This window comes from Sphingobium sp. YBL2 (assembly GCF_000943805.1).
Lineage (GTDB): Bacteria > Pseudomonadota > Alphaproteobacteria > Sphingomonadales > Sphingomonadaceae > Sphingobium > Sphingobium fuliginis.
This window is the reverse complement of the sequence record NZ_CP010954.1, coordinates 393833-845583: the sequence shown is the minus strand read 5'-3', so window position 1 is coordinate 845583 and position 451751 is coordinate 393833. Positions and strand designations below refer to the sequence as shown.

The 451751-nt window shown below is 64.0% G+C and carries 422 protein-coding genes, 3 tRNA genes, 9 pseudogenes, 1 riboswitch and 1 other annotated feature (2 of these 436 running past the window's edge); of the genes and pseudogenes, 242 read left to right on the top strand and 192 right to left on the bottom strand.

Features of this window, described 5'->3' with window-relative positions; genetic code table 11:
- Positions 1-632: the 5' portion of a LysR family transcriptional regulator gene (locus tag TZ53_RS04060; RefSeq protein ID WP_044660508.1), read on the bottom strand. The gene continues 283 nt to the left of window position 1, outside the view; only the first 632 of its 915 coding nucleotides appear in the window; its start codon is at positions 630-632; its stop codon lies beyond the left edge, outside the window.
- Between the two features lie 116 nt (positions 633-748).
- Between TZ53_RS04060 and TZ53_RS04055 the strand changes: the two genes are divergently transcribed.
- The 3 genes from TZ53_RS04055 (at position 749) to TZ53_RS04045 (ending at position 2860) form a co-directional block, all read left to right on the top strand.
- On the top strand, positions 749-1546 hold the full coding sequence (locus tag TZ53_RS04055; RefSeq protein ID WP_044660507.1) for a type 1 glutamine amidotransferase domain-containing protein: 798 nt from the start codon (positions 749-751) through the stop codon (positions 1544-1546).
- A 77-nt stretch (positions 1547-1623) separates the two neighbouring features.
- Entirely contained in the window at positions 1624-1920 is a 297-nt protein-coding gene (locus TZ53_RS04050) for a putative quinol monooxygenase (RefSeq protein ID WP_044660506.1), read from the top strand.
- 88 nt (positions 1921-2008) lie between these two features.
- Positions 2009-2860, top strand: coding sequence for an aldo/keto reductase (locus TZ53_RS04045; RefSeq protein ID WP_229742756.1), 852 nt, complete (start codon positions 2009-2011; stop codon positions 2858-2860).
- Positions 2861-2976: 116 nt separating this feature from the next.
- On the opposite strand, the pseudogene TZ53_RS04040 reads toward TZ53_RS04045, so the two are convergent.
- The 3 genes and pseudogenes from TZ53_RS04040 to TZ53_RS04035 form a co-directional block, all read right to left on the bottom strand.
- Positions 2977-3243, bottom strand: a pseudogene (locus TZ53_RS04040) (DNA-3-methyladenine glycosylase I); the annotation flags it as partial.
- A gap of 114 nt (positions 3244-3357) precedes the next feature.
- Positions 3358-3576, bottom strand: a pseudogene (locus TZ53_RS25940) (LysR family transcriptional regulator); the annotation flags it as partial.
- A gap of 18 nt (positions 3577-3594) precedes the next feature.
- Positions 3595-4041 (bottom strand): IS5 family transposase, encoded by a 447-nt coding sequence (locus TZ53_RS04035; protein WP_272947349.1) that lies wholly within the window; start codon positions 4039-4041, stop codon positions 3595-3597.
- On the opposite strand from TZ53_RS04035, the gene TZ53_RS04030 reads away from it, so the two are divergent.
- Entirely contained in the window at positions 4004-5227 is a 1224-nt protein-coding gene (locus tag TZ53_RS04030; RefSeq protein WP_044660505.1) for an IS256 family transposase, read from the top strand. The two genes, TZ53_RS04035 and TZ53_RS04030, sit on opposite strands and share 38 nt — an antisense overlap.
- Before the next feature lie 42 nt (positions 5228-5269).
- Here TZ53_RS04030 and TZ53_RS25935 read toward each other — a convergent pair.
- Positions 5270-5687, bottom strand: a pseudogene (locus TZ53_RS25935) (IS5 family transposase); the annotation flags it as partial.
- 194 nt (positions 5688-5881) lie between these two features.
- Between TZ53_RS25935 and TZ53_RS04025 the strand changes: the two are divergent.
- The 7 genes from TZ53_RS04025 (at position 5882) to TZ53_RS04005 (ending at position 9436) form a co-directional block, all read left to right on the top strand.
- Positions 5882-6211 (top strand): nuclear transport factor 2 family protein, encoded by a 330-nt coding sequence (locus TZ53_RS04025; protein ID WP_044662845.1) that lies wholly within the window; start codon positions 5882-5884, stop codon positions 6209-6211.
- Positions 6208-6996 (top strand): SDR family oxidoreductase, encoded by a 789-nt coding sequence (locus tag TZ53_RS04020; RefSeq protein ID WP_044660504.1) that lies wholly within the window; start codon positions 6208-6210, stop codon positions 6994-6996. Before TZ53_RS04025 ends, TZ53_RS04020 begins: the two co-directional genes overlap by 4 nt.
- A 93-nt stretch (positions 6997-7089) precedes the next feature.
- Entirely contained in the window at positions 7090-7176 is an 87-nt protein-coding gene (locus TZ53_RS27900; RefSeq protein ID WP_249902384.1) for a hypothetical protein, read from the top strand.
- A 13-nt stretch (positions 7177-7189) separates the two neighbouring features.
- Entirely contained in the window at positions 7190-7339 is a 150-nt protein-coding gene (locus TZ53_RS27455; RefSeq protein ID WP_229742755.1) for a hypothetical protein, read from the top strand.
- 267 nt (positions 7340-7606) lie between these two features.
- Entirely contained in the window at positions 7607-8110 is a 504-nt protein-coding gene (locus TZ53_RS04015; protein ID WP_044660503.1) for a sigma-70 family RNA polymerase sigma factor, read from the top strand.
- Entirely contained in the window at positions 8100-8741 is a 642-nt protein-coding gene (locus TZ53_RS04010; protein WP_044660502.1) for an NrsF family protein, read from the top strand. Before TZ53_RS04015 ends, TZ53_RS04010 begins: the two co-directional genes overlap by 11 nt.
- Before the next feature lie 113 nt (positions 8742-8854).
- Positions 8855-9436 (top strand): DUF308 domain-containing protein, encoded by a 582-nt coding sequence (locus TZ53_RS04005; protein WP_044660501.1) that lies wholly within the window; start codon positions 8855-8857, stop codon positions 9434-9436.
- Positions 9437-9461: 25 nt separating this feature from the next.
- Here the strand turns inward: TZ53_RS04005 and TZ53_RS04000 are convergent, their stop codons facing one another.
- Positions 9462-10322, bottom strand: a complete 861-nt coding sequence (locus TZ53_RS04000; protein ID WP_044660500.1) for a LysR family transcriptional regulator — start codon at positions 10320-10322, stop codon at positions 9462-9464.
- Between the two features lie 100 nt (positions 10323-10422).
- On the opposite strand from TZ53_RS04000, the gene TZ53_RS03995 reads away from it, so the two are divergent.
- The 5 genes from TZ53_RS03995 (at position 10423) to TZ53_RS27450 (ending at position 16916) form a co-directional block, all read left to right on the top strand.
- The gene (locus tag TZ53_RS03995; protein WP_044660499.1) at positions 10423-11247 is read left to right on the top strand and encodes an oxidoreductase; all 825 of its coding nucleotides are present in this window, start codon (positions 10423-10425) and stop codon (positions 11245-11247) included.
- 27 nt (positions 11248-11274) lie between these two features.
- Entirely contained in the window at positions 11275-12123 is an 849-nt protein-coding gene (locus tag TZ53_RS03990; protein WP_044660498.1) for an alpha/beta fold hydrolase, read from the top strand.
- Positions 12124-12180: 57 nt separating this feature from the next.
- Complete coding sequence (locus TZ53_RS03985) at positions 12181-12711, top strand: VOC family protein (RefSeq protein WP_044660497.1); 531 nt, start codon at positions 12181-12183, stop codon at positions 12709-12711.
- A gap of 1048 nt (positions 12712-13759) precedes the next feature.
- Positions 13760-15043, top strand: coding sequence for a phospholipase D family protein (locus TZ53_RS03975; RefSeq protein ID WP_172668298.1), 1284 nt, complete (start codon positions 13760-13762; stop codon positions 15041-15043).
- Positions 15044-15674: 631 nt separating this feature from the next.
- On the top strand, positions 15675-16916 hold the full coding sequence (locus TZ53_RS27450) for a DNA cytosine methyltransferase (protein ID WP_044660493.1): 1242 nt from the start codon (positions 15675-15677) through the stop codon (positions 16914-16916).
- Here TZ53_RS27450 and TZ53_RS03960 read toward each other — a convergent pair.
- Positions 16851-17783, bottom strand: coding sequence for a response regulator (locus tag TZ53_RS03960; RefSeq protein ID WP_044660492.1), 933 nt, complete (start codon positions 17781-17783; stop codon positions 16851-16853). The two genes, TZ53_RS27450 and TZ53_RS03960, sit on opposite strands and share 66 nt — an antisense overlap.
- Positions 17784-17798: 15 nt before the next feature.
- Positions 17799-20132, bottom strand: coding sequence for an ATP-binding protein (locus TZ53_RS03955; protein ID WP_044660491.1), 2334 nt, complete (start codon positions 20130-20132; stop codon positions 17799-17801).
- A 51-nt stretch (positions 20133-20183) separates the two neighbouring features.
- On the opposite strand from TZ53_RS03955, the gene TZ53_RS03950 reads away from it, so the two are divergent.
- The gene (locus TZ53_RS03950; RefSeq protein ID WP_157009772.1) at positions 20184-20633 is read left to right on the top strand and encodes a very short patch repair endonuclease; all 450 of its coding nucleotides are present in this window, start codon (positions 20184-20186) and stop codon (positions 20631-20633) included.
- A 311-nt stretch (positions 20634-20944) separates the two neighbouring features.
- On the opposite strand, the gene TZ53_RS03945 is transcribed toward TZ53_RS03950, so the two are convergent.
- Positions 20945-22582, bottom strand: a complete 1638-nt coding sequence (locus tag TZ53_RS03945; protein ID WP_044660489.1) for a hypothetical protein — start codon at positions 22580-22582, stop codon at positions 20945-20947.
- Between the two features lie 555 nt (positions 22583-23137).
- Between TZ53_RS03945 and TZ53_RS27445 the strand changes: the two genes are divergently transcribed.
- Positions 23138-23803, top strand: coding sequence for a hypothetical protein (locus TZ53_RS27445; RefSeq protein WP_238320115.1), 666 nt, complete (start codon positions 23138-23140; stop codon positions 23801-23803).
- 68 nt (positions 23804-23871) lie between these two features.
- Here TZ53_RS27445 and istB read toward each other — a convergent pair whose 3' ends face one another.
- Both istB and istA read right to left on the bottom strand, forming a co-directional pair.
- Positions 23872-24654 carry an IS21-like element helper ATPase IstB gene (istB, locus tag TZ53_RS03935; RefSeq protein ID WP_044660488.1) on the bottom strand — a complete coding sequence of 261 codons (783 nt, stop codon included), beginning with the start codon at positions 24652-24654 and terminating at the stop codon, positions 23872-23874.
- Positions 24644-26167, bottom strand: a complete 1524-nt coding sequence (gene istA / locus TZ53_RS03930) for an IS21 family transposase (protein ID WP_044660487.1) — start codon at positions 26165-26167, stop codon at positions 24644-24646. Before istA ends, istB begins: the two co-directional genes overlap by 11 nt.
- Positions 26168-26403: 236 nt before the next feature.
- Between istA and TZ53_RS03920 the strand changes: the two genes are divergently transcribed.
- Positions 26404-27632 (top strand): IS3 family transposase gene (locus TZ53_RS03920; protein ID WP_157009771.1). Its coding sequence is split into 2 segments (ribosomal slippage): positions 26404-26692 and positions 26692-27632, totalling 1230 coding nucleotides; the frame shifts between segments, so codons are not numbered across the junction.
- Positions 26685-26801, top strand: a sequence feature (AL1L pseudoknot). (Overlaps the previous gene by 117 nt.)
- Positions 27633-27752: 120 nt before the next feature.
- Positions 27753-28121, top strand: a complete 369-nt coding sequence (locus TZ53_RS27895) for an IS110 family transposase (protein WP_052628087.1) — start codon at positions 27753-27755, stop codon at positions 28119-28121.
- Between the two features lie 317 nt (positions 28122-28438).
- On the opposite strand, the gene TZ53_RS03910 is transcribed toward TZ53_RS27895, so the two are convergent.
- Together TZ53_RS03910 and TZ53_RS03905 are read right to left on the bottom strand one after the other, a co-directional pair.
- Positions 28439-29350, bottom strand: a complete 912-nt coding sequence (locus TZ53_RS03910; protein WP_044660485.1) for a DUF5655 domain-containing protein — start codon at positions 29348-29350, stop codon at positions 28439-28441.
- Complete coding sequence (locus TZ53_RS03905; RefSeq protein ID WP_052628086.1) at positions 29347-30024, bottom strand: hypothetical protein; 678 nt, start codon at positions 30022-30024, stop codon at positions 29347-29349. The genes TZ53_RS03910 and TZ53_RS03905 overlap by 4 nt, the downstream gene beginning before the upstream one ends.
- Positions 30025-30306: 282 nt before the next feature.
- Between TZ53_RS03905 and TZ53_RS25925 the strand changes: the two genes are divergently transcribed.
- On the top strand, positions 30307-31518 hold the full coding sequence (locus TZ53_RS25925) for an IS256 family transposase (protein ID WP_011950834.1): 1212 nt from the start codon (positions 30307-30309) through the stop codon (positions 31516-31518).
- Here the strand turns inward: TZ53_RS25925 and TZ53_RS03895 are convergent.
- Positions 31431-34241 carry a class I SAM-dependent DNA methyltransferase gene (locus TZ53_RS03895; RefSeq protein WP_197565234.1) on the bottom strand — a complete coding sequence of 937 codons (2811 nt, stop codon included), beginning with the start codon at positions 34239-34241 and terminating at the stop codon, positions 31431-31433. The genes TZ53_RS25925 and TZ53_RS03895 overlap by 88 nt on opposite strands.
- A gap of 520 nt (positions 34242-34761) precedes the next feature.
- Here TZ53_RS03895 and TZ53_RS03890 point away from each other — a divergent pair.
- The 3 genes from TZ53_RS03890 to TZ53_RS03880 all read left to right on the top strand — a co-directional run bounded on the left by TZ53_RS03890 (position 34762) and on the right by TZ53_RS03880 (position 39149).
- Positions 34762-35052 (top strand): hypothetical protein, encoded by a 291-nt coding sequence (locus TZ53_RS03890; protein ID WP_044660483.1) that lies wholly within the window; start codon positions 34762-34764, stop codon positions 35050-35052.
- A gap of 66 nt (positions 35053-35118) precedes the next feature.
- Entirely contained in the window at positions 35119-37158 is a 2040-nt protein-coding gene (locus TZ53_RS03885) for an ATP-dependent nuclease (RefSeq protein WP_157009770.1), read from the top strand.
- Positions 37159-37163: 5 nt separating this feature from the next.
- Positions 37164-39149 carry a UvrD-helicase domain-containing protein gene (locus tag TZ53_RS03880; protein WP_044660482.1) on the top strand — a complete coding sequence of 662 codons (1986 nt, stop codon included), beginning with the start codon at positions 37164-37166 and terminating at the stop codon, positions 39147-39149.
- Here the strand turns inward: TZ53_RS03880 and TZ53_RS03875 are convergent.
- The 6 genes from TZ53_RS03875 to TZ53_RS03850 all read right to left on the bottom strand — a co-directional run bounded on the left by TZ53_RS03875 (position 39146) and on the right by TZ53_RS03850 (position 46991).
- Positions 39146-40027, bottom strand: coding sequence for a hypothetical protein (locus tag TZ53_RS03875; RefSeq protein WP_157009769.1), 882 nt, complete (start codon positions 40025-40027; stop codon positions 39146-39148). The genes TZ53_RS03880 and TZ53_RS03875 overlap by 4 nt on opposite strands.
- 50 nt (positions 40028-40077) lie before the next feature.
- A complete protein-coding gene (locus tag TZ53_RS25920; protein WP_084694312.1) occupies positions 40078-41262 on the bottom strand; it encodes a reverse transcriptase family protein in 1185 nt (394 codons plus the stop codon).
- Between the two features lie 176 nt (positions 41263-41438).
- Positions 41439-42695: a phosphoribosyltransferase-like protein gene (locus TZ53_RS25525; protein ID WP_052628083.1), complete on the bottom strand. Its 1257-nt coding sequence runs from the start codon at positions 42693-42695 to the stop codon at positions 41439-41441.
- A gap of 1298 nt (positions 42696-43993) precedes the next feature.
- Entirely contained in the window at positions 43994-44494 is a 501-nt protein-coding gene (locus TZ53_RS03860; RefSeq protein ID WP_044660480.1) for a nucleoside 2-deoxyribosyltransferase domain-containing protein, read from the bottom strand.
- Positions 44491-45873, bottom strand: coding sequence for a nicotinate phosphoribosyltransferase (locus TZ53_RS03855; protein ID WP_044660479.1), 1383 nt, complete (start codon positions 45871-45873; stop codon positions 44491-44493). The genes TZ53_RS03860 and TZ53_RS03855 overlap by 4 nt, the downstream gene beginning before the upstream one ends.
- Before the next feature lie 53 nt (positions 45874-45926).
- Entirely contained in the window at positions 45927-46991 is a 1065-nt protein-coding gene (locus TZ53_RS03850; RefSeq protein ID WP_044660478.1) for a bifunctional nicotinamide-nucleotide adenylyltransferase/Nudix hydroxylase, read from the bottom strand.
- Positions 46992-47095: 104 nt separating this feature from the next.
- On the opposite strand from TZ53_RS03850, the gene TZ53_RS03845 reads away from it, so the two are divergent.
- Positions 47096-47770: an NUDIX hydrolase gene (locus TZ53_RS03845; protein WP_044660477.1), complete on the top strand. Its 675-nt coding sequence runs from the start codon at positions 47096-47098 to the stop codon at positions 47768-47770.
- 142 nt (positions 47771-47912) lie between these two features.
- Here TZ53_RS03845 and TZ53_RS03840 read toward each other — a convergent pair whose 3' ends face one another.
- Entirely contained in the window at positions 47913-49055 is a 1143-nt protein-coding gene (locus TZ53_RS03840) for a tyrosine-type recombinase/integrase (protein WP_044662836.1), read from the bottom strand.
- 143 nt (positions 49056-49198) lie between these two features.
- A tRNA-Ser gene (locus TZ53_RS03835) sits at positions 49199-49290 on the bottom strand.
- A gap of 231 nt (positions 49291-49521) precedes the next feature.
- Here TZ53_RS03835 and TZ53_RS03830 point away from each other — a divergent pair.
- A complete protein-coding gene (locus TZ53_RS03830) occupies positions 49522-50334 on the top strand; it encodes a DUF1134 domain-containing protein (RefSeq protein ID WP_044660476.1) in 813 nt (270 codons plus the stop codon).
- A gap of 136 nt (positions 50335-50470) precedes the next feature.
- Here the strand turns inward: TZ53_RS03830 and dinB are convergent, their stop codons facing one another.
- The 4 genes from dinB to TZ53_RS03810 are packed head-to-tail and all read right to left on the bottom strand — an operon-like array spanning position 50471 to position 53184.
- The gene (gene dinB, locus TZ53_RS03825; RefSeq protein ID WP_044660475.1) at positions 50471-51550 is read right to left on the bottom strand and encodes a DNA polymerase IV; all 1080 of its coding nucleotides are present in this window, start codon (positions 51548-51550) and stop codon (positions 50471-50473) included.
- Positions 51551-51602: 52 nt separating this feature from the next.
- Complete coding sequence (locus TZ53_RS03820) at positions 51603-52151, bottom strand: hypothetical protein (RefSeq protein WP_044660474.1); 549 nt, start codon at positions 52149-52151, stop codon at positions 51603-51605.
- Positions 52148-52672, bottom strand: coding sequence for a YceD family protein (locus TZ53_RS03815; protein WP_044660473.1), 525 nt, complete (start codon positions 52670-52672; stop codon positions 52148-52150). Before TZ53_RS03815 ends, TZ53_RS03820 begins: the two co-directional genes overlap by 4 nt.
- The gene (locus TZ53_RS03810) at positions 52669-53184 is read right to left on the bottom strand and encodes a ubiquinol-cytochrome C chaperone family protein (protein WP_044662835.1); all 516 of its coding nucleotides are present in this window, start codon (positions 53182-53184) and stop codon (positions 52669-52671) included. Before TZ53_RS03810 ends, TZ53_RS03815 begins: the two co-directional genes overlap by 4 nt.
- A gap of 88 nt (positions 53185-53272) precedes the next feature.
- Here TZ53_RS03810 and TZ53_RS03805 point away from each other — a divergent pair, with 88 nt between their 5' ends.
- A complete protein-coding gene (locus TZ53_RS03805) occupies positions 53273-53842 on the top strand; it encodes an outer membrane protein assembly factor BamE (protein WP_037481813.1) in 570 nt (189 codons plus the stop codon).
- Positions 53843-54031: 189 nt separating this feature from the next.
- On the opposite strand, the gene TZ53_RS03800 is transcribed toward TZ53_RS03805, so the two are convergent.
- The 11 genes from TZ53_RS03800 to TZ53_RS03750 all read right to left on the bottom strand — a co-directional run bounded on the left by TZ53_RS03800 (position 54032) and on the right by TZ53_RS03750 (position 66098).
- Positions 54032-54910, bottom strand: coding sequence for an NAD-dependent epimerase/dehydratase family protein (locus tag TZ53_RS03800; protein WP_044660472.1), 879 nt, complete (start codon positions 54908-54910; stop codon positions 54032-54034).
- Positions 54907-55890, bottom strand: a complete 984-nt coding sequence (locus TZ53_RS03795; protein WP_044660471.1) for an ATP-grasp domain-containing protein — start codon at positions 55888-55890, stop codon at positions 54907-54909. The genes TZ53_RS03800 and TZ53_RS03795 overlap by 4 nt, the downstream gene beginning before the upstream one ends.
- A complete protein-coding gene (locus TZ53_RS03790) occupies positions 55887-56603 on the bottom strand; it encodes a metallophosphoesterase family protein (protein ID WP_025550772.1) in 717 nt (238 codons plus the stop codon). Before TZ53_RS03790 ends, TZ53_RS03795 begins: the two co-directional genes overlap by 4 nt.
- Complete coding sequence (locus tag TZ53_RS03785; RefSeq protein ID WP_044660470.1) at positions 56594-57730, bottom strand: glycosyltransferase family 4 protein; 1137 nt, start codon at positions 57728-57730, stop codon at positions 56594-56596. Before TZ53_RS03785 ends, TZ53_RS03790 begins: the two co-directional genes overlap by 10 nt.
- A gap of 1 nt (position 57731) precedes the next feature.
- A complete protein-coding gene (locus TZ53_RS03780; RefSeq protein ID WP_238320114.1) occupies positions 57732-58589 on the bottom strand; it encodes a sulfotransferase domain-containing protein in 858 nt (285 codons plus the stop codon).
- 2 nt (positions 58590-58591) lie between these two features.
- On the bottom strand, positions 58592-59728 hold the full coding sequence (locus TZ53_RS03775) for a glycosyltransferase family 4 protein (RefSeq protein ID WP_044660468.1): 1137 nt from the start codon (positions 59726-59728) through the stop codon (positions 58592-58594).
- Positions 59729-59862: 134 nt separating this feature from the next.
- The gene (locus tag TZ53_RS03770) at positions 59863-61047 is read right to left on the bottom strand and encodes an outer membrane beta-barrel protein (protein WP_238320113.1); all 1185 of its coding nucleotides are present in this window, start codon (positions 61045-61047) and stop codon (positions 59863-59865) included.
- A 53-nt stretch (positions 61048-61100) separates the two neighbouring features.
- Positions 61101-61676, bottom strand: coding sequence for a polysaccharide biosynthesis/export family protein (locus TZ53_RS03765; protein WP_025550778.1), 576 nt, complete (start codon positions 61674-61676; stop codon positions 61101-61103).
- A gap of 172 nt (positions 61677-61848) precedes the next feature.
- A complete protein-coding gene (locus TZ53_RS03760; protein WP_044660467.1) occupies positions 61849-62691 on the bottom strand; it encodes a sulfotransferase family protein in 843 nt (280 codons plus the stop codon).
- Positions 62688-63944 carry a DegT/DnrJ/EryC1/StrS family aminotransferase gene (locus TZ53_RS03755; protein ID WP_044660466.1) on the bottom strand — a complete coding sequence of 419 codons (1257 nt, stop codon included), beginning with the start codon at positions 63942-63944 and terminating at the stop codon, positions 62688-62690. Before TZ53_RS03755 ends, TZ53_RS03760 begins: the two co-directional genes overlap by 4 nt.
- A gap of 15 nt (positions 63945-63959) precedes the next feature.
- The gene (locus tag TZ53_RS03750) at positions 63960-66098 is read right to left on the bottom strand and encodes a polysaccharide biosynthesis protein (protein ID WP_044660465.1); all 2139 of its coding nucleotides are present in this window, start codon (positions 66096-66098) and stop codon (positions 63960-63962) included.
- 402 nt (positions 66099-66500) lie between these two features.
- Between TZ53_RS03750 and TZ53_RS03745 the strand changes: the two genes are divergently transcribed.
- The 6 genes from TZ53_RS03745 (at position 66501) to TZ53_RS03720 (ending at position 72425) form a co-directional block, all read left to right on the top strand.
- A complete protein-coding gene (locus tag TZ53_RS03745; protein WP_044660464.1) occupies positions 66501-67685 on the top strand; it encodes a glycosyltransferase family 4 protein in 1185 nt (394 codons plus the stop codon).
- On the top strand, positions 67682-68278 hold the full coding sequence (locus TZ53_RS03740; RefSeq protein ID WP_044660463.1) for a sugar transferase: 597 nt from the start codon (positions 67682-67684) through the stop codon (positions 68276-68278). Before TZ53_RS03745 ends, TZ53_RS03740 begins: the two co-directional genes overlap by 4 nt.
- A complete protein-coding gene (locus TZ53_RS03735) occupies positions 68241-69155 on the top strand; it encodes a formyltransferase family protein (RefSeq protein WP_044660462.1) in 915 nt (304 codons plus the stop codon). The genes TZ53_RS03740 and TZ53_RS03735 overlap by 38 nt, the downstream gene beginning before the upstream one ends.
- Positions 69156-69158: 3 nt before the next feature.
- The gene (locus TZ53_RS03730; RefSeq protein ID WP_044660461.1) at positions 69159-69842 is read left to right on the top strand and encodes a PIG-L deacetylase family protein; all 684 of its coding nucleotides are present in this window, start codon (positions 69159-69161) and stop codon (positions 69840-69842) included.
- A gap of 343 nt (positions 69843-70185) precedes the next feature.
- Entirely contained in the window at positions 70186-70938 is a 753-nt protein-coding gene (locus tag TZ53_RS03725) for a LuxR C-terminal-related transcriptional regulator (RefSeq protein WP_025550792.1), read from the top strand.
- A 104-nt stretch (positions 70939-71042) separates the two neighbouring features.
- Complete coding sequence (locus TZ53_RS03720; protein WP_044660460.1) at positions 71043-72425, top strand: lipopolysaccharide biosynthesis protein; 1383 nt, start codon at positions 71043-71045, stop codon at positions 72423-72425.
- Between the two features lie 240 nt (positions 72426-72665).
- On the opposite strand, the gene TZ53_RS03715 is transcribed toward TZ53_RS03720, so the two are convergent.
- Entirely contained in the window at positions 72666-73400 is a 735-nt protein-coding gene (locus TZ53_RS03715; RefSeq protein WP_229742760.1) for a helix-turn-helix transcriptional regulator, read from the bottom strand.
- The gene (locus tag TZ53_RS03710) at positions 73397-75670 is read right to left on the bottom strand and encodes a GumC family protein (protein WP_025550571.1); all 2274 of its coding nucleotides are present in this window, start codon (positions 75668-75670) and stop codon (positions 73397-73399) included. Before TZ53_RS03710 ends, TZ53_RS03715 begins: the two co-directional genes overlap by 4 nt.
- 322 nt (positions 75671-75992) lie before the next feature.
- Between TZ53_RS03710 and TZ53_RS03705 the strand changes: the two genes are divergently transcribed.
- Complete coding sequence (locus TZ53_RS03705; RefSeq protein ID WP_044660459.1) at positions 75993-76970, top strand: 2OG-Fe(II) oxygenase family protein; 978 nt, start codon at positions 75993-75995, stop codon at positions 76968-76970.
- Between the two features lie 105 nt (positions 76971-77075).
- Here TZ53_RS03705 and TZ53_RS03700 read toward each other — a convergent pair whose 3' ends face one another.
- Positions 77076-78401: an O-antigen ligase family protein gene (locus tag TZ53_RS03700; protein ID WP_044660458.1), complete on the bottom strand. Its 1326-nt coding sequence runs from the start codon at positions 78399-78401 to the stop codon at positions 77076-77078.
- A 203-nt stretch (positions 78402-78604) separates the two neighbouring features.
- Between TZ53_RS03700 and TZ53_RS03695 the strand changes: the two genes are divergently transcribed.
- The 6 genes from TZ53_RS03695 (at position 78605) to TZ53_RS03670 (ending at position 89015) form a co-directional block, all read left to right on the top strand.
- The gene (locus tag TZ53_RS03695) at positions 78605-79609 is read left to right on the top strand and encodes a sulfotransferase family protein (RefSeq protein WP_044660457.1); all 1005 of its coding nucleotides are present in this window, start codon (positions 78605-78607) and stop codon (positions 79607-79609) included.
- Positions 79606-80940 (top strand): pectate lyase family protein, encoded by a 1335-nt coding sequence (locus tag TZ53_RS03690; protein ID WP_044660456.1) that lies wholly within the window; start codon positions 79606-79608, stop codon positions 80938-80940. Before TZ53_RS03695 ends, TZ53_RS03690 begins: the two co-directional genes overlap by 4 nt.
- 20 nt (positions 80941-80960) lie before the next feature.
- A complete protein-coding gene (locus tag TZ53_RS03685; RefSeq protein WP_238320112.1) occupies positions 80961-82103 on the top strand; it encodes a glycosyltransferase family 4 protein in 1143 nt (380 codons plus the stop codon).
- Entirely contained in the window at positions 82100-83788 is a 1689-nt protein-coding gene (locus TZ53_RS03680) for a type I secretion system permease/ATPase (RefSeq protein ID WP_044660454.1), read from the top strand. The genes TZ53_RS03685 and TZ53_RS03680 overlap by 4 nt, the downstream gene beginning before the upstream one ends.
- On the top strand, positions 83788-85149 hold the full coding sequence (locus TZ53_RS03675; RefSeq protein ID WP_052628082.1) for an HlyD family type I secretion periplasmic adaptor subunit: 1362 nt from the start codon (positions 83788-83790) through the stop codon (positions 85147-85149). Before TZ53_RS03680 ends, TZ53_RS03675 begins: the two co-directional genes overlap by 1 nt.
- 128 nt (positions 85150-85277) lie before the next feature.
- Positions 85278-89015, top strand: coding sequence for a calcium-binding protein (locus tag TZ53_RS03670; RefSeq protein ID WP_044660453.1), 3738 nt, complete (start codon positions 85278-85280; stop codon positions 89013-89015).
- Between the two features lie 18 nt (positions 89016-89033).
- Here TZ53_RS03670 and TZ53_RS25915 read toward each other — a convergent pair.
- The 4 genes from TZ53_RS25915 to ruvA form a co-directional block, all read right to left on the bottom strand.
- A protein-coding gene (locus TZ53_RS25915; protein WP_157009768.1) for an IS5 family transposase occupies positions 89034-89796 on the bottom strand; the annotation gives its coding sequence in 2 pieces (ribosomal slippage) (positions 89034-89462 and positions 89464-89796; 762 coding nt in all).
- 181 nt (positions 89797-89977) lie between these two features.
- Positions 89978-90997 (bottom strand): Holliday junction branch migration DNA helicase RuvB, encoded by a 1020-nt coding sequence (gene ruvB / locus TZ53_RS03660; RefSeq protein WP_044660451.1) that lies wholly within the window; start codon positions 90995-90997, stop codon positions 89978-89980.
- A gap of 58 nt (positions 90998-91055) precedes the next feature.
- A complete protein-coding gene (locus TZ53_RS03655; protein ID WP_044660450.1) occupies positions 91056-91382 on the bottom strand; it encodes a GIY-YIG nuclease family protein in 327 nt (108 codons plus the stop codon).
- 78 nt (positions 91383-91460) lie between these two features.
- Entirely contained in the window at positions 91461-92069 is a 609-nt protein-coding gene (gene ruvA / locus TZ53_RS03650) for a Holliday junction branch migration protein RuvA (RefSeq protein ID WP_044660449.1), read from the bottom strand.
- A 140-nt stretch (positions 92070-92209) separates the two neighbouring features.
- On the opposite strand from ruvA, the gene TZ53_RS03645 reads away from it, so the two are divergent.
- From TZ53_RS03645 to TZ53_RS03635, 3 genes are all read left to right on the top strand, one after another.
- A complete protein-coding gene (locus TZ53_RS03645) occupies positions 92210-92785 on the top strand; it encodes a peptidase S14 (RefSeq protein ID WP_025550553.1) in 576 nt (191 codons plus the stop codon).
- Between the two features lie 41 nt (positions 92786-92826).
- The gene (locus tag TZ53_RS03640) at positions 92827-93453 is read left to right on the top strand and encodes a DUF1345 domain-containing protein (protein ID WP_044662832.1); all 627 of its coding nucleotides are present in this window, start codon (positions 92827-92829) and stop codon (positions 93451-93453) included.
- Positions 93454-93555: 102 nt separating this feature from the next.
- Positions 93556-94851, top strand: coding sequence for a methyltransferase family protein (locus TZ53_RS03635; protein WP_044660448.1), 1296 nt, complete (start codon positions 93556-93558; stop codon positions 94849-94851).
- A gap of 96 nt (positions 94852-94947) precedes the next feature.
- Here TZ53_RS03635 and TZ53_RS03630 read toward each other — a convergent pair whose 3' ends face one another.
- Both TZ53_RS03630 and TZ53_RS03625 read right to left on the bottom strand, forming a co-directional pair.
- Positions 94948-96321, bottom strand: coding sequence for a glutamate--cysteine ligase (locus TZ53_RS03630; protein ID WP_044660447.1), 1374 nt, complete (start codon positions 96319-96321; stop codon positions 94948-94950).
- 115 nt (positions 96322-96436) lie between these two features.
- A complete protein-coding gene (locus TZ53_RS03625; RefSeq protein ID WP_044660446.1) occupies positions 96437-97183 on the bottom strand; it encodes a 16S rRNA (uracil(1498)-N(3))-methyltransferase in 747 nt (248 codons plus the stop codon).
- Between the two features lie 121 nt (positions 97184-97304).
- On the opposite strand from TZ53_RS03625, the gene ubiA reads away from it, so the two are divergent.
- Positions 97305-98207, top strand: coding sequence for a 4-hydroxybenzoate octaprenyltransferase (gene ubiA, locus TZ53_RS03620; RefSeq protein WP_044660445.1), 903 nt, complete (start codon positions 97305-97307; stop codon positions 98205-98207).
- A complete protein-coding gene (locus TZ53_RS03615; protein WP_044660444.1) occupies positions 98204-99661 on the top strand; it encodes a phospholipase D-like domain-containing protein in 1458 nt (485 codons plus the stop codon). Before ubiA ends, TZ53_RS03615 begins: the two co-directional genes overlap by 4 nt.
- Positions 99662-99718: 57 nt before the next feature.
- Here TZ53_RS03615 and smc read toward each other — a convergent pair whose 3' ends face one another.
- From smc to TZ53_RS03595, 4 genes are all read right to left on the bottom strand, one after another.
- Positions 99719-103162, bottom strand: a complete 3444-nt coding sequence (gene smc, locus TZ53_RS03610; protein ID WP_044660443.1) for a chromosome segregation protein SMC — start codon at positions 103160-103162, stop codon at positions 99719-99721.
- An 80-nt stretch (positions 103163-103242) separates the two neighbouring features.
- Positions 103243-103977, bottom strand: coding sequence for a thioredoxin domain-containing protein (locus tag TZ53_RS03605; protein ID WP_044660442.1), 735 nt, complete (start codon positions 103975-103977; stop codon positions 103243-103245).
- 48 nt (positions 103978-104025) lie between these two features.
- Entirely contained in the window at positions 104026-104697 is a 672-nt protein-coding gene (locus TZ53_RS03600) for a DsbA family protein (RefSeq protein WP_044660441.1), read from the bottom strand.
- 70 nt (positions 104698-104767) lie between these two features.
- A complete protein-coding gene (locus tag TZ53_RS03595) occupies positions 104768-105310 on the bottom strand; it encodes a DUF721 domain-containing protein (protein ID WP_044660440.1) in 543 nt (180 codons plus the stop codon).
- Between the two features lie 26 nt (positions 105311-105336).
- On the opposite strand from TZ53_RS03595, the gene TZ53_RS03590 reads away from it, so the two are divergent.
- From TZ53_RS03590 to TZ53_RS03575, 4 genes are read left to right on the top strand one after another with little or no spacing between them, the layout of a single operon-like run.
- A complete protein-coding gene (locus tag TZ53_RS03590) occupies positions 105337-106407 on the top strand; it encodes an A/G-specific adenine glycosylase (protein WP_044660439.1) in 1071 nt (356 codons plus the stop codon).
- Positions 106394-107326 (top strand): NAD(+) diphosphatase, encoded by a 933-nt coding sequence (gene nudC / locus TZ53_RS03585; protein WP_044660438.1) that lies wholly within the window; start codon positions 106394-106396, stop codon positions 107324-107326. The genes TZ53_RS03590 and nudC overlap by 14 nt, the downstream gene beginning before the upstream one ends.
- Before the next feature lie 48 nt (positions 107327-107374).
- The gene (locus tag TZ53_RS03580; protein ID WP_044660437.1) at positions 107375-108721 is read left to right on the top strand and encodes a TldD/PmbA family protein; all 1347 of its coding nucleotides are present in this window, start codon (positions 107375-107377) and stop codon (positions 108719-108721) included.
- The gene (locus TZ53_RS03575; protein WP_025549418.1) at positions 108708-109505 is read left to right on the top strand and encodes an inositol monophosphatase family protein; all 798 of its coding nucleotides are present in this window, start codon (positions 108708-108710) and stop codon (positions 109503-109505) included. Before TZ53_RS03580 ends, TZ53_RS03575 begins: the two co-directional genes overlap by 14 nt.
- Before the next feature lie 96 nt (positions 109506-109601).
- On the opposite strand, the gene TZ53_RS03570 is transcribed toward TZ53_RS03575, so the two are convergent.
- Entirely contained in the window at positions 109602-110315 is a 714-nt protein-coding gene (locus TZ53_RS03570) for a GDSL-type esterase/lipase family protein (protein WP_044660436.1), read from the bottom strand.
- A 117-nt stretch (positions 110316-110432) separates the two neighbouring features.
- On the opposite strand from TZ53_RS03570, the gene TZ53_RS03565 reads away from it, so the two are divergent.
- Entirely contained in the window at positions 110433-111389 is a 957-nt protein-coding gene (locus tag TZ53_RS03565; protein ID WP_044660435.1) for an acyltransferase family protein, read from the top strand.
- A 4-nt stretch (positions 111390-111393) separates the two neighbouring features.
- On the opposite strand, the gene TZ53_RS03560 is transcribed toward TZ53_RS03565, so the two are convergent.
- Both TZ53_RS03560 and purD read right to left on the bottom strand, forming a co-directional pair.
- Entirely contained in the window at positions 111394-111921 is a 528-nt protein-coding gene (locus TZ53_RS03560; RefSeq protein WP_044660434.1) for a hypothetical protein, read from the bottom strand.
- 64 nt (positions 111922-111985) lie between these two features.
- Positions 111986-113269 carry a phosphoribosylamine--glycine ligase gene (purD, locus tag TZ53_RS03555; protein WP_044660433.1) on the bottom strand — a complete coding sequence of 428 codons (1284 nt, stop codon included), beginning with the start codon at positions 113267-113269 and terminating at the stop codon, positions 111986-111988.
- Between the two features lie 7 nt (positions 113270-113276).
- Between purD and xseA the strand changes: the two genes are divergently transcribed.
- The 7 genes from xseA (at position 113277) to TZ53_RS03520 (ending at position 123797) form a co-directional block, all read left to right on the top strand.
- Positions 113277-114776 carry an exodeoxyribonuclease VII large subunit gene (gene xseA, locus TZ53_RS03550; protein ID WP_025549422.1) on the top strand — a complete coding sequence of 500 codons (1500 nt, stop codon included), beginning with the start codon at positions 113277-113279 and terminating at the stop codon, positions 114774-114776.
- Between the two features lie 31 nt (positions 114777-114807).
- Positions 114808-115017 (top strand): DUF2093 domain-containing protein, encoded by a 210-nt coding sequence (locus tag TZ53_RS03545; RefSeq protein ID WP_044660432.1) that lies wholly within the window; start codon positions 114808-114810, stop codon positions 115015-115017.
- 15 nt (positions 115018-115032) lie between these two features.
- On the top strand, positions 115033-115869 hold the full coding sequence (locus TZ53_RS03540) for a M23 family metallopeptidase (RefSeq protein ID WP_044660431.1): 837 nt from the start codon (positions 115033-115035) through the stop codon (positions 115867-115869).
- 320 nt (positions 115870-116189) lie between these two features.
- Positions 116190-119204, top strand: a complete 3015-nt coding sequence (locus TZ53_RS03535; RefSeq protein ID WP_052628081.1) for a TonB-dependent receptor domain-containing protein — start codon at positions 116190-116192, stop codon at positions 119202-119204.
- Between the two features lie 70 nt (positions 119205-119274).
- Positions 119275-119538 (top strand): hypothetical protein, encoded by a 264-nt coding sequence (locus TZ53_RS03530; protein ID WP_052628080.1) that lies wholly within the window; start codon positions 119275-119277, stop codon positions 119536-119538.
- A gap of 329 nt (positions 119539-119867) precedes the next feature.
- Positions 119868-122726, top strand: coding sequence for a TonB-dependent receptor plug domain-containing protein (locus TZ53_RS03525; protein ID WP_025549425.1), 2859 nt, complete (start codon positions 119868-119870; stop codon positions 122724-122726).
- A 66-nt stretch (positions 122727-122792) separates the two neighbouring features.
- Complete coding sequence (locus TZ53_RS03520; RefSeq protein ID WP_044660430.1) at positions 122793-123797, top strand: hypothetical protein; 1005 nt, start codon at positions 122793-122795, stop codon at positions 123795-123797.
- Between the two features lie 8 nt (positions 123798-123805).
- On the opposite strand, the gene TZ53_RS03515 is transcribed toward TZ53_RS03520, so the two are convergent.
- From TZ53_RS03515 to TZ53_RS03505, 3 genes are all read right to left on the bottom strand, one after another.
- Positions 123806-124528: a 2OG-Fe(II) oxygenase gene (locus TZ53_RS03515; protein ID WP_044660429.1), complete on the bottom strand. Its 723-nt coding sequence runs from the start codon at positions 124526-124528 to the stop codon at positions 123806-123808.
- 77 nt (positions 124529-124605) lie between these two features.
- Positions 124606-127185, bottom strand: coding sequence for an ATP-dependent chaperone ClpB (gene clpB / locus TZ53_RS03510; RefSeq protein WP_044662829.1), 2580 nt, complete (start codon positions 127183-127185; stop codon positions 124606-124608).
- Between the two features lie 215 nt (positions 127186-127400).
- A complete protein-coding gene (locus TZ53_RS03505) occupies positions 127401-129050 on the bottom strand; it encodes a M28 family metallopeptidase (protein ID WP_044660428.1) in 1650 nt (549 codons plus the stop codon).
- A gap of 173 nt (positions 129051-129223) precedes the next feature.
- Here TZ53_RS03505 and TZ53_RS03500 point away from each other — a divergent pair, with 173 nt between their 5' ends.
- The 7 genes from TZ53_RS03500 to TZ53_RS03470 all read left to right on the top strand — a co-directional run bounded on the left by TZ53_RS03500 (position 129224) and on the right by TZ53_RS03470 (position 137819).
- A complete protein-coding gene (locus tag TZ53_RS03500; protein ID WP_044660427.1) occupies positions 129224-132094 on the top strand; it encodes a M16 family metallopeptidase in 2871 nt (956 codons plus the stop codon).
- Positions 132095-132117: 23 nt separating this feature from the next.
- A complete protein-coding gene (locus TZ53_RS03495; RefSeq protein ID WP_044660426.1) occupies positions 132118-132420 on the top strand; it encodes a hypothetical protein in 303 nt (100 codons plus the stop codon).
- Between the two features lie 222 nt (positions 132421-132642).
- The gene (locus TZ53_RS03490; RefSeq protein WP_025549803.1) at positions 132643-133092 is read left to right on the top strand and encodes a MarR family winged helix-turn-helix transcriptional regulator; all 450 of its coding nucleotides are present in this window, start codon (positions 132643-132645) and stop codon (positions 133090-133092) included.
- A gap of 42 nt (positions 133093-133134) precedes the next feature.
- Positions 133135-135195 carry an FUSC family protein gene (locus tag TZ53_RS03485; protein ID WP_083199212.1) on the top strand — a complete coding sequence of 687 codons (2061 nt, stop codon included), beginning with the start codon at positions 133135-133137 and terminating at the stop codon, positions 135193-135195.
- Positions 135192-135407 (top strand): DUF1656 domain-containing protein, encoded by a 216-nt coding sequence (locus TZ53_RS03480; protein WP_025549801.1) that lies wholly within the window; start codon positions 135192-135194, stop codon positions 135405-135407. Before TZ53_RS03485 ends, TZ53_RS03480 begins: the two co-directional genes overlap by 4 nt.
- Positions 135404-136321, top strand: a complete 918-nt coding sequence (locus TZ53_RS03475; protein ID WP_044660424.1) for an efflux RND transporter periplasmic adaptor subunit — start codon at positions 135404-135406, stop codon at positions 136319-136321. Before TZ53_RS03480 ends, TZ53_RS03475 begins: the two co-directional genes overlap by 4 nt.
- Before the next feature lie 124 nt (positions 136322-136445).
- Complete coding sequence (locus TZ53_RS03470; protein ID WP_044662828.1) at positions 136446-137819, top strand: efflux transporter outer membrane subunit; 1374 nt, start codon at positions 136446-136448, stop codon at positions 137817-137819.
- Between the two features lie 134 nt (positions 137820-137953).
- On the opposite strand, the gene pal is transcribed toward TZ53_RS03470, so the two are convergent.
- From pal to TZ53_RS03440, 6 genes are all read right to left on the bottom strand, one after another.
- Complete coding sequence (gene pal, locus TZ53_RS03465; RefSeq protein ID WP_044660423.1) at positions 137954-138466, bottom strand: peptidoglycan-associated lipoprotein Pal; 513 nt, start codon at positions 138464-138466, stop codon at positions 137954-137956.
- Between the two features lie 114 nt (positions 138467-138580).
- Positions 138581-139894, bottom strand: a complete 1314-nt coding sequence (gene tolB / locus TZ53_RS03460; protein WP_044660422.1) for a Tol-Pal system beta propeller repeat protein TolB — start codon at positions 139892-139894, stop codon at positions 138581-138583.
- 32 nt (positions 139895-139926) lie between these two features.
- A complete protein-coding gene (locus tag TZ53_RS03455) occupies positions 139927-140889 on the bottom strand; it encodes a cell envelope integrity/translocation protein TolA (protein WP_044660421.1) in 963 nt (320 codons plus the stop codon).
- Positions 140890-140907: 18 nt separating this feature from the next.
- Positions 140908-141375, bottom strand: a complete 468-nt coding sequence (gene tolR, locus TZ53_RS03450) for a protein TolR (RefSeq protein WP_025549797.1) — start codon at positions 141373-141375, stop codon at positions 140908-140910.
- Between the two features lie 22 nt (positions 141376-141397).
- A complete protein-coding gene (gene tolQ, locus TZ53_RS03445) occupies positions 141398-142117 on the bottom strand; it encodes a protein TolQ (protein WP_044660420.1) in 720 nt (239 codons plus the stop codon).
- On the bottom strand, positions 142114-142584 hold the full coding sequence (locus TZ53_RS03440; protein WP_044660419.1) for a YbgC/FadM family acyl-CoA thioesterase: 471 nt from the start codon (positions 142582-142584) through the stop codon (positions 142114-142116). The genes tolQ and TZ53_RS03440 overlap by 4 nt, the downstream gene beginning before the upstream one ends.
- Before the next feature lie 179 nt (positions 142585-142763).
- Between TZ53_RS03440 and TZ53_RS03435 the strand changes: the two genes are divergently transcribed.
- Positions 142764-143642 (top strand): 3-hydroxybutyryl-CoA dehydrogenase, encoded by an 879-nt coding sequence (locus tag TZ53_RS03435; RefSeq protein WP_044660418.1) that lies wholly within the window; start codon positions 142764-142766, stop codon positions 143640-143642.
- A gap of 140 nt (positions 143643-143782) precedes the next feature.
- Here the strand turns inward: TZ53_RS03435 and pspF are convergent, their stop codons facing one another.
- Positions 143783-144799, bottom strand: a complete 1017-nt coding sequence (gene pspF, locus TZ53_RS03430) for a phage shock protein operon transcriptional activator (protein WP_025549794.1) — start codon at positions 144797-144799, stop codon at positions 143783-143785.
- A 175-nt stretch (positions 144800-144974) separates the two neighbouring features.
- Between pspF and TZ53_RS27090 the strand changes: the two genes are divergently transcribed.
- The 9 genes from TZ53_RS27090 to TZ53_RS03390 all read left to right on the top strand — a co-directional run bounded on the left by TZ53_RS27090 (position 144975) and on the right by TZ53_RS03390 (position 148730).
- Entirely contained in the window at positions 144975-145148 is a 174-nt protein-coding gene (locus TZ53_RS27090) for a hypothetical protein (protein WP_165363315.1), read from the top strand.
- 38 nt (positions 145149-145186) lie between these two features.
- Positions 145187-145855 carry a phage shock protein PspA gene (gene pspA / locus TZ53_RS03425; protein WP_044660417.1) on the top strand — a complete coding sequence of 223 codons (669 nt, stop codon included), beginning with the start codon at positions 145187-145189 and terminating at the stop codon, positions 145853-145855.
- 3 nt (positions 145856-145858) lie between these two features.
- Positions 145859-146155: an envelope stress response membrane protein PspB gene (pspB, locus tag TZ53_RS03420; RefSeq protein ID WP_025549792.1), complete on the top strand. Its 297-nt coding sequence runs from the start codon at positions 145859-145861 to the stop codon at positions 146153-146155.
- A gap of 1 nt (position 146156) precedes the next feature.
- The gene (pspC, locus tag TZ53_RS03415; RefSeq protein ID WP_025549791.1) at positions 146157-146537 is read left to right on the top strand and encodes an envelope stress response membrane protein PspC; all 381 of its coding nucleotides are present in this window, start codon (positions 146157-146159) and stop codon (positions 146535-146537) included.
- A 128-nt stretch (positions 146538-146665) separates the two neighbouring features.
- Complete coding sequence (locus tag TZ53_RS03410) at positions 146666-146989, top strand: hypothetical protein (RefSeq protein ID WP_044660416.1); 324 nt, start codon at positions 146666-146668, stop codon at positions 146987-146989.
- 31 nt (positions 146990-147020) lie between these two features.
- Positions 147021-147272, top strand: coding sequence for a hypothetical protein (locus TZ53_RS03405; protein WP_025549790.1), 252 nt, complete (start codon positions 147021-147023; stop codon positions 147270-147272).
- A gap of 28 nt (positions 147273-147300) precedes the next feature.
- Positions 147301-147534, top strand: coding sequence for a hypothetical protein (locus TZ53_RS03400; protein WP_025549789.1), 234 nt, complete (start codon positions 147301-147303; stop codon positions 147532-147534).
- 203 nt (positions 147535-147737) lie between these two features.
- Entirely contained in the window at positions 147738-148166 is a 429-nt protein-coding gene (locus TZ53_RS03395) for a SufE family protein (RefSeq protein WP_025549788.1), read from the top strand.
- A 69-nt stretch (positions 148167-148235) separates the two neighbouring features.
- The gene (locus tag TZ53_RS03390) at positions 148236-148730 is read left to right on the top strand and encodes a hypothetical protein (RefSeq protein ID WP_044660415.1); all 495 of its coding nucleotides are present in this window, start codon (positions 148236-148238) and stop codon (positions 148728-148730) included.
- Positions 148731-148782: 52 nt separating this feature from the next.
- Here the strand turns inward: TZ53_RS03390 and ggt are convergent, their stop codons facing one another.
- Together ggt and TZ53_RS03380 are read right to left on the bottom strand one after the other, a co-directional pair.
- Entirely contained in the window at positions 148783-150483 is a 1701-nt protein-coding gene (gene ggt / locus TZ53_RS03385) for a gamma-glutamyltransferase (RefSeq protein ID WP_044660414.1), read from the bottom strand.
- A gap of 48 nt (positions 150484-150531) precedes the next feature.
- The gene (locus tag TZ53_RS03380; protein ID WP_044662827.1) at positions 150532-151569 is read right to left on the bottom strand and encodes a quinone-dependent dihydroorotate dehydrogenase; all 1038 of its coding nucleotides are present in this window, start codon (positions 151567-151569) and stop codon (positions 150532-150534) included.
- Between the two features lie 464 nt (positions 151570-152033).
- On the opposite strand from TZ53_RS03380, the gene TZ53_RS03375 reads away from it, so the two are divergent.
- From TZ53_RS03375 to TZ53_RS27085, 12 genes are all read left to right on the top strand, one after another.
- The gene (locus TZ53_RS03375; protein WP_044662826.1) at positions 152034-152864 is read left to right on the top strand and encodes a helix-turn-helix domain-containing protein; all 831 of its coding nucleotides are present in this window, start codon (positions 152034-152036) and stop codon (positions 152862-152864) included.
- A 106-nt stretch (positions 152865-152970) separates the two neighbouring features.
- Positions 152971-153468: an RrF2 family transcriptional regulator gene (locus TZ53_RS03370; RefSeq protein ID WP_044660413.1), complete on the top strand. Its 498-nt coding sequence runs from the start codon at positions 152971-152973 to the stop codon at positions 153466-153468.
- Positions 153465-154949, top strand: coding sequence for a Fe-S cluster assembly protein SufB (sufB, locus tag TZ53_RS03365; RefSeq protein ID WP_044660412.1), 1485 nt, complete (start codon positions 153465-153467; stop codon positions 154947-154949). Before TZ53_RS03370 ends, sufB begins: the two co-directional genes overlap by 4 nt.
- A gap of 119 nt (positions 154950-155068) precedes the next feature.
- A complete protein-coding gene (locus TZ53_RS03360; RefSeq protein ID WP_044660411.1) occupies positions 155069-155443 on the top strand; it encodes an endonuclease domain-containing protein in 375 nt (124 codons plus the stop codon).
- Positions 155440-155895, top strand: coding sequence for a hypothetical protein (locus TZ53_RS03355; RefSeq protein ID WP_025549781.1), 456 nt, complete (start codon positions 155440-155442; stop codon positions 155893-155895). The genes TZ53_RS03360 and TZ53_RS03355 overlap by 4 nt, the downstream gene beginning before the upstream one ends.
- Positions 155896-155898: 3 nt before the next feature.
- Complete coding sequence (gene sufC, locus TZ53_RS03350) at positions 155899-156645, top strand: Fe-S cluster assembly ATPase SufC (protein WP_044660410.1); 747 nt, start codon at positions 155899-155901, stop codon at positions 156643-156645.
- A gap of 145 nt (positions 156646-156790) precedes the next feature.
- A complete protein-coding gene (locus tag TZ53_RS03345) occupies positions 156791-157543 on the top strand; it encodes a SufD family Fe-S cluster assembly protein (protein WP_044660409.1) in 753 nt (250 codons plus the stop codon).
- Positions 157540-158760, top strand: a complete 1221-nt coding sequence (locus tag TZ53_RS03340; protein ID WP_044660408.1) for a cysteine desulfurase — start codon at positions 157540-157542, stop codon at positions 158758-158760. The genes TZ53_RS03345 and TZ53_RS03340 overlap by 4 nt, the downstream gene beginning before the upstream one ends.
- Entirely contained in the window at positions 158757-159206 is a 450-nt protein-coding gene (locus tag TZ53_RS03335) for an SUF system Fe-S cluster assembly protein (protein WP_044660407.1), read from the top strand. Before TZ53_RS03340 ends, TZ53_RS03335 begins: the two co-directional genes overlap by 4 nt.
- 44 nt (positions 159207-159250) lie before the next feature.
- A complete protein-coding gene (locus TZ53_RS03330; RefSeq protein ID WP_044660406.1) occupies positions 159251-159613 on the top strand; it encodes a HesB/IscA family protein in 363 nt (120 codons plus the stop codon).
- A gap of 14 nt (positions 159614-159627) precedes the next feature.
- Positions 159628-160425: an epimerase gene (locus TZ53_RS03325; protein ID WP_044660405.1), complete on the top strand. Its 798-nt coding sequence runs from the start codon at positions 159628-159630 to the stop codon at positions 160423-160425.
- An 89-nt stretch (positions 160426-160514) separates the two neighbouring features.
- Entirely contained in the window at positions 160515-160670 is a 156-nt protein-coding gene (locus tag TZ53_RS27085) for a hypothetical protein (protein WP_165363314.1), read from the top strand.
- On the opposite strand, the gene TZ53_RS03320 is transcribed toward TZ53_RS27085, so the two are convergent.
- On the bottom strand, positions 160667-161557 hold the full coding sequence (locus tag TZ53_RS03320; protein ID WP_044660404.1) for a DMT family transporter: 891 nt from the start codon (positions 161555-161557) through the stop codon (positions 160667-160669). The two genes, TZ53_RS27085 and TZ53_RS03320, sit on opposite strands and share 4 nt — an antisense overlap.
- Positions 161554-162570, bottom strand: coding sequence for a threonine aldolase family protein (locus tag TZ53_RS03315; protein WP_044660403.1), 1017 nt, complete (start codon positions 162568-162570; stop codon positions 161554-161556). The genes TZ53_RS03320 and TZ53_RS03315 overlap by 4 nt, the downstream gene beginning before the upstream one ends.
- Positions 162571-162722: 152 nt before the next feature.
- On the opposite strand from TZ53_RS03315, the gene TZ53_RS03310 reads away from it, so the two are divergent.
- Both TZ53_RS03310 and TZ53_RS03305 read left to right on the top strand, forming a co-directional pair.
- The gene (locus TZ53_RS03310) at positions 162723-163814 is read left to right on the top strand and encodes a branched-chain amino acid aminotransferase (protein WP_025549772.1); all 1092 of its coding nucleotides are present in this window, start codon (positions 162723-162725) and stop codon (positions 163812-163814) included.
- 180 nt (positions 163815-163994) lie between these two features.
- Positions 163995-165203 (top strand): UbiH/UbiF/VisC/COQ6 family ubiquinone biosynthesis hydroxylase, encoded by a 1209-nt coding sequence (locus TZ53_RS03305; RefSeq protein WP_044660402.1) that lies wholly within the window; start codon positions 163995-163997, stop codon positions 165201-165203.
- Positions 165204-165393: 190 nt separating this feature from the next.
- Here TZ53_RS03305 and TZ53_RS03300 read toward each other — a convergent pair whose 3' ends face one another.
- Both TZ53_RS03300 and acs read right to left on the bottom strand, forming a co-directional pair.
- The gene (locus tag TZ53_RS03300) at positions 165394-165906 is read right to left on the bottom strand and encodes a cytochrome b (RefSeq protein WP_044660401.1); all 513 of its coding nucleotides are present in this window, start codon (positions 165904-165906) and stop codon (positions 165394-165396) included.
- Between the two features lie 21 nt (positions 165907-165927).
- On the bottom strand, positions 165928-167871 hold the full coding sequence (gene acs / locus TZ53_RS03295; RefSeq protein WP_044660400.1) for an acetate--CoA ligase: 1944 nt from the start codon (positions 167869-167871) through the stop codon (positions 165928-165930).
- Positions 167872-168052: 181 nt separating this feature from the next.
- Here acs and TZ53_RS03290 point away from each other — a divergent pair, with 181 nt between their 5' ends.
- Positions 168053-168724, top strand: a complete 672-nt coding sequence (locus TZ53_RS03290; protein WP_044660399.1) for a glutathione S-transferase family protein — start codon at positions 168053-168055, stop codon at positions 168722-168724.
- Positions 168725-168866: 142 nt separating this feature from the next.
- Here TZ53_RS03290 and TZ53_RS03285 read toward each other — a convergent pair whose 3' ends face one another.
- Positions 168867-170030 carry a GGDEF domain-containing protein gene (locus tag TZ53_RS03285; RefSeq protein ID WP_044660398.1) on the bottom strand — a complete coding sequence of 388 codons (1164 nt, stop codon included), beginning with the start codon at positions 170028-170030 and terminating at the stop codon, positions 168867-168869.
- A 77-nt stretch (positions 170031-170107) separates the two neighbouring features.
- Complete coding sequence (locus TZ53_RS03280; RefSeq protein WP_025551486.1) at positions 170108-170989, bottom strand: LysR substrate-binding domain-containing protein; 882 nt, start codon at positions 170987-170989, stop codon at positions 170108-170110.
- A gap of 338 nt (positions 170990-171327) precedes the next feature.
- Between TZ53_RS03280 and TZ53_RS03275 the strand changes: the two genes are divergently transcribed.
- The 3 genes from TZ53_RS03275 (at position 171328) to TZ53_RS03265 (ending at position 176000) form a co-directional block, all read left to right on the top strand.
- Positions 171328-173622 (top strand): CDC48 family AAA ATPase, encoded by a 2295-nt coding sequence (locus TZ53_RS03275; protein WP_025551488.1) that lies wholly within the window; start codon positions 171328-171330, stop codon positions 173620-173622.
- 214 nt (positions 173623-173836) lie between these two features.
- Complete coding sequence (locus TZ53_RS03270; protein ID WP_044660396.1) at positions 173837-174481, top strand: class I SAM-dependent methyltransferase; 645 nt, start codon at positions 173837-173839, stop codon at positions 174479-174481.
- 253 nt (positions 174482-174734) lie between these two features.
- Positions 174735-176000 (top strand): glutamate-5-semialdehyde dehydrogenase, encoded by a 1266-nt coding sequence (locus tag TZ53_RS03265; RefSeq protein WP_044660395.1) that lies wholly within the window; start codon positions 174735-174737, stop codon positions 175998-176000.
- Between the two features lie 101 nt (positions 176001-176101).
- Here the strand turns inward: TZ53_RS03265 and kdsA are convergent, their stop codons facing one another.
- Positions 176102-176929, bottom strand: a complete 828-nt coding sequence (kdsA, locus tag TZ53_RS03260) for a 3-deoxy-8-phosphooctulonate synthase (protein WP_044662825.1) — start codon at positions 176927-176929, stop codon at positions 176102-176104.
- Positions 176930-176934: 5 nt separating this feature from the next.
- On the bottom strand, positions 176935-177228 hold the full coding sequence (locus tag TZ53_RS03255) for a hypothetical protein (protein WP_025551496.1): 294 nt from the start codon (positions 177226-177228) through the stop codon (positions 176935-176937).
- 21 nt (positions 177229-177249) lie between these two features.
- Between TZ53_RS03255 and TZ53_RS03250 the strand changes: the two genes are divergently transcribed.
- Together TZ53_RS03250 and TZ53_RS03245 are read left to right on the top strand one after the other, a co-directional pair.
- A complete protein-coding gene (locus TZ53_RS03250; RefSeq protein WP_044660394.1) occupies positions 177250-178377 on the top strand; it encodes a hypothetical protein in 1128 nt (375 codons plus the stop codon).
- Positions 178374-179747: a cytochrome P450 gene (locus tag TZ53_RS03245; protein WP_044660393.1), complete on the top strand. Its 1374-nt coding sequence runs from the start codon at positions 178374-178376 to the stop codon at positions 179745-179747. Before TZ53_RS03250 ends, TZ53_RS03245 begins: the two co-directional genes overlap by 4 nt.
- 409 nt (positions 179748-180156) lie before the next feature.
- Here the strand turns inward: TZ53_RS03245 and TZ53_RS03240 are convergent, their stop codons facing one another.
- On the bottom strand, positions 180157-180453 hold the full coding sequence (locus TZ53_RS03240; protein ID WP_044660392.1) for a hypothetical protein: 297 nt from the start codon (positions 180451-180453) through the stop codon (positions 180157-180159).
- A gap of 83 nt (positions 180454-180536) precedes the next feature.
- A riboswitch (TPP riboswitch) is annotated at positions 180537-180647 on the top strand.
- Positions 180648-180702: 55 nt separating this feature from the next.
- On the opposite strand from TZ53_RS03240, the gene TZ53_RS03235 reads away from it, so the two are divergent.
- The 3 genes from TZ53_RS03235 (at position 180703) to TZ53_RS25910 (ending at position 183816) form a co-directional block, all read left to right on the top strand.
- A complete protein-coding gene (locus TZ53_RS03235) occupies positions 180703-181110 on the top strand; it encodes a DUF2065 family protein (protein ID WP_044660391.1) in 408 nt (135 codons plus the stop codon).
- Between the two features lie 11 nt (positions 181111-181121).
- Entirely contained in the window at positions 181122-182981 is a 1860-nt protein-coding gene (gene thiC / locus TZ53_RS03230) for a phosphomethylpyrimidine synthase ThiC (RefSeq protein ID WP_044660390.1), read from the top strand.
- A gap of 119 nt (positions 182982-183100) precedes the next feature.
- A protein-coding gene (locus TZ53_RS25910) for an IS5 family transposase (RefSeq protein ID WP_238320111.1) occupies positions 183101-183816 on the top strand; the annotation gives its coding sequence in 2 pieces (ribosomal slippage) (positions 183101-183395 and positions 183395-183816; 717 coding nt in all).
- 101 nt (positions 183817-183917) lie between these two features.
- Here the strand turns inward: TZ53_RS25910 and TZ53_RS03215 are convergent.
- Together TZ53_RS03215 and TZ53_RS03210 are read right to left on the bottom strand one after the other, a co-directional pair.
- Complete coding sequence (locus TZ53_RS03215) at positions 183918-184310, bottom strand: ArdC-like ssDNA-binding domain-containing protein (protein WP_065846158.1); 393 nt, start codon at positions 184308-184310, stop codon at positions 183918-183920.
- A gap of 313 nt (positions 184311-184623) precedes the next feature.
- Positions 184624-184698, bottom strand: a tRNA-Gly gene (locus TZ53_RS03210).
- A 258-nt stretch (positions 184699-184956) separates the two neighbouring features.
- Here TZ53_RS03210 and paoA point away from each other — a divergent pair.
- The 5 genes from paoA to TZ53_RS03185 all read left to right on the top strand — a co-directional run bounded on the left by paoA (position 184957) and on the right by TZ53_RS03185 (position 191775).
- Positions 184957-185607, top strand: coding sequence for an aldehyde dehydrogenase iron-sulfur subunit PaoA (gene paoA / locus TZ53_RS03205; protein WP_044662823.1), 651 nt, complete (start codon positions 184957-184959; stop codon positions 185605-185607).
- Entirely contained in the window at positions 185604-186554 is a 951-nt protein-coding gene (locus tag TZ53_RS03200) for an FAD binding domain-containing protein (protein ID WP_044660387.1), read from the top strand. The genes paoA and TZ53_RS03200 overlap by 4 nt, the downstream gene beginning before the upstream one ends.
- A 3-nt stretch (positions 186555-186557) precedes the next feature.
- Positions 186558-188774: an aldehyde oxidoreductase molybdenum-binding subunit PaoC gene (paoC, locus tag TZ53_RS03195; RefSeq protein WP_044660386.1), complete on the top strand. Its 2217-nt coding sequence runs from the start codon at positions 186558-186560 to the stop codon at positions 188772-188774.
- Positions 188775-188826: 52 nt separating this feature from the next.
- Positions 188827-190830 carry a TonB-dependent receptor gene (locus TZ53_RS03190; protein ID WP_044660385.1) on the top strand — a complete coding sequence of 668 codons (2004 nt, stop codon included), beginning with the start codon at positions 188827-188829 and terminating at the stop codon, positions 190828-190830.
- Positions 190831-190989: 159 nt separating this feature from the next.
- Positions 190990-191775 carry a S1/P1 nuclease gene (locus TZ53_RS03185; RefSeq protein WP_044660384.1) on the top strand — a complete coding sequence of 262 codons (786 nt, stop codon included), beginning with the start codon at positions 190990-190992 and terminating at the stop codon, positions 191773-191775.
- Positions 191776-191907: 132 nt separating this feature from the next.
- Here the strand turns inward: TZ53_RS03185 and TZ53_RS03180 are convergent, their stop codons facing one another.
- Positions 191908-192375 (bottom strand): low molecular weight protein-tyrosine-phosphatase, encoded by a 468-nt coding sequence (locus TZ53_RS03180; protein ID WP_044660383.1) that lies wholly within the window; start codon positions 192373-192375, stop codon positions 191908-191910.
- Entirely contained in the window at positions 192372-193826 is a 1455-nt protein-coding gene (locus TZ53_RS03175) for an ATP-binding protein (protein ID WP_044662822.1), read from the bottom strand. Before TZ53_RS03175 ends, TZ53_RS03180 begins: the two co-directional genes overlap by 4 nt.
- A 139-nt stretch (positions 193827-193965) precedes the next feature.
- On the opposite strand from TZ53_RS03175, the gene ppc reads away from it, so the two are divergent.
- Positions 193966-196665 (top strand): phosphoenolpyruvate carboxylase, encoded by a 2700-nt coding sequence (gene ppc / locus TZ53_RS03170; protein WP_044662821.1) that lies wholly within the window; start codon positions 193966-193968, stop codon positions 196663-196665.
- A gap of 189 nt (positions 196666-196854) precedes the next feature.
- Here ppc and ruvC read toward each other — a convergent pair whose 3' ends face one another.
- The 5 genes from ruvC to TZ53_RS03145 form a co-directional block, all read right to left on the bottom strand.
- Complete coding sequence (gene ruvC, locus TZ53_RS03165; RefSeq protein ID WP_025547533.1) at positions 196855-197346, bottom strand: crossover junction endodeoxyribonuclease RuvC; 492 nt, start codon at positions 197344-197346, stop codon at positions 196855-196857.
- Positions 197347-197527: 181 nt separating this feature from the next.
- Positions 197528-198271, bottom strand: coding sequence for a YebC/PmpR family DNA-binding transcriptional regulator (locus TZ53_RS03160; RefSeq protein ID WP_007688711.1), 744 nt, complete (start codon positions 198269-198271; stop codon positions 197528-197530).
- Positions 198272-198339: 68 nt separating this feature from the next.
- The gene (locus TZ53_RS03155) at positions 198340-198666 is read right to left on the bottom strand and encodes a heavy metal-binding domain-containing protein (protein ID WP_170825568.1); all 327 of its coding nucleotides are present in this window, start codon (positions 198664-198666) and stop codon (positions 198340-198342) included.
- Between the two features lie 23 nt (positions 198667-198689).
- The gene (locus TZ53_RS03150) at positions 198690-198932 is read right to left on the bottom strand and encodes a DUF2312 domain-containing protein (protein ID WP_007688707.1); all 243 of its coding nucleotides are present in this window, start codon (positions 198930-198932) and stop codon (positions 198690-198692) included.
- Between the two features lie 51 nt (positions 198933-198983).
- A complete protein-coding gene (locus TZ53_RS03145; RefSeq protein WP_025547525.1) occupies positions 198984-199283 on the bottom strand; it encodes a DUF1244 domain-containing protein in 300 nt (99 codons plus the stop codon).
- A 102-nt stretch (positions 199284-199385) separates the two neighbouring features.
- On the opposite strand from TZ53_RS03145, the gene pyk reads away from it, so the two are divergent.
- Complete coding sequence (pyk, locus tag TZ53_RS03140; protein ID WP_025547524.1) at positions 199386-200843, top strand: pyruvate kinase; 1458 nt, start codon at positions 199386-199388, stop codon at positions 200841-200843.
- Positions 200844-200896: 53 nt separating this feature from the next.
- Here the strand turns inward: pyk and TZ53_RS03135 are convergent, their stop codons facing one another.
- Both TZ53_RS03135 and ykgO read right to left on the bottom strand, forming a co-directional pair.
- Complete coding sequence (locus TZ53_RS03135) at positions 200897-201523, bottom strand: HAD family hydrolase (RefSeq protein WP_025547522.1); 627 nt, start codon at positions 201521-201523, stop codon at positions 200897-200899.
- A 3-nt stretch (positions 201524-201526) separates the two neighbouring features.
- Positions 201527-201652 carry a type B 50S ribosomal protein L36 gene (gene ykgO, locus TZ53_RS03130; protein ID WP_004210176.1) on the bottom strand — a complete coding sequence of 42 codons (126 nt, stop codon included), beginning with the start codon at positions 201650-201652 and terminating at the stop codon, positions 201527-201529.
- Between the two features lie 208 nt (positions 201653-201860).
- Between ykgO and TZ53_RS03125 the strand changes: the two genes are divergently transcribed.
- Together TZ53_RS03125 and TZ53_RS03120 are read left to right on the top strand one after the other, a co-directional pair.
- Positions 201861-202475 carry a DUF4136 domain-containing protein gene (locus tag TZ53_RS03125; RefSeq protein WP_083198934.1) on the top strand — a complete coding sequence of 205 codons (615 nt, stop codon included), beginning with the start codon at positions 201861-201863 and terminating at the stop codon, positions 202473-202475.
- Positions 202472-203602 carry a M14 family metallopeptidase gene (locus TZ53_RS03120; protein ID WP_044660382.1) on the top strand — a complete coding sequence of 377 codons (1131 nt, stop codon included), beginning with the start codon at positions 202472-202474 and terminating at the stop codon, positions 203600-203602. The genes TZ53_RS03125 and TZ53_RS03120 overlap by 4 nt, the downstream gene beginning before the upstream one ends.
- Positions 203603-203619: 17 nt before the next feature.
- On the opposite strand, the gene TZ53_RS03115 is transcribed toward TZ53_RS03120, so the two are convergent.
- From TZ53_RS03115 to purL, 3 genes are all read right to left on the bottom strand, one after another.
- Positions 203620-204339, bottom strand: coding sequence for a dienelactone hydrolase family protein (locus tag TZ53_RS03115; RefSeq protein ID WP_044660381.1), 720 nt, complete (start codon positions 204337-204339; stop codon positions 203620-203622).
- 125 nt (positions 204340-204464) lie between these two features.
- Complete coding sequence (gene purT / locus TZ53_RS03110; RefSeq protein ID WP_044662818.1) at positions 204465-205634, bottom strand: formate-dependent phosphoribosylglycinamide formyltransferase; 1170 nt, start codon at positions 205632-205634, stop codon at positions 204465-204467.
- 83 nt (positions 205635-205717) lie between these two features.
- Complete coding sequence (purL, locus tag TZ53_RS03105; protein WP_044660380.1) at positions 205718-207895, bottom strand: phosphoribosylformylglycinamidine synthase subunit PurL; 2178 nt, start codon at positions 207893-207895, stop codon at positions 205718-205720.
- 105 nt (positions 207896-208000) lie between these two features.
- Here purL and TZ53_RS03100 point away from each other — a divergent pair, with 105 nt between their 5' ends.
- The gene (locus tag TZ53_RS03100) at positions 208001-208429 is read left to right on the top strand and encodes a DUF805 domain-containing protein (RefSeq protein ID WP_025547513.1); all 429 of its coding nucleotides are present in this window, start codon (positions 208001-208003) and stop codon (positions 208427-208429) included.
- 160 nt (positions 208430-208589) lie between these two features.
- Here TZ53_RS03100 and TZ53_RS03095 read toward each other — a convergent pair whose 3' ends face one another.
- Positions 208590-208970 carry a hypothetical protein gene (locus TZ53_RS03095; RefSeq protein ID WP_025547512.1) on the bottom strand — a complete coding sequence of 127 codons (381 nt, stop codon included), beginning with the start codon at positions 208968-208970 and terminating at the stop codon, positions 208590-208592.
- A gap of 167 nt (positions 208971-209137) precedes the next feature.
- On the opposite strand from TZ53_RS03095, the gene TZ53_RS03090 reads away from it, so the two are divergent.
- From TZ53_RS03090 to aat, 6 genes are all read left to right on the top strand, one after another.
- The gene (locus tag TZ53_RS03090; protein ID WP_025547511.1) at positions 209138-209398 is read left to right on the top strand and encodes an exodeoxyribonuclease VII small subunit; all 261 of its coding nucleotides are present in this window, start codon (positions 209138-209140) and stop codon (positions 209396-209398) included.
- A gap of 26 nt (positions 209399-209424) precedes the next feature.
- Positions 209425-210345 (top strand): polyprenyl synthetase family protein, encoded by a 921-nt coding sequence (locus TZ53_RS03085; RefSeq protein ID WP_044660379.1) that lies wholly within the window; start codon positions 209425-209427, stop codon positions 210343-210345.
- A 4-nt stretch (positions 210346-210349) separates the two neighbouring features.
- Positions 210350-210862, top strand: coding sequence for a pantetheine-phosphate adenylyltransferase (gene coaD, locus TZ53_RS03080; protein WP_025547507.1), 513 nt, complete (start codon positions 210350-210352; stop codon positions 210860-210862).
- Between the two features lie 94 nt (positions 210863-210956).
- Positions 210957-211733, top strand: a complete 777-nt coding sequence (locus tag TZ53_RS03075; RefSeq protein ID WP_044660378.1) for a peptidylprolyl isomerase — start codon at positions 210957-210959, stop codon at positions 211731-211733.
- Between the two features lie 111 nt (positions 211734-211844).
- Positions 211845-212879: a tRNA preQ1(34) S-adenosylmethionine ribosyltransferase-isomerase QueA gene (queA, locus tag TZ53_RS03070; RefSeq protein ID WP_044660377.1), complete on the top strand. Its 1035-nt coding sequence runs from the start codon at positions 211845-211847 to the stop codon at positions 212877-212879.
- A 116-nt stretch (positions 212880-212995) separates the two neighbouring features.
- On the top strand, positions 212996-213760 hold the full coding sequence (aat, locus tag TZ53_RS27825) for a leucyl/phenylalanyl-tRNA--protein transferase (protein ID WP_044660376.1): 765 nt from the start codon (positions 212996-212998) through the stop codon (positions 213758-213760).
- A 35-nt stretch (positions 213761-213795) separates the two neighbouring features.
- Here aat and TZ53_RS27820 read toward each other — a convergent pair.
- From TZ53_RS27820 to TZ53_RS03045, 4 genes and pseudogenes are all read right to left on the bottom strand, one after another.
- Positions 213796-213966, bottom strand: a pseudogene (locus tag TZ53_RS27820) (DUF2155 domain-containing protein); the annotation flags it as partial.
- Between the two features lie 227 nt (positions 213967-214193).
- Positions 214194-214592 (bottom strand): NADH:ubiquinone oxidoreductase subunit NDUFA12, encoded by a 399-nt coding sequence (locus TZ53_RS03055; RefSeq protein ID WP_025547500.1) that lies wholly within the window; start codon positions 214590-214592, stop codon positions 214194-214196.
- A gap of 49 nt (positions 214593-214641) precedes the next feature.
- On the bottom strand, positions 214642-215160 hold the full coding sequence (locus tag TZ53_RS03050) for a DUF192 domain-containing protein (RefSeq protein WP_025547498.1): 519 nt from the start codon (positions 215158-215160) through the stop codon (positions 214642-214644).
- A gap of 49 nt (positions 215161-215209) precedes the next feature.
- Positions 215210-215734, bottom strand: coding sequence for a regulatory protein RecX (locus TZ53_RS03045; protein ID WP_044660375.1), 525 nt, complete (start codon positions 215732-215734; stop codon positions 215210-215212).
- A 150-nt stretch (positions 215735-215884) separates the two neighbouring features.
- Between TZ53_RS03045 and TZ53_RS03040 the strand changes: the two genes are divergently transcribed.
- Positions 215885-217645 carry a fatty acyl-AMP ligase gene (locus tag TZ53_RS03040; RefSeq protein ID WP_044660374.1) on the top strand — a complete coding sequence of 587 codons (1761 nt, stop codon included), beginning with the start codon at positions 215885-215887 and terminating at the stop codon, positions 217643-217645.
- Positions 217646-217803: 158 nt separating this feature from the next.
- The gene (locus TZ53_RS03035; protein ID WP_044660373.1) at positions 217804-220101 is read left to right on the top strand and encodes a putative bifunctional diguanylate cyclase/phosphodiesterase; all 2298 of its coding nucleotides are present in this window, start codon (positions 217804-217806) and stop codon (positions 220099-220101) included.
- A gap of 320 nt (positions 220102-220421) precedes the next feature.
- On the opposite strand, the gene TZ53_RS03030 is transcribed toward TZ53_RS03035, so the two are convergent.
- Together TZ53_RS03030 and TZ53_RS03025 are read right to left on the bottom strand one after the other, a co-directional pair.
- Positions 220422-220925 carry a DUF3617 domain-containing protein gene (locus tag TZ53_RS03030; protein WP_025547492.1) on the bottom strand — a complete coding sequence of 168 codons (504 nt, stop codon included), beginning with the start codon at positions 220923-220925 and terminating at the stop codon, positions 220422-220424.
- Positions 220926-221034: 109 nt separating this feature from the next.
- On the bottom strand, positions 221035-221580 hold the full coding sequence (locus TZ53_RS03025) for a DUF3617 domain-containing protein (protein ID WP_044660372.1): 546 nt from the start codon (positions 221578-221580) through the stop codon (positions 221035-221037).
- Between the two features lie 341 nt (positions 221581-221921).
- On the opposite strand from TZ53_RS03025, the gene uvrB reads away from it, so the two are divergent.
- Complete coding sequence (uvrB, locus tag TZ53_RS03020; RefSeq protein WP_025547489.1) at positions 221922-224105, top strand: excinuclease ABC subunit UvrB; 2184 nt, start codon at positions 221922-221924, stop codon at positions 224103-224105.
- A gap of 281 nt (positions 224106-224386) precedes the next feature.
- On the opposite strand, the gene TZ53_RS03015 is transcribed toward uvrB, so the two are convergent.
- The 4 genes from TZ53_RS03015 to TZ53_RS03000 all read right to left on the bottom strand — a co-directional run bounded on the left by TZ53_RS03015 (position 224387) and on the right by TZ53_RS03000 (position 228696).
- On the bottom strand, positions 224387-225751 hold the full coding sequence (locus TZ53_RS03015) for a methyl-accepting chemotaxis protein (RefSeq protein ID WP_025547487.1): 1365 nt from the start codon (positions 225749-225751) through the stop codon (positions 224387-224389).
- 96 nt (positions 225752-225847) lie between these two features.
- On the bottom strand, positions 225848-226765 hold the full coding sequence (locus tag TZ53_RS03010) for a DMT family transporter (RefSeq protein WP_044660371.1): 918 nt from the start codon (positions 226763-226765) through the stop codon (positions 225848-225850).
- A gap of 1 nt (position 226766) precedes the next feature.
- The gene (locus TZ53_RS03005) at positions 226767-227087 is read right to left on the bottom strand and encodes a DUF559 domain-containing protein (protein WP_229742335.1); all 321 of its coding nucleotides are present in this window, start codon (positions 227085-227087) and stop codon (positions 226767-226769) included.
- An 88-nt stretch (positions 227088-227175) separates the two neighbouring features.
- On the bottom strand, positions 227176-228696 hold the full coding sequence (locus TZ53_RS03000; RefSeq protein WP_044660370.1) for a fumarate hydratase: 1521 nt from the start codon (positions 228694-228696) through the stop codon (positions 227176-227178).
- Between the two features lie 128 nt (positions 228697-228824).
- Between TZ53_RS03000 and TZ53_RS02995 the strand changes: the two genes are divergently transcribed.
- The gene (locus tag TZ53_RS02995; protein ID WP_044660369.1) at positions 228825-229340 is read left to right on the top strand and encodes a hypothetical protein; all 516 of its coding nucleotides are present in this window, start codon (positions 228825-228827) and stop codon (positions 229338-229340) included.
- Positions 229341-229425: 85 nt separating this feature from the next.
- Here the strand turns inward: TZ53_RS02995 and TZ53_RS02990 are convergent, their stop codons facing one another.
- Positions 229426-230196 carry a CsgG/HfaB family protein gene (locus TZ53_RS02990; RefSeq protein WP_025547481.1) on the bottom strand — a complete coding sequence of 257 codons (771 nt, stop codon included), beginning with the start codon at positions 230194-230196 and terminating at the stop codon, positions 229426-229428.
- A gap of 187 nt (positions 230197-230383) precedes the next feature.
- Between TZ53_RS02990 and lepA the strand changes: the two genes are divergently transcribed.
- Complete coding sequence (gene lepA / locus TZ53_RS02985) at positions 230384-232189, top strand: translation elongation factor 4 (RefSeq protein ID WP_025547480.1); 1806 nt, start codon at positions 230384-230386, stop codon at positions 232187-232189.
- A 46-nt stretch (positions 232190-232235) separates the two neighbouring features.
- Here the strand turns inward: lepA and TZ53_RS02980 are convergent, their stop codons facing one another.
- Both TZ53_RS02980 and TZ53_RS02975 read right to left on the bottom strand, forming a co-directional pair.
- Positions 232236-232625: a type II toxin-antitoxin system death-on-curing family toxin gene (locus TZ53_RS02980; protein WP_044660368.1), complete on the bottom strand. Its 390-nt coding sequence runs from the start codon at positions 232623-232625 to the stop codon at positions 232236-232238.
- 3 nt (positions 232626-232628) lie between these two features.
- The gene (locus tag TZ53_RS02975) at positions 232629-232856 is read right to left on the bottom strand and encodes an AbrB/MazE/SpoVT family DNA-binding domain-containing protein (RefSeq protein WP_025547477.1); all 228 of its coding nucleotides are present in this window, start codon (positions 232854-232856) and stop codon (positions 232629-232631) included.
- Between the two features lie 102 nt (positions 232857-232958).
- Between TZ53_RS02975 and TZ53_RS02970 the strand changes: the two genes are divergently transcribed.
- The gene (locus TZ53_RS02970; RefSeq protein ID WP_044660367.1) at positions 232959-233345 is read left to right on the top strand and encodes a PH domain-containing protein; all 387 of its coding nucleotides are present in this window, start codon (positions 232959-232961) and stop codon (positions 233343-233345) included.
- Positions 233346-233516: 171 nt separating this feature from the next.
- Positions 233517-234200 (top strand): hypothetical protein, encoded by a 684-nt coding sequence (locus TZ53_RS02965; RefSeq protein WP_025547473.1) that lies wholly within the window; start codon positions 233517-233519, stop codon positions 234198-234200.
- Between the two features lie 57 nt (positions 234201-234257).
- On the opposite strand, the gene TZ53_RS02960 is transcribed toward TZ53_RS02965, so the two are convergent.
- The 3 genes from TZ53_RS02960 to rnd form a co-directional block, all read right to left on the bottom strand.
- Entirely contained in the window at positions 234258-234662 is a 405-nt protein-coding gene (locus TZ53_RS02960; RefSeq protein WP_044660366.1) for a DUF1801 domain-containing protein, read from the bottom strand.
- 209 nt (positions 234663-234871) lie between these two features.
- Complete coding sequence (locus tag TZ53_RS02955) at positions 234872-235168, bottom strand: I78 family peptidase inhibitor (RefSeq protein ID WP_083198933.1); 297 nt, start codon at positions 235166-235168, stop codon at positions 234872-234874.
- Positions 235169-235181: 13 nt separating this feature from the next.
- Complete coding sequence (gene rnd / locus TZ53_RS02950; protein WP_025547468.1) at positions 235182-236348, bottom strand: ribonuclease D; 1167 nt, start codon at positions 236346-236348, stop codon at positions 235182-235184.
- Positions 236349-236476: 128 nt separating this feature from the next.
- Here rnd and aspS point away from each other — a divergent pair, with 128 nt between their 5' ends.
- From aspS to TZ53_RS02925, 5 genes are all read left to right on the top strand, one after another.
- Positions 236477-238261: an aspartate--tRNA ligase gene (aspS, locus tag TZ53_RS02945; RefSeq protein WP_044660365.1), complete on the top strand. Its 1785-nt coding sequence runs from the start codon at positions 236477-236479 to the stop codon at positions 238259-238261.
- A gap of 94 nt (positions 238262-238355) precedes the next feature.
- On the top strand, positions 238356-239738 hold the full coding sequence (locus TZ53_RS02940) for an APC family permease (RefSeq protein ID WP_084694310.1): 1383 nt from the start codon (positions 238356-238358) through the stop codon (positions 239736-239738).
- Positions 239735-240517, top strand: coding sequence for a polyphosphate kinase 2 family protein (locus TZ53_RS02935; protein WP_025547463.1), 783 nt, complete (start codon positions 239735-239737; stop codon positions 240515-240517). Before TZ53_RS02940 ends, TZ53_RS02935 begins: the two co-directional genes overlap by 4 nt.
- 143 nt (positions 240518-240660) lie before the next feature.
- On the top strand, positions 240661-241917 hold the full coding sequence (locus tag TZ53_RS02930) for a methyl-accepting chemotaxis protein (protein ID WP_238320110.1): 1257 nt from the start codon (positions 240661-240663) through the stop codon (positions 241915-241917).
- Between the two features lie 67 nt (positions 241918-241984).
- The gene (locus TZ53_RS02925) at positions 241985-242170 is read left to right on the top strand and encodes a hypothetical protein (protein WP_025547459.1); all 186 of its coding nucleotides are present in this window, start codon (positions 241985-241987) and stop codon (positions 242168-242170) included.
- Between the two features lie 38 nt (positions 242171-242208).
- On the opposite strand, the gene greB is transcribed toward TZ53_RS02925, so the two are convergent.
- Positions 242209-242694 carry a transcription elongation factor GreB gene (greB, locus tag TZ53_RS02920; protein WP_025547457.1) on the bottom strand — a complete coding sequence of 162 codons (486 nt, stop codon included), beginning with the start codon at positions 242692-242694 and terminating at the stop codon, positions 242209-242211.
- 20 nt (positions 242695-242714) lie between these two features.
- The gene (locus tag TZ53_RS02915) at positions 242715-244751 is read right to left on the bottom strand and encodes a lytic transglycosylase domain-containing protein (RefSeq protein ID WP_044660363.1); all 2037 of its coding nucleotides are present in this window, start codon (positions 244749-244751) and stop codon (positions 242715-242717) included.
- A gap of 169 nt (positions 244752-244920) precedes the next feature.
- On the opposite strand from TZ53_RS02915, the gene dapA reads away from it, so the two are divergent.
- The 6 genes from dapA to recA all read left to right on the top strand — a co-directional run bounded on the left by dapA (position 244921) and on the right by recA (position 251018).
- On the top strand, positions 244921-245799 hold the full coding sequence (gene dapA / locus TZ53_RS02910; protein WP_025547453.1) for a 4-hydroxy-tetrahydrodipicolinate synthase: 879 nt from the start codon (positions 244921-244923) through the stop codon (positions 245797-245799).
- Between the two features lie 44 nt (positions 245800-245843).
- Complete coding sequence (gene smpB / locus TZ53_RS02905; RefSeq protein ID WP_007683053.1) at positions 245844-246326, top strand: SsrA-binding protein SmpB; 483 nt, start codon at positions 245844-245846, stop codon at positions 246324-246326.
- Positions 246326-246919, top strand: coding sequence for a DUF2062 domain-containing protein (locus TZ53_RS02900; RefSeq protein ID WP_025547448.1), 594 nt, complete (start codon positions 246326-246328; stop codon positions 246917-246919). The genes smpB and TZ53_RS02900 overlap by 1 nt, the downstream gene beginning before the upstream one ends.
- 48 nt (positions 246920-246967) lie before the next feature.
- Positions 246968-249394: a response regulator gene (locus TZ53_RS02895; RefSeq protein WP_044662815.1), complete on the top strand. Its 2427-nt coding sequence runs from the start codon at positions 246968-246970 to the stop codon at positions 249392-249394.
- Between the two features lie 91 nt (positions 249395-249485).
- On the top strand, positions 249486-249845 hold the full coding sequence (locus tag TZ53_RS02890) for a response regulator (RefSeq protein WP_025547444.1): 360 nt from the start codon (positions 249486-249488) through the stop codon (positions 249843-249845).
- A gap of 99 nt (positions 249846-249944) precedes the next feature.
- Entirely contained in the window at positions 249945-251018 is a 1074-nt protein-coding gene (recA, locus tag TZ53_RS02885) for a recombinase RecA (protein WP_044660362.1), read from the top strand.
- Between the two features lie 433 nt (positions 251019-251451).
- Here the strand turns inward: recA and TZ53_RS02880 are convergent, their stop codons facing one another.
- Positions 251452-255639, bottom strand: coding sequence for a translocation/assembly module TamB domain-containing protein (locus TZ53_RS02880; RefSeq protein ID WP_044660361.1), 4188 nt, complete (start codon positions 255637-255639; stop codon positions 251452-251454).
- Entirely contained in the window at positions 255639-257729 is a 2091-nt protein-coding gene (locus TZ53_RS02875; RefSeq protein WP_025547441.1) for an autotransporter assembly complex protein TamA, read from the bottom strand. The genes TZ53_RS02880 and TZ53_RS02875 overlap by 1 nt, the downstream gene beginning before the upstream one ends.
- A 137-nt stretch (positions 257730-257866) precedes the next feature.
- Between TZ53_RS02875 and recJ the strand changes: the two genes are divergently transcribed.
- Both recJ and TZ53_RS02865 read left to right on the top strand, forming a co-directional pair.
- Positions 257867-259633, top strand: a complete 1767-nt coding sequence (gene recJ, locus TZ53_RS02870) for a single-stranded-DNA-specific exonuclease RecJ (protein ID WP_044660360.1) — start codon at positions 257867-257869, stop codon at positions 259631-259633.
- Between the two features lie 121 nt (positions 259634-259754).
- Positions 259755-259830 (top strand) — tRNA-Glu (locus TZ53_RS02865).
- Positions 259831-260023: 193 nt separating this feature from the next.
- Here the strand turns inward: TZ53_RS02865 and TZ53_RS02860 are convergent.
- Together TZ53_RS02860 and TZ53_RS02855 are read right to left on the bottom strand one after the other, a co-directional pair.
- Positions 260024-261118: a LacI family DNA-binding transcriptional regulator gene (locus TZ53_RS02860; RefSeq protein ID WP_037482940.1), complete on the bottom strand. Its 1095-nt coding sequence runs from the start codon at positions 261116-261118 to the stop codon at positions 260024-260026.
- A gap of 305 nt (positions 261119-261423) precedes the next feature.
- Positions 261424-262518 (bottom strand): hypothetical protein, encoded by a 1095-nt coding sequence (locus tag TZ53_RS02855; RefSeq protein WP_197565233.1) that lies wholly within the window; start codon positions 262516-262518, stop codon positions 261424-261426.
- A gap of 344 nt (positions 262519-262862) precedes the next feature.
- On the opposite strand from TZ53_RS02855, the gene TZ53_RS25900 reads away from it, so the two are divergent.
- The 7 genes from TZ53_RS25900 to TZ53_RS25520 all read left to right on the top strand — a co-directional run bounded on the left by TZ53_RS25900 (position 262863) and on the right by TZ53_RS25520 (position 269581).
- Positions 262863-264020, top strand: coding sequence for an IclR family transcriptional regulator domain-containing protein (locus tag TZ53_RS25900; RefSeq protein ID WP_137710225.1), 1158 nt, complete (start codon positions 262863-262865; stop codon positions 264018-264020).
- 294 nt (positions 264021-264314) lie between these two features.
- Positions 264315-265319 (top strand): MBL fold metallo-hydrolase, encoded by a 1005-nt coding sequence (locus tag TZ53_RS02845; protein ID WP_044660358.1) that lies wholly within the window; start codon positions 264315-264317, stop codon positions 265317-265319.
- Positions 265320-265358: 39 nt separating this feature from the next.
- Positions 265359-266432 carry a peptidyl-alpha-hydroxyglycine alpha-amidating lyase family protein gene (locus TZ53_RS02840; protein ID WP_165363313.1) on the top strand — a complete coding sequence of 358 codons (1074 nt, stop codon included), beginning with the start codon at positions 265359-265361 and terminating at the stop codon, positions 266430-266432.
- A gap of 131 nt (positions 266433-266563) precedes the next feature.
- A complete protein-coding gene (locus tag TZ53_RS02835; RefSeq protein WP_037482922.1) occupies positions 266564-267448 on the top strand; it encodes a tRNA U-34 5-methylaminomethyl-2-thiouridine biosynthesis protein in 885 nt (294 codons plus the stop codon).
- Between the two features lie 27 nt (positions 267449-267475).
- Entirely contained in the window at positions 267476-268288 is an 813-nt protein-coding gene (locus TZ53_RS02830) for a tRNA U-34 5-methylaminomethyl-2-thiouridine biosynthesis protein (protein ID WP_044660357.1), read from the top strand.
- A 400-nt stretch (positions 268289-268688) separates the two neighbouring features.
- A complete protein-coding gene (locus tag TZ53_RS02825; protein WP_082718716.1) occupies positions 268689-269168 on the top strand; it encodes a RidA family protein in 480 nt (159 codons plus the stop codon).
- 41 nt (positions 269169-269209) lie between these two features.
- A complete protein-coding gene (locus tag TZ53_RS25520; RefSeq protein WP_025549689.1) occupies positions 269210-269581 on the top strand; it encodes a nuclear transport factor 2 family protein in 372 nt (123 codons plus the stop codon).
- Positions 269582-269642: 61 nt separating this feature from the next.
- Here TZ53_RS25520 and TZ53_RS02815 read toward each other — a convergent pair whose 3' ends face one another.
- Positions 269643-269879 carry a DUF2061 domain-containing protein gene (locus tag TZ53_RS02815; RefSeq protein WP_044660356.1) on the bottom strand — a complete coding sequence of 79 codons (237 nt, stop codon included), beginning with the start codon at positions 269877-269879 and terminating at the stop codon, positions 269643-269645.
- A 116-nt stretch (positions 269880-269995) separates the two neighbouring features.
- Between TZ53_RS02815 and TZ53_RS02810 the strand changes: the two genes are divergently transcribed.
- The gene (locus TZ53_RS02810; protein ID WP_044660355.1) at positions 269996-270736 is read left to right on the top strand and encodes a DUF72 domain-containing protein; all 741 of its coding nucleotides are present in this window, start codon (positions 269996-269998) and stop codon (positions 270734-270736) included.
- 305 nt (positions 270737-271041) lie between these two features.
- Here TZ53_RS02810 and TZ53_RS02805 read toward each other — a convergent pair whose 3' ends face one another.
- A complete protein-coding gene (locus tag TZ53_RS02805) occupies positions 271042-271227 on the bottom strand; it encodes a PspC domain-containing protein (protein WP_044660354.1) in 186 nt (61 codons plus the stop codon).
- A 382-nt stretch (positions 271228-271609) separates the two neighbouring features.
- Here TZ53_RS02805 and TZ53_RS02800 point away from each other — a divergent pair, with 382 nt between their 5' ends.
- Both TZ53_RS02800 and TZ53_RS02795 read left to right on the top strand, forming a co-directional pair.
- Positions 271610-271939 (top strand): gamma-glutamylcyclotransferase family protein, encoded by a 330-nt coding sequence (locus TZ53_RS02800; protein ID WP_229742435.1) that lies wholly within the window; start codon positions 271610-271612, stop codon positions 271937-271939.
- 173 nt (positions 271940-272112) lie between these two features.
- A complete protein-coding gene (locus tag TZ53_RS02795; protein WP_044660352.1) occupies positions 272113-273012 on the top strand; it encodes a dienelactone hydrolase family protein in 900 nt (299 codons plus the stop codon).
- Between the two features lie 111 nt (positions 273013-273123).
- On the opposite strand, the gene TZ53_RS02790 is transcribed toward TZ53_RS02795, so the two are convergent.
- A complete protein-coding gene (locus tag TZ53_RS02790) occupies positions 273124-273660 on the bottom strand; it encodes a peroxiredoxin (protein ID WP_371873047.1) in 537 nt (178 codons plus the stop codon).
- Positions 273661-273855: 195 nt separating this feature from the next.
- Between TZ53_RS02790 and TZ53_RS02785 the strand changes: the two genes are divergently transcribed.
- The 4 genes from TZ53_RS02785 to TZ53_RS02770 all read left to right on the top strand — a co-directional run bounded on the left by TZ53_RS02785 (position 273856) and on the right by TZ53_RS02770 (position 276989).
- Positions 273856-274398, top strand: coding sequence for a hypothetical protein (locus TZ53_RS02785; protein ID WP_044660351.1), 543 nt, complete (start codon positions 273856-273858; stop codon positions 274396-274398).
- A 127-nt stretch (positions 274399-274525) separates the two neighbouring features.
- Entirely contained in the window at positions 274526-275596 is a 1071-nt protein-coding gene (recF, locus tag TZ53_RS02780) for a DNA replication/repair protein RecF (RefSeq protein WP_044660350.1), read from the top strand.
- 107 nt (positions 275597-275703) lie between these two features.
- On the top strand, positions 275704-276234 hold the full coding sequence (locus TZ53_RS02775) for a CHAP domain-containing protein (RefSeq protein WP_025549682.1): 531 nt from the start codon (positions 275704-275706) through the stop codon (positions 276232-276234).
- A gap of 86 nt (positions 276235-276320) precedes the next feature.
- Positions 276321-276989 carry a CHAP domain-containing protein gene (locus tag TZ53_RS02770; protein WP_044660349.1) on the top strand — a complete coding sequence of 223 codons (669 nt, stop codon included), beginning with the start codon at positions 276321-276323 and terminating at the stop codon, positions 276987-276989.
- Between the two features lie 167 nt (positions 276990-277156).
- Here the strand turns inward: TZ53_RS02770 and TZ53_RS02765 are convergent, their stop codons facing one another.
- The 7 genes from TZ53_RS02765 to TZ53_RS02735 all read right to left on the bottom strand — a co-directional run bounded on the left by TZ53_RS02765 (position 277157) and on the right by TZ53_RS02735 (position 282110).
- Entirely contained in the window at positions 277157-277432 is a 276-nt protein-coding gene (locus TZ53_RS02765; protein ID WP_025549680.1) for a DUF3297 family protein, read from the bottom strand.
- A gap of 31 nt (positions 277433-277463) precedes the next feature.
- Positions 277464-278321, bottom strand: a complete 858-nt coding sequence (locus tag TZ53_RS02760) for a S1 family peptidase (protein ID WP_025549679.1) — start codon at positions 278319-278321, stop codon at positions 277464-277466.
- Positions 278322-278324: 3 nt separating this feature from the next.
- On the bottom strand, positions 278325-278747 hold the full coding sequence (locus TZ53_RS02755) for a DUF350 domain-containing protein (protein ID WP_025549678.1): 423 nt from the start codon (positions 278745-278747) through the stop codon (positions 278325-278327).
- A gap of 202 nt (positions 278748-278949) precedes the next feature.
- Complete coding sequence (locus tag TZ53_RS02750; protein WP_044660348.1) at positions 278950-279246, bottom strand: hypothetical protein; 297 nt, start codon at positions 279244-279246, stop codon at positions 278950-278952.
- Positions 279247-279356: 110 nt separating this feature from the next.
- The gene (locus TZ53_RS02745; protein WP_044660347.1) at positions 279357-280598 is read right to left on the bottom strand and encodes an SAM-dependent methyltransferase; all 1242 of its coding nucleotides are present in this window, start codon (positions 280596-280598) and stop codon (positions 279357-279359) included.
- Positions 280599-280629: 31 nt separating this feature from the next.
- Complete coding sequence (locus TZ53_RS02740; protein WP_044660346.1) at positions 280630-281382, bottom strand: molybdopterin-dependent oxidoreductase; 753 nt, start codon at positions 281380-281382, stop codon at positions 280630-280632.
- A complete protein-coding gene (locus TZ53_RS02735; RefSeq protein WP_044660345.1) occupies positions 281379-282110 on the bottom strand; it encodes a cytochrome b/b6 domain-containing protein in 732 nt (243 codons plus the stop codon). The genes TZ53_RS02740 and TZ53_RS02735 overlap by 4 nt, the downstream gene beginning before the upstream one ends.
- Before the next feature lie 291 nt (positions 282111-282401).
- Here TZ53_RS02735 and TZ53_RS02730 point away from each other — a divergent pair, with 291 nt between their 5' ends.
- Positions 282402-282908, top strand: coding sequence for a porin family protein (locus TZ53_RS02730; RefSeq protein WP_044660344.1), 507 nt, complete (start codon positions 282402-282404; stop codon positions 282906-282908).
- Between the two features lie 308 nt (positions 282909-283216).
- Positions 283217-283732 (top strand): outer membrane protein, encoded by a 516-nt coding sequence (locus TZ53_RS02725; RefSeq protein WP_044660343.1) that lies wholly within the window; start codon positions 283217-283219, stop codon positions 283730-283732.
- Between the two features lie 136 nt (positions 283733-283868).
- Here TZ53_RS02725 and TZ53_RS02720 read toward each other — a convergent pair whose 3' ends face one another.
- From TZ53_RS02720 to TZ53_RS02710, 3 genes are all read right to left on the bottom strand, one after another.
- A complete protein-coding gene (locus TZ53_RS02720) occupies positions 283869-284294 on the bottom strand; it encodes a hypothetical protein (protein WP_025549671.1) in 426 nt (141 codons plus the stop codon).
- A 107-nt stretch (positions 284295-284401) separates the two neighbouring features.
- Entirely contained in the window at positions 284402-285661 is a 1260-nt protein-coding gene (gene rlmN / locus TZ53_RS02715) for a 23S rRNA (adenine(2503)-C(2))-methyltransferase RlmN (protein WP_044662811.1), read from the bottom strand.
- 59 nt (positions 285662-285720) lie between these two features.
- Positions 285721-286182, bottom strand: coding sequence for a hypothetical protein (locus tag TZ53_RS02710; protein WP_037482915.1), 462 nt, complete (start codon positions 286180-286182; stop codon positions 285721-285723).
- A 202-nt stretch (positions 286183-286384) separates the two neighbouring features.
- Between TZ53_RS02710 and dnaN the strand changes: the two genes are divergently transcribed.
- The 3 genes from dnaN (at position 286385) to TZ53_RS02695 (ending at position 291669) form a co-directional block, all read left to right on the top strand.
- The gene (dnaN, locus tag TZ53_RS02705) at positions 286385-287497 is read left to right on the top strand and encodes a DNA polymerase III subunit beta (protein WP_044660341.1); all 1113 of its coding nucleotides are present in this window, start codon (positions 286385-286387) and stop codon (positions 287495-287497) included.
- A gap of 133 nt (positions 287498-287630) precedes the next feature.
- A complete protein-coding gene (locus TZ53_RS02700; RefSeq protein WP_044660340.1) occupies positions 287631-290240 on the top strand; it encodes an EAL domain-containing protein in 2610 nt (869 codons plus the stop codon).
- 208 nt (positions 290241-290448) lie between these two features.
- A complete protein-coding gene (locus TZ53_RS02695) occupies positions 290449-291669 on the top strand; it encodes an MBL fold metallo-hydrolase (RefSeq protein WP_044660339.1) in 1221 nt (406 codons plus the stop codon).
- 46 nt (positions 291670-291715) lie between these two features.
- Here the strand turns inward: TZ53_RS02695 and TZ53_RS02690 are convergent, their stop codons facing one another.
- The 4 genes from TZ53_RS02690 to cysS form a co-directional block, all read right to left on the bottom strand.
- Positions 291716-292465: a ParA family protein gene (locus TZ53_RS02690; RefSeq protein ID WP_044660338.1), complete on the bottom strand. Its 750-nt coding sequence runs from the start codon at positions 292463-292465 to the stop codon at positions 291716-291718.
- A 369-nt stretch (positions 292466-292834) separates the two neighbouring features.
- Complete coding sequence (locus TZ53_RS02685; protein WP_044660337.1) at positions 292835-294205, bottom strand: class II 3-deoxy-7-phosphoheptulonate synthase; 1371 nt, start codon at positions 294203-294205, stop codon at positions 292835-292837.
- A gap of 91 nt (positions 294206-294296) precedes the next feature.
- Positions 294297-294614, bottom strand: coding sequence for a Rap1a/Tai family immunity protein (locus tag TZ53_RS02680; RefSeq protein WP_044662810.1), 318 nt, complete (start codon positions 294612-294614; stop codon positions 294297-294299).
- Between the two features lie 124 nt (positions 294615-294738).
- A complete protein-coding gene (gene cysS, locus TZ53_RS02675) occupies positions 294739-296274 on the bottom strand; it encodes a cysteine--tRNA ligase (protein ID WP_044660336.1) in 1536 nt (511 codons plus the stop codon).
- 123 nt (positions 296275-296397) lie between these two features.
- Here cysS and TZ53_RS02670 point away from each other — a divergent pair, with 123 nt between their 5' ends.
- The 4 genes from TZ53_RS02670 to TZ53_RS02655 all read left to right on the top strand — a co-directional run bounded on the left by TZ53_RS02670 (position 296398) and on the right by TZ53_RS02655 (position 299391).
- Positions 296398-296577 (top strand): hypothetical protein, encoded by a 180-nt coding sequence (locus tag TZ53_RS02670; protein ID WP_044660335.1) that lies wholly within the window; start codon positions 296398-296400, stop codon positions 296575-296577.
- Positions 296578-296837: 260 nt separating this feature from the next.
- A complete protein-coding gene (locus tag TZ53_RS02665; RefSeq protein ID WP_044660334.1) occupies positions 296838-297530 on the top strand; it encodes a Bax inhibitor-1/YccA family protein in 693 nt (230 codons plus the stop codon).
- A 5-nt stretch (positions 297531-297535) separates the two neighbouring features.
- A complete protein-coding gene (locus TZ53_RS02660) occupies positions 297536-297808 on the top strand; it encodes a TFIIB-type zinc ribbon-containing protein (protein ID WP_025552169.1) in 273 nt (90 codons plus the stop codon).
- Between the two features lie 122 nt (positions 297809-297930).
- Positions 297931-299391 carry a mannose-1-phosphate guanylyltransferase/mannose-6-phosphate isomerase gene (locus tag TZ53_RS02655; RefSeq protein WP_044660333.1) on the top strand — a complete coding sequence of 487 codons (1461 nt, stop codon included), beginning with the start codon at positions 297931-297933 and terminating at the stop codon, positions 299389-299391.
- A gap of 170 nt (positions 299392-299561) precedes the next feature.
- On the opposite strand, the gene polA is transcribed toward TZ53_RS02655, so the two are convergent.
- The 15 genes from polA to flgB all read right to left on the bottom strand — a co-directional run bounded on the left by polA (position 299562) and on the right by flgB (position 315127).
- Positions 299562-302348 (bottom strand): DNA polymerase I, encoded by a 2787-nt coding sequence (gene polA / locus TZ53_RS02650; RefSeq protein ID WP_044660332.1) that lies wholly within the window; start codon positions 302346-302348, stop codon positions 299562-299564.
- 471 nt (positions 302349-302819) lie between these two features.
- The gene (locus TZ53_RS26625; RefSeq protein ID WP_130029828.1) at positions 302820-304112 is read right to left on the bottom strand and encodes a hypothetical protein; all 1293 of its coding nucleotides are present in this window, start codon (positions 304110-304112) and stop codon (positions 302820-302822) included.
- Between the two features lie 342 nt (positions 304113-304454).
- Positions 304455-305510, bottom strand: a complete 1056-nt coding sequence (locus TZ53_RS02640; protein WP_044660330.1) for a flagellar motor protein MotB — start codon at positions 305508-305510, stop codon at positions 304455-304457.
- Positions 305511-305513: 3 nt separating this feature from the next.
- Positions 305514-306377, bottom strand: a complete 864-nt coding sequence (motA, locus tag TZ53_RS02635) for a flagellar motor stator protein MotA (RefSeq protein WP_007682571.1) — start codon at positions 306375-306377, stop codon at positions 305514-305516.
- A gap of 228 nt (positions 306378-306605) precedes the next feature.
- Positions 306606-307451 carry a flagellin gene (locus tag TZ53_RS02630; RefSeq protein ID WP_025548605.1) on the bottom strand — a complete coding sequence of 282 codons (846 nt, stop codon included), beginning with the start codon at positions 307449-307451 and terminating at the stop codon, positions 306606-306608.
- Between the two features lie 17 nt (positions 307452-307468).
- Positions 307469-308809: a flagellar hook-associated protein FlgK gene (flgK, locus tag TZ53_RS02625; protein WP_044660329.1), complete on the bottom strand. Its 1341-nt coding sequence runs from the start codon at positions 308807-308809 to the stop codon at positions 307469-307471.
- Positions 308806-309120, bottom strand: coding sequence for a rod-binding protein (locus TZ53_RS02620; protein ID WP_044660328.1), 315 nt, complete (start codon positions 309118-309120; stop codon positions 308806-308808). Before TZ53_RS02620 ends, flgK begins: the two co-directional genes overlap by 4 nt.
- Positions 309120-310367, bottom strand: a complete 1248-nt coding sequence (locus tag TZ53_RS02615) for a flagellar basal body P-ring protein FlgI (protein ID WP_443216142.1) — start codon at positions 310365-310367, stop codon at positions 309120-309122. Before TZ53_RS02615 ends, TZ53_RS02620 begins: the two co-directional genes overlap by 1 nt.
- 5 nt (positions 310368-310372) lie before the next feature.
- Entirely contained in the window at positions 310373-311047 is a 675-nt protein-coding gene (locus tag TZ53_RS02610; RefSeq protein ID WP_371873048.1) for a flagellar basal body L-ring protein FlgH, read from the bottom strand.
- Between the two features lie 5 nt (positions 311048-311052).
- Positions 311053-311841 carry a flagellar basal-body rod protein FlgG gene (gene flgG / locus TZ53_RS02605; protein WP_025548597.1) on the bottom strand — a complete coding sequence of 263 codons (789 nt, stop codon included), beginning with the start codon at positions 311839-311841 and terminating at the stop codon, positions 311053-311055.
- Between the two features lie 67 nt (positions 311842-311908).
- Positions 311909-312649: a flagellar basal body rod protein FlgF gene (locus TZ53_RS02600; protein ID WP_044660327.1), complete on the bottom strand. Its 741-nt coding sequence runs from the start codon at positions 312647-312649 to the stop codon at positions 311909-311911.
- Positions 312650-312798: 149 nt separating this feature from the next.
- Positions 312799-313641: a flagellar hook-basal body complex protein gene (locus TZ53_RS02595; RefSeq protein WP_025548594.1), complete on the bottom strand. Its 843-nt coding sequence runs from the start codon at positions 313639-313641 to the stop codon at positions 312799-312801.
- Positions 313642-313692: 51 nt separating this feature from the next.
- Positions 313693-314349: a flagellar hook assembly protein FlgD gene (locus tag TZ53_RS02590; protein WP_044660326.1), complete on the bottom strand. Its 657-nt coding sequence runs from the start codon at positions 314347-314349 to the stop codon at positions 313693-313695.
- A complete protein-coding gene (flgC, locus tag TZ53_RS02585; RefSeq protein WP_044660325.1) occupies positions 314346-314756 on the bottom strand; it encodes a flagellar basal body rod protein FlgC in 411 nt (136 codons plus the stop codon). The genes TZ53_RS02590 and flgC overlap by 4 nt, the downstream gene beginning before the upstream one ends.
- A 2-nt stretch (positions 314757-314758) precedes the next feature.
- On the bottom strand, positions 314759-315127 hold the full coding sequence (flgB, locus tag TZ53_RS02580) for a flagellar basal body rod protein FlgB (protein ID WP_025548588.1): 369 nt from the start codon (positions 315125-315127) through the stop codon (positions 314759-314761).
- Positions 315128-315391: 264 nt separating this feature from the next.
- Between flgB and TZ53_RS02575 the strand changes: the two genes are divergently transcribed.
- The 8 genes from TZ53_RS02575 (at position 315392) to TZ53_RS02540 (ending at position 321794) form a co-directional block, all read left to right on the top strand.
- Entirely contained in the window at positions 315392-316060 is a 669-nt protein-coding gene (locus tag TZ53_RS02575) for a MotA/TolQ/ExbB proton channel family protein (protein ID WP_044660324.1), read from the top strand.
- Positions 316057-316539: a flagellar motor protein MotB gene (locus TZ53_RS02570; protein ID WP_044660323.1), complete on the top strand. Its 483-nt coding sequence runs from the start codon at positions 316057-316059 to the stop codon at positions 316537-316539. Before TZ53_RS02575 ends, TZ53_RS02570 begins: the two co-directional genes overlap by 4 nt.
- Before the next feature lie 126 nt (positions 316540-316665).
- Positions 316666-317214 carry a flagella basal body P-ring formation protein FlgA gene (locus TZ53_RS02565; RefSeq protein ID WP_044660322.1) on the top strand — a complete coding sequence of 183 codons (549 nt, stop codon included), beginning with the start codon at positions 316666-316668 and terminating at the stop codon, positions 317212-317214.
- A gap of 46 nt (positions 317215-317260) precedes the next feature.
- On the top strand, positions 317261-317542 hold the full coding sequence (flgM, locus tag TZ53_RS02560) for a flagellar biosynthesis anti-sigma factor FlgM (protein ID WP_025548582.1): 282 nt from the start codon (positions 317261-317263) through the stop codon (positions 317540-317542).
- A 4-nt stretch (positions 317543-317546) separates the two neighbouring features.
- Positions 317547-317855 carry a hypothetical protein gene (locus TZ53_RS02555; RefSeq protein ID WP_044660321.1) on the top strand — a complete coding sequence of 103 codons (309 nt, stop codon included), beginning with the start codon at positions 317547-317549 and terminating at the stop codon, positions 317853-317855.
- Positions 317856-318080: 225 nt separating this feature from the next.
- On the top strand, positions 318081-318914 hold the full coding sequence (locus tag TZ53_RS02550; RefSeq protein ID WP_044662807.1) for a flagellar protein FlgJ: 834 nt from the start codon (positions 318081-318083) through the stop codon (positions 318912-318914).
- Positions 318915-318923: 9 nt separating this feature from the next.
- Positions 318924-321044: a flagellar biosynthesis protein FlhA gene (gene flhA / locus TZ53_RS02545; protein WP_025548577.1), complete on the top strand. Its 2121-nt coding sequence runs from the start codon at positions 318924-318926 to the stop codon at positions 321042-321044.
- A 12-nt stretch (positions 321045-321056) separates the two neighbouring features.
- Positions 321057-321794, top strand: coding sequence for a sigma-70 family RNA polymerase sigma factor (locus tag TZ53_RS02540; protein ID WP_025548576.1), 738 nt, complete (start codon positions 321057-321059; stop codon positions 321792-321794).
- A gap of 63 nt (positions 321795-321857) precedes the next feature.
- On the opposite strand, the gene mdoH is transcribed toward TZ53_RS02540, so the two are convergent.
- The 3 genes from mdoH to TZ53_RS02525 all read right to left on the bottom strand — a co-directional run bounded on the left by mdoH (position 321858) and on the right by TZ53_RS02525 (position 326392).
- Positions 321858-323750, bottom strand: a complete 1893-nt coding sequence (mdoH, locus tag TZ53_RS02535) for a glucans biosynthesis glucosyltransferase MdoH (protein ID WP_044660320.1) — start codon at positions 323748-323750, stop codon at positions 321858-321860.
- A gap of 87 nt (positions 323751-323837) precedes the next feature.
- Entirely contained in the window at positions 323838-325349 is a 1512-nt protein-coding gene (locus tag TZ53_RS02530; protein WP_044660319.1) for a glucan biosynthesis protein, read from the bottom strand.
- Positions 325350-325573: 224 nt separating this feature from the next.
- The gene (locus TZ53_RS02525; protein WP_025548572.1) at positions 325574-326392 is read right to left on the bottom strand and encodes a flagellin N-terminal helical domain-containing protein; all 819 of its coding nucleotides are present in this window, start codon (positions 326390-326392) and stop codon (positions 325574-325576) included.
- 335 nt (positions 326393-326727) lie between these two features.
- Between TZ53_RS02525 and TZ53_RS02520 the strand changes: the two genes are divergently transcribed.
- The 25 genes from TZ53_RS02520 (at position 326728) to queE (ending at position 348906) form a co-directional block, all read left to right on the top strand.
- Positions 326728-327972, top strand: coding sequence for a sigma-54-dependent Fis family transcriptional regulator (locus TZ53_RS02520; protein WP_044660318.1), 1245 nt, complete (start codon positions 326728-326730; stop codon positions 327970-327972).
- Between the two features lie 13 nt (positions 327973-327985).
- Positions 327986-328345 carry a flagellar hook-basal body complex protein FliE gene (gene fliE / locus TZ53_RS02515; RefSeq protein ID WP_025548568.1) on the top strand — a complete coding sequence of 120 codons (360 nt, stop codon included), beginning with the start codon at positions 327986-327988 and terminating at the stop codon, positions 328343-328345.
- 1 nt (position 328346) lies between these two features.
- Positions 328347-330098 carry a flagellar basal-body MS-ring/collar protein FliF gene (fliF, locus tag TZ53_RS02510; RefSeq protein ID WP_044660317.1) on the top strand — a complete coding sequence of 584 codons (1752 nt, stop codon included), beginning with the start codon at positions 328347-328349 and terminating at the stop codon, positions 330096-330098.
- The gene (fliG, locus tag TZ53_RS02505) at positions 330091-331104 is read left to right on the top strand and encodes a flagellar motor switch protein FliG (protein WP_025548566.1); all 1014 of its coding nucleotides are present in this window, start codon (positions 330091-330093) and stop codon (positions 331102-331104) included. The genes fliF and fliG overlap by 8 nt, the downstream gene beginning before the upstream one ends.
- The gene (locus tag TZ53_RS02500; RefSeq protein ID WP_037482187.1) at positions 331091-331723 is read left to right on the top strand and encodes a FliH/SctL family protein; all 633 of its coding nucleotides are present in this window, start codon (positions 331091-331093) and stop codon (positions 331721-331723) included. The genes fliG and TZ53_RS02500 overlap by 14 nt, the downstream gene beginning before the upstream one ends.
- Entirely contained in the window at positions 331723-333051 is a 1329-nt protein-coding gene (locus TZ53_RS02495) for a FliI/YscN family ATPase (RefSeq protein WP_025548563.1), read from the top strand. Before TZ53_RS02500 ends, TZ53_RS02495 begins: the two co-directional genes overlap by 1 nt.
- On the top strand, positions 333048-333473 hold the full coding sequence (locus TZ53_RS02490; protein ID WP_025548561.1) for a hypothetical protein: 426 nt from the start codon (positions 333048-333050) through the stop codon (positions 333471-333473). Before TZ53_RS02495 ends, TZ53_RS02490 begins: the two co-directional genes overlap by 4 nt.
- Positions 333466-335346, top strand: a complete 1881-nt coding sequence (locus TZ53_RS02485) for a flagellar hook-length control protein FliK (RefSeq protein WP_044660316.1) — start codon at positions 333466-333468, stop codon at positions 335344-335346. The genes TZ53_RS02490 and TZ53_RS02485 overlap by 8 nt, the downstream gene beginning before the upstream one ends.
- Positions 335343-336002 (top strand): flagellar basal body-associated FliL family protein, encoded by a 660-nt coding sequence (locus TZ53_RS02480; protein WP_025548560.1) that lies wholly within the window; start codon positions 335343-335345, stop codon positions 336000-336002. The genes TZ53_RS02485 and TZ53_RS02480 overlap by 4 nt, the downstream gene beginning before the upstream one ends.
- 50 nt (positions 336003-336052) lie before the next feature.
- Positions 336053-336937 carry a flagellar motor switch protein FliM gene (locus TZ53_RS02475; protein WP_025548558.1) on the top strand — a complete coding sequence of 295 codons (885 nt, stop codon included), beginning with the start codon at positions 336053-336055 and terminating at the stop codon, positions 336935-336937.
- Positions 336934-337272 (top strand): flagellar motor switch protein FliN, encoded by a 339-nt coding sequence (gene fliN / locus TZ53_RS02470; RefSeq protein WP_025548556.1) that lies wholly within the window; start codon positions 336934-336936, stop codon positions 337270-337272. The genes TZ53_RS02475 and fliN overlap by 4 nt, the downstream gene beginning before the upstream one ends.
- An 85-nt stretch (positions 337273-337357) precedes the next feature.
- Positions 337358-337624: a FliO/MopB family protein gene (locus TZ53_RS02465; RefSeq protein WP_025548555.1), complete on the top strand. Its 267-nt coding sequence runs from the start codon at positions 337358-337360 to the stop codon at positions 337622-337624.
- 97 nt (positions 337625-337721) lie between these two features.
- Entirely contained in the window at positions 337722-338501 is a 780-nt protein-coding gene (gene fliP / locus TZ53_RS02460) for a flagellar type III secretion system pore protein FliP (RefSeq protein WP_025548553.1), read from the top strand.
- A 47-nt stretch (positions 338502-338548) separates the two neighbouring features.
- Positions 338549-338821, top strand: a complete 273-nt coding sequence (fliQ, locus tag TZ53_RS02455) for a flagellar biosynthesis protein FliQ (protein WP_025548552.1) — start codon at positions 338549-338551, stop codon at positions 338819-338821.
- A complete protein-coding gene (fliR, locus tag TZ53_RS02450; protein WP_044660315.1) occupies positions 338818-339612 on the top strand; it encodes a flagellar biosynthetic protein FliR in 795 nt (264 codons plus the stop codon). The genes fliQ and fliR overlap by 4 nt, the downstream gene beginning before the upstream one ends.
- Positions 339613-339614: 2 nt before the next feature.
- Positions 339615-340754 (top strand): flagellar type III secretion system protein FlhB, encoded by a 1140-nt coding sequence (gene flhB, locus TZ53_RS02445; RefSeq protein ID WP_044660314.1) that lies wholly within the window; start codon positions 339615-339617, stop codon positions 340752-340754.
- A gap of 94 nt (positions 340755-340848) precedes the next feature.
- Positions 340849-341307 (top strand): hypothetical protein, encoded by a 459-nt coding sequence (locus tag TZ53_RS02440; RefSeq protein ID WP_025548548.1) that lies wholly within the window; start codon positions 340849-340851, stop codon positions 341305-341307.
- Positions 341308-341693: 386 nt separating this feature from the next.
- Positions 341694-343139, top strand: a complete 1446-nt coding sequence (fliD, locus tag TZ53_RS02435; RefSeq protein ID WP_025548546.1) for a flagellar filament capping protein FliD — start codon at positions 341694-341696, stop codon at positions 343137-343139.
- A gap of 21 nt (positions 343140-343160) precedes the next feature.
- Positions 343161-343559, top strand: coding sequence for a flagellar export chaperone FliS (locus TZ53_RS02430; RefSeq protein ID WP_025548545.1), 399 nt, complete (start codon positions 343161-343163; stop codon positions 343557-343559).
- A gap of 161 nt (positions 343560-343720) precedes the next feature.
- Positions 343721-344911, top strand: a complete 1191-nt coding sequence (locus tag TZ53_RS02425; protein ID WP_044660313.1) for an aspartate aminotransferase family protein — start codon at positions 343721-343723, stop codon at positions 344909-344911.
- Between the two features lie 40 nt (positions 344912-344951).
- Positions 344952-345881, top strand: coding sequence for an ornithine carbamoyltransferase (gene argF, locus TZ53_RS02420; RefSeq protein WP_044660312.1), 930 nt, complete (start codon positions 344952-344954; stop codon positions 345879-345881).
- Positions 345882-346120: 239 nt separating this feature from the next.
- Positions 346121-347029, top strand: a complete 909-nt coding sequence (gene hslO, locus TZ53_RS02415) for an Hsp33 family molecular chaperone HslO (RefSeq protein WP_025548542.1) — start codon at positions 346121-346123, stop codon at positions 347027-347029.
- Positions 347030-347115: 86 nt separating this feature from the next.
- Positions 347116-347514 carry a DUF3617 domain-containing protein gene (locus TZ53_RS02410; protein WP_082166205.1) on the top strand — a complete coding sequence of 133 codons (399 nt, stop codon included), beginning with the start codon at positions 347116-347118 and terminating at the stop codon, positions 347512-347514.
- A gap of 47 nt (positions 347515-347561) precedes the next feature.
- Positions 347562-348254, top strand: coding sequence for a 7-cyano-7-deazaguanine synthase QueC (queC, locus tag TZ53_RS02405; RefSeq protein ID WP_025548540.1), 693 nt, complete (start codon positions 347562-347564; stop codon positions 348252-348254).
- Between the two features lie 4 nt (positions 348255-348258).
- A complete protein-coding gene (gene queE, locus TZ53_RS02400) occupies positions 348259-348906 on the top strand; it encodes a 7-carboxy-7-deazaguanine synthase (protein ID WP_025548539.1) in 648 nt (215 codons plus the stop codon).
- A gap of 148 nt (positions 348907-349054) precedes the next feature.
- Here queE and TZ53_RS02395 read toward each other — a convergent pair whose 3' ends face one another.
- The 3 genes from TZ53_RS02395 to lipB form a co-directional block, all read right to left on the bottom strand.
- Positions 349055-349774, bottom strand: a complete 720-nt coding sequence (locus tag TZ53_RS02395; RefSeq protein ID WP_044660311.1) for a hypothetical protein — start codon at positions 349772-349774, stop codon at positions 349055-349057.
- 75 nt (positions 349775-349849) lie between these two features.
- Positions 349850-350140, bottom strand: coding sequence for a hypothetical protein (locus TZ53_RS02390; RefSeq protein ID WP_044660310.1), 291 nt, complete (start codon positions 350138-350140; stop codon positions 349850-349852).
- Positions 350141-350198: 58 nt separating this feature from the next.
- Entirely contained in the window at positions 350199-350918 is a 720-nt protein-coding gene (gene lipB / locus TZ53_RS02385; protein WP_044660309.1) for a lipoyl(octanoyl) transferase LipB, read from the bottom strand.
- 85 nt (positions 350919-351003) lie between these two features.
- Here lipB and TZ53_RS02380 point away from each other — a divergent pair, with 85 nt between their 5' ends.
- The gene (locus TZ53_RS02380; RefSeq protein ID WP_044660308.1) at positions 351004-351792 is read left to right on the top strand and encodes a hypothetical protein; all 789 of its coding nucleotides are present in this window, start codon (positions 351004-351006) and stop codon (positions 351790-351792) included.
- Here the strand turns inward: TZ53_RS02380 and TZ53_RS02375 are convergent.
- Genes TZ53_RS02375 through TZ53_RS02365 form a run of 3 tightly spaced genes read right to left on the bottom strand, consistent with a single transcriptional unit; the run spans position 351774 to position 353712 of the window.
- Entirely contained in the window at positions 351774-352373 is a 600-nt protein-coding gene (locus TZ53_RS02375) for a GNAT family N-acetyltransferase (RefSeq protein WP_044660307.1), read from the bottom strand. The genes TZ53_RS02380 and TZ53_RS02375 overlap by 19 nt on opposite strands.
- A 2-nt stretch (positions 352374-352375) precedes the next feature.
- Entirely contained in the window at positions 352376-353227 is an 852-nt protein-coding gene (gene hemF, locus TZ53_RS02370) for an oxygen-dependent coproporphyrinogen oxidase (protein ID WP_103000816.1), read from the bottom strand.
- 14 nt (positions 353228-353241) lie between these two features.
- Positions 353242-353712, bottom strand: coding sequence for a tRNA (cytidine(34)-2'-O)-methyltransferase (locus TZ53_RS02365; RefSeq protein WP_044660305.1), 471 nt, complete (start codon positions 353710-353712; stop codon positions 353242-353244).
- 192 nt (positions 353713-353904) lie between these two features.
- On the opposite strand from TZ53_RS02365, the gene petA reads away from it, so the two are divergent.
- From petA to TZ53_RS02345, 4 genes are all read left to right on the top strand, one after another.
- On the top strand, positions 353905-354486 hold the full coding sequence (gene petA, locus TZ53_RS02360) for a ubiquinol-cytochrome c reductase iron-sulfur subunit (protein WP_025548526.1): 582 nt from the start codon (positions 353905-353907) through the stop codon (positions 354484-354486).
- 11 nt (positions 354487-354497) lie between these two features.
- Positions 354498-355817, top strand: a complete 1320-nt coding sequence (locus TZ53_RS02355; RefSeq protein ID WP_044660304.1) for a cytochrome b — start codon at positions 354498-354500, stop codon at positions 355815-355817.
- A gap of 14 nt (positions 355818-355831) precedes the next feature.
- A complete protein-coding gene (locus tag TZ53_RS02350; protein WP_044660303.1) occupies positions 355832-356680 on the top strand; it encodes a cytochrome c1 in 849 nt (282 codons plus the stop codon).
- A gap of 68 nt (positions 356681-356748) precedes the next feature.
- Entirely contained in the window at positions 356749-357285 is a 537-nt protein-coding gene (locus TZ53_RS02345; protein WP_044662806.1) for an adenine phosphoribosyltransferase, read from the top strand.
- Positions 357286-357418: 133 nt separating this feature from the next.
- Here the strand turns inward: TZ53_RS02345 and TZ53_RS02340 are convergent, their stop codons facing one another.
- Positions 357419-358021, bottom strand: a complete 603-nt coding sequence (locus TZ53_RS02340) for a 5'-methylthioadenosine/S-adenosylhomocysteine nucleosidase (RefSeq protein WP_044660302.1) — start codon at positions 358019-358021, stop codon at positions 357419-357421.
- A 40-nt stretch (positions 358022-358061) separates the two neighbouring features.
- The gene (locus TZ53_RS02335; protein ID WP_044660301.1) at positions 358062-358880 is read right to left on the bottom strand and encodes a class I mannose-6-phosphate isomerase; all 819 of its coding nucleotides are present in this window, start codon (positions 358878-358880) and stop codon (positions 358062-358064) included.
- A gap of 365 nt (positions 358881-359245) precedes the next feature.
- On the opposite strand from TZ53_RS02335, the gene TZ53_RS02330 reads away from it, so the two are divergent.
- The gene (locus TZ53_RS02330) at positions 359246-359506 is read left to right on the top strand and encodes a hypothetical protein (protein ID WP_238320108.1); all 261 of its coding nucleotides are present in this window, start codon (positions 359246-359248) and stop codon (positions 359504-359506) included.
- On the opposite strand, the gene TZ53_RS02325 is transcribed toward TZ53_RS02330, so the two are convergent.
- Positions 359499-360404, bottom strand: a complete 906-nt coding sequence (locus TZ53_RS02325) for an ROK family protein (protein ID WP_044662804.1) — start codon at positions 360402-360404, stop codon at positions 359499-359501. The two genes, TZ53_RS02330 and TZ53_RS02325, sit on opposite strands and share 8 nt — an antisense overlap.
- 240 nt (positions 360405-360644) lie before the next feature.
- Between TZ53_RS02325 and TZ53_RS02320 the strand changes: the two genes are divergently transcribed.
- The gene (locus TZ53_RS02320; RefSeq protein ID WP_044660300.1) at positions 360645-362975 is read left to right on the top strand and encodes a GH92 family glycosyl hydrolase; all 2331 of its coding nucleotides are present in this window, start codon (positions 360645-360647) and stop codon (positions 362973-362975) included.
- A gap of 424 nt (positions 362976-363399) precedes the next feature.
- Here TZ53_RS02320 and TZ53_RS25895 read toward each other — a convergent pair.
- The 5 genes and pseudogenes from TZ53_RS25895 to TZ53_RS26620 all read right to left on the bottom strand — a co-directional run.
- Positions 363400-363832 (bottom strand): annotated as a pseudogene (locus TZ53_RS25895) (IS110 family transposase); the annotation flags it as partial.
- Positions 363833-364124: 292 nt separating this feature from the next.
- Positions 364125-365021 carry a GDP-mannose 4,6-dehydratase gene (locus TZ53_RS02310; RefSeq protein WP_172668296.1) on the bottom strand — a complete coding sequence of 299 codons (897 nt, stop codon included), beginning with the start codon at positions 365019-365021 and terminating at the stop codon, positions 364125-364127.
- A 96-nt stretch (positions 365022-365117) separates the two neighbouring features.
- A complete protein-coding gene (gmd, locus tag TZ53_RS02305; protein WP_044660298.1) occupies positions 365118-366152 on the bottom strand; it encodes a GDP-mannose 4,6-dehydratase in 1035 nt (344 codons plus the stop codon).
- 90 nt (positions 366153-366242) lie between these two features.
- Positions 366243-366980, bottom strand: a complete 738-nt coding sequence (locus TZ53_RS02300; protein WP_044660297.1) for a hypothetical protein — start codon at positions 366978-366980, stop codon at positions 366243-366245.
- A 230-nt stretch (positions 366981-367210) separates the two neighbouring features.
- Positions 367211-368344 carry a hypothetical protein gene (locus tag TZ53_RS26620; protein ID WP_157009767.1) on the bottom strand — a complete coding sequence of 378 codons (1134 nt, stop codon included), beginning with the start codon at positions 368342-368344 and terminating at the stop codon, positions 367211-367213.
- A 319-nt stretch (positions 368345-368663) separates the two neighbouring features.
- Here TZ53_RS26620 and TZ53_RS27435 point away from each other — a divergent pair.
- Positions 368664-369025, top strand: a pseudogene (locus TZ53_RS27435) (IS21 family transposase); the annotation flags it as partial.
- 214 nt (positions 369026-369239) lie between these two features.
- Here TZ53_RS27435 and TZ53_RS25510 read toward each other — a convergent pair.
- Positions 369240-371156, bottom strand: coding sequence for an FkbM family methyltransferase (locus TZ53_RS25510; protein ID WP_052628074.1), 1917 nt, complete (start codon positions 371154-371156; stop codon positions 369240-369242).
- A gap of 875 nt (positions 371157-372031) precedes the next feature.
- On the opposite strand from TZ53_RS25510, the gene TZ53_RS02285 reads away from it, so the two are divergent.
- The 8 genes from TZ53_RS02285 to TZ53_RS02255 all read left to right on the top strand — a co-directional run bounded on the left by TZ53_RS02285 (position 372032) and on the right by TZ53_RS02255 (position 382730).
- On the top strand, positions 372032-372958 hold the full coding sequence (locus TZ53_RS02285; RefSeq protein ID WP_238320107.1) for a glycosyltransferase: 927 nt from the start codon (positions 372032-372034) through the stop codon (positions 372956-372958).
- A 129-nt stretch (positions 372959-373087) separates the two neighbouring features.
- Complete coding sequence (locus TZ53_RS26610) at positions 373088-373324, top strand: hypothetical protein (RefSeq protein ID WP_157009765.1); 237 nt, start codon at positions 373088-373090, stop codon at positions 373322-373324.
- Positions 373296-373874, top strand: a complete 579-nt coding sequence (locus TZ53_RS25890) for a DUF4214 domain-containing protein (protein ID WP_084694309.1) — start codon at positions 373296-373298, stop codon at positions 373872-373874. Before TZ53_RS26610 ends, TZ53_RS25890 begins: the two co-directional genes overlap by 29 nt.
- Complete coding sequence (locus TZ53_RS02275; RefSeq protein WP_052628073.1) at positions 373874-377788, top strand: glycosyltransferase; 3915 nt, start codon at positions 373874-373876, stop codon at positions 377786-377788. Before TZ53_RS25890 ends, TZ53_RS02275 begins: the two co-directional genes overlap by 1 nt.
- Positions 377789-378023: 235 nt before the next feature.
- A complete protein-coding gene (locus tag TZ53_RS02270) occupies positions 378024-379607 on the top strand; it encodes a glycosyltransferase (protein WP_044660294.1) in 1584 nt (527 codons plus the stop codon).
- A gap of 97 nt (positions 379608-379704) precedes the next feature.
- Positions 379705-379860 (top strand): hypothetical protein, encoded by a 156-nt coding sequence (locus TZ53_RS26605; protein WP_157009764.1) that lies wholly within the window; start codon positions 379705-379707, stop codon positions 379858-379860.
- A 279-nt stretch (positions 379861-380139) separates the two neighbouring features.
- A complete protein-coding gene (locus TZ53_RS02260; protein ID WP_157009837.1) occupies positions 380140-381210 on the top strand; it encodes a mannose-1-phosphate guanylyltransferase/mannose-6-phosphate isomerase in 1071 nt (356 codons plus the stop codon).
- Between the two features lie 32 nt (positions 381211-381242).
- On the top strand, positions 381243-382730 hold the full coding sequence (locus tag TZ53_RS02255; protein WP_044660292.1) for a phosphomannomutase: 1488 nt from the start codon (positions 381243-381245) through the stop codon (positions 382728-382730).
- A 117-nt stretch (positions 382731-382847) separates the two neighbouring features.
- Here TZ53_RS02255 and TZ53_RS25885 read toward each other — a convergent pair.
- Positions 382848-382970: pseudogene (locus TZ53_RS25885) on the bottom strand (transposase domain-containing protein); the annotation flags it as partial.
- Positions 382971-383070: 100 nt separating this feature from the next.
- On the opposite strand from TZ53_RS25885, the gene TZ53_RS02250 reads away from it, so the two are divergent.
- The 3 genes from TZ53_RS02250 (at position 383071) to tnpC (ending at position 385417) form a co-directional block, all read left to right on the top strand.
- Entirely contained in the window at positions 383071-383400 is a 330-nt protein-coding gene (locus TZ53_RS02250) for a transposase (RefSeq protein WP_025550095.1), read from the top strand.
- A 62-nt stretch (positions 383401-383462) separates the two neighbouring features.
- Positions 383463-383744 carry an IS66 family insertion sequence element accessory protein TnpB gene (tnpB, locus tag TZ53_RS02245; RefSeq protein ID WP_238320106.1) on the top strand — a complete coding sequence of 94 codons (282 nt, stop codon included), beginning with the start codon at positions 383463-383465 and terminating at the stop codon, positions 383742-383744.
- 59 nt (positions 383745-383803) lie between these two features.
- Entirely contained in the window at positions 383804-385417 is a 1614-nt protein-coding gene (gene tnpC, locus TZ53_RS02240) for an IS66 family transposase (RefSeq protein WP_044660291.1), read from the top strand.
- A gap of 38 nt (positions 385418-385455) precedes the next feature.
- On the opposite strand, the pseudogene TZ53_RS25880 reads toward tnpC, so the two are convergent.
- From TZ53_RS25880 to TZ53_RS02225, 3 genes and pseudogenes are all read right to left on the bottom strand, one after another.
- A pseudogene (locus TZ53_RS25880) lies at positions 385456-386004 on the bottom strand (IS66 family transposase); the annotation flags it as partial.
- 120 nt (positions 386005-386124) lie between these two features.
- A complete protein-coding gene (locus TZ53_RS25870; RefSeq protein ID WP_238320105.1) occupies positions 386125-386310 on the bottom strand; it encodes a dTDP-4-dehydrorhamnose 3,5-epimerase family protein in 186 nt (61 codons plus the stop codon).
- Positions 386311-386470: 160 nt separating this feature from the next.
- Complete coding sequence (locus tag TZ53_RS02225; RefSeq protein ID WP_044660288.1) at positions 386471-387616, bottom strand: polysaccharide biosynthesis/export family protein; 1146 nt, start codon at positions 387614-387616, stop codon at positions 386471-386473.
- A gap of 177 nt (positions 387617-387793) precedes the next feature.
- On the opposite strand from TZ53_RS02225, the gene TZ53_RS02220 reads away from it, so the two are divergent.
- Genes TZ53_RS02220 through TZ53_RS02210 form a run of 3 tightly spaced genes read left to right on the top strand, consistent with a single transcriptional unit; the run spans position 387794 to position 390401 of the window.
- Positions 387794-388957 carry a capsule biosynthesis protein gene (locus TZ53_RS02220; protein ID WP_044660287.1) on the top strand — a complete coding sequence of 388 codons (1164 nt, stop codon included), beginning with the start codon at positions 387794-387796 and terminating at the stop codon, positions 388955-388957.
- 2 nt (positions 388958-388959) lie between these two features.
- Complete coding sequence (locus TZ53_RS02215) at positions 388960-389757, top strand: ABC transporter permease (protein WP_044660286.1); 798 nt, start codon at positions 388960-388962, stop codon at positions 389755-389757.
- Positions 389754-390401, top strand: coding sequence for an ABC transporter ATP-binding protein (locus TZ53_RS02210; RefSeq protein WP_044660285.1), 648 nt, complete (start codon positions 389754-389756; stop codon positions 390399-390401). The genes TZ53_RS02215 and TZ53_RS02210 overlap by 4 nt, the downstream gene beginning before the upstream one ends.
- Positions 390402-390419: 18 nt before the next feature.
- Here the strand turns inward: TZ53_RS02210 and TZ53_RS02205 are convergent, their stop codons facing one another.
- Together TZ53_RS02205 and TZ53_RS26600 are read right to left on the bottom strand one after the other, a co-directional pair.
- Positions 390420-391562: a tyrosine-type recombinase/integrase gene (locus TZ53_RS02205; RefSeq protein ID WP_238320104.1), complete on the bottom strand. Its 1143-nt coding sequence runs from the start codon at positions 391560-391562 to the stop codon at positions 390420-390422.
- A 133-nt stretch (positions 391563-391695) separates the two neighbouring features.
- Positions 391696-391890: a hypothetical protein gene (locus TZ53_RS26600; protein ID WP_157009763.1), complete on the bottom strand. Its 195-nt coding sequence runs from the start codon at positions 391888-391890 to the stop codon at positions 391696-391698.
- A gap of 735 nt (positions 391891-392625) precedes the next feature.
- Between TZ53_RS26600 and TZ53_RS02200 the strand changes: the two genes are divergently transcribed.
- The 4 genes from TZ53_RS02200 to TZ53_RS02185 all read left to right on the top strand — a co-directional run bounded on the left by TZ53_RS02200 (position 392626) and on the right by TZ53_RS02185 (position 398966).
- A complete protein-coding gene (locus TZ53_RS02200; RefSeq protein ID WP_044660283.1) occupies positions 392626-393207 on the top strand; it encodes an RNA polymerase sigma factor in 582 nt (193 codons plus the stop codon).
- Positions 393200-394207, top strand: coding sequence for a FecR family protein (locus TZ53_RS02195; protein ID WP_044660282.1), 1008 nt, complete (start codon positions 393200-393202; stop codon positions 394205-394207). The genes TZ53_RS02200 and TZ53_RS02195 overlap by 8 nt, the downstream gene beginning before the upstream one ends.
- Before the next feature lie 77 nt (positions 394208-394284).
- On the top strand, positions 394285-396855 hold the full coding sequence (locus TZ53_RS02190; protein WP_044660281.1) for a TonB-dependent receptor: 2571 nt from the start codon (positions 394285-394287) through the stop codon (positions 396853-396855).
- A 5-nt stretch (positions 396856-396860) separates the two neighbouring features.
- Positions 396861-398966 (top strand): Atxe2 family lasso peptide isopeptidase, encoded by a 2106-nt coding sequence (locus tag TZ53_RS02185; protein ID WP_238320103.1) that lies wholly within the window; start codon positions 396861-396863, stop codon positions 398964-398966.
- Here the strand turns inward: TZ53_RS02185 and TZ53_RS02180 are convergent.
- The 9 genes from TZ53_RS02180 to TZ53_RS02145 form a co-directional block, all read right to left on the bottom strand.
- Positions 398963-400714, bottom strand: coding sequence for an asparagine synthase-related protein (locus tag TZ53_RS02180; protein WP_044660279.1), 1752 nt, complete (start codon positions 400712-400714; stop codon positions 398963-398965). The two genes, TZ53_RS02185 and TZ53_RS02180, sit on opposite strands and share 4 nt — an antisense overlap.
- Complete coding sequence (locus TZ53_RS25505; RefSeq protein WP_172668294.1) at positions 400714-401370, bottom strand: lasso peptide biosynthesis B2 protein; 657 nt, start codon at positions 401368-401370, stop codon at positions 400714-400716. The genes TZ53_RS02180 and TZ53_RS25505 overlap by 1 nt, the downstream gene beginning before the upstream one ends.
- 52 nt (positions 401371-401422) lie before the next feature.
- On the bottom strand, positions 401423-401542 hold the full coding sequence (locus TZ53_RS26595) for a benenodin family lasso peptide (protein WP_126516753.1): 120 nt from the start codon (positions 401540-401542) through the stop codon (positions 401423-401425).
- 165 nt (positions 401543-401707) lie between these two features.
- On the bottom strand, positions 401708-402259 hold the full coding sequence (locus TZ53_RS02170; protein ID WP_044660278.1) for a GntR family transcriptional regulator: 552 nt from the start codon (positions 402257-402259) through the stop codon (positions 401708-401710).
- Positions 402260-402319: 60 nt separating this feature from the next.
- A complete protein-coding gene (locus tag TZ53_RS02165) occupies positions 402320-403186 on the bottom strand; it encodes a phytanoyl-CoA dioxygenase family protein (RefSeq protein WP_044662799.1) in 867 nt (288 codons plus the stop codon).
- A gap of 16 nt (positions 403187-403202) precedes the next feature.
- Positions 403203-403589, bottom strand: coding sequence for an acyl-homoserine-lactone synthase (locus TZ53_RS27815; RefSeq protein WP_337589254.1), 387 nt, complete (start codon positions 403587-403589; stop codon positions 403203-403205).
- A 268-nt stretch (positions 403590-403857) separates the two neighbouring features.
- A complete protein-coding gene (locus tag TZ53_RS02155) occupies positions 403858-404301 on the bottom strand; it encodes a helix-turn-helix transcriptional regulator (protein WP_238320102.1) in 444 nt (147 codons plus the stop codon).
- A gap of 2 nt (positions 404302-404303) precedes the next feature.
- Positions 404304-405515, bottom strand: a complete 1212-nt coding sequence (locus TZ53_RS02150) for an IS256 family transposase (protein WP_011950834.1) — start codon at positions 405513-405515, stop codon at positions 404304-404306.
- A 135-nt stretch (positions 405516-405650) separates the two neighbouring features.
- Positions 405651-406058 (bottom strand): autoinducer binding domain-containing protein, encoded by a 408-nt coding sequence (locus tag TZ53_RS02145; RefSeq protein ID WP_238320101.1) that lies wholly within the window; start codon positions 406056-406058, stop codon positions 405651-405653.
- A gap of 92 nt (positions 406059-406150) precedes the next feature.
- Between TZ53_RS02145 and TZ53_RS27890 the strand changes: the two genes are divergently transcribed.
- The 6 genes from TZ53_RS27890 to TZ53_RS02115 all read left to right on the top strand — a co-directional run bounded on the left by TZ53_RS27890 (position 406151) and on the right by TZ53_RS02115 (position 409546).
- Complete coding sequence (locus tag TZ53_RS27890; protein ID WP_044660277.1) at positions 406151-406498, top strand: transcriptional regulator domain-containing protein; 348 nt, start codon at positions 406151-406153, stop codon at positions 406496-406498.
- Entirely contained in the window at positions 406431-407084 is a 654-nt protein-coding gene (locus tag TZ53_RS25500; protein ID WP_172668293.1) for a DUF2285 domain-containing protein, read from the top strand. Before TZ53_RS27890 ends, TZ53_RS25500 begins: the two co-directional genes overlap by 68 nt.
- A gap of 522 nt (positions 407085-407606) precedes the next feature.
- A complete protein-coding gene (locus TZ53_RS02130) occupies positions 407607-407927 on the top strand; it encodes a DUF736 domain-containing protein (protein WP_013041108.1) in 321 nt (106 codons plus the stop codon).
- Between the two features lie 175 nt (positions 407928-408102).
- A complete protein-coding gene (locus tag TZ53_RS02125; RefSeq protein WP_044660276.1) occupies positions 408103-408360 on the top strand; it encodes a helix-turn-helix domain-containing protein in 258 nt (85 codons plus the stop codon).
- Entirely contained in the window at positions 408357-408929 is a 573-nt protein-coding gene (locus TZ53_RS02120; protein WP_044660275.1) for a S26 family signal peptidase, read from the top strand. The genes TZ53_RS02125 and TZ53_RS02120 overlap by 4 nt, the downstream gene beginning before the upstream one ends.
- Positions 408917-409546 (top strand): lytic transglycosylase domain-containing protein, encoded by a 630-nt coding sequence (locus TZ53_RS02115; protein ID WP_044660274.1) that lies wholly within the window; start codon positions 408917-408919, stop codon positions 409544-409546. The genes TZ53_RS02120 and TZ53_RS02115 overlap by 13 nt, the downstream gene beginning before the upstream one ends.
- Positions 409547-409941: 395 nt before the next feature.
- Here TZ53_RS02115 and TZ53_RS02110 read toward each other — a convergent pair.
- Together TZ53_RS02110 and TZ53_RS02105 are read right to left on the bottom strand one after the other, a co-directional pair.
- Positions 409942-410216 (bottom strand): annotated as a pseudogene (locus TZ53_RS02110) (HU family DNA-binding protein).
- 56 nt (positions 410217-410272) lie between these two features.
- Positions 410273-416944, bottom strand: coding sequence for an autotransporter outer membrane beta-barrel domain-containing protein (locus TZ53_RS02105; protein ID WP_044660273.1), 6672 nt, complete (start codon positions 416942-416944; stop codon positions 410273-410275).
- 640 nt (positions 416945-417584) lie between these two features.
- On the opposite strand from TZ53_RS02105, the gene rlxS reads away from it, so the two are divergent.
- The gene (rlxS, locus tag TZ53_RS02100; RefSeq protein WP_044660272.1) at positions 417585-419597 is read left to right on the top strand and encodes a relaxase/mobilization nuclease RlxS; all 2013 of its coding nucleotides are present in this window, start codon (positions 417585-417587) and stop codon (positions 419595-419597) included.
- 137 nt (positions 419598-419734) lie between these two features.
- Here the strand turns inward: rlxS and TZ53_RS27425 are convergent, their stop codons facing one another.
- Positions 419735-419902 (bottom strand): CopG family ribbon-helix-helix protein, encoded by a 168-nt coding sequence (locus TZ53_RS27425; protein ID WP_226870308.1) that lies wholly within the window; start codon positions 419900-419902, stop codon positions 419735-419737.
- A 282-nt stretch (positions 419903-420184) separates the two neighbouring features.
- Between TZ53_RS27425 and TZ53_RS02090 the strand changes: the two genes are divergently transcribed.
- The 14 genes from TZ53_RS02090 (at position 420185) to TZ53_RS25865 (ending at position 434064) form a co-directional block, all read left to right on the top strand.
- Positions 420185-421105, top strand: a complete 921-nt coding sequence (locus tag TZ53_RS02090) for a HEPN domain-containing protein (RefSeq protein WP_044660271.1) — start codon at positions 420185-420187, stop codon at positions 421103-421105.
- 145 nt (positions 421106-421250) lie between these two features.
- Entirely contained in the window at positions 421251-423272 is a 2022-nt protein-coding gene (locus TZ53_RS02085) for a conjugal transfer protein TraG (RefSeq protein ID WP_044660270.1), read from the top strand.
- A complete protein-coding gene (locus tag TZ53_RS02080; RefSeq protein ID WP_025549557.1) occupies positions 423269-423685 on the top strand; it encodes a hypothetical protein in 417 nt (138 codons plus the stop codon). Before TZ53_RS02085 ends, TZ53_RS02080 begins: the two co-directional genes overlap by 4 nt.
- A gap of 62 nt (positions 423686-423747) precedes the next feature.
- On the top strand, positions 423748-424704 hold the full coding sequence (gene trbB / locus TZ53_RS02075) for a P-type conjugative transfer ATPase TrbB (protein WP_044662796.1): 957 nt from the start codon (positions 423748-423750) through the stop codon (positions 424702-424704).
- 77 nt (positions 424705-424781) lie between these two features.
- Positions 424782-425048, top strand: a complete 267-nt coding sequence (locus tag TZ53_RS02070; protein ID WP_044662795.1) for a TrbC/VirB2 family protein — start codon at positions 424782-424784, stop codon at positions 425046-425048.
- Positions 425045-425305, top strand: a complete 261-nt coding sequence (locus tag TZ53_RS02065) for a VirB3 family type IV secretion system protein (protein WP_044660269.1) — start codon at positions 425045-425047, stop codon at positions 425303-425305. The genes TZ53_RS02070 and TZ53_RS02065 overlap by 4 nt, the downstream gene beginning before the upstream one ends.
- A complete protein-coding gene (gene trbE / locus TZ53_RS02060; protein WP_044660268.1) occupies positions 425299-427749 on the top strand; it encodes a conjugal transfer protein TrbE in 2451 nt (816 codons plus the stop codon). The genes TZ53_RS02065 and trbE overlap by 7 nt, the downstream gene beginning before the upstream one ends.
- Position 427750: 1 nt before the next feature.
- Entirely contained in the window at positions 427751-428500 is a 750-nt protein-coding gene (gene trbJ / locus TZ53_RS02055) for a P-type conjugative transfer protein TrbJ (protein WP_044660267.1), read from the top strand.
- Positions 428501-428626: 126 nt separating this feature from the next.
- Positions 428627-429922, top strand: coding sequence for a P-type conjugative transfer protein TrbL (gene trbL, locus TZ53_RS02050; RefSeq protein ID WP_044660266.1), 1296 nt, complete (start codon positions 428627-428629; stop codon positions 429920-429922).
- Between the two features lies 1 nt (position 429923).
- Complete coding sequence (trbF, locus tag TZ53_RS02045; protein WP_044660265.1) at positions 429924-430697, top strand: conjugal transfer protein TrbF; 774 nt, start codon at positions 429924-429926, stop codon at positions 430695-430697.
- Entirely contained in the window at positions 430694-431551 is an 858-nt protein-coding gene (trbG, locus tag TZ53_RS02040) for a P-type conjugative transfer protein TrbG (protein ID WP_044660264.1), read from the top strand. The genes trbF and trbG overlap by 4 nt, the downstream gene beginning before the upstream one ends.
- Positions 431548-432810 (top strand): TrbI/VirB10 family protein, encoded by a 1263-nt coding sequence (locus tag TZ53_RS02035; protein ID WP_044660263.1) that lies wholly within the window; start codon positions 431548-431550, stop codon positions 432808-432810. The genes trbG and TZ53_RS02035 overlap by 4 nt, the downstream gene beginning before the upstream one ends.
- A 9-nt stretch (positions 432811-432819) precedes the next feature.
- The gene (locus tag TZ53_RS02030) at positions 432820-433044 is read left to right on the top strand and encodes a DUF2274 domain-containing protein (RefSeq protein ID WP_044660262.1); all 225 of its coding nucleotides are present in this window, start codon (positions 432820-432822) and stop codon (positions 433042-433044) included.
- Between the two features lie 126 nt (positions 433045-433170).
- Positions 433171-434064, top strand: coding sequence for a class I SAM-dependent methyltransferase (locus TZ53_RS25865; RefSeq protein WP_084694302.1), 894 nt, complete (start codon positions 433171-433173; stop codon positions 434062-434064).
- A gap of 43 nt (positions 434065-434107) precedes the next feature.
- Here the strand turns inward: TZ53_RS25865 and TZ53_RS25495 are convergent, their stop codons facing one another.
- From TZ53_RS25495 to TZ53_RS01975, 11 genes are all read right to left on the bottom strand, one after another.
- A complete protein-coding gene (locus TZ53_RS25495; protein ID WP_052628070.1) occupies positions 434108-435184 on the bottom strand; it encodes an FkbM family methyltransferase in 1077 nt (358 codons plus the stop codon).
- Complete coding sequence (locus tag TZ53_RS25860; protein ID WP_084694301.1) at positions 435168-435611, bottom strand: GtrA family protein; 444 nt, start codon at positions 435609-435611, stop codon at positions 435168-435170. Before TZ53_RS25860 ends, TZ53_RS25495 begins: the two co-directional genes overlap by 17 nt.
- Positions 435612-435614: 3 nt before the next feature.
- Positions 435615-436562: a glycosyltransferase family 2 protein gene (locus TZ53_RS02015; protein WP_044660260.1), complete on the bottom strand. Its 948-nt coding sequence runs from the start codon at positions 436560-436562 to the stop codon at positions 435615-435617.
- Positions 436555-437526 (bottom strand): NAD-dependent epimerase/dehydratase family protein, encoded by a 972-nt coding sequence (locus tag TZ53_RS02010; RefSeq protein WP_084694300.1) that lies wholly within the window; start codon positions 437524-437526, stop codon positions 436555-436557. The genes TZ53_RS02015 and TZ53_RS02010 overlap by 8 nt, the downstream gene beginning before the upstream one ends.
- Positions 437527-437541: 15 nt before the next feature.
- Positions 437542-438225, bottom strand: a complete 684-nt coding sequence (locus TZ53_RS02005) for an HAD family hydrolase (protein WP_044660258.1) — start codon at positions 438223-438225, stop codon at positions 437542-437544.
- Positions 438225-440063 carry a thiamine pyrophosphate-binding protein gene (locus tag TZ53_RS02000; protein ID WP_044660257.1) on the bottom strand — a complete coding sequence of 613 codons (1839 nt, stop codon included), beginning with the start codon at positions 440061-440063 and terminating at the stop codon, positions 438225-438227. Before TZ53_RS02000 ends, TZ53_RS02005 begins: the two co-directional genes overlap by 1 nt.
- Before the next feature lie 70 nt (positions 440064-440133).
- The gene (locus TZ53_RS01995; protein ID WP_197565231.1) at positions 440134-441279 is read right to left on the bottom strand and encodes an N-acetylneuraminate synthase family protein; all 1146 of its coding nucleotides are present in this window, start codon (positions 441277-441279) and stop codon (positions 440134-440136) included.
- Positions 441280-441290: 11 nt separating this feature from the next.
- Positions 441291-442658, bottom strand: coding sequence for a lipopolysaccharide biosynthesis protein RfbH (gene rfbH, locus TZ53_RS01990; RefSeq protein ID WP_238320100.1), 1368 nt, complete (start codon positions 442656-442658; stop codon positions 441291-441293).
- Entirely contained in the window at positions 442655-443737 is a 1083-nt protein-coding gene (rfbG, locus tag TZ53_RS01985) for a CDP-glucose 4,6-dehydratase (RefSeq protein WP_084694298.1), read from the bottom strand. Before rfbG ends, rfbH begins: the two co-directional genes overlap by 4 nt.
- Entirely contained in the window at positions 443731-444498 is a 768-nt protein-coding gene (rfbF, locus tag TZ53_RS01980; protein WP_044660256.1) for a glucose-1-phosphate cytidylyltransferase, read from the bottom strand. The genes rfbG and rfbF overlap by 7 nt, the downstream gene beginning before the upstream one ends.
- A gap of 123 nt (positions 444499-444621) precedes the next feature.
- Complete coding sequence (locus TZ53_RS01975; RefSeq protein ID WP_044660255.1) at positions 444622-446115, bottom strand: hypothetical protein; 1494 nt, start codon at positions 446113-446115, stop codon at positions 444622-444624.
- Between the two features lie 484 nt (positions 446116-446599).
- On the opposite strand from TZ53_RS01975, the gene TZ53_RS25490 reads away from it, so the two are divergent.
- Complete coding sequence (locus TZ53_RS25490; RefSeq protein WP_052628068.1) at positions 446600-447337, top strand: copper resistance protein B; 738 nt, start codon at positions 446600-446602, stop codon at positions 447335-447337.
- 143 nt (positions 447338-447480) lie between these two features.
- Here the strand turns inward: TZ53_RS25490 and TZ53_RS01965 are convergent, their stop codons facing one another.
- Entirely contained in the window at positions 447481-447966 is a 486-nt protein-coding gene (locus tag TZ53_RS01965; protein WP_025548354.1) for an Lrp/AsnC family transcriptional regulator, read from the bottom strand.
- A 203-nt stretch (positions 447967-448169) separates the two neighbouring features.
- Between TZ53_RS01965 and TZ53_RS01960 the strand changes: the two genes are divergently transcribed.
- The 3 genes from TZ53_RS01960 to TZ53_RS01950 all read left to right on the top strand — a co-directional run bounded on the left by TZ53_RS01960 (position 448170) and on the right by TZ53_RS01950 (position 449970).
- On the top strand, positions 448170-448634 hold the full coding sequence (locus TZ53_RS01960; RefSeq protein ID WP_044660254.1) for an Lrp/AsnC family transcriptional regulator: 465 nt from the start codon (positions 448170-448172) through the stop codon (positions 448632-448634).
- 163 nt (positions 448635-448797) lie between these two features.
- Positions 448798-449418: a haloacid dehalogenase type II gene (locus TZ53_RS01955; RefSeq protein ID WP_044660253.1), complete on the top strand. Its 621-nt coding sequence runs from the start codon at positions 448798-448800 to the stop codon at positions 449416-449418.
- A 60-nt stretch (positions 449419-449478) separates the two neighbouring features.
- On the top strand, positions 449479-449970 hold the full coding sequence (locus TZ53_RS01950) for an Lrp/AsnC family transcriptional regulator (RefSeq protein WP_238320099.1): 492 nt from the start codon (positions 449479-449481) through the stop codon (positions 449968-449970).
- A gap of 180 nt (positions 449971-450150) precedes the next feature.
- Here TZ53_RS01950 and TZ53_RS27420 read toward each other — a convergent pair whose 3' ends face one another.
- Positions 450151-450354, bottom strand: a complete 204-nt coding sequence (locus tag TZ53_RS27420) for a hypothetical protein (protein WP_238320175.1) — start codon at positions 450352-450354, stop codon at positions 450151-450153.
- Here TZ53_RS27420 and TZ53_RS01945 point away from each other — a divergent pair.
- Both TZ53_RS01945 and TZ53_RS01940 read left to right on the top strand, forming a co-directional pair.
- Positions 450283-451197 (top strand): phosphotransferase, encoded by a 915-nt coding sequence (locus TZ53_RS01945; protein ID WP_238320165.1) that lies wholly within the window; start codon positions 450283-450285, stop codon positions 451195-451197. The two genes, TZ53_RS27420 and TZ53_RS01945, sit on opposite strands and share 72 nt — an antisense overlap.
- Positions 451194-451751: the 5' end (the start) of an aspartate aminotransferase family protein gene (locus TZ53_RS01940; RefSeq protein ID WP_084694296.1), read on the top strand. 765 nt of this gene lie beyond the right edge of the window; the window shows 558 of its 1323 coding nt (coding positions 1-558); its start codon is at positions 451194-451196; its stop codon lies beyond the right edge, outside the window. The genes TZ53_RS01945 and TZ53_RS01940 overlap by 4 nt, the downstream gene beginning before the upstream one ends.

Here is a 451751-nt window from a genome sequence, read left to right as displayed (position 1 = left end):
GCCAGCGCCTGGAACAGCCCGGCGCGCATGCGGCCGGGCGGCACCACGTTGACGTGGCGCATGCCCTCGAACTGCTCGCGCGTGATCGCGTCGCCGATGTCCGGATGCCCGGCACGCACGACGCAGTCCAGCGCCTCGTCCATCAGATGCTGAACCACGAGATTGTCGGGCGGATCGATGATGCGGCCGAGCACCATCGCCGTGGTGCCGGAGACGACGCCGGTCTCGGTCAGGTCGTTGCCGTAAGGCGTGAGCCGCAGCTTGATGCGGGGCGCGACTTCAGCAAGCTTCGCTACCAGGACTGGCACGATCACGAACTCGACATAACCATTGGGCGCGATGGTGAAGAGTTGCTCGGCACTGGCGGGGTCGAAGTCCTGCTGCCCGAGCACGGCGTCATCCAGGCTGGCGAGTGCGTCCGCAATTTGCGGCGCCAGCTCCAAGGCGATCGGGGTCGGCTGGATGCCGTAGCGCTCACGGATGAACAGCTGGTCCTTCAGCATCAACCGCAGCCGGGCCAGCGCATTGGACAGCGCTGGTTGCGTCATGCCCAGACGCTCAGCGGCACGGGTGACGCTGCGCTCCTCCATCAGCGCGATGAAGATCGGCAGCAGATTGAGGTCGTAGCGCATGAGTTATGCTCTCACACATATATCTAAAATCCAAGAAATAAACTTCTGCAATGAGTGCGAAAGGCGCATCTCCTGGTCGTCCGGAATGCGGACGAGATCGAAGACAGGAGGTTTCCATGAGCAAGGGTAAGGTTCTGCTGATCGGCTCCAACGCCACCCGCATCGAGGTGCAGGGCAACAAATGGGGCGCTACGGGTCAGTATCTCAACGAGACGGTCGTCCCGGCGATGGCGCTCGAAGCTGCCGGTTATAAGGTCGTGCTCGCCACCCCGAACGGCAGCAAGCCGATCATCGATGCCGCGTCGGACGCGCCGGCGCATTTCGAGAATGACGAAGTGGCCTACCGCGCCGCTCGCGATTATTACGACAACAGCCCCGCCATGAACGCGCCGGTGACGCTACGCTCAGTCATCGATGGCGGGCTCGACCAGTATGCCGGTGTCTTCTTCCCCGGCGGCCAGGCCCCGGTGGTCGACCTGATGCAGGACGCCGAAGTGGGCGAGATCCTGCGTCACTTCCACGAAACGGCCAAGCCGACGGCGCTGCTTTGCCACGGCCCGATCGCGCTCGCCGCGGCGATGGATGATCCGCGTGCGTTCCGCGCCGCGCTGATCGCCGGCGCCGACGACAAGGCGCGCGAATGGGCGAAGAACTGGCCCTATGCCGGCTATCGCATGACGATCTTCTCAGGCAGTGAGGAGAAGGTGGTCGAGGATCACATCCTGCATGCCAAGATGTATTTCGACATGCCGCAGGCGCTGACCGCCGCCGGCGGCAAGGTGGAGACGACCGCCGTGGACTTCGAGCCGAACGTCGTCATCGACCGCGAGTTGATCACCGGTCAGAACCCGCGTTCGGACCACCCCATCGCCAAGGCGCTGGTCAAGGCACTCGACGCGCGGCAGACCGCGTGAGAACTCGGATGACCGGTGGGGCGCTGCGAACGCGCCCCGCCTCGTCCCTCCATCCATTCCAGGCAGGAGCAACCGCCATGACCAGCCATATCAAGATCGTCGCCGTGCTGACCGCTCGCACCGGCAAGGCCGACGCGTTGCGCCATCTGCTCGACGGCATGATCGCGCCTTCGCGATCCGAGCCCGGCAATCTGCGCTACGATCTCTGGACCGATCAGGCGGAGCCGGACCGGTTCGTGCTCGACGAGCTTTATGAAGACGCCGACGCGGTGGCAGCGCATCGTGCATCCCCGCACTTTCAAACCTATCTCGCCGCCATCAACGACCTCGCGGAGCGAAGCGCCTTCACGCTCGCGCCGGCGGCGGTCGCCTGAACGAGATCACAGAAACAGGGATCAACATCATGGCCCTCAAGGACATCCTTCCTCCAAACTCGGCTTTGGTGCCGCGCCGCTCGGTAATATGTTTCGCGCGATTCCCGATGCGGAAGCGCTCGCCACCGTCGAAGCAGCGTGGGACGACGGCATCCGCTATTTCGACAATGCGCCTTTCTACGGCGGTCTCGCTGAGATCCGCATGGGCGAGGCGCTCAGGGACAAGCCGCGCGATCAATATGTGATCAGCACCAAGGCCGGCCGGATCGTGCTCGACGAGGTGGATGATGCGCCGCGCGACAATGGCGAGAAGGGCGCCGTGTTCGCCAATGGGCGACCCAACAACGTGATCAACGACTATTCGCACGACGCGACGCTGCGCTCGATCGAGGACAGCCTGAAGCGCCTGCAGACCGACCATATCGACATCTTCTGGGTCCATGACGTGGCGCAGGACTTCTATGGCGACGAATGGCTGGCGAAGTTTGAGGAAGCCCGCACCGGCGCGTTCAAGGCGCTCGACCGGCTGCGCGACGAGGGCACGATCAAGGCCTGGGGCCTCGGCGTCAACCGGGTCGAGGCGGTCGAGCTGCTGCTCGATCTCGATGGCCCGCGCCCCGATGGTTCGCTGCTCGCTGGACGTTACACGCTGCTCGACCACGACCGTGCGCTCGAACGCCTCATGCCGAAGGTCGCTGAGCGCGGCTTGGGCATCGTTGTCGGCGGCCCCTATAGCTCGGGCGCGCTCGTTGGGGGGCCGAATTTCGAATATGCACCTGCCACGCCGGAAATTCTCGCCAAGGTTGCTGCGATCAAGGCAATTGCGGACCGCTACAGCATCAGCATGAAGGCGGCGGGGCTGCAGCCAATCCGGCGGTGGCAGCCGTCATCCCTGGAGCCAGCCGCCCGCAGCGCATCGCTGAGGACACAGCAGCGTTGAACCAGACGATCTCGGCCGACTTCTGGCGCGAGCTGCGCGATGCAGGTCTCGTCAATCCGGCCGCGCCATTGCCGCTCTGATCCTGATCCGGCGCGGTCTCGGAACCGCACGGTTTGCTAACGTGCGTCCCTGCGGAGGCAGCCTTGTTCATGGTCGTTGACGATGCCGACCGCCTGCCTCCAGGCATAGACGATCGTCGGCCCGACAAATTTTAAGCCGCGTTTTTTCATGTCCTTGGAGATCGACTCCGAGAACGGCGAGGTAGCGATCCACGCGCCGCCGGCGTTCTTGATCGGCTTGCCGTCGGTGAAGGCCCAGCAATAGTCGGTGAAGCTTTCGCCGCGCTCGGACATCTCGCAATAAATCTGCGCGCCGCGAATGGTGGCGCGGATTTTGGCTTGGGCGCGAACGATGCCGGAATCAGCCATCAAACGCGCGAATCGTCCTCGTCGAACCGGGAGACGGTCTACGGGTCGAATCCGGCAAAGGCCTTTCGAAGCCTTTTGGATGTCCTCGAGCGCCGGCCTGATCTGTGCGACGAAGATCCGCCCCGCATGGGTGAGCGAGACGCTGCGCGTGGTACGGTTGAACAGCCGCACCGCAAGCTGTCGCTCGAGCTTGCCAACCGCATTGCTTATGGCCGTTGTCGATATGCCAAGGTCCAGCGCCGCCGCGCGAAACGAGCCGCACCGCACGATGGCAAGAACGGACTCTAGGCCGTAGCGACGATTTAATCATTTGAGCCATAGCATGATGCTGGCGAGTTTGACGAAGCCGAGGAAGTTTGCGGCGAGTTTGTCATAGCGTGTTGCGATACGGCGCCACTGCTTGAGCTTGGCGAAGAAGCCCTCGATGCCCCAACGCTGTTTGTAGGCGATGCGATCATAGTGGTGCTGATATTTGCGATGGCGGCGAGGTGGGATGACCGGCTCGCCGCCTTGCTCGTAGATGAGATCGTGCAAACTGTCGGCGTCATAGGCCCGATCAGCCAGAACCTTGCCAGCCGGGATGCCGCGGATCAGATCGCAGGCGGGCGCCATGTCGTTTTGCTGTCCGGGGCCGAGGATGAAGCGGATCGGCAAGCCCGGGACTGTCAGGAATTTCGTGTGTGGCGAGGCATAATGGGTAACAAGGAGACCCAATATGTCACGACGCAAAGAACCCTCGATACCGAACGACATTCTCGATCAGCTGCTTGCCGGCACTGACGCGGCGGCAGCGCTCAGCCAGGGCGGCCTGCTTGATTCCCTGAAGAAGGCTTTTGCCGAACGTGCGCTCAATGCGGAGATGGATCACCATCTTGGCCAGGAGGAGCAAGGGAACAACAGCCGGAACGGCTATGGCCGCAAGACAGTGACGACCGACGGAGGACGGATCGAGATCGAGGTGCCACGCGATCGGGCTGGCAGCTTCGATCCGCAGTTGATTGCCAAATACCAGCGACGCTTCCCCGGCTTCGACGACAAAATCATTTCGATGTACGCGCGCGGCATGAGCACCCGGGAGATCACCGGGCATCTGCGCGAACTGTATGGCATCGAGGCCTCGCCCGACCTGATCAGCACGATCACGGACGCGGTGTTGGAGGAGGTCACAGCCTGGCAGCAACGCCCGCTGGACCCAGCCTATCCGCTGGTTTTCTTCGATGCGATCCGGGTCAAGATCCGCGACGAAGGCATGGTCCGCAACAAGGCGATCCATATTGCCCTGGGCGTCATGGCCGACGGCACCAAGGTGGTCCTGGGGTTATGGCTGGAGCAGAATGAAGGCGCCAAGTTCTGGCTGCGCGTCATGAACGAACTGCGCAACCGCGGTGTCGAGGATATCATGCTGGCCGTCGTCGATGGCCTGAAGGGTTTTCCCGACGCCATCACCGCCGTCTTCCCCGAAGCGATGGTTCAAACATGCATCGTCCATCTGCTGCGGAACTCGATGGATTTCGTGGCATGGAAAGACCGTAAGGCGCTTGGGGCAGCTCTGAAGGCCATCTACCGCGCCGTCGATGCCGTAGCCGCCGAGGAAGCGCTGACGGCCTTCGAAGCGGGCTTCTGGGGGCAACGCTATCCGGCTATCGGCCAGAGCTGGCGCAGGGCGTGGCCCGAAGTCATCCCATTTTTCGCGTTTCCTGAAGAAGTCAGGCGGATCGTCTACACGACAAACTCGATAGAGGCCCTCAATTCAAAGCTCCGCCGCGCCGTTCGTGCGCGAGGTCATTTCCCCAACGATGAGGCCGCCACCAAGCTGCTCTATCTGATCTTGAACCGATCGGAAAAAGAGTGGAAAATGCCGCCGCGCGAGTGGAACATGGCGAAGGCTCAATTTGCCGTTCTCTTCGGCGAACGCTTCATCAGGGCCATGACGGCCTGATGGTCAACCGCCTCGCCGCACACGAAATTCCTGACAGTCCCGCAAGCCCAAGGCATCGACTACGGCATGGATCTTGGTGCCGAACCCGCCTCGCGAGCGCCCGAGAGCCTGGGCTTGAGCGCCCCCCCCTTTTTACCCGTGCTCCAGCCGCCTGGGCCTGGGCGCGGATCACGGTCGCATCGATCGCCAGCCATTCGATGTCGGGATCATCCGACACAGCCTCGAAGATCCGGTCGATCACGCCTTGCTCGACCCAGCGATAATAACGCCGCTTGGCGGTCTGATAGGGACCGAACTTCTCCGGTAGATCGCGCCAGCGTCCCCCTGAACGCGCCAGCCAGAGCAAGGCGTCAAGAAACAACCGTCCGTCACTGCGAGGACCGCGCTTGCCCTTGCGCCCGCCCGGAACGAACTCCCGCAGCCGCTCCCACTGATCATCCCGCAGCACTTCGCCTTCCACGCCAGCCTCCAAAAGCCAGCCTTGAATCACAAATCCAAACCGCCGTGAATCCCTAAAATGTCACTACTGCCTAGCTCGATCAATGAATGACGACTCATTATCCTGTTTTTCGTGACACGCTATGGCGATTTGTCTCGATTATCAGGCGAAAAGTCCATCGCTAAATCATCGTCATCACCATTGAGGAGATGACCATGACAATTGATCTACCCACGCCGATCGCCGCCTTTGTCGAGGCAAATGCGCGTCTCGATCTCGACGGCCTGATGAAGCCATTTCTGCGCGACGCTGTCTTCATCGACAATGGCAAGCGCTTCGAGGGACAGGCGGCAATCCGCCAGCTGTTCGAGGAAGAAGTTATCCCGGTGAAAGCGATCTTCGAGCCCGACACCGTTCGGGAAGAAGGCGGCGATGTCATCGTCGAAGGTCCCGCTCATGGCGACTTCCCGGGCAGTCCGCTGCGTTTCACCTATCGTTTCACGCTGGCGCACGGCGCCATCAGGACGCTGGAGACCACGGTATGAGCATCAAGGCAGATCCCGGCGAGTTCGCCGGCAAGCGCGTGCTGGTCAGCGGCGGCACCAAGGGCCTCGGCCGCGCCACGGTCGAGCGCTTCCTAGCCGGCGGAGCGTGTGTCATCACAGCCGCCCGGGCAATCAAGGATACCATCGAGGGCGTCGAATATGTTCAGGCTGATCTGACCACGCGCGAGGGCGGCGAAGCGTTCGCCAAGGCGGCGCTCGACCGGCTTGGCAGCATCGACATCCTCGCGCACGTCGTCGGTGGATCGGCGTCGCCGGCCGGTGGCTTCGTTGCGCTGACCGACGAGCACTGGCTTGCCGAGCTGAACCTCAACCTCCTGGCGACCATCCGCCTTGATCGCCTGCTGATCCCACAGATGATCGAGCGCGGCGCAGGCACCGTAGTGCACGTCACTTCGATCCAGTCCGTCCTGCCGCTTCCCGAATCCACGACTGCCTACGCCGCCGCTAAGGCGGCGCTCAGGACCTACAGCAAGTCGATTTCGAAGGAACTCGGTCCAAAGGGTGTGCGGGTCAACGCCGTTTCACCCGGCTGGATCATGACCGAGGCGACCGGCGACTTTCTCGAAATGCTTCGAGCCGCCAATGGCGGCACGGTTGAGGATGCACGCCAGTCCGTGCTCGATGCCCTTGGCGGTATCTCGATCGGGCGTGGAGCCGAGCCTGAGGAGGTGGCGGACCTCATCGCATACCTCGCCTCGAACCGCGCCGCCGCGATCCATGGCACTGAGTTCGTCATCGACGGCGGGACCATCCGCACCGTTTGAGAGCGCCGACCTGGTGATCGGCAAACCGTGGCGATCCTGCGCTCCGAATATGCGAGGCCTCTGCCGGTCGATCGGCTGGCAGCGGCGGCGGGGATGAGTCAGTCCGCCTTCCACCAACATTTTCACGCTGTGACGTCGCTCTCGCCGCTGCAGTTCCAGAAAGCACCTGCGGCTGCTTGAAGCGCGCCGACTGATGCTGTCGGAAGGGCGCAATGCCAGCAACGCCGCCTTCGACGTGGGGTACGAAAGCGTATCCCAGTTCAACCGCGAATATAGCCGGATGTTCGGTCGGCCGCCGGTTAGAGACGTCAGGTCGGCACGAGGCAGGGCTATTGCCGCATAATTACATGAGGCGGCAAATCGACGATCAAGGCATTGGTGGCGCCACTCTGCTGCGACCATCGACGGCTTGCCCCGCAAAAGGTTACCGCCGACCCACACGCAATCTGAAATAATTGCAAAGAGAGGTGACCGGGGCGGCGTGGCGGTCGAATAAGAGATCATGCGCTCGGACTTCCTCGCGAGATTGATCTCAAAGCCTGCGTCGGACAAGGCGCCGGCCAGCCGTGAGCGTCCGTCCCGAACTGCGCCGGACGACTGGAGCAGCCTGATGGTTGCGGCACAAAACGGCCACGGTGGCGCCTATCGTCGGCTGCTCGGCGAGATGTCCGAGTGGCTTACGCGCTACTTCCAGCGGCGGCTGCCGCCGGGCAATGTGGATGACGCCATCCAGGAGACGCTGCTTGCCGTCCATCGGCGGCGCCACACATATGATCCCCAATATCCGCTGGGACCCTGGCTGGCGGCGATTGCCAAGAACAAATGGGTTGACCAGCTGCGCAGCCTGGCGCGCCGACCCGTGGACGAGCTGCCCGACGACATGGCCGTGGGCGACCATGAGGCTTCGGTGGTCAGCAGTTCGGTTCTGGCCAGCCTGCTTGACGAACTCCGCCCCGCGCAGGCCCAGGCGATCCTGCTGGTCAAGGTGCAGGGCTACAGCATCGAGGACGCATCCGGCCAGACTGGCCTCTCCCCCTCGGCCGTGAAGATGAACATCCACCGCGGGCTCGCGCGCCTGTCGGCCATCATTGAGAAGACCCACGATGTCGAATGAATCCCTGATCGCCGACCTGTCCTCGGACCTAACGCCCGTTCAGCGCCGCAGCATGCTGCGCGAGGGCGGACTTGTCCTCGCGCTGGGTGCCGCGGAGCTCATGCTCTTCCTGGGCCTGGGCGCGATGCGGCCGGACATGAGTCACATGGCCGGCTCGCCGTTTTTGATGTGGCGGGTGGGAAGTCTCGGCCTGCTGGCGGCGATCGCCTGCGTGCTGGCGATCCGGTCCTTCTCACCAACGGCGCAGCCGCGCCGGGGGCTGATGCTCGCCTGCGCCCTCACGGTCGCGGCCATCGTCGGGGGCGTGTTCGTCACCCCCGATGGCGCGAGCGAGCGAGCGCTGCTCGATCGCATCAATCCGGCCAGCGGAATCGTGTGCGCCACCTCGATCTTCGTGCTCTCGGTACCGATCGTGGCGCTGCTTGGCGCTCTGATGCGGAAAGCCGCGCCGACCCAGCCACGGCTGAGCGGGCTTGCCTCCGGCATCGCCGCCGGCGCCTGCGGGGCTTTCGTCTTCGCCTTCTGCTGCCCTTTCAACGACCCTCTTTACGTGGTGGTCTGGTATAGCATCGGGTGCGCCGCCGTGACGGCCGTCGCACGATGGCGCCTACCGCGACGCTTCCGCCTCTAGCCAAAACCGACGCGGCAAATCGCGAGCCGCGCACCGCCTGAACCGACCATCACCGATCCACCCGGATTTCGGGACGGGAGACGTGCGCCTGCATCACAAAAAGGAACCATGCCATGAAGACCGTCACCGACACGAAGTCCCCGGACCGGGACTGGCTCAAGACCTATTATTATCTGCGCTTCGCCGTCTCCGCGATCTGGGTCGCACTCGCCTTCACGGTGGCGAAGGCCATGCCGCCGCTGGCTGCGGTGATGCTTGTCGCCTATCCCGCTTGGGACGCGCTGGCGAACTATCTCGACGCCAGCCGGAGCGGCGGCTTGGCGAGAAACAAGAGCCAGATGCTAAATTTCGTCGTCAGCATCGTGACTGCTGTCACCGTCGCCGCGACCCTGCCGCACGGGATGCATGCGGTTCTTCAGATCTTCGGCGTGTGGGCGGTGCTCTCAGGCCTGTTCCAGCTCCTGACCGGGGTACGGCGCTGGAAGTCCTATGGCGCGCAGTGGGCGATGATCCTGAGCGGCGCTCAGTCGGGGCTCGCCGGGGCGCATATGCTCAGCAAGGCCGCTGGCGCGGCACCGGTCAGCATCGCCGACATCGCACCCTACGCCGCCTTCGGCGCATTTTATTTCCTCATCTCGGCGGTCTCACTGACCATCAGCGCCGTGCGCCGACGCTCCAGGGCCGTCGCGGCTTGACACACGTCCGAACGCGGGCCGTGCATCACGCGGCCGCGTTTACGAGATGGTTCGATACCGTAGAGATGAACGCGCGAAGACGCACGAGACGCCGTAGGTCTCGGTGGTATCCCACCCAGATGTCTCGCGTCGGCGGAGGCTTCGGTAGCTCCAGTCTGCGGATGCCCGGGATCTGACTGCCGACCACGCGAGGCAGGACGGCGATGCCGACATCTTCCCGACACATGCGTCCCTGAACGTTGCGATTGTTCGATCGCAGAATTGGTCTCGCATTGGGGAAACTCTCGATCAGCCATTCGATGTCCGGGAAATGGCCCGTGGATGTGTCATGGGTGATCAGCCGGAATCCGGTCCCATCGCCATATTCGGGATCGGCCGCTTCCTCGGCGATGTAGACATCGTAATCGAGCCTGAAGAGCCGCCGCTGAACGACATCGGCCGAGTTGAACGGGACGATCCGAAAAGCGACGTCGGCCTCGCGCTGGGCAAGGTTGAAGAGGCGCGTCCCAGTCTGGATCTCCACGTCGACATTGGGGTAGGCTTTCGAGAAATCTGCCAGGATGGGAGGAAGGACATAGGCGCCGAACCAATCGGCTGACGAGATGCGCAGACTGCCTTTGAGGTTCTGCTCCTGCCCTGCGAGCCGGCGCTCCATGGCCAGCGCGCCTTCTTCCATTTGCTCGGCCAGCGCGATGATCCCGTGGCCTTCCTCGGTCAGAACAAGACCGTCTGCCGTGCGCTGGAACAGGGTATGACCGACCGCCTGTTCAAGGGCGCGAAGGCGTCTGCCCACGGTCGGATGGCTTGTCTGAAGCGACCGCGCAGCGCCGCCGAGCGAGCCGGATCGCGCAATCGCCAGGAAAATCCTCACATCACTCCATTCCATGGACCACCTGCACAAAAATGAACGACGGGAATACATTTCTGTCAGTTAAAGAACAAATCTAAACACCTACATCGCCTCTATCGTCTGGAGGTGCACAATCATGAAGACCTGGTTCATCACCGGCTGTTCGAGCGGCTTCGGTCGGCGGCTCGCGCTCGCCGCAGCAGAGCGCGGCGATCGGGTGATCGCGACCGCCCGCAATGTGAAGGCGATTGAGGAAATGGCCGCACCGTTCGGCGGTCGCATGATCACCTTGCCACTCGACGTAACCAATCCGGCCGCGGCCAAAGGGGCGGTCGCCAAGGCGGTCGAGACGTTCGGCGGGTTTGACGTGCTCGTGAACAATGCCGGCTACGCCCTGTTCGGCGCGATCGAGGAAGGCATGCCCGAGGAATATCGGCCGATGTTCGAGGTGAACGTCTTCGGCCTGATCGAGACTACCAAAGCAGCCCTGCCTGTGCTGCGGCGCTCGGGCGGAACGATCGTCAACATGTCGTCCGGCGCGGGTATCGAGGGCCGCGGCGGCGGTGGTTATTACCACGCCGCCAAGTTTGCGGTGGAAGGCATTTCCGAAGCGCTCGCCGGGGAGCTGAAGCCGTTCGGCATCCGTGTGCTGATCGTCGAGCCCGGGCCGTTTCGTACCGACTTCCTTGGCCGGTCGATCGCCATGGCCGCCAACGAGATGCCGGAATATGCCGCAACCTCACGCAAGCCCTATCGCGAGACGAACGACGGCAATCAGGCGGGCGATCCCGACAAGGCAATCGCGGTGATCCTCCAGGCGGTCGATGCCGATGATGCGCCGCTTCACCTGCCGCTCGGCCCGGCCGCGCACGCTATCGCCGAGCGAAAGCTGGCGGCCTTCCGCAGCGATATCGACGCCTGGCGCGCTGTCACGATCGCCACCGACTTCGACCCTGTTTGAACATCAACATCTGACTGGAGGGCGATCATGATCGCAGCCTTGCAAGGCTTTACCCAGCAGCTGGTGCCGGTGAACGGCATCAAGATCAACGCAGTCACAGGGGGCTCGGGCCCGCCGATCCTTCTGCTGCACGGTTGGCCGGAAACATGGTGGGAATGGCACCATGTGATGCCGCTGCTGGCCGAGCATTTCAGCGTGGTGGCCATCGACCTGCGCGGCGCCGGTTTCTCCGACTGTCCGCAGGGCGGCTATGACAAAGCGAACATGGCGCGTGACGCGCATGAGGTCATGATCGCCCTCGGCCACGAGCGCTACGCCGTGTGCGGACATGACATCGGCGGAATGGTCGCCTTGCCGCAGGCTGCTCTCTATCGGGAGGCTGTCACCCACCTCGCCGTCCTCGACGTTCCGCTTCCTGGCTGGACCGGATGGGAAGCGACGACCGCGAGGCTCTGGCACTTCGGCTTCCATATGAACCGGGACCTGCCTGAGCGCCTCATCCATGGCCGCGAATCTGACTATATCTCGGCCTTCATGGCGGAGCGGTTCTACGATCATAGCCGCTTCGATCCGGCCGATGTCGAGATCTACGCCAGGGCGATGGCACTGCCCGGCCGCTTGCGTGGCGGCATGGAATGGTATCGCACCCTCAAGGCCGATCATGCGGCAGCGCTCGAGTACAAGAAGCAACCGCTCGGGATACCGGTGTTCGGCCTAGGCGGGGACCAGCGCTTCGGCCCGCAGATGGTGCCCATGCTCGAGGAGTTCGCCACCCATGTGACGGGCGGTTCGATCGCGAGGTGCAGCCACTATGTCGCGGACGAGCGGCCGGATGAAGTCGCAGCCGCCCTGATCGCGTTCCTCAACCCAAATTGAAACCCGCTGTCCGTCCCCCTGTGAGCCGGGCAGATCGCAAACAGCAAAGGAACTGTCATGACCGTACCCGTCATTCGCGGTGTCAATCACATCGGCATCACGGTACCCGACATCGAAGCCGCAAAATCGTTCCTGGTAGAAGCGTTCGGCGGCCAGCTGATCTACCAGTCCTTCGGCCCGCAGGACCCGCCGCGGCAGGGGCCGGAGTTCGAGCGCGCCGTCGGTGCTTTCCCCGGCACAGTCGTGCGCGCGCAGGCAATGGTCAAGATCGGCACCGGGCCCGATATCGAGCTCTTCGAAATGCACGGCCCCGAACAGGCCCAGCCGATCCGTGCGAGCGACTTCGGCATCACGCACTTCGCGCTCTATACCGATGATATCGACGCATCGGTCAAGCGCTTCGAAAAGGCGGGAGGCATACCCCTAACCGCGCCGCGCGCTATTCCCTATGCGACCGAGAAGGGTCCTGGAAACAAGGTCTGCTACTGCCGCATGCCGTGGGGCACGACAATGGAATTCATCACCACGCCGGACCGCATGGCGTATCATGACCAGACGGATCTGCGCAGATGGCAGGACGAGGACTAAGCTGGACGCAGATAGGGGGGCCGCGTCATCGGCGACCGCCAACCGTCAAGCATTACAAAGACGATCGCTGCCGGGCGCGTTCCCTTATTTCACCAATCCCTGCGTGAGGCCTGATGAATAACGATATGGCCTGGCAGGGGCATAGTTTAACCACCGTTCAGTTCGGCCAGAGCTCAGCACAGGGAAGGGTGATTAGACGTTCTCGAACGTCCCCGGAAGAACAAATGGTGCCAGAAGAGGACTCGAAATCAGATTTTATGCAATTGTTTTAAAATCTTAGTCCTCAAAACGAGATCGACTAAATACCCTCATTTGTACCCGCAGCAGTGAATGACGGAGAGGTTCGATGCCCAAAACCGCCTCTCTGACAACTTTTTTCGATCTATTTGCGCCTACCATATTCCGCCGCAGTCTGCACCTGATCGCAACCATATTTTGGTGATGCCCCTCGTCTATGCGAGCTCTGGCGAAGAATGCCCTGCCCGTCACCAGTGCACTCGGCGGCGCGCTGCGTCGCGTCATGCACATGCGCAAGGAGCGCGATCCCTAGCTGACCGCTGACAAGAAGCCGGCCTTCATCGCTGAACTTGGCTCTCTCCATTGTGAGAGATGCAAAATGGATCCGTCCGCGCACTACAAGGCCAGCGTTGGGGCGGCCTGCATCGAGGTTCATCATGCCAGGGTACAGGTGAGAGACATGCAGGCAGGCCACGTCACAGTGATGGAGGATCTGCAGTGCCTTTGCGCGAACTGTCACCGCCTAACCCATCGCGAACTGGCAGTCGGCCCGCAAATTGTGCGCGGGGAACTGGTCGCCACCACGATATAACCCATCGACGTGGACACCCTGAGGTGCGGGCATGCCCCCGCGTCAACGATGTGGTCGCCGATTGCGCCTCGTCCCGACAACGAAGTGCCAGACAAGCTGGCTGTGCTGGCCTGCGTCGCAAAGCTGCTGATTAGAAAGTCGCCGTCCGGCCATATTGCGATCCCGAAATGAATGGGCCAGAGGTTTCTTCCGGCCGGACATGGAAGAAATAAGAGCGATATGCCCAAATTGAGAGATGCCTACGGAAACTCAAAATCCAGTGGCTACACGATCGATTTTTTTGAACTGACGGCACCGGGTGCAAAATCCGCATTGCTGGCGAGCCCGTTCTTCTCAACCTATGACCCCATTGAGCGGCTGACCAGACGCGGATGCGAGGTGAAGCTGATCGTGCGCCTGTGCTCTGTCACCACGCCCGCGGTCATCGCAAAGGCGCTGGCCGATCCCCTCGTCACCCTCCGCTATTTCACCAGCCGCGAATTCCACGCCAAGCTCTACATCGTTGATGATCAGGCCCTCGTCGGGAGCGCCAATCTGACAGCGGCTGGCCTGATGTCCAATCGCGAGATTTCCATCGTTGTTCGCAAAGACCGGGATGCCGCGTTCGACGAGTTGCCAGGCCTGTTCGAGCTGTACTGGGAAAAAGCCGGAGCAATGAGCGGTGAAATTCTCGCGGCCTATCAGACCGCGTTCAGGCATATCGGCAATCCTCGGGAGGAAGCGGAATTTGAACAGCGTCTGACGAAGCTCGTCGGCAAGGTCGATCCACCCAGCGCTATGGCGGGAAGCGAGGTGATGTCCAGACGGCGGTCTTTTCTTGAGCAACTGCGCCGCAAGTATGACGAGCAGGTCATCCCGGCCTTTCAGGAAGTCAGGGACATCATGTCAGAGAGCGGACTCAGGAGAGCCGAATTTGCCGGTGGTGATATTGAAATCGAGCTCAACCGATTTCTTGGCTGGACCCGGTTGCTCCATGCACCCGGCGACGTCTGGAAAGAGTCAGCGCTCGCCGACCGGGCTGGACGCCGCGAACGAACATTGTCCTATCTACGAAACTGGGTCGAGGTCGGCGACACCAAGGCAGGCGACATGTACTATGCGGAGGAGGAGTTCGGTAATATTGCGCGCCTGCGCGATGGCCTTTCATCGATCCAGGCCATTCAATCCATGGATTATGATCAAATCTTTGACACTCTGTGCGGCTGCCATGCCTTCTATGACATGCTGCGCTTCGTGTCGGGCGGCCTGCCGGGTCTGAAGGCCGATTTTGGCCGGCGAAACACCCTTTCGGAAATCCAGGACACGCTCATCTATCTGATCCACGGAGGCGGCCTGATGCTTGAACGGGCCTATGACTGCATCTTCGACGAAAAATGGAAGCTGGGACGGTTTGGCGAAAATTGCGTGATGGAATTGGTAGGCTGGATGACTCCTAATCGTCCGCCAGTGAACGGGCGAACCCTTAAAGCATTGAGGTTTATCGGACATGACATAGCGCAGTGAGCGTGCGAGTTTGTCAGGAATTCACACAAAACCTGACGAGTCCGTCCGACCCATGCCGGTCACTCAGAGGAGCATCTTCGCTGATCAGTTGCAGATCAGGTGGTTTGCGACGGCTATTCGTCTCGGCCACTTGCAAGGTGTTCAAGGCGATGGAAGGCGCTGGCATAGCCTTCAAGGGGTTTGATGCCCGCACCTACCGCACGCCCTTTACGTCAGAGCTTGCGATAGATCTGGATAGGCACGAGTTTAGTCAGTTGATTCTCAGAGGCTGGGGACAACTGGACCTCATTCCAGTCCCTGCGGAGTAAATGCCGATGCCGATCGGCGAGCACATCAGGCTCTCTAGCCGATTAGTCAGCAATTCGTTGGTGGTTGATCGAGATGCCTCTGACAGCTTCAAACAGTCGGTAGCGCATGCCGTACAGCTCAGAACAAGAAATAGCGCTTCTCCGCCGCAACCGACAGGTTGGCCAGATCGCTACCGGTTCAGGGAGCGCGAAGACCAGTCATCGCCCTCCTGCGCAAAGAGGGATTTGATGCATGCCCTTCATTTTTCGCTTGACTTACACCCCCTCGCTCCAGGACACCAGGACGCCGCAGCGCTTGGTGCTCGGCGCAGTCGGGGGGACGCATGGGCAAGCATACATTCATAGACCTGTTTGCAGGCTGCGGGGGACTGTCGCTCGGCCTCCGGAGGGCAGGATGGACTTCCCTATTCGCCGTCGAAGCACACCCCGACGCCTTCGCTACCTATTCGCACAACTTGATCGGCGAGACCGGCGCATGGCCAGAATGGCTCCCCCAGAAAGCCATGCGCATTGAGCAACTGATCAGCGACCACCGCCGGAACCTCAAGAAGCTTAGAGGGCACGTAGATCTGGTCGCTGGTGGTCCGCCGTGCCAGGGATTTTCGACCGCAGGCCGGCGTCGGGCTGATGATCCACGAAACCGCATGGTCCGGCACTATCTAGACTTCCTTCGCCTCGTCGAACCGCGGCTCGTCCTGCTAGAGAATGTCCGCGGCTTTATGACAATGCAGCACGACGACGCGGGCAGTTATGCCGCGCACGTCACCGAGGAACTCGAGGGAATGGGATATCGAGTCTGGAGCGAGATGCTCATCGCCTCTGAATGGGGCGTTCCGCAACGGAGGCCAAGGTTCTTCGTGGTTGCCTCGCGCGACAAGGGGTTAGAAGGCATAGACCCGTTCCTGCGCATGCGGGTTGGTCGTCGCCAATTCCTCGGATCGCGCGGGCTGCCCATCGACAAGGAAGTTGGCGTCGCGGAGGCAATTGGCGACCTCAAGACAAGGGGCACCACCCTCGTTCCCTATCGCGGCGGCGACGGCGGCTTCATGGAGATCAACTACGCAATACCCGCTGCTCCGACCGGCTATCTCGCACTAATGCGGAGCGGTGCGTCCGGTAGTCCGACGGGACTTCGCCTCCCACGGCATTCGAGGGTCGTCACGGAGCGGTTCAAAAAGATCCTAAAGACGTGCTGTCCAGGTGTTCCGCTCTCATCGGACGATCGCAGCCGCCTGGGAATGCAGAAGCGCTCGCTCACCTTGTTGGCGGCCGACAAGCCTTCTTGCACGGTCACGACGCTACCAGATGACATGGTACATTATCAGGAACCGCGCATCCTGACGGTGCGGGAATGCGCGCGCCTCCAGTCCTTCCCTGACTCGTTCGAATTCCTCGGTCCCTACACGACCGGCGGGGATCGGCGTCGCGAAGCGTGCCCCCGATATACGCAAGTCGGAAACGCAGTCCCGCCGCTGCTTGGCGAGGCGATTGGCGAAGTCCTACTTGCCCTCGGCAGCCTCGCTCAGAACGGCGGAGATTGCAGCGAAGTTGTCGAGATGGCGTGAAAGGTCCTTCCGCATCTTCGACAGCCCAGCCTTGTCGAGCCGCTTGCCGCTTGCGTAGTTGATCACCCATCCGTCAACATCCCGCGTCTCGACGATATGGCCGAGCGCGTTCCGCGGCTGGATAACTTCCTCGACATAGGTTCCAAGGATGGCGAGGTGCGGCTCGCATGCTGGATGGGTCGCAACGACCTTCTGCACCGAGAGGGTCGCGACCTCGTGCAGGATCCCGCTGTTGAGTGCGCGGCTAGCCAAGCGACCCTCGAGGTCCTTGAGCTTGCCATACGCCTTGGCGTGGCTGTTAGCGGCACCCGCTACCTTGGTATCGATGGCAGCCACTAGTTCGGATTGGGCCTCGGCATCCATCTTCCCATGGGCGAGCCGAACCACTTCACGCATCTGCTCATCCGCTCGTCCGGCTGACACGACAGCCAACCCCCTCATGGCCTCGAGCCGTGAGAGACGCTCAACCACATGGTTGACATGTTCGATCAGCTTGTTTCGGAGTCCGTTGCGCGGTGCGCAATAGACGCCATCGATGGCCCGATCCTTGACCATGTCGCGGAGTTGGTCCGTGGCCTTGCCACTGTAGAAAATGATGTCGGTGAACCCGAAACTGTTGCGAATGCGCTCAGCAACCTCGTCCCCCTTCGGCTGACCTTCGCCCAAATCCCAGTCGACGACGACCAAGTCATAGTCGTGGAATTTTTCCTGATGGGCCGACAGCTCATCGAGCCGGGACGCGTCTCCTTGCTGGTCTAGCTCCAGCAACATCCCGTGCTTGGCAAGTTCGCGTCGCATGCCGGCGACAGCTTGCTGCACGCCGTCCATCTGGTTCTCAAACCAGAGTACCTTGAATTCAAGCCGCATCCCCCTCCCTTCCCATTAATCCTTCTGCCGCGGAAGCCTGACGATGAACCGGGTTCCCCTACCCTCATGTTCGGGATCGAGTGCGATCGAGCCGCCCATTTGCGACAGGACCTGGGCCGCATGGTACAACCCCAGACCGGAGCCAGACTCTGCGCCGCTATATCCCTTATCGAAGATGCGGGCACGATCGACGCGATCGCCAATCCCACGGCCATTGTCCTCGACGAGCATCTCGAGCGCGGGTGACTTGTGGACGCGACGGACTTCGAAGTGGATCTTGGTGGCCTGCGCCTTGCGCGCGTTGCTCATGAGATTGTCGATGACGATGGCGATATCGATCGGCTTGAACTTCGATACCATAGCGTTGCCGCCATCATCGAATGTGGCAAATCGCTCGCCCTCGAAGAGCGAGGCAACATTCATGACATATTCCGACATGTACTGGACGATGTCGATGTTCGCCTGATCGGCATCAAGCTTGAAATTCGCCTGTGTAGCAAATCGCGTAACGGCCAGGATGCGGCTATTTTGGAAGCTGATATGTTCGAGGTCAGCCGCTAGTTCTACCGGATCTATGGGATCGCCATCGGCAATGGCGCGAAGGTTGTTTGCTACCGCGTCCTGGATGGCAGTCGCGTAGATCACGACTTGGTGGTGGAGGAGCGTGAGCGTCTCGCTATCCCGTGCCTCGAGGCTCGTGAGCAAGAGCGATCGACGCTGCTCTTCCTTGAACTTCTGTTCCGCGGCATCGGCACGCTTTGCCTCGGCACGAGCCTGCGCCTCCGCTGCAGCGCGCCGGCGCGTTTCCTCTTTCGCCTTCGCTTCCGCTTCCGCGGCGGCAGCATTCAACTCTGCATAGCGGCGCCTCGAGCGTTCGATCCGCTCAAGCAGGCGCACGTCGCCGGTGCGCTCCGCTACAACGGAGAGGCCTTCCATTGCTCGCTCGAACTCACCAGCCCGGTCACTGATAGTGTCGATCAGTTCGGTGTCGTATTCGAGCAGTTCGACGCCCTTTCGGCCGACGAGGTTCTTCACGACCTGAATAATGCGCGACCGCGCGTCGTCGGTCGTCAACCCGCTTGCATCCGACCGCTCGGAGTCAAGCGAATCCGCCCAGGTTACATCGACGACATATCTTTCGAGCCGCGTTAGCAGGTTACGCAGCACGAACTGTTGCAACGCCTCGGTGCGAGGCCCCTCGACCAGCCCGTTGTCGCGGCTCGAGGCCTCCATGAAGAAGCGCTGGGGAGCGACGATGTCGATGCGACCGAGCAGGTCGCGCGTTCCGAGGTATCGGGCATAGCCCTGTTGCTTGCGCCGATCGATGCCGAACTCGTCATTGCCTTCCTCGCCGATGGGAAAGACGCGAAAGCCATTGAGGAAAAGGAATACCGAACCGAACTTGACAGGCTCGATCCCCATCCGGCGCGTAAAGGTCGCCTTCGCGCTCCGGTTTAGGTAGAGGAGGTCGGCCGAGAGCTGCGCACCCTCAAGTTCGGGGTAGGGATTGTCTTCCCTGACCCTATAGATCAACCGATCCCGGTCGCGGAGCGTTGAGTGGATGACACCACCCTCCAGTTGCACCGACAGCTGCGTCGTCTTGCCCTCGAGCACGTCAAGGATCGTGTTTGCAACCGGCCCGTTGACGATCGCCTCTGGCTTGCCCTCGGCAGCCTTGTCGCCTTTGAGCTCGGCAGGCGAGTGGAGGTACACCTCCATCTCGCCCTTCGGCGCGAAGGGATCGACGAGCTTTGCCAGGTACTCCTTGAGCTTCAACAGCTTGGTTCGGTCCCAAACCTCTCGTAGCGACGATATCTCGAGGATCGTCGCGCCGTCGCGAGGCAAGGGGACGTCCGGAACCGCCGGCAGCGCGCTGGCAGGTTCCACGGCAACGCCGATCGAACCGAACTCCTCTTCCGGCCGGCCCTCGAAGTCCTCCCAGTTCACGACCAGCCGGTTGCATGCCCGCGTACCTTCCTGTCGGCTGTGCAGGACGAGTGACTTGCCCAGGCGGTCGCAAGAGAAGCGCCCGATGCCCTTGTTTCCGGCATATCCGCGCCTGACTGCGATCTTGTCGCGGAAATCCTGCGAGAGCCCATCATCTTCCCCGCCCGTGGCCTTTGCAGAAAAGGCAACGAATAACCACTTCTCGAGGAGGTCCTCCTCGGACATACCCTTGCCATCGTCGACGATCCACAGCGTACCATCGGCGAGGACGATATCTACGCGGCGCGCATGGGCATCGAATGAGTTCTTGACCAGTTCGAAAACAGCCACGAAGTCATTCGTAATGAGGTCGCGACCGATGATGTCCTTGAGGGACGAACTGATGCGAAAGTGCTTGGCCAACTATTACTTCCTCCCAGCAAAGCCATAGCAGCTACGATGCCGGAGTCGAGCATGGAACCCGAAGCAAAGCGTCGCCTGATGGCGCGCTTCCGCTCGCAGGATACCAAGCCCGAAATCGCGGTTCGCCGCTTGCTCCATCGGCTCGGGTATCGCTTCCGCATCCACGTTGGCCGCCTTCCAGGCAAGCCAGATATCGTATTGCCCAAATATCGTACCGCCATCTTCGTCCATGGCTGCTTCTGGCACCGACATACGGGATGCAAGGTCGCAACCGTTCCCAAAACCAGGCCGGACTTCTGGCAGGCCAAGTTTGACGGGAATATCCGAAGGGATCACCGTAACGCCTCCGAACTCGAGGCGATGGGATGGCAGGTCATCATCATCTGGGAATGCGAGACGCGAGACATCGATCGCGTTGCCGAGGCGCTGAAATCCGCGCTAGGATCGCGTAGCAATGCCGGCCAGCTCGAGTCCGGAACCGCGAGTGGAGGTGGCGGCTAGGAGAGCGCAACAATGAGCGAGGAACTTCAACTCATGGCCCGGGAAATCGACCCAATGGCCTGGAAGGCGTGGAAAGCCACGCCCGATATCGGAACGCGAAGGGCCATCTCGATCGAGAAGGCAAGGACAGCATTGCCGCGCGTCCGAGAGATAGGCTACAACTGCGCTGTCGCGCGGCGCTTCCGCCGTCCCGGGTACCGAAGGCCGGAGCAAGCGAGGTCGCACAGGCGACATGGGCTGCAATAGTCGATGCGATCACGGAGCGCAGCGAGCAGGTTCTGCTCCATCAGCGCTGGTACGGTCCGACGATCCTATGCTGCCGTCCGCACCTCAACGGTGATCCCCGGAAGGTCGAAGACCGAAGCGCCATCGGGATTGCCTCTGCTAGGACCGCAGTGCGGCGATCGCGACATCGCGTCAACGAAGCCTTCGCAAGCGGGATCGCGCACCGCTTCGGTCAAGGCATGCCAACTCGTCCACGAAGCGCGAGCGTCATATCGCCCCTCGCCGGCAAATCGACTGGAGTGCCTAGCCATCACTAGTATGCGGGGCACAGCGTCGCCGGCCTCGCCCCACCCATAGGCCTTGGCGATCTCCGCCGAGGTACGCCCGTCGATCCAAGCATGGACCTTCGCGACCCATTCGTTGCCCTTAGTCAGCAGATTGACTCGGCGACTGTTCCGCTCCGCAAGACTGAACCCGTAGACGTCGTACCACTTCAACTGGACGAACACGACATCGCCGGTGTTGCGGTCGAGTACGACCGCATCTGCATCGGTTAGCGTCGAGCCGTCCTTGCGACGCAGCTTGAGGCCGGTTTCTGGCACCATGTATCGCGGTTCTGGCAGGAGTTGCCGAAGCTCCCTTCGAAATATACCCTCGCGACCGTCGACGATACTGTCCCAGTCGCGCCGATAGTTGCGACGCAAGTGCTCGAGCAGGCCGGCGTGGGGATTCAAGAACCCGCCGAACATCGGCAGCAGTACGAAATCCTTGCCGGCATCGATGTAGTAGGGCAGCGGGATCTCGTGCCGCGCCTCACTATAGGCGGCCCCATCGGCGTCGAGCGTCAGCCCTTCCATCAGCTGGTGCGCGCGCGCCGCGTCGTTGCCCCGCTCCTCAAGCACATCGAGGACGTCGTCTCGTCGCGCGTAGACGGTCATGAGGTTTCGCATGTCGAGCTTCGGCTTGCGTCGACGCAGCATGCCAGCGGCGTCGATATGGTGTAGGACGGTACCGAGGGCGGCGGTCGAGGCGTCGGCCCACTCGCTAAATGGCCGACCGCCGATGATGCCGCTCGGCGGCAACGCTTCAGCTTCGACTATTCCAGCCGCCTCTATCCTGGCCTGCGAACGATAGTGGCCCATCAGGAATTCGTCGTTGTCATAGGCGATGAACCATCCCATCGCTGCCTTGCCGTATCGCCTCAGCCTCCGGCGAACCTCGGGTAGTTCGCCGGAGAGGTGCGGAAACAGCGCCCGGGCATCCTCCCGCGCACGATCCATTGCCGTGTGCCCCAACGCCACCTCGGCCATCTCCTCGTCATTGGCCAAGAACTCAATAGCGATCTTGTCGCTTGCCAAGACCTTCGCAGTGGCGATGCCGTAGCGCTCCATCGCTGCCCACCGGATCGCCACTGCGTAGCGCCCACAATTCAGGAGATGATTGTCGAGTGCGGCAAAAAGCGCAGAGTTGCCGGGAAACCATGGGATGCCTCCTGGCATGCCGCGCACGACTTCGAGCAGTGGACGAAGGGCCGTCGCCGCGCCGCGCAACCTGAGCCAGGCGTCCGTCGTATCCTGCCGTCTTGCGTATCGATTGCTATAAGCAGCGACGTCAAGCGCACGGACCAACGATATCAAGAGCTCGCGTTCGTAGCCACGCCAGCTTGCGGAGACAGCCGCAACGTATCGGTCGCGCTGCTGGATTAGTAGCTTTTCGGCCAACATTCGAGCTGTCTGATCCCTCAGCGTTTAGCAGCCAATTTAAATCCTTCCCGATGAAATAGGAATACAGTCGGAGTCCAGCTCTTATCTACGCAAGCGACTTCCACCAGCGAGCAATAAATTCGGGAGTGATTGATGTCGCTGCAAGCTACCGAATTTCGGCGGCTCCACGTCTAATTATTGCACGTCAGTTTTCGGGGGGTCAGCTTCCGGCCCGCGAATGACCGAGAGCAGGGCTCGGAGCAGACATGCCGCCTCGCGCTTGGAATGTCCGTTATTCTGCTGATGCTTCTCCAAAGCGGACTGAGCAAAATGTCTCAACAATGCGGACGCAACCTGTATCAGAAGGCCGATTTCTCTCTTTTTGTTGGTCCGCAGCACGTTGAAATTGAAGCCCTGCCGTCATGTTCGTGCGCCTGTCTCCTAGGCGTGCCCAGCACAGCTGGATCAAGACCATAGAATCTGGAACTTTCGACAATGCCAACAACAACACGCCGGAGTAACGGCGACAAGGATCAACCTGCCGCATCGAAGCGAGGCCGGAAGGCTCTGCCAATTGTGGAACGCCCGGTTCCCAGCTTCACCGCTTGGGTGGATCCCCCCTCCTTTCGTGAGGCGCTCGTCCTCCATCTGAGGCGTTTTTCCGAAAGCTATTATCAACTGCACCGGTCCATCATCCGGCCCGGGGAGAAGCTTGATCGCGCCACTCTGCAATCATGGGTCGAGGGACGCCGCAGCCCTCGAAGCGCGGCCAGTCTGGAAATCCTCGCGCGCATCGAACGCCGCTATGATTTGCCTTTGGGTTACTTCAAGGCGAAGCTCCCAAATCCCGCACGCGCGCCTTCAGGCCTGATGGTAAAAGATATGCCGAGGGCCGAGCAGCGTCGGCTGGCATGGCATCTGCCCGACGATTTCAATTCAAGGCCGCTGAAGGAACAATCGAAGATTCTGGATTGGGTTCAGAATGTCGTGATCTCCGGCGCCACCGAATATCGCCGCTTCCAGGCCCAGGCCATGAAGTTGCGCTATGCGATCCGATTTCCTTCTCTGACGGGCACGAAGAGGACGGCTTGGCTACCGAGCGAAGACGCATGTGATTTCGACGACCAGGCTGACCATGTGGGCATAGTGGATGCGCCGCCTCGACTGGTGTCGGAGCTGACAGAGCTTGTCCGCTTCAAGACCGCCACGCTGACGGACATCGGCTTTGTTGATTGCTGCTGAGAAGTGACCCGGGGTTTTCATTGAGAAGTGACCCACCTTGCGATTATGTTTCGGATGTCAGGGGTGGGTCAAGATGAGGTTTTCTCCTTCCGGGTTTTGGGCTGCTGTGCCGAGCTGTTCTTGAACCTGAAGCTGTCGTTGCCGGTCTCGAGGATGTGGCAGTGATGGGTGAGCCGATCGAGGAGCGCGGTGGTCATCTTGGCATCACCGAACACGGTAGCCCATTCGCTGAAGCTGAGGTTGGTAGTGATGATGACGCTGGTGCGCTCGTAGAGTTTGCTGAGCAGGTGGAACAGCAGGGCGCCGCCTGAGGCGCTGAACGGCAGGTAGCCAAGCTCGTCGAGGATCACGAGATCGGAGTGGGCAAGCCTGCCGGCGATCTGACCTGCCTTGCCCTGAGCCTTTTCCTGTTCGAGCGCGTTGACCAGCTCGACCGTGGAGAAGAACCGCACTCGTTTACGGTGATGTTCGATGGCCTGGACACCCAGGGCGGTAGCGATGTGGGTCTTGCCGGTACCTGGGCCGCCGACCAGCACGATATTGTCGGCCACGTCCATAAACTCGCAGCGGTGGAGCAGGCGGACCAGCGCCTCATTGATCTCGCTGCTGGCAAAGTCGAAGCCCGTCAGATCGCGATAAGCCGGGAACCGCGCGGCCTTGAGCTGATAGGATACCGATCGCACTTCCCGTTCGGCGGTCTCCGCCTTGAGCAATTGTGACAGGATCGGCACCGCCGCATCGAACGCTGGTGTTCCCTGCTCCATGAGATCGGTGACGGCCTGCGCCATGCCGTGCATCTTGAGGCTGCGTAGCATGACGATGATGGCGCCGCTGGCGGGATCATGACGCATGGCGGTTCTCCCCGCGCAGCGCATCATAGCGTTCCACATTGGCAAGAGGCTCGCTGACCAGTCTCAATGCCTGGGGCGCCGTGACCGGCGGTGTCGCCAGCGGCTTGCCGTCGATCAGCCGGTGCAGCAGGTTGAGGATGTGGGTTTTGGTCGGAACACCGGCCTCCAGCGCCATGGTAACCGCGCGCAGTACGACCTGCTCGTCATGATGCAGCACCAGGGCAAGGATCTCGACCATCTCCCTATCGCCGCCGGGAGCGCGCAACAGATGGCGCTGTAACCGCTGGAAGGCCTCGGGCATCTCAAGGAACGGCGCGCCGTTGCGCAGGGCGCCAGGCTTGCGCTGGACGACCGCCAGATAATGGCGCCAGTTATAAACAGTGCGTCCCGGCCCATCATGGGATCTTTCGATGATGCGCTGGTGTTCGCACAGCAACTGCCCCTCGGCCACCACGAGGAAGCGGTCGGGATAGAGCCGCACGCTGACAGGGCGGTTCGCAAAGGACGCCGGCACGCTGTAGCGGTTACGCTCAAGATGGACGAGGCAGGTCGGCGAGACCCGCTTGCCATACTCGACAAAGCCATCGAAGGGCCTGCCCATCGGCATCAGGCTTGCCACCTCCTCGGCCCAGGCATCAGCGACAGAGCCGGGTTCGATCCCGTGCGGGATATCCTGCCATAGCGCCTTGCAGCGTTCCTCCAGCCACAGGTTCAGGACATCGAGGCTTTCCGCTTGCGGCGTGGGTTGCCACAGGCGATGCCGCGCATCCTGGACGTTCTTCTCGACCTGGCCCTTCTCCCATCCCGCTGCCGGGTTACAGAACTCGGCCTCGAACAGATAATGGCTCACCATGGCCAGGAAGCGAGTGTTGACGGTCCGCTCCTTGCCGCGTCCGACCTTGTCGACCGCAGTGCGCATGTTGTCGTAGATGCCGCGCCGCGGCACCCCGCCCAGTACGCGGAACGCATGATTATGGGCATCGAACAACATCTCGTGGGTCTGAAGGAGATAGGCCCGTACGAAGAAGGCACGGCTGTAGCTGAGCTTGAAGTGCGCCACCTGCAGCTTGGTGCGAACCCCATCGATGATCGCCCAGTCCTCGCTCCAGTCGAACTGGAACGCCTCACCTGGTGCAAACGACAGCGGCACAAACGTGCCCTTGCCGCTCATCTGCTGCTGGCGGCGATAATCATCACGCCAAGCACGAGCAAAGGCGGCCACACGACCGTAGGACCCATCAAAACCCAAGCTCACCAGATCGGCATGCAACTGCTTGATCGTGCGCTTCTGCTTGCGCGAGCGGCCCATCTCTCGCCTGAGCCAAACCGTCAGCCGCTCGACGAACGGGTCCAGCTTGCTCGGCCGCTCGGGCACCTTAAACCGTGGCTCCACAGTGTCCGACCGCAGATACTTACGCACGGTATTGCGGGATAGACCGGTGCGCTTGGCTATCTCCCGGATCGACAAATGATCGCGGTAATGCCAGCGCCGGATGACGCTCAATAATGCCATGTCCAACACTCCATGGTCCCCCGCTCAAAGCCAGGGACGTGTTCAAACATGGGTCACTTCTCAGTGGAAATTACTGGCTACCTGGAGTGGGCCCCTGGGGTCGGACAGGTGGGACCATAATGATTGACCGTGGGTTTGGCTTTTGGAGAAAAGCCAATGCGACACCGTTCCCACAGCATGGAGTGAAGCGCCCCGGGTTTTCAGGAGGCTCCAACTTATGAGAAGGAGCATCCGTGATGAGCAAGACGACGAACAAATTTTCACCCGAGGTACGTGAGCGGGCGGTCCGTATGGTCGCGGAGCAGCGGGCCGAGTACGGCTCGGAATGGGAAGTGATGAAGTCGATCGCGGCGAAGATCGGCTGCTCGCTGGAGACGCTGCGCCGCTGGTGCCGCGAGGAGGCGAGCCGACGAGCGGGACCAGCGGCGCTGGCTGCCGATGACCGGGAGCGCCTGAGGGTACTGGAGCGCGAGGTCAAGGAACTGCGCCGGGCCAACGAGATTTTGCGCAAGGCATCGGCATATTTTGCGATGGCGGAGCTCGACCGCCCCGGGAGATGATGATGGCGTTTATCGACGCCCATCGCGAGGATTTGGGGATCGAGCCGATCTGCCGCGAGCTGGCAATCGCCCCTTCCTCTTATCGTGAACATGCCGCGCGCCGCGCCGATCCCGGAAGGCGTCCGGCCCGTGCCCGGCGCGATGAGGAGATCAGGGAGCAGATCAAGCGGGTCCATGAGGCCAGCTTTGGCCTCTATGGCGCACGCAAGGTCTGGCACCAGATGCGGCGTGAAGGCATCATGGTGGCGAAATGCACGGTAGAACGGCTGATGCGCGCCATGGGGCTGGCGGGCGTTCGGCGTGGAAAGAAGACGATCACCACCGTCAGCAACCCGAAGGCGCCGTGTCCGTTGGACAAGGTCAATCGGGCATTCCGCGTCAGCCGGCCAAACGCCCTGTGGGTCGTCGATTTCACCTACGTGCACACCTGGGCGGGCTTCGTCTATGTCGCCTTCGTGATTGACGCTTTTGCCCGGCGGATCGTCGGATGGAAGGTCAGCACGTCAGCCACTGCCAGCTTCGTTCTGGATGCCCTGGAGCAGGCGATCCATGCCCGCAGGCCGAGTCCACGGGATCAACTGATTCATCACAGCGACAGGGGAGTCCAATACCTTGCCATGAATTATACCCAGCGCCTGGCCAAAGCGAAGCTCGTCCCCTCGGTCGGCAGCGTCGGCGATTCCTACGACAACGCCTTGGCCGAGACGATCAACGGCCTTTACAAGGCCGAGGTCATTTGGCGACAGCGATCATGGCCAACTGCATCGGCGGTCGAAATGGCGACACTGCGCTGGGTCGATTGGTACAACAATCACCGTCTCTTCGGACCTATCGGGCACATCCCGCCCGCTGAGGCCGAACACAATTACTATGCAGCTCTCAAGAACCTCGATATGGCTGCATAACACAAAAGAAACTGCCTCCTGAAAACCCGGGGCGCTTCAGAGGCAATCGAGGCGCAACTCCGGGCCTCGACCCGCACTCTGGAGTTAAGGGCTGCGTCAGATCCGGTTTGCACGCGTTTGATGACGGTGCCTGGCGTGGGGCCGATCACCGCACTCACCTATACAATGAGCATTGAGGATCCCCGGCGCTTTGCCAGAGGCGAGGACGTCGGAGCGTATGCTGGGCTGGTCCCTCGACGAAGCCAGTCTGGCGAACGTGATACGCAAGGGCACATCTCCAAGGCTGGCGACCCTATGTTGCGCCGCGCGCTCTACGAAGCTGCCAATATTATCCTGTCGAGGGTGAGGCAGCCATTTGCGCTACAGCACTGGGGTAGAAAAATGGCGGAAACCAAAGGCCCAAAGCGCGCAAGAGTCGCAGTCGCACGGAAGCTGGCTATATTACTCCATTGCCTTTGGTTGAACGAGACCGAGTTCCGCTGGGTCTGACCCGGCGTCCCGCTCCCGATCAGCCATGCCCGGACGATCTCGTCACAAAAGTGGAGGGCTAAACCTCGTTTGGGCCCAGAGACGTCCACCCACTACCGATAGGCCGCGATCATGAGGCACAGACGATCGGCTCTTCCAGCTGTCTGATGACCCCGAAGACAACCGTTGGCAATCGGATGAGAAAATGAGCTGCCATGCGAATATCAATTAGACAACATTTCCGATGCTCGGCTTTGGAGCAACTGCAACGAGAAGCTGACATTGCAACGTTCGAAGCAATTGCGCATTCACTTGAGGTGGCTGGGCAATTCAAACTATCATGATGCGTTATATGAGGATTCCAGCAAAGGCTTTGCCTTCTCGAAGTCGGCAAGGGTCGTGATCGTGATTTCCAGGTCGCCGGTTCCGAAATGCCCGATCGATTTCACGTTACGAGTGAAGCCCTCCTCCAACTGGATCGAGGCCGGATCGACCTTGACGTAAACGAGGAGTTTGCGCGCCTGATTGCGCAGTTCGACGCTCGCAAAGTTCTTGATGCGGCGAAAGGCAATGTAATAGGCGGTCGTCTTCGCTTCGACATCATCCCCCAGCGCCAGCAGAAAATCGGAAATCAGGTGATAGAGGTCCAGGAGCTCCTGTGGAGCTTCGGCCAGGTGTTCGGAAATCGTCTTGTAGTTCGGCTTGGCGCCGGAGCCGGCGGCGGGTGCCACAGGTGCATTGGGCTGTTTGGCGCTGGCAGAGGTCAACTGCTCAAGCAGGAGTAGATCACCCTCGAACCGCCGGTATCGGATAAGCGCAATGTTGCGGTTCATCTGCTTGACCGCATGTTCATCGTACTTGCCGAAATCACCTGCAATGCAGATCAGCCTCGGGCCGGACCAGTCGACCGCCTTGGCGACTTCCGCGCCGAGCTTTTCAAGGACCAGCCATTCGAAATCCTTGCGGTGGCCCATCAGCCAGTCGAGATAGTAAAGACCCTGGTTGATGACGTTCTCGTTCGACGAGCGCTTGTACTCGATGACCACGGGGCTATTGTTTTCATCGATACCGAGCGTGTCCATCCGCCCGCCCTCGTTGGTCGAGAACTCGCTGGCGAGGAAGCGGACTCCGATCAGCGCGTCGAGATTCTTCTCGAACACCGTTTGCAGCGACTTTTCGAGTGCCATCGCACCGCCGGCCAGTTCGGTGACCTGGGCCGGCCCCAGCCGATAGAGCTTGATGTCGCTCATGCCGCGTACCTCCCATCTTCAAGCCTTCGCGCCATGCCGATGCCGGCGAGTGCTTCCAGCACCGGCCGCACGGTCGCGGCGCGTTTGCCCTTGAAAGCACGTGCGACATCCTGCGGAGCGAGCGGCGCCGATGCCGTCGCAAGCACCTGCTGCACGGCACTGACCTGCTCGGGAAGGGCGTTGGGCCAAGGGATGACGTTGTCGGGCACGGCCGCCGCTGCCTCGCCGAAATCAAGCGTCTGGGTAACCGGCGCCTTGTATTCGGGAGCTTGGTATTCGGGGCGCAGCCAGCGGATCAGGCCCTTGGCTTCCTCGGCCACGCGCTGCTTGTTTAATGCGACGAGGCCGGTGAGAATATCCTCGTCCGAAAGATCGGCGGGCCAGCCATAGGCCTCGGCGACGAGCGCATCGATCGCGTCATGGTGCTGGCTGATCAGCGTGACCAGACCGCGATCGTGAATATCGCGCTCGGCCACCGTCAACGCGCGGCCTTCGCGTAGGGCTTCGAGGACGTTGTAGAGCTTGGTGAGGGTAAGGTCCGCGTGCTCAGCTAGTACCCGCTTGCGAAGGCTGTCGAGCGCCTCCGCCTCAGCGCGGATGCGGGCTTTGCACGGTTCGGGGACGTTGACCGGGAATGGGAAGGGATCGAAGCATTCACCGACGTTGTAGTTCAAATCATTCCCAACGCCTTGACGAGCACCCCAGGCGGTGCTCCAGATGGAGTGCAACCGGGAACTGAGGATGGCCAAATAGAGTGCATCTTCAAGGGCTATTGCCACCAACCGGCTCTCGGCGAGTTAGCGTCCGCGCTCGTGGTGTAATTTCTGGTGTAGATTGAGATGATCGCATGGGGTGGGGCATGCCCCACCCCATGCGATTTCGATCTCGGTGGCCACCGGGCTCATCGGTAAGGTGGAGTTACCACACTTCACACGCCCACCGAGGAGTTGATCCCGATGACCGACGACAGACTACCGCTTGCCGAGCTGATGGCGAAGACTGGAGATGGAGATTTCCTGCGCACGATCGCCGAGAGCGTATTACAGATCATCATGGAGGCCGACGTCGATGGCCTGGTCGGCGCTAGCCGACACGAGCGCTCCGGCGACCGGACGACCTGGCGGAACGGCTACCGCGACCGCAGCCTCGATACCCGGCTCGGCACGCTCAACCTGAGGATTCCCAAGCTACGGACCGGCGCCTACTTCCCTGGCTTCCTGGAACCCAGGAAGACCGTCGAGAAGGCGCTGGTCGCGGTGATCCAGGAGGCGTGGATCGCCGGCGTCAGCACCCGGCGTGTCGACGAGCTGGTGCAGGCCATGGGCATGACCGGCATCTCCAAATCCTCGGTGTCCAAGCTGTGCAAGGATATCGACGAACGTGTCCATGCCTTCCTTAAGCGGCCGCTCACCGGCGACTGGCCCTACCTCTGGCTCGATGCTACCTACCTCAAGGTGCGCGAGGGCGGGCGGATCGTCAGTGTCGCCGCGATAATAGCCGTTGCCGTCAACACCGAGGGCAAGCGCGAAATCGTTGGCCTTCACATTGGACCCTCCGAAGCCGAGCCATTCTGGTCGAGCTTCCTCAAGGACCTCGCACGCCGCGGACTGACCGGCGTGAAGCTGGTCATCTCCGATGCCCACGAGGGCCTCAAGGCAGCGATCACTCGCGTGCTCAGCGCCACCTGGCAGCGGTGCCGCGTCCACTTCATGCGCAATGCCCTGGCCTACGTGCCCAAGGGCCAGAACACCGTCGTCGCCGCTGCCATCCGCCAGGTCTTCCTCCAGCCCGACCATGCCGCCGCGACACAGGTCTGGCGCCAGGTCGCCGACCAGTTGCGTACCCGCTGGCCAAAGCTCGGCGCCTGCATGGACGATGCCGAGCACGACGTGCTGGCCTACATGACCTTCCCCGAGCAGCACCGCGTCAAATTACATTCCACCAATCCACTGGAACGCCTGAACAAGGAAGTGAAGCGCCGCGCCGATGTCGTCGGCATCTTCCCGAACGAGGATAGCATCATCCGCCTCGTCGGCGCCGTCCTGCTGGAGCAGAATGACGAATACCAGCTCCAGCACCGCTACATGCAGATCGAGGGCATGGCCGCCCTTGCTACACCAATGATCGAGGAGGCACAGCCGCTACAGATTACACCCAAGGCCGCCTGAAAATGCAGCCCGCTGGCCACACCCAATTCTACACCACATTGACGGACGCGACCCTCGGCGAGGGTTTCTGCAGGCACGAATGCGAACATTCGATGTTTTGCTGTGCGAGCTGTGACGATGAAGCGCTTCAATCCAGCAAGAGCAAGGCGGAGTTCGCTTCGAGGCTCTCCGTGAACCCACCAATTATCCCGATAGGTCTTTCTCGAATTGATCTGCCTTTGGGGAAACACAGAGTTTCGGAGATGTTGGTAGATTCGGGGGAAGGCAGTTTGAAGCGCCTGCTCATTTAGGCCGAACGCATCGATGGCGAACTGCCTTCGCTCGCGCCCAGTGAGGTCGCGGCCGCTCAGATACGGCCGGAGCACTTTTCCCGATTCTGGTTCCGAGGCCAGATACACCTCGGCCTCAGCAGGCTCCAGAATGAAGCCCTGTCCAATCAACGTGGAACCTAAAGACGCAAGGCCATTGTTCGCCTTAAGCTTGCCGGTCTGAAGCAGGCTTGCGCCCACTCGTAAGTTCGGCCCAATTTCACCGACTTCGTCGGCAAGTTTCTCAAACCCCGGAGTCGCGCTTTCTTCAAGGACAGTTACGAATCTTCCCTTACCGGACCCTCGGGCAGTTACCGACATCGCGACGCGTACCGCAGCGGAACCTGCCTCGTCGATCCAGGGGTGATCGGCGATACCAAAGACTATGTGAATTTGATCGGCGTGTGAAATGTGGTGCGCCACGACACGTCGATTGAATGTCTGCGTCAGCGAGTTGGTGGTAATAAATCCAAACCGTATTGCTTGTGCACTTCGCACCAATTTTGCTGCAATTTCCCACCAATACATTACGAAGTCGATGGATTGTGGGGCGTCGTAGCACCGAAAAATGGCATCGACATACTCGCCACCCAAGCGGTCTCTCATCCGCTTGTTGCCGATGAACGGCGGGTTCCCGACGATGAAATCCGCCTTGGGCCACTTGGCCGCGCGGGGCTTCACGTAGCGATACACCACGACCCGCGCATCCTCGTCCGGCACCTTGCGGCCGGTCACCGGATGGACCTTCATCGTCTCACCATCCCAGCGGGTCACCGGATGGCCGTCCTCATCGCGCTCCAGCACCTTTTCGTCATAGTCGATCAGCGCGTCGCGGTTTTCGATGGTGCGCACGTCGCGCAGGATCGGCTCGGGCGGGGCGCGGTCCGCGCCGTTCACTCGGAAATGCCATTGCAGGTAGCCGATCCACAGCACCAGCTGCGCGATCGCGGCGGCGCGCGGGTTGATCTCGATGCCGAGGAAGTTCTCGGGCGTAATCGTGTGCCCGGTGATCTCGGCCACATACTGGTCATCACCCAGCTCTACCAGCAGGTCGAGCACTTCGCCCTCCAGCTCCTTCATGCGTGCCATGGCGACATAAAGAAAATTGCCTGTGCCGCAGGCGGGGTCGAGCACTTTGGTCTGCGCTAGGCGCGTATGGAACGCCTCGACATGGGCGCGCGCCTCTCCAGCCTTGCCTTCGTCGATCAGCGTCGCGGCGGCGCCGCGCACGCCGTCCCAGTCGGCGCGTAGCGGCTCTATGATGGTGGGACCCACCAGCCGCTCGACATAGGCGCGCGGGGTGTAATGCGCGCCCAGCTTGGCGCGCTCCTTCGGGTTGAGCGCGCGTTCGAGCAAAGTGCCGAAGATCGCCGGTTCGACTTCGGTCCAGACATGTTCCCCTGCCTGGATCAGCACCTCGAGTTCCTCGGCGTCGATCGGGATCGCGCTGCGGTCCTTGAACAGGTAGCCGTTGAACTGCCGCAGCGGCACGCCGAGCGCAGGCGAGAATTCGCCCTTGTCCATCGCTGCCCACAGTGCGGAAAGCTGGTGCTGGAGGTGCTCGGGATGCTCGCGCTGCCCCTTCAGCAGGGTGGTGAAGCTCTTGTTCGGGATCAGCCCCGTGTCCTCGGCGAACATCGTGAAGAGCACGCGCATCAGGAACCCGCTGGTCGCCTCGGCATTGTAGCCGCGCTTTTCGATGCGGCGAGCGACGGTGGCCAGCAGTTCGGCGATATCGCGGGTAACGCGCGCGGCCTTTGTGGCGGGATCGAGGCCCTTGGGATCGGTCCAGATCGCGCGCAGTCGATCGCGCACGTCCTTCTCCGCCAAGTCCTCTAGCATGATGCGGTAGCGTGCCCGGTCGGGGAACTGGGCGTAGGCCTTCCCGGTGCCGGTGAAGTCTGCGTAAACTTCAATGCAATAGCCAATGTCGGCCACCAGCAGAAACGGCGGCCAACCGTGCTCGACCGGCAGCGCCTTGGCATAACGCTCGGCCTGCCCCTTGGCCTGGACCATCGCCCGTGCCCAGCCCGGCGAGCCGCGCCTAGCCATGCCGCGCTTCATGCGGGCGCTGGCGGTCTGGCCGAACAAGTCCAGGTCGTCTTCGCCCCGAGCGGCCGCCGCGCGGTCGGCATCGCTGCCTTGCTTCGCCTCAAGGATGAAGCTGTCGCGCTTGTAGCAGTCGATCCGACCGAAGCTCTGCGACCCGTCGCCATTGTCCTGAAAGACGCGGCGTTCGAAGACATAGTCGTTGTGTGCATCATCGGCGCGGCTGCCCGCCGGAGCGTCGACGCCGATCAGGGCGCACAAGCCGTTGATGAAACTCTGCGTATTCGCGAGTTCGGAACCGCCGGTTTCGCGCCAATCGGCGATAAACTCTTCGATTCGCTGCTGTTCGTCGTGATCCCCCTGCATGATTTCCGTTTAAGCGGTTCAATCGAGACAGGGCAATCGGAAAGCACTGGCTCCGTCATCGGATAAGTTCAACCTACAATATTCGGGTATGAACGAAGCGGCATCCACGCACGCGTGCAGCGGTGAGGAAACTGATCTTATCGCTGAGGATGCTTCGCACGGGGGCCAACTCGCAGCAAGCCAACTTGTTGAGGCAAAAAATAAAAACAAAGAGACTGCAGGCACCATCAGCCTGAAGCCGTATCTTTGGTCCCGGAAAATCAGGAATGGGTTGTTGAAAGTCTTCAGAGGACCGCCATCGGTCGGCGGGAAGTGGGACTTTCCCGAATTTCGGCTTCGGAGAAACCGACTCAACAAAGCAGCCATTCACCGACCTGTGCGAGCCTCATGCCGGAGGCGGCAACGCGCCCAACCTTGCCGTTCGACTGGGAAATCAGTGAGCCCATCAGCGGACATTCTGCCTATGACTGGGGTTGGGACAATCCTGGCGTTCCAGAACGATAGTTCTCGCCAGGAGACGGTGATCGCTGGTATCGAGGCGGGTGCCGTCCGCGAGGCCGCCGACCTCGTCATCACCCTGAGCGCCGCCGAGCAGCGGCGGCTCCTCGACTATATCGTCAGGCCGTATAATTTCTTCGAACATGTTGACCGCGATCCGCTGGCGACGCCAGAGGAGGACGACATCGATCCGGACGGGGTGATCGGCCATGCGCTGACCGCGCTGACGATGATCAGCCCCGGCGAGCCCCTGCCCGATACGATCAAGCCCTATCTCGAGCGCCATGATCCGCTGGGCGAAGTGCGGTCCTGATCCGGCAAGGCTTGAACAGGCCATGGAAAACCGTTCGTCGACCCAAGTCTCTGGCGTTGGCGGTCGGTGCCGCTACAAGCCTATCTTCTTGATACGATGGAGCGAAAACGAACGACGACGAGTCGCGGGGGCGAAAACATGTACATTTCGGAAATCCATGCGAGGGGCTTTCGGTGTTTCAGCGCCGCGCGACCTTTGAATATTCAGCTGTCATCGGGCCTCAACATCCTGGTCGGGCCCAATGACGCCGGCAAGAGCGCGATCGTCGATGCGGCTCGTTATGTCCTGTGGACGCGCGGCGACGATTATATCCGCCCCGACCTGCATGATTTCCATGTGGCCGCAGATGGGACGCGCGAGTGCGACTTTGTCGTGCGCTGCACCTTCGACGATCTCAGCCCCGAAGAGGAAGCGCGTTTTCTCGAATGGTGCACCAATGAGAAGGGCAAGCTGCGCCTACATGTCTGCCTGCGCGGGTTGCGGCGTATTTCCTCCGGCGGCGGCAGCGTCATCTCCAGCCAGCACCGCGCGGGCGCCGAGGGCGAAGGCCTTCCGCTCGACGGCGAGCTGCGCGAATATCTCAAGGCGACCTATCTCAAGCCGCTGCGCGACGCCGAACGCGAGATGCGGGCCGGCAGGCGCTCGCGGCTGTCGCGCATCCTTGGCGCGATGCCGGCGATGGGCGCGCAGAACAAGCCGGCGGCGCTTGGCGCGCCCGCCACACTGCACGACACGCTGACCGCCGCCGACATTGAGGTGCGGGCCAATCCGGCGGTCGGGGGTGTCGCCAGCAGCGTCAACAGCGACTTTCTCGACAAACTGTCTTTTGTCGACGACCCCCTGGTCGCGACCCTCGATCTTGGCGCGGGGGGCTCGTTCGACCAGATTCTCGAGCGCTTCGAGCTCTACCTAAACGCCAAGGTCGGCGCCGAGCGGGTGCAGCGCGGCCTGGGCTACAACAATCTGCTGTTCATGGCCGCCGAGCTGTTGCTGCTCCAGTCGCATCCCGACCAGGTGCCGTTCCTGCTGATCGAGGAGCCCGAGGCGCACCTCCATCCCCAGCACCAGACCCTGTTCATGGAAGTGCTCGCCGCGCGCGCCGCCAAGCCGGACCCGGCCAAGGGCGAGACCCATCAGCAGGTCCAGGTTCTGCTCACCACCCACAGCCCGCAGCTGGCCGCAGGCGCCGAACTCGAAACCATGACGATGATCGTCGATCATCGCGCCTTTCCGCTCGGCGCCGCCCATACGCGGCTGGGCGTCGACGACTATGAGTTCCTGCGCCGGTTCCTCGACGCCACCAAGGCCAATCTGTTCTTCGCCCGCGCGCTGATCGTCGTCGAGGGCGATGGCGAACATCTCCTCCTGCCTGCGATCGCCGAGAAGCTCGGCCGGCCCTTGAGCGCCCACGGGGTTTCGATCGTCAATGTCGGCCATCGCGGCCTGTTCCGCTACAGCCGGATCCTGCAGCGCCTCGCCGGCGAGGCGATCCCGGTCCCGGTCGCGCTGATCCCCGACCGCGACATCCCGCCGCCCGAGGCCAAGGCCCTGGTCGGCGAGCGCAAGACCGAGAATGAGCTCAAGCCCGAGGAAATCGCCGCGCGGCTGAAGACGCTCACGCGCGACATCGGCGATCCGGTCGACGCCTTCATCGCCGACAGTTGGACGCTGGAGTTCGATCTCGCCCTCCAGCCCGAGCTCGCCCAGAGCGTCTACCGCGCGGTCCGACTGGCCAAGACCAGCAGCCGCAAGCCCGCCTTTCTCGCCAAACTCGTGGAGAGCGCCGACAAGACCTATGCAGGCTGGCTCGAGGCGGGCCTGTCGGCGACCGAGATCGCGGTGAAAATCTACCAGCCCGTCCACGACAAGGAGGCCTCCAAGGCCGAGGTCGCCGAGCAGCTCGCCGCGATCCTGCGCCAGCGCACCGACACGGCCGAGCAGATGCGCGAGCGGCTGCCGGCCTATCTGGTGCGCGCCATCGACTATGTGACCGGCGGCTATGTCCCGGGCGCGCCCGCTTTCCCGGCCAATCCGGCGGACGCGGAGGAAGAGGGCGATGAGGATGGCGAGGTCGGGGTTGCCGGCGAAGAGGCGGCGGGAGCCTGACGAGGATGTTCGAGATACTGCCGCTAACCCCGGAGCTGCTCGCCGCGCTCGGCGACGAGCTTGGCGGCTGCGATTTCACCGATCAAAGCCAGATGGACTTCCTGGCCAATGCCGCGGCTTGCGACGTGCAGGCCGCGCCTGGCAATGGCAAGACCACGCTGCTGGCGGCGAAGCTCGCCTTGCTCTCACGCAACTGGACGACCACGCGGCGCGGCGTCTGCGTGATCTCGCACACCAACGCCGCGCGCACCGAAGTGGAAGATCTGATCGCGCGCCATCCAACGGCCGCGCGGCTGATGGCCTATCCGCATTTCACAGGCACGGTCACCGCCTTCATCAACCAGTATCTGGCCTTGCCCTATCTGCGCGGCCTTGGCTGGAACCTCCGCCAGGTTGATGACGATGCGTTCGAGGCCGAGGCGCTGCGCCGCTATCCGTCCTTCTGGGCGCTGAAGAACCAGGCCAAGAAGGCTGGCGCCACGGTCGAGCGCTGGGTCGCCAGGCTGACCCTCGATCCGGCGTTCGATGCGGAGGGAAGTGAGCCCGACAGCATCGCCGTCCAGCGGCTGAAAGGCCAGCACGGCGCCGACACCGCTTGCGGACAGGCCCTGGCGAAGCTCAAGGCCTCGATGGTGAAGAGTGGTCTCTATCGCTACGCCGACATGACCGCGCTCGCCTGGCGGGCGCTCGCCGAAACCCCAGCGCTGGCCGCACGGCTGCGCGACCGCTTCCCGCTCGTGATCCTCGACGAGGCGCAGGACACGCACGGCGACCAGCTGCGGCTGCTGGAGCATATCTTCAAGCATGACGACGCGGCGTTCCAGCGCCTGGGCGACAGCAACCAGACGCTCTATGAGGACGATGCGGCCGCCCCGGTCTACTGGCAGCCGGCGCCGGGCTGCATTCCGCTCGACACCAGCAGGCGCTTCGGCGGCGAGATCGCCGCCTTCGCGAGCCAGCTGACCGTCCGCCAGACCCAGACTATTGTCGGTGTTGGCGAAAGGCCGGGCCTGCGCTTGATGGTCCTGTTCGATGAGGCGACGATCGGCGGGGTGCTGGGCGCCTTCGCCGAGGAAGCCGAGGCGCTATGGGGTGCCGATAGCGGCGCGCGCGATGTCTGGGCGGTCGCTTCGCGGCACAATCGCCCGAAGAAGAAGGGCGCATGGCTGCCCCGCAGCCTGGTCGATTATCATCAGGACTATCGCAGCGAGAGCGGCGCGCGGGCCAAGGCCAATCTCCTGTGCCGCCAGCTCCAGAAGGCCGCGCTCCACCATGCCGCCGGTCGCCAGCCGGCGGAGATTGCCGAGATGCTGGCCGCAGCGATGGCGGGTCTGGCGCGCGCCCATGACATCAAGGCGGCCCACGATCGGCCGGTCACCACGCAAAATGTTTGGGCCGCGCTCCGGCATCGCGACCCGGCGACGCCGCGCGCGGTTCGCCGCCTGCTTCGCGACCAAGTGCTGGTCGGGACAGCGGCCTGGGACGAGGCCGCTTGGCTGGACCTCCTCGAATCGCTCCTGCTGCACTTCGCCCCGCCCCCTGAAGCGGCCGCGCAGAGCATCGCCGATTTCTGCGAGTTCGTTGCCGAGGAGAAGGCCCAGGCCGCCGACCCGGAGCGCCGCTCGACCAAGCAGGTGCGGATAGGGGAGGTGACGCTTCGGCTGGGCTCGATCCATTCGGTCAAGGGCAAGAGCGTGGACGGCATTCTCGTCGTCGAGAGCGAGGTTTGGAAGGGCGTCGCGGGCAAGGACCAGTGCATCGATCTGAGCACCGTGCTGCCGCGCGCCTTCGGCGTCGCCCCTCAGCCATTGGAGGGGGTGGCGCTGACCGCCGCAACCAATGTCTTTGTCGGCGTCACCCGACCAAGGGAGCTCTTGGCGCTGGCGGTCCGCAAGAGCCATGCGGGTGCTTTCCTCGCCCAGGCGCAGGCGCAGGGATGGAAGCTGGTTGATCTGGTCGATCGTGACCCCCGGCCTGGGGCGGGAGGCTAGAGGGCGCCGTCCGGCTTGCCGGTTTGCGTCGGGGGCGTGACTTTTCGATAGCGAAATCCGCGGGTGGTGTGCGTCTCGAACGCATAGCCTGCCCAATCGAGATCCTCGCTCAGGAAATCGTCCTCGGCCAGCAGATAGCGCGCGCTGCCGTGCAGGAACTGCGTCAGATATTGCCGGTTGACGACGCGGGCGATCTGTGGAGGAACAGGGTTCACGCTGAAACCGGCCGGCCCTCCGGCGATGAGGAACGCGCCCCAGTGCGGATCAAGGGTGAGCCACCAAGTCCGCAGCGAATTGAACATCGCGCCGAAGATCGAGTCGTTGCCGGGTTCCGAAACCCGGACTGTTGGATTGGTCGACGTGCGAAAGCGGGCCGATGTGTGGCAGACCATCACATTGATCGCGCTCGCGTCGGGCGGCAGCATCCGGTCCATGGCCCCGGAGCGGAACATCTCGTGCGCCGCTCCCGGGGTGGCGGTGATCCAGTCATGCATGTCGCGTTCTTCGTCGGTCAGCTCGTCCTCGAGCGCGCCGGCGAGATAGCGTTCATGCTGGCTTTCGATGAAGCGCAGCATCTCCAGGTTCCGAAGCTGCAGGTGGCGGGCGAAGCCGTAGAGCGGCAGGCGGTCGGACGCGTCGAGGCTGGCGCATTGGCCTGCGCTGATCTTGCGCCAGGTCGGGCTGTTGGAGAAAGGCGTCTCGATCTCGCGGTTGATGTCACCCTCGATCGACGCGGGCGCGCCGGCGTCGTCATAGTCATGCAGCCGCTCCTCCCAGCCGATGCCCTCGATCGACTTGCGATCGGCGACGACGACATCGCTGTGGCGCTCGAGCGTCATCACCTTGTGCGCGTCGTCGGCGCAGGCGAACTGCCGCATGTAGAATTGTGGCACATAATGATGTTTGATCGGAGCGTTTGCCGCCACGCTCAGTCGTCCTTGTCCCTGAGATCATCAAGACTGCAATGGACCATCCTCGGCTGGATCGGCGGCCAATTGACAGACTTGAATTTGGCTAGTGCTTCTTCGCCATACGTTTTCTCAACCTGTCTCGCCCAGGCGATCAGCCCACGCACATGGTGATACATGCTCGAAACCCCCGTTTTGCGGGAGAGAGCGTGCTTTTGCGGACCATGCTGTGGAGATGTGAGATAATACAGGTGGAGCCTGATGTTATCTTTGAACTCCTTCGAAAGCCTTGGCTCTTTGCCGTCCACAAGCATACCCAGCACAATACGGCGCGCCCCGGGCCCCCTGATAACCGTCTTGCGGAGGTTCGGACGGAACCCGGAGCTGTTGAGAATGTGGAAAACATTCCGCTTCAGTTTCTGAAGGTCGGCCAGAGCGTGATCATTAGGGGATGAAAAAGCTAGATCATCCGCATAACGAGAATACCGAAACCCAAATTTCTCGGCGAGGGCGGACAGGCGCTGGTCAGTCATGGACATAGCAAGATTTGCCAACATAGGGCTCGTCGCGGCTCCTTGAGGAAGATACCCCTCAAAGTCACTCCGATAGAACTCGATCGGGCTGGGATGCGGTTTTGGGTTTCGGCTAGGTCCGCGATTGCAGGGAATGGTGCAAAGCCTCCCTAGCTCGAACGCCAGGAGCTTGGGAAATCCAAGCCGTGAAAAAATGGAGGCGACCGTTCCCTCGCTGATTGAATGGAAAAAATCCTGAATATCAACCTTTAGCAGCCATTTGGTGTTTGGGTGCTGTTCAGCCGCGAGAATGGGGGATGAATCCGGATGAAAAGCAAAGCTCGCGGGGTGCGCGCTCGTGTACTGAAGAACATTCTGAACCAGCCAATTTTGAACATGGGCAAGGCTTTTGGGTGGGATCGAGATCCTGCGCATACTTGAGCGACCCGGAATGCGCTTCTTTAGGAAGATCGTGCGGTACCCTACGCGCTCTTGGCGGGCGACTTTCCTGCGCAGAAACAGGAATGGCAATTCGGTCAGGACGGACAGGTGTCGAAGCGTCAACACTGGCGTGATGCGCGGATCTGTCGCGCGGATCCGCGTGATTGCCGCTATGGCATTGTCTAGTGTCTGAGAATCAATGCCCTGCCGACGGCCGCCGGATGCATATCGTTGAGGACTCGGAACAGGCATCTACTTCGACCCACCATGGTGGGTGGGACAGCGAGTATCAACCAAGACCCCGCCCGCAGAGACTCGCTGTCTCACGCAGTGCGAAGGTCCTGCTCCAATGTGTGGACCCCGGAAATCCTGGACCCCGGCTCCCCGAGGGAACCGTCGCCGCTTGCACGGCGCATTTCTAAATGCTGTCACCGAGCCCTCAACTGCGTTGGATAGTAGTATGGTTGCTCCTCCGAGGGAAGCTCAACGATCTTCGTTCTGCGCACTTTCAATCGGTTGAGTTCGCGTCGGCCCAGCGGCGTGATGCTGCAACCCGCAGTGGTCCAGTGCGCAATTTGCGTGAAAACGAGAATCTCCTCGACTTCGGCCAGAGGGAGATGCGTGCGGGCCGAAGCGGTCGCGGCATCGCGAGCCCCGTTCTCCAGCGCTGTGAGGACGAGCATGGTCTCGATCCAGCGGCGCTTGGCGGGATCATCAAGGAAGGCTTTTGCGGCTCGGATTTTCAGCTTTTCTTTGGCCTGTTCAGCGAGCACGTCAGCATCGCTGTCAGGAAAATGCATGTCAGCATCAAGCGCGCTGCGATTATGAAATAGAGGCTTCCACCCCCGGACCGTGCTGTGCAGCAGCGATGGGGAATTGTTGGGCATCCCGTGCGAGAATGCGATGAGGGCCGCGCCTCCGTCGAAACCAAAGGGGTATTTTAGATTACCAGGGTAGTCTTCGCACAGCTTTTGAACCGCTCGCATATCCTTCCCATCGAAGGCGGTCCATATCACGGGGCAGGAATGAGCAACCCCCATAATGGGTTTTGTCCGATGCGATTGGACCCAGGAAAGCCCGGCGGGCGTTCCCGAGAAGGCGACGACAGCCAAGCGAATTTTCTTGAGGGAGTGCCAACTCTTAATCGTGGCGACCTCGTAAAATGCCTCCAGCATGTTCCACACGCGGGTTCCTGAACCTATAAAATCGGTCACAACGACGATGTGGCTTGGCCGAGCTTTCCGAAGGGCATCCGGCCCAGGGTGATTGAGCACGCGGTTGCCGTGGAGGCGCTCATAGCTCGTGATGAAATTGGCGATTAGGCCTTCGCTGCCAACCTGCTGGTCTTTCGGATTCACTGTAACTGGCGGTACACCCGGTCCAAGCGCGCGCCCTGTTGCGGTCCCAGGAAAAATTGGAAGGATTTTGTCCTCGAAATATCCAAACGCCTCGTTCTTGACCCTCTCTTTTTCAACCGCTCTTTCGGCGTAAAGTGCGATCGGTCGATCCATGTCAGCTTCGTTGCGACCGGCTGAGATCTTATCAAGCAGCTCCCGCAGATTCCGACCGAAGGCGTCCTTTCCAACCAGCATCACGGCATCGGCAAGACGACCAGCGACCTCACGGTCTTCATCCTTGAACTGTTTGAGCCAAGGCTGGGCAAAGTCGCTTTTGGAAATGGTCATGGTCGCGCAACCATTTCAACAATTGCCACACCCTCTCCGGCGTCGGGGCTCCCTCGTTCGATGCGATCAACGATTGAGCCTAAGAATGCTCCGAATGCGGTCAAGCCGAGCCCTTCTGCAAAGTTCGATTTCATTCCCATGGTGAAGGAGATAAACAACTGTTGAGCAAGTTGCCAAGTGAGCACGACTAACTTCTGTTCAGGATTCTGTACATAAGGATCTCACATGCAAAATCTGAACCGCACCGATTTTGCCGGAGGGGTTTACTTCGGGAATGCCGAATAAACGAAGGCCCGCTTTCGGCGGTCACGAAGGGAGGCGGGAACGGCAATATTGTTAGCGGGCCGGGCCGGCAGGTAAAGACTGAATGAACGTCAGGTATCGGCCTGAGCCGACCTACTCCGCATCTCATCGGAATGGCGTATTGTGGTCGGGAGCCGCCGCCGCGTGAATGTCAGCTACCTCTCAGACCCCGCTCCGAACCAGACGGTCCCCTACCGGCCAATCCTGGGAGTGCAGAATGGGAAAGCAGACCGACTGCATCTGGGAACGGAAAATTCACGGCTGAAGGGCAACAAAGGGTCGGCCGCAGAAGCCGTATTGCCGTTCGGGCGGAATAACTGCGAGGCGCTCAGTATCTTCGTCCAGAAGAAATAACCCTATAGCTCACATCGCCGTTCATAGGCGCAGTAAAACGAAGTGCCTCCGGTTTCACTGGTCGAATTTCGTGGGGTATTATTAGCGTATGCATCTCATGCAGACTTGACTTCACACAGAAATCATGTGGAGTGTTGCGCAATGCCGCTGTGCCCTAGAGCCTAGGCAGAAGTTGAACGTAAGATTGATTTTTAAACTGAAATAGGAGAGTATCCATGGCACTTAAGCCAGGGCCAAAGCCGATAGCAAAATCAACAGGGAAGCCGGACCAGCGCCGCCGTGATAACAAGACCACTCCAGGGAATACGCCGTCCCTCAAGCCTAGTAAGTCTAGCAATCCCCCAAAAAAGAAATGACAGAGGGTTCTCTTTTATTTCCCCTTTTAATGCTGCGGGCTGATAAATTCTAGGGTGGATGGCCGGTCTTGGAATGGAAAGGCCGGTTATTTCGATTACGGCTAAGCCTTCTCGGTCGAGGCAGCTTGGGCATGAGGCCGCAACGCGCCCGGCTTCCGCATGCGGCAAGGGAAAGCTGCCGTTCTGCTCCTGGTGAGCCGAAATTGGCCACTGAACGGCTAAGAAGGGTCGACCTCTACCCGGGACGATGCGATGCAACTGCGGTCACGAGGCACAATGGCGCCGTCACGACGAACTATCGAGCAAGAATTTTTTTCGAATTTCATAGCCGAGCGCTTCAATGTTTGGCGCGCAATGGATTGCATAGCGTTCAGCGACAATGTCGATATTGCCCTTGCGCCAAAATCCGTCCGGACAGCATAAGATCAACCTGCCGCTGCTGGCATATAGGCCCATTTCCAACAGGCTGATCGGTGCCAGGGATTCCGGCGCCAGATAGAGCGCAATGATATCCGCCCGATCGAGACCACTCAGTTCCCATTCAACCTGATGCCGGAATGTGGGATCGTCTGCCTCGGCACGCCAGCGTTCGTCCCAGAGCTTGCGGCGGGGGTTGAATATCGTCACGGGCAGGTCGGCCAGCAGGGCTATGATTTCAGCCTGCCAGTCCGGGGCGTCTCCCTGGTCGATGCTTCCGGCCAGGAATATGCTCGGCCGATCATTGCCGATCGGCAGCGGCGCCGGCGGCGTCACCACCAGCGCCTGCCCTTGAACGCTGCCCTTCATGCGGCCGCTCTTTCGCGGATCTGTTCAAAGTCATGGCGCACCAGCAACGCGCCATTGCGCCATACCGGGACCAGCAGGTTCTCCGCCGGATCAATCGCGTCCTGTCGTGCGGCGACGAGCTTGCCGTCGCGCACGACCGTGGCCTGACGACCGGCCTTGCTGGCCTTGGCCATGTCGGTCGCGGGACGCTTGGCAATGTCGTGCCAGATACCCCGATCGTCCTGCATGGCGTTGGCCTTCATGGCGAAACCCAGAGTGTCGCGATTGGCATGCTGCAGCAGGCCGCCGCCCATGCCGAACGCGATATTGTCGATGGCAAAGCCCTCCTCGATCAGGCGGGCGGTCAGCCGCGCGATGCTGTCCAGCGTCATGCCATCGCCCTGGATCACCCGGACATGGGGATCGAGCAGGCGAAAGCCCTTGCCATTGACGGTGCCGCCAAAGGCATCCCACAGCGTCTTTAAGGTGCGAACCGGCGTCTCCACCGGATCGCCACTGTCGGGCCGGATGACCAGCGTGCCGCGATAGCGCAGGACTTTCTCCTTGAGGCTGCCGCCCCAGATATGGGCAAGCGCATTGTCGAGGTCATAGCTGTCGGATACGACCGCCACCAAAGTGCCGTCTCCCTCGAACCGGTCGAGCATATTGGCATAGGCGGCTTCCTCGCGGTCCCGGCCCCAGCTCGTCATCGTGCTGTGCTCTGCTGCGGGTATGGAGAAGCCGGGCATGGTCGCCCCATAATAGCGCCGGGCGGCGAGCAGGCCCTCCATGGTGTCGGTACCTGCGAAATTCACCAGATGCGCCATGCCACCCAACGCCGCGCTCTCTCCGGAGGACACGCCGCGCGCGCCGAAATCATGCAGCTTGAAGGGCAACTGTCCTCGCCAATCGTCGGATGTCCGTTGCAGCGCCTCGCGGATCACCAGCTTCACCTGCCGGCTGATGGTGGCGACCGTCGTCGGGTACCAGAGCGCGCGCAGCAACGCCGTCTCGATGAAAGTGGTGAGCCAGGGCATGGTTGGGTCGGTATTTTCGACCTGCATTACCGGAACGCCGACCGGCACGATCATGCCTTCCGGCAATGCCCTGATCTCCAGCGGCAGATAGCCGCCATGCTGCCTCAGTATGGCATCCCATCCCGCACGGTTGAACGGCACGCCATGGGCGGCGCAGATCGCTTCGGCTTCCTCAATGTCCGCTGCCATAATCGGCTTGGCCAGATAATCGATCAGATAGGCCTGCAATCCGAAGAACAGGATATCCTCGGCGCATTTGTTCGGTCGCGCCTCGGCATAGGCGCTGATGATGCGCGCTTCCGGCGGATATTGCAGAAAGTGGCTCTGCTTGTAGCTGTCGGTCGCCAGGATGAGATTGGTCATGATGTGAACTCCTCACATTTTCGGGTCCGGCGGGGCTCCCCCGCACGGATCGGTCAGAGGTCGGCCATTTCTTCGATGATCGACCAATGGTCTTCGAACAGCATGTCCGGGCTGAGGTCGCCGAAGCGATACCAGCGGGCATGGGCTGCATCGTCGCCGCCCTTCACCGCGAACAGCTTGCGGCGTTCGGGCAGGCGGAACAGGAAGGCGTGGGTGACGATCCGGCCGCGCAGCGACCGGGTCGGCGCGTCGAACACGCGGGTGCGCGAATCCTCGATAAAGCTGGCCAGCATCGCAGGCGGGATCTGCCCCTTGCCGTCGCTGATCGCCGTCTCCTCGCGCAATTCCCGGATGGCGGCATCGCGGATGCGCTCGGCCGGGTTCACGAAACCGCCCGGCAAGGCGAGCAGTCCTTTGCCCGGCACCTGTCCGCGCTCGACCAGCAGGATATGGCCCGATTGCACCACCACCGCGTCGGCGGTGATGAAGGGGCCTACGCCCCATTGGGCCGGATAGGCCTCCAGATACTCGGCCTCCTCCAGCAGGCCGCGGAAGATTTCACCCAATGCGAAGCCGCGCAGGAACTCGGCAACCCCGTTCGACAGGATTGTGGCGGCAATTTCGGGAATGCGCTGGAAATAGCGGCGGCGCACATCGGTCGACGAAAAGGTACCGTACTGGCTGTCGATCTGGAGATTTTCCCATTCGGGGAAGAGCTTCAAATAATAGGAGGATGCATCCTTGCCATAACCGGTCAGTGCCACGCGGAAGTCGGTAAGACCCCGGTTCTGGAAGCCATGATGATTGCCATGGTCCAGCACGATGGCGCGCACCTTGCGCTGCACTTCGGCGACCCAGGCCGTGTCGGAATAGAGGTGATCGTCGAGCGGTGCAACGATCAGCCGCCCCTCCGCCATCTCGTATCGAAAGGCGGAACGCAGCATGGCCTCGCGCTCGGCAAAGCTGAAGGGATTGCGGGGATCGCGCGCGACATTGGCCGATCCCACCAGCACAATCAGCCGGTCCACGCGCTCCAAAGCGCGGGCTATGACATGTTCATGGCCGACATGCAGCGGCTGGAAGCGCCCGATGAAGACGCCGAAATCGATCCCGTTCATATCCGAGGCTCCCTCGAAAGCTGATGCGAACCGAACTCCTCGACTCGCCTTGGCCGCTTATATGCATTTGACATATATCTAGTCAACGCATAACTACCGCCAATATGCCAGACACCCTTCAACCTTATGATCCCGCTGCCTATCCACCCGTCGCCGTGACGGTCGACCTGGTGTTGATGACCGTCCTGAAGGGGCAACTGGCGGTCCTTCTCCAACGCCGTCGGCACGAGCCGTTCGCAGGGCGACTGGCCTTGCCGGGGAGTTTTGTCGGACCGCAGGAAGATCTGGATATGGCAGCCCGGCGGGTTCTGACCGACAAGGTCGGTATGTCAGAAGGCTGGCTGGAACAGCTTTACAGTTTTGGCGATCCGGGCCGTGATCCACGCATGCGGATCGTTTCCGTCGCCTATTTCGCACTGCTTCCGGCGAATCGTCTGCAGGCAGCCGTTCGGGGCCGCGAAGACCTCCTCCTCGTGCCTGCGGCTGCGCATGAAACCCCGCTGGCCTTCGATCACGGTATCATTCTTGCCCTCGCACGGGAGCGCCTGCAAGGAAAGGTGGGCCATTCACCGGTCGCGCTCGCCCTGCTACCCGACCTCTTCACGTTGCGGGACTTGCAGACAGTGCATGAGGCAATTCTGGGCAGCACCCTCAACAAACCCGCATTTCGGCGACGCATGCTGGACAGCGGCTGGATCGAGGGAACCGGCGAGCGAGAGACTGCCGGACCTTACCGGCCAGCAGAACTATATCGTCGGACTAACCACCGTAGACCGTGAACGATCAAACGAACGTCCAGCATTTAGGACGCGTTTTAAGAGATGAGTGACCTGGAAGGTGACGTGACACTGGTCAGTTCATCATCCTGGAATGCTCCGGCAGGATAAAAAAGCGGTGCCGTTCTTCATGCGGCAAGATGAGTCAGCTACCGATGAACTTTGCCCAGTCTGTCATGAGGCTGCGGCGCTTCTCGAGGAGATTACCTCGGCGATATGCCGCCTCAGTCTTGTCCTTGACGACATGCGCCAGCGCCGCTTCGGCAATTTCGCCCTGATATTCGGTTTCCTCACTGACCCAGTCTCGGAACGCCGATCGAAACCCATGGGCGGTGTAAGGCTCTTTCATTTCCTTGATAAGCTTGGTCAGCGTCATGTCGGACATCGGCTGGTTGCCCCGCATGCCCGGAAATATCAGGGGACAGTCACTGATACGCAGTTCGACACACCGCTCGACGATGCGGATAGCGCGCGGGCAAAGTGGAACCACATGCTCCCGATGGGCTTTCATTCTTTCCTTGGGAATGGTCCAGAGCTTTTCCTCCAGATCGATCTCATCCCAGCTCGCCCCTCGCACCTCGCCAGAACGGGCAGCCGTAAAGATTGCAAATTCCAGCGCCAGACGACTGAATGATTCACGCTCCCGGAGCTTGAGGACGAACCGAGGTACCCTGGAGTAAGGCATGGCAGCGAAATGCCCGTCCTTCTTGGGCTGCTTGGGCAAGCCCTTTGTGATCGCCCGCATCGGAGCCTCGCTCTCCCGATAACCCGACGCATAGGCCCAATCGAGAACAGTGCCGATCCGCTGCCTTACGCGTCGGGCCGTCTCTGGCTTCGTCAGCCAGATTTCGGCAAGGGCGTTGCGGATCATGGGTCCTGTGATCTCGCTGACCCGTACCTCGCCAATGTGCGGAAAGGCATAGGCTTTGAGGGTCTGGAGCCACTGGGCCTCATGCTTCTCGTTCCGCCATGTCTTGCGATGAGCGGTCAAAACCTTTGCGGTAGCTTCCTTAAAGGTCGGCACCCCTTGCGCCTTGCGACGCTCGAACAGCGGATCGAGGCCCATCTCCATCCATGTCCGGATTTGTCGTGCACGTTCCCGCGCCTGCGCCAGCGATATTTTCGAAGCACTGCCCAGCCCGAAATCGCGGCGGTTGCCGTTCTTCTGCACGCGGCAGACCCAGCTTTTCGTTCCACCGGGCTGCACGAGCAGGAAGAGACCATCGCCGTCACCCAGTCGACCGGGTCGCGTTGCGGCTTTGACAGCCGTTGCCGAGAGCTTTCCCATGCTCAAAATCTCCCACAAATCTTCCCACAAATCCAATCGGTTGCCGATGGAAGGCGGTGGATCGCAGGAGACCCGAATCACCCTGAAAGCCGCAGAAATGCGGGACTTTCAGAGATCGGCCCGGTTGTGAGAGGATGGAAAGGTGGCGGAGACGGAGGGATTCGAACCCTCGGTAGCCCCTTAAGGCTACGACGGTTTAGCAAACCGCTGGTTTCAGCCACTCACCCACGTCTCCGCACGAATTTGCCCACCGGATGAGGTGAGCAGTGGCTAGATGTCGGCCTATAGCGGCGGGTTTCATGCATGGCAACGGTCCGCAGCGGAGAAAAATCACCCGAATTCCGAAAAAGCGGATTCGGACTGGCGCGGAATCGACTCGGGTCGCCGTTCGTTCATTGTCGTTTCAGCTTGTTCCCCGATAATCTGAAATATGGTTGAAGAGCGGGTTCTTTGGGGAGTAGCGGGCATGATCGGGATTTTGCGGCGGTTTTCGGGCCGCGCTGCACGGGCGGGCGCTTTGGCGGCCGCGCTGGGCGGCATCACGCTGGCGCCGGTCGCACAGGCGCAGGTGCGCACCGTCGACCCCAATAGCGCCATCGATTCCGATCTGGCCCCCGTGCCGCAGCAGGGCGGCAGCACGCCCACCGATCCCGGTGTGGACCCCAATGCGCAGCCGGGGAGCAGCGCGCCCGCCGACAGCGGCGCACCCTATAATCCGCCGCCGGTCAGTTCGGGCGCGACCGCAACTGGCGCGCCGGTGACGGCCAATTCTCCGCCGGCGGCGATCTCCCCCAGCGATTCCTACCAGGAAGACGATCTGATCGGCGCGGCCGAAGGGGTGTTCGGCAAGGGGGCGGAAGGTCTGGCCGGGATCATCGAGAAGATCCTGAAGGACCAGGGCCGCCCCAATGCCTATATCGCCGGGCGCGAAGCGTCGGGCGCGTTCGTCGTCGGCCTGCGCTATGGGTCCGGCACCCTCAATCACAAGGTAGAGGGCAAGCGGGAGGTATATTGGACCGGCCCGTCCATCGGCTTCGACGTGGGCGGCAACGCGGCGAACACCTTCGTGCTCGTCTATAATCTCTATGACACGCAGGACCTTTACCATCGCTTCCCGGCGGCGGAGGGCACCGCCTATCTGGTAGGCGGCTTCACCGCCAGCTACCTGCGTTGGGGCAGCGTGGTGCTGATCCCGATCCGGTTGGGCGTCGGCTATCGGCTGGGGGTCAATGCCGGTTACATGAAGTTCACCGAGAAGCGGAACTGGCTGCCCTTCTGACGGCCCGGGGACAAGTGCTGGTTTTACGAAGCCAGCCGTGACCTTCTCCCCTTTCTCCTCCACCACCGCCTTGGGCGGCGGTCCCATTCCCCATCTTTCGATAAGGAGGATTTGGGGGATTCGCTCCTGCCGCCCTCTAAAGGGAGAGGTTGAGCTGCTCGCCGGCCTCTTCCGGCTCCTCATGATCCAGATTGTGCACGCCCAGCCCGAGCAGCCTGGCCCCCATGCGCAGCGGCAACTGGGCCCGCAGCAGCGCCCGGCCCGTCTGCGCCAACAGGTCGGGGGAGCGCACCGGTCCGCCGAAGCTTTTCGACCGGGTGATGATCCTGAAGTCCGCGAACTTGACCTTGAGCACCACCGTCCGGCCATAGGCGCCGCTCTTTTCGATGCGGCCCCAGAGATTTTCCGCGATCCGGTCCAGTTCCGTGATCAGCGCTTCCTCCGTCACCAGATCGTCGAAGAAGGTATCTTCGACGCTTACGGATTTGCGTTCCTGCCGCTCATGCACCGGGCGGTCGTCCTGGCCCCGCGATGCGCGATAGTAGAATAGCGCCGCGCTGCCGAAATGATGCTGGAGAAAGGCAAGGTCGCGGGCGCGCAGATCGGCGCCCGTCTCAATGCCTAAGGCCTGCATCCGCTTCGCCGTGACCGGCCCCACGCCATGGATGCGCCGCACCGGCATCTTCGCGATGAAGGCCGCGCCGTCCTCCGGCCGTACGACGCAGATGCCATCGGGCTTGTTCTGGTCCGACGCCAACTTGGCGATCAGCTTGTTGTACGACACCCCAGCCGACGCGGTGAGCCCGGTTTCCTCCCGGATCAGGCGGCGGATTTCCTCCGCTATGCGCGTGGCGGAGGCGATGCCCGGCTTGTTCGACGTGACGTCGAGATAGGCTTCGTCCAGCGACAGCGGCTGGATGATGTCGGTGAAGCGCGAGAATATCTCCCGCACCTGCGCCGACACGCTGCGATAGACCTCGAAACGGGGACGGACGAACAGCAGGTCGGGGCAGAGCCGCCGCGCCCGCGCGCCCGGCATGGCGGAGCGGACGCCATATTTCCGCGCTTCATAGCTGGCCGTGGCGACCACCCCGCGCGGACCGCCGCCGCCAACGGCCAGCGCCTTGCCCCGCAACGAGGGATCGTCGCGCTGCTCGACCGACGCGTAAAAGGCATCCATGTCGATATGGATGATCTTGCGCGGCGGGGTCTCCATGGCTCGCGCTTATGCCACAGGGCAGAACGGAAGGAAAAGGGGAGGGCGCGCTTCAGCGCCGCAACAGGCGCAGATTGTCGAGCAGCCATTCCAGATGCGCGCGGCTGATCCGGCTCCACACATTATAGGTGCAGCGCTGGCCGCCGACGCGCAGATAAGCGAGGGAATGCAGGCCTTTGCCGCCCGGATTGGCGGCAGGATAGCGCTGCGCGCCTTCCTGCCCATAGCCGGCAAAGGATGGGGCGGGCAGGCGCGCCAGTTCGCGCATATAGGGCCATTGTTCGGTCAGCCTGCGCCGCTGTATCCGCGCATCGGCCCGGTCGTCCGGCAGCAGGCCGGTTCCGGCAAAGCCATAGGCGCTGCGCAGCCCGGGAAGGTCGAAGGCAACGCCCCAGCCGCCGCCGAAGCTGGCGGCGCGCGGCGTCCCCTCCGGAATGCCGGGCCGGGCGAGCGCGAGCGGCGCGCAGGACTGGCGGTTCTCCGCCTTGGCCCATTCAGTGCGGGCGCGCCGTTCCCCGATCAGCGTCGTGGTTTCGGCCGAAAAAGCCGGCATGGCGCCGGACAGCAGGGCCGCCGCCAGCGCCGCCAGCGCCAGCCTCATTTCCTGTCCTTGAGCGACAGCAGCGCGGCGAAGGGGCTGGCCTGCTCCTCGCTCAGCACGCCCGCTTCACGCAGGACTCCGTCGGCTTCCGGAGAGCGCGGATAGGGCGTCATCGCGAGCGCCACCGTTTCGGCCACCGCCTCGCCCATGTCGATGGTGAGGCCGTCGAAACCGATGGTGTCGCAATCCTCGGCGTCCAGCTCCAGTTCGTCGCCTTCGGGCGTCTCTTCCCCCTCCCTGACGAAGCGGAGCAGGAAATCGGTGTCCAGCTTTTCGGGCACCGCGACCCCTGTCGCGACACAGGGCTGGGCTAGGTCCGCGCGCACCCGCCCCCTGGCATAGATCGCGCCATTGTCCTCGTTCAGCGCGTAATCCGCCTCCAGCCTATCGAGCGCGAGCAGGTTGAAGCGCTTCGCCAGTGCCTCCCGCTCCGCGGCGTCGGCGGTGATGGTCACCGGCTGGGCATGACGGGCAAGCTGGTCGATTCGGACGGGCCGGGAGAATTCGGGGGCAGCGCTCATCCAAGGTCTCCCGCCATCAGCGCGTCGCGGCTGAGGCAGCCCAGCCTCACCCAGCGCGCGCGCAGATGCGATTCGACATGCGCCAGCGCGTCTGCCGACGGCGCATCGCCGCGATAGAGGTTGCGCGCAATCGCTTCGCTCAGGTCCGCCTCGCCCGACAGCGCCGCGCGATAGGCCGCCAGCCGCCCGCCCAGCGCGCTCACCATGCGGCCGATATGCTTGCCGACGACGACGTCGCCAATCCCCTCCTGCCGCAACTGGCCGTCCATGTCGTCCACGAACAGTTCGGTCAGCCAGACGCTCTCCTGCGCGGCGCCCAGCGCCTCCAGCCGCATCAGGGCCTGGGCGAGGATGGCGACGATCATGTCGAAGCGGCCGTCCATCGTGTCGGGAACCTGCCCCTCGACATACCAATGGGGCTGGCGTCCCTCCGCGACGATGGCGTTGTAGAGGGTGCGCATCGCGTCCCTGGGATCGCTCGGCGCGAACAGACGCTGGAAGATGCTGGGCATGAGTTTGACTGTTTCCTGGCTGGACCGATCGGCGGCCCCTTGCCGAGGCTCGCGCATTTCCATATTGATCGCCCGGCCGCCCGATGCAATGGCGGCTTTGTTTTTCGGCAAGGTCCGGGGCAAGCCCCCGCAGGAGAAGTTCATGCGCCAGTTCAGCCGCCAATCCCGCAGCGGGCGGATTTTGCTTGGCGCAGGCCTTTGCGCGCTGCTGCTGGGCGCGTCGGGCTGTTCGCGCATCCGCACCCATCAGGGCTATCAGGTCGACAAGCTGCTGGTGGATTCGGTCCAGCCCGGCATCGACAACCGCGCATCGGTGGAAGGGACGTTGGGCCGGCCGAGCTTCGTCGCGCAGTTCGGCGACCAGGACTGGTATTATGTGTCGCGCGACATGCGCTCGCTCGCCTTTTCCAATCCCAAGCCGGTGTCGCAGACCGTGCTGCATGTGCGTTTCGACGCGGCGGGCAATGTCGTGGCGGTGGATCGCATGGGGCTGGAGCAGGTCGCGAAAATCTCGCCTTCCGGCGACAAGACGCCGACATTGGGCCGCCATCGCAGCCTGTTCGACGAGATTTTCGGCAATATCGGCGCGGTGGGCGCCGGCGGCATGGGCGGTGCAGGCGGCGGCAGCAACACCGGCGGCGGTCCGAACGGAAGCTAGAGCATCGTGCGCAAAAGTGGGAACCGGTTTTGCGCTTAAAAGGATGCGACAACAAAAGCTTGGAGCGCGCGGCCTGCGTATGATTTAACGCAGCGCGCTCTGGAAACGACCAGGTCCGGCCGGGCTTGGCTGAGCCCGAACGGTCCTCTTGGGTCGGCAACTGGCCGTCGCAAGCGGCATTCTCCAACCCTACACCTTCCTGAGCAGACCATCGGCCAAGCGCATCGGTCGGTAGCCCAATGCCCGCAACCGATCGATGTCAAGGGCGGGAAACCCCCAATCCTGCTCTCTTCCTCCAGCCTCATGAACCACCGGCGCACCGGTTTGCCTGGACAGCAGTTGCGCCAGTTCCGCCATGGTCGTCCGGACCCCGCTGCCGACATTGAAAGGCCCTGCCTCCTCATTTCCGAGCAGCAGCAACATGGCCCGCACCACATCGTCGACATGGACAAGGTCGGCTCCGAACCCGCCGCCGCCATGCAAGCGGATCGGCCCACCGCTGGCGGCTGCCCCGGCCATCGCGGCCAGCGCGCCGCTTCGCTGGCCCGGCCCATAGACCGATGCTAGCCGCAGCGTCTGGAGCAGCACATCCTCCCCCCGGCAGCGTTCCGCCGCATAGATTTCCTGCCCGACCTTCGAACCGAGATAATAGCCCCTGCTGCCGGGAAAGAGGGGCGCATGTTCGTCCGGAGGCTGGGGAGCCGGCGCATAGGCATTGGCGCTGCTCGCCTGCATGATCCGCCGCACACCTGCCCGGATCGCCCCGTCGGCCAGTTTCAGCGTGCCGAGCGCGTTGATCCGCCAGCAACGCTCCGCTTCCGCCGGGTCGCCATGATCGGACGGGATATGTGCGGCAAGATGGACCAGCGCCGTGCAGCCGGAGAAATCCACCCCCTCGACCGCCATCAGGTCGAGAAACGCCCATTCGTCCGCCGGATGGGCTTCCGGCGGCGGTCGGCGGCCGAGATGACGGACGCGCCAGCCGGCGCGGCGCGCGGCGGGCAGGAAAGCACGGCCGACAAAGCCCGATCCGCCGGTCAGCGCCAGCAGGGGGGCACGGTCGCTCATCGCACCCTGTCGATGCGCTCCTGCGGCACGAACATCTCGTCCCAATAGCGCAATATGACCCCCGACCGAACCGGCGGCTGCACGATGGGGGTGGCGTGGAGCAGTTTCCGCACGCACATCTCCACCTCGTTGAAGCCCGCCATGGCGCGCAGCGGCGTGGTGCCGGAAAATCGGGCGTTGATCTCGAACACGCGGGGCGTGCCGTCGGCGTCGGTGCGGAACTGGAAATTGGCGGGGCCATGGGGTTGCAGCGCCCGCCCCAGCGTCCGCACCTGCGCGTTCAGTTCCGGATAATCGGCAATATAGGCGCGATAGGTGTTTCCGTCGCGCAGGTCGCGGCGCATCACGATGGATGCCTGCACCTCGCCGTCGAAGACGAGCGTGCTGGCGGTATATTCGCAATCGGCGCTGCCCACGCATTGCTGCACGACGAGTCCGCCGCGTCCCTCCAGCGCCGACGCCAGTGCGGTGCGGTCATGCACAACCGACACGCCGACCGAGCGCGCACCGATCCGGGGCTTAACCACCAGCGGAAAGCCCGCCTTGTCGATCAGCGCCTCCACCGCTTCCTCATCCTCCGCCGCGGCGGACGCGGGGTGGGGCAGGCCGACGCTTTCGAAGAAGCGCGCCGTTTCCAGCTTGTCGTCCGCTATGGCGACGACGCGGGGATCGCTGACCAGCACATGCGTGCCGAACAGCGCCTCCAGCCGGCGCCGCTCCGCCGCGAACCAGGACAGTTCCACATCGGTGCCCACCAGCACCACGTCCGGCCGCTCCCGGTCCAGCAACTGGTGGATGCGGTCGCCAAAGGCCGGATCGTCGGCAAAGGGCAGGCGATGGGCGGCGTCGGCCCAGTAGAGGCCAGCGGAAAGCGGATTGGGATCGGCCGCGATCACATGGCAGCCCAGCGCCGATTGCCGCAGCGACTTGATGATGCCCTGTCCCAGCACCGCGCCGGCTCCGGTGACGAGGACCTTCATGCGAAGAACCGGCAGAGCCGCTCCTGCGTGGCGGGGGACAGGGTGGTGGCGCGGATGGCGTGCACCTGGTCCTCCGGATCGAAATCGATGTCGCGGCTTTCGACGGTCACAAAATCTCCCCTGACTTCGATCATCGCCCATTTGGGCGTCCGGTCCCCATCGTCGCGCGGCTGGCCGAGCGAGGCGAGGGTGAAGATGGTGGCGGCGGCGCAATCATAGCGGCGATGCCGGTGAACATGGCCGAACAGGCCATAAAGGAACCCTCGCGCCGCGAGCGCGGCGGCGGCTTCCTCCGCCTCCTGCGTCGAGCGGATATAGCGCCAGTCCCCATAGTCGAAGGGATTGGCATGGGCGGCGAACAGCGGCCCCAGCGACCAGCTTTCCCTCCAGTCGAAGGCCGCCATGCCGCCCGGCGGGATATGGGCGGCGGTCCAGTCGACGCTTTCGCGCAGCCAGTCGGGCAGGGCAGCGCGATAGCTCTCTGCGGCGGGCGATCCCCTGTACAGCATGTCGTGATTGCCGCTGATCAGGATCGCGCCGTCCCGCGCCGCCGCGCCCTGCACCAGTTCCAGCGTCTCCAGCGGCTGCACGCCATAGGTCAGCAGGTCGCCCAGGATCAGCATCCGGTCGAACCCCTCCCGCCGCGCGGCGGTAAGGGCCAGTTGCAGCGGGTCGCTGGCCGCATGGATGTCGGTCAGCGCGGCTATTCGCATGGCGACACCGGCCGGGCCACAGGGGGCGGGGCGAAGCGGAGACGGCGGGCTTCGATCAGTTCCCGGTACAGGTCGAGATGCGCTGCCGCGCAGTTTTCGATGGAGAAGCGCCGGGCGACCCGCAGCGCGCCCTGCGACAGCGCGGCGTAGCGGGCGTCGTCGCCCAGCACATCCGCCATGGCCAGCGCCAGCGCGGCGGGATCGGAGGGCGGGACGAGCTGACCGTTGACGCCGGGCGAGACCATTTCCCGGTTGCCCGCCACCGCGGTCGCGACGATGGGCAGGCCGCTCATCGCGGCCTCTATCATCGCGATGGGAAAGCCTTCCCACAGCGAGCAGTTCACGAACAGGTCCGCCTGCCGCATCAGCGCGTCGACGTCGCTTCGGGCGCCGAGCAGTTCCACCGGTTCTCCAGCCGCCTGCACCGCAAGCCGGCCGAACTCCGGCCCCGCCCCGGCGATGCGGATGCGGGCGGAACGGCCCCGCGCCGCCAGCGCATCCACCAGCGGCCGGGCGGCGCGGAGCAGGGTGGGATAATCCTTCTGCGCCGACACCGTGCCCACGGCGAGGATCGTCGGATCGCGACCGGCGGCGGCGCGCGGCTGCCCGGTCCGGAAGCGGGCGCCGGCGGCGTTCAGGATCATGCGGATCGGCTTGCGGGCATGGCCGCGCAGCAGCGTCTCGCACTGGTCGCTGATCGCGACATAGCCGTCGACGATGCAGTTGAAGAGGGCGAAGGCCGACGGAGGAAAGGAGAGGCGGCTGTTATGATGGGTCAGCACCACCGGCACGCCGGGCATGGCCAGGGCGAGGGGGAGGAGCGCGCGGGCGCTATGGGCGTGGATCACATCGGGCCGGATCGTCCGCAAGGCGCGGCGCAGCGCCAGCGCCCCGCCGGGCAGATTGTTGCGATTGGCGAGTCCCAGGGAAAGGGCGGTGGCGCCGCCAGCCCGCACCCGCGCCATCATCGCCGCCTCGGTATCCGGCGCATTGCCGACCTGCGCGGCGTGGCTCAGCGAAAGGACCGCTGGCTGATGCCCGGCCCCCGCAAAGGCCTCCGCCAGATTGCAGACCAGCATCTCTGCCCCGCCGGACGTAAAGCTGGTGATGATCGAACAGATGCGCATATCAGCGCGCCAGATCGACGCCGGTGGCCGCCAGCAGCGCCAGGGCGCGGGGCGACAGGTCGGCGCGGCAGCGTTCCAGCACCAGATCCGCCTGGTCGGGCCTCAGCCACTCGCCGAAGGCGCCCGCCTTGCCGCTGCGCATGCGCAGGCTCTGGTCGTCCTTGCGATCATAATCATGGCCCGGAATGCCGCTTTCCCGCTCCTTGTCGCGCATCCGGTCGAATTGCGCGGCGGCCACGGCGCGGGCGAGCATGGCGGGCTGCGGCTCGACACCCAGAAAGGCGAGGATGGCGGCGGCGGTCGGCATCGGTTCGGCCAGCATATGCTCATAGCTGATCAGGTGATGCGGTCGCCCCGCCAGCCCCGCCGCCCAGCCGTTCAGATAGCCGGTGAGCGCCGCCATCCCATATTTGGGCTCATCCAGGAAAGCCGTCATGTCGCCGGAAAAGCTATGCTTGTGCCGGGTCGCGTGGAAATAGGCGGACACGATCACGTCGCGCGGATCGCGGACCAGGAACAGGACCGGCCGGTCGAGGAACAGCCGCTCGCGATAGGGCAGGTGGCTGACCAGGATCAGCGGCAGCTCGGCCTCGCCCGCCCGCCCGATGAAGGCGTCGATGCCGCGCACCGGATCGCGGTCGAAATTGGGCAGGATGCGGAAGGTGCTGGTAAGATCGGGCTCGAAGCCCAGCTTCGCGCTTTCCGCGAAATAGCAGGAGAGCAGGTAGCGCAGCCATGTCCGCCCGCTCTTGGGGTAGGACACGAGAAAGGCGTCGGCCCGCGCCGCCGCCAGCCGTAATGGCGGTTCGTCCCGTAGCCGCCGACGCATCGCCCGCGCAAAGCCCTTCAGCGACATCATGTTCATGATCCTGCCCTCACGCGATGATGGTCGAGAATGCTGGTGATGACCGACTGCCAGCGGGCAAGCACCCGATCATGGCCGAAATCGGCCATCCGCTCCCGCGCCGCCTGTCCCAGCGCCGCGCGCCGCGCCGGGTCGGCGCACAATGCCACGATGGCGTCGCCCAGCGCCGCGCCGTCGCCATTGGGCACCAGCAGGCCGCTTCGGCCATGCCCGATCATTTCGGCCGGACCCCATTGGCAATCGAAGGAGACGACCGGCAGGCCCGCGCCCATGGCCTCGCCCACGACGATGCCCCAGCCTTCGAAGCGGGAGGAGAGGACGAACAGGTCGGTCTGGGGAATCCAGTCGCCCGGCCTTTCCGTCACGCCGGGCAGGCTGACCCGACCGGCCAGGCCCAGCCGGTCGCGCTGCCGCTCCAGCGCCGCGCGCTCCGGCCCCTCGCCCCAGATCACCAGCTTCCAGTCGGGAATGCGTTGCGCCACATGGGCAAAGGCGTCCAGCAGCAGGTCGAAGCCCTTTTGCGGCACCAGCCGCCCCACGGCTCCGATAGTGCGGCCGTCCGACCGGCGATCCGGCGCGGCGCCGGCAGGCGGCACCGGATTGGGGATCACCCATCCCTTCACGTCCATGGCGCCCCTGAACCAGTCCATCGCCCCTTGCGTCATGGTGATGAGGCCCACGGCATGCGGATAGGTCATCTGCCGCAGCCGGCTCCAGACCGGCCCTACGGTCTGGAGCGCGGGATTGTTGCGTTCCGACACGATCACGGGGATATGCAACGACCGCGCGGCCAGCACGGAAAGGATGTTGGTGCGCGTCAGGAAGCTCACGACCAGTTCCGGCCGCACCGCCTTCAACGCCCGCCTCAGCCGCCTCTGCCGCCGCAGCATCGCCAATGCACCGGTCGCGGCGGCGCGACGCCGCGACTTCATGCCCAGCCTGACGATCCGCACCTCCGGATGATAGGCGTAATAGGAGGGGGCGGACGGCTCCTCGAACACGATCAGGGTGATGCTCCAGCCCTGCGCCGCGAAATGGTTGCACAGCAGGCTGACGATATGTTCCGACCCGCCGGCGCCCAGCCCCGGAAGGACGAAGGCGAGCATGGGTGGCCTGGATGCTCTTACCAGCATGGCGGCGGGGTCCTGTATAATCACGCTGTTATGCGGGGCCAGTGTCTTTGGCGGGCGATCCCAAGTCCATTGCGCGAAGGGGTTAGGGGGTGGCGCTTTGGATCAGTCCTGTCCCACCCCGGCACGGCTGCGCGTCAATAATGGATGCGCAGTTCAAGCCCGGCGCGGGTGCGGTCGAATTCGTCCAGCGCGACGCTGCTGTCGCGTTTGGAAAAGCGCGCTGTCGCCGCGATGGCGACCCGGCGGTTGACGGCATATTCCAGTTCGCCGGTGACGCCATAGAGATTGTCGGTGTCGTCGACGCCGAAATATTTGCTGCGGCGATAGAGAATCCCCAGCCGCCCCCTCAGATTGTGGCGGATTTCCTGGTTTATGCCGAGCCGGAAGCGCATGTCCTCACGCGATTGCACCCCGGTCCTGTAGGTGGCGACATTGCCGACGAAGCCGTCCAGCGTGATGGTGGTGCGCGGGCGAGGGGCATAGGTCAGCCCGATCTGCACCGACATGCGGGTTTGCGATTCGATCCGCCTGTCCTTCGCGTCGAGGCGATAGACGCCCACCGCGGCATCGCCGCGCAGCGTGCCGCCCGGATCGATGGCGATGCCCACCCGGCCGCCATAGGTCGACGCATCGCGGTTGAACTGGCCTGGCACGGGGGCCAGGCGGAAATCGCGATGCGCCGCGACGCCCTCCACGAAGAGGCTCGTCAGCGGCGACACGCGCAGCATCACCCGCGCAAGGCCGCCGACGGCATCCAGGTCGCGCTCCTCGTCTATGGCGCGGGTGTAGCGCATCCGCGCGCCGGTCGCCTTGAACAGAAATCCGATACGCGAACCCTGATGCAGATAGGACAGGTCGCCCTCCACCAGATTGAGTTCGCGCGGGCCGATGCCGGGCAGGGTGTTGCCCTCCGGCTCGCCTCGATCCTCTATGATATGCTGCCAACCGGCGGCGACGTTCAACCGGTCGGCGGCCGACGGGTTCCAGTTCAGCCCGGCCGACAGGCGCCCGCCCACCGCATCTTCCTTGTCATACTGGAAATATTTGCGGAAATCCCCCTCGGCCCGGGCGGTCAGCTCCAGTGCGCCGCCCTTGCGCAGCAGGTCGACATAGGGGCGGACCTGAAGGCGGAAATCGTCCTTCTCGCCAAAGGCCTGGGCATAGATATTGCTGTCATATTCCAGCCGGGCGCTGCCGCCGATCCTGACGGTCGCGCTGCCCAGCGCCAGCGGCGTCGGTTCGAACAGCGCGGCGGGTTCGCCCTGCAACGGGTCGGAAGCGTCCATGTCCTGCGCCTGGGCGTCAGGCAGGGCAGCCATCAGCAAGAGGGCGGCCGCGCCCCCCGAGGCCGGACCAAATGCCGGGCGGCGCATCAAAACCACTTCTCATAGATGCGCAGCGTGTCGCCCGGCTGGATCATGTCCCGCTCGCCCGCGCGGCCGACCACCTGCCGCCCGTCGACCATGCGGGTGATGGCGACGCTGCCCTGTTCGGCGCGAAAGGTGTATCCGCCCGCAACCGATACCGCCGCCAGCACCGACATGCCCGCGCGATATTGATATTCGCCGGGACTCTTCACCTCGCCCAGCACATAGAAGGGGCGCAGCTTCACCGGCTGCACGCTGACGGTGGGCGCATTGAGCAACTGGCGCTGGGTCAATTGCTGGGCAATGCTGGCCTGCAATTCCGGCACCGTCTTGCCGCCCGCGTCGACATCGCCCAGCACCGGCAGGGAAATCTGTCCCCGATCGTTGATCGTGTAGCTGCTGTCGCCGGAATCGGTGCCGCTGAGGCCCGGAATCGCCACCCGCACCTCGTCCCCCGCGCCCAGACGATAGGCCACGGTCGGCGCGGGCGGAAGGCTGGCCAGGCCCGACAGCCCGCTCGAACAAGCCGTCGTCAGGGCGAAAAGGCCAAGGAAAAGGCCATGATGAAGCCGGTTGCGCATCTGTGTCCCCTCTGGATGGATAGGGCGGAAGTTTAAGCCCTTTGGCTGATTCAGGGGCGGGCAATAACGGCTGGCGGACGGGCAAAAAGGGGCGAGAGCCGGAGCGCTTTGGGGGTGATACGAAGGAGGCGTGCCTGCCATATCGTGCTCCTGAAGGCAGGAGCAGCTACCGTCAGGCAGCCAGTTTCCTATCCTGCCTCCAATGGCTGAGGTCCCGTCCGATCAGCTCCTCCAGATCGGCGATGTCCCGCGCATAATAATCGACCATCCGCTGGCGGAGCATCGCCGGCAGGGGCGGATAGGCGATCTGCCGCGCGAACATGCCGCGCACCTTTTCGAACATCGCGTTGCCGCGCAGGGGCCGCACCGCTTCCTTCAATGGCGCCAATGCGGTGCGCACGGGCAGGGGCAGGAATCTTTCGCTGCTGTCGTTGCGCGGGTCGGCACCCACCTGCGTCGAATAATGGCAGGGCGCTCCGATATGGTCGCTGACGATGGCGACGCTCGCTTCCGGCGCGGCCTTCACGTCCTCGAACAGCAGCACCTTGATCTGCTCGGCATCGAAATGCGTGAGCCAGCGGCGCAGATGCCTGGCGTAAAGCCCGTCCTCCAGAAAGCGCGGCTGGTCGCTTGGCCGCCCGTCCAGATAATGTTCCGGCCCCTTCGTCACCGTGCCGCGCCGGAACAGCATCTTGTAATCCGAATAGGCGCGGTCGACCGGATTGCGGAGCTGCACCACCAGCCGCGCCCTGGGCAGGACGGCGGCGAGACGGGCGGGCGCGTCCGGATGGGCGAGATAATCGGCGGACTTCTCCCCCAGCATCTGGTCGGGCCGGGCGCCATCGAAGAAACGGCGGTAATGGTCCAGGCCGCGCGCATGGTCCTGGCTGAAGAAATGCGGCTCCGGCGCGGGCAGGTAGATGGCCGGGTTGTCCTGAAGCTGGTTGTGGATCCAGGTCGTCGCGCCCTTGACGGCGCCGATGATGACGAAATGCGGCAGGCGGTCGTTGGTCATCCTCTTTCCCCTCTTCGTCCGGATGGCAGTTCCGCCATGGCGATCTCCAGGCAGTTGGCGAGGCGATGCATGTCGCCTTCGTCCAGCAGATGGTCGACCGGAAAGGCGATGCTGCGGCGGCCAAGATCCTGCGCCACCGGCAGGGCGCCGTCGCGGCGCACCTGCCGGTCCGCAAAGGCGGCTTCGCCCGTCATGTCGGCGCAGGAACCGCTGCCCACGGGCATGCCCATCTGCGCCATACGGCCTATGATCGGCGTGGTTCCCGTCTCCCCCAGCCGGTCGGCGGCGATGGTCACATAGAGCCGGTAGAAGGCGTGACCGACCTCGGCTGGAATTGCGGGCACCTCCACCGCCCGATTGGCGCGCAGCAGCCGCATCAGGGTCGCGGCGTTGCGACGGCGGGCGGCCAGCCAACCGGGCAGCTTGGCAAGCTGCGCCCGCCCGATGGCGGCCTGCATCTCCGTCATCCGCCAATTGCTGCCGAAGCTGTCGTGCAGGTAGCGAAAGCCGTTCGTCGTTGCCGGCGCGAAGAATTTGTCCGGATTCTTGCCATGGTCCTTATAGGCCCAGGCCCGTTTCCAGTGCCTTTCCTGCCGCAGCAGGAGCATGCCGCCTTCCCCGCCGGTGGACATGATCTTGTCGGTGCAGAAGGAAAAAGCGGCGGCATCCCCAAAGCTGCCCACGGCCCGGTCGTGAAGGGTCGCGCCATGCGCCTGCGCGCAATCCTCGACCAGCCACAGGCCGTGTTCATCGGCCAGCGCGCGCAGCGCCGTCATGTCGCAGGGCCAGCCCGCCAGATGCACGCACATTATCGCCCGGCTGCGCGGCGACAGCATGCGGCGGGCGGATTCCGGGTCGATATTGTTGCTGACCGGATCGATGTCGGCAAAGACCGGCGTTGCGCCGACCGCGACGATGCAGGCCGCGCTGGCGAAGAAGCTGCGCGAGGGCAGGATCACCTCGTCTCCAGCGCTGACGCCCAAGGCCCGCAGCGCCAGTTCCAGCGCGACCGTGCCGTTGCTGACCGCGATGCCGTGGGGCATGCCGCAAAATGCCGCGAACTCGGCCTCGAAGGCGCGGTTTTGCTCGCCATGGACCATGGCATTGACCCGCCCGGTCTCCAGAACCCGCGTCACCGCCGCGATCTCGTCGGGCTCATGCTGCGGCCAACGCAGCGCGGCATGATCGAGCGGACTGAGGCGGAGCGGAAGCTGGGGCGGAATCTGGGCTTGGGCAGGCGCGGCTTGCATCATTGTTCCCCCAAAAAGTCAGGCGACATCGCGCGGCAGCGGCGAGGACAGGACGGCTGGAATGTCCGCGGGGCGCGGCGGCATCATCAGCAGCGTGTCGGAACTTTCCGCCGCCAGCCGCCGCAATATCTCCGCCCAGCGCGAACTGGCGGAGGCCGCGACCATCTCATGCGTCAGCCGCACCAGCTCATCCGCGTCGCCCGCCGCGATCAACCGGGCAAGCTGGGCGAAGCCCTCCACCAGCATCTCCAGCGGGATGGGGGAGGGCATGGCCTCGAAAATGCCGGGAATGGCGCTTTCGATCTTGTCCTCGCTGCTGTCGAACAGCTCCTCGAACAGCTTTTCGCCGGGACGAAGCCCGATGAACTTGATCGGCACGTCGATTTCCGGCCGCAGCCCGGCCATGCGGATGACGCGGCGGGCGATCTCCACGATCTTCACCGGCTCGCCCATGTCGAGGACGAAGATGGTGCCGCGTTCCGAATCCGTCTCCAACGCGCGGGCGCTGCTTTGCAGGATCAGCAGCACCGCCTCCTGCACCGTCATGAAGAAGCGTTCGATGTCGGGATGGGTGACGGTCAGGGGCTTGCCGCTGGCGAGCTGCTGCTGGAACAGCGGGATCAGCGAACCGCTGGACCCCAGCACATTGCCGAAACGCACCGTCAGGAAACGCGGACTGTCCGGATCACAACTGCCGATCAGGTCGAGCGCCTGGCAGTATAGCTCGCCCAGCCGCTTGGTCGCGCCCATCAGGCCCACCGGGTTCACGGCCTTGTCGGTCGACACCTGGATCATGGCGCGAGCCTCGAACTCGCAGACCGCGTCCGCGACGTTGCGGGTGCCCAGCACATTGGTGTGCACCCCGGCGCAGGGATTGGCCTCCACCATCGGCACATGCTTCAGCGCGGCGGCGTGGAAGACGATCTCCGGCCGCCGCCGCTCGAACACCTGCCACAGCGCGGGGCGCTGGCGGATCGAGCAGAGTTCGGCGTGGAAGCGGACATGGGGGAATTTCTCCCGCGCCTCCATCTCTATGGCGTAGAGATTAAATTCGCTGTGATCGAGCAGCACGATCTCCGCCGGGGCGTAATAGGCAAGCTGGCGCACCAGTTCGCCGCCGATGGTGCCGCCCGCGCCCGTCACCATGATCCGCGCGCCGGTGACCACCCGTTCCAGATAGCTGTGCTGCACCGTGATTTCCGGCCGCCCCAGCAATTCCGCGAGCGGCATCTTCTCTATCGCCATTCGGTCGCCGCTCAGCGGCTGGGCGCTGGTCCAGGGATTGCGGAAGCGGGAGACCACCAGATTTTCCTGCTCCGCCAGCGCCGCGATGCGCAATATCTGCTGCCGGTCGAGCCGCTCGCTGCTTTCCTGCACCACCAGGCTGACCGGCCGCCGGCCTGCGCGGTCGAGGTCCGCGACGATCCGGGGGAGCATCTCGGGCGAGCCCAATATCGGCAGTCCGCCGACATGCAGCCGCCGCTCATGCCCGTCGAAGGAGATGACGCCGACGATCTCCAGGCCCGAATGGGCGTCGGTGGGGACAAGGTCCGCCATGACCCGCGCCCAATCCAGTTCGCCGAGCAGGAGGATGCGCCGGCGCGCCTGCACTGTCCGGCGGAGCCGCGCGGAGCGGACATGCTTGAAGAACTGCCGCCGCAGCACGCGCACGGCCAGCAGCGCCGCGACGGTCAGCGGCACGTCGACGGTCAGGAAGACGGTCATGGGCCCACGCATCATCTTCTGCGGCACCAGCAATCCCGCGGTGATCATCCATATGAGCCAACTGCTGGCGAGCAGGCTGGCCGCCAGCGACAGCGCGTCGCCGATGGACAGGAAGCGCCAGCTTTGCCGATAGGTGCCGACGACGAACAGGACGCTGAGGTTCACGCCGACGAACAGGGCCATGAACCAGGGTTCCAGGAGCGTCCGGGGCATGGGCAGGTCGGACAGGATCAGCCGGGAAAGCACGAAGCTGCCCAGCATGATCAGCGCGTCCAGCGCCAGGATGACGGCCAGCCTGATCGCCCAGAAGCGCGTGGCGCCCCGCGCGGCGAAGGCGCGCGCGGCTGCGTCCAGTCGCAGGAGCATGGCGGCGGGCGGCGTTTGCGCAACGCTGTCCTGCCCGTCCGGCCTGGCTGATGCGATGTTCGGCATTCCGATGTCTCCGAGTCCATGGTCCGCCGGTTGCGGGGGCGGAGGGCTGCCTGGAGGCGCCACCCTGCATGCCGTCCGCAACCGACGGTGGCGCCAAGGCTATCGGAACGGGTGCATCGCGGTAATCGGTCGAGCGGACACTATCCTTTATCCCATGCGCAACCCGACCGGCGCGCCCTTCCGCCCATTGGGGCTATGCCACAGGCTCGATGGCGCTGGACGGCAGGGGTTGGCGGGCGCGGAGGGGAGGCGGATTGCCTCAAAGGGGTAATCTACCGATGCACCGCCGGGCTGCGGGGCGGGCTGTGATAGCTGTCTTCAAGAGTTGGATCTGTCCGCCCGCCTGAAGCGGCGGTGGGGTCGTGCGCAGCAACATGTGGAAAACCGGAGGGCATAAGCGCCGTGAAAGTCGTGATCCTCTCCAGCCTGTCCTGGTCGCTGATCAATTTCCGCGGGGCGCTGATCGCCCGGATGGTCGGGGAGGGGCATGAGGTCGTCGCCTGCGCCCCGGACGAGGAGCCGGAGGTGCTGGAAAGGCTGGCGCAAATGGGCGTGCGCTTCCGCCGGACGCCGATGGCGCGGGCGGGCACCAACCCGCTGCACGATGCGCGCACCTTGCTGCATTACCGGCGGCTGATGCGGGCCGAGCGGCCCGATGTGGTGGTCGCCTATACGCAGAAGCCGATCATCTATGGCGGTCTGGCGGCACGGCTGTGGAGCCGGGCGCGCTATTTCGCGATCATGAGCGGCCTTGGCTATGTGTTCAGCGAGGAGGCGGATGAGCGCCGCTGGCTGCGCGCCGTCGTGTCCCGGCTCTACCGGATCGGCGTCGCCCGGGCGCGCTGCATCTTCGTCTTCAACGGCGACGATCATCGGCTGATGCGCGAAAGTGGGATCGTTTCGCCGTCGCAGCGGGTGATGCAGGTTCCCGGTTCGGGCATCGACGTGCGCCATTTTGCCGAGCAGGCGCTGCCGGAAGGGCCCTTCACCTTCCTGATGATGGGTCGCCTGATGCGCGACAAGGGCGTGGGCGAATATGTCGATGCCGCACGGATCGTCCGGGCCCGGCACCCGGACGTGCGTTTCCTGCTGCTGACCCGGCCGGAGACGGAAAATCCGACCGGCTACACCGCCGCCGATCTCGACCAATGGCGCAAGGCGGGGCTGATCGAATTCCTGCCGGAGACGCGTGACGTGCGGCCCTTCATCGCGTCCGCCCATGCGTTCGTGCTGCCGTCCTTCTACCGGGAGGGCCTGCCGCGCACGATATTGGAGGCGCTGGCGACCGGGCGGCCCGTCATCACCACAGACATGCCCGGCTGCCGCGAGCCGATCCGGCATGGCGTCAACGGCCTGCTCGTGCCGCCCCGCGACGGAGCCGCGCTGGCGGCGGCCATGGAAACGATGATCGCCCATCCACGGCGTGTCGCGGCCATGGCCGCCGCCGCCCGGCGGACGGCGGTCGACATCTATGATGTGGACAAGGTGAACGCCATGCTGCTGGACATCATGCAGTTGCGCGGTGCGGCCAGTGCGATGCCCATGCCAGCGCCTCCGCCCGCGCTGCTGGTGCCGGAGCGCGCATGACCGCCTGTCTGCGCCCGGCGGGATTGCTGGCGGTCGGCCTTTTCGCGCTGCTTGCCCCCCTGCTGCTGCTGCTGTCCCTGCTGGTGCTGCTCTGCTTGGGGCGGCCGGTGCTGTTCCGTCAGGTCCGAAGCGGCCTGGGCGGCCGCCCCTTCGCCATGATCAAGTTCCGCAGCATGCGCGACCTGCGCGACAGCGACGGGGCCTTGCTGCCCGACGCCCGGCGGGTCACGGCCGTTGGGCAGTTCCTGCGCCGCTTCCGGCTGGACGAGCTGCCCGAACTGATCAACATCGCACGGGGGGACATGGATTTCATAGGCCCCAGGCCGCTGCTGCCCCACAGCATCGCCGCCATGGGCCGCGACGGCGTGGAACGCGGCAGGGTGCGGCCTGGCCTGACGGGTCTGGCGCAGGTCAGCGGCAACACATTGCTGACCATCGAGGAAAAGCTGCGCTTCGACCTCCGCTATGTGCGCCACCGCAGCGCCCGCCTCGACGCGCAGATCATCGCCCGCACGCTGCTGGTGGTGGTCGGGGGTGAAAAAAGGATCGACTGGCATGCCGACGAAGCGCGCCCTCCTCATCGGGGCAGTTGAAACCACCCGGATCGCCTTCGAAGCGATCGCCCGCCACCCGGCATGGGACATGGCCGCCATCGTCACGCTCGATCCCGCTCTGGCCCGGCGCCATTCGGATCATGTCGACCTGCGGCCGGCGGCGCGGGAACGGGGCTGCCCGGTCATCCATGTCGACAATATCAACCGGGAGGAATCGCTGTCCGCCATCCGGGACGCGGGCGCGGACATCGCCTTCGTCATGGGCTGGTCGCAGATTTGCGGGACCGCCTTTCGCGCGCTCTTTCGCGACCGGGTGATCGGCTATCATCCTGCCGCCCTGCCCCGGTTGCGCGGCCGCGCGGCCATTCCCTGGACGATATTGCAGCAGGAACCGATCACGGCGGGAACGCTGTTCTGGATCGATGCGGGGACGGACACGGGCGACATAGTCGACCAGCAATATTTCCATGTCGCGCCGGACGAAACGGCGGCGACCCTCTACGCCAAGCATATGCGGGCGCTGGCCGTCATGCTCGACCGTGCGCTGGAACGGATCGCGGCTGGGGAGATGCCACGCATGGTCCAGGACGAAAGCTGCGCCACCTGGGCCGCGCGCCGGACCCCGGCGGATGGGCTGATCGACTGGCGTCGGCCGGCCGGCGACATATTGCGCCTGATCCGCGCAACGGGCCGCCCCTATCCCGGCGCCTTCACCCGGCTGGGCGGCGCGGACCTCCGGATCTGGGCGGCGGCGCCGTCGGACATGGGCGGGCGTCACGCGGCCCTGCCTGGACAGGTCGTGGCGCGGACGGCGGACGGCTTCACCGTGCTCTGCGGTCAGGCCACCGCCCTTATCGTCACGCAATGGAGCGGCCCGGACAAGCCGCCCAAGCTTCACGCCATTTTGGGGGATTAGCCGATGTCGCTGCCGTTCAACGCCCGCCGGATCGCGGTCGTCGCGCCCCATCCCGACGATGAGATATTGGGATGCGGCGGCACCATGGCGCGGGCGGCATCCGCTGGGGCGGAGGTGCATGTCGTCGTCGTCACCCGCGGCCAGCCGCCGCTGTTCGACGAAGAGCTGGTGCGGCAGATACGCTCCGAAACCCTGCGCGCCCACGGGATGATCGGCGTGGCAGACACCCGGTTCCTGGATTTCCCGGCGGCCGGGCTGGATCAGATCAGGCGAAGCGAACTCAATGCGGCGCTGTCGGAGGCGCTGTCGCGGATCGAGCCCGACCTGCTGCTGATCCCCTTCATCGGGGACATCCACCTCGATCATCAGATCGTCTTCAACGCAGCGCTGGTCCATGCCCGGCCGCGTGGGCCCGGCGGGCCGAGCTGCGTTATGGCCTATGAGACGTTATCGGAAACCAACTGGCTCGCCCCCGGCGTCACGCCCGCCTTCATTCCGAACATTTTCGTGGACATCAGCGAGACGATCGAACGAAAGATCGCCGCCTTCCAGGCGTTCCGGACGCAGGTGAAACCCAGCCCCGACGAGCGGTCCATAGAGGCCATTCGCGCCCTCGCGACGCTACGTGGCGCAACCGTCTATCGTTCCGCCGCTGAAGCTTTTGTTCTGGTTCGACAAATTAATTAACATGTGTTATTTCGCGGGCGAATCGCTTCATTTGCGAAACGATGTGGCAACGGGGCCCTAGACCGTTTGCGATACCACCAAAGTGGTAAGTTTGACTGCCGATGGCGCAGCATATTGCACAAGTGGTAAGAAAAATTCAGCAACTTAACAATGTGTTAACGCCTTGTCGCGCGCACCCGAAATTTCCATTGTACATTCGGGGACTCTCACGGCACAAATATGTTACTGATAAGTTGTTGAAACGAAAAGAAAGGGTCGCACTACAGGCATTTGATTACTGGTCTTCTACATTCCGTTTGGGGCCTGCTTACGGACGTAGAAGAGATCATGAGGGGACCACCCAATGTCTTACCCAGTTAATGTGCGTCTGTTGTGCGGTAATGCGATCGTTCGGGAGGGGCTTAGCCGCATCCTGATGGAACGGGATTTCCGTGTAACCCAATATCCCAACGTGGCTACGGTGCTTCAGCAAGTCGAGGTGCCGGAAGAAGATACCGAACCATCCCTGTTGCTGATCGATGACGGAACCGACGCGATGGATGTCGAAACGCTGTCGGTTCTGCAGAAACGTTTTCCCTGTTCCTACCTTGTCCTTCTATCCGACCGATTCGATTTCCAGATCATGCTGAAGGCGTTCCGGCTGGGGGCTCTGGCCTATATCGTCAAGGAAATCTCCTGCGACCGGCTGGTGGCGACGCTGCGGCTGGTGGCCATGGGTGAGCGCGTCCTTCCACCGCAACTGGCGGACGAACTGCAATCCCGGCCCAGCCTGACCGATGCCCTGGAAGTCGAACGCCCGGTGGATGCGGCCTGCCTGTCCGACCGGGAACTGGAAATCCTGCGCTGGCTCATCATGGGATGCCCGAACAAGGTCATCTCCAAGCGGATGGACATCAGCGAGGCGACGGTGAAGGTCCATGTGAAGGCCGTGCTGCGCAAGCTGCGCGTCAAGAACCGGACCCAGGCGGCGATCTGGGCGGCCAATCACGGCATGCGCGGGCGCGTGACGGAAGTCGAACCCGAACTGCCCGTCGCCATTCCCCATCCGGCGCAACTGCCGGTGCTGGAGATGGCGGGCGTCGCAAGCCGCGCCTGATCCGCGCATTCCTGAGGCATCGCGCGCCGGCGCGATGATGCAACGAAGAATCTGGAGCGTGCGACGGCGTCCGATGCGACGCCGCGCGCTCCAGGGGGATCGTCATGGCCTATGATGTGAAGGGCGTGCTGACCGCACGCGCCTTGCCGATGCTGCGCGGCCGGTTTTCGGGCTTCCTGGTCAAGGGAACCCGGGGCCGGCTGGTCGCGGTGGGGCATTTGCTGTCGGGCAATTTCCTGAACGCGCTGATCATGCTGGTCAGCGTGGCGATGGCGGCCCGGTCGCTGGGACCGGCCACCTACGGCGTCATGGTGCTGGTGCTATCCTATAATCGCGTGGTCGAACGGATATTGCGCTTCGAATCCTGGCAGCCGCTGATCCGCTTTGCCGTGGAGGAAGAATCCAGGGGCTCGCCGCGCCGGATGCAGCGGCTTTACTGCTATGGCCTGATGCTGGACATGGGCGCAGCGGCGGTGGCGGCCTTCAGCGCGATTGGCCTGGCGTGGCTGTTCGGGCCGCTGTTCGGCCTCAAACCCCTGCATGTGGAGCTGGTGGCGATCTATTCGGTCGCGACCCTGTTCAACATCGCAGGCGTGCCGACCGCGGCGCTGCGCCTTTCCGGCCAGTTCAAGATGCTGGCCTATGCGCAGGTCGCGGGCAATGTGCTGCGCATCCTGCTCGCCTTCCTCTGCATGGTGACGCATGCCGGCGTGATCGGCTTCATGGTCGCGTGGACGGTGTCGCAGGCCCTGGGTTCGGTGCTGGTCTTCTGGGTCGGCTTCCGCGCCCTGAGACAGATGGGGATCCCCAATCCGCTGCACGCCCGGCTGAAGGGGCTGGTGAAGGATTTTCCCGGCTTCTTCGGCTTCGCCTGTTCGACCAACCTGTCGCTCACCCTGCGCGTCATCACCACGGAAGCGGACTCGCTGTTCGTGGGCGCGGTGGCGGGCAGTTCGGCCGCGGCGGTCTATTATCTCGCCAAGCGCATCGCCAAGGTCGCGACCCAGGTCGGCGCCCAGGTGCAGGCGGTCGTCTATCCCGATGTCGCGCGGATGTGGGCGAACGGCAATATCCGCAATTTCCGGGCGGCCACGCTGCAGGTGCAGATGGCGTTGGGGGCGGTCGGCTTCGTCATGTTGGCTGGGGCCTGGCTGCTGGGACCGTTGCTCATCCGGGTCGGGCCGGGCATGGCCTATTCGGAAACCTATATCCTGCTGCTGACGCAGTTGGTTGCGGTGATGCTGATGCTGCATGCCGCGCCTTCCCGGTCAGCGATGCTGGCGATGAACCGAAGCTGGACGGTCCTTGCGATCTCGGGCTTCGGAACGGCGCTGTTCGTGGCGGTCGCGGCCTATGCCGTACCCCGCTATGGACCGATCGGCGGGAATATCGCCCATGTCGTGCTGGGCGTGGTGACGGCCGTGTTGCTGGACGTGAGCTGGCTGCGGCGGGCGAAGCCCCGGCCGGTCGCGGCGAGCATGGGATGAGCCGGGCGGGAGGTGGCTATTTCAAGACCTTCTTTCTCCCTTGAAGGAGAAGAATAGGAAGCCTTCGCGACGAAGGAGCCTGGGTTGATTTGGAGGGAGGAAGCGGGTCTGCGGCCCGCGTGATCCGTTGGATCGCACCCCCTCATCCAGCTACGACTAAGGCAGCAAGCTGCCAAGTCTGCGCAGCCCTCTCCCTCAAGGGAGAGGGATAAAGCGGGTGTCCGCTTCCCACCCGTTCCGCTAATCCTCGCCCCCGCCCTTCAACAGATGCGCGACGATCTGGGTGCGGTTGGATGCGCCGTTCACCGCCATGATCGCCCGCACATGGACCTTCACCGTGCTTTCGCTGATGTTCAGCCGCTGGGCGATGTCCTTGTTGGATGCGCCCTGCGCGAGCAGGCGCAGCACGTCGCGCTGCCGCTTCGTCAGCAGCTTGAACCTGTCCACCGCCTGGGCGATCCGCTCGGTCAGGCCGTCCACCGTGTCCGGCTGGCGCCTGTGCAAGGTGGCGGCAAGCGCGGCCGGATAGACCGCCAGCCCCTCCTTCAGCAGGAAAAGCACGCGCTGCATGCTGACGATGCCGGTGCTGGAGCGCAGCAAGGCCTGCGCCCCCGCCGCGATAGCCGCCTGCATCAGCGCTTCATTGCCATGGTCCGCGATCACCAGGATGGCAGCGGCGGGCCATAGCTGCTTCGCCTGTGCGATCTGCAGCGGCAGGGCGGCGCCTTCCAGTTCGGATTCCCCGGTCTGGAACAGGATGATGTCGGGCGGCTCGCCGGCTTCCGGTTGGTCCAGGCTGGATTGCTGCAATATCCTAACGCCCGCCGTCTCCAGCGCCACGGCAATGCAGGCCCGGCGAAGCGGGCTTCCGTCGAGGATCAGCAGATTGAGACGAAGGGCATCCTCTTCCACTATTACGCTTTCGAAACGAACGAGAGGCGAAGGCGCCTCCTGCAAAGGCGGCAGGCGGCTCATGCCGCCTTGCGCGTGAAGACGTGCCGGACGCGGTCCGTCCAGCTCTGGCGGATGGGGAAGCTGTCGGAATAATAGGCGGCCGATCCCATGTAGAACTGGACCGCGTCGCCATAGCCGCGACGGGCATGGTCCTCATAATCGACCTGGTTGAACACGGCACCGACCACTTGGTTGTTCACCATCTGGAGCGAGGCGCGCAACTGTTCGACCGTCGTATGCCCCCAGCGCACGACCATCAGCGTCGAATCCGCCAGCGAGGAGAGAGTCCGCGCATCGCGCACCGCCAGGATGGCCGGCGCGTTGATGACCACCAGGTCGAAGCGCTCGCGCAGATCGTCCAGCAGGCGGCCGACCTGCCAGCCCTGCACCACGGCGGCCGGATTGCGGATCTGTTCGCGGGTGCTGAGCACCACCGGCATCAGCGCGACGGGCGCCGCGCCTTCGGCGGCGTCATGGTCCACATGGCGTTCGGCCTGCGGGATCAGCCGGCGGCTTTCCTCTGCATGGGTCAGCACCTCGATCAGGTCCGGCGTGTCGGAACCGTCCTGGATCGAACGCAGGATGCTGGGGCCGGGTCGGCGCAGGTCGAGGTCGACCACGATGGCGCGGCGGCCCATGGACGCGGCGGCTGCGGCCAGCGTCAGCGCGACGCTGGACTTGCCGTCGCCCGGCAGCGGCGATGTCACCAGCACCCGCTGGCTGGTTCCCTGATGGGGCAGTTCCCCGATCTCGCTGGCCAGGTTGCGGGCCACCTCCGTGAACAGGGACTGCGGCTGGGTGGTCACCGGATTGTCCTCTATCGTGGTGCCGATCGATTCCTCCAGCTTCGGCAGCATCGCCAGCGTGCGAAGGCCGAAGAGGCGGCGGAGCTGGTCCCCGCTGCGCAGCCGGTTGTCGAACATCTCGATCCCCAGCACGATCAGGAAGGCGAGGACGGACGAGCCGACGAACGCGGCCAGCGCCATCTTCTTGGGCGCGGGCGCGACGGGCTGGAGCGGCACCGCCGCCGCCGAGACCATGGTCGAGTTGACGCCGGTGGTCTGCAATTCCGACTGCACCGTCTGGGCGCGCTGCGCCGTGGTGAGATAGGCCTGCCGCGCCACCTCCGCCCGGCGGTCGAGGATGGAGAGATCGACCAGATTGGCGTTGTTGCGGAAGGCGGCGCCGGTCATGGCGTTGAGCTTCGCCTGCAACTGGCCGGCCCGGGCGGAGGCAGCGTTCGCCTCCGCCAGCGCCATCGCCCGTTCGCGCCCGGCATCGGTGTCGTTCCGGGTCTGCTGGGTCGCGACGACGGAGGCGCGCTCCTGCACCAGTGCCCTGCTGACCTGTGCGATCTGGGCCGACAGCGCCTGCATCTGCGGATGGTTGGCGCCCATCTGGACGGAGATTTCGGAGCGCTGGCGGATCAGGTCGTCATATTGCTTCTGCAGATTGTCGAGCGCGGGGGAGGTCGCGCCCGCCACCGTCCGCATGCTGGCGGCGCGGCTGACGCCGGCGGCCTGCGCCTGCATCGCGCTGCTCATCGCGGCGGTGGACGCCGCCTCCACGGCGATGCGGTTCATCTGCTGATAGTCCTCCGCACTGCCAGCGCCCATCGGCATCAGGTGCTGGCGGCGGAAATCGGCAACGGCGCGCTCGGCCAGCTCCACTTCATGGGCGAGGCGCCTGGTTTCCTTGTCGAGCGCGGTGCTGAGACCGTTGCGCCATGTCTGGCGGCGCTGGGAGCGCATCTTCTGCAGGCTGTCGACGAAGCGGTTGGCGATGCGCGCGGCCAGTTCCGCCTTGCGCGACTGGACCGTGATGTCGATGAAGTCGGAATCGGTCGAACTGACTACGCGGGTGGTCTTGGTAAGCTGCACGGCCGCCTGCTGCACCGTCATCTGCACGCCATGGGTGAAGGCCTGGTTGCGATTGAGGTTGAGGTCGCGCACCACCTGCTCCGCCAGCGCCTGCGACCGGTACATGCGCGCCTCATTGGCGACGCGCTGCTGGTTGCGGGTCGCGTCGGCCTGGTTGGAACCGGTGGAATCGTTGAGCTCCACCTGCACGGTCGCCGTCGCTTCATAGCGATTGGGCAGTTGCAACTGGACGATCAGCACCACCACGACGCAGGCGATGACGATGCTGGCCACCAGCTTCATGTGGCGGTGGAGCAGGAACCAGATCTGCCGCGCGGACATCTGCTGCAACTCGAAGGACAGGTCGCGCGGCTTTTCCGCGCCGCCGCCCGGCGCGGCGCCATCGATCAGAGTGAGCTGTGCAGACGCCATGATAATCTCCCGGTCGCATCGGCGCGCGGACGCGCCCGCCGTCAGGGCCGTCCCAATGCAGCGATAGTGCGGGTTGCGGCGGAAGAGCGCAAAAGCGCATCGGGGACCGGCGATGCGCATAGGTGCTAAACCCTTCGGATCAAGGCGGGGGCCCATGTCCTGTCCTGACCGAAAACCCATCGATGGCGTCTCGAACCCGTCAGCAATGGGTCCTGAGCCTTCACATTTCTGATGCGTGTCTGACTATTCCGGATCGCCCCATTCCGCGCCATTGTGCGAAAGTTGATCGAGGATAAGAACGCTCCGCACGAGGGGACCGGCCATGATCGCGGAGCTGGCATATCAGGAACTGGAACCGGGATCGCTCGCCCGGCTGTTCGGGGCTGGCCATGCCGCGGTGCTGGTGCGTTGTCCGGAAATCGTGGCCGAGCTGTGGCACGGCCTGCTGGAGGACAGGGCGGAGCAGATGCCCTGGGAAGCGCCGCTGGTCGACATCGCCCGCAACTATCATGGCAGCGGCGACATCACCGCCAGCCTGGGCGACCTCTTCTACTTCCAGCCCGGACGCCATGGCTATATCGCCCGGAAAATGGCCCTGTCACGCGAGGCGGGGGAGGATCATGCCACCGTGCGTCCTGCCTATTTCGTGCAGGGTGGGGAGCATTATGCGCCCGGTCAGGCGCTGCTGGACCGGTGCTGGGCCATCGGCTGGCGGTTGATGGCGGCGCTCGCGCCGGAGGGGACGCCGCCTGGGGATTTCCATGTCGTGGTGCAAAGGCTGAAATATCAGGAAAGCGCGGGCGATTTCGAGCGGCTGGGCGCGCTGGCGCGCAATTCCCTGGGGCGCTGGGGCCGTGCGGGCTGCGCGCTGGATGAAAGGCGGTGGCAGGCGGCTGGGGTGCTCAGCCCGCGCGGCCTGTCCGACCTCTATGGCCTGTTGGCCGATGTGCCGGTCCTTGGGCGGTTGTTGCAGGGCATCAACCGCCTGTTGCTGCGCCGCGACCGTAGCAGGGACATCGCGCCGGGCCAGAAGCTGATCGAGGGCGCGCATTTCGACTATCGCTATTTTTCCGCCCTGTGCGGCGAACGGACGCAGATGCTGACGCAGGTCTTTGCCGGCGGGCGATGGATAGACCTGCCGATCGACCGCGCGACGCTGGCCGTCTTCCCCGGCAGCATGGCGACGCAGGCCTATGGCATGCGGCACGTGCTGCACCGCGTGCTGCATGTGGAGAAACCCGGCCAGACCGGCGGCGATCCGCGGACGGACAATGTGACGCTGCTGATCGGGTCGGCTTAAGCGGAGACAGTAATGAAGGGGACAGGGATTTTCACCATTGGGTGAGTGCCTTCGCGGGAGCATGTCGCGTTTCAATGGGCAAAACCGATTGAATCCCGTCCTTGCCTATAATTCAGGCAGGGGCTGCGGCCCGACAGGCCGCGCATAGATCAGCCGCGCCGCTTCCGGCCTTGCCTTGCGGGGGACATAGATCGTCGCCAGCGCCACCATCACCGGCATCACCCACATGCGCGAATACATGTGCGGGTAGGACAGGGTGTAGATCAGGAACACCAGCACCACCGCCACCGCCATTGCGCCCTTGTCGCGGCTGGTGCGCAGTCCGTTCGCCGCCAGCAGGGCGATCAGCCCCAGCAGGACGATCAGCCCGCAAAAGGCGATCGCCCCGCCCTCGTTCCAGATCAGCAGGAACAGGTTATGCACCGGATTGTCATAGGCGCTGAGTTCGCGATAGCGGTCCACGCCCATGCCGATGACGGTATAGTCCTCGGCAAAGCCCCAGGCTTCCTCCATGAGCTGCGACCTGTTGAGGAATGTCCCCGCCTGGTTGATGTCGCCGCTTTCCACGGCATTGCCGACGCGCTCCTGGAAAGCCTTGGGCAGCGGGGCGCCGCTGGCGAAGAACAGCCCGGCCGCCACCGCCACCGCCAGCCCCAGGCGGAAGATGTAGCGCACGCCCATCAGCAGCAATGTGGTGAAGATCGCCAGCAGCGAGGCAGAAAATCCGGTGAAGGACGCGCTCAGCATAAGGCCCCAGAGCAGCAGGATCAGGCAGGCGACTCCGGCAAGGCCACCGATCAGCCGATGGCGCATCGAATAGAGCAGCATCGGCAGCGAGAAGGCGACCACCGCGCCGTTGGGATTGGGCTGGCCCGCCATGGACCCCAGGCGCCCATTGCCGGTGATGAAGCCGTCGCCCAGCCAGTGCAGCGTGTCGTGATAGGTCAGGAAGGCGCTGGCGGCGATGCCGACCGCTTCGGAACAGGCGATGCCCAGCATGAAGATCAGCGGCGCCTTGCGGATCGTGCCTTCCTCCTGCTGCATCAGCAGGATCGGGATGCAGAGGAAGGCGACTGTATATTGCAGGGCGATGTTCACCCAGCGCAGCGGATCGCCGTTGATGATCGATCCGATGAACAGCCCGCCCAGCATCATCACCAGCCCCGCAAGCCAGAAGGGCGTAAGCGAGCGGAAGGGCGTGACGCTCAGCCGCCCGCGCAACGCGGAGATGGAGAAGCTGATGAGGAAGAAGAGGTCGGAAAAGGTGAGATTGATCTGGCCGACGCGCAGCAGGCCCCAACCGCTGAGGAAGATCGCCGTCATCAGGCACCAGCGCGCGATCCTGTCCCAGATTTCCTCATGCGCCGCGAAAATATCCGTCGCGGCGGCGGATGCTGGACCATGGGAGGCGGGGCTGGCGAGAGTCGTCACGGTGGCATAGGCTGGGCCTGGCGACCGCTCCGCGCAAACGCCCTTCGGGGCAGGGCATCGGGCGATTCCAGCCAGCCCGCCTTATCCGAATTTGCCGGAGGATCAGCCTTGTGATCCGTTGAAATGGCCTTGGGACTGACGGGATAACGGCAGCCCGAGCGCCGCCGGACCGGCAGGCGTCTCGTGCGACGAGGATAAGCCTGGTGACGGATGCGATCCTGCCCCTGCGCGACAGCGAACCGCCGGCGACGGTGGAGCGGACCGTCGATCCTTCGACTCGTGCCGCGCGGCAGGGACCGGTCAAGCTGATCTATGTGGCCGGCTATGGGCGGAGCGGGACGACCCTGCTCGACATCGCGCTGGGCGAGCATCCGGCGATCATGGGCGCGGGTGAGGTGACGACGCTGGCGCGGCATGTCTGGGACCGGGGTGAATATTGCGCCTGCGGAGCGCGGGTGCGGGACTGTCCGCAATGGCGCGCCATCGTCACGGGTTGGACGCAGGGCGAGCCGGATGGGTTTCTGGCCCGTTACCGCCGCGCACAGGAGCGGACGGAGGCGCTGCTGGCCCCGGCGCGGCTGCTGCGGCTGCCGGGATGGCGGGACCATGCTCGCCGGACCGTGAAATTGCTGCGCGGCATGGCGCTGGTGTCGGGGCGGCCGATACTGGTCGATTCCTCGAAGCTGCCCGGCCGGGCCTTTGCGCTGGCCGCCATGCCGGGCATCGACCTGCATGTCGTGCATGTGGTGCGCGACGGGCGCGGCGTCGCCTGGTCGCTGATGAAGGGGCATGGCCGCAGCGTCGAGAAGGGGGTGCAGCGCGAATTGCGGCCCAAGCCCCTGCTTTACACCGCCCTGCGCTGGTCGATGGTGAACATCGCCGCGGAGATGCTGTGCCGCCGGGTCGGGCCGGGGCGCTGCATCCGGGTGCGATATGAGGATTTTGTCGACGATCCACGCGGCATTATCGGCCAGATCGTCGCGCTGGTGGGGGAAATGCCACATCTGCCCGCCACCGGCCTTACCCCCTTCGCGCCGCAGCACCAGGTCGCGGGCAGCCGCCACCGCATGCAGAAATCGCTCAGCATCAAGGGCGACGACAAGTGGAAGCGCGAAATGCCGGGGTGGAAGCAGCGGCTTTTCACCCTGTTGTGCGCGCCCTTGCTGCGACGTTACGGCTATGCGCTGCGCAGCGGGGACGAATCATGAGGCGGCGGCTGATCGGCATGCTGCTGCCCATTGTGATGGCGGGCTGTTCGGGCGCGGGCAGCGAATCGCGGGCGCAGCCGGTGAGGGGCGAACCCGCCTTTCCCGGCGCAGTCGGCTATGGCGCGGCGGCCAGGGGCGGGCGCGGCGGGCAGGTCATCGCCGTAGATACGCTGGCCGACGGCGGTCCGGGCTCCCTGCGCGCCTGCATCGAAGCCACGGGCCCGCGCGTCTGCATATTCCGGGTGAGCGGCACGATCCGCTTCACCACGCGCCCGCCGGTGATAACCAACCCCTATCTCTCCATAGCGGGGCAAACGGCGCCGGGCGGCGGCATCGTCATCGCCCATGCGGGCGGCGCGGAAGGGCGCACGCCGATCCTGATCAAGAACACGCACGACATCGTCATCCGCCATATCCGCGTCCGCAACGACCGCACCGGCGCCCATCGCGGGTCGGAAGACAGTTTCACCATAGAGAACAGCCATCAGGTCATCATCGACCATGTGAGCGCAAGCTGGGCGCGGGACGAGCTGATCAACGGCTATGGCGACAATGACTGGATCACGATCAGCAACTCGATCTTCGCGGAGGGGATACCGCGGCACGACAAATGCGCGCTGCTGGCGAGCGATCCCAGGGGGCCGCAGCATTTAAGCTTCATCGGCAATATCTGCGCCCATAATGGCGACCGCAATCCGGACCTCAATTTCCCCCCCGGCTCCTGCGCGGAGGTGATCAACAACATCCTCTATAACGGCCAGTCGGAATTTGCGGAGATATGGGAAAGCTTCGGCGGCGTGCCCGTCTCGCTGATCGGCAACAGCTTCGTCGCGGGGCGGAACACCCGGCCCGACACGATCGGCGTGGCGCGCAACGTCATGGGGTCGAAGGGGACGGCGAAGGTCTATCTGGCCGACAACCGTTTCGACGGGGATTTCGTCCATCTCTCTCCGCTGCTGAAGGCGGCGGAGGTGGATCGGCCGCCCTGCCCGCCGACCATCGCCGCCGAACCGGCCGACGCGGCCTACAAGGCGGTGCTGAGCGACGCCGGCGCCTTCCCCCGCGACCCGTTCGACCGGCGGATCGTCAAGCAGGTGCGCGAGCGCAAGGGGCATATCGTGAAGCAGCCCGGCCTGATCGACGATCCGGAACCGGGGACGCCCTATGCCGACGCGGACGGAGACGGCATGGACGACCGGTGGGAGGCGGAGCATGGCGCCGATCCGCGCAAGGCCGATCCTTGGGCCGATGGCGACGGAGACGGGCTGGCCAATCTCGACCAGTTTCTGGACCAGCGGGCGCGCGACCTGATGGACGGGGTGACGCCATGAATGCGCCCTTGCCCCGCCTGATGCCTGCGGATGCCGCGCCGGACGAGCGCCTGCGCATCTGCTTCCCCTTTTCCGGGGACAGCATCGGCGGCAGCCATATTTCGGTGCGGGGGCTGATCGGGCATCTCGACCCGGCGCTCTACCGTCCGCTGGTGGTGACGGAGGTGCCCGGCGGCATGATCGCCAATTTCTTCGCCGGGCATGAGCAGATGGACGACCCCGCCGCCCACGGGCTCTTCGTGCCGGGCGAGGCCTTCACCCTGCGGAAATTCGGACGGACGCTGGGCGGCGTTCTGCCGCGTGCCCGGTTCCTGCGGCGCAACCGGGTCGACATCGTCCATGTCAATGACGGGCGGAGCAGCGCCAACTGGGCGTTGCCGGCGCGGCTGGCCGGGGCGAAGCTGATCTGGCACCATCGCGGCGATCCCGGCGCGCTGGGCCTGCGCCTGCTCGCACCCGCGCTGGCGCATCGGGTGCTGGCGGTTTCGTCCTTCGCTTTGCCGCCCGCCGGCATCTGGTCGGCGCGAAACCGGGCCTCGGTGATCCACAGTCCCTTCGACACGACGCTGGAGGTGGACCGGACCAGAGCGCGGGAGGCGCTGATCCGCGAACTGGGCGTATCGCCCGATACGTTGCTGCTGGGCTATTTCGGCGCTTTCGTGCCGAGGAAGCGGCCCCTGCTGTTCGTCGACATGATCGCCCGGCTGACGGACGCGACGGGAGGGCCGGTCATGGGCCTGATGTTCGGGGAGGCGCGCGTGCCCGCCATGGACATCGCCCTGCGCAGGCGGATCGCGGAAAAGGGCGTGGAGGATCGGGTGAGGGTGATGGGCTATCGCACGCCCGGCCCCTTCTGGATCGCCGCCTGCGACCGGCTGGTCGTGCCCGCCGTGGGCGAGCCGTTCGGGCGGACATTGGTGGAGGCGATGCTGGTCGGCACGCCCATCGTCGCCGCCCGGTCCGGCGGCAATGTCGAGGCGCTGGAGGGCGGCATCGGCCTGCTGGTCGAGCCGGACGACGCCGGGGCGCTGGCCCGGGCCTGCGCCGATCCGGACGACGTCCGCGCCATGGCCCTGCGCGCCCGTGCCGATGCCCGCGCCCGCTTCAGCGAAGCCGCGCATTGCGCCAAGGTCTGCGCCATCTACGAAGCGTTGCGGCCATGATGGGCGTGGTGAAGCGGCATTTCCTCTGGGCGGCGCTGTTCAGTGCGCTCGCCAATCTGCTGTTCCTCGCGCCGACGCTCTACATGCTGCAAATCTATGACCGGGTCGTGCCGACGCGGGGCGGGACGACGCTCGCCTTCCTGACGGTGGCGCTGCTGCTGGCCTATGCCACCCTCTCCCTGCTGGAATATATCCGCTCGCGCATATTGGTGCGGGCGAGCATCGGGCTGGACCGGCGGCTGGCGCGGACGCTGATCGCCGCCACGCTGCGCCAGCAGGCGGGGGAGGGGATCGGGCGCAGGAGCCGCCAGCCGATCCGCGAATGCGACCAACTCCGCCAGACGCTGACCGGTCCGGCCATGTTCGCGCTGTTCGACGCGCCGTGGACGCCGATCTACATCCTCGTCTGCGCGCTGATTCACCCGCTGATCGGGCTGATGGCGCTGGCAGGCAGCCTGACGCTGGTCGCCATCGCCTGGGCCAGCGACCGGGCGACGCGCCGGCCCCTTTTGCAGGCCAATGCCGCCGCGAACCTGTCCTACAGCAGCCAGGAACAGACGATGCAGGGGGCCGAAGCGGTGCGGGCGCTGGGCATGCAGGGCGCGATGGTCCGACGGCACCTTGCGGAGCGGGAGGACATGCTCGGCTGGCAGGCGGAGGCCAGCTTCGCCGCTGGCAGCCGCATGGCGGTGAGCCGCTTCCTGCGCAACATGCTGCAATCCGGCGCGCTGGGACTGGGGGCGTTGCTGGCGATAGACGGGCAGATTTCCGGCGGCGCGATCTTCGCCTCCTCCTTCCTGCTGGGGCGGGCGGTGGCGCCGGTCGACCAGCTTGTGGGAAGCTGGCGCAGCTTCGTCGCGGCGCGGGCCTCCCATGGGGAGGTCATGGCCTGGCTCGACGGCGCGGCGGACGACATGCCCCAGACCAGCCTGCCTCGCCCGAAAGGCCGGGTGGATGTGGAGCGCGTGACCATCGAGGACCCGCATTCCCAACGGCTGATCCTCAACAACCTCTCCTTCGCGGTCGGGCCGGGGGAGATGGTCGCGGTGATCGGCGCGAGCGGCGCGGGCAAGTCCACGCTGGCGCGGCTGGTGGCGGGCGCCATCGCCTGCGACCGGGGCGAAATCCGCATCGACGGGGCGGAACGGTCGCAATGGGACGGCGATGCGCTGGCGGTGCATGTCGGCTATATGCCGCAGCAACTTTCCCTCTTCGCCGGGTCGATCCGCGACAATATCGCCCGCTTTGCCGATCCGGACGCCGACGCGCGGATAGACGCCGACGTCATTGCGGCGGCACAGGCGTGCGGCGTGCATGAGATGATCCTGCGACTGCCGCAGGGCTATGACACCATGCTGGGCTGGGGCGGCATGGGACTGTCCATGGGCCAGACGCAGCGGATCGCGCTGGCCCGCGCCCTGTTCCGCGACCCGGCGGTGCTGATCCTGGACGAACCCAATGCGCATCTCGATTCCGATGGGGAGGCGCAACTGATCGCGGCATTGGCCAGGGCCAAGGCGCGCGGCGCGGCGATCATGGTGACGGCGCACCGGACCGGCCTGCTGGGACCGGCGGACCGCATACTCGTGCTGGACAATGGCCGCATGCGGATGAGCGGGCCGCGCGATCAGGTGCTGGGCGCGCTGACCCGTCCCCGTCCCGCGCCCGTGGCGGGAGCGGCCTGATGCTGATGCGGACCACGCGGCCCTTGCTGTTGCCGCCGCCCGGCCCGCCGTCGCCGGTGGCGGTCGACCCCAGGCCGGAGGTGCGCGGCGGGCTGCTGGTGGCGGCGGCGTTTTTCCTGCTGTTCCTCGGCTGGGCGGCCTTTGCCCGGCTGGACGCGGCGGCGCTGGCGCCGGGCCGGACGACCGTGGCCGGGCAAAGGCAGAGCGTGCAGCATCGCGACGGCGGCATCGTCGCGGCGATCCTGGTGAAGGAGGGGCAGCGCGTCCGGCAGGGCGAAGTTCTGATCCGGCTCGCCGCGCCTGCCGTGGCCGCGCAGGAACGGGTGCTGGCGTCTCAGGCGATCTGGCTGATCGCCCAGCGCACCCGTTTGCGCGCCGAACAGGCCGGGGCGGGGATGGAGACGCCGGTGGAGTTCCGCACGCTGACCGGGGACGACCGCGCCGATGCGCAGGCGGCGATGCGCGCGCAGCAGGCGCAGATGGCGGCGCGGTCGGCGCTGCTCGGCACGCAACAGGGCGTGGCGATGCATGAGGGGAGCCAGGCCGGGTCTCAGGCCGTGGGCTATCGCGAGCAGGTCGCCTCCGTGATCGAGCAGGAGCGGCTCATCACCGACGAACTGGAGAGCCTGCGCACCTTGGCGGAGAAGGGCTTCGTCAGCAAGACGCGCATCCGCGCGCTGGAGCGGGCCAGGGCGGACCTGATCGGCCAGCGCGGTCGCCTGAGCGCGGCGCGCGACAGTGCGGCCAATATGGTGGGCGAAGCGCGGCTGAAGGCGCTGGAGGCGAAGCAGAATCTGCAGGAAAAGGTGACCTCCGACCTGCGCGATACCGAAGCGCTGCTGGGCGACGTGCTGCCCAAATGGAGCGCGGCGCGGGACGAACTCGCCCGGACGCAGGTGCGCGCGCCGGTGAGCGGGACGGTGGTGGGCCTCAGCGTGCATACGGTGGGCGGGGTGATCGCGGCGGGACAGACGCTGATGGACATCGTGCCGCGCGATTCCGCCATCGTGATCGAGGCGCGCTTCTCCCCCGCCGATGTGGACGATCTGGCGGTGGGGCAGAAGGCGGAGATACGCTTCGCCGGCTTTCCGGGGCGCAGCCTGCCGATCATAGAGGGCAAGGTGACGCGCATATCGGCGGACAGCTTCGTCGAGGAGAAGACGGGCATCGCCTATTTCGCGGGAGAAGTGACCATCGCCCCCGATCAGATCGCGCTGATCCGGCAATATCGGGAAGGCGATTTCGCGATGAAGCCGGGCATGCCGGTGGAGGTGGTCGTGCCGCTGCGGCGGCGGACGGCGCTGCAATATATGATCGATCCCCTTGCCGATACGATGTGGCGCTCCTTCCGGGAGCAGTAGACGTTGTTCCTACACCCATAGGCGCACTCCCGAAGGTGTAGGCGCTATCCCTAAGACCCCACCGCTTCCGCCCGATTTGCCGCTAAGGATTCCGGACCTTTCACAAGGACGCTGGACAGGGGGCGAGCATGGCGAATTTCTTCAACGTGGTGGGAAGCCAGACCATCACGGCAGGGAGTGAGAAGGACCAGTTCTTCGCCTTCACCCGGCTCGCCAATCTCGATACGGTGCGCCCCGATGCGGTGCTGGCGCAACTCGTCTGGAACTCCGCGATTCTCACCGGCAGCGGCGCCGCCTATCAACTGACGGCGAGCAACATCCAGATTTCCATGGACCTGCTGATGGGGGGCACCGGCACGGACGTCATCTACGGGTCCAACCTGTCCGACGCGATCTTCTACAATAATGGCGTTATCGCGGGCGGCTTCGGCAGCTTCGACAATATCGAGCAGTTCTGGCTGGGCGACGGCGACGACATCATCGACCTGACGGCGCATGGGGCGGGCGGGATCGACTATGCCAAGGACGTGCTGGTCCAGGCGGGCCTCGGCAATGATGTCATCATCGGCGGCGCGGGCAAGGATAATCTTCAGGGCGACGGCGGCAACGACATCATCTTCGGCTGGCGTGGCAGCGACACCATTTCCGGCGGAGCGGGCGACGACCTGCTCTATGGCGATGATCTGGGCTTCAACAACATTTCGGGCGACGACACCATCGACGGCGGCACGGGCAACGACATCCTCTATGGCGGGCGCGGCAGCGACAGGATGACCGGCGGCGACGATGACGACATCCTCTATGGCCAGGCCGGCGGCGACAATATGTCGGGCGGGTCGGGCAATGACATTCTCCATGGCGACGATGCCGACACCAACAGCAACGACACGCTGAACGGCGATGCCGGGAACGACCAGCTCCATGGCGGCGCGGGCAGCGACGAGCTGTATGGCGGCACCGGCGACGACATGTTGGATGGCGGCAGCGGCAACGATTATATGCATGGCGGGGCAGGCAACGACACGATCCTCGCCGGTGCGGGCAATGACGTGATCGACGGCAGCGCGGACGTCGACACGCTCGTCTTTTCGGGCAACCGTATGGATTATGTCTTCACGCTCCAGACCGACGGCAGCTATGTCGCGGTCGACCAGCGTGCAGGCTCTCCGGAGGGCAGCAAGACAGTCCGCAACGTGGAATTTTTCCAGTTCGCGGACATGACGACGCCTTCCACCGCGCTGAACGCACCGCCGGTCATCACCTCGAACGGCGGCGGCTCCAGCGCGGCGCTGGCGGTCGATGAGAACGGCACCGCCGTGACCACCGTCACCGCGACGGACCCCGACATGGGACAGACGGTCTCCTTCTCCATCGTGGGAGGCGCGGACGCGGCGCTGTTCGCGATCGACGCGATGACGGGCGAATTGCGTTTCCTCACAGCGCCTAATTTCGAAAGCCCGGCCGATGCGGACCGCGATAATGTCTATCAACTGATCGTTGCCGCCAATGACGGCAATGGCGGCGTTGACACGCAGACGCTCTCCGTGACCGTGAACGATGTGCCGGACGGTTTTGCGCCGGTCATCACCTCCAATGGCGGCGGCGCAAGCGCGGCGATCACCGTCAACGAGAATGCGACGGCGGTGACCGGCGTGACCGCCACCGATGCCGACAGCCCGTCGATCAGCTTCGCCATCATAGGCGGAGCGGACGCCGCGCTCTTCGAAATCGATGCGGCAACCGGCGTCCTCCGCTTCAAGACCGCGCCCGATTATGAAGCCGCCGCCGACGCCGATCACGACAATATCTACAATGTCGTGGTGCAGGCCAGCGACGGCACCAACAGCGACAGCCAGGCGCTGGCGGTGGCGGTCGCCAATCTCAACGACAATGCGCCGGTGCTGACCTCTTATGGCGGGGCGGCTTCGGTCGCCTTCTCCGTCGCGGAAAACAGCCTGCTTGCCGCCATCGTGCAGGCCAGCGACGCGGATGGCGCTGCGCTCAGCTACAGCATCAGCGGCGGCGCTGACGCGGCGTTGTTCACCATCGACCCGCAGACCGGCGCGCTGAGTTTCAGGACGGCTCCGGACTATGAAGCGCCGGACGACAGCAATGGCGACCGCCTCTACCATGTGATCGTCAGCGCGAGCGACGGCAGCAACAGCGTCTCGCAGACCCTGGCCATCGGCATTACCAATCTGAACGACAATGCGCCGGTCATCACCTCCAATGGCGGCGGCGCCTCGGCGTCGATCAGCATGGCGGAAAATGCCAGCGCCGTGACAGTGGTGACGGCCACCGATGCGGACGGCTCCGTCCCCGGTTTCGCCATTTCAGGGGGAGCGGACGCCGCGCTTTTCACCATCGATCCGGTGACCGGCGCGCTGTCCTTCATCAACCCGCCCGATTATGAGAACCGGCTCGATGCCGATGGCGACGGCGTCTATCAGGTGACGGTGCGCGCAACCGACGGCAGCAACGTCGATGATCAGCTTTTGTCCATCGCCATCACCGATGTCGCGGAAAACGGGAGGACGATCACCGGATCATCGGGCAACAACATGATCGGCCCGACGACCACCGTGCTCGCCTATCAGACGACTGCCCTCAACGACACCATCTACGCCCTTGCCGGCAATGACGTCATCGATGGCGGGGCGGGCGCCGACTATATGGATGGCGGCGCAGGCAACGACATCTTCTATGTCGACACCTGGTCGGACGACGGCTTTGCCGGCAATGACGATCAGGTGATCGAACTGGCGGGGGGCGGCAGCGATCTTGTCTATGCCTCCGTCAGCTATCGCCTTGCCGCCAATGTCGAAAAGCTGACGCTGACCGGCGCGGCGGCGATCAACGGCATGGGCAATGATCTGGCCAACACGATCACCGGCAATGACGCGGCCAACATTCTGTCGGGCGGGACGGGCGCGGACATTCTCTATGGCATGGGCGGCGGCGACACGCTGGATGGCGGTGACGATAACGACACCCTCTTCGGCGGCGACGGCAACGACATGCTGATCGGCGGGCTGGGCGACGACTATCTGGACGGCGGCACGGGCGCCGACAACATGGCCGGTGGGCTGGGCAATGACAGCTATATCGTCGACAGCTGGTCCGACGACGGCAACAGCGCCAATGACGACCTCATCGTCGAACTGGCGGGCGAGGGGACCGATCAGGTGAGCGCCTCGGTCAGCTATAAAATGGCGGCCGAGATCGAGAAGCTGGTTCTGACCGGCCCGGACCCGATCGACGGCATCGGCAACGACATCGCCAACAGCATGACGGGCAATGGCGGCAATAACGGCCTCTGGGGCGGCCTGGGCAACGACACCCTGCTGGGCAATGGCGGCGACGACCGGCTCTATGGCGAGGACGGGCAGGACAGCCTGGACGGCGGCGCGGGCAACGACCTGCTGGACGGCGGGGCGGCGGGCGATACGCTGAAGGGCGGCGCGGGCAGCGACACGCTGATCGGCGGCGCGGGCAAGGACACGCTGACCGGCGGGACGGAGGCGGATGTCTTCCTGTTCAACCGCGGCGACACGACGCTCAACACGGCGAGCTATGACCGGATCACCGACTTCAAGGCGGGCGAGGGCGACCGCATCGACCTCGACTTCCTGAACGGCTCCCTGCCCGCCGTCGACTATGCCGAACGGACCATTGCCACCAACAGCTTCTCCGACGCGCTGGCTGCCGCGAATATGACCGCCGGGGTCAATCATGTGGCTTTCGTCGCCGGGTCGACGGACGGCTGGATATTCTACGACGCCAATGGCGACGGCGCATTCGAACAGAGCGTCCAGCTTGTCGGGGTCAACAGCCTGGCGGGGGTGGATTCGAATAGTTTCTTCTAGGCCGTAGTGACGATTTAATCATTTGAGCCATAGCATGATGCTGGCGAGTTTGACGAAGCCGAGGAAGTTTGCGGCGAGTTTGTCATAGCGTGTTGCGATACGGCGCCACTGCTTGAGCTTGGCGAAGAAGCCCTCGATGCCCCAACGCTGTTTGTAGGCGATGCGATCATAGTGGTGCTGATATTTGCGATGGCGGCGAGGTGGGATGACCGGCTCGCCGCCTTGCTCGTAGATGAGATCGTGCAAACTGTCGGCGTCATAGGCACGATCAGCCAGCACCTTGCCAGCCGGGATGCCGCGGATCAGATCGCAGGCGGGCGCCATGTCGTTTTGCTGTCCGGGGCCGAGGATGAAGCGGATCGGCAAGCCCAAGGCATCGACTACGGCATGGATCTTGGTGCCGAACCCGCCTCTCGATCGTCCGAGAGCCTGGGCTTGAGCGCCCCCCCCTTTTTACCCGTGCTCCAGCCGCCTGGGCCTGGGCGCGGATCACCGTCGCATCGATCGCCAGCCATTCGATGTCGGGATCATCCGACACAGCCTCGAAGATCCGGTCGATCACGCCTTGCTCAACCCAGCGATAATAACGCCGCTTGGCGGTCTGATAGGGACCGAACTTCTCGGGTAAATCGCGCCAGCGTCCCCCTGAACGCGCCAGCCAGAGCAAGGCGTCGAGAAACAACCGTCCGTCACTGCGAGGACCGCGCTTGCCCTTGCGCCCGCCCGGAACGAACTCCCGCAGCCGCTCCCACTGATCATCCCGCAGCACTTCGCCTTCCACGCCAGCCTCCAAAAGCCAGCCTTGAATCACAAATCCAAACCGTCGTGAATCCCTAAAATGTCACTACTGCCTAGAGCGCGCTGCGTTAAATCGGACGCAGCCCGCGCGCTTTTTTCTTCCCGTTCGCCCTGAGCCTGTCCTGAGCGCCTGTCTTGCAGGCAGTCGAAGGAACCTGCCGATCCTAATCGAACAAGCCATCCTGGACATTGGAGGGCGGATTGAGTCCCAGATGCTTCCAGCCCGGCCCGTTGAGGCAGCGTCCCCGCGCAGTGCGGGCGATCAGGCCGAGCTGGATCAGATAAGGCTCGATCACTTCCTCGATCGTATCGCGCGCTTCGGAGAGGCCTGCCGCGAGCGTTTCCACTCCCACCGGCCCGCCGCGATAGATGTCAGCGATCATGGTCAGGTAACGGCGGTCCATCAGGTCGAGGCCGAGATGGTCGACATCCAGCCGGGTCAGCGCGGCATCGGCCACCTTCGCATCCACGGCCGGGGCGCCCGCCACATTGGCGAAGTCGCGCACCCGCCGCAGCAGCCGTCCGGCGATGCGCGGCGTGCCCCGGGAACGCCGGGCGATCTCCACCGCGCCGTCGGAAGTGATGGCAAGGTCCAGCAGCCGGGCCGCGCGGCGCACCACCAGTTCCAGCTCATCGACGGTATAGAATTGCAGCCGCACCGGAATGCCGAAGCGGTCGCGCAGGGGCGTCGTCAGCAAGCCCTGCCGCGTGGTTGCGCCCACCAGGGTGAAGGGCGGCAGGTCGATCCGCACAGACCGGGCGGAGGGGCCTTCCCCGATCATCAGGTCGAGCGCCCGGTCCTCCATGGCGGGGTAGAGCACTTCCTCGACCGCGGGGTTGAGCCGGTGGATCTCGTCCACGAAAAGGACGTCGCCCTCATCCAGATTGGTGAGCAGCGCGGCCAGATCGCCCGACTTGGCGATCACAGGGCCGGATGTGGCGCGGAACCCCACGCCCATTTCGCGGGCGACGATCTGCGCCAGCGTCGTCTTGCCAAGGCCGGGCGGGCCGAAGAACAGCACATGATCCAGCGCCTCGCCGCGGCCCCGGGCGGCCTCGATGAAGATACGCAGATTTTCCCGCGCGCCCTGCTGGCCGATGAATTCGGCAAGCGATTTGGGCCGCAGCGCGGCGTCGGCATCCTCGACCCGCCGGGTGGAGGAGATCAGGCGATCCTCGCTCATGCGCGACGCCTGCCCCAACCGTCATGCTGAACTTGTTTGGCTTGCGCCGACCTTCGGTTCAGCATCCATCGTGCCGCTGGTTCGGATGGATAGGCGATAAACCAAGGCCCGGAGCCAGGTCGATCCACCGCGGATTTTCGGACTCGATCAGATTGATCATCCACTGCCGATGCCAGCGCTTGAGTTGCTTTTCCCGGATAATGGCCTGTTCCATCGTGTCGCACATTTCGAAACGGACGAGACTGTGGACGGCATATCTCTCGGTGAAACCCGGGATGCCGTTCGTGCGGTGTTGATGCAGCCGCCCAGGCAGATTCGACGTCACCCCGATATACAGCGTGCCATGAGGCTGACTGGCCAGGATATAGACGCACGGTTCTTTCATCGTCTCCTCCCTTCGGTGCGAGAGGCCTGATGGATGCTGAAGCGAGTTCAGCATGACGGGTGGGGAGGGGGAGACGCATCATTTCGCCGCTTTCCTGAGCGCCAGGCGGACCAGCGCGTCCAGTGACGCGCCCTCGCCCAGTTCCTCTTCCGCCGCCGCGACGGCGGTGCTGGCTTCGGCGGGCTTGAAGCCCAGATTCTGCAGCGCGGAGATCGCATCGGCGCTGTGGCCGCCGGTCGGCAGCGGGGCGAACCCGCCGCCGATCCCGCCGGCCGGCGTGGGCACGGCGCCGATCTTGTCCTTCAGCTCATTGGCGATGCGCTGGGCCAGCTTGGGGCCGACGCCGTTGGCGCGGGCGATCATCGCCTTGTCGCCGGTCGCGACGGCGCGGTGCAGTTCCGCCGGTTCCAGCGCTGAAAGTATGGCCAGCGCCACGCGGGAACCCACGCCCTGCACACCGGTCAGCAGGCGGAACCAGTCGCGCTCCTCCGCCCGGGCGAAGCCGACCAGGCGGATCGCATCGTCCGACACCAGCATTTCGGTATGGACCGTCACCGCTTCCCCCACCGGCCCCAGCGCCGACAGGGTGCGGGAGGAGGCGCCGACCAGATAGCCGACGCCGCCCACATCGATGATGGCATGGTCCAGGCCCGTGCTGTCCAGCCGCCCTTTCAGTTTCGCGATCATGCGCCCCGCCCTTTGGTCATGGTCTGTTCTTTAGGGGCGTCTCCGGCAGGGCGCCAGCTAAAAACCGACGGAGCAAAGGCACCATTTGCCGGCCCGCGCGTAGAGCAGCCGGCGAGGGGCGAAGGAAGGAGCCGTTTTTCATGTCGATTCAGGCGCCATTGCTGGGCCCCAAGGATTTCGAATTTCCCGCGATCATGCTGTCGGGCTATGTCGACCATGGCATGTATCTGCATTTCCGCAATTGCCTTTCGTCCGCGCCGCAGCAGGGGCTGGTGGTGGTGGAGATCGCCACCCTGGGCGGCGACCCGGAAATCGCCCGGATGATGGGGGAGGATATACGCTTCCATTCCGATCTCTATCCTGACCGGCGGCTGGTTTTCCTGGGCAAGACGGCGGTCTATTCGGCGGGCGTGACCTTCATGAGCTTCTTCGCGGCGGAAAACCGCTATCTGGCGCGGGGCACGCGGCTGATGATCCATGAGCGGATCATTACCCGGGACATCCATCTGGAAGGGCCGCTGTCGACCTGCATCGCCTCGCTCAAGGCGACGCTGCATGAGATAGAGGCGTCGATCGCGATCCAGAATGAGGGCTTTGCGAACCTGATCCTGGGATCGCAGGTTTCCATGGAGGAACTGCTGAACCGCGCGCCGGAAAACTGGTATCTGGAGGCGAACGAAGCGCAGGCGCTGGGGCTGATCGCGGCGGTGATATAAAGCGTCTTGTGCAGGGCGCGGATTATGCCTTTGATGCGCCCATGAACCGATCCCGGATATTTCCCTGGCGTTATGGCATGTTCCTGGCCCTGCTGGCCAGCATGGCGCCGTTCGGCCTGGTGCTGCGCTGGCATGAGGCGGTAATGGCAGGGTTCGACCTGGCGGCGCTGGCGTTCATCCTGTCGGTCTGGCCGCTGCTGGATTCCGATGCGGATGCGATGCGGCGCAAGGCGGCGGAAAACGATGCGAACCGGCAGTTGATGCTGCTGCTGACCGGGATCGTGTCGGTGGTGATCCTGGTCGCCGTCGGCGTGGCGGTCAGCCAGCATGGCGGGCCGAGCAAGGCGGCGGTCGCGCTGCTGCTGGCGACATTGGCGCTGGCCTGGCTGTTTTCCAATCTCGTCTATGCGATGCACTATGCGCATATCTTCTATCTGGGCGATGGCAAGGGCGGCGACAGCGGCGGGCTTGATTTTCCCGACATGCAGGAGCCGGGCTATTGGGATTTCCTCTATTTCGCCTTCACATTGGGGATGACGTTCCAGACATCCGACGTGTCGGTGACCAGCCGGGGCATGCGGCAGGCGGCGCTGTTCCATTGCCTCGCGGCGTTCCTGTTCAACCTGGGCATATTGGCGTTCACCATCAATGTGCTGGGCGGCATCTGAACCGACGGGTTTTAAAGCGGGCGTTCGGGATGTGGCCAGATGCGGACATTCCCCCCTTCCGACCTTCGGGGGTTGTTTACCAATTTCCGCTAGGGCCGCGGCATGAGCGACAAAGCCGATCCCTGTCCGAAGTCCGCCGTCAGCCACGGTGTTGGCGTGGCCGGGCTGGTCGGGCTGGGGCTTTGGACGCTGGTCGCGCGCCATTATGGGATGAATGGGCCGAATGCGGGTTTTGCCGCGGTCGTCGCCTGCGGCCTGCCGATGGTGTCGTGGTCGCTGCTGGTCGACAAGGTGCATCGCCGCGCATCGACGGGGATCGACTGGACCGCGCCCGCGCGGCCGTGGCGGGCGGTGCTGGATGTCAGCATCGTCAAGATCGCCGGCCTGTGGGCGACATGGCTTGCCATAGCGGTCTTCTATTGCATCGCCCGCTGGTACTGGAGCGGGGATTATCGCCTTTCCATGAATGTGCTGATGGGCGCGGCGCCCTGGCTGCTGGCGGCATCGGTGCCCTATGTGATCTGGCTGGACCGGCGGCTGGTCGAGCCCAGGGACGCAGGCTATGCCTTCGGTCAATGGGTGATCGGCGGGGCCGCCGGCGCTGCGGACAAGGCCGAGGTCGCCCATCATGCCCGGGCCTGGGCGGTGAAGGGCTTCTTCCTTGCCTTCATGCTGTCGATCGTGCCCGGCAATTTCGCCAGCGTGGTCGAATGGCGGATCGAGGATGCGGTCAGCCATCCGGTGGCTCTGGCGAGCTTCCTGATCGCGGTCATGTTCATGATCGACGTCTGCATGGCGACGGTCGGCTATATGCTGACCTGCAAGCCGCTGGATTCGCATATCCGCACCGCCAATCCGCTGCTGGCCGGGTGGGTGGCGGCGCTGATCTGCTATCCGCCCTTCGTGCTGATGGGCAATGGCGGCCCGCTCGATTATCATGCGGGCGGGGCGGAATGGGATGTCTGGACGCGGGGGCATGGCGTCCTGCAATGGCTGCTGGGCGGATGGCTGGTATTGCTGACGGCCATCTACGCCTGGGCGACGGTCGCCTTCGGGCTGCGCTTTTCCAACCTGACGCATCGGGGCATTCTGACGCATGGCCCCTATCGCTGGACGCGGCATCCTGCCTATCTGTCGAAGAATCTGTTCTGGTGGTTTTCAGCCCTGCCTTTTTTGAGCCTGTCAGGGAGTTTGACCGATGTGGTGCGGAACTGCGCGCTGCTGGGCGTGACCAACGCGGTCTATTATTGGCGCGCGAAGACCGAGGAAGCGCATTTGAGCGCCGATTCAGAATATCGGGCCTATAGCGAGTGGATGGCGCGCAATGGTGTAGTGCCGCGCTTTTTTGCGTGGGCAGCGGGGCGGAAGCCTTTGAGCGCGGTTCAGCCTGCCGAATAGCTGTTCGTTTCCTGCATTCGAAGGCCCGTCATGCTGAACGAGTTTAGCATGACGAATGGGGGATGCCGTCGTTCTCCAGCATCCCGCCAATCCCGCCTAGAAGCTTTCTTCAGCGTAGATTTGGCTGAGGTCGCCCTTCCATTCCTCATGATAGCGGGCGAGGAGGCGTTCGGCATGGGTCCGGCCCGACGCCACGATCTCGTCCAGCGGGGCGAGGAAGCCGCTTTCATTGTCGCCCGACGCATTGAGCCGGGCGCGGGCGGAAAGGCCGCTGCGGGCGATGTCGAGCGCTTCGCCAGCGATGTCGCGCAGCTTGCGATTGCCGCCGATGGGGGCATCCAGCGCCAGTTTCGGCACGGAATCGCGCAGAACCTGCCGTTCCTCCATGCTCCAGTCCTTGACCAGATCCCAGGCGGCGTCCAGCGCGCCTTCGTCATAGAGCAGCCCGACCCATAGCGCCGGCAGCGCGCAGATGCGGTTCCACGGCCCGCCGTCCGCGCCGCGCATTTCGAGGAAGCTCTTCATTCGCACCTCCGGGAAGGCGGTGGAAAGATGATCCTCCCAATCCTTCTCGGTCGGCTTCTCGCCGGGCAGGGCGGGCAGTTCGCCGTTCAGGAAGTCGCGGAAGCTCTGGCCCGCCGCGTCGATATATCGGCCGTCGCGATAGACGAAATACATCGGCACATCGAGCGCATAGTCGGCATAGCGTTCATAGCCGAAGCCGTCCTCGAACACGAAGGGCAGCATGCCGGTGCGGCCGGGGTCGGTGTCCGACCAGATATGGCTGCGATAGGAGAGGAAGCCGTTGGGCTTGCCTTCGGTGAAGGGCGAGTTGGCGAACAAAGCGGTCGCCAGAGGTTGCAGGGCCAGCGAGACGCGGAACTTCTTCACCATGTCCGCCTCGCTCCCATAGTCGAGGTTGGTCTGGATGGTGCAGGTGCGCAGCATCATGTCCAGGCCCATCGTGCCGACGCGCGGCATGTGGCGCAGCATGATGTCGTAGCGGCCCTTGGGCATGATGGGCAGTTCTTCGCGCGTCTTGTCCGGCCACATGCCCAGGCCCAGGAAACCCAGGCCCAGCATGTCGCCGACATATTTGACCTGTTCCAGGTGCCGGCTGGTCTCCGCGCAGGTCTGGTGCAGATTTTCCAGCGGCGCGCCCGACAGTTCGAGCTGCCCCGCCGGTTCCAGGCTGATGGTGCCGTCGGTGCCGGAGAGGGCGATGATATTCTCCCCCTCGAACACCGGGTTCCAGCCATAGCGGGTAAGGCCGATCAGCAGCGTGTGGATGCCGCCGCGCTCATCATAGCTGGGCGCATGGAAATCCGCCTTGGCATAGACGAATTTCTCATGCTCCGTGCCGATGCGCCAGCGATCCTTGGGCTTGGCGCCCTTGGCGAAGGCCGCGATCAACTGGTCGCGGCTCTCGATGATGGGATCGGTCCCCCCTGAGTCGGTTCTGGTGCTCATGCCCCGCCTTAATCTTTCCCCCGGTTGCGTCAAAGCCGCAACGTTCGGCGCTCAAATAAGCTGCGTTGATGACGGCTTCAATCCGGTTGCGGAAGAAAACGATGTTGGGATACCCTTATCGCCAGTCCCCGTTGATCGTCATCCATGCAGTCGTCGCGGCGATGGCGGCGGTTTCGGCACGCAGGATGCGGGGGCCGAGCGAGACGGCCACGGATTGGCGGTGCGCGCGGATCGCTTCGCGTTCGGCGGGGTCGAAGCCGCCCTCGGGGCCGATCAGGAAGGCCGCGGGGCCGGGATGGGCCTTGAGCGTATCGGCCAGCGGTTCGCCGCCGGTCTCGTCCGCGAAGAAAAGCCAGCGATCGTCGCGCCAATCCCGAAGCAGCGCGTCGAGCTTCACCATCTCCCCAAGATCGGGAACCGCGGTGCGGCCGCATTGTTCGGCCGCCTCCACCAGATGGGCGTGCAGGCGATCCAGATTGAGCCGGTCTACCACGGCGCGGCGGGTAAGCACGGGCTGCAGCCGCGCCACCCCCAATTCGCAGGCCTTTTCCGCGATCAGGTCGATGCGGCCCTTCCTGATCGGCGCGCAGCAGAGCCAGAAATCGGGGACGTCCTCCGGCGGCCTGGTCTGGCTGACGACCTCCAGCACCAGGTCGCGCCGGCGGATGTCGCGGGCCCGGGCCGCCCATTCGCCCGAGCGGCCGTCGAACAGCAGGACGATGTCGTCCGGCTTCACCCGCATGACGCTGATGAGGTAATGGGCCGGGTTGCCGTCGACGGGCACGGAAACGCCCTCGCCAAGCAGGGTTTCGACATGGAGGCGCGGGGCGCTTTGCGGCGGCCAGGCGGGGGTTGCGGTCATTCGGTTCGAACTCCGTTCGGGCTGAGCTTGTCGAAGCCCTTTTCTTCTCTAAAGAGCAAGTGAGCCCTTCGACATTTGAACGAGGCAAGGGACTCGGTCAAACAGGGCGAACGGAGTGAGTGTGGCAAGTAGCATCGTTCCCGACAGCGAAGCGCGCGGATTGGTGGCGCGATTGCCGGACATTCCCCGCGCGCTTGCCTTGCTGGCGCGGTTCGACAGGCCGATCGGCTGGTGGCTGCTGTTCTGGCCGGGGGCATGGGCGGTGGCGCTGGCGGGGGGCGCGTGGGCGCACTGGCCGCTGATCCTCTGGCTGTTGCTGGGCAGCATCGCCATGCGGGGCGCGGGATGCGTGTTCAACGACATCGTCGACCGCGACCTCGACCGGCAGGTGGCGCGCACCGCGTCGCGCCCGCTCGCGAGTGGAGCGGTGTCGCTGGGGACGGCGTGGATATGGCTGCTGTCCCTCTGCCTGGTCGGGCTGGCGGTGCTGCTCCAACTGCATCCATATGCGCAGATCGTCGCCTTGGGCTCGCTGGCGCTGGTGGCGGCCTATCCCTTCATGAAGCGGATCACCGGCTGGCCGCAAATCTGGCTGGGGCTGGTCTTTTCCTGGGCCGCGCTGGTCGGGTGGAGCGAGGTGGCGGGAACCCTCGCCCTGCCGGGGTTGTTGCTCTATGGCGGCTGCATCGTCTGGGTGATGGGCTATGACACCATCTATGCCTTGCAGGATCGGGAGGACGACGCGCTGATCGGCATCGGGTCGAGCGCCCTGTCCATGGGCAGGCATGTGCGCGCGGGCGTGGCGCTGTGCTATGCGCTCGCGCTGGCGCTGTGGGGCGGCGCGATCTGGCAGGTCCGGCCGCAGGGTCTGGCTTTGGCGGCGTTGCTGCCGATGGCGGCGCATCTGGGATGGCAGGTCGCGACGTTGAAGGAGGACGGCATCGATCCCTTGGCCAAATTCCGCTCCAATCGCTTTGCGGGGCTGTTGATGTTCCTGGGCTGTCTGGTGGTGGGAAGCGCATGAACGGTCCGCGCGAGGGAGAGGATTGCTGGCGGATCGCGCGGGCGCTGAAGGCCAGCGTGATCATCGATGCGGATGCCTATTTCCGCCATGCCCGCGCCGCGATGATGAAGGCGAAGCAGCGGATCATGCTGATCGGCTGGGACTTCGATGCCGCGATCACGCTGATCCGGGAGGATGAGGCGAGCGACGGCGCGCCCACGGTGATCGGGGATTTCATAAGCTGGCTGGTGGAGCGGACCCCGGAACTGGAGATATTCCTGCTGCGATGGGATGTCGGGGCGATGAAGTCCATGGTGCGTCCGTCCAACCTGTTCACCACGGTCCGCTGGATGGCCAATCCGCGCATCACCGTAAAGCTGGACAGCCATCATCCGACCGCCGCCTCCCACCATCAGAAGATCGTGGTGATCGACGATTGCTTCGCCTTTTGCGGCGGGATCGACATGACGGCCGACCGCTGGGACACGCGGCATCACCGTGATGAGGAACCATGGCGGCGGCACCCGGACGGCTCGCCCTATGGCCCCTGGCATGACGCGACGACCGCCTTGCAGGGACCGGTGGCCGCGGCGCTGGGCCAGCATGCGCGGGCGCGGTGGACGGGTGCGGGCGGCGGGGAACTGGCGCCGGTCGAGGGCGAGCAGGATTGCTGGCCCGATGCGTTGCCGGTGCAGTTCGAGGATGTCGACATCGCCATATCCCGCTCCGCGCCGGAGATGGAGGATCAGGAGCCGCTGATCGAGATCGAGCGGCTCTATGTGAACCAGATCGCGTCGGCGCGGCGGTATATCTACGCGGAGAGCCAATATTTCGCCTCCCGCCGCATTGCCGAGGCGATTGCGGCGCGGCTGGCGGAAGAGAACGGGCCGGAAATCGTCATCGTCAACCCGGAACAGGCCGATGGCTGGCTGGAGCAGCAGGCGATGGACACGGCCCGCGCCCGGCTGTTCGAGGCGCTGAAGGCTCGGGACGTCCATGACCGGTTCCGGCTCTATCATCCCTTCACCGCGCGGGGGGAGCCGATCTATGTCCATGCCAAGATACTGATCGTCGACGATCGGGTGCTGCGCGTCGGATCGTCCAACATGAACAACCGCTCGATGCGGCTGGACACCGAATGCGACGTGACGATCGATTCCGCGCTGCCCGCCAATGCGGGGCGCGAGGATGCGATCCGGGGGATCCGCGACGATCTGGTCGCGGAGCATCTAGACCTGCCCGTCGAGCGCGTGGCGGCGGTGATTGCCGAGCGTGGGCTGATCGCGGCCATCGAACAGTTGCGCGACAGGCCGGGACGGACCTTGCGGCCCTATGTGACGCCTGACCTGAACGACGTGCAGGCCTGGCTGGCGGATCATGAGGTGCTCGATCCCGAAGGACCGGGCGAGATGCTGGAGCCGATCACGGAGCGCGGACTTTTCCGCCGGATGCGTGGATGGACGGAGGGGGGGTAGCTCTCTTTTCCGTCATTTCCGATTCCGCGGGAATGACGGTTACGAAAATAGGATCAGCTATTCCGCCGCCAGAAGTGCCTCCGCGCCGCCCAGATTGACCGAAACCAGCCGACTGACGCCCCGTTCCACCATCGTCACGCCGAACAGCCGGTGCATGCGCGCCATCGTCACCGCATTATGGCTGACGATCAGGTATCGCGTGTCGGTCTGCCCCACCATGGCGTCGAGCAGGTCGCAGAAACGCTCGACATTGGCGTCGTCCAGCGGCGCGTCGACTTCATCCAGGACGCAGATCGGCGCGGGGTTCGTCAGGAACAGCCCGAAGATCAGGGCGACGGCGGTCAGCGCCTGCTCGCCGCCGGAAAGGAGCGTCAAGGCGGCGAGCTTCTTGCCCGGCGGCTGGGCCATGATCTCCAGCCCCGCTTCCAGCGGATCGTCGCTGTCGATCAGTTCCAGATGCGCCTGGCCGCCGTTGAACAGGGTGGTGAACAGGCGGCGGAAATGACCGTCCACCGCCTCGAACGCGGCGAGCAGGCGCTGCCGCCCCTCCCTGTTCAAACTGCCGATGGAGCCGCGCAGGCGGTTGATCGCCTGGGTCAGTTCCTCGCTTTCGGCGCGGCTGTTGGCCTGCGTGGCCTCCAGCTCCTCCAGTTCCTGCGCGGCGACGAGGTTGACCGGGCCGATGCGCTCGCGTTCGGTGACGAGCCGGTCATGCTCAGCCTGCTCGCTCTGGGCGATGCGGATGTCGGCGCTGGCGAAACCCAGTTTCTCCGGCAGGACCGGCGGCGGGCACTCGAAGCGTTCACCGGAGAGGCGGTTGGTTTCGACCCGCTTCTCATCCGCCGCCTCGGCACGCGCGGCGGCGGTGGCGCGGGCTTCGCGGGCGTTGGCGAGCGCTTCGCCCGCCTGCGCCGCGCGCTGTTCGGCGGCGCGGAGCGCGGCTTCGGCTTCGCTTTCCTCGCGGCGGGCGGCGTCCGCGGCCTGCGTCAATGTGTCGCCCTGCTCGCTCAACATGGCGATGGCGGCGGCCAGACCGTCCGGCTGGTCCGCGATCTCGGCCCGTTCCTTCGCTATGCCCTCGCCACGCTCGACCATGGCGGCGATGCGCTTGGCCGCTTCGCCGGCACGGGCGCGCCACCCCCTGGCCTCCGCATCGGCGGCGGCCATGCGTTCGCGGTCGCTGGCGAGCGCGCGATCCGCCAGCGCCTGATCGGCCTGTAGCTGGCTGACGGCGAGCCTTGCCTTCTCGCTCGCCTGCTGCAGCGTGGCGACCTGGGCGCGGGTCTCCTCCCCATCGGGCATGGCGGCGCGGCCGGCCTGCGCCTTGTCATGCTCGGCCTGCGCCGCGGCGAGGTCGCCGCGGGCTTCGCTCAACCGCTCCTCTATCGCCTCGCGGCGCCCGATCAGCCGTTCGAGCGCGGTGGCGGCTTCATCGGCGGCCCGCAGGGCGGTGCGCAGCCGCTGGTCCGCATCCGCAAGCTGAGTGCGGCCGGCGGCCAGCGTCTGGGCCGCCTCCCGCTCGCGCATCGAGGCGGCGTCCTGCGCGGCGCGGGCCGTCTCGACCTCGGCTTTGGCGGCAGGCCGGGCGGCGGCAATGGCTTCGAGGCGGTTGAGCCGGATCAGCCGTTCGGCGGCGGCGGCGCCACCCTCGATGGCGACATAGCCGTCCCAGCGGCGAAGCTGTCCGTCCCTGGTGACGAGACGCTGGCCGACCGCAAGGACCTGGCCTTCGTCGCCGTCCGCCACCGCGACCTGCGCCAGACGGCGGGCGAGTTCGGGCGGGGCGGTGACATGGGCGGAGAGGGCGGCGCAGCCTTCGGGCAAGGACGGGTCGCCGGCGAGCGCGGCGGCGCCGGCCCAGCGCCGCTTGCCTTCGGTCGCGATGGGCGCTTCCAGATCGTCCCCCAGCGCCGCCGCGAGCGCGCGTTCATAGCCGGGCGCCGCCTTCAGCCGGTCGAGCGCGCGGCTGCGGTTGCCTGTGCCGCTGTCGACGGCGCGCTGGAGCGCAGCGGCTTCGCTGTCGAGCGCGGCAAGGGTGGCGCGGGCGGAGGACAGGGCGGCTTCGGCGGCGGCACGGGCCTCGGCCGCTTCGGCACGGCTGGTCTCGGCGGCGCGGATCGCGGCTTCGGCGGCGTCGCGGTCGGTGCCGGCCTGCTGCTGGGCCGCGATCGCTTCGGCCCTTTTCCCTTGCAGCGGCGCCGGGTCGGGCAGCGCGGCGGCTTCGGCTTCCAGCCGCTGCGCCTCGCGGGAGGCGCGGTCGAGGCGGGTGCGCGCAGCGGCCAGCGCAGCCTCTGCCACGCGCAGTTCCGCCTGCTCGCCCGCCTGCTTCGCCATCGCCTTGGCAAGATCGAGTTCGGCGTCGCGGGCGGTATCCTCCGCGCGGGCGATGCGCCCGGCGAAATCGGGACGCATCGCTTCGGTTTGCGCGATGCGCGCCTTGAGCACGGCGATCTCGCCAGCGAGGCGGGCAATGGCCTCCGCCGCGTCGTTGGCGAGCGTGCCTTCCCGCTCCCTGTCCTCTTCCAGCCGTGCGGCCTGCTGGGCGAGGTCGTGGAGGCGGCGGACCACGCCGTCGCGCTCGGTGCGCAGCGCGGCGAGCTTGTGGCCTGCTTCGCTCGCGGCGTCGCGGGCGGCCTGGGCGGCGGCGCGTCTCTGCGCAAGCGTTTCGACGGCGGCATTGGCATGGACGGCTGCTGCCTGCTGCGCCTCCTGCGCGGCGGCGACGGCGCTTTCGGCCTGCTTGGCTTCGGCACGGGCGGCGTCCGCGCTGGCGGCGGCCTCGCGCCAGCGGGCGAAGATCACCCGCGCCTCGCCAATGCGGATCTGCTCCGACAGGCGGATATAGCGCTCCGCCGCTTTGGCCTGACGCCGCAGGCTGTTGGCGCGGGCGTCCATGTCGGACAGGATTTCGTCCAGCCGCATCAGATTCGCTTCGGCGGCGCGCAGCTTCTGTTCGGCATCCTTGCGCCGGACATGCAGGCCGGAAATGCCCGCCGCTTCCTCCAGCATGGCGCGGCGTTCCTGCGGGCGGGCGGCGATCACGGCGGCGATGCGCCCCTGGCTGACCAGAGCGGGGCTATGCGGGCCGGTGGCGGCGTCCGCGAAGATCAGCGACACGTCCTTCGCCCGGAGGTCGCGGCCATTGGCGCGATAGGCGCTGCCCGCCCCGCGCTCGATCCGGCGGGTGACTTCCAGTTCCCCGTCCGTACCGACTTCCACCGCATTGAACAGCTCGCCCTGTTCCTGGATGGTGAGCAGCGAGACTTCCGCGAAATCGCGCTGCGGGCGGGTGGAGGTGCCCGCGAAGATCACATCCTCCATGCCGCCGCCGCGCATCGACTTGGCGCTGGATTCGCCCATGACCCAGCGGATCGCCTCCAGCAGGTTCGACTTGCCGCAGCCATTGGGCCCGACAATGCCGGTCAGGCCGGGTTCGATGCGCAGCTCCGTCGGGTCGACGAAGCTCTTGAAGCCGGAGAGCTTGAGGCGCTTTATCTGCATCGTGCAAGATCGGGGCAGCGCGGAGCCGCCCCGCCATCAGCAGGAAGCCGGACCGACGATGTCAGCCCCCCCTTGTCCAATCAGATCCCCGCTTCCTTGAGCTTCGTGCGCAGCGCGGGCCAGGCGGCGGTGTTCTCCACCGTCACGCCGTTCAGGATGAAGGTCGGCGTGCCCTCGATCTTATATTGCTGATTGGCGTCCTCTACGCCCTTGGCCAGCTTTTCGGCGGCGGCGGTGTCGGCCAGGCATTGCTTCGCCTGATCTTCCGATATGCCGCGCTGCTTGGCGAAGTCGACCAGGCCGACGGCGGCGGCGAGCTGGCCGAAGCGCTGGGCCGGGGGCGCGCTCATCAGCGCCTTGTACCTTTCGTCGCCCAGCGCCTGCGCCTTTTCGAACATGGCGTTCTGGTTGGCGAAGAACTGGTCGGACAGCGGATAGAAGATGTCCTTGCCGCCGCAACGGGCCAGCAGCGCCGTCGAAATGTCGATCGGATCGCGCACATAGTTGCGGAATTCGAAGCTCATCTTGCCGGAATCGACGATCTGCCTGATCTCCTCGGCCGATTCGGCGGCGAAGTCGCGGCAGTGCGAACAGGTGTAGGAGCCATATTCGACCAGCTTCACCTTCGCATTGGGATTGCCCATGACGAAATGGCCGTCGGGCGTCGTGGCGATCGTCTCCGACCATTTGGTGCCGGCCGGCGCGGCGACGGCGGCGACCGGTTCGGCGGAGGTGGCGCTGCCTCCTTCCTTCTTGCCGCAGGCGGCGACGGTCAGGCTGAGGGCGATCAGGGCAAGTCCGGAAAGGGCTTTCACGTTGTTCTGGGCTCCGTATCGTCGGGCGTTGTCGTCGAAGGGTTTAGATCAGGGCAATGCAGCCTGCAACCGCGTCCAGTCCGATCCATGAACCAGCGTGCCGTTTAGCGTGAAGGCAGGCGTGCCGCCGATCCGCAGCTTGTTCCAGGCTTCGTCCGTCATGGCGAGGATCTGCTTCATCGATGCGGGATCGTTGATGCAGGCGTCGAGCTGGGCGGGCTTGTAGCCGCGCTTCGCCATCAGGGCGTAGAGGCCGGTCTTTTGCCCGATGTCGCGCAGCGCGGCCTTCTGGTCGGCGGGCTTGGCGGCGTCTTTCTCATAGGCCTGGAGCTTTTCCATCCAGGCATCCTGATTGGCGAACAGCGCCTCATGATTGCCGAAGAAGCGCCTCGGGCCGCCGCAGCGGGCAAGCAGCGCGGCGGTCAGGTCATATCGGTCGCGCACCGCGTTGCGCACTTCGACGCTCAGCGTGCCGCCCTTCACATAACGGGCGCGAAGCGGCTCGCTGGCCTCTCCCACGAAATGGGCGCAGTGCGAGCAGGTGTAGCTGACATATTCGACCAGCTTCGTCGGCGCGGCGGGATTGCCCAGCACATGGCCGCCCATGGGAGAGAGGGCGATCCGGCCCAGCCAGTCGGCGGCGGGGGCGGCCCATGCGGACAGGGATGCGCTCGCGGAAATGGCGAGCAGGGCGAGGAAAGCCAAACGGATTTTCGTCATGCGGTGGTCCAGTGATGCGCCGCCCCTGTCACGGCTGAGGTTGTCAAGTTTGAACTGCTCAACTGCGATACTAGCTGATCTTGGGCAAACCGCTGCTGTTGGCCAGCCCTTGCGCCAGGGATTCCAGCACCGCGCGCAGTTCCGGATCGCCAATGTCGCGCAGGGAATCGCCCAGCTCGACCGGAATGGGTTTGAGGTTGACCGGGGGGGGGGGGCGTTCCGGTTCCCTTGCCTGGACCATCCCCTGTTTCATCGCCACCCGGGCGACGGCGGCATAGCCGAAGAAGCGGTTCACCCGTTCGACAATGTCGGGCAGCACATGCTGGATCATCGGTGCATGGCCGCTCATGACGGTGAGCTGCAATGTGCCGCCCGCCTTCTTGCCGACCGGGAAGCGGATCGATTCGGGTTCGCTGATCGCCGCATAATGCGGGCCGACGATCTCCGCCCAGCGGGTGACGATGCTGGACTGGACGAAGCCGAACTTGCGGAAGGCGGCGGCGCCGATGGCGGGCATCAGGTCCGCGATTCGGCGCGGCGCGCCGATGCGCGGGCGGTCTTCCGCATCCGACTTGCGGCTTTTCATTTTGGGAGTCGGGGGGCGTTCCGTCATGCCTCGCTTAATGGCATAGGGGCGGCATGCGCGTCGAGGGTAACATCCAGAAAATAGCATCCGATCTGCTCGCTCATTACGATGTGCATGCGCGCAGACTGCCCTGGCGCGCCCCGCCGGGGGCCAATGCCGCCGATCCCTATCGCGTCTGGCTGTCGGAGGTGATGCTCCAGCAGACCACGGTGGCGGCGGTCGGGCCCTATTTCGCGAAATTCACGCAGCGCTGGCCCGATGTGGCGGCTTTGGCGGCGGAACAGGATGCCGAGGTCATGGCCGCCTGGGCAGGGCTGGGCTATTATGCCCGCGCCCGCAATCTGCTGGCCTGCGCCCGGGCGGTGGCGAACGACCATGGCGGGGTGTTTCCCGATACCGAAGAGGGCCTGCGCGCCCTGCCGGGCGTAGGCGCCTATACGGCGGCGGCGGTGGCGGCGATCGCCTTCGGGCGGCGCGCCGTGGTGGTCGACGCCAATGTCGAGCGGGTGGTGGCGCGGCTTTTCGCCATCGCCACGCCCTTGCCCGCGGCGCGCCCGGAGATTCGCGCCGCGACCGACGCGATCACGCCCGATGCCCGCGCCGGGGACTTCGCGCAGGCGATGATGGACCTGGGCGCGACCATCTGTACGGCGCGCAACCCCGCCTGCGGCATTTGCCCCTTGCGGGAGGATTGCGCGGCTTTCCGCACCGCCGATCCCGCCGCTTTCCCGGTCAAGGCGGCGAAGAAGGCCAAGCCGCACCGCTTGGGCCATGGCTGGTGGATCGAGCGGCCCGACGGACATGTCTGGCTGGTGCGGCGGCCCGACAAGGGCATGCTGGGCGGCATGCGGGCGCTGCCTTCGTCGGATTGGAACGATGCGCCCGACGCGACGCCGCCGCTTGCCGCGCCATGGCGGCGGGTGGCCGAGCCAGTCGCGCATGTTTTTACCCATTTCTCCCTCGCATTGACGGTGCACCATGCCCATGTGGGGCCGGACGTGACGCCGCCCGGCGAGGGCGAATGGTGGCCCGTGGCGGACATCGGGAAGGCGGGCCTGCCGACCCTGTTCGCTCGCGCCGCCGAGGCAGCGATGAAGGAGAGAATGGACGATGCACGGCTCTAACGCCCCCTATTCGCGGCTCGTGGCCTTTGGCGGGGGACGGCTGGACCGGGTCGACCATGTCCGCACCAATCCCGCTTTGCTGGCGGAGGCCTTTGCCTCGCCGCTGGCGCGCCGCGTCGTGCTGGAAGGGCTGGAGCCGGTGGTCGAGGGCGGGCATCTGGTCATGGAGCCGCTGCCGGACGATGCCTGGATCGAGCATCATGCGCTGCTGGGCGTGGATGAGCAGCAGCGGCCGATCTTCGTGGAACTGCTGGCGGATGCGCCGGACAGCTTCTTCGCCACGCCGCGCAGCCGTGCGCTGGCGGATGAGGTGCCGGGGCATGAGGTTGCCCTCTACGGCGCGGCGCGCAGCCTGCTGGCCTGGCATGCGCGGCATCGCTTCTGTTCGGTGTGCGGGCAGCGCACGGCGCCGGTCAAGGCGGGCTGGTCGCGGCGATGCGGGTCGTGCCGGGCCGAGCATTTCCCCCGCGTCGATCCGGTGGTGATCATGCTGGCCGAACATCGCGGGCGGGTGTTGCTGGGGCGGCAGCATAGCTGGCCGGCGGGGCGCTATTCGGCGCTGGCCGGCTTCGTCGAGCCGGGCGAGACGCTGGAGGAAGCCGTCATCCGCGAGATCAAGGAGGAAGCGGGCGTCGCCACCCATGCCGTGCGCTATGTGACCAGCCAGCCCTGGCCCTTCCCCTCCTCGCTGATGATCGCCTGCACGGCGCAGGCCGATGACGACGCGCTGAAGATCGATGAAAATGAGATCGAACATGCCTTCTGGTGCGACGAGGCTGGCGTTCGCGCCGCGATGGCTGGCGAAGAGGACGCGCCCTTCATCGCGCCGCCGCCGATGGCGGTCGCCTGGCATCTGCTGCGGCACTGGCTGGATGAGCGACCGGAAGGGCAGGTTGCCGACCATGGCCCAAGCGCGTAAGGCCGCCCCTTCGCCCTGCATATCCCCTTTCAGGAATCGACACAGTCCATGCTCAGCCTAGAAGAAGCCCAGTCCCGCGCGCAGGATCTGGTGACGGCGGCGCGCCGGGCGGGGGCGGATGCGGCCGACGCCATCTATGCCTGCAACGCCTCGACCAATGTATCCGTGCGGCTGGGCGCGCTGGAGGATGTGGAGCGGTCGGAAGGCGAGGAAATCGGCCTGCGCGTGTTCATCGGCCGCCGGTCCGCCAGCATTTCGGCGTCGGACATGAATCCGGCGACCTTGGCGACCTTGGTCGACCGCTGCATCGCCATGGCGGGGCAGGCGCCGGAAGACCCCTATGCGGGCCTTGCGCCCGAAGACCGGCTGCTCAGGAAGAAGCTGCCCGCGCTGGACCTGACCGATCCGTTCGAGCCGGAACCGGCGCAGCTCAGGGAGCGCGCCATGATAGCCGAGGAGGCGGCGCGGGCCGTGCCAGGCGTCACCAACAGCGAGGGCGGCGGCGCGGCGACCGGGCGGAGCCAGATGGCGTTGGCGACCAGCCATGGCTTTGCCGGGGCCTATGCGGGGACGAGCCATTCGACCTGGGCGAGCGTGCTGGCCGGGACCGGCGCCGACATGCAGCGCGACCATGCCAGCCACAGCGTCCGCCATATCGAGGATCTGGACGATGCCGAAACGGTCGGCACCCGCGCCGGGCATCGGGCGGTGGCGCGGCTCAATCCGGTGAAGGTGGGCAGCGGCGTGATGCCGGTGATCTTCGACCCGCGCATCGGCTCCAGCCTGGTCGGGCATCTGATCGGCGGCATGGTAGGCCCCGCCATTGCGCGGCGGTCGAGCTTCCTGCTGGAATCGCTGGGCGAGGCGCTGTTCGATGCGGCCATCACGATCATCGACGATCCGCTGCGGTTGCGCGGCCTGCGTTCGCGACCCTTCGACGGCGAGGGGCTTCCGGTCGAACGCCGCGCATTGATCGACAGGGGCGTGCTGACCGGCTGGCTGATGGACAGCGCTTCGGCGCGGCAATTGGGGCTGGAGCCGACCGGCCATGCCAGCCGGGGCGGCAGCGGCGCGCCGGGTGCGGGCGTCACCAATGTCCATATGGAGCCGGGCACGCTGTCGCCGGGCGAACTGATGGCGGACGTGAAGCGCGGCCTCTATGTCACCGAACTGATCGGCATGGGCGTCAACGGCGTGACCGGGGATTACAGCCGGGGTGCTGCGGGTTTCCTGATCGAAAATGGCGCCGTGGGTCAGGCCGTGTCGGAAATCACCATCGCCAGCAATTTGAAGGACATGTTCCGGGCGCTGGTGCCGGCCAACGACCTCGCCTTCCGCTATGGCATGAACGTGCCGACCCTCCGTATCGACGGGATGACCGTTGCCGGCGGCTGACATCTCCTTGCGCGAGGTGGTGGCGGTCGTATCGGACGCGGCTGACCGGGCCCTGACGCTCTGGGCGGGCGGGGAAACGCGCGTGCGCCAGTGGGAGAAGGTGCCCGGCCATCCGGTGTGCGAGGCCGATCTGGAACTGGACGCGATGCTGCGCGAGCGGCTCTACGCCATCGATCCGTCGGCCGGCTGGCTGTCGGAGGAGACGGCGGACACCGTTCACCGGCTGAACCTGCCGCGGGTCTGGGTTGTCGATCCGATCGACGGGACGCGGGATTATCTGCGCGGGCGGCCCGGCTGGGCGGTATCGGTGGCGCTGGTGGAGCATGGCGCGGTGCGCTTCGGCATATTGGCGGCGCCTGCGCGCAACGAACTGTGGATAGCGCAGGCAGGCGCGGGGGCGACCCGCAACGGCCGGACCTTGCAGGCCGGATCGCGGGCCGTCCTGCCGGGTTCACGAGTGCCGGCGGATCAGTTGCCCCGCCATGACCGCGATCTCGTCACCGTCGACAAGCCCAACAGCATCGCGCTGCGCATGGCGATGGTGGCGGCGGACGAGGCCGATCTGGTCGCCACGGTGCGCTGGGGCAATGAATGGGACGTCGCCGCCGCCGCGCTGATCGCGGAGGAGGCGGGGGCGATCGTCACCGATGCGCTCAGCAATCCCTTTTCCTTCAACCGGCCGCAGCCGACCGCCTTCGGCTTGCTGTGCGCCGCGCCAGGAATCCATGCCGCCGCAGCGGAGCGGCTGGCGCCGCGCGCACGGGAAATATTGGGACGCGGGTGAAGCGTCGCCGGGCTTGAGATACCATGATGGTGGCCAATCGCCGCCATTGGCATGGGCGGCTTGGCGAAAACAGAGAGGCAGCCACCCTTCCACATATCAAGCCACGCAGCGACGGACAGTCTCGGCCGGCAGGACGTCGTTCAGTCGCTGGCGCACCACCCCCGCCCAGATGCCATATCCGGCCGGATTCATATGGACGCCGTCCGCCCGATAATTGTCGCCCAGCTTTCCATCCTTCAGCAGCGGCGTCGTGATGTCGGCATAATAGGTCAGCGGCATGCGCTCGATCAGCCCTTGCGTCGCCGCGTTGAACAGCATCTGGCTCTTGAAGATCGACCGCCGCGCCGGACTGGGCTTCATCGACAATATCACGACCGGCACGTCACCCATCATCCGGTTGCGCAGGTCCAGAAATCGCCCAAGGTTGCGGAGGACGGTGCGAACCTCAATGCCGTTGGCGATGTCGTTCTCCCCGGCATAGAGGATGATCGCCACGGGTTTGCTGTCCTGCGCCGCATTGGCGAAGCGCGGCAGGATCTCGGCAAAGGTGGCATCATCGATACCGCGGTTATGCGCTTTCCACGGCGCCATGTCGTGGTTGAGGCTGGTCCAGCGGCGCATGGAAGAACTGCCTACGAACCAGAGCGAACAGGCGCTTGGCCCGGGCGCGTCGTCCGGCAGCGCCACATGCGCCGCGCGGTATCGGCCTACCGCCAGCCAGCTACCGACGATCAGGCAGAAGATGAGGGCCGCCAGCCCCCATTTGGCGAAAGGCGAGGCGTCGAGGCGTTGCAGCAGCGGCGTCTTCATCGAAGGATATAAGTAGCGTCTTTTTCTACGGCGCAAAGCCGAAATTCCCTACTGCGCCTTAACGATCCGGCAAGAATGTAACGATATCGTTCCGATTCCTGCACCGGGGCAATTTTTGTGGGCAAGAATCCGTCGATCGACCTGCTGAAAGGCGTGCTGATCCTGCTCGTCATGGGTGGGCACGTGATGGAACTGACCGGCGGCCACGATCTGGCGCTGTGGGTCGGGTCGGGTTTTCGCATGCCGTTGATGGTCGGCATCTCCGGCTATCTGCTCAACGTCACCCGCATCCGCACCGACAGTATCCAGCGCCTGATGTCCCGCTATGGCCGGCGGATGCTGCTGCCCTGGCTTTTTGCCGGCATGGTGTACCTGATCGCGAGCGGCGCGGCGCTCCGCTGGACCCTGCCGTTCGACCTGTTGTTCCGGCCGCCCTTTCACCTCTGGTATGTGCCGACGTTGTTCTTCCTGATCATGCTGACGCGGCTGCTGCCCTTCACCCCGCTGGCGCTGCTGGCGGTCGGCACGCCGGTCAGCCTGGCGATCATGTATGGCTTCGGCCTCCATCATGGACCGGTGGGGGACAGTCTGTTTTCGCCCGACAGCCGCTTCCTGCGCTATCTGGTCTATTTCTTCTTCGGCATGCTGATGGCGGAGCGGCGGGTTTCGCGACGCTATCTGCCGATCGCCGGGGCGGTCGCGCTGCTGGGCCTTCTCTGGTGGTCCGGCCTCTATGATGCCGACAATGTCCTGGCCTTCGTGCCTGCGCGGCTTTTGATGTGCCTTGGCCTGATCGCGCTGCTGCCGATGCTGTCCGCCCTGCGGCTGGATTTCGCGCCGGTCAATGCGATCGGGCGCGACAGCCTGTTCTTCTACCTGTGGCACCCGCTGGTCATGGGCGTGCTCGTCATGACGGATGTGGGCCCGGCAGCGACGCTGGCGCTGTCGCTCCTGCTGCTTGCGCTGGCATGTCGCCTGACGGCGCGCGGCACGCTGTTGCCGCTGCTGTTCGGCAGCCTGCCGCAAGGGAGCGGGACGGTCCCGCCCCTGGCCAAAGCGCCCCTACCGGCCTGACCGTTCAGATCTTGCCATATTTGGCTTCGAAACCGGCAACGTCTCCGGCGGCGAGATATTTCGCCTGGTCGATCCACTGGTCGCGCACCGGGCGGCCCTTGAAATTGCCCAGCTTCGCATCGATTGCGGCAATGTCGGCATCGCTCCAGCCGGCGATCTGGGCATAGCGCGTTACGCCCAGTTCGATCAGCAGCGTGTTGAGCTTGGGGCCGACACCCTTCAACCTCAGCAGGTCGTCGGCATCGCCGGACGCTGTGGTGACCGCCGGCGACGCCGGGACCGCGATGGGCGCCGCAGCGTCGACCGGAGCCGGGGCAGCGGCGACGGGTTCGGGTACGACCGGCTCCGCCGGCTTGGAAAGGGGCGGGGCGGAAGCAGGCGGCGCGGAAACGGGGGTGGTGGGCTTCTTGGCCTCCACCGGGACGGAAGGTTCGCTCGGCCGGTTGCGCCCGGACAGCAGGAAGACGATGCCGATGATGACCAACAGCGCGATCAGCAGCCACAGGCCATAGTCCATGAAAAATTCTTGCATCGCTCGTCCCTCCCTGTCCGAATTTGGCCTATTTAAGGATGGTTGAGGGCACGCCGCAAGGGGATCAGCGCGCGCTTTCCTCCCGCGCGACCTCCCGCCACCCAATATCGCGGCGGCAGAAGCCGGTCGGGAAGCCGATGGCGTCGACTGCCTTATAGGCCGCCTGCTGCGCCGCCTTCACCGTGCCGCCGGTCGCGGTGACGTTCAGCACGCGGCCGCCATGGGCGACGATCGTGCCGTCCCTGTCCGCCGTGCCCGCATGGAAAACCCGCGCTCCCGTGGCTTCCGCCGCGTCGATTCCGGTGATCGCGCCGCCCTTTTCCGGGGTGCCGGGATAGCCGTTCGCGGCCATGACGATGGTGAGCGCGGCGCGGTCCGCCAGTTGCACCGGACCCTGTTCGGCCAGCCTGCCCTCCGCCACCGCGAGCAGCAGCGCCACCAGATCGCCGTCGAAGCGCATCATCAGCACCTGGCATTCAGGATCACCGAAGCGGGCATTATATTCGATCAGCTTCGGCCCTTCGGCGGTCAGCATCAGCCCGGCATAGAGCACGCCGCTATAAGGCGTCCCTTCGGCGGCGAGCGTGTCGACGGTGGGGCGGACGATCTTCTCGATCACTTCCGCTTCCAGTTCCGGGGTCAGCACGCGGGCCGGGCTGTAGGCGCCCATGCCGCCGGTATTGGGGCCGGTGTCGCCGTCGCCCACGCGCTTGTGATCCTGCGCCGATCCGAAGGGCAGGATGGCGCTGCCGTCGGTCAGGGCGAAGAAGCTCGCTTCCTCGCCGGTCATGAATTCTTCCAGCACCACTTCCTCGCCCGCCGCGCCGAACGCGCCGGAGAACATGGAATCGAGCGCCTCCAGCGCCTCTTCCCGCGTTTCCGCGATGATCACGCCCTTGCCCGCCGCCAGACCGTCCGCCTTGATCACGACCGGCAGCGCGAAATCGTCCAGCGCGGCGATGGCGCCGTCCTTGCTGGTGACGCGCTCATAGGCGGCGGTCGGGATGCCCGCGCGCTTGCACAGGTCCTTGGTGAACCCCTTGGACCCCTCAAGCTGCGCCGCCTTCTTGCCCGGACCGAAGACCGGATAGCCCTTGACCCGCAGATTGTCGGCCAGCCCGTCGACCAGCGGTGCTTCCGGGCCGATCACCACCAGGCCGATGCTGTGGCGCAGGCAGAAATCCACGACGGCGCGATGATCCGTGGCATCAAGGTCGACCAATGTCGCATGCTGGGCTATGCCGGGGTTGCCCGGCGCGGCATAAAGGGTGCTGAGAGCGGGCGATTGCGCCAGCTTCCAGGCCAGAGCATGTTCGCGGCCGCCGCCGCCCAACAGAAGGATGTTCATTTCGCCCATGTCCCCGGAATATGAAGCTGGTTTCGATGTCTCGGGGCGCCTGTTAGCCGAGGAACGCTCAGGGGACAACGCGCCGCCGCTGTCGGTGAGCGAATTGTCGGCCCTGCTGAAGCGCACGGTCGAGGACCGTTTCGGCCATGTCCGCCTGCGCGGAGAGATTTCCGGCTTCAAGCGGGCCGGGTCGGGGCACATCTATCTGTGCCTGAAGGACGACAATGCCGTGATCGACGGCGTGATGTGGAAGGGCGGGGCGGCGCGCCTGCCCTTCGCGCCGCAGGACGGGGTGGAGGTGATCGCCACCGGCAAGCTCACCACCTATCCGGGGCGCTCCAAATATCAGATCGTGATCGAGCGGATGGAGCTGGCGGGCGAAGGCGCGCTGATGGCGCTGCTGGAGAAATTGAAGCAGAAGCTGGCGGCGGAGGGGCTGTTCGACCGGGAGCGCAAGCGGCGTTTGCCCTTCATGCCGCGCGTCATCGGTGTCGTGACGTCGCCCACCGGGGCGGTGATCCGGGACATTCTCCACCGTCTGGAGGACCGCTGCCCGACGCAGGTGCTGCTCTGGCCGGTGCTGGTGCAGGGACAGGGCGCCGCTGAGCAGGTGGCGCGGGCGGTGCGCGGGTTCAGCGAGATGCAGCCGGGCGGCCCTGTGCCCCGGCCCGATCTGGTGATCGTGGCGCGTGGCGGCGGCTCGATCGAGGATTTGTGGAGCTTCAACGAGGAGATCGTCGTCCGCGCCGTGGCGGAATGTTCGATCCCGATCATCTCCGCCGTGGGGCATGAAACGGATACGACGCTCTGCGACTATGCCGCCGACATGCGCGCGCCGACGCCCACGGCGGCGGCGGAAATGGCGGTGCCGGTGCGGGCGGAGCTGCTGGCGATGCTGACGGAGCAGGGCTTGCGCATGGACCGGGCCGTGCGGCGAGGAGCGGCGCAGGCGCGCGAGCGGCTGGAGATGCAGGCGCGGCTGATGCCGACGCCCGATATGCTGCTCGCACCCCAGCGCCAGCGGCTGGACCAACTGTCCGATGGTCTGGTCAGCGGATTGCGGCATCGCGTTGCCGATGCGCGGGCGCATCTGGGGCAGGCGGGCGGCGCGTTGCGGCCCGCCCTGCTGCGCCAATATGTCAACCGCGCCGCCGAGCGCGTCGGCCGGTTGCGGCTGCGCCCGGATTATCTGGAGCGCGTTTACAAGGACCGGGCGACCGCTTTCGATCGCGTCTCGCGTCTCTTCACGTCGGTCAATCCCGACCTGCCGCTGCAACGCGGCTTCGCGCGGGTGATGGCGGGCGACCGGCTGGTGAAATCCGTGGCGGAGGCGCGGGCGGCGGGCGCGGTCAGCCTGCATTTCCGCGACGGCGCGGTGGGTGCGAGCATCGATGGCGGCACGCCCCTTGAGAAGCCCGCCGCCGAGGCTATATCGACTCCGTCACGCACCCCGCGCAAAGCGCGCGAGGGCCAGGAGACGGGCCAGCAGGACCTGTTTTCCCAATGACGCCGTTGCACAGGAAAGGCCGAGTGATCCCATGCTGATGTCCAACCGCGACCGCCCGGCCCGGCTGCACTATATGGCCTACAGCTTCCGCGTGCTGCAGGCGGGCGATCATGTGATCTGCGCCGTCAGCGGGCGCAAAATTCCGCTGGAGGATCTGCGCTACTGGAGCATCGCCCGGCAGGAACCCTATGCCAGCGCCGAAATCTCCGCCCAGGCCGAACTGAAGGCGCGGGGTCTGTAAGGTGCCGGGGTTTAGATGAAGGGCTGGATCGCCGCCGCTGCGCTGGCGATGGCCGGTGTGGCGGCCACCTCCCCGGCAGCGCCGCCTGCCGTGGAACTGGTGCTGGCCGATACGCCCGTCCAGGGCGGCGCCTTGCTGGGCACCGCGCCCAAGGGGACGGTCGAACTGCGCTTCAACGGGCAATTGGTGCCGGTCGATGCCGATGGCCGTTTCCTGATCGCCTTCGACCGCGATGCGGCGTCGCAGGCCCGGCTTACCGGACGTCTTGCCGATGGAACGCTTCTCGACCGCGCCCTCACCGTCGCGCCGCGCGACTGGCGGATCGAGCGGGTCGATGCGCCGCTGCGTCCGACGAAAAGCACGGAAGCCTTCCTCGCCCTGCGCAAGCCGGAGCTTGAACGGATCGCCGCCGCGCGCGAAACCGTGACTGACGCGCAGGGTTGGCGCCAGCGGTTCATCTGGCCGCGCATCGGCCGCGTCTCCGGCTTGTTCGGCGCGCAGCGCATCTATCAGGGGCAGCCGGGCGCCTATCATGGCGGCGTGGATATAGCGGGCGCGACGGGCGAGCCGGTGGTGGCCCCGGCCGACGGGGTGGTGATCCTGGCCGCGGATCGCCCGTTCACGCTGGAGGGCAATCTGCTGATGATCGACCATGGTCATGGATTGAACAGCGCCTTCCTTCACCTTTCGCGGATCGACGTGATTCCCGGGCAGCATGTGATTCAGGGGCAGCGCATAGGCGCAATCGGGGCCACCGGACGGGCCACGGGTCCGCATCTTCATTGGGGGATGAAGTGGAATGAAGCCCGGATCGATCCGATTCTGCTCACCGGACCCATGCCGCAGAACTGATCTATTATTTCACGGAACTATAATTTTATTCTTCGTGATGATATGTCGAAATGTAAAAATTCCTTCTAGGAACTCAGACCTGTAACATTGTTGTTAAACAGGTGTTCAATACTGATTTTCTCGATTTGTGGCATATTTGCTACAGTTTCGGTCAAATGCGATGCCCGGGCTTCTGCCCTGCTTTACACTCATAAAACGACTGAGCAGAGTGCCCCGCAGTGCGTGTGAAGAGGGCTTGCTGTCGGGCTCCTTTCGCTCTCTTCACGCGTCAAAAAAGCGCGCGGGGCAATCCGCGAACCTCCAGAGCAAGGGACTGGATAGTGAAGACCATAACCAAGATTGGGCTGCGCGGTGGCGCGGCTCTCCAGGTGCTGACTCTTGTCAGCGCCGGCCTTACGACTTTCTCCGCACCCGCATTCGCGCAAGCGTCGCAAGCTTCCTCGGACGAACCGTCTAGTGACACGATCGTCGTTACCGGTTCCATTATTCGCCGCACTGACGCCGAAACACCCTCGCCAGTGACCCGGGTCACAACTGAGGAACTGGACCGCCGTGGCATCAACACCGTGCAGGACGGCATTCAGAAACTGGCTTCCAATAACGGCCCCGCCCTTACCAACGGCTTCACAGCCAACGGCGCTTTCGCTGGCGGTGCATCCGCTGTCTCGCTGCGTGGTCTATCAACCAACTCGACGCTCGTGCTGTTCGACGGCCTGCGCGCTGCTTATTACCCGCTGGCGGACGACGGTTCGCGTAATTTCGTCGACCTCAACACCATTCAGGACGATATCGTTGAAAATGTCGAAGTCCTGAAGGACGGCGCTTCCTCCAGCTACGGCGCGGATGCCATTGCCGGCGTGGTTAACATTATCACCAAGCGTGAATTCAAGGGCATTGCCGGTCGGGTCGAGGCAGGTGTTGCCGAAAATGGCGCTGGGGGCAGTCAACGCCTGTCGCTGATGGCCGGCACCGGCGATCTGGATGACAATGGTTTCAACGCTTATATCAGCGGCTTCTACTATCATTCGGAAGCGGTTTATAATCGTCAGCTTGATGCACCCTTTAATTCTTCCGATCAGCGCGGCATCGGCGGCCATAACGGCCAGGCCTATGGTCTGGACGCGAACGGCGTTCTGGAAAATAATGGCACGCTGACAGCGCAGGGCGATGGTAATTACAATCTGGGCAACCTGTATGTTCGCCCAGCAGACGCTCTCACCAACACCGCAATTGCGGGCAGCCGCTATCAGTTGCTGGCCGGCCGTTGCCTCAACGGTACGCCCTATACCCCGACGGCTGCAGACCGCGCACCCAGCAACAACGCCAATATTCCAAACCTCGTCTGCAACGAGGACGGCGTGAACAAATATGGTGTCGTCGCTCCCGAAATTCAGCGTTTCGGCGGTTCCGCACGCATCACAGCTCGCGTTGGCGATACGTCGGAAGCATATCTGTCTGTCAATTTCCAGCAGTCCACCGTCAGCTATACCGGTGGTCCGCCGACGATCCGCGGAAATGCGCCGACTGGCATTTTTTATCCGCAGTTCTCGACGTCGAGCAATGCCGCCGTGCGCGCGCCTGGCTCGTTCGTGCTGTCGCTGCCCGTCTATGTCTGCGCTCGTTCTACCGTTGGCCCGTGCACCGCGACCAACGGCACGCTGAATCCAAACAATCCGTTTGCTACGGCCGGCCAGAATGCGCTGATCATCGGCGGCCTTCCCACGACGATCACGTCCAACGAAACCCGCAGCCGCGTCTATCGCGCTGCTGCTGGCATTCAGGGCACGATATTCGACGATGTCGACTACAAGGTCGATTTTACGGCGATGCACACCGATCTGCGCCGCAAGATGGATGGCTATGTCTATATCCAGCACCTGCTGGATGTGATCAAGGACGGGTCATATAACTTCGTCAATCCGGCCGCGAACAGCCAAGACGTTCAGGATTATCTGACGCCAACGAACATCTCGAATGCCTCGTCGGACCTGTACCAGGGCCAGTTCACCATGTCGAAGGCGATCGCAGATTTGCCGGGCGGTCCGCTGCAGGTCGCGATCGGCGGATCGATCTATCATGAAGCCGTCGACGCTCCCAGCGCCAACTCGGACATCAATGGTCCCACCATGCGTTATTTCACTCTCAACGCATTTGGTACCAAGGGTAGCCGCACCGTTTCGTCGGCCTTCGGTGAAATCGTCGCTCCTGTCATCGACCAAGTCGAACTGGAAGCGTCGGGTCGTTATGACCACTATAGCTCGGGTCAAAGCGCCTTCTCGCCCAAATTTGGCATCAAGGTGAAGCCGGTTCGTCAGTTGCTGCTGCGCGGCACCTATTCGAAGGGCTTCCGTATCCCGTCCTTCGGTGAAGCCAATGCTTTGCCGACCACCGGTTATGTGTCGCAGGTTGCCGCCAACATCCCGGCGGCTTTCCGCGCTCAATATGGTGCGGCTTGTGCCACTACACCGGCATCCTGCCCGACCTATCTGACCAACTACTCTATCGGCCAGACGACGCTGGCTTCGCCCAATCTCAACCCAGAGAAGTCGCGCAGCTTCACGGCCGGCGCGGTGTTCGAGCCGATCCGCAACCTGTCATTCACCGTTGACTATTACAACATCAAGAAGACTGGGGCGATCACCTCGCCGTCGACGGCGCCTGCTATCGCAGCTTATTACGCCGGCCAGCCGATCCCGGCCGGCTTCAATGTCATCGCCGACGCGCCCGACGTTAACAATCCGACGGCGACTCCGCGTATCGCCTTCGTTGAATCGACGCTGATCAACTCCGACACCATCAAGTCGGAAGGTATCGACTTCGGCGCGAACTTCACTCACGATTTTGGCGGTGTGAAGTGGTCGAGCAATCTGGAAGCTTCCATGCTGATCAATCTCAGCACGACCTTCCCCGACGGCACGACCGAAAAATATGTCGGTACCCTGGGTAACTTCAACCTGACGGCTGGTTCGGGCACGTTCAAGTGGCATGGCTATTGGTCGAATACGCTGGACTTCGGCAAGCTGGCTTTGACTGGCACCGTCAACTACACGTCGGGCTATGACCTGTCGGCGATGGATCAGGGGAATGAGTATAAGGATTGCGGTCTGTCGCCTGGCTACGGCGACTGTCATGTGTCCAAGTACATCACCTTCGACCTGAACACGAACTTCAAGGTCACGGATAAGGTGAACTTCTATGTGAACGTCATCAATCTGTTCGACAACCTGCCGGACATCGACCCGGTCACCTATGGTGCGTTCCTGTACAACTCGGTTCAGGCGGGCGAAGGCGTGTATGGCCGGATTTTCCGGGCCGGCGCGCGCTTCAAGTTCTGATCGGACGAAATGCAAACAGAAGAGGCGGTCTCTTATCGAGGCCGCCTTTTTCGTAAAGGAGGAATTTTCGATGAAGCTGTTTCCCATCATTCTGATCTGCGGGTCTGTGCTGGCTCCGCCGACTTTCGCAGCCGATGCACCGTCCGGTCAGGCGATGTCAGCGGAGAGCGTCGCGGAAAAGAAAATCTGCCGCCGGGAAACGGTAACAGGGTCGTTCATGCCCAAGCGCACTTGCCATACGCGAGCGGAGTGGGAAGCGATCGAACAGAATGCGAATGCGGAAAAGGACCGAGCAGGTACACGCTCATTGTCGGGGAATTGGCGTCCGAACTAAACGCGGCACGAAAAAGCTGCGTGACTGGGATATTCACCATTCACCTTATATCCACGGCTGTGTTGATCGGGATCAACAGCATCTTCCAATGGACAAAGCCCTCCTGAGCCTAGCGGCTTCTTCTCCTCCTTTACAGTCCCCCCAGGACGGGCTCGCGGCTGTTGCATTTCAGCGACATGGCGGCGAGCAAAATTATCGCAGATTAGTTCCGTAGCTTTACTTTTGTTAAATGGCTGAGCAGGCTTTGTTCGTCCGCGCCGTTTCGACGCCACGCAAGTGGCCAGACAGGGCGGAGAGAGGCAGAGACACTCGAAGCAAGGGGTAGAGCTTTGATCCATATTAAGAAGAGCATGTTGCGTTCCGGCGCGGCACCGATGATCCTGTCCATGGCACTGGTCGCAGGGCCTGCCTTCTCTCAGAGCGAACCCCAGGCGGCGGCTCCCGAAGCAGAAGATACGATCATTGTCACCGGATCGCGCATCCAGCGGCCGGATCTCGAAGCGAGCAGTCCTGTGGCTGTGCTCTCCGCTGAGCAGATCAAACAGGTCAATACCGTGACGGTCGAACAGATCCTGTCGTCCAACCCCCAATTCATGGCGGGCTTCGGCGGATCTTCCAACAACCCGGGCGATGGTTCGGCCACGGTCGACCTTCGCGGCCTGGGGGAAAACCGCACGCTGGTGCTGATCGATGGCAAGCGTGCGCCTTTCTACGATACGTCGGGCGCTGTCGACGTCAACAGCATCCCCACGGCACTGATCAAGCGGATCGATGTGCTGACCGGTGGCGCATCCGCCGTTTATGGCTCGGATGCCGTGGCGGGCGTGGTCAACTTCGTTCTGGACGATCGGTTCGAAGGGCTCGCAGCCGATGGCAGCAGCCAGATTTCCAGCCGGGGCGACGGCGCGCTCTATAATATCAGCCTGACTGGCGGCATCAAATTGGGTGATCGGGGCAATCTGGTCGTGTCGGGCGGCTATTCAAAGCGTAACGGCGTCTATTTCGGCGCTCGCCGCCGGAACGCAACCGCGCTGGATTCGAGTGACCTGGTCAGCTCCGGCGGCTCCAGCAATGGCGTCCCAACGCTGTTCGACATTCCCGGGGACGAGGACGGCACCGTTGGGGGGCTGCAACAGGTCCAACCTGATGGCTCGCTGTCCAGCGATGTCGAGCTCTACAACTTCAATCCCGTCAACTATGCCCAGTTGCCCTTCGAACGCTATAATGTGATGGCGCTCGGCCGGTATGAAGTGACCGACGGCGTAGAGGCTTATGGCCGTTTCAGCTACAGTCATGTGAAGGTCGAGACGAACCTGGCGCCGACGGCGACCGCAGGTTTCGGCTTCAATCTCGATCCCAGCAACCCCTTCCTGTCGGATGCGATGCGCGCCGCCTTCTTCGACCAGGTGGCCAATCCCTTCCTGCAGATCAACGATGGATCGGATGTCGCTGAAGATCCCACGGCGCGTGCGGGAACGTCCAACATCGGCATCCGCCGCCGCATGGTCGAAACCGGCGGCCGTTTGAGCACCTACACCACGAACAATTTTCAGTTTGTGGGTGGTCTGCGGGGGCAGATCGGCGATGGGCTGAACTATGATCTCTTCGCGCAATACGGGCAATCGAAGCGCGACACCGTGCTGCGTAACGACCTGTCCTATACGGCTCTGCAGCAAGCGCTGGACGTGGTCCAGGGGCCCAACGGCCCGCAATGCTTCGATCCGTCCAATGGCTGCGTGCCGCTCAACATCTTCACCACGACGCCGGTGACACAGCAGCAGCTCGCCTTCGTTCTGCGTAACGCGACGGAAAATACCAAGACAACCCAGTTCATCGCGGGCGGCAGCCTGGCGGGTGACATCGGTTTTCTGAAGAGCCCCTGGGCCGACGGCCCGGCGGCTTTCTCGATCGGTGCGGAATATCGCCGGGAAAAGGGCACGACCAAGGTCGATCCGCTCTATGCGTCGGGCGATCTCATCTATTATGGTCAGGGTCAGAACATTTCCGGCAAATATGACGTCAAGGAACTTTATGCGGAACTGAAAATGCCGCTGGTTCAGGAACGGCCGGGCATCTACGCGCTGAATGTGGAGGGCGGGTACCGTTATTCCGATTACTCGACCGTCGGGTCGGTTCATACCTACAAGTTCGGCGGCGACTATGCGCCGATCAATGGCGTGCGTTTGCGCGGCATCTATCAGCGCGCCGTTCGCGCCCCTAATCTCTATGAACTATACTCTCCCGTCGTGGCAGCCACCGGCAGTCTTCAGGTCGATCCTTGTGCGGGCAGCAATGTGCCTGCCGACATCGCTGCCATCTGTATCGCGCAGGGGGCTCCGACCGTGGGCGCGATTGCGCAGCCGATTTCGGGTCAGGTCAACATCTTCACTGGCGGAAATCAGAATCTGCATGAGGAAAAGGCCGATACGGTCACGCTCGGCCTGGTGGTAAACCCGCCGTCTCTGCGGAATTTCACTTTCTCGCTCGATTATTACCGCATCAAGATAAAGGATGCGGTCGATGACACGCCCGTCTTCGTGACGATGAACCAATGCTATAATATCGATAAGGACCCCAACAGCGCCGCTTGTGCCGGCATCGTGCGCAACCCGGTAACAGGCGGACTCAGCGGCGACACGACCATTGGCGTGCCATCGCAGCTGGGCAACGTCGCCGGCATCAAGACGGAGGGGCTGGACATCACCGCCAGCTATCGCGGCGGTTCGTCGGAAGGCTTCAATTACAGCATCAACTTCGCTGGCACCTACGTCTTTTCGTTCAAGAAGCAGAGCGATCCGACTTCCCCCGTTTATGAATGCGCGGGTACTTTCGGCGGTGCATGCGACATGGAGCCGCTGCCGGAATGGAAGCATGTTCTGGACCTGAACCTCGGCTTCAAGGGCTTCACGTTGAACAGCCGCTGGCGCTATCTGGGTTCGGTCAAGCAAGATGCCGCGACCGACATCCTGAGGTCCAAGATCGGCGGATACTCCTATTTCGATGAGACGCTCAGCGTCAATGTCGAAGATGGAGTGACGTTCCGCCTGGGCGTGCTGAACTTGTTCGACAAGAAGCCTCCGATCGTGGGCGACACGGTCGGCGCGTCAGCCAACGGCGGCAGCACCTTCCCCAATACCTATGATGTGATTGGGCGGCAGTTCTTCGCCGGCGCGTCGATCAAGTTCTGATGCTGAAGGGCCGGGGCCGATCATTAAGGCGGTCCCGGCCCGGTTTATTGCCGCTATGACGGGGGAATGACTCACCGCGAATCGGTTCTTTACGATCCCACCTGGCTCCCGCACAGGATCGATCCGGATCGTGGCGAGATACTGTTCCTGCGCTGTGATCCCGATAGGATCGCCGCCGCCTCCTTCATTGACGGGCGTACGGACATCGGCGTCGGCTCCTACCTTGCCCTGCCTATTGCCGATCTGCTGCGACAGCCTTTGCCATCCCGCCCCACCTGCCGTTTTCTCTTCCATATCGGTTTTTGCGGCTCGACTTTATTGTCGCGGCTGATCGAGGCGCCTGGTCATGTGCGGGTGCTGCGGGAGCCGAACATATTTGCCGATCTGGCGAATTATCGCGCCGCGCTCGACCGAAGGGAAAGCAATGCGGAAATGAGCGACCGGTTGGTGCAGCATATCTGTTTGCTGCTCCATCGCCCCTGGTCCCCTGGCGAGATCATGGTGGTGAAGCCATCCAACTGGGCCAATAATCTGTTGCCCTCGATAATGTCCGTCGGTCCGCTGAAAGCGATTTTCCTCACCATGACGCGCCTGGCCTTTCTTCAGGCGGTGTGCCGGGGCGGCAGCGATCGGCTGGCCTTTGCGGCTCGGGCGGCAGTCCATCTGTCCAGCAGGGGCACGCGCGACGCCAGTCAGGTGTCGGGCGCTCTGGCTCGCAAAGGCGACGATCTGGATCGCTTGCTCGCGCTAACGCTGGTGCTGCATGCGATCCAGCAGCGCGCCTTTGAAAAAGCGATGAAGCAGTCTGGTCAAAAGGAGATGCGCCTTCTCTATGGGGAGGGTTTGCGGACGGACCCACGGCATCTTGCTCGTCAGGCGATGCAAACGCTGGCGGTGCCGCAGCCGATGCTGGCGGATACCGTTGCGCATTGGTCCGGACGGAACGCCAAGGCGCCGGATCAAGCTTATTCAGTGCAGGACGAAAGGGATGCGGACGGCCGGGCCGCAACAGCCATCGGGGACCGGATGGAGGCAGCCTTGCAATGGGCGAACGAAGCTTTGGGTAACTGAATGCGGGATCAATCGGGTTGCTGGCCTGTCCGAAGCCAGCCTGTCACCGAAAGGCGTTCGGCGCCGGCAAAGGGCGCCACATGGCTCACACTGTGCGGTTGCCCGATGGCGAATAGGCTCAGTCTGTTGAAGTGAGGAACGAATATGTCGGTGACATTCTCGCCCGCGCCATGGAACAGCAATAGCCCGCCCCAATCCGGTCGCCATCCCGGCGTCAAACCCAATATATAGGCCAGCCGCCTATTCTTGCCGGCGACGGCATCATCATGCCGCGTCAGGAAGTCTCCCGGCCGATAGCGGGTGGCCTGCGCATCGGCAAAGCCGATCCCCTTTTCTCCTGTGATCGCCGCGATGAATTCCAGGACCTCCTGAGAACTCATGAAGGTTGCAAAAGCCGCGAGATGCTCGCTGGTCGCTTGCCTCTTCGATTTTTCATCCGGCACGCGGATGGTGTCGAACTGGAACTGAAAACCATGACTGGCCTTGGCGAACATGGCCTGTTCCAAGGTCTTGCGCGTCTCGTCCGGCAAAGCATCGAACCGATCGGCAGCGATTTCGAAGACCTGGCTTTCGCCGTTGATGACATGGCGCCAATCGGAGCGTTCGCTCAGACTGGCGCGCAACGCCAGAGCCTGAGGGGCTTCAAGGAAATCGGCGATCTGCACGCGGCCCTCGCATGCAAAATGCTCTCGCAAAATCGCTTCGTCCAAGTCCGGATTCAATTTGAACATGGGGAATGAAGGGCGTTCCATATGGACGGACTATAACGATTTTCCCGTCCGGGAAACGCCCCTCTTTGGCTCCCGCATCAGCCCACACTCAACCTCAACGCCCCATCCCCTTCATCCACCCTCACCGTCGCGCCATCCGGCACTTCGCCGCGCAGGATCAGGTCGGCCAGCGGGTCCTGCAAATAGCGCTGCACCGCGCGCTTCAGCGGCCTTGCGCCATAGACCGGATCATAACCCACCCGGCCCAGCCATGCCCGTGCGCCGTCGGTCAGGTCGAGCTTCACCTTCCGGTCCTTCAGCAGCTTGCCGATCCGCGCCACCTGGATGTCCACGATCGGCGCCATATGGGCGGCGCCCAGGCGGTGGAACAGGATCACCTCGTCCAGCCGGTTCAGGAATTCCGGCCGGAAATGCGCGCGGACGATGTCCATCACCTGATCCTCGACCTTTTCGACCGGCTCGTCATCGGCCAGGCTGGCGATGAACTGGCTGCCAAGGTTCGACGTCAGTACGATGATCGTATTGGTGAAGTCCACCGTCCGGCCTTGCCCATCGGTCAGGCGGCCGTCATCCAGCACCTGGAGCAGCACGTTGAACACATCGCCATGCGCCTTCTCCACCTCGTCGAACAGCACGACCTGATAGGGCCGGCGACGCACGGCTTCGGTCAGCACGCCGCCTTCCTCATAGCCGACATAACCCGGCGGCGCGCCGATCAGCCGGGCGACCGAGTGCTTCTCCATGAACTCGCTCATGTCGATGCGCACCATCGCGCTGTCGTCGTCGAACAGGAATCCGGCGAGCGCCTTGGTCAGCTCGGTCTTGCCCACGCCCGTGGGCCCCAGGAACAGGAATGATCCCAGCGGCCGGTTCGGGTCCTGCAAACCCGCCCGCGAACGGCGCACCGCGGTCGACACGGCCTTGACCGCATCGGCCTGGCCGATGACGCGCTTGCCCAGTTCCTCTTCCATGGCGAGCAGCTTCTCGCGCTCGCCCTCCATCATCCTGTCGACGGGGATGCCGGTCCAGCGGCTGACGACCGAAGCGATGTCCTCGCTCGTCACTTCCTCGCGCAGCATCGCGCCCTGCGTGACGTTCTGGGCCTCGGCCAGCTTGCGCTCCAACTCCGGAATGCGGCCATAGGCCAGCTCGCCCGCCTTGGCGAGGTCGCCCGCGCGCTGCGCCTGGTCCAGTTCGACGCGGGCAGCGTCCAACTGCTCCTTGAGCTTGCTTTCGCCCGCGATCTTGTCCTTCTCCGCCTGCCAGCGCTGGGTGAGTTCGGCCGACTGCTGCTCCAGATTGGCGAGGTCTTCTTCCAGCGCCGCCAAGCGATCCTGCGACGCCTTGTCGGTCTCCTTCTTCAGCGCCTCCCGCTCGATCTTGAGTTGGATGATCCGCCGGTCGAGCGTCTCGATCTCCTCCGGCTTGCTCTCCACCTCCATGCGCAACCGCGAAGCCGCCTCGTCCATCAGGTCGATGGCCTTGTCCGGCAGGAAACGGTCGGTGATGTAGCGGTTGGAGAGAGTCGCCGCCGACACGATCGCGCCGTCGGTGATCCGCACGCCATGGTGGAGTTCGTATTTCTCCTTCAGGCCCCGCAGGATGGAGATGGTGTCCTCCACCGTCGGCTCGCCCACGAAGACAGGCTGGAACCGCCGTTGCAACGCGGGGTCCTTCTCGACATATTTGCGATATTCGTCGAGCGTGGTCGCGCCGATGCAGTGCAGTTCGCCGCGCGCCAGGGCAGGCTTCAACAAATTGCCCGCATCCATCGCGCCCTCGGACTTGCCCGCACCGATCAGCGTGTGCATCTCGTCGATGAAGAGGACGATCTGGCCTTCCGCGCCCTTCACCTCGTCCAGAACGCCTTTCAGCCGCTCCTCGAACTCGCCGCGATATTTGGCGCCCGCGATCAGGCTCCCCATGTCGAGCGCCATCAGCGTGCGGTCCTTCAGCGTATCGGGCACGTCGCCATTGGCGATGCGCAGCGCCAGCCCCTCGGCAATGGCGGTCTTGCCGACGCCGGGATCACCGATGAGGACGGGATTGTTCTTGGTGCGGCGGGCCAGGATCTGGATCGTCCGCCGGATTTCCTCGTCACGGCCGATCACGGGGTCCAGCTTGCCCTCGCGCGCCGCTTCGGTCAGGTCACGGGCGAATTTCTTGAGCGCATCGTAGCGATCCTCCGCGCCCGCCGTGTCGGCGGTGCGCCCCCCGCGCAGATTGTTGATCGCGGCATTCAGCGCCTCCGCCTTCACACCAGCCGCCGCCAAAGCCTTGCCGGCCGCCGTGGTGGTGGCGAGGGTGAGGGCCAGCAACAGCCGCTCGACGGTGACGAAGCTGTCCCCCGCCTTGGTCGCGATCTGTTCGGCACTGTCCAGCACGCGCACGGCATCATTGTCCAGGCCGGGGGTCTGCTGCGCGCCGCTGCCGGATACGGCAGGCACCTTGGCTAGCGCTGCGTCGGTTTCGCGCAGCGCCACGCCGGCGTCGCCGCCCGCTGCCTTGATCAGGCCGGAGGCCATGCCCTGCTGGTCCTCCAGCAACGCCTTCAGCAGATGCTCCGGGCCGATGCGCTGATGGCTCATCCGGATCGCGACGGTCTGCGCCGACTGGAGGAAGCCCTTGGCGCGGTCAGTGAATTTTTCGAGGTTCATCATGTTCCCCTTCGTGAAGCTCGTCACGATGTAATGTTGCATAAAAGCAACACAAGAGGCTCTACGCAAATATCCTTACGTCCTGGCGCACCGTGTTCCTTATGAAGGCGGGAAGCCGGTCCCACCGTCAGAACTGGACTCCTGCATTGGCTCAGGCCGACCTTCGGGTCGCGGGAGCACGCTGCGTTAAACCTCGGGCGGGGAACACATGTTCCCTATCGCTTCACCGCTTTTGGCGCATCCGGGGCAAAGGCGTCCCCGAAGAAATCCCCCTTGTACCAGAGCGGCGCCTGCGGCTCGTCCGCGATCTCCCGCGCGATGGCATAGTTCACCTTGGCGAACTTGGCCGCCGCGCCCCAGTTGAAGGGCAGGCTCATCTGGTCGGAAAGCTGGTGATAGTCGGTCTTGAGGAAATGTTCGAACGCCTCTTTCCCCGGCCCGGCGAAACCGGTCATCAGAAACACCGCCGGCACCCCCTCCTGCACGAAGCGATAATGGTCGGACCGGGTGAACAGCCCTTCGGCCGGCAGGGGATCGGGCGAGAGCGAAACGCCCTCGGCCTTCGCCGCTTTCTCGACAATCGGCCCCAGGGTCGAATGATCGGCGCCGAAGGCGATCACGTCCTGAAAATCATAGGTCAGGATCGGCATGTCGAGATTGACCACGCCGACCAGCTTGCCCCCCGCCGGCAGGACGGGGTTCCGCGCCAGATATTGCGACCCCAGCAGCCCGTCTTCCTCCGCCGTCACCGCCGCGAACAGGATGGAGCGTTTCGGCCGCTCCCCGCTCTCCGCAAAGGCCTTGGCCACCGCCAGCAGGGTCGCCACGCCCGACGCATTGTCCATCGCGCCATTATAGACCCTGTCCGGCCCCTTGCCGTCTTCCTTGACCCCCAGATGGTCGAGATGCGCCATCAGCAGCACATATTCCCGGGCCAGCGCCGGGTCGGAACCGGGCAGCACCGCCAGCACATTGCGGCTGGGCGCGGTCTCGACGGTGCTGGTGCGGTCGATGCGGATGCCGGGCTTCAGCGCGAAGCCCTTGGGGCGGACGCCCTTCTTCTCCGCCTCGGCGCGGATCGCGGCCAGGCTCCTGCCCGATCCGGCGAGCAGCGCGTCGGCGGCGGCGCCGGTCACTGTGCCGGTGCCGCGGATCCCGGGAGTGCGGACATAGGGCTGGCCGTCTTTTTCCAGCCAGCTCACCGTCGGATGCTGCGCCCGGTCGCGCAGCTTCTCCCAGGGGGTGCGGCGCAGATAGCCGGTGGTGGGAATGGTGATGAGGCCGATGGCCCCGGCCTGCTGCGCCGCCAGCGCCTTTTCGGCGGCCAGGTGCGCGCCGATCTCGCTCGGCATGCCGACGGGCGAGCCGGACAGCGCCACCGCGAACTTGCCGCGCAGGTCGAGACCGGCATAGTCGTCGATCTTCTCGCGCCCGGATTTCAGGCCATAGCCGACGAACACCGCCTGCGCCTCGATGCTTTGCCGCGGCTCCCGGCCGAAGGCGCCGACCGCGACATCGTCGCCATTGGCGAAGCGCCTGCCGCCGATGTCCATCGACGGGGCGGCCCCCTTGTCGAGCCGCGCCACGGCAAGCGTCACGGGCTGATACCAGCTGTCGGCAACCGCCTGCCGCAGACCCAGTGTCTCGAACCGCGCGGCGACATAGCGGGCGGCGATGTCATAGCTGCGCGTGCCCGCGTCGCGCCCCTCCAGCAGGTCGTCGGCCAGGAAGCCGATGTCGGCCCGAATGCCCTCCGCACTGATGGCCGGCGCGGTTTCGGCGGGTGCGGTTCCGGCGGGTGCGGTTCCGGGGGTGGCGAGGGCAAGGGCGAAGGTGGAAGCGAAGGCGAAGGACCGAAGGCGCATCGGGTGCGAAAACCTCTGTTTATGGTTGGAAGGGAAACCTAGCGCGCTGGTTTCGTCTGTCCAGCGGCCTCTCGCCCTTGCCGGAGGATGAGGCGCCTCTCCCACATGCGTATTGCACAGCTAAAACGCCCCGCTATGCTGCCCGCCAATCCACTGACCATCATGAGGCGCCGATGACCTTCTCCCCCATTTCCCGCCGGATGGCCCTGATGCTCGGCCTGTCCTCGCTCGCGTTCGTGCCCATGATGCAGGCGGCGGCTGCTCCGGCGTCCCAGGCGGCGAGCGCGCCCGCGCCGCTTTCCAGCCTGGTCGCGGCGGTGAACATTCCCTATGAGCAGTTCACGCTGAAGAACGGGCTGCGCGTCATCGTCCACACCGACCGCAAGGCGCCGGTCGTGGGCGTGTCCATCTGGTATCATGTCGGCTCGCGCTTCGAACCGGCGGGCAAGACCGGCTTCGCCCATCTGTTCGAACATCTGATGTTCTACGGTTCCGAAAATGCCGACGGACCTTTCTTCGGGCGGCTGGAGGACATCGGCGCCACCGACTGGAACGGCACGACCTGGTTCGACCGCACCAATTATTTCGAGACGGTGCCGACCGGCGCGCTGGACCGGGCGCTGTTCCTGGAATCCGACCGCATGGGCCATCTGCTGGGCGCCGTCACCCAGACCAAGCTCGATACCCAGCGCGGCGTCGTGCAGAATGAAAAGCGCATGGGCGAGAATGAGCCCTATGGGCTGGTCGAATATGCGCAGCTCGCCGCCATGCTGCCGGAGGGGCATCCCTACCGCCACTCCACCATCGGTTCGATGGCGGACCTGAACGCCGCCAGCCTTGCCGATGTGCAGACATGGTTCAAGACCCATTATGGTCCGAACAACGCCGTGCTGGTGCTGGCGGGCGACATCGACGTGCCGACGGCGAAGGCCAAGGTCGAGAAGTGGTTCGGCAATATCCCCGCCGGTCCCGCGCCCAAGGATGTGGATGCGGCCGTCCCGACGCTCGACAGGGACGTCGAGAAGTTGATGCACGACAATGTCGCCGCCACCCGGCTCTATCGCAACTGGATCGTGCCGGGGGTGAATTCGGACGATCTGACGCCGCTCAACCTGGCGATGGCTGTGTTCGGCGGCCTCAAATCCTCGCGGCTCGACAATATCCTCGTGCGGGACGAGAAGATCGCCGTGGGCGTGAAGGCCAGCATCCAGCCCTTCGAGAAGCTCTCCATCGCGGAGATCACCGTGGACGTGAAGCCGGGACAGGACCCGGCGGCGGTGGGCAAGCGGCTCGACCAGCTTCTGGCCGACTATCTCGCCAAGGGGCCGACGGCGGACGAGGTGCAGCGCGCCGCGACGCAGCAGCTTTCGGGCACCATCGGCGGGCTGGAGAAGGTCGGCGGCTTCAGCGGCAAGGCGGTGACGCTGGCCGAGGGCGCCGTCTATTCGGGCGATCCGGCCAAATATAAGAAGGATCTGGCCGCCGCCGCCGCCGCGACGCCCCAATCGGTGAGCGAGGCGGCGCGCAAATGGTTGTCCCGCCCGGTGTTCCGCCTGACCGTGGCCCCGGGCGAGCGGTCGGCCGAGGACAATGCGCTGGCGGGCAACGCGACCCATCATCCGGCCTATTTCCGCGATCCCAAGAAGCCCGCGCCGGTCGCGGCGACCCCGCCGCCGCCCACAAAAATCGCTGAGCCGGGGATCGAGCCGGTCAAGGACCTGGAATTCCCGGCGGTCGAGCATGCGACGCTCAAGAACGGCATTCCCATCGTCTTCGCGCGCCGAGCAACGGTGCCGGTGGTGCGGGTGTCGGTGTCCTTCGATGCGGGCAATGCGGCCGACGACAAGGCGAAGCTGGGCACGGCGGGCCTGACCACCGCGCTGCTGGACGAAGGCACGACGACGCGCAGCTCCGTGCAGATCGCGGAGGAGCAGGAACGGCTGGGCGCCTCGATCAGCGCGGGCAATGGCATGGACGCGACCAATGTCGGCCTCTATGCGCTCAAGCCCAATCTGGACGCCTCGCTGGGCCTGCTGGCGGACGTGATCCGCAACCCGGCCTTCGCGCCGGCGGAGGTCGAACGCCTGCGCGGCCAGGTGCTGACCCGGATCGCGGCGGAAAAGACCGAACCCATGCCGATCGCGCAACGCCTGCTGCCGCCGCTTCTCTATGGGCAGGCGCATCCCTATGGCATTCCCTTCACCGGATCGGGCACGGAAAGCGGCGTCAAGGCGGTGACGCGGGCCGATCTCGTCGCCTTCCACGACAAATGGATGCGGCCCGACAATGCGACGATCTTCGTCACCGGCGACACGACGCTGGCCGACGTGATGCCGCTGCTGGAAAAGCGCTTCGGGGACTGGAAGGCGCCCAAGGCGGCCAAGGGCGCCAAGCTGTTCCGCATGGACCGCATGATGCGCCCTTCGCGCATCATCCTGGTCGACAAGCCGCAAAGCCCGCAGTCGATGATCCTCGCCGGGCTGCTCACCAACAAGGCGGGCACGGACAATCCGGTGACGCTGCTGACCGCCAATGAGGTGCTGGGCGGCAGCTCGACCTCCCGCCTGATCATGGACCTGCGAGAGACCAAGGGCTGGGCCTATTATGCGGGCAGCGCGCTGCCCGGCGTCAAGGAGACGATCCCGCTGCTGGTCTATGCCCCGGTCCAGACCGACAAGACCGGGGAGTCCATCGTCGCCGCGCGGAAGGACATCAGCGACTTCCTGACCGCCAAGGGCACGACGGAGGCGGAACGCAACCAGACGATCAACAGCCAGATCCTGTCGCTGCCCGGCAGTTTCGAAACCTCGTCCGACCTGCTCGGCGCGATGATGCGCAACCGGATGCTCGGGCGGCCGGACGATTATTATGAGACGCTACCGGGCGTGTACCGCGCGATGACGGCTGCCGATCTCGACAAGGCGGCGCGGGATGCAATCAATCCCGACCGGCTGATCTGGGTGGTCGTGGGCGACGCGAAACTGGTGAAACCGCAGCTTGACGTCGTCGGCCTTCCGGTGGAAATGGGCACATTGGCCGATTGACGGTTACGTAAAGGAGAAGTGCTATGGCAGCAGTGGATGGCGCCTATGACTGCGTCGCGAAAACGCCGATGGGCGACCAGAATGGCGTGCTGACGGTCATCAGCTCGGGCGATGGCTTTCATGGCACCTTCGCGGGCATGATGGGTTCGCTCGACGTGGCCGAGGGCAAGGTGGACGGCAACAAGCTGCGCTGGAAGATGAACATGACGCTGCCCATGCCGATGACGCTGGAATGCGAGGCGGAGGTGAATGGCGACGCCATCGCCGGGACGATGCAGCTTGGCGCGTTCGGCACGGCGGGCTTTTCGGGGACGCGCCGGGCCTGAGGGTTTCAGCAGGGCGGAAAAAGGGCTGGAAACGCGAGTTTCCGGCCCTTTTTCGTGCCGCGCCAAAAACTTCCCCTGTGCGCAACGTGGGCGCGCTTGCGGGCGCGGCAGGTCGTGGCCCGTTTTAACTCCACCCCGCCCAAGGCTGCTTCTGCTCCCATCCCGCGATGGAGAGAAACGAAAATCCCTTGACGTAGGACATTAGTTAGCTATCTAAGAAAAATGTCCCGATCGGAGTTGAAGCGCGCCCTCGCGCATAAAATGCCGCAGGTGGCGCGCCAGTGGCGGCAACTGGCCGATCTGGCGCTGGCGGAGTTCGGTGTGTCGAACAGCGCGGGCTGGTGCCTCATCTATCTCGACCGGCTGGGCCCCGACGTCCGGCAGGCGGATCTGGCGGAGGAACTGGGCATCGCCCAGCCTTCGCTGGTCCGGACCCTGGACCAGTTGCAGGCGGCGGGGCTTGTGGAGCGCGTACCCAATCCCGATGATCGGCGGTCGAATCGAGTCGCCTTCACGCCGGAGGGGCAGGAGCTGGTGGGCCGGATAGAGGCCAGGCTGGAGAATCTTCGGCGCGAATTGCTCGACGGCGTGCCCGACGCCGCGATCGAGATCATCGTCAACCTGCTGAACCTGCTGGAGCGGCGCATGGCCGAGCGGCGGGGTCAGTCGTAACGGGACCGCCCGCCATGAATGGCCCGACATGCGAGCGCTGATATGAACGCCCTTGGAGAGCGCATCGGCTGGCCTGCCGCGCTCTTTTCCCTGAAATGCTTCGCGGCGGCGATGCTGGCGCTCTATGTCGCGCTCAGCATCGGGCTGGAGCGGCCCTATTGGGCGTTCCTGACCAGCTATATCGTCGCCCAGCCGCTGGCCGGGGCGGTGATTTCCAAGGCGGTGTTCCGCGTCATCGGCACGCTGACCGGCGCGATCTTCTCCGTCGCCATCGTGCCGCCGCTGGTCAATGCGCCGGAACTGCTGTCGCTCGCCATGGCGCTTTGGCTGGCCCTGTGCGTCTTCGTCTCCCTGCTCGACCGCACGCCGCGATCCTATATGTTCGTGCTGGCGGGCTATAGCGCCTGCCTCATCGTCTTCCCCGACGTCGACACGCCGCAGACCATCTTCACCGTGGCGACGCTGCGCGTGCAGGAAATCACCATCGGCATCATGTGCGGCAGCCTGGTCCACGGCGTCGTCTTCCCCGGCTCCATCACCAACCTGCTGCTGGCGCGGGTGGAGGCGATGCTGCGCGATGCGGAGCGCTGGTCGCATGACGCCATCGCGTTGGAGCCGGTGGAGGGGCTGGCGCAGGAACGTCGCCGTCTGGCGCAGGACATCACCGAACTGCACCAGATGTCGGTGCATCTGCCCTTCGACATCAGCCGCCTCGCGCCTCGCGTGCGCACGGTGCGCGCGATGCAGGACCAGCTTTCGCTGCTGCTGCCCCTGGGCGCGGCCGTGGAGGACCGGCTGGCCATGCTGAAGGCGGCGAGCGGCGGAAAGGTGCCGCGGGAGGTCGAAGAACTTATCGCGGATGTCCGCGCCTGGATCGTCAACCCCGGCGACGACATCATCCTTCGCACCGCGGCGGCGGATGCCCTGATCGCCCGCTGCGCCGCTCTGGAGCCTGCGGCGCGGGCGGAGATGGGGTGGGCGGACATGATGCGCCTCAGCCTGTTCGCCCGGCTGGCCGCCCTGATCGCGGCGCATCGTGACTGCCGCGACCTTTACGACCAGATGGTGACGCACAGGCGGGAAGCCGTCAGCCCCCGCGTCGGTGAGTTGCTGGAGGGGCGGCGCAACCGCGAACTGCACAGGGATTATGCCGGGGCGGCGCGCGGGGCCTTCGGCGCCTTCGTCACCGTGGCGCTGGGCTGCGCATTGTGGATCGGCAGCGGCTGGAAGGACGGCGGCAGCGCGGTGATGCTGGCGGGCGTGTTCCTTTCCCTGTTCGCGGCGTCGGACAATCCGCTGGCGCCGCTCAAGGGCTTCATGATCGGCACCATCGCCGCTTCGCTGCTCGGCGCGGTCTATGGCTATGCGATCATGCCCCGCCTCGACGGCTTCGCCATGCTGGCGGCCGCCTATGCGCCGATGCTGTTGCTGCTCGGCACGATGATGGCGTCGCCCCGCTGGATGGGCATCGCCCTGCCGACGCTGCTGGGGCTGGGCAGCCCGGTGCTGCTGTCGGATCGCTATGTCAGCGCCTTTGCCAGCTACGCCAACGGTACCGTGGCGCAGCTGGTGGGCATCTGGTTCGCGATCATCATGGCCGGGCTGTTGCAGTCGGCCGGTGTGGAGCGGGCGATCCGGCGCACGGTGCGCGCGGGCTGGAACGACATCGCCAACCGCGCCACACTGATGACGCCGCCCGATCTGCGCGGCTGGATCAACCGGATGCTGGACCGCATCGCCCTGTTGGCGCCGCGTCTGGCGGCGGTGCGGTCCGACAGCGGGCGGCCGCTCTACGACGCGCTGCGCGACCTGCGGACCGGCGTCGCCATTGGCGAATTGCGGCAATTGCGGCTCGACCTGCCCGCCGATGAAGCGGCGCCGCTGGCCGATGTGCTGACGGGCGTCAGCGCGCATTATCGCGGGCTGGACCCGGATGCGCCCGCGCCCGCGAAGCCCGCCCTGCTCACCGACATCGACCATGCGATCAGCGACCTGTCGCGCAATCCCAGCGCGGTGATCCGGCGGGAGGCCATACTCGCGCTGGTCAGCCTGCGCCGCAACCTGTTCCCTGAAAGCGAAGGCTATCGGAGAGTGGCCGCATGACCGGAGAAATCGCCCTGGGCGGCGTCTATGTGCCGACCCTGTTGTTGCTCGCGCTGGTGGCGCTCATCCTGAGCTGGGGCGTCACCCGGCTGATCGGCGCTTTCGGGCTCTATCGTTTCCTCGCCTATCGCGCGGCGGTCGACCTCAGCATCTTCGTGCTGGTGCTGGGCGCGCTCGCCCTCCTCGTTCCCACCCTTGGAATCCGCCTATGAACCGTTTTGCCGCCACGCTGATCCCCCCTGCCCTGATCAGGAGCGCCGCCACCATCGTCATCGTCATCGCGGCCGTGCTGGTGGCGATATGGATGTGGAACCATTATGAGCGCAGTCCCTGGACCCGCGACGGGCGGGTGCGCGCCGATGTGGTGCGGGTGACGCCGGACATTGGCGGGCTCGTGACCTCCGTCGCCGTGCATGACAACCAGGCGGTCAGGGCGGGCGACCTGCTGTTCGTGATCGACCGGCCGCGCTATGCGCTGGCGCTGGAGCAGGCGGAGGCGCAGATCGCCAGCGCCCGGGCCACACTCGGTCAGGCGCGGCGGGAGGCGACCCGCGACGTCGCGCTGGGCGAACTGGTGGCGAAGGAGGCGCATGAACAGAATGTCGCGCGCGTCGCGACGGCGGAGGCTGCGCTGGCCGAAGCGATGAGCGCGCGCGATGCCGCCGCCCTCAATCTCAAGCGAACGCGGGTGGTCGCCTCGGTCAACGGCGTGGTCACGAACCTCGACCTGCATCCGGGCGATTTCGTCGCGGCGGGGCAGCAGGCCATGGCGCTGGTCGACCGCGACAGCCTGCGCATCGAAGGCTATTTCGAGGAAACCAAGCTGCCGCTGGTCTGCATCGGCGCGCCGGTGACGGTGCGGCTGATGGGCGAGGCGCAGGACCTCTACGGGCGGGTCGACAGCATCGCCTACGGCATCAACGACAGCAGCCGTTCGGATTCGGGCAATCTGCTGCCGACCGTCGAGCCGACCTTCTCCTGGGTCCGCCTGGCCCAGCGCATCCCGGTACGGGTGAAGCTGACGCGGGTACCGCCGGAGGTGAAGCTGATCGCCGGGCGCACGGCCACGGTGACGATCGAACCGGCGCGGAAGGACTCGAAGCCGGGGGTGTGCCGCCATGCATAATGTCGCGGCTCCCGACACCTTCTCGCCGTTCGGGCTGAGCTTGTCGAAGCCCTTTTCTTTCTTGGGAAGCCGACAGCCTTCACCCGAAGGGAGCGGATGTGGGGCGAAGATATGGACGCCCTTTCTGGCCTTGGCGCTGGCCGCCTGCGCCACCGCGGGCCCTGACTATCGCCCGCCGGAAAAGTCCGCCGCAACCGCCCCCGCCGCGCAGGGCGCTTTCCTGTCGGCGCAGGACCCCAGCTTCAGCAATGCCGAACTGCCCGATCATTGGTGGCGGCTCTATAATGATCCCCGGCTGGATGCGCTGGTCGAACAGGCGCTCGCCGCCAACACCGACCTGCGCGTGGCGGATGCGAACCTGACCGCGGCGGAGGCGGTGCTGCGCGAGGCGGAGGCCGGGCGCACCGTCGGCACCACGGTCAGCGGCGGCGGGACGCTTGCCCGGCCCTCCGGCACGGCGGAGAGCCTGCCGGGGGTGGTCGGCTATGATCTGGGCCTTGCCGCCTCCTATCCGCTCGACCTCAACGGCCGGATCAGGCGCGCGATAGAGGCGAGCACCGCCGACCTGGAAACGGTCGTGGCGGCGCGCGACTATGTACGGGTCAGCGTGGCGGCCGCCACGGCCAGGGCCTATGCGCAGGTCTGCGCCGCCAATTATTCGCTGACCGTCAACCGGCGCGTCGTCGCGCTTCAGCGGGAGACGCTCAACGCCACCCAGCGGCTGTTCAGGGGCGGCCGCGGCACCGCCTTCGACGTCAGCCGGGCGCAGGCGGCGGTCGACGCCAGCGAGGCGAGCCTTCCCGCCTTCGATGCACAGCGGCAGAGCGGACTTTATCTGCTGGCGACGCTGTTGGGGCGATCGCCCGCGGATTATCCCAAGGAAGTGGAGGGCTGCGCGGCGCTGCCGGCGCTGAACGCACCCATGCCCGTGGGCGACGGCGTGGCGCTGATCCGGCGGCGGCCCGACATCCGGCAGGCGGAACGCAGCATCGCCGCCGACACCGCCCGCGTCGGGGTGGCGACCGCGGACCTCTATCCGCAGGTCAGCATCGGCGGATCGCTGGGGCTCGCCGGACCGCTTAAAAGCTTCGGTTCGGGCACCAGCTTCGGCATGAGCCTGGGCCCGCTGCTGAGCTGGAGCTTCCCCAACCGGCCTGTCGTCAGGGCGCGGATCGCGCAGGCCGATGCACAGGTACAGGCCGATCTCGCCCGTTTCGACGGAACTGTGCTGGAGGCTTTGCGGCAGACGGAAACGGCGCTGGAAAGCTACCGCCGCCATGCCGAGCAGACGGCCGCGCTCGACCGGGCGCGGGACAGCGCAGGCGTTTCGGCGGCGCAGGCGGGCAAGCTGTTCCGCTTCGGGCGCGGCGATTTCCTGTCCCTGCTGGACGCGCAGCGCTCGCTCGCCAATGCGGAGGCTTCGGCGGCGGCGGCGCGGGTGCAGTTGGTGCAGGACCAGATCGCCATCTTCCTCGCTCTCGGCGGTGGCTGGTCGTAAGCTGGTTTGACCAGATCAGGGCGCAACATGCTCCTGCGCGGGAACTGGCTGCCATTCAGACGGGGAAAAGAACACCCGCCGATCCTGGGGACCGGCGGGTCATGGAGCTGTTGAGACTCCAATGCTTCACGGGATCAATATTGGACGGTGACCGTCACCGCGCGGCGGTTCTGCGCCCAGGCCGCTTCGTCCGAACCCAGGGCGGCGGGGCGTTCCTTGCCATAGCTGACGGTGGTGATGCGGCCGGCGTCGATGCCCAGCGACGCGAGATAGTTCTTCGCCGCATTGGCGCGGCGCTCGCCCAAGGCGATATTATAGTCGCGGGTGCCGCGCTCGTCGGCATGACCCTCTATGGTCACGCGGACATTGGGGTTCTGTTGCAGCCAGGCGGCCTGGCTCTGCAGTATCTGCTGATCCTGCGCGTCGACATCATATTGGTCGGTGTCGAACAGGATGCGGTCCGACGAGACGGAAGCCACGAAATCCTCCTGGCTGCCCTTGACCGGGCCCGAAGGCGTCGCCGGTCCGCCGGTCTGGGCCGAACCGTCGCCGCCGGGGGCAGGCGGCAGTTCCTGCGGCGGCTTCTTGGAGCAGGCGGCAAGGGCTATGACGGCGGTCGCCATCAGCAGGGGACGGGATAGTTTCATCGGGTTGCTCCTCAACATGGTCTGAAAGTCGTTACGCAGTCGGGACGATTCGGTTCCGATATAATGCAGATCAGGAGCGTGGGCAGTCCGCCCTGAGTGGGATGGCCGCGCATATCAGGGCAGCAAGGGCCCCCAGGCCGGGTCCGAACCGCTGAGCGGCGTCGGTATGCGCCGTTCGTTCACGCCGGTCAGGTCGACCTGCCAAACCTGGCTGCTGCCCTCCCGGCCCGGCGTGGTGCGGAAATATTGCAGCACGCGGCCATTGGGCGACCAGCTCGGCTGCTCATCCTGCCAGCCATTGGTCAGGATGCGCTCATTGTCGCCGGTCGGCGTCATGACCGCGATCTTGAAGTCGCCCGAAATCTTGGTGAAGGCGATCAGGTCGCCGCGGGGGCTCCATTCGGGCGTCGCATAGCGGCCGCCGCCATGGCTGATCCGGCGCTGGCCCGAACCGTCGGCGTTCATGACATAGATCTGCTGGCTGCCGGAGCGGTCGCTTTCGAAGACGATCTGGCGGCCGTCGGGCGAATAGCTGCCGCCGACATCGATGCCCGGCGCCGTGGTCAGGCGCACGGGCGCGCCGCCGCTGGCCGAAACGCGATAGATGTCCGTATTGCCGGCGATCGCCATGGAAAAGAGGATGTTGCGGCCGTCGGGCGACCAGCGCGGCGCGAAGGTCGGATTGTTGCTTTCCGTCACCAGCCGCTGCCGTCCCGTGCCGATGTCATAGACATAGATGCGGACCCGGTTGTTCAGGTAGCTCACATAGACGATCGACTTGTAGTCGGGCGAAAAGCGCGGCGTCAGCGCGATCGACTGGCCATTGGTGATGAAACGGTGGTTCGCGCCGTCCGAATCCATGATGGCGAGGCGCTTGGTGCGGTTCCCCTTGGGACCGCTTTCCGCGATATAGGCGATGCGGCTGTCGAAGAAGGGGCTTTCCCCCGACAGGCGCGCATAGATGGCGTCGGCGCATTTATGCGCGGCCCGCCGCCAGTCGCGGGGCGCGACGACATAGCCCTGCCGCGTCAGTTCCTGCTTCAGCGCCACGTCGTAGAGATAGCAGCCGACGGTGATGTCCGCCTCGCCCCCGGTGGTGCGGACGAAGCCCTGCACCAGCGCCTGATAGGCGCCCCATTTATCGTAGGCGGGATTGGTGACTTCGGGAAAGGCGATGGTCGGGATGCCGCCGGGGCCGGAGGGATCGAACAGGCCCGACCCCTTGAGGTCGGCGGCGATCACCTCGGCGATCTTGCGGCCCAGTTCGGTGGAACCGCCTGCGGGCGTGGAGACTTCCGCCTGCGCCGGCAGCGCGGGGACGACGATCTTGAGGTTGGAGGAGGATTCGTCCGTCACATCGACGCTGAGCTGCGCGGAAGCGGCGGGCGCGAACGCCAGCAGCAGCGCCCCCAGCGTGGCGCCGAACATGGCTCGGGCCTTTCCTGTCCTGAAGGGTCGGGTCATTGCGATAGCCTCTTGTCGAAGGAGATGCGGAGGGATTTCCAGCCATCATAAAGAGCGGGCGGCAGCTTGAACGGCGCGGCCAGGCGGATCGCCTTCACCGCCAGTTCCTGATGCAGCGTCACCTGCGTGCGGTTGCTGGCGGTGATGCCGGTGGTGTTGACGACCTGCGGCTGCCCCGCGAGCGAACCGTCGCGGGCAAGCTGCACGTCGACGAAGGTGCGAAGCTGTTCGATGTCCGCGCCGCTCGGGGATTTCCAATAGGGCTTGAGCTGGCGGCGGATTTCCGCGTCCAGCGCGGCCTTCTGCGCGGGGCCCATGGCGGCGGCGGGCGCCGGCGCGGGCTTGCGCGGCGCGTCATCCTCGGTGTCGATGCCCTTCAGGAAATCCTTGCCCAGCAGCGATCCCTTGGGCTTGTCCGCCTTGCCCTGTCCCGAAGCGCGGGCAGGCGCGTCGGACCTGGGCCTGGCGGCGGGCTTCTGCGACGCCTTGGCGGGCGCGGCGGCGGCTGGCTTGGGTTTTTCCGGCGCAGGCTTGGACTTGGCGGGGGCGGGTTTTTCCGCCGCCGGCTTGGGCTTCGGCTTGGCGGCGGGCATATCCTTCTTCGGCGGAGCGGGCGCGGGCTTGGGCGGCGCTGGCTTTGCCACCGGCTTGGGCGGCGCGGGCCGGGGAGCCGGCGGCGCCGGGGTCGGTTCGGGCTGCGGCGCCGGTTCGGGTTCCGGCGCAGGCGCGGCATCCTCGGTCGGCCCTTGCTCCGGCGCGACGCTGGGCGGGGGCGGCTGCGTCGAAACCTGCGGCGCCGTCGACTTCAGCGCCACCTCATCCACCAGGCTGACGTCCATCGGCGGCGAATTGAGCTTCAGGGGGTTGGGAGTGGCCAGAAAGCCGGACGACAGCAGGCCGAACAGCAGGACATGTCCCGCCGTCGCCACGCCAAGGCCGATTTTCTCCGCGCGATCCATCGCCACGACCTATGGCCCCTATTCTGAACCGCTGCTGACAGCGGAACCGCCTTCGGAACCGGTGCTGACCAGCGCGACCTTGTTGAGTCCCGCCCGGTTCAGCTCGCCCATGACCAGCATTACCCGGCCATAGTCCAATCCCTTGTCGGCGCGCAGGAATATCTGCGGCGGTTCGGCCTTGCCGGCATTGGCGGACATGATCTCGGCCAGGCGGCCGGGCAGTTCGGCGTCGCTGATCTGCGCGTCGTCGATGAAGACGCCGCCGTCGCGGTCGATCGACACCACGGTCGGCTTCTGGTCCTGGTCCAGCCCCTTGGCGCGGGTTTCGGGCAGGTTCACCGGCACGCCCGTGACCAGCAGCGGCGCCGTCACCATGAAGATGATCAGCAGCACCAGCATGACGTCGACCAGCGGCGTGACGTTGATGTCCGCCATCGGCGCGCGGTGACGGCCGCGCCGGCCGGAGGGAGGTCCGGACATGGCCATCAGCGCGCTCCTCTTTCACCCGTCACCGCTGCGCCTCCAGCTCGCGGCTCAGCGTCGAATAGAAGCCGTCGGCAAAGCGCGTCAGCCCCGATTCCATCCGGTTGATGCCATGGCTGAAGCGGTTGTAGGCGATCACCGCCGGGATCGCCGCGAACAGGCCGATGGCGGTGGCGAACAGCGCCTCCGCAATGCCCGGCGCCACGACCGCCAGGCTGCTGTTCTGCTCCGCCGCGATGCTGGTGAAGGCCCGCATGATGCCCCATACCGTGCCGAACAGCCCGACGAAGGGCGCGACCGACCCGATGGTGGCCAGGATGTTCAGCCGGTCCGACAGCCGGTCGACCTCCGCCGCGATGGTGCTGGACATGGCGGTCGACAGCCGGTCGCGGGTGCCCTCCCGGTCGATCACCTTCTGCGCGGTGGAGCGTCGCCATTCGGTGACGCCCGCAGCCATCACCCTGGCGGCGGGGAATTCCGCCTTGCCGCGGGCTTCATAGAAGCGGTCTATATCCTCCGCCTTCCAGAAATCCTGCTCGAACGCCCGGCTCTGCCGGCTCGCCTTGCGCAGGGTGAAGCTGAAGCCGATGATCATCGCCCAGGTCCAGATGCTGGCCAGCAGCAGGCCCAGCATCACCACCTTCACGACGATGTCGGCCTGAAGGAACAGGGCCAGCGGCGAAATGGTGGCGGCTTGCGCGGCATTGCCGACCGCAAGGCCAACGTCGGGCATCGAAAGGCTCATGGGTTGATGTCTTCCCCTCTCATCAAACGGCTGAAAATGTCGGTCCAGGGCTTGGGTTGCCGGCGCGGGCGGCCCTGGGGCGTCAGGAAGGCGACGGAAACATCGCCTTGCGTCAGTATTTCCCCATCGCGCATGACCGTCTGATGAATGGAACATGAAGCGGCGCCGACTTTGGTGACGCGGCTCACGACCATCAGGTCATCGTCCAGCCGGGCGGGGCGGCGGTAATGGAGCTGAAGGTCGGTGACGGCATAGACGCCCTCTCCCCCCTCCAGATTGCCGCGCTGGTCGATCCCCGCGATGCGCAGCATGTCCGACCGCGCCCGCTCCATATAGCGTAGATAATTGGCGTGATAGACGAGGCCGGACAGATCGGTGTCCTCGAAATAGACGCGCAGCGGGAAGTGATGCACGGCGGCAATGAACCTTCCGGTCGCCGGCGCGGGCAGCAGGTCTGAAACGGACATGCCGGGGCTTTTAACCATCAAGCAGGCGCGGCGCAAAGCGGGAAATCACAGAAAGATCAGCGCTCCGCCGACCGTCCGGGGCTTTCCGTCCGCTTTCGCCCGTGCGGAAGCTCTGGCGGCCCGCCTGCCATGGCGCTACGGGGACGGCGAACAGGATTCAGTGCAGGAGGGTTTCGGCAATGACGGATATTCGGACCGTGGGCGTGATCGGCGCGGGCCAGATGGGCGCGGGCATCGCGCAGGTGGCGGCGCAGGCGGGCTATGAGGTGATCCTGTCCGACATCGATCTGCCCCGCGCGCAGAAGGGCCGCGACGGCATCATCCGTCAACTCGCAAAGGCTGTGGAAAAGGGCAAGCTGGCGCAGGCCGACGCCGACGCAGCCATCGCCCGGATCACGCCGGTGGGCGAAGTCGCGCCGCTGGCCGCCTGCCAGTTGGTGATCGAAGCCGCGACCGAGCGGGAAGAGATCAAGCGTTCGATCTTCGCCAATGTCGGCGCCCTGCTGGCCGGCGATGCGATCCTCGCCTCCAACACCTCCTCCATCCCGATCACCCGGCTGGCGCAGGCGGCGCCCGATGCGGGGCGCTTCGTGGGCGTGCATTTCTTCAACCCGGTGCCGGTCATGGCGCTGGTCGAGGTCATTCGCGGCCTCGCCACCAGCGCGGAGACGGTGAGCGCGGTGGAAGCATTCGCCGCCAGCCTGGGCAAGCAGGTCGTCCATGCCTTCGACGCGCCGGGCTTCGTGGTGAACCGCATCCTGCTGCCGATGCTCAACGAGGCGGTGTTCGCGCTGGGCGAGGGCGTGGGCAGCGTGGTCGACATCGACAAGGGCGCGATGCTGGGCCTCAACCATCCCATGGGTCCGCTGACGCTGGCGGATTTCATCGGCCTCGATACCTGCCTGGAAATCTGCAAGGTGCTGCAGAACACGACCGGCGATCCCAAATATCGCCCCGCGCCGCTGCTGGTGAAATATGTCGAGGCGGGCTGGCTCGGGCGGAAGACCGGCAAGGGCTTTTACGATTATTCGGGCGCGGAGCCCGTGCCGACGCGTTAAGAGGACAATAGTCCCCCTCCCGTAGACGGGAGGGGTTAGGGGTGGGCGCGAGCGGAGCGAGCTTCTGTCCTCAGTTGCAAATTGCCGCTGGCGCGGCATGCCCACCCCCACCTCCAGCCCGTCCCGCTTGCGGGAGGTGGCTACCCCGCGCTCAACCCATGTTTCTTCATGCAATGGCGAAGCTGGTCATAGGTCAGCCCCAATCCCTTCGCCGTCGCGCGCTGGTTGTAGCGGTAGCGCTCCAGCGCCGCCCGCACGATGGCGGCCTCATGCGCATCGACGGCGGATTTGAGGTCGGTGATCGCGTCATGGCCGTTCGCTATCTGGACGGCTGACGGACCCGCCTCCGCCTCCACCCTTGCCGGCATCAACGCCTTGGGCTTCCACGGCGAGGCGAAGGGATCGAACACGATCGCCGCGACCGGCCGCCCGGGCTCATTCCAGCGATAGACGGCCCGTTCCACCACATTGCGCAGCTCGCGCACATTGCCGGGCCAGTCATGCGCCTCCAGCTCGGCCATGCAGGCGGCGGAAAAGCCCGGCCATTGCGGCCAGCCGATCTCCGCCGCCATGCGCCGCCCGAAATGATCGGCCAGCACCGCGACATCCCCCTCCCGCGCCCGCAGCGGCGGCAAGGTGATCACCTCGAAGCTCAGCCGGTCCAGCAGGTCGGGCCGGAACCGCCCGGCATCGGCGGCGGCGGGCAAATCCTCATTGGTCGCCGCGACGATCCGCACGTCGACGGTCATGGGCTTCGACGCCCCGATCCGCGTCACCTCGCCATATTCGATGACCCGCAGCAGCCGCTCCTGCGCCGCCATGGACAGCGTGCCCAGCTCGTCCAGAAACAGCGTGCCGCCATCGGCTTCCTCGAACCGCCCCGCCCGCGCCCGCGCCGCGCCCGTAAACGCGCCCTGTTCATGGCCGAACAGTTCCGCCTCGATCAGCGTTTCGGGCAGGGCCGCGCAGTTCATGACGATCAGCGGTTCGTCCCAGCGCGGCGAGAGGTGGTGAAGGCGCTCGGCGATCAGTTCCTTGCCGGTCCCGCGTTCGCCGATGACCAGGACCGGCCGGTTGAGTTCTGCCGCCCGCCCGGCCTGCTCGACCGCATCCAGAAAGGCCAGCGACTGGCCGACGAACTGGGTATTTTTCTCCATCCCCAACTTATGGTGAAATTTCCCATCTTTCGGCAAGCCCAATATTCGGACAATCGTAAAAAACCGCGAAATTCCGTCATTTCCGCAAATTGGCACGGCTTCTGCAAAGTTGGAAAGCGAAGCCGCTGACGCATCAAGCGGCACATCGACGAAGGCCAAGGTTCAGGAGTTTATCATGGAAAAGCAAAGCAACAGCGTTCGCGAAATCGGCCAGTTCCTGTCCGTCGCCATCGCCTCCGTCCTGTTCGGATCGACCCTGATCCTTTCGGCGGTCGGCCCGGCCCGCGCCAGCGAAATCCCGATGCTCGCGAACAAGGAATGCCCCGCAGCCTTGCACTATCTGGCGTAAGGCCTGCCTAACAAGTTCGTACCAGGAGTGAAGTTCAAATGGGTATTTTCTCCCGCACCCGCGACATCATCGCCGCCAATGTCACCGACCTGCTCGACCGGGCGGAAGACCCGGCGAAGATGATCCGCATGATCATCCTCGAAATGGAGGAGACGCTGGTCGAGGTGCGCGCCTCTGCTGCCCGCACCATCGCCGACCAGAAGGAAATGCGGCGCCACATCGCCAAGCTTCAGGGCCTGCAGGACAGCTGGACGGAAAAGGCCCAGCTCGCGCTCAGCAAGGACCGCGAAGACCTTGCCAAGGCCGCGCTGGTGGAAAAGCAGAAGGCAGCCGACATGGCGGAGCAGCTTTCCCATGAGATCGGGGTGCTGGACGAAGCGCTGCGCGCCTCCGAAGAGGACATCGCAAAGCTCCAGGCCAAGCTGCGCGAGGCGCGCGCCCGCCAGAACAGCCTTGTGACCCGCATGGAAAGCGCCCAGAATCGCCTGCGCGTCCGCGAAGCCTATGCCGGCGAGAAGGTGAACGACGCCTTCGCCCGCTTCGACATGCTGGAACGGCGGGTCGACATGGCCGAAGGCCGCGCGGACGCCATGGGTCTTGGCGCCCAGCCCAAGACGCTGGAGGAAGAGATTGCCGAGCTGAAGGCCAGCGACAAGGTCGATGCCGAACTGGCCGCGCTCAAGGCGTTCATGAACAAGGGAGAGTGACGCATGGAGGACGTGTTCCTGCCCATCATGATCTGCGGCATGCTGTTCATCGGCATGCCCTGGCTGATCTTCCACTATGTCACCAAGTGGAAGCAGGCGCCCAAGATCACCGATGAGGACGAGAAGCTGCTGGACGAGCTTCACCTGCTCGCCCGGCGGCTGGAGGAGCGGCTGCAGACGGTCGAACGGATCGTCGCCGCCGACAACCCCGATTTCCGCCCCGCCCGTCCGTCGCAGGACGATGGCTATGAGTTCGACCGCCCATATCCCGAACGCCAAAATCCCGACAGGAGGAATTGAGATGGCTGCCCGTCGCACCAAATTCTATCTCGACAAGCAGAACGGCAAATGGATGGGCGTCTGCGCCGGCATTGCCGACTATACGGGGATCGACGTGCTGTGGGTCCGGGTCGGCGCCGTGCTGGTGACGCTGATGGGGGCCTTTCCCTGGACGCTGATCGCCTATTTCGTCGTCGCCTATTTTGCCGAGAACAAGCCGCTGGGCCTCTATGCCGACCGCGACGACCAGAAATTCTGGCAGGGCGTGCGCACCAATCCGGCGCGCTCCACCCGCGACGTGCGGTCCAAGTTCCGCGACATCGACCGGCGCCTGGCCGACATCGAAACCTACTATACCAGCCGCAACACCAGGCTGGCGGATGAGATCGACAGCCTGCGCTGACGGAATCGCATCGCCTACGCCGTTTATCGAACGGGCTTGGGAGCCTGTCGAAAAGCCGGCCAATTTGTCTGAGAAATCCAACATCTGATGGGCCGCGCCCATGGGGAGCGGAATGAGGGAGGTTTGCCATGTCGGAACAATTCGCGATGTTCGCGCAACTCGCGCCGCTGATCGCGATCTGTACCGGGATCGGTGTGGGCGGATGGATCTTCACCACCTGGCTGCGGATCAAGCATGGTTATCCGTTGGATGGGGCCTGGGGCCAGGCCGTCTATCCCAGGGCGGGCAATGAGGCGATGGAACGGATCAGCCTGCTGACCCAGGAAAACGCCCAGCTTCGTGCCGAACTCGGATCGATGAAGGACAGGCTGGCCGTGGTCGAGCGCATCGTCACCGATGAAAGTCACGCATTGAACAGGGAAATCGAGCGCCTGCGCGGCCCCGCCAACTGAAGGGCCCCACGCTCAGCAAGGGAAAAAAGTCATGAATCCGTTCGAAATGGTCGTCGCCATCGTCGCCATAGCGGCAATCGCCAGCGTCGTTCGCGCCAAATATGGCATCGTCCGCCGCCACAAGGGCGAGGAACTGGTCCAGCGCGGACCCGATCCGGAAGCCGAACGGCTCCGTGCGGAGGTGAAGGCGCTGAAGGACCGGGTCGCCGTGCTGGAACGGCTGGCCACGGACAGCAGCACCGCGTTGGACCGCGAATTCGACAAGCTCCGGGATCGCGACTGACGCGGCCCACCATCACAGGGAGGACGATATGCAGGACCCCCTCATCACTTTGACATTGGCGGTCGCGGGTCTGACCGGACTCGCCATCGTCGCCGCCACCGCCCTGCGGGGATGGAATGGCTGGCTGGACCTGAAGCGCGCGGAACTCGCCCGCGGAACGGACGAGGCAGCACCACCCTCCACCGCGACGCGGATCGAGGTGGCCGACCTCAAGGAACGCATCCGCAAGCTGGAAGCGATCGCCGCGGGCGTGGACCTCTGAAAATCCGATGCTCCCCCTCCCGCGAGGGGGCGGGGGCAGGGGGCGTGGGCAGGGGGCGGGCGTGATGGCGGCGCAGTCGCTTCCATCCTTGCCGGACAGGTCGACCGGCTTGCTCCGTCTGTCCCTCCAACCTGCCTCAAGGGGGACGGAGCAGCAGCGGAAACCGCCTTCCCCCGCCCGATTTTACCCCTATATGGGCGGCCATGACCCAATTGCCCGTCCTTGCCGATCTGGTCGAAGAATATGAATTTCTCGATGCCGACGACCGCTATCGCCTGCTGATCGATTTGGGCAAGGCGCTGGAGCCGATGCCCGACGCGCTCAAGACCGACGCCACGCTGGTCCGGGGCTGCTCGGCGGCGGTCTGGGTCTATCCGACCGTGATCGACGCCGGTTCTGCCGGCGGGGGACGGCTCCACTTCCTGGCGGACAGCAATGCGGCGATCACCAAGGGGATCATCGCGCTCGTCCTCCTGACCGTGCAGGACCAGCCGCCTGCGGCCATCGCCGCCACGGACATCGAAGGCGCGCTGGCGCCGTTCGACCTGCGCAACCAGTTGAGCTCCAATCGGACGCAGGGCATTCCCAACATGATCGCGCTGATCCGGGAAACCGCAGCCCGCTATAGCTGAGCGGAGGGAAACCCCGCAGGGGCCATGCGTTCTCCTTCCGACATCGAAACGGACAGAAGGAGAAACGCGATGCGATCGATAGCGGTGCTTGCCGCCCTGGGGCTGATCGCGGCCTGCTCATCCTCCGAGGACAAGGGACCGACGCAGCGCGACCAGATCGGGCAGGTCTGGAAATATGAGGGCGGCGAGGGCGGAAAGCCCAAGGTCGCCTATATCGGCAGCGCCAATGCGGTCCAGACCATAACCGCGGCCGACACCTTCGGCGTGCTGCTGGTCCAGCCCATGCAGGAGGGCGGGGCAGATGTGACGATCAAGCTGGTCGGCGCGCCCTTCACCTGCGACCTGTCGGACTGCAAGGTCACGGCGGTCACGGAAGACGGCAAGACCCAAGAATGGAAGGGCCGGATGACCGAGAACAAGGACGGTATCGAAGTCCTGCCCGCCGCCGGGGCCTATGACGCGATCAAGGACAGCCGGACGATCAAGGTGAACCTGGTGGTCGGGCCGAAGGACAAGGTCTTCCCCTTCCAGTTCAACGTCGCCGGCCTGGATTTGAAGGGGTAGCCTGCCCGGAGCACCGTGCTCCTGCGCGCGAACAGGGTGCGCGGAAAGGGCGTCACTCCTGCAACGACACGCCCGGGCTGCGCGGATCGGCGCCGCCGACCCAATGGCCGTCCGCCGTCCGCTCCGCCGCATTGGCCTTCAGGCCGAAGCGGCTGACCGATACCTTGTGCCCCAGCTTCTCCAACGGTGCCTTCATGCCCTCCAGCGACGTGCCCTGTTCCACGACCAGTCCGTCCCGGTCGAAGAACAGGAATCCCAGGGCGATCGAATCCTGCGCCGACATCCCCCAGTCGAAATGCGCGATCAGCGCCTTGGCGACCTGCATGATGATGGTCCTGCCGCCCGCCGCGCCGATGGTGAAGACCGGGGTTCCCGCCGCATCATAGACGATGGTGGGCGACATGGACGACAGCGGCCGCTTGCCCGGCTCGACCCGGTTGGCGACCGGCGCGCCGTCCTTTTCGGGGGTGAAGCTGAAATCGGTCAGTTCATTGTTCAGGATCACGCCATTGGCGACGAGCTGGCTGCCGAAGAAGCTCTCTATGGTGGAGGTCCAGGCGGCAATATCGCCATTGCGGTCCACCGCGACGAAATGGCTGGTGCCCGATTCCGGCTGGGGCCGGGCGGCGGTGCGCTTCTCCGCGCCCGGCGGCGTGCCGGGGCGATAGTCGTTCAGCGCCCTGCCCATGCCGATCAGCGCCGAACGCTGCTTCAGATAGCCGGGATCGATCAGCCCCGCGATGGGCACGGACACGAATTCCGGGTCGCCCAGCCAGGTGTCCCGGTCGGCATAGGCGAGCCGCATCGCCTCCCCGATGACATGCCAGGACCGGGGATCGTCCTTGCCCCATTGCGCCAGCGGGAATCGCTCCACCATGCCCAGCACCTGAAGGACGGTGATGCCGCCCGCCGAGGCGGGCCCCATGCCGCAGACCGTATAGGCGCGATAGGGGCCGCAGACGGGCTTGCGCGGCTTCGCCCGATAGGCGGCGAGGTCGGCCTCCGTCATCGGCACCGGGTTTTTCGGCGCGTTGGTGACGGTTTCGGCCATCATCCGAGCATTGTCGCCCCGATAGAAGGCATCCGGTCCCTCCGCCGCGATCCGCTTGAACAGCGCGGCAAGCGGCGGATTCTTGAGGATCGTGCCCATCGGCGCCGGCTTGCCGTCGATCCAGAAATATTTCTGGATTTCCGGAAAATCGGCCCAGACCGGGGCAACCGCTTTCATCGCCGTGTCGAGCCGCTGGCGCACCTCGAATCCCTGTTCGGCAAAGCGGATGGCGGGCTGGAACAGCTCGGCCCAGGGCAGCTTGCCCCATTTGCGATGCGCGTCCCAGGCAAGGCGGACATTGCCGGGCACGCCGACGGAATAGCCGCCCGGCCAGGCTTCGCGGAAGGAGAGGGGCTGGCCGTCCGCCCCCATGAAACGGTCGGGCCGCGCCGCCGCGGGAGCCGTCTCCCGCCCGTCGATCGATTCCAGCACGCCGGTCCGCCCATCATGATGCATCAGGAAGCCGCCGCCGCCGATGCCGCTATTATGCGGCTCCACGACGTTCAGCGTCAGCATCATGGCGATGGCGGCGTCGGTGGCGCTGCCGCCCTTGCGCAATATTTCCTGCCCCGCCTCCGCCGCCCGGGGATCGGCGGCGGACACGGTGGCGTTGACCGCGACCGGCTCCCGCGCGGCGAGCGGAGAGGGGGAAAGGGCATGAAGGGTGAAGGCAGCCAGCAGGCCGGAAAGGCGAAAAGTCATGTCCGGCACCCTAGTCGCTGCGTTGCGGTTCGCAACCCATAGGACGGATCAGGCGTCGATACCCACTATCTCGCTGATATTCCCCACGCCGTCGCGCGCCATCAGCGCCTTGATCCCGGCATTGATCCGCCGGGCGAGATAAGGCCCCTCATAGACCAGCGCGCTGTAGAGCTGGATCAGGCTGGCCCCCGCCCGGATGCGGGCATAGGCCTGGTCCGCCGTGGCGATCCCGCCCACGCCGATCAGCGGCAGCCGCGTGCCCAGCGCCCGGCGGAAGTCGCGCAGCCTTTGCAGCGCCAGATCGTGCAGCGGCGCGCCGGACAGGCCGCCAGCCTCCCCCGCCAGCGGAGACTGCAGCGACGGCCGGGAAATGGTGGTGTTGGACACGATCAGCGCGTCGATCCTGTGGTCGATGCAGGCGGCGGCAATATCCTCCACATCGGCGGGCTCCAGGTCAGGGGCCACCTTCAGGAAGACCGGCGTCCGATTCGCCCCCCGCGCCGCCATGACCGCGCCCAGCAACTGGTCCAACGCCGCCCGGTCCTGAAGCGCGCGCAATCCCGGCGTGTTGGGGGAGGAGATATTGACCGTCAGATAATCGGCCAGCGGAGCCATGCAGGTGACGCCGGTGGCATAGTCAGCGATCCGGTCGGCCGCATCCTTGTTGGCGCCGATGTTGATGCCGATGACGGGGCCGCCCGGCCGCCTGCGCTTGGCGATCCGTTCCGCCGCCGCCGCCTGGCCGCCATTGTTGAAGCCCATGCGGTTGATCACCGCCCGATCCTCCGCCAGGCGGAACAGCCGGGGCAGGGGATTGCCCTGCTGGGGCAGGGGGGTCAGCGTCCCCAACTCGGCAAAGCCGAAGCCCAGCCCGTGCATCTTGTGCGCGACCAGTCCTTCCTTGTCATAACCCGCCGCCAGGCCCACCGGATTGGGAAAGGCGATGCCCGCCACGGTCTGCGCCAGCATCGAATCGGGTTCCAGCGTAGGCGGCACCGGCATCAGGCGCAGCATCTTGATGGACAGATGATGGGCGCGCTCGGCGTCCAGAGCGAAAAACAGGGGGCGGATCAGGCGGTACGACATGGCCGCGCTATGCCAGCGCGGACGGCCGGCGTCGAGTCGCTGTTGCAACGCGGCAACAGTAAGGAAGGAACGGCATTTCTTAACAAGATTCCGTGGATTCGTCCCGTTTTGGTCCGGCCGATGTCCGATCCATCCAATAAAATTTCCCCGATTCGGACGTAAGAGAGTCCTGCGACCCGAAGGCTCTAGGCCATATGGCTGACGAGACCTTTTCCTGACCCGGCGGTGAAAACCGCCGGGTCGTTTTTACGGGAACCCCCGTTCATCGTCTCCGGACAAGACGGAAAGTGGCATCCCGTCAAGCATAGCCCTTGCACCTTCACCCCGATGGCGCATATTGCGTGCTGGGGTGAAATATGCGGTCGCATAAAGGCGGGGCGCCCGGGGGGGCGTCGAATATCACGGCAAGAGATGGTCATGCGCCGCTGTCCTATACCGTCGACGCGGCACAGGGACCGGTGCGGTTGCGCTATTTCGCGCCGCCCGAACAACTCAACGCCTATTTCGGTTCGCTTTATATCTTTACCGAAACGGCCGAACATTATTCGGATGTGACACGCGCTGACGTACCGCAACTTCGCTTCATGCTGGACAATAGCGGCAATTATCATTTCCACGACGGAACGATATTGCCGACGCCCGAAGTCTGCCTTTTGGGTCCGACCATGGGCGCGACCCGCTTCGAACTGACGGGGCCGGGCCGGGTGGTCGGCATTTCGCTGCTGCCGGCAGGATGGATCGCCCTGCATGGGGGGGATGCCAGCACGCTTACGGATCGCGTGCAGGAAATGGCGCATCTTGGCGGCTACCGCGATTTGCTCGACCAGCTCCGCGCCACCGACGATGCGGAGGGGATGGCGGCGCTTTGCTGGTCCTTCCTGTCGGAAAGGCTGGTCCCGCTGCCGGAAGCGACATGGCGGCTGCTGGAGGCGGTGGACGGCTGGCTGATGGGGGAAGGCTCCCCGCGGATCGAGACGCTGGCCGACATCACCGGCCTCTCGCCGCGCCAGCTCGCCCGGCTCACCAACAAATATTATGGCTGCCCGCCCAAGCTGCTGGCGCGCAAATATCGGGCGCTTCGATGCAGCGCGCGAATCGCGCTGGATCATGAAAGCTGGCAGGCGCTGTGCGACGACGGGCGTTTCTACGACCAGTCGCATTTCATTCGGGAGATCAAGCATTTCATCGGCCTGACCCCGCATCAGTTGCAGACCGAACCCAGCGCCGTGGCGCAACTCACCCTGCTGCGCCGCTCGCTGGGCGGGGACGTGGCCGTAATCAACCGTTTCAGCTAAGCCTTCGTTCCAAGCAAAAATGCCTTGATTCGGCGCGCGGGCGGGACCATATGCGCAATCGGATTGATTCGATCCGATTTGAGAATGGTTCGCAAGACGCAGGGTCATGAGGCTTTCGAGTTTCGCAGATTATGCCGTGGTGCTGATGTCCGCCGCCGCCCGCCATTGCGGAGCGGGCGCTGGGCTTGACCCTGCGACCAGCAAATATGTGAAGATGAACGCGACCACGCTCTCCGCCGAAACCGGCATTCCCCTGCCCACCGCGCAGAAGCTGGTGAGCCGCCTCTCGGCCGCCGGACTGCTCGAATCGAGCCGGGGGACCGGCGGCGGCGTGCGCCTCAGCCGCCCGCCCGCCGCGATCACCCTGGCCGATGTGGTGGAGGCGGTGGAAGGCCCCATCGCCATGACCGCCTGCACCGAAATGGGCGCGCATGACTGCTCGCTGGAGCAGGACTGCCGCGTCCGTCCGCACATGAATGTGGCGAACAATGCGATCCGGTCGGCGCTCGCCGCCGTCACCATCGCCAGCCTCGCCAGAGAAGTCACCCCGCCTCCGTTCGTTTCGGGCGAAGTCGAGAAACGAGTTGCAGAGCAGACGCTATGACCGAAGAAGCCACCACCGTTCGCAACCTCGAAGCGCAGGAGGCCGCCGATCGCGCCTCCACCTACGAACATGGCTGGTCCTCCGCCATCGAGCAGGACTTCGCGCCCAAAGGGCTGAACGAGGACACGGTCCGCTTCATCTCCGCCAAGAAGCAGGAGCCCGAATGGCTGCTGGAATGGCGGCTGAAGGCGTTCGCCATGTGGCGGCAGATGGAAGCGCCGGACTGGGCCAAGCTCAACATTCCGCCGATCGACTATCAGGACGCCTATTATTACGCCGAGCCCAGGAAGAAGGCGGAGCTGGAGTCGCTGGACGAACTCGATCCGGAGATTCGCGCCACCTATGAGAAGCTGGGCATCCCCATTGCCGAACAGGAAGTGCTCGCCGGGGTGAAGGGCAGCCGCAAGGTCGCCGTCGACGCGGTGTTCGACAGCGTCTCGGTCGCCACCACCTTCCGCAAGGAGTTGGAGGAAGCGGGCGTCATCTTCCGCTCGATCAGCGAGGCGGTGCGCGAATATCCGGACCTTGTGAAGAAGTGGCTGGGCAAGGTCGTGCCGATGCACGACAATTATTTCGCGACGCTCAACTGCGCGGTCTTCTCCGACGGCACCTTCGTCTACATCCCCAAGGGCGTGCGCTGCCCGATGGAGCTTTCCACCTATTTCCGCATCAATGCGGAGAATACGGGCCAGTTCGAGCGAACGCTGATCGTCGCGGATGAGGGGAGCTATGTCTCCTATCTCGAAGGCTGCACCGCGCCGATGCGCGACGAGAATCAGCTTCATGCGGCGGTCGTGGAACTGGTCGCGCTGGACGATGCGGAGATCAAATATTCAACCGTCCAGAACTGGTACCCCGGCGACGAGAATGGCAGGGGCGGCATCTATAATTTCGTGACCAAGCGGGCGCTCTGCCAGGGCCGCAACTCGAAGGTGAGCTGGACCCAGGTGGAAACCGGCTCCGCCATCACCTGGAAATATCCAAGCTGCGTGCTGAATGGCGAGAACAGCGTAGGCGAATTCTACTCGGTGGCGCTGACCAACAATCTGCAGCAGGCCGATACCGGCACCAAGATGATCCACAATGGCAAGGGGTCGCGTTCGACCATCGTGTCCAAGGGGATCAGCGCCGGGCGGTCCAACAACACCTATCGCGGGCTGGTGCGCGTCGCGCCGGGCGCGGAGGGCGTGCGCAACTTCACCCAGTGCGACAGCCTGCTGCTGGGCGACCAGTGCGGCGCGCATACCGTGCCCTATATCGAGGTGCGCAACCCCTCGGCGCAGATCGAGCATGAGGCGACCACCAGCAAGATCAGCGACGACCAGTTGTTCTACGCGATGCAGCGCGGGCTGGATCAGGAAGCGGCCGTCAGCCTGATCGTCAACGGCTTCGCGCGCGAAGTGCTGCAACAACTCCCGATGGAGTTCGCCGTCGAGGCGCAGAAGCTGCTGGGCATTTCGCTGGAGGGGTCGGTCGGTTGAGGAGCCTGAACCCTCTCGACCAGGCCACGCGCCTAAACTCCCCTCCCCTTCAGGGGAGGGGCCGGGGGTGGGGGCTCTCCGCTGGTCGCCTCGCTCAATTGGCAGGCTTCGCCCACAAAATGCGCCGCGAACCGACCGAACCGGAAAGGCGCCTCTGGGCAAAACTCTCCCGCTCGCAGCTCGGCGGCTATAAATTCCGCCGCCAGCCCGTGATCGGTCCCTTCATCGTCGACTTCCTCTGCCCGCAAAAAGCGCTGATCGTCGAAGTCGATGGCGATACGCATAGAGCGGGGTCGGATAAGGCGCGCGATACGACGCTGAACGCATTGGGCTACCGCATCATCCGTATCGCCAACCATGACGTGATGCAGAATATCGAAGGGGTTTGTGCCGCGATCTTCGGCGCGCTTGAACAGGCGCCGGATCGTTGGGCCAGCCCCCACCCCAACCCCTCCCCTGAAGGGGAGGGGCTTTTAGAGGACCAAGACTCTTGAGCGACGAAGACGATATTCAGGACGCCCTCGCGGATTTCGCGGAGGATGTCGGAAACGGCCAGGCTTGGACCGCTGCGATCCGCATCCTGACCGAAGATTATGAGCTGGAAGAGGGCGAGCTTCAGGCACGCGCGGCCAAGGATTTCGGCGACCTCGACGCCTATCAGGCCGAATGCCGCGCCGCACTGGACAAGGGCGACGCCGCCTTTACCGAGCGCCTCAGGACCGACAAGGCCTTCCACAAGGCCAAGGCCCCCAATCTCGCCCGCATGGGTCCGGTGACGGAGTTCGTGACCGGCGTGCTGGAAAAGGGCGCGCCCGAACCCGGCGCCGACTGGTGGCCCTATATGCCCATCAAGCGGCATATCGACACGCTGTTCCCCGCGCCGGGCGATGTGCGGGACATGGCCTTCTGGACAGCGCGGACGCTCCAGCGCGCGCATAAGGGATAAAAGATGCTGACGATCGACAATCTCACCAACGAAATCGACGGCAAGGCGATCCTGAAAGGCCTGTCGCTCTCCATCAAGGCGGGCGAGATCCACGCGATCATGGGACCGAACGGCGCGGGCAAGTCGACGCTGGCCTATACGCTGGGCGGTCGCCCCCATTATGAGGTCACCGGCGGCACCGCGACCTTCGAGGGCGCGGACCTGTTCGAGATGGAACCGCATGAGCGCGCCGCCGCTGGCCTGTTCCTCGGTTTCCAATATCCGGTCGAGATTCCGGGCGTCTCCAACCTGCAATTCCTGCGCGAGAGCCTCAATTCGCAGCGCAAGGCGCGGGGCGAGGAACCGCTGTCGGGCGGCGAGTTCATCAAGCTCGCCAAGGAAAAGGCGGCTCTGCTGGGCCTCGATATGGAGATGCTGAAGCGCCCGGTGAATGTCGGCTTTTCGGGCGGCGAGAAGAAGCGCGCCGAAATGGTGCAGATGGGCATTCTCGACCCCAGGCTGGCGATACTGGACGAGACCGACTCCGGCCTCGACATCGACGCGCTCAAGATCGTGGGCGCGGGCATCAACGCCATCATGCGCAGGCCCGACAAGGCGGTGCTGCTCATCACCCATTATCAGCGCCTGCTCGACTATGTGAAGCCGGACTTCGTGCATGTGCTGGCGGCGGGACGGATCGTGAAATCGGGCGGTCCCGAACTGGCGCTGGAACTGGAGCGCGAAGGCTATGCCGAGGTGGTTGCGGCATGATGCTTCCCGGTTCCGTGCGCCCTGAGCCTGTCGACCCGGAGGGCGGCAATAGCCAACGGCCTTGTTTTTCCTCGAAGAAAGGACTGGGCTTCGACATTCGAGCGAGACAAGTGGCTCGCTCGGACAGCCCGAACGGGTTTATCGAATGAACGCGCTCACCCTTCCCACGCGCAAGGCCGAGGAATGGCGCTACAGCGACCTCGACGCGCTGGCCGCCATCTGGCCGACCCCCGCGCCGACGCGGATCGATGTCGCCGCCGGGGAAAGCGCGCGCCACCATCTGTTGCAGGACGCAGCCGACGGCGCGGCCGCAGTGCATGATTATGTCATCGACATCGCGGACGGCGCGCGCTGCGATTTCCATGTCCTCAATATCGGTGGGAAACTGGGCCGCGTGACCTTCGCCGTCACGCTGGGCAAGGGCAGCCATTTCGAACTGAACGGCGCGATCATCGGCGGCGGCGACCAGGTGCTGGAGATCGTCACCGCCGTCACCCATGCGCAGCCGGACTCGACCAGCGGCCAGACGATCCGCTCCATCCTGGGCCAGCGCGCCACCGGCAGCTATCTGGGCAGCATCAACGTCGCTCGCGACGCGCAGCGCACCGACGCCTTCCAGTCGGTCAAGGCCATGCTGCTGGACCGCACCGCCACGGCCAATGCCAAGCCGGAGCTGGAAATCTACGCCGACGATGTGAAATGCGCCCATGGCGCGACCGTGGGCGAACTGGACAGGCAGGCGCTGTTCTACATGGCCAGCCGCGGCATGGACCCGGCGACGGCCAAGACGCTGCTGCTGAAGGCCTTTGTCGCGGGCGTGTTCGACGATGTGGCGGATGAAGCGGTCAAGGACAGCCTTGAGGCCGCCGCGCTCGCCAAGCTGGAGGCACTGGTATGAGCGACCTCGCCCAGGCGCTGCGGCTGCGCGACGACTTCCCCGGTCTTTTGAACAGTGCGGGGGGCAAATGGCATTATCTCGACAGCGCCGCCACCGCGCAGAAGCCCCATGCGGTGATCGACGCGATCGCCCGCGCCTATGGGCCGGACTACGCCACCGTCCATCGCGGCGTCTATGAGCGTTCAGCCAATATGACGCTCGCCTATGAAGCGGCGCGGCGGAAGGTCGCCAGCTTCATCGGCGCGCAGTCGGACAGCGAGATCGTCTATGTCCGCGGCGCGACCGAGGGCATCAACCTCGTCGCGCAAAGCTGGGCGGGGACGCAGCTCAAAGCCGGCGACCGCATCCTGCTCTCGATGCTGGAACATCACAGCAATATCGTCCCCTGGCAGATCGTGGCCGAGAAAGTCGGCGCGCAGATCGACGTGGTGCCGTTGACGGCCGACGGCAGGATCGACCTCGACGCCATGGCCGCGATGATCACCCCGGCGCACAGGATGGTTGCGCTGGCCCATGTGTCGAACGTGCTGGGCAGCGTACTCGACGTCCGCCGCGCCGCCGACATCGCGCACAGCGTCGGCGCGAAAATCCTGATCGACGGCTGTCAGGCCGTGCCGCGCCTCGCCGTCGACGTGCAGGCGCTGGACTGCGACTTCTACGTCTTTTCCGCGCACAAGCTCTACGGCCCGACCGGCATCGGCGCGCTCTGGGGCCGCAAGGAACTGCTGGACGCCATGCCTCCCTATCAGGGGGGCGGGTCGATGATCGACAAGGTGACGTTCGAAAAAACCACCTATGCCCCTGCGCCGACGCGGTTCGAAGCGGGCACGCCGCATATCACGGGCGTCGTCGGCCTGTCGGCGGCGATCGACTATGTGCAGGCCATCGGGCTCGACGCGATCCACGCCCATGAATGCGCTTTGGTCGGCAAAGCGCGGGCCGCGCTGGAAAGCCTCAACAGCGTCCGCGTCTTCGGGCCGCAGGACAGCGCGGGAATCCTCTCTTTCGAGGTCGAGGGGGTTCATCCGCACGATGTCGGCACCATATTGGACGAAACGGGCGTGGCCATCAGGGCGGGGCATCATTGCGCGCAGCCGTTGATGCGCCATCTGGGCGTCGAGGCGACCGCGCGGGCCAGCTTCGGCATCTATAGCGACGAGGGCGACGTGGACGCGCTGGTCAAAGGGATTGAACGAGTGAGGAAGATCTTCGGATGACCGAGGAACGCAAGATTTTGGTGGAAGAGGTCGCGGCGGTGGAGACCCCGCCAAAGGCGCGCGTGGAAGAACCGCGCCAGCGCGACTATCTGGACGGTTTCCTGAGCGCCAAGCCGACGGAAACGCCGAAGGGTGAGCCGGGCGGCAGCCTCTACGACGCGATCATCGACGCGCTCAAGGAAATCTACGACCCGGAAATTCCGGTCAATATCTACGATCTGGGCCTCGTCTACGGCGTCGACGTGACGGAGGACGGCCATGCCGTCGTCACCATGACGCTGACCACGCCGCACTGCCCGGTGGCCGAATCCATGCCCGGCGAAGTCGAGCTGCGCGTCGGCGCGGTGCCCGGCGTCGGCGACGCGCAGGTGAACCTCGTCTGGGACCCGCCATGGGACCCGCAGAAAATGTCCGATGAGGCGAAGCTCGAACTGGGGATGTTGTAACACTCTCCCCTCCCGCAGGCGGGAGGAGGGAAGAAGGAACGGAAATGACCGAAACGACGACCAAGACTCGAGCCCGCCCCGCCGCCGTCATCCTGACGCCGAGCGCGGAGCAGCGCATCGCCGACCTGATGAGCCAGGCTCCCGAAGGCACGATCGGCGTCAAGCTCTCGACCCCGCGCCGTGGCTGTTCGGGCCTTGCCTATTCGGTCGACTATGTGAGCGAGGAAGCGAAGTTCGACGAGAAGATCGAGACCCCCGGCGGCGCCTTCTACATCGACGGCGCGTCGGTGCTCTATCTGGTCGGGTCGACGATGGACTGGGTGGAGGACGACTTCACCGCCGGTTTCGTCTTCAACAACCCCAATGCCAAGGGCAGTTGCGGCTGCGGCGAGAGCTTCACGGTCTGAGGGAATAGTGTTTCATGCCCCATATGCTCATTCTGGGGCAAGGCTACACCGCTTCCCGCCTGGCTGTCCGCCTTCGCGAAGAAGGCTGGCACGTCACCGGCGTCCGCCGCACCGCCGATGCCGAAGCGCTCGCCTTCGATGATGAAGACGCCGTCCGCGCCGCCATCGCGCAGGCCAGCCATATCCTCTCGTCCGTTCCGCCGGAGGGAGATGCCGACCCCGTCCTCAGCCGCTATGGCGCGGCCATCGCCGCCGCGCCCGCGATCTGGACAGGCTATCTCTCCTCCACCGGAGTCTATGGCGATGCGGCGGGCGCATGGGTCGATGAAGCCACCCCTCTCCGTCAGGGTCGCCGCGCCGCACGGGCGCAGGCCGACGCCGACTGGAGTGCGCTTCGCCCCGATGTGCGGCGTTTCCGCCTGCCCGGTATCTACGGCCCCGGCCGCTCGGTGCTGGATCGCGTGCGGGAAGGGCGGGCGCATCGCATCGATCTGCCCGATCAGGTGTTCAGCCGGGCCCATGTCGACGATATCGGCGCGGGCATCGTCGCGTCGATTCATCAGGGACCGCCAGGCATCTACAATCTTTCGGACGACTTGCCCTGCGCGCAGAACCGTCTGATCGAAGCGGCCTGCGCCCTGCTTGGCCAACCGCTGCCGCCGCTATTGACGCTGGAGGAAGCCCAGCTCACCCCCATGGCCCGGTCCTTCTACGCCGAAAACCGCCGGGTCGCGAACGGTCGGGCCAAGCGGTTGCTGGGCTGGTCGCCCCGCTATCCAACCTATCGCCAAGGGTTGCGCGCCTGCCTGTGACTCGCTCCGCCGCAAAGCCCGGTCATCGCTAACGCCTTCTTAACCATCCCTGCCCGATGGCTGTCCTTCAGCTTTCGGGGACTAAAGAGATGGACCGCTTCGATCACGCCTTCACCGCCCTTGGCCAGCGCATCAACAGCCTGTCCCTGCCCGAACGCGCCGCATCCGCGCCTGTCCCGCTCGCCAGCCTGATCGACCGGGTGAACGCGGCCAAGCGGCTCTATCGGCCCGGCGTCCGCCGTTAAGCCTGCTTGGTCCGCAGCGCCACGACCATCCCGATTATCGCCAGCAGCGCACCCGCACCCGCCAGCGCCGTCCAACGATAGCCCTCCACCAGCGTGGAGATCAGCATCGCGATCACCGGGATCAGCACGCTGCTATAGGCCGCGCGCCCCGCGCCCATGCTCTGGATCAGCCGGAAATAAAGCGGAAAGGTCACGACCGATCCGGCCAGCCCCAGCCAGGCGATTCCCGCCAGATAGCTCCATCGCGCCTCGATCACCGGCGGCCCGGTCGTAATCCAGGCGAACAGCGCATCCACCCCCGCACCGATCAGCATCGCCCAGGCCAGCACCGCCACCATCGGCAGCCGCCGGGCGATCTCCATCCCCTGCATGACATTGGCGGCGGACGCGCTCAGCAGCCCCGCAACGGAGAAAGCGGCTCCCAGAATCACCATGTCCGGCCGCACGCTCGCCGCGCGATATTCATGCGCCAGCATCAGCGCGATCCCCGCCACCGCCACCATCGATCCGGCGATGAAAGCCCGGCTCACCGGCTGGCGGAAGAAGAGGAAGGCAAGGACGCTGTTGGGGATCAGCAGCATCGCATAGACCACCGCCACCACGCCGGACGTCAGATAATGCTCCGCGCGATAGACGAAGTTGAAGTTCATCACGAACTGCGCCACGCCCAGCAGGCCCGCAAAGACCAGCCCCCTGCCGCCGATGCTGAGCGGCACGCCGCGCAGCCGGGCGAAGATCGCCATCGCCACCCCGGCCAGCAGGAAGCGGTAGCAGACCGACCAGCTTGGCGGCACGCTGCCCAACTGGTCGCGGATGACGATCCAGGTCGAACTCCAGATCAGCGTGACGAGGATGAAGGGCAGGACGACGCCCTTGCCTTGCCTCATCCCTTCAACGCCCTCAGCGCATCGGCCAGAGGCTGCACGCTGGCGGCATCCTGCGACCAGTTGGTGACGAGCCGCGCCGCATCCGCGCCCCAATCGTAGAAATCGAAGCCCTGCGCCCGCAACTGCGCCCTTTCCGCTTCGGTGAGCCGCACGAACAGCTCATTGGCCTCGACCGGATGCATCAGCCGACCCGCCGCGCCCTCCGCCAGCGCCTGGGCCGCCGCATTGGCCGCCCGCGCATTGCGCAGCCAGAGGTCGCCCTCGACCATCGCCAGCGCCTGCGCCGCGAGATAGCGCCCCTTGGAGAAGAGATGCCCCGCCCGCTTGCGCCAACGCGCCGCTTCGGCCGCCCGCGCCTCCGCCCGGTCCCCGAAAAAGACCAGAGCCTCCCCGATCATCCCGCCATTTTTGACGCAGCCGAAAGAGAGTATGTCGACGCCCGCCCGCCAGGTCACATCGCCCGGATGGCAGCCCAGATGCGCCACCGCATTGGCGAAGCGCGCCCCGTCCATGTGGAAACCCAGCCCATGTTCCCGCGCCAGATCGCCCAGCGCCGCCACCTCATCGGGGCTGTAGACCACCCCATATTCGGTCGCCTGGGTGATGCTGATCGCCCGCGCCGGCACCTGATGCACATCGGGGCGGATCGCCCTCAGCCGAGCGGTCACGGCATCGGGCGACAGTTTCGCGCCCGCGCCGGGCAGCGCCATCAGGCTCGCCCCATGGGTGTAGAAGCCGGGCGCGCCGCATTCGTCGACGACGATATGCGCCTCCTCATGGCACAGCACCCCGCCATAGGGCGGGCAGAGGCAGGCCAGCGCGATGCTGTTCGCCGCCGTGCCCGTCGCGATCCACAGCGCCACCGCCTGCGTCCCGAACAGGTCGGAAAAGGCGCCGTTCAGCCGGGCGCTCCAGCCATCGCCGTCATAGCCATGGTCGGCATGGTCAGCGGCCGCGATGGCCGCCATCACCTCCGGACAGACCGGCGTCGCATTGTCGGAAAAAAAGTGCATGGCGCAGCGATAGCCCCGCCGCGCTCCAGCGCCAAGATGCCACCCCCATCGGATCGGCTATGGGCGGCTACATGGGTCAGCAATATTGACCGTTTGTTTCGCGCCGCCATCTGTGACATAGGCGGCGCGTCCAACCCAAAGGAGTTTTCGTCATGGACGTCCAGCAGACATCGCGCTTCACCGTCACCCGCAGCAGCAAGGCTGTGTCGGCTGACCAGCGCGCGGTATTGCTGGCGGACCCCGGCTTCGGGAAGCTCTTCACCGACCATATGGTGACGATTCGCTATACGGAAGGGCAGGGCTGGCACAGCCACGCCATCGGCCCCCGCGAACCCTTCCAGCTCGATCCGGCCTGTGCCGTGCTGCACTATGCGCAGGAAATTTTCGAAGGGATGAAGGCCTATCGTCTGGAGGACGGCAGCATCGCCATGTTCCGGCCGGAGGAAAATGCGCGCCGCTTCGCTGAGTCGGCCGAGCGCATGGCCATGCCCGCTTTGCCGGAAGACCTTTTCCTGGAGGCGGTCGAGGAACTGGTGAAGATCGACGCCGACTGGATTCCGGGCGGGGAGGGCAGCCTGTACCTGCGCCCCTTCATGTTCGCGAGCGAGACCTTCCTGGGCGTGCGCCCGGCGAACGAATATATTTTCTGCGTCATCGCCTCGCCCGCCGGCGCCTATTTCAAGGGCGGGAAGAAGGCGGTCACGCTCTGGGTGTCGGAACATTTCACCCGCGCGGCGCGCGGCGGCACCGGCGCTGCGAAATGCGGCGGCAATTACGCCGCCTCGCTGGTGGCGCAGAAGGAAGCGATCCAGCATGGCTGCGACCAGGTCGTCTTCCTCGACGCCGCCGAGAACAAGTGGGTCGAGGAACTGGGCGGCATGAACGTCTTCTTCGTGATGGACGACGGGTCCATCGTCACCCCGCCGCTGTCCGGCACGATCCTGCCGGGCATCACCCGCAACAGCATCCTCTCGCTCGCCCGCGCCAAGGGGCATGAAGTGCGCGAGGAACCCTACAGCTTCGCCCAGTGGCGCGCCGACGCCGCCAGCGGCAAGCTGCGGGAGGCCTTCGCCTGCGGCACGGCGGCGGTCGTGACGGCCATCGGCACGGTCAAGAGCGTCGATGGCGACTTCACCATCGGCAATGGCGACGGCGGCATCGTGACCGAAGCGCTGCGCGCCGACCTCACCGGCATCCAGCGCGGCACGGTGGCCGATCCGGCGAACTGGGTGCGGAAGCTGTAACGGATCAACATACCCCTCCTCCGTTCCGGCTGAGCCTGTCGAAGCCCTTCACATTTTCAAAGAAAGTGGAACCGTTGGCTATCGCCGTCCTTCGGGTCGACAAGCTCAGGGCGAACGGAGGAGAGGGGAGGCGTTTTGTCGCCCTTCCCATTCCTGGCCCAAGCGCCTAGAACCGCCCTCATGCAACGCTTCGACGTCGTCATTCTGGGCGGTGGCCTTGTCGGCCTGACCCTCGGCATCGCGCTTTCCGGCCATGGCTTGCTCTGCGCCGTGATCGATCCCGCCAATCCGGTGGAGACCACCGCCGCCGGTTTCGACGGGCGGGTTTCGGCCATCAGTTCCACCAGTTTCGCCATGCTGTCGGCCATAGGCGTGGCCGATCATCTGGACGGCAAGGGTTGCCCCATCGACCGCATCTGGGTCAGCGACGGGCTGGAGCCGGGCGCTCTCGACTTCGCGCCGGACGCGGATGACGGCGTGATGGGAATCATGTTCCCCAATCGCGACCTGCGCGTCGCCCTGGCGCAGACGGCGGAAAAGGCGGACAATCTCACCCGCTTCCAGCCCGACCGGGCGCTGCATGTCGACCGCAACGCCGACGGCGTGACGCTGACCCTGGCCAGCGGCGAAACCCTCCACGGCGCGCTGCTGGTCGCGGCGGAGGGCCGCAACAGCCCGACCCGGGAGGCGGCGGGCATCCGCACCACGCGCTGGAACTACAAGCATGTCGCGATGGTGACGGCCATCGACCATGCCGTGCCGCACGCCAACACGGCCTATGAGATATTCTATCCCGGCGGCCCCTTCGCGCTGCTGCCGATGCTGCCGGGCACCCGCTCCGCCATCGTCTGGACCGTGCCGACCGAGCAGGCTCCCGCCATGCTCAAGCTGTCCGAACGGGCCTGGCTGGCGGAGGCGCAGAAGCGCATGGGCGGCTTCCTGGGCGAGATCGCGCTGGCCGGGCCGCGCTCCAGCTATCCGCTCGGCTTCCACCATGCGGCGCGGATCACCGACACGCGGCTCGCGCTGGTGGGCGACAGCGCCCATGCGATCCACCCGATTGCGGGGCAGGGCCTGAACCTCGGCTTCCGCGATGTCGCCGCGCTGGTGGAGGTGCTGGTGGAGGGCATGCGGCTCGGCCTCGATCCGGGCGACGCGCAATTGCTCGCCCGCTATCAGCGCTGGCGGGGCCTGGACGCGATGATGACCAGCGTGGCGATGGACGGGCTTGTCCGGCTGTTCGACGTGCCGGGGCGCATTCCCTCGCTGGTCCGCCGCGCCGGGCTGGCGGCGGTGCAGCGCACGTCGCTGCTCAAGAACCGCTTCATGGCGGAGGCGCGGGGACAATCCGGCGCGCTGCCGCGCCTGCTGACGGGCGAGATGGTGTAGCTATGAGGCTGTTTCTGGCCAATCCAAGACATTCCCCTCCCGCAGGCGGGAGGGGTTAGGGGTGGGCGCGAGCGTAGCGAGCTTTTGACTTAGCCGTTGCAAAACAGCGCTGATGTCGCGCCAGCCCACCCCCTAACCCCTCCCGCCTGCGGGAGGGGGAATGTCCTGATTCCACCCCTCCATACACCGATCAGACCATCCGCCGCAGCACGCCATCCTTCAATATGAAATGATGCCGCATCGCCGCCAGCCCGTGCAGGATGAGCAACGCCACCCAGACGAAGCCCAGAACCTCATGCGCCTCGCCTGAAATGCCGACGATCGCATCGCCCTTCGCCACCGCGAATTTAGGCACGTCGAACAGGAAGAACCAGTTCAGGGGCCGGTCGCCGGCGGACGTCATGACCCATCCGGTCAGTGGCAGGACCAGCATGAACGCGTAAAAGGCGAAATGGGTGAGATGCGCCGCCCCCTTTTCCCATGCGGGCATTTCGGCTGGCAGCGGGGGGGCGCTGCGCGTGAAGCGCCACATTATGCGCGCGACCGTCAGGGCCAGCACGGTCAGCCCGATCGACTTGTGGACGGGCATCACCTTCCACTCCCTGGGCAGCGCGTCATGCGCAAAGCCCAGGAAGAGGTTGAACAGGATGAGGATCGCCATGATCCAGTGCAGCGCGCGCGCAACGTGACTGTAGCGATCCATCCCATACTCCTGCCTGGCTTCTTACCCCTGACGATTGGCGACCAGATTATCCACCACCGACGGGTCGGCAAGTGTACTAATGTCCCCCAGCGCCTGGGCGGACACCTCGCCCTCCGCGATCTTGCGCAGGATGCGGCGCATGATCTTGCCCGACCGGGTCTTGGGCAGGCCGGGGGCGAACTGGATCACGTCGGGCGTCGCGATCGGCCCGATCTCGCTGCGCACCCATTTCACCAGCGTCTGGCGCAGTTCGTCGGTCGCTTCCTCGCCGCTGTTCAGCGTCACATAGGCGTAGATGCCCTGTCCCTTGATGTCGTGCGGGAAGCCGACCACCGCCGCTTCCGCCACCGCCTCGTGCAGCACCAGCGCGCTTTCCACCTCCGCCGTGCCCATGCGATGGCCCGACACGTTGATCACGTCGTCGACGCGGCCCGTGATCCAGTAATAGCCGTCCTCGTCCCGCCGCGCCCCGTCGCCGGTCGTATATTTGCCGGGAAAGGTCGTGAAATAGGTCTGGAAGAAACGCTCATGATCGCCCCAGACGGTGCGCATCTGGCCCGGCCAGCTTTGCGCGATGACCAGATTGCCCTCGGCCGCGCCGTCCAGCACATGGCCCTCCGCATCGACGATCTGCGGCACCACGCCCGGCATCGGCAGCGTCGCGGAACCGGGCTTCAGGTCCGTCGCACCCGGCATCGGCGCGATCATCGCTCCGCCCGTCTCGGTCTGCCACCAGGTGTCGATGATCGGGCAGCGATCCTCGCCCACGACATGATGGTACCAGCGCCAGGCTTCGGGATTGATCGGCTCGCCCACCGTGCCCAGCAGGCGCAGCGACTGGCGGCTGGTCGAATGCACGAACTCGTCCCCCTCCTTCATCAGCGCGCGCAGCGCCGTGGGCGCGGTGAAGATGGTCTGCACCTGATGCCGGTCCACGACCTCCCAGATGCGGCTGGGCGTCGGATAATTGGGCACGCCCTCATAGATCAGCGTCGTCGCCCCGTTCGCCAGCGGGCCATAGACGATATAGCTGTGCCCCGTGACCCAGCCGATGTCCGCCGCGCACCAATAGATGTCGCCGGGCCGGTAGTCGAAGCACAGCTCATGGGTCAGGCTGGCCCAGAGCAGATAGCCGCCGGTCGTGTGCAGCACGCCCTTGGGCTTGCCCGTCGAACCCGATGTGTAGAGGATGAACAGCGGATCTTCCGCGTTCATCGGCTCGGGCGCGCAATCCGCCGACACCTTGGCCGCCTCCTCATGCAGCCACAGGTCGCGGCCTTCCTCCATGGCGACAGCCCCACCGGTCGCCTGGACGACGATCACCTTGCGGACGCTGGTGCACAGTTTCAGCGCCGCGTCGACATTGGTCTTGAGCGGCACTTGCCTGCCCGCGCGGCACCCCTCGTCGGCGGTGATCACCAGCGTGGAATCGCAGTCGATGATCCGTCCCGCCAGCGCCTCCGGCGAAAAACCGCCGAACACGACGCTGTGGATCGCGCCGATCCGCGCGCAGGCGAGCAGGGCGAAGGCGGCTTCCGGGATCATCGGCATATAGACGGTGATCCGCTCGCCCTTCTTCGCCCCTGCGGCCTTCAGCACATTGGCGAAGCGGCAGACCTCCTCATGCACCTCGGCATAGGTGTAGCGGCGCGGCTGCGCGTCCGGCGAATCCGGTTCCCAGATGATCGCGGTCTGGTCGCCGCGTTCGGCCAGATGCCGGTCGATGCAGTTGACGCTGACGTTCAGCACGCCGTCGGCAAACCATTTCACCCCGAAATCGGCTTCGTGGAAGCTGCTCTCATTGGTTTTCGTGGGAAAGTTCACCCAATCCAGCCGCTTCGCCTGTTCCAGCCAATAGGCGTCGGCGGCATCGATGGACCGTCGATAGTCCGCCGCCCGTCCGTCCCGGTCGAACAGGGCGGAAGACGCCCATTCGGCAGGAACCGGGAAAAAATCGTCAGACATGCAGCATCCTTTCCTTCACGAAACCATCGCTTGGCGTCCTCCTAGAACCAAGCCGCGGCGACAGGAAGACAGGATCGTTCTTCCCCGGCCACAGTTTCCGCTCATGTCGCACCGGATTTAAGCAGGATCATGCCATTTGCCGCTTTTCGCATGAGCCGGCTCGGCCTAACAGGAAGGGAATATGTGGCAACTTTTCCAATTTCCGCTCTGTCCATTCTCACGCAAGGTCCGTCTGCTGCTCGGTGAAAAGGGCGTGGGCTACGACCTGGTGCGCGAATCGCCCTGGGAAGCGCGCGACGAGTTCCTCGATCTCAATCCCGCCGGCACGACGCCGGTGATGGTGGATCAGGAAAAGGGCGTGACCCTGATCGACAGCCAGGCGATCTGCGAATATTTCGAGGAGACGGTGGAGAAATTCCCGCTGATCTCCGGCACCGCCACGGGTCGGGCGGAGGTGCGGCGGCTGACCGCCTTCTTCGACCAGAATTTCTACGGCGACGTCGTCGGCCCGCTCCTGCATGAACGGATGAAGAAGCGCCTGATAGAGCGCGCGCCGCCCGATGCCCGCGTGCTGCGGGAAGCGATGAAGCGCGCCAATGTCCATATGGATTACATGGACTATCTGCTCGACCATCGCGCCTGGATGGCGGGTGGAACGCTGAGCCTGGCGGACATCGCCGCCGCCGCGCATCTTTCGGTGGCGGATTATCTGGGCGGCATCGACTGGGCCGGGCATGAGACGGTGAAGCGCTGGTATGCGGGTTTCAAGTCGCGCCCTTCCTTCCGGCCCCTTCTGTCGGAGCGGATGGAGGTGATCACCCCGCCGCCCCATTATGAAAAGCCGGATTTTTAATACGGACATTCCCCTCCCGCAAGCGGGAGGGGTCAGGGGTGGGCGCGAGCGCAGCGAGCTTCCAGCCTAGAGGTAGAGAACCGCCGCCGATGTCGCGCCAGCCCGCCCTCCGACCCCCGCTTGCAGGAGGGGGAGGTGGGGGTCAATCCAGCTCCGCGGCCAGATATACCCGGTTCCGGCCATGCTCCTTGGCCAGGTAGAGCGCGCGGTCCGCCGCCTTCAGCGCAGCGCGCGGGTCTTCATAGGCCAGCACATTGGCGACCCCGGCGGAAAAGCTGACCCGCTCCATCCGCTCGCCATTGGCCCGGTTGACCAGGCTTCGGGTGGACAGGTCCTGCCGCACGCTGTCCACCGCTTCGCATGCCTCGGCGGCGGTCTTGCCCCGGAACAGCATGACGAATTCCTCGCCGCCATGGCGCGCGACATGGCATTGGTCGTTGCTGACCTTGGACAGCAATCCCGCCACGAATTTCAGCACCCGGTCGCCGGTATCATGGCCATGGGTATCGTTGATCAGCTTGAAATGATCGATGTCGCAAAAGGCGACGGCCAGTTGCTGCCCTTCCTTCTGCGCCTGCGCCAGTTCCTCGCGCAGCGTGCCTTCGAAGGCGCGGCGATTGGGCAGGCCGGTCAGATGGTCGTGCTCGGCGGCGCGGCGCGCGCTTTCCAGATTGGATTTCAGAAGCTGCGTCTGCTTCTGATTGTCGCGAAGCTGGGTTTCGACCTGCCGGGTCTTTTCCACCATGGATCGGGTCAGCGCCACCAGGCGCGCCAGCACCGGCTGGTTGTCGGAACCGGCGGCCAGGCCCTTCACCTCTTCCTGCAACGCCGCGCCATAATCCTTGGCTGAATTGCGCGATTCGGTCATCAGCCCGGTGAATTGCGACAGATTCTCCTCGACCTTGTCGAGCATCGAGGCAAGCGCTTCGGGCGTGACCTCGTCGTTGCGCTGTTCGGCGGCGACATTCTCGACCCAGCCATTGGTGATCTTGCCGCGTTCGGCCAGCACCGCTTTCACGGCCTTTTCCACGCCGATATGCGATCCGGTCAGATAATCATGGGCGACGCCGAAATTGAGCGGCGTCAGGTCCAGGTCATGGGCGAACAGGAAATCGCCGATGTCCTCGTACAGCTTGCGCCGCTGGACGATTTCCCGGCTGGAAGCGCTGCCGTGCCGGGCGCGTTGCGGCTGCTCCGGCTCGTCCATGGCCTCGTCGTCGGTCTTGCCTGACAGGCCTCTGGCCCAGCGGGCCAGGCGGTCGGTCAGACCATGTTGCGCGTTTGCGGAAGATGATGCCCCAGTCATGTCCGCTAGAACGACCGGCGATAAACAAGGTTAAGGACGTGCCAAGCGAAAAGACGCAAGGCGTTGATCGTCCTCGATTATATGTCCGCGCCGATCAGCCAGTCGCGGAAAATCCGCACCGCCCGGGTCTGCAGCGCGCGCGGCCGGCAGACGAAGAAATAGCGATAGGGGCTTTCGACCCGATTTTCCGGAAACAGCCGGACCAGCCGGGAATCCTGCGCTTCATTATAGTGGCTGGCGTGCATCACGGCGATGCCGAGCCCCTGCGCCGCCGCCTCCAGCATCAACTGGCCGGAATCATAATTGTCGATCGCCAGCGGTTGCAGGTCGGGCAGGTGCACCGCTTCCTTCCACGCCTCGAAGGCGAGCGCCATGTCGCGATGCAGCAGCACCGTATGATTGGCCAGCTCCTGCGGGGCGGTCAGCGCATTGGGCGCCTCCAGCAACGCCTTGCGCCCGATCAGATAGACCTCGTCATGGTCCAGCTCATGGGCGTAGAGCGCGGGATCGATGTCCTTCGCCAGCACGATCGCCGCGTCCAGCCCTTCGCCCAGCCGCGCCACGGCATAGGGGGTGGTCTCGATGTCGATATGAAGCTGCGGATGCCGCTGCCGAAGGGCGCCCAGATGCGGGAACAGCCTTTGCGTCGCGAACAGCGGCATGACCGCCAGCCGCAGCCGCAACTGGTTTCCGCCGCTCTGGATATTCTCCAGCGCCTGGCTCAGCGAATCGAGCGCCGGCGCGATGTCGTCCAGCAGGCGTTGCCCGTCGGCATTGATTTCCAGCGCCTGATGCTTGCGGTCGAACAGGGGCCGGCCGATGAACCGTTCCAGCGCCTGCACCCGCCGGCTGAGCGCGGGCGTCGAGAGCGCGAGTTCCTCCGCCGCCGCCTTGACCGATCCAAGGCGGGCGACCTGAACAAAGGCCTCCAGGGCCGTAAGGGGCGGCAATCTACGCATAAACCGTCATGTTCATCTGGCCGGTCCGCTGCGACGCATCATTGCTTCTTCTGGAACGGCGCGCAAACCGGCTTCAAGCATCCTTATTCCACTGAGCAGGAAAAAAGGGCAGTTGGCAAGATGCAAAAATTGCAACTCCTCGATTCTTTTCGCACTTGCGAAAATACATCCCGCACTGCACATAGGAAAGGCCTTTCAGGCATCCTCTCCTATAAACTTTCCGGGCTGGCCTTCGGGCCGGCCCTTTTTTTATTCGTTTCGGGGCTCGCCATGGCCCCTTTCCCTCAGCCGCGACGTTCCCTATCTCGTTACGCAGCGAACAGAACGGGGAAGGCGAAGTGGCCGAAGAAGAAACCGCAGGACGCAGGATACAGGTGGCCAATGCGCGGCCCGAGGATGCGGGGCGCGGCCTTGCCCGCCTTCCTTTGGCGGTCATGGCGGAACTCCACCTTGCGGAAGGCGATGTGGTGGAGATTGCGGGCAAGCGGTCGACCCCCGCGCGGGTGGTCCGGCCCTATAAGGAGGATGAGGGGCTGGATGTCCTTCGCCTCGACGGGCTTCAGCGCGCCAATGCCGGCGTCGGATCGGGCGACTTCGTGATCATCCGGAAGGTCGATCCCCGGCCTGCCCAGCGGGTCGTCTTCGCGCCTGCACAAAATAACCTGCGGCTGCAGGGCAATCCGGAGGCGCTGAAGCGCGTTTTCTTCCAGCGGCCGCTCGCCTCTGGGGATGTCGTCGCAACTGCGGGACAGCAACAGGTGCCGCCCGGCGACATGCCGCCCCAGTTGCGCCAGATGCTGGCCGCCCCGGCCTATGCCCTGCAGGAAATCCGCCTGGTCGTGGTGTCAACCGTGCCCAAGGGCATCGTCCATATCGACGCCGACACGGAAGTGGAACTGCGCGCCGAATATGAGGAGCCCCGCGAATCCCGCCGCGCCGACGTCACCTATGACGATGTCGGCGGCATGGCCGAAGCCATCGACCAGCTGCGGGAAATGGTGGAATTGCCGCTGCGCTATCCCGAACTGTTCGAGCGGCTGGGCGTGGACCCGCCCAAGGGCGTGCTGCTCCACGGCCCGCCGGGCACCGGCAAGACCCGGCTGGCCCGCGCCGTCGCCAATGAATCGGAAGCGGAATTCTTCCTGATCAACGGGCCGGAGATCATGGGTTCGGCCTATGGCGAGTCGGAAAAGCAGCTCCGTGAGATTTTCGAGGCGGCCGCCAAGTCGGCACCGTCGATCCTCTTCATCGACGAGATCGATTCCATCGCGCCCAAGCGCGGCAATGTGACCGGGGAGACGGAAAAGCGCCTCGTCGCCCAGTTGCTGACGCTGATGGACGGGCTGGAACCGCGCACCAATCTGGTCGTCATCGCCGCCACCAACCGGCCGGAAGCGATAGACGAGGCGCTGCGCCGCCCCGGCCGCTTCGACCGGGAAATCATCGTCGGCGTGCCTGACGAGCGCGGACGGCGGGAGATATTGGGCATCCACACCCGCGGCATGCCGCTGGCCGACGGCGTTGACCTGGGCGAACTGGCGCGCATGACCTATGGCTTTGTCGGTGCGGATCTGGCGGCGCTGACCCGCGAGGCGGCGATCGAGACCGTGCGCCGCTTCATGCCCCGGCTCAATCTGGAGGAGGGAACGATCCCCCCTGACGTGCTGGAGGAACTGTCCGTCGCGCGCGACGACTTCATGGCCGCGATCAAGCGCGTCCAGCCCTCCGCCATGCGGGAGGTGATGGTGCAGGCGCCCAATATCGGCTGGGCCGACATAGGCGGCCTGGACGAAGCGCAGATGCGCCTCAAGGAAGGGGTGGAACTGCCGCTCAAGGACCCGGACGCCTTCCGCCGCATCGGCATCCGCCCGGCCAAGGGGTTCCTGCTCTACGGCCCGCCCGGCACCGGCAAGACGCTGCTGGCGAAGGCCGTGGCGCGGGAAGCGCAGGCCAATTTCATCGCCACCAAATCCTCCGACCTGCTCAGCAAATGGTATGGGGAGAGCGAGCAGCAGATCGCCCGCCTCTTCGCCCGCGCGCGGCAGGTGGCGCCGACGGTCATCTTCATCGATGAACTGGACAGCCTGGTTCCGGCGCGCGGCGGCGGCCTTGGCGAACCGCAGGTGACGGAGCGGGTGGTGAACACCATTCTGGCCGAGATGGACGGGCTGGAGGAATTGCAGTCCGTCGTCGTCATCGGCGCGACCAATCGCCCGACGCTGATCGATCCGGCGCTGCTGCGGCCGGGCCGGTTCGACGAGCTGATCTATGTCCCCGTGCCCGATCAGGCGGGGCGCAGGCGCATCCTGTCCATTCACACGGGCAAGATGCCGCTTGCCGAGGACGTCGATCTGGATGCGCTGGCGGAGCGCACGGAACGGTTCACCGGGGCCGATCTGGAGGATCTGGTCCGCCGCGCCGGCCTGGTCGCGCTGCGCCAGTCGCTGTCGGTCGACAAGGTCACGCAGGCGCATTTCGAGGCCGCGCTGGAGGATACCCGCGCCTCCGTCACGCCCGAAATGGAGCGGGAATATGAGCAGATCCAGGCAACGCTGAAGCAGAGCGTGATGCAGATCGACCCCATCGGCTTCGTGTCGCCCGGCATGTTGCGGGCGCGCGCCAGGACTGAATGAAGGGACATGCTCCCGCGAAGGCGGGAACCCGGTTCCGCCGTTTGCACCGGGTTCCCGAAAGGCATCCTGTCCTGTCGAACGCCTTCGCGGGAACGCATGCGCATGACCTGATGATGCCGGTCCCTCCGACCTATTTGTCCCTCCACCGCGAAGGCGCTTGCATGCCCGTGCGATTTTTGCGAGTCGGACAGGCAAGGCAGACAGGCGAGAATGAATGGCCTCCATCCCTTTGAAGAAAAAGAACCGGGCCGTTTCCGGAAAACCGTCCTCCACCTTCCTGGGTCAATGGGGCATGTTCCTCCGGCAGTTCATCAAGCATCCCGGCATGATCGGATCGGTCATCCCGTCCTCGCAAATGCTGGTCGACAGCATGCTGGAGGGCGTGGACTGGCAACGGACCCGGCTGTTCGTGGAATATGGCCCGGGCGTCGGGACGTTCACGCGGCCCATTCTCGACCGGCTGCATCCGGACGCCACCCTGCTGGCGATCGACCTCAATCTGGACTTCGTCGCCTATCTGGAGGCGGAGATCGACGATCCCCGGCTGCGCATCGTCCACGGTTCGGCCGCCGATGTCCGCCGCTTCATCAAGGAGGCCGGCTATGCCCAGGCGGACTATGTCCTGTCGGGCATTCCCTTCTCGACCCTGCCCGGCGGCGTGGGGGAGGCGATCTGCGCCGAAACCCGCTCGGTGCTGAAGACCGGCGGCGCATTTCTGGTCTATCAATATTCCGGCTATGTCCGCCGCCTGCTGTCGCCGTTGTTCGACGAAATCGGCGACCGGGTGGAGTGGCGCAACATTCCACCGTGCCGGATGTTCACGGCGGTGAAGCGGGAAATCCTGGCCCAGGTGGCCTGACCCTTCCGCCTTCCTGTTGAATTTACGTCATTTCGCCGGGATTTTGTCCTGTCCGGCAGGTCTATACCCCATTTGGGGTATGCGCCATGCAGCGCCGGTCGCTACGCGCCCCGCATAGGCAGACCTTCTGCCTCCGGCGGCCGGGCCATATTGCGACCCATGGCCCGGTTGCCGGCTAAGGTTGCCGCAACGATCGTTTCGCTTCGGCCGGCTTTCATGATAAGGCCCGGCGCGAAACACGGCGAGATAGTTCATGAACGACCTGACCCAGACCCCCGAAATGCTGATCGCGACCATGGGCGCGCGTGCCCGCGCGGCAGCGGCCCAGCTTTCCACCGCCAGCGACGCGCAGAAGATCGACGCGCTGCGCCGCGCCGCGCAGGCGCTGCGGGATCAGGCGCCGCGGATCATCGCCGCCAATGCCCGGGACATGGAAAACGCCGCCGCCAACGGCCTGTCGCCCGCCATGCTCGACCGGCTGAAGCTGGACGAGGACCGCGTCCTTGCGACGGCGGCGGGCGTGGATCAGGTCGCGATCCTCATCAATCCGCTGGGCAGCGTGATCGACAGGCAGGTCCGCCCCAACGGCATGGAGTTGAGCCGCGTCCGCGTGCCGCTGGGCGTCATCGGCATCATCTATGAAAGCCGCCCCAATGTGACCGCCGACGCCGCCGCGCTCTGCCTGCGCGCCGGCAATGCCGTGATCCTGCGCGGCGGCAGCGAGGCGAAGGAAAGCAACCGCGCCATCCACGCCGCGATGGTCGAGGGGATCGTCGCCGCCGGCCTGCCCGCCGATGCCGTGCAACTGGTCCCCACCACGGACCGCGCCGCCGTGGGCGCGCTGCTGAAGGCGTCGGAATTCATCGACCTGATCGTCCCGCGCGGCGGCAAGAGCCTGGTCGCCCGCGTGCAGGAAGAGGCGCGCGTGCCCGTCCTCGCCCATCTCGACGGCATCAACCACAGCTATGTCGACGGCGCGGCCGATCCGGACATGGCGCAAAAGCTGGTGGTGAACGCCAAGATGCGCCGCACCGGCATTTGCGGCGCGACCGAGACGGTGCTGATCGACAAGGCCTATGCTGAGGCGCCCGCCATCGTGAAGGCGCTGCTCGACGCCCAATGCGAAGTGCGCGGCGACGAGGCCGTGCAGGCGATGGACAGCCGCGTCACGGCGGCGTCGGACGAGGATTGGGATACCGAATATCTCGAAGCTATCGTCTCTGTGCGGATCGTGGACGGGCTGGACGAGGCGCTCGCCCATATCGCCGCCCATGCCAGCCACCATACCGACGCCATCATCACCGAGGATGCGGAGAGAGCCGAGCGCTTCCTGAACGCGGTCGACAGCGCCATCGTGATGTGGAACGCCTCCACCCAGTTCGCGGACGGCGGCGAGTTCGGGCTGGGCGCGGAAATCGGCATCTCCACCGGCCGCCTGCATGCCAGAGGCCCAGTGGCGCTGGAAGGCCTGACGACCTATAAATGGCTGGTGCGCGGAACGGGGCAGACCCGGCCGTAATGCCCAAACCCCTCCTCCGTTCGCCCTGAGCTTGTCGAAGGGCTTCGACAGGCTCAACCCGAACGGGGAGAGGGTGGTGCTCAAAATGGAGAGGGTGGCGCTTACCCCTTCACCACCCCATCGATCGCCTTCAGCTTCTCCAGCATCGGCCCGACCCACTCTACCGGCAGCATCACCGGCCCGTCCGAAGGCGCATGGTCCGGATCGTCATGCGCCTCGGCAAAGATCGCGGCGACACCCGCCGCGACGGCACTGCGCGCCAGCACCGGCGCAAATTCCCGCTGCCCACCGGAAGCCGATCCCAATCCGCCCGGCTGCTGCACCGAATGGGTGGCATCGAACACCACCGGATAGCCCGTCTGCGCCATCGCCGGCAGCGAGCGCATGTCGCTGACCAGCATGTTATAGCCGAAACTCGCCCCTCGTTCAGTCAGCAAAATCCGCTCATTCCCGGTCGACGCGACCTTCTGCGCCACCGCCGCCATGTCCCACGGCGCCAGGAACTGCCCCTTCTTCACATTGACCACCGCGCCGGTCCGCCCCGCCGCCAGCAGCAAATCGGTCTGGCGGCACAGAAAGGCGGGAATCTGGAGAATATCCACAGCCTCCGCCGCCGCTTCCACCTGCCCGGCCTCATGCACGTCGGTCAGCACCGGACAGCCGAACGCCGCCTTCACCTCCGCCAGGATCGCCAGCCCCGTATCGATCCCGACGCCCCGTTGCCCCGATACGGAGGTCCGGTTCGCCTTGTCGAAGGAGGATTTGAAGATGAATGGCACCCCGGCACGTCCCGCAAGGCCGGATAGCTTTTCCGCCATCATCATCGCATGGTCGCGGCTCTCGATCTGGCAGGGGCCGGAGATCAGGACGAAGGGCAGGTCGTTGCCGACGGTAACCGACCCGATGGAAACATGCTTGGCTGTCATCATCGCGCTCACTTCGGCGCTTTGACGAAGCGGCGCAAGAGCTGCCCGCGCCAAAGCCCCTTGCCGGGATGATAATTCCAGCAGAACCAGCCGAAGACGAGGCAGGCCAGCAGCGAGGGCAGCGCCATCGGATCGCCTTCCCCCTTCATGTGCCGGTAAAAGGCAAGGTCCGCCCGCCACCGGTCCCGCTCGCTGCCGCCGCCGTTGATGCCATAGGCATTGTCGTGACGCCGGCAACCGATGTTTCGGTTGTATTTGCGGTGGTCTATGAAATAGCAGTAATCGCGTTCGGGTGTCGTCATGGCCCGATGTGGACAGGGGCCATGGAAAAGTTCAAGCGTAAAGTCTTCTACCTTGGCGGTTTCGACCCGCGCGGGGTGCGTTTCTACCACCAGATGTACCGCGAGCAGGCGGAAGCCTACACGCGCCTGTCGGGCGAACGGGTGGAGGTCAGCGCCCGCCGCTCCGGCCCGGCCTCTTCCGCCAGTTGGACCGTCACCAACCATAGCGCCGGGGTCGAGACCGATTATGAGTTCCTCCGCTGGGAGGATCTGGTCGGCAAGGTGTGGATACGCAATCCGCTGCTGCTGGCGTGGCGCTCCATCGCCACATATGGCGCCCATGCCCGCCACATGCAGTTCCTGCGGATGCGGAAACTGCGTCCGGGGCCGGTCATCACCATCCTCTACCCGCCGCTGCTGGCGGTGCTGATCCCGCTGGCGTTGGCGCTGATACCCGCGCTGCCGCTTTCGCTGCTGATGCCCTTCTGGGCCGCCGCGCTGATCGGCATCGCCGTCAGCGTGGCTCTGTCGGGCCGCCTGCTCAACAAGCTGATCGTGCCCTGGCTGCTCCGTTTCATGGTTTACAACCACAGCGTCGCCGCCAAAGGCCCGGGTGCGGATATGGACGAGCGCCTGGACCAGTTCGCCGCCCGCATCGTGGCGGAGGTGGACGGCCCCTGGGACGAGGTCGTCTTCGCCTCCCACAGCAACGGCACCATCTATGCGATGAGCGTGCTGCGCCGCATCCTGGAATTGCGCGGCGACCGGCCGCTGCCCGAAAATTTCACCGTCCTCACCCTGGGCCAGGTCGTTCCCGTCATCGCCCTGCGCAAGGATGCGCGCTGGTATCATGCCGACCTCAAGGCGCTGGACGACAAGCCCTTCCGCCTCGTCGATTTCTCCGCTCCCCCCGATGGCGCGGCCTATCATGGCGTCCATCCGATCCGCCTCGTTTCGGATCGGTGCGCGGCGCGCGTCGACCTGCTCTCGCCCCGCTTCCACCTCTTCTACGATCCGGAAAACTATCATGGCGGCTGGTCGAACAAATATGAGGCGCATTTCGACTATCTGCGCGTGGGCGACCGCCTGTCGCCGGTGGACTATGTCAGCCTCACCGCCGGCCGCCGCACCATCGACGAAGCCATAGCGCAGTTCAGGACGATCCCATGACGCAGCCCTTCACCCCGCCCTATCCCGAACCGCCGCGGACCCGCCGTGGCCTCGTCAAGCGCTTCTTCCGGGGCTGGCATAGCTGGATTCATGTCCTGTTCGAGAAGAGCTACACGATGAAGCTGGGCGAAATCCGCATGCCCGGCCAGACCATGTACATCGCCAACGAACTGCCGCTGGTGGACCAGATCCTGCGCGGCGGCACGGCCTATCCCAAACATCGCGAACTGGTCCGCAACCTGTCCCCCCTGATCGGCAACAGCGTCTTCTCCGCCAATGGGGAGGATTGGGAAAGCCAGCGCGCCATGGTGAACCCCGCCTTCGCCCACACCGCGCTCAACCGCTCCATGCCGCTGATGGTAGCGGCGGCCGACGACCTGCTCGCCCGGCTCGACGCGGCGGACAAGGGCAAGCCGGTCGACATCGACCCGATGATGACCCATGTGGCGGCCGACATCATCTTCCGCACGCTTTTCTCGGAGCCGCTGGACGAGCGCCGCTCCAACATCATCCACACCGCCTTCGGCCGTTTCCAGCGGCTCGCCCACAGCGCCTCGATGCTGCGCCTCTACGGCTTTCCGGCGCGCTGGTTCGAGAAACGCTCGCTGGCCCCGGCAAAGGCGATCCATGAGGTCTTCCGTCCCATCGTCGAAGCGCGCCATGAGGGCTTCCACCAGCGTGGCGAGGCGCCGCACAAGGACATCCTCCAATCGCTGATCGAGGCGAAGCATCCCGAAACCGGCGACCCCTTCACCCTGCAACAGGTGATGGACCAGGTTTCCACCGTCTTCCTCGCCGGCCATGAAACGTCCGCCAGCACCATGACCTGGGCGCTCTACATGCTGGCGGAATGCGCCCATATCCAGAACGCCGCCCGCACGGAGGTGCAGCAGCTCGCCGGGGACGCGCCGCTCACCGCCGCGATGCTCAAGGACATGGGGGCGATCCGCAACATCTTCCGCGAAACGCTGCGCCTCTATCCGCCCGTCGCCTTCTTCCCGCGCGAAGTGACCTGCCCGATGCCGATGCGCGACAAGAGTCTTGAGGAAGGCGCAATGCTGGTCGTCGCCCCCTGGCTCACGCAGCGCAACAAGGACAACTGGGCCTGTCCGCACAGCTTCATGCCCGAACGCTTCGAAGATCCCGCCAATGCGGAGATGGTGCGCCAGGCCTGGTTTCCCTTCGGCCGCGGGCCCCGGGTCTGCGTGGGCGCGGGCTTTGCACAGCAGGAGGTGATGACGGTGATCGCCAGCGTCCTGCGCCGCTACCGCCTGTCGGTGCCCGACGGGTTCAGGCCCGAACCGATCAGCCGCCTGACCATCCGGCCAAGGACGGGGATGAAGCTGATGTTCGATGCCGTCCGGCTTTGACGGATGGGGTGGATTGCGGACATTCCCCCTCCCGCAGGCGGGAGGGGGTTAGGGGGTGGGCTGGCGCGGCATCTGCGCTGTTTTGCAACGGCTAAGTCAGAAGCTCGCTACGCTCGCGCCCACCCCTAACCCCTCCCGTTTACGGGAGGGGAATGTCCTGGATTGGTCGAAACCAGACGAGCAATCACCGGTCCGTATCTCAACTCGGCATGCGTAACCCAAAAGCGACACCCGCCTCGAAAACCATCCTATTTCCTGCGCCGGGACAGTTTCAGCCTGTCCTATTCCGCCTTGCCCGGCCTAACCAGCACCCCTCTTTGAATACGTCCGAACCATCGCGCCCATGCCTACGCGCGCCCGGGCACGCGCGCGCATATGGTGTGAACTTCGGCGGAAAACCGCCGGAATCTCACCCTCTGATCCGCCCCACTATCGCCTGTCCGGCCACCCGCTGCCGCAGATAGCGCCGCTTCAACACCACGCTCGCCGCCAGCAGCGGCACGCCCAGCATGATGCAGATCGCGCCCAGCATCGGCGGCCAAAGTCCGAACAGGCTGTGCATGTTCAAGGCGGAAGGCGCCAGCACCAGCAGGAAACCCGCCGTCAGCAGCCATAATCCCCAACGGCGCGGCCTGACCGCGATCATGCGCATCTCGTGCCGGTGCGCCTTGCGCCCTTCCTTCGTCGACAGATCGGGATGCTTCATCGCCGGCCACTAAAGCGGAAAAGGCGACCTGCTGTCCAGCGTCAGAACGGGGCTTTCGTTCGCTCTCCGCTTGGGCTACATGCGGGGCATCCCCGGGGGACCGTCCACAGGCGGTTGAGAGGCGGCTGACGTGGCCGCGACCCGCTGAACCTGATCCGGATAAGACCGGCGTAGGGAGGGAACGGCTTGTTCGCATGCAGCAACCCGCGCCCGCCCTCCGCCCCGACGCGAAGAGGAGGACGGCAAGCCATGGACAGCATTTCCGTCCTGACCCTGCGCCTGGCTGAAGCCATCGGCCTCTACATGATCGTCATCGGCACAGGGGGCCTCGTGGCGCCGCAGCGCTGGCGGCAGATGATGGACGATCTGGAACGCTCGCCCGGTCTGGTGATGGCGCTGGCCTTTCCGGTCTTCGCGGTCGGCGCGGCGCTCGTCCTCATCCACAGCATCTGGCGCGATCCGCTGTCCATCATCGTCTCGGCCATCGGCTATGTCGCGCTGGTCGAGGGGGCGCTGCTGCTCGCGGTCCCGGCGCCCCTGCTCAAGATCGGTCGCTGGTCCCTCAACTTCACCCGCGCCTGGGCGATCCTCAGCATCGTCCTCGGCATTCTCCTCTTCCTCGCCGGCCTCACCGGCCGCGCCACCGTCATCGCCTGAAAGGAACCCAAATGGCAGACGTCCCAGCACGAACAGAGATGCGCGTCACCACCGGACCCATCCGTGGCTCGCGCAAGATCCATGTCGGCCCGCTCAAGGTCGCCATGCGCGAGATCGACCTGGAACCCGGCAGCGGCGAAGCGCCGGTCCGCGTCTATGACACGTCTGGTCCCTATACCGACCCCAATGCCCGCATCGACATCATGGCGGGCCTTCCCGCTTTGCGCCGGGACTGGATCATCGGCCGGGGCGATGTCGAGGAATATGACGCCCGCGCCATCCAGCCGGAGGATAACGGCCTGAAAGGCCCCGACCGCAGCGGCGGCGTTCAGCCCTTTCCCAACACGGTCAAGCGTCCCCTGCGCGCCAAGGCTGGAGCGAACGTCTCCCAGATGCACTATGCCCGGCGCGGCATCATCACGCCGGAGATGGAATATGTGGCCGAGCGCGAAAATCTGGGCCGCGCCCGCCTCGCCGAATATGTCCGCGACGGGCAGGACTGGGGCGCGTCGATCCCCGACTATGTGACGCCGGAATTCGTCCGGGAGGAGGTCGCCCGCGGCCGCGCCATCATCCCGTCGAACATCAACCACCCGGAATCGGAGCCGATGGCGATCGGCCGCAACTTCCTGGTGAAGATCAACGCCAATATCGGCAACAGCGCCGTCGCCTCCGACGTGGCGAGCGAAGTCGACAAGCTGGTCTGGTCGATCCGCTGGGGCGCCGACACGGTGATGGACCTGTCGACCGGCCGCAACATCCACGACACCCGCGAATGGATCATGCGCAACTCGCCGGTCCCGATCGGCACCGTGCCCATCTATCAGGCGCTGGAGAAGGTCGGCGGCATTGCCGAGGAACTGACCTGGGACATCTTCCGTGACACGCTGATCGAGCAGGCCGAACAGGGCGTCGACTATTTCACCATCCATGCGGGCGTGCGCCTGCCCTATATCCCGATGACGGCCAAGCGCGTCACCGGCATCGTCTCGCGCGGCGGATCGATCATGGCGAAATGGTGTCTCGCCCATCACAAGGAATCGTTCCTCTACGAACATTTCGACGAAATCACCGAGATCATGAAGGCCTATGACATCGCCTATTCGCTGGGCGACGGCCTGCGCCCCGGCTCCATCGCCGACGCCAATGACGAAGCGCAGTTCGCCGAACTCTACACGCTGGGCGAACTGACCAAGCGCGCCTGGGAACAGGATGTGCAGGTGATGATCGAAGGCCCCGGCCACGTCCCGATGCACAAGATCAAGCAGAATATGGACAAGCAGCTCGAAGCCTGCGGCGAGGCGCCCTTCTACACGCTTGGGCCGCTCACCACCGACATCGCGCCGGGTTACGACCATATCACCAGCGGCATCGGCGCCGCGATGATCGGCTGGTACGGTACGGCCATGCTCTGCTACGTCACGCCCAAGGAGCATCTGGGCCTGCCCGACCGCGACGACGTGAAGGTGGGCGTCGTGACCTACAAGCTCGCCGCCCACGCGGCCGACCTGGCCAAGGGCCACCCCGCCGCCAAGGTCCGCGACGACGCGCTGAGCCGCGCCCGCTTCGAATTCCGCTGGCGCGACCAGTTCAACCTGTCGCTCGATCCCGACACGGCCGAGAAATATCACGACCAGACGCTTCCCGCCGAAGGCGCGAAGACCGCCCATTTCTGCTCCATGTGCGGCCCCAAATTCTGCTCGATGAAGATCACGCAGGAAGTGCGCGACTTCGCCGCCAGGCAGAACCAGCCCGCAGACAGCTTCCTCGCGGCGGAGGACGCCGAAAAAGGCATGGCCGAAATGAGCGAAATCTTCCGGCAGACCGGCAGCGAACTCTATATGGGCGCTGGTGGGCGAGATCGCGACTGAGTTTTGGAGAACTGGGTTTCGTGGACAAAGCTTGACTGGATGACGTGGGGTTGACTCAAGGCTGCCTTTTGGAGGCAGGCTTGGGCGAACGGATTGGTCTTTCAGATAAGGAATGAGGTTTGATCGGGCCGCTGCTTCCATTGGAGGGGAGGCGCGGTTGCCGCCCGCCAGGTGACAATAGGCTATTCATGGAGGCGGTGCTGTGGATTGTTCGCACGGGCAGTCCATGGCGTGATCTGCCCGCCATGTTCGGCAACTGGAGTACGGCGTTCAGGCGGTTTCGCGATTGGCGGGAAGCCGATATTTTCAAGCGTATTTTCGATGTGCTGTCGGAGGAACCCGACATGGAATACGCCATGGTCGATGCGACCATCGTCAGGGTTCACCGGCATGGCCAGGGCGCAAAAGGGGGACTCAGGGCCAGGCCATTGGTCGCTCAAAAGGCGGCATGACGACCAAGATTCTGGCGCTGACCGATGCCTTGGGCAATCTGGTGCGCTTCGAGTTGCTGCCGGGCAACCGCTACGACACCATAGGCGTCGCACCGTTGATCGACGGTATTGAGTTCGGTGCCCTGCTGGGCGACAAGGCCTTCGATTCCAACTGGATTGTACAGGATCTTGATCAGCGTGGGGCGAAGGTTGTCATTTCACAACATCCCGGCCGCGCCCAAAAGCTCAAGATCGACGTCGAGATGTACAAATGGCGTCACCTGATCGAAAACTTCTTCTCCAAACTTAAGGAATTCAAACGCATCGCTATGCGTGCCTGCAAAACCGACCAGAGCTTCTCTGCAATGATCTATCTCGCCGCAGCCATCATCAACTCACGATGAATCCCCACAAACCCTAATCTTTATCGGAGGGGTGGATCATACCGAAACTGAGTCTTAGGATGCTACGCCTTTGCTTTGGCAATCGGCTCCCGGCCAGCATTTTAGGTCTTCTGGCGATGTCGGCCGTCTCCTGTACCGCTCCAACCCAGTATATGGGAATTTCGTTGGTGCCTGGCGCCGCTGACGCCGACGCCCACGCCCTGCTCGCCGCGTCGGACATGGCCGCCGAGCGCCAGCGCCTGCCGGAAGGTCAGGAAGGCATGGGAGGCAAAGCCGCGCGAGACGATCGCATCCCAGAGTGTGAGTACATTGATGCCGCTGTATCGCCGATCTCTGACGGCGTTGTAGGGCATGCCGATACTCACCTTCGACGAACCCCAGGGCTGGACCCAGGGCGCGCGTCCGGCTTCCAGCTCGGCGATGATCCGGTTGGTGATCTGTTCGTAGAGGTCGGTCCGCTCACCCGCGGAACGGTGGGTGCGTGCATAGGCCATCGCGATTCTCCGCGACGGGTCGGTCCCGAGCCTCTCTCGTGACGCTCAACCCGTCACGGCCAACCGGCCGCACTCTCACTCTTGAAGGGGGCGCTACGGGGCGCAGCCCGTTTGAAGGGGTCGTTTGAGATTCGCGAAGCGAAGCTCAAACGCAGGGGAAGCCGTTCCCCTGCAGGATCAGGCGCTGCGCGAACGCACGCTACTGACCGCCACTCAGCTCGAAAGACGTGGACGACGTGTGGACGATGATAAGGAAATCAGGTTTCCAAGACCGAATCAGCATCGAGTCACCAGCTGATTTTCTCGGAAAATCTGGAGCGGGCGAAGGGATTCGAACCCTCGACCCCAACCTTGGCAAGGTTGTGCTCTACCCCTGAGCTACGCCCGCTCTGGCGGCCGGAGGAAGTGTCCCTCTCGGCGGGTGGGGGGCAACTAGCAGCGGCTTCCCACCTCGGCAAGGGAGAATCTGCATAAAATCATTTTTTTCCGATCCCGCCGGATTTCCCCGCCCGATAGTGGCTTTTCCCACCTTGCGGCTTGGCCTCGCGTGGCCATATGCTACTATTCTGCCTGTCAAATCAGTGAGCAACGACCGAATATGATCGCCCTTCGCTTCCTATGGCGGGGGCAGGAGGAGGAGCATCGCATGCCAGAACCGTTGACGCGCCGGGGCCTGCTTCAGGGCAGCGCCGCCGCCGCCGCCGCCATTCCCGTGCTGGGCGACGCGCAGGCCGCTGCTCCCGCCCGCCCGCAACGCCAGAAGGAGCAGGCCCAGATGAGCGCCGTAGGATTGACCGTGAACGGCCGGGAAGTGCATCTGCAACTCGACCCCCGCACCACCCTGCTCGACGCATTGCGCGAGCATCTCCACCTGACCGGCACCAAGAAGGGCTGCGACCATGGCCAGTGCGGCGCCTGCACGGTGATCGTGGAGGGGCGGCGGATCAACAGCTGCCTCACCCTCGCCGTCATGCATGAGGGCGATCATGTGACCACCATCGAGGGGCTCGGCACGCCGGAAAAGCTTCACCCGATGCAGCGCGCCTTCATCACCCATGACGGCTATCAATGCGGCTATTGCACGCCCGGCCAGATCTGTTCGGCGGTGGCGGTGCTGGAGGAGATCGAGGCGGGCATCCCCAGCCACGCCACGGAGGACCTCGACCGCGTGGCCTTTTCCGAGGGCGAGGTGCGCGAGCGGATGAGCGGCAATATCTGCCGCTGCGCCGCCTATCCCAACATCGTCGCGGCGATCCGCGAAGTCGCCGGCCATGGAACTGCGGAGGATAAGGCATGAGGCCCTTCACCTACAGCCGCGCCGCCAGTGTCGAAGATGCGGCCAGGACAGCCGCCAGCACCCAGGGCGCGCGCTTCATTGCGGGCGGCACCAATCTGCTCGACCTCATGAAGCTCCAGATCGAGACGCCCACCCATCTGATCGACGTCAATCATCTGGGCCTCGACCGCATCGAGCCGACAGCGGAAGGCGGCCTCAGGATCGGGGCGCTGGTCCGCAACACCGATCTGGCCGCCGACAAGGCCGTCCGCCGCGATTATGCGGTGCTCAGCCGCGCGCTGCTGGCCGGCGCTTCGGGTCAGCTTCGCAACAAGGCGACGACCGGAGGCAACCTGCTCCAGCGCACCCGCTGCCCCTATTTCTACGACACGCGCATGCCCTGCAACAAGCGCAAGCCCGGCAGCGGCTGCGGCGCGCTCAAGGGGATGAGCCGCAGCCTGGCGATCCTGGGCACCAGCGACGCCTGCATCGCGCAGCATCCGTCCGACATGGCGGTGGCGCTGCGCCTGCTCGATGCGCAGGTCGATACGGTGGGCGCCGATGGCGGCCGTCGCTCCATCCCGATCGCGGATTTCCACCTGCTGCCGGGCGAGACGCCGCATATCGAAAATGCGCTGAAGCCCGGCGAACTTATCACTTCCGTCACCTTGCCGAAGCCTCTGGGCGGCACCCATGTCTATCGCAAGGTGCGCGACCGCACCTCCTATGCCTTTGCGCTGGTGTCCGTGGCGGCGGTGTTTGAGAAGGACGGCCGGGCGCGCTTCGCCTTCGGGGGCATAGGGGCCAAGCCCTGGCGTACCGATGCCGCAGATGCCGCCGCCCCGTCCGGCGCGGCGGCCGTGGCGGAGGCGGCGCTCAGCGGCGCTCGACCCACCGCGCATAATGCGTTCAAGCAGCAACTGACCGCCCGCACCCTTGCCTCGCTCTACCGTCAGAAGGGGGCCTGAGCCATGAAGTTCGACACGCCAGCCACCACCAACCCGATCGACCGGGGCCGCGTCATCGGCATTCCCCATGACCGCATCGACGGCGCCGCGAAGGTCACCGGCACCGCGCCCTATGCCTATGAACGGCACGATGCCGCGCCCAACGCCGCCTATGGCTGGATCGTCGGGTCGGCCATCGCCAAGGGACGGATCAACGCCATGGACCTGCGGGCCGCTGAAGCCGCGCCCGGTGTGCTGGGCATCGTCACCCACCAGAATGCGGGGCCGCTCGGCAAAGGCAATATGAACACCGCCCATCTGCTGGGCGGTCCGCAGATCGAACATTATGAGCAGGCGGTGGCGCTGGTCATTGCCGACACGCTGGAAAATGCGCGCGACGCCGCCCGGCTCGTCCGCATCGATTATGCGCCGGATCAGGGCCGCTTCAACTTGGCGGCGGAGCGCGACAAGGGCGTTCCGCCCGAAGGCGGCTTCGGCGGCCCTGCTGATACCAAAGCGGGCGATTTCGAAGCCGGTTTCGCCAAGGCGGCGGTGAAGATCGACCAGCACTACACCACGCCCGACCAGAGCCATGCGATGATGGAGCCGCACGCGACCATCGCCGCCTGGAATGGCGACAAACTCACGCTCTGGACCTCTAACCAGATGATCGCCTGGAGCGTGGGCGAAATGGCGGCGACGCTGAAGATTCCGAAGGAGAATATCCGCCTCGTCTCACCCTATATCGGTGGCGGTTTCGGCGCGAAGCTGTTCCTGCGTGCCGATGCGCTGCTGGCGGCGCTGGGCGCGCGCATGGTCGGCCGCCCGGTGAAGGTCGCGATCGCCCGGCCGCAAATCCCCAACAACACCACTCACCGCCCCGCCACCATCCAGCGCATCCGCATCGGCGCCGACAGGCAGGGCGTGATCGACGCCATCGCGCATGAGGTCTGGTCGGGCGACCTGCCCGGCGGCGGCGCGGAGACGGCGGCGCAGCAGACGCGCCTGCTTTATCGCGGCCCCAATCGGCTGACGACGCATCGCCTGTCGACGCTGGACCTGCCGGAAGGCAACGCCATGCGCGCCCCGGGCGAGGCGGTGGGCCTGCTGGCGCTCGAAGTCGCGATGGACGAGCTGGCCGAGGCCTGCGGCGTCGATCCGGTCGAACTGCGCATCCGCAACGATGTGCAATATGATCCCGAAGCCGGGCCGCAGCGCCCCTTTTCCAGCCGCAAGCTGGTCGAATGCCTGCGCGAGGGCGCGGAACGTTTCGGCTGGAACCGCCGCAATCCGAAGCCTGGGCAGGTGCGCGATGGCCGCTGGCTGGTCGGCATGGGCGTCGCCTCCGCCTTCCGCAACAATCTGGTCACGAAGTCGGGTGCGCGCATCGGCGTCGATGCCAAGGGGCATGTGACGGTCGAAACCGACATGACCGACATCGGCACCGGCAGCTACACGATCATCGGCCAAACGGCGGCGGAAATGCTGGGCGTGCCGCTGGACGCCGTGACCGTGCGGCTGGGCGACAGCCGCTTTCCCGCGTCGTCCGGTTCGGGCGGCCAGTGGGGCGGGAACAGCTCAACCGCGGGCGTCTATGCCGCCGCCATGGCCCTGCGCGCCAAATTGGCCGAAAAGGCGGGCTTCCCGGTGGACAAGGCGCTGTTCGAGGATGGTCTGGTGCGCCTGGGCAACCAGTCCCAGCCGCTAGGGACGCTGGCGGGGCGCGAGGGCCTTTGGGCAGAGGACAGCATGGACTATGGCGACCTCACCAAACGCTATGCGCAGGCCACGTTCGGCGCGCATTTCTGCGAGGTGGGCGTCGACATCGACACCGCCGAAGTCCGCGTCCGCCGCATGGGCGGGGCCTTTGCCGCCGGGCGTATCCTCAATCCCAAATCGGCGCGCAGCCAGGTGATCGGCGCGATGACCATGGGCGTGGGCGCGGCGTTGATGGAGGAGCTGAGCGTCGACACGCGGTTCGGCTTCTTCGTCAACCACGACATGGCCGAATATCTGGTGCCGGTGCATGCCGACATCCCGCATCAGGACGTGCTGTTCATCGATGAACTGGACGACAAAAGCTCGCCCATGAAGGCCAAGGGCGTCGGTGAACTGGGCATTTGCGGGGCTGGCGCGGCGGTCGCCAACGCGATCTACAACGCCACGGGCGTGCGCCTGCGCGACTATCCGCTGACGATCGACAAGATTCTGGCGGCGTCAACCGGAAAAAGGGTCGCTTGAACTTCCTGCGCGGCGCCCCTAGTCCCTCTCCCAAAGAGAGGAAAGGGCGCCGATGAAATATCTTTCGCTGTCACTGGTTCTGGCCGCAATTCCGACGGTTGCGGCCGCCGGGACGGAGGCGTCCGACACGGACCGCATCGTCGTGACGGGGGAGGGGCTTTCCCTGCCGCCGGGGACGCCGGCCTATGGGTCGGTGATCATCGACCGGGACCGGCTGACCAACGGCGCTTCCGGCCGGATCGAGAGCGTGCTGGGCGATGTGGCCGGATTCCAGCAGTTCCGCCGTTCCGACAGCCGCTCCGCCAATCCTTCCGCCCAGGGAGCGACATTGCGCGCCTTGGGCGGCAACGCTTCCAGCCGGACGCTGGTGCTGCTGGACGGCGTGCCGATGGCCGATCCCTTTTTCGGCTATATCCCCTTCAGCGCACTGGTGCCCGACCGCCTGTCGGTGGTGCGGGTGACGCGCGGCGGCGGCATTGGGGCCTTCGGCGCGGGCGCGGTGGCCGGGACCATCGAACTCGCCAGCGCGACGCGGGATCAGCTTCCGACCTTCGGCGCCAGCGCCTTCTACGGCAGCAAGGATGCGACCGAACTGACCGCCAGCCTGACGCCGGATCTGGGCGGCGGCTATGTCTCGCTTTCGGGCCGCTGGGACCGGGGCGACGGCTTCCAGACCACGCCCCGGAACCAGCGCGTCGCCGCGACTTCGCCCGCCGCCTATGACGGCTGGTCGACCAATTTGCGGGCCGTCGCGCCCCTGTCCGCCACATCGGAGATCCAGTTCCGCGGCACCATCTTCCACGACGAGCGCACCCTGCGCTTCAAGGGCGCGGACAGCATGAGCGAAGGGCAGGACGCCAGCATCCGCTTCATATCCCGCGGTGCATGGCAGGTCGATGCGCTGGCCTATATCCAGGCGCGCAACTTCTCCAACATCGTGATCTCGGCATCCACCTTCCGCAAGTCGCTCGACCAGCGCAATACGCCCTCGACTGGCATTGGCGGCAAGATCGAGCTGCGCCCACCGGTCGGCCCCGACCATGTGCTGCGCATCGGGGCCGACACCCGCTTCGCCACCGGCGACATGTTCGAGGATGGCTATAACGCGAATATAGCGGCCAATCCGGTCACTTCCCGCCGTCATGCCGGCGGCGAGCAGATGACCACCGGCCTCTTTGCCGAGGATGACTGGACGCTGGGCCGGCTGGTCCTGACAGGCGGGGTGCGGGCGGATCGCTGGACGATCAGCAACGGCTTCTATCGCGCCACCGGCACCGGTGCGGCCAACAACAGCTTTGCCGACCGTTCGGACTGGCAGTTCTCCGGAAGGGCGGGCGCTCTCTACCGCATCAGCGATGCAGTCGCGCTACGCGGCGCGGCCTATAGCGGTTTCCGCCTGCCGACGCTGAACGAGCTATATCGGCCGTTCGTGGTCTTCCCGATCACGACCCGCGCCAATGCCGCGCTGACGCCCGAAAAGCTGAAGGGCGTGGAGGCGGGCATCGACCTCACGCCCATTCCGGGCCTGACCCTCTCCGCCACCGGCTTCATCAACCGGCTGGACGATGCCATAGCCAATGTCACCCTCACCAATGTCGCCAATACGCGCGAGCGGCAAAATGTCGACCGCATCACCGCCAAGGGGATCGAATTGACCGCCGTCGGCCGGGTGGACGACTTCCTGCTTTCGGCATCCTATGCCTATAGCCACAGCACCGTCCATGCGCCGGGCATGGGCTTTGACGGCCTCACCCCCGCGCAGAGCCCCCGTCATGCCGCGAGCGCCACGCTGGCCTGGGAGCCGGAGCAGGGACCGGCGCTTTCCGCGACGCTGCGCTATGTCGGCAAGCAATATGAGGATGACCTCCAGACCGATGTCTTGCCCGATGCGCTGACCGTCGATGCGGTGGCGCGCCTGCCGCTGGGCCATGGCGTCACCCTGGTTGCCCGGGGCGAGAATCTCTTCGATGAGGAAGTGATCACCCGCAACGCCGGAGGGTCCATCGACCTCGGCACCCCCCGGACGCTGTGGATCGGCTTCCGGTTCGCAAGCTAGAGCCGGTTTCGATCTGATGGAATCAGATCGCTGCTCCAGATTCCTTGTTTTGCGCGATTTCGCGGCAAGCGATCGGTTCCGGTCGCTTGCTGATCGCTTTAGGGCAACCCTCTGAAAAAGCCCGCTGGTTCCGCCGGGGCAAAGCTGTATGAGGTCCTCATGCGCTTTGCCCTTCTCCTCGCCCTGCCGTTTCTCGCCGCTGCGCCTGCCCAGGCCTGGGGACCGATCGGCCATCGCGTCACCGGCGCCATAGCCGACCGCAACCTGAGTGGCGCTGCACGCGCCCAGGTCCGCCTGCTGCTGGGGTCGGAAGATCTGGCCGAAGCGGCGACCTGGCCGGACGACATGCGGTCCGACCCCGCCGAATATTGGCGCAAGACGGCCAGCCCCTGGCATTATGTCACGGTGAGGGAGGGCGATCGTTACACCGCCGCGGACGCGCCGAAGGAGGGGGACGCGATGACGGCGCTGACCCGCTTTACGGCGACGCTTCGCGACCCCAAGGCGTCGCTGGACGACCGCCGCATGGCGCTGCGCTTCGTCGTTCACATCATTGGCGACCTGCATCAGCCGCTGCATGTCGGCGGTGGTGACGACCGGGGCGGCAATGATGTGAAGGTCACTTTCTTCGGCGCGCAGAGCAACCTGCATTCGGTCTGGGATTCCGGCCTGATCGACCAGCGCGCCCTGTCCTATTCGGAATATGCGGACTGGCTGTCGCGGTCGATCACGCCGGAACAGACGATTGCCTGGAGCCTGTGTGATCCGGACATCTGGACCCGCGAAAGCATCGCGCTGCGCAAGACCGTCTATCCGGCGGACCCGAACCTGTCCTGGGACTATGCCTATCGGCATCGCGCCGAGTTGGACGACCGGTTGCGGCGGGCAGGTGTCCGCATCGCCGCCTGCCTGAATGCGATTTTCGATTCGCCCCGGCAGCCCTAGGACCGGTCGACAGTCCGTTCATGGTCGACGACTCGGAATGGCGGTCGCGAAAAACAGGGGTTTTCCGCTCAATGTGAAAAATGCTCCGGGTTTCCGGACCGAATTGAAGCGCAGCGCGCTCCTGCGACCACTCTACCCCCGCTCCCGCAGCCGCTCCACGATGGCGCGCGCGGCCCGCGTGACATCGTCCCAGGTCATGTCGAAGCCGGCATCGTCCCCGAAATAGGGATCGGTCACGCCGCTCCCCTCGCGCCCTGGCACCAAATCCATCAGCAGCCGCACGTCCGCCGTCCCGTCCGAAGGCTGAATCCGCCGCAGATTCTTCAAATTTTCCGCATCCAGCGCGAAGACATGGTCGAACCGCCGGAAATCCCCCGCCGTCACCTGCCGCCCACGGTAGCCGGAAATGTCGATCCCATGCCGCAGCGCCACCGCCTGCGCGCGCCGGTCCGGCGGCGATCCGACATGCCAGTCGCCGGTACCCGCCGAATCCACCGTTACCGAAAGGCCCGCCCGCTCCGCCTCCGCACGCAACGCGGCTTCGGCCAGCGGCGATCGGCAGATATTCCCCAGGCACACGAACAGGACCGAAGCGCTCATCCCTCGGCCGCCGCCGTGCTCAGGCCCAGTTGCGGCACGCCGATCGACCGCCGCCCGCCGAAATCGGTGCGCGCCACGATCACGCCCAGCTTTTCCATATAATCGATCAACCGCCGCACGCGCCCCGGCGAACTGGTGCCATAGGCGCGCGCCAGCGCCACATCGTCGGGGCAGGGCAGCCCCTGCATCGCCGCCCGCGCAATCAGCAGGAAGGGAGCGAGCATATCCTCCGGCACAGGTTCGGCGGCCTTCATCGCATCGGCCCAGCGCGGGTCGGCGGCATCGAACATGCCCGCCTGCGCCATGGCGAATCGCTTGCGGAAAGCGGGCAGGTCGAGCGGCGGCTGGCGCAGTCCCTTCATCCGGCAGCGGACGCCGAAATCCTGATAGAGCGTCGACACGCTGGGCTGCGCCTCCCCCAGGTCCGCCACGATCTCCTCCAGCACGGCGATCACCACCGGCTCATTCTGGCCAAAGTCCAGTTCCGGCGCGGCGGGCTTGGCCGAAGGCGCGGCGGCAAGGGCGCGCATCAACTCCTCCGCAGGCAAGGCCGGCGGCTCGGCGCGGGGTGGAGGCGGGGGCAGCGCCTCTTCCTCGCCCGCGCCTGCGAACAGCAATTCCTGCAAATCCTCCGTCGCGGTGACGGGGGGCGGCATCAGCTTGTGCGTGCCGCCGCGCGTGCTGGTCTTCACCGACCCGATCTTCACCGCCACCGGCCGTCGACAGATGGCCGGGCCCAGCGCCAGAAAGCGGCCGCGCTCCAGATCGCGGATCTGCTCCGCCTGCCGCCGCTCCATGCCCAAAAGGTCCGCCGCCCGCGCCATGTCGATGTCGAGGAAGGTGCGCCCCATCAGGAAGTTCGATGCCTCGGCCGCGACATTCTTGGCGAGCTTCGCCAGCCGCTGCGTCGCGATCACGCCCGCCAGGCCGCGCTTGCGCCCCCGGCACATCAGGTTCGTCATGGCCGCCAGCGAAAGCCGCCGCGCCTCATCCGACACATCGCCCGCCGCCACGGGGGCGAACATCTGCGCCTCGTCCACCACCACCAGCGCGGGATACCAGTGGTCGCGCGGCGCGTCGAACAGCGTCGACAGGAAAGTCGCGGCGCATTTCATCTGCGCCTCCAGCTCCAGCGATTCCAGACTGAGCACCACGGATGCGCGATGCTCGCGTATGCGCATCGCCATCTTGACGATCTCGCGCTCATTATAGTCGCCCGCGTCGATCACCACATGGCCATATTCATCCGCCAGCGTGACGAAATCGCCCTCCGGATCGATCACGACCTGCTGGACCAGCGCGGCGCTTTCCTCCAGCAGGCGACGCAGCAGATGCGACTTGCCGGACCCTGAATTGCCCTGGACGAGCAGACGGGTGGCAAGCAATTCCTCGACATCGACCAAAACGGCATTGCCGTTGCTGTCATTTCCTATGCTGATGCTGGCGGTCACGGATTTCCTTTGGCCCATGGCGGGGGCTTCGCGCAAGTGCACAGAATAAGGATGCCGTCCTCCTGCCCCTCGCGGGATCACGTCACGCGATGCGGATTCCCTTGACCATCCCATTGTTGCGATGCAGCATCGATCCATCATGGCGACTCTTGCATCCTCTCCCGCTCCTGCGATCACGCAGAACCCGGACATCCGCTTTCTCGGTCGTTTGTTGGGCGACGTCATCCGCGCCTATGGCGGGGAGAAAATCTACAAGCAGACCGAATATATCCGCTCCGCCTCGGTCGATCGGGCGCGCGGCCTGCACGGCGCGGACGTGGTCGACACCGGACTCGACGCGCTGAGCCTCGACGACACGCTGAGCTTCGTGCGCGGCTTCATGCTCTTCTCGATGCTGGCCAATCTGGCCGAGGACCGCCAGGGCGTCGCTGCCGAGCCGGGGGCCGACGTCGCCTCCGCCGTCGAAAAGCTGCGGTCCCATGGAATAGAGCGCGAGGCGGTGCTCGACCTGCTGTCCCATGCCCTGATCGTGCCGGTCCTGACCGCTCACCCGACCGAGGTGCGGCGCAAGAGCATGATCGACCACAAGAACCGCATCGCGGACCTGATGCTGCTCAAGGACGGCGGCCGGACGGAAACCGATGAGGGCGAGAATCTGGACGAGGCGATCTTCCGCCAGATCGCGCTGCTGTGGCAGACCCGGCCGCTGCGCCGGGAAAAGCTGTTCGTCGCGGACGAGATCGAGAATGTCCTCGCTTATTTCCGCGACGTCTTCCTGCCCGTGCTGCCCGCCCTCTACGCCCGATGGGAACGGGTGCTGGGCGCGCGCCCGCAGAGTTTCCTGCGCGTCGGCAACTGGATCGGCGGCGACCGCGACGGCAATCCCTTCGTTCAGGCGCCGCAGCTTCGGCTCGCGCTCGCCAGGGGCTGCGAGGCTGCGCTGGGCTTTTATATGGATGCGCTCCACGCCCTTGGCGCGGAACTGTCGCTCTCGACCGAACTGGCCGATGTGTCGCAGGCCGTTCTGGACCTGGCCGACGCCAGCGGCGACGTCTCGCCCAGCCGTCAGGACGAGCCCTATCGCCGGGCGATTTCCGGCATCTATGCCCGTCTGGCCGCCACCTACCGGTCGCTGGTCGGCAAGGCGCCGTCCCGCCCCTCGGCGCTCAAGGGCGAACCCTATGCCAGCCCCGCCGACCTGCGCCGCGACCTGGTGACGGTCGCGCAGGGGCTGGCGAGCGAAGGCAATGGCGCTCTGGCGACCGGCGGCGCGCTTGGCCGCCTGATCCGCGCGGTCGAAACCTTCGGCTTCCATCTCGCCACGCTCGACATGCGGCAGAACAGCGATGTCCATCAGAGCGTGGTGGCCGAACTGCTGAAAGTCGCGGGGGTCGAAGCGGACTATGCCGGGCTCGACGAATATGCCCGCATCGCCCTGCTTCGGCGGGAGTTGGCGAACAACCGGCCGCTGGGCACGGCCTTTTTCGAATATTCGGAACAGACCGCGTCCGAACTCGCCATCGTCCATTCGGCGGCGGAGGCGCATCGCATCTACGGCCCGCAATGCATCACCCATTATATCATCTCCAAGGCGGAGAGCGTTTCCGACCTGCTCGAGGTGAACATCATCCTCAAGGAAGCGGGCCTGTGGCGCGCGGGCACGGAGGGCGCGCCGCCGCAGGCCGCGATCATGGCCGTGCCGCTGTTCGAAACCATCGCGGACCTTGAGGCCGCGCCCAAGATCATGGCCGCCTATTTCGGCCTGCCCGAAATAGGCGGCGTGGTGCGGGAACGCGGCCATCAGGAAGTGATGATCGGCTATTCCGACAGCAACAAGGACGGCGGCTACATCACCTCCACCTGGGGGCTGTTCCAGGCGAGCAAGGCGCTGGCCCCCGTCTTTGCCGAAGCGGGCACGGCGATGCAGCTATTCCATGGCCGCGGCGGCGCGGTCGGGCGCGGTGGCGGCTCCTCCTTCGCGGCGATACAGGCGCAGCCCAAGGGCACGGTGCAGGGTCGCATCCGCATCACCGAACAGGGGGAGGTGATCGCCGCCAAATTCGGCACCCGCGACGTCGCCATGACCAATTTGGAAGCGATGACCAGCGCGACCCTGCTCGCCAGTCTGGAACCCGAAGTCCTGTCCGATCGCGATGCCGCCCGCTTCGCCGCCGCCATGGACCAACTGTCGAAGACCGCCTTCGCCGCCTATCGCGATCTTGTTTATGGTACTGAGGGCTTCAAGGAATTCTTCCGGCAATTGACCCCGATCCAGGAAATCTCCGGCCTCAAGATCGGCTCCCGTCCGGCCAGCCGCACCAAGAGCACCCGGATCGAGGATTTGCGCGCCATCCCCTGGGTGTTCAGCTGGGCGCAGGCGCGGGTGATGCTGCCGGGCTGGTATGGGGTCGGCCACGCGCTTTCCGCCTTCGAGGACAAGGCGCTGCTGGCCGACATGGCGCAGCACTGGTCCTTCCTGCAATCGGCGCTCGCCAATCTGGAGATGGTGCTGGCCAAGTCCGATCTGGGTATCGCTGCTCACTATCTGCCGCTGGTCGAGGATCAGGCGCGGGGCGCGGAGATTTTCGACCGCATCCGCGATGGTTGGGACATGGCCCATGACGGCTTGCTCGCCGCCACCGCCCAGTCGCGGCTGCTGGAGAAGAATCCCAAGCTCGACACGTCGATCCGCCTGCGCCTGCCCTATATCGAGCCGCTGAACCTTCTTCAGGTCGAACTGATGAAGCGCCACCGCAGCGGTGAGGACGACCCGCGCATCAAGGAAGGCATAGAATTGTCGATCAACGCGATCGCCACGGCGCTGAGGAATAGCGGATAGGGGTGGATTCCTGCCATTCCCCCTCCCGCAGGCGGGAGGGGGCTAGGGGGTGGGCTGGCGCGGCACCTGCGCTGTTTTGCAACGGCTAAGTCAGAAGCTCGCTACGCTCGCGCCCACCCCTAACCCCTCCCGTTTACGGGAGGGGAAGGTCCTGAATTGGCCAGTTCCCGCCCCGGATCGCCCCACCTTCTACTTCCGCGGAATCCTTCGTGCGCTGGCCAGATGATGGGCGTGCGTGATCGCTACGGCCAGGGCGTCCGAGGCATCGGGTCCGGCGATCTTTGCGCCGGGGAGGAGGCGGGAGACCATGGCGTGGACCTGCTCCTTCGATGCATTGCCGACGCCGACCACGGATTTCTTGACGAGCCGGGCGGCATATTCGCCCACTTCCATGCCGGATCGCGAAGCCGCCAGCAGCACCACGCCACGGGCCTGGCCGAGTTTGAGCGTCGATTGCGGGTTCACGTTGAGGAACACCTCTTCGACAGCCGCGCCATTGGGTTGATGTTCGAGGATGAGGTCGGTCAGCGCCAGATCGAGCACCAGCAGCCGGCTGGCCAGCGCCATGCCTGAATCGGTCTTGATCTGGCCGTTGGAGATATGGGTGAGGCGGTTGCCATCCGCGGCGATCAGGCCCCAGCCGGTCGTGCCAAGGCCCGGGTCCAGGCCCAGGATGATCATGATATTCCCCTCGTCCCTTCACGGGAGAGGACAGGGTGGCTCGCCGGTCCGCCGGACGGGCACGTCTGGAGGGAGACCGGACCGGGCGCGTCGGCTGCCGCGCCCTCCCGGCTTCGCCCGAGCGGCAGGGCCGCCAGGGCTTCGCATCCCTCTCCCCGCAGGGGAGAGGGAAGGGGAAGGATCAACCCAGCTTCTCCATGACTTCGTCGGAAACTTCGTAATTGCCCCAGACGGTCTGGACGTCGTCATCGTCTTCCAGCGTGTCGACCAGCTTCATCAGCGTCGCCGCATTGCTCTCGTCCACCTCGACGGTGGTCTGCGGCTTCCAGGCGAGCTTGGCGCCTTCGGCCGGACCGAGCTTGGCCTCCAGCGCCCTGGCGACTTCGTGCAGCGCGTCCATGGCGGTCCAGATCTCATGCTCGTCCTCGTTCGAGGAGACGTCGTCCGCACCCGCTTCCAGCGCCGCTTCGAAGATCGCGTCGGCATCGCCCGCGCTCGCCGGATAGGTGATGAGGCCCATGCGGTCGAAACCGTGGCTGACCGCGCCCGAAGCGCCCAGATTGCCGCCATTCTTGGAAAAGGCCGTGCGGACGTTGGTCGCGGTGCGGTTGCGGTTGTCGGTCAGCGCCTCGACGATGATGGCCACGCCGCCGGGACCATAGCCCTCGTAACGGATTTCCTCGTAATTCTCCATGTCGCCGCCGATCGCCTTGTCGATCGCGCGCTGGATATTGTCCTTTGGCATGGACTGCGCCTTGGCGGCGTTGACCGCAAGGCGGAGGCGCGGGTTCATGTCCGGGTCGGGCATGCCCATCTTCGCCGCCACGGTGATTTCGCGCGACAGCTTGGAGAACATCGAGGAGCGCTTCTTGTCCTGCGCGCCCTTGCGATGCATGATGTTCTTGAATTTGCTATGGCCGGCCACGGCCTGCTCCTGACTTGTCTGTTTGTTCGATGCGGGCTCTCTAGCGAGCGCGCCCTCGATGCGCAATGTCAGACGAGGATCGCGGTGCCCGAGGCGGTCACCATCAGCATCGACCCGCTGGACCCGACGGTCTCATAATCCAGGTCGACGCCGACGACCGCATTGGCGCCCAGCGCCACGGCGCGGGTGCGCATTTCCGCGATCGCCTGTTCGCGGGCACGCTGGAGCACGTCCTCATAGGCGCCAGAGCGCCCGCCGACGATGTCGCGCACGCTGGCGAACAGGTCGCGGAACAGGTTTGCGCCCACGATCACCTCGCCGGTGACGATGCCGAGATATTCCTTCGCAGGCCGGCCTTCCAGCGAAGGGGTGGTGCTGACGATGATCCCGGTCATGGACGCTCTCCCCGCGCTGCGATTTATTCGATGCCCAGCGCCGTCTTGTATGTTTCCAGCAGCGCTTCGGCTTCCATGCGGGCATTGCGCTCCATCTTGCGCAGGCGGACGATGGACCGCATCGTCTTCACGTCATAGCCATTGGCCTTCGCCTCCAGATAGACGTCCTTTATATCGTCCGCGATGCCCTTCTTTTCCTCTTCCAGGCGCTCGATGCGCTCGATGAAGAGGCGTAGCTGTTCGGCGGCGACATTGCCATCGCTCATGGGAATCTCCAGTAAATGTGAATCGGTTGATGAATCGGTCGGCGCCTGCCTCTAATGATTGTCGGCGTTCTTCGCCACACTCTCCTGCATGCGGGCGATCTGTTCCGGCGTCGCCTCGCCCTGATGGCGGGATTTCCATTCGGCAAAGGGCATGCCATGGATGATCTCCCGCGCTTCCTCCCTGCCGATCGTGCCGTCCGCCTCCGCGATCCAGTCGGCCAGGCAGTTGCGGCAGAAGCCCGCCGTTCCCATCAGGTCGATATTCTGGACATCGGTGCGGTGCTGCAAATGCGCCACCAGCCGTCGGAAGGCGGTTGCGGCAACCGCATCACTGAGTATGTTATCGCTCACGGCGAACCTTTCGCTGATCATCATCCTGTCGTGCAGCACGGATAATCGAAAACCGCGCCCTGGCAAACCAGAGGCGACCATGACGGCCAGGAGACAAGAGGAATGACGAAATTACCGCCCCGTTCGCGCAAGGTCCGCATATTGGCGACCCTTGGCCCCGCGAGCGACAGCCCGGAAATGATCCGGGCGCTGTTCGTCGCCGGGGCCGACGCTTTCCGCATCAATATGAGCCATGGCGCGCATGAGGATCATGCCGCGCGCATCGCGACGATCCGGGCGCTGGAAAAGGAATTCGGACGTCCTACGACAATCCTGGGCGACCTTCAGGGGCCGAAGCTGCGCGTCGGGACCTTCGATCGCGGGCTGGCGGTGCTGGAAACGGGCGCGGCCTTCGTGTTCGACAGCGATCCTGCGCCGGGCGATGCGACGCGGGTCAACCTGCCCCATCCGGAGATCTATGCGGCTCTGGTGCCCGAAACCCGGCTGTTGCTGGACGACGGCAAGATGGTGCTGCGGGTCAAGAAGGTGGCGGAGGATCGCATCGACACGGTGGTCGAGGTCGGCGGTACCCTTTCCAACCGCAAGGGCGTGAACGTGCCCGATGTGGTCGTGCCGGTGCCGGCGCTGACCGAAAAGGACCGGCGCGACCTGAGCTTCGCGGTCGAGCAGGGCTGCGACTGGATCGCCCTGAGCTTCGTCCAGCGGCCGGAGGACCTAGCCGAGGCGCGCAAGCTGATGGGCGGCTATGGCGCATTGATGGCGAAGATCGAGAAGCCGGCGGCTGTCCAGCGGCTGGAGGAGATCATCGAACTGGCCGACGGCGTGATGGTGGCGCGGGGCGACCTTGGCGTGGAACTGCCGCCCCAGGCGGTGCCGCCGCTGCAGAAGCAGATCGTGGCGACCGCGCGCCGCATGGGTCGGCCCGTCGTGGTGGCGACGCAGATGCTGGAATCCATGATCAAGGCGCCGACGCCCACCCGCGCCGAAGTGTCCGATGTCGCGACCGCGGTCTATGACGGGGCCGACGCGATCATGCTGTCGGCGGAAACGGCGGCGGGCGACTGGCCGGTCGAGGCGGTGACGATGATGGACAGCATCGCCCATAGCGTGGAGCGCGACCCGGGCTATTTCGGGCGGCTGCACTATACCGAGACGAAGCCCGATCCCACCACCGCCGATGCGCTGGCGGAGGGCGCCGGCAGCATCGTGTCCGTCGTCGGGGCGAGCGCGATAACCTGCTTCACCTCTTCGGGCAGCACCGTGCGCCGCGTGGCGCGCGAGCGGCCGATGACACCGATCCTGGCGCTGACGCCCCGGCAGGATACGGCGCGCAAGCTGGGGCTGACCTGGGGCGTGCATGCCGTCCGGACCAAGGACATCGGCACGTTCGAGGAGATGATCGGCAAGGCCCGCCGCATGGCGCTGCGCCACGATATGGTCGAGAAGGGCGGCAAGATCGTCGTGCTGGCCGGCGTGCCTTTCGGGACGCCGGGGTCGACCAATGTGCTGCATGTGGCCGCGATTCGCGGAGATGAGCTGAGGGGCCGGGACGAGGGCTGAATGCCGATCGCTCCTAAGGGTCGTGCTCCTGCCTTCGCAGGGGCACGTCCAGCTTAGACGGTTGGGCTTCGAAGCAACGCCAGCTCTGCCAGTTCCCGGCGCAGCGTCGCCGCATCGCGGAACAGGTGGCCGCGCATGCCTTCCGCCTCGGCCGCCAGGACATTTTCCTCGCGGTCATCAATGAACAGCGCCTGTTCCGCGCTCAAACCGAATCGCTCCAGCGCCAGCCGGTAGATCGCGGGGTCGGGCTTCACCAGCTTTTCCGCGCCGGAGACCACGATGTCGCGGAAGGGGGCGAACAGCGCCGACTCCCGAGCATGGAATGGCGCCCAGAATTCATGGCTGAAATTGGTGATGGCGAAGAGCGGAATGCCGCCCTCGTGCAATTCAAGGACGATCTCCGGCATGCCCTCGACTGCCGGTCCTACGCTGTCGATGAACTTCTCGCCCCAGAGGCGAATCAGCGCCGCATGTTCGGGATGGCGCGCGATCAGCTCTGCGCTGGTTTCCGCGAAGGGGCGGCCCTGGTCATGCTGGAAGTGCCAGTCCAGCGTCACCACGTCGCGGAGAAACGCATCGAGCGCCCGATCGTCATCGATCAGGCGCTCGTACAGAACCCTTGGGGTCCAGTGATACAAGACATTGCCAACGTCAAAGACGACGGCGGCAATATCCGCCATGAATCAGCCCTGGCGGGCCTTGAAGCGGCGGTTGGTCTTGTTGATGACATAGGTGCGGCCGCGACGGCGGATCACGCGGTTGTCCCGGTGACGGCCCTTGAGCGACTTGAGCGAATTGCGGATCTTCATGGAACCAGCCTTTGAATGAATCTTGCGTGATCGAAAATCGAAGCGCAGCCCCTATGGGCGGGACGGCTGAAAGTCAAGGGCGGCCGCCCGCTTTTCGCTCCATCGCCGCGCCGTTCATCCTGCATGCAGCAAATCCGTGGCTTGACGCTTTTAAGGGATTAGCGGCGCGGTGTCGTGTAGAGGCTGTTCATCCCCTGGAGTGCCATCCATGTCGAATCCGTCCATGTTGAAGAAGATCGTCCTTCCGTCCCTGCTGGCCCTGGGGCTCAGCGGCTGCGCCACGGCTGTTCCACCGGTGGAGGTGACGCGGTTCCATATCGACGATCCGGCGCGCAACGGGACCATCGCCGTCGAGGAAATGGCCGGCAACCCCGATGTCGGCCTGGAATTCCGCACCTATGCCGCCGCGATCGAGCAGGAATTGCAGCGCGTGGGCTTCACCACGGCCGCACAGGGGGCGAAGAGCGACTATGTCGCGCTGGTGAGTTTCCGCCGCACCTTCCGCGAACCCGAAAGCTATGGCGCCAATGGCAAGCCGGTAAGCGTCGGCGTGGGCGGCGCCGTGGGCAGCGGCGGCTATTCCGGCCTGGGGCTGGGCATCGGCATCAACCTGTCGGGCAAGCCCAAGGGGCAGGTCTTCACCGAATTGCAGGTGCAGATACGCCGCCGCGCCGATTCGACCACCATCTGGGAGGGCCGGGCGCAGACTGGGGCGCGGGAGGGAACGCCCGCATCGCAGCCGGGTTTGGCGGCGCAGAAGCTGGCGACGGCATTGCTGGGGGGCTATCCGGGCGAATCGGGGCGGACTATAACCGTCAGATGAGCATCTCGATCACAAGCGCCTTCGACAGCGGCAATATTCGCGTTCTTTCCATTTCCGCCACGTCCGCAGGCGTCCGCGCCGAGCTGGAGATCGTTAAGGACCGGCAGAGCGACTTCTACCAATGGTTCCACTTCCGCGTGGCTGGCGTGGCCGGGCGGGAAGTCGAACTGGCGATCGTCAATTGCGGCGCGTCGGCCTATCCCGACGGCTGGCCAGGCTATAAGGCGCGCTATAGCGAGGATCGGGAGAATTGGCTGCTGGCGGACACCGGCTATGCCGACGGGACGCTGACGATCCGTCTTTCGCCCGACAGCAATGCGGTGTGGCTCGCCTATTTCGCGCCCTATTCGATGGAACGGCACCATGATCTGGTCGCCTGGGCGGCGTCCCAGCCGGGGGTGGAGCATCGCGAACTGGGGCTGACGCTCGACAGGCAGCCGCTCGACCTGCTGGTGCTGGGGGAAGGACCGAAGAAGGTCTGGCTCTACGCCCGCCAGCATCCGGGCGAAAGCATGGCCGAATGGTGGATGGAGGGCGCGCTGGAGCGGCTCTGCGACGAGGAGGACGCCGTGGCGCGGCTGCTGCGCAGGGAGGCGACCTTCTACATCGTGCCGAACATGAATCCGGACGGCAGCCGTCGCGGCCATTTGCGGACCAACGCCGTGGGCATCAACCTCAACCGCGAATGGCATGAGCCGTCGATGGAGAAGAGTCCGGAGGTGTTCCTGGTGCGCGGGGCGATGGATGAGGTCGGGGTCGATTTCGCCATGGACGTGCATGGCGACGAGGCTATTGCGGCCGTGTTCCTGGCCGGGTTCGAGGGCATCCCCTCCATCACGGAGCGGAAGTCGGCCTTGTATCGCCGCTATCGCGACACGCTGGCCGCCCGGACGCCCGATTTCCAGACGAGGAAGGGCTATCCCACCGCGCCGGCGGGCAAGGCGAACTTGTCCATGTCCACCAACCAGTTGGCCGAGCGCTTCGGCGCCGTGGCAATGACGCTGGAAATGCCGTTCAAGGATAATGACGACCTGCCGGACGCCGATTTCGGCTGGTCGCCGGCCCGATCGATCCAACTCGCCAAGGACTGCCTGGGCGTGCTGGCGGAGATGATCGACGAAATCTGAACCCGGCCGGCCGCGGTTCAGCCGAAGAGATCGCCCAGGAAATCGGCCATCGCGCGGAAGCTGCGGCGGTCGGCTTCGGGATTATAGGCCAGGCCCCTTTCGGGCATCTTCGCGTCATGGTCGGTGAAGGCGTGCCCGGTATGGCCATAGGCATGGATCTGCCAATCGCATCCCGCTTCGGTCAGTTCCTTCGCCAGCGCGACCGTGGCTTCCGGCGGCGCGATCGGATCGTCCCAGCCGTGGCAGATCAGCAGCCGCGCGGTGATCTTCGCATGGGGAAGGGGCGGCGCATCATAGACGCCGTGGAAGCTGACGCCGCCTGCAATATCCGCTCCTGAACGGGCAAGGTCGAGCACGCATTTGCCGCCGAAGCAGAAGCCGATCGCCGCGGTCCGGCTCTCGTCCGCCTCATCGAGCGATTTCAGCAGCGCATGGGCGGCGTTCGTCCGGTCCCGCAGCAAAGTGCGGTCATCATTGAGTTCGGCCATGTAGCGGCCCATGTCCGGATCGGCCCGGCTGGTCCGCTTGCCCTGGCCGAACACATCCGCGACGAGCACGGTGTAACCGATCGCCGCGACCTTTTCGGCATAGGCGAAATCGGCCTCCTTGGTGCCCAGAACATTGGGGAAAAGCAGGATGGCCGGACGCGGAGCGGCGGCGGCATCGTCGAACACGGCCATGCTCTCGAACTGACCGCCAGGGCCTTCATGCACGGTGACGCGGCGGGTGATGGTCATGAAAGGCTCCTTGCTTCGGGGTCGGGACGCATGTTGGGATGCCATGCGGGATTGGCAAGATTGGGCCAGTTGCGGATGTTGACACCTCGCCTTCAAGGCGAGGGGCCTAATGGCGGGAAACCGCCCTATCGACCATGGATGATCCGCACTTTCGATGCAGCCTCGGCCGCGACGGCGCGGGCCTGGTCTGCGTCGATCGCGCGGGCCAGGGCGACGCCCATGCGGCGATAGTGGCGGGTCGTCGGCTTGCCGAACAGCCGCAGATCGACTTCCCCACCGGGCGTCGAGAGCGCTTCGGCCAATCCTTCGAACCGAAAGTCATCCGATTCCCGATCCGCCAATATCACCGCCGAAGCCGCGGCCCCATGCAGCGTCACTTCCGGCACCGGCAGGCCCATGATCGCGCGGGCGTGAAGATCGAATTCGCTCCAGTTCTGGGAGATCAGGGTCACCATGCCGGTATCGTGCGGCCGGGGCGAGAGTTCGGAGAAGATGACATCCTCTCCCTTCACGAAGAATTCCACGCCGAAAATGCCGTAGCCGCCCAGATTGTCGACCACCTTGCGCGCCATGTCCTGGGCGGCGGCCAGCGCGCCGCCGGACATGGGCGTGGGCTGCCAGCTTTCCTGATAGTCGCCGCGTTCCTGCCGATGGCCGATAGGCGGACAGAAGCTGACGCCGTCACGGCTGCGCACGGTCAGCAGCGTGATCTCATAGTCGAAGGCGATGAATTCCTCGACGATCACCCGGCTGCGGTCGCCGCGCATGTTCGCGACTGCATAGTCCCAGGCGGCTTCCAGTTCTTCAATCGTGCGGACCGTGCTCTGGCCCTTGCCGGATGAGGACATGACCGGCTTGATGACGCAGGGAAGGCCGGTATGCGCCGCCCCCGCCCGCACTTCCTCCAGCGTTTCGGCGTAGCGATAGCGGGAGGTGCGCAGCCCCAGTTCGACCGCGGCGACTTCGCGAATGCGGTCGCGGTTCATGGTCATGATGGTGGCGCGGGCCGAAGGGACGACCGTCACGCCGCGCGCCTCGAAATCGGCCAGGACCTCGGTGCGGATCGCCTCGATTTCGGGGACCACGAAGTCGGGCCGATGCTTTTCGATGGCTTTGGCGAGCAGGTCGGCGTCAAGCATGGAGAAGACTTCAAACCCGTCCGCCACCTGCATGGCAGGCGCCCCCGCATAGCTGTCGCAGGCGATGACCTGCGCGCCGAGGCGCTTGGCGGAGATCACGAATTCACGACCCAGTTCGCCCGAGCCCAGAAGGAGGATCTTCGCGGTAAAGGCCATGGCGGGACTCCTCGGAATGGACATCTTCAGCGCATTCAGCGCAGCGTGCTCCTGTCGGCGCAGGAACACGTCATTTCTATTCTTTAAAGTTCAGCGTCCATCAGTGCCGGGAAGAAGCCCTCATGGGCGCTGCGCAGGTCCGCCAGCGCCACGCCCGCCACCTTGTCGCCGCCAGTCGTGCCGATGCGAAGCGCGCCTGGAATGTCCACCCCCTGGGCGGCGGCGACGATGTACCGGCCCTGATCCTCGCCAAAGGCGCTGGCGGTCGTAAGGGCGATGCTCAGCTCCGCCCCGATCTTCCCGGCCAGCGCCATTTCCGTCACCGCGACCAGCAGGCCGCCGTCGGAAATGTCATGCACCGCATTGACCTTGCCTTCCGCGATCAGCGCCCGGACGGTTTCGGCATGGGCACGCTCCGCCGCCAGATCGACCTTCGGCGCCTCGCCCGCTTCCCGGCCGGCAATCTCGCGCAGCCAGATCGACTGGCCGAGATGGCTGCCTTCCCCGCCGATCAGCCAGATGGCGTCGCCCTCATTCTTGAAGGCCACGGTCGCCATCCCGTCGATGTCCTGGAGCAGGCCGATGCCGCCGATCGCCGGGGTGGGCAGGATCGCCGATCCGCCGCCGGTCGCCTTGGATTCATTGTACAGGCTGACATTGCCCGACACGATCGGGAAATCCAGCGCGCGGCAAGCCTCCCCCATGCCTTCCAGGCAGCCGGTGAACTGCGCCATGATCTCTGGCCGCTGCGGATTGGCGAAGTTCAGGCAATTGGTCACGGCGAGCGGCGTCGCGCCGACGGCGCTGATGTTGCGATAGCATTCCGCGATCGCCTGCTTGCCGCCCTCATAGGGGTCCGCATAGCAATAGCGCGGCGTGCAGTCGGTGCTGATCGCTATGCCCTTCCGCGTGCCATGGACGCGCACCACCGCCGCGTCGCCGCCGGGGCGCTGCACCGTGTCGGCGCCCACCATATGATCGTACTGCTCCCAGATCCAGCGGCGAGAGGCGATGTCAGGCGATCCCATCAGCCTGACGAGATCGGCGCCGATGTCGGCGCTCTCGCTGATCTCGCCCAAGGGCTGCACGCCCGACCAGGCCTTATATTCATCCTTCGCCATCGCCGGACGGTCGTAGAGCGGCGCATCGTCGGCCAGCGGAGCCAGCGGAATGTCGCACACCGTCTCGCCCTTGTGGACCAGCACCATGCGGCCGGTATCCGTCACATGGCCGATCACGGCGAAGTCCAGCTCCCACTTGCGGAAAATGGCTTCGGCAAAGGCTTCCTTGCCCGGCTGGAGCACCATGAGCATGCGCTCCTGCGACTCCGACAGCATCATCTCATAGGCGGTCATGCCGGTTTCGCGCTGCGGCACATCGTCCATGTTGAGCTGGATGCCGACGCCGCCCTTGGACGCCATTTCCACCGAGGAGGAGGTGAGGCCCGCCGCGCCCATGTCCTGGATCGCGACGATCGCGTCGGATGCCATGAGTTCGAGGCAGGCTTCGATCAGCAGCTTTTCGGTGAAGGGATCGCCGACCTGCACCGTCGGGCGCTTGGCGTCGGCGTCGTCGCCGAAGTCCGCCGAGGCCATGGTCGCGCCATGGATGCCGTCACGGCCGGTCTTCGAACCCACATAGACGATCGGATTGCCGATGCCCGAAGCGGCGGAATAGAAGATCTTGTCCGTTTCCGCGACGCCCACGGTCATCGCATTGACCAGGATGTTGCCGTCATAGGCGGGGTGGAAATTCACCTCGCCGCCCACGGTCGGCACGCCGACGCAATTGCCGTAGCCGCCAATGCCATGCACCACGCCGCTGATGAGGTGCTTCATCTTCGGATGGTCGGGCCGCCCGAAGCGCAGCGCGTTCATGTTCGCCACCGGCCGCGCGCCCATGGTGAAGACGTCGCGCAAAATGCCGCCCACGCCCGTCGCCGCGCCCTGATAGGGTTCGATATAGCTGGGATGGTTGTGGCTCTCCATCTTGAAGATCGCGGCCTGGCCGTCCCCGATGTCCACCACGCCCGCATTTTCACCGGGGCCGCAAATGACCTGCGGCCCTTCCGTGGGCAGCTTCTTCAGATGGATCCGCGAACTTTTGTAAGAGCAATGCTCCGACCACATCACCGAGAAAATGCCGAGTTCGGTGAGATTCGGCTCCCGGCCGAGCGCGTTCAGGACGCGATCATATTCTTCCGGGGAAAGCCCATGGTCTGCGACGACCTGCGGCGTGATCTGGGATGCGGTGCTGGACATGTGCGCGCCTTTAGCGGGGGAGCGCCCGATAGACAATGCTGAGGCTCGCGCCCGGGCGAAAACATGATAGCTTTCCCGGCCGGACGAAAAAAAGGGGAGTTGCCCATGGAATGGATGCTGTTGCCGCTTCGTCGCTACGCCAAATTCTCCGGCCGGGCGCGGCCGCGCGAATATTGGATGTTCGTCCTGTTCCTGCTGCTCTGTTATATCGGCGTCGCGATGGTCGAGGGGATATTGGGCCTCAGCACGACCGATCACTGGTTCCAGCGCGGCCCCTGGTGGGCGGGCGCGGGCTACAGCACCCGCGGTGGTCCGCTGACGGGGCTGTTCACACTGGCGATGATCATTCCCCATATCGCGGTTTCCGTCCGCCGCCTGCACGATACCGACCGCAGCGGCTGGTGGCTGCTGATCGTCTTCTTCCCGATCATCGGCAGCATCGTCCTGCTGATCTTCTTCATCATGAGCGGCACGCGGGGGCCCAACCGCTTCGGCCCCGATCCGGTCGAGGTGGGAGAGCCGGAATTGCGTTGAGCGCGTCGGTCCGGGCGTGCATGATTGGGCGGTTCAAGCCATTCCCCCTCCAGCAGGCGGGAGGGGAATGGCGTCGATTGGCCACATTCTCGCAAACCCAAAGAAAAAGGCCGGCCTCCATGGGGAGGGCCGGCCCGTACTTGCAGGAAAACGGAAAGGATCAGGCCTTGCAGCTCAGCGCGCTCTTGCCCGGCAGGGTGGCGGTGATCTGCTTGCCCGAGCCCTCGACCTTGAAGCCGCCGCCTTCGAAGGGCTTGCCCGCCTCGGCGGCGGTCAGCTTCGTGGGGGCGCCGTCCTTTTCGGTGCGCACGTTCACCGTCTTGTCGTCGCTCATGAAGTCGACGAAGATCAGGCTGTTGTCCTTGCAACGATATTGATGGCTTTCCTTCACCATCGGCGGCAGTTCGACGGGAGCGGCATTGGCCAGCTTTTCGGCCATGGGATCGGCGGGGCCGCCCACCACTTCGGGTTCGTCATTCTTGTTGCAGGCGGACAGCAGCGCAAGCGCCGCCACGGAGATCAGGGGGAGATGATATTTCATAGCGGTCCTTCTATGTGCACTAGCCACGCCAAGCGTCAACGCAAAACTGCCACGAGTCCGCCAGCCAGTGGCGCGACGTCATGACGTTTTCGTGAATGGCGGCCGGAATCGGCCCCCAGGGCCCATGCGGGCTTGACCGGGCGGGCGGGGGTCGCCAATGCAGGGACATGGCGCAAGACAGCATGACCCATGAGGGCGATCCGTCGCAGATGTCGTTCGAAGATGCGCTGCGCGCGCTCGAATCGATCGTCCGGCGGCTGGAGAGCGGGGATGTGCCGCTCGACGAATCCATTTCGCTCTATTCGCAGGGCGAGGAACTGCGGAAACGCTGCATGGAACGGCTGCAGGCGGCCGAAGCGCGCATCGCCAAGCTGACGATCGACGCCGGCGGCGCCGTGACCGGCGCTCAGCCCTTCGGTTCGGACTGAGCGTGCAGCGTGCGGGAGAGGCGGCCATGAGCGGACCCGACTCCGCCTCGCCTCGGTCGATTGGTCTGGTGGCCGACCGCGCTGCGGCGGTGGCGGCCGACATCGACCGCCTGTTCGACGCGCTGCTGGCGGTTCCCGACGACCCGCGCCGGCGCCTGCACGAAGCGATGCGCCATGCGGCCATGGGCGGAGGCAAGCGGCTGCGTCCGCTGCTGGTGCAGGCGGCCAGCGACCTGTTCAACATCTCGCGGGATTCGGCGCTGCGGGTTGGCGTCGCGGTGGAATGCATCCATGTCTATTCGCTGGTGCATGACGATCTTCCGGCGATGGACGACGACGATCTTCGCCGGGGCAAGCCGACCGTGCACAAGGCATTTGACGAGGCGTCGGCGATCCTCGCGGGCGATTGCCTGCACGATCTGGCTTTCGAAGTGCTGGCGGACGAGGAGACGCATCCCGATCCTTTCGTCCGGGTCGAGCTGGTGAAGGCGCTGGCCGTCGCCAGCGGCACCAGCGGCATGGCGGGCGGCCAGATGATGGACCTGGAGGCGGAGAAGACCAGCTTCGACCTGCCCACTGTCACGCGGCTCCAGCAGTTGAAGACCGGCGCGCTGATCGGCTTCTGCGTCGATGCGGCGGCGATCATGGCCCGCATCCCGCCGGAGGGGCGGACGCGCCTGCACGGCTATGCCCGCGACATCGGCCTTGCCTTCCAGATCGCGGACGACCTGCTTGACGTCGAGGGGGACGCCGTTCTCGCCGGCAAGGCGCTGGGCAAGGACGCGGCGGCGGGGAAGGAAACCTTCGTCTCCCTGCTGGGGGTGGAGCGGGCGCGGGAACAGGGCCGCCTGCTGGTCGAGCAGGCGAAGGCGCATCTGCACGGCTTCGGGCCGGAGGCCGACCTGCTGCGCGCCATTGCCGACTATATCGTGGAAAGGGATCGTTAGGGGCATGAGCAAGCAGAGGGTGGGGGTCTATCCCGGGACATTCGATCCGATCACCTTGGGTCATATGGACATCATCCGGCGCGGCGCGAAGCTGGTCGATAAGCTGGTGATCGGCGTCACCACCAACATCTCCAAATCTCCGATGTTCTCCGACGATGAACGGCTGGATATGGTGCGGCGCGAATGCGCGGGCATCGACACGGAAATCGTCGTCACGGGCTTCAACTCGCTGCTGATGGACTTTGCCGAATCGCAGGGGGCGAGCGTCATCATCCGGGGCCTGCGCGCCGTCGCTGACTTCGAATATGAATATCAGATGGCGGGGATGAACCAGCAGATCAACGGCCGGGTCGAAACCGTTTTCCTGATGGCGGACGTGTCGTTGCAGCCGATCGCTTCCCGTCTGGTCAAGGAAATCGCGCTCTATGGCGGGCCGATCCACAAATTCGTCAGCCCCGCCGTGCGCGAGGAAGTGGAGGCGCGGGTCGCCGCCATCGGCCTGAAAGGGCAGGGCTGAAGGCTCCACTCAGCCTTCGTTCAGTTGCCAATCGCGAAGAGGGCGCTATCAGGGCAAGTTCGCACCTGGGCAAAATTTGAGGAAAGCTTCATTCATGCGGTTCACGTCGGCGCTCAAGACCGTGGCGATCGGTTTCGCTCTCTATGCATCGAGCAGCGCGGCCCTGGCCCAGGGCGGCGGTGGGCGCAATGCCGAGGAGATGAAGAAGGAGGAGGCGGCCGTGCGCGCGGAGCAGGCCGCCAAGCAGCTCGGCCTCGATCCCGCTTCCAAGCTGCCGCCGGCCACGGTGCCTGTCGATCCCCAAAATGTCTGGGATCTGGACCTGTCGAGCGGCGGCCGCGTGCGCATCCAGTTGCGTCCCGACATCGCGCCTGGCCATGTCGAGCGGATCAAGGAGCTGACGCGCCAGGGCTTCTACAACGGGCTCAAATTCCACCGCGTCATTCCCGGCTTCATGGCGCAGGGCGGCGACCCCAAGGGGGACGGGACCGGGGGGTCGACGCTGCCGGACCTGAAGGCCGAATTCAATCCGATGCCGCACCTGCGCGGCACCGTCTCCATGGCCCGCGCCCAGAGCGAGGACAGCGCGAACAGCCAGTTCTTCATCGTCTTCCTGCCGCGCATGCAGCTCGACAAGAAATATACGGTGTTCGGCCGCGTGATCGAGGGCATGCAATATGTCGATGCCATCCATCAGGGCGAACCGCCCGCCGATCCGACCATCATCCTCCAGGCCTCGATCGAAAGCGACGGCAGGCCGCCGGTGACGGCACTGCCGACGCCGCCTGCTCCGCCCACGCCCTCGATCGTCGCGCCGCTGGCGAAGAAGCCCGCGCCCGCAAGGAAGCCGGCCGCGCCGAAGAAGAAATAGTCAGGCCGGGTGAATGCGTGCTCCTGCGAAGGCAGGAGCCCAGTCCCGCCGCCTGAACTGGGCTTCTGCCTTCGCAGGAGCATTGGATATGCTGTTCTAGAGCATTCGACCATGCGCGTAGATCTGTTCGATTTCGACCTCCCGCCTGAAAGCATCGCGCTTCGCCCTGCTTCCCCGCGCGACGCGGCCCGGCTGCTGCTGGTGCCCGGCGACGCGCCCTTCCAGGACCGCATCGTGCGCGATCTGCCCGACCTGCTGCGCGCCGGCGACGTGCTGGTTTTCAACGACACCAGGGTCATTCCCGCCCAATTGGAGGGGATGCGCGGCCAGGCCAGGGTCGGCGCCACGCTCCACAAGCGGCTGGGTCTGCGCCAATGGCAGGCCTTCCTCCGCAACGCCAAGCGGGTGCGCGATGGCGACTGGATCGACTTCGGCAATGGCGTCACCGCTGTGGCCGGCCCGCGCGACGAGGACGGTGGCGTCACGCTCCGCTTCGAGGGTGAGGAGCCGGTCGAGCTGTTGCTGGAACGGGCGGGCCGGATGCCGCTGCCCCCCTATATCGCCAGCAAGCGCCCGACCGACGAGCGCGACCGCAGCGATTACCAGACCATGTTCGCGCGGGAGGATGGCGCGGTCGCCGCCCCCACGGCGGCGTTGCACTTCACGCCCGAATTGATGGCAGCGGTCGAAAAAGCCGGCGTCCGGACCGAAACGCTGACGCTGCATGTCGGCGCCGGCACCTTCCTGCCGGTAAAGGCTGACGATACGGACGATCACCGGATGCATGCCGAATGGGGGCGGATCGACCAGGCGACGGCGGACCGCCTCAACGCCGCACGGGCGGCCGGCGGCCGGCTGATCGCGGTCGGTACCACCAGCCTGCGCCTGCTGGAAAGCGCGACGGGGGAGGACGGCATCATCCGTCCTTTCGCGGACGAGACGCGGATATTCATCACGCCGGGCTATCGTTTCCGCGCAGTCGACGGGTTGATGACCAATTTCCACCTGCCCAAATCGACCCTGTTCATGCTGGTAAGCGCCTTGATGGGTACGGAGAAAATGCTGTCGGTCTATCGGCACGCCATTGATCGCGGCTATCGTTTCTACAGCTATGGCGATTCCAGCCTGCTTCTGCCCCAGCCTTAAGGCCGCTCATGTTGATGCTCCATCGACCGCGGATGGGGCCTCCCGTTTTGCAAGGCGGTCCAAGGAATGAAAGTCGCACTGGCGCGCTGCCCTGTCTCGCGTTAAGTCTTTCTTTGATGACGATTGACCCGCTGGTGCTGTTGCAGGCTTACGCGATCGGCGTGTTTCCCATGTCCGACGATCGCGAGGCGGAGGAGGTGTACTGGATCGAGCCGAAGCGACGGGCGATCATGCCGCTCGACGGTTTCCACATCTCCCATTCGCTGGCCAAGACGATCCGGCGGGAGCGGTTTCGGGTCACCGCCAATCGGGATTTCACAGGCATCGTCCGGCTCTGCGCAGAAGCCGCGCCGGACCGCCCGTCCACCTGGATCAACCATCCGATCGAGCGTGCCTATCGCCATCTGCATGAAATAGGTTTCGCCCACTCTGTTGAGGTGTGGGAGGGGGAGGAACTGGTCGGCGGCCTTTATGGCGTGGCGCTGGGGCGGGCCTTTTTCGGGGAAAGCATGGTGTCGCGGCGCGCCGATGCGTCGAAGGTGGCGCTGGCCTGGCTGACCGCCCGCATGCGTTTCGGCGGTTTCACCCTGCTCGACTGCCAGTTCATGACCGATCATCTGCGGTCATTGGGTGCGATCGAAATCAGCCAGCGCGACTATCTTCAATCATTGGCGGGCGCGTTGGACGGCGTGGCGCTGGGGGCGGGGCGGGGCGTGCTGGCGGCCGGTTCCGGCGTCTGGGCGGAGCTGGCATTTTCGCCGCTTGCCGGGGACGCCTTGGCCCGCGCGCCGTCCGACACTTCGCCCTTGTCGCCCAGCTTCACCGTATCGGGACCGGTTTCCGGCCATGACATCGTGCAGCTCCTGACCCAGACGTCGTAGACCGGGTGCTGCACGACATTGCGGTCGGGCCGTTCCCGGAACAGCCAGCCGGAAAAGTTGCGGCGCCATTTATTGTCGGCGGTGCTGCGCACGTCGAGCTGAACGAAGGCGCCGGTTTCCTGCACATTTTCCCAGGGCGCCGTGGTTTCGCAGGCCTGCAGCCGAACAATGGCATCGCCCACGCGCAGCGCTTCGCCCGGCTTCATCGTCAGGTCGGTGGTGATGCCGTTGCGCTTGTTGAGCAGGCCGATCACCGCCACCCGCTCGTTCATCGGCGTGCCGGTGAGGGGAGACTCGTCGCCATTGCGGATCTTCTGCCCCTCGATGCGGACAGGACCGCCCTGGTTCTGCGTCGGCAGATCGTCGCCGCCGCAACCGGCCAGTACCAGGGTGCAGCCGAGAATCGGCAGGAAACGTCCCGCCGGGCGCCGCATCATGATGCGTCGGGGCTCCACGCCTCATAATCGCCGGTCGCCTTCTGGCGCAGGCCGCCCTTTTCCAGCGCGCCGGTGGGGCGGTAGGCCTGGGCCGTGCCGGTGGCGTTGGGGGTGAAGTCCCTTTCCCAGATGCGCGGGGGCGGCAGGAAACTCTCCGGCGCGCCCTCGATCGAATGATGCAGCCAGCCATGCCATTCGGCGGGCACGCGGCTGGCGTCGTTCGCGCCATTATAGATGACCCAGCGCCGGGTCAGTCCATTGGGGTCGGTGCCGCCTTCATAATAGACATTGCCCTGATGGTCCTCACCCACCTTCGTGCCCTTGCGGGAGGTGTAGAGCGAGGTGCCGATGGTCGCGCCATCCCACCAGGTGAAGATCTTGCCAAGGATTCCCATGGGCGAAGCGCTTAGCCGTTGCGGCTGGCGCTTGGCAAGGCGGTTCTGGTCAGCGGGGGCAGAAATTGAGGGGGTTTGACGAGGACGGCCGGTCGCAATCGCCCCAGGTGACGCGGTCGCCTTCCCTGATGCCCAGCTCCGCCGCCCTGCCGCCGCGCAGTTCGAGGACGGCGGCGACCGGGATGCCGGCGGAGACCGGCTCGCGGGAATAAGGGGCGGCGTTGGCCTTCAGGAAGGCGATGCTGCCGTCGGTGTGGATGAACAGCATGTCGAGCGGGATCAGCGTGTTCTTCATCCAGAAGCTGGCCGTGCGGGGCGGTGACATGGGGAAGAGCATCCCGGAATCGGGGGCGAGCGACTTGCGGAACATCAGGCCCTGTTCCTGCTGCTGTTCGGTAAGGGCGAGTTCGACGGTGAAGCGGTGAGCGGTTTTGGCGGTGTGGATGGTGAGGGGGAGGAGGGTGGTTTGCCCGGTGGCGGTGGGCGCGGCGGTGTTTTCTGCTTTGGGGGCGGATGGGGAGCAGGCGGCCGGGAGAATTGCAAGCAGAAGGAGGAGAAAGGGCTTCATGGGGGTGAGGTATCACAGCCTGGCGGTTAACAAACAGGGTGCTGAGCGGTTACTCATCCGCTTCCGGCACTTCCCCCGGCGCGGCGTCGGTCCAGCGGCGGGCGGTGGCGTAATCATGGCCGGCGCGCAGGAAGGCGGCAATCCATTTTTCCCGCTGCTTTAGGTCCGGTCGTTCCTGGGCATAGGGGCCGATCCGCTTGCGCCGGGCGAAGCGGTCGGCGGCGGACCAGCTTTCCCTTTGGGTCTGGGCGTGGGCTTCCACCCGGTCGGCTTCCGCTATGCCATCGGCGCGCAGGGTTTCCGCGACCCGGCGGGCGCCATAACCGCGGCGGCTGAGCGCGCCGCTTTTCATCACGGCATAGCCGGCATCGTCGACATAGCGCAATTCGCTCAGCCGATCGACCAGCGCCTGCGGATCGGCGGGGTCTTCGCCGCCCCAGCCGCGTTCCTTGATCTTGCGGCCCAGATAGGCGAGCAATTTGGCCCGGCTGGTGGCGAAGCGCGCCACATAGCGCAGCGCAAGTTCGCGCATGGCCTCTTCATCGAGCGGGGCAGGAGGGCGTTTGCCGGTCATGGCAATGCTTCATGCCTGTTGCGCCTTGATTATGCCACAGTCGGGCCGGAATTTTACCGCCCCTTTTGGGGTAAAAGCCCAAGCTGGAATGCAACTATCCGGTGCAAAGCGGCTTGAAAGCTGTTAGCGGCGCGCCGGAATATGACAAACATGACATTGGGTGACACCAATATGACGGGTTCGCAAAGCATGATGGCACCGACGCCAACCACCGACGATCTGCCCCGCCGTTTCTCGGACTTCGAGACGCTGGGCGAAGCGCTGGACTATGCTGCGACCGGGCGGCGCGGCCTGAACTTTCACGACGCGCGGGGGAATCTGGCGCGACCCTATCCCTTTGCGGAGCTGCGCGAGGACGCCGTCGCCTGCGCCCACCGGCTGATCGCCCATGGGGTGAAGCCGGAGGATCGCGTGGCCCTGGTGGCGGAGACGGGCCCGGATTTCGCGCAATTGTTCTTCGGCATCGTCTATGCGGGCGCCTGGCCGGTGCCGCTGCCGCTGCCGACCAGCTTCGGCGGCAAGGAAAGCTATATCGACCAGTTGAACGTCCAACTGTCGAGCTGCGACCCGATGCTGTTCCTCTTTCCCAAGGAACTGGAGGAGATGGCGGGGGAATCCGGCCGTCAAAAGGCGGTCGAGAGCATCGCCTTCGAGGATTTCATCGCGCGGGAAGCCGTGCCCTGCGATCTGCCGCAGGCGAAGGGCGAGGAGATCGCCTATCTGCAATATTCGAGCGGTTCGACCCGCTTCCCCCATGGCGTGGCGGTGACGCATCATGCGCTGCTCAGCAATCTGGCGGCGCACAGCCATGGCATGGAACTGGTCGAGAGCGACCGCTGCATAAGCTGGCTGCCCTGGTATCATGACATGGGTCTGGTCGGCTGCTTCCTGTCCGTCGTCGCCAACCAGGTGTCGACCGACTATATGAAGACCGAGGATTTCGCCCGGCGGCCGCTGGCGTGGCTGGACCTCATCAGCCGGAACGAGGGCACCTCGATCAGCTATTCCCCGACCTTCGGCTACGACATTTGCGCGCGCCGCATGTCGAGCCAGACCAAGGCGCAGGATCGTTTCGACCTGTCCCGTTGGAGGCTCGCGGGCAACGGCGCGGACATGATCCGCCCGGACGTGATGCAGAGCTTCGTCGATGCGTTCGGGGACGCGGGGTTCAGCCCCAAGGCGTTCCTGCCGAGCTATGGCCTGGCCGAGGCCACGCTGGCCGTCACCATCATGCCGCCGGGCGAGGGCATCATCGTCGAACTGGTGGAGGAAACCGACCTTTCCGGCGGCGACGCGACCGAAGGCCGGCCGCAGCGCTTCCGCTCGATCGTCAATTGCGGCAAGCCGGCGCGCGACATGGTCGTGGAAATCCGGGACGAGGATGGAGCGAAGCTGAACGAGCGTCAGATCGGCAAGGTGTGGACCACCGGGCCGTCGCTCATGGTCGGCTATTTCCGCGATCCTGAGGCGACCGACGCCTGCATGGTCGACGGCTGGCTGGACACGGGCGACATGGGCTATTTGAGTGACGGCTATCTTTATATCGTGGGCCGCGCCAAGGACATGATCATCATCAACGGCAAGAATCACTGGCCGCAGGACATCGAATGGGCGGTGGAGCAGCTTCCCGGCTTCAAGCAGGGCGACATCGCCGCCTTTGCCATCACCACGCCGGGCGGCGAGGAAGCGCCCGCCGTGCTGGTGCATTGCCGCACCTCCGACAATGATGAGCGTACCCGGCTGCGCGACCAGATCCGCGAACGCGTGCGGGCGATCACCGGCATGAACTGCGTGGTCGAACTGGTGCCGCCGCGCACTTTGCCGCGCACCAGCTCGGGCAAGCTCAGCCGGTCGAAGGCGCGCAACCTCTATCTGACCGGCGAAATCCGGCCCTACGACATCGCCGCCTGACCCTTTGCCGCGAACCGACCGGCCGGGGGCCGCTTTTTTCATCTGCTTTTGACGGCCGTTACGGATTGATAACCGCTTGCTGTTAATCCGGCCGGGTGAGACGCGGGCAAGGGCCATCTTCTGAACAGGCTTCGCGGGAGCGAATATCGCTTCGGGCGATGATGGGTCTTGCCGTCGTGCCGGGCGATGCGGCGGAGCGCGTCCTTGCCGCCCAATTGCGCTCGGCCGATCATGTCGCGCTGCTGAGGCAGGCGATGAACCTCTTCGGCTTGCTGTTCCTGTGGCAGGTCTTCGGCGATCACGGCTCCGTGCCGGGGCTGATGGTCTGGAGCGCCGCGCTGGTCCTTTCCATGGCCGTCGGCGCCATCCTGCGGCGCAGGCGCAATGGCGCGGCGGCAAGCGCGACCGATCTCAGGGTCCATGGCTTCACCGGCCTGCTTCACGGCCTCGTCTGGGCGGCGTGCATGATGACGCTCTCGTCCGGGCACGGCGCCGCGCAGTTGGTGGCGCACTGGACGCTGATCAGTTGCATCATGGTCTGCGGCGCGATCAGCTATGCCGCCACTCCGCTGGCGGCGACCGGCTTCCTGCTGCCCTGCATCGTCGGGCTTGGCGCGCTGTTCGATCCGCGCGACCAGACGCCGCTGCTTGCCCTTGCCACCAGCTATGCGCTGTCGCTGCTGGTCGGCTGCTTCCTTTATGCACGGACCTTCGCCCGGCAGCACAGCGCCAGCGTGCAACTGGAGGAAAAGAGCGAGGTCGTCAGCCTGCTGCTGCGCGAATATGAACATGGCGCGTCCGACTGGCTGTGGCAGACCGATCCCGCGCGGCGGTTGAGCGGCGTGTCGCCGCGCCTTGCCGAAATGCTCGGCCGTACACCGGCCGAAGTGGAAGGCGTGCTGCTGGTGCAACTGCTGGCTGGAAATGCCTGGGAAAGCGGCCTGTTCCCGACCGAGCTGCATGCGCTGGCGGATCATCTGAAGCGGCGGGAAAGCTTCAGCAACATCGTCCTGCCGGTCGAGCTGGAGGGGGATGTGCGCTGGTGGGAACTGTCCGCCTCGCCCCGCTATGACGAGGGCGGCGCCTTTCTCGGCTTCCGGGGTGTCGGCTCGGATATTACCGAACAGAAGGAATCGGCGGAACGGATCGCGCAGCTTGCGCGGTTCGACCCGTTGACCGGCCTGCCCAACCGCACGCATCTGCGCGATGTGCTGGATCAGGCCATGGGCGGCGGCGGGACGGCGGGCGCAGGGCGCGGCGGCTGCGCCTTCCTGATGATAGACCTGGACCGGTTCAAGGCGGTGAACGATACGCTGGGCCACCAGATCGGTGACAAGCTGTTGACCCAGGTGGCGCGACGATTGCGGCATATCTGTTCCGGCGCGGAATTTTGCGGGCGCATCGGCGGCGACGAATTTGCCGTCGTCATCCCGCAACTGGGGGACAATCACGGCGTCGACAGGCTCGCGGCCCGGATCATCAACGGCCTTTCAGCCCCTTATCAGGTGGACGAACATACGCTTTACGTCGGTGCATCCGTCGGGTCGGCGGTGTCGCCACAGGATGGCCATGAATCGGAGGCGCTGATCCGCAGCGCGGACCTCGCCCTCTATCGCGCAAAGGGCGATGGCGGCGGCGTGCATTGCGCCTATGAACCGCAATTGCATGCGCAGGCGGAGGAGCGCCGCCAACTGGAACTCGCGCTGCGCGACGCGCTGGAGAAGAACCAGCTGCACGTGCTGTTCCAGCCGGTGGTGGAGGCGCAGGCGGGCATTGTCGTCGGGTTCGAGGCGCTGGTGCGCTGGACCCATCCGGACATGGGGCCGATCTCGCCAGCCAAATTCATTCCGGTCGCGGAAGAAGCCCGGTTGATCGGACCGATCGGGGAATGGGTGCTGCGGACCGCCTGCAAGGAAGCGGCATGCTGGCCCGACGGCGTGCGCATCGGGGTCAATGTCTCGGCCGAGCAGCTCGTCCATCCGAGCTTTGTCGGTGCGGTGGTGTCCGCCCTTGCGCAGAGCGGGCTGGAGGCGCGGCGGCTGGAGCTGGAAGTCACCGAAAGCGTGTTCGTCAACGCCGATACCGGGGCGCTCAAGATACTCGATCAGTTGCGGGGGCTGGGCGTTCGGCTGTCGCTCGACGATTTCGGGACGGGCTATTCCTCGCTTGGCTATCTCAGCCGCACACGTTTCGACACGATCAAGATCGACCGCAGCTTCGTCGTGGGCGCGGCGAACAACAGGGCGGAAAGCCTGGCGATCATCCGCGCGGTGGTCACGCTGGCGGACAGTCTGGGCATGGCGACCACGGCGGAGGGCGTCGAAACGGAGGCCGAACTGGCCATGGTCAGGGGCCTGGGCTGCCGCAAGGTGCAGGGCTTCTATTTCGGGCGGCCCATGCCGGCGGCCGACGCGGCGGCGCTCTTCCCCGGACATCAGGTGCGCGCCCGGGCCTAGGCTTCATCGCCGCGATGGAAGGACGCGACCCAAGATGCGCTCCGGAGTCCATCGAACATGGCGCAGTCTTGCCCGTCCGTCGCGGCAGCATGTTCGCCCCCATGCTGCTCTCGGCCCGCCCCTTATCCGCCGCTCTCGATCCGTAATTCCATCGCCTCGGGAAAGCATCCCCGCGCTTGCGATAATGGCCGGGAGCCTTCGATCGCCGCGAGGGCCGCGCGCCAGGCTCCGAAAGGCCGGCGATCCCGCGAAAGGAAGACGCCGCGCCGTCGGACTTTGCGGACCGGGCACAGTTGGAGAACCTCGCCCGGTCCTTATCGTCACGCCTTGGTGCATTCCCCTGCACGCTTGCCGGTGACGTCATGGGTGGTGCGCAGCACGGGCTGGCCGCCCTCGGTCCTCGTCATGGTGCTGCCCAGCGTCAGCGTATCGGCGGTGAAATTGCCCTCCAGCACGATTTCGGATGTGCCCTTGCCGGATGTGCAGCTCAGCGTAGCGATCAGGCGCCCCTTGCGGATCAGCTTGTCCTTGTAGGTGCAGTTCTTGCCCTCATCCCCGGCGAGAGCATTGGCGTCCGGCACGCCGGCGGCATCGACGGCGATGCAGGTCTTGTCCTCGCTCACCTGTTTCAGCGCGGCCTGATATTCGGCCGGGGTGACGGTGGGGGTATTATAGCCGGTTGTCTTGCGCGTCAGCGCCCATTCGCCCGCTTTCATGACGATCGGCGCTTCGGTCGTTTCGGGCGCGGGTTCCGGCTTGCTGCCGCAGGCGGCCAAGCCGAGAGCAAGCCCAAGCGGCAAGGCCGCCAGCGCGAATTTCTGCATATCCTCTCCCCTGTTCTCTGTTGGAACCGGTGCAGGCTCGCGCCAAGCCGTGCAAAGCGCAAGAGGAATCTGCTATCGCCTGCAGGCGCTTCGCTCACATCGCCTGCCCTTACTTCTCCGCGCAGGTCGTGCCGATCCACTTGCCGCTGGTCCTGGCCTTCATGCTCATGTTCATGCCATTGGGCGCACCGGTCATCTTCATGTCCATGTGCATCTCATAGCTTTCGGGCGCATAGCTGCCGGACATGACGGCGTTCATCGTGCCGCCCTGCGACTTGCAGCTTATCTCGCCCTTCACGGAACCGCCGCTGGCGTCGAAGCCCTTGTAGGCGCAATCCTTGTTCTCCTGCCCCGAGAACATCTTGCCGCTGGGGTTGGCGGCTTCCTCCGGCGAGACGCAATATTTGATCGAGGTGCGGCTCATCATCTTCTTCATCTGCTCTTTCATCTGGTCGCCGCCGCCGGGCATGTTCGGCATGTCGATGTCCTCCAGCTCATAGCTGCCCTCCCACTGGCCGGGCTTGAGCTGGACCTTCTGCACTTCCTGGCGGACCTCCTCGCGGGTTTGCGGCTCGCTCGCCTTCTTTTCGCCGCACGCCGCGAGCAGGGCGGTCGCTCCCGTCATGCCGATCAGGATGGAGAGTGTCGGACGCATAAGCTTTTCTCCCTGTTTCCACGCCGTTTAGGGCGCGACCATATCAAGGGAGGGGGAGGATGCAATGCGGAATGGGCAAGCCATATGTTCTTTATTTGTTCTAATTCTGATGCTATGCGTGTTCGACAATCGGGTGAGCGTTGATGGACTGGGAAGATGGAGAAGGGCCTACTTCGGCTCTTCGCGCGCCAGGGTGACCAGCCGGCGGTCTATCCGTCGCCGTCCGAAGGGCTGTTCGAACCGAAGCCCTGAAAGGGCGGAGGCGTACGGCTTTGCCGCTTCCCGGCACAAGAGAGCGTGAAGCCGATTGCGTCTCAAGCCAAAGGCCCCATATTCCGCTTATGTCTATCCAGATCCGCACCACGCTGGACGAGCCGGAGACCGGCGAAGGCTTCGTCCCCCACCGCCCCGCGCGCCCGGAAAAGAGCGAGGGTGGCAGGCCGTTCAAACTGGTGTCGGACTATGAGCCGTCGGGCGACCAGCCGACCGCCATAGCCGAACTGGTGGAAACCGCGCTGGCTGGCGAGAAGGACCAGGTGCTGCTGGGCGTCACCGGATCGGGCAAGACCTTCACCATGGCGAAGGTGATCGAGGCGTTGCAGCGGCCCGCTCTGGTGCTGGCGCCCAATAAGATACTGGCCGCGCAGCTTTATGGGGAGTTCAAGAGCTTCTTCCCGGAAAACGCCGTCGAATATTTCGTCAGCTATTACGACTATTACCAGCCCGAAGCCTATGTGCCCCGCTCCGACACCTATATCGAGAAGGAGTCGAGCGTGAACGAGGCGATCGACCGGATGCGCCATTCGGCCACGCGTGCGCTGCTGGAACGCGACGATGTGCTGATCGTGGCGTCGGTGTCCTGCCTCTACGGCATCGGCTCGGTCGAAACCTATTCGGCCATGACCTTCGCGATGAAGAAGGGGCAGGTCGAGGACCAGCGGGAGATCATCCGAAAGCTGGTCGCGCTCCAGTACAAGCGCAACGACGCGGCGTTCGCGCGCGGCAATTTCCGGGTGAAGGGCGACAATCTGGAGATTTTCCCGTCGCACTATGAGGACACCGCCTGGCGGGTCAGCTTCTTCGGCAATGAGATAGAGGACATCGTCGAATTCGACCCGCTGACCGGCAAGAAGGTCGCGAGCCTGGACTTTGTGAAGGTCTTTCCCAATTCGCACCACGTGACGCCGGGCCCGACGCTGAAGCAGGCGATGGAGGCGATCCGCTTCGAACTGGCGGAGCGCCTGAAGGAATTGCAGGCCGAGGGCAAGCTGCTGGAGGCGCAGCGGCTGGAGCAGCGGACCAATTTCGACCTGGAGATGATCGCTGCCACCGGCTCCTGCGCGGGGATCGAAAATTATTCGCGTTTCCTGACCGGCCGTCTGCCGGGCGAGCCGCCGCCGACGCTGTTCGAATATCTGCCGGAAAATGCGCTGCTGTTCGTGGACGAAAGCCACCAGACCGTGCCCCAGATCGGGGCGATGGCGCGGGGCGACCATCGGCGGAAGATCACGCTGGCCGAATATGGCTTCCGCCTGCCGAGCTGCATCGACAACCGGCCCTTGCGCTTCAACGAATGGGACGCGATGCGGCCGCAGACGGTCAGCGTCTCCGCAACGCCCGGGTCGTGGGAGATGGAGCAGACCGGCGGCACCTTCTCCGAACAGGTGATCCGCCCGACCGGCCTTATCGACCCGCCTGTCGAGATCAAGCCGGTGGAGGACCAGGTGGACGACCTGATCCATGAGGCGAAGGAGACGGCGAAGAAGGGCTATCGCACGCTGGTCACGACGCTCACCAAGCGCATGGCCGAGGATCTGACCGAGTTCATGCATGAGGCGGGGATCAAGGTCCGCTACATGCACAGCGATGTCGAGACGCTGGAGCGCATAGAGCTGATCCGCGACCTGCGGCTGGGGGTCTATGACGTGCTGGTGGGCATCAACCTGCTGCGCGAGGGGCTGGACATCCCCGAATGCGGGCTGGTCGCGATCCTCGACGCGGACAAGGAAGGCTTTTTGCGCTCCGAAACCTCGCTCATCCAGACGATCGGGCGCGCGGCGCGCAATGTCGAGGGACGGGTGATCCTCTATGCCGACCGCGTCACCGGATCGATGGAGCGGGCGCTCAACGAGACGTCGCGCCGCCGCGAGAAGCAGATGGCCTATAATCTGGAACATGGCATCACGCCCACCACGATCAAGCGCAACATCGGCGACATCATCGCCCATGTCGCGTCGAAGGATCAGGTGACGGTGGACACCGGGCTGGAGGACAGGCCGCACCTCGTCGGCCACAATCTGCGCGCCTATATTGAGGATCTGGAAAAGCAGATGCGGGCTGCGGCGGCGGACCTGGAGTTCGAGGAGGCCGGACGCATCCGGGACGAAATCCGCAAGCTGGAGGCGGAAGAGCTTGGCCTGCCCGCCGGGCAGCAGGTGGCGGCGCCGCGAGGACGGGCGACCGAGGGCAAGCCGGGAACGCGCAAACTGCGCTACGGGAAGGTGCAGAAGAAGTTCGGACGTTAGGGGCCGGGGAACCGTCCGCTTCTTGTTCGAACCCGCCATGCTCCTCGAAGGCGCTCGAACAAGACGCATGGTTCGTCAGAGCGCGGTTCCGCCGTCTGTGGACCATTGCACCGTGGAAACTGGGCTCCCGCCTTCGCAGGAGCACTTTGTGCCTCAAGAATAGCGGAATGGCCGCGATCCACCCGCCTTCCGTAGATCATGGCGTTTGAACGGGGCTTCCATACGCCGCTCCCTCTTCCGAACGCGGCGAAGGCCGCTCCCGACCCTTCAGGCCGAAAATCTCACCTGTCCTGGTCCTGATAGGCCATTTGCAAAATCCCCCAATGCCGTCCTCGAACATGGATGGAGGCGATGACCTGCTTCAGCAATATGACCTCACCCACGGCGTTCAGCCGCCGATAGGCCTTGATGCAGAAGGGTTGGGTGATCCTGCACTGCTCGCGCGTGTCGGGGAAATCGAAGATCAGGCCCTGGCGCGAATATTCGAAATTCCAGTTGTCGTCGCCCGGCCGCTGCGGATGCGACCGTTCCGGCATCGCGACCGCGCCGAAGCTGTTGCGGTCGGTGAAGGTCATGCCGAACAGCCCCGGAAAGACGCGCGCCCTTTCCTGCTGCACCCGCGCAGCGGGGATCAGCACCGGCTGGACCGGATGGCTATATTGCACCGGCTGCGTGCCGGGGATCGGCATGTAGGATTCGCTGAACAATTCGCTTTCCGTCAGCCGGCCCTCGACAACGGCCAGTTCCAGCGCGTCGCTTACCGCCTGCGCGGCATCCAGGCAGAAATCGATATAGGGCGTATCGGGTATCTCGACGCCGCTTTCCGCCACCAGTTGCAACAGTCGGTTGGTGTCGTCGCTGGCGGTCGAGATGCGGCCGGACAGTCTTTGCAGGCCCCCCGCATTGTCGGTGGAGGTGCTCGCCAGCGCCGCCAGCCCACCGCGAATCTCGCCCGCCGATCCGACGATGGAGGCGATGCGTTCGGCCACCCCCTCGCTGTTGCTGGACAGGTCTTCCATCAGCGCGCCGAGCCGTTCGACCAGCAGTTCGATATTCTTGGTGTCGTTAAGCGCCGTGCGCGCGGTTTCCGCGCCGTGGACGATGCCCTCCAGCATCTTGCCCGCCTCGCCGGTCAGCGCTCCGATGGACTGATCGATGGTCTGGGTGGCGGTCGCGGTTTCCTGCGCCAGCTTCTTGACCTCTGCGGCCACCACGGCGAAGCCGCGCCCGGCATCGCCTGCGCGCGCCGCCTCAATGGTCGCGTTGAGCGCCAGCAAATTGGTCTGGCTGGCGATGCCGCTGATCACGCTGGTGACATGGGCGACGGTCTTCAGCGCCTCGCGAAAACCGTCAAGCTGTGCGTGGACGCTGCTCACCCGCTCGATCAGGTCGACGAAATTGCTGTTGGCGTCCGACAATTGACGCCCGGAATCCTGGATGATGCTCCGCGCGGCCACAGCCTTTTCGCGCGCATCCTGTCCCGCCAGCGACACGCTTTCGCCATCCCGGGAAAGCTGCGCCGCCGCGCCGCTGATCGCCTCGATCGTGCGGGCCTGATTGGTGACGCGATCCGCCAGCTCGCTGATGTCCGCCTGCAGGTCGAGCGTGCGGATGCCCAGGTCGCCGGACAGCTTGGCCACCTTCATCACCGCCTGTTCGACGTTCCGGGTTCTTGCCTGGTTTTCCACGCCGTCCGGGCTATCGGACGTTGGTAAAATATCCGTTATCGATGCGGTGGGCCGTTATAGCGCGCCAGTCAGCGCCAGCACGACACCGGTGGCCACCAGCACCAGCCCCATGACCTCGCTCTGCTTCATCCGTTCGCCCAGGTAGAAATGACCGAAGCCCAGGGTGAAGGCGACCTCCACCTGCCCGACGATCCGCACCAGCGCGACCGGCGCAGTCGCAAAGCCGGTGAACCAGCATGCCGAACCGAGGGCGGACAACAGCCCGACCTGCCCCGAAATGCGCCAGCCGTGCAGCACCTTGCGCATTTCGCCGGGCTCGCGCAGCAGCAGGAAGCCGCCCTGCATCACCGTCTGCATCGCGACCGTCACGACCAGCACGATCAGCGCGGCCAGGACCGGGTCCGCGTTCGCGCCACCGGCGTCCACCTCCTGCGTTCCCCGCCGGATGGCGATCGCGGTCAGCGCAAAGAAGAAGCCAGAGGCGATGCCGCACAGCGCGGCCGGTTGCCCCAGCGCGCGGAGGAAGCCCGGCTTTTTGCCGCCGACCGACAGCAGCATGATGCCCGCCACGCCGCAGCCGATCCCCGCCCAGGCCAAGGGAGGCAGACGCTCCCCCATCAGCAGGAAGGATAGGATGGCCCCCTGCACCGCCTCCGTCTTGGAATAAGCCGTGCCGACGACGAAATTGCGATGGGCGAAGGCCATGATCAGCAAATTGGTCGCGACGATCTGCGCCAGTCCGCCCCCCAGGCAGAACAGCAGGAACGATGGATCGGGCGAGGGGAGCGGGCCGGGATAGATCAGCCGATAGCCCGCCAGCAGCATCAGCGCGAAGGGCAGGCCGTAGAGATAGCGCACCAGACCCGCCGCGTTGACGGACAGTTCCTTGCTGACCCGGCGCTGCACCGCCGTCCGCCAGGCCTGCGTCGCTCCCGCCAGCAGCGTCGCCGGAAGCCAGATGGGAAACGCCATCCTAGTCCTTCCCGGGATGGTGGAGGGGAAATGCGCAACCGTGGTGCAGAATATGCCGCGCCACATCGTCGAAATCCCGGATTATGTCATGAGCCTTGATCCAGAGCACCCTAACCCCCTGAGAACGCTCCCATGCGTCACGCTGGGCATCCTGCGCCATCTGCTCAGCATGGTCATGAAAGCAGCTGTCCGGCTCCACCGCCAACCGGACAGAGGCGCAGTGGAATCCAGCATAAAAGCCCGACCGGATGCTGTTCACAGCGCGATTTCGGGTGCGGCAAAGCGCGCCGCAATTCCCGCGCCTGCGCGACGCTCCTTCCATTCGGCTGCCTTGCGCCGATTCCCCGCCGCCATCTGCTTCGCAAACGGTCCCCCTCCCCATCTCCCGACGGGGAGGACCCGGGCGAGCCTCACACCCTTTCGAGAAGGCCTTCTTTCTTGATCTTCTCCTGCCACACCAGCGGGGCGAGACGGTGGACATTCTGGCCTTCGCTGTCGACGGCGACGGTGACGGGCATGTCCTGCACATCGAACTCGTAGATCGCCTCCATGCCCAGGTCTTCGAAGCCGACTACTTTGGCCGCCTTGATCGCCCGCGCCACCAGATAGGCCGCGCCGCCGACCGCCATCAGATAGGCGCTCTTATGCTTGGCGATGCTGTCGGTCGCCGCCGGGCCGCGCTCCGCCTTGCCGACGCAGGCCGCGAGGCCCTGTTCCAGCATCATGTCCATGAACTTGTCCATGCGGGTCGCCGTGGTCGGACCGGCCGGGCCCACCACCTCGTCGCGCACCGGATCGACCGGGCCGACATAATAGATGACGCGACCCTTGAAATCGACCGGCAGTTCCTCGCCGCGGCTCAGCATGTCCTGGATGCGCTTGTGCGCCGCGTCGCGCCCGGTCAGCATCTTGCCGTTGAGCAGCAGGCGGTCGCCATGCTTCCAGCTCTGCACCACTTCCGGCGTCAGCGTGTCGAGGTCGACGCGGATCGCCTCCTTGCTCGGCTTCCAGTCGACCTGCGGCCATTCCGAAATCTTCGGCGCCTCCAGATAGGCGGGACCCGAGCCGTCGAGCGTGAAATGCGCATGGCGGGTCGCCGCGCAATTGGGGATCATCGCCACCGGCTTGCCCGCCGCATGGCAGGGATAGTCGTAGATCTTGACGTCCAGCACGGTGGCGAGGCCACCCAGCCCCTGCGCGCCGATGCCGAGCGCGTTGACCTTGTCGAAAATCTCGATGCGCAGCTTCTCGATCTCGTTCTGCGGTCCGCGCGCCTTCAATTCGCCCATGTCGATGGGCTCCATCAGCGATTCCTTGGCCAGCGCCACGGCCTTTTCCGCCGTGCCGCCGATGCCGATGCCCAGCATGCCGGGCGGGCACCAGCCCGCGCCCATCTGCGGCACCATCTCCAGCACCCAGTCGACGATCGAATCGCTGGGGTTCATCATCTTGAACTTGGTCTTGTTCTCCGACCCGCCGCCCTTGGCCGCGACGTCGACGATGACCTTGTCGCCCGGCACCATCTCGACATTCAGCACGCAGGGCGTGTTGTCCTTCGTATTGACGCGCGAAAAGGCGGGGTCCTTCAGGATCGAGGCGCGCAGGCGGTTCTCCGGGTTCAGATAGGCGCGGCGCACGCCTTCATCCACGACCTCCTGCATGGAGCGGCTGTTATCGTCCAGCCGGCAGTCCATGCCCCATTTGATGAAGACGTTGACGATGCCGGTGTCCTGGCAGATCGGGCGATGCCCCTCTGCGCACATGCGGCTGTTGGTCAGGATCTGGGCGATGGCGTCCTTCGCCGCAGGATTGGCCTCCGCTTCATAGGCTTTGCCCAGCGCGCGGATATAATCCATCGGATGATAATAGCTGATGAACTGGAGCGCGTCGGCCACGCTCTCGATCAGATCGGCGGTCTTGATGACGGTCATCTACCCTGGTCCCTAATCTAAGGCCCGCCCCGCACGGCGGGTCCATGCAGGGGAGCGGCTAGTAGGGAATCGCGCGTGAGTCCAGTAGCGGCAGGGAGCCGGCCGCCTGTCCCGGGCGTTTCCCGCCCATGCCCCGCGCGCTCAAGACCTATCGCACCGCCATCGGCTTTCACGACGCCTATGTCGCCGCGCCCAGCCAGAAGGCGGCGCTGGAGGCCTGGGGCGCCGACGCCAATCTCTTCGCCCGCGGCGTGGCGGAGGTCGTGACCGATCCGGCCCTCATGGCCGAGCCGCTCGCCCGTCCAGGCCAGGTCATCAAGCGCCCGCGCGGTTCCATGGCGGAACATCTCGCCGCGCTGCCCGAAGAGAAGCCCGCAAGCCCCAGAAAGGCGAAGGCGCGCGGCGCGGCCAGGCCCAGGCCCCGCCCCGACCGCGCACCGCTGGAGGCGGCGGAGGAGGCATTGGCGGCTCTCGACCGGCAGCAGGAAGCAGAGCGCCGTCAACTGGCCCGCCGCGAAGCCGCCCTTCGGCGCGCGCGTCAGGACCTGGAAAAACGGCATCAAGCCGAAAGGCACCCGCTGGAGAAAGCCCGCGACGCAGCGGCAAAACGCTATGAACGGGCGCTCAGGACGTGGGAAGGCTAGAATATCGCGCAGCAGGATGGCGAGACCAGTGAAAAAAAGGCGCCACCGGAAGCTCCGGCAGCGCCCTTCCCTTCAAAACCGTCCTTTATTGTGCGCGGGGCGCCGCTGCGGCCGCATTGGCGGGCAGGCCGCCAAGCTGCGTCACCAGCTTGGTATAGGCGTCGAGATAGGCGAGCACGATCACCTGCCCGATCTCCGTATTCTGGTAGCCGCCGCCGCCGGCCGCGGCGAAGCCGCCCCACCAGCCGGCGCCGCCGCCGCCGCCGAAGCTCAGGTCCGACTTGCGCGCATAGCCCTCCGTCAGCGCCTCTTCCTCGGTCGTACGGGCGTTGACGATGGAGAGCGTCACATTGGCCTCGCTCTTCTTGACCGAAATGCCGCCTGCCAGCGCGCCGAAGGTCCGGCCGCCCAGGAAGCCGCCGAGCATGCCGCCCAGCGCATTGCCGCCTGAATTCTTGTTGGAGGAGACGATGTCGGGCTGCAGATAATAATCCGCCGCCTTCACCTGGCCCTTGCCCAGATTGGACCCCGCCTGCAATTCGCCGGAGTCCGCCATGGCGCGTTCCATATTGCGGCTGGCCATGGCGCGGCCGCGGTTGACGATGCCGAAGCAGCCCGACTGCTGGATGAACACCTTGAGGATCGCCTCCGGGCTGCCCAGGTTCAGCTCACGCCACCACTGGTTGTCCGGCTCGACGATGGCCACCGTGCCGAGGCGCCGGGTGCAATGAGGAATTTCGGCGGTTTTCTTGGCCTGCTGCTGCCGGGCGGACGAACCCTTGTCGGCGGCCATCGCCGGAGAAGCCGCGACAGCCAGACCGGCTGCGGCAGCGACGAACTTCGCGAACACACGCATTGTCATGCACCCCTGAAAGTTGCTGAAGTCGTTTTGATTTTGTGGCGCCCCGATATTTGCACCATGCTCTAGCACAACCGCGCGGGCGCGCAAGTAATGCGAACGGTTATCACCGCCATAGCCTTAACGGGCCTGGGATGTGCGAGCCTGCTGACAGGCCCTCAAATGGCTGCTATCGGCGCGGGCCATGACCGATCTCTCGCACATCCGCAATTTCTCGATCATCGCCCATATCGACCATGGCAAGTCGACCCTGGCCGACCGCCTGATCCAGCGCACCGGCGGCCTGACCGACCGGGAAATGTCGGCGCAGGTCCTCGACAACATGGATATCGAGAAGGAGCGCGGCATCACCATCAAGGCGCAGACCGTGCGCCTCGACTATGTCGCGAAGAACGGCGAGACCTATGAACTGAACCTGATGGACACGCCGGGCCATGTAGACTTCGCCTATGAGGTGAGCCGCTCGCTCGCCGCCTGCGAGGGCGCGTTGCTGGTGGTGGACGCCGCGCAGGGGGTAGAGGCGCAGACGCTGGCCAACGTCTACCAGTCGATCGAGCATGACCATGAGATCGTGCCGGTCATCAACAAGATCGACCTGCCCGCCGCCGAGCCGGAGAAGGTGAAGGCCGAGATCGAGGAGGTGATCGGCCTCGACGCATCGGAAGCCGTGCTGGCGAGCGCCAAGGCAGGCATCGGCATCGATGACATATTGGAAGCCGTGGTCGCCAAGATCCCCGCGCCCAAGGGCGACCGGGAGGCGCCGCTGGAAGCGATGCTGGTCGATAGCTGGTACGACCCCTATCTGGGCGTCGTCATCCTGGTGCGCGTCGTCAACGGCGTCATCAAGAAGGGCCAGAACATCAAGTTCATGATCGGCGGCACCGAGCATCTGATCGACCGCGTCGGCTGTTTCCGGCCGAAGATCGAGCAACTGGGCGAACTGGGGCCGGGCGAGATCGGCTTCATCACCGCGCAGATCAAGGACATCAGCCAGACCCGCGTCGGCGACACCATCACCACGGTCAAGAATCCGGCGAAGGAACCGCTGCCCGGCTTCAAGGAAGTGCAGCCGGTGGTGTTCTGCGGCCTGTTCCCGGTCGACGCCAATGATTTCGAGAAGCTGCGCGAATCGATTTCCAAGCTGCGGCTGAACGACGCCAGCTTCTCCTTCGAGATGGAGACGTCGGCCGCGCTGGGCTTCGGCTTCCGCTGCGGCTTCCTGGGGCTGCTGCATCTGGAGATCATTCAGGAGCGGCTGAGCCGGGAATATGATCTGGACCTCATCACCACCGCGCCTTCGGTGGTGTACGAGATCCACATGAATGACGGGACGGTCCGGCATCTGCACAACCCCGCCGACATGCCCGACGCCAACCATATCGACTATATCGAGGAGCCGTGGATCGAGGCGGTGATCTACTGCCCCGACGAATATCTGGGGTCGATCCTGAAGCTCTGCCAGGACCGGCGGGGTATCCAGAAGAACCTGACCTATGTCGGCGGGCGCGCGCAGGTGACCTATGAACTGCCGCTCAACGAGGTGGTGTTCGATTTCTACGACCGGCTGAAGTCGATCAGCCGCGGCTATGCCAGCTTCGACTATCATCAGATCGGGGCGCGGGAAGGCGACCTCGTCAAGATGAGCATCCTCGTCAACAATGAGCCGGTGGACGCGCTCAGCATGATCGTTCACCGGGGCACCGCCGAATCACGCGGGCGCGGCATGTGCGAGCGGTTGAAGGACCTGATCCCCCGCCACCTGTTCAAGATTCCGATCCAGGCGGCGATCGGCGGCAAGGTGATTGCGCGCGAAACGATCGCCGCGATGCGCAAGGACGTGACCGCCAAATGCTATGGCGGCGACATCACCCGCAAGAAGAAGCTGCTGGAGAAGCAGAAGGAGGGCAAGAAGCGGATGCGCGAATATGGGTCCGTGCAGATCCCGCAGGAAGCCTTCATTGCCGCGCTGCGCATGGGGGATGAGAACTGAGGCTCCTGCCGGTGCAGGAGTACGCTATTCCCGAACTAAAGGGACTTCATTCCGCCGCCAGATGGTCCCGAAACCAGGCGGTGGTTTCCTCCTCGCTCAGTTCTCCGGCCGCGAGAGCCAGGAAGGCTACTACCAACTCGGCGTCGGTGGCCGTCAGCACATAGCCGTTCAGCGCCAGGAAGGTTTCGCTGACAACTGCGGCGGTGCGCTTGTTGCCGTCGACAAAGGGATGGTTGCGCGCAATGCCATAGGCATAGGCAGCCGCCAGTTCCGCCGCATCGGGTTCATGATAGGCCGCCAGATTCTGCGGGCGGGCCATGGCGCTTTCCAGCAAGCCTGAGTCGCGCACGCCTTCACCGCCGCCATGTTCGGCCAACTGTTCGGCATGCGCCGCAAGCGCCACTTCGGCGCTGATCCAGACCCAATTGCGGGGCATGGTTTATTTCGCAAGCTCGCGCAGTGCGCGTTTGCGGCGCTGCATGACTTCCCGCGCTGCCGCCATCTGAGCGTCGAAATCGGGTTCGGCTGCGCTTAATTCGATGCCGCGCGGCGTGGTGACGACCGACAGGGTCTCGCCGACGCCGACATTGAGATGCGCCAGCACCTCCTTGGGCAGGATGACCCCGGCGGAATTGCCGATCTTCGTGATCTTGAGCGGTGTGTTCATACGGATGTTATAACCATTATCCGGCCGCGGTGCAAGCCCGGCGGCCTTGACGGCGGCGGGGCGTCCATGGTCAATGCTCACGACCAACCGCAGGGGACCGGCATGAGCGAGACATGGCTGTATGACGAGCATCCCGCGATGTTCCGCGCGCATCCCTTCCTGTTCATCCTCCTGCTGATCTCCGTCGTCGGCATCCTCGCCATCGGCGTGTGGTGGGTGTTGCACAAGGGGGAGCGGCTGGCGCTTTCCGACCGGGAAGTGCTGCTGGAACGGGGCCTTCTGGCCAAGCAGCGGACGGAGATCGCGCTTTCCAGCATCCGCAGCGTGCGCATCACCCAGACGTTGGGCCAGCGCATCTTCAACGTCGGCAATGTGGAACTGTTCAGCGCCGGGGACATGGCGGAAATCGCGATCAAGTCCATGCCGCGGCCGGACCGCATCCGGGCGATCGCGGCTTCGCGCAATCTCGACCTGCTGCCCCAGCGGTAGGAGAATGGTGAACAGCCTCTTGACTTGTCCGCATTTATTTCAACGATAGTGCAATAGCGAGAAGGGGTGCTTTGGAGCGCCCACGGCCAGCAGGAAGGACGCCGGAGGAACGCCGGTCCGCAGTGGCGCGGGCAGGTGAGCAAGGGGTCGTCGTGCATGGGCTTGCGTGTGATGCCGTCGCTGCCAGAACTGACCGCGCAGCAGCAGGACGAAGTGCGTCAGGCTTGCGGTTTCGCCTGCGTCCGCTGTGGCGTGACCATCTACCGCTATCTTCGCTTGCCCGAAAGTCATGGGGTGACGCTGCTCTGCCCCACCTGCCATGGGCTGGTGGAGGAAGGGCGCCTGACGCCGATGCAGGTGCAGGGCTTCCATGCCAATCCCGTCGTGCGGCAGCGCCATTTCGCGCGGGACCGCCTGCCCTTCTCGCCGGAATTGCCGACGCTGATCATGGGCGGCTCGCAATTGCTGAGGGACACGCCGATCCCGCTGACGCTGGAGGGGGAGCCGATCCTGATCTTCGCGCCGCCGCGCCGAAGCAATGGCGCGACCCGCATCAGCGTGCGCATGGGTGGCCCCGATGGCGAGCCGGTGCAGGTCGTGAACGGCAATGAGTGGATGCCGACGGACGGTAGCTGGCACTTCCTGCTGCGCGGCGACCGCTACAGCATGATGGCGGCGCGGGGCGAGGGGCTGGCGGTGCTGCGCATCGTGGCGCGCAACCGCATTGCCGTCGAGCATCTGCGCACCACGATCAGGGGGCGGCGGCTGGAAGTGACGCCCGACTGGCTGGAGATCGACGGGAAGCGTTATGTCGGGCGGATCGGCAGCGGGACGCTGATCGGGCTGGAATGTTGATGGGGCGTGGGCGGCGCTGTGGTCTGATCCGTTGGTTATGGGCGCGCCGCTCTTCCATTATTCAGATGTCATCTGACTTTTCTTCCTCAGCCTGCTCATGTTGAGCGCCCCGGCGGCGCGAATCAGCGCCTTGAACGCGTCGGCATCGATTGTCTCGCCTTCCCTTATGTCGATGGCGCAGCGCACATTGCCGTCCAGGCTGGCGTTGAACAGGCCTGCCGGGTCCTCCAGCGAAGCGCCCTTCGCGAAGGTCAGCTTGACCACCGCCTTGTAGCTTTCCCCGGTGCAGAGGATGCCGCCATGCGACCAGACCGGGACGCCCCGCCATTTCCATTCTTCTACCGCCTGCGGATCGGCTTCCCTGATCAGCGCACGGACATGGGCAAGCGTTTCTCCCCGCCAATCGCTGAGTTCCGCGATGCGCCGGTCGATCAGCGCGGAGGGAGAGTCAGTGTCGTTCATCGGGCCGCTCCTCTTGCCCGGCACCCTAAACGGATCGCAACGAAACGGGAATGGCGTAGCGATGGTGCCAGGAGGGGCCTGCCTCCCCGCGCCACCGCTACGCCGCCCTTTGGGGACCACCCGTGGGGCTGGCCGCCCGCGATCAGGGGGATCGCGACCGGCGCCGGATGGGATACGGCTGTGCGGTATGGTTTATTCCATTGCGATCCTCAGCCGCAGCGCGCGGTCGTGATCGCCATCTTCCCGTCATAGCTGACGGTCAACCGGTCCGGGCGGAAATCCATGGTCATCGCCATGCCCGGCGCGCCCCAGCGCAGCGTGTGCGCGCCTGAAAGCCTGAGCAATTCGGCGCCGGTCGCCTCGCTAGCGGTCTGGCCGATGAAGCGGTCCAGCCCCTCGTCGCGGCATGGTCCTTCGGCGGTGGGCGGCGGCGTGGCGGGGCCTTCGCCGTTCGCGCCGGCGCAGGCGGCAAGCAGGGAGAGAAGGGGGAGCATGGCGGTTCGCATCCGTCCTGAACTCCTATTGCGTGCGGGTCATCTTGAGGCGGCCGTTCTTGACCGCGAAGGCAAGGCGGCCCTCGACCAGGTCGACCGCATCGCGGCCGAACTGTTCATAGCGCCAGCCTTCCAGGATCGCGAGGTCTTCCCGCACGCCGGCGGCCAGCGCGTCGATGTCGTCGCTGCGGGCGATGAGGCGCGCGGCGACATTGATGTCGCGCGAACGGATTTTCAGCAGCAGCTTCAGAAGGTCCGCCACCAGCGCGCCATCCTTGCCCAGGCCCGGCCGCTTGGGGTCGCGCTCCGGCATTTCCTCCTTGGCCAGCGGCTTGTGCGCGGCAAGGGCGAGCATCAGCCGATTGCCGATGTCGTTGGTCTTCCAGGTGGCAGACAGGCCGCGCACCTTGCCCAGATCCTCCTGCGTGCGCGGCGGGTGGCTGGCGATGTCGGCCAGCGTCTCGTCCTTGACGATGCGGCCGCGTGGCAGATTCTTGTCCTGCGCCTCCATCTCGCGCCATGCCGCCAGCGCCTTCAGGCGGCCCAGCACATCGGCCTTGCGGCTGGCGATGCGGACGCGTTGCCAGGCCTCGTCGGGCCTGTTCTCATAATTGGAGGGATCGCTGATCCGCTCCATCTCCTGATCCAGCCAGTCGCCACGGCCGGTCCGGCGCAGTTCCTCCAGCATCTTGGGGAAAATCTGGATCAGGTAGGTGACGTCGCCGATCGCATAATCGATCTGCCGCTTGTCGAGCGGCCGGCGCGCCCAGTCGGTGAAGCGCGCGCCCTTGTCGAGCTGCACGCCCAGCCAGGCGTCGACCAGATTGCCGTAGCCGATCTGTTCGCCCAGCCCCAGCGCCATCGCTGCGATCTGCGTGTCGAACATCGGATGGGGGGTCTTGCCGGTCAGGTTGTAGATGATCTCCAGATCCTGACCGCCCGCATGAAAGACCTTCAGCACATCCTCATTGTCGACCATCAGGTCGAGCAGGGGCGAAAGGTCGAGGCCGGGCGCCTTGGGGTCGATGGCCGCCGCCTCATGCTCGTCCGCGACCTGCACCAGGCAGAGATCGGGCCAATAGCTGTTTTCGCGCATGAATTCGGTATCGACCGCGATATAGGGCGATTTGGCGATCCGGGCGCAGAATTGGGCGAGAGTCTTGCTGTCGGTAATCAGCGGATGGATTTGCATATGGTCTTCGATCTTATTATGGGCTGGCCCGTCGCGCACGGGCTCGTCAATGCTTGACAGGACTGCCCATAGCGGCGCTGCAACAATTTGTCATTTCCGTAAAACGAAGCTGAAAGACCAAAAACGCCATGCATGCCTATCGCACCCACACCTGCGGCGCCCTTACGACGGCGGAGGTCGGCAATGAGGTGCGGGTGTCCGGCTGGGTGCATCGCAAGCGGGACCATGGCGACCTGGTGTTCATCGACCTGCGCGACCATTATGGCATGGTGCAGATCGTCACCGAGGTGGATGGGCCGGTGTTCAGGGTGATCGAGTCGCTGCGGGCCGAAAGCGTCGTGACCGTGACGGGCAAGGTCGTCGCCCGGGCGAAGGAAGCGGTGAACCCCAACCTGCCGACCGGCGAGATCGAGATTCGCGCGCTGGACGCGGTGGTGCTGTCCGCCGCCGCCGACCTGCCGCTGCCCGTGGCTGGCGAGCAGGAATATCCGGAAGACATCCGCCTTCGATACCGCTTCCTCGATCTGCGGCGCGAGACGCTGCACGCGAACATCGTCAAGCGCACGCAGATCATCCGGGACATGCGCCGCCGCATGGAGGATGCAGGATTCACCGAATATTCGACGCCGATCCTGACCGCGTCGAGCCCCGAAGGCGCCCGAGACTTTCTGGTGCCGAGCCGCATCCATGCGGGGAAATTCTACGCGCTGCCGCAGGCGCCGCAGCAATATAAGCAGCTCCTGATGGTCGCCGGTTTCGACCGCTATTTCCAGATCGCGCCCTGCTTCCGCGACGAAGACCCCCGCGCCGACCGCCTGCCGGGCGAGTTCTACCAGTTGGACCTGGAGATGAGCTTCGTCACCCAGGAAGACGTCTGGAACACCATGGAGCCGGTGATCGCGCAGGTGTTCGAGGCGTTCGCCGACGGCAGGCCGGTGACGCCAGCGGGCAGCTTTCCGCGCATCCCCCATGCCGAGGCGATGCTGAAATATGGGTCGGACAAGCCCGACCTGCGCAACCCGATCCTGATCAGCGATGTGACCGAGCATTTCCATGGCAGCGGCTTCGGCATCTTTGCTTCGCTGGTGGAGAGCGGCAGCGTGATCCGCGCTATTCCCGCACCGGGCGCTGGCGCGGGCAGCCGCAAATTCTTCGACGACATGAACAATTGGGCGCGCAGCGAAGGCTATTCGGGCCTTGGCTATATCAACATCAAGGACGGCGTGCCCGGCGGTCCCATCGCCAAGAACCATGGCGAGGAACGGACGGCGAAGCTGATCGAGGCGTTGGGCCTTGGCCCCAATGACGGCGTCTTCTTCGCGGCGGGCAAGGAAAGCCAGGCGGCCAAGCTGGCGGGTCTGGCGCGCATCCGCGTGGGCGAGCAGCTCGACCTGATCGACAGGGATCGTTTCGAACTATGCTGGATCGTCGACTTCCCCTTCTACGAATATGACGAGGATGAGAAGAAGATCGATTTCGCGCACAACCCCTTCTCCATGCCGCAGGGGGGATTGGATGCGCTGGAGAATCAGGACCCGCTGAGCCTCAAGGCCTATCAATATGACATGGTCTGCAACGGCTATGAAATCGCCTCGGGATCGATCCGCAACCAGTCGCCGGAACTGATGGTCAAGGCGTTCGAGAAGGTGGGCCTCAGCCAGGCCGATGTGGAGGAGCGCTTCGGCGGCCTCTATCGCGCGTTCCAATATGGCGCGCCGCCCCATGGCGGCATGGCGGCGGGCGTGGACCGCATCGTGATGCTGCTTTGCGGGGCGCAGAACCTGCGCGAGATCACGCTGTTCCCGATGAACCAGCGCGCGGAAGACCTGCTGATGGGGGCGCCCAGCCCGGCGGAGTTCAAGCAGTTGCGCGAACTGCACATCCGCGTCGTGGAGCCGCAGGCGAAGGCCTGATTCCCCCACCTCCGTTCGCCCTGAGCCCCAACGACAGGAGAGGCTTGCACTCCCGCTGAACCTTCGATGTAAGGACGGGCAAGGGGGACAGGCCATGCTCGACGAACAGATGTTGCCGGACAAACCGCCGGCCCTGGCGCGCAGCCTGGGCGTGGCGGGCGTCCTGTTCCTGACCCTGTCCGCGACCACCCCGGCATCCTCCGTCTTCGTCATCATACCCGGCATGTTGCAGGAGGCCGGGACCGGCGCGATCTGGGCGATGATCCTCGCCAGCCTGATCTGCGTCACCACCGCCTTCATCTATGCCGAACTCTCCTCCGCCTGGCCGGTGGCAGGCGGGGAATATGTCGCGGTGGCGCAGACGCTGGGGCCGATGGCCGGTTTCGTCATGCTGGGCGTCAATGTCTTCAACAATGTGCTCTTCCCGCCCGTCGCGGCGCTGGGCATCGCATCGGTCATGGCGACGGTGGCGCCGGGCCTGCCCGCCGTGCCGGTCGCGGTGGCGGTGATGATCGGATCGACGCTGGTCGCGGTCCTCAATATCCGCGTGAATGCGGTCATCACCGGGCTGTTCCTGCTGGTCGAACTGGCAGCCGTGGCCGTGGTGATGGTGCTGGGCTTTGCCGACCATGCGCGGCCGGCGCTGGAATTCCTGACCCATCCGGTGGTGGCAGAGACGGGGCAGGGCTTCGTCCCGGCCAGCGCCGCCTCCATCGGGGTGGCGACGACCATCGCGATCTTCGCGCTCAACGGCTATGGCATGGCGGTCTATTTCGGGGAGGAGATGCGCGAGGCGCCCAGACGGATCGCCGGAACCATCCTCGCCGCCCTCGGCCTCGCGCTGCTGTTCGAAGGCGTGCCCTTGCTCGCGCTGCTGCTGGCGAGGATCGACCTTGCGACCCTGCTGACCGTCGACGATCCCTTTGGCCTGCTGGTGCGGCAGCGGGGGAGCGCCGGCCTTTCGGCGCTGGTGTCGGTCGGCATCGTGCTTGCGATCGTGAACGCGATCATCGCCTGCGTGCTGGCCTGCGCCCGCTTCTTCTATTCGACCGGGCGGGACCGGGCCTGGATTCCGCGCATCGACGACTGGCTGGTGGCGATCCATCCGCGCTTCGATTCGCCCTGGATCGGGACGCTGATCGTCGGCGGGATGGGAACGCTCGCCTGCTTCCTGCCGCTATCGATGCTGCTGGTGCTGAACGGCACCGGGCTGGTGGCGATCTATGGCGGCATCGCGCTGGCCGCCATGGCCGGGCGGCGCAGCGGGGCGAGCGCCCATGCGCCCTATCGCATGCCGCTTTATCCGCTTGCGCCGGTCGTCACCCTGCTCGCGCTGGCCTATGTGGTCTGGACCAGCTGGCTCGATGCCGGAGAGGGGCGGCCCGGCCTGATTGCAACCGCCGCCCAGATTGCGGGTTCGGTGCTTTGGTATAAGCTCGTGCTTTGCCGCCGGGGCCAGTGGAAGGTGCAGACATGACCATCGACCTTGCCGATTATGAGAAGGGCGCGACGTTCAAGGGCGATTATGAGGCGAAGCTGGCCGAATTGCAGGAGCGGCTCGCCAAGATCCAGGTCGCGCACATCATCCACGACCGGCGCAGCGTCATCCTGCTGGAGGGGTGGGATGCGGCGGGCAAGGGCGGCATCATCAAGCGCATGACCGCCGACTGGGACCCGCGCTATTACAAGGTTCATCCCATTTCCGCCCCGACGGAGGAGGAGCGCGACCGCCACTTCCTCTGGCGTTTCTGGACGCGGCTGCCGGCGGGGCGCAACATCGCGATCTTCGACCGGAGCTGGTATGGCCGGGTGCTGGTCGAGCGGGTCGAGGGCTTCTGCTCGAAGGGCGAATGGAAGCGCGCCTATGAAGAGATCAACGCCTTCGAAAGGCAGCAGGTCGACGCCGGGACCAACATCGTCAAGCTGTTCGTCCACATCACGCAAGAGACGCAGGACGAACAGCTCGCCCAGCGGCTCGACACGCCGTGGAAGCGGTGGAAGACCGGCGCGGACGATTATCGCAACCGCGCAAGGCGGGCCGATTATCTGGACGCCATGCACGACATGTTCCGCAAGACCGACACCAAGGTGGCGCCCTGGCATGCCATCGACAATAATCACCGTCGGGCGGGTCGGATCGCGGCGCTCTCCTATGTCGCCAAGCGATTGGAAAAGCTGGTGCCGATGGATTTTCCGGAAGCCGATCCGGAAGTGGTGAAGCTGGCCGCCAAGGCCTACGGCTATAGGGTTCCGTAATAAAATCACTGAAAATCAACATCTTGTAACAAAATTGTCATCAAAATCTAACGGCTCATTTACCATTATGGGCTTAACCGGCCCCTATGTACGCACCCCCAATGCTCGACCGATCCTTGGACCATTCGGCCGGTCCGCTCCTCATGACGCCCAGCCCGGCGATCCGGCTGGGGCGGCCGCTCAGCGAGGCGGTCGATCATTTCCAGCATGACCCGGCGCTGCGGCTGCTGCCGGTACTCGATGCCGCCGACAGGCCGGTGGGAGCGATCTACGAATGCGACATGCGGCGCATCCTGTTCAATCCCTTCGGCCATGCCCTGTTGCGCAATCCCAGCTTCGGTGGGCGGCTGGACGATCATGTCCGGCACTGCGCGACGGTCGAGCGGCGCGCCAGCATCGAGACGCTGATCGACCTCTATGCCGCGCAGGGGCAGGGCTGCGAAGGCCTGATCGTGGTGGACGGGGATCGCTATGCCGGGGTCGCGGGTGGGCAGCTTCTGCTCCGGCTGGCGGCGGAGCGGGACGCGCGGGGGGCGCTGGCGAGGGTCGAGCGGCTGGAACGGGTGACGCGGGAGAGCGCGACGTTCCGGGCCGATGTCCAGGCGTTGACAGGGGACATGGTGGCGATGGCGGACATGCTGTCGCGTCTGGCCGAAGATGCGGCGGAACGGTCCGCGCATAACGGGCATGCGTCGGCCGGCATGGCGGTGGCGGCGGCGCAGACCGCCGACAATCTGGCCGGCATCGCCGTGTCCGGGCGGGAACTGGGGCTGCTGTTCCAGGCGATGGAGGATGAAGTGCGCGAGGCGGGGGCCGCCATTCGCGCCGCCGTCGACCAGACGCAATCGGGTGCGGCGCAGACAAGGATGCTGAGCGCGCAGGCCGACGGGATCGGGGAAGTGACCGCGCTGATCGACGCGATTGCGCGGGCGACGACGACGCTGGCGCTCAACGCCGGGATAGAGGCGGCGCGGGCCGGGGACGCCGGGCGGGGCTTTGCCGTGGTTGCGCGGGAGGTCAAGACGCTGGCGGGCCAGACACGCGATGCGGCGGCGGAGATTGCGCGGCGGATCGACCATATCCGCGCGACCGTCGGCCATGTCGCGCAGGGCCATGCGCATATGGATGCGGCGATCGCGACGGCGGATCGGCTTTCGGCCTCCGTCTTTACGGCGGTGGCGCGGCATGGCGCATTCAGCCGGGCGATTGCGGACAGCGTGGCGGAGGCGGGCGAGGCGAGCGGGCATGTCCGCGCCAGCGCCAGTCAGATCAGCGTCAATGCAGGCGATGCGGTGGCGGATGCGCAGGCGATGCGAGACGCGGCGAGCCGCCTGTCGGAAGAGGCGCATCGGCTGGATGACCGCGCCAGCGCCTTCATCCGCGCAATTCAGGCCGCCTGAAGGGAAAAGGGCTGGCTTCGGGCGGAATTCGGGTTAGGCTCTCCTTCCAGAAAGAAGGAGAGGATGCATGCTCGTCATGTTCGTGGGCGCCGACCGGACCGAAACCGCCGTCAATGCCGCGCAGGTCACCTTCGTGTCATCGGTGACGGACGGCACCCGCATCCGCTTCGGAGAGGGACGCAGCGTCACCGTGATCGAGCCGATCGCCGAGGTGATGGAGCGGCTCAACGTGATATTGCGGCGGGACGATTAGCGGGCTGCTCCGGCGGTTTGTCTTGGCATGGCCGATCATCACGCCGGATAGCTGATCGCCATCACCTCATATTCCCGCTCGCCCGCGGGCAGCACCACGCGGCGCAGGTCGCCCACGGCAGCGCCGCGCAGGGCGCGGGCGATGGGCGTGCTCCAGCCGATGCGGCCGGCGGCGGCGTCCGTCTCGTCATTGCCGACCAGCGTGACGGTGCGGTGGTTGTCGTCCTCGTCCGCGATGGTGACGGTGGCGCCGAAATAGACCTTGCTCTTGTCGGGCTGCTGGCGCGGGTCGACGACCCTGGCGTCCTTCATCTTGCGCGAGAGGCGCTTCAACTGGCCGTCGATCTCGCGCATCCGCTTGCGACCGTAGAGATAGTCGCCATTTTCGCTGCGGTCGCCATTGCCGGCCGCCCAGCTTACCACTTCCACGATCTTCGGGCGCTCGACTCCCAGGAGCTGGTCATATTCGGCGCGCAGCTTCGCGAAACCTTCCGGAGTGATATAGTTGGGATGGGGAGTGCTCATGCCCCGCCCATAGCGCAAGTTCAGCCCGGCGTCTGCTTGCCGAGATATTTGGACAGCGGCGTCGTCGTGCCCCGGAAGCGGGCGCGTTGCGGGTTCATCGCCTCATAGACCACGGCGTTTTCCAGCACGCGCTGGACATAGTTGCGCGTTTCGAAAAGCGGAATCTGCTCGATCCAGCGCAGCATGTCGGCGCCGGGCAGGCGCGGGTCGCCATTGGCGGCGATCCAGCGGTTCACATTGCCCGGCCCGGCATTATAGGCCGCCACCGCCAGCGGATAGCTGCCGCCATAATAATCGAGCATCCGCTGGAAATAGGAGGAGCCGAGCATGATGTTGTAGCTGGGGTCGTTGAGCGAACTGGCGTCATAGCTCATTCCCAGCTTCCCCGCCTGTTCGCGGGCGGTGCCGGGCATCAGTTGCATCAGCCCGCGTGCGCCCGCATGGCTGACGATCTGCCGGTCGAACTGGCTTTCCTGCCGGGCAATGGCGTGGACCATCGTCCAGTTATATTGCGCCTCCGACGGCACGGGCACGCGGGGAAAGGCGCTCTCGCCATAGCCGGTGAGGCCGCTCGACACGGCGCGGCGGCCGACCATCACGCCCATATCGGGCCGTCCGATGCTCTGCGCGAGTTCGACGGCGAGATAATGGTCGGCATCGCTGTCGGCATTATTGGCGATGGCGCGGGCGAATTTGCTCTGATCTTCCCAATAGCCCATCTGGCCCAGCGCCTTCACCGCCCGGACGACCGAGCGGCTGGCGAAGGCCGTGCGCTCTGCGGCGGAGATTTCGACCGGACGTTCCACGGCCGCTGGGGCAGGGATCGGCCGGCCCAGCCGTTCGAGCGCAAGCTGGCCGTAAAACTGGTCCGGAAAGGCCCCCGCGCGGGCGAAATAGCTGTTCGCGGTCGCAGCGTCGCCGGCCTGGAGCGCGGCGCGACCCGCCCAGTAGAAGCCCTTGGACTGGGTCTGCGGCGACTTGGCGGCTGTGGCGTAGCGGCGGAACATCTCCATCGCGTCCAGCGGCTTGCCAAGGTTGTAGAAGGCCGTCGATCCCGCCAGCCAGGCAAGGCTGGTATAATCGTCGCGCTCGCCAATGGGCCGGCTGTTGACGTCGGTGCCGGGCAGATAGGCGTCGTCCAGCTTGCTGGCGATGCCGTAGGCGAAGCTCCACTGGCTGTCATTGGCGGCGGCGCGCGCCTGCGTCAGCAGCGTTTCATACCATTTTTCCGCGTCGCCGGGACGGAAGGTCAACGCCGGACGGTTGGCGAGATATTGGCGGCCGGCGATCCAGTTGCCCGTGTTGAGCAGCCATGTCGCCTTGTCCGCGACGAATCCGGCGTCGGTCGCGCCCACGGCCTCCGCCAACTGCATCTTCATCGCCGCGTCGGGCGCCTTCTGGCGGAAGGCGATGCGCGCCTCATAGACCGGGCGGCGGGCCGGCGAGACATAGGCAAGCCTCCGCTGCGCGCCCATGATGTCGCCCTTCCACAGCAGCGCGTCGGCGCGCAGGTCATGCTCCACCGATGTCCATCCCGCGCCGAAGAGCGAAAGCAGCCGCGCCTCGTCATCGGGGGAAAGCGTGCCGCCGACCCACGCGTTGCGCGCGGCGACCCGCGCCTCGCCCATGCGGCCCTGCTGCATCAGCGCCAGCGCATAGCGGGCATTGCCGGTTGCGGTGCGCGGCGGGAAGCGGGTGAAGAAGGCGATGACCTGCCCGGGATCGTAGCTGTTGGGATTGATGCCGGTTTCCGCCAGCCGCCGCATCCGGTCCTCGCCCGGCCAGCCGGGATTGGCCATGATGAAGCTCATATAGGTGGAGGAGCCCAGGCCATCGCTCTGCTGGAGCGCGCGCCACTGGCTGATCGTGCCGGAGATCGACGGATCGCTCGCCACGCCGATTCGGCTTTGCGCGCGCTGCCACGGGCTGGGCTCGCTGGAGCTGGGAACAGGCTGCACCACGGCGCCGGGCGGATAGGCCGCGGCTGGCGCGGGGCCGGTGGTTTCGGTCTGGGCGCTGGCGCCGGCTGTGAAAAGCAAAAGAGCAATCAGTGGCATACGAACCGTGAGGGCTTCCGGGGCAGTTTCAAGACAGGAGAGCGATACCCTACTGGACATTATCGCAATTGCATCCTTATCAGGCCCTGAATGACGCGCTATAGCGCCCCGTTCGCGTGTTTCACGCTATCATGCCCCGGAATCCCGGTGAATTGAAGGAGTTTGTTGCATGTTTTCCGGGTCGATTCCGGCACTGATCACGCCCTTCCGCAACGGGGCGGTGGACGAGGCGGCTTTTCGCGCCTTCGTCGACTGGCAGATCGGGGAAGGCAGCAGCGCGCTCGTCCCTTGCGGCACGACGGGCGAAAGCGCGACCATGACGGTCGAGGAACATAATCGCGTCATCGCCATCTGCGTCGACCAGGCGGCGGGCCGCGTGCCGGTGATCGCGGGTTGCGGTTCCAACGACACCCGCATCGCGCTGGAGCATATGTTCGCGGCGCAGGCGGCGGGGGCCGATGCGGCGCTGGTGGTCGCGCCCTATTACAACAAGCCCAATCAGGAGGGGGTATACCGGCATTTCGCGCATCTGGCGGAGCGCTGTTCGCTGCCGATCATCCTCTACAACGTGCCCAGCCGCACGATCACCGACATCGGCGTGCCGGTCATCCACCGCCTGTCGGAGGAATTCCAGACCATCGTCGGCATCAAGGACGCCACCGGGAATCTGGGGCGGGTCAGCGCACAGCGCCTCGCCTGCCGGGCCGATTTCTGTCAGCTTTCCGGCAATGACGAAACGGCGCTGGGTTTCAATGCAATGGGCGGCAGGGGCTGCATTTCGGTCACGGCCAATGTCGCGCCGCGCCTTTGCGCCGAATTCCAGCGGGCGACGGCAAACGGCGACTGGCATGGCGCCCTTGCGCTTCAGGATCGTCTCTACCCCCTGCATGATGCCCTGTTCAGCGATTCTTCACCCGGCCCGGTCAAATATGCCCTTACGCGCGTTCGGCCCGACATGTCCGGCGAGGTCCGCCTGCCGATCACCTGGCCGTCGGAATCGAGCCGTGCCGCCGTCGACCGGGCTCTGGAGATCGCGGGACTGGTTTGATCGTCCCGCGGGCCTATATGGTGAAGCGAGTTAGTTAGAGAATAATGGCCCGTCCCCGTCCCGAAGCCTTCGACAAGAAGAAGATCGTCGCCGAGAACCGGCGCGCCCGTTTCGAATATTTCCTGGAGGATGTGTTCGAGGCTGGGATCGCCCTGCAAGGGACCGAGGTGAAGTCGCTGCGCTTCGGCGAGGGCAATATCGCGGAAAGCTATGCCGAGGTGAAGGGCGAGCAGGTGTGGCTGGTCAACAGCAACATCCCCGAATTCAGCCATGGCAACCGCTTCAACCATGAGCCCAAGCGCCCCCGCAAGCTGCTGCTGCACCAGCGGGAGATCGCCCGCATGCATGGCGCTGTCGAGCGCAAGGGAATGACGCTGGTGCCGCTGTCGATCTATTTCAACAGCCGGGGCAAGGCGAAGGTCGAGCTGGCGCTGGCCAAGGGCAAGAAGACCCATGACAAGCGCGACACGATCAAGGAACGCGACTGGAAGCGCGATCAGCAGCGCATCATGAAGGCGCATCGCTGATGGACAACAGGCTCTCCCGCTGGTGGCACGCCAATGCGCCTACCCGCGAATCGCTGGAAAACAACCGCTTTTTGGCCCCGGTGGCGCACCGGGTGCTGGAACCCTCGCTGTGGCGCTTCACCCGGCGTTCGGTGCCGCGCGGCGTGGCATTGGGGCTGCTGGTCGGCATCTTCCTGCTGATCCCCGGCGTGCAGATCGCGGGCGCGGCGCTGCTGGCGCTGCCGTTCCGGGCGAACATCCCGCTGGCGGCGGCGATGACCTTCCTCTCCAATCCCGCGACCACGCCGCTGTTCCTGATGGCGTCGGTCTATATGGGCAACTGGCTGCTCGGACGGTCGGCGGATGCATCGGGCTTCATGGCGCTGATCGACCGGCATGCCTCGATCCGCGAATGGTGCGCCTGGCTCTTTTCGGAGGCGGCGCCCGCCATGCTGCTGGGGCTGGCGCTGATTTCCCTGGCCTTTGCGGTGGTCGGCTACTTCCTGGCCGACTGGATCTGGCGTCATCGCATGGGCCGGAAATGGCATGCCCGCAAATTGAGGATTGGCAAGGCACGCGAAAGCAGCGCATTGGAGGAGGTCGCTTCGGCCTGATCGGCGGGAGCGGGCAATCCATTGTGAATGCAGGGGGATAGCCGGGCCGTGTCCGCGCGTGTGATCAGGGATGGAGACGCCTGGGCGGCCGACAGGTCGTCGCCCCTGGCCCTGCCGCTACTCATTCTGCTGGCGCTGATGTCCGCCGGGCTGGTGGTCTATGCCGCCGGCAACTGGGCGCTGGGCGCCGGGTTCGGCGCCGCGCTGCTGGCCGGGGCGGCGCTGCTGGGGTGGTATCGCCGGCTCTATCCGCAGGAAGTGGCCGTGGGTGAGGCCGTGCCCGACTGGACCGTGGCGCGCGCGGCGGCGGATGCCTCCAATATGGCGATCGCCGTCACCGATCGCGCCGGGCGGCTGGTCTGCGCCAGCGATCTGTTCGGGGAATGGTTTCCCGGTTTCCCCACGCCGCCCCATGTCACCGGCGACAGCAGCCTGTCCGACAGTCTGGGTAACGCTGCCCGCGCCGCCTGGCGCGACGGCGAGGCGCGGGTGGAAGGGATCGTGCAGGGTGCGCTGCGACTGGATGCCTTCCTCTGCCGTACCGGCCGGTCGGAGGATTATCTGCTGTGGCGCTTTTCCCCGGTGCGCCAGCCGAGCGCGCTGGACGATGTGCACCGCCTGCTGACCGGGGAAGCGGGGCGGCAATTGGGCGAAGCGGGCATCATGGCGGTGATGATCGGTGGGGAGGGGCGCATCCGGGCCGCCAACGGCGCCTTCCTGCTGCGCGCCGCCGGACGGATCGACGCCAATATCACCGGGCGCGATTTCGCCGCCCACATGCGGGTGGACGACAAGGCGCGGCTGTTCCTGGCGCGGGAGGAATCGGGCGGCATTCCGCTGCGGCTGTTGCAGGTGCCGCTGAAGCGCGCCGCCCAGCCGGCGGGCGCGCAATCGGGTGCGCAGGACGGGCCGATGCTGCTGCTGCTGATCGACGAGCCGGCGGGCAATGCGGGCGGCACGTCGGCGCTTTCCTATATCGAGACGCTGTTGTCGCTGCTGCCCTTCGGCCTTGCCATGGCGGATCGCGACGGTCGCGTCCTGTTCATGAACAAGGCCTTTTCGCGGGCGGCGGGCGTCAAGCCCGAGGAGAAGCCGAGCTATCCCGGCGACCTGGTGGTGCGGGAAGATCAGGCGGCGGTGGCCGACGCCGTGCGGCGCTTTGCGGTCGGGCCGCAAATGTCGGGCGATGTCGCCGTGCGCATGCGCAACCAACCGGACGAGCCGATCGCGCTCAGCCTGGCCGGCGTGCGCGGGTTGGGCGAGGCGGCGGTGCTGCTCTCCCTCAAGGACAATAGCGAGGAGAGCAAGCTCAAGCGCCAGGTCGCGCAGGCGACCAAGATGCAGGCGATCGGCCAGCTTGCAGGCGGCGTGGCGCATGACTTCAACAATATCCTGACCGCGATCATCGGCCATTGCGACCTGATGCTGATGCGCCATACGCCGGGCGACAGCGATTATGACGACATCCAGCAGATCAAGTCGAACAGCAACCGCGCGGCGGGGCTGACGCGGCAGTTGCTCGCCTTCTCGCGCCAGCAGACGTTGCGGCCGCAGATATTGCAATTGCCCGACATCGTCGCGGACGTCTCCAACCTGCTGAAGCGCCTGCTGGGCGAGAGCGTCAAGCTGGAAGTCAGCCATGGCCGCAATCTGGGTGCGGTGCGGGCCGATCCCGGCCAGCTGGAGCAGGTGATCGTCAACCTGGCCGTCAACGCCCGCGACGCCATGCCGGACGGCGGCACGCTCAATATCCAGACCTACGGCGTGCCCGCCGCCAAGGTGCGGGAGATGCGGTCGGACATATTGCCGCCAGCCGACTATACGGCGGTGCGGGTGTCCGACACGGGGCTGGGCATCCCGCCCGACATTCTTTCGAAGATCTTCGAACCCTTCTTCACCACGAAGGAACTGGGCAAGGGGACGGGCCTTGGCCTCTCCACCGTCTACGGCATCGTCAAGCAGTCGGGCGGGTTCATCTTCGCGGAATCGGAGCTTGGCCGCGGGGCGAGCTTCGTCATCTACCTGCCCGTCTATCAGGGCGCCGATGTCGATCAGGCCGCCCAGCCCAAGGCGCCCGTGCGCCGCAGCGAAACCTGGGGCACCGGCACCGTGTTGCTGGTAGAGGATGAGGATATGGTGCGCGCCGTCGCGGAACGGGCTTTATCGCGCCAGGGCTATAAGGTGCTGACAGCCAATGACGGCGAACAGGGGCTGGAAGTGCTGGCCGGAGACGAGAAGATCGACCTGCTGATTTCCGATGTGGTGATGCCGAACATGGACGGCCCATCGATGGTGGCGCGGGCGCGGGCGAGCCATCCGGACCTGCCGGTCTTGTTCATGTCGGGCTATGCCGAGGAACAGTTGCGCAAATCGATCGACATCGCCAATGTGGCTTTCCTTCCGAAACCCTTTTCCGTCAGCCAGTTGGCGGAAGCGGCGCGGGATGCTCTGGCGATGCGTCCTGCGGCGGAATGAATTTGAAGAATGAACTTCCGCGCGGCTTGTCGATTATGCCGGTGGGAAAAGGCCTTTGGGGTTGCGATGGGTAAGATTGGGGACCGCAAGCATGTCTGACGGCAAGACCATCCTGATCGTCGAGGATGAGGCAATGATCGGCATGATGCTGGAGGATTATCTCGACACGCTCGGATACCGGCTGCACGCCATTGCCGAATCGGTCGATGATGCCTGCGCCAAGGCGCGCGAGGGCGGCTTCGACGCGGCGCTGCTCGACTGCAACCTGCATGGCGAGAAAAGCTGGCCCGTTGCGGACATATTGGCGCAGAGCGGCATACCCTTCGTCTTTGCGACGGGCGGCATGGCGGACGATCTGCCGACCAGCCATGCCGACCGGCCGACCCTGGCCAAGCCCTTCACGATCGGCGCGGTCGAGCGCGCGCTGAACAAGGCGCTGAGCGCCGCATAAGAAAATTTCGTTCCCCTCTTGTTCCATTAGAACAAACAGGATACATGGTGGCCACGCGCCATCCGGACCGGCGCGTTCCGCTTGACAGGGGATAGGCCGATGACCGCAATGCTCTCACTCATCGATTCCAAGAAGACAGGGACAATGGACAGACAGAAAGCATTGGAAGCGGCCCTTTCCCAGATCGACCGTGCCTTCGGCAAGGGGTCGGCCATGAAGCTGGGCAGCCGCGAGAAGATCGAGATCGAGGCGATCTCGACCGGATCGCTGGGGCTGGACATCGCGCTTGGCATTGGTGGCCTGCCGCGCGGACGTATTGTGGAGATTTATGGCCCGGAAAGCTCGGGCAAGACCACGCTGGCGCTGCACGCCATTGCAGAAGCGCAGAAGACCGGCGGCATCGCGGCCTTTGTCGATGCGGAACATGCGCTCGATCCTGTCTATGCGAAGAAGCTGGGCGTCGACATCGACGAACTGATCGTGTCGCAGCCGGATACCGGCGAACAGGCGCTGGAGATCGTCGACACGCTGGTGCGCTCCAATGCCATCGACGTGCTGGTGGTGGACTCGGTCGCCGCGCTGGTTCCGCGTGCGGAAATCGAGGGCGAGATGGGCGACAGCCATGTCGGCCTGCAGGCCCGCCTGATGAGCCAGGCGCTGCGCAAGCTGACCGGCTCCATCTCCCGCTCGCGCTGCCTGGTGATCTTCATCAACCAGGTCCGCATGAAGATCGGCGTCATGTACGGCAATCCCGAAACGACGACGGGCGGCAACGCGCTCAAATTCTACGCCTCGGTTCGCCTCGACATCCGTCGCACCGGCCAGATCAAGGATCGCGAGGACATTGTCGGCAACGCGACCCGCGTGAAGGTGGTCAAGAACAAGGTCGCGCCGCCCTTCAAGCAGGTCGAATTCGACATCATGTATGGCGAGGGCGTGTCCAAGATCGGCGAACTGCTCGACATCGGCGTGAAGGCTGGGCTGGTCGAGAAGTCGGGCGCCTGGTTCTCCTATGACTCGGTTCGCATCGGGCAAGGTCGCGAGAATGCAAAAACCTTTCTGAAAGAACATCCCGAAATGGCGGACAAGCTGGAAAAGGCGATCCGCGGGAAGACCGAGGAGGTCGCCGAAGGGATGATGGCCGGACCCGAAGCGGAGGATGATGGCGAATAAGCGCTGACGGGCTTTCCGGCCGGATCAACCGGAAGGCTCCAGCGCGGCTCTGCCCGCCTGCCGCTTCACGCACTGAAAAGGCCCGCTGCGCGACTGGCGCAGCGGGCCTTTTACCTTCGGCCCGGGTGTCCGGATGGGATGTCCTATCCATGGAATTCTCTTTGCAGGCAGAGGCGTTGGGTGATGATTGGTCATGCTGCCGTCCAACACTCCGCGCCCCTGCAAAGGTTCCTCGAACAGACAAGTGCCTCGTAAGAACCCAAGCCAGACGCTGCCGTGATAGATGAGGGAGAGGTCTGGGCTCCTGCCTTCAGGAGCGTAGTGAATCTCAGGAATCTCGCCCTACATTGAGACCCGGTTTTCTGCCCGTAAGTATCCAGCAAAGTCGCCCCTTGAACCCGCCCCGGACATTTCCATCCGACTGCTGATGGCGTCAATAATCCTTCGAATAGCGCAGATTGGCTGAAGAACCCGCATTGGTGCCGGTCTTCGACAAAAGGCTGAGCGTCTTGGACAGGGAGATTTCGAGCTGGGTGGCGGTGAAACCCTTGGGATCGGTGATCACCTCGACATAGATGTTGTTGGAGATATGCTGCCCGACGGCGAGGGAAGTGCCGCGCCCCGTCGCCTCATCGCCGCCGACGATGCCGATCCGGTCGACGCCCGACGCATTTTGCAGCTTGCCCATGGGATTGAGTCCGCCTCCGCCCCCACGCAGACCGTTGAGCGCCGCCGCCAACTGGATCGCCTGGGTGGCCGACAGGTTCGCCACATTGTCCCCGAACAGGATGCGCGCCAATATCTCGTCCTGCGGCAGCGTCGGCGTGGAAACGAAGGCGATGTCGGGCCGTTGCGCCGTGCCGCCCACGGCTATGCCTGCCGTCACATCGTCGATCCGGGTTTCGGCGCGGATCGCCAGCGTGGGATTCATCATCGGTCCGTTGAAGGTGATGATGCCCTGCTCCAGATCGAACTGATGGCCCGAGAAGCTGTAGCGGCCGCGTATCACCTCGATCTTGCCAACCACGCGCGGATCGTTCGCGGTGCCGGTGACGCGCATGTTCGTCTTCCATTCGGAATCGAGGCCCATGCCGGTCACATAGATTTCGTTATCGGCGCGAACGCGCACGTCCAGCTTCCATGGGGTGGGCCTGGCGGCCGCCTGCCGTGCCGCAAGGCGCTGGTCGAGCAGGTCGGTCCCTTCGCCCTTGCGGCGCACGCCCGTCAACTGACGGATGTCGCTGCCTCCCTGCCAGGCGACGCGGTAGCGCGTTTCCGGAAGCGAAAGATCGCCCCTGATCAGGCCGCCATTGGCCGGGCTGTTGGTGATGGCCAGCGTGCCGCTGACCACGCTGGTGATCGCTTCGCTGCGGGCGAGGCGGGCGCGGTTCAGCTTCACGGCTATGTTCATCGGATAGCCGCTCTCCGCCGCCAGCCCCACCGTGCCGCTGGCCTGCACCGTGCCTTCGCCTGCCCGCCCGGAAAAGTCGCGCAGGTCGAGCCGATCATTGGTGAAGCGCCCATCCAGCCGCATCTGCGTGACGCGCGTGCCGAAGGTCTCATTCTCATAGGTCAGGGCATTGGCGCGGACCAGCCCGTTGAGCCGCGGGGCAGTCAGCCGCCCCCCGAAATCCGCCGCTACGGCGATCGGCCCCGTCAATTGCTGGTCGGCTAGCCCGGCGAAGGAAAACAGCACATCGGCCGGCCCGGCATAGCGGATGCCGCCGCCCAAGGGCGCGGATTGCAATTGCTGCGCCCAACTCGCCCCGGGTCCCGGCGGCGCCAGCGTCGCGACGAAACGGCCCAGCGTCGCATTGCCGCGCCGGATAAGGCCACGCATGTCGCCGCCTGCGCTCGACAGCTTGCCCTCGATCGCCATCGACACCGGATCGGACACGGCGGTCAGGCTGGAGCGGCGGAAGTCGTTGATCGCGAGGCGCGTGGTCGCGGTGGGGAAGGCGGAGCCATTCTGCGCGAAATCCAGCGTGCCGGTCGCTTTCCCGCCAATTCCCAATCCCGGTGAGGCCATGTTGACGATGGCGAGGTCGAAATCCTTGAACCGCGCCTGCATCGCCGTCTGCCGGCCGAAGCGCCCCGCCAGGTCGACCCGGCCCTGCGGCAGCACCAGCGTTGAGGGTTCGAGGCGATAGCCTTCCTTCTCGATCCGGATGATGGCAGGCCGGGCGAAGCGGAAGGGAATGTTGCTCGCCCGTCCCTCCAGCGCGACGGCGTAGAGCGTCGGGCGCAACGCGGCGTTCATGGCGATGGAGAAGGGCACGCCGGTCGATCCGTCAGCGACCAACTGCGCCCGGCCGCGTCCGCCGCGATAGTCGATCCGGCCGCGCGCCTTGCGCACGATATAGTCGCCATAGGCGGCGTTCGCCATCTGCACGTCGGCGTTGATCTGCGGCTGTTCGGTCAGCACCATGTTCGCCGTGATCAGCGCCCGGCCGATCACCACATCCGCTTCGCCCGGCAGTTTCGCATTGCTGGCGGTAGCGCTCAACTGCGCGCCCTGCGCCTTGCCCACCGCCATCAGCCGGACCGCGCCGGTGATGCCGGAACCGTTCATGGCAAGTTGCCCGGTGAAGGGACCGGCGGCGCTCTGCTGCACGCGGCCGTTCATGTCGATGCCGGCGAAACGCGCCCTGGCTATGTCGATGGTGAGCGGCCCCCTGGCAGTGCGGATTAGCACATTGGCGAAGAAGGGGCCATAGGCGGACCCGCCCGTGGCCTCGAGCCGATAGCCCGCCGCTTCGCCATTCAGCTTCGCCACCACGTCGTAAAGCTGCACGCCGACATTGGGCCGGGCGGCGCGGAGCACGGCATTGGGCCGCTCCATCGTGCCGCGCACGGTCAGCGCCAGCGGGCCATATTGGTTGGAGGTCGCCCTGGCGTCGAAGGCGATCCGGCCGTCGGTATCATAGCTGCCCGAACCGCTGTGGATCCGGAAATTGGGCGCCGCGCCTTTCAGGCCGGTGAGGGTGAACTTCCCCTCCGGCGTCATGCCGATGCTGCCGGAGGCGACGGCATTGCCGCCCAGGAAATCGCGGACGGAGGCGTTCTCCCAACGGGCCGTGCGGACGCCGAAACGGCCGGACAGGCCGAAGCCGCCCCGGGGCCCCGGCACCAGCTTCACATCGGTGTTGAGATTGACGATGCCGACGCCGTCGATCCTGTAGTCGTTGACCCGGCCCTTGAGCGCCCCGCGATAGATGGCGTTTTCCATGTCGGCCAGCACGATGGCGGTGGCGTCCACCCGGTCGCTGTCGATCTTCAGATTGTCGCTGATGAGCTTGCCCGCGGCATAGGCGAAGTCGCCCTTCACCCGCAGATTGTTGAGCAGGCCGCCCGCCGCGGCATTGAGGCCGGTGACGCGGCTGGCGGTGGCGCTTACCGGAATGCGGATGCGGTCGGCGTCGATCACGGCGCGCCCGCCGGCCTTCAGATTTTCGATCCCCGTGGCGTCGAAGGCGATATGCTTCGCCGTGATGTCATAGTCGATGAAGGGCGTCGCCATCGGCCCGTCGAGGATCACCGAAGCGCGCACATCGCGGCCCTTCACCTTCTCCATGATCGCGCCGGGGGTGAGCAGGGCGGCGTCGATCCTGAGCGCGCTGAAGCGGCTTTGGCCAAGGTCGACCAGACCCTGCGCGGTGGCGGACAGGGCGGGGGATTTCAGCGAGCCTTTGAGGTTCACCCGCCGCTCGTTCAGGCCCGCGAACAGGTCGACGTCAAGCGACGGCGTCGTCAGCCGGTCGACGGTCCCCGCAAAGACCAGCCCGGGCCGCAGCGGCCCCTTGGCGGTGAAATTGCCGTCGCGAGCGGCGAGCGCGATATTCGCCAACTCGCCCTTGCCGGACGTCGCGACCAGCCGCCCGTTCCACGCCTGCCACGTGCCCCGGCCGTCCAGCGTCGCGGTGAAGCCGTCGGTCAGGCCGCTCATCGCCGCGATGACGCCGCCCTTCGGCGCGGTCAGCGTGCCCTTCATGGACAGGCGGTTCTGCGCGGGCACGGCGTCCAGATTGGCCTGCAGGCGGTCGCCGCTGTCCACCACCGCATTGGCCGACAATATGGCGCGGCCGTCCGCGATATGGGTCACGCCGTCGATGGCGATCTCCCGCTTCTGGCCGATCACCGGCCTGGCGACGAGGAACCTCGCGATCTTCAGCCGATCGACGTCGATGTCGAGGTCGGGCAGGATCGGCGCATTGGGATCGCTTTTCGTCACGTTGAACTGCGGGCTGCGCGCCAGCACCACCAGCGGGCTTTCCAGCAGCCGCACCGAAATATGGTTGTCGATGTAGCGGAACGGGCTCCATACCACATGGACCCGCGGGGAGGCGGCGAACGGCCCCTTGGGATCGCGCAGCACCAGATCGTGGATCACCATGTCGCTGTAGATCGACCCTTCGATCCGCCCGACCGATATGCCCATGCCGGATTCCAGCTTCAGCGCGGCGATCTGTCGGATCAGGAATTTCTTGCCCGGCTGGGTGTTCAGGAACAGCAGCAGCCCGGCGACCAGCACGATCAGGGCGACGACCAGCCCGACGACCCACAGGACGATCTTCTGCCAGAGGGGACGCCTGACGACGACGGTGGCGGTTTCCTCGGCCATCAGAATGCCTGTCCGATGCCGATATAGAGCGCGAATTTGGATTCGCCCGGCTGCCGGTTGATCGGCATGGCTATGTCTGCGCGGAAGGGACCGAAATTGGTGTAGAAGCGGCCGCCGACGCCCACGCCGTACCGGATGTCGGAAAATTGCGGCATGGAACTTTCATAGACCTGGCCCGCATCGACGAAGGCGACCACGCCATAGTCCCCGAATCGGTAACGGCCCTCGACCGCGAATTCATTGACGGACCGGCCGCCGATCGGATCGTTGTTCGCGTCCTTCGGCCCCAGTTCCTGATAGCCATAGCCGCGTACCGATCCCCCCCCGCCGGCATAGATCCGTCGTGAGGGCGCCACATCGTCGCGCTTCACCCCGCTGATCGTGCCGACCCGCGTGCGCGCGGCGATCACCAGGCTGTCCGACAGGGGATAATAGCCGGTGAGGTCGAATGTCGCGCGCAGATAGGGGGAGAAGCTGCCCTGCAACGATCCTTCCGGTTCCGCGCGCAGATTGGCGCGGAAACCCCTGGTCGGGTTCAGCAGGTCGTTGGACCGGTCATAGCCGAGTTGCACCGGCAGGCCGCCGATGAAATAGGTCCGCCGCGTCTTGTCCGCCGTCGCCGGATCCACCACCACCTGTTCGTTGGTCAGCAGCACTTCCGCGCCATAGCTGTAGGTCCAGCGCTTCTGGAAGATCGGCGTCGACTGCCGCGACCAGCCGATGTTGAGACCCGCCGTATAGGCTTCATAGGCGTCGTAATTCTGGTGATTGAGCGTGATGCCGGTCTGGAAGGTCTTGTCGCGCTTGCCCGCATTGGATCGGCGGAAGGTGCCCGACGCGCCCTGTTCCTGCGTTCCGGCGATCACGCTGGCGATCAGCGCGCCTTCGGGCGGGAAGAGGTTGCGGTGGGTCCATGTTCCCTCCGCGCGGAAGCCCTGGCCGGTGCCATAGCCCAGCTCGCCCGCCAGCGTGCGCGGCTTGCCGGCCTCCTGCGCGACTTCCAGGTCGACATATTCTGTGCCGTCCGGTCCCGGCTCGCTGGTCCTGACCGGATCGACCGAGATGCTGGAGAACAGCCCCGTCGCCACCAGCGCCCGGCGGAGGTCGTCGACCTTGCGGCTGTCGTAAAGCTCGCCCGGCCTGAAGCGGCTGATGACCTTCATATGATCGGCGCCGAAGGCCTGCTTCTCGCCGGTGGTGGTGATCCCCCGGAACGATCCGCGCGGGCCCGTCTCCACCGGCAGGGTATAGTCTCCCGTCACCGTCGCGGGGTCGAGCAATATGTCCCGCTGCCCGACCTTCGCGAAGGGATAGCCATTTTCCGGCAGCTTGACGCCGACATTGGCCTCCGCCCCCTCGACCGCCGCCGCGACGATATAGTCGCCGGTCTTGAGCGGCAGGCTGTCGCGGATCAGGCCGGGCGGCACGGTCGGCCCGGCGTTGATGACGATGTCCCCGATCCTGTAGCGCTTCCCCGGCGTGACCGAGAGGACGGCCTTCAACGCCCCGTCGCCCGTCTGGTCGAGCGATGCGAGCGCGGTCGCGTCATAATAGCCCTCAGCATAGAGCAGCCTTATGGCGAGCGCCTCATCCTCATGGGCGCGGGCCTGCACCATTGCCGCCGTGTCGGCCTTGCCGCCGCCGTCGATCAGGGCGGAGGAATCGCGGAACGCCGGCTCCAGCCCGGTCTTGCCGAAGCCTTCCAACGCCACCGAATAGCGCACCGCCTGGGTCTTTTCATCGGGGTTGCCGTCAGTCGCGACCTGCGCCGGCACCTGCACGCTGTCGAGCGGCGGCAGCGGCTGGGCCAGTTCACGCTCCTCCTGCGGCTCGACCGCTGGCGGCAGTTGCTGCGCCGCGCCGGCTTCGGGCATCTGCTGGTCGATCCACTGGTCTATGGAGGGCAGCGGCGCGCCGGTGCCCGTTGGCGTTTCCCCCGTCTTGGGCAGGCGCGCCTCGAACTCGCTGTCGGGCAGGATCGGTTCTTCCTGCTGTTGCGGCGAAGGCGTCTGCGCCATCAGAGGGAGGGGAGAGGCCGCCATCATCATCAGACCCAAGGCTCGCCGGACCCGCTTCTGCCTTGAACCCATGGAAACCCGCTTTGCCCCTTTGTCCTTCGCCCGTTCAGGGCGCGAACAGGCAATACGCGCAAGCGGTTGCTTCGGTTCCGCCTGCGTCATGAAGGCAGGTGCTTCCCTCCGAATCCCAACCGGTCTAGACCGGCGGCATGACCATCGCGCTCAACATCACCCGCTCTATCCTTGGCCAGCCCTGGCGGTGGCGCGGGGGCAATGGCGACGGGCGCGATCCCGGTTATCGGCCCGACGATCTGGTCACGCAATTGCTGCTGGCGCGCGGTTGCCCGCGTGAGGCGGTGGAGGCGCACCGCAACCCCACCATCCGCCATTTCATGCCCGACCCCAGCCTGTTCCGAGACATGGACGCCGCCGCCGAACGGCTGGCCGATGCGGTGGTGCGCGGGGAGGATGTGCGCATCTTCGGCGATTATGATGTCGACGGCGCGACCAGCGCGGCGCTGCTGATACGCCTGCTGCGCGATCTGGGGCTGGCGGCGCGGCCCTATATTCCCGACCGGCTGATGGAGGGATACGGCCCCTCCGGCGAGGCGCTGGTGCGGCTGGCGGGCGAGGGGGCGACGCTGATCGTCACGGTGGACTGCGGCGCGCAGGCGTTCGAGGCGCTCGCCATGGCGAAGGCGGCAGGAGTCGATGTCGTGGTGGTCGACCATCATAAATGCGCCGCCGCCCTGCCCGAGGCGCTGGCGCTGGTGAACCCCAACCGCCTGGACGAAGCGGAGGAAGCGGCGGCGCACGGTCATCTGGCGGCCGTGGGCGTGGCCTTCCTGCTCGGTGCGGCATTGATCCGCGTGCTGCGCAGACGCGGCTGGTTCGACCGGCGTGCCGAGCCGCCCTTGATGGAACTGCTCGACATCGTCGCGCTGGGCACGGTGGCGGATGTGGCGCAACTGAAGGGCCTCAACCGCGCCTTCGTCGCGCAGGGGCTGAAGATCATGGCGAAGCGGCGCAATATCGGCCTTTCCGCCCTGATCGACGCCAGCCGCCTGACGCGCGCGCCGCTGTGCCACGATCTGGGCTTCGCGCTTGGCCCGCGCATCAATGCGGGCGGGCGCGTGGGCAAGGCGGATCTGGGGGTGCGGCTGCTGATCACCGACGATCCGGCGGAAGCGGCGAAGATCGCGCAGGAGCTGGACCGGCTCAATGAGGAACGCCGCGCCATAGAGGCGGCGGTGCAGGCGGAGGCGGAGGAACTGCTCGCGGCGCAGGGCAATCGGGCGGTGGCGCTGGTGTCGGGCGCGGGTTGGCATCCCGGCGTGATCGGCATCGTCGCCGGGCGCATCAAGGAGAAGGCGGGGCGCCCCGCCATCGTCGTCGCCCTGGATGAGGAAGGCGTCGGCAAGGGGTCGGGCCGCTCCATCTCCGGCGTCGATCTGGGCGCGGCGGTCCTGGCGGCGAAGGATAGCGGCCTGCTGGTCGCGGGTGGTGGTCATGCCATGGCGGCGGGCCTGACGGTCGCGGCGGACAAGGTGGATGCGCTGGCCGACTTCCTCGACGAACGGCTCGCCAACGCCGTCGCGAGGGCGCGGGACGACCGGGCGCTGCTGATCGACGCCGTGCTGGCGCCTGCGGGGGTCAATCCGGATTTCGTCGCCGCCATCGACGCCGGCGGTCCCTATGGGGCGGGGTGGCCTGCGCCGCTCATCGCCTCCGGCCCGATGCGGGTGGTCAAGGCCGATGTCGTCGGCAACGGCCATTTGCGCGCGATCATGGCGGGCGACGATGGCCGGTCGATCAAGACCATCGCCTTCCGCCAGGCGGAATCCGATCTGGGCCAGGCCATTCTCGGCGCGCCGCGCGACCGGCGCCTGTGGATAGCGGGCCGCGCGAAGATCGACGATTGGGGCCCCCGTCCTGCCGCCGAACTGCATCTGGAGGATGCCGCCTGGGCCGATTGAGAAGCGGATCGGCAAATTTTCGCCCCGCGCCCTTTTCATGACGAAAAGGGGGTTGACCGTTCCAGAGCCACCGCCTAATGCCCGCCTCGCTTCGCAGCGACGCCCAAGCGGACCTGCATGTGGCCCCTTCGTCTAGCGGTCTAGGACGCGGCCCTTTCACGGCTGAAACACGGGTTCGATTCCCGTAGGGGTCACCATTTATCAATGCCTTGCGAGGCGGTTGGATAGTGGCTGGCGCCGATCTGGGCGCGCGCGGCCAGCGGATTGAGCCAGTCGGCTTTCGGCTATTCTCCTGGAACTATTGTCGCCCCGCCTGAAGGCTTGGGCATTCACCCGTCTGCGTTTCGCTCCATGCCTGACGTCCAGCCTCGGTTCGGCTGGACCTTCCGGTTATCCCGCCACGGCCGTTCTCGTCGCCTTCGCCGATCGCGTCCTCTTTGCCTGCCCCTGCCGGGGTCGAGCCGTCGATTCCCGCACGACGAGCGAAGGCGCGAGCACGATGTTGCGGATCTCCGGATCATCCCCGCGAATGCGTTGCAGCAGAAGGTCGGCCGCCTCCCGCCCCAGGGCATTATGGCCGATGCGTATCGTCGTCAGCGGCGGCGTCACCAGATCCATCATGGGCATGTCGTTATGCCCGACGATCGATATGTCCTCCGGGCACCGAAGGCCGCGTTCCTTCAGCGCATCATAGGCGCCCAGTGCGAGAAGGTCGTTTGCGGCGACGATCGCGGTGATGTCGGGGTCACGGTCCAGCAGGCGGCGGGTCGCAATCGCGCCCTCTTCCCGCGAATAGCCTTCGGCTGCTTCGTGCAGCGGCTCGGTCGAACGAAGGTCGTGCTGCTCCATCGCGCCATAAAAGGCGCGCCGCCGCAGATGGCCGGTGGACACCGTCTCCGGTCCTGCGAGATGTGCGATCCTGCGATGTCCCAGTTCCACGACATGGTCGACCGCAAGTTGCATTCCCAGCGCGTCGTCGGAGACGACGGCCGACAATCGGCGCTTTTCCTCCGCCCGGTTGACGAGAACCGCCGGAAGCCCCTGTTCGAGACAGAAATCGACCACCGGGTCGTCGCGCTGGACGGTCGCCAGGATCAATCCCTCGATCTGCCGCGTCGCCAGCTCGCGCACGATCTCCAGCTGCCGGCTGGAATCCCGCCCCACATCGGCAACCACGGTCGAGAAGCCTTCCGCCGCAAGCCTTTCCGCCGCGCCGCTGAGGATCGGGGAAAAGACGGTATTCGCGATGTCGGGCACGAGCATGCCGACAAGATGCGAGCGGCCGGTGCGCAGGCCCGCGGCGAGCAGGTTGCGCCGGTAGCCAAGGCGCTGCGCCGCCGCGAGCACGCGTTCAGCCACTTCCTCCGCGACCAGATAGCGGGTCGCTGGGTTGAGCGCGCGGGAGACGGTCGACGGGTGAACCGCAGCGGCCTCCGCGACCTGCTTGATCGTCACGGTCCGGGATTTGGTGCTACTGCGCGGCAAAATAGTCTCCTTTGACAGGCCTTTCTCTTCCCGCGCGCAAATCTTGGCAACATGATTTCGCATTCCGGCCGGTCGCGGGCCTTTTGCAGGCGGCTGCGGCAGGATGGAGGGGCGCCGGTTCATGGCGGCGGGGCGATGCGATGCCGCCCGCGAACGGCCGCTTCGACGGACCGTCAGGTCATCGCGCCGCTATCCGGGCCGTCGGAAATCCGGTCCGGGGCTTGCCTCTGGCTTGTCGTGCTTAAAAGGAGCGATGCGGCAAGGAGCGCCCCCTCCCCTGCCGAGGCCGATATTTCCCGCCGGGCTTAATGCTGGCGTTTGAAGCGCTGCACCCGGCGGCCATAACCGACTTCCGCCGTGTAGAGATTGCCTTTCGAATCGATCGCGATGTTGTGGATCGACTTGAACTGGCCGGGCTGGCGGCCCGCGCGGCCCCATTTCGTGACGAACGCGCCGGTCTGGCGGAGCAGGGTGACGACCTGTCCGTTGCCGCCGTCGGCCACGAAGATATAGCGTTGCGCGGCGTCTTCGGACAGGACGAGGTCCCACACCGATCCGCTGCCCAGCGTCTGGGGCTCCACCTTGAACTCGCGCACATAGGTGCCGTCCTTGCGGAACACCTGTATCCGGTCGTTGGCCCGGTCGCAGACATAGACCAGACCGTCGCGGGCGATGCGCACGCAATGAACCGGGTTGTTGAATCCCTGCGATACCGAAGCGGGCGAATAGGGCGGCAGCTTGTCGTCATTGGGCACCGAACCGCTGCCGCCCCAATGCCGCTTATATGCACCGGTCGACAGGTCGAAGACGATCACCCGGCGATTGCCATATCCGTCCGCGACATAGAGTTCGTTCGCCGCGCTGTCCGTCATCATATGCGCCGGGCGTCCCAGCCGCGTCGTGGAATTCGACCCCTTGGTGCCGTCGTCGGCCCCGAACTGGCGGATGAACTTGCCGTCGCCGGTGAACTCCAGCACCTGGTCGCCGTCCAGATTGCCGGCGATGAAGACATGGCCCGCATCGTCGACATGGATGCCATGTTCCATCTGCACCCATGGATGGCCCTGCCTGGCTCCGCCCCAGGCGGCGAGAAGATTGCCCTGCTGGTCGAATTTCATGACCGGCGGAGCAGCCGAGCAGCAAAGCGACTCAGGCGGAGATTTCTGCGCGCCCTTCTCGTCGTCGAGCAGCGAACCCGGCCGCTGGATGATCCAGACATTATCGTCCTTGTCGACGGCGACGCCCGAGACCTGGCCCAATATCCAGTTGCCGGGCAGGGGCCTTGGCCATTGCGCGTCGGGTTCGAACCGGGGGGCGTCGGCGGCGGGTTTCTGGGCGGGAACGGGCGCTGAGCCGATGCAGCCGATCAGCATCGCCATGGCAAGGAAACAGCGCCGCATAGTCATCCCTCCGGGCCCATTGTCGACCGAATAAGGCTCTCAAGCAAAGGGCCCGCGTCCTAACATATTGTTATTCCGAAAGCGCCGTGGCAGCAGGCGGTTGCGCGCCCTGATGATAGCCATTATTTATCTTAATTAATAAGATTTCAATTGCCTATATCGCGATATGATGGTGATTTGCAGCGTCTGTCAAGGCGCAATCAGGGTGCGTGGCATCTGTTCAGGAAGGTTTCCCCTGTGGAAGGAAGCTGCTAGCTGGAGTTTCGCGCCCGGGGTGGCGCCTTGGGTTTGGATTGGGAGAAGTATTCATTCGCGGACCGGTTCTAACGCCGAAGAATAATTCGGTGACGCGGGCGTTTGCGATCCTGCGGGCCATAGCGGGCGCGGGTCGTGATCTGAGCGCGACGGAGGTTGCCCGCGCGGTGGGCAGCAATATGGCGACGGTGCATCGCTTCCTGCTGACGTTGGAAGGTGAGGGTGCGGTCGCGCGCGGGCGCAAGGGCGGTTTCCATCTGGGGCCGGCCCTGGCCGACCTTGGCGCCCGGGTGGAAGGCGACGTGCTGCTGGTGAATGCGGCGCATCCGCATCTGGAGGCTCTGGCCGATGAATTCCGCGAAGCCGTCCACTGCGTCGCGCGCAGCGGGAACCAGGCGATCAATGCGGCCGTGGCGCGGCCCGACCGTTCGCTGGTCATCAGCCATCCGGTGGGCGAGCCGTTTCCGCTTCACTGCACCTCCGCGGGCAAGCTGTTCATCGCCTCGATGAGCGAGAGTCACCGCGCCAGCTTCCTCGCCAATGCGGAGCTCAGGCGCTACACGCCCGGCACCATCGTCGATCCGGGGCAGCTCATGGCCGAACTCGGCCGCATCGCGAAGCAGGGCTATGCGGTGGACAATGAGGAATGGGAGGAGGGGCTTCGTTCGATCGCCCTGCCGCTGCATAACATGCGGGGCCAGGTGGTGGCGGCGATCGCGCTGTCCGCGCCCAGTTCGCGGCTGGGCGACGAGCAGTTGGCGAAGGCGCGGTCCGCGATCGCCGGCAGCGTGACCCAGATCGAACGGTCGCTGTCGATCGAAAGCCGGGTTTTCCCGTCGCGCGCCAAGCCGCGCGGCAATTTCCCGCACCTGAAGCGCGTGGCGGATTTCCTGTTCATTTCGGGCACCAGCGCGCGGCGGCCGGATGACAGTTTCGAGGGCGCGACCGTTGGAGAAGACGGCAAGGTCGTGATCGACATAGAGCGGCAGGCGCGCTTCATCTTCGACGCGATCCGGGACATGCTGGCAACGGCGGGCGCGTCGCTGGCGGACATCGTCGATATTCAGGTCCACCTGCTCGACATGGCCGATTATGAGACCTTCAACCGCGTCTATGCCGATTATTTCGGCTTCGAAGGCCCTGCGCGCAACACCGTCGCGGTCAAGGAACTGCCCCATCCCCATCAGGGGATCATGATCACCGCCATCGCGTTCAAGCCGGGTTCCCATATCGCCCCGGACGAATGACGCCATGGCCCTCGACCGGAGCGATTTCCAGGCGACGCAATCGATCGCTGATTAAGAAATCGCGTTAGGACGGAAATCAGGGCGGTTCCGGCCCGGTGCCGGGATCGCGCGCCTGCTGTTTGATCCTTGTCCGTTCCATCGTGCGATGTCGCGCGAGCGCCAGCCGTGGCTGTGTGACATAAATTCTCATCTAACGACTTTTATATCTTGCATATCGAGATAATATATTTCATGCAGGGTTCCGGGAAGGGAGAGACGTGGATGCCCGATGTTCGTTTGAGCCGAAGGTCCGCAATGTCCGCCATGCCCGGAGGGCGGGCGCGTCGCCGGTTCTGGCGGGCAGCCGCCCTCGCCCTGTTGGCGGCGGCGGGCGGTGGCGCGGCGCAGGCTCCGGCGGCGAAGGTGCCGATGGTGAAAAGCCAGGCGCCGGGCTTTTATCGCATGATGCTGGGCGACTATGAGATCACGGCGCTCAATGACGGCGTCGTCGACTTCCCGCCGGCAAAGCTCTTGACGAACACGACGGCGGGCGAGGTGGCCGCGATGCTGCGCAAGCGGTTCGAGCCGGATGCCGTGCCCACGTCCGTCAATGCCTTCCTGATCAACACGGGCGACCGCCTGATGCTGGTGGACACGGGCGCCGGAAAGGTTCTGGGGCCGCGTCTGGGCGGGCTTGCCGAAAGCCTGCGGGCGGCGGGGTACCGGCCGGATCAGGTCGATGCCGTGCTGATCACGCACATGCATCCCGACCATATCGGCGGCCTGGTGAAGGATGGGCAGCCGGCATTCCCCAATGCGACCGTCTATGCCGACAAGACCGATGCGGCGCTGTGGCTGGACCCGGCCGAAGCGGCGAAGGCGCCGGAGGATCAGGGCAAGCTCGGCAAATATCGCTTCCGGGCGGTCAAGGAGTCGATGGACGCCTATAGCCGGCGCGGCAGGCTCCAATATTTCGACGGCACGGGGGAAGTGCTTCCCGGCATACGCGCCATCGCCTCTCGCGGACATTCGCCCGGCCACGCCTTTTTCGAGGTGGAATCGAAGGGCGAGCGCCTGCTCTTCTGGGGCGACATCATGCATTTCGGGCAGGTCCAGCTCGAGCTGCCGGAAGTGGCCATGTATTCCGACATCGATCCTGCAAAGGCGACGGCGAGCCGGTTGGCGGCGCTGAAGGATGCAGCGGACGGGCGCTATCTGGTCGCCGCCGCGCACCTGCCCTTTCCCGGACTGGGGCATATCCGCAAGGCCGAACGCGGCTATGCCTGGGTGCCTGTCACCTACGAAATCCCGCCCCGCTGAAGGGGGCGGCTGGACGGCCCGATGCGTGAAGGCGTCGGGATGATGCATCGATGGGAGGAGGCGACATTGCGACTGGGTTCCGGATTATTGGCCTTCGCGGCGACGATGCTGCTGCCCGCCGTTGCGGTCGCGCGCGATGCGGCTCCGCGCAACGACCTGCCTCAGCCTTATGAAACGACCCGGGATTGGGGCACTTTGCCCGCGGGCATGAAATGGGCGGCGGTGACGGCGGTGGAATCGGCCCCGGGCGGCGTCATCTACGTCATCCATCGCTGCTTTGAGAATTCCTGCATCGACCGGCCCGAACCGCCGATCCTGAAATTCGATGCGCAGGGCCGACTTCTGAAGGCATTCGGCCAGGGCCTGTTTCGCTTCCCCCATGGGGCGACCGTCGATCCGCAGGGCAATTTGTGGGTCACCGATCTGGGTTCCGTTTTCCTGGCCGAGCGTGGATCGGGCGACAATGGCGGCAAGATCGTGAAATTCGATCCGGACGGCAAGGTGCTGATGACGCTGGGTCACGATGCGCTGGGTTCCGCCACAGACTTTCTGGATCAGCCCAATGACGTCGTGGTCACGCGCAAGGGCGACTTCTTCGTGTCCGAAAGTCATTCGCCCGGCGGCAAGAACAACCGGGTGCTGAAATTCTCGAAGGACGGCAAGTTCATCGGGCAATGGGGGCGCAAGGGGAGCGGTCCTGGCGAGTTCAGCGAGCCTCACAGTCTGGCGCTCGATTCCCGTGGGCGGCTGTTCGTGGCCGATCGGGAGAATAACCGCATCCAGATCTTCAGCCCGGACGGCAAGTTCCTGGCCCAATGGCATCAGTTCGGTCGCCCCAGCGGCATCTATATCGACGGGAAGGACAGGCTCTATGTCGCGGATTCCGAATCCAGTCCGGTCGAGGGCCGCAATCAGGATGCCCGCATCCGTCGCGGTATCCGTATCGGCAGTGCCCGGACCGGAAGGGTCGACGCCTTCATCGAGGATGCCGAAGCGGCGGAACCCAGGCATTCCGGGGCCGAAGGCGTGGGTGTCGACGATCAGGGCAATGTCTATGGCGCGGTCGTTGGCCGCCGCATGCTGGAACGGCATGTGAAGCGGCCGAAGCCATGAAGGGCTGCCCGATTCCGAATGATCGGCCCGTTGCAAGGCCCGCAGACTTTCGTTGACGGCTTCCTGCAGGCTTGATACCAATCTTACAAGACGAATTATTTTTCTTACTTAATGAGAATCGGAGAGAGCTCATGTCCCAAGGTAAGATTCTCGCGGGCTTCGTGGCGCCGCATCCTCCCCATCTCGTCTATGCCGAAAATCCCCCGCAGAACGAGCCGCGCTCGGAGGGCGGGTGGGAGCCGCTGCGCTGGGCCTATGAAAAGGCGCGCAAGAGCATCGAGGAACTGAAGCCCGACGTGCTGCTCGTCCATTCGCCGCACTGGATCACCACAGTCGGCCACCATTTCCTGGGCGTGGAGCGTCTGTCGGGCAAGTCGGTCGATCCGATCTTCCCCAACCTCTTCCGCTTTGCCTTCGACCTGAACGTCGACGTCGACCTTGCCGAAGCCTGCTGCGGCGAGGCGCAGGCGCTTGGCCTGACCGCCAAGATGATGCGCAATCCGAACTTCCGGGTGGATTATGGCACGATCACCACGCTGCACATGGTCCGTCCGCAATGGGACATCCCGGTCGTCGGCATTTCGGCCAATAATTCGCCTTATTATCTGACCCTCGACGAGGGCGTGGAGGAGATGGAGCGGCTGGGCGAAGCGACGCGGCGGGCGATCGAGAAAAGCGGCAAGCGGGCCGTGCTGCTCGCGTCCAACACCTTCTCGCACTATCATTTCCATGAGGAGCCGGAGATTCCCGAGGATATGAGCCGGGAGCATCCGCAAAGCTACAAGGGCTACAAATGGGACATGCGCATGATCGAACTCATGCGCAGGGGCGAGATCCGGGAGGTGATGCGCCTGTTCCCCGAATGGGTGGAGGAAGCCTTTGCCGAAGTGAAGTCCGGGGCCTTCCCCTGGATGATCTCCGCCATGGAATATCCCACCACGCCTGCGGAGCTTCACGGCTACGGCACGGTCATCGGCACCGGCAACGCCGTCATGGAATGGCGCCTGGCGGCCTGAGCCCCAATCGAGATACGAGGACATATCATGCCGGTCGTTTCCGCATTTCTGATGCCGGGCAATCCGCTGCCCTTCCTGCGCCAGGACAATCCGCCCTGGGCTCCGCTCGCCACGGCGGCGAAAGCGGCGGGCGAGGCGCTGCGCGCCAGCCGGCCCGACGTGCTGCTGATCTATTCGACCCAATGGTTCGCCGTGCTGGACGAACTGTGGCAGGCGCGTCCGCACAGCACGGGCGTCCATGTCGATGAGAACTGGTATGATTATGGCGACCTCCAGATGGACTTGCGTGCGGATGTTTCGCTGGCTCAGGCGTGCGTCGCGGGGGCCAATGCGGCGGGCCATCGATCCAAGGCGGTCGATTATGAAGGCTTTCCGATCGACAGCGGAACGATCGTCGCCAACGCCTTCCTAAACCCCGGCGGAACGATTCCGACGGTGGTCGCCGCCAACAACCTCTATCATGATTTCGCCACGACGGAGGCGCTGGGCCGGGTGGCGGCGGAGCAGGCCGATCTTCAGGGCAAGCGCGCGGCGGTGATCGCGGTCGGCGGCCTTTCCGCCGGCTATTTCGACAAGGATATCGACATAGCCGAGGATCGTATCGTGGATGAGCAGAGCGACGCCGCCAATCGCGCGCTGCTTGCCGCGATGGAGCAGGGCGGGGCGGACCGCTTGCGCGCCGGACTGGATGACTTCGCCGCGGCGGCGAAGACCGACATGGGGATGAAGCATCTGGCCTGGCTGTTGGGGGGCGTGGGCGATTTCAAGAATGCCCATGTCCATGGCTATGGGTCGACCTATGGCGCGGGTGCGGCCGTGGTCGAGTTCAAGCTGGCCTGATCCGGCGGACCATGGCCGTCAGCCGGCATCGCCATTCCCTTGACTCCATGTCGCCGGACGCGCCGGGCGGTTCGGACTTCGCGCTTGAAGGCCGCGCTTGTCCCCCTTCGCTTGCGGCGGCGGCGGGAGAGGCGCTAGAGCCGATCGACATTCAGAAGATGACGAGCCGAAAATGGTGGTTTTCCGTGACCCGGCGCGCAGCGTACTCAAAGTACGTGAGCACCGGAAGCACGGAAAAGCGTCATTTGCAGGCCGTCAGGGCTGAATGTCGATTGGCGCTAGGCCCCGGGGGCGGGTTCTGGCAGCAAATGGCCCGTCCGGCACAAGCGGGGCGGCCAGGCGTTCATCATGGGCTTCGCGTTCGAAAGATCGGTTCGATAGAGTTTACGGTGCAATGAAGATGACAGATGAATTGAAGATCGGCCTGCAGCCGGCACCCAATGGCCGTCTTGCGGCGGCGCCGGCCGGCATAGTGGAGGGCAAGGCGAAGCCGCGCGGGCAATTTCCCCATTATCGGCGGGCCGGGGACTTCATCTTCATATCGGGCACCAGCGCGCGAAAGCCGGACAACAGCATCGAGGGTTCCGATGTCGACGAAATGGGCGTCACCCAATTGGACATCAAGGCGCAGACCCGCGCCGTCATCGAGAATATCAGGGATATATTGGCGGCCGCCGGCCTCGACCTGTCGGATCTTGTCGAGGTAAGTTGCTTTCTCGTCAGCATGAACGATTTCGGTGGCTTCAACGAAGTGTGGGCGGAATATTTCGACGAGACCGGCCCCACCCGGACGACGGTCGCCGTCCATCAGCTTCCCCATCCGCTGCTGCTGGTCGAGATGCGCGCCATCGCCTACGCCCCGGACCCGCAGATGGGCTGATCCGCCCGCGAACAGACCAAGCCCGATAGAAGGAGGAAATCATGTCCGACCGTCGCGAACGGATCGTGCGCGCCTATTTGTCCGCCATGGAAAAGGGCGACCTGAACGGCGTGCTCCAATGCTTCGCAGCCGATGGCAAGGTGATTTCGCCCGTCTATGGGGAAGAGCCCGTCCGCCCATTTTACGAAAAGCTGTTCGCGGACACGATCAGCGCCAGCGTCGACCTGCACAGCCTGTACGTCAGTCCGACGCAGCCCGAGCGGCTGATTGCCCATTTCGCCTATCGCTGGAGCCGGCATGGCCAGCCCGATGTCGATACCGACCTGATCGACCTTTTCGAATTCGATCCGCAAAGTGATCGGATCGGGCGTTTGCGGATCGTTTTTGCGCCCTTGCCCGGCAGCGGCGCGTGATGGGCAGCGCCATGGCCGGACGGGCAGGCCGCCCCCAGGATTCCGTCGAAGGTTGCGGCTTTCAGGCGAAGGCGGCCTGATCGCGAACCCATTCCCGCCCCGCGCCGCGTGGCGGACGAGCGGTGATCTTCTTCCACGCCTGCTCATGGAAGAAGAAGGCGACGGCGTTGATCATCGGTTCGATCAGCGCGATCCCGCCAGCCATGGCGACGGAACCGGTCATCAGATAAGCGACCGAGAAGCCCACGGTCAGGTGGATGCTGAGATAGGTGGCGGTCTTGATCAGGTCTGTGGACATGGCTCTGTGCTCCTGTTGCCGCTCAATTAAGATTCGTTCGCAATAGGTGCCAACAGCTTTTCCCTCTGGCTCTGATCGCCTTTGCCGATCAGGATGGCGGGAAAGGAGAGTCCAGGATGAGCGGAAAGATCAGGGTCGGCATCGGCGGTTGGATCTTCGAACCATGGCGCGGCACCTTCTATCCCGAAGGGCTGCGGCAGAAGGACGAACTGGCCTATGTGGGCCAGCATCTGACCGCGACGGAGATCAATGCCACCTATTACAGCACGCAAAAGCCGGCGACCTTCGCCGGCTGGGCCAAGGCCGTGCCGGATGGCTTCCAGTTCGCGGTGAAGGCGTCGCGCTACTGCACCAATCGGCGCGTGCTGGCGGAGGGGGGCGAATCCATTGCCAAGTTCATCAACCAGGGTCTGGTCGAGCTGGGCGACCGGTTGGGGCCGATCCTCTGGCAATTCATGCCGACCAAGAAATTCGATGCGGAGGATTTCGGCGCTTTCCTGAAGCTGCTGCCGGCCAGCATCGACGGCGTGCCTTTGCGCCACGCACTGGAGGTGCGGCATGAGAGTTTCGATGATCCCGTCTTTTTCGACCTCGCGCGGCGGGCCGGCGCGGCCGTGGTCTATGCCGACCATCCGGAATATCCGGCGCTGCAAGGCCAGGAGGTCGGCTTTTCCTATGCCCGTCTGATGCGCACGCGGGAGGAGGAGCCGACTGGCTATTCGGCGGAGGAGATCAAGGGCTGGGCGGAGGTGGCGTGCGAACGGGCCGCCAGAGGCGACGTCTACGCCTTCTTCATCAGCGGGGCGAAGGTCCGCGCCCCCGCCGCAGCGCAGGCCATGATTGTGGCTTTGCAGTAACATCGACTGTTGCATTTGCTGCAACTGCGAAATCGTCCTTTGCGATTGTTACAACATCATGTCGGGCGCATAGGCCCGCTCGCCCCTGGTGGCGATAAATAACAATGACTTGCAGGACGAATGATATGCGACATACGGTTCAGGGCGTTGCCCTTATGGTTGCGGTCGGCGCGCAGATGCTGACCTTCTATTCGGTGCTGTTTGCCTGAGCGCAACATGACCCGATCCAAAGAGTCCTTGATGGACATCGGAAGAGCCGCCCTGGATATTGCCATGGGCGGCTCTTTCATTATCGCGGGACTTGATCAACCCTCCGCCAGCCAGCCCGCCAGCAGATAAGCGACGAGGCCGACCGGACCCAGGGCGCACAGCGTCAGCAGCACGAGCGCAATCCGGATCAGCGTGACATCCAGGCCGGTGCGGTTGGAAAGCCCGGCGCACACGCCCATGATCTTTCCATTGCGGCGGTCGAGGGTGAAGCTGTTGTTCATGAATCTGGCCTTCTTGAAGAGATATGGCGGGATCAGGCGATCGGCGCGATCGGAACGGCGGCGCCGATGAAGAGCGCGGAAACCAGCAGGGCGCCGGTAAGGGCAAAGGCGGCGTTTTGAAGCTTGGCGAACATGATATACTCCCTGATTTGTGCTTGGCCGGACAGTCCGGCCGTGATGCAAGGAAGATTGCAGGAGCCGTGCCAATTTCGATTTCGACCCGATTTTCAGGCATTTTCGCGGCCCATTCCTCATTTTTGGGCGGGAAATTTTCCGCTAATTGGGCAAATTTCCTGCAAGTCGGGAATATTTGCAGGGTGATCGTCTGAAGGGGCCGCTTCTCTTCGTCTACGGCACGCTCCGGCCCGGTTGCGACGAACCGATGGCCCGCTGGTTGGGCGATGCGGCCCGTCCTGTCGGCCCAGCCGTCGCGCAAGGCGCGCTTTATCGCGTGGCGGCCTATCCGGGCTTCGTGCCTGGCGGGACCGGTGACGTGACGGGCGACCTGTTCGCGCTCCCCGATCCGGAGGCGGTGCTTGCCGCGCTCGACGATTATGAGGAATGCGCTGCCCACTTCCCCCAGCCGCATGAATATCGTCGCGAACGGCTGATCGTCCTGGGCGAACATGGGCCGGTGGAGGCATGGACCTATATCTACAATCGCGACGTCGTCGGGCTGGAACGGATCGAGAGCGGTGATTTCCTGAGTTGAGAATGGCTTGCGCGAGGCCCGGGCGCGGCTGGAGCGTTTTCCGGGCGGATAGAATGATCTGCTGGCTCGGAAAACGCAGCAAAACAAAAGCCTGGGCATCATGCAGAAAACCGGTTCCCACTTTTCTGCATGATGCTCTAGGCTCTCCCGCCATGGCTTGAGGAGAGACGCGCATGACCGATGAACGGGATCAGCCGGAACGTTTGCCCGAAGACAGCAACTGGATCGGTTCGACCGGCCTCGACCGGCGCAAGCTGCTGGTGGGCGGGGCGTTCGCTGCGGGCTTCGCCGCAGCCTGCCGGCCTGTGTCCAGCAGCGCGGTCCAGACCTCCGGCGAAGGGTTGAAGGAAGAAAGCGTCTCGATCGGGGCGAGCGACGGCTTTGCCATGCCTGCTTTCGTCGCTCGTCCCGCCGCCGGCAAGGCTGCGCCCGTCATCGTCGTGGTGCATGAGATTTTCGGCGTGCATGAATGGATCCGCGATATCTGCCGCCGCTTTGCAAAGGCGGGTTATTACGCCATCGCTCCCGACCTGTTCGCGCGCCATGGCGATGCGACCAAGGTGACTGATTTCAGGCAACTGGTCGGCACCATCGTGTCCAAGGCCTCCGACGAGCAGGTGTTGAAGGACATCGACGCCACCTATGCCTGGGCGGGCAGCCATGGCGGGGACGGCAGGCGGCGCGGCATCACCGGCTTTTGCTGGGGCGGGCGGGTCGTGTGGCTCTACGCCGCCCACAGCGGGGAACTGGACGCGGGCGTCGCATTTTACGGCCGGCTGGTCAGCGACAAGACCGAATTGCAGCCGCTGAGCGTCATCGAGCAGGTGAACCGGCTCAAGGCCCCGGTGCTTGGCCAATATGGCGCGCTGGACAAGGGCATTCCGGTGGCTGACGTCGAGAAGATGCAGGCAGCGCTGAAGATCGCGGGCAAGTCGCCGCCGGACGCGATCACCGTCTACCCTGGCGCCGACCATGGCTTCATGGCCGACTATCGCCCCAGCTACAACGAAGCCGCCGCCAAGGCCGCGTGGGACGCGACGCTCGGCTGGTTCGGCAAATATGTGAAGCGATAGGGATCGTTCGGCTTGGGCTGAGCTGAAAGCGGCGCCCTTGCCATATGTTCATTCTTTACCGCCATGCTGAAGCAAGTTCGGCATGACGGCTTTGCAGGGCGGCGGCTGCCCTTATTTCTGCTTCATCGCCTCGACGGCGGCGAGCGTGCTCTTCACATGGCCGGCATAGTTCATCTCGCTATGGACGAAGGCGATGCGGCCGCTGGGCGCGATGACATAGGAAGTGCGGTCGGTCATGCCCGGCCGCATCTTCAGCGCCACGTCATAGCCCGACACGATGTTGGGACCAGCCGACGCCACGGCGAACTTGCCCGCGCATTCCTTGGTGGAGAAGGCGACCAGATCGTCCACCGGATCGGCCGACATGCCGATCACGGTCGCGCCAGCCTTCCTGAAATCCTCGATATGTTCGGCGAATTCCCGCGCTTCGGCGGAGCAGCCGGGGGTGAACGCCTTGGGGAAGAAATAAAGCACCACCGGCCCGCGCTTCAACTGGTGCGACAGGGTCAGGGTGAAGGTCTTCCCCGCCAGCGCGCCGCGGGTGGTGAAGTCGGGCGCCTTGGCCCCGACGGCCAGCGCCGCCATGGCGGCCTGCGAACCGACGGCGGCAGCGGCAAGGGCGAGAGCGATCTTCAGGCTTCTCATCATCGGCTTCCTCTTCATTCAGGCGGTGGGGGGCTTCCGATAGTCCATCCCTTCGGCCATGGTGATGACTGCAACGTTCGCCGCGCGCAAGTCCGCCAGTGGCCCAGCCGGATCGCGGGGGAAGAAAAGTCAGCCCCTTTCCGGCGCGCCATGGCATAAGCCGTGGCTGAGAAGTGGCCGAGAAGGAGTGTGGCAGGGATGAAGCAGGAACGCGCGCTGGCCGGAACCCATTGGCCGAATGCCGGTTTTCCTCCCATGCGCGCGATGATTCTCCTGCCGCTGCTCGTCCTTGCGGCGTGCGGCGACAAGCCGGGCGATCAGCCCGGGATAGCCACCAATATCGTCGACGAAGCGATGAACGAAGTGCAGCAGGTGCCGGAAGGCGCGAACGGTATCCAGACCGCTGAACCCGCGCCGGAGATTCCATCCAAGCCCGTGCCGGTGGGGTCGACCATCCCCGCCAGCGTGCAGGGGCGATGGACGGGCCTGGACGAAAGCTGTGCCGACCGCGCGACCGAGCTGGAGCTGACGATCACGCCGACCAGCCTGGTCTTTCTGGAGAGCGAGGGGAAGGCGACCGGCGTGTCACACGGCCCAGACGGCCGCATCCGCATCGACGCGGCCTTCACCGGCGAAGGGCAGAGCTGGAACAGGAAGCTGGAATTGCGGCCCTCGGCCAGCGGGCGGGAGTTGACGGTGATCGACGACGGCCGGGCGGTGACGCGGAAGCGGTGTAGTTGATCTTCGGCCTGTTCCTGCGAAGGCGGGAAACGGGATCGGGCGGCAGAATTGGGTTCCTGCCTGCGGAGGAGCGCGGAATGCTTACTCCAAGCTTTCCCAAAGCCGCCGCACTGGTTAGAGCCGCCTCATGATCGGCCGTCTTACCTTGAGCGATTTCCGCAATCATGCGGATGCACTGATCATGCCCGATCACAGTTTCATCGTGCTGACCGGGGATAATGGCGCGGGCAAGACCAACATATTGGAAGCCGTGTCGATGTTGGCGCCGGGACGCGGCCTGCGCGGCGCGGCCCTGCGCGACATGGTCCGGCAGGACGGGGCGGGCGGTTTCGGCATAGCGGCGGAAGTGGACGGCGTGATGCTGGGTACAGGGGTTCTCGCTTCGGCCCCCGACCGGCGTCAGGTGCGGATCGGGGGCGTCGCCTCCTCCGCCAATGCGCTGGCGGATCATCTGTCCATCGTGTGGTTGACGCCGGCCATGGACCGGCTGTTCATGGACAGTCCCGGCGGGCGGCGTCGTTTCCTGGACCGGCTGACGCTGGCGCTTCACCCCGCCCATGCCGCGCACAGCGCCCGCTACGAGGCGGCGATGCGGGCGCGCAACCGGCTGCTTAACGATCTGTCCGCCGCCGATCCTTCCTGGCTGAGCGCGCTTGAAACGCAGATGGACGAGCATGGCGCGGCGCTTGCCGTCGCGCGCGCCGATCTGGTCGGCCGCTTGCAGGCCGCGCTGGAGGACCAGCCCGACCATCCCTTCGCCCGTCCGCTGCTGGCGATCGAGGGGGAGGGGGAGGGCGACGAGCCCCTGGGGCTTCGCCTGGCCCGCGAACGCCGCCGCGATGCCGCTGCCGGTCGCACCTTGTCCGGCCCGCACCGGCAGGACCTTGCCGTCGTTCACGCCGCCAAGGCGCAGGCTGCTGCGCTCTGTTCGACCGGCGAGCAGAAGGCGCTGCTGCTCTCCATCCTCCTCGCCCATGCGGCTCTGGTGGCGGCTCATCGCGGCCAGCCGCCGGTGCTGCTGCTCGACGAAGTGGCGGCGCATCTCGACCCGTCGCGGCGGGCCGCGCTGTTCGACCGGCTGCGGGAAACCGGCGGCCAGGTCTGGATGACGGGGACGGAATCCGCACTTTTCAACGGCTTGCCTGTGGCCAGCCGGTTTTGCGTAACGGCGGGGCACGTCTTTCGTTCCGCAGATTGACGCGCCGCAACAACGACTCGTCGCTGGCTGCTTTTCAACGCGTCCGGCGTCTGCCCTAAAGCATGGCACGGGGTTAAGTCGTTCAAATAGTCGGGGGTCGCATTCCTATGATCGGTGGTTTTCGCGCTATTGTCGCAGCGGCAACGCTTGCACTCGGTGCCCTGATCACGACCCCGGCCGCTGCCGGCGTCCTCCAGTGCGCGCCCTTCGCCCGGCAGGTTTCCGGTATCGAGCTATATGGCAATGCCAACACCTGGTGGGGTCAGGCCGATGGCCGCTATGAACGCGGCCATGAACCCCGTGTCGGCGCCGTCCTTGCCTTCTCGGCGAGCCGTTCGATGCCGGTCGGCCATGTCGCCATGGTCAGCAAGGTGGTCAGCGAACGCGAAGTGCTGTTGACCCATGCCAACTGGTCCTATCGCGGCGGCGTAGAGCGCAATGTCCGCGCCATCGACGTGTCCCCGAACAATGACTGGACCGATGTGCGCGTCTGGTATGGCCCGATCGGGGATCTGGGTCTGCGGCCGAACCCCGCCAAAGGCTTCATCTACGCGCACAAGGCGAGCGACGCTCCGGTGCAGATCGCCATGGCGGATCGCGCGACGGCAGGCTCCGACGCCGCGCGGGGTGCTTTCTGACATTTTAACCATTTCCTAATGGCCGCCGCCTAATTTCGTCGGCGGTGGGGCGATTCTGAGACTTTTGGGGTCGCATGAAAGTGGGAATGATGCGCTGGGCGGCCTTGCTGCTGGCTGGCCTGACAACGACGCCTGTGCTGGGCGCGACCGTGCTGCAATGCGTGCCCTATGCGCGCACCGTGTCGGGCGTCCAGATCTATGGCGACGCGCTGACCTGGTGGGACCAGGCGGAAAACCATTATAAGCGCGGGCATGCGCCCCGCAGGGGAGCGGTGCTGGCCTTCCGTCCCGTCGGCCCGATGGTGCTGGGCCATGTCGCGGTGGTCAGCAGGGTGCTGGACGACCGGCGCGTGCTGATCCGGCATGCCAACTGGTCGGTGCCCGGCGCGATCGAGGAGGATGTTCTCGCAGTCGACGTATCCGAAGAAGGCGACTGGAGCGAGGTGCGCGTCTGGCACAGCCCGACCAACCGGATGGGCGCGCGCAGCAACCCGACCTTCGGCTTCATCTATCCCGACAAGCCGCAATTGCGCGAGTTCCGGACCGATCCGGCGCTGGGCGTCAGCACGCGCTTCGCCAGCATGACGGTGACCAAGGACGATCCGGAGGAGGATAGCGCTCCGTTGCGCAGGTCCGCTGCCCAGCCGCGGCTGGCGGTCGACCTGCGTGCCATCCGCTATGCCGATGCGGCGCCTTCCGCCCGTTCGCTGCGCGACATCATCGCGGACGTGAAGCGAGACGCGGCGCTGCGTTGAAGCGGCCCGATGCTCCCGCGCGGGCAGCAACCCGGTCCCGGCTATCCTGAAAACACGGCGTCCGAACGGGCTCTCATGAGCCTCTCGTCTCATCGGAACGCGGCTGAATTAAAGGGCGCGGCCCTCTGGCGAGGCGGCGCCCTTTTTTCTTCAGCGCAGGCGAAACCCTATTCCGCCTTGTCCGCTGCTTCCCCGGCGCCCTCGTCCGCATTCTCGAACCACGCCTCGACCGGCCCGGAGAGCTTGATCGTCAGCGGCTGGCCGTGGCGGTCGCGGGTCTTGCCCGCCGCCACGCGAATCCATCCTTCGGAAATGCAATATTCCTCGACATCGTTGCGGACGCGGTCCTTGAAGCGGATGCCGATGCCCCGCTGGAGCACGTCCATGTCGAAAAAGGGGCTCTTCGGGTTGGTGGAAAGGCGGTCGGGGGGCGTATCGCTCATGATGGTCCAAATCCTGTCAATCTGGCGCGACCTAGCCCTTAGGCCTGCCCGCCGTCAACTGCTGCGGTCCATCGTCGACATCGCAGAAGATGCGCCGGATCACCCCCTGCGCCAGCCAGGATTCGAAGCGGGCATGCGCATCGGCCAGATCCAGGAAGGGATAGGCGACCGGCCGTTCCCCCACCGCCCGGCTGGCGATGACCAGCCGCATCATGGCATCGGGCGCCGTGGTCAATATGCGTCCGCGCCGGTCGGTGGCGGCGCTGTTGACGCCGACGACATGGCCGTCCTCGGCAAAGACCGGACCGCCGCTGATGCCCGACAGCGTGCCGTCACCCATCGGAATGCGCGCATGCTCCGCCCAGGCGAGCACGGGCTGCGTCTCCTCGCCTGCGCCGCGCCGGGCGCGGGCGGCGCCGATCAGTTCGGATATGACGAGCGTCGGCTGTCCGCCCGGAAAGCCCATATGATAGCCGACCGATCCGGGCGGCGGCATGCGGTCCGACAGCGGCAGGGCGTGGTCGCTCGCCACGCCCCCGCGCACCAGCGCGGCATCCGCTTCCCGGCTTTCCACCAGGCGCGACACGGGGCGGGCGAAGCCGCCCTGCTCTATGCCGACCCGGGTGCAGCCATGGGTGACATGCTCGGCGGTCAGCCATGCGCCGTCCCGGTCGATGGCGAAGGTCGTGCCCATGCTGTCGGCGGGCGCCTCCGTCCGTTCCTCGATGACGAAGCTCTCATCGCTCCATTGCGGCATCGGACGGCGCGGCGAGCGCGGGTCGAAAGCCTCGACATGCAGCGGCGTTGGCCTGATGACCTCGCTGATCCACAGCAGGGCGAGGATGATGCCGAGCAGGCCGGGCAGACAGCCGAAGCGCCGGCCCGCCACGGCTCAACCCGCGACCGCGCCGGCGGTCAGGCAGGCGATGGCGACCTTCATCATGGCGAGGAAGATGGCGGCGGACCGTTCGTCCGCCTCGATGCGGGTCGGCAGCGAGCCCAGCAGGAAATCGACCACGCGGAAGGCGATGAGTTGCAGGATCAGCGTCACGCTGCCCCAGATCATGATGTCCCAGACATTCACCGAGCCCGCGAGGCAAAAGCCCAACGGCACCGCCAACCCGATCGCCGCCCCGCCCAGCGAGATCGCCGCGGCAGCATTGCCTGCCCGGATCAGTGCGAATTCGTCATGCGGCGTGATCCACATATAAAGCGCCAGCGCCGCCAGCCAGGCCAAGGTTGCGGAACCCAGGTGCAGCAGGAAGATGGGCAGGCCCGACAGCAGGCTCTGAATGACGGGCATGGGATCGGTCATCGCGTCAAAATGCCGCAAGCGGATGCCGGGCGCAATTGCCAGTCGATGGCGAAACGGGTGGAGAGGAAAATGGCGCAACCCGCGCAGCTTCCCCTCCCCATTCACTTCGCGGGTGTCGAACAGAGGCGGGTGCCTCTCCTGCACCCTCCCCACGCTGCGCGCAGGGAGGATCGCATGGCATCAACCAGCCGATGCGGTCAGATCAATTGCAGACCCGAACCTTCACGCGCCGGTCGCGGTAATGATTGTAGCGCCATTCGGTCCAGCAACGCTGGCGGTAATGCCCGCGCCAGGAGCGCCGGTCGCCGCGCCAATAGCGGCGGTCGTCATGGCGCCAGTCGCGCCTGCCGTCCCAGCGCCTATCGTCCCAACGGTCTCCGCGATACCCGTCGCGATAGCCATAGCCGCCATAATATTGCGCCTGTGCAGGGGCCACGCTCGCCCCCATGGCGGTGATCGCCAGGCCCAGGGCGGCAGCGCCCTTCCACAAGATGTTCATGTCTTTCTCTCCTCAGCATGCACGCCCGTCGCCGGGGTCATGAAGGGAAGATGCACCGGCCTTACTGAACCGTCCGGGAACGGCGTCGTCAGCCAATATTCATGGATGGATCATCGGCCCCGCAGGGCGCTTTCCGCCTCCAGCATATAGTCGCGCGTGATCGGCAGGCTGCGGCGGTCGCGGACATATTGGACCTGGTAATTCACCATGCCGCCATGTTCGAACACCGTGGCCGCACCGGCCAGATAGAAGGTCCAGAGGCGGAAGAACCGCTCGTCGTACAGGGCGACGATGTCCGCCTTGTGCGCCAGCGTCCGCTTGTACCATTCGCGGATGGTAAGGCCGTAATGGATGCGCAGCACCTCGACATCCGTGACCATCAGGCGGGTGCCCTCGTTGCCCTGGATCATCTCCGACAGGGCGGGGATGTAGCCGCCGGGGAAGATATATTTCTGGGTGAAGGCGTCGGTGATGCCCGGCCCGTCGACCCGGCCGATGGTGTGGACCAGCATCACCCCGTCCGGGGTCAGCAGGTCGCGGCACTTGGTGTAGAAGGTGCGGTAATCCTTGGTCCCGACATGCTCGAACATGCCGACCGACACGATGCGGTCGAACGGCCCGTCCATGTCGCGATAATCGATCAGTTCGAAGCGCACATGGTCGGCCACGCCGGCATCCTGCGCCCGCTGGCGCGCGACCTTGAGCTGCTCTTCAGACAGGGTGATGCCAGTCACGTCGACGCCGCAGGTGCGATGCAGGTACAGCGCCATGCCACCCCAGCCGCAGCCTATGTCGAGCACCTTCATGCCCGGCTTCAGGTGCAGCTTGGCCGCGATATGCGCCTTCTTGTCCTCCTGCGCCTGTTCCAGGCTGATCCCCGCCTCATTGTCGGCATCGGGGAAATAGGCGCAGCTATATTGCCGGTCCCGATCGAGGAAGAGGGCGTAGAGAGCGCCCGACAGGTCGTAATGATGCGCCACATTGGCCTTCGCCCGCGCCCGGCGATTGGCGGCCCAGAGCTTGCGCCGGATCGCCTTGAAGCCGCGCTTGACGGAGCCGAGATCGCTGATCGACTTGCCCGTTTCCCAGGCATTGTTCATGCGGATGAGCGAGATCAGTTCCATGATCCCGCCGCCCTCTATCGCGACGCGCCCATCGATGAAGGCCTCCGCCATGCCGAGGCGCGGGTCCCTGACGATGTCGAACGGCACACGCGCATCGTGGAATTTCAGCGCCAGCGACGGAAAGCCCGGTTCGGGGGTTCCGACCGTGATCTTCCTGCCGTCATGATAATAGATGCTGAGCTGGCCCCGCGTGACCAGCCGCTTGATGACGCGATCGAACAATTTCATAGGGCCACCCTGTCAGGTCATTCCGCTGCCGTCAAATGCCCGCATACCAGTCATAGCCGGCGCGGTCCTCCCAATAGCCGCCCTTGCCGCCGCCTATGCCGTCAAGACTCGCAACCGCTTCAATCTTCATCAGATATTTCGCCTGCTTGTAGCCCAGTTGCCGCTCCACCCGCAGCCGGAGCGGCGCGCCATTGGCCACGCGCAGGGGTTCGTCGTTGAGCGCGAAGGCGAGGATCGTCTGCGGGTGGAAGGCGTCCTCCAGATCGATGCTTTCATAATAGCCGCGCCCGCCGCCCATATCGTCGGCGCAGTGGAAGACGATGTACCGCGCCCCGTCCCGCAGCCGCGCCGCGTCGAGGATCGGCTTCAACGGCACGCCGCGCCATTTGCCGATGGCGCTCCACCCCTCGACGCAGTCGTGGCGCGTGATCTGCTCCCGATGGGGCAGGGCGTGGAGCTGCGCCAAGGAGAGGGAAAGCGGCCGTCCCACCAGTCCGGTCACATGCAGCCGCCAGTCGGCAAAGCCGTTGCGCCACAGCGCCTTATATTCGGCTGTGTTCGGATTGGCGGTACCGTTGGGGCGGAAGAAGGGAGAAATCTGGTCCGGCCGGAATTCCCGCGCCAGCGCGTCGCGGGCCATCAGGCTGCGCTGCGCCCATTTGTGGAAATTCCCGGCGGAAAACAGCGCCTCGCGCACCGTCTCGTTCTTCGCCAGCCGGTCGCATCCCGCCAGCGTCGCGGCGGCGCCCAGTACCAGGGTCCGACGGTCGAGGATCAGGCTCATCGCCGCGCCTCCGGCACGCGATAGCGTCCGCTGATCATCGAGCGGATTTCGTTCAGGGGCCCGGCCAGCACCACCATCAGCATATGCACCAGGAAGAAGGCGACGAGCATGAAGGCCGTGATGAAATGGATCGAGCGTGCCGACTGGCGCCCGCCGAACAGGTCGACCAGCCAGGGCCATGCCGCGTTCATGCCTGGCGACATGGTGAGGCCCGTCAGGATCAGGATCGGCAGCGCGACGAAGATCACGCCGATATAGCTGGCCTTTTGCAACATATTGTAGCGCAGCGCCGCTTCGCCGGTTGGGAAACGCAGCCGGACATGGTCCTTTATGTCCTGCCAGACATGGCGCGGCGCCAGTTCGTCGCGCCGGAAGGCCAGGTCGCGCGCCAGATGCCCGCCGAACAGGCTCCAGACCATGTAGAAGAGCAGCGCGAAGGCAAAGATCGGCGCGGCGCTCAGATGCCAGTGCCGCGACATCGCCAGATTATAGTGGGCGGGCAGCGTGATCCAGCTTCCGAACCGCTCCAGCACCAGCCACGGGCGGTCGAGATTCGCGCCATAATGCCCCCAATAAAGCCGGGGATGCGCATTGAAGATGCCAAGCCCGCTGGCGAACAGCACGTAGAGCAGCAGCGCATTCAGCCAATGCCACAGGCGCGTCGGTCCTTTGTGGCGCAGCACCAGCTTCGGTTCGGCGGCTATCGGCTCGGATGAGGCGCTCTCCATAGGCTGCTGTTACCCTTTTGCACCAACAGCGTCAAAAAGGACGATGCCGTTACGCGCATGAATCATTTTTCATGATCCCGTTCATGTGGGAGCCAGATTGCGGGTCCATAAGCGCCGCTGCCGGGATCGAGTAAAGTTTCCGGATTTTTGAAGCTCCTATGGATAGATGCCCTGTAAGTTCAATAGGGATGATATGAAAATATTTATTAGATCAGTCTCTTTTAAAAACCGATTGAGAACATAAATCGATCTCACCCGGTTCAGGGTATCGAACAAGTCATGAGGAATACCATGAAAACTGCGATTATCGCAGCGATTGCTGCTGCCACCGTTTCTGTTCCTGCCTTTGCTCAGGATGCCGCGCCTTTTACTGGTCCGCGCGCCGGCATTACCATGGGCTATGACAAGGTTCAGGGCGACGACGGCTTCAGCTATGGCGTGTCGACCGGCTATGATCTGGCCGTCACCCCGCATGTGACCTTCGGTCCGGAAGTCTCGCTCAGCGAGTCCACGGCGAAGTTCAGTGGCGTGGATGCGAGCCGCGATCTCGCCGCATCGGTGCGCCTTGGCTATGTCGTGACGCCGCAGGTGCTGGCGTTCGGCAAGGTCGGATACGCCAACAGCCGCTTCGAAGTCCCTGGCGACCACCAGACGCTGGAAGGCGTGCGCTATGGCGGTGGCCTCGAATATTCGGTGACTCCGCGCACCTATATTTCGGCCGAGTATCAGCGGACCGAATATGAAGACAATTTCGGCGGCCGCGATGCGGGCGTGGTGGGGATCGGCTTCCGCTTCTGAGTTGGGTGCCGCTGGGTATGACAAGGGGCGGTCCCGCTGGGGCCGCCCCATTTTCACGCAAACTCATACTGTTGCGGAAAAGCATCATACATTTGTAAAGTTCATATCCATATTGCAACAATCACGATCGCGTTACATATGCGCGCCGTCAGCGATGCATGTCGCTGCGTGCAGGACGGGGGGATGAACCGAATTATCTCGGTATTCCAAATGACGATGAAATAACGACACGCAACGTCATCCCCGTAAAAAGAACAAGCGGCAGTCCACATCACCGGACTGTTCGTTTCTGATGACATGAGGATTTTATGAAGACTGTGATTTTCGCAGCCCTTGCTGCTGCCGCCGTTTCCGCTCCCGCTTTCGCTCAGGACGCCGCGCCCTTCACCGGCCCGCGCGCCGGCGTGACGCTGGGCTACGACAAAGTTGGCGGCGAAGAAGGCTTCAGCTATGGCGTCAGCACCGGTTACGATCTGGCTGTCGCACCGCGCATTACTTTCGGCCCTGAAGTGTCGTTCGGCGATTCCACTGCCGATGACAATTTCGGCACGGACGTGAGCCGCGATCTGGCTGCTTCGATTCGCCTCGGTTATGTCGTTACTCCGCGCGTTCTGGCCTTCGGCAAGGTCGGCTATGCCACCACCCGCTTCGAAGGCAAGGTTGAGGGCGACTTCGGCAACCTGGAAGGCGTTCGTTACGGAGGCGGCGTGGAATTCGCGGTGACCGGCAACACCTACATCTCTGCTGAATATCAGCGCACCGAATATGAAGCTGACTTTGGCGGCCGCGATGCCGGTGTCGTCGGCATCGGCTTCCGCTTCTAATTCCTCTCGGATAGAACAGGAAAGGGCGGTCCCGGCTGGGGCCGCCCTTTTCCTATGCTTGCTCACACCGTTCCAATGATACGCCCCATTTTTCCTGCCTTCACAGGAACACGGCCCAACAGAAACAGCACAAACCCTAAGCCCAGGGGAGAGGCGTCAGGTCCGGTTCCACCCAGCGCCGCCGCGCTTCCGTCGACATCAGCCGCTCGCGCGACCAATAGGCGAACAGCCAGTCCTTGTCGGCCATGGGCGAACGCATCAGCGCCGCAAAGGCCTCCGCCGGCGACGGTTCGCCCGGCAAGCCCGCCAGCACTGCCCGCGCCGCCTTCAGCGATGCCATGGTAATCGTCTCATGATAGCCGGCGCTGTCGCTGTTCACGCCGCCCATGCTCTCGTTATAGGCCGCGATCATCCCGGGCATGTCCCGCTCGGCCAGCATGTCCGTCCGCCGCAGCATGAGCCACAGGGCCGTCGCGAAATGCGCGCCATGCGTCCACTCCTCCTTGGGCAGCGTCCGCGCGCAAAAGCCGCTGGCGATCCGCTCGATCTCTTCGTCCGTCATTGTCATCCATCCTTTCATGCCGCCCGGACGAGGCCGACAAGAAAAACCCCGCCGTCCGGGCGGGGTTTGCATCTCGCGCCGCAAAGGCGCAGGTCATCGGCCCCGCTCTATCCGAGCGCCGCTTGCTTCTCCGCCTCCAGCCGGTCCAGCTCCGCCCGGCTTTTCTTCTCGGAAGCGGACTTGAGCTGGCCGCAGGCGGCCATGATGTCCCGCCCGCGCGGTGTGCGCACCGGCGCGGAAATCCCGCCTTCGAACACGATGTCGGAAAAGCGCCTGATCCGCTCGGGCGCCGAACATTCATAATCCGTGCCCGGCCAGGGGTTGAACGGGATCAGATTGACCTTCGCCGGCAGCTTGTACTGGCGAAGCAGCCGGACCAGCTCGCGCGCATCCTCGTCGCTGTCATTCTTGTCCTTGATCATGACATATTCGAAGGTGATGCGCCGCGCATTGTTCGCCCCCGGATAGTCGGCGCAGGCCTGCAAAAGCTGATCGATGCCGAACTTCCTGTTGAGCGGCACTAGCTCGTCGCGCACATCCTTCGTCACGGCGTGCAGCGACACGGCGAGGTTGACGCCGATCTCCTCGCCCGCCCGCGCCATCATCGGCACAACGCCGGAGGTGGAGAGGGTGATGCGCCGCTTCGACAGGGCAAGTCCATCGCCGTCCATCACGACCTTCAGCGCATCGCGCACATGGTCGAAATTATAGAGCGGCTCGCCCATGCCCATCATCACGATGTTGGTCAGCATGCGGCCATCGGTCGTATATTGCGGCGCATCGTCGGCTTCATCGTCATTGGCGGACGCCATGCTGCCCTTGGGCCACTCGCCCAATGCATCGCGCGCCAGCATCACCTGGCCCACAATCTCGCCCGGCGTCAGGTTGCGCACGAGCCGCATCGTGCCCGTATGGCAGAAACGGCAGTTGAGCGTGCAGCCCACCTGGCTCGACACGCACAGCGTCCCCCGGTCCGCGTCCGGGATGAACACCATCTCATAATCCTGCCCGTCGTCGGAGCGCAGCAGCCATTTGCGCGTGCCGTCGCTTGAGACCTGCGCCTCCACGACCTGCGGACGACCGATGACGAAGCGCTCCGCCATCCAGCCGCGCATCGGCTTGGCAAGGTCGGTCATGGCGTCGAAATCGGTCTCGCCGCGATGGTAGAGCCAGTGGAACAATTGCTTGGACCGCAGTTTCGCCTGCCTGGTATCGAGCCCCGATTCCTCCAGCACGCCCTTGATCTGCGGCCGCGACAGCCCCATCAGGTCGACGCGCCCATCCTCACGAGGCGTCACCGCGCGGGGCACGGGCACAGGGTCGATAGCGCCGGGAATCGGCATCAAGGGGTTGGCGGCTGTCTGCATGCCCGCGCCCATAGCGGATTTTGGAGGATTTTGGAAGGGCGGTGAATGGCGCACGCCCCTCACCGTAATCGCGCGCACCCCAGCGCCGCGGCATCGATCGCCGTGGCCGCCCCGCGCAACGCATAGGTGTCCGCGAAGCCCCGCCCACGCGCATCCCGCGTCTGCACACTCATGCTGGTGGCGGAGCGCATCGCCGCGATGATTGCCGCATCCGCCCGCGCATCGGGCGCCCAGGCATCCACCTGCCCCGCCACCAGCGTAAAGCGCCGATCCCCCACATTCAGAATCACCGCAGCGTCCCCCATTCGCATCCTGCTCAAGCGGAAATGCACCTGCCCCCGCACCGATTGGCGCGGCCAGCTCCCGACCGCCGCAAAGCCCTCCGATCCCGCTGCGACGGGCATGGCGATCGCATAGCAACGGGGGCCACCGGATTGGGATGGGGTCGGATCGCGAAACGCCCCCCACGCCTCGAACACGCCCAGAGAGTCCCGCGCCTGCGCGGCCGTGGCCATGATCATCAGGGGGAGGGCGAGGGGCCATGGAGCTTTCACATCCCCGGCAAAGCGCATGCTGTTCCCTTTTGCAACCCTTTGGCAAACGAAACGATCACCCAGCGCTTGCAGGGGCCGTCACAGCGGCTATGAAGGATCATCCATCATTGTCGCCCGGATTCGACCGAGTTCGGGCTTTGCGCAGAAAAGAAACGGACAGAACAGGGACATGAAGGCCACCATCGAACGCGCAACGCTGCTCAAGAGCCTCAGCCACGTCCAGTCGGTGGTCGAGCGGCGCAACACGATTCCGATCCTGTCCAACGTGCTGATCGAAGCATCGGCCGATGGCGCGATCAAGCTGATGGCGACCGACCTCGACCTCCAGATCGTCGAAAGCGTCGCCGCCCAGGTGGAACAGCCCGGCGCGACCACCATTTCGGCGCACACCCTGTTCGACATCGCGCGCAAGCTGCCCGAAGGCAGCCAGGTCTCGCTGCAGGCGGCCGAGGGCAAGATGCTGATCCAGGCAGGCCGCGCCCGCTTCAACCTGTCGACCCTGCCGCGCGACGACTTCCCGGTGATCGCGGAAGGCGACCTGCCGACCAGCTTCGAACTGCCCGCCGAAACGCTGAAGCAGATCATCGACAAGACGCGCTTCGCCATCTCGACCGAAGAGACGCGCTATTATCTGAACGGCATCTATTTCCACGTTTCGGACGAGGGACAGCCCGTGCTGAAGGCGGCGGCGACCGACGGCCATCGCCTGGCGCGCGTCACCGTGCCGCGACCCGACGGCGCGGACGGCATGCCGGGCATCATCGTGCCGAGGAAGTGCATCGGGGAACTGCGCAAGCTGCTCGACGAGGTGGAAGGCTCTGTGCAGATTTCGCTGTCGGCGAGCAAGATCCGCTTCGGCCTGGGCAGCGCCATCCTGACCAGCAAGCTGATCGATGGCACCTTCCCTGATTACAGCCGCGTCATCCCGACCGCCAACGACAAGCTGCTGAAGATCGATCCGCGCAGCTTCGAGGAAGGCGTGGACCGCGTGGCGACCATCGCCACCGAAAAGACCCGCGCCGTCAAGATGACGCTGGACCGCGACAAGATCACCCTTTCCGTCACCAGCCCGGAAAACGGCACGGCAGCCGAGGAAGTCCCCGGGGCCTTCCAGGGCGAGGGCTTCGACATCGGTTTCAACGCGCGTTATCTGCTCGACATCCTGGGCCAGATCGACAGTGATCTGGTCGAACTGCACCTGGCCGACGCCGCTGCGCCGACGCTGATCCGCGAAGATGATCGCAGCCCCGCGCTCTATGTGCTGATGCCCATGCGCGTTTGAGGGTTTTGCCCGGTTGCGGACATTGACGCTTCCCCTCCCCTTCAGGGGCGGGGATTAGTGGCGGGAAACCACCCGCCGCAGACCTTGCCTGTCGGGTAAGTTTCTTTCAATCTCTTGTCGTTACGCAGGGAATATGACTTCCTTGCGGGCGAACCTGGCAGAACTGCATACGCGGCGGACCGATCTGGTCGCGGCGCTTGGCCTTGCCGAAAGCGGGGCTGCCGTCGACGCTTCCTGGATTTCCGGCACCTTCGTCCATATTGCCCGGCTCTGGCCGCTTGTCCTGCTGGGGAAGCTCTGCATCACCGCTCTGCTGCATGTGCCTTTCTATGATGAGGGCAATGTCGGCCATGCCGTTGCCCTGGCGGCCATGCTGCTGGTCGACGGCGTTGCCATCGTCGTGCCGCGCGGAGCCCGGTTCCAGCTTTTGCGGCCACATCACCAGAAATGGCTGATGCTGCCGATGGTGCTGCTCTCGGGCCTCAGCTTCAGCCTGATGCTGGGGCCGTCGCTGATCGCCGGCGAGCCTTCGCGCAATCTGGCCGCGGAAATGGCGGTCGCGTTTATGGCCGTGTCGATCTTCGGCGACCGGCGCCTGTTGGGTGTCAGCTATTTCTGCGGCCTGCTGATCGCCTCCATCCTGCATCGGGGCGATTTCGCGCAGGTCGGCCTGTTGATCAGTTGCATAGCCGCGATGCTGGTCGCCGCGCTGCGCCAGGCGCATGCCGACATGAACCGCGCCATCGCCTTCCATCAGCGGGATCTGAGGGCCCAGCGCTCCGACCGGCTGCTCCATGACTATGAACAGTCAGGTCGCGGCTGGTTCTGGGAAACCGACCGCCACGGGTGCATCGTCTATATTTCCGACACATTGGCCCGCACCTTGGGGCTGGGCAACGATGCGCTGATCGGCCGCCCGATCACGGAAATCATCCGTCCCGGCGACCGGCAGGATGGCGATGGCGAGCGCACATTGGGGTTCCACCTGTCGGCGCGCACCGGCTTTGCCGAAATTCCCGTCCGCGCCGCTATGGCGAAGGACGAACGCTGGTGGTCGATCTCCGGCCAGCCGGTGTTCAACGAATTCGGCCAGTTCCACGGCTTCCGGGGCAGCGGCACGGACCTTACCGAAATGCGCCGCAGCCAGGCGGAGGTGACACGGCTCGCCCAATATGATTCGCTGACCGGCCTTGCCAACCGGGTGCAGATGATGCGCTCGCTGGAGCAGGCGGTCGCGGGCAAGAACGGGCAGCCGCGTGACTGCACGCTGATGATGCTGGACCTCGACCGGTTCAAGATCGTCAACGACACGCTGGGCCATCCGGCTGGCGATGCGCTGCTGCGCCAGGTCAGCGAGCGTATCCGGCGCGTGGTCGGCAACAAGGGGCTGGTCGGACGCCAGGGCGGCGATGAATTCAAGATCCTGCTGCCCGGCCGACCCGACAAGATCACCCTGGACCATCTGGCGCGGGCGATCATCACCGATGTGTCCCAGCCCTATACGGTGGAGGGAACGGCGGTCGTCATCGGGGTGTCGATCGGCATTTCCTTCTGCCCGCAGGATGGCGTGACGGCCGAGGAGCTTATCCGCAATGCCGATCTTGCGCTCTACGCCGCCAAGGGGGACGGGCGCGGCATCTATCGCTTCTATTCCCCGGAGATGCATGCCGATGCCGAGGATCGCCGCCAGTTGGAGGAGGATCTGCGCAAGGCGCTGGTCGAAAACGCCCTGCACCTCGTCTATCAGCCGGTGGTTTCCTCCCGGACCGAGCAGATTACCGGCTATGAAGCGCTGCTGCGCTGGCAGCATCCGGTGCGCGGCGCGATCTCTCCCACGCTGTTTATCCCCATTGCGGAGGAAAGCGGCCTGATCGGCCCGATCGGTGAATGGGTGCTCCGCACCGCCTGCCGCGATGCGGCGCAATGGGCCGACGGGGTTAGGGTGGCCGTCAACGTCTCCCCGATCCAGTTCGCCAATCACGGCCTGCCCTCGATCGTCATGAATGCGCTCGCCGCCTCCGGGCTGGCGGCCCAGCGACTGGAGCTGGAGATCACCGAAAGCGTGTTCCTGAACGACGATGATGGCACGGACTCGATGTTCTCCCGGCTGAAGGGCATCGGGGTGCGACTGGCGCTCGACGATTTCGGCACCGGCTATTCCTCGCTCGGCTATCTCAAGAAAGCGCCGTTCGACAAGATCAAGATCGACCAGAGCTTCGTGCGCGGCGCCGCGATCAAGGGCAGCCCCAACAGCGCGATCATCAAGGCGATCGTCAGCCTGGCCGAAGCGCTGGGCATGGACACCACGGCCGAAGGGGCGGAGACGCAGGATGAACTCGCGCTGATCCGCAACCTGGGGTGCAGCCATATCCAGGGCTATGTCTATGGCCGCCCGCTGCCGGCGGCGGACGTGCTGGTACAGCAACATCGCCATGGCGGCGTGGTCGCGCCGCAGGGCTTCCAGTCGAGCCGGACGGAACGCAAGACCATGTTGCGTACCGTGGCCGTGCACCATGACGGTCATGTCTATACCGGGCGCATCCGCAACATCTCCGCCACGGGTGCGCAGTTGGAGGGCCTGTGGAACGTGCCGGAGGGCACGCTGTTCGCCATCGAACTGGGCGACAACCAGACCGTCAACGCTATCGCGCGATGGTCCAAGGACGACCGGCTGGGGGTGGAATTCGTCCAGGCGATCAATCCGTCGACATTGCGCGCCGTGCCTCGTTCCATGGCATCCTGAGGGTGCGAGGCGGGTCAGGATGGCTGGGTGTGGGGCGACGGAGATAGTCGGGTTCCGCCATTAGGCGCGCGGTGCTCCTGCGCAGGAGCATGCTTTACCCAGACCAACATCAACGTCCGCTCTCCACTCTTGCCCCTTGCTCCATCTCCACGCTTGCCGATACCTTGAACCGCGCTATGTCCGTCCGGTCATCGGAGCGGGAGACGGCATGGGCCGCATCGTCGGGAAAATCGTCAAAGGCTTGGGCGTTGCGCTGCTGTTTCTGGTTGTGGCCCTGTGCCTGGCGGTGACCGTCGTTCCACCCTTTCTCGACCGCATCTATTATGAAGGGCCGGTCAGCCGCCATTATGACGGGGAACGCTTCTTCAATCCCGATGGGGAAATCCGCTCTCCCGCACCGGCGGGCGGCAACCCGCGCGGTTTCATCGCGCGGTGGCTGCTGGGTCAGGACGACCGGCCCTCATGGCCCGACATGGTGGCGGTCAAGCCTTCGCGCCCGCCTGCCTTCGCCGCGCCGCGTGGCATGATCGCCACCTGGGTGGGACATGCCACCGTACTCGTGCAGGCGGCGGGCCTCAATATCCTCACCGATCCGATCTGGTCCGACCATGCCAGCCCCTTTCCGCCCCTGGGGCCCCGGCGGGTGGCGCAGCCGGGCGTGCGCTTCGACGATCTGCCGAGGATCGACCTCATCCTCCTCAGCCACAATCATTACGACCATATGGACATCCCCACGCTGAAAAGGCTGTGGAAACGGGACAGGCCGAAGATCGTCACCAGCCTGGGCAATGACGCGATCCTGAAAGCCAACGGCATTCCGTCGACGGCGCTCGACTGGGGGCAATCGATAAGCGGCGCGGCGTTGAACGGCCTGGGCGACGGCACGGTGATCCAGTGCGAAAATTATGAGCATTGCCCGGATTATCGCGTTCATGTGCTGCGCAACCATCATTGGAGCAGCCGCTGGGGCACTGACCGCAGCCGGGCGCTCTGGTCGAGCTTCTTCGTCAGCACGCGGGCGGGCAATATCTTCTTCGCGGGCGACACGGGCGCTGGCGATATGGCCTGGCCCGCGGACGCGGCACGGCTGGGGCCGATCAGGCTGGCGATGATCCCGATCGGCGCCTTCCGCTTCCATCCCGGACAAATGCAGTCGGATTCCCATATCGGGCCGGAACAGGCCGTGCAGATTTTCGAAAAGCTCAAGGCCTCGACCGCCATTCCCATCCATTGGGGGACGTTCCGCCTTTCCTACGAGAAATGGGATACCCCGCCCAAAATGCTGGAACTCCAACTGCGTTGCGCAGGCATTGAACGGCGGCGTTTTGCGCCCCTTCGGGTCGGGCAGTCGATCCTGGTGCCCGGCTGGTCGCCCGTGCCGCATGGGGAGAAGCGGTGCGATCCGGGCGCGATCGCGAGGTTGAAGTAGGCGGGGGCTGTTGGCAGGCGGTGACCCGCCAAATCCTGTCGCCGCCCTAATGTTTCTGGAGCTGCCGCTCGATCGTCGTCCAAAGTCCGGCAAAGGCCTGGGCGGATGGGGATGAGGCCGCGAAGGCGCCCAGCGGTTTGCGGCGGACAGCCATTTGTTCGACCGCGCTGGCCATGGGAATGGCCGGCCAGCCGGGCTGGGATTCCAGGGCCGCGCGATGCAGGCCACGGCGGCGGTCGACCATGGAATAGACCGGCATGATCGGCGGATGGCTGCCGCCGCGCTGCACCAGATAGCGGGCGACCTCCCCCATGGCGCGTTGGGCGAGGGGGGAGGGGATGACCGGAATGACGATCATGTCCGCCGCGCGCAGCACCTGCTCGCTGGTTTCGGTGAGGCCGGGCGGACAATCCAGGATGATCCGGTCATAATCCTTGCCCAGGCTCTCGATCAGCTTGGCGAGACGCTTCTTCTTGTCCATCTCCCGGAACAGATGGTCGAGGCTGCGCAGCGAGGTGTCGGCGGCGATCAGGTCGAGGCCCTGCACCGTCGAGGGCTGGATCAGCTTGCGGACCTCCACATCCTTGCTGAAGATCGCCTGCGCGGCGTCGCGGCTTTCGCTGTCCGTGGAGATCAGCCAGCTCGACGCGGCCTGTGGGTCGAGATCCCACAGCAATGTCCGCCGTTTCGAAATGCTTGCGGATGCCCAGGCGAGGTTGATCGCGAAGGTGGTTTTCCCGACCCCGCCCTTCAGGCTGTAGACGGCGATGGTCGCCACTTGCGGTTCCTTTGCCATATGCGGAGGCTATCTTGCTGCACCGCCAAAGCAAGGGCTGAATCATGGGATTGTTACGTGCATGTGACGGGCCCTGCCGGACCCTCGATTACCAGCCCGCCGTCGAAGAGGATGATGGATTGGTCCGCTGGCGCGTTTCGATGGCCAGTGCCGATCATTCCTCGTCCATGCCCATCCGTTCGGACTGAGCCTGTCGCCGTCCTGCGCTTTCCCAAGGAAGAGTGGCGCTTCGACAAGCTCAGCGCGAACGAGAAGGGATGCTAATCCGGCGCCCGCGACATAGGGCGCTCAAACGAGCACAGGGGATTGCGCCAAGAAAAATCCCGCCGCGAGACATGGTCGCGGCGGGATCATTTCCGTTTCGAAGGATCAGGCGGCTGCCCGGCGTTCCTTCAGTTCCTCGTTCAGCATTTCTGCGAGCAGGAACGCGAGTTCCAGGCTCTGCGCCGCGTTGAGGCGCGGGTCGCAATGGGTGTGGTAACGATCCGCAAGGCCTTCGTCCGTGATCGCCACGGCGCCGCCGGTGCACTCCGTCACATTCTGGCCGGTCATTTCGGCATGGATGCCGCCGCCGAAGCTGCCCTCCGCCCGGTGAACGGCGAAGAAACCGCGTACCTCCGCCAGGATGCGGTCGAACGGCCGCGTCTTGTAGCCATTGGCCGCCTTAATGACATTGCCGTGCATCGGGTCGCAGGACCAGACCACCGGATGGCCTTCCTTCAGCACCGCGCGGACCAGCCTGGGCAGGCCCGCTTCGATCTTGTCATGGCCGTAGCGGGTGATGAGCGTGATCCGGCCCGCTTCCCGGCTGGGGTTCAGCACGTCCAGCAGGCGGATCAGCGCATCCGGCTCCAGGCTGGGGCCGCATTTCATGCCGATCGGATTGCCGATGCCGCGCAGATATTCGACATGCGCCGACCCTTCGAACCGGGTGCGATCCCCGATCCACAGCATATGCGCGGAGGTGTCGTACCAGTCGCCGGTCAGCGAATCCTGCCGGGTCAGCGCCTGTTCATAGGGCAGCAGCAGCGCCTCATGGCTGGTGTAGAAGCTCGTTCCCCCCAATTGCGGCACGGTTTCGGGCGACAGGCCGCAGGCGCGCATGAAGTCGAGCGCCTGTCCGATCTGGTCGGCCATCGCCTCGAACTTCGCGGCCCAGGGGCTGCGGCCCATGAAATCCAGCATCCAGCCATGGACCCGGTCCAGGCTGGCATAGCCCCCGGTCGAAAAGGCCCGCAGCAGGTTGAGCGTCGCCGCCGACTGGTTATAGGCGCGGATCATCCGCCCCGCGTCGGGTTCGCGCGCCTCCGCCGTGAAGGCGATGTCGTTGACATTGTCGCCGCGATAGCTGGGCAGTTCGACGCCGCCGATCGTCTCCGTATCGGCGGAGCGCGGCTTGGCGAACTGGCCAGCCATGCGGCCGACTTTCACGATCGGCAGCTTGGACGCAAAGGTCAGCACTACCGCCATCTGCAGCAGCACGCGGAAGGTGTCGCGGATATTGTTCGGATGGAACTCCGCAAAGCTCTCCGCGCAATCGCCGCCTTGAAGCAGGAACGCCTCGCCATTCGTCACCCTGGCGAGTTCGGCCTTCAGGCTGCGCGCTTCGCCGGCAAAGACGAGCGGGGGAAACTGGCTGAGCTGAGCCTCCACGGCGGCAAGCGCCTGGGCGTCACGATAGACGGGCATCTGGATGCCCTTTTGGCTGCGCCAGCTTTCCGGCGTCCACTTCGCCGCCACGTCGAGTCTCCCAAAGATCGTAAAATAGGGGCCGCACCTACGCGCAACCAGTGGCTAACGCAAGTTTATAGCGGCTGCGTGCGGGGGCACGTTATTTCTGGCAAGGATAATGTTCGTTGAGCGCCACGCTGACCAGGACCGAGGCAGGCGCCTGCCGCTGGTCGGGATAGCGGGTCAGATAGGTGAGGACGATGCGCTTCACTTCCTCCGCATTCATCTGGGCGGGCCAGCAATTGGGCTTGGCCCGGCCGATGAACACATCCTTCTTGATGCCGTCCACCGCGCCGACGATATAGGCGGTGCAGGCCAGGGCATATTCCGGCGCCTTGTTGCGGCATTTGGCGAGCAGGGTCGTTCCCGTCTCGAACATATAACTTTGCGCAGGCGCAGCGACGGTCGGTATCGTCATGGCGCCAATTCCCATGAACGCTGCGGTTGCGGCTTTTAGCATGCGCGGAATATGCCCGCTTGCCTGACATATGTACAAACGGGCCGGCTGATCCGCCGCACGGTCCGGCTCAGCCGCCGGAACCTTATGTCGCGTTGAGGGTGAGGCGCCAGTCCCAGCGAAGCGGATCGCCGTCCATCACCTCGACCCCCCGGTCGATCAAGGCGTCGCGTATCTCGTCCGACAGGGCGAAGTCCTTTTCGGCGCGCGCCTGCTGGCGACGGTCCAGTTCGGCTTCGATCTCTTCGGGCGCGATCGCCGCGTCCCCGGGCCGGATGCGCAGGTCTGCGCGGCCGATGGTCAGCAGGTTGAGGCCCAGCGCCTGATCGAAGGCTGCGAGCAGGCAGAGCTTCTCGTCCACCGGCACCTTCTTGATGGCGATGGTCTCCTCCAGAAGCGGCAGCGCGCGGGGCGTCATCAGGTCGTCGCTGATCGCCGCGTCGAACTGTTCGAGCAAGGGCGCGAGCTTGGGGTGGAGATTGGCGCGCAGCCAGTCCAGCCGCAGCGACTGCCATGTCACGCCCTCGGCCCGCGCCTTCAGGTTTTCGACACCCATGACGAGGCGTTTCAGGCGGGTGAGCGCTGCGCCGACGCTGTCCGCGCTGAACTCCAACTCGCTGCGATAATGCGCGCCCAGGCACAGCAGGCGATAGGCGAGCGGATGCACGCCCGCGTCGATCAGCGAGAAGAGAGTGGTGAAGCCGCCTTTGGACTTGCTCATCTTTCCCTGCCGGTCGACGAGGAAATTATTGTGCATCCACCATTTCGCGCCGGTGAAGCCTGCGGTCGCCGCGTCCGCTTCGCCGCAGCAGCCATGGAATGCCTGATTCTGCGCGATCTCGTTGGGATGGTGGATTTCCCGATGGTCGATGCCGCCGGTGTGGATGTCGAACGGATGGCCAAGCCGCGCCTCGCTCATCACCGAACATTCGAGATGCCAGCCCGGCGCACCCTTGCCCCAGGGCGAGTCCCACTCCATCTGGCGCTGTTCGCCGGGCGGGGATTTGCGCCAGATCGCAAAGTCGCTGGGGTTGCGCTTGCCGGCGACGGGATCGATGCGGGCATGGGCGGCATCGTCGCGCCCCCCGGCCAGCGCGCCATAATCAGGCACGGTGCTGCTGTCGAAATAGAGACCCGTTTCCAGTTCGTAGCAATGGGCCGGCGCGATCTTCTCCGCAAAGGCGATCATCTGCGGGACATAGTCGGTGGCGACCGTCCATTCGCTGGGCGGGATGATGTTGAGGTCGGCGATGTTCTGCTTGAAGGCCTGGGTATAACGCGCCGCTATGTCCCAGATGCTCTTGGCTTGGGCGCGGGCGGCGGCTTCCATCTTGTCGTCGCCGGCATCCGCGTCCGACGTCAGATGGCCGACATCGGTGATGTTGATGATATGGGTGACGGTGAGCCCCTTCCACAGCAAGGTGCGGCGCAGCGTGTCGGTAAAGACATAGGCGCGCAGGTTGCCGAGATGGGCGTAATTATAGACCGTCGGGCCGCAGCTATAGACGCGGGCGTGGTGCGGCTCGATCGGGGCGAAGGCCTCCACCGTGCGCGTCAGGCTGTTGAACAGGCGCAGAGGCGCATCGGCATGCTGCTGGGCGGGTGTGAACTGGTCGCTCATGGGATGACGCCATGCGGCGGTTCGCTCGAAGCGTCAACAGCCCTCGCTATTTGGGAGAGTTCCGGTTTAATATCCTCCGGGGCATTCTTGCCATGCTTGGCGTCGAAAAAGGGAAGACTGTATATGAAAGCGGGTTTTGTCGGTCTTGGCTTGGCGTTGGGTGCAGGGATCGGCGCGGCGACCGGCAATGTCGCAGCGGGCGTTGCGCTGGGTCTGGTGTGCGGCGTCGTGATCGGCGCGGCGAAGATCCGGCGGAGCATGTCGCCGCAAAATCCGGACCCCGACGTCAGCGGACGATTGTAATAAATTGTTGCTGGCGGACCGACGCTCTGCGCCATCCCTTGCAATGGCGCGTTGGCCCACCGATATTGCTTGTGCGGGCCGGGCCCCTCTGGCGGTTGGATGTGACATCCAGCCGCGATGTCGGACCGCATCGAGTGTGCTCGGTGCAGGTTCGTGTGCGTTTGCCCCCCTCTGACGTAGCACGAAGACCGCGCCGGGCCACTCGATCCGTCAAGACTGTTTTTGGATGGAGTGATAACGCCGTGAACAATCCCGTTCGTATGCCGGGCTATGGTGCGAGCCAGACGGCGCAGACCGACGCCGGGCTGCGCGCGCACATGCTGGGCGTTTTCCGCAACATGGGCATCGGCCTGGTCATCACCGGGCTGGTCGCCGCTTTCATCGGCAATACGCCGGCGCTGGCCGCCGCGATCTTCGGCACGCCGCTCAAATGGGTGGCGATCTTCGCGCCGCTAGCCTTTGTGTTCTTCTTCAGCTTCCGCATCGAAAAGATGACGACGGCGGGCGCGCGCATGGCCTTCTACGCCTTTTCGGCGGTGATGGGCGTGTCGCTGGCCAGCATCTTCCTGGTCTTCACCGGCGGGTCGATCGCGCAGGCCTTCTTCTCCGCCGCCGTGATGTTCCTGGCGATGGCGCTGTGGGGCTATACCACCGGGCGCGACCTGTCGAAATTCGGGTCGTTCCTGATCATGGGCCTGATCGGCATATTGGTCGCGAGCCTCATCAATATCTTCATCGGCTCGTCGGCTATGGCGATGGTCATCTCGATCATCGGCGTGGTGGTCTTCACTGGCCTGACCGCCTGGGACGTGCAGCGCATCAAGTCGGAATATTTCGCCTATGCCGGCCATGAAGTCGCGCAGAAGATGCAGGTGATGGGCGCGCTGTCGCTCTACCTGAACTTCGTCAACCTGTTCCAGATGCTGCTCAGCCTGACCGGCGAGCGGGAGTAACCCGGATGCGGGATCAGGCCGCGGTGTCGGCCATGCTCTGCCCGGTCTGTCATGTGGGGCTCTCCATGACGGACCGGCAAGGCGTGGAGATCGACTATTGCCCGCAATGTCGGGGCGTCTGGCTCGACCGGGGTGAACTGGACAAGATCATCGAACGGTCGGCGGGCGGGGTTCCGGCTCCACAGCCGAGCTATCGGCCGGACCGCGACCATCGTGACGACGGGCGATATTATCAGAAGAAGCGGAAGAAGAGCTTTCTCGAAGAGCTGTTCGACTGACGATAAGCGGCCCCGGTGCGGGCCGCTTTTTTTCGGCTTCTTCATAGGTGCTTTCACGGAATGGCGATAAGAGGGGCGGATATGGTCCCATCGGGAGGGATCGCCTTGTTCGAGTGAGTTGCATGCCGGGTATCGAAGGAAAAGAATTTCAGCAGGTTACGCCAGTCATATTGGCCGGTGGATCGGGGACGCGGTTGTGGCCCCTGTCGCGCAAATCCTATCCCAAGCAGTTCGTGCCGTTGCTGGGCGAGGAGACGCTGTTCCGCTCCGTGGTGCGGCGGCTGTCGGGTGCGGGCGAGGGTTTCGCCTTTGGCCGTCCTGTCGTCCTGACCAACGCGGCGTTCCGTTTCATCGTAGCCGAACAACTGGCGCAGGAAGGCGCCGATCCGCGGGCCATCATGATCGAGCCTTCGGTGCGCAACACGGCGCCCGCCATATTGGCGGCGGCCCTGCATTTGATGGCGGACGATCCAGGGGCGGTGATGCTGGTCGCGCCATCGGACCATGTGGTGCCCGATGCAGAGGCCTTCCGTGCGGCGGTGAGCCAAGGCTTGGCGGCGGCGCATGCCGGCGATCTGGTGACCTTCGGCATTCAGCCGACACGGCCGGAAACCGGCTATGGCTATTTGCAGGTCGTCGCCCGGCCGGATGGATCGGGCGAACCGATCAAGCTGGCGCGCTTTGTCGAAAAGCCCGATGCGGTTCGTGCGGCAGAGATGCTGGCGAGCGGCGATCATCTCTGGAATGCGGGGATTTTCCTGTTTGCGGCGAAGGATCTGGTCGCCGCCTTCGAGGCCCATGCGCCCGACGTGCTGGCGGCGGTGCGGCCGGCGGTCGAGGCGGCGGAAGGCGATCTGGGCTTTTTGCGGCTGGCGGCGGAAGCATGGGACAGCGCGCCGGACATTTCCATCGATTATGCCGTCATGGAGCGGGCCGACAATCTGTCGGTCGTGCCCTATGGCTCTGGCTGGTCCGACCTGGGCGGCTGGGATGCGGTGTGGAGCCATGCCGGTCCGGATACGGCCGGAGTGACGGTGAGCGGCGGGGCGACGGCGATCGATTGCAGCGATACGCTGCTGCGGTCCGACAGTGAAGGCATGGAACTGGTCGGCATCGGGCTCAGCAACATCATTGCGGTGGCGATGAACGACGCGGTGCTGATCGCGGACAAGGCGCGCTCGCAGGATGTGAAGCTGGCCGTCGAGGCGCTCAAGAAGAAGGGCGCCGCGCAGGCGGAAAGTTTCCCCAAGGATCACCGGCCATGGGGTTGGGTGGAGGGCCTGCTGGCGGGCGAGCGCTTCCAGGTGAAGCGGATCGTCGTGCAGCCGGGGCAGTCATTGAGCCTGCAGAGCCATTTCCATCGGTCGGAACATTGGATCGTCGTCGAAGGGACGGCCAAGGTCACGGTGAATGAAGAGGTGACGCTGCTGACGGAAAACCAGTCGCTTTATGTCCCGGCGGGGGCGAAGCATCGGGTCGAGAATCCGGGGAAGATTCCCGTCGTGTTCATCGAGGTGCAGACGGGAACCTATCTGGGGGAAGACGACATCGTTCGGTATGAGGACCGGTACGCGCGGGGGTGAATTCCTGGCGCGCCGCGCTTTCAAGGATTAGAGCCAATCGACATTCAGAAGATGACGAGCCGAAAATGGTGTTTTCCGTGACCCGGAGCGCAGCCTACTCAAGGTAGGTGAGCACCGGAAGCACGGAAAAGCGTCATTTGCAGACCGTCAGGGCTGAATGTCGATTGGCTCTAGTGCGCCGCGCCCCAGCTTGGGCCGTGGCCGATTTCGACGCCCAGCGGCACGCTCAGCTTCACGATCGGTTCGGCGGCGCCTTCCATGACGCGGCGGATGACGGCGCTGGCCTGTTCCACATCGCCTTCCGGCAGTTCGAAGACAAGTTCGTCGTGCACTTGCAGCAGCATCTTGACCTGATGCAGCCCTTCCGCCGCGAGCGCCGGGCCCATGCGGGCCATGGCGCGCTTGATGATGTCGGCGCTGGTGCCCTGTATAGGTGCGTTGATCGCGGCCCGTTCGGCGCCTTGTCGTTCATGCTGGATCGACGCCTTGATGCGGGGGAACCATGTCTTCCGGCCGAACAGCGTTTCCGTATAGCCCCTTGAGCGCGCCTTTTCGATCGTGTCGGTGATGTAGAGGCTGATGCCGGGGAAGCGTTCATAATAGCGGCTGATCATGTCCTGCGCTTCGTCGGCGCTGATCTCCAGCCGTCCGGCGAGGCCCCAGCGGCTGATGCCGTAGAGGATGGCGAAATTGATCGTCTTGGCCCGGCCGCGCGTGTCGCGGTTGACCTCCCCGAAGAGTTGCTGGGCAGTGGCGGCGTGGATGTCCTCGCCGTTCGCGAACGCCTCCTTCAGCGCGGGCACGTCGGCCATATGGGCGGCGAGGCGCAGTTCGATCTGGCTGTAGTCCGCCGCCAGGATGACATTGCCCGGTTCCGCGACGAAGGCGTGGCGGATTTGCCGGCCGACTTCGGTGCGGATCGGGATGTTCTGGAGATTGGGGTCGGTCGAGGACAGGCGGCCGGTCTGCGCGCCGGACAGGCTGTAGCTGGTATGGACGCGGCTGGTGTCCCTGTTGATCTGGGCCTGAAGTGCGTCGGTATAGGTCGACTTGAGCTTCGAAAGCTGCCGCCAGTCGAGCACCTTGCCCGCGATTTCCGCACCCTGGGCCTTGAGCTGCTCCAGGATGGTGACGTCGGTCGAATAGGCGCCGGACTTGCCCTTCTTTCCGCCCTTGTAACCCATTTTGTCGAACAGGATCGCGCCAAGCTGTTGCGTGGAGCCGATGGCGAAGGGTTGGCCGGCGAGGCCGTGGATTTCGCCTTCCAGCTTGGCGATCTCGGCGGTGAACTCGGCGGAGAGGCGGGAGAGCGCCTCGCGGTCGACCTTGATGCCTTCATGCTCCATCTTCGCGATCACCGCGACGAGCGGGCGGTCGACCAGTTCATAAACGCGGGTCGCGCCTTCATTCGCGACGCGGCTCTTGAACAGCTTCCACAGGCGCAGCGTGACGTCGGCATCCTCGGCGGCATATTCGGTCGCCTTGTCGAGGGGGACTTCCGCGAAGCTGATCTGGCTCTTGCCGGTGCCGCAGACATCCTTGAAGCTGATGCATATATGATTGAGGTGCACCTTCGCCGCCTCATCCATGCCGTGGCCTGCGAGGCTCTGGCCCGCGTCGAGGTCGAAGCTCATGACGATGGTGTCGTCATAGGGGAAGATCTCTATGCCATGGCGGCGCAGGACCGTGATGTCATATTTGAGGTTCTGGCCGATCTTGAGGACGCTGTCATCCTCCAGCAGCGGCTTGAGTTTCGCGAGGACGAGGGCGAGGGGAAGCTGGTCGGGTTTCTCCGCGAACATGTCCTTGCCGCCATGACCGACCGGGATATAGCAGGCGGCGTTGGGGCCGACGGCGAGGCTGACGCCGACCAGCGCGCAGGACACGCAGTCGAGCATGTCGGTTTCGGTATCGACGGCGACCAGCCCCTCGGCATGGGCGGCGGCGATCCAGCGGTCGAGCGCTTCTTCCGTCACCACCGTTTCGTAGAGGCTGCGGTCGATCGGCGGTTCCTCCTCCAGCACGGGGGCGGCGGGAGCGGCGAGTTCGGTGACGGCGGCGGCGGCGGTCGCGACCGCCACAGCCGCGGCGGGCGCGCCGGCGCGGGCGAGCAGCGACTTGAAGCCGTGATGTTCGAGGAAGGCCTGCAGCGGCTCCAGCGGAATGCCCTTCAGCGTCAGGTCGTCGAGCGGCTCGGGCAGGTCCATGGCGTCATGCAGCGCGACGAGCCGGCGCGACAGGCGGGCCATGTCGGCATGTTCGATGAGATTTTCCTGCATCTTCGATTTCTTCATCGAAGGGGCGGCTTCAAGCGCGGCTTCCAGGCTGCCATATTCGGTGATCAGCTTGGCGGCGGTCTTGGGGCCGATGCCGGGGATGCCGGGGACATTGTCGACGCTGTCGCCCATCAGGGCGAGCACGTCGCCAAGCTGTTCCGGCTGGACGCCGAATTTCGCCATGACATAGTCGGCGCCGCGCCGCTCATTCTTCATCGTGTCGTACATGTCGACGCCGGGCTGGATCAGCTGCATCAGGTCCTTGTCGGAGCTGACGATGGTGACGTGCCAGCCCGCCGCGACGGCGGCCCTGGTGTAGCTGGCGATGATGTCGTCCGCCTCGAACCCCGCTTCCTCGATGCAGGGGAGGGAGAAAGCGCGGGTGGCGTCGCGGATCATCGGGAATTGCGGGACCAGATCCTCCGGCGGCGGCGGTCGGTTCGCCTTATAGGCGTCGTACATGTCGTTGCGGAAGGTGTGGCTGCCCTTGTCCAGCACCACGGCGAGGTGGGTGGGGCCCTCCGCCTTGCCCAGTTCGTCGGCCAGCTTCCAGAGCATGGTGGTATAGCCATAGACTGCGCCGACGGGCTGGCCATGCCTGTTGGTGAGCGGCGGAAGCTGGTGATAGGCGCGGAAGATATAGCCGCTGCCGTCGACGAGATAGAGATGATTCTGGGCCATGGGGGGAGGGGATAGCGGGTTAGGGCGCGCGCCTCCAGTGGGGTTGTCGGTGTAGGAGGCGGGTTCCCGGTTCGGGGCGGGGGTGATGTGTTGGAAAGGGCGGAAATCCGTCATTTCTGGTCCGAAGTTCACAGTGTATGCGCGCGCGTGCCTGGGCGCGCGTGGGCGTGAGGGGGGATGGGTCGGACGTTTCAAAGAGGGTGGTGGGATAAGCGGGCGGGTGCGGAATAGGACAGGCCTGATCGGCCCCTGTTGGAGAAATAGGATGTTTTTGGAGCTTTCTGTGGTTTTCGGGTAACGCCTGATCGAAGGCTGCCACTCAGGCGCTGGAGGTGGCGTCTGGAAACGACCACAGCTGGTCGCTCGGTTGGCTTTCTGCCGCACTCCAAAGCGGACGCTGAAGGAAAACACCTGATTTTCGTACATAGGATGCCATGAAGGCGCGAGTTTTTTGGTGACTGGAGTAGCTGACTAAAGTGCCAGATTGAGCTTCAGCATAGTCAATCTGGGGTTGTCTGGTGCCATTCCTGCGGCCAACGCTTCGTCCCGCACTTCGGCCGCTGCATGCTTGTCCACGACTTTGCCCAGAACACGCAATGGATCATACGCCATGTTTACCGGCAATTCGCCCCGTTCAAGCTCGGCGATTACCGTCTTCGAAATATAGTGAGAACAAGGCCATTCTCGCATCATCGCACTGTCAAGACTCCCGGTTTTGCTTCCCAGATAATCTTCCACGCTGTTCCAATATGGTGATGCAAACATTGCTCTCAGCCCATCTTTCCATGAAGGTGGGGCCACACCCAGAAACATGGCCAATGGGATATGCTCTCCCGCCTTGCCCAGATCGAGGAGGCGCGTGGCGAGAATTGAGCGAACCTCGGCATCGCCTGTCCTTGCCGCAACATTTATCAACTGTTGCCCGACATCATCTAAATCAGCACGCCTTGCCAGATCAGTCGGCGCAAGGCCCAGTGCAGCAGCGAGGGCATCGAAGTTGACGCAAGCAAAGTCCTTATAGAAATGGACGAACATCATGTGCGCTTCTGGCGGCTCGCGATATCTTACACAATCTGCTGTCACGATGAGTTCGCCGGCCAGCTTTTGCGCATATGCTTCTTCAGTTGTGAACGCACCCATTTTTCCGAGTTTATGGGCTGCAATGTCTCTGACGACCGCAACTCGGTCATTCAGGAAATATTCCAGCAGCGGTGTTTGCCATGGATAACACCCAACAAAACTTCCCCACGCGTCAATTTCTTCGACAAGTTGTGCTCGAATTGATCCGGGTTGGGTTGATGCGAAATCCTTCAGGGCTCTGAAATCGTCGTCGCGGCCATTGCGGATCATTTCTATGAGTGCCCAACGACGCTGCCCTTTACTCCACCGTTTGCAATTCTCGGCGGTCAGCGTGTTACCTTTGTGAAATTTGGTCAGCCCCTGTTCGGACAACCAATCGACCCAAGGCTGATATAGCGCAGGATGCCTGCCACCTAATTGCCAGCTATATTCTGGAATCCAGTCGCACGGATGCGCAGAAAAGCCGCGAGCCTCGACAAGCCGTAACACGTCAGCGACTGATCCATTGGCGGGTGGCCTTTCATAGGCCAACACGGCTCGAAACGCGGCGCGCGCTTGTTCACTCATTCTGGGCAGGCGAAGTTCCGGTAGCCTTGCCGCGAGATCTTCATCAGCGGACCTCAGGGAAATGTAACCAGTATCAAGACCTCTATGCTTGGTCGTAATCAACTGCCCCGCGCCCATCTGTGTTCCTCCTGACAAATCGACGCTCGACTAGCAGGAGTACAGTTATCAAATCATTTTGGCAGAGGCTAACGTCAGAAATCCGCCTCCCGACCGGAGTGAGGGGCCTGACGGCAATTACATGATTCCTGTGCAGTCGCCACGTAATTTTGCGGAAATCGCGTCGCAGATGACCTTGCACGGTTGTGTTGAACCTCCGACTGTCCGAGAATCACTGTCGGATTGCGAAAGTGCCCGACAACCTCGCCAGCAGGGTTTTCCGTCACGGTGAAATGTCCGCTGTCGGCCTACGCCTTCCCGTGAGCCGCCATTCCGCAATCCACCCAAGGCAGCCGGGTTGGTTCAATGCTTGCCGGGCTTGTTCGACGTCCCCGGTGCTGTCGGGTTGATCAACTGCGCGCCTGCGGGGAGGCTGGTGCCGCCCATGTCGAGCTTGCGCGCTTCGGTCCGGGCCATGGTCATCGGGTTGTCGCGTTCCTTGATCGCGGCCCTGGTTTCGGCGTCGGGTTGTTCGTCCGCATCGCCGTCGTTCGCGCCGCGGCTCCACCCCAGGATGATCGACATGCGCCGGTTGCGCGGGTCGTAGACGTCGCCCTTCGCGAAGGGTTCGCGATCGGCCACGCCCTCGATCCGGGCGAAGCGGTCGTTGCCGATGCCGCTGGCGGCGAGCGCCTTGCGCGTCGCTTCGGCGCGGGCGGAGGAGAGCATCCAGTTGTTCATCGTCTGGCCCGCGCTGTATGGCAGGCCGTCGGTGTGTCCGCGCACGATCAGCGGATTGGGCATGGTCCGGATTGTCGCCGCGACCTCGTTCACCAGTTCCCGCGCCTGCGGCAGCAGGCGGTCGGTGCCCATGGCGAACATCGCGAAGTCCGCCTCGTCTATCAGGTCGATGCGCAGCCCTTCGCGCGTTTCGGTGAAGCGGATGTTCTTCAGCAGCTTGCGGATGCCCTGGCGGCGGGCCATGCGCGCCTCCAGTTCCTTCCTGATCGATTCGAACTTCACCCGGTCGGCGGCCTTGGTGGCCTTGCCGCCCTGGTCCTTCGTGCCCGATGCGTCGCGCGGGATGGTGATGGCGAGATTGCCCTGACCGCCCGTGGTCGGATAATTTTCCTTCGCCGTCATGCTGTCGCCGCCGAACATGCCGTTCGACCCGGCCGAACCTTCCTTGAGCTGCACCAGGGTCGGCGTGAAATAGTCGGCCAGCCCCTTGCGCTGCTTTTCCGTGGTCGCGCCCAGCAGCCACATCAGCAGGAAGAAGGCCATCATCGCCGTCACGAAGTCGGCATAGGCGACCTTCCACGCGCCGCCATGATGGCCGCCATGACCGTCGACGACGATCTTCTTGACGATGATCGGTCTGGGTTCGGGCTCGTTCGCGCCGCGCTTCTTCTCGGCCATGGCTTATTTGCCCCGCATGCCGTCGAACACTTCGGCGAAGGCCGGCTGGTTCGCATGGGTCAGGCTGGAGCGCGCGGCCTCGATCACCAGCGGCTGCGGATGGCCGTGCAGGGAGGCGACGATGATCTGCTTGACGACATGGTACATGGACCCGTCCGCCTCGATCACGGCGCGGCAGCGGTTGGCGAAGGGATTGACCATGCCATAGGCGAGCAGAACGCCGAGGAAAGTGCCGACCAGCGCCGAACCGATCATGCCGCCCAGGATCGCCGGGGGCTGGTCGATCGAGCCCATGGTCTTCACCACGCCCAGCACCGCCGCGACGATGCCGAGGGCAGGCAATGCGTCCGCCAGCCCCTGGAGGTTGTCCGCGGGACGCAGCGCTTCATGATGATGGGTCTTGAGCGCATTATCCATGACTTCCTCGACCGCATGGGGATCGAGCGTGCCGGAGGAGACGACCACCAGACGCAGCGTGTCGCTGATCAGGTGGATCAGCGTCTTGTCGCCCATCAGGCGCGGATATTCGGAAAAGATGGTCGAGCTGGCCGGGTCCTCGATATGCGGTTCCAGCGCCACCGGCCCTTCGACGCGCAGCGTCTTCATCAGCTTGGAGACGAGGAAGATGCAGTCGAGAAAGTCCTGCTTCTTGTATTTCGGGCCCTTGAACACCTTGCCCAGGCCGCCGCCCAGCGCCTTCAGGTCCGAGCCCGAATTGCCGATGATCAGCGCGCCGACGGCCGCGCCGCCGATGATGATCATTTCGTGCGGAAGCGCGTGCAGAACCGGGCCGATGTCGCCGCCTGTAAAGATGAAGCCGCCGAACACCATGGCGAGCAGCACGACCAGGCCGATGATTGCGAACATGATTATCCCCGAAATTCTGCCCGAAGGCGCCGTCTTGATCGAAGCATCGCATGAAAGACGCTCTCGATTGGTTAATACGGCTTGGCGATGCCGTGGTTTAGGGCGCGACCGAAAAATCGATGGCGATGGTTCCGGGCGAAAGATCCTTCTGTTTCGGAAGGTTCGTCCAAGCCATGGCGTGTTCCTGCCCGGGCAGGAACATGATGACCATGGGATCGCTTCAGGCGCCTATTTGATCAGGTCGAACAGGGTCTGCTGGTTGATCCGGGCGAAGGCGGACTGCGCCGCCTCAAGCTGGAGCAGCTTGGCCGATACCGAGGAGATCACATCCTGCAGGTCGGTCGATTCCAGGCCTGCGCGCCGTTCCTTGAGGTCGAGGTCGACATTGGTGAGGCGCGTGCCGATCACGTCCAGCCGGTCGCTGCGCACGCCCTGCTTGGTCTGTTCCAGGACGATGTGGTTCTGGGCCGCCTTGATCGCGTCGAGCCCGGCCGCGACGTCGCTGTCGGTCCCGCTTTGCAGCGCGGCGATGCTCTGGCCCAATATGGCGTCGAGCGTCATCGGCGTGCCGTTGACGTCGATCCCTTCCGACACTTCCTGCCGCGTGCCGACCACCGCGAGGTTGAGGCCGCGGCTGACCGGGACCAGCACGCTCTGCCCATCGTCGAAGGCGGGTACGCCGCTGTAATCCTTCTGGTTCAACAGCGAATCGATGGTCGACCGGATCGTCGTCATTTCCTGGACGATGGCCGTCTTGTCGGTCGTGCTGAGCGATCCATTGCGGGCGCGCGTCATCAATTCCTGCGCGCGCGTCAGCAGGGAGTTCATCTCGCCCAGATTGGCCTCCGCCGTGTTGGCGCGGGCCGTGCCGGTGCTGATATTCGACTGCCAGGCGGCCTGTTGCGCCTGCGCCCGGCCGATGTCCGACACCTGCACCCAGGCGAGCGCGTCGTCCGACGGCCTGTTCAGCGTCTGGCCGGTCGAGATGGCGGTCTGGCCATCGACGATGTCCTGCGACAATTTCTGCTGACGGCGAATCTCGGCCAGAAGGATCTTGTTGGTGATGCCGACCATGGTCCCGTTGCTCCCGTTCAGATGATCTGCAGAATGGCGTCGACGGTTTCCTTCGCGACCTGAAGGATCTTGGCGCTGCCCGAATAGGCCTGCTGGATGCGCAGCAGTTCGGCCGCCTCCATGTCGAGGTCGACGCCGCTTACCGCTTCGCGGGCGGCCACGGCCTGGTCGCTGCGGTTCTGCGCCGTGGTCTGCTCCGCCTTGGTGGAGGAAAGCAGGTTGGCGTGGGTGGCGATCAGGTTGGTCCAGCCCTGTTCGACGCTGCCATTGCCGCGCAGCACGGTCGATACGGTCAGCAGATTGCCGTTGGGCGTGCCGTCGGCGGCCTTGGTCGCAAGCTGCGCCGGGTCGGTGATGAGGGCGGCGACGGTCGCGGCCGTCGTTCCGGACAGCAGCGGCGCGCCCGCCGCGCCCGGACTGCCGTTGGTCAGCCCCTGCGCATGCCAGTTGTTCATATTGGCGACGAACTGCTGCGCCAGCGTGTCGAGGCTGGTGCGGCGCTGCGACACCGTGCCGGCGGCGGAGAACAGCCCGCCCAGCGTGCCGCTCGTCGGTGCGGCCAGGGCGGTGCTGCCGCCGGTCGCAAGCGCCAGCGTGCCGTTGGTGTTGACGGTGAGGGCCAGCGGCGTGGCGCTGCTCCCCTGCACCAGCGTCTGGCCGTTCAGCGTCACCTGCGCCTGGTCATGCGTGCCGAAGCCGATGTCGATGTTGAGATTGGTGGACAGCGTGCCCAATGCCGCGTCGCGGCTGTCGAGCAGTTGCGCATAGGCCGATGTGCCCGGCTGCGCGCGCAGCAGGCTGTTGTTGATGTCCGCGAGGGCGGAGAGGGCCTGGTTGATCGTCGTCACCGAAGCCTGCGCCTCGGTCGCGATGCCGCTGGATACCTGCACCAGGTCGGCCGAGGTCTGGTTGAAGGCCTGGGCGACGCGGCCGATGCTGTCCAGCGTCGTCACCCGCAGGGAGTTGTCGGTGGGGCTGGCGGCCAGCTTGTCCATGTTCTGGAACATGCCGGTCATGAGCTGGCCGATGCCGGTTTCCGTGTCGTTGAGCGCCGTTTCCGAATCGGTCAGCCAGCGCATCCGCGCGACCGCGCTGCCAAGCTGCATGTTGGTGTAGCGCACCGTCGCGTCGAGATAGGGATCGGTCGCGCGGTTGACGCTCTTGACCTCCGTCCCGCCGAAATTGGCGCGGGAGATGTAGACGGCCATGGTGGCGGTGGACGAACCGGATTCGATGGTCGTCACCGAACGGCGGGAATAGCCCTCCGTGCTGGCATTGGCGATATTCTCGGAAATCGCGGCCATGGCGGTCCGATAGGCCTTGGTGCCCGACGCGCCGATGATGAAGAGGTCGCTCATTCGGCCTTATCCGCGGCATTTGCGCTGGCAGGCGCGACGGCTTTGGCGCCGAACTGGCGCATCAGCATCTCCGCTATGCCCAGCGTGCCGTGGCTCGCCATGCTGTCGGCGGTGCGGGCGTCGGCCATGTCGCGGAACTGGTCGGTGGCGCTGGAATCGCTGATGCCCTCCGCCAGGCTGGCCGAGCGCATCGCGCCCATCATCTGGCGCAGGAAGATCGCCTCGAACTGCTGCGCCGCCTTTTGCAGCGCGGCCCTGTCCTGCGTTCCGCCCGGCGGAGCCGTCGTTTCCGAAGTCGCACCAATCCGCATCACAACACCACCAGTTCAGCCTTGAGCGCGCCTGCCTGCTTGAGCGCTTCGAGGATCGCGACCATGTCCGCGGGGGAGGCGCCGATGGCGTTCACCGCTTTGACTATATCGGCCAGAGAGGCTCCACCTTTAAAATTAATCATCGGTTTCTTTTCCTGATCGATCGAAATCGAACTGGATTGCTCCACCGCCGTCTGCCCTTGCGAGAAGGGGGCGGGCTGGACGATGCTGGGGGATTCGTTGACGCTGACGGTGATTTTCCCGTGCGCGATGGCGGCGGGATGGATCTTCACCGCGCCGTTGATGACGACGGTGCCGGTGCGGGCGTTGACGATCACCTTGGCCGGGGCGTCGGCGGGCGAAATCTCGATATTCTCGATCATGCCCATCATCATGATGCGGTCGGTGGCGCCCGGCGCGGCGTCGATGGTGATCGACACGGCGTCCACGGCCTTGGCGCGATGGTCGCCATAGGTGCGGTTGATGCCGTCCGCCACGCGAAGGGCGGTCGTGAGGTCCGCTTCGGACAGGTTGAAGGTGAGGGTGGGGGCGGTGTCGAAGCCGGTGGCGACGGCGCGCTCCACCGTCGCGCCGCCCGGAATGCGGCCGGCGGAGGGGATGTTGACCGACACCTGGCTGCCGTCCGCGCCGGACACGCCCAGGCCGCCGACGGCGAGATTGCCCTGCGCCATGCCGTAAATTTCGTTATCCGCGCCGCGCAGGGGGGTCATGATGAGGGTGCCGCCGCGCAGCGACTTCGCCTTGCCCAGCGCGGAGACGGTGACGTCGAGGCGCTGGCCGGGCTTGGCGAAGGCGGGCAGGTCGGCGGTGACCAGCACGGCCGCCGCGTTCTTGAGCGCCGGGTTGATGCCCTGCGGCAGCGTCAGACCGAAGCGCGAGACGACGCCCTTCATGCCCTGCGTCGCATAGTCCAGGCTGTCGTCGCCTGTGCCCGCCAGGCCGACGACGATGCCGTAGCCGGTCAGCTGGTTGGGGCGCACGCCCTGGAAATTGCCGAGGTCCTTGATCCGCTCCGCATGGGCCGGGGCTGCGATCAGGGTGAGGGCGGTGAGAAGGGCGAGTATTACGCGACGCGCTAAACGCTTGCCCAACCACACGCCGTCATTCCCGCGCAGGCGGGAATCCATCTCCCGACGTTGCACCAGACGCGAGGTCCGGAGATGGATTCCCGCCTGCGCGGGAATGACGAAGTTGGGGAGGCGGGCGAAGGACGTCATGGCGTGCATGTCCATCAGAAGGGGCTGATCATGGAGAAGAAGCGCTGCAGCCAGCCCTGGCGGCTGGCGCGGGCGATTTCCCCCTTGCCGGTGTAGATGATCTTCGCGTCGGCCACGCGGGTCGAGGCGATGCGGTTGTCCGGGCCGATGTCGGCCTGGCGGACGAGGCCGCTGATCTGGATATATTCGTCGCCGCGATTGAGCGTCAGCGCCTTTTCGCCCTTCACCAGCATCGTGCCGTTGGGATAGGTCGCCGCGATGGTCACGGTGATCTCCCCATTCAGGGCATTGGACTGGGTGGCCGCGCCCTTGCCGGTGAAGCTGTTGCTGCCGCTGGAGCCGATGTCGCTGGCGGAGAAGATCTTGGAGAGCGGGCCGGTGCTGGGCGGGGTCAGGGCGATGCTGCCGTCGCGGCTGGTGTCGGCGCTGTTGCTCTTGGTCGCCTGGGTCCGTTCGACCAGCACGATGGTGATGATGTCGCCCACGCTGGTCGCCCGCGCCCCGCTGGTGAGCGGGGTATAGCCCATCGACGCCTGGAAGATCGAACCGTTGGCGGCAGGGGCGGCAGGGGCGGCAACGACCGTGGGGGCATAAAATTGCCGTTCGGCATCGCGCTTCTTGCCGGCCATGGCCGGGGATGCGGCGAGGGCGGTTCCGAAGAGGAAGAAAATGGCCGTTCTGCGCATCATCCGGCTCACAACTGCTGGTTGACGTACTGGAGCATTTCGTCGGTCGCCTTGATCATCTTGGAATTGACCTCATAGGCGCGCTGGGTCTCGATCATGTCGACCAGTTCCTCGACCACGTTGACGTTCGAGGTTTCGAGATAGCCGGAGCGGACGACGCCGCGCCCGTCCAGCCCCGCGACGCCGACCTGCGGCGTGCCGCTGGCGGCGCTTTCCTTCAGCAGATTGCCGCCGACCGCCTGAAGGCCGCCCGGGTTCATGAAGCTCGCCAGTTCGATCTGGCCTAGCTGGGTCGGTTCGGCCTGCCCCTGAAGCGTGGCGGAGACGGTGCCGTCATTGCCGATGGTGACGCTGGTGGCGCCTTCCGGAACCGTGATCTGCGGGATCAGCGGCAGCCCTTCGCTGGTGACGACGACGCCTTCCGCCGTGGTCGTGAAATTGCCGGCGCGGGTATAGGCGATGGAGCCGTCCGGCTGCTGCACCTGGAAATAGCCCGAACCCTCTATCGCCATGTCCAGCGTGTTGCCGGTCTGGTTGAGCGTGCCCTGGCTGTTGATCTTGGCCGTGCCCTGCATCGCGACGCCCGAGCCGAGGTTGAGGCCCGTGGCGAACTTGTTCTCGCTGTCGCTGTTCGCGCCTGCGGCCACGATCTGCTGATAGGCCAGCGTTTCGAAATCGGCGCGATCGCGCTTGAAGCCGGTGGTGTTGACGTTCGCCAGGTTGTTGGCGATCACGCGCATCTTCGTGTTCTGCGCGTCAAGGCCGGTGCGGGCGACATGAAGGGCTGCGTTGGTCATGGCTCAAAATCTCCGTAGGGCCGTCAGGCTTGCCTGTCGAAAAGCAAGAGCCGTGCCAAATTAACCATCAATCCAGGCGCATCAGCGATGCGCCGCCATCGTCGAGCTGCTTGGCGGTGTCGATCATCTTGACCTGGGTTTCCCAGGCGCGGCTCGCCTCGATCATCTGCACCAGCGCTGAGGTGGCGTTGACGTTCGACCCTTCCAGCGATCCGCCGGTCACGCTGGCGAGCGGATCGTCGGGCAGCGCGCCGCCATTGGCTTCGCGGAACAGCCCGTCCGTGCCCTTGGCGATGCTGGAGCCGACCGGGCTGACCAGCTTCAGCTTGTCCACCTGTTGCGGATTGGCGGGGTCGCCGCCCTGCGGCACGCCCCAGATGCTGCCGTCTTTCGCGATGGAGATGCTGTCCATCTGCGGCAGGGTGATGGGGCCGCCTTCGCCCAGCACGGGCAGGCCGTCGCCGGTCATGAGCAGGCCGCTGTCGCTGACCTTGAGGTCGCCGCGGCGCGTATAGGCTTCGCTGCCGTCCGCGGCCTGAACGGCGAGCATCGCATCGCCGTTCATGGCCACGTCCAGCGGATTGCCGGTTTCCGTGACCGCGCCTTGCGCCATGTCGGCGGCGATCACCTGTTCGGACGCCTGCGCCCGCGTGTCGAAGGTGCTGCCCTTGATCCAGCGCGTCTCGGCATTGGCGATTTCCGCGCGGAAGCCGGTGGTGTTGACGTTCGCCAGATTGTTGGAGATCGCCGCCTGCCGCGCCATCGCGCCGCGCATCGCGGTGAGTGCCGTGTTGACGAGCCGGTCCATGGGGGTGTCCTGTTGTTGACTGCGGGCGCTGATTTATTTCCGTCACCCCCGCGGAGGCGGGGATCCATCTTCCAGCGTTGCCGCTTTGTGCGAGGTCGGGAGATGGGTTCCCGCTTTCGCGGGAATGACGGTTCAATTCATGCGGAAGCTTAGGTCCGCATGTTGACGATGGTGGTCGACAGCGTGTTCGCCGCCTCGATCGCCTTCGAGTTCGCCTGGAAATTGCGCTGGGCGGAGATGAGGTTCACCAGCTCTTCCGTGATGTCGACATTGGAGCGTTCCAGCGCGCCGGAGCGGACCGAGCCGAACAGGCCGCTATTGCCGGTGCCCAGCATCGGCGTGCCGCTCGCGTTGGTCGCGGTCCAGTGCGCATCGCCGCTCTGGCGCAGCCCTTCCTGGCTGTTGAACGCGGCGATGGCGGTTGCGCCCAGATAGACGGTGGAACCGTCGGCATAAACGCCGGTGATCTTGCCTTCTTCCGACACGCCCACGCTGGTGAGCTGGTTGCCGGTGCCGCCGTCGGGCCAGTTGGTCGGAATCTTGAGGTCGGTCAGCGATGTCGGGGTCAGGGTGCCCGTCACCGTCGGCGCGCCGGTAGTGGGATTGAGCGGGATCACCTGAAGCCGGGCGCCGGTGGTGTCGACGACATAGCGGTCCTCCTCCACCGAGAAGGCGCCGTTGCGGGTATAGCCCACCTGATTGTCGGCGCTGCGCTTCACCGTGAAGAAGCCTTCGCCGGTGATGGCGAGGTCCAGCGTCTTGTCGGTGGTCTCGATCGTGCCCTGGGTGAACTGCTGGCTGATGCCCTGGGCGCGCACGCCCTGGCCGGCGACCTGCGTCGTGGTCTGCATCGGCGCGGCGGCGAAGATGTCGCCGAACACGGCCTTGCTCTTCTTGAAGGCGGTCGAGTTGACGTTGGCGACATTGTTCGCCGTGGTCGACAGGTCGGTCTGGGCGGCCTTCAGGCCGGAAAGCGAGATGTAGAAGGACATGGCGTTGCTCCTTGGGTGAAAAGGAAAATCGGTGTGAAAAGGATTGGTCGGTTAGGCGAGCGAGATGGCGTCGGACGGCGAATAGGTGCCGAGCGCAGTGATCAGCTTGGACGAACTGCCGTCGGCGGGTGACTGGACGGCGGCGATGGTGGCCCAGCTCGCGACGCGGCTGGGGCTGGCGCCGTTGACCTTGATCTTCAGCGCGTCGGTGGCGATGGTGTTGCCGGCTTCATCCTTGCCGTCCCAATAGAAATTGATGTCGCCCTTGGGCTGGTCGCCCAGTTCGATCGTCTTGACGACATTGCCGTTGCCGTCGATCAGGTCGACGCTGGCGCCGCTGGTGGCGTCGGCAAAGCTGACCTGGCCCATATATTGGCCGGCTGCATCGGGCGCGGCGATGTTGCTCTGCACCAGCATCGACTTGCCGATCCAGCTTGCCGCGTCGCCAAGGCGCGATCCGGTCAGTTGCGACGCCAGATTCTTCAGCGTCTGGTTCATTTCCGCGATGCCGCTGCTGTTGGTGATGGTCGCCATCTGCGCGACCATCTGGGCGTTATCGACGGGTTCGAACGGGTCCTGCGTCTGCATTTGCGCGGTCAGCAGGCGCAGGAAGTCCGCCTGACCCATTTCCGACTTGCCCGTGCCGACATTGGCATAGGGGTTATAGACGGACAGGCCCGCGCTGTCGGTGGCGGTCGTGGTCGTCATTTGCCGATCCTTATGGTTTCCATCATCAGGGACTTGGCGGTGTTCAGCACCTGCACGTTATTCTGGTACATGCGGGCGGTCTCGATCATGTCGACCAGTTCCGCGCTGCTATCCACGGCGGCTTCCCAGACATCGCCATTCTTGTCGGCCAGCGGATGGTTGGGGTCGTGGCGCTTGGTGGGCTGCGCATTGGTGGTGACGACATTCTGGACCTTGATGGTCGAAACGCCGGGGCTGTCGGTGACCGACTGGAACACCGGCTTGATCGCGCGATAGGCCTCCGCCGCGCTGCCGGTGACGTTGCCGGCGTTCGCCATGTTGGAGGCGGTGGCGTTGAGCCGCACGAGCTGCGCGCTCATGGCGCGGCCGGCGATGTCGAAGACGTTCAGGGGGCCATGGCCGCTCATGCTCATTCTCCCTTAAGCGCGCGGGTGATGGTGTTGATGCGGCCCTCCAGGAAGGAGAGGGTCGTGCGATATTTGACGGCGTTTTCCGCGAACAGCGTCTGTTCGGTGCTGAGTTCGACCGTGTTGCCGTCGAGGCTGGGTTGCAGCGGCACGCGATAGCCCATCGAATCGTCGACGGCCTGCGACACGTCGGCGGCGGATTTGCCCTGCCGCGTCGTGGCTTCCTTGAGGGCGGACTCGAAATCGATGTCGCGCGCCTTGTATCCCGGCGTCGAAGCGTTCGCGATATTGGACGCGAGCAGGGAAAGGCGCTGCGAGCGAAGCGCCAGCGCCTTTCCATGTATCCCGAACAATCCGTCTTCCAGCGACATTGTCGTCTTTCCGCTTTTTTCCGCCCCGATGGGCCTAAAACTTCCGTCTCCTCCGCCGTTCTGAGGCCTGATGGCGTGAACTGCGGGTGATCCAGCCTGATATTCGCAAGAGCCGTGCCAATTTGCGTGGGTGACGCATCGGCATGGCGGAAAATGGCGGAAATCTGGGGGATTGCGTGAGGATGGCGGCAAGGGCGGCAAAATTTTGCCGGCGGGTGGCAGCGCTTTGCCGCCGGCCGGCCGGGCGTAAGCGGGGACGTGAAGATGATCGGGATCATGGCGCATTTGTTCGACCCCCTGACCTTGCTGGCCATGGTCGCGGGGATCGGGCTGGTGGCGCTGTTCCAGAATGGCGCGCGGGCGCTGGGGCGGGCCTTTGCCGCCCTTGTTCCCCTGTTGCGCGCCGATCCAGCGAAGGACCGGGATGCTGCGCGGGCGGCCATGCTGAAGATCGATCAGGTCGCGCAACTGCGCGGCCTTGCCTGCACGGACCGGGTGAAGACGGCCAATCCCTATCTGACCGAAGCCGCGCGCAAGCTCGCCAATTGCGAGAAGACGGAGCAGTTCGAACTGTGGGCCGCGCAATCGCTGGCGGACCGGGCGCAGCGCCATGGCGCTGCCTGCAAGGTCTGGCTGTCCATCGCGGATGCCGCCCCGGCCCTGGGCATGGCGGGCACGATCATCGGCCTGGTCGGCATGTTCGCCGCGATGGACGATCCGGCGGCGCTGGGCCCCTCCATGGCCCTGGCGCTCCTCACCACCTTCTATGGCGTAGTCATTGCCAATGTCATCGCCGCGCCCGTAGCGACGCGGCTTGCCGACCTGTCGGAACGCGAACTCGCCTGGCAGAAGGAGGTCACTGATCGCATGGCCGCCATCGCGCGGCGGGAAAATGTGCCGATGCGCCGCGCCTCGATCCGCGAGGTGGCATGAATATCTCCGCCCTTGCCGGGGCGCGGCGCGGCCGCTGGGCGATCAGCTTCGCCGACCTGCTGCTGTTGCTGCTCGGCTTTTTCGTCATGCTTCAGGCCAGCGGCCAGCGGCGTGACGCCATGCTGGCGCAGGTGCGGCAGCAATTTGGCGGCCATGCCAGCAGTCCCATGGAAATCCACGCCGCCGAACTGTTCCTGCCCGGTGAGGCGTTGCTGACGCAGCAGGGCCGGAAGCGGCTGAAGATCGTGGCGGATCGCTTTGCGCTGGGTCGCGAGCGGCTGGAGGTCAGCAGCCGCGGCACGGATGCGGGGCATCAGCGCTTCGACGGCTGGGACCTGTCGGCGGCGCGCCTCGGCGCCGTGGCGCGGGCGCTGAAGGCGGAAGGCATTGGCGGCGACCGGCTGGTGCTGCGCGGGCTGGACCAGTTGGATGGCGAGGGCGGCAAGGGGCAGGTGATCCTGATTGTCGCGGAACGTTAGGCGTCGACCGCCCCAAAGGTGCTGCTGTTTTTTTGCACGGCTCACCCTCCCCAGCAGCAGCGTCCATTATATGGCACGAATTTTGCGTGGTTCATGGTTAATCCTGTCCGCTTTCGGAGAGATACCGTGACGAATTTGCCCAAGATCCTGCTTCTGGCGCTGTCCGTTTCAGCGTCCGATCCTGCGCTGGCGCAGCAGAAGTTCGAGAATCTGGATCGGATCGACAGTCTGGTCGCGATGACCGTCGGCGCCAATCTGGGCGAACCGGGCGGGCCGATGGCGCCGGTCGACCGCCGTTTGCGGCTGGCCGCCTGTCCGGCGACGCCCAGCGTGGACGGGCCTGTCTTTGGCGCCGCCATCGTCAAGTGCGATGCGTTGGGCTGGCGAATCCGCGTGCCTTTGGTGGCCGGCGGCGCCGCTGCCGCTTCCGGGCCGGTGGCGCGCTACGCCCCTTCGGCGCGGGCGGCGCCCAGGGAGGCCGCCGTCAAGAAGGGCGACCCGGTGCAATTGATGGCGGGCAATGCGGCCTTCAGCGTCTCGCGCATGATGGTCGCGGACGAGGACGGCGCCGTGGGCGAGACGATCCGCGTGCGGGAAGACAGGAAATCCGCGCCGATATTGGCGCAGGTCGTGGAAATGGGAATTGTTCGTGTTCCGGGATTTAACAATTTTTGAACCCGGCCGTATATAGACTGTGCGGGACGAATGAAGGATTGAAACGATGATCAAGTCTGTCGGCCAGAATATCAGCGCCGCCATAGAGGCAGCCCGCCTGAAGGAAGGCGGCAGGACGACGCGCGCTTCTTCGACCGGTTCGGCCGCGACTTCCGCTTCTTCGGCCAGTTCGGCAAGCCCCGTCGCCCGCATGGCGGCCGAAGGCGCGCCGGTCGACATGGATCGCGTCGCCGCGATCAAGGCGGCCATCGCTTCGGGCAATTACCCCGTCGATCCGGCGGCGATCGCGGATCGCATGCTGGCGCTCGACCTGCCGGCGGCCGGTTGACCCCATGCCGCTCGGTCTTGCAGCGCTGGATGAGTTGGGCGCGGCTTTCGAAGAGCTGCGCGGGGCACTGGACGGCGTGGATGCGGCGGTGATCGAAGCGGCGACGCAGCGGATCGCCAAAGCCGCGTCCGCTGTTCGCGCCATCGGCGTATGGCGGTCCGACGAAGCGGTGAAGGATCGATTGAGGGCGCTCCAGCCGATGATGGAATCGGCGCGGATTCGTACCAACCTGCTCGCGGATCATGCGAATCAGCGGCTTGCGATACTCGCGGCGCGCGGCGCGGAAACGGCGCCTCTGGTTTACGGGCGCTGAAAATCCGACCCTCCGAGACGTTGCAAGGGCGCCCGCCACGGCGCCCTTTTTGCTTTCCACTGACGGCGGACTGGGCTCCTGCCTGCGCAGGAGCGGGTGGGCGCGGCTTGATTTGACCGGAGCAGGCTCCATTCCCGAAAATCAAATCATGAGCGCGCGTTAACCAAATCTTGGCACGTCACTTGCTCTAATGACCCCCGGTACCAACGGGGATTGATCGAACCAGTGTCGGCTTTCGCAGACATCGCAGGAACGGGCGCGGCAACGGGCGCTTCGACGGGCAATCGCGTGACCAACGCGATCGCCATGGCCAGCCGGCGGACGGGCGTGGACTTCGCCTATCTGCTGGGGCAGGCGAAGATCGAGAGCAGCCTCAATCCCACCGCCCGCGCGACCACCTCCTCCGCGACCGGGCTTTACCAGTTCGTCGACCAGAGCTGGCTGGCGGTCATCGACCAGCATGGCGGCGAATATGGGCTGGGCTGGGCCGCCGACGCGATCAGCCGGGGCAGCAATGGCCGCTATTATGTGGCCGATCCCGACCTTCGCCAGCAGATACTGGACCTGCGCAAGCATCCCGAAACCGCATCCGTCATGGCCGCCCAACATGCCGCCGACAACAAGGCCACATTGGAGCAGCGGCTGGGCCGCGAGGCGGAACCGGTCGACCTTTACATGGCCCATTTTCTGGGCGTCGGCGGGGCCAGCAGGTTCCTGTCGATGAACGACCGCGCGCCCAATGCCGCCGCCGCCGGCATGTTCCCGGCCGCCGCCCGCGCCAACCGCTCCATCTTCTACGACAGGCAGGGCAATGCCCGCAGCTTCGCGGAGATCCGCGACCGCTTCGCCGCCAAGCTCCAGAAGGGCTTCGATTCGGTCGGCGGCGGCGACATTCAATATGCCGATGCGTCTTTGCCCTCCGGCGCGAAGACCGTGCAGCCCGCCGACTATGTGCGGATCGAAACCCAGCGCCTTGCGACCGCCGCCGACGTGACCGTCCGGCCCGAACCGCAGACGGCGCGCCTCGCCTATCTCATGCTCGCCACCCTCGGAAGGTAACGGCCCGATATGACTCCCGCCCAAGTCAAAGCGAAGATCTGGATGAGCGCCGCCAAGGGAGCGGTGTTGCCCATTGCGACGCTGATGGTCGTGCTGTTCATGATGGTGCCGGTGCCGGCGATCATGCTGGACGTCGGCTTCATCACCAACATCATGATCAGCCTGGCCGTGCTGATGGTGGCGCTGAACGCCGCCAAGCCGCTCGACTTCTCCAGCTTTCCGACGGTGCTGCTGTTCGCGACGCTGCTGCGGCTGGCGCTGAACGTCGCGTCGACCCGCGTCGTGCTGGTGAACGGGCATGAAGGCACCGATTCGGCAGGCCATGTGATCGAGGCGTTCGGCCATTTCCTGATCGGCGGCGATTATGTCGTCGGCATCTTCGTCTTCGCGATCCTGATGATCATCAACCTGGTCGTGATCACCAAGGGCGCGGGCCGCGTGTCGGAAGTCAGCGCCCGCTTCACCCTGGACGCCCTGCCGGGCAAGCAGATGGCGATCGACGCCGACCTGAACGCCGGCCTGCTGACCCCGGAAGAGGCCAAGGTCCGCCGCCGTGAAGTGGCGACCGAGGCGGACTTCTACGGATCGATGGACGGCGCCTCCAAATTCGTGAAGGGCGATGCGGTCGCAGGCATCCTGATCCTGGCCATCAACATCGTCGGCGGCATCATACTGGGCGTGGTCAGCCACAAGCTCAGCATCGGGGAAGCTGCCCAGACCTATATCATCCTGGCCATCGGCGACGCGCTGGTCGCGCAGATTCCGGCGCTGCTGCTCTCCATCGCCGCCGCCGCCATCGTGACGCGGGTCGGCAGCGAGGACGATCTGTCGAACCAGATCACCAGCCAGTTCGGTTCGGGCAAGGCCTGGATGCCGGTCGCGGCGATCCTGACTTTCCTGGGTATCCTGCCCGGCATGCCGCACATGATCATCCTGCCCGCCGCCGCGGTGGCGGGCGGCATCGCCTGGCACCTCCGCAAGTCGAGCCAGCGCAAGGCGGCCGAGCCCGAAGCCGCCGCCCCGCCGCCCAACCCGGCGCTGATCGAATGGAACGACGTGTCGGACGGCGCCGTGCTGGGGCTGGAGATCGGCTATGGCCTGATCAGCCTGGTGGACGAGCGCAAGGGCGCGCCGCTGATGGCCCGCATCACCGGCATCCGCCGCCAGCTTTCGAAGGAACTGGGCTTCGTCGTGCCGATGGTCCGCGTGAAGGACAATCTGGCGCTGGAGCCCAATCAATATCGCATCACCATCGCCGGCGTCGTCGTGGGCGAGGACGAGATTTTCCCCGACGACCTGCTGGCGCTGGACAGCGGCGCGCTGGAGGGAACGGTGTCCGGCCGCGAGGCGAAGGACCCGACCTTCGGCCTCGACGCCGTCTGGATTTCGCCCGCCAAGCGCAGCGAAGCGGTGGTCGCGGGCTATACGGTGGTCGATCCGCCGACGGTGGTCGCCACCCATCTCAACCAGCTTATCGCCATGAACGCCAGCGAGATGTTCGGCCTGGACGAAGCGCGCAAGCTGCTCGACAACCTCAAGGACGCCGCGCCGCAACTGGTCGACGGCCTGACGCCGGGGCTGCTGAACCTGACGCAGATCAGCGCGCTTTGCCGCGCCCTGCTGGCGGAGGGCATTCCGCTCAAGGATTTCCGCCGCATCTGCGAGGCGATGGTCGACGCGGCGCGGCCCGACATGACGCTGGACCAACTGGTCGAGGCGGTGCGTCAGCGCATCGGTTCGCTGATCATCCAGGGGCTGGTGCCGGTGAAGATGCCGCTGCCGGTGATCACGCTGGACGGCGATCTGGAAGCGTTGCTGGCGCAGGCGATGCGGGTCGCGGGCGATGCCCGGCACCCGATCGAACCCGCCCTCGCCAACCGCATCATAGAGGCGGTGGTCACGGCGGCCCGTCCGCTGCTGGGGCAGGCGCGCAACTTCGCCATCGTCACCTCGCCGCTCGCGCGGCGGGCGCTGGCCCGGCTGTTCAAGCCGCATCTGCCGGAGACGCCGGTGCTGTCCTTCCTGGAAATTCCCGATGGCAAGGGCGTGGAAGTCGTCGCCGTGGTCGGCGGCGAGCAGCGGCCCGCGCCGCGCCACGACCCCCTGCCGACACGCGAACGCGTTGCCTGAGGAGCCTGACCGATGTTCATGAATAGGGTCGTCGCCGGTTCCGACGCCAACACCTATGGCCGGTCCGCCCATGCCAACTCGCCCGAACGGCTGGCGCGCCAATATATGCCGCTGGTGCGCAAGATCGCCTGGCATGTCCATGGCCGGGTATCGAGCGCCATCGAGATCGAGGACCTGCTCCAGATCGGCATGGTCGCGCTGGTCGAGGCGGCCAATGGATTCGAGGATCGGGGCCTTGGCTTCGCCTCCTATGCGCAGATGCGCGTGCGCGGGGCGATGATAGACCATCTGCGCCGCCATGCGACGATGACGCGTTCCGCCATGTCGCAGCGCAAGCAGTTAGGGGCCATCCGCAACCGGCTGGAGCAGAAGCTGGGCCGTGCGCCGCTGGAGGCGGAGATGTCCGCCGAAATGGGGCTGGACCCCGCCGCCTATCGCGAAGTGGCGGATGGCTGCGAGATGGTGCAGCATAGCAGCATGGACGAGGTCTATTCCGACCAGTCCATGTGGTTTGCCGATGTCGAGGATCGCGCCGACGATGTGATGGAGCGGGAATCGCTCAAAGCCGCGCTCGCCAAATGCATAGGCGACCTGCCGCAGCGGGAGGCGCTGGTGCTTCAGCTTTATTTCGTCGAGGAACTCAATCTGGAGGAGATCGGCGCGACGCTGGACATCGGCGCGGCGCGGGTGTGCCAGATCAAGAAGGCTGCGCTGGACAGGCTGCGCGAGAAATTGCGGGATTGGGACTGAGTCCCTTCGCTTTCCTTCAGGCGTGCCGTGCTCCTGCGCAGGAACACGGTGTTTCAGGATCGACTAACTGTCGTTCGCGGCGTTGGAGAAGTCCTTGATCGGCGCATTGTCCAACTGCAACTGCCGATAGCGCGTCTTCTGGTAATTCTGCATCCGCCACCAGGGTTCCGCCACCTGGAACAGCCCGCTTTTCGCGACATGGCTGCCCCAATCCTTGCGCGCCGTGAAGGCCGCGAAGAAGGGCGCCAGCACCAGACCCGCCGCCACCGGCACGATCCAGCCCAGCGATGTATCGGACTCGACCGCCAGCAGCGTCAGCCCCACGCCCAGCAGGATATGCCATTTGAACAGCCAGATCGCCGGCAGCATCCGCATGCCGTCGCGGTCGCGGGTCTGGCCGTTCCAGCTGCTCTTGCGGCCCATCAATATGCCGAACAGGTTGATGGTCTGCGTGAGCATGCTGATCGGCGCCATCAGGATCGACAGCGCGATGTCCGCGATCACGCCGCGCATCATGCGCACTCCGCCGCCGAAACCGATGCGCCGTGCAGGATCGGCCAGCGCCCAGAGCAGCGCCAGCAGCTTCGGCCCGAACAGCAGCACCGCCGTCAGCGCCAGCAGGCCGCCCGACGGCAATATGGCGCTCGGCGGCCAGACGCCCGCCGCCGCGCCGCCCAGCACCACCAGCATCAGCGCCAGCCACAGCGGCGAGGTGCAATAGGCCGACGCCCCCACGAAGAGCTGGAACTTGCTGACCGGGTGCATGCCCCTGATCTTAGAAAGGAGGGGGATGTGCTGGATATTGCCCTGGCACCAGCGGCGGTCGCGGGTGGCGAGATCGGGCAGGGAAGGGGGAAATTCCTCGAAACTGTCGTCGGCCATGACGATATGCACGTCCCAGCCGCGACGGCGCAGCAGGGCCGCCTCTATCATGTCATGGCTCATGATATGCCCGCCGAAGGGCGCGCGTCCCGGCAGTTCGGGCAGGCCGCAGCTCTGCGCGAAGGCCCTGGTCCGCAGGATCGCATTATGGCCCCAGAACATGCCTTCCGACCCTGACCACCAGATCATGCCGGCGGCGGAAATGGGGCCGAACAGGCGGCTGGCGAATTGCTGCCAGCGGGCGAACAGCGTCGACGCGCCGACGATCGACGGCACGGTCTGGATCAGGCCGACATGCGGATGCCGCTCCATATCCGAAGCCAGCCGCGCCATGGTCTGGCCGCTCATCACGCTGTCCGCGTCCAGCACGATCATATAGTCATAGGCGCCGCCGAAGCGTTCGACCCATTCCGCGATATTGCCCGGCTTGCGCCCGACATTGAGTGCGCGGCGGCGGTAATGGACGGGGCGGGAAAAGCCCTTGCGCATCTTCAGATAGGCGGCGCGCTCCTTCTCCCCATTTTCCGGGTTGGAATCGGAGAGGATGAAGAATTCGAACCGCTCGCCCCCCATGACCTGTGCCAGCGAGCGCTCCATGATCGACAGGCGGCCGAGCACGCCCTGAAAATCCTCATTGCAGACAGGCAGCAGCACGGCGGTGCGCCCGCGCAGCGCCGCCGTCGACCGCGCGCGATAGGGACGGACGCCCGGGCCGCGCCCCATGGTCAGCAGCAGGAAACCGATCAGGCTGGTGGCGAAGCCGAAGGCGATCCAGGCGAAGAGCGGGATGAAGAGGGCGAGATAGACGCCCTCCCATGCCGAAATGCCGTCCAGGCCGATGGAACGCCGCATCTCATGCGCCGCCATGGAGGCAGGCAGCAGCGCCAGCAGCACCACCAGGGTGCGCCGGGCCCAGAGGTCGATGTTGAACGGACGGTGGGGCAGGTCGCGCGGGGTCGCGGAAAAATCCTGCGCGGGCATGGCCAGGGGCCTCTCCGGGGGAAGATGCTCGAACGCCCTGACGGTCGCCATTCCGCCGGCCCTGTTGCTGTGCACGCCACCCGTTGCTTTCATGCCCGACTCGTTTCGCCAGATTTCACGGGCTCGAAACCCGTCACCAGAACCGCCTTGAACCCGGCTGGTTCCCTTGTCGCCCTTAATTCACGCGCCCAGCGGGTAATGCACATATTCGCTGAACGGGCGATTGCCAGCCCTGAGCTGGGCGCGGATATCGGTCGGCCTGCCCCGGTCCCGACGAATATCCAGGACCATCCGGAACATGTCCTTCTGGTGCAGGACCGGATAGCCGGCCTTCTTGACCAGCGTTCCGCCGGCAAGGTCGACCCATATGTCCGGCCTGCTTCCGGTCGGCACGCCGGCGAAGTCGACCAGGAAACGGTCGACCCCGGCTTCGCCCGACTGCCCGGTCCAGATATTCTCCACCGTGGCAAGGCCGGCGGAAGCGGGCGCGCGGGCGGCGGACCAGTCCAGCCGATAGCTCGCCTCTATCCGGCTGCCCGCGCGGGTGGGCGCGGCGGGGGTCCAATAGGCCGCGACATTGTCGGTATATTCGCTGTCGGTCGGAAAGGCGTAGAGCCGCACCTGTCCGGCGCCCAGCGGCTTGCGGCTGGTCGCCCATAGGGAAGGCCGCCGTTCGTAGAAGACGCCGTCATCCTGATAATGGTCGAAATTGCGGTCGCGCTGGAGCAGCCCGAAGCCCTTGGGATTGCGCTCCGCAAAGACATCGACGCGGGGGGCGGAGGGATTGACCAGCGGACGGCAATGGACGGTCCCATCCGCGCCGGCGATGGAAAGCAGGTCGGAATCGTGGATTTCCGGCCGCCAGTCGGTGCGGGTGCGCCGGTCGGCCTGATCGTACCAGAACATGCTGGTCATCGGCATCAGCCCCAGTTCCGCGATCGCCTTGCGCGTGAACAGCACGGCGTCGACATCCTGCCGCACGCCCTGCGGCGTCAGTTCATTGGCGAAGCGGTAGGCGCCGGTGAGCGACGCGCTGTCCATCAGCGCATAGACGGTGACGCTGCTGCGCCCGGTCCGCTCCAGCCAGAAATGGGTGAAGCGGGGAAATTCCTCCTTCCCCGCGATGCTGGTGTTGATGGCGACGGCGCGGGCCGAAAGCCCGAACTGCCTTTCGGCGGGGGCGCGGAAATAGGTCGCGCCCAGAAAGGACAGCCAGTCGCCGTCCCGCGCCTGATTCATGATGCGGAAGCCGGCAAAGCCCGCATCGGGGCCCAGTGCGCGCACCGCATTGCCCGGCGGCGCGTCGAACATGGCGGGATCGTAGCGCAGCGGCGTCGCCCGGCCTTTTTCGACCAGCGCGATCTCCACCGGCTGCTGCACCGTGCCGCTCAGGGGGAACAGGCGGATGCCGGTATCGTCGCCGCTTTCGTTCCAGATGGTCCGCTCGTCACGGAAGCGCGCCTCGTTGAACGCATCATAGCCGATCCTGTCGGCGCCGGGGAAGAAGGGCGTCACCATGAACGCGCCGCGGGCGAGGCGCTGTGCCCGGGCGATCAGCATGGTCCAGGAAAAGGCCTCGGCCCGGTTCTGGGCCAGCACGGAATGCGGCAGCAGCAGCGCAGCGCCGGACGCCGCGATCACTGCGCGGCGTCCGATTCCTGTCGAAGAATTGTTGGTCATGGCCGTCATCATGGGTGCGACAACCGCCAATGCAAGTGTTTCGATCCCGCATTGATTGGAAACCGGCCGATCGACAAATGCGATGAAGCCTCCGCCCGGGGGGACGGAGGCTTCGTTATGCTGGTCGTTTCATCGAAGTTTTTACCCCCGGCGCGGTGGGGACTGTAAATGCGCCGGGGGCGGCATGACCGGCCGGGGTGACCAAAACCCCAGCCGGTCAATCTGAGTGTCGCCGCTTAGCTGATCAGCTTCAGCACGCCCTGCTGGCTCTGGTTCGCCTGGGCCAGCATCGCGGTCGAGGCCTGGCTCAGGATCTGCTGCTTGGCGAGCGCGGTCGTTTCGGCCGAGAAGTCGGCGTCCTCGATGCGGCTGCGGGCGTCGGTCAGGTTGGTGACGTTGGCCGTCAGCGTGTTGACCGTCGATTCGAGGCGGCTCTGCGTCGAACCCAGCGTGGCGCGGGCGGTCGAGACCGACTGAAGCGCCGTGTCATAGAGCGCCAGGGTGGCGGTGGTCGCAGCCGAGCCGCTCACGGTGGCGGCGCTGGCGCCGACGACGGCCGAGAGGTCGATGCCGCCGACGGAGAGCGAGACCGAGTCGGCCGCGGTCGAACCGGCCTGGATCGTGATCGTCGCCGCCGTGGTCGGGAACAGCGAGATGCCGTTGAACTTGGTGTTGGTCATCACGCTGTTGATCTGGGTCGACAGCTGGTCGAGTTCCGAGGTGATGTTCGCCTTCGAATTGGTGTCGTTGGTGCCGTTCAGCGCCTGGACGGTCAATTCACGCATGCGCTGCAGCATGTTGCTGACTTCGCCCAGCGCACCTTCCGCCGTCTGGGCGAGCGAGATGCCGTCATTGGCGTTGCGGATGCCCTGGGTCATGCCGCGGATCTGCGAGGTCATGGTCGATGCGATGGCAAGGCCGGCCGCGTCGTCCTTCGCGCTGTTGATGCGCTTGCCGGTCGACAGGCGTTCCATCGCGGTGCTGAGCGCCTTGCTGGCCTGGGCCGAAGCATTGGATGCACGCAGCGCCGAGGAGTTGGTTCCGATAACAGTCATTTTGATACCCTTTCGTTCGTTCAGGTCGCTGCCATCAGGCTGCTTGCGGCCTCGAAAGGGGATAACGGCACCGGAAAAAAAGCTTTTAGGGCGGGGATGATTTTTTCTGCTATTTTCTTGAAAAGGCCCGTAAACAGGGCATTCGAGCCCCTTTGCGGGGGCCGATATATCCATGAAGCGGCGAAAAGTTCCGCCTCGGCGGAAAAAAATTGCCGTTATGCGGCAAGGGGTTTGCCGCATTAACCATATGCTAACCACAGTCGGGCAGTTTCAACGCATCGAAGGGGTCAGGGGCGTGCGGGGGCACAAGCCGGCCAAAACATGGGGACAAGTTCATGTCATCGTTGGACGTGAGCCAAGGAGTCTGCGCGCTCGTTCCGGGCCTGCAGCACTGGCTGGAAAATGCGTTCTTTACCGTCCGGATCGTGGACGCCCAGAGCCCGCGCGAGCGGGAAGACCGGCGCGTGTTGCTGGCCACCGAAATCGGCCATGCGACCCATCGCGACATATTGATCAACCTGATCGACGGCCTGCCCTCGCTGGTGCCCGCCGCCAACGGCCTGCCTGCCCGCGTCGCCTTCGGCCTTGAGGATATGGGTTTCGCCTTCGCGCTGATCGCGGAGCTGGCCCGTCCCGCTGCCGTTCCCGCGGTGGGCGACGCCGGCAGCACGCGGCTGATGACGCTGGCCGGCCGCGTGGCGCGCAGCGACGCCACCGTGCTGATCCAGGGCGATACGGGCACCGGCAAGGAAGGCATGGCGCGCTTCCTTCATGCCCAGTCGGGCCGCGTGACCCGCGACTTCATCGCCGTCAATTGCGCGGCGCTGCCCGAAACCATGATGGAGGCCATGCTCTTCGGTCACAAGAAGGGGAGCTTCACCGGCGCGGCCAATGCGTCCGAGGGCCTGTTCCTGGCGGCGGACGGCGGCACGCTGTTCCTCGACGAAATCGCCGAACTGCCGCTCAGCCTTCAGGCGAAGCTGCTGCGCGCCCTGCAGGAAGGCGAAGTGCTGCCCGTCGGCGCGACTCATCCGGTGCCGGTCAATGTCCGCATCATCGCGGCCTGCAACCGCAACCTCGCCGCCGAAGTCGCTGCCGGCCGCTTCCGCGAGGATCTCTACTGGCGCCTCAATGTCATGCCGCTGGAGCTGCGTCCGCTGGCCGAGCGCCCGGGCGACATCGCCGCCATCGCCGCCGCCATGCTGCTGCGCCAGCAGGACGCCTTCGTCTGGCCGACCGCCGCGGCGCTGGAAAAGCTGACCGGCCATGTCTGGCCCGGCAATGCCCGCGAGCTGGGCAATGTCCTTCAGCGCGCCGTGGTCCTTCGCGACGGCGACCGTATCGATGCCGACGACCTGCACATCACCGGCGCGCCGCAACTGCGCATCGTGGAGCAGGTCCTGGCGCCGGCCGATCCGATCCGGCTGCGCGACGTGGCGCATAACAGCAAGCTGGAGGCGGTCCGCGCCGCCCTTCGCGAAACGGATGGCCATCGCGCCGCCGCCGCCCGCAAGCTGGGCATTTCCGAACGTACGCTGCGCTATCGGCTTGCCGAGATGCGCGAGCGGGCGGCGGCCTGAGGAGGAATAGGGCATGTCCGGAATTTCTCCGACCGATAGCGTGATGGCGATCCGCAACGCCATCCTCCAGAAGAACGCGGCGCTGCGCGACGTCGCCCAGACCGGCAATGTCGGCCCTGGCTCCGCGGTCGGCACCAATGGCGCAACCGCGCCGGGCGGCTTTACCGATGCGCTGAAATCGGCGCTGGAGCAGGTGAACGGCCTGCAGAACCAGGCGGGCGAAGCAGCCGCCTCGTTCGAACGGGGGGAAACCACCGATATTGCCGGGGTCATGCTGGCCAAGCAGCAGGCGTCCGTCAGCTTCGAAGCCACCCTTCAGGTCCGCAACAAATTGCTGTCCGCATACAAGGACATCATGAGCATGCCGGTGTAATATGAGCGAGAACGCACTCACCCCCTCCGTCGGCGGCGCCGCCGCTCTCCCGGCCACCAGCCCCGCCTTTCCGGGCGGCGCGAAGGGCGTCGATGCGCTGAAGGCGCGCTTCACCGGCTTCATGAAGCAGCCCGCCGTGGCGAAGAGCCTGCCGCTGCTGGGCCTGCTGGGCGTCGTCGCGACCGCTGGCGCGGCCTGGCTCGCCCTGCGCGAACCGCCGCAGCGCGACCTGTTCCGTGCCCTGCCCGATGCCGACAAGTCGGCGGTTGCGAGCGTGCTGGACCAGAATGGCATCCGCTACGACTTCGACAATTCGGGCAGCATGACCGTTGGCGAGGACGATTATTTCAAGGCGAAGATGATGCTCGCCGCCCAGGGCCTGCCCAAGAGCGCGCCCGACGGCAACAGCATGATCGACAGCCTGCCCATGGGCGCATCGCGCGCGGTGGAAGGCGAAAAGCTGCGCTCCGCCCGCGAAATGGACCTGGCCCGCACCATCGAAGCGATCGACAGCGTGGAGAGCGCCAAGGTCCACCTTGCGGTCGAGCCGCCCAGCGTCTTCCTGCGCGAACGGTCCAAACCCTCCGCATCGGTGATGCTGCGTCTTGCCTCCGGCCGGTCGCTGACCGACCAGCAGGTCAGCGCCATCGTGCATCTGGTGGCTTCGTCGATCCCGGAACTCAATCCGGAGGACATATCGGTCGTCGATCAGAATGGCCGTCTGCTCAGCAATAATGACAGCAACGCCGCCGACGACCGCCAGTTGGCCGTCCAGACCAAGATGGAGGATCGCTATCGCCAGTCGGTGATCGCGCTGCTGACGCCGATTCTGGGCGCGGGCAAATTCTCGACCGAAGTGCATGCCGAACTGAACTTCGCGGAGCGGCAGGCGACCCGCGAAACCTATCCGCAGGATGAAGCGCGTCTTCGCAGCGAACAGGGCACCTGGGCATCCGACCCGCGCGGTCAGGGCGCGGGCGGCGAAGCGAGCGGCATTCCCGGCGCGCTCAGCAATCAGGCGCCGGTCAATCCGACCGTGACGCAGACCAATCCCAATGGCCAGGCCGTCGCGCAGGGCGCCGCCAGCGCCCAGACCGCAGCCCAGCCCGGCACGCCGCCCAATCCGCTGATGAAGACCGAGGAAACCTTCAACCGCAGCTTCGAACTGGGCCGCGAGGTTTCCGTGACCAGGGACGCTATCGGCACGGTCAAGCGCCTGTCGGTCGCGGTCGCGCTGGACAACGGGCCCGACGGCAAGCCGCGTTCGGCGCAGGAGATCGCGGCCCTGGAGGCTTTGGTGAAGGGGGCGGTCGGTTTCGACCAGGCGCGGGGCGACGTGGTGGCCCTTTCCGCCCGCAGCTTCGCCAAGGAAGAAGTGGTTCAGGCGCCCTGGTATGAAGCCGGATGGGTGTCGCCGCTGGTGCGCAACGTCTCTGCGCTGCTGGTCGCCCTGCTGGTGATCTTCGGCATCGGCCGGCCGCTGCTGAAGCGCCGCGCCGCCGCTCAGGCCGCCGCCGCCGAACAGGTCGCCGCCGAGGGCCAGAAGATCGGCCGCGAAATCTCGACCGAGATCACCCGTCAGGCGACGGTCAACCCGGATGGGTCGACGCCGGTCACGCTCGACATGATCTCCTCCACTTACGACTATGCCCAGCGCGCCGACCTGATCCGCAATTTCGTGAAGCAGGACCCCGATCGCGCGGCGCTGGTCGTCCGCGACCTTCTGAAGGAAGGGAAGAAGGAAAATGCCTGACGCCGCCACCGCCACGGCGCTGAAGGGCAGCGCCGCCGCCGCCGTCCTGCTGATGCTGTTCGACGAGGATGAGGCCGCGCAGATCCTCTCGCGCCTGGAGCCGGACGAAGTGCGCCAGCTTGGCTATGCGATGTACGATGTGGCCGACGTGCAGGTCGAGGAAGTCAATGAGGCGCTCGATCATTTCGTCACCAAGGCGAAGAAGCGCACCACTATCGGCTATGGCGCGACCCGCCATATTCGCGGCGCGATGACCAAGGCGCTGGGCGAGGAGCGGGCCGAGAATATGCTGGCCCGCATCACCCCGCCGACCCGCTCCACCCAGCTTGAGATGCTGAAATGGATGGACGCCAAGGAGATCGCCGTGCTGATCGAGGCGGAGCATCCGCAGATCATGGCCATCGTCCTCGCCCATCTGGAGGCGCCGATCGCCGCCGACGTGCTGCAATTGCTGCCGACCGAATATCAGGAAGAAGTGGTCTACCGCATCGCCACGCTCGGCCCCGTGTCGAACGAGGCGCTGGACGATCTGGAGCAGCTCCTGCTGCGCGGCAACATGGCCAAGAAGCAGGGCGGGGCCTCGCAGCGCGGCGGCACCATCGAGGCGGCGGCGATCATGAACAATGTCCGCAAGGAGAATGAACAGCGCATCATCAAGGCGCTGGCCAAGCGGGACAAGATGGTCGCCCAGACGATCGAGGAGGAGATGTTCGTCTTCGACAACCTGATCGACATGGACGACAAGAATATGGGCACGCTGATGCGCACCGTCGACAGTTCGATCCTGGTGGTCGCGCTGAAGGGCGCGAACGACATGCTGAAGGCGAAGATATTCGGTTCCATGTCCGCCCGCGCCGCGCAGGCCATTGCCGACGAGATCGAGGAACGCGGGCCGATCCGCCTGGCCGAGGTCATCGACGCGCAGAAGCTGATCATCGCCACCGCGCGCCGCATGGCCGATGCGGGCACCATCATGCTGGGCGGCAAGGGGAATGATTTTGTCTAAGCTCTGGAGCAATGCGGAAGTCGCCAGCATACCGCTGGGCGGCATGGGACAGGTGACGAGCGGCGGCTTCCGCAGCCTGTTCGCGCCTGCGCATGCCGCGCCCGGCCAGCCGGTGCATGACAGCATTCCGGAAAGCGAAGAGGATGTGCTGGAACAGGCGCGGATCGAAGCCTTCGCCATGGGCTTCGACGAAGGCAGCCGCGTGACGGCGGAAGCCCATGCGGCCGAGACGCAGGCCCGCCAGCAGCTTGCCCAAGCGCTGGAACTGCTGGCGCCGGCGCCCAGCGGCATGCTGTCCACCATGCTTTCCGCGACCGTGGTCCGGCTGGTGGAGCAGATCGTGGGCGAGGTCGAGATCGACATCGAACGGCTGCTCCAGCGCTGCGACAGCGTGGCCGCCTTCATCGAGGACAATGACGAAAAGGGCGCGCTGCACCTGCATCCCGACGACATCGAACTGTTGGAAGGCGAGAGCATCGGCGTGAAGCTGGTGCCCGACGGCGCGATGCAGCGCGGCTGCGTGCGCCTTGAAACCGCCGACGGCTGGGTCGAGGACGGCCCGGATGTGCGTCTGTCGCGCCTGCGCGCCCTGCTGGACGATATGGAGGGCAAGGCCTGATGATTCGCGCCTCGCTGGCCCAGGCGGAAACGCTGTTCGACCATATGCAGGTGCAGAACCGGCAGCCGCGCCATGTCGGCCGGCTGGTCAGCCATGATGCGGGCATGCTGGAAGTCACCGGCTTTCGCCGTCCCATCGGTGCGGGCGCGCGGGTGATCGCTTCGGACGGGACGGTCTGCCGCGCCGAGGTTGTGGGCTTTCGCGGCGACAGGACGCTGCTGGTGCCGCTCGACAGCGACGCGCCGCTGGAAAATGGGGCGCGGGTCGAACCGGATTCCCAGGCGACCATGGTGCAGGTGGGCGAAGGCCTTATCGGCCGCGTCATCGACGCCATGGGTCAGCCGCTGGACCGCAAGGGGCCGATCATCGCGGGCGGGTCGTGGCCATTGAACGGCGTCAAGGGCAATGTGCTCGACCGGGGCCGCGTCACCGAGCCGTTCGACCTGGGCGTGCGTGCGGTGAATGCGCTGCTGACCGCCGGACGCGGCCAGCGCATCGCGATCATCGCGGGGTCCGGCGTCGGCAAATCGGTGCTGATGGGCCAGATGATCCAGGGCGCCGAAGCCGACATCGTCGTCGCGGGCCTGATCGGGGAGCGCGGACGCGAGGTCAGCGATTTCCTGGAGACCAAATTGAAGGGCGCGATGCACAAGAGCATCGTCGTCGCCGTGCCCGCCGACCATCCGCCGGTGCTGCGCCTGCGCGCCGCGGCCCGCGCCACCGCCATTGCCGAATATTTCCGGGCGCGGGGCAAGAAGGTGCTGCTGCTGATCGACAGCCTGACCCGCTGCGCCCATGCCCAGCGCGAGATCGGGCTGGCATTGGGCGAACCGCCCGCGATGAAGGGCTATCCGCCCTCCGCGCTGGCGCTGATCCCGCGTCTGGTCGAGCGCGCCGGCGTCGACGCCCGGACTGGCGGGTCGATCACCGCGCTCTACACCGTGCTGGCCGATGGCGACGATACGGACGATCCGATCGTCGACGCCGCCCGCGCCATTGTCGACGGGCATTTCGTGCTGTCGCGCCATCTGTCGGAACAGGCGATCTTCCCGGCGATCGATGTCGGCAAGTCGCTGTCCCGCGTCATGGCGGATGTCGTGCCGGACGAGCATCGCCTTGCCGCCGCCGCCTATCGCCGCCTCTGGGCCGCCTATGAGGAAAATCGCGACCTCATCCTGATGGGCGCCTACCGCCCCGGCAACGATCCGGTGATCGATGAAGCCGTGCAGCGGCGACAGGAAGTCCTCGACTTCATTCGTCAGGATCAGAAGAGCTTCATCGACCTCGACACCAGCGCCCATGCCCTGATCGCCGAGTTCGGCGCGTGAAGGGCGAAGTCGCCCGCCGCCAGCGCGTGCTGCGCGTCCGCCATGTCCAGCATGCCATGGCCGCGGCCGAAACCGCCCGCGCCCGCGACGAGGCGGAGGGCCTTGCCCGCAATGTCGAGCGGCTGCGCAATGTGCGGAACGATCTTTTTACCGGGCAGGGCGTCGCAACTGGCGCGAATTTTGCAGCGATGCAGGAACTGGCGGGCCGTCTGGAACAGGCGGGGCGCCAGTTGGATGGTGCGCTCTACGATGCGCGCCGCAAGGTGGAGGTCAAGGAAGGCCTTTCCCTCGCGGCCAATCGGGATCGCGAAATCGCCGTGAAGCTCAAGGATCGCGCCCGCGCGGACCTGGAGGAATGGCGGGAGAACAAGCTTGCGGCTCTGCCGCGCTATCGCCGGATGCAGAGGACAGGAGATGTCTGACGTGAACATGCTGACCAGCCTCAAGGCGCTGCTCTTTTCCTCGGCGGCGACGCCGATGCCCGCCGATGGCGCGGCTGCGTCGGCCGTGCCTGCGGAGGGGGCGGCGGATTTCGCCCAGCTGCTGAACGGCACGATGGCCGCTTTGCCCGAAGCGCAGGAAAGCGCGGGGATCGCGGGCCCGCCGCAAGGGATCGCCCCGGCGGTCGCGGATGAAGCCGAGGGCATGGAGCCCGCACTGCCCAAGGCCGGCAAAGCCGATGGCGGCGATCCGGAGGTCGAGACGGCTTCCCCCTTGCCTTTCGGTCTGGCCAACGCATTGAGGGCGGTGCAGAGCCACCGCAAGGATTCGCTGCCGCTGCCGCCCGGACTTGCGAGGAAGATCGACGCGCCAGCCGAGGCCGCCGTTCGGGAGACGGCGCCTGCGGTGGATGCTGGCCCTATGGTGGATGCCGGCCCTGCGGTGGATAGCGGTTCCGTCGAGGAGGTCGCGGCGGAAATGCCTGCTGCGGCGCCGGTCGCGATGGAAGAGGGCGAGGTCGGCGGGCCGGAACTGCCGGTCGCGACGCCCGATCCCCAGGTCAAGGCCCCGCGCCCCGGCAAGGAAACCAGGCCGGAAAAGGTGGATGCCTTGCCCGAAGCCGCGGCGGTGGAGCATGCCGACGAGCCGGCGGAAGCCGAGCCGGGCGACAGCGACAGGCCGAAGGAGCAGGCCGAGGCGGCACAGGCTCCGGCAACGGTCGTCGCTGCTGTCCAGATGCCGGCCCCGCCAAGCGTTCCGGCGCAGGCGCTGCCGCCATCCACAGCCCCGGTCGCGCAAACGGCGCCCGCCAAGCCGGATCGCGGCAAGAATCTGCCGGTAGCGGCGCCCTTGCCGCCTCAGTCTGCCGGACAGCCGGTTCCCGCCCAGTCGACGGTTGAACCGACTCCCGTGGCGGACGCCCCTGTGCAGCCAGCCATTGAAGCGCCTGCGGCATCGGCCGACCAGCCGGAAGGCCCGGTTCCCGCTGCGCATCCCGGCAGCGGCCCGGTGAAGTCCGAGGCGCTCGCCCTGCTCCAGCTCGTGCGCGATCAGGTCGCTGCCCGCCAGCCGGGCACGCCGGTCCGCGCCGGGGAACCGCTCGCGGCCCGCGTCGAAACGGGCAGGGCCGCCACGCCGGTCGATGCCGTGCCGGCCCATGCCGTCCAGCATGACCCGGTCGATGCCGTGCCCCCGATGCCGCTCGCCCAGCCCGTTTCCGCGCAGCCGGTGCCGTCGGCCGTCGCGCCGCCGCCGGCCGACCTGTCCGCCAGCCTTGGCGCGCAGATCGTCGACATGGGCGTTTCCGGCCAGTGGATCGACGGCCTCGCCCGCGAGATTGCCGGGCTGTCCGCGAACGGTGCGCAGGGGCGGTTCCAGATCAACGCCGACCAGCTTGGGGCCGTGCAGGTGGACATCCGCCAGGGCAGCGACGGCGCGGCGGTCAGCCTGACCGTCGCCAGCGAAGCCGCCGAAATGGCGCTGCGCCAGGACAGCGACCGTCTGCGCCTTGATGCCGGACTTTCGGCGGTGCGCATTGCCGAGGTGAAGATCGAACGCGCGCCTCCTGTCGCGGAAGCGGCGCGGGCGGACAGCGCCAATCAACAGCAATCCTCCCAGCAGCAGGGCGCGCAGCAACAGGGTTCCCAGGGCGCGAACGCATGGGCGAACAACGGCCAGAACATGGCGCAATCGCAGGGGCAGGGCCGTTGGCGTCCCCAGGAAAATAGCGCATTCGCCCCTAAAAATTCCGGCGATCCGGCCGTTCTTAACCATGACGAGCTGCGCCATGCCGGCAATCCCGCCGCGCGCGCGCTATGCCTGACGACATGGATTGCGGGGGACTTTGACCGATGAGTGACGACGCCAAGCCGAAGAAGAAAAAGGGCGGTGGGATGAAGATGATCCTGCTCATCGTCATCGCCATGGTCGTTGGCGGGGCGGGCGCGGCCGGCGGTCTTTACGCCGCGGGTTTCTTCAGCCCGAAGGAAGAAGGGCCGAAGGAAGATCCGAACAAGCCCGTGCTCGTGCTGGCGGGGGAAAATGCCGAGGAAGTGGCGAAGGCCCATGGCTATGCCGGCGGTGGCGGCGGCGAAGGCGGCGGGCATGAGGGCGGCGGCGGGGGTCATGCCCCTTCGGGCGTCCATGTCCCGGCCAAGGGCATCGACCTGCCCAGCCCGGCCAATCCCGCGGCCTATCAGGCGACCTATTTCCAGCTTCAGACGCCGTTCACCTCCAACATGTCGGATACGGACGCCTTTGCGCAGATTTCCATCGCCGTTTCGACCTATTACGACATTCGCGTTGTCGAGGCGATCAAGGTCCATGAGATGGCGATTCGCAGCCAGGTCCTGATGATGCTGGCCGAACAGCCGGTGGAGGCGCTGTCGACGCCGGAGGGGAAAAGGGCGCTTCAGGGGAAGATCAAGGGCATTATTAACGACATTCTGAAGCAGAAGACGGGCTATGGCGGCGTCGATAACGTTTATTTTACCAATTTCGTTATTCAATAGGGCTGCCTGATCGGCGGGAAGTCCCCCGCCCGGGACGGCTGGGGACTGAAATGACCGACGTTCAAGCCTACGCCTTCGGGCGGGGGGAATCGCAGGCGCCGCTGATGCTGTCGGGGCTGGACCGGCTGGGCGAAAAGCTCGGCCGGCGTTTGCGCGCCCTGATCGAGCCGATCGCCGGGGTTCGCCCGCATGTCGCCGCGCAGGACGCGCGCGCGCTGGAATTCGGCGCCTGGGCGCATGAGGTGCCCGGCTCCTCCAGCATCGGCGTCTATCGCCTGGCGCCGCTCAAGGGGCAGGTGCTGCTGCGGCTCGATGCGGCGATGATCTCGACGCTGGTCGACTGTTTCTATGGCGGCATCGGCAATCGTGCGCTGCCGCCGCGCGGCGAGTTCACGCCGACCGAAGATCGCCTGATCGCGCGGATTTCCGATGCCTTCATGGCCCGGCTGGTGGAATGCTGGAGCGACATGCTGGCCATAGAGGCCGGTCTGATCGTCCGGGAAACCGGCATCGGCTTCGCCGCCGCGGCCCAGCCGGGCGAGCAGATGGTGCTGCAACGCTTCCTGATCAGCATCAGCCGCGATGCCGAATGGCCCGTCGACCTGCTGTTCCCGCTGTCCGCGCTGCGCGCCGTCGAGTCGTTGACGGGCAGTCGCATCCCGATCGACGACGAACGCGCCGACCCGGTGTGGCAGGCGCGCATCGCCCACCGCATGCGCGACATCCGCCTGCCCGCCCGCACGGTGCTGGCGCGTCCTGACCTGTCCCTGGCCGAGCTGATGCAGCTCAAGGCCGGCGACATCATTCCCGTCACCATCAACCGCAGCCTGCCGCTGATCGTGGGCGACCGTATCGTCGCGCACGGCTCCATCGGCGAACAGGATGGCCGCGCCGCATTCCAGATCGAAAAGCTTGCACAGGAAACCGGACAATGAGCGACATGAGCGAAGCCCCCCGCCTTGACAGCGTGGGCGAGGACAGCATTTCCCGCATGGTGAACAACCGCCAGTTCCGGTTGCTGGCCGACATTCCCGTCCGCATGTCGGTGGAGGTCGGGTCGACCTCGCTCCGGCTGGCGGAGGTCATGGATCTGAGCGAAGGAAGCGTCGTGGAACTGGACCGCCAGGCCGACGACCTGCTCGACATCATGGTCAACGGCGCGCTGATCGCCAAGGGAGAGGTGGTGACGGTGAACGGCCGCTACGGCATCCGCATCGTCGAAATCGCGGCTGCCGAAAGCCGGCTGGCGGGCGTCGAGCGGCGCGGCTGAAGCGCAGGCGGCAGATTTACCGCTTGCCTTGCGCGCCAATCTTTCGGAACGGATGACGAATTAACCATCTTCGCGGAAAGCCCTCATGATCTGGTATTTCGTCAAGCTGCTGATTTTATTGCCTCTGGTCGGCGGCATGGCCTTCGGCGCGCTGTGGCTGTGGCGCAAATATCAGCCGGGCATGATGGCGGGGCAGAACGACCGGTCGCTCAAGGTGCTGGAAGCATTGCCGATGGGGACGTTCGGCAAGCTCGCCGTCGTGGAGTTCGAGGGGAAGAAGATCCTGCTTTCCGTGACGCGGGGGCGGATCGAGAAGATCGCGGAAGGCGACCCTTATCGTGCCGGGCGCTGACCTGCTTGCCACCGTCATTCCGGCGCAGGCGGGAACCCCTCTCCGGACCTCGGGTCCGCAGGCTGCTGCCGGGGGATGGGTCCCCGCCTGCGCGGGGATGATGAAATGGGGCGTGGTGGCGCTGCTGCTGCTGACCCTGGTCCTTGCCATGCCCGCCTTTGCGCAGGCCGCGCCCGCCGCTCCGGCGCCCGTCGACAATGGCGGCGCGCTGAGCCGCGCCATGGGGCAGATCAGCGGCGACGGCCGTTCGCTGTCCCTATCGCTGCAGATCCTGATCCTCATGAGCCTGCTGACGGTGTTGCCGTCGCTGATCCTCATGATGACCAGCTTCACCCGCATCATCATCGTCCTGTCGCTGCTGCGTCAGGCGCTTGGCCTGCAACAGACGCCGCCCAATCAGGTGCTGGTCGGCCTGTCGCTGTTCCTCTCCCTGTTCGTGATGCGGCCGGCCATTGACCAGATCAACGCCCAGGCCTTCGATCCCTATGGCAAGGGGCAGATTTCCATCGAGGAGGCGGTGGGCCGTTCGGGCAAGGTGCTGCACGGCTTCATGACCAAGCAGACCCGCGAGACGGACCTCAAGCTCTTCTCCAATCTGGCGGAGGCGCCGGCCTTCCGCTCGCCCGCCGACATTCCCTTCTCCATCCTGCTGCCGGCCTTTGTGACGTCGGAACTGAAGACCGCTTTCCAGATCGGCTTCATGATCTTCCTGCCGTTCCTGATCATCGACCTTGTGGTCGCATCGACGCTGATGGCGCTCGGCATGATGATGCTGTCGCCCACGATCATCTCCATGCCGTTCAAGCTGCTGCTGTTCGTGCTGGTGGACGGCTGGGCGTTGACCATGGGTTCGCTGGCCGGATCGTTCGCGACATGAAGGGCTGGCGCTTCTCTCCTCCAGACGGCTCCGGGGCGGGCTGATCCATGGAAAACGCCGATTTCTTCATGGGGCTGGCGCAGCAGGCGCTGTGGATCACGGCGCTGGCGGCAGCGCCGATCCTGATTCCCGCGCTGATCGCAGGCGTCGTCATCGGCATGGTGCAGGCCGCGACCTCCATCAATGAACAGACGCTGGCCTTCATCCCCAAGATCATCGTCGTCGGCGCGATGCTGGTGCTGTTCGGCGGTTCCATCATGGTGCTGATCGCCGATTTCACGCGCGAGATTTTCGAGCGCATTCCGGACCTGCTGCAATGATCGCGCCGGGCTTCGCCCCAGGCTTTGTCAATGTGGAAGTCCAGCTCTGGATCTGGCTGATCGCCATGATCCGCCCCGGCGCCGCCTTCATCGCCGCGCCCGTCTTCGGCGCGCCCGCCGTGCCGTTGCAATTGCGGCTGATCCTGTCGCTGGCGCTGGGCATGGCAGCGCTCAACAGCGTGCCTATCCAGCTTCCCGCCGACGGCGTCGCCAGTTTCCAGGGCGTGATGCTGGTCGCGGGTGAGGTGCTTGCCGGCCTCGCCATCGGTTTTGCCGTGCAGATCGGCTATGCCGCCGCGCTGGTGGCCGGGGAGGCTATCGGCAACACCATGGGCCTCAATTTCGCGGCGATGGTCGATCCTTCGTCGGGTCAGGCGACGCAGGCGGTGGGCCAGTTCCTCTCCATCCTGTCGACCTTCCTGCTGCTGGCGATGGACGGGCATCTGATGCTGGTGAGCTTTGTCGTGCAAAGCTATCAGGCGCTGCCGCCGGGTGGCGCGATGCTGAGCAACGATGCGGTCTGGCACCTGATCGAATTCGGCGGCGCGCTGCTCGGCGCGGGCGTCACCATCGCGCTGCCGGTCGGTTTCGCGCTGGTGCTGGTGCAGATCGTCATGGGCATGCTGGCGCGCACAGCGCCCGCGCTCAACCTGTTCGCGGTCGGTATGCCGGTGGCGCTGATGGCGGGGCTCATCCTGCTGGCCGTCACCGCGCCGATCATGGGGGAAGGGATCACCGCCGCCCTGAAGGCCGGGCTGGACCAGGCCCAGACCATCGCTGAGGGGCACTGACCATGGCCGGGAGCAATGGCGGCGGCGAAAAGACCGAGAAGCCGACAGCCAAGAAGCTGAAGGACGCGGCCAAGAATGGCGACATTCTCCAGTCCCGCGATCTCGCCACTGCATTGGTGGTGATGGCCGGCATTGGCTGGATCGCGGTCACCGGGCCATCGATGGTCGAATCCCTGTCCGACATGCTGATAGAGGCGTTGCGTTTCCGGCGGGAGGACATCGTGAATTTCGCGCCGGCCGACCGGGGCATCGCGCTCCTGTCCGGCATCGCCCTGCCGGTCGCGGGGATATTGCTGGCGACCTTGCTGGCTGCCATTGCGGGGCCGGCGCTGCTCGGCTCGCTCGGCTTCCGTCCCGGCGCCTTCGCGCCCAAGGCGTCGAAGCTCAATCCCGCCGCCGGCCTCAAGCGCATGTTCGGGCTCCAGGGGCTGATCGAACTGGTCAAGTCCGTCGCCAAGGTCGCGCTGCTGGGCGCGATCGGCGTCTGGATGATCTGGGACCGGCTGACGGAGATCGTCGGGCTGGGCAAGGCGGGGCTGGCGCCCGCCATGGCGGACCTTGGCAACATGTTCATCATGACCTGCCTGATCATGGCGGGGGGCCTGTTCCTGATCGCGGGCATCGACGTTCCCGCCCAGCTCATGCAGCGGTTCAGGCGGCTGTCGATGACCAAGCAGGAGATCAAGGACGAGCATAAGGAGAGCGAAGGTTCCCCCGAGCTGAAAGGCCATATCCGCCGCAAGCAATATGAGGTGCTGAGCGGTTCGACCCGCAAGGCGGTGGCGGAGGCCAGCGTCATCATCACCAACCCCACCCATTTCGCCGTCGCCTTGCGCTACAAGCCGGGGCAGGACGCCGCGCCGGTGGTGGTGGCGCGCGGCTGTGACGCGGTGGCGGCGGCGATCCGCGACCTTGCCGACCAGAACGGGGTCACGGTGCTGCAATATCCCGAACTGGCCCGCGCCATATACTTCACCTCGCGCGCCGGGCAGATCGTCAATGAAGGGCTGTACATGGCGGTCGCGACCGTCCTTGCCTTCGTCTTCCGGGTGGAGAATCGGGTGGCGAGCGAGATGGACCGGCCATTCATCACCGTGCCGGACGATCTGCGCTTCGACGCGGACGGCAAAAAATCATCTTGATAATCAGCGGTTTCCTGAAAATCGATCGTCCTTAACTTAAGTTTAGGACTTAATATCCGTATAATCTTCACGGGGACGCATTAGGATGTGCGTCATGAACGACTATATTTCGCGGACTGAACTGTCGGTGGAGCGCGGCGCGACCCGCGCGCCGTCCGCCGTGTCCGCGATTGCGCCCATTTCATCGGCCGCCACCGTGCATCAGGGCGGTGGATCGTCCCGGCAGGCGCCGACGCCCGAGGATCAGTCGGGCGTGGAAGAAAGCATCGCGACCAGCGCCGAATATGCCAAGGTGCATGCCCGCATTGCCGACATTCTGGCTGAATTGCGCAGTCAGGGCGGCACGGTGACGGTCGACGGAGCAGCCGACGAAATCCAGTCGATGCTGCCCGAGCCGCAGATACTGGTCCCCTTGCCCCCGGCCTCCAAGGAGGCGGTGGAAAGCACGATCCGCGTCGCCAAGCGCATCGCGGAGCAGGCCGCCTATGCCCATGCGGCGCAGGCCAACATCCGTCGCGGCGCGGTCGATCAGATTCTGTCTCCGGGCGTTTGAGCCGGGTTCGTCGCGGCGCTCCTGCGCCTGCTCGCGAGCGTGCCGTTACAGGCGGCGTTGAGAAATTCAGGACTGTGGTCTGAGCGGTTGGGGTGGATTGCCGACATTCCCCCTCCCTCAGGCGGGAGGGGGTTAGGGGGTGGGCTGGCGCGGCATCTGCGCTGTTTTGCAACGGCTAAGTCAGCAGCTCGCTGCGCTCGCGCCCACCCCTAACCCCTCCCGCTTGCGGGAGGGGAATGTCTTGGATTGGCCAATCCCGGACATTTCGAAATTCGTCCACGCGGCCTGGATGTTGCGTCGGTGAGGTGGGCTCCTGCCTTCCCCCCTGAAAATCATTCCTAAAGGTCTTCGCGCTAGGGCCGTTCTCTCTCTTGAAAGGACGGCCAATGACTTCGGTGAGCAGCAGCATCTTGACGGCGCTAGGCGCGGGATCGGGCATCGACACCGCGTCGCTCGTCTCCAGCCTGGTCAGCGCCACCAAGGAACCGCGCCAGACGGCCATCACCAGTCGCCAGACGCTGAACACCGCGCGGATTTCCGCCCTGGCGTCGGCCTCCAGTTCGCTCGACACCTTTGCCGATGCGCTGAACAGCCTGCTCGCGGGCACCGGCTATTCGGGCGCGCCGGCTTCCAACGACCCCAGCATCGCTTCGGTCAGCGCGCTGCCCGGCGGCACGCCCACCGGCCTTCCGGCGCAGATCGAAGTGCGTAACCTGGCGACCAGCCGGACGCTGGTGTCGGCGGTCAACGCGAACACCGATGCGGCAAGCGGCGCGGCGGCGACCGTGGGCACGGGCACGCTGATGCTGAAGGTCGGTTCCGGCGCGGCGGTTCCCGTCACCATCACCTCGGCCAACAACAGCTATGCCGGCCTTGCCGCCGCCATCAACGCGTCCGGTACCGGCGTCACCGCCTCCGTCATCACCGATTCGCAGGGCACCCGCCTGATGATGAAGGGGCCGACCGGTGCGGCCAACGACATCTCGCTGACGGTTTCTTCCTCCACCCCCGATGCCAGCGGCGCGTCCCTGGACCAGTTCGCCTGGACCAAGGCCAGCGTCCCGGCCGGCAGCACCATGGCCAGCGCCGCCGACCCGGCGGACGCGGTGATCCTGCTCGACGGCGTGGAGCAGCATTATGCCGGCAACACCATCGACGGCGCGATCCCCTATCTGCGCATCGACCTCAACAAGGCGGCGCCTGGGACCAGCGTCACGCTCGCCACGACAGAGCCGACCACGTCGATGCGCGACCTGATGGTCGAATTCGTCGACGCCTACAACACGCTGATGAAGGCGCTGAACACCGCCACCTCCACCGGCACGGACTCGTCCAATGCGGGCGTGCTGAACGGAGAATCCTCGATCCGCGACATGAAGCGGCAGCTTTCGCAGATGGTGTCGGCCCAGCTCAGCAGCACCGGCGCCTACAAGACGCTGAACGACCTGGGCGTCAGCACCAATCGCGACGGTACGCTGTCGCTCGATACCAAGGCGCTGGACAAGGCGATCGCGGCCGATCCGAAGGCGATCACGCAATTGCTGAACCCGTCGGTCAAGACCGCCACGAATATCGGCCTTGCCGGCCTGATGGACAGCGTGCGCGACAATATCAAGAAGGATGGCGGACCGCTCGCCACCACGCAGGACAAATATGAGAAGCTGGCGAAGGATCTGACGGATCAGCTCGACAAGCTCGATACCCAGATGACCAACTATCAGGAACAGCTCACCAAGGTCTATTCGGCCATGGAAACGCGCCTGTCGGCGTTGAAGGCGACGCAAAGCTATCTCCAGCAGCAGGTCGCCCTCTGGACCAAAAACGACAATTAATACCGAAAGGGTCGGAATATCATGTTCTACAATCATGGCGGGTTCGGCGGCACGGCAGCGGCGCGGCGCTATGCGGCGGTCCATTCGGGCAGCCGGATCGAGGGTGCGACGCCCCACGCGCTGGTCAAGGTGCTGTTCGACGAGCTGCTGCTGGCGCTGGATGCCGCCGCGCTGGCGGAACGCAATGGCGACCGGCTCAAGGTTTCGGACAAGCAGGCCCGCGCCATGTCGATCCTCTTCGCGCTGGAATCGAGCCTCGATTTCGACAAGGGCGGAGACATCGCCACTGGCCTCGCCCAGATCTACCGCGAAGCGCGGCGCCTACTGCTCGTCAGCGCCAAGGAGCATGATGCCGCGCCGGTGGAGCAGGCCCGCCTGATGATCGGCGAGATCGCGGAGGCGTGGAACCAGATCGGCTGAAGGCGTCCGTCATCCCGGCCTTCGCCGGATGACGGCATGTTGCACGGGGTTGCGCCTTCAAAGGCGCGCTTGTATAGGCAGCGCTCGCAAAGGGCGGCCCGGCGGGGGCCGCCTTTTTGCGTTTCGGACTTTGTTTGCATCAGCCCAGAAAGGGAAGGACCATGTCGATTACGCCGCTCATGCCCGTTTACCCCCGGTGCGATGTACGCCCGGTCCGAGGCGAGGGCTGCTATCTGATCGGGGAACGCGGCGAGCGCTATCTGGATTTCGCCAGCGGCATCGCGGTCAACCTGCTGGGCCATGGCCATCCCAAGCTGGTCAAGGCGATCGCGGATCAGGCCGCGACGCTGATGCACACGTCGAACCTCTACGGCATGCCGCTGGGCGAGAAATTCGCGCAGCGTCTGGTCGACACGACCTTTGCCGATACGGTGTTCTTCACCAATTCGGGCGCGGAAGCGGTGGAATGCGCGATCAAGACCGCGCGCCGTTACCACTATGCCAATGGCGAGGCGCACCGGCACAAGATCATCAGCTTCGACAACGCCTTCCATGGGCGGACGCTGGGGACGATCTCCGCCACCAGCCAGCCCAAGATGCGCGACGGTTTCGAACCGCTGCTGCCCGGCTTCACCGTGGTGCCGTTCAACGATCTGGAGGCCGCGACGGCCGCCGTCGATGAGAACACCGCCGGTTTCCTGGTGGAAACGGTGCAGGGCGAAGGCGGCGTGACGCCGGCGACGCAGGAGTTTCTGAGCGGCCTGCGCAAGCTGTGCGACGACCAGGGCCTGCTGCTGATCCTGGACGAGGTGCAGTGCGGCTATGCCCGCACCGGCACCTTCTTCGCCCATGAGCAATATGGCCTGACCCCCGACATCATGGCGGTGGCCAAGGGCATCGGCGCTGGCTTCCCGCTGGGCGCCTGCCTCGCGACCGAGGAAGCGGCCAAGGGCATGGTGTTCGGCACCCATGGGTCGACCTATGGCGGCAATCCGCTGGCCATGGCCGTCGGGCTGACCGTGCTGGACGAAGTGCTGGGCGAGGGTTTCCTCGACCATGTGAAGGGCATCGGCGCGCGCCTGCGTTCGGCGTTGGAGCAGCTTATCCCCAATCACGACATGTTCGAGGATGTGCGTGGGCTGGGCCTGATGCTGGGCGTCAAGCTGAAGGATGATTTCGATGCCCGCGCCTTCGTGGCGCATCTGCGCGACAATCATGGCCTGCTGACGGTGTCGGCGGGACAGAATGTCGTGCGCATCCTGCCGCCGCTCGTGATCGAGGAAAGCCATGTCGCGGAATGCGTCGAACGGCTTTCCGCCGGCGCGCGGAGCTTTGCGGAGGCTGCGGCCTGAATTAATCTCCGTTCGCCCGAACGGGTTGAGGGGGTTCCTCATGACCAATCATTTCCTGAATCTGAGTGACGCCGGCGGCGATGCGATCGCCGCCATGATTGCCGACGCCATCGACCGGAAGGCCGCGCGCAAAGCTTGGCCCAAGGGCAAAGCGGATGCGGATGCGCCGCTCGCCGGTCACACGCTGGCGATGATCTTCGAGAAGAATTCGACCCGCACCCGCGTGTCGTTCGACATGGCGATCCGCCAGTTGGGCGGCACATCGCTGATCCTGGACGGCGCGACCAGCCAGCTTGGCCGGGGCGAGACGATTGCGGACACCGCCCGCGTGCTGAGCCGCATGGCCGACGCCATCATGATTCGCACCGACGATCATGCGAAGATCCAGGAAATGGCGCATTACGCCAGCGTTCCGGTGATCAATGGCCTGACCGACCTGTCGCACCCCTGCCAGATCGTCGCCGACCTGCTGACCGTGGTGGAGCATGGCGTGGCATTGCCCGGCAGCCAATGGGCATGGCTGGGCGACGGCAACAATGTCCTCCATTCCATCGTCGAGGCGGCGGGCCTGATGAAGTTCGGCGTGCGCATCGCCGTGCCGGAGGGTTATGACCCCGACCCGTCCTTCGAGGCCGAAGCGCAGGCCCGTGGCGCCGCCATCCTGCGCACCCGCGATCCGCAGGCGGCGGTGGCCGGCGCGGACATCGTCGTCACCGACACCTGGATCTCCATGGGCCAGGCCCATGCCGAGGAGAAGCTCAAGGCGATGATGCCCTATCAGGTGACGCCGGAACTGATGGCGCTGGCGAAGCCCGCGGCGAAGTTCCTCCATTGCCTGCCCGCCCATCGCGGCGAGGAAGTGGTGGAAGCGGTGATAGACGGGCCGCAATCGGTGATCTGGGATGAGGCGGAAAACCGTATCCATGCGCAGAAGTCGGTGCTGCTCTGGGCGTTGGGCCGGCTTGGTTGAGTTTGGGGCTCCTGCGCGGCCAGGAGCCCGGTCCCGCCCTTCGCAGATTATCGCATCGCCTGAACCGGGTTCCCGCCGGCGCGGGAGCACGACCTGTCCCAAGGAGCGGGCCGCGATCAGACCGTCCGCATCCCACCGATCAAGCCCAAACCCAAGTGCATTTGCATGCCCGGGCATCGCAACCTATCTAAGCGCCTTTGCATGATCGGCGCGCCCCGGCGCGCCGCACGGAGCCTGACTTGACCTCTTCCGCTACCCTTGACCAGGCCCTTGGCTTCACCATCCCCTCCCGCCACGCGCGCGGGCGGATCGTGCGGCTGGGGCCGGTGCTAGACGATGTCCTTGCCGCCCATGCCTATCCGCCGCAGATCGAGCGGCTGCTCGCCTCCGCATTGGTGCTGGCGGCGTTGCTCGGCTCGACGCTCAAGGATGCGGGCGGGCAGCTCACGCTTCAGGCGCAGACCGAAAATGGCGTCGTCAGCCTGCTGGTGGCGGACTATAAGGGCGGCGAGGTGCGCGGCTATGCCAAGTTCGATGCCGACCGGCTGGCCGAACTGGGCCCCGATCCGACGCTGTTCGGCCTGTTCGGCAAGGGCTATCTCGCCATCACCTTCGACCAGGCGGTGACCGGCGAGCGCTATCAGGGCATCGTCCCGCTGGACGGCGAATCGCTTGCCGATGCGGCGGAACATTATTTCTTCCAGTCCGAACAGATCCCCAGCATCATCCAGATCGCCACGCGCCACGACGCGGGGGAGGGGTGCCTTGCCGCCGGCCTGCTGCTCCAGCACCTGCCCGAGGGGGAAGTCGGGCGGGAACGGCTGCATGTCCGCCACGACCATCCGGAATGGGAGCATGTCCAGGCGCTGGCCCACACGCTCAAGGACGCGGAACTGACCGACAACGCGCTGCCGCTGTCCGACATCGTCTGGCGGCTGTTCCACGAAGAGGAGGAGGTGCGCGTCACCGATCCCACGGCGCTCAGCAAGGGGTGCCGTTGCGACCTCGATCATATCCGCAGCGTCATCGGCCGCTTTCCGGCGGCGGAGCGGGCGGACATGGCGGATGATCAGGGCATTATCGGCGTGGATTGCGCCTTCTGCTCGCGTCTTTTCCCGGTCGCGCTCGCCAGCTTTGCGGAGGAATGAGCGGGCGCCCTCCTTATTGCTATCAAATTGCCGCAATTGACGCGCAAGGCTGATCTGGATCAGTAACGATCGACAGGGGGATCGGAATGGTGGCAAAGCGGCGCGCCCTTGGTGCGGCGGCGATGATGATGGCGGTTTCTGCCGTGCAGGCGGCCGCGCCCGCGTCGCGCCTGCCCAAGGGACTGGAGACGGGTGAATGGGAATTGCGCGGGCGGGGCGAGGATGGCGCCGCGCGCAAGCTCTGCGTCTCCAGCCTCAGCCAGCTTCTGCAAAGCCGCCACGCTGGCCATGCCTGCAAGAGCTTCACCGTCAGCGATGTCGCCAACCGGCTGGTCGTCACCTATGAATGCGGCGCGGCGGGCAATGGGCGGACGGACCTGCGCGTCGAAACGTCCCGGCTGGTGCAGATCCAGTCGCAGGGCATTGCCGACGGCGCGCCCTTCGCCTTCGCGCTGGAGGGCCGCTGGCTCGGCGCCTGCCATTAGGCGCGACCGGCTTGCGCTGACGCGTCGGGAGGCGTAGCGCGGCGCTCATGGTTGCCCATAACGGAAAATTCGCCGTCGTTCTGCTGTCGGGCGGGCTCGACTCCATGGTGGCGGGCGGGCTGGCGCGCGAGGCCGGTTATCGCCTGTTCGCCCTGTCGATCGACTATAATCAGCGCCATCGGCTGGAATTGCAGGCGGCGGGTCGAGTCGCGTCGGCGCTGAACGCCATCTCGCATATTGTGCTGCCGCTGGACCTGACGGCCTTTGGCGGGTCTGCGCTCACCGCGGACATTGCCGTGCCCAAGGGCGGCGTCGGGACCGGCATTCCCGTCACCTATGTGCCCGCGCGCAACACCATATTCCTGTCGCTGACCCTGGGCCTGGCCGAGGTGGCGGGCGCGAATGACGTGTTCATCGGCGTCAATGCGCTCGATTATTCGGGCTATCCCGATTGCCGGCCGGAGTTCATCGACGCCTTTCAGAAGATGGCCGCGCTCGCCACCAAGGCAGGGGTGGAGGGGAATCCGGTCCGGATCAATGCCCCGCTCCAGCATATGAGCAAGGCGGACATCGTGCGCGAAGCCTATCGGCTGGGGCTGGATACGGGGCTGAGCTGGTCCTGCTACGATCCGACGCCGGACGGCAGGCATTGCGGCCTGTGCGACAGTTGCCGCCTGCGGTCCAAGGGTTTCGTGGAGGCCGGTCTGCCCGATCCCACCGACTATGCGGTGAAGCCCTGACGCCATGAGCTACGCCGTCAAGGAAATGTTCCTGACCCTTCAGGGAGAGGGCGTCCATGCCGGCCGCCGGGCGGTCTTCCTGCGCTTTGCCGGTTGCAACCTCTGGACCGGGCGGGAGCAGGACAGGGCAAGCGCCGTCTGCCGCTTTTGCGACACCGATTTCGTCGGCACCGACGGCGATGGCGGGGGCAGGTTCGCGGATGCGGACGGTCTGGCCGAGGCCGCGCTCGCCTTTTGGGGCGAGGGGCGGGAGGGGCGCTATATCGTGCTGACCGGCGGGGAACCGATGCTTCAGGTGGACGATGCGCTGGTCGATGCGCTCCATGCGCGCGGCTTTGCCATTGCGATCGAGAGCAACGGCACCTTGCCCGCGCATCCGGGGCTGGACTGGGTCTGCATCAGCCCCAAGGCGGGCAGCGAGGTGGTCCAGCGCAGCGGCAATGAGCTGAAGCTGGTCTGGCCGCAGCCGGGGCGGGGGCACAGCCTGGCGGATGTCGAGGATATGGAGCGCTGGGCCTTCGATCATTGGCTGGTGCAGCCGCTGGACGATCCGAAGGCAGCGGAAAACGCGCGGGCGGCGGTGGATTTGGTGATGGGGCGGCCCCGCTGGCGGCTCAGCCTTCAGTCGCACAAATATCTGGGATTGCGCTGAGGGCCGTGGCCTGCCTCAGGGGAAGCTTCCATCCTGGAGCGATGAAAACCGCTCTGGTCGCTGAAAACCGTCGCTGACGTCGGGCCGGCCCGCCCCCCTGCCCCCTCCCGTTTGCGGGAGGAGGAATGTCGTGATTGGCGCCGTTGCCTTAAGGCTGAACGCCGATCTTCTGGTTCCATGCGAGCTGGCATGCGGGCAGCATCTTGCCCTTCTTCCAGCATTTGGGGTCGAAGGACGGCAGGGTCAGCGAATAGCTGCGTCCCGGATCGCCGTAAAATTGCTCGCCCGCCAGGACCAGCGACTTCTTGATCGACCCCAGTCCGTTGCGCGCCACATCGTTCAGCGTGCCCCGCTGGGCAAAGATCGCCTGCCGTCCGACCAGCGCCGCCGCCTGGCAGAAGCCGCGTTGCGCCTGCACCGTCGAATAGCCGGAATAGATGCGCGTGCCATATTGGTCCGATGCCATCTGGCCGGGCTTGCCCTTGCCGACCGTCCGCTGGAAATAGCCGAGCAGCGTCGTCTGCGCGGCGTCCAGTTCGGCGTCATGATGGGCGATCATGGCGTTGTAATTGCTGATCGACAGCAGGGTCGGCTCAAACTGGCATTGCAGGGCCGCGACGTTCAACGCCGCGCGCAGGTTCCACACCAGCCCGGCCTTGACCTCCGCCGCGGTCGCGCCCGGCAGGCCCAGCGCGGTCGTGGCTTCGGCGTCGGTCAGGGGCGGGGTCGAGAAATCGGGCGGCGACCAGAAGAATTGCGCGGCGGCCGGCTGCGCCATCAGCGCCGCCGCCGTCATGGCCAGCCCCAGCACGACCCGGCGTCCCAGGGATCGGTGCCCAATGGAACGGCCCACATAACGCAATGTCATTGAAATCCCTCTTTGTAACGAGCGCTGCGAACTATCTCCCGCCCGTCTGTATCATGCCTGAACGCGGACGCCAGCCTATTGATCCGACAGCACTTCGGTATCGGCCGCGGGCTTGCCCTCGCTCTCATTCTTCGCCGCCGCCGGAGCGGCCGCATTGTCGCTGCGGTTGGCGGGAAGCGCGACGGCCACGCCCTCGCTCTGCACCCCGTCCAGATCGGTCATGGCGTCGGTGGCGGTGCCGTCGACCACTTCCAGATTGTTCATCGGGACGGCGGTGCCGCTTTCCTTCTTGCTGCCGCATCCGGCCAGCGCCATGCAGCCGGCCGAAACCAATATTGCCATTGTCGTCTTGACGTCAGGACGCATCCGGGTCTCCTAAAGCGTTGCATGCCCGGCAGCCCCCCACCTGGCGAAAGCCGCGACCCTAGCGGCCCGTCCCGCATTGCTCAACCCCCGCTCCATCTGCCACCGGGCACCGGCGCAGGCGGCCGAGAAAGGCCGGGAAATGCCGGGCAAGCGCCGAGTCCAGCTCGGTCATCGATGCCTTCACGCCCAGCGCCGCCATGCTCGTCACAGGATATTCGGCCAGGCCGCACGGCACGATGCCTCCGAAATGGGACAGGTCGGGATCGACATTGATCGAAAAGCCATGAAGCGTGATCCAGCGCCGCACCCGGATGCCGAGGGCGCCGATCTTCGCCTCCCGCCCCTGGGCATCGTCGGTCCAGATGCCGATCCGTCCCTCCGCGCGCCGGGCCGCTATGCCGAAATCGGCCAGCGCGTCGATCATCCATCCCTCCAGGTGATGGACGAAATTGCGCACGTCCTTGCCCCGATTCCGCAGGTCGATGTTGAGATAGCCGATGCGCTGGCCCGGCCCATGATAGGTATAGCGTCCGCCCCGCCCCGCATCGTGCACCGGAAAGCGCGGGTCGAGCAGTTCGGCCGGATCGGCGCTGGTTCCGGCCGTGTAAAGCGGCGGATGTTCGAGCAGCCAGACCCGCTCTGCGGCCTGCCCCTCGAAGATCGCGGCGGCCCGGCCCTCCATCTCGGCCAGCGCCCGGGGGTAGTCGACGGGCGCGCTTTCCACGCGCCATTCCACGCTGGGGGCGGCAGGGGCTTGGACTGGGGATGGCGAGGACATGGCGCTTCCTTGACTTGGGCAGAGCGAGCGATCAAGTCTCCTCCGCGATTTTCAGAGCATCGGGTAGAGAACAGGGCGTAGAGATATGGCGACAATGTCCATCGGCAAGGCGTGGGAGGAGGCGGTCGCCTTCGTCGCGCGCGAAAGCAGCCTGCTGTTTCCCGTCGCCCTGCTGTTCGTCGCCCTGCCGGGCCTCATCCTTCAGGAGATGACGCCGCCGGAACTCGCCAAATGGAACCTGTCGGAAACCACCATGCCGCAGGTGCCGGGCAGCTTCTGGCTGGCGATGATGCTGGCGATGATCATCATCGGGTTCGGATCGCTGACCCTGTTGGCGCTCGCCCTGCGCCCGGGCATCAGCGTGGGAGAGGCGCTGCGGCTGAGCTTTGCGCGGCTTCCGGTGCTGCTGGGCGTGGCGCTGGTGGTCGCCGGTTTCCTGGCCGGCGCGGTGATCGCCGCCACCCTGGCGGTGACGATCCTGTCGCTCATCGCCAAGCCTGTGGGCGCGACGCTGGCGCTGCTGCTCGGCGCGGGAGTGGTGGCCGTCACCATCTTCGCGAGCGTGCGGCTGCTGTTGCTCAATCCCGTAGTGATCGACGGGACGGCGGGCGTCATGGCGTCGCTGCGCCATGGCTGGGCGCTGACCAGGGGGCATTTCTGGCGGTTGTTCGGCTTCATCGTGGCGCTGACGCTGTTGTCCGCCATTGTCGGCGGCGCGGCGCAGGCGGTGTTCGGCCTGATCGGGACGTTGATCGGCGGTCCGACGGGCGGCCGGCTGATCGGCGGCGTGGCTGCCGCTGTCGTGTCGACGGTGGTGCAGGTCTATATGCTGGTGATGCTGGCGCGGCTCTATCGTCAGGCGGAGGGCAGCTGACCCAGCACCGGCACATGCGGCGCGGCGTCGGGCGACAAAAGCCCCGCAAGTCGGGGATCGGCGAAGATTTCCACTTCACGCCTGTAGGGCACGAAGCCCGCCTTGCGGTAAAATCCCAGCGCCGCGGGGCTGTCGAGCGTGCAGCTATGCACCCAGAAGCGCGTGACCTCCTTGCGCCAGGCCAGCGCCTTGGCCTGCGCCATCAGCCATCGGCCCAGACCCTTGCCGGTCAATTCCGGGATCAGTCCGAAAAAGGCCAGCTCGCAGTCGGGCAATGAACGGAAGTCGAGTTCCAGCAGCCCCACCTCCACGCCCCGGGGATCGGTGACGGCATAGACCTCGACCGCGGGATCGTGAATGATCGCGCTCAGCGCGGCGTCGTCCATCACCAGGCGGGAGAACCAGAGCCACGGCTCCCCCACGCGCCGGAACAGCGCGCGATAGGCCTCTGGCGTCGGCGCCTTCCATGGCACCAGCCGCAACGGGGCGGGCGGGATGGGGGCGGGTTTCGGCCGCTCCCGCATTTCCAGATGGGTGACGATCGTCGCGATCCGATCGTCGGGAACCGGCGTCAGGCCCATGCTCAGCTCCAGCTCGCCATCGGCGGCAGGCTCATCAGGATCGCGTCGACATTGCCCCCGGTCTTCAGCCCGAACAGCGTGCCGCGGTCATGCACCAGGTTGAATTCGGCGTAGCGGCCGCGCCATTCGAGCATGCGGGCATGATCCTCCCGCGACCAGCTTTCCCCCATGCGCCGCCGGACGATGGGCGGGAAGGCCTTGAGGAACGCCTCGCCCACGTCCCGCGTGAAGGCGAAATTCGCGTCGAAATCGCCCTCCAGATGGTCGTAGAATATTCCGCCGACGCCGCGATGGACGCCGCGATGCGGAATGAAGAAATAATCGTCCGCCCATGCCTTGAAACGGGGATAATAGTCCGGGTCATGGGCGTCGCAGGCGGCCTTCAGCACATCATGGAAATGGGCCGTGTCCTCCTCGCGCGGCAGGGGAGGGTTGAGATCCGCGCCGCCGCCGAACCAGCTTTTGGACGTCCTCAGATAGCGCGTGTTCATATGCACGGCGGGCACATGGGGATTGGCCATGTGCGCGACCAGGCTGATGCCGGTGGCGAAGAAGCTCGGGTCTTCGCTCGCGCCGTGGATGGTCCTGGCGAACTCCGGAGAGAAGGCGCCGCCCACGGTCGAGACGTTGACGCCGACCTTCTCGAACACCTTGCCCTTCATGACGCCGCGCACGCCGCCGCCGCCTTCGCCGGGCGCTAGGCCGGGCGCCTCCCGATTCCAGGCGATATAGTCGAAGCGGGCGTCGGACCCCGCCTCCCGCTCGATCGCCTCGAATTCGGCGCAGATGCGGTCCCTCAGCGATTCGAACCAGTCGCGGGCGGCTTGCTGTTGCGGGTCGAGCGCCAACGTCATTTTCGGTAACTCTGTCATTGCGGGAAACTTCCGGTCTGGCGAAGGGCCTCTGCTATCGCGATGCCCGTGGAAACGGCGATGTTCAAGGACCGAAAGCCCGGCGCCATCGGAATGCGCACGCGCACATCGGCCAGATCGCGCACGCTGTCGGGGACGCCGGCGCTCTCCGATCCCATCAGCAGAACGTCGTCGGCGCGGAATTCCACCTCCGGCAGGCGTTGCGAAGCATGGCTGCTCATCAGCATCAGCCGCCGCCCTTCGGCCCGGCGCCGGGCGTCGAACGCCTGGAAATTTGCATGCTGGGTGATGTCGGCGGCCGCCCCATAGTCCATCGCGGCGCGTTTCAGCTTCGCGTCGGAAAAGGCGAAACCCATCGGCATGATGATGTCCACGGGCACGGAAAAGCAGGCGGCAAGGCGCAGGATCGCGCCGACATTGCCGGCGATTTCGGGTTGATAAAGGGCGATACGCATGCGCCGCGCCATAGAACAGCGCGGTTAATTCTCCTAGCCTGTCTAAAAGGCTTGGCAAATGGCGCATCCTACGGTTATCAGGCCTGCAAACCGCGCCAGGGGGAAAGGCGCGCCCTTCTGCTTGGGCGCCGCGGCTCTCCCGATAACATAGCCATAATGGGCAATGCGGCGGGGTCAGGGACGTTCTTGCAAGGGTTGAGGTGCATGGCGATCGTTGAACATTTGGAGAGTGAGGGGGCGTCCGTCTCCGATGGAGGCGGCAGCGACGGTGTTCGCCGTCGCGATTTCATCAACATCGCCGCGGTGAGCTTCGCCGGGGTCGGTGCGGTCGCGGTGGTCATACCGCTGGTCGATCAGATGAACCCCAGCGCCGACGTGCTGGCGCTCGCCTCGACGGAGGTCGACCTGTCCTCCATCCAGCCGGGCCAGGCGATCAAGACGACGTTCCGGTCGCAGCCGCTGTTCGTCCGGCACCTGACCGACAAGGAAATCGCGGAAGCCGACAAGGTCGATCCGTCCAGCCTGCGCGATCCGCAGACGCTGGAGGAACGCACCGTCGACGGCAAGAAGCAGTGGCTGGTCACCATGGGCGTCTGCACCCATCTGGGCTGCGTGCCGCTGGGCGCGGGCGAGGGTGAGAACAGGGGCGAATATGGCGGCTATTTCTGCCCCTGCCACGGTTCGTCCTACGACACCGCCGCCCGCATTCGTAAGGGCCCCGCGCCCAAGAACCTGGAAGTGCCGAAGTTCAGCTTCACTTCCGACACTGCCATTCTCGTGGGTTGAGGGGGACTGTCATGAGCTTTCCATGGGCTGAACATTATACTCCCAAGCATCCCGCGATGCAGTGGATCGACGAGAAGCTGCCCTTGCCGCGCCTCGTCTACAATGCCGTGGGCGCCGGTTATCCGGTGCCGCGCAACCTCAACTATTTCTGGAACTTCGGCGTATTGGCCGGCCTCGCGCTGGTGATCCAGATCGTCACCGGCGTGATCATGGCGATGCATTACGGCGCCAACACGCTGGTCGCCTTCGGCACCGTCGAACAGACGATGCGCGACGTGAACGCCGGCTGGCTGATGCGCTATGCCCATGCCAACGGCGCCAGCTTCTTCTTCATCGTGGTCTATCTGCACATCTTCCGCGGTCTTTTCTTCGGTTCCTACAAGGCGCCGCGCGAAATGGTGTGGCTGCTGGGCCTCGTCATCTTCCTCCTCATGATGGCGACCGCCTTCATGGGCTATGTGCTTCCCTGGGGGCAGATGTCCTATTGGGGCGCGAAGGTGATCACCGGCCTGTTCGGCGCGATCCCCGTGGTGGGCGAGCCGATCCAGACCTGGCTGCTGGGCGGTTTCGCCCCCGGCAACGCGTCGCTCAACCGCTTCTTCTCGCTGCACTTCCTGCTGCCCTTCGTGATCGCCGCCGTGGTGATCCTGCATATCTGGGCGCTGCATATTCCGGGTTCCTCCAACCCGACCGGCGTGGAAGTGAAGGGGCCGCAGGACACTGTGCCCTTCCACCCCTATTACACCGCGAAGGACGGTTTCGGGGCGGGCGTGTTCCTGATCCTGTTCGCGGTCCTGCTGTTCTATGCGCCCAACTATCTGGGCCATCCGGACAATTATATCGAGGCGAATCCGCTTTCGACGCCCGCGCATATCGTGCCTGAATGGTATTTCTGGCCCTTCTACGCGATCCTGCGCGCCTTCACCGTGGACTTCTTCTTCGTTCCGGCGAAGCTGCTGGGCGTGCTGGCGATGTTCGCGTCGATCCTGCTGCTCTTCTTCCTGCCCTGGCTGGATACCTCCCCGGTGCGGTCGGGCAATTATCGCCCGACCTTCAGGAAGTTCTTCTGGATCCTGATCGTCGACGTGCTGATTCTGGGCTATTGCGGCGGCGCGCCGGCGGCGGAACCCTATGTGATGATCTCCCAGGTCGCGGCGGCTTATTATTTCGCCCACTTCCTGATCATCCTGCCGCTGATCTCGCGCTTCGAAAAGCCGCTGCCTTTGCCGAACTCGATCACCGAGGCGGTGCTTGGCCGCCATGCGATCGAAGGTGAGCGCGAGGCGCTGCCCGGCATGGGCAGCGATCCGCAGCCGTCGCACGCCGGTTAAGGGGGACAAGACTAATGATACGCATCGGCGCATTTCTCGTCGGCCTCTTTTTCGCGGGCTGGCTGCTGGTTTCCTTCCTGGTGGGCGCGGTGGCCTATGTCACCGAGCCGCCGGCGGTCACGGTGGAGCATGAATTCCACCGCGATCCCAAGCATGTCGCCTTCTCGTTCGACGGCCCCTTCGGCAAGTACGACCAGGCGCAGCTCCAGCGCGGTTTCCAGGTGTTCAAGGAAGTCTGCTCGGCCTGCCACAGCCTGAAGTTCGTCGCCTTCCGCGACCTCAAGGGCATTGGCTATAACGAGGCGGAAATCAAGGCGATCGCCAAGCAGTGGGCGATCAAGACCCCCGACGTCGACCCCAAGACGGGCGAGATGTCGACCCGCGATCCCATCCCGGCGGATTATTTCCCCAAGCCCTTCGCGAACAATGTCGCGGCGGCGGCGGCGAACAACAATGCGATCCCGCCCGATCTCTCGCTGATGACCAAGGCCCGCCATCACGGCAGCGCCTATGTCTATTCGCTGCTGACGGGCTTCCAGGCGCAGCCGGCCGAACTGCTGAAGGAATTTCCGGACGCGAAGACGCCGGAGGGGCTGCACTACAACCCCTATTTCGCGAACCTGAACCTCGCCATGGCGCCGCCGCTGACGGCGGACGGACAGGTCACCTATGGAGACGGCACCAAGGCGACCGTCGACCAGATGGCGCAGGACGTCGCGGCCTTCCTGACCTGGACGGCCGAACCCAAGCTGGAAAACCGCCGTCGCGCGGGTCTGGCGACGATCTTCTTCCTGCTGATCGCGACGGGCCTGGCTTATATGGCCTACCAGAATATCTGGGCGGACAAGAAAAAGGCCGCCTGAACGGGGTCTGGAACAGAACATCGGAGGGGGCGCGGGAAACCGGGCCCCCTTTTCTTATGAGGGCGAAGATGAGCGCAGACAGCCTGGCGGCCCTGGTCCGCACGATTCCCGATTTTCCCAAGCCCGGCATCCAGTTCCGGGACATCACCACATTGCTGGCGGACGCAGCCGGTCTCACTGAACTGGTCGAGCGGATGGCGGCGGCGGCGCGGCCGCTCGACCCGGCCTTCATCGTCGGCATCGAGGCGCGCGGTTTCATTCTTGGGGCGGCGCTGGCCCATGCGCTGGGGGTGGGTTTCGTGCCCGTGCGCAAGAAGGGCAAGCTGCCCGGCAAGACCGTCGGCATCGATTATGTGCTGGAATATGGCACCGACCGGCTGGAATTGCATGAAGGGCAGATCCCGGATGGGGCGCGGGTGGTGCTGGTCGATGATCTCATCGCGACCGGCGGAACCGCGCTTGCGGCGGCGCAACTTGTCCGGGAGCAGGGCGCAACCGTGCTGATGGCGCTGTTCGCGATCGATCTTCCCGATCTGGGCGGCATGGCTGCGCTGGAAGCGGACGGCGTCGCGTCGGCGGCGATCATCGCCTTTGAGGGGCATTGAGGCGGTTCTGGTCAGGCGCCTCAGATAAAGGGGAGAAAGGTCCCAGGGGGCCAATCCAGGACATTCCCCCTTCCGCCAGCGGGAGGGAAATGGCAGCAGTCGGCCCATTGCGCCTTAAGAAGACCGCATCTCCTCAGCGCCCAAGCGCTCCCTCCAGCATATCGACCGCCTGTGCCAGACGCTCGTCCAGCAGCGCCAGCAACTGGGTCCATCCCAGCATGTCCGCCAATTCGCCCGGGCCGTCGGAAATGCCCCGCAGGCCCATTACCGGCACGCCAAAGCGCTGGCAGGCGCGGACGACCGCGAAGCTCTCCATGTCGACCATGTCCGCGTCGATCGCGGCATAATCGTCCCCGCCGACGATGTTCGCCCCCGTGGACAGCCGGGCGGTGCGAAGTTCCAGCGGCATGTGCAGCGCTATTTCGGCCGGGTGGTCGGAAAAGGGGGTCACGCCCTTCGGAAAACCGAGGCGGGAGGCGTCCATGTCCCGCCAGGAAACGCTGGCGACCTGATAGACCTCGCCCAGGGTGCAGATGCGCGATCCCGCCGATCCCAGCGAGACGATGAGGTCGGGCAGCGCGCCTTCCAGATCCAGCCGCTGGAGGGCAAGGCCGGTGTTGAGCGCGGCTTCCACCGGGCCCACGCCGGTCATCAGCGGGTCGAACCGGGCTCTGAGGTGAGGACCATATTCATCCTCCACCGCCATCACGAACAGGACGCGCTTGTCCGCGATCATTTCTCCCCGTGGCATGCAGTCCCCCCGATTCGCCGATGTTTCAAGGCTGGCGGGCGAGCAGCGCGCTCATCCCGTCATGGATGGTCAGGCCGGCGGTCCCCTCGATCAGCCAGCATTCGCCCTGCCGCCACGGCTCGCCGTCGATCGTGCCGGCGCCGGCCAGCGGAATGAACCAGGCCATCTCTCCTTCGATCCGCTGCCCGGTTCCGGCTTCACCCTGCACCATGTCAAGGATGAAGGGCGCATCGCCGCCCGCCACCAGTCTTTCTTGCGCCGTCATCGGGAAGACCTGGTCGGGCAGGGCATAGGGTGTCGCCACGCTGACGGCCATCGCCTCTTCCAGATGCAGTTCGCGCGGCCGGCCATAATCGTAAAGGCGGTAGGTCACGTCGTTATTCTGCTGCACTTCCACCAGCGTCACGCCGCCGCCTATGGCGTGCACCGTGCCGGCGGGAATATAGTAGAAGCTGCCCGCCCGCACCGGCTTCCAGTCCATCAGCGCCTCGATGCTGCCGTCGAGGGCCGCTGTGCGCAACGCCTCTGCCGTCAGGCCGCGGGTCAGGCCGATTCCCAGCTGCGCATCGGGTTCCGCATCCAATATGTACCAGCATTCCGACTTGCCGCCCGCCAGCCCGCGTTCCCGCGCCTGCGCATCATTGGGGTGGACCTGAACCGACAGCTTTTCGCTGGTGAAGATATATTTGACCAGCAGCGGCAAAGGCCGGCCTTCTTCCTGCTCCGGCGGCGAGAACCAGACTTCGCCGACGCGACGGCCATCCGAAGGCGCGATGGCGGCAGGAATATCGATGCGGCCCCAGGGCTTTTCGACGCTATGGGCGAGCAGGCGGATCGTGGTCATGCGGTTCCTTATGAACGGTCGCTCCCGTCAGGCAAGGGCCTCCATCCGGAAAGGACGCACTATCGGGCTAGAGCTAATCGACATTCAGCCCTGACGGCCTGCAAATGACGCCTTTCCGTGCTTCCGGTGCTCACCTACTTTGAGTAGGCTGCGCTCCGGGTCACGGAAAAACACCATTTTCGGCTCGTCATCTTCTGAATGTCGATTGGCTCTAGCGGTCAACGGAAGTGCGGGACATCCCACCCGCATCCGCCTTGCTGTCGAGATCGGAAACGGTCCGTATCGATCTTCCCGTCTGGAAGTCCGGTTATTGGTTGTTATATGAAACTGATCAGATCAGTGAGGATCAGGACATGAACCGGCCGATGAGAAACGGCGCCGGCGGCGCACGCCCTGAAGGCCAGCGCCGCACGGGCCATATGGATGATGCGATCGGCGTCCTTGGCCGGCGGATGGAGGGTGGGGTGGTTCCCCTGATCCTTCCCGTTCTGGCGACGATGGCCTTCCTGATGTTCTTCACGACGGTCTATCGGTGGGTCGACGATCTGCTGGTCGCCAGCGTGATCGCCATGGTCGCGCCGATGATGGTCCTGCCGCTGCTCCTCCGGCAGAAGGGCGTCAACTGACGCCCTCCGCGCTCAGCGCATCCATGGCCAAGGCCACGGCGCCCAAAGGACCGGCCTGATCGCCAAGCAGCGGCGTCATGACGATCCGGCCGATGCTGGAATCGTCGACATGCGGCAAATAGCCCCCAAGCTGGACGACGACGTTTCGACGGACCTTCGCCAGCAGACCGGTCCGCCCCATGCCTACGCCGCCGCCGATCAGCACCTGTCGCGCCGCGGTGCCCAGCAGGATGGTGGAGACGAGATGGGCGATGTCGCTGGCGACATCGTCCCATCGGGGGTCGGCGGGATCGATCTCATGGCCGGGCATACCGAAGCGGTGGGCGAGCGCGGGCCCGGACACCAGACCCTCGATGCAATCGCCGTGAAAGGGGCAATGGCCCGCAAAGCCGTCGCCGGGAGCGCGCGGGACACGGATATGGCCGATTTCCGGATGCATGGCGCCATGGACGGTGCGGCCGTTGAACGCGAACCCTGCGCCCACGCCGGTCCCGATCGTGATGTAGCACAGGCTGTCGGAGGGCGCGTCCCCCAGCGCGCCCGCGCCCCAGCGCAGCTCCGCCAGAGCGGCTCCGTTGACGTCGGTGTCGATCATCGCGGGGCAATCGAAGGGCGCGGTCAGCGTGCCGAATATGTCCGCGCCCGCCCAGCCGGGCTTGGGCGTGGGCAGCATGACGCCGAAGTCCGGGGCGCGGCGGTCGAGCCGAAGCGGGCCGAAGCTGCCGATTCCGATGGCGGCGATGGGCGCCTCCGCATGCCAGCGTTTCAGCACCGCAACGGCTCTGGAGAGCGTCTCCCGCGGCGTCGTGGTCGCTATCGTCTCCCGGTCGACAACCGTCCCGCCGCGCGCGCGGAGCACCAGGACCTTGGTCCCGCCCAGTTCGATTCCGGCCAGCATCGGTTCAGCATCCATCATCGCCGTCCAATCATATTGCCCCAGGCCCTGCAAGTTCGGAGCGCACCGTCATGCGTGGCCCAATTCAACATTTGTACAATGGGATGGCGGCTTTTCCATTGCCGACCGCTATCAGGGCGGGAAGAACAGGGCAGGGCGCGACGAACGCAACCCGATGATTTGGAGGCAATGGATCATGATCCGGCAAAACCCGTGCTTCAACCCCGTGTTGGTTGCCGCCCGATGAGGGCGCCGCTGCTCATCTGCGCGCTGCTGCTGACGGCTTCGGCCTGGCCCGTTGCTGCGCAGGCGCCTGCCGATCCGCTGGCCTTCGTCGATCCCCTGATCGGCACCGGCCCGGAAGGCCACACTTTCCCCGGAGCCTCCGCGCCTTTCGGCATGGTCCAGCTTTCGCCCGATACCGATACGACCTGCCAGGTGCGCGACTGCTATGCCCATGCGGCGGGCTACAGCTATCATGATCCGACGATCCAGGGATTCAGCCACACCCATTTCTCCGGCGCGGGCCATTCCGATCTGGGCGACATATTGGTGATGCCGCAGACGGGCGCCGTCCGGCTCGATCCGGGCGATCCGAAACAGGCGGGCTCCGGCTATCGCCAGCGCTTCTCACACGACAGCGAGACGGCCAGGCCCGGCTATTATGCGGTGACGCTGGCCGATAGCGGCATCCGGGCGGAGCTGACAGCGGGCGAGCGGGTGGGCATCCACCGCTATGCCTTTCTGGCGGGGCGGGAGGCGCATCTGCTGATCGACCTGCGCTCCTCTCTTTACGATTATCCGGGCAAGATCCTCTGGTCCGGTCTGCACCTCCACCCGGACGGCACGCTGACGGGCTTTCGCGAGACGCGGGGATGGGCGGCAGGCCGCAAGCTGTTCTTTGCCATGCGTTTTTCCGCACCCCTGAAGGATCATGCCTTCATCGACCGGGACCAGGCGGTTCCCTATAAAGGCTTCCAGGCGCCGGGGCGGGGCAGCGACGCGCTGGCCGAGAAGCTGGGCAAGGCGCTGGAGGCAAGGCTCGACTTCGGCAGGCTCGATGGCCCGTTGGAGGTCCAGGTCGCGCTTTCAGGGGTGGACGAGGGCGGGGCCATCGCCAATCTCGATGCCGAAGGCGCCGGCTTCGACACCGTCCGGAGGAGGACCGAGGATGCATGGCGGCAGGCGCTCGGGCGGCTGGAGATGGATGCGCCGGAGCCGATGCTGAGGAATCTCTACACCGCGCTCTACCATACGCTGCTGGCGCCCAGCATCTGGAGCGACGTCGACGGCCGCTATCGGGGGCCGGACGATCAGGTTCATGCGGCGAAGGATTTCACCTTTCGCTCGACCTTCTCGCTCTGGGATACCTTCCGCGCTGAACATCCCCTGCTGACGCTGGTCCAGCCGGAAAGGACGACCTCCGACGTCGTCAACTCGCTGATCGCCAGCCGGGAACACAGCCCGCACGGCATATTGCCGGTCTGGCAGTTCGCCGGGCGGGAGACATGGACGATGATCGGCTATCATGCGGTGCCGGTGATCGCGGACGCCTATCTGAAGGGCTTCAGGGGATTTGATCCGGACAAGGCGCTGGCCGCCATGGTCGCTAGCGCGGATTACGCGCCCTATGGCGGGCTGGGCGACTATATGAAGCTGGGCTATGTGCCCATCGACCGGGAACCGGAGGCGGCGTCGAAGACGGTCGAATATGCCTATGACGACTGGGCGATCGGCCGCATGGCGCAGGCCATGGGGCGCGGCGATGTGGCGAAGCGCTTCCTCGCCCGGTCGTCCAGCTGGCGCAACGGCTTCGACGTCGGGAGCGGCTGGCTGCGGGCGCGCAAGGCCGATGGCAGCTTCCGCACGCCGTTCGATCCGGCCGCGATCAACTATGGTTCGGATTATACGGAGGGCAATGCCTGGCAATATAGCTGGTTCGTGCCGCAGGATCAGGCGGGGCTGTTCCGCTTGCTGGGCGGCGACGCCAGGGCGATCGCGAAGCTCGACGCCATGTTCGACTATGATGTGTCGAAGCTCGACTACAGCCATGCGGAGGATATTGCCGGGCTGATCGGGCAATATATCCATGGCAACGAACCCAGCCATCATGTCGCCTATCTCTATGCTTATGCGGGCGCGCCCTGGCGGACGCAGGCGCGGCTGAAGCAGATCGTCGAGAGCCAGTACAAGCCGACACCCGACGGACTGTCGGGCAATGACGATCTGGGGCAGATGTCGGCCTGGCTGCTGTTCACGGCGCTGGGCTTCTATCCCGTGACGCCGGGATCGAACCAATATGTCGTCGGTCGCCCCTTCGTCCGCCGCGCGGTATTGACGCTTCCCCACGGCAAGCGCTTCACGGTGGAGGCGGAAAATCTGTCCGCCGCCAATGTTTATGTGGGTGCGGTCGAACTAAACGGACGGCCGCTGCGGCGAAGCTGGATCGCGGACGGGGAGATCCGCGAGGGCGGGACGTTGCGCTTCACCATGCAGGCAAAGCCGAACCGGGACTGGGGGAGGGGAGCGGGAACCCGGCCCTATTCGCTTTCTACCGCGCCGGCTGAGCGGTGATGGGCGTGGCAAGGATTGAACTTGTGATGCCTGCGATGTCAAGGCGGCGGTTGGTGGTGATTTTATCATTTGAAATCAGTTTCATAGCGAATCCGTTCGGCGCGGTTGCCCGGAATTTGCCTAATTCGCTCACAGTTAAATTCCCTTAAGGTTTCACAGTATCTTATATGGCTGCCTTAAAGCCTCAAATAGTTGATGTTCGCATCAGTTTCTAGCCTAAATGATAGCTGGAAGATGCGTGCACGGCTTAAGGCATTTTCTTTTTCATATTATACAAGGATGCTGCGGCTCGGGAGTCATCTTGACCGCATCATTAGCGGCGAGGGCCTACGCTTCATCTGGCCGCATCCGGCAGTGCCGATGGAGGGCTGTCAAAAGCATGCCGGCAAGGACTCGCGAGTTCCTTCAGCCGAGCCTAAGTCGGGCCATGCTTGAGCATGAAAGAGGTGATGTGCTGGCGATGAACCCGGAGCGTCTTCACCGCTGCGGTTCGCGCTCGAACGAGATCCCGCATCGCCTCATGGTTCCCGTCAGGAACCCAGACCGCCGTAAGCTCGCCGGCGCACAGCAATTTTGCCAAGCCAATCGCGTCGCGGCGGTTCGTCTTCACCTGGTCGCCAGATCTTCTGGGAATCAGCGGCGCCACGACCGCATTCATGTCCCATCGAACGAATCAGGCGATAGAGACCATAGCCGGTTGGCTCCGTTTCATAGCAGAATGTACGCACTCATGCTTGGCCGGTGAGCCGTTTACGACGCGGCGCATCGTCGCTTCGCTGGCGTCAAACTCGCCCAAATAACGTAGCTCGCCACATCGCACCGTTCGCGACCGCAATTGCGTTCCGCGCCTTTGTCATATCGATTCCAACGAAACTTCTGGAATGCTCCACGGCTCGTCCTCCTGCGACGACGATCGGCTCGGCCTCTCCGAGCAACTCTCGCCACCACAGTGTAGGGCGAGCCACCTTCAGCCAAAGGGCGGACATACGGTCTTACGTTTCATGTGCCCCCTTTTTGAGGGGGGCGAATTTACAGAAGTTGATTTTGCAATCTAAATCTGGTTCGATCGACACGAAGAGATTTGGACAGCAAGAACCAAGCGTCGTTAGTGACCATTCTACGCGAATTTAATGGAAGCGGCGAACTCTATTAGCCGCTTAGCATCCATTCCAGCGTATCATGCAATGTGTAAACCGGCCGCTGTTTAGTCATGTACTCGATTTTGCTCCGATCTCCCCACAGCATCTTAACTTCATTTTGGCGAACAAAGGCTGGATTGACCGTAACTTCGAAATCAAGACCTGAGATGTCTTTTATCATTGAGATCACATCCATTAGGGAATGAGGCTCCCCCGAGCAGATGTTGATAATATGACCAATGGCTTCGGGTTCAGCCAGCAAGGCTGAATAGGCCAACACGACATCACGTACGTCTGAAAAGTCACGCGCCACGTCCAGATTACCCAGTTCGATCGTGGCAGCCTTGCGGCGGACATGATCGACGATCTTGGGGATTACAAAATCGGTCGTCTGCCCAACACCGGTATAGTTGAAGGGCCGCGCGATGATGATTGGTAACCGATCTTCGTAAAGGCGGGCCACAAACTCCATCGCCAGCTTGCTGACTGCATAATCGTTGATGGGATCAGGAACTACGGTCTCATTTATCGCGCCGCTAACGCGATTACCGTAGATGTTGGCGCTGCTGGCGAGAAGCACTGCTTCAACGCCGCCGGCTGCGCTGATCGCTTCCAGCAGATTGCGCGTACCCACGATGTTGATGCGGTATATGTCCTCGACGATGCCATGGGATACGAACGCGATGGCAGCAAGATGCACCACCTTGTCGGGTCGCACCGTGGCGAAAATGTCCTTTAGAGCCTGAGCATCGGTCAGATCGCATGTGTGAGATGCTGTCAGACCCCCTACCGGAACCGTGATGGCACTGTGCGAGATACCGATGACTTCATGCCCCTGCTCCGCCAGCAATGCCGTCAGATGGCGACCAGTAAAGCCGTCTACCCCGGTAACCAATATTCTGCTCATAGCCATCTCACCATAGCTGATGATGCGACATTCTGGCGGTGGCACACGCCGTCGGCTGGCACGTTCCCTGTCATCACCTTACCTTCCCTCGGGAGATCAGAAAGATGCGTTTACACTGTTTCGCACCATGTCGGCATCGACCATCATCTTGCAAAGTTGCTCCAGCGTGGTTTCGGGCTTCCAGCCCAGCTTCTTGGTCGCCTTTTCGGGATTGCCGATAAGGAGATCGACCTCAGCGGGACGATAAAAGCGCGGATTGACCCGCATCACCGTCTTGCCGGTGGCGGTATCGATCGCGACTTCATTATCCTCCTTGCCCGAAAACTCGACGTCGATGTCAGCCGCCTTGAAAGCCATCTTCACAAAATCGCGGACAGTTTCGGTGCGGTTGGTCGCCAGAACATAGGTGTCGGGTTCATCCGCCTGGAGCATACGCCACATGCCTTCGACATATTCTTTTGCAAAGCCCCAGTCGCGCTTGGGATCGAGATTGCCTAGTTCAAGGCAGTCAAGCTTGCCTAGCTTCACCTTGGCGACGCCGTCCGTGATCTTGCGGGTCACGAACTCTCGGCCGCGCAGCGGACTCTCATGGTTGAACAGAATGCCGCTGCAGCCGAAAATATCATAGCTTTCCCGGTAGTTAACCGTGATCCAGTGGGCGTAGAGCTTGGCAACGCCATAGGGGCTGCGCGGATAGAATGGAGTGTCCTCGACCTGAGGAACCGCCTGCACCTTGCCGAACATTTCCGACGTGCTCGCCTGATAGAAGCGGATTTTGGGATCGACGATCCGGATCGCTTCTAGCAGGTTGAGCGGCCCGACACCGGTGATCTCGGCCGTCGTGACGGGCTGGTCGAAGGACACGCCGACAAAGCTCTGCGCAGCAAGGTTGTAGACTTCGGTGGCGCCAGAGGTCTGCAGAAGGCGAATGCTGGACGACAAGTCGGTCAAGTCATATTCCACCAGCGTCAGATTGGGGTGATTGGTAATGCCAACTTCCTCGATCCGCCAGAAGTTCACCGAACTCGTCCTGCGATATGTGCCGTAAACCTTGTATCCTTTGCCCAGAAGCAATTCAGCCAGATACGCTCCGTCCTGCCCGGAAATTCCAGTTACTATCGCAGTCTTCATACTTCCCCTCATGTGGCACAAAAAGCTGGCTCCAAGCCAGACAGCGAGATCCGTGCGGCTGTGTCGTCGATCCCCGCGCCAGATGCAACTCTAACGACAAAGCCTCGTCCAATTGCCTCGCGCTGAGGCGACGTCCAAATCTGTCTCGGGGACGCCATAACCCAGAGTATCAAAAAGTGTCTTGTGACGCTCGTAGATCCGCTGTGCATGGCGAGACGGCACAATGTCGCGCCACAAGCCAGGCTTCCCCTGCCAGCCGTGCTTATTGGGCAGCGCCTGAAAAACACGCAGATCATGCGTCACAAGCGCACGCTCTATGCTGCCGGGCGCCAGCTTCAGGCACTGAAAACTTTCATAGAACGCTTCGGCCCCTCTGACGACGCCCTCTTCATAACGGAACAGGATCGATGCCGGGTCGTGAAACCATTGATAAGAGGGCGACAGCAAGGTTTCGGCACCAAATCCCGTAGCATAGTGCAGGAATGCATCGGATGCAGGATCCTGCCCGACAAGATCGGACGGAATATCGGCATTGCCTTCTAACCAGCGCGATGTCGCCGGTTCATGCTGGATGAAGTGCATGACCGAGCACAAAATATCGAGCGGATGACGCAGCATTACAACGGGATGAAACCCGTTGTCCTTCAAGAATTTCTGGAAATTGGGCTCTCTGGGCCAATGGATTTGAATGCCAATCGCATCGGGCATGCCTCTAAAATCCAGATAATTATGCTGTGCGTCCTCCTCGATGCCCAACGCATCACACAACACCCGCCGAACCCAGCTATTGCCGCTCCTGGGCGCCGAAACGATGGCAAAGCGGGTCATGGCTGCCTTCTACAGCGCAAACATCGCTGACACCAGTCCCTTGCACATTCCGTCATCAGTGAAGACGTTCGAACTGTTGCGCAGAAGCTTGCCACGTACCTAAAGCGTTCCATCTTTGCGTTTTCGGGCCAACTGGATGAAATAGCGTAAATGGTGCCGACCTGCCCCCTGGCGGTCCCTCGGTCATAACGAGAGTCCTGCGGTCCATCGTGCCGAAGAATTAAAACCGCCTATGGGACTTTGGCAATGATGCCGAAGCAAGTGCTGGCATAACCCGCCACTGCCGACTTGATGTGTGCTGTGACAATTGATTGCCCCGCGTTGTCTCCTTCCGGCCAGTGAGAACCATAGGGGGGAATGTCGATAAAGCTATCCAGAGGCTTGTTTCCAACAAAAAAGTCAAGAGGAAATACTTCATATCCTCTATTTGTTAATTCCTCTGCCAATTGTACGAAATGCTTCTTTTGAAAAAGAACGCAATGAGGATTGTTATCAAGCGTCTCCTCATCATTATTAAAGTTAAATTCGGTCGTGTGTACCGATATGCCACCAGATCGTAATGTCTTCATTGTATTTATAACAAAATCGATCCCATGACGAGTTGATCCAAGATGTTCCATCGAGCATATGGACCAGCAAAAATCATATCCAACAAGATCTGATGGTATGGAATTCATATTAACAAATCGATGTTTGACAAGTTTATCGAAGACGGGTCGATCAACCAAATCTTTCTTAAACGAGGACTCAAGCGTAGAGCTGTGCTCGTTGCTATCGAGCCATCCGGCAGATTTAGCGATTTCTGTCTCGAGGTCAGTCACTAGGGTGTCGACGCCCTGCGAAGCGAGATAACTGGCTATGGGCTCTTCTCCACAACCAAATCCGAGCGCCCTAGCCCCTGGCCGAAGTAGTCCGTGCTCATAAACCGCTTGCAGAACATAGGCATACTCCCACAGCTTCCTATGAAAAATAACTGGAAGCTTGAGTTCGCTCAGCCAATATGCCACCCAATCACTTTCAAGATCCTCTTGGGTTGAAGGCTTCCAATTTAATCCAATGCGCGCGCGTTCCAGCCCATTCCGTGTAGGCAGGTCTGCGGCGAGCTGGGTGGCCAACTGATATCCAAAATATTTCACAGTGTGCCGTAGCAAGGCATAATCTTCAGGCTGACTTGCGACAATACCTGGCGAGACGTTGTCCGAGAGCGCAATGTCCGTCCTCATCGACTGCGTCTGCAACGGGCCGTAGAAAGCGCGCCTAACCGATTCAATAACTGCTGGGAGGGCATCTGCCGCTACTGTGTTGTTGGAGAGATACGACGAAAGAATTTGAGCAACCAAGGCACTAGAATCAGTCTCAGCCATTCCATTTTCCACTACCAACTTCGAGAGCCACTCGATAGGGCCTTCGAACCGTCTGACAATAAGGAGTCTCTTGTTTTCGCGCGCATTTGCGAAGTTTCGATACCATTCACCCCAGGATGGACAGCAAGTCAAGGATAGAGAATTCCATCGCGGCTAGATTCTCATCGACCGAAACATGACCTCCATGTGCCCGGGGGGCGACAGTGATCACGGATATAAAATATGTCACTGAACCGCTCAGGGATTGCCGGAGGCCAGTTTTCTTAAATTAGGAGCCAGCAATGTCGTCCAGCATTGCGTAGTAGCGTTGCTCGGCTTCAACCGGTGGAATGTTTCCGATTGGCCCGTCAGCCTGCGGATCTATCCCGATCGCTTCCTAGTCCTGGCGGACGGACAGGTGCTATGCGAGCATCAGTGCATCATCGACCGATCCAATGACGGGCCGGGGCACACCGTTTATGACTGGCGCCACTATCTGGCGGTGGTCCAGCGCAAAATCGGCGCGCCCCGTTCGTAGAACTGCCCGAAGCCTTCCAACGGTTGCAGCGGCATCTGCTGCGCAATCACGGCGGCGACAGGAAGATAGTCGAGATTCTGGCGCTGGTCCTGCACCATGACGAGCAAGCGGTACTGACCGCCGTCGCCATGGCAGTAGACGCGGGCGTTCCGACCAAGACCCATACATGACCGCACCCGACCCGTTCGCCATTGGAACGAAACCCATTGCAGCCGGGGAGTATCCGTATATGGAACTGGCAGCCCGCACGATCTTCTTTCTCCGCCTGATCAGAGCCTCGTCGCGTCTTCATCGGACTGCGAAGTATTAGCAGGCTTTTCAGATCGACGTCACAATCATAATCCTTTGATTGGCATCATATTTTACGCGATAATGGCGTCAATCCCGTTCAGCGCGCTGGGCGCGAATCTCTTCGACAAGCGCGGCTAACTGCGCACTCAATTCCGCAAACCTGTTGTTGAGATCAGCGATCTCCGTCGGGACCGAGCTTACGACGTTGGCGATGGCGCAAATCTGCCGTTCGCGGGCGTTGCTTCCTGTTGCACCGGTCAAGAGGCGATAGATTGGGCCAAGCACCGGGGATTTTGCCAGGCGATAGCGTAAGATTGCTGCATCAAGACCGGGTAACACCGCCGCTACTCGGCGACCTTCTCCCGAATCGCGCATTTCCATCAGGACAGAAAGTTTGGGCCAGCCTGAGCGCAGGCGCGACAGATAGTGACGGGCACCTTCGGAGTCCGGTTCCCTTTCAAGAACTGTCTTGTAGGCAGAGCGTATGAATTCAGCACCATCGCGCGCCAGCAAATCCGTAACGTTCACTGCTCGCATTGCCTCATGCGCCTCAACAACTCCCTCCCCTTGATCAAAGAGCAAGCTTGCCTTCCATTCGTCTACGGCCTTTGCGTGGGCAAGGAGGTGCTCATCGACTGATCTGCCAGTCAGCTTGGCGAGCCTTAGTGCCAGCCGGCCCGGCCAACCGGGGATTGTTTTCGGCGAGGCATTTAGCAACTCCACCGCACGCCAAAGTTGCGCTTCACGCCAATCAATCTGATCCTTAAACCTATCGACTTCAGCTTGCAGCCTTCCGGAGTGCGAGATTGCTTGATCATTAGCCGCGGCCAATGCGGCCTCAAGTACTGCTATTTGCCTATCACTGACATCAAGCGCATCGCCCAGCTGTCCAATTTCATGCTTGAGGTCCGCCTGTTGCTCAATGGCCTGCGCCAGCTCCGTTTGGTGCGCCTGTTGCTGGGCTTCAATGCGTCCCTGCAACAGACCAAGCTCGAGCAACGTCGCCGCTAGCTTCTCTTCCTTCGCCTCAAGAGCCCTTCGGACATCGGATAACGCATTTTCTCCAGCCGTTGCCCGCGCTTCCAGTGCGGACGCGACTTTTTCAAGAGTATCGCTGTGTGTCGCCTTAAGGTCAGCGACCCAGGCCGCGTGCGCAACAGCGTCGGATTCAATCTGGCCCTTGAATGCAGCCGCTTCCAACTTGGCTTGATCGCGAGCTTCGGCAAGTGCATGTGCTTCCTGCCGCAAGGTCGTGACTTCACGTTCGGCGCTGTCAAGTGCCGCAACGTTTTCGGCCACTAACGCCCGGGCCATGAAATGAGTCGAAGTAATGTTAATGTCGTCGAAAATATTGGGACTTAACGCTAGGTGCTCAGCCCGGTTTACGCACGATTCATGAACAAAATAGCGGCTCAGGCCGTCAAACAGCACATCGCGATAGCCGCGGCTTGCGACCAGATCGCGCCATTTAGCATCAGTACGATCCTGTGTTAATGGCGCTGTTGCTTCTATCACCAGAACTTGCGGTCGGGTTGGGTGAGCTCCCCAACTAGCGAGCACGTCCGATTCCATGCCTTCAACATCGATCTTCATCCAGTGCACTTGGTCAGTGCCCATTTGTTCGAAGATCTCGGCAAGGGAGATGGTTGGGACTATGATCTCTCGACAGGGCCATCCCGCTTGAGCATGACGTGCGGCGATATCTGCGCACCCTGTCGAAAGCCCGGTGTCATCAATATTCCAGAAGTGGAGCGATCCTGGCGTCGTACTCACAGCTGCCATGATCACAGTTTCGTCCGGACGGGCATTCCGCATGGCTTCTGCATAGGTAGGAGAGGCATCGACATGAATGCCGCGCCAACCGAGCTGGTAAAAAGCCAAGCTGACGGAGTCCAGCACAGGATCCTGAGATCCAATATCGAGGTACCGCCCGCACTCAACATCAGAGAATGCGCGCCACAGCCGGACATCCTCGAAATTCTGAGCGTAGCTGGTGAAACTCATACCTTTATCACTCCGCAACCGAACTGCCAGCGCACTCCTGCGCAAGGTGAATTTGTATCCCCCTCATACGCATCGCCTGTATCCCAAATGAAGAACACTCTCGCGATCCGGCACGCCGGCCATCTAAGACATCTGCAGCGCCCACCTTCCTCGAATCGGGGAGCCACGCAAGCTGCAAAGCAGTCGCCCCGGTCGATTGACGCCAGTGTGATCCGGGTATCGGGATATCGTGGCTGTGCCCACATCACATAGCGGATTTCGCTCAAAGTACTTGACAATGCAAGGTTACATGTCTCCGCTCCAGGTTTGACCAGCGAGCGGCCCTTGGCAGGAAGCGTTCTAGAAGTTGCCCAAGCTACCCGACGATGCTCGCCGATCTGCTTTTTAGGATTTGAGCAAGATCGACTCCGGTTGGAGTCTTGTCAGGACGTCTTTCTGCAAGCTATCACCCTCCCTTGTTGTTTTTGTCCGCTCTTTACCGGTTTGATCTCAGGATTATGCGCTTCCCCAAATTCTTCCGCTTCCTACGGCCATCAAAAAGTAGACCTTTCCTTGACCTACTCCCCGACCGAATTGAGCAAGCCCTTAGCAATGTACCGCTTAGGAGCCTAGTTACAAGGCTGCGCCGTAGAAGGCACGACAGAACATTAAATTCCACGTCCGAGAGGCCACGGCGGCACATTTTTGTCGACGTGTCGGTGATTAGCGAGAGTGACGCAGGGACGGGCATCCAGCGTGTCGTTCGCTCCCTCGCCCTTGAATTAGCGTTGCGCACACTTGACGAGTGGGACATCCGCTTCGTCTCTGCCTCCAGGCATCGCCCCTATCGATTGATAGCTTGGCCGGACAGAGCCTCGGGCGGTAATGGGAATGAAATGAGAGCAGAGCATGGCGATATTTTTGTTGGGCTCGACTTTTCCCTTGACGCTATCCGCGGCAATCGGGGTCAACTCAAGCGCTTTCAGCGCGACGGTGGAAGGCTTTGGTTTCTTGTTTACGATCTTCTGCCGCTGAATCGGCCGGATTGGTTCTCCCGGAATATGGTCATCCGCTACAGGTCCTGGCTCGGCATCCTCGCGGGCGCTGCTGACGGTTTTCTTTGCATTTCCGAGCAAACGCGCGTTGAACTGGCGGAAGCGCTGGCAAGGGAATTTGGCCTTGTTCAAGGTTACGATGCGGCAGTCTTACCTATGGGTTACAGCATTCAGGATTCAGGTGCTTCGCCTCAAGCGCCGAAAAAAGTACGCGTTCCGCCACGGATTGACCTCACCCAGCCATTCGTCCTAATGGTGGGGACTGTTGAACCACGCAAAGGTCATGTCGATATCATCGAGGCTTTCGACCGGCTTTGGGATGGGGGCGTCGAGGAGCGTCTCGTCCTCGTCGGCCGCAAAGGTTGGCACGTTCAAGCGCTATGCGAGAGAATCGTCAATCACATCGAGTTTGGCAACAAACTGTTCTGGTTTGATGACGTCGACGATCTGGAGCTTTCCCAATTCTACGAGGCTTGTAATGGGGTGATTATCGCTTCCTATGCGGAAGGTTTCGGTCTCCCCCTGCTCGAGGCACTCGGTTATGGAAAACCTGTCTTGGCGCGCGATATTCCTATCTTTCACACCTTTGCGGCAAACGGCGTCTATTACTTTCCCGCAAACGCGGATCACTCAACGCTCGCTCGATCTATCCGTGCCTGGGTTCACGGAATTCGTGCGGGCAAAATCGAAATCATCGCACCTCGGTCAAGCTGGTCCGAATCAGCCAGCACCCTAATTAGCGCCGTGTCGAGGGAGCCCACGCTCTAACACACACGCAAGTCGAATGCTCAAACCGTCCGAACATCATTTTGTCCTGGGCTGGCGCGAGTTGCCTTCGCCGCTACGCTCATTTAAGCACCCGGCATGGTCTGCTACAAGTCTGGTCAAGGGGAATTCATGAAGCGTCATATTCCGATCCTGCTTGGCGCTGCACTGCTGCTGGGCGCGTACTCGACGCCTCTTTCAAGCTGGCCGGCTGACCTCAAGCTATTGCGCACGTCGGCTGAAGGCAAGCAACTCGGATTGTCTGTTGTCGAAGTAGACAGCTTAGCTGCGACCCCTCCAGTTCAGGCGGACGAAGAGGGCAATCTCCCCGAGCATATGGATGTTCTTGCAAAGGAGAAGAGAGATTAATAGTTCAGCCGGAATCCCGCATGTAGAAAGTCTACATGAACTATTATCGCTGCCTAGTGCGCTTTTTCTTCGAACGGCTTACCAGCGGGTGCTTGGTCGTGACGCAGATGAGGCCGGCTTTCTTAATTATATGAAGGCTCTTTCCGAGGGCTATGGCAAAGATTCTATCCTCATCAGCTTGATGAATTCAGACGAAGCGCGACAATTAGCCAACGCGAATAAACGAGACGGCGCATCTGCCAATTTGGATGTGCTGTCGCGTGAACTTGCTCAACTATGTGAAGCGCATAACAAAAATGGGCTTGTGCATAGGTTTTTTCGCGGCTGGCGAAGTCGCGTGAAAAGAAAAGAATTAAATGCGCTTGAGTTCAAATTAGAAAGCATGTTTTTGTCAATGCTTGCCCAAGTAAAAAGCGAAACACTGCAGGAAATAACTTATCGCGCAGACCTCCATCATGAGGGCGGCAAACCTGCACACAGCAACTTGCGCACTGTCGAAGTCATTCAGGCACAAAGGCGGTCGGTCTCTCGCCCGGCGAGTGAAGCTTGATGCGCATCGCTATCGACCTTCAGGGCGCGCAGGGTGAAAATCGGCAGCGCGGCATCGGCAAGTATTCGCTGAATTTAGCCTTGGGGCTAGCCCGATTGCGCCGCGCGCATGAAGTCTATGTCGTGCTCAACGGCGGCCTTCCTGAATCGATCGGTGCGATTCGGGAAGCGTTTGAAGGCCTGTTGCCGCAAGATCATATCCTGGTGTGGAACGCCCCAATGCCGGTCGAAGGCGTCGACCCAGTCAATTTGAAACGAAGATATGAAGCAGAATTGCTTCGCGAGGCTTTTCTTGCCGCGCTCAATCCTGATTGGGTATTCATCGTTTCGCATTTTGAGGGACAGGGCGGCAACGCCGTGACAGGCGTGGGCTCGTGGCGGCGATTGCGCACCGCAGTGGTTCTCTACGATCTTATCCCCTGGATACACGCCGATCATTATCTCGCCGAACCGCAAACGAAGTCTTGGTATTACTCTAAGATTGACAGCTTGAGACGCGCCGATCTGCTGCTATCCATTTCAGCCTCCACGCGCACCGAGGCGATCGAGCACCTCGGCTTTGATGTTGCGGATGTCGTCAACATTTCCGCAGCGGTGGATTCCCATTTCACGCCGAAGCGCCCAACCAGTCAAGACATGCACAGATTGGCGGAGGTCTACAATCTGACTCGGCCTTTCGCCATGTATACAGGCGGGATCGACCATCGCAAGAACATCGAGGGCTTAATCAAGAGCTATGCCATGCTGCCGCCTGCCATTCGTGCGGCCCACCAGCTGGCGATTGTCTGCCACGTCAATGACGACTGGCGGTATATGCTGGCGGCCCTGATCGACAGCTTGGGCCTGGAAAAGCAACAAGTTGTCTTGACCGGTTATGTGTCAGACGCGGATCTGCACTTGCTCTACAACGCATGCCATCTGTTCGTCTTTCCAAGCTGGCACGAAGGCTTCGGCCTTCCGGTGCTCGAGGCGATGCAGTGCGGCAAGCCGGTCATCGCGGCCAACCTTACAAGCCTGCCGGAGGCCGTCGGTCGCGAGGACGCGTTATTTGATCCTTTCGATCTCTCTGACATGGCGGCCAAACTTGAACGCGGTTTGACGGACGATCCCTTTCGCCGCTCACTTGCTGAGCACGGCTTGCGACACAGCCAAAATTTCAGCTGGGACGCCACCGCACGGCGGGCCTGGGAAGCGCTCGAACAAGCCCGACCCGTCGTTCTGGCCCCTGAGAGAAGAAAGCGTTTGGCCTTTGTGTCGCCACTGCCCCCGGAGCGCAGCGGTATCGCAGATTACAGCGCCTCGCTCCTGATGGAGCTTACGCGCTGCTACGAGATCGATGTTTGCGTCGTAAATCCGAACGAAATGTCTGACGTCTACATCAGGGCAACGTGCGGCATTCTCTCGATCGATGAATTTCGCGCCTCAGCAGACAGATATGATCGCGTCCTCTATCATTTCGGTAACTCGGTATCGCACGCTCACATGTTTGATCTCCTGTCAGACATCCCCGGCGTGGTTGTTCTGCATGACTTTTATCTTTCCGCCATCCAGATGTGGAGCGAAGTGCACAATTTGCGCTTTGCGGCTATGACGCGCGCACTTCTGGCGGAACGTGGCTATCAGGCCGTGGCCGAACGGTTCGGACATACGAAGAAGACGTTCGATTTCGACGATTACCCCGCTTCTCTTCCGGTCATCCAAGATTCGCTCGGCGTCATCGTTCACAGCCAATTCAGTTGCCGACTCGCCGAAGAGTGGTATGGCGAGGCTTGCCGCGACAAGTTCACCATCGTGCCGTTCCTCTACAGGATTGGCGTTGAGCAAAGCGCGAGGCGCTCCGATGCGCGGAAGCAACTCGGCCTGTCAGCAGATGCGTTCGTCGTTTGCTCGTTCGGATACGTGACCGAAGCCAAGCTCGTCGCGCGGTTGATCGACGCCTGGGTTGCTTCCGGCTTGGCGGACCGCACCGACGCGCATTGTGTTTTCGTCGGCGACGCGCCCGGCGAATATGGTACTCGAACGAAAGAGTTTCTCGAAAAAACGTCGAGAGCGGCGCGCGTCAGGATCACCGGGTGGGTGGACGAGCATGAGTACCGTCTATGGCTCGCTGCCGCCGACGTAGCGGTACAATTGCGCAAGAATTCGCGCGGCGAGACGTCGGCTTCGATCTACGACTGCTTGGGTAGGGGGGTGCCTACCATCGTGAACGCGCACGGGTTCGCTGCGGAGCTCGATCCTAAGGCGGTCTGGATGCTGCCTGACAAATTCGGCGATAACGAATTGGTTGAAGCTCTCGAAACGCTCGCGGGTGACCCCGCTCGCCGGACTGAAATCGGCGCATATGCGCGCGAACTGATCACCTCGACCCATAATTCGCGGCGATGCGCTGAGCTGTATTTCGACGCCATAGAGAGTGCCTATGCGAGCGCTGAGCGTGACTTTTTAGGCTTCGCCACCAAGGTCGACAAGGGCGGCGACGTACTCTCGTCAGAGTTCGTTAGCGCGCTGGCCCAGAACAATCCCCTACAGCCGCGACGAAGGCTGTTGTTCGTCGATGTTTCGAGCGTAAAATCACACGAAGCGGGTGATCTGACCCATTCGGAGCGCGAATATCTAGTTCACCTGCTGCTGAACCCGCCGCAGGGTTTCAACGTGGAGCCGGTCTACGCAGGCAACGCTGGGAACTACATGTTCGCCAGGCAGTTCACACTGCGTTTGCTGGGATGCCCTGAAGGCGTCGGCTCCGACGAGATCGCCACGGCGTGCAGCGGCGACGTTTATCTCTCGCTGGGGCGAGCCGCCTTTGCGATGGATCCGCAGATCCGGTTCATCGAGCGACTGCGGCTGATGGGTGTGCCCCTCCTGTTTCTGCCGGTCGATGGCGCGAGCAATCCATCTCCAGCAGTCAAACGCGGCGGTAGAGACGCGGTGCTCGCCTATCTGATGCAGAGCGGCTTGTCACGAATGGCGGCTGACGAATTGTACGGCCGAATTGCGGCTGCTTGTTCGGACGCAGGCCGGTTGGCTCTCAGCTGGCTTCCGGTCGGAGCCAAGCTGCCGGAAGCGAAGGAGCCTTCCGAGGCTCGCACCTTTCTAAAGCCGTTGGTCAAACCTTTGGTCGAAGAGGTGCGCGCCACCCCAGTGGACGCAGCTGCCGACCGCGAAGCACGCAGCGATGTCTTATCAAACGATGCGAACCTATTTCATATCTGCATTCAGGACGACATGCAGCTGCCAAGCTCATTTTCGGAAATGATTGTCCGCAATGTTCAATCGCTTAAAGATGTGTATCCGGACTACCGCCACACGATTTACTCCGGGGAGGCGCTCCGCGATTTCATCCGCAACCACTACGATAATGAAATCTTGCGGACTTTCGACACGCTGCGCCCTTACGCGTACAAGGCTGATCTCGGACGCTATTGCCTGCTCCATACTTTTGGGGGCGTCTATTCGGACCTTAGTAACCGTTTCCTGCGGCCTATCCCACTCGGTGGAGACAAGGTCCTCGCGGCGTTCAGCGATACGAATGGCGGCCTTGGCGCGCCGTGGTCGGTCAACAACGGGATTATCGCGGCGAAGAAGAACTCCGCCGAGATGGAATTGCTCATTAAGAAAATAGTCGAACATGTTCATGCTAGGTTCTATGGGCGAAGTCCGCTCTCGCCGACGGGACCCGATTTGTTTGGGCGTGTTCTCGCTGAGTGCAATAATTCTCCGAATTATCTGATAGGGGATATGGCCTGCATCACGAGAACATTCTCGAAAAACATAACATTCGTTTTCCTTGAGCCGTCCGGAACTCTCGTTGCCGCCCGGATGAAGTCAGAAGGGGGCGACTCGCGCGCGCTCGGAATCGATTTCAACAACAATTACAACGACATTTGGAATAAGCGAGGCGTCTATGGTGAGTAGGTGGCGGATTCCGCCCGTCGCGGCGCTGCGTCCGCAGTAGGCGTGAACGTTTCGAAAACCCCGCTTCCAACCGGGCGGCCAGTTCCCGGATGCCACGGAGCGCGCCGACTTCGCTTCCATTTTCGAGCCATAAGCGGGATGACGGGCGCTTATTCGAACCCCCACGCCAATCCACGGTAATTTTGGAAGTAGCGGCGGCGTTTCTTGTGATGCGTCGGTCGACAGGAGATGAACGATGACGCAGCGACGGATTCTTTATATCAGCGACAGCTTGGGGACCCCAATCCCTCACCGAGGAATCTTCAACTTCAGTGTGGCGCTGATAGAACGGCTCAAGAAGTCTGGCGCAAGCGTAACGCTGCTCGTCGAACGGCCGGAGGGCCATGGGATTCGTAAAGTCTGGCTTGACAGTCCACTGGAATTAGAAAGAGCAATGGACCCTTGGCAGAATAACGAAATTTTTCGCTACCTCAACTCGGGATCCTTCGCCTTTTCGCTTGATCTCAACGAGCACCTAGATTTTGCGGCGCGCGATGCGGCACACTATCGCGTTCTCAAATACTTGGAACAACAGCACGTCGAGCATCCTGATACGATCCTCCGCAATATCGACACCGATTTCTACTTAGTTCAAGGTGATCCAATTGAAATGGAAGCCAAGCGGCTCCGCAAGCAAGTCCGAATTGATTTCATTGCAGAGCATTTAAACAGGAAAAGCCAGCCATACTACTCTATGGCGACGAATATCGATAATGACCTAATCACGGAGACAACGCAATACCTCCAGCTATTTGACGGATTTCTTTCTGTCAATTGCGTGTACTCAGATGCTTTGACTAGGGCGCACAACTCTATTCCACCATATCAAGTCGATTGCAGCCTATTTGACGAGGTAATACTCGACGGCCCACATTATATTTCTCTCATTAACAATGATCCTGATAAGACATGGGTAACTATACTTGATCTTATTCCACTTTCTAATAGCTCCCTAGGAGAAGAGAGTCATCGCTCGTTTTCAAAAAAACTGTTTGCTAGCCTTGCCCTTGATGGAAATATCATATTCATATCTGAGACGGCGCAGCGAGAATTTCACAATTGCTTTCCAGGCAGAACCTTGCGCAGCGAGCGTATCATTTATCCGCCTGCGCGAACCTCACTCAGCCAACTTGACACAGAGACGCCGGAAGCGAAACGATACTTGGCAGACTTGCCACGTATACGGGAAACGCAGCGCCGAAGCACTGCCAGGCGACGCGGCGGGGCGATGCGGCGTCTATCTAAATACAACCCCTTGCTTTGGTTGAAAACCCGTCGGCCGACGGGTATTTGGAATTCACGACTGCCCTTTTTCGTCACGGTGCTCTCGGACGAACCGTACAAAAACGCCGCCCTGTGCATCAAAGCGTTCAGCAAGCTGGAAGACCACGCAAACCTACTTATCGTGGGGCGGATGGATGCGCAAAAATATGTTGGCGACACGATGCCGCGCAATATCCATTTCACCGGCTTCATTTCGGACACTCTGAAGAACGAGCTTATCGCAAACAGCGCTGGATTGATTTTTCCAAGCTTTTACGAAGGCTTCGGCATCCCCGTACTCGAAGGCGCGTTGCAAGGCGTCCCGGTCTTGTCCTCAGCCATCGACGTATTCCGGGAAATCGTCGACGCCAACGGCTTGTACTTTGATCCCAGCAATGCCGACGAGCTGATCGCGTGCGTGATGGAGACCTTGTCCAACCCGACTGCGGCGAAGGCGCGCGCCAGCGCCGCACAAGCTTCTGTCCGCGCCAAGTTCATGCAGGAGATCGCCTTCTGATCCGATGTTTCGCGCCGCTTGAAATGAAACGTGCATCGCTGTCGCCCGCTATCGACGAACGAGGTGGTGCCGGTTTTTTGGACAGGGCGTTATCCGCATGGCCATTCCCAAGGGCACCAGCTACGAGATTTTACAGACTGTGGCGCATCCGGGTTGGAGTGGTAAGGCCGATGGGCTGTGCAAGGCTATTGGGCAGGAGTGGTTTATCGAGCGGCCCAGTGTTGCACTAATTGTGCCCTCTATTCCGGCCTGAATCGAGCGGAACATCCTCATCAATCCGCAGGATTCTGACACCGCCAAAATTACCCACGATATCCGGAGCCAATCTCGTGGGATGAACGTCTTTATGGATAGCCGGCCTAGGGGAGAAGATTAGCAAACTGAGCCCCGCCATCTCGCCGTTTCAAATTCCTGCAGAATCTATACCCGTATTGGTAAGCAGTCCATTTGTGTTCAAAGAGCGCAGAGAGGTGATGCTACGGGTTCCCAAAACCTTGCGATGCAAAATCAGGCAGAATAGGATAATATGTTGATGAATATCGTTCCTGTCATCCTATCCGGTGGATCCGGAACACGCCTGTGGCCCGTGTCAAAGCCTGAAAAGCCAAAGCAGCTTCTTTCGCTGACTGCGGACGAGACAATGCTGCAACTGACCGTTATGCGGACGCAGGGCTTTATAGCGGCCCCAGTCGATAAGCCAATTCTCGTCTCAAACGCTGCCCATGCGGATATCATCGACGAACAGCTGCGCCAGAGCGGGATAGATGATTATCGCGTCATCCTAGAACCTATCGGCCGGAATACTGCGCCCGCCATCGGCCTTGCGGCCTTGGAATCGCAGCCGGAGGCGGCGTTACTCGTTATGCCGAGCGATCACGTTATTGCCGACCTGCCTGCCTTCCACCAAGCTATAGAGCACGCCTTGCCGCTGGTAGCGAAAGGATGGCTGGTGACCTTTGGCATCACGCCCGATGGCCCAGAAACCGGCTACGGCTATATCCAGATGGGCAAGACGTGCGGAACGCAGGTGAATGAAGTTCTGCGCTTTGTTGAGAAGCCGGATGCCATCAATGCCGAGCGTATGTTGGCGGAGGGTAATCATGTCTGGAACTCCGGCATATTCCTCTTCCGTGCAGACGCATATCTCGCCGCGCTAGGGCGGCATCGGCCTGACATGCTCGCAGCCGTTCAATCCTCGATGGGAGAGGCCAAACGCGATGGGGCACATATTTATCCGGATGCCAACGCCTTTCATACCTGCCCGCCGGACTCGATCGACTATGCGGTGATGGAACAGGAAACCAAGGTCGCCTGCGTTCCTGTCAGCATGGGGTGGTCGGACGTGGGAAGCTGGGACTCCCTTCACGCTGTCAGCGCTCGTTGCGCCGAAGAAAACGCCGTTAGGGGCAACGCGCTGCTTCTGGGCACGCGCAATTGCTTGGTTCATAGCGACGGGGCGCGCGTGACACTGGTCGATGTCGAGGACCTGATCGTGGTCGTGTCACAAAGCGACATCATGATCCTGAAGCGCGGCGAATCCCAGAAGGTGCGAATGGTCACAGAAGCGCTTAAAGCGCTTGGCGCCGTCACCGAAGCCGCCTGACCTAATTTCACATCTTATCCCCTAGGACGATCATGACCCAAACTGTCTCCATCGCTGACCTGATGACGCAATCTGGTGTCGCTTTTGGCACCAGCGGAGCTCGAGGGCTTGTCACTGCGATGACGGACAGGGTTTGCTTTGCCTACACATGTGCTTTTCTCCAGCACTTGGCCAACATCGGCCAGTTCAAGGCGGGGCAGCATGTCGCGATCGCGGGCGATTTGCGCCCTTCGACGCCTCGGATCATGGCGGCATGCGCGGCGGCAATCCGGCATATGGACGGTGAAGTGGACAATTGCGGCTTTGTGCCATCGCCGGCGGTAGCGGCCTATGGCTTTGCCGAGGACATCCCATCACTGATGGTGACAGGGAGCCATATCCCCGAAGATCGCAACGGCATCAAATTCAACCGAACCGATAGCGAGGCGCTTAAAGTCGACGAGCAGGGCATTCGCAGCCAGAGTGTAGATCTGCTCGAACTGTTTGACGAGGAAGGGATGCTGAAGTCAGTACAGCCAGTCGGCCCGCTAATCAACGTCGCGACACCCTATATTGCTCGCTACGTAGCTGCCTTTGGTAGCCAAGCGCTTTCTGGGCTGAAGCTGGGCGTCTACGAACACTCAGCCGTAGGCCGCGATATTCTTGTCGCGCTGATTGAGGCGCTGGGTGGGGAAGCGGTGTCGCTCGGCCGTTCGGACAAGTTCATTCCCGTCGACACTGAAGCCGTCCGTCCCGAGGACCAGAAGCTCGCACGAGAGTGGGCCGCGGGCCTCAAACTGGATGCGATCCTGTCCACTGACGGGGACTCCGATCGTCCGCTGCTCGCTGATGAGGGTGGTGTGTGGATGCGCGGCGACGTGCTCGGTATCCTTTGCGCCCGAGCTCTCGGGATCAAAGCTGTGGCGACACCGGTCAGCTGCAACAGTGCTGCCGAGTTGTCGGGCCTGTTCGATGCGGTGCGCCGCACCCGGATTGGATCGCCCTTCGTAATTGAGGCGATGAACGCGCTGGTGGAAGAAGGCCAAAGCTCAGTGTGCGGCTATGAAGCTAATGGCGGCTTCCTGCTAGCGACTCCGGTCACGGTTGGGCAGAGCAACCTCGCCGCGCTGCCAACGCGCGACGCGGTTCTGCCTATCATCGCCACCTTGGTCGGCGCTAGGCAGCAGGGCGTCGCACTTTCGGCGCTGCTAGACCAGCTGCCGGCACGCTATACCTTCAGCGAACGGCTGCAAAATTACCCGACCGCGCAAAGCCAATCGCTGATTGCTCATCTCGAGCAGGGCAGCGAGGTGGAAATCCTGGCGCGGCTAAGGGCGATGTTCGGCGCGCTTGCTGGCGAAGCCGACCGCATCGACCGCACCGATGGTCTGCGGATCCATTTCACAGGCGGCGACATCATCCACTTGCGCCCCAGCGGGAATGCACCCGAACTGCGCTGCTATACGGAAAGCAACAGTGCCGATCGTGCGGCTTGGCTGAATGGACAGGCATTAAAGCTGATCCGCGACAAGATGGACTGACCAGCGAACAATTCTCCGTGGTCGATCGAGGTCAGCGTCTCGGCCACCCACAGGCCATAGGTGGGGTAGGCATTCGGTGAAGGCTGCAGATCAGTAAGCGTGGCCTGAGGACCGCAGTTAAGCGGCTTGGGCGACGTGTTGCTCGTTCGGATGCCAGATCCAGGGCATGAGCTCATCCCAGCGAGTAGCGGGCCAGTCGCCAGCGATCTTCTCGATGACATCGGCGATGTAGGCCTGCGGTGTATCGCTCCGGTGAGGGCCACCTTGCGGTGATTGGCTGATATTTCGAGATGGCACCGGTGCAAGCACTGGTGTTTGCACCGGTACTAAGGACGGTGCGATGAGTCAGATCACGGTAATTTCGGGGCCGGAGCGGCGGCGGGTATGGACTGATCAACAGAAGCGGGAGTTGGTCGCGGCTGTTTCGGCGCCCGGCGCGAACGTGGCGGAGATTGCCCGCCGTGCTGATCTGCGGCCGAACCAGATCTACAGATGGCGGCGGCAGATGGAGCAGGCCGCCCAGGGCTTTGCAGAGGTGCAGGTGCACCTTGATCCGGCACCGGCCGTTGGGACAGCGATCATCGTGGAGTTCGAGCGGGCGATTGTGCGCATTCCTGCTGGCGCCTCGCCCGGGCTGGTGTCGGCAGTGCTGCGGTCGGTCAAGTCGTGATCCCAGTTCCCTCCGGCGTTCGGATATGGATCGCAACGGGGCATACGGACATGCGGCGCGGCATGCGCAGCCTGGCCCTGCAGGTGCAACAGAGTTTCGGCCGCGATCCGTTCGCGGGCGATCTCTACATTTTCAGGGGACGCCGCGGCGACCTATGCAAGGTGATCTGGCATGATGGCGTGGGCATGTCTCTTTATGCCAAGCGCTTGGAGCGCGGGAAGTACATCTGGCCCTCGGCCGTGGACGGCGTGATTGCTATTTCCCCCTCGCAGATGGCCTGCATGTTGGAGGCGATCGATTGGCGTAATCCGCAGGCCACATGGCGCCCGACATTGGCCGGATAAAAGGTCGATATTGCCTAAAAAGCTAGGGATTCCGGCGCCTTTCTGCTATACGCGCCGGCATGGGGGACGAGGCGCAAGCACAGATCGACAGCCTTCGCGAGCGGCTCGCGGCTGCCGAGGCTGTCGCCGCTGAAGTCGCCCGCATCAAGGCGATCAACGCCGACCTGGAAGCCCGCAACGCCCTTCTCGAACTGCAGAACGAGAAGATGCGCCGCACCCTTTTTGGCCAGCGATCCGAACGTACGCGCCATCTGCTCGACCAGATGGAACTGACCTTCGAGGAGTGCGAGACCGCTGCCAGCGAAGATGAGCTCCTTGCTGCCCTGGCAGCGGCGAAGACCAACGTTGCTCCGTTCGAGCGCAAGCGGCCCGCCCGCAAGCCCTTGCCCGAGCACCTGCCGCGCGAGCGCGTTGTCATCGCCGCGCCAGAGGCCTGCCCCTGCTGCGGCTCGGAACGGCTGTGCAAGCTGGGCGAGGATATTACCGAGACGCTTGAGGTCGTGCCGCGCCAGTGGAAGGTGGTCCAGACCGTGCGGGAGAAGTTCTCCTGCCGGGATTGTGAGAAGATCACCCAACCACCGGCGCCTTTCCACGTCACGCCCCGCGGGCTCTTTGGCCCCAGCTTCCTGGCGATGCTGCTGTTCGAGAAGTTCGGGGCGCATCAGCCGCTCAACCGCCAGCGTGACCGCTATGCCCGCGAGGGCGTGGAGCTGAGCCTTTCCACCCTGGCCGATCAGGTCGGCGCCTGCACCGCCGCGCTCATGCCGCTCTATCTGCTGATTGAAGCCCATGTCCTGGCCGCGGAGCGGCTGCATGGCGATGATACGACGGTGCCGGTGCTGGCAAAGACCAAGACCGATACGGGCCGGATCTGGACCTATGTCCGGGATGATCGACCTTTTGGCGGGCCCGCGCCGCCGGCAGCGATCTTCCATTACTCCCGCGACCGGCGGGGCGAGCATCCTGTGGGCCATCTGCGCAGTTGGAGAGGCATTCTTCAGGCCGATGCCTATGCCGGCTACAACGCGCTGTTCCATGCCGACCGCCTGCCGGCGCCGCTGACCCGCGCCCTGTGCTGGAGCCATGCGCGCCGCTATTTCTTCGAGCTGGCCGATGTCGCCGCGCAGCTCAAGAAGCGCCGCAAAAAGGCTGTCATCTCGCCGCTGGCGGTGGAGGCCGTCCGCCGCATCGACGCGATCTTCGACATCGAGCGCGCCATCAACGGCAGACCGGCCCAGGAGCGTCTCGCCCATCGGCAGGAACTCAGCGCACCGCTGGTCGCCGATCTGGAAGAATGGATGCGCGACAGCCGGTCGAAGCTATCGAAGAACAGCGATGTGGCCGAGGCCATGGATTACATGCTCAAGGCATGGCCTGCCTTCGCCGCGTTTCTCGACGACGGCCGCATATGCCTCTCGAACAACGCGGCGGAACGCGCGCTCAGGGGTATAGCATTGGGCAGAAAATCGTGGCTTTTCGCCGGTTCAGACCGCGGTGGCCAACGCACGGCCTTCATGCTCAGCCTCATCGGTACGGCGAAGCTCAATGACATCGATCCGCAGGCCTGGCTTGCCGACGTTCTCGCGCGCATCGCCGACATTCCCCAGAACCGTCTCCATGAACTGCTGCCATGGAATTGGCGCGCCGCCGAAGATCAACGCGAAGCAGCCTGAGCCGCGGCCCTCACCGGAAGCTTACCCTGCGGTTCGATGCCGTTGTAGAGCTTGTCGAAGCCCGCATAGGCATCAGCCTGTAGCAGCCCGGTAAAGTCCTTGATCCCTTCTTCCCGGATGCGACTGACGATCGGGTCAAGCGGATGTGCGGCCTGTGCTGCCCAGCCTGCCAGCGTTGATCGGTCGATATCAAGGCCCTGTGCCGCCATCATCTCGGCCTGGCGATAGAGGGGGGAGATGATGATCGAACTTGGCGACGACGACATGGGCGAGTGTGGCGAAGCTGGCTTTGCCCCGGGCAATCGCCTTTACGGGTGCCGCGGCCTGCACGATCTGCTCGCAGGATCGGCAGCTATATTTAGGCCGGATAGTGCGGATGAAGCGCCATTGCACCGGCGCGACGTCGAGCATCGCGTCGCTGTCCTGCCCGAGCGGGCGCAGGGCGCTGCCTGCTCCATCCGGCGCCCCCATCTGTAAATCTGGTTCGGCCGCAGATCAGCACGGCGGGCAATCTCCGCTACGTTCGCGCCGGGCGCGGAAACCGCAGCGACCAGCTCACGCTTCCGCTGGTCGGTCCATACGCGCCGCCGCTCCGGCCCCGAAATTACTGTGATCTGGCTCATCGCACCGTCCTTAGTATCGGTGCAAACACCGGCGATTGCACCGGTGCCATCTCGAAATATCAGCCAATCACCGCAAGGCGGCCCTCACCGGAGCGATACTAGGTGGGCGACCCTTGGCGGATATCTACGGCGCGAACAGTGCCCGCCGGTGCACCGCACAAGCTTATTTGGGGCATGCGGCTCGCTCTGGAAATGCAGGCCGCGGAAGGTGTTCTGGCGGACGCTACGCGATTCTTTGTCCTGAATGAACGGAGACGAAACCGCCGACATGCTGAGTGAACAGATCGTCACGGATGGTTTCCGCGAAATAGCCTCGATTATCCCCAATATGCTTGAGGACCAAGAATTTACGCCGGGAAGTCTAACAACAAGACTTCCATGCTGCGCGCCTCTCAGAGCCTAATGCAAAGTCGTGCCAACCTGGAGAGGCTCAGTTGTTGCTATTCTGTACCGTCTGCACTGCACTGGTGACAGTCAAGATCGGAGAAAATAGCTGGCTGATCAGCTGAATGAGTTTGCTGGGCTGATTTGCCGCTGCATTGCCGAAGTAAAGCACATCCTTGTCCTGCATAACAAAGCGCTGAGCGAGGAAATAGGAAGGAGTTTTCATCATGTTAAGATGATAGACCTTCGGCACCTCATTGCCCTGCTCATCGCGCACATAACGGAACACAAAGATCGCGGCAGGATTGCCTACGCCAGGATTAACGCCACCGGCAGTCGCAATCGCCTCCGCCAAGGAAACCGACGAACGGCTGAACGGAACCTGCTCCACCCGCCCGGGAGCGCCAAGCACCGAATATGTGCGAGGGTTGTTGATCAGCATCAACCGGTCGCCAGGATAGGCACGCACGTCCAACTTGGGATTATCGACAAGATCGTTGACGCGAATGTCAACACTCTGTCCCCCCCTGACGATCCGCAGCAAAAGATCCTTGGTGTTCCCACGATAGCCGCCAGCCAAAGCAATCACGTCGGATAGGGTTTCCCGATTTGTCTGCAACACGAGCCGGCCCGGTTTAGCTACCTCGCCCCCAACGATGATCGAGTTGGTGATGGCCTGATTCATCGTGACGATCACCTGGGGATTCTGCGAAAGTCTCGCCAGCGAATTGCGGATCATCGCCTCCACTTCGCCAGTGGTGATCCCCGCCACATGAAGCGTGCCGGCATAGGGAATGGTGATGTCGCCCAGATCGTCGACCCGCGTTGGTGGCAGTTTCTGCACCTGCACGCCCGGATTCGCCACAATCTGGCTCATTCCTCCGCTACTACCGCCAGCACCTGCGAACAGGGTAACACCCGCTTCGTATATATTGATGTCCAACACGTCGCCCGGGCCGATCATGTCTGTCGGTGGCGGCGCGAGGTCAGGCAGCAATCTTGTCGCCACCGCATCCGCTCCGGGCACGTCCGCGATCGTGTTGATTGGAATGACCTGAATCGGTGCCGTCCCATCCTTGGGAGCGGTAGCCGATTTCGCGATCTGCCCCCCGGTAGGGCCGCTGGAGGGCAGTGTAGCGCACCCCGCAAGTCCGGCGAGCAGGGTTAGATAAACGCTATTCTTGACTTGCATCGCTCATGAACTCGGAGGCTTGCGGCTTCGGTTGCGGACGCCTTAGCACCGGGATTCAGCAATGGACAATAGTTCTCTAAAGATTGCGGCAGCAAGACGTGCTTGGCCTTGCGCCCTGCCCCATATTGGCCTAGCGCAAGGGCGGCTTAGGTTCCCTTGAGGCGCTACAAAGATATTATGAACGTCAATCCCTCGTTCCCGGTCGAGGCCGAAGCACCCACCCAGCATTCCGCCCTAGCGCATTGGTTCAAGAAGCGTCGCTGGTTCCTGCTGATGGTTGCACTGCCCACGCTTCTGGCTGCGCTTTATTATGGCGTAATTGCGTCCGACGTCTATGTTTCGGAATCCCGCTTCGTCATCAAGAGCCCTGACCAGAAACGCTCACAGATGTCGACGCTGGCCAATCTGGTGCAGACTACCGGCCTGTCGGGTGGCCAGGAACAAACGAACGAGGTGTTGACCTATGTCCGCTCCCGCGATGCGCTAAAGGCGCTGGAGCAGGCCGTCCACATTCGTGACAAATTCTCGAGTCCCCAGGCTGATTTTCTGAGCTACTTCCCCCAGCCATTTTCCGACAACAGCTTTGAAAGCCTGTTCAAATATTATGGCAAGCGGGTCGATGCGCGCCTGGACACCGAAGCGGGCACCGCGATCATCAAGGTCGAGGCATTCACTCCACAAGACGCCTATGTCATCAACCGCCAGCTGCTGGACCTGAGCGAGGGGCTGGTCAATCGGCTCAACAGCCGCGCGCAAAGCAAAGGGATCGCCGAGGCGCAGAAGCAGGTCGAACTCGCAACCCAGCGGGCTAAGTCTGCGCGGATTGCCCTAGCACAATATCGCAACGCTCAGGCGCTGATCGATCCGGCCAAGCAGGCGGGCGGCGTGCTGGAAATCGCCAACACTATGATCGCGGAACGGGCCGCGCTTCAGGCTCAACTCGACCTGATGCAGCGCCTTACCCCCAATAATCCCTCCATCCCGGCGCTCCGCAATCGCATCGGCGCGATTTCCGTGCAGATCGCATCTCAGAACGGCCGGGTCGTGGGCACTGGCAGCGGCATCGCCTCGAAGATGGGCGGTTATGAAGATCTTGTGGTGGAGGAGAAATTCGCAACCGACAGCCTGACAGCAGCCAATGCCGCCCTGGTCCAGGCACGCGCCGAAGCGCTGCGCCAGCAATTCTATCTGGAGCGTGTGGTTGACCCTAATACGCCCGACACACCCTCGCTCCCCAAGCGCTTCCTCAACACCCTAATTGTGTTCGCCGCGTCCCTGTGCCTCTATTTCATCGCCTGGATGTTCATGATCGGCGTTCTTGAGCATGCGCAAGAAGATTGATCATGGCAAAAGGCAGCTTAAACCAACTGCGCAATAGCTGGGGCGTGCAGGTTCGAGTCATCCACGCCTTGATGATTCGCGAACTGATCACCCGCTTCGGGCGGGAAAATATCGGCTTTCTCTGGATCATGGCTGAGCCCCTGATGTTCGCGGGACTTGTCGGGCTGCTATGGCATTTCACCCACGGCGCCACCGAACATGGGGTCAGCGTGATCGCATTCGTAGCGACGGGCTATATACCGCTAACCTTGTTCCGGCATTGCGTTGCGCGCAGCGTGGCGGCCTTTACCGTCAATCAAAGTCTGCTCTATCATCGCCAGATCAAGGTCGTCGATTTCATCATGGCACGGTTCATAATCGAACTTGTCGGCGGCATGATGGCCTATCTGTTCATAGCCCTGTTTCTGATCATAATCGGCGAATTCCCCATACCTTCCGATATCGGGCTGCTGATTGCAGGCTGGATGCTATATGGCCTGTTCTGCTTCTCTCTATGCCTCATTCTAGCGCCGCTTTCTGAAGTATCGGAAACGGTAGAAAAATTTATTCCTGTCACGACTTACATCATGATCCCCTTTTCAGGAGCATTTAACATGGTGGCGTGGGTGACGCCCGCCGCTAGGAATTTTCTGCTTTTTTCTCCTTTCGTGAATGCGATGGAGATGATGCGGAAAGGGATTTGGGGTGACAAGATCACTGCTTATTATGATCCTTGGAATCCGATCGTCTGCTCTGCCATCTTTGTAGTCATCGGCCTCATCCTGTGCCGTCGCATGCGCCGTATATTGACCGTCGAATGATCATTTGCCGCAACTTAAAAAAATCCTACTCACATGGCGGCCGGCGCAAGCAGGTGTTCGATGGCGTGAACCTGACCGTCAGACGGGGCGAGCGCATAGCCTTGCTGGGTCGAAACGGCGCAGGCAAAAGTACACTGATAAAATTGATCGGCGGCGTCGAAATGCCGACCTCGGGCAAGATCACCCGTACTATGTCGGTATCTTGGCCCTTGGGTTTTGCCGGCGGCTTTCAGGGTAGCCTGACCGGTTATGACAATGCGCGCTTCATCGCGCGAATCTATGAACGCGATTATGCCGACATCCGCGCGTTTGTAGAGGATTTCAGCGAACTCGGCAGCCAACTGAAGATGCCGGTGAAAACCTATTCTTCCGGCATGCGCGCACGCTTGGCCTTCGCCCTGTCGCTGGCGATAGAGTTCGAATGCTATCTAATCGATGAGATAATCCTGGTTGGCGATCAGAATTTTCAGCAAAAATGCCGAGTAGAAATGTTCGAAAAGCGCGAAGATAGAGCGATGATTATCGCTTCGCATGATATGGGCTTCATGAGGGGTTTCTGCAATAGCGCAGTGATTCTACATGAAGGAACGTTGACGAAATATGATGACGTAAATTTGGCAGTTGATAATTACTCAAATTTATAATCAAATATTTATTTGTACTTAGCTTAGCTTGTTAATCGATTCTCGCATATGGTCGACGCTGACGCTGGAATAACGCTGTACCATCCGGAGCGACTTCCAGCCGCCCATGTTCATGATGGTGATGAGGTCGATACCGGCCATGACGCAGTGCGATGCCCAGTGGTGGCGCCAGTCATGGACGGTGAAATCCTCTACCCCTGCGCGCTTGCAGGCGGTGGCGTGCTGGTTCTTGATCGGATTGCCGCCGGGGGTCTTCGCCTTGCGCGTGTCCTGATAGGGTTTGCCGAACCGATTGAGGAAGACATGCCCCGTCGTCGGCTGACCTTGCTTTTCCCAGATCGGACGCAGCACATCCATCACGCGGGGATGCATCGGAACGGACCGGATGACGGCATTCTTGCTGTGGTTAAGCCGGATCGATCCTTGCTCCATATCGACGCCCTCGACACCCCACGGGAGCTGCAATGCCGTCTGGATGCGTGGGCCATGGAAGGCGAGGAGTGTGATAATCGGCTGGATGTGTGGCGAGTAGGCCGCGATCAACCGATCGCGGTCCTCCTTGCTGAGGAAGCGCACCCGTTCATTGTTGAAGGGGATCGCCTTGATCCGCAGGGGCGGGAGGTCGTGCAGCTCGTGATGGACATTGATGGCCGCCTGGAACACGGCGCGATAGCGATCCTGGCCCGCCGGATCGTGCCCGGTCAGATAGGCACGGCGGAAATGCTCCCAGGCTTGTTTGGGTTCGCGCAGGCTGAAGTCGCCGATGAGGCCATTGAGCTTGCCGATGCGCAGGATGTCGGACGGGCAGGGGGGCTTTGCCTTCGTCAGGTAGCTTTCAAAAGCGTCGGCTATTTTGCCTTGCGCCACGATCGCGGCCGGGCCGAACATCAGCCGGTGCCGCAGCTTCGTTTCATGTTCCGCCATCAGGTGCGCCGCAGCATCGCGGTCACTCGTTCCTGAACTGAACTCCTTGACGATGATGTGCTTGTCGCCAAGCGTGACGGTACCTCGGATGTAATAAATGCCGTTCTTCCCCCGGGTGCGAATGGAGAGCATGTGATCTTCTCCAGCAGCAGCTGATATTGTGACTCTGTCGCGCGCGTCTTTCCGCACGCATGGATGTAGGGCACGCCATGTTTCACGAAGGTCCGGCGCATCCATTTTGCGGGATCGGTGCTGTGCATGTTCAGCCGCGACAGGATGTCACGCGGGGTTAGGAGAGTTGCCGTCGGCGTTTCGCCAGCCGCCGGTGCCCTATGCAGCGTTGTCGCATCGGCTTGGCCGGGTGACTTGGTTAGGCGACGTCTTGTCGACATGGAGAAGTCCCTTTTGCTGCCGTTGCCCGTATCGTTCCACCGAGGGCTTGCTGGCGCGCTGCGCCTTTGAGTGTGCGGCGCGGCGTCGGGCAGTATATGCGCAGGGCGATCAGCTCGAGCATGCCGGGGTTTGAAAGCTTCGTGTTCTTGAATGGTCGAAGTTCGGGCATCATTTGCAAGCTCCTCGGCCACTGGGCAAAGAGCTTGGCGCCTGTCGCAGGTTGAAACAGGCATTGACCAGGACTTCCGACCGCGTCCGACCCGAACTTGTCGCCAGATGCTCGAGCCGCCTGCTCATCTCCTCGGGCAGGAGCCGGGTCTTGTAGTTCTTCATCGGGCGTTGGCCTGTTCATGACGATGTACGGTGGCCGCGGGCCAGCCCTACGTCGGGGGATGCAGAAGCGATCCGCTGCCATGATTGACTATCGCTTTTCCGCGACCTGCAAGGGAATGGTCCAGATCGGCCCGGATCGGCCCGGATCGGACTTATATGCGCCGATAGTGGGACCGCTGCCCCGGCCGATGCTCGACGTGGACGGCCGGTCTGTCCTCGTACATGAACTTAGGGCGGGTCAGAGGTGCCTATTTCAACCAAGGGCGATGCGGACAGGGTGGAACAAAGCTGATTTCGATCTTTCTCTAACCTGTTGCACCGACTTGACATTACGATAATGTGTCGTGGCGTTTTCGTTGGAAGGCGCCGAGGTTTGAGCCCCTCGCTTGGGAAGGATAGACTCGTCGCGGAAGCGGCCGGGTGGTCGATGTTATGTCCAAGCCATTTATGGCCAAAGGCATCGACACGCGTTCTCAAGCGCGGCTCAACGCCCGGTTTTATCCGGCGCAACCTCGTCTTGTGCGAGGGAGCGGCGGATGGGATCGCAAGCCAGAACAAATAGCAGGAGCAGGCCATGATACGGCCCGCTTCGGAAATGGCGCGCCTGCCGCTGGATGAGGGTGATCCCCTGCCGCCTGAGCATGATCGTGCGGCTTTCTCGCCGGACCCGCTGGCAAGCCTGTATCGGGAAGAGCGGCCCTCGCTGCTGCGTTTCCTCTCGCGATGGACGGGGCATGACAAGGCGGAAGATGTCATCCAGCAGGTTTTCAGCCGCATGGCTGGAAGTTCGGACCATGATGGTCGAGCGATCCGGGCACCCGGAGCCTATCTCCGCCAGGCCGCGCGCAATGTGCTGCGCGATGAGGCCAGGGCAGCAGAACGCCATTGTGCGCATCAGCATGTTCCGATCGAGGATCTGGCGCTTTCGGGTGGCGATCCCGTCGCCGCGCTGGAGGCGCGCGACCGGCTCGTCCGGATCGAGGAGGCCGTGCTGCGATTGAAGCCGTTGACCCGCGAGATATTTCTGGCTTGCCGTCTTGATGGCTATAGCTATGCCGAGATTGCCGAACGGACTGGATTGAGCGTGCGAGGGGTCGAGAAGCAGATGAGCAGGGCGATCAGGCAGCTTGGACGGCATTTGCGGGCGCATGACTGAGCCCGGCGGGACAGAGATTCCCCAATCCATCCATGAAGCCGCCGAAAAATGGCTGGCGCGGCGTGCCGGACAATCCGATCCGGCATTGGAGCGCGATTTTGCGCTCTGGATCGATGCGGATCCCCGGCATCGCATCGCCTATGACCTGATTAAGCGCAATTGGCAGCTCGGCACGCTGCTCCAGGAACGGCATGTCGGCCGGAACCGCTCGCTTCCGCGCGCGCCATTCTGGATGCGGCAGAAGACGCATATCGTGGCTGCCGGACTTGGCGCTGCGGTGCTGCTGGGGGTGGCGTCGGTCAGCCTCTTGCGGTCCGGCGGCCCCTTGGGCATTTCCATGGCGGCTGAGGCCGCCGTCTATGAAACGGCAGTGGGCGAGATCCGGACGATCAGCCTTGCGGACGGATCAACCGTCATCCTCGACACGGCCTCGCGGCTTCGCGTGCAATTGTCCGGCAGCCAACGGCGGCTCGACCTCGACCGGGGGCGGGCGCGTTTCGAGGTCGCTGGGGATGAGAGGCACGTCTTCCGTGTGCGGGTCGCGGGTGGCGAGATTGTCGCCCATGGCACGATGTTCGACGTCAGCCTGATCGGTGCGCATCCCTTGGTTACCGTTATCGATGGGTCAGTGGAATTGCACCGATCCGATGCCAGTGCAGAGACAAGGGCGTTTGGACCGGGACAGAGCGTCGCGCTTGATGGGCATAGGACCGGGCAGGCCGTATCGGCGGTGGAGGCGCGATGGGTATCGGGCATGCTGGCGCTCGATGCGACGCCCCTTGCCGAGGCGGTGGCAGCGATCAACCGCTACAACAGGATACAGATCCGGCTGGCCGAGCCCTTTGCCATGCCGCTGCGCGTGACGGGTGCATTTAGGGTTCGCGATCCGGAAGGGTTCGCGCGCGCTGTCGCGGCCAGTTTCCATCTCGAGGTGGAGCGGCCCGACCGCGCCACGATCCTGCTGATGGCGCCGCCCAAGCGGGCGGGATCGAATATGTAAAAAAATCTGTCGGGTGTTTTAGCAAGCCGGCGTCTCCCCACTGTCCCGCCCACTGGCGGCAAGGGGGAGAAGGCCAAATGTCTCGATTTTCATTATCCGCTCTATATCTGTCCGGCAGTATCGTCGCCGCTGCGCTCGCGGTCAGCGCCCCGGCAGCGCTGGCACAGCATTCTTCCAGCATCGCAATGGTGTTGCCCGCTCAGCCGCTTGGTGCGTCGATTCGTGAACTGGCCCTGCGCTCCGGGCAGACAATCCTTATCGATGCGGACCTTGTCGAGGGGGTGAATGGCCCAGCCCTGCAGGGCGCGTTCACGGTGGAGGCAGCCCTGGATCGACTGCTTGCCGGAACCGGTCTTGTCTGGACGCGGATCGAGGGCAGTATCGTTATCCGGAAAGGACGCGGGTCCGGGCAGGACGGGGAAAGCGGCGAGGGCGCAAGCCTCCTGGGCACGGGCAGCCGCATCCGCGGCGCGCCGATCCCCTCGCCCGTGATGGTTCTCGATAACAGGGCCATCAGGGACAGCGGCCTTGCCGATCTTGGCGATGTCGCGCGCAGCCTGCCACAAAGCTTTGGCGGTGGGCAGAATCCGGGCGTCGGTTTCAACGTGCCGTCCAGCACGGGCGGCAATGTCGGCGGCGGGTCCTCGGTCAATCTGCGCGGCCTGGGAAGCGACGCGACGCTGACCGTGCTCAACGGTCGCCGTGTGCCCTATGACTCGGCCCGGCAGGGCGTCGACATTTCCGCTATTCCGCTTGCAGCGGTCGATCGGATTGAGGTGGTGGCGGACGGCGCCTCGGCCATTTACGGATCGGACGCGGTCGGCGGCGTCGTCAACGTGATCCTGAGGCGCGATTATGACGGCGTTCAAACCCGGGCTCGCATCGGCGGATCGCCCGATGGCGGGAATTTCCAGCAGCAATATGGCGTGCTGGCGGGTAGCCGCTGGAACGGCGGCGGCGGCTTCCTGACCTATGAATATGGCCGGAACACTGCCCTCATGACGAACCAGCGCAAATATGGCCGGATCAGGCCGGACCTGACCTTGCTGCCGGCCAGCCGCCGCCACGCGGTCGCGGGAAGCATCCATCAGGACATCAGCGACAATCTGACCATCGAACTGGACGGCCTCTACAACCAGCGGACCGGTGAATTTTCCTATCCCACGAGCGCAGCCGCCAATCTATCGGTCAGCCGGATCACCCAGAGCTATGACAGCTACACGCTGGCTTTTTCGGGAGCGGCGCGGCTCTCGTTGGGGCAGTGGCAGCTCAGCCTGTCGAGCAGTTTCGGCAAGGGGCGCACTTATTTTCAGGGTGATACGTTCATAAACGATCGGTTTTTGAGCCGGGCCTTTGGGCGCTATAATAACCGGACGATGACCGGCGAGATCGCGGGCGACGGCCCCTTGTTCGGCTTGCCGGGCGGGGACGCCAAGCTGGCCCTGGGCGCGGGTATCCGGGCGAACGACTTCGCAATCTTCAGGGGCGTGGGCAATATCAACAACGCCAGGCCGTCGCAGGACAGCGTCTATGCCTTTGGCGAGGCCAGCTTCCCGCTCATTGGGCCCGCGCAGGCCTTGCCGCTGATGCGCAGCCTCAGTCTCAGCGCCGCGCTTCGCTATGAGCGCTATCGCGGCCTTGCCGATGTCGTGACACCCAAATTCGGCATGATCTACGCGCCGACTGATTTCCTCGACATCAAGGCGAGCTGGGGCCGATCCTTCCGGGCGCCAAGCTTCATCCAGCTCTATTCGATCGAACAGGCGATCCTTTATCCAATCACGACATTCGGGGGGAGGGGCTATCCCGCCGGGACCACCGCCTTGTTGATCGCCGGGGGCAATAGCGACCTCAAACCGGAAAAGGCGCGCAGCTGGTCGGTGACCATGGCTCTGCGTCCGCCCGTCCTTCCGGGCGCGTCCTTCGAGCTCAGCTATTTCCACACCCGCTATGTCGACCGCATCGTGAACCCGATCCCGACGTCAGCGCTGGCGCTCGTCAATCCGATCTACGCCAGGCAGATCAGCTATGCGCCAACGGCAGCGCAGCTTGCGGCGGCGATCGCCCATGCGAGCCAGTTTCTGAACGGGGCGGGCGTGCCCTATGATCCGGCAAAGGTCGCCGCGATCATCAATCGCGCCAATATCAATGCCGGGCGTCAGACGATCCGGGGCATCGATGCCCAGCTTGCCTACAGGACCGGCCTTGCCAATGGGAACATCGAGATGTCGGCCAATCTCACCTATCTCGACAGCGCGCAGCAGCTTCTGGCGGACGGTCCGGTCGAGCAACTGGCGGGACGATTGTTCAACCCGCCGCACTGGCGCGGCAGGGGCATGATCGGCTGGAGCAAGGGCGGCTTCCGCACCGCGGCCACGCTCAGCACGATCGGCGGCGTCAAGGATGTGCGCTCCACCCCGGCTCTGCACATTGACGGCATGACGACGATCGATATCAGCGCCCGTTATCGCTTTGGCGAGGAAGGGGGGCTGTTGCGCGGCGTCGAGCTTGGCCTCTCGGTCCAGAATATTCTCAATGCCTTGTCTTCGGTCGTCGCGACCAGCCTCTATTATGACACGCCCTATGACTCGACCAACTATTCAGCGGTCGGCCGCTTCATCGCGCTCGAACTGGTCAAGAAATGGTGAGCGTCATGGACAGGACATCGATCGCGCTGCTGGCCGCGGGCGTTGGACTTCTCGCCTTGCCTTCCACGGCGACGGCGGATTGCAGCGACCTGCTGCCGGTCCCTGCGCCCATGACGAAGCGACGCGCCATCACGGCGCAGGACCTGCTCGGCGTGCGCGACATCGGGCGGGGCGATGGCGCCCTTCTTGGCAACAAGAGCCCGCTCGGAGTTTCCCCGGACGGCAGACAGCTCGCCTTTATCCTGATCCGGGCGGAGGCATCGACCAATAGCTATTGCATCGGCCTTGCGGTGATGGATGTGAAGCCATCCGCGAAGCCGCGGCTTCTCGATCAGGGCGGAGAGTTTATTGGCGGGACCGGCGATTATCGCGGGGTCATCCTGCCGACGGGATTTCCGATCCTGCTCGCGCCGTGCTGGTCGCCCGATGGCCGGTGGATCGCCTTCCTGCGACGGGACAAGGGTGTCACCCAGCTCTGGACAGTGCGTGCCGATGGCGGTCCCGCCCGGGCCGTCACCCATTCTCCCGTCGATGTGGAGCAATTTGCCTGGGGGCCTGATGGCAGGTCGCTCATCTATGCGAGCCGGACCGGACAGATGGCGGAGCGGACCGCATTGGCGCGCGAGGCCGTGGCCGGCTTTCGTTATGATGATCGCTATGTGCCGATGATGGGCGACAAGCCCATGCCGCTCGCCACGACAGCCCTGTCCCTGTTTCGCGTCGATCCGGGCGGGGGAGAGGCCCGGCCCGGCGAAGAAGGTGACCGGGCGCTGCTGGGCCCCGATCCGATCGGCTATGCAATCCTTCCGCTTTCGGCGAGGGCCGATGATGGGCGCTTTATCCAGACGGAGCATGTCACCGCCAATCCGGCCAGCCCATGGGCGCTGGCCATGTTCTCTGCGGCTGGCGTGAAAATCCCCTGTCCGGGTGAGGCCTGTCGCGGCAAGTTTGCCGGGCTTTGGTGGATGTCCCATGATGGCCCCTTGCTCTTCCTGCGCCGTGAGGGCTGGAATGACCGGTCGACGGCGCTCTATCGCTGGCGGCTTGGCTCCGGCCCGCCACGGAGAATATTTGTTACGAGCGACGTCATCAGCGGCTGTGAGCTCGCAGGTGGGGACCTTGTCTGCTTGCGTCAGGGCGCGAGCGTGCCGGCGCGGATCGTGCGGATCGATCCGGGAGACGGACGTACCGATCTGCTCTACGATCCCAATCCCGAATATCGATCCATCCGGTTCGGCAGGGTCGAGCGGCTGGAATGGCGGAACGACCTGGGCCTGGAAGTCGCCGGCGATCTTGCCCTGCCGCCCGATTATGATGGACGAGAGAGGCTGCCCATGATCGTGACGACCTATCGCAGCAACGGATTTCTCCGGGGCGCGACCGGCAATGAATATCCGATCCATCTGTTCGCCGCGAAAGGCTTTGCCGTTCTCAGCCTGGACCGCCCGCCCCATGTCGGGGCGATCAACCCGCTCAACAAGGACTGGCAGAAGCTGTTGGCCGAGAATGACCGGGATTGGGGGGAGAGGCGCAGCATGCAATCTTCGGTCATGACCGGGGTGCAGCGCGTCATCGACATGGGAATTGCCGATCCGGACCGCACCGGCATCACCGGTTTGAGCGATGGATCGAGCACGGTCGGCTTTGCCCTCATCAACAGCCGCCGCTTTGCCGCCGCCGCGATTAGCACCTGCTGTCTTGAACCCTGGACCGTGAACGCCACCATCGGCCCGGCCTTTGCCCGGAAGATGCGGTCGCAGGGTTTCCCGCCCGCCACATCCGACGATCGGGACTATTGGGAGCCCGGTTCGATGATCCGCAATGCCGCGTCGATCGATACGCCATTGCTCATGCAGCTGGCGGATCGAGAATATCTGACGGCGATCGACGTCTTCGCCGCCTTGCGCGAACAGGGTAAGCCGGTCGACATGTATGTCTTTCCCGATGAATTTCATAATAAATGGCAGCCGCGACACCGGCTGGCGATCTACGAACGCAATGTCGACTGGTTCCTCTACTGGCTTCAGGGCAAGAAAGATCCCGATCCGCGCAAGGCGGAGCAATATGCGATCTGGGACAGGCTGCGCCTAAAACAGCCCTTTCCTCCCTAATCCTGGGTCTGCCCCGCCACCCATGCCTCGACGTCAGCGAGATGCATGATGCGGTGATAGGCCGTGCCCTGGACGTAACCCTCGCCGTCCAGGACATGTTCGAGCAGGGAAAGGTCAAGCAGTCCGGCTCGGCGCAGATGTCCGTCGAGCAGCATGGCGCGGATGATGGAGCGGTTCGCGGTGAAGATTTCCGCGATATAGCTGTCGGGTGTGCCCTTCGTCCTGCGGTCGACGACGGCTGCTGGCAAGCGGTCGCGAAAGGCATCCCGTACCACGACCCGGTTCTGGCCTTGTCTGAACCACCACCAGATCGGTATCCGCAGGCATGCTTCCACGACCGGCTGCGAAGCCAAAGGCGTCGCATGGCGCACCGGGCTCCCGATATCATTGCCTTCCGCCCAGCCCTGGGCGGCGGTGATGAGCGCGATATGGGCGGCCGTCCCGGTTTCACCGCTGCTTGGCGGCTCCAGCCAGGGATGGCGTGGTACAAGAGCTGTGTCGCCCATGACCTGCGGGGACAGAAATTGGGTCATAGGCCGCCAGCGATAGGCCGGCGACTGGCGGAACGCCCGTGACGCTGCCCGACCAAGCACCGTAATCGTGCTCACATCCGCCATGGCCGCGATCGACTTGGCGGTAGACCAGCCTTCACCCAGGCTTCGTCCGCGCAGGAAGGCGTCGGTCACCGGCGCGATGGACCGCAGGGAAAAGAAGACATTGTCCCCGCCGCCGCCATCGATCGTGAGATCGGCGCCGCTCGCCCCGACAGCCTCATGGAGCAGGCGGGAGGTGCCCTGCATGAAGCTGCGGGCGAGGGGATTGGGTTGATCCTGGGTATGGGAACGGCTGACGTCGACCATGCCAGCATCCCATTGCGCTTCGATGGTCGGCGCGCCCAGATGGGATGCGACCATCCGGGCATAATGACGTTCATCGCCGATCGCGCCGCGGCTGGCGAGATTGAAACAGGTAAAGGGGCAGCCATGGGTGCCGAGCGCGGCGGCCAGCACGGAGGAGTCTATCCCGCCCGACAGCATGAGCAGGGCACGCTTGGCCCCCATGATGCTGGCGCGGGTCGCGGTCGATACCGCGCGCCGGATCATGCGCGCGGCCTCGTCCCGGTCGTCGATCCAGTGGCGCCTGCCAGCCCGGTCCCATGGGTTCCATGTCTGCGTGACGCTCAGCCCTTCTGGGGTGAGATGGAGACGGGAGCCGCCACGCAATTCCTGCACGCCTATGAGGCAGGTGGAGGGCGAGGGGATATCCTTAAGCGCCAGACGGCGCAATATGGCGGACCATTCGACCCCACGGGATTTCCATCCGCCAAGCGACAGCAGGGCCATGTCGGAAGCGAGAATGAGTTGATCGCCCTGCACCGCATGGAAGCAGGGCAGGCGCCCGAAGGCTGAACGCAGAACATGAAAGCCTGCCGCGCGATCGCGCAGGATCGCGACGAAATTACCCCAATAGTCCTGGCTGAAGCGATGGAGATCTGACGGATCGCCGCTGGACGCGACATCCGAGGGCGGGGTGGCCGGATCGCTCTTGCCGGTCGCGAAAATGGGACCGATGACCATGCCGATATCATCGCCCAGATGCCGGACTTGTCCGCCGCCGCTTGCGACCAGCATATCGTCCCCGTCGATCATGACCGACAGCGCCTCGGCGCGAGAAATCGCGCTCCGGATCGGCGGCGCGATAGGACTGCGTTCCGGTTTCGGCGCGAATATGGCGACAAATCTCTCCATCAGATGATCCTGATCGGGCAGAAGGGACGGACCTGATCGGGATCATCGGCGACGACCATGCCGTCGACCTCGACCCAGCTATGAGCCTGGAAGGGGTTGAGCTTGACGCCCAGGACGAGATCCGGCCGGATGCCGAGCGCGATCAGCCATGACGCGAGCGACAGCGCGGTGGGGAGGCACTGGTCACGGGCGGAGACGATCATGGCGGCCCGGCGATAGGCCTGATCAATATGGGCAAGCCGGTCGGTCGGGGCTGTCCGTGGCGCCACGCCATATTTGCGCTGTTCGATCAAGCGGATGTTCCGCGAGAAGGGCAATTGTCTCAGTCTCGCGCGCCACCAGAACCGGCGGGTCAGGGCGCTTGCGAGATAGGCTGGTGACAGGCGCGGCTTCGCAATGGGCAGCCTGGCCTCGGATGCATGCGAGCGCGGGCAGGGGGCGGGCCTGATACCGACCGGCGACCGGATGATGATGCCCGCTTCCAGCAACGCGTCGCACTGCCGGGCATCGATGTGGTTGGCGTCGATGAGGGATCTGAACGCTTGGTCCAGCGCTGGCCGCAAGCCGAAATAGCGATCGGCATGGAGGTCGAGGAAAATGACATGTCCCTCGGTCCGGCAGAAGCTCAGACCATCGCGCAGTGTATAGCCGCTCATTCTGTGTCTCGAACGGGCGAGGCGCGCAGCCGCGAAGCTGCGCGCCATCGCTTCAGTCGTCGGAAAGGCCGAAATTATTTTCACCAAGCCCGACATCGCCGGTGATGCCGCCGGGCCCCTTGGTTTCCACGCTGACCGCGCCGAGTTCGATCACGTCATTGTCACGTTCCATGATAGTCACTCCTTGGTTTTGCTGCGACTATTTGCAGCACCATGGAGCGTAGGAAGCGGACGGCCCTATCCGAAATTTATACGGATCCGATATCGCGAACATATGGAATGATCGGGAGGAATGGATATTCCTCTTCGACAAGTTGCAGGCGGAATGTCCCGCCTGTTATTCGTCTCGATAGATGCCGCGAAGCAGTTTTGCCGCGGCGCGCTGGCGGCGCAGATGATAGGTCGATGAGGTCCTGCGCAGCAGCCCGATGTCACCGGCGCGCGCGCTGTGCGCCAGCGCCTGCAATTCTTCCCCAGTGTCGCCCAGAATGTCTTCTTCGCCGATACGCGCGACATGAAGGCGGGCGTTGGTGCGTTCCATCGCTTCGCCATGTTCGCGATTGCTGGAGGCGCTCGCGATTCGGTGAAGGAGGTGCGCGGCCCGGTCTGCGCCCGATGCGAAATCCGGGTCGAGTTCGATCGCTCGCAGCAGCGAAAGGCGGGCGCTACGCAGGGCGAGCTGGACGATGTCGCCCGACCAGGCGTAGAGATCCTTGAGGCCCGGCTCGTCGATCAGCGGCACAAGGAAGCCCCCGCCGCTTCGCGCTTCGACAAGGCCCTCGCCCGCCAGATGGTTGAGCGCCTCCCGGATCGGTGTCGTGCTCGATGCCAGGATTGCGGAAAGCTCCGCAGGATCGAGACGGGATCCGGGACGATAGCCCCGTTCCATGATGAGGCGCCTGAGACTCTGCTGAACCCGCTCGGAGGTTGGACCGGCGTTCATCCTGATTCAGCTTTGCCGCGCCGCAAAGGCCGCCACCATGTCCTGCTGGTCCGGCCGCAGCGCATCGATGGCGGCCAGCGGGCGATCAGGCGCGCCAGTCAACAGGACCGAGGGACACTGTCCCTCGAAATTGCCGAGATTGGGGCGGTGCTGGCGATAGCCGGCGAGCGCGGCCAGTTCAGGAGAAAACCGGCGTGCGACTGCGGGCGGATAGGCAAGCCAAGGATTTTCATAGGGTTTGAGCCATCCCAGACTATAGCCCGTGACGATCGCGCGCCGCACCGCAGCGGTCCGGTTCGCGCCGGCACCGTGCAGGGTTGATCCCAGCAGGATGAGGGCAGAGCCGGGCTCCATCCCGACCGCGATCGGATCTGTGACTGGACCGGGCAGGAGCGCCTGGGCGCCGTGGCTGCGCGGCCAGACCAGCGTCGCGCCATTATCGGCGGTGAAGGGCGTCAATGGCCAGATGATATTGACCAGATATTCGATCTCTCCCTTGGGCGCTTGCCACATATCCTGGTCGCGATGGGGTGCCTGCGCCGGCGCGCCGGGGTGGATGGCGATGGCCTGCCCGACATTGAGCTGGATGCAGTCGCACCAGGGGGCGAGAATCTGCCGGGCGATCCGGGTGATGAGCGGATGCCGCACCAGGGCTTCTGCATGGGACGACCGCGTCAGCAGCCGTCCGAAGCGCTTGGTCGTCTCGCCATAAAATGGTCCCTGGCAGAAGGGAGTCTCCGCAAAAGAGGGCGAGAGATCTGCGTCCAGCGCGGCGATGACGCCTTCGGGCAAGGCGTGCGGTAGGACGGACCAGCCCTGGTCGAACAATTGCTCGATCAGGCGCGACGCACTCGTGGGAAGGGGTTCGGTCATGATCGCGTCTCCCGTCTCACGCTGCCATCGGTGCCTGATCATAGATCCCGGCCTCAGCGAGCCGGTCGAGCGTGTCCGCGCCCATCTCTATCTCCAACGCGACGAGCAGCGAGCCCTCATGCCATTGCGGCGCGCCCAATGGCCGGCATTGCCAGCCAAAGGCCAGGATCTGCTGGAACCAGTTCATCTCGGCGATGGCGACATAGCGGCTGATGCGGTTCTCCAGCGCATGCTCCGCGATCGCGGTCACAAGGCGGTTGCGGACCACCCGCCGTTCGGCCGCCCGCAGGTTCCGGTCGAGGCAGAAGCGGGTGATCTCGAAAATGTCCCCGCCGCGCGGCGGTGGCGCGTCGCATAATCTGGCGTAGAAGCTGTCGAGAATATGGGGGCGCTGGGTCGGCAGCAGCCTCGCCGAGGCGAGATGGGTGCCGTCGGGTTCGGACAGGATGATGTAGCGCGCATGTTCTCGTCAAACTGGTCGACCTCGAACCGGCCGTCGAGAACCGGAATCTGCCATTTGAGGAGATCGACGAAGACGGATTTGCGGGCCGCGAACATGGCGCGCAACACGGTGTCCGGCAGCGGCCGGAACGGTTCTTTCACAATATGCAACATGGATAAGCTCCCTTGGTCATGGGCGATCAAGGGTCGGTTCGGAGGCTGAGTCGCCGCTATTCCCAGAAATGGGGATGGCTCCAGCCGCCAATGTCGCTGATCGTCAGGGTTCCGTCACCCAGCGTCCGGCCGACGAGCAATATCCGCTTGTTGACCTGGTAGCGTGCACAGGCTTCCTTGATATGGCTCGTCACGGTTTCCCTGCTGATGTCCAATATCTGGCTGGTCTCCCAGTCGCTCTTGCCTCGCGCCGCCCACTGCACGCAGTCGCGCTGCCGATCGGTGATGAGCGGCGCGGTCATGGCCTGTCGGGGCATCGACCAGAGTCGCCGAGCGGCATCGAACGCATAATTGCCAAGCAGTTGCGCCAGGAGGAGCCTGTCCTCGCGCAGGGGACGATCGCCCGCATTGGCGAAGGTGCAGGACCCTGGGGGCTGCCCACCGATATTGGTCGCGTCCGTCAATGTGGTGTAGAATTGGGTGTGGCCAGCGGGCTGCATTTTCAGGCGGCCTTGGGTGTAATCTGTAGCGGCTGTGCCTCCTCGATCATTGGTGTAGCAAGGGCGGCCATGCCCTCGATCTGCATGTAGCGGTGCTGGAGCTGGTATTCGTCATTCTGCTCCAGCAGGACGGCGCCGACGAGGCGGATGATGCTATCCTCGTTCGGGAAGATGCCGACGACATCGGCGCGGCGCTTCACTTCCTTGTTCAGGCGTTCCAGTGGATTGGTGGAATGTAATTTGACGCGGTGCTGCTCGGGGAAGGTCATGTAGGCCAGCACGTCGTGCTCGGCATCGTCCATGCAGGCGCCGAGCTTTGGCCAGCGGGTACGCAACTGGTCGGCGACCTGGCGCCAGACCTGTGTCGCGGCGGCATGGTCGGGCTGGAGGAAGACCTGGCGGATGGCAGCGGCGACGACGGTGTTCTGGCCCTTGGGCACGTAGGCCAGGGCATTGCGCATGAAGTGGACGCGGCACCGCTGCCAGGTGGCGCTGAGCACGCGAGTGATCGCTGCCTTGAGGCCCTCGTGGGCATCGGAGATGACCAGCTTCACGCCGGTCAGTCCGCGGCGTGCGAGGTCCTTGAGGAAGCTCGACCAGAATGGCTCGGCTTCGGAGGGTCCAATGTGAAGGCCAACGATTTCGCGCTTGCCCTCGGTGTTGACGGCAACGGCTATTATCGCGGCGACACTGACGATCCGCCCGCCCTCGCGCACCTTGAGGTAGGTAGCATCGAGCCAGAGGTAGGGCCAGTCGCCGGTGAGCGGCCGCTTAAGGAAGGCATGGACACGTTCGTCGATATCCTTGCACAGCTTGGACACCGAGGATTTGGAGATGCCGGTCATGCCCATGGCCTGCACCAGCTCGTCGACACGCCGGGTGCTGACGCCGGCGATCCACGCCTCCTGGATCACCGCGACCAGCGCCTTCTCGACGGTCTTCCTGGGTTCCAGGAAGCCAGGGAAGTAGGCGCCGGTCCGTAGCTTGGGAATCCTCAGGTTGAGCGTGCCGAGCCGGGTATCGAGGCTGCGGTCGCGGTAGCCGTTCCGCCAGGTCGTCCGGTCGCCGGAGCGCTCGTGTCGGCTAGCGCCGACCAGGCCATCGACGTCGGCCTCCATGATGATCTGTAATACGCTCTCGGCGATCGTGCGCAGGAAATCTCCATCTCCAGTCTTCGCCATCAGCTCGGCAAGCGGTAGTCTGTCGTCGGTCATCGGGATCAACTCCTCGGTGGGCGTGTGAAGTGTGGTAACTCCACCTTACCGATGAGCCCGGTGGCCACCGAGATCGAAATCGCATGGGGTGGGGCATGCCCCACCCCATGCGATCATCTCAATCTACACCAGAAATTACACCACGAGCGCGGACGCTAACCCGATATTGGAGGGAATGGTAAAACCGTCGCCGATCCCCGCCTGCCTTCCGCGTGCGAGATGCCTGTGGTCGCCGCTCGTCAAGGGAATGAGGGCGGGCATCTGTGTCCAGCGAAACCCCCAGCTGGTCATATGGCAGGCCCTGTGGACGGGATCGGTGATGCCCAGCGCGTTCGCGGCATAGAAATCCGCCCAACGGTCGGGATAATTGTGGATGTGGATCACGCCGCTGCCCGCCGCGACCACATCGACATGCTGGGTCAGGGCAAAATATTGAAAGCCCAGCTGCTCTGCAATCACGCGCATGACGGACCCCATGTCATCGCGCGTCCGAACCTGGTTGATGCATTGGAGGAAATGCATCGCTTCCTGATGCATGCTCATGCGCACGCGTCCCGGCCGCAGGCGGCATCTCAAGCTGCCGCGCGTCCTGCAGTCGGCCTTTCCTCATTGTTGTGGCCGAAAGGCGGGGCCTCATGCCGCCGACCGGCAGGTTTTGTCATGAAACTGACATATCATGGTTTTTTCTGTCCGGGGACATATTTGCTGCCGTGCAGCAAAGATCGCCGACTTCGATCATTCAAAGCGGCCAAAGCGCCGCCGGTTCGCCCGGAAAGCGAGCGGTGAGACGGAGCGCTGCGGGTCCTGCCGCCGAAAATTGGCAGGATCCGGCATGCTATGCCGGGCTGCGCGGAATCGATCGCGCGGGACTGATGTGGGAATGGCTGCGCCGCGATCCGGACTATGTCGCCTGGCATGCGCAGGCGAGCCGCATCACCAGAGGTGCCGTGGACCCGTCGCCATGGGGGCTTCACTTTCGCTGAACATCCCGACCTCCCGGCACCGGAGGCTCGGATCATCTGGCGTGCGGATATCGATCCTGCGACCCTGCCTGTCGTCATCGCCAACCATTCTGCGCCGGTGGAGGAAAGAATCGAGCTTGGGCAGCTGCTGCCGTGGCTGCGGATCGCGACCGATACCATGGGCCGGGAACATGCCGTGCTAAGCGATGGGCTTCGGCATCTGAGAATCGACATCATGGCAGGCAGCCTGACCCACACCCGGGGCGCTGTGTTGCTGCATTATGAGATATGGGGCTCGCAAATGGCGGCCCGGCGCCTGAGAACGCTCGAGCGCTTTCTTGATCTGGTCAGGACTGGCCGGTTTCGCGCGCCGCTCTATCCCGCTGATCCCGTGATCGGGCGGGGATTGGCGCTGCTGCGCGTCCATGATGCGCGCGCGTCGGGGGCCAGCCACCGCGAAATCGGCAAAGCCTTGTTCGGGGCACTGGCGGTGGAAGCGGGCTGGGAAGGCCGGACCGACCATGTGCGCCAGCGCGTGCGGCGCATGGTGAAATCCGCCCGCGCCATGGCGCAGGGCGGCTATCGGCTGCTGATGCGACCGAAATAGGAGAGCAGAGGATCGGCAGGGCAGCCTTGCCGCCGACTGGCTGCTGGAGAAGCATCGCGCTGCCCGGCAGGGCGTGGGTGGAGAGGGCGAGGCTGATCCCGCCATTGCCGCCACGCCCATGGATGGGAGGGCGGCATGATCCTCCTTTCCTATGAATTGCGCGCCCGCTTGATGATGCCGATGCAATCGTTCGAAGCGAACTGTGGCATGATGCAACGCGGCCTTCTTTTCTGGTTGTCGGACTGACGGGCCATGCATGCCATCGTTTCCCGATTGTGCTGCCGCGCGATCCATCCCGGCGCCTTGAAAAGCAGGCTTCTGGGCCGGGCCCACCCTCCCGCAACCGGCTCGGCTGCGCCTTATTTCCCCACCCCTGGCAGGGCTCCTCGCGGACCAAATAAGGCTGGCCGGCCGGTCCTTCGCTGACGCTTCGGCCTGCGGTGCGTGAGGCCTTTGCGGCCCGGCCCTCCTGGCCTGCTGTCGCCCGGAAATGGTTCGCGGGCACACGACAGGAGACAGAAAATGGCTGCAATCGGTTATGTCACCCGCAACGGAAATGGCTTCAAGGGCCAGCTTCGCACCCTCTCGATTCGCACCGATGTCGAGATCATCCCCAACAGCCACAAGAATGGCAGTACCCAGCCCGACTATCGCGTCCTGGCGTCGGGGGTTGAGATCGGGGCGGGCTGGATCCGGATCAGTGAAACCTCCGGCAAGGACTATGTATCGCTCAGCCTTGCCGCCCCGGAATTCGGACCCCGCCGACTCTACGCCAATCTGGGCCGGGCCGCCGGGCAGGATGATGAGGATGCCTTCGCCATCATCTGGAATCCGGCTGACTGATGGTCCGTCGCCGGTCCCGGCCGCTTTCCATGCGGCCGGGACCGGATGATCGCGACGGGGGTCGAAAAGGGCGCCCCCCATTTTCCGACCGTGCCGCGATGGGCCGGATCGCCCCAGCATGGGCCGATCTGACCCACATGCCCCTTCCGGGGCCGGGTCGCGAAGGAAAACAGCAATGGAAGATCATGCGAAGGAACGGCCCGGCGCCCAACTGCGGGACCTGGCCGAGCGCGCCCGGGTCGCGCGGAATACCTGCCCCTATCTGACCGCCAAGCAGGCGGCCTTTCATCTGGGGATCGCCGCCAACACCCTGAAGCGCTTGCGCCATCAGGGGCGGGGGCCGCTCTGCCGCATGCATGGCGGAAGCTGGCGTTATCATGTCGATGATCTTGATGCCTGGTCGGCGGCCCACAGGTCGGGAGAAGGCGCATGAGTCGGCCTCGCGACCTCCCGCTTTTCGCCTGGGGTGAGGCGTTGCGCGCGGCACGCGCAAGGCGCCGCCGCCTGCGGCGCCATGCCATCTGGATCGGGCTGGGCGCGTTTGCGCTGGGGGCGACCATTGCCTTCCCGCCATCCCCGCGCCTGGTCTGGAATGCGACTGCGAGCGCCCCGGTCGGTTTCTACCTGGTGTACCCGGGGGCAAGGCTCGCGCGCGGCGACATGGTGCTCGCGCGCGCGCCCTATCCGGCCCGCCTGCTTGCCGCGCGGCGGCATTATCTCCCCATGAACTTGCCGCTGGTAAAGCGCGTTATCGGCGTTCCGGGCGACATCGTCTGCGCGCGCGGCGACGGGGTGATGCTGGACGGAAAGCTGGTCGCCAGACGCCTCCTGCATGACAGCATGGGCCGGACCTTGCCCTGGTGGGAGGGCTGCGAGGGTCTGCGTCCCGGCCGCTATTTCCTCCTCATGGACAAGGTTCCGGCATCTTTCGACGGCCGCTATTTCGGGCCGGTGGGAGAGGCCGACATCATCGGCAAGGCGAGCCCGCTATGGCTGGGCTGACGCGATGCCTGCGGTCGATCGCAACGGGGCTGATCCTCTGGGCAACGCCGCTGCACGCCGACCCAGTTGCCGACTGGGCCGGAGAGATAGCCGAGGCGTCGGCCCGTTTCGGGATCGACCGGCTATGGGTCGAGGCGGTCATGCGCGCGGAGAGCGGCGGCCGCACGGTCTGGCAAGGCAAGCCCATCACCAGCTCCGCCGGGGCCATGGGGCTCATGCAGCTGATGCCCGGAACCTGGGCGGACATGCGAAGGCTTCATGGGCTCGGGCAGAATCCACACAATCCCCATGACAATATCCTCGCGGGCACCGCCTATCTTGCCGCCATGAACCAGCGCTTCGGCTATCCGGGGCTGTTCGGTGCCTATCATGCTGGTCCCGAGCGCTATCGGCAATTTCTCATCAAAGGCCGGCCGTTGCCGCCGGAAACGCGCGCCTATATGATGACCCTCGCATCACTGATCGGACCCTATCCTACGGCGTTACCGCCACCCTCACCGGTCGCAAATCCGCCGCCCCTTTTTATTTATCTGGCCGGAGAGCCTGTACCCGAGAAGGCAGAGGCGCCGGGCGAGGGAAGGGCGAATTCCGACCCGCTTTTCGCGGTACGGCGTTGATCCCGATCGGGTCGCGATCTTGCTGCATCAATTGCTTCAGACTGAGCTGTGCCCGGATTCCGCCTGCTGTGGATCAGACCCTGGAACCCTGCATGCCCTTGGCCTGAGGATTGCCCAGATTGCTGGGACCGCATCTGGGGATGTGCCTTTCCGACATCAGCAGATCAATTGCCCGATCGAAGCGGGACGCTGATCTTTCATCGCGCCTGGTTCAGCGCGATCATATTGGGCGCTGGTGATGGCAGGGCACAGGGACTGATCGCGCGGCCTGATGTGGCAGGCGCTAGCGTCGCCTGGGCACGCTGGGAGGGGTGTTGAGTGGTGGCGTCTGACCGATGCTCGGTGCCGTAATGTCGGCGCCGCGCATGACCACGGCACCGCAGTTGACTGGGGCATTAGCGGTTGAGCTGATCCTTGACGGCCTTGGCTGCGGTGAAACCAGGCTGCCTTGATGCCGAGATCTGGATCGTCTCACCGGTCGCGGGGTTGCGGCCCTCGCGGGCCGGGTTGTGCCTGACCTTGAACTTGCCGAATCCGCTCAGGGACACTTCGTGACCCTTGCTGGCAGAATGGACGATGGCGGCGAAGACGGCATCCCCATATTGCGGGCGTCAGCCTTGGAGATGCCGTGATCGGCGGCAAGCGCATCGGCAAGACCGGCATCGTTCATGGGAACGTGAACCTTCTCTGATAAGTTGGGCGCACCGCTTTGCTAATATTGGATCTTCAGAAACGGATCCTCAGGCCCGCAGTGAGGTTTTGACCGCTGCTTTCGGCTCCAAATTCGCTGTTGCCGCTGAAAAAGAGGGTTGCCGCCGACGAAACCCGCAGGTTCACGCCTGCTCCGACCGTGGCTAGCGTCCTGCTGCGGCTCACGCCCGCGACAGTCAGGTCATCGGATACGCCAGCATAGGCAGCAGTCGCGAAGCTGCTGTTGCCGCTCAGCTGATGCAGAACGCCCGCGGAAAGCCATGGATTGATGCGAGCCTCGGCCGGGCCATGCAGTTCGAGCGCGCCGCGCAGGAAGCTGGCCTTGGTCCGCCGCCTCTGGACATCCAGTGCCCAGACAGCATCACCCGTCTCGCTCGCGCTGCCGCGGCGCGAGGAGACATGCGTGAAGCCGACCTCGGGTTCGAAGCTCCAGCCATCGTTCAGAGCGAAGGCATGGCCCAGCGAAATATCCGCCGTCCAGCTGCGCAAGCGATAATGGCTGCTGAGTTTGCTGCTGCTGAGCAGGCTGCGGTCGGTGTCGGCCTTGCTGCCGTCGTAGCTGAACGAGGCGGCGACATGGAAACGGCCAAGCGACGCCTGCGCGACTGCGCCGGCCATGATACCTTCGGCCTTGGTCCTGGCCTGAAGCGCACCGATCTGCTGGCGGACGTCGATATAGCCGACGAACGCGCCGAGCGAGGCTGTCTGTGAGCCGAGACCGATGCCGGCAAGCGCGCCATAGGTCGAGATATTCGCTCGCGCGGTGCCGAGCGCCGCGTCGCCGGGGAGGCGGCGCCAGCCGCCGAGCGTCTGGCCGAAGGTGAAGAGGCCCGTTTCCTCACCCCGCGCGCTGGTCGAGGCGGTGCGCAGGGCCGAGGCGATGGCCAGGCCATTTTCGATGCCGATCTGCGAAGCGGAAGCATAGCTTTCCGCGTTGAGGCGAGCGGCGGCTGCCTGATTGACCGTACCATCTGCCAGCAACAAGGAAGGCGCCGCATTCAAAATGCCGCTGGTTGCGGTGCCGGCGATCAGCAGGTCGTTCAGATAATTGACCGTCTGCGTGACCTGGCCGCTGGCGCCGCTGCCAAGCACGAACTGGCCCAGCAGGTCGATACTGTGATCGCCCTGCCGGACAAAGCCCACAACGCTGGATGCCTTGTCGATGGTGGCGAAGCTGCCGGTAATGCCGCTGGTGGCGGTGATCAGTTCATAGGTGACGCCAGGGGTCAGCGGACGATTGCCGGTGATCTTCAGCGTCGCACCCGGCGCGATGCTGAGCGTACCATTGATGATGAGCGCATCACTGATGGTCGGCGTCATCTCGAACAGGGTGGTGGAGCTACCCGCCAGCGCGACATTGCCGTTGACCGTCATCGTGCCCGGAGAGGCGCCGGGGGAGAGGGTGCCCTGCACCATGATATTGCCGTTGACGGTCCCCGCGCTGCCAAAGGTCGCGCCTTGGTTGACCAGGATGGAGGGAGCGTTGAGCACCGATCCGGTGCGGCTGATAAAGCGGCCGCCGACAAGGGTCAGTTGCCCGGTGGTGAAGTCGCCCGACAGAGCGAGCGTGCCGCTGTCCTGCCGCGTGCGTTCGAAGCCCGTGAAGCCGGACAGGCGCGATTCCTGCGGTGCCGCGTCGGTGCCGCCCCCCGCCAGGATCAGCAGATCGTCGGTGCCATTGGCGATGACCGGCCCGCTGACCGAGGATCCGGCACCCACCGTGAAGCTGTTGCTCCCCCCGCCAAGGGTGACGGGTCCTGCAATGCTGCCCAGATTGACAAAACTGTTCGTGCCTGCTGCGAAGTTCAGGGAGCCTGCGATGGTGCCGAGATTGGCGAGACTGTTGGTACCGGAGGCAAAGACGATGCTGGTGTCGCTTGCGGTCTTGAGCGTCTGTCCGGCGGCCAGGGTAAGGTTGGCGTCGCGCAGCACAAGGCTGGCGATCGAAAGCGGGCCATCGGTAGTGATGGTGCCGGTGCCGGTGATGGACTGTTCTTCGAAGTTCACGAACTTGTCGAGGGTCGGCTGGTTGAGCAGGCCACCGCCAGTGATGTCGATGACCAGTGCGTCGGTGCCGGTGCCGCCATCGACAGTGCCGTTGAGTGTCGCGCCCAGGCCATGGGTGAAGCGGTCATTGCCTTCGCCCAGATACACATTGCCGTTGATGGTGCCGTAATTGGCCATTCTGTCGTCCAACACGCCCAGATCGACCGAGCCGGTGATCACGCCCGTGGCGAGGTTGGTGACGTTGTCAGCCGAGTTGATCGTCTGGATCGCGCCGGCGAGGAACTGGCCTGCGAAATCATGGTCGGATGCGGTCGGATCGACCTGCAGACTGGCAGGCACAATCCCGCCTTGAAGGCCGCGGATCGTCCCGGCATTGACCAGCGTGATCTGATTCGCGCTGCCAACAAAAGCGGTCGAACCGACATTCTCCAGGCCCGCGACCACAGGATTTTGCGCATTGGCGGCATTGCGGGTCGCACCGACGGCGGAGATGATCCCGCCTGCCTCATTGGTCACGGTGATGCTGGACTGGCCGCCGCTCGAGGCATCGATGCTGAGCGCGGCGGCGAGGGTAAGGCTTTCCGGGAATGAAGGATACCAAGGGTAGGGCGGCGTGGTCGCAGGACGATAACTGGCACCGCCGTCAGCGCTCAGCGTGCCGCTGTTGGTCACGTTGATCGTCGTGGTTGGTTCGCCGGCGATCGGGCCCTCGGCCGCGTCAAAGCCGTTCATTTGCTGCTCGGCCGATCGCGCATCACTCTCGATTGAAACCGCCGAAGCGCCCAGACGGCTGGTGCTGATCTGCCCGCTATTGCTGAAGGCGACGGTCTGGTTGGCCTGGCTGCTGCCTTCGATCCTCAGAGCCGGGTCATCCAGCTGGACAAGGCTGCTGATTGGCGCGTCGATTGTCCCGCTATTGGTGACGGCAATGGCGGTCGCGCTCGAATAGAGATAAGCGCTGCCGTTCAACGTACCGCTATTAGCAAAGGACAGGCTTTCCTGATCGATTGCCCCATAGAGACCCTGCGTCATGTCACGGGTCTCATGCGCCGTTTGGGTGAGCAAGACGGCCGCGCCGTAAAGGGATGAACCGATCGTACCGCTGTTGCTGAAAGCCAGCGCCTTGGCCGCGATTGCGGCATCGATCGCGTTCGTCAGGCTCCCGCCGTTGCTGATCGTCGCTTTGTCGGCATTAGTGTCAGTACCGCTATAATAGCTCTGGCCGAGTGAGAGCGAGACCGAAGGGAGATAGCTGTTAAGGCCCGGTTCGATCGTCCCGTAATTGGCGAAACTGAATTCGGTCGCATGGAACGAGGCCGACAGTCCGCCCGTGATGCTTCCGCTGTTGCCAATTGCGACATTGTCGATGATCTGGCTGTCGGATGCGCCTTGAATGGTGACGCCTGTGGTAGTGTAAAAATAGGGCGAACCATTGGGCGAGACGATGGTCCCGCTATTCTGGAAGGTGAAGCCATCCGGGCTGTTGGCAATGAGTTCCACGGCTGTCACGCCGCTGGCGCTGTTGCTGATGGTGCCTTCATTGGTGAAGCTGGCGGTATAGCCTCCGACCGCACCGCTGATCTTGCCTTGGTTGATGAAATTCAGGGTCGAGCCGGCGCCGGAAAGGTTGAGCGGATCTATCGAAGAGCCCAGCGTCAGCAACTGTTCCGAGGGGTTGGCCGTGCTGAAATCCGCTTGATTGACGATCGCGCCGTCGCCGACCAGCGTGAGATGCTTGCGGATCGAGCTATTGGTGGCGGTGAACGTAATGACCGTGTTTTCGCCCAAGGCACCGACGCCGAACCGCTCGAACCCGCCCGGGAACGAGGGGGAGGCATTGAGGTCGACGGTCCTGCTGGCATCATAGGCACGGACGAAGCTGTCGACGCCATCACCTGCGTCGATGCTACCCCTCACGCTGAGCGTGTCGCTGCTGGCAACGAAAATATCGTTGCCAGCACCAAACAGCAGGTCGCCGTTCAGCGTGCCGCCGCGATCCACATAGGCACCGCTGGCATAGCTGGCGCCGCCATAGGGAGAATAGCTGAGGTTCACATCGCCGTTGATCGTGCCGGCATTGCTGACCGCGCCGCCGCCGGAAAGGGCGATGGCTTCGAGGCCCGCGCCGCCGGTGATGGTTCCGCCGGCGTGGTTGACAACCACGGTGGGCGCATAACCGCCAATGATCGCCCGCGTGCCGGTGCTTTCGATCGTGCCGCTGTTGCGGACCGTCGAGGCGCTGTAATCGCTGGCATAGACCGCGCTGCCGGAAGTGCGGATCGTGCCGCTATTGGTGAGATCGCGAAAGCTTGATACGCCCACCGCCGCAGCGCCGCCGCTGACCTCGACGATCATGCCGCTGTTGGTCACGGTGAGAGCGCCCGCAATGGCGCTGCCGCCGTTGAGCAGGATCTCGCCCTTGTTCACGACCTCCTTGCCGCCGCTGATAGCGGAGGCACGCGCACCATAGGGGTTGGTGGGCTGGGTGAGGCTAATGCTGCCCTCATTGGTGAACCGGTCGAGCTGATCCAGCTGGACGGTGCTGCCGCCATAAAAGGCGGAATCGAAGGCTGCGTTGAGCGAGCCCCGGCTGACGATCGTCGTGCCGGTCTGGACATAGAAGCTACTGCTGTCGCCGGGGAAGTTGAAGCCGTAGCCCGAGGCGTTGATCAGCGTTACATTCTGGCCAGCGATATCGAGCGACAGGTCGACGCTGCCCTTGCCGTAGAGGCTGAGCTGGGCGCCGCCCGTGGTACCGGCCAGGCTGAGCTGCTTGCCCTCGGCGATATCCAGCCCGACCGTTTCGAAATTGATAGTATTGCCAAGCGTGATCGCGGCATCATCCTTGATCCGCGCCAGCAGTTGGTCGGTCCCGGCGCCCCCGTCTAGCACCCCGGAAATGCCGGCCAGGAAACCATCGTCCCGCATCGTCCCGTCGAAAATATAGCTGTCATCCCCGGCGCCAAGTCGAATATCGCCACTGACTGTCCCGCCCTGTTGCATGACGAAGCGGTCAGTGCTGGCCGCGCCGGTCAGATCGACATGACCGATGATCGAGCCGGCATTGGTTATGGTGGTCGAAGCGTAGGAATAGGGGCTGCTGTCGGGCAGGATGGCGATGGCGGCTGTATCGCCCCGAATGATGCCCCCAGCCTTGTTCACCAGCGTCGCGCTGCTGGAATAGCCGCCCCCAAAGAGTATGGCCACGCTCCCGGTCGCACTGACTGTCCCGTTGTTGGTGAGGGCCGTGCCGTAGCCCGACTTCAACAGCACGCCCGCGCCGCCGGTCGCTTCGATGCTGCCGTCGTTGGTCAGGGATACGCCATCGATCGAAACGGCGGCGTCGGTCGCGCTCCTCAGGCTTGCCTTGATGGTGCCGTTATTTTGCAGGCTGAGTGGCGAGGAATAGCCGGAGCCATAAGCCTCCATGGCCCGGCCTTGTGTATCGATCAGTCCCTGGTTGAGTAGCGTGCCCGTGCCGAAGACATAGAGGCGCGACGTGCCGCTGAAATTGGTGTCGAGCGTAAGCTTCGCCTGATTGGAGAGGCCCGCCTGCAGCAGGGAAAAGCGGGTCGGCAGCAGCGGCGCGCCGGTCAGCGTGGCATCGGCGGCAATAGTGAGAGCAATGGCGTTCGTGCCAGCGCCGCCGTCGATCTGACCGGTGATCCCGGTCGTCAGCCGGTTATTCTCATCGAGCGCGGCGATGATGATGTCATCGCCATCGCCCAGCAGCACGTCACCCTCGATGGTGCCTGCCGTGCTGTCGATCGTGCTGGCGCCGCTGGCCACGATATCGCCCTGGATCGTGCCCGAATTGGTCAGGTACAGGTTCGATCCGGCATGGATCGACTGGCCGCCATTGCTGTTTCCGATCAGGCCGCTGTTGTTAACGGACAGCGGGTTGTGCTGGCCGATAATCGTCGCCCCGGCAGTGGAAGTGATTGTACCGCTATTGATGATGTATGACAGGCCATAGCTGGCAAAGAAGCTGTCATAGCGCAGGCCAACGTCGATGGCCGCATTGCCGCGGCCGTCGATCAGGCCGGCATTGGTGATTGTTTCGATGGGTGCTGCAATGCCATGGATCGTCCCGCTTTCCTGGTTGGTGATCGATGTGTAGCTGACGCCGGAAAGACCGGAGGGACCACGGATCGCGCTTCCCGAGGTCGCGGTGATGAGGCCGCTATTGTCGATCGAGGCCGTGGAGCCGCCCAGATAGTTGTTGCTCGATCGCTCGATCCAGATACCGGTATCGCCACTGATGACGCCCTGTTCTCCGATCAGAATCCTAGCCTGACCGGTGGGATAGAGGTAGGGGTAGGAATAGTATCCCCTCGGCGATGCAGCTCCGGCATAGGGATCGTAGTTAAGAATCCGGTCGCCATTCTGGATGGTAAGCACAGCAGCGCCAGTAGCGCTGACCGTCCCATTGACGACGAGATTTGCTCGCGTGCTGTTCAGGCGGATCGCGGACAGACCGGACCCGGTAACGGTCGCGTCCTGCGCAATAATCGTCTGGGTGTCAGAGGTTATGGTGAAGGGCTGGTTGTCGCCCGTGCAGGTGACGATGCCATTGGCGGTGGTGCAGGCGGCCTGCGCAGACGAACCGGTACCGAGCGCGGTGATGACACTGGCGCTGGCGAGCAGCGCCCATTTGGACGCGCAATTCTTCAGATTCATGTTGTACCCCTGTAAACCCCGCCAATTGGTTACACGGAGAATTCGAAAGGTTGCAAGCCGCTAAATCATTCCAATTTGAAGATAAATTCCTTTCCTTGCTCAATGCTCCGGCCTTGGTCCCGGAGATGGAGATGGCATCCCATCGCAGCTCGATGTCAAAAGATCGGAAAGGCATGTGTGGGCATCGCCATTCTCGTCCCTGCCCGACAATGGATACCCTTTGTCCACGAAACCTGGCGCTCCAACGCGAACGGGACCAAGACAGGAATCGCGAGACCAGGTTGCCTCCAATTGCCTGGCGGACGAAGGGGGAAGAAACGGCAAGACGGGTGTTTCGATTATGGCGTTAGGAGGCAGTCGCGCGTAGCAAAATAGCCGCGATCGAGGAGAGGTGACGGGGAGAGCAGAGGGAAGCGGGAGGGGGGCGGCCTAAGGCAAGATAAAGGTGCCGGCACCAGAGGCCGTCTAACCTCTTGTCTGCACATCATTTTTCCTGGTGCCATATTTCGGGATGGGCGCTTGTCCAGTGCCAAGTCCATCTGAAAGGCGCGGATTTCCGGGTTTTCTGGCGGCACCGCTTCCCATGGCGCGGAAGATGCCGCACTCTGGCTACGAGAGGGGCCAGAGCAGGAACCATGCGATGGCCGATGATGAGGATTTCGCGCCCCGGCTTGGACGGCAGCGCGCGTCGCGTGGGCCCAAGGCGGGGCGTTATGCCGGCAGGGTGGTCGCCGCCGCCAATCTGGCGCGCGGCGCGGGGCCAGGACGAAAGGGACGAGCCGGTTTTTCCGGCCATCGCTATGGGCGCGGCGCTGGCATCGGCCGGCTGCTTAGCGTTGGGACAAGCAATGCGTTCTTCCAGCGCCGGCGTGTCATCGTCAAGGCGCGGCTTGTGAGGCTGGGCGGCAAGGGCGGGAACCATGCGGTCGACCATCTGCGCTATCTGCAGCGGGACGGAACCAATAGGGCGGGTGAGCGCAGCGCGCTTTACGGTCCCGGGGAGGACCATGCCGACGGCAAGGCCTTTCTGGAGAAGGGCAGTGGAGACAGGCATCAGTTCCGCTTCATCGTCGCGCCGGAGGATGGCGATCGATATGAGGATCTCAAACCCCTTGTTCGCCGTCTCATGACACAGATGGAAGAGGATCTCGGCACGCGGCTCGAATGGGTCGCGGTCGATCATTATAATACAGGCCATCCGCACAGCCATATCCTGCTCCGGGGTGTCGATCAGCATGGCGACAATCTTGTCATTGCGCGCGACTATATCGGCAGGGGATTGCGCGAGCGTGCGGCTGAACTCGTTGAACTCGATCTTGGTCCCAGAAGCGATCGCGAAATTCTCGTCTCGCGCCGCGCGGAAATCACGCAGGACAGGTTCACGCCGATCGACCGTTCGCTGCTCCGCATCGCCGATGACCATATCGTCAAACCCGTTGCCCGCGATCCCCTCGAACATGACTTGCAGGCGAGCAGGCTTGGGCATCTCGCGCGTATGGGGCTGGCCGAGCCTCTGCCCACCGGCCGCTATCGGCTTGACCCAGATCTCGAATCTGTCCTCCGCACCATGGGTGAACGGGGAGACATCATCCGCACGATGCAGCGCGAATTTTCGCGGCTGCGGCTGGAGCGGTCAAGCGCCGACCAGCTTATCTATGATCCGGCCGAGGCAGGCGCCTCGCCGCTCATCGGGCGCATACTCATGCGCGGGCTTGCCGACGAACTGGAGGACCGTCATTTTCTGCTGATCGACGGCATCGACGGACGCACCTATTATGTGCCGATCGGCAAGGGCGAAACCGGCGATTTGCTTCCACCATCGCACGTCGAGGGGGACGGTCCTCAGCAAGGCCCCGCCGTTGTCGCCATCAGGCCGAGGGAAGCAGCCGTCCGCGAGGTCGATCGGACGATCGCCGCCGTCGCGGCTGGCAATGGCGGACGCTATGATGGCGAAGCGCATCGACTCCATGACCCGGGCGCGCGTTCGGACTATGTCGAGGCGCATGTCCGCAGGCTCGAGGCGCTTGCGCGTGCCGGGGATATTGCCGGGCGTTCGGGCGACGGGAGTTGGGTCATCGCCCCCGACCATCTCGGTCGCGTGGCGGCGTTCGAGCGTCGGCAACTCACAGCCCAGCCCCTCTTGATCGAGATGCTCTCGCCCGTGGGTGTCGCGGACCTGGCGACCGCCCATGCGGCGACCTGGCTCGATCGCACGCTGGTCGATGGTGATCCTCCCCAGTTGCGCAATGCAGGCTTTGGTCGTGACATGACGGATGCCCTGGCGCGTCGGCGGCAATGGCTGGTGGAGGAGGGACTGGTCGAGCGGGGCGAAGGCGAAATCCGCTATCGCAAGGATCTGCTTGCAGTCCTGCAGCGACGTGAGCTTTTGCGCGTGGCGGGCCAGTTGTCGCACGAACTGGCCTTGCCCTTTGCCGAGACCGTCGAGGGCGAGAAGCTCGAGGGCATATACAGGCGCCGCGTCGACCTCATTTCCGGGCGCTTTGCGGTACTCGAACGGTCGCGGGATTTTGTGCTCGTGCCCTGGCGGCCAGTGCTGGAGCGGCGCGTCGGGCAAAGCGTGTCGGGCCTGATGCGCGAAGATGGCGTGAGCTGGTCCTTCGGGCGGGGTCGAGGCGGGCCGACGATCAGTTGACCTTGGGAAGACCGTCGTCAGTTACGTGGAGACTGCCGCTCGCGATACGACACGCGAGGATGCATCAGGTGCGACCGGCCCTAGGCGCTCATGCGGGCGCAAAGGAACCGACGACGCCTTGCTGATCCACTGAATCTTTACGCGGTGGGCGAGGGCCGCGGGCTGTCGGTCGCAAGGCTGTCAGCCCAGGCCTGAATATTCTGATGATCGATCACCCGGCCCGCGTCTACATCTGCCAAGGCTTCAAGCGTCATCTTGTGCCGATCTTCCTCCTGGTCGATCCATGCCGCCAGAGCCTGCTTCATGATCCACCGTCGCGAAGGTTCAATGCGAGCAACCGGGGCATCGATCTTATCGGCCGTTCCACCGGCACATGGGCTGTCAAGACCCCGGTTCCTGTTGCCATCTTCATCACTCCCAATCGTCATGAAAGTTGTTCAAAAGGCGCTTGGCTTGGCAAGCAAATGCAACAGCCGTGGCCGGGAAGCGCTGCTCTTGTCCCTGTGCCATGATTGTGTACGCTTCGCTTCTCCAGGACAAGTTCATAGGTGCTTGCCAAGGAAAGGAAATCCCGCGAGAATCCGGACATGAAGACGGATCTTGATCACCTGCCGGATATCCAGCGCGGCGAGTTGGAGCGGGTCCAGAAAATTCTCCTTGGCGAATTTGCCGAGGCGACCTCTCGCGCAAGCCAGTCCTGGAAGCGCAATGGGCGGATCCTGAAGATCGTTCTCTTCGGGAGTTATTCGCGCATGGATTGGGTCGATGAACCTGAAAATGGCTACCAGTCCGATTTCGATCTACTGATCATCGTCAGCCATGCCGACCTCACTGACATCGCCGGTTATTGGTATGTCGCCGAGGACAAGATCCTGCACGATGACGCTGTGCGCCGGCCGGTCAACATCATCGTCCATACGCTCGATGAAGTGAATCAGGGCCTGCGGAAGGGCGAATATTTTTGGGTTGATATCGCTCGTGATGGAATCGTCCTCTACGAACTCCCCGGAACGAGTTTGGTAGCGCCGCAGCCGCTAACACCTCGGGACGCTTATGAGATGGCGCTGGCCTACCATCAAAGTTGGATGGACAGTTCAAACCGCGCGCTAGTCACGGCAGATGATCAGGCTGCGAAAGGATCTGAAGACCTAGGTTGGCGAAAGGATGCAGCATTCTCGTTCCACCAAGCAACGGAACGATTGTACATCTGCTTTCTCCTCGTCCGAACACTGTATTTTCCGCGCTCCCATAATATCAAATTTCTCCGATCCCTTGCCGAAGACATTGAGACGCGTCTGATCTCCGCTTGGCCACGGGGCACAAGGGCAGAGCGTCGCCTGTTCGAACTGTTGAAGCGCGCCTATGTCGAGGCGCGTTACTCGGCTGCGTATGCCATTAGCATCGAGGATCTTGAGGCGATTGCCCGGTCCGTTCGCATGTTGCGGGATGCCGTCGAAACATCGGCATGCGAAAGAATCGAACAGCTTCGGGTGGACGCGGGGGCCTGATCGATCGGGCGATGATCGCCCTAACCCGTAGATGACGTCCGAATTGAGCCGATCTGGGCCGATCTGCACCATGTCCTTCTGAAAAGCTTTCGCGGATTCTTGAACCCGCTCGAACCGGACTGGTCCGGCGGGCGGGAGCAAAACCGTGACCCCGACCAAATTGCTGATCGGCCAGATTCTCATTGTGCTGGTCATCGTGCTTGCAGGCCTATGGGCAGCCACCCAATGGGCGGCGGTGATGCTCGCCTATCAACCCCAGCTGGGGCCCTCCTGGTTCATGCTCGGCGATATTCCGATCTATCGCCCCTGGTCGCTTTTCGCCTGGTGGTATCATTTCGACGCTTATGCGCCGATCGTCTTCGACAAGGCAGGCGCGCTGGCCGCGGCCAGCGGGTTCGTCGGCTGCGCATCCGCCATCTTCGGTTCGCTATGGCGCGCGCGCCAGTCCCGGCAGGTGACGACCTACGGCTCGGCGCGCTGGGCGAGCCACAGGGATGTGCGGCGGGCGGGACTGTATCGGCCGGCCGGTGTCATGCTCGGCCGCCATGGCGACCATTATCTGCGTCATGAGGGGCCTGAGCATGTCATGGCCTTTGCGCCCACGCGTTCGGGCAAGGGCGTTGGCCTGGTCGTGCCGACCCTGTTGTCCTGGACCGGGTCCGCGGTCATTCACGACATCAAGGGGGAGAACTGGACCCTGACGGCAGGCTGGCGCGCCCGTTTCTCGCATTGCCTGCTGTTCAATCCAACAGATGCACGCTCTGCCCGCTACAATCCCCTGCTTGAGGTTCGCCGCGGCTCGGACGAGGTCCGGGACGTCCAGAATATCGCCGATATCCTCGTCGATCCCGAGGGCGCGCTGACAACCCGGAACCACTGGGAAAAGACCAGCCATTCCCTGCTGGTCGGCGCCATTCTCCATATTCTCTATGCCGAGGAGGAAAAGACGCTCGCCCATGTGGCGACCTTTCTTTCCGATCCCCGCCGAAGCTTTGCGGCAACGCTCCATCTCATGATGACCGCCAACCATCTCGGGACCAAGGAGCATCCGCAGGTCCATCCTGTCGTCGCCTCCGCCGCCCGGGAATTGCTGAACAAGAGCGAGAATGAACGATCGGGCGTGCTTTCGACCGCCATGTCCTTCCTTGGCCTCTATCGCGATCCCACTGTCGCGCAAGTGATGTCGCGCTGCGACTGGCGGATCGCCGATCTCATGGAGGGCACGCAGCCCTGTTCGCTTTATCTGGTGGTGCCGCCGTCCGACATCAGCCGTACCAAGCCGCTGATCCGGCTGATCCTCAACCAGATCGGACGGCGGCTGACCGAGCGCCTCGATCAGTCGGCCGGGAAAGATCAACGGCACCAACTCCTCATGATGCTGGATGAGTTCCCCGCGCTTGGCCGGCTGGATTTCTTCGAAACGAGCCTTGCCTTCATGGCCGGTTACGGGATCCGGGCCTTCCTGATCGCGCAGAGCCTTAACCAGATCGAAAAGGCCTATGGCGAGCACAATGCCATTCTCGATAATTGCCACGTCCGTATCGCCTTTGCGACCAATGACGATCGGACGGCGAAGCGTATATCCGATGCGCTGGGGACGGCGACCGAACAACGCGCCATGCGCAACTATGCGGGGCACCGTCTGGCGCCGTGGCTGGCCCATGTCATGGTCAGCCGCCAGGAAACCGCGCGCCAGCTTCTGACACCCGGCGAAGTCATGCAGCTTTCGACCGAGGAGGAACTGGTCCTCGTCGCCGGCATGGCGCCGATCCGCGCGAAGAAGCTGCGCTATTATAGCGATCCCAATTTCGCCGCTCGTATCGGAGCGCCGCCGCTGCTGAGCGACAAGGCCTATTCCGACATTCCCCCGTCGCGGCAAGATGATTGGAGTGCGCCTGCCGAGCGGGGAGGCACATTGGCTGCCGCAGCTGTCACGGGGAAGGCGGCCGACGAAGGCGGGCGCGAGCAGCATCGGCATCCGGCGTTTGAAACCGAGATTCGGACCGGCAGGCAGAATTCCGAATTGGAGATGGATCGCTCCATCATCGAGGATGAGGATGTCGTTTCCGACAAGCGCGCGATGGAGCAGGCGCAGCGCATGGCGCCGGTCATCCGCGGCCATGCCATCGATGTCGCGTCAACCCATGAAAAGGCGTTGGGGCTATGAAGCGCGCGCCCAAGATCCGCCAGAATCTCTATATCGACCGCGAGATCGGCGATGCGCTCGATGCCATGGGTACCGGCCATGCAGGGAATAAAAGCCGATTGGTCAACGATGCGTTGCGGACATGGCTGCGCCATCGCGGCGCGAGTGAGGCGGAAGCGGCGCTGCGCATGCGCCTCAATGAACTGTCGAAGGAACTGGCAGCCGCCCGCCGCGACATCGACATTATGGTCGAAAGCCTCGCTTTGTTCATCCGCTACCAGCTTATGGTGACACCCCCGCTCGGGGAGAATGACGAGGTTGGACGGGCTCAGGGCCGCCAGCGCTTCGAGGCGTTCATCAGCCAGGTTGGCCGCCAGCTTGCAACCGGCAAGCGGACGATCGCGGCCCCATCGGCCGAAGGAGGCGAGGGGTGACCCGGCACGAAACATTCACCGCGACGACGCACGATGAAACGGCAGCCGGACGGCGCAAAGCCATGCTGCACAGCGCGATGGGACCGGCGATCGCTGCGGCGCTTGACGATCCCCGCGTCATCGAGATCATGGTCAATCCCGATGGCGCCCTGCGGCTCGACCTGCTGGGTGAAGGACGTGTCGATACCGATATTGTCCTTGGGCCCGGCGAAGTCGAACGGATCATCCGCCTGGTCGCCTCGCATGTGCGCACGGAGGTTCATGCCGGCGCACCCATATTATCAGCGGAATTGCCGCCGCAGACAGAAGGAAGGACCGGCGAGCGATTTGAAGCCATCCTGCCGCCGATTGCGGCCGGCCCCTGCTTCGCGATCCGCAAGCCGGCGTCCCGGCCCTACAGCATGGACGATTATGTCAGCGATGGCATCATCAGCGATACCGCCGCGGCGCTTCTGCGTCGCGCGGTGCATGAGCGGTGGAACATCCTAGTCGCCGGCGCCACCAGCTCTGGCAAGACGACCCTCGCCAATGCCCTGCTGGGCGAGATCGGGGCCAGCGAGGAACGGCTGATCCTGATCGAAGACACGCGCGAATTGCGAAGCCCCTCGGTCGATACCGTGGCGCTGCGCACGCGGGCGGGCATCGTCACCATGACCGACCTGGTGCGTTCCACGCTCCGGTTGCGGCCCGACCGGATCATTGTCGGCGAGGTGAGGGGACCCGAAGCCCTCGACATGCTCAAGGCCTGGAATACAGGTCACCCCGGCGGGATTGCGACCGTCCACGCCAATGGTTCCGCCGCTGCGCTCGGCCGCATCGAGAGCCTGGTGCAGGAGGCCGTGGCGACGGTTCCGCGCGCCCTTATCGCGGATGCCATCGACCTCATCGTCTTTATGTCCGGGCGCGGCGCGTCGCGGCGCGTCACCAGCCTCGCGCGCGTCGATGGTCTCGACACGCAGGGCGGCTATCGGCTCACCGAACTCCTCGTCCCTCCAACCCCCACAGGATTAGCTTTATGACCAGAATATCATTCCCCCAACCAGCCGTCCTTCACGGCGCCGGGTCCGTCGCCATCCTGCTCGCCGCTGGCCTCGCCATGGCTTCGGCCGCCGCGCATGCCGCCGGCTCCGGCATGCCCTGGGAGCAGCCGCTCGAACAGGTGCTGGAATCGGTGCAGGGACCAGTGGCGAAGATCGTTGCCGTGATCATCATCATCACGACCGGGCTCACGCTTGCCTTTGGTGAGACCTCGGGCGGTTTTCGCCGCCTGATCCAGATCGTCTTCGGCCTTTCCATCGCTTTTGGCGCATCCTCCTTCTTCCTTTCCTTCTTCAGCTTCGGCGGCGGGGCGCTCGTGGCATGAGCGCGATCGAAGGCTTCGAGGTCCCCATCCATGCGAGCCTCGCCTCGCCCATTTTGCTGGGCGGGGCGCCTCGTGGCCTGTCGATCGTCAACGGGACGCTGGCCGCTGCGATCGGCCTTGGCCTTCAGATATGGCTGGTCGGGATCGCGGCATGGGCGATCGGGCACAGCATCGCGGTCATAGCGACCCGCCGCGATCCTGATTTCGCCCCGGTCCTACTTCGCCATCTACGCCAGAAGGGATATTGGGCATGCTGAACCTGTCTGAATATCGCTCCCGCGCCGACCGCATTGCCGACCATCTGCCTTGGGCCGCGCTCGTCGCGCCCGGCGTGGTCCTCAACAAGGATGGCAGTTTCCAGCGCACATTCCGCTTCCGTGGGCCAGACCTTGAGAGCGCGACGGAAGCGGAACTGGTTGCCACCTGCGCGCGCGCGAATAATGTTTTGAAAAGGCTCGGTTCGGGCTGGGCGATTTTCTTCGAGGCCCACCGACGGGAAGCGCAGGGTTATCCCGATGGCGTTTTCGTCGATCCCGCTTCCTGGCTCGTGGATCAGGAACGGCGTGCGCAATTCGCGTCTCACGAGCAGCATTTCGAGAGCGTATATCACGCAACCCTTCTGTGGCTGCCGCCTGCTGACAGCAGCGATGCGGCTGGACGGCATCTTGTCGAGCGCGAAGGGAAGGACAGGCAGCGTGATTGGCGTCAGGCGCTCGGCGGCTTCATGGCCGAGACAGGGCGGATCATCGATCTGTTCAGCACTTTCATGCCTGAAATCCAGCCGCTGGATGATGCCGCAACCCTGACCTTTCTCCATGCGGCCGTGTCGGATCGGGATCATGGCGTGCATGTTCCCGAGACGCCCTTCTATCTCGACGGCCTGCTGGCGGACACGCCGCTTGTGGGCGGTCTCGAACCGCGCCTTGGCGGGCAGCACATCCGTACGCTGACGCTGCTCGCTTTCCCCAATATGAGCAGACCCGGCCTGCTCGACGCCCTCAATCACCAGAATTTCGGCTATCGCTGGGTCACGCGCTACATCGCGCTCGACAAGAGCGATGCCGCCCGCGCGCTGACAAAGCTCCGGCGGCAATGGTTCAACAAGCGCAAATCGGTCGCGGCGCTGCTGCGCGAGGTGATGTACAATCAGCCGGCCCAGCTGCTCGACAGCGACGCAGACAACAAGGTGATCGACGCAGACCTCGCCCTGCAGGCGCTCGGCGGCGATCATGTCGCCTTCGGATATCTGACCACCACGATCACGGTGATGGATCGCGGTGCCGCGGCCGTCGACGCCAAGGTTCGCGCCGTCGAACGGGTCGTGAACGGCCTTGGCTTCACCTGCATCCGCGAAACCGTCAATGCGGTCGAGGCATGGCTGTCGGGCCTGCCGGGGCAGGTCTACGCAAATGTGAGACAGCCGCTGGTGCATAGCCTAAACCTCGCCCATCTGATGCCGCTTTCCGCGGTCTGGGCCGGACCGCATGGCAATCGCCACCTCGCCGGGCCGCCGCTCTTCCAGGCAAAAACCAGCGGATCGACGCCGTTTCGCCTGTCGACCCATGTCGGCGACGTGGGCCATATGATGGTCTTGGGACCAACCGGCGCAGGAAAGTCGGTTCTCCTTTCCTTCATCGCTTTGCAGTTTCGCCGTTATGCCGGTGCCCGTGTCATCATGTTCGACATGGGCCGCTCGGCGCGCGCCGCAGTGCTCGCCATGGGGGGCAGCCACCATGCGCTGGGCGCCGGCAATGGGGAAGGCGATCTGCTTTCCTTCCAGCCATTGCGCGACATCGACAGGGAAAGCGAGCGCAGTTGGGCGGCCGAGTGGCTGGGCGGCATTTTCGCGCAGGAAGGCGTGCTGCTGACCCCCGAGATCAAGGACGCGCTCTGGTCGGCGCTCTCCAGCCTGGCAACGGCCCCGGTCGAACAGCGGACGCTGACCGGCCTGTCGCTTCTTCTCCAGTCCAATGTCCTTCGGCTGGCGCTCGCGCCCTATATGCTGGATGGCAGCCATGGCGGATATCTGGACGCCGCGGAGGAGCGCCTCGCGCAGCGCGATGTCCAATGTTTCGAAACCGAGGCGTTGATGGGGCGCAAGGGGCTGGCCGCTCCGGTCCTCACCTATCTTTTCCATCGGATCGAGCAGCGCTTTGACGGCCGGCCGACGCTGATGATCCTGGACGAGGCCTGGAGCCTGTTTGACGATCCGCTCTTCGCCGCGCGCATCCGGGAATGGCTGAAGACGCTCCGGAAGAAGAATGCGGCGGTGCTGTTCGCGACACAGAGCCTTGCCGATATCAGCGAGAGCAACATCGCGCCTGCCATCATCGAAAGCTGTCCCCAGCGCATCCTGCTTCCCAATGATCGGGCGGTCGAACCGCAATCGCGGGCAGCCTATGAGCGTTTCGGCCTCAATGCGCGCCAGATCGAGCTCATCAGCCGCGCGACGCCCAAGCGCCATTATTATCTCCAGTCCCAACGCGGCAACCGTCTGTTCGAACTGGATCTGGGACCGGTCGCCCTCGCTCTATGCGGTGCGTCTGACCCCGACAGCCAGAGCCGGATCGATGCGATCATCACCGGACATGGTCTCGACGGATTTGCGGGCCACTTCCTGCGCGGCTGCGGCCTCCCGGCAGCAGCGGACGATCTTGAGCTTTTCCCATCCCCTGCTTCCCTCCAGTCCAAGGAGAAATGAGATGAAAGCGCGCATTCCGCTCCGCAAATATCTGGTGGCTTCTGTCCTCGCATTGGGCGGGGCCGGTGCGATGGGCGGTGGTCTGCTCCTCCAGAGCCGGCCCGCTTATGCCATCCCCGTATTCGACAGCGCCAATTATGCGCAGAACCTGCTGACCGCTGCCCGAACGCTCCAGCAGATCAACCAGCAGATCCAGTCGCTCCAGAATGAAGCGTCGATGCTGACCAACATGGCGAAGAATCTGAGCCGCATCAGCTTTCCCGAACTCACCGAGCTGACGAATAAATTGCGCGCCGTCGACCAGTTGATGGCGGCTGCCCAGGGCATCGACTTTCGGATCGACACGCTCGACAGCCAGTTCAAGCGGTTGTTTCCCGACAATTACGACGCTGCGATGCGCAGCGACGAACGCCTGGCATCCGCGCGGGAACGTTTCGACGCTGCCAAGGATGCGTATCAACAGTCCATGCGCCTCCAGTCGCAGGTGGTGGGCAACGTCGCCCAGGACGCTGACGCCATCGAAACGCTTGTAGGGAAAAGCCAGGGCGCCGAGGGCGCATTGCAGGCGGCCCAGGCGACCAACCAGTTGCTGGCATTGGCCACCAAGCAGCAGCTTCAGATCCAAAATATGATGGCCGCGCATTTCCGCGCGCAGGCGGTCGAAGAGGCGCGCCGGATCCAGGCGGAAGCCGATGCGCGGGCGGCGACCAGGCAATTTCTTGGGTCCGGCACCGCCTATAAACGGAATTGAGATGAGGCAGCGCCGGTCCCGCCGCTCCCCCACGGCCGGACGCTGCCTCGTCGCGGAGCCTCGCTCATCAATAGCCCCTCTCGCAGCGGGGCTCCGCGACACCAAAGTCCATGAGGACCGTGTCTCATGAATGATCTCAATGTCATCGACCAATTTCTCGCGGCCTTCATCGCTTATATCGACAGCGGCTTCGGCCTGCTGGGCGGCGATGTGCGGTTCTTGACGGCCACGCTGATTGGCATCGACATGACCCTCGCAGGGCTTTTCTGGGCGATGGGCGGCGAGCATGATGTGATCGGGCGGTTCCTGAAGAAAATCCTCTTCGTTGGCGCCTTTGCCTTCATCATCAACAGCTTCTCCTCTCTTTCCGAAATCATCTTCCGTTCCTTTGCCGCGGCCGGGCTGACGGCGGGTGGGGGCAGCATCTCGGCGGAGGATCTGCTGAAGCCCGGAAGGTTGGCCGGAGCCGGTTTCGAGGCGGCGTGGCCGCTGCTCGATCAGGCGTCCGATCTGATGGGGTTCACCAGCTTTTTCGACAATTTTCTGACGATCGCCATTTTGCTGTTCGCCTGGGTGATCGTCATTCTGGCCTTCTTCATCCTTGCCGTGCAGATGTTCGTCACCGTGATCGAGTTCAAGCTCGTGTCGCTGGCGGGTTTCATTCTCGTTCCCTTCGCGCTCTGGAACCGCACGAGCTTCCTCGCTGAACGCGTGCTGGGTCATGTCGTGAGTTCCGGCATCAAGGTCATGGTGCTGGGCGTGATTGTCGGGATCGGCTCCAGCTTCTTTTCGCAGATGGTAGATGCCCTCAAGGGGCAGGAACCCGACATCGGCGCCGCCATGAGCCTGGTGCTGGCGGCGCTGGCCCTGTTCGGCCTTGGCATCTTTGCGCCTGCCATGGCGTCGGGCCTTGCCGCCGGAGCGCCGCAATTGGGAGCGGGCGCCGCCGTTGGAAGCGTGGCTGGTGCCGCCGGGGTCGCGGTTCTGGGCGGTGCCGCCGCGATCGGTGGCGGCCGAGCGCTTGCCGGTGGCGCACTATCCGCGATCCGGGCCGGCACCATGATGGGGACGGCGGCGCAGGCAGCCTACAAGCTAGGCCAGGAGACTTCCGGCTCGTGGGGCACGGCTGCCGGCCTGAGTGGTGTCGCCACGGCAGCCGGACATGCTGTCCGCAACAAGGCTGCGAGCAGCCTGGGTATCGCCGACGCCGCCGAGCGTGGACGAGAGGCGGCCTGGTCGGCGCTGGGCACGGGCAGTGCAAAATCAGCCGGAGCAAAGCAGGGCGATGTACCGGACTGGGCGCAGGCGATGCAACGTCGGCAGGACGGGCGCCATCACCGTCACCTTGCCGCGCAGACATTGAAGGAAGGTGATCGCGGCGGCGCGTCGGTCACCCCCGATATTCATGAAAAGGACGACTGAGATGATCTTTCGACGAGCAGTCCAGCGTTATGGCCAGACTCCCGCGCCGGAAACGCCGTATCAGCGAGCGGGCCAGCTCTGGGACGAGCGGATCGGAAGCGCGCGCGTGCAGGCGCGGAACTGGCGATTGATGGCTTTCGGTACGTTGGCCTTGTCGAGCGCGATGGCATCAGGCCTGATCTGGCAATCGCTGCAAAGCCGCGTTGTGCCCTATGTCGTAGAGGTGGATCGACTGGGTGAGGCGAGGGCGGTGTCGCAGGCCGAGGCGGATTATCAGCCGACCGATCCGCAAATCGCCTATCAGCTGGCGCGCTTCATAGAGAATGTACGCGGCGTGTCGCTCGATCCTGTGCTGATGCGCCGGAACTGGTTGCAGGCTTATGATTTTGCCAGCGAACGGGGCGCCATTTTCCTGGGGGAATATGCGCGGGCGCGGCAACCCTTCTCCCGGATCGGCGAACAGACGGCTTCGGTGCAGGTGACGAGCGTCCTGCGCGCGTCGAACAGATCCTTTCAGGTGAAATGGACCGAGAGCGAATATGAGCGGGGAAGCCAGGCGGGCTCGTCGCGCTGGACGGCGATATTGACCATCGTCACCAAGGTTCCGCGAACCGCCGATGATCTCCGCCGTAATCCGCTCGGCATCTATGTCGATGCGATTGACTGGAGCCGGGAGATCGAGGGCGACGCCACCCAGCTACGATCGGCCCCGTCCCGGACAGCGGCGGTAACAGCCATTTCCAAGCCATCGGACAGGATGGAGGCGCAGCCATGATCCATAAATCAACCATTTCGTTCGCCATGCTGGCCATGATCGCATCGCCCGCCATCGCCGATCGGGGAAACAGGTCGGCGCAGGCGCAGAATCGCGGCCTGGCAAATGTCGAACTCGCCAATCGCCATGCCACCTTGGGCCCCAAAACAGATGCATTCCTGAATGCGGTACAGATTTACCCTTATTCGGCGGGGACGATCTACAAGCTGATCACCGCGCCCGAACGTATAACGGACATCGCGCTGGAGCAGGGGGAAATGCTCGTCTCCGTTGCAAGCGGTGATACCGTTCGCTGGGTCATAGGCGATACGTCCAGCGGCAACGGAGCGACCAAGCGGACTCATATATTGGTCAAACCCAGCCTGACGGGCCTGTCGACCAACTTGCTCATCACGACCGATCGCCGTGCCTATCACCTGGCGCTGTTCAGCACCGCGCGGACCGCGCTGACGGGCATTTCGTGGAGCTATCCCGAAGATGCCCTGCTGACGCTGCGCCGCGCGAATGACGCGGCCCGTGCCGCCGAACCCATCGCGGCAGGCATTCAGGTCGAGCAGCTGCATTTCAATTATGCAATTTCGGGCGATACCCCGACGTGGCGTCCGCTCCGCGCTTTTGATGACGGCCGGCAGACCTATATCGAGTTTCCAGCGTCGATCGTTGTTGGCGATGCGCCTCCACTCTTTCTCGTCGATGGCAAGGGGGAGGCGCAGCTCGTGAATTATCGGCTCAGGGACCGCTTCTACATCGTCGACCGGATCTTCGACCAGGCTGAACTGCGTTTTGGCACTAGAAAACAGCAGGTTGTGAGGGTCGTACGGACTGGCTCGACTCGCCGACGGAGGGCGTCATGAGCGGATCGGAGGCGCCGACAGAGATCCCGTCGAGCGACGAACGGCTGGGAGAGAGCGCTGCTCACACACCGACGGAAGAAGTCCGGCCAAAGGAAAATCCGGCAGCGCTGCAAATGCGGGCTCAACCGGTAAAAGCGCTGAGATTCAGGCGCAACATTCTGGTGGGCGGTGTCGCCATTTTTTCCATTGGAATAGCGGCCACGATGTGGTGGGCGCTGGCGCCACGCCGACCCATGGCCATCGGCATGTCGATGACTGAGACCGAGGCTTCGCGTCTACCACCGGATCAGCTGGCAGGATTGCCCAAAAGCTATGATACGGTGCCGCAGCTCGGACAGCCATTGCCCGGCGATCTGGGACGCCCGATCCTGAAGCGGCAGCGGGAAGGGGATGATTTGGCTGGTGTACCGCCCGATGACGCTGGTGCAAGAGCTGCGGCTGCCGCGCGCGAAAAAGCCGCTGCCGATCTAGAAGCTGCCCGGCAATCTTCCTTGCTGGCGATCACCGCGCAAAAGGCTGGAGAGGCAGCCAGCGCGGAACTCGCGGCAACGTCGCAGGTTACGCCGGCAGCAAACGTGCCAGAGGCGTCGGCGCCCGATCAGGCTCTCCATCCAAATGGGCAGGCGAGGAAGCAGCGTTTCATGATGTCGTCTCAGGCGGAGGGCGACATCAATTCGCACAGTCTGGAGCCGCCCATGTCGCCGAACATAGTGTCAGCCGGTAGTGTGATTGCCGCAAGCCTGATCACAGGCTTGCGATCCGACCTCCCGGGCCTTGTGACCGCTCAGGTCTCGGAACGTGTTTACGACAGCCCCAGGGGCCGAACCTTGCTCATTCCGCAGGGCGCGCGGCTGATCGGCCGCTACGAGAGCGCCATCAGCTATGGGCAGAAACGCGCCCTGGTCATCTGGCAGCGCATCATCATGCCCGATGGTAGTGCAATCCGGCTGGACAATGCGCCAGCGACCGACACATCCGGCTATGCGGGGCTGGCGGACAAGGTCGATTATCATAGCCTGCGATTGCTGCAGGGTGTGGCGATATCGACCTTGCTGGGTGTTGGCGCCAATCTCTCCATTTCCGGTGAGAGCGATCTGGTGCGGGCTGTCCGCGAGGCGGCCCAGCAGAATGTTTCCAGGGCGGGCGATCAGATCACTTCGCGTAATCTGCAGGTGCAGCCGACGATCATCATTCGTCCGGGAACGCCGGTACGATTGCTGGTCCATCATGATCTCGTCCTGCCGCCATGGAAAGAATAGGAGGAGCACATGGCTGATCTCAAATTGCCGCGCATTCCTGATCGAACGCCGGTCAAGTTCACAATTTCTATTCTGCCTGACCTGCATCAGGCAATTGTCGAATATGCGGTGTTGTACAGCGAGACTTACGGCAAGGAGGAACCCGTCACGGAGTTGATACCGGCGATGTTGGAGGCCTTTCTTGAAGGCGATCGAGTGTTCGCCAAGCGCAGGAATGGGCTTATGTCCGGTTGAAACGCAAAATTGCCGCTAAGTTTCCCCGGTAGGCGAACCGCGCGCTGGCTGATAGCCTGTCAACTTCGCAATATTTCGCTAAGTTCGTTGCTGTATAGCGATAAAGATCGAGTTCGGGGGCTGAAAATGGAATTCAAGAATGAGTTAGCGCGTGCGACATTTGCACCTCAGCGGCTGGCTTCTTTCTGTGTGTGCTGCGGATCAGAAGACTTGGCCGCTTCGCCTGCTATCTTGATGCCTTTCGTTGCCGATCGGGCATTTGGATGGAGGCCTGTTATCATCGACGATAGCTGGGGATTGAAAACGATCCAGAATGGAAATGCCTATTCAATATGTAAGACGCTAAGGTGCCGTAGGTGCGGGCACCTTTTCTGCGACATTAGATTTTCAGACGAAGAGATGAATTCCATCTATTCGGGTTACCGTGAAGAAGCCTATGTGAGTTTGCGAGAATATTACGAGCCTGGCTATCGTGAGCGGAATAATAGATTGTCCCAATCTATTACCTACAAAGGTCATATAGAGGAATTTCTGTCGGCCTTCGTCAAAGATCCGTTGACCATCTTGGACTGGGGCGGTGACACCGGAGCGAACACGCCCTTCGAGAAGCGGCGCGTTAGTTTGGACATATTCGATATAAGCGGCAAGGCGGTCGAGGGAGATGCGAGGGTCGTCACTCGCGAACAGGCGACATCATCAAAATATCGCTTGATAGTTTGTGCACAAATTCTCGAGCATGTTCCCTATCCATCGGATGTCTTGCGCATAGTTCGCGAAGCAATGGATAAAGAATCTGTCCTTTACATCGAGGTTCCTTATGAAGAAGTGATGCGTGCTGACATGGAAAATAAAGAAAATAAAAAACGACACTGGCATGAACATGTGAATTTTTATTCGCAATCATCCATGGATGCTCTGTTGGAAAATTGCGGATTTGACATTTTGAAAAGGAATAAACTTGTAACCGAAGTCGCCGGATCTGAAGTGCATATCCTGCAAGTGGCCGGTCGGCTGGCGTAATTGCTGTTGCCTGTGAATAAATGCGGCGTATCAGGTCGGATGATTAGCTCATTCCATCGTCAGGAAACGCATAAATAACCGTTCCAAAAGTATTGTATTCGTGCACCCTGAGATGAAACTTATATCGCAAGTTCCAAGAATTGATCAGGTCGGCAATCTCATATAGGTGCTCCGGGGCGTGATAAGCGGAAATGAGTAGGTGAGGATTATGCAGTTCGATGATATTCCGCATTCCTTTGAGAGTTTCTACTTCCGCACCTTCAACATCCATTTTGATTAGATTTATTTGCTCTCCATGAAGGATATCATCTATAGCGACGCATTGAATGGTTGTGTCGCCAGCATCGCTTAAGTGGCTGGCCATTGATCCATTGCTCGCGAAGCTCAATTGGCGCGTCGTTGACCAGGTCCCGAGCGGTAGGCAAATCCTTCGATCAACTGGAAAATTGCGCGAAGCCAATATTGCGAAATTGGCGGGATCCGGCTCGAATGCGACGAAACTCGCTATTTCATATCCCGCCTTGAGGAATTTGTGGATGGCAACGCCAGTAAAGGCGCCGCAGTCAATGATCCGCAATGGTTCCGCAAAGCGGGGCAGGCCGATCGGGGTATATTCATCCTCTAGGCTGGGCACGGGGCATTCCGCGATATTCCCGCTCTGGCGATAAGCCAGGATGGCGTCGAAAAGGCTTCGACTGATCTCGTCGGCAAGCAGGTTACGTATGCGCGCAAATTCGCATTGGTGCGCCGCATAGCTGAAGCCTGGATCAAGCCAGTAGCCCGGTCGTGTCCGGGCTTGCGGGGCCAACTCCGGTAAATTTATGGGGGTCAGTATCCGGGCCGCGCCTGCTGCAAGGAGGTTGGCATGCAATAGGTTGATGTCGACATAATGATTGTGGAGTCCGACAAGGACTGTTTTGCCAGTAAGGCGGTCATCGCCAGCGTCCTCGATCGCCAGGATCGGAATGTTCCGGTAGCTCTCCCCACCTTTTCCGCGATCAAGGATGAGTTCGATGTTGATACCCTCGGCTAGCAGATCATCGACGATGGCCTGCCCTACGGTTCCCAGGCCGTAAACGATGAGGCGGTCCGCGTCGCGGGGGCTATCGAAAGGAGGCATGGTCAATATTCTCACTGACTACCGCTGGCCGTGGTAACGGCACTGCATGTGGGCCGGACGCGAATACATATCTCCGCAAAACAAGGAAATTGATGATCGAGGTGATCACCAGCGCCAACAATCCTGCGAGGTAAGGTGAAGGCAAGATGATTGCACAAATTGCAAGGAAAACGAGACCAACAGCATAATTCAGTATGTAAGATATTATGAAACGGAGCTTCGATGCGACCGCATCTTGAAAAACGTGCCGACTATAGGTGAAATAATTGAAGACGACCCCAATAATGTGCCCTATGATCTGGGCAGCATACATGTTTAGGCCTATCGACAGCAGTAGCGCATAAACGCCGTAACCAAACAGCGTGTTAATGACACCGACTTTATAATAACGCCAAACCCTTAGCCCTGATGAAGAAAGTGGCGTCATGCGTCAGTCCTCAGGCGCGAAGTTAACGCGTTCCCGTTCAATCACCAGTGGCATTCCCCGAGTCCGGTCAGAGATCAGGCGAACCTGCACGCCGAGTATGCCTAAGAAGAGGAATAACAGCCCAAATTGAAATTCCAGCAGTGCGGCAAACATCCACATTCTAGGGTTTTGAGCCCAAGCGATCGACCATGCCGCGCCCAGCATGCTGATAATGGTTGCCGCAAAGGCGATAAAGCTGAAATAAAGTGGCGCACGAAGCAGACCCTTTGAGGAATAGGCAAGGGCCGATAGCGCGAAGTCGAGGAGAGCAAAGAAGCCATTTTTCGAACGGCCAGCGGCGCGATCGGGCCGTTTGAACGCCACCGTGTCGATGGTATATCCGGTTTCTACGAGTAACCCGCGAACAAACGGTTCTGGCTCGTTCAGCTCTCCGATAGTGCGGATTACTTTGGCATCATAAATACCAAAGCCCGTGGCATTGGGGATGATCGGATAGTCGCCGAACTTGCGTTGCAGATCATAGGATAATTTGCGCAAACTCGAGTAGAGAGGAGAGGTTTTTTTCGTCTCGCTGACGCCCAGCACAATATCTGTCCCCGCGCGCCAACGTTGAACGAGGTCGGGGATGAGTTCGGGAGGATCCTGAAAATCGGCGGCAATGCCGATAATTCCTCGTCCCCTCGCTTGGAACAGCGCATGTGCTGGGGAACGCAACTGGCCGAAATTGCGCGTGTTGATGATTAGCCGAATGCGTGCGTCACGTGCACACAGGTTCCGGACAATAGCGGCTGTTCCGTCTGTTGAACCATTGTCGATGAAAATGATTTCGAAGCTGTCAGTAAGGGATTCCAATTGCTTGGTCACGGCATTCGCGATCGCCGCAGCATTCTCCTCCTCATTGAGGCAGGGAATGACAACCGAGATTTCAGGCGTTGCGGAGGGGCTAAGCATAGGAATCCTGTGAAGCGCCCGGAGTGGACGCACGTTTCAAAAAGGCCGCCGTTTCATTGATTTGTTCGACGAGCGACACGCGATCTATGCGGTGCTGGTCAAGGAGGCGCCGGTAGTTTCGGTCATCGCCAAGATAGACATCTGCGGGACCGCCGCCTCGGCTGGGGCGTTCGACGGAGCAGTCCATCCGGGACGCAATTGTAGAGGCAAGCTCGCCCAGTTCAATGTCGTCCCCTCCGCTATCGAACCGGAGCACTTCATGCCGCAGCTCGAGTAGCAACGCGAATGCGAGCGACATCAATTCGCGTATCGCAACATAGCCGCGCCGTACATCATGACGGGCCTGGACGATCACCGGTCCTCCCGAAAGAGCGTCGAGGATGAAAGATGACAGCGCGTAGCTTGGCAGCTTGTTGATGTGCGGGCCAGACAGATTGAAAATCCGCGCGATCACCAAGCTTTTGTCCTGACTTTCAGCCCAGGCTGCGAACGCATCTTCATCCTCCCGCTTCAGCATGCCGTACAGCCGCATCGCGGGCTTAGCGAGCATGTCATCTGCAAATTGCGCGGCGCCGGAGGAAGCGATGAACGCTGCGTCCACGCCGATGGGATCAAGAGCATCAAGAACCGACTGCCGGATGGCGCGATTGGCGGCGCAATAATCGGCCTCCTGCATCGTTTCGGCGCGATCTTTCGTAAGAAAGGCGAAATGAAGCAGATATGTCGGCTGGTAGGGGAGGTTGGCGAGATCAGCCAACGGCCGCTGCATGATCAGTTGCGTTTCGGACAGGCGCAGTTCAGCCTGCCGCGATCCGAAACAAAACACCCGCTCCGCAAACGCATCGCCAAGCGCATTTTGTAACAGGTCCAATGTAGCGCGGCCGAGCCATCCACTGGCACCGGTCAGGACAATGCGATGCTCGTTGTGCCGCAAAGCTGCTGCTATGTGGGCGGTGAAGGTCACCTTGGCTCCGCCTTTCTAGGCAACCCCACGCGCGGGATGCAAAGGTTCCCGTTCTTCCTTCAAGAACTGGACAAGATCGGAAAACCGACTGAACTGCTCGCATTGGTCAGCAGCGAACTGATCGGTTGCATAGCCGTAGGTGACAAAGGCGAATCGCACACCTGTCGCCCCGGCCAGTGCATGATCGATCTCGCTGTCGCCGACATAGAGGCATTCCGCTGGCGTTGTGCCCAACCCGGACATGACAAGTTCCATCAAATCGGGCGCCGGCTTGGCCATTCGATCAGGGGAACTGCCGACGATGACGGGAAAATGCGAGGTCAGCTCCAGATCGCCTATGACCTTTTCGCAAAGCTGCTGCGGCTTGTTGGAGCAGATAGCTAGCCTATATCCATGAGCCGTGAGCTGTTTTACGCCCTCAGCGACCCCTTCATACAAGGATTCGAACGGAGTCTTGTACAGCGCGTAGCGCGCGCGAAAATCGACGACCTCTTGCCGGAGGTCACCACATTCCTGGGCGAGTACCCCGCCGACAAGTGCCGGTCCGCCCAGGCTTGCGAATTGCCGGATTTCGGTAAGTCCCACATGGCGGGCGCTGCCACGCTCGCGCAGCATTTCGTTCAGAATTTGCACGAAAACGGGCGCGCTGTCGATGAGCGTGCCGTCGAGGTCAAATATGATGTTCTGTACAGGGCTCATTATTCGGGCACTCGCATGGCTTCGACCAGTTCGTCCCGAGGAAGAAAGGGTGCGAGATCGTGAAGCGGCGCTGTGACCATGCTGCCGTCCTCAAGGCGTCGCGACGAAACCTTCGGAGCGAAATTCTGACCTTTGTCGATAAAGATTTCGCAGATTGCCGCACCGGGCGCCGCAAGGGTGTCAGCGATGGCACGCACCATGTCTTCATGCTCGGACGTTCGCGTGTAGGCAAAGCCGAAGGCCTGCGCCACTTTGCCGAAATCAGGGAAGGTAACCCCTGAATCAGGGCCGCAGCCGACGGAGTGGCCGTCGAAATATGCCTGCTGCGTTTGCCGGATCGAGTGATAGCCGGAATTGTTGTAGAGAAAAATCTTAGCCGGAATGCCTTGGCCGATGATCGTCTGCAACTCCTGCAAATTCTGCATGATGCTTCCGTCGCCGGCGAGGCAGATGACCCGCTTCGCGGTGGGAGGCATCGCATGCCAGGCACCGATTGTCGCGGGCAAATCATAGCCCATCGAGGCGGCGCCTGAATTAGAATAAAGACGCTGACCCCTTTTGAGCTTAGCCGCCTGCACTGTGACGACCGCGGCGGTGGCATCAGCCATTACAATGACTTCGTCCGGCTCAAGCGCTTCGAACAAGCGTTCGGTGAAGCAATAGGGATTTACGACCCCTTGCCTCTGCCAATATTCAGGGAGAACGGCGGGATAGCGCTGCCGTCTTGCCATGGCCCAGTCGACATAGGTGCGATGGGCGGAAGGCGCCTCATATCCGTCAAGCGCCTTGATCATGGCGGGGACGAAGGTCCGCAAATCGGCATGAATGGGCATGTCGATCGATATTGTCGGCTTGAACAGTTCGGGCGCATCGACATCGACCATGATCTTCTTCGCGTCCGGGGCGAAGCCGGCATAGTTGTAGCTGATCTGGCGGATATTGAGACGACAGCCCAGAACCAGCAGCAGATCGCTGCATTGGACAGCGAAGTTGCCGGATCGGTCACCGACGGTTCCGGGGCGTCCGACATAGAGCGGGTGATCGTCAGGAACGAGATCCTGGGCATTCCAGGCTGGAGCGACGGCGATACCCAGTTTGTCGGCCAGTTCAAGGAAGGGTTCATACACGCCAGCGATGCGAATGCCGGTGCCCGGCATCAAGACCGGTCGACGTGCCTCGCGAATGGCGGAAACGACCTGCTGTGCGGCACGATCCAGATCGACGCCCGTTAGCCAGCCATATTCACCAGGAACGGCAAATTTGTGCCCATAGCCTTCTGCCCCGGGATCAAAACCGCGCAGCTGTGCCGGATCAATCAGCGCCGATTGAATATCAATGGGAATATCGAGCCATACCGGCCCGGGGCGACCGCTCTGGGCAAGCCAAAGCGCCTTTTCCAGCAGGTAGCGGATGTCGAGGGGGCTTGAAACCGTGACCGCGAATTTGGTGATGGACTTCACCATGTCGGTGATATCAGCCTCCTGATCGCCCAACTGGCGCACGAGGACCGTGGCGTTATGCCGCAGCGTTTCCCGTTTCACCTGCCCTGACAGCACGATCATAGGAATGGAATCGGTATAGGCACCATGGACGCCGTTCAGCGCATTGATGCCGCCGGGCCCAGTGGTCACATTGATCGCCGCCATCCGCCCAGAAAGGCGAGCATAGCTTTCAGCGGCCATGGCCGCCGCCTGCTCATGATGGCAACAGACATAATGCAACCCTTCGGCGCGACCGAGCGCGTCGTTGAGATGCATGGCGCCGCCCCCGGTCAGCATGAAGACATGGCGCACGCCATGCTCGGCGATGCGACGAGCCACATAATCCGCCAGCCGCATTCGGACACTGGCCGCGTTGCTCGACTCTTGTCGCACTTCGAATTCGCTTGATCGCCCCATATCGTTCATCTCAGGAAGCGATCGCGGTGCGCGCGGTCGAGGTGTCGAGCCCGCGATCCAGAATCAGGGATAGCAGCGCCGGATCACGAAGCGCCAGCGCATCCAAGCTCTGCACGTCAAGCGGGGCATTGGCCACGATGGGAGCAGTCAAGCGCTCGCCCCCGACAAATTCTCGGGTGGAGAGCTGCCCCTTGAGCAGAGGAACGGCGAAAAACACGTCATCAGCCGTCAGTATTTCCCCGGCGGAAAGATCGCGCTTCGCGTAAACGCCCCGCACCAGTGCATCGAGGTAACGGCGCTCGCCCTCCGGTACGGCCCGCCGTTCAGCGGAACCGCCGCCGCACATTTCCTGCGCCTTCTTCATGGCGCGGAACCAGATATTGGCCTGTTCGGGCTTGGTGCAATAGGGGCTGACGGGCACGCCTTCATAGTCGATGTCGATATGACGCTCGAAGGTGCGGGCACCCTTGCCGTAGGCGATCAGAGTGGAATCCCACCAGTCGCGATATTCATGGGTCGAATATCCGATCACGATGCCGGGATAGCGTGCCTTCAGGAAGTCGATCTGATCGAGTTCGAGGTCGCCGTCTTCGGAGGGATAAAGCGACACGCAATGATTGAGCGCGAACGGAATGTTGCGCGAGGTGAAAAAGGCGACGAGCTCGTCGATATGTTCGAGGCTGGCACCGCCGGTCGAGGCGATGACGGGCAGTCCGGTCGACGCCATCTTCTGCAACAGGGTCTTGTCGCGAACGTCCGAGCTGGCAATCTTGAGGATTTCCACGCCGAACTCGACGCATTTATCGACGGAAACTTCATCGAACGGCGTGACCATCGTGACCATGCCACAGTCGCGCACGGTCTCCACCATCAGTCGCAGATTTTCCCATGGCATCTGTGTATCGAGCGTCTTCTTGATATAGCGGATATCGGCCCGGTCACGGAAATCAGGATGGACAAAATTGTCGACGTCGCGGAACTGCAGCTTGATCGCGGCGTGGACATTGTTGAATTTCACCACGCGCGAGAAATCGCGGATGATCTTCAGGCCACGCTCAAGCTTGCCCCAGTGATTATTGGCCAGTTCAAGTACGAACAGGTCGCTGAAAATGGACTCAGTCACGAAAATTCCCCCGCCCCAAGCGGCCGCTGTCACAGTCGCAAGGCTTAGTTATTAACATAATTCCTTAAAAAAGCCTCTATGGTTTCCGCCACATATTCCAGGTGGAGTTCCCCCAGTCCGGGATAAAGGCCGATCCAAAAGGTGCTTTCGGTCACGAAATTCGCATTGTCGAGAGAGCCGACGACGCGATAATTCCGCCCGCGCATATAGGGCTGGCGGATGAGATTGCCACCGAACAGGAGCCGCGTACCAACGCGGTGCGCATCAAGGTGTCGCACCAGCTCATCGCGCGTAAAAGGCGCGCTCTGACGGATGGTGATCGGATATCCGAACCAAGAAGGCTCGCTATCCGGCGTGGCTTCCGGCAGGATGAATGCGTCTTCGAAAGGCTTCAGAAGCTGTGTGAGCAAATCGAAATTGCGCCGCCGGGCCGTTATGAAACCCTCAAGGCGGTCAAGCTGAGCCAGGCCGACGGCCGCCTGCATGTCGGTAATCTTCAGATTATAACCGCAATGGCTGTAGGTATATTTATGATCATAGCCCATCGGCAGATCACCAAGCCTGCGGCAGAAGCGCTTGCCGCATGTATTGTCCATACCTGGGGCGCACCAGCAATCCCGTCCCCAATCGCGCATCGATTCGATAACGCGCTTGAGCCGTGGCTTGTCCGTGAAGACCGCTCCCCCTTCGCCCATGGTGATGTGATGGGCGGGATAGAAACTCAACGTTCCGATGTCGCCGAAAGTGCCGACATTCTGCCCGCCATAGGTGGCGCCGAGCGCATCGCAGCAATCCTCGACGACCCAGAGATCATATTTCTCCGCGACCCGCATCACCTCGCTCAGATCGAAGGGGTTGCCGAGCGTGTGGGCGATCATGATGGCGCGGGTCCGGTCGGACACCGCGGCCTCGATCGCGTCGGGCTTGATATTATAGGTCGGGATATCGACGTCGACGAATACCGGAACCAGCCCATATTGCAGTGCCGGATTTACGGTGGTCGGAAAACCGGTTGCGACTGTAATCACCTCGTCGCCGGGTTTGAGCGCATCTCCCCTGAGATAGTGAGAGCATAGCGATGACAATGCCAACAGATTGGCCGAGGAACCGGAATTGGTCGTCAGCGCATGCTGGACACCGATGCGTGCCGCAAGCTTTTCCTCGAACGCGGCGTTGAAGCGGCCGGTCGTCAGCCAGAAATCCAGCGATGAGTCGACGAGAGCCTGCATGTCTTCCGCACCATAAACCTTGCCGGAAACCGGCACAGGGCTTTCGCCGGGGACGAAGGTCTGCGGGGCATGGTGGCGGCGGGCATATTCCCCAACGAGATCGAGGATAAGATGGCGCAGTTGCGCCTCATCCGACTGTTCGGCCAAGGCCTGCAGTTGCGAAGCTCCAGGTATATCGTTCACGCCCATTGGTCCTCGCTCGTCCGCACAGTTCCGCACGCCATATATTCGTCGATCTGAAGCAGGCTGATTTCGCGGGCATCTCCCCCGCGCGCCACGTCCTTATGCCAATCCACTATTTTGGTTAATGCTTGGTTTAGGCTAAGTTTCGGCTTCCAGCCTAGTTCGTTGCGCGCTTTGCTCGAATCCAATTTCAGCATGGCCGCTTCATGCGGTTGAGGAGTGGAGGGTTGGTCCCATCCATTTGACGAACCCCAAACGGCAAGCATCCGCTCGACGATCCAACTCACAGGGCGGGCATCATCGTCGGAAGGACCGAAATTCCAGGCTGTCGCCATATCGTCGCGGCCCTCGATCAGCCGAGTTCCGATCGCGAGATAGCCGGACAATGCCTCCAGGACATGTTGCCAGGGCCGGATCGAGGCAGGATTACGGATCATCGGTCGTTCCCCCGCGCCTAGTGCGCGGATGATGTCCGGGATAAGGCGATCCTCCGCCCAGTCGCCGCCGCCGATCACGTTGCCGGCGCGTGCAGAGGCAATCTTTGGCCCGTCAGGGTAAGAGCGCCGATACGCTGCGATAGCGAGTTCCGCAGCTCCCTTGCTGCTGCTGTACGGATCGTAGCCGCCCATCGGATCATTTTCGCGATACGGCCAAACCCATTCGCGATTCTCATAGCATTTGTCTGTCGTGACACAAATTACGGCCCGGACGCTATCGCTGGTGCGGCAGGCTTCCAGTACATGCACCGTGCCCATAACGTTGGTCGCGTAGGTTTCTACCGGATTGGCGTATGAATAGCGGACCAGAGGCTGAGCAGCGAGGTGAAACACGATCTCCGGACGTGCAGCTTCGACCACTTTCGAGACCGTATGCATGTCGCGAATGTCGCCTTCGACATGGTTCACGAGATCGCGAAGATGCGTTTGTTCGAAGAAGCTGGGTCGGGTAGGTGGTGGCAGCGACAAACCCGTGACATGGGCTCCCAACCGATGCAGCCAAAGCGAAAGCCATCCGCCCTTGAAGCCCGTATGGCCGGTGACGAGTATGCGCCGACCGTTCCAAAAGGAGGCGGTCACCATCTTTTCCAAGGCGCACCCTGTTCCCAGAGCGATTCCAGATAGAGTTTGTCGCGAAGCGTATCCATCGGATGCCAGAAGCCATCATGACGATAAGCGACCAGTTCCCCGGTCGCCGCAAGATGCTCGAGCGGCTTTTGCTCCCAAATGGTTTCGGGGCCGTCGATCAGGTCGATCACCGACCTGTCCGCAACGAAAAAGCCGCCGTTGATCAGGCCGCCGTCTCCAGCCGGTTTTTCGCGGAAACTGCGCACCAGTTCGCCGTCAAACTCAATGGCTCCAAAGCGGCCCGGGGGCGCGACCGCAGTGATCGTCGCTCTCTTCCCATGACTGCGATGGAATGCGACGAGACTGGAGATATCGATATCGGCGACACCATCCCCATAGGTGAAGCAGAAAGGCTCCCCCTCAGTAAGATGGTTGGCTATACCCTTTAACCGCCCACCGGTCTGTGTGTCAGCCCCGGTGTCGACCAATGTGATCCGCCAGGGCTCGCTCCAGTTCTGATGGACCTCGACACTGTTCTTCTTCAGGTCGATGGTTACGTCGGCGGTATGAAGGAAATAATTCGCGAAATACTCCTTTATCATATAGCCCTTGTACCCGAGGCAGACGATAAAGTCGGTCACGCCTGCGGCCGAATAGATTTTCATGATGTGCCAGATGATCGGCATCCCGCCGATTTCGACCATTGGTTTGGGACGGATGGACGTTTCCTCGCCCAGCCGAGTGCCCAACCCTCCGGCAAGAATGACTGCTTGCATCAACCTACCCCCAGCGACGTCATGTTAGCGTCGGCCCCGCTATTTCTTAGCCACACATACAGATCATCACCACCAAAATTCATCATCTCGCGTCCCAGGGTGTTCGAAGGTCGGAGTGATCGCTTAGAATCGTCTTGCTTGCCAAGGGCGGTCCCAGCATCGCGCAGTCTCATGGCTCAAAATGGTTGAAGGCTGCGGCCTGATCACGCCAGGCACGTCATCGAGCGCGGCGAAATATGTTGCTCTGCTGGAACTCTGCCGCAGGTAAGCGACCTGATATATGGATGTCGCCATGTTGCAATAAACCTGCGGCGAAGGCTTGTTCATCGCAGCCCGCGCGATTTCGACCATCCCCGTCACTGACCCCAGCAACAGCATGCCCGCCATGATGATCGCGGGTCGACGGAATGTGCGGTCAGTGGCCGCGCGATCAAAGGCCCGGGATATCTGGACCGCCAGGATAGCAAGCGCCGGGATGGAGGTCCGCATCGTAAAATCCGTCCCTTCGCCCAGTTGCACCAAGGGCATGAGCAGGAGGCAAGCCGCTACCAGCAGCAAGGTCGCTCGCTCGCCGGTACTCGGACTACCGATCAACGCGGCTCCTGCAACAAAGGGTATGACCTCGAGCAATTCAAACAGCATGTAGGGAAGGGGCGGGAGAGATATGATCCGCAGACCGACCTCGCCGCTGCCTGCTCCGAGATAGAGTATGGCGGGTAGGGTGAGAAGTGTGGTGATTGCTGGGCGCAGGACATCATTGACCCGGAGTTCACGTTTCCACAGGGTCACGACCCCGGCATAGGCGGCAAAGGGAAGGATGCCCATAACGGCAAGTGGAGACATTAGCATCAGCAGCGGCACAGGCGCATACATCTGTCCGAGCGAAATCCGCTTCTCCCGCCATAGAAGAAACAGCACTGCACCCAACCAGCCGGACAGCGCGTGCATCGGAACCCAGAATGCCTGCGTGATGTGCGAAGAATATTGGGTTATCCCCCACTGCTCGATATGGTCTGGGAAAGGATGCCCATTCGCATGCCATTGGAGCCACTGGCCGATAACATCCATGCCGCTGAAGAAGATAACGATTACTAGAGCTCGAGCGCGTGCATGCGATGTCGTGAACAGCATCGATCCAAGGCCAAAGATCAGCGTGAGAAAAAGGCTGTTCTGGATGAGCAGAGCCAGATCGGCTGTTGCGAGACCGAACGCCTTGGCTGCGACTGCCGGGAGAAGGTACATGCCGAGCGGTGCACGCAGGAGTTCGATATGGTTATCGAACCGATAGGCGAACGGCCAAGGATAGACGGCGAGGTCGCGTAAGACAGAATCACGTACCTGCCAATCGGGGCTGGCGTAGAAAAAGCGGCCTTCGCCACCGAGAATGAAGATGGCCAGCGCGACCAAAGCCAGGAGAAACATCCTCCGCCAGGTGGGGGTTTGGCTAGCCTCCATATCCGCATGACTGTGCGATAGCTGCTGCATCCTTGTCATGGACCAGGACATAAATCCGACAAGCAGAATGCCCATTGCATAGAGCCAGTTTGGGAAAATTCCCAAAAATCGCCAAAGTAGAAGATTTTGGAATCCTAAAATCGTTATAATAATTGAAAGCATAAACCCCGGGCCGATCCGCCTTGAGCGGTTCTGCAAGGTAAGCAGTGTCAGAAGGCGTTCTGTGCCGCTTTTCCAAGGGGAACAGTGATCCCTAGCAATTGCGCCGACCCCGCCCGTTGAATGCCCTGTCATAGGCTTATGTGTCCCCCATCCGTGGCTCATCGCCAATCCAGCGCAACCCCCATTTGCGCAGCAAATGATTTATAATCAACTTCGTGCAAGTAAATGCCAAAGCGTTTGCGTCGAGAGCATGATTTCTGTCCGATATCATTCCACCCCCCGCCAGAGCCAGGCGCGAGACAAACCAGAACTACTGGCGGGCCGCCGCGCGTCTCCAGTGGTCTGGTGGTGGGCCCTGCTTCTGGCTCTGCGCCTCGTATCGCGGCATAAGCTGCCGCGCGCCAGCAATAATTTGCCATCCTAGGGGGCAAAGGAAGCGCGGCTTCGCGCGATAACACCGTACGCTGACCATTATTGTTCTTCCATGCCGCAACGGGGATCGGGACAGAAACGGCGCTTCTTCGGTGTCGCCTTGTCGGCGCTGTGTTTCGCAGCCATTTGCTCGCCGGTGATGGCGCAGGATGAAGGAACGAGCGCGTTGACCTTGTCGGGCGGCTTCGACCTTATCGAAATGCGGATGGGGAAGGGGGACGATGCCTTTCTTCTCGACGGCACCTTTTCCTACGGCGGTGCGACCGATCAGGTCATGCTGGTGACCCAGGGAGGCGGAGCGCTGGGCGGCCAGATCGATGAGGTGCAGGCCCGCCTCTTCTTTGGACATACGGTGGGAAACACGACGTGGCTGGCGGGTGTGCGGAAGGATTTCAAACCCCATCCGCGCGACCTCCACGCCGCGATCGGAGTGCAGGGCACAGTGGGCTCGCGCCTTAGCTGGGAGAGCTACCTCTTCCTCTCGGACGATGCGCAACTGACCGGTGAAGGGCAACTCATCTACCAGTTGCCGATCACGGGGCGGCTCTATCTCGAACCACGCGTGGCGGTCGGATGGTCCGCGCAGGGCGCGGCAGGGCAGGGCGTGGCTTCCGGCCTCACCGAAGGCGAAGGGACGCTCCGCCTCCGCTATCGGCTGACGCCCAAGATCAATATCTATACAGCGGTGGTCCATGAACGATTGCTTGGCGGCACCCGTCGGCTGGCGCGTCAATCGGGCGATGCGTTGCAGTCGACCATGGCGGTGATCGGGTTCGGCTTCAGCCTGTGACTTTTCAGATCTGCCAAGATTCGGTCTGTCGGCGTGTCGCGAGCCTATTCGTGGCGAGCTCAACCGGCGCCGGATGGTAATTTTCGGCAGGGGGCACGAGCCTGCCGCAACGGCTGTAGGCGATCAGGGAAGCAGTCGGCCGACTACTCCGCACCGCCAAACAGGCGCTCGATCGGAAAGCCGTCGCGCATGATTGGAGAACCCAGAACGATATAGCTGAAATATTTCTCGATGCCCGCGTCGCTCTCCAGCAGCCCCTCGATGATGCGCTGATAATGGCTGACGCTGCGGGCGACGACCTTCAGGAAATAGTCATAGCCTCCGCTGACATGGTGGCACTCGACGATTTCGCATACTTCCCTCGCTCGCGCGAGGAAGCGCCCGAAATCGGCAACGCGGTGATCGGCCAATGTCACCTCGGTGAACACCATCAGGTAATCGCCCATTTTCTCCAGCGCGACCCGCGCACCGTAGGATTTTATGTAACCTGCATCCTCCAGCCTCTTCAGCCGGCTGAGACATGGACTGGCGGACAAGCCGATGGCGTTCGCCAGACCGACGTTCGTGACGCGACCCTGTTCCTGGAGATAGGACAATATCTTGAAATCCAACCGGTCCAGTTTTTCCATTGCACGCTCCACCCGCGCGATCCGCGCGGCCGATGCTATGATTTTTCGGTCGGCAGAATCCATCGGCTCTATACGTCCAAGCCTGATATTTAGATTGTACAAAGCTCCTGAACCGCAGAATCTTTGGCGGCATTACCGCATGATGGACAGGCAGACCCCTTGGCCTGCCGAAAGCAGATGGGACGGGGAAACAGACCAGCGAAATGAAGCTCGACCGGATCGATATCAAAATTCTCCGCAAGCTGCAGACGAGCGGCCGCATCAGCAATGTCGATCTGGCGGAAGCGGTGGGACTGTCGGCCAGTCCCTGTCTGGCAAGGATCAAGAAGCTCGAGGCGGCGGGGATCGTGATCGGCTATAACGCCCATTTCGATCTCGCTAAGCTTGGCGATTTCGTCACCGCTTATGTGCAGGTGATCTTGAAAAACCATCGGCGGGCGGAGGCGGAGCGGTTCGAAAGGGCCGTCTTGCGTATAGCCGAGGTGGTCGAGTTCCACATGGTGAACGGCAAATTCGATTATCTGGTGAAAATCGTTGCTCAGGGCTATGATGGGCCGGCGCGAATTCTGGAACAGATATGGCAAGCGGATCTCGGCATCCAAAGCTATTCCATATTCATCGTTTCCAGCACGCCGATCCGCAATTCGTCGCTGCCGCTTAGCGATTGATCTTTGGTGAAGGCGCCAAAAATTGGAAGAATTCGCTTCGGACAATTTAATGCACAGCGGAAATTATCGATAGAGAGACGCTATTCATCAGGCCCTTCAACGACAGCAAAGGTACGGCCCGGTGTTCAGACCCAAATTTATCAGCTTTGACTGCTATGGAACGATGATAAACTTCATCATGGGGCCGACCGCGCGCGAAATTTTTGCCGATCGGGTAGACCCATCGGAAATGGAGCCCTTCCTGGCATCCTTTCGCGCCTATCGCCTTGACGAGGTTCTTGGTGCCTGGAAGCCTTTCCATGATGTCGTCGCCAATTCGATCGAGCGTACGTGTCGGAAGCACGGCGTCATTTTCGAAGCCAAGGATGCGCAGGCTTTATACGATGCCGTTCCGACGTGGCAACCGCACCCGGACGTTCCGGGTCCGCTGTCGCGAATCGCCGATCATTATCCGCTGGTCATCCTGTCCAATAGCATGGTGGACCTGATCCCACACAGCGCCCGCAACATCGGCGTGCCCTTCCACGCTGTTCTGACGGCGGAGGAGGCGGGTGCCTACAAGCCGCTCATGCGGCCCTTCGAATATATGTTCGACCGCCTGGGCTGTTCGCCTGAAGTTATGATGCATGTGTCATCGAGCCCGCGCTACGATCTGATGACCGCCGATGATCTTGGATTTGGCGCGAAGGTCTTTGTCGATCGCGGGCATGAGCCGCCGACAGAACATTATGGTCTCACCCGCATTCGCGATTTCAACGATCTGCCGGCATTGCTGGGACTTTGAGATCGTGGGTGCGGATGGCCGGCCATTTCAACTTCGCTGAATAGAGGAATTGCCGTCGCCGTGAAAAGGACCATCAAGCTGGACGCGACCGACCTGCGAATCATGGCCGTTCTCGAAAGGAATGGCCGTATCACCAATTCTGCCTTGGCGGAGAAGGTGGGTCTGTCGCCCAGCCCTTGCCTGACGCGGGTGGATCGCCTTGAAGCGGCGGGCTACATCACCGGCTATGGCGCACGTATCAATCTTGCGGCGATCGGCGAACTGGTCACGGTATTCGCGGAGATTACCTTGCATGACCGGCGTATGGGAACGGTGTCGCGCTTCGAGCAGAAGCTGAAGACTATCGACGAACTTCAGGAATGCGCGCGCATCAGCGGCGATTGCGATTATATATTGAAGTTCGTGACCCGGTCAGTGTCGCATTATTCCCAAACGATCATGAAGATCGTCGAGGAAAGCGGTCTGGTCGACCGCTATTTCAGTTATTTCGTCGTGCGCAGTTTCGAGGTCGGGCAACGCGGATTCCTCGATCTCGTCCAATCGGCGGACTGACATGGGCATAAAGATGCTCGAGGCGGTTCAAATCGCAGCCTGATCGATCGGCACTCCGCACGAATTCGGCACATTTTACGGCAGCATGTCCCTCATAGCATGCCAGCATGCGGAACGTCGAAATCTATCGGATTGCGCAGGAAATACCATCGCGGCTCGATCAACATGGGGCGAAATATGCTACTCGATCCGACGCTTACCACCCAGCCGCCCCAACTCGGCGCGCAGGATGCAGAAGACCTGGCGCGAAACATCTTCGGCAAGGCGCTCCATGCCGTTGAACTGAGTGGAGAAAGGGATCGCAACTTCAGGATGACCGCCCCCGACGGCAGCCAGTTCCTCCTGAAGATATCGAACCCCGCCGAAGCGCGCGAAATCGTGCATCTGCAAAATGCTGTGCTCAATCATCTCAAGGAGGCGGAGCCTTCATTGCCCGTGCCACATCCAGTGGCGGCCCTCGACGGGCGGTATCACACGGACATATCCTTGGCCGACGGTCGCGCTTCGATCCTTCGGATGCTGACATTCCTGCCGGGCACGCCGCTTGTCGCCTCGCCCAGGACGACGGCGCTGCGTCAGGCGCTGGGCCGCTGTCTCGCCGCGCTCGATCAGGCCCTTCATGACTTTGTCCATCCGGCGGCAGAACATGATTTGCTCTGGAACGTGGCGGCCGCGCATCGCCTTGCCGGGATGATCGACAGCATTGCCGACCCGGCGCGGCGCGTGCTCGTCCGGCGCTTCATGGATCATTATGAGGCAAACACACTGCCGGCACTCACCAAGCTGCGCGCGCAGGTGATCCATAATGATTTCAACCTTGGCAATGTGCTGGTCCGACCGGACCGCACCGACGAGGTGGCGGCTATCATCGATTTTGGCGATGTGATCCACGGGCCGCTCGTGGGCGAGATCGCGACTGCCGCTGCCTATCAACTGGTGGACGGTCCCGACCCGCTTCGGAATGCAGCGGAAATGATCGGCGCCTATCACGATCGGCTGCAGCTGGAGCCGGCGGAGCAGACCGTGATGCTGGACCTGGTGATGGCGCGGCTTGTTATCACGGTGCTCATCACCGAATGGCGCGCGACACGTTACCCCGAAAATCGCGCCTATATCATGCGTAATAACGGTCTCGCATGGGCGGGCCTCGACCATATCGACCAGCTGCCTCGTGCCGAGGCCAGCCGCCGTTTGCTTCAATTCTGCCAGTCAGGAGACAATGAATGACCTTCGTGGACGTGTCCTCCGTAAACGCCTTCATCCCCGGGCAAGTCGAACTCGATGCACATGAGGCGCGGATGATCGAACAGCGTGACCGACTGCTTGGGCCCGCTTATCGGTTGATGTACCAAAAGCCGCTCCATTTCGTCCGTGGCGAGGGTGTGTGGCTCTACGACCCCGATGGACGGCGCTATCTCGATACCTACAACAATGTCGTGTCGCTCGGCCATTGCCATCCTGATGTCGTAGAAGCGATCACCCGACAGGTGGCGACGCTATGCACAAACACGCGCTATCTGCACGAAACCATCCTTGAGCTCGCCGACAGTCTTCTTTCGACCGTGGAGGGCGATTTGTCGCATATGATGCTGACCGGCTCAGGCAGCGAAGCGAACGATCTTGCCTATCGCATCGCGCAGGTTCGCACTGGCGGAACCGGTGTCATCATCACTGAGACCGCCTATCATGGCATAACCGACGCGGTTTCGAAATTCTCTCCGACATTGGGTGAGGGCGTTCCGCTGGGGATGCATGTGCGCACCGTTCCCGCGCCAGCGGCC

Excerpts from the sequence above, each read along its gene's own strand:
- pspC (WP_025549791.1), top strand. The coding sequence starts at position 146,157 with ATGGCTGCCCGTCGCACCAAATTCTATCTCGACAAGCAGAACGGCAAA.
- TZ53_RS04005 (WP_044660501.1), top strand. The coding sequence starts at position 8,855 with ATGAAGACCGTCACCGACACGAAGTCCCCGGACCGGGACTGGCTCAAG.
- TZ53_RS03675 (WP_052628082.1), top strand. The coding sequence starts at position 83,788 with ATGCTGATGCGGACCACGCGGCCCTTGCTGTTGCCGCCGCCCGGCCCG.
- TZ53_RS03735 (WP_044660462.1), top strand. The coding sequence starts at position 68,241 with ATGCCGACGAAGCGCGCCCTCCTCATCGGGGCAGTTGAAACCACCCGG.
- TZ53_RS02065 (WP_044660269.1), top strand. The coding sequence starts at position 425,045 with ATGAGCGCGATCGAAGGCTTCGAGGTCCCCATCCATGCGAGCCTCGCC.
- TZ53_RS25925 (WP_011950834.1), top strand. The coding sequence starts at position 30,307 with ATGACCGACGACAGACTACCGCTTGCCGAGCTGATGGCGAAGACTGGA.
- flgB (WP_025548588.1), bottom strand. The coding sequence starts at position 315,127 with ATGTCGCTGGAAGACGGATTGTTCGGGATACATGGAAAGGCGCTGGCG.
- TZ53_RS03775 (WP_044660468.1), bottom strand. The coding sequence starts at position 59,728 with ATGCTGGTAAGAGCATCCAGGCCACCCATGCTCGCCTTCGTCCTTCCG.
- TZ53_RS03855 (WP_044660479.1), bottom strand. The coding sequence starts at position 45,873 with ATGACCAATCTCATCCTGGCGACCGACAGCTACAAGCAGAGCCACTTT.
- TZ53_RS02825 (WP_082718716.1), top strand. The coding sequence starts at position 268,689 with ATGACAGATGAATTGAAGATCGGCCTGCAGCCGGCACCCAATGGCCGT.
- TZ53_RS03985 (WP_044660497.1), top strand. The coding sequence starts at position 12,181 with ATGACCGTACCCGTCATTCGCGGTGTCAATCACATCGGCATCACGGTA.
- TZ53_RS02320 (WP_044660300.1), top strand. The coding sequence starts at position 360,645 with ATGAGGGCGCCGCTGCTCATCTGCGCGCTGCTGCTGACGGCTTCGGCC.
- acs (WP_044660400.1), bottom strand. The coding sequence starts at position 167,871 with ATGTCTGACGATTTTTTCCCGGTTCCTGCCGAATGGGCGTCTTCCGCC.
- TZ53_RS03815 (WP_044660473.1), bottom strand. The coding sequence starts at position 52,672 with ATGAGCGCTGCCCCCGAATTCTCCCGGCCCGTCCGAATCGACCAGCTT.
- TZ53_RS02485 (WP_044660316.1), top strand. The coding sequence starts at position 333,466 with ATGTCTGACGTGAACATGCTGACCAGCCTCAAGGCGCTGCTCTTTTCC.
- TZ53_RS03400 (WP_025549789.1), top strand. The coding sequence starts at position 147,301 with ATGCAGGACCCCCTCATCACTTTGACATTGGCGGTCGCGGGTCTGACC.
- TZ53_RS03185 (WP_044660384.1), top strand. The coding sequence starts at position 190,990 with ATGCGCTTTGCCCTTCTCCTCGCCCTGCCGTTTCTCGCCGCTGCGCCT.
- fliQ (WP_025548552.1), top strand. The coding sequence starts at position 338,549 with ATGGAAAACGCCGATTTCTTCATGGGGCTGGCGCAGCAGGCGCTGTGG.
- recA (WP_044660362.1), top strand. The coding sequence starts at position 249,945 with ATGACCGCAATGCTCTCACTCATCGATTCCAAGAAGACAGGGACAATG.
- TZ53_RS02525 (WP_025548572.1), bottom strand. The coding sequence starts at position 326,392 with ATGACTGTTATCGGAACCAACTCCTCGGCGCTGCGTGCATCCAATGCT.
- TZ53_RS03190 (WP_044660385.1), top strand. The coding sequence starts at position 188,827 with ATGAAATATCTTTCGCTGTCACTGGTTCTGGCCGCAATTCCGACGGTT.
- TZ53_RS01965 (WP_025548354.1), bottom strand. The coding sequence starts at position 447,966 with ATGGAAAAACTGGACCGGTTGGATTTCAAGATATTGTCCTATCTCCAG.
- TZ53_RS03215 (WP_065846158.1), bottom strand. The coding sequence starts at position 184,310 with ATGGCCTATGCACGCACCCACCGTTCCGCGGGTGAGCGGACCGACCTC.
- TZ53_RS26610 (WP_157009765.1), top strand. The coding sequence starts at position 373,088 with ATGAAGCGTCATATTCCGATCCTGCTTGGCGCTGCACTGCTGCTGGGC.
- TZ53_RS04015 (WP_044660503.1), top strand. The coding sequence starts at position 7,607 with ATGGTTGCGGCACAAAACGGCCACGGTGGCGCCTATCGTCGGCTGCTC.
- fliE (WP_025548568.1), top strand. The coding sequence starts at position 327,986 with ATGTCCGGAATTTCTCCGACCGATAGCGTGATGGCGATCCGCAACGCC.
- aat (WP_044660376.1), top strand. The coding sequence starts at position 212,996 with ATGACGATTGACCCGCTGGTGCTGTTGCAGGCTTACGCGATCGGCGTG.
- TZ53_RS25920 (WP_084694312.1), bottom strand. The coding sequence starts at position 41,262 with ATGCCTGTTCCGAGTCCTCAACGATATGCATCCGGCGGCCGTCGGCAG.
- TZ53_RS02995 (WP_044660369.1), top strand. The coding sequence starts at position 228,825 with ATGCCCCGCGCGCTCAAGACCTATCGCACCGCCATCGGCTTTCACGAC.
- TZ53_RS02655 (WP_044660333.1), top strand. The coding sequence starts at position 297,931 with ATGCCGGGTATCGAAGGAAAAGAATTTCAGCAGGTTACGCCAGTCATA.
- TZ53_RS26595 (WP_126516753.1), bottom strand. The coding sequence starts at position 401,542 with ATGGAACGTGACAATGACGTGATCGAACTCGGCGCGGTCAGCGTGGAA.
- fliP (WP_025548553.1), top strand. The coding sequence starts at position 337,722 with ATGATGAAATGGGGCGTGGTGGCGCTGCTGCTGCTGACCCTGGTCCTT.
- nudC (WP_044660438.1), top strand. The coding sequence starts at position 106,394 with ATGCACGGCTCTAACGCCCCCTATTCGCGGCTCGTGGCCTTTGGCGGG.
- queC (WP_025548540.1), top strand. The coding sequence starts at position 347,562 with ATGGTTGCCCATAACGGAAAATTCGCCGTCGTTCTGCTGTCGGGCGGG.
- coaD (WP_025547507.1), top strand. The coding sequence starts at position 210,350 with ATGAGCAAGCAGAGGGTGGGGGTCTATCCCGGGACATTCGATCCGATC.
- trbL (WP_044660266.1), top strand. The coding sequence starts at position 428,627 with ATGAATGATCTCAATGTCATCGACCAATTTCTCGCGGCCTTCATCGCT.
- trbB (WP_044662796.1), top strand. The coding sequence starts at position 423,748 with ATGCTGCACAGCGCGATGGGACCGGCGATCGCTGCGGCGCTTGACGAT.
- TZ53_RS03780 (WP_238320114.1), bottom strand. The coding sequence starts at position 58,589 with ATGATGTCGCTGAAGGGCTTTGCGCGGGCGATGCGTCGGCGGCTACGG.
- TZ53_RS02855 (WP_197565233.1), bottom strand. The coding sequence starts at position 262,518 with ATGCGGCGCTGTTTCCTTGCCATGGCGATGCTGATCGGCTGCATCGGC.
- cysS (WP_044660336.1), bottom strand. The coding sequence starts at position 296,274 with ATGAGCGACCAGTTCACACCCGCCCAGCAGCATGCCGATGCGCCTCTG.
- TZ53_RS02805 (WP_044660354.1), bottom strand. The coding sequence starts at position 271,227 with ATGAACAACAGCTTCACCCTCGACCGCCGCAATGGAAAGATCATGGGC.
- TZ53_RS02930 (WP_238320110.1), top strand. The coding sequence starts at position 240,661 with ATGACGCCCAGCCCGGCGATCCGGCTGGGGCGGCCGCTCAGCGAGGCG.
- TZ53_RS02520 (WP_044660318.1), top strand. The coding sequence starts at position 326,728 with ATGTCATCGTTGGACGTGAGCCAAGGAGTCTGCGCGCTCGTTCCGGGC.
- TZ53_RS02495 (WP_025548563.1), top strand. The coding sequence starts at position 331,723 with ATGATTCGCGCCTCGCTGGCCCAGGCGGAAACGCTGTTCGACCATATG.
- TZ53_RS03395 (WP_025549788.1), top strand. The coding sequence starts at position 147,738 with ATGACCCAATTGCCCGTCCTTGCCGATCTGGTCGAAGAATATGAATTT.
- TZ53_RS03880 (WP_044660482.1), top strand. The coding sequence starts at position 37,164 with ATGTTCGAGATACTGCCGCTAACCCCGGAGCTGCTCGCCGCGCTCGGC.
- purD (WP_044660433.1), bottom strand. The coding sequence starts at position 113,269 with ATGAACATCCTTCTGTTGGGCGGCGGCGGCCGCGAACATGCTCTGGCC.
- TZ53_RS02770 (WP_044660349.1), top strand. The coding sequence starts at position 276,321 with ATGATGCGCTGGGCGGCCTTGCTGCTGGCTGGCCTGACAACGACGCCT.
- TZ53_RS03830 (WP_044660476.1), top strand. The coding sequence starts at position 49,522 with ATGATCGGGATTTTGCGGCGGTTTTCGGGCCGCGCTGCACGGGCGGGC.
- rfbF (WP_044660256.1), bottom strand. The coding sequence starts at position 444,498 with ATGCAAGCAGTCATTCTTGCCGGAGGGTTGGGCACTCGGCTGGGCGAG.
- TZ53_RS03530 (WP_052628080.1), top strand. The coding sequence starts at position 119,275 with ATGAAGCTGTTTCCCATCATTCTGATCTGCGGGTCTGTGCTGGCTCCG.
- TZ53_RS27425 (WP_226870308.1), bottom strand. The coding sequence starts at position 419,902 with ATGAAGCAGGCTCTGGCGGCATGGATCGACCAGGAGGAAGATCGGCAC.
- TZ53_RS27895 (WP_052628087.1), top strand. The coding sequence starts at position 27,753 with ATGACGGTGCCTGGCGTGGGGCCGATCACCGCACTCACCTATACAATG.
- TZ53_RS03680 (WP_044660454.1), top strand. The coding sequence starts at position 82,100 with ATGATGGGCGTGGTGAAGCGGCATTTCCTCTGGGCGGCGCTGTTCAGT.
- TZ53_RS03770 (WP_238320113.1), bottom strand. The coding sequence starts at position 61,047 with ATGGCTGCCCTGCCTGACGCCCAGGCGCAGGACATGGACGCTTCCGAC.
- TZ53_RS25870 (WP_238320105.1), bottom strand. The coding sequence starts at position 386,310 with ATGTCGGCGGTTTCGTCTCCGTTCATTCAGGACAAAGAATCGCGTAGC.
- TZ53_RS03125 (WP_083198934.1), top strand. The coding sequence starts at position 201,861 with ATGTCGAATCCGTCCATGTTGAAGAAGATCGTCCTTCCGTCCCTGCTG.
- TZ53_RS04035 (WP_272947349.1), bottom strand. The coding sequence starts at position 4,041 with ATGTCGTTCGGTATCGAGGGTTCTTTGCGTCGTGACATATTGGGTCTC.
- TZ53_RS03150 (WP_007688707.1), bottom strand. The coding sequence starts at position 198,932 with ATGAGCGATGGCAATGTCGCCGCCGAACAGCTACGCCTCTTCATCGAG.
- TZ53_RS02660 (WP_025552169.1), top strand. The coding sequence starts at position 297,536 with ATGCGGGATCAGGCCGCGGTGTCGGCCATGCTCTGCCCGGTCTGTCAT.
- TZ53_RS02880 (WP_044660361.1), bottom strand. The coding sequence starts at position 255,639 with ATGGCCGAGGAAACCGCCACCGTCGTCGTCAGGCGTCCCCTCTGGCAG.
- TZ53_RS03095 (WP_025547512.1), bottom strand. The coding sequence starts at position 208,970 with ATGAAATATCATCTCCCCCTGATCTCCGTGGCGGCGCTTGCGCTGCTG.
- TZ53_RS02620 (WP_044660328.1), bottom strand. The coding sequence starts at position 309,120 with ATGCGGATTGGTGCGACTTCGGAAACGACGGCTCCGCCGGGCGGAACG.
- TZ53_RS03765 (WP_025550778.1), bottom strand. The coding sequence starts at position 61,676 with ATGCGCAACCGGCTTCATCATGGCCTTTTCCTTGGCCTTTTCGCCCTG.
- TZ53_RS01955 (WP_044660253.1), top strand. The coding sequence starts at position 448,798 with ATGATAAACTTCATCATGGGGCCGACCGCGCGCGAAATTTTTGCCGAT.
- TZ53_RS03005 (WP_229742335.1), bottom strand. The coding sequence starts at position 227,087 with ATGGAAGGAGCGTCGCGCAGGCGCGGGAATTGCGGCGCGCTTTGCCGC.
- aspS (WP_044660365.1), top strand. The coding sequence starts at position 236,477 with ATGCATGCCTATCGCACCCACACCTGCGGCGCCCTTACGACGGCGGAG.
- ykgO (WP_004210176.1), bottom strand. The coding sequence starts at position 201,652 with ATGAAGATCCGCAATTCGCTCAAGTCGCTCAAGGGCCGTCACCGGGAC.
- motA (WP_007682571.1), bottom strand. The coding sequence starts at position 306,377 with ATGTTCGCAATCATCGGCCTGGTCGTGCTGCTCGCCATGGTGTTCGGC.
- TZ53_RS02335 (WP_044660301.1), bottom strand. The coding sequence starts at position 358,880 with ATGACCACGATCCGCCTGCTCGCCCATAGCGTCGAAAAGCCCTGGGGC.
- TZ53_RS02630 (WP_025548605.1), bottom strand. The coding sequence starts at position 307,451 with ATGGTCGGCATCACCAACAAGATCCTTCTGGCCGAGATTCGCCGTCAG.
- tolR (WP_025549797.1), bottom strand. The coding sequence starts at position 141,375 with ATGGCCATGTCCGGACCTCCCTCCGGCCGGCGCGGCCGTCACCGCGCG.
- TZ53_RS02835 (WP_037482922.1), top strand. The coding sequence starts at position 266,564 with ATGTCCCAAGGTAAGATTCTCGCGGGCTTCGTGGCGCCGCATCCTCCC.
- TZ53_RS03840 (WP_044662836.1), bottom strand. The coding sequence starts at position 49,055 with ATGGGAAAGCTCTCGGCAACGGCTGTCAAAGCCGCAACGCGACCCGGT.
- TZ53_RS03715 (WP_229742760.1), bottom strand. The coding sequence starts at position 73,400 with ATGAGCCGCCTGCCGCCTTTGCAGGAGGCGCCTTCGCCTCTCGTTCGT.
- TZ53_RS04045 (WP_229742756.1), top strand. The coding sequence starts at position 2,009 with ATGTTTCGCGCGATTCCCGATGCGGAAGCGCTCGCCACCGTCGAAGCA.
- TZ53_RS02570 (WP_044660323.1), top strand. The coding sequence starts at position 316,057 with ATGAATATCTCCGCCCTTGCCGGGGCGCGGCGCGGCCGCTGGGCGATC.
- TZ53_RS02795 (WP_044660352.1), top strand. The coding sequence starts at position 272,113 with ATGACCGATGAACGGGATCAGCCGGAACGTTTGCCCGAAGACAGCAAC.
- TZ53_RS03320 (WP_044660404.1), bottom strand. The coding sequence starts at position 161,557 with ATGAGGCAAGGCAAGGGCGTCGTCCTGCCCTTCATCCTCGTCACGCTG.
- hemF (WP_103000816.1), bottom strand. The coding sequence starts at position 353,227 with ATGACGTTGGCGCTCGACCCGCAACAGCAAGCCGCCCGCGACTGGTTC.
- tnpC (WP_044660291.1), top strand. The coding sequence starts at position 383,804 with ATGGGGGACGAGGCGCAAGCACAGATCGACAGCCTTCGCGAGCGGCTC.
- polA (WP_044660332.1), bottom strand. The coding sequence starts at position 302,348 with ATGGCCCAGAATCATCTCTATCTCGTCGACGGCAGCGGCTATATCTTC.
- TZ53_RS02440 (WP_025548548.1), top strand. The coding sequence starts at position 340,849 with ATGAACGACTATATTTCGCGGACTGAACTGTCGGTGGAGCGCGGCGCG.
- TZ53_RS03305 (WP_044660402.1), top strand. The coding sequence starts at position 163,995 with ATGCAACGCTTCGACGTCGTCATTCTGGGCGGTGGCCTTGTCGGCCTG.
- TZ53_RS03670 (WP_044660453.1), top strand. The coding sequence starts at position 85,278 with ATGGCGAATTTCTTCAACGTGGTGGGAAGCCAGACCATCACGGCAGGG.
- TZ53_RS02250 (WP_025550095.1), top strand. The coding sequence starts at position 383,071 with ATGAGTCAGATCACGGTAATTTCGGGGCCGGAGCGGCGGCGGGTATGG.
- TZ53_RS02390 (WP_044660310.1), bottom strand. The coding sequence starts at position 350,140 with ATGCGTCCTGACGTCAAGACGACAATGGCAATATTGGTTTCGGCCGGC.
- argF (WP_044660312.1), top strand. The coding sequence starts at position 344,952 with ATGACCAATCATTTCCTGAATCTGAGTGACGCCGGCGGCGATGCGATC.
- pal (WP_044660423.1), bottom strand. The coding sequence starts at position 138,466 with ATGAAACTATCCCGTCCCCTGCTGATGGCGACCGCCGTCATAGCCCTT.
- TZ53_RS02940 (WP_084694310.1), top strand. The coding sequence starts at position 238,356 with ATGCTCGACGAACAGATGTTGCCGGACAAACCGCCGGCCCTGGCGCGC.
- TZ53_RS02970 (WP_044660367.1), top strand. The coding sequence starts at position 232,959 with ATGAGCGAGACATGGCTGTATGACGAGCATCCCGCGATGTTCCGCGCG.
- TZ53_RS02955 (WP_083198933.1), bottom strand. The coding sequence starts at position 235,168 with ATGCGAACCGCCATGCTCCCCCTTCTCTCCCTGCTTGCCGCCTGCGCC.
- fliN (WP_025548556.1), top strand. The coding sequence starts at position 336,934 with ATGAGCGACATGAGCGAAGCCCCCCGCCTTGACAGCGTGGGCGAGGAC.
- TZ53_RS03945 (WP_044660489.1), bottom strand. The coding sequence starts at position 22,582 with ATGTTGGCCGAAAAGCTACTAATCCAGCAGCGCGACCGATACGTTGCG.
- TZ53_RS04020 (WP_044660504.1), top strand. The coding sequence starts at position 6,208 with ATGAGCATCAAGGCAGATCCCGGCGAGTTCGCCGGCAAGCGCGTGCTG.
- TZ53_RS02130 (WP_013041108.1), top strand. The coding sequence starts at position 407,607 with ATGGCTGCAATCGGTTATGTCACCCGCAACGGAAATGGCTTCAAGGGC.
- TZ53_RS03705 (WP_044660459.1), top strand. The coding sequence starts at position 75,993 with ATGATCGCGGAGCTGGCATATCAGGAACTGGAACCGGGATCGCTCGCC.
- TZ53_RS02695 (WP_044660339.1), top strand. The coding sequence starts at position 290,449 with ATGGGCCGCATCGTCGGGAAAATCGTCAAAGGCTTGGGCGTTGCGCTG.
- petA (WP_025548526.1), top strand. The coding sequence starts at position 353,905 with ATGGCGATCGTTGAACATTTGGAGAGTGAGGGGGCGTCCGTCTCCGAT.
- TZ53_RS03255 (WP_025551496.1), bottom strand. The coding sequence starts at position 177,228 with ATGACGACACCCGAACGCGATTACTGCTATTTCATAGACCACCGCAAA.
- queA (WP_044660377.1), top strand. The coding sequence starts at position 211,845 with ATGCGCGTAGATCTGTTCGATTTCGACCTCCCGCCTGAAAGCATCGCG.
- TZ53_RS02745 (WP_044660347.1), bottom strand. The coding sequence starts at position 280,598 with ATGAAATTGTTCGATCGCGTCATCAAGCGGCTGGTCACGCGGGGCCAG.
- TZ53_RS02375 (WP_044660307.1), bottom strand. The coding sequence starts at position 352,373 with ATGGGCCTGACGCCGGTTCCCGACGATCGGATCGCGACGATCGTCACC.
- TZ53_RS02030 (WP_044660262.1), top strand. The coding sequence starts at position 432,820 with ATGGCTGATCTCAAATTGCCGCGCATTCCTGATCGAACGCCGGTCAAG.
- TZ53_RS02345 (WP_044662806.1), top strand. The coding sequence starts at position 356,749 with ATGAGCGCAGACAGCCTGGCGGCCCTGGTCCGCACGATTCCCGATTTT.
- TZ53_RS03015 (WP_025547487.1), bottom strand. The coding sequence starts at position 225,751 with ATGAAGGTGGCCAAGCTGTCCGGCGACCTGGGCATCCGCACGCTCGAC.
- TZ53_RS03595 (WP_044660440.1), bottom strand. The coding sequence starts at position 105,310 with ATGACGGAACGCCCCCCGACTCCCAAAATGAAAAGCCGCAAGTCGGAT.
- TZ53_RS03810 (WP_044662835.1), bottom strand. The coding sequence starts at position 53,184 with ATGCCCAGCATCTTCCAGCGTCTGTTCGCGCCGAGCGATCCCAGGGAC.
- TZ53_RS02015 (WP_044660260.1), bottom strand. The coding sequence starts at position 436,562 with ATGCTTAGCCCCTCCGCAACGCCTGAAATCTCGGTTGTCATTCCCTGC.
- TZ53_RS03390 (WP_044660415.1), top strand. The coding sequence starts at position 148,236 with ATGCGATCGATAGCGGTGCTTGCCGCCCTGGGGCTGATCGCGGCCTGC.
- TZ53_RS03580 (WP_044660437.1), top strand. The coding sequence starts at position 107,375 with ATGCTCAGCCTAGAAGAAGCCCAGTCCCGCGCGCAGGATCTGGTGACG.
- TZ53_RS02300 (WP_044660297.1), bottom strand. The coding sequence starts at position 366,980 with ATGACCCGCTTTGCCATCGTTTCGGCGCCCAGGAGCGGCAATAGCTGG.
- TZ53_RS02665 (WP_044660334.1), top strand. The coding sequence starts at position 296,838 with ATGCCGGGCTATGGTGCGAGCCAGACGGCGCAGACCGACGCCGGGCTG.
- trbE (WP_044660268.1), top strand. The coding sequence starts at position 425,299 with ATGCTGAACCTGTCTGAATATCGCTCCCGCGCCGACCGCATTGCCGAC.
- TZ53_RS02395 (WP_044660311.1), bottom strand. The coding sequence starts at position 349,774 with ATGACATTGCGTTATGTGGGCCGTTCCATTGGGCACCGATCCCTGGGA.
- TZ53_RS02275 (WP_052628073.1), top strand. The coding sequence starts at position 373,874 with ATGCGCATCGCTATCGACCTTCAGGGCGCGCAGGGTGAAAATCGGCAG.
- istB (WP_044660488.1), bottom strand. The coding sequence starts at position 24,654 with ATGCGTCATGATCCCGCCAGCGGCGCCATCATCGTCATGCTACGCAGC.
- TZ53_RS02380 (WP_044660308.1), top strand. The coding sequence starts at position 351,004 with ATGGCGACAATGTCCATCGGCAAGGCGTGGGAGGAGGCGGTCGCCTTC.
- TZ53_RS02590 (WP_044660326.1), bottom strand. The coding sequence starts at position 314,349 with ATGACGACCACGACCGCCACCGACAGCGCGGGCCTGTCCGTCTATAAC.
- TZ53_RS02005 (WP_044660258.1), bottom strand. The coding sequence starts at position 438,225 with ATGAGCCCTGTACAGAACATCATATTTGACCTCGACGGCACGCTCATC.
- TZ53_RS26620 (WP_157009767.1), bottom strand. The coding sequence starts at position 368,344 with ATGGCTGAGACTGATTCTAGTGCCTTGGTTGCTCAAATTCTTTCGTCG.
- TZ53_RS27455 (WP_229742755.1), top strand. The coding sequence starts at position 7,190 with ATGCTGTCGGAAGGGCGCAATGCCAGCAACGCCGCCTTCGACGTGGGG.
- trbG (WP_044660264.1), top strand. The coding sequence starts at position 430,694 with ATGATCCATAAATCAACCATTTCGTTCGCCATGCTGGCCATGATCGCA.
- TZ53_RS02255 (WP_044660292.1), top strand. The coding sequence starts at position 381,243 with ATGACCCAAACTGTCTCCATCGCTGACCTGATGACGCAATCTGGTGTC.
- TZ53_RS03180 (WP_044660383.1), bottom strand. The coding sequence starts at position 192,375 with ATGAGCGCTTCGGTCCTGTTCGTGTGCCTGGGGAATATCTGCCGATCG.
- TZ53_RS03645 (WP_025550553.1), top strand. The coding sequence starts at position 92,210 with ATGTCGATTCAGGCGCCATTGCTGGGCCCCAAGGATTTCGAATTTCCC.
- TZ53_RS02750 (WP_044660348.1), bottom strand. The coding sequence starts at position 279,246 with ATGAACATCTTGTGGAAGGGCGCTGCCGCCCTGGGCCTGGCGATCACC.
- TZ53_RS03315 (WP_044660403.1), bottom strand. The coding sequence starts at position 162,570 with ATGCACTTTTTTTCCGACAATGCGACGCCGGTCTGTCCGGAGGTGATG.
- TZ53_RS02990 (WP_025547481.1), bottom strand. The coding sequence starts at position 230,196 with ATGCGTGTGTTCGCGAAGTTCGTCGCTGCCGCAGCCGGTCTGGCTGTC.
- TZ53_RS03155 (WP_170825568.1), bottom strand. The coding sequence starts at position 198,666 with ATGACCGGGATCATCGTCAGCACCACCCCTTCGCTGGAAGGCCGGCCT.
- TZ53_RS03895 (WP_197565234.1), bottom strand. The coding sequence starts at position 34,241 with ATGCAGGGGGATCACGACGAACAGCAGCGAATCGAAGAGTTTATCGCC.
- TZ53_RS03440 (WP_044660419.1), bottom strand. The coding sequence starts at position 142,584 with ATGTCCGTTTCAGACCTGCTGCCCGCGCCGGCGACCGGAAGGTTCATT.
- TZ53_RS03560 (WP_044660434.1), bottom strand. The coding sequence starts at position 111,921 with ATGCAAGAATTTTTCATGGACTATGGCCTGTGGCTGCTGATCGCGCTG.
- ruvC (WP_025547533.1), bottom strand. The coding sequence starts at position 197,346 with ATGATCATCCTGGGCCTGGACCCGGGCCTTGGCACGACCGGCTGGGGC.
- TZ53_RS03950 (WP_157009772.1), top strand. The coding sequence starts at position 20,184 with ATGGAACCCGAAGCAAAGCGTCGCCTGATGGCGCGCTTCCGCTCGCAG.
- TZ53_RS02575 (WP_044660324.1), top strand. The coding sequence starts at position 315,392 with ATGATCGGGATCATGGCGCATTTGTTCGACCCCCTGACCTTGCTGGCC.
- dnaN (WP_044660341.1), top strand. The coding sequence starts at position 286,385 with ATGAAGGCCACCATCGAACGCGCAACGCTGCTCAAGAGCCTCAGCCAC.
- TZ53_RS03795 (WP_044660471.1), bottom strand. The coding sequence starts at position 55,890 with ATGAAGGTCCTCGTCACCGGAGCCGGCGCGGTGCTGGGACAGGGCATC.
- TZ53_RS03135 (WP_025547522.1), bottom strand. The coding sequence starts at position 201,523 with ATGGCGGATATTGCCGCCGTCGTCTTTGACGTTGGCAATGTCTTGTAT.
- TZ53_RS03640 (WP_044662832.1), top strand. The coding sequence starts at position 92,827 with ATGAACCGATCCCGGATATTTCCCTGGCGTTATGGCATGTTCCTGGCC.
- TZ53_RS03030 (WP_025547492.1), bottom strand. The coding sequence starts at position 220,925 with ATGCAGAAATTCGCGCTGGCGGCCTTGCCGCTTGGGCTTGCTCTCGGC.
- TZ53_RS03690 (WP_044660456.1), top strand. The coding sequence starts at position 79,606 with ATGAGGCGGCGGCTGATCGGCATGCTGCTGCCCATTGTGATGGCGGGC.
- TZ53_RS03115 (WP_044660381.1), bottom strand. The coding sequence starts at position 204,339 with ATGACCATCACCCGCCGCGTCACCGTGCATGAAGGCCCTGGCGGTCAG.
- smpB (WP_007683053.1), top strand. The coding sequence starts at position 245,844 with ATGGCCCGTCCCCGTCCCGAAGCCTTCGACAAGAAGAAGATCGTCGCC.
- trbJ (WP_044660267.1), top strand. The coding sequence starts at position 427,751 with ATGAAAGCGCGCATTCCGCTCCGCAAATATCTGGTGGCTTCTGTCCTC.
- TZ53_RS25500 (WP_172668293.1), top strand. The coding sequence starts at position 406,431 with ATGCGCAGGCGAGCCGCATCACCAGAGGTGCCGTGGACCCGTCGCCAT.
- TZ53_RS03635 (WP_044660448.1), top strand. The coding sequence starts at position 93,556 with ATGAGCGACAAAGCCGATCCCTGTCCGAAGTCCGCCGTCAGCCACGGT.
- TZ53_RS03100 (WP_025547513.1), top strand. The coding sequence starts at position 208,001 with ATGGAATGGATGCTGTTGCCGCTTCGTCGCTACGCCAAATTCTCCGGC.
- TZ53_RS04010 (WP_044660502.1), top strand. The coding sequence starts at position 8,100 with ATGTCGAATGAATCCCTGATCGCCGACCTGTCCTCGGACCTAACGCCC.
- rnd (WP_025547468.1), bottom strand. The coding sequence starts at position 236,348 with ATGCAAATCCATCCGCTGATTACCGACAGCAAGACTCTCGCCCAATTC.
- TZ53_RS02190 (WP_044660281.1), top strand. The coding sequence starts at position 394,285 with ATGTCTCGATTTTCATTATCCGCTCTATATCTGTCCGGCAGTATCGTC.
- TZ53_RS27890 (WP_044660277.1), top strand. The coding sequence starts at position 406,151 with ATGCCGCCGACCGGCAGGTTTTGTCATGAAACTGACATATCATGGTTT.
- TZ53_RS02830 (WP_044660357.1), top strand. The coding sequence starts at position 267,476 with ATGCCGGTCGTTTCCGCATTTCTGATGCCGGGCAATCCGCTGCCCTTC.
- TZ53_RS02595 (WP_025548594.1), bottom strand. The coding sequence starts at position 313,641 with ATGTCCTTCTACATCTCGCTTTCCGGCCTGAAGGCCGCCCAGACCGAC.
- TZ53_RS03875 (WP_157009769.1), bottom strand. The coding sequence starts at position 40,027 with ATGCGGCAGTTCGCCTGCGCCGACGACGCGCACAAGGTGATGACGCTC.
- TZ53_RS03475 (WP_044660424.1), top strand. The coding sequence starts at position 135,404 with ATGAACCGTTTTGCCGCCACGCTGATCCCCCCTGCCCTGATCAGGAGC.
- TZ53_RS02960 (WP_044660366.1), bottom strand. The coding sequence starts at position 234,662 with ATGAACGACACTGACTCTCCCTCCGCGCTGATCGACCGGCGCATCGCG.
- tolB (WP_044660422.1), bottom strand. The coding sequence starts at position 139,894 with ATGTTCGGCGCCACGCTGGGGGCGCTGCTGCTGGCGTTCGCGCCCGCC.
- TZ53_RS03340 (WP_044660408.1), top strand. The coding sequence starts at position 157,540 with ATGAGCGACCTCGCCCAGGCGCTGCGGCTGCGCGACGACTTCCCCGGT.
- TZ53_RS03740 (WP_044660463.1), top strand. The coding sequence starts at position 67,682 with ATGACCGCCTGTCTGCGCCCGGCGGGATTGCTGGCGGTCGGCCTTTTC.
- TZ53_RS04000 (WP_044660500.1), bottom strand. The coding sequence starts at position 10,322 with ATGGAATGGAGTGATGTGAGGATTTTCCTGGCGATTGCGCGATCCGGC.
- TZ53_RS04025 (WP_044662845.1), top strand. The coding sequence starts at position 5,882 with ATGACAATTGATCTACCCACGCCGATCGCCGCCTTTGTCGAGGCAAAT.
- greB (WP_025547457.1), bottom strand. The coding sequence starts at position 242,694 with ATGAGCACTCCCCATCCCAACTATATCACTCCGGAAGGTTTCGCGAAG.
- TZ53_RS02035 (WP_044660263.1), top strand. The coding sequence starts at position 431,548 with ATGAGCGGATCGGAGGCGCCGACAGAGATCCCGTCGAGCGACGAACGG.
- TZ53_RS02480 (WP_025548560.1), top strand. The coding sequence starts at position 335,343 with ATGAGTGACGACGCCAAGCCGAAGAAGAAAAAGGGCGGTGGGATGAAG.
- TZ53_RS03540 (WP_044660431.1), top strand. The coding sequence starts at position 115,033 with ATGAAGGGCTGGATCGCCGCCGCTGCGCTGGCGATGGCCGGTGTGGCG.
- TZ53_RS01945 (WP_238320165.1), top strand. The coding sequence starts at position 450,283 with ATGACCGCCCCCGACGGCAGCCAGTTCCTCCTGAAGATATCGAACCCC.
- TZ53_RS03600 (WP_044660441.1), bottom strand. The coding sequence starts at position 104,697 with ATGACGAAAATCCGTTTGGCTTTCCTCGCCCTGCTCGCCATTTCCGCG.
- TZ53_RS02925 (WP_025547459.1), top strand. The coding sequence starts at position 241,985 with ATGCTCGTCATGTTCGTGGGCGCCGACCGGACCGAAACCGCCGTCAAT.
- TZ53_RS03975 (WP_172668298.1), top strand. The coding sequence starts at position 13,760 with ATGCCCAAATTGAGAGATGCCTACGGAAACTCAAAATCCAGTGGCTAC.
- flgC (WP_044660325.1), bottom strand. The coding sequence starts at position 314,756 with ATGAGCGGCCATGGCCCCCTGAACGTCTTCGACATCGCCGGCCGCGCC.
- TZ53_RS25865 (WP_084694302.1), top strand. The coding sequence starts at position 433,171 with ATGGAATTCAAGAATGAGTTAGCGCGTGCGACATTTGCACCTCAGCGG.
- TZ53_RS02725 (WP_044660343.1), top strand. The coding sequence starts at position 283,217 with ATGAAGACTGTGATTTTCGCAGCCCTTGCTGCTGCCGCCGTTTCCGCT.
- TZ53_RS03480 (WP_025549801.1), top strand. The coding sequence starts at position 135,192 with ATGACCGGAGAAATCGCCCTGGGCGGCGTCTATGTGCCGACCCTGTTG.
- TZ53_RS02500 (WP_037482187.1), top strand. The coding sequence starts at position 331,091 with ATGATTTTGTCTAAGCTCTGGAGCAATGCGGAAGTCGCCAGCATACCG.
- TZ53_RS02325 (WP_044662804.1), bottom strand. The coding sequence starts at position 360,404 with ATGCTGGCCGGAATCGAACTGGGCGGGACCAAGGTCCTGGTGCTCCGC.
- istA (WP_044660487.1), bottom strand. The coding sequence starts at position 26,167 with ATGGCATTATTGAGCGTCATCCGGCGCTGGCATTACCGCGATCATTTG.
- TZ53_RS25505 (WP_172668294.1), bottom strand. The coding sequence starts at position 401,370 with ATGAGCGGCTATACACTGCGCGATGGTCTGAGCTTCTGCCGGACCGAG.
- tolQ (WP_044660420.1), bottom strand. The coding sequence starts at position 142,117 with ATGAGCCTTTCGATGCCCGACGTTGGCCTTGCGGTCGGCAATGCCGCG.
- TZ53_RS03435 (WP_044660418.1), top strand. The coding sequence starts at position 142,764 with ATGACGGATATTCGGACCGTGGGCGTGATCGGCGCGGGCCAGATGGGC.
- TZ53_RS03035 (WP_044660373.1), top strand. The coding sequence starts at position 217,804 with ATGATGGGTCTTGCCGTCGTGCCGGGCGATGCGGCGGAGCGCGTCCTT.
- TZ53_RS25525 (WP_052628083.1), bottom strand. The coding sequence starts at position 42,695 with ATGACCATTTCCAAAAGCGACTTTGCCCAGCCTTGGCTCAAACAGTTC.
- TZ53_RS02090 (WP_044660271.1), top strand. The coding sequence starts at position 420,185 with ATGAAGACGGATCTTGATCACCTGCCGGATATCCAGCGCGGCGAGTTG.
- TZ53_RS03515 (WP_044660429.1), bottom strand. The coding sequence starts at position 124,528 with ATGTTCAAATTGAATCCGGACTTGGACGAAGCGATTTTGCGAGAGCAT.
- TZ53_RS02965 (WP_025547473.1), top strand. The coding sequence starts at position 233,517 with ATGCCGTCGCTGCCAGAACTGACCGCGCAGCAGCAGGACGAAGTGCGT.
- TZ53_RS02935 (WP_025547463.1), top strand. The coding sequence starts at position 239,735 with ATGACCATCGACCTTGCCGATTATGAGAAGGGCGCGACGTTCAAGGGC.
- TZ53_RS02195 (WP_044660282.1), top strand. The coding sequence starts at position 393,200 with ATGACTGAGCCCGGCGGGACAGAGATTCCCCAATCCATCCATGAAGCC.
- TZ53_RS03625 (WP_044660446.1), bottom strand. The coding sequence starts at position 97,183 with ATGACCGCAACCCCCGCCTGGCCGCCGCAAAGCGCCCCGCGCCTCCAT.
- TZ53_RS04050 (WP_044660506.1), top strand. The coding sequence starts at position 1,624 with ATGACCAGCCATATCAAGATCGTCGCCGTGCTGACCGCTCGCACCGGC.
- TZ53_RS03685 (WP_238320112.1), top strand. The coding sequence starts at position 80,961 with ATGCCTGCGGATGCCGCGCCGGACGAGCGCCTGCGCATCTGCTTCCCC.
- TZ53_RS02125 (WP_044660276.1), top strand. The coding sequence starts at position 408,103 with ATGGAAGATCATGCGAAGGAACGGCCCGGCGCCCAACTGCGGGACCTG.
- TZ53_RS02815 (WP_044660356.1), bottom strand. The coding sequence starts at position 269,879 with ATGTCCACAGACCTGATCAAGACCGCCACCTATCTCAGCATCCACCTG.
- paoA (WP_044662823.1), top strand. The coding sequence starts at position 184,957 with ATGCCAGAACCGTTGACGCGCCGGGGCCTGCTTCAGGGCAGCGCCGCC.
- TZ53_RS04030 (WP_044660505.1), top strand. The coding sequence starts at position 4,004 with ATGTCACGACGCAAAGAACCCTCGATACCGAACGACATTCTCGATCAG.
- TZ53_RS02475 (WP_025548558.1), top strand. The coding sequence starts at position 336,053 with ATGACCGACGTTCAAGCCTACGCCTTCGGGCGGGGGGAATCGCAGGCG.
- TZ53_RS03370 (WP_044660413.1), top strand. The coding sequence starts at position 152,971 with ATGAGGCTTTCGAGTTTCGCAGATTATGCCGTGGTGCTGATGTCCGCC.
- TZ53_RS03120 (WP_044660382.1), top strand. The coding sequence starts at position 202,472 with ATGAGCATCTCGATCACAAGCGCCTTCGACAGCGGCAATATTCGCGTT.
- TZ53_RS03345 (WP_044660409.1), top strand. The coding sequence starts at position 156,791 with ATGAACGCGCTCACCCTTCCCACGCGCAAGGCCGAGGAATGGCGCTAC.
- TZ53_RS27450 (WP_044660493.1), top strand. The coding sequence starts at position 15,675 with ATGGGCAAGCATACATTCATAGACCTGTTTGCAGGCTGCGGGGGACTG.
- TZ53_RS02070 (WP_044662795.1), top strand. The coding sequence starts at position 424,782 with ATGGCTTCGGCCGCCGCGCATGCCGCCGGCTCCGGCATGCCCTGGGAG.
- TZ53_RS03280 (WP_025551486.1), bottom strand. The coding sequence starts at position 170,989 with ATGCGTAGATTGCCGCCCCTTACGGCCCTGGAGGCCTTTGTTCAGGTC.
- TZ53_RS03245 (WP_044660393.1), top strand. The coding sequence starts at position 178,374 with ATGACGCAGCCCTTCACCCCGCCCTATCCCGAACCGCCGCGGACCCGC.
- TZ53_RS02225 (WP_044660288.1), bottom strand. The coding sequence starts at position 387,616 with ATGCAAGTCAAGAATAGCGTTTATCTAACCCTGCTCGCCGGACTTGCG.
- xseA (WP_025549422.1), top strand. The coding sequence starts at position 113,277 with ATGTCCCCGGAATATGAAGCTGGTTTCGATGTCTCGGGGCGCCTGTTA.
- TZ53_RS02600 (WP_044660327.1), bottom strand. The coding sequence starts at position 312,649 with ATGGACCGGCTCGTCAACACGGCACTCACCGCGATGCGCGGCGCGATG.
- dapA (WP_025547453.1), top strand. The coding sequence starts at position 244,921 with ATGTTTTCCGGGTCGATTCCGGCACTGATCACGCCCTTCCGCAACGGG.
- TZ53_RS02680 (WP_044662810.1), bottom strand. The coding sequence starts at position 294,614 with ATGACGATACCGACCGTCGCTGCGCCTGCGCAAAGTTATATGTTCGAG.
- sufB (WP_044660412.1), top strand. The coding sequence starts at position 153,465 with ATGACCGAAGAAGCCACCACCGTTCGCAACCTCGAAGCGCAGGAGGCC.
- TZ53_RS02260 (WP_157009837.1), top strand. The coding sequence starts at position 380,140 with ATGAATATCGTTCCTGTCATCCTATCCGGTGGATCCGGAACACGCCTG.
- fliR (WP_044660315.1), top strand. The coding sequence starts at position 338,818 with ATGATCGCGCCGGGCTTCGCCCCAGGCTTTGTCAATGTGGAAGTCCAG.
- pspA (WP_044660417.1), top strand. The coding sequence starts at position 145,187 with ATGGGTATTTTCTCCCGCACCCGCGACATCATCGCCGCCAATGTCACC.
- TZ53_RS03995 (WP_044660499.1), top strand. The coding sequence starts at position 10,423 with ATGAAGACCTGGTTCATCACCGGCTGTTCGAGCGGCTTCGGTCGGCGG.
- TZ53_RS03850 (WP_044660478.1), bottom strand. The coding sequence starts at position 46,991 with ATGAACGGGATCGATTTCGGCGTCTTCATCGGGCGCTTCCAGCCGCTG.
- TZ53_RS02145 (WP_238320101.1), bottom strand. The coding sequence starts at position 406,058 with ATGAGCATGCATCAGGAAGCGATGCATTTCCTCCAATGCATCAACCAG.
- TZ53_RS03545 (WP_044660432.1), top strand. The coding sequence starts at position 114,808 with ATGCTGATGTCCAACCGCGACCGCCCGGCCCGGCTGCACTATATGGCC.
- ruvB (WP_044660451.1), bottom strand. The coding sequence starts at position 90,997 with ATGAGCGAGGATCGCCTGATCTCCTCCACCCGGCGGGTCGAGGATGCC.
- TZ53_RS03990 (WP_044660498.1), top strand. The coding sequence starts at position 11,275 with ATGATCGCAGCCTTGCAAGGCTTTACCCAGCAGCTGGTGCCGGTGAAC.
- TZ53_RS02640 (WP_044660330.1), bottom strand. The coding sequence starts at position 305,510 with ATGGCCGAGAAGAAGCGCGGCGCGAACGAGCCCGAACCCAGACCGATC.
- TZ53_RS02165 (WP_044662799.1), bottom strand. The coding sequence starts at position 403,186 with ATGACCGAACCCCTTCCCACGAGTGCGTCGCGCCTGATCGAGCAATTG.
- TZ53_RS03615 (WP_044660444.1), top strand. The coding sequence starts at position 98,204 with ATGAACGGTCCGCGCGAGGGAGAGGATTGCTGGCGGATCGCGCGGGCG.
- recJ (WP_044660360.1), top strand. The coding sequence starts at position 257,867 with ATGACCATCGCGCTCAACATCACCCGCTCTATCCTTGGCCAGCCCTGG.
- TZ53_RS03235 (WP_044660391.1), top strand. The coding sequence starts at position 180,703 with ATGGACAGCATTTCCGTCCTGACCCTGCGCCTGGCTGAAGCCATCGGC.
- TZ53_RS02610 (WP_371873048.1), bottom strand. The coding sequence starts at position 311,047 with ATGATGCGCAGAACGGCCATTTTCTTCCTCTTCGGAACCGCCCTCGCC.
- uvrB (WP_025547489.1), top strand. The coding sequence starts at position 221,922 with ATGTCTATCCAGATCCGCACCACGCTGGACGAGCCGGAGACCGGCGAA.
- TZ53_RS02270 (WP_044660294.1), top strand. The coding sequence starts at position 378,024 with ATGACGCAGCGACGGATTCTTTATATCAGCGACAGCTTGGGGACCCCA.
- TZ53_RS02180 (WP_044660279.1), bottom strand. The coding sequence starts at position 400,714 with ATGGAGAGATTTGTCGCCATATTCGCGCCGAAACCGGAACGCAGTCCT.
- rlmN (WP_044662811.1), bottom strand. The coding sequence starts at position 285,661 with ATGCAGACAGCCGCCAACCCCTTGATGCCGATTCCCGGCGCTATCGAC.
- TZ53_RS02150 (WP_011950834.1), bottom strand. The coding sequence starts at position 405,515 with ATGACCGACGACAGACTACCGCTTGCCGAGCTGATGGCGAAGACTGGA.
- TZ53_RS04055 (WP_044660507.1), top strand. The coding sequence starts at position 749 with ATGAGCAAGGGTAAGGTTCTGCTGATCGGCTCCAACGCCACCCGCATC.
- TZ53_RS02115 (WP_044660274.1), top strand. The coding sequence starts at position 408,917 with ATGGCTGGGCTGACGCGATGCCTGCGGTCGATCGCAACGGGGCTGATC.
- ppc (WP_044662821.1), top strand. The coding sequence starts at position 193,966 with ATGGCGACTCTTGCATCCTCTCCCGCTCCTGCGATCACGCAGAACCCG.
- TZ53_RS03630 (WP_044660447.1), bottom strand. The coding sequence starts at position 96,321 with ATGAGCACCAGAACCGACTCAGGGGGGACCGATCCCATCATCGAGAGC.
- TZ53_RS03085 (WP_044660379.1), top strand. The coding sequence starts at position 209,425 with ATGAGCGGACCCGACTCCGCCTCGCCTCGGTCGATTGGTCTGGTGGCC.
- TZ53_RS03045 (WP_044660375.1), bottom strand. The coding sequence starts at position 215,734 with ATGACCGGCAAACGCCCTCCTGCCCCGCTCGATGAAGAGGCCATGCGC.
- TZ53_RS02915 (WP_044660363.1), bottom strand. The coding sequence starts at position 244,751 with ATGCCACTGATTGCTCTTTTGCTTTTCACAGCCGGCGCCAGCGCCCAG.
- TZ53_RS02555 (WP_044660321.1), top strand. The coding sequence starts at position 317,547 with ATGCCGCTCGGTCTTGCAGCGCTGGATGAGTTGGGCGCGGCTTTCGAA.
- TZ53_RS03055 (WP_025547500.1), bottom strand. The coding sequence starts at position 214,592 with ATGGGAATCCTTGGCAAGATCTTCACCTGGTGGGATGGCGCGACCATC.
- TZ53_RS03025 (WP_044660372.1), bottom strand. The coding sequence starts at position 221,580 with ATGCGTCCGACACTCTCCATCCTGATCGGCATGACGGGAGCGACCGCC.
- TZ53_RS02615 (WP_443216142.1), bottom strand. The coding sequence starts at position 310,367 with ATGCACGCCATGACGTCCTTCGCCCGCCTCCCCAACTTCGTCATTCCC.
- TZ53_RS25510 (WP_052628074.1), bottom strand. The coding sequence starts at position 371,156 with ATGAGTTTCACCAGCTACGCTCAGAATTTCGAGGATGTCCGGCTGTGG.
- TZ53_RS02755 (WP_025549678.1), bottom strand. The coding sequence starts at position 278,747 with ATGACCGATCCCATGCCCGTCATTCAGAGCCTGCTGTCGGGCCTGCCC.
- TZ53_RS03960 (WP_044660492.1), bottom strand. The coding sequence starts at position 17,783 with ATGCGGCTTGAATTCAAGGTACTCTGGTTTGAGAACCAGATGGACGGC.
- TZ53_RS02730 (WP_044660344.1), top strand. The coding sequence starts at position 282,402 with ATGAAAACTGCGATTATCGCAGCGATTGCTGCTGCCACCGTTTCTGTT.
- TZ53_RS03330 (WP_044660406.1), top strand. The coding sequence starts at position 159,251 with ATGACCGAAACGACGACCAAGACTCGAGCCCGCCCCGCCGCCGTCATC.
- TZ53_RS03760 (WP_044660467.1), bottom strand. The coding sequence starts at position 62,691 with ATGACCAACGACCGCCTGCCGCATTTCGTCATCATCGGCGCCGTCAAG.
- TZ53_RS25495 (WP_052628070.1), bottom strand. The coding sequence starts at position 435,184 with ATGCCTCCTTTCGATAGCCCCCGCGACGCGGACCGCCTCATCGTTTAC.
- TZ53_RS03290 (WP_044660399.1), top strand. The coding sequence starts at position 168,053 with ATGTGGCAACTTTTCCAATTTCCGCTCTGTCCATTCTCACGCAAGGTC.
- TZ53_RS02205 (WP_238320104.1), bottom strand. The coding sequence starts at position 391,562 with ATGGATGCGCCGGACCTTCGTGAAACATGGCGTGCCCTACATCCATGC.
- TZ53_RS02340 (WP_044660302.1), bottom strand. The coding sequence starts at position 358,021 with ATGATCGCGGACAAGCGCGTCCTGTTCGTGATGGCGGTGGAGGATGAA.
- TZ53_RS02105 (WP_044660273.1), bottom strand. The coding sequence starts at position 416,944 with ATGAATCTGAAGAATTGCGCGTCCAAATGGGCGCTGCTCGCCAGCGCC.
- TZ53_RS03790 (WP_025550772.1), bottom strand. The coding sequence starts at position 56,603 with ATGCGAATAGCCGCGCTGACCGACATCCATGCGGCCAGCGACCCGCTG.
- TZ53_RS02735 (WP_044660345.1), bottom strand. The coding sequence starts at position 282,110 with ATGGAGAGCGCCTCATCCGAGCCGATAGCCGCCGAACCGAAGCTGGTG.
- TZ53_RS03455 (WP_044660421.1), bottom strand. The coding sequence starts at position 140,889 with ATGGATCGCGCGGAGAAAATCGGCCTTGGCGTGGCGACGGCGGGACAT.
- TZ53_RS03820 (WP_044660474.1), bottom strand. The coding sequence starts at position 52,151 with ATGAGGCTGGCGCTGGCGGCGCTGGCGGCGGCCCTGCTGTCCGGCGCC.
- flgK (WP_044660329.1), bottom strand. The coding sequence starts at position 308,809 with ATGAGCGACCTCTTCATCATCGGCGCGTCGGGCACCAAGGCCTATCGG.
- mdoH (WP_044660320.1), bottom strand. The coding sequence starts at position 323,750 with ATGAAAGCAACGGGTGGCGTGCACAGCAACAGGGCCGGCGGAATGGCG.
- flhB (WP_044660314.1), top strand. The coding sequence starts at position 339,615 with ATGGCCGGGAGCAATGGCGGCGGCGAAAAGACCGAGAAGCCGACAGCC.
- TZ53_RS03570 (WP_044660436.1), bottom strand. The coding sequence starts at position 110,315 with ATGAAGACGCCGCTGCTGCAACGCCTCGACGCCTCGCCTTTCGCCAAA.
- TZ53_RS02185 (WP_238320103.1), top strand. The coding sequence starts at position 396,861 with ATGGACAGGACATCGATCGCGCTGCTGGCCGCGGGCGTTGGACTTCTC.
- TZ53_RS25520 (WP_025549689.1), top strand. The coding sequence starts at position 269,210 with ATGTCCGACCGTCGCGAACGGATCGTGCGCGCCTATTTGTCCGCCATG.
- TZ53_RS02800 (WP_229742435.1), top strand. The coding sequence starts at position 271,610 with ATGGCCCGCTGGTTGGGCGATGCGGCCCGTCCTGTCGGCCCAGCCGTC.
- TZ53_RS03405 (WP_025549790.1), top strand. The coding sequence starts at position 147,021 with ATGAATCCGTTCGAAATGGTCGTCGCCATCGTCGCCATAGCGGCAATC.
- fliF (WP_044660317.1), top strand. The coding sequence starts at position 328,347 with ATGAGCGAGAACGCACTCACCCCCTCCGTCGGCGGCGCCGCCGCTCTC.
- TZ53_RS02840 (WP_165363313.1), top strand. The coding sequence starts at position 265,359 with ATGATGCATCGATGGGAGGAGGCGACATTGCGACTGGGTTCCGGATTA.
- TZ53_RS03785 (WP_044660470.1), bottom strand. The coding sequence starts at position 57,730 with ATGCGCATCTGTTCGATCATCACCAGCTTTACGTCCGGCGGGGCAGAG.
- queE (WP_025548539.1), top strand. The coding sequence starts at position 348,259 with ATGAGCTACGCCGTCAAGGAAATGTTCCTGACCCTTCAGGGAGAGGGC.
- TZ53_RS02355 (WP_044660304.1), top strand. The coding sequence starts at position 354,498 with ATGAGCTTTCCATGGGCTGAACATTATACTCCCAAGCATCCCGCGATG.
- TZ53_RS03310 (WP_025549772.1), top strand. The coding sequence starts at position 162,723 with ATGGACGTCCAGCAGACATCGCGCTTCACCGTCACCCGCAGCAGCAAG.
- TZ53_RS02330 (WP_238320108.1), top strand. The coding sequence starts at position 359,246 with ATGAGAAACGGCGCCGGCGGCGCACGCCCTGAAGGCCAGCGCCGCACG.
- gmd (WP_044660298.1), bottom strand. The coding sequence starts at position 366,152 with ATGAAGACTGCGATAGTAACTGGAATTTCCGGGCAGGACGGAGCGTAT.
- TZ53_RS02120 (WP_044660275.1), top strand. The coding sequence starts at position 408,357 with ATGAGTCGGCCTCGCGACCTCCCGCTTTTCGCCTGGGGTGAGGCGTTG.
- TZ53_RS03655 (WP_044660450.1), bottom strand. The coding sequence starts at position 91,382 with ATGAAAGAACCGTGCGTCTATATCCTGGCCAGTCAGCCTCATGGCACG.
- TZ53_RS03360 (WP_044660411.1), top strand. The coding sequence starts at position 155,069 with ATGCGCCGCGAACCGACCGAACCGGAAAGGCGCCTCTGGGCAAAACTC.
- TZ53_RS03265 (WP_044660395.1), top strand. The coding sequence starts at position 174,735 with ATGAACGACCTGACCCAGACCCCCGAAATGCTGATCGCGACCATGGGC.
- TZ53_RS03720 (WP_044660460.1), top strand. The coding sequence starts at position 71,043 with ATGGCCTATGATGTGAAGGGCGTGCTGACCGCACGCGCCTTGCCGATG.
- TZ53_RS03485 (WP_083199212.1), top strand. The coding sequence starts at position 133,135 with ATGAACGCCCTTGGAGAGCGCATCGGCTGGCCTGCCGCGCTCTTTTCC.
- TZ53_RS25490 (WP_052628068.1), top strand. The coding sequence starts at position 446,600 with ATGCCGCAACGGGGATCGGGACAGAAACGGCGCTTCTTCGGTGTCGCC.
- TZ53_RS03000 (WP_044660370.1), bottom strand. The coding sequence starts at position 228,696 with ATGACCGTCATCAAGACCGCCGATCTGATCGAGAGCGTGGCCGACGCG.
- TZ53_RS02810 (WP_044660355.1), top strand. The coding sequence starts at position 269,996 with ATGAGCGGAAAGATCAGGGTCGGCATCGGCGGTTGGATCTTCGAACCA.
- TZ53_RS02720 (WP_025549671.1), bottom strand. The coding sequence starts at position 284,294 with ATGACGGACGAAGAGATCGAGCGGATCGCCAGCGGCTTTTGCGCGCGG.
- TZ53_RS03285 (WP_044660398.1), bottom strand. The coding sequence starts at position 170,030 with ATGACTGGGGCATCATCTTCCGCAAACGCGCAACATGGTCTGACCGAC.
- rfbG (WP_084694298.1), bottom strand. The coding sequence starts at position 443,737 with ATGGTGACCGCCTCCTTTTGGAACGGTCGGCGCATACTCGTCACCGGC.
- TZ53_RS03750 (WP_044660465.1), bottom strand. The coding sequence starts at position 66,098 with ATGCCGAACATCGCATCAGCCAGGCCGGACGGGCAGGACAGCGTTGCG.
- TZ53_RS03380 (WP_044662827.1), bottom strand. The coding sequence starts at position 151,569 with ATGTCGTACCGCCTGATCCGCCCCCTGTTTTTCGCTCTGGACGCCGAG.
- thiC (WP_044660390.1), top strand. The coding sequence starts at position 181,122 with ATGGCAGACGTCCCAGCACGAACAGAGATGCGCGTCACCACCGGACCC.
- clpB (WP_044662829.1), bottom strand. The coding sequence starts at position 127,185 with ATGAACCTCGAAAAATTCACTGACCGCGCCAAGGGCTTCCTCCAGTCG.
- purT (WP_044662818.1), bottom strand. The coding sequence starts at position 205,634 with ATGGCCTTTACCGCGAAGATCCTCCTTCTGGGCTCGGGCGAACTGGGT.
- TZ53_RS02365 (WP_044660305.1), bottom strand. The coding sequence starts at position 353,712 with ATGGCGCGGCGCATGCGTATCGCCCTTTATCAACCCGAAATCGCCGGC.
- TZ53_RS02220 (WP_044660287.1), top strand. The coding sequence starts at position 387,794 with ATGAACGTCAATCCCTCGTTCCCGGTCGAGGCCGAAGCACCCACCCAG.
- TZ53_RS02530 (WP_044660319.1), bottom strand. The coding sequence starts at position 325,349 with ATGATGACGGCCATGACCAACAATTCTTCGACAGGAATCGGACGCCGC.
- TZ53_RS02785 (WP_044660351.1), top strand. The coding sequence starts at position 273,856 with ATGAAGCAGGAACGCGCGCTGGCCGGAACCCATTGGCCGAATGCCGGT.
- TZ53_RS02540 (WP_025548576.1), top strand. The coding sequence starts at position 321,057 with ATGTTCATGAATAGGGTCGTCGCCGGTTCCGACGCCAACACCTATGGC.
- TZ53_RS03075 (WP_044660378.1), top strand. The coding sequence starts at position 210,957 with ATGCGGTTCACGTCGGCGCTCAAGACCGTGGCGATCGGTTTCGCTCTC.
- TZ53_RS25860 (WP_084694301.1), bottom strand. The coding sequence starts at position 435,611 with ATGACGCCACTTTCTTCATCAGGGCTAAGGGTTTGGCGTTATTATAAA.
- trbF (WP_044660265.1), top strand. The coding sequence starts at position 429,924 with ATGATCTTTCGACGAGCAGTCCAGCGTTATGGCCAGACTCCCGCGCCG.
- fliD (WP_025548546.1), top strand. The coding sequence starts at position 341,694 with ATGACTTCGGTGAGCAGCAGCATCTTGACGGCGCTAGGCGCGGGATCG.
- TZ53_RS03505 (WP_044660428.1), bottom strand. The coding sequence starts at position 129,050 with ATGCGCCTTCGGTCCTTCGCCTTCGCTTCCACCTTCGCCCTTGCCCTC.
- dinB (WP_044660475.1), bottom strand. The coding sequence starts at position 51,550 with ATGGAGACCCCGCCGCGCAAGATCATCCATATCGACATGGATGCCTTT.
- sufC (WP_044660410.1), top strand. The coding sequence starts at position 155,899 with ATGCTGACGATCGACAATCTCACCAACGAAATCGACGGCAAGGCGATC.
- pspF (WP_025549794.1), bottom strand. The coding sequence starts at position 144,799 with ATGGAGAAAAATACCCAGTTCGTCGGCCAGTCGCTGGCCTTTCTGGAT.
- TZ53_RS03590 (WP_044660439.1), top strand. The coding sequence starts at position 105,337 with ATGCGCGTCGAGGGTAACATCCAGAAAATAGCATCCGATCTGCTCGCT.
- TZ53_RS03335 (WP_044660407.1), top strand. The coding sequence starts at position 158,757 with ATGACCGAGGAACGCAAGATTTTGGTGGAAGAGGTCGCGGCGGTGGAG.
- TZ53_RS03910 (WP_044660485.1), bottom strand. The coding sequence starts at position 29,350 with ATGAGCGACATCAAGCTCTATCGGCTGGGGCCGGCCCAGGTCACCGAA.
- TZ53_RS02080 (WP_025549557.1), top strand. The coding sequence starts at position 423,269 with ATGAAGCGCGCGCCCAAGATCCGCCAGAATCTCTATATCGACCGCGAG.
- TZ53_RS02900 (WP_025547448.1), top strand. The coding sequence starts at position 246,326 with ATGGACAACAGGCTCTCCCGCTGGTGGCACGCCAATGCGCCTACCCGC.
- ggt (WP_044660414.1), bottom strand. The coding sequence starts at position 150,483 with ATGACTTTTCGCCTTTCCGGCCTGCTGGCTGCCTTCACCCTTCATGCC.
- pyk (WP_025547524.1), top strand. The coding sequence starts at position 199,386 with ATGACGAAATTACCGCCCCGTTCGCGCAAGGTCCGCATATTGGCGACC.
- TZ53_RS02890 (WP_025547444.1), top strand. The coding sequence starts at position 249,486 with ATGTCTGACGGCAAGACCATCCTGATCGTCGAGGATGAGGCAATGATC.
- TZ53_RS02875 (WP_025547441.1), bottom strand. The coding sequence starts at position 257,729 with ATGGGTTCAAGGCAGAAGCGGGTCCGGCGAGCCTTGGGTCTGATGATG.
- TZ53_RS27420 (WP_238320175.1), bottom strand. The coding sequence starts at position 450,354 with ATGCACGATTTCGCGCGCTTCGGCGGGGTTCGATATCTTCAGGAGGAA.
- TZ53_RS03410 (WP_044660416.1), top strand. The coding sequence starts at position 146,666 with ATGTCGGAACAATTCGCGATGTTCGCGCAACTCGCGCCGCTGATCGCG.
- TZ53_RS03710 (WP_025550571.1), bottom strand. The coding sequence starts at position 75,670 with ATGGCGTCTGCACAGCTCACTCTGATCGATGGCGCCGCGCCGGGCGGC.
- TZ53_RS02700 (WP_044660340.1), top strand. The coding sequence starts at position 287,631 with ATGACTTCCTTGCGGGCGAACCTGGCAGAACTGCATACGCGGCGGACC.
- TZ53_RS03490 (WP_025549803.1), top strand. The coding sequence starts at position 132,643 with ATGTCCCGATCGGAGTTGAAGCGCGCCCTCGCGCATAAAATGCCGCAG.
- TZ53_RS03270 (WP_044660396.1), top strand. The coding sequence starts at position 173,837 with ATGGCCTCCATCCCTTTGAAGAAAAAGAACCGGGCCGTTTCCGGAAAA.
- TZ53_RS25890 (WP_084694309.1), top strand. The coding sequence starts at position 373,296 with ATGTTCTTGCAAAGGAGAAGAGAGATTAATAGTTCAGCCGGAATCCCG.
- TZ53_RS02350 (WP_044660303.1), top strand. The coding sequence starts at position 355,832 with ATGATACGCATCGGCGCATTTCTCGTCGGCCTCTTTTTCGCGGGCTGG.
- kdsA (WP_044662825.1), bottom strand. The coding sequence starts at position 176,929 with ATGATGACAGCCAAGCATGTTTCCATCGGGTCGGTTACCGTCGGCAAC.
- TZ53_RS03755 (WP_044660466.1), bottom strand. The coding sequence starts at position 63,944 with ATGATGCAAGCCGCGCCTGCCCAAGCCCAGATTCCGCCCCAGCTTCCG.
- lepA (WP_025547480.1), top strand. The coding sequence starts at position 230,384 with ATGACCGATCTCTCGCACATCCGCAATTTCTCGATCATCGCCCATATC.
- TZ53_RS03010 (WP_044660371.1), bottom strand. The coding sequence starts at position 226,765 with ATGGCGTTTCCCATCTGGCTTCCGGCGACGCTGCTGGCGGGAGCGACG.
- rlxS (WP_044660272.1), top strand. The coding sequence starts at position 417,585 with ATGGCCGATGATGAGGATTTCGCGCCCCGGCTTGGACGGCAGCGCGCG.
- fliG (WP_025548566.1), top strand. The coding sequence starts at position 330,091 with ATGCCTGACGCCGCCACCGCCACGGCGCTGAAGGGCAGCGCCGCCGCC.
- TZ53_RS02425 (WP_044660313.1), top strand. The coding sequence starts at position 343,721 with ATGTCGATTACGCCGCTCATGCCCGTTTACCCCCGGTGCGATGTACGC.
- TZ53_RS02310 (WP_172668296.1), bottom strand. The coding sequence starts at position 365,021 with ATGAGCAGAATATTGGTTACCGGGGTAGACGGCTTTACTGGTCGCCAT.
- TZ53_RS03500 (WP_044660427.1), top strand. The coding sequence starts at position 129,224 with ATGACCTTCTCCCCCATTTCCCGCCGGATGGCCCTGATGCTCGGCCTG.
- TZ53_RS03250 (WP_044660394.1), top strand. The coding sequence starts at position 177,250 with ATGGAAAAGTTCAAGCGTAAAGTCTTCTACCTTGGCGGTTTCGACCCG.
- TZ53_RS02155 (WP_238320102.1), bottom strand. The coding sequence starts at position 404,301 with ATGCAGCCCGCTGGCCACACCCAATTCTACACCACATTGACGGACGCG.
- pspB (WP_025549792.1), top strand. The coding sequence starts at position 145,859 with ATGGAGGACGTGTTCCTGCCCATCATGATCTGCGGCATGCTGTTCATC.
- TZ53_RS03325 (WP_044660405.1), top strand. The coding sequence starts at position 159,628 with ATGCCCCATATGCTCATTCTGGGGCAAGGCTACACCGCTTCCCGCCTG.
- TZ53_RS02740 (WP_044660346.1), bottom strand. The coding sequence starts at position 281,382 with ATGAGCCTGATCCTCGACCGTCGGACCCTGGTACTGGGCGCCGCCGCG.
- TZ53_RS02410 (WP_082166205.1), top strand. The coding sequence starts at position 347,116 with ATGGTGGCAAAGCGGCGCGCCCTTGGTGCGGCGGCGATGATGATGGCG.
- TZ53_RS02790 (WP_371873047.1), bottom strand. The coding sequence starts at position 273,660 with ATGATGAGAAGCCTGAAGATCGCTCTCGCCCTTGCCGCTGCCGCCGTC.
- TZ53_RS03860 (WP_044660480.1), bottom strand. The coding sequence starts at position 44,494 with ATGAAGGGCAGCGTTCAAGGGCAGGCGCTGGTGGTGACGCCGCCGGCG.
- TZ53_RS02210 (WP_044660285.1), top strand. The coding sequence starts at position 389,754 with ATGATCATTTGCCGCAACTTAAAAAAATCCTACTCACATGGCGGCCGG.
- TZ53_RS02975 (WP_025547477.1), bottom strand. The coding sequence starts at position 232,856 with ATGAACACACCGCTCAAGATCACGAAGATCGGCAATTCCGCCGGGGTC.
- TZ53_RS27085 (WP_165363314.1), top strand. The coding sequence starts at position 160,515 with ATGGACCGCTTCGATCACGCCTTCACCGCCCTTGGCCAGCGCATCAAC.
- purL (WP_044660380.1), bottom strand. The coding sequence starts at position 207,895 with ATGTCCAGCACCGCATCCCAGATCACGCCGCAGGTCGTCGCAGACCAT.
- tnpB (WP_238320106.1), top strand. The coding sequence starts at position 383,463 with ATGCGCAGCCTGGCCCTGCAGGTGCAACAGAGTTTCGGCCGCGATCCG.
- TZ53_RS02690 (WP_044660338.1), bottom strand. The coding sequence starts at position 292,465 with ATGGCAAAGGAACCGCAAGTGGCGACCATCGCCGTCTACAGCCTGAAG.
- flgM (WP_025548582.1), top strand. The coding sequence starts at position 317,261 with ATGATCAAGTCTGTCGGCCAGAATATCAGCGCCGCCATAGAGGCAGCC.
- TZ53_RS26605 (WP_157009764.1), top strand. The coding sequence starts at position 379,705 with ATGGCCATTCCCAAGGGCACCAGCTACGAGATTTTACAGACTGTGGCG.
- TZ53_RS03300 (WP_044660401.1), bottom strand. The coding sequence starts at position 165,906 with ATGGATCGCTACAGTCACGTTGCGCGCGCGCTGCACTGGATCATGGCG.
- TZ53_RS03800 (WP_044660472.1), bottom strand. The coding sequence starts at position 54,910 with ATGAGCGACCGTGCCCCCCTGCTGGCGCTGACCGGCGGATCGGGCTTT.
- TZ53_RS27090 (WP_165363315.1), top strand. The coding sequence starts at position 144,975 with ATGGAAAAGCAAAGCAACAGCGTTCGCGAAATCGGCCAGTTCCTGTCC.
- TZ53_RS03845 (WP_044660477.1), top strand. The coding sequence starts at position 47,096 with ATGCCAGACACCCTTCAACCTTATGATCCCGCTGCCTATCCACCCGTC.
- TZ53_RS02465 (WP_025548555.1), top strand. The coding sequence starts at position 337,358 with ATGATCTGGTATTTCGTCAAGCTGCTGATTTTATTGCCTCTGGTCGGC.
- TZ53_RS03805 (WP_037481813.1), top strand. The coding sequence starts at position 53,273 with ATGGCGGCTTTGTTTTTCGGCAAGGTCCGGGGCAAGCCCCCGCAGGAG.
- ruvA (WP_044660449.1), bottom strand. The coding sequence starts at position 92,069 with ATGATCGCGAAACTGAAAGGGCGGCTGGACAGCACGGGCCTGGACCAT.
- smc (WP_044660443.1), bottom strand. The coding sequence starts at position 103,162 with ATGCAGATAAAGCGCCTCAAGCTCTCCGGCTTCAAGAGCTTCGTCGAC.
- lipB (WP_044660309.1), bottom strand. The coding sequence starts at position 350,918 with ATGTCCTCGCCATCCCCAGTCCAAGCCCCTGCCGCCCCCAGCGTGGAA.
- TZ53_RS03040 (WP_044660374.1), top strand. The coding sequence starts at position 215,885 with ATGACATTGGGTGACACCAATATGACGGGTTCGCAAAGCATGATGGCA.
- paoC (WP_044660386.1), top strand. The coding sequence starts at position 186,558 with ATGAAGTTCGACACGCCAGCCACCACCAACCCGATCGACCGGGGCCGC.
- TZ53_RS03495 (WP_044660426.1), top strand. The coding sequence starts at position 132,118 with ATGGCAGCAGTGGATGGCGCCTATGACTGCGTCGCGAAAACGCCGATG.
- flhA (WP_025548577.1), top strand. The coding sequence starts at position 318,924 with ATGACTCCCGCCCAAGTCAAAGCGAAGATCTGGATGAGCGCCGCCAAG.
- TZ53_RS03730 (WP_044660461.1), top strand. The coding sequence starts at position 69,159 with ATGTCGCTGCCGTTCAACGCCCGCCGGATCGCGGTCGTCGCGCCCCAT.
- TZ53_RS01960 (WP_044660254.1), top strand. The coding sequence starts at position 448,170 with ATGAAGCTCGACCGGATCGATATCAAAATTCTCCGCAAGCTGCAGACG.
- TZ53_RS02200 (WP_044660283.1), top strand. The coding sequence starts at position 392,626 with ATGATACGGCCCGCTTCGGAAATGGCGCGCCTGCCGCTGGATGAGGGT.
- flgG (WP_025548597.1), bottom strand. The coding sequence starts at position 311,841 with ATGACCAACGCAGCCCTTCATGTCGCCCGCACCGGCCTTGACGCGCAG.
- TZ53_RS03240 (WP_044660392.1), bottom strand. The coding sequence starts at position 180,453 with ATGAAGCATCCCGATCTGTCGACGAAGGAAGGGCGCAAGGCGCACCGG.
- TZ53_RS01975 (WP_044660255.1), bottom strand. The coding sequence starts at position 446,115 with ATGCTTTCAATTATTATAACGATTTTAGGATTCCAAAATCTTCTACTT.
- TZ53_RS02285 (WP_238320107.1), top strand. The coding sequence starts at position 372,032 with ATGAGAGCAGAGCATGGCGATATTTTTGTTGGGCTCGACTTTTCCCTT.
- TZ53_RS02710 (WP_037482915.1), bottom strand. The coding sequence starts at position 286,182 with ATGATCATGGCCACGGCCGCGCAGGCGCGGGACTCTCTGGGCGTGTTC.
- TZ53_RS02765 (WP_025549680.1), bottom strand. The coding sequence starts at position 277,432 with ATGAGCGATACGCCCCCCGACCGCCTTTCCACCAACCCGAAGAGCCCC.
- TZ53_RS26600 (WP_157009763.1), bottom strand. The coding sequence starts at position 391,890 with ATGATGCCCGAACTTCGACCATTCAAGAACACGAAGCTTTCAAACCCC.
- TZ53_RS02170 (WP_044660278.1), bottom strand. The coding sequence starts at position 402,259 with ATGGAACGGGGCTATCGTCCCGGATCCCGTCTCGATCCTGCGGAGCTT.
- TZ53_RS02215 (WP_044660286.1), top strand. The coding sequence starts at position 388,960 with ATGGCAAAAGGCAGCTTAAACCAACTGCGCAATAGCTGGGGCGTGCAG.
- TZ53_RS02845 (WP_044660358.1), top strand. The coding sequence starts at position 264,315 with ATGTCCGCCATGCCCGGAGGGCGGGCGCGTCGCCGGTTCTGGCGGGCA.
- TZ53_RS03725 (WP_025550792.1), top strand. The coding sequence starts at position 70,186 with ATGTCTTACCCAGTTAATGTGCGTCTGTTGTGCGGTAATGCGATCGTT.
- TZ53_RS02775 (WP_025549682.1), top strand. The coding sequence starts at position 275,704 with ATGATCGGTGGTTTTCGCGCTATTGTCGCAGCGGCAACGCTTGCACTC.
- TZ53_RS02430 (WP_025548545.1), top strand. The coding sequence starts at position 343,161 with ATGTTCTACAATCATGGCGGGTTCGGCGGCACGGCAGCGGCGCGGCGC.
- TZ53_RS03520 (WP_044660430.1), top strand. The coding sequence starts at position 122,793 with ATGACTCACCGCGAATCGGTTCTTTACGATCCCACCTGGCTCCCGCAC.
- TZ53_RS02000 (WP_044660257.1), bottom strand. The coding sequence starts at position 440,063 with ATGCGGCTGGCGGATTATGTGGCTCGTCGCATCGCCGAGCATGGCGTG.
- TZ53_RS26625 (WP_130029828.1), bottom strand. The coding sequence starts at position 304,112 with ATGGGCGCGGGGCAGTTGATTACGACCAAGCATAGAGGTCTTGATACT.
- TZ53_RS02670 (WP_044660335.1), top strand. The coding sequence starts at position 296,398 with ATGAAAGCGGGTTTTGTCGGTCTTGGCTTGGCGTTGGGTGCAGGGATC.
- recF (WP_044660350.1), top strand. The coding sequence starts at position 274,526 with ATGATCGGCCGTCTTACCTTGAGCGATTTCCGCAATCATGCGGATGCA.
- TZ53_RS03090 (WP_025547511.1), top strand. The coding sequence starts at position 209,138 with ATGGCGCAAGACAGCATGACCCATGAGGGCGATCCGTCGCAGATGTCG.
- TZ53_RS03050 (WP_025547498.1), bottom strand. The coding sequence starts at position 215,160 with ATGAAGCCCTTTCTCCTCCTTCTGCTTGCAATTCTCCCGGCCGCCTGC.
- TZ53_RS03200 (WP_044660387.1), top strand. The coding sequence starts at position 185,604 with ATGAGGCCCTTCACCTACAGCCGCGCCGCCAGTGTCGAAGATGCGGCC.
- TZ53_RS27900 (WP_249902384.1), top strand. The coding sequence starts at position 7,090 with ATGAGTCAGTCCGCCTTCCACCAACATTTTCACGCTGTGACGTCGCTC.
- TZ53_RS02980 (WP_044660368.1), bottom strand. The coding sequence starts at position 232,625 with ATGCCCCGCAATTGGGTCTGGATCAGCGCCGAAGTGGCGCTTGCGGCG.